At 70.9% G+C, this 457,690-nt stretch carries 402 protein-coding genes, 2 tRNA genes, 21 pseudogenes and 2 riboswitches (2 of these 427 cut by a window edge); of the genes and pseudogenes, 218 read left to right on the forward strand and 207 right to left on the reverse strand.

Annotation, left to right across the window (positions count from 1 at the left end; all coding sequences use genetic code 11):
• A protein-coding gene (locus MRQ36_RS34125; protein ID WP_308194918.1) for an FGGY-family carbohydrate kinase crosses the window boundary here: on the forward strand, positions 1 to 40 show its 3' portion. It extends 761 nt beyond the left edge of the window; 40 of the gene's 801 nt are visible here — the last part of the coding sequence; its start codon lies beyond the left edge, outside the window; the stop codon is at positions 38 to 40.
• Positions 41 to 239: 199 nt separating this feature from the next.
• Here MRQ36_RS34125 and MRQ36_RS26190 read toward each other — a convergent pair whose 3' ends face one another.
• Positions 240 to 1,661: a glycine hydroxymethyltransferase gene (locus MRQ36_RS26190; protein ID WP_242799389.1), complete on the reverse strand. Its 1,422-nt coding sequence runs from the start codon at positions 1,659 to 1,661 to the stop codon at positions 240 to 242.
• A gap of 22 nt (positions 1,662 to 1,683) precedes the next feature.
• A riboswitch (ZMP/ZTP riboswitch) is annotated at positions 1,684 to 1,773 on the reverse strand.
• 160 nt (positions 1,774 to 1,933) lie between these two features.
• On the opposite strand from MRQ36_RS26190, the gene MRQ36_RS26195 reads away from it, so the two are divergent.
• On the forward strand, positions 1,934 to 2,266 hold the full coding sequence (locus tag MRQ36_RS26195; protein WP_242799390.1) for an SDR family NAD(P)-dependent oxidoreductase: 333 nt from the start codon (positions 1,934 to 1,936) through the stop codon (positions 2,264 to 2,266).
• Positions 2,267 to 2,373: 107 nt separating this feature from the next.
• The gene (locus MRQ36_RS26200; protein WP_242799391.1) at positions 2,374 to 3,240 is read left to right on the forward strand and encodes a metallophosphoesterase; all 867 of its coding nucleotides are present in this window, start codon (positions 2,374 to 2,376) and stop codon (positions 3,238 to 3,240) included.
• Between the two features lie 55 nt (positions 3,241 to 3,295).
• Here MRQ36_RS26200 and MRQ36_RS26205 read toward each other — a convergent pair whose 3' ends face one another.
• The 4 genes from MRQ36_RS26205 to MRQ36_RS26220 form a co-directional block, all read right to left on the reverse strand.
• Positions 3,296 to 3,796, reverse strand: coding sequence for a hemerythrin domain-containing protein (locus tag MRQ36_RS26205; protein WP_242799392.1), 501 nt, complete (start codon positions 3,794 to 3,796; stop codon positions 3,296 to 3,298).
• Positions 3,797 to 3,909: 113 nt separating this feature from the next.
• A complete protein-coding gene (locus MRQ36_RS26210) occupies positions 3,910 to 5,394 on the reverse strand; it encodes a S8 family serine peptidase (protein WP_242799393.1) in 1,485 nt (494 codons plus the stop codon).
• Positions 5,395 to 5,540: 146 nt separating this feature from the next.
• On the reverse strand, positions 5,541 to 6,407 hold the full coding sequence (locus MRQ36_RS26215; protein WP_242799394.1) for an NAD(P)H-hydrate dehydratase: 867 nt from the start codon (positions 6,405 to 6,407) through the stop codon (positions 5,541 to 5,543).
• Positions 6,391 to 7,122, reverse strand: a complete 732-nt coding sequence (locus MRQ36_RS26220) for a histidine phosphatase family protein (RefSeq protein ID WP_242799395.1) — start codon at positions 7,120 to 7,122, stop codon at positions 6,391 to 6,393. Before MRQ36_RS26220 ends, MRQ36_RS26215 begins: the two co-directional genes overlap by 17 nt.
• Before the next feature lie 127 nt (positions 7,123 to 7,249).
• Between MRQ36_RS26220 and MRQ36_RS26225 the strand changes: the two genes are divergently transcribed.
• Complete coding sequence (locus MRQ36_RS26225) at positions 7,250 to 7,480, forward strand: hypothetical protein (RefSeq protein WP_242801399.1); 231 nt, start codon at positions 7,250 to 7,252, stop codon at positions 7,478 to 7,480.
• A 66-nt stretch (positions 7,481 to 7,546) separates the two neighbouring features.
• Here MRQ36_RS26225 and MRQ36_RS26230 read toward each other — a convergent pair whose 3' ends face one another.
• Complete coding sequence (locus MRQ36_RS26230; protein ID WP_242799396.1) at positions 7,547 to 10,186, reverse strand: tetratricopeptide repeat protein; 2,640 nt, start codon at positions 10,184 to 10,186, stop codon at positions 7,547 to 7,549.
• A complete protein-coding gene (locus MRQ36_RS26235) occupies positions 10,183 to 10,542 on the reverse strand; it encodes a hypothetical protein (protein ID WP_242799397.1) in 360 nt (119 codons plus the stop codon). The genes MRQ36_RS26230 and MRQ36_RS26235 overlap by 4 nt, the downstream gene beginning before the upstream one ends.
• Before the next feature lie 150 nt (positions 10,543 to 10,692).
• Between MRQ36_RS26235 and MRQ36_RS26240 the strand changes: the two genes are divergently transcribed.
• A complete protein-coding gene (locus MRQ36_RS26240) occupies positions 10,693 to 11,667 on the forward strand; it encodes a DNA polymerase domain-containing protein (RefSeq protein WP_242799398.1) in 975 nt (324 codons plus the stop codon).
• Between the two features lie 164 nt (positions 11,668 to 11,831).
• Here the strand turns inward: MRQ36_RS26240 and MRQ36_RS26245 are convergent, their stop codons facing one another.
• Positions 11,832 to 12,338, reverse strand: a complete 507-nt coding sequence (locus MRQ36_RS26245) for an Lrp/AsnC family transcriptional regulator (RefSeq protein ID WP_242799399.1) — start codon at positions 12,336 to 12,338, stop codon at positions 11,832 to 11,834.
• A gap of 72 nt (positions 12,339 to 12,410) precedes the next feature.
• On the opposite strand from MRQ36_RS26245, the gene pdhA reads away from it, so the two are divergent.
• The 5 genes and pseudogenes from pdhA (at position 12,411) to MRQ36_RS26270 (ending at position 19,475) form a co-directional block, all read left to right on the forward strand.
• The gene (pdhA, locus tag MRQ36_RS26250) at positions 12,411 to 13,616 is read left to right on the forward strand and encodes a pyruvate dehydrogenase (acetyl-transferring) E1 component subunit alpha (protein WP_242801401.1); all 1,206 of its coding nucleotides are present in this window, start codon (positions 12,411 to 12,413) and stop codon (positions 13,614 to 13,616) included.
• On the forward strand, positions 13,616 to 14,620 hold the full coding sequence (locus MRQ36_RS26255) for an alpha-ketoacid dehydrogenase subunit beta (RefSeq protein ID WP_242799400.1): 1,005 nt from the start codon (positions 13,616 to 13,618) through the stop codon (positions 14,618 to 14,620). Before pdhA ends, MRQ36_RS26255 begins: the two co-directional genes overlap by 1 nt.
• Positions 14,621 to 14,696: 76 nt before the next feature.
• Positions 14,697 to 16,233, forward strand: a pseudogene (locus MRQ36_RS26260) (2-oxo acid dehydrogenase subunit E2).
• Positions 16,234 to 16,325: 92 nt separating this feature from the next.
• Positions 16,326 to 17,990, forward strand: a complete 1,665-nt coding sequence (locus MRQ36_RS26265) for a right-handed parallel beta-helix repeat-containing protein (RefSeq protein WP_242799401.1) — start codon at positions 16,326 to 16,328, stop codon at positions 17,988 to 17,990.
• A gap of 207 nt (positions 17,991 to 18,197) precedes the next feature.
• On the forward strand, positions 18,198 to 19,475 hold the full coding sequence (locus tag MRQ36_RS26270) for an Ig-like domain-containing protein (protein WP_242799402.1): 1,278 nt from the start codon (positions 18,198 to 18,200) through the stop codon (positions 19,473 to 19,475).
• A 54-nt stretch (positions 19,476 to 19,529) separates the two neighbouring features.
• Here MRQ36_RS26270 and MRQ36_RS26275 read toward each other — a convergent pair whose 3' ends face one another.
• A complete protein-coding gene (locus MRQ36_RS26275; protein WP_242799403.1) occupies positions 19,530 to 20,549 on the reverse strand; it encodes an SMP-30/gluconolactonase/LRE family protein in 1,020 nt (339 codons plus the stop codon).
• Positions 20,550 to 20,794: 245 nt separating this feature from the next.
• On the opposite strand from MRQ36_RS26275, the gene MRQ36_RS26280 reads away from it, so the two are divergent.
• On the forward strand, positions 20,795 to 21,151 hold the full coding sequence (locus tag MRQ36_RS26280; RefSeq protein ID WP_242799404.1) for an STAS domain-containing protein: 357 nt from the start codon (positions 20,795 to 20,797) through the stop codon (positions 21,149 to 21,151).
• 58 nt (positions 21,152 to 21,209) lie between these two features.
• Here the strand turns inward: MRQ36_RS26280 and MRQ36_RS26285 are convergent, their stop codons facing one another.
• A complete protein-coding gene (locus tag MRQ36_RS26285) occupies positions 21,210 to 21,578 on the reverse strand; it encodes an FKBP-type peptidyl-prolyl cis-trans isomerase (protein WP_242799405.1) in 369 nt (122 codons plus the stop codon).
• A 172-nt stretch (positions 21,579 to 21,750) separates the two neighbouring features.
• Positions 21,751 to 22,326 carry a hypothetical protein gene (locus MRQ36_RS26290; RefSeq protein ID WP_374250764.1) on the reverse strand — a complete coding sequence of 192 codons (576 nt, stop codon included), beginning with the start codon at positions 22,324 to 22,326 and terminating at the stop codon, positions 21,751 to 21,753.
• A gap of 217 nt (positions 22,327 to 22,543) precedes the next feature.
• Here MRQ36_RS26290 and MRQ36_RS26295 point away from each other — a divergent pair, with 217 nt between their 5' ends.
• Positions 22,544 to 23,242, forward strand: coding sequence for a CBS domain-containing protein (locus MRQ36_RS26295; protein ID WP_242799407.1), 699 nt, complete (start codon positions 22,544 to 22,546; stop codon positions 23,240 to 23,242).
• 219 nt (positions 23,243 to 23,461) lie between these two features.
• On the opposite strand, the gene MRQ36_RS26300 is transcribed toward MRQ36_RS26295, so the two are convergent.
• On the reverse strand, positions 23,462 to 24,013 hold the full coding sequence (locus MRQ36_RS26300) for a universal stress protein (RefSeq protein ID WP_308194919.1): 552 nt from the start codon (positions 24,011 to 24,013) through the stop codon (positions 23,462 to 23,464).
• A 30-nt stretch (positions 24,014 to 24,043) separates the two neighbouring features.
• Positions 24,044 to 24,760, reverse strand: a complete 717-nt coding sequence (locus MRQ36_RS26305; RefSeq protein WP_242799408.1) for a helical backbone metal receptor — start codon at positions 24,758 to 24,760, stop codon at positions 24,044 to 24,046.
• Positions 24,761 to 24,890: 130 nt separating this feature from the next.
• Between MRQ36_RS26305 and MRQ36_RS26310 the strand changes: the two genes are divergently transcribed.
• On the forward strand, positions 24,891 to 25,751 hold the full coding sequence (locus tag MRQ36_RS26310) for a phytanoyl-CoA dioxygenase family protein (protein WP_242799409.1): 861 nt from the start codon (positions 24,891 to 24,893) through the stop codon (positions 25,749 to 25,751).
• On the opposite strand, the gene MRQ36_RS26315 is transcribed toward MRQ36_RS26310, so the two are convergent.
• Both MRQ36_RS26315 and MRQ36_RS26320 read right to left on the reverse strand, forming a co-directional pair.
• Entirely contained in the window at positions 25,752 to 26,183 is a 432-nt protein-coding gene (locus MRQ36_RS26315; RefSeq protein ID WP_242799410.1) for a hypothetical protein, read from the reverse strand.
• Between the two features lie 100 nt (positions 26,184 to 26,283).
• Complete coding sequence (locus tag MRQ36_RS26320) at positions 26,284 to 26,844, reverse strand: DICT sensory domain-containing protein (protein WP_242799411.1); 561 nt, start codon at positions 26,842 to 26,844, stop codon at positions 26,284 to 26,286.
• A 178-nt stretch (positions 26,845 to 27,022) separates the two neighbouring features.
• Here MRQ36_RS26320 and MRQ36_RS26325 point away from each other — a divergent pair, with 178 nt between their 5' ends.
• Entirely contained in the window at positions 27,023 to 27,886 is an 864-nt protein-coding gene (locus MRQ36_RS26325; protein WP_242799412.1) for a DUF2726 domain-containing protein, read from the forward strand.
• 247 nt (positions 27,887 to 28,133) lie between these two features.
• Positions 28,134 to 29,432 carry a hypothetical protein gene (locus tag MRQ36_RS26330; RefSeq protein WP_242799413.1) on the forward strand — a complete coding sequence of 433 codons (1,299 nt, stop codon included), beginning with the start codon at positions 28,134 to 28,136 and terminating at the stop codon, positions 29,430 to 29,432.
• Between the two features lie 212 nt (positions 29,433 to 29,644).
• On the opposite strand, the gene MRQ36_RS26335 is transcribed toward MRQ36_RS26330, so the two are convergent.
• Complete coding sequence (locus MRQ36_RS26335; protein WP_242799414.1) at positions 29,645 to 29,992, reverse strand: Lsr2 family protein; 348 nt, start codon at positions 29,990 to 29,992, stop codon at positions 29,645 to 29,647.
• Between the two features lie 259 nt (positions 29,993 to 30,251).
• Between MRQ36_RS26335 and lon the strand changes: the two genes are divergently transcribed.
• Both lon and MRQ36_RS26345 read left to right on the forward strand, forming a co-directional pair.
• Positions 30,252 to 32,588, forward strand: a complete 2,337-nt coding sequence (gene lon / locus MRQ36_RS26340) for an endopeptidase La (protein ID WP_242799415.1) — start codon at positions 30,252 to 30,254, stop codon at positions 32,586 to 32,588.
• Positions 32,589 to 32,952: 364 nt separating this feature from the next.
• Entirely contained in the window at positions 32,953 to 33,414 is a 462-nt protein-coding gene (locus MRQ36_RS26345; protein ID WP_242799416.1) for a hypothetical protein, read from the forward strand.
• A gap of 76 nt (positions 33,415 to 33,490) precedes the next feature.
• Here MRQ36_RS26345 and MRQ36_RS26350 read toward each other — a convergent pair whose 3' ends face one another.
• Positions 33,491 to 35,251 carry a DEAD/DEAH box helicase gene (locus MRQ36_RS26350; protein WP_242799417.1) on the reverse strand — a complete coding sequence of 587 codons (1,761 nt, stop codon included), beginning with the start codon at positions 35,249 to 35,251 and terminating at the stop codon, positions 33,491 to 33,493.
• A gap of 165 nt (positions 35,252 to 35,416) precedes the next feature.
• Between MRQ36_RS26350 and MRQ36_RS26355 the strand changes: the two genes are divergently transcribed.
• Positions 35,417 to 35,938 (forward strand): 2'-5' RNA ligase family protein, encoded by a 522-nt coding sequence (locus MRQ36_RS26355; RefSeq protein ID WP_242799418.1) that lies wholly within the window; start codon positions 35,417 to 35,419, stop codon positions 35,936 to 35,938.
• 70 nt (positions 35,939 to 36,008) lie between these two features.
• Here MRQ36_RS26355 and MRQ36_RS26360 read toward each other — a convergent pair whose 3' ends face one another.
• Positions 36,009 to 38,228, reverse strand: a complete 2,220-nt coding sequence (locus MRQ36_RS26360; RefSeq protein WP_242799419.1) for a family 43 glycosylhydrolase — start codon at positions 38,226 to 38,228, stop codon at positions 36,009 to 36,011.
• 130 nt (positions 38,229 to 38,358) lie between these two features.
• Between MRQ36_RS26360 and MRQ36_RS34735 the strand changes: the two are divergent.
• The 8 genes and pseudogenes from MRQ36_RS34735 to MRQ36_RS26405 all read left to right on the forward strand — a co-directional run bounded on the left by MRQ36_RS34735 (position 38,359) and on the right by MRQ36_RS26405 (position 45,116).
• Positions 38,359 to 39,104 (forward strand): annotated as a pseudogene (locus tag MRQ36_RS34735) (ArsR/SmtB family transcription factor).
• Positions 39,105 to 39,211: 107 nt separating this feature from the next.
• Complete coding sequence (locus MRQ36_RS26375) at positions 39,212 to 39,502, forward strand: cytochrome P450 (protein WP_242799420.1); 291 nt, start codon at positions 39,212 to 39,214, stop codon at positions 39,500 to 39,502.
• Positions 39,503 to 39,535: 33 nt separating this feature from the next.
• Positions 39,536 to 40,177, forward strand: a complete 642-nt coding sequence (locus MRQ36_RS26380; RefSeq protein WP_242799421.1) for a cytochrome P450 — start codon at positions 39,536 to 39,538, stop codon at positions 40,175 to 40,177.
• A gap of 7 nt (positions 40,178 to 40,184) precedes the next feature.
• Entirely contained in the window at positions 40,185 to 40,991 is an 807-nt protein-coding gene (locus tag MRQ36_RS26385) for an isocitrate lyase/phosphoenolpyruvate mutase family protein (RefSeq protein WP_242799422.1), read from the forward strand.
• A 109-nt stretch (positions 40,992 to 41,100) separates the two neighbouring features.
• Positions 41,101 to 42,048: a hypothetical protein gene (locus MRQ36_RS26390; RefSeq protein WP_242799423.1), complete on the forward strand. Its 948-nt coding sequence runs from the start codon at positions 41,101 to 41,103 to the stop codon at positions 42,046 to 42,048.
• 2 nt (positions 42,049 to 42,050) lie between these two features.
• On the forward strand, positions 42,051 to 43,652 hold the full coding sequence (locus MRQ36_RS26395) for an asparagine synthetase B (protein ID WP_242799424.1): 1,602 nt from the start codon (positions 42,051 to 42,053) through the stop codon (positions 43,650 to 43,652).
• 63 nt (positions 43,653 to 43,715) lie between these two features.
• The gene (locus MRQ36_RS26400; protein WP_242799425.1) at positions 43,716 to 44,540 is read left to right on the forward strand and encodes a MerR family transcriptional regulator; all 825 of its coding nucleotides are present in this window, start codon (positions 43,716 to 43,718) and stop codon (positions 44,538 to 44,540) included.
• Positions 44,541 to 44,636: 96 nt separating this feature from the next.
• The gene (locus MRQ36_RS26405; protein WP_242799426.1) at positions 44,637 to 45,116 is read left to right on the forward strand and encodes a DUF1203 domain-containing protein; all 480 of its coding nucleotides are present in this window, start codon (positions 44,637 to 44,639) and stop codon (positions 45,114 to 45,116) included.
• Positions 45,117 to 45,263: 147 nt separating this feature from the next.
• Here the strand turns inward: MRQ36_RS26405 and MRQ36_RS34740 are convergent.
• Positions 45,264 to 46,660 (reverse strand): annotated as a pseudogene (locus MRQ36_RS34740) (protein kinase).
• A 512-nt stretch (positions 46,661 to 47,172) separates the two neighbouring features.
• Here MRQ36_RS34740 and MRQ36_RS26415 point away from each other — a divergent pair.
• The 10 genes from MRQ36_RS26415 to MRQ36_RS26460 all read left to right on the forward strand — a co-directional run bounded on the left by MRQ36_RS26415 (position 47,173) and on the right by MRQ36_RS26460 (position 54,876).
• The gene (locus MRQ36_RS26415) at positions 47,173 to 47,823 is read left to right on the forward strand and encodes an RNA polymerase sigma factor (protein ID WP_242799427.1); all 651 of its coding nucleotides are present in this window, start codon (positions 47,173 to 47,175) and stop codon (positions 47,821 to 47,823) included.
• A 241-nt stretch (positions 47,824 to 48,064) separates the two neighbouring features.
• Complete coding sequence (locus MRQ36_RS26420) at positions 48,065 to 48,601, forward strand: hypothetical protein (protein WP_242799428.1); 537 nt, start codon at positions 48,065 to 48,067, stop codon at positions 48,599 to 48,601.
• 154 nt (positions 48,602 to 48,755) lie between these two features.
• Positions 48,756 to 49,991 carry an ergothioneine biosynthesis glutamate--cysteine ligase EgtA gene (egtA, locus tag MRQ36_RS26425; protein ID WP_242799429.1) on the forward strand — a complete coding sequence of 412 codons (1,236 nt, stop codon included), beginning with the start codon at positions 48,756 to 48,758 and terminating at the stop codon, positions 49,989 to 49,991.
• A complete protein-coding gene (gene egtB, locus MRQ36_RS26430) occupies positions 49,988 to 51,334 on the forward strand; it encodes an ergothioneine biosynthesis protein EgtB (RefSeq protein ID WP_242799430.1) in 1,347 nt (448 codons plus the stop codon). Before egtA ends, egtB begins: the two co-directional genes overlap by 4 nt.
• Positions 51,334 to 52,083 carry an ergothioneine biosynthesis protein EgtC gene (gene egtC / locus MRQ36_RS26435; protein ID WP_242799431.1) on the forward strand — a complete coding sequence of 250 codons (750 nt, stop codon included), beginning with the start codon at positions 51,334 to 51,336 and terminating at the stop codon, positions 52,081 to 52,083. Before egtB ends, egtC begins: the two co-directional genes overlap by 1 nt.
• A gap of 46 nt (positions 52,084 to 52,129) precedes the next feature.
• Positions 52,130 to 53,095, forward strand: coding sequence for an L-histidine N(alpha)-methyltransferase (gene egtD, locus MRQ36_RS26440; protein ID WP_242799432.1), 966 nt, complete (start codon positions 52,130 to 52,132; stop codon positions 53,093 to 53,095).
• 238 nt (positions 53,096 to 53,333) lie between these two features.
• The gene (locus MRQ36_RS26445; protein ID WP_242799433.1) at positions 53,334 to 53,921 is read left to right on the forward strand and encodes a TMEM165/GDT1 family protein; all 588 of its coding nucleotides are present in this window, start codon (positions 53,334 to 53,336) and stop codon (positions 53,919 to 53,921) included.
• Between the two features lie 60 nt (positions 53,922 to 53,981).
• Complete coding sequence (locus tag MRQ36_RS26450; RefSeq protein WP_242799434.1) at positions 53,982 to 54,350, forward strand: DUF1622 domain-containing protein; 369 nt, start codon at positions 53,982 to 53,984, stop codon at positions 54,348 to 54,350.
• Positions 54,347 to 54,679, forward strand: coding sequence for a hypothetical protein (locus MRQ36_RS26455; RefSeq protein WP_242799435.1), 333 nt, complete (start codon positions 54,347 to 54,349; stop codon positions 54,677 to 54,679). The genes MRQ36_RS26450 and MRQ36_RS26455 overlap by 4 nt, the downstream gene beginning before the upstream one ends.
• Complete coding sequence (locus tag MRQ36_RS26460) at positions 54,676 to 54,876, forward strand: hypothetical protein (RefSeq protein ID WP_242799436.1); 201 nt, start codon at positions 54,676 to 54,678, stop codon at positions 54,874 to 54,876. The genes MRQ36_RS26455 and MRQ36_RS26460 overlap by 4 nt, the downstream gene beginning before the upstream one ends.
• Positions 54,877 to 54,973: 97 nt before the next feature.
• On the opposite strand, the gene nhaA is transcribed toward MRQ36_RS26460, so the two are convergent.
• Positions 54,974 to 56,302, reverse strand: coding sequence for a Na+/H+ antiporter NhaA (nhaA, locus tag MRQ36_RS26465; RefSeq protein ID WP_242799437.1), 1,329 nt, complete (start codon positions 56,300 to 56,302; stop codon positions 54,974 to 54,976).
• A 149-nt stretch (positions 56,303 to 56,451) separates the two neighbouring features.
• Positions 56,452 to 58,299, reverse strand: coding sequence for a nucleoside-diphosphate sugar epimerase/dehydratase (locus tag MRQ36_RS26470; protein ID WP_242799438.1), 1,848 nt, complete (start codon positions 58,297 to 58,299; stop codon positions 56,452 to 56,454).
• 186 nt (positions 58,300 to 58,485) lie between these two features.
• Here MRQ36_RS26470 and MRQ36_RS26475 point away from each other — a divergent pair, with 186 nt between their 5' ends.
• Positions 58,486 to 59,940 carry a polysaccharide biosynthesis tyrosine autokinase gene (locus MRQ36_RS26475; RefSeq protein ID WP_242799439.1) on the forward strand — a complete coding sequence of 485 codons (1,455 nt, stop codon included), beginning with the start codon at positions 58,486 to 58,488 and terminating at the stop codon, positions 59,938 to 59,940.
• Here the strand turns inward: MRQ36_RS26475 and MRQ36_RS26480 are convergent.
• Positions 59,921 to 60,475 (reverse strand): low molecular weight phosphatase family protein, encoded by a 555-nt coding sequence (locus MRQ36_RS26480; RefSeq protein WP_242799440.1) that lies wholly within the window; start codon positions 60,473 to 60,475, stop codon positions 59,921 to 59,923. The genes MRQ36_RS26475 and MRQ36_RS26480 overlap by 20 nt on opposite strands.
• A gap of 144 nt (positions 60,476 to 60,619) precedes the next feature.
• Between MRQ36_RS26480 and MRQ36_RS26485 the strand changes: the two genes are divergently transcribed.
• The 5 genes and pseudogenes from MRQ36_RS26485 (at position 60,620) to MRQ36_RS26505 (ending at position 65,492) form a co-directional block, all read left to right on the forward strand.
• A complete protein-coding gene (locus MRQ36_RS26485) occupies positions 60,620 to 61,882 on the forward strand; it encodes a glycosyltransferase family 4 protein (RefSeq protein ID WP_242799441.1) in 1,263 nt (420 codons plus the stop codon).
• Between the two features lie 88 nt (positions 61,883 to 61,970).
• Positions 61,971 to 63,755, forward strand: a complete 1,785-nt coding sequence (locus tag MRQ36_RS26490; RefSeq protein ID WP_242799442.1) for a DUF4012 domain-containing protein — start codon at positions 61,971 to 61,973, stop codon at positions 63,753 to 63,755.
• 12 nt (positions 63,756 to 63,767) lie between these two features.
• Positions 63,768 to 64,418 carry a hypothetical protein gene (locus tag MRQ36_RS26495; protein WP_242799443.1) on the forward strand — a complete coding sequence of 217 codons (651 nt, stop codon included), beginning with the start codon at positions 63,768 to 63,770 and terminating at the stop codon, positions 64,416 to 64,418.
• Between the two features lie 111 nt (positions 64,419 to 64,529).
• A pseudogene (locus MRQ36_RS26500) lies at positions 64,530 to 64,936 on the forward strand (protein phosphatase).
• A gap of 181 nt (positions 64,937 to 65,117) precedes the next feature.
• Positions 65,118 to 65,492: a YciI family protein gene (locus tag MRQ36_RS26505; protein WP_242799444.1), complete on the forward strand. Its 375-nt coding sequence runs from the start codon at positions 65,118 to 65,120 to the stop codon at positions 65,490 to 65,492.
• 106 nt (positions 65,493 to 65,598) lie between these two features.
• Here the strand turns inward: MRQ36_RS26505 and MRQ36_RS26510 are convergent, their stop codons facing one another.
• The gene (locus MRQ36_RS26510; protein ID WP_242799445.1) at positions 65,599 to 66,795 is read right to left on the reverse strand and encodes a hypothetical protein; all 1,197 of its coding nucleotides are present in this window, start codon (positions 66,793 to 66,795) and stop codon (positions 65,599 to 65,601) included.
• Positions 66,796 to 66,967: 172 nt separating this feature from the next.
• Positions 66,968 to 67,984 carry a LacI family DNA-binding transcriptional regulator gene (locus MRQ36_RS26515; protein ID WP_242799446.1) on the reverse strand — a complete coding sequence of 339 codons (1,017 nt, stop codon included), beginning with the start codon at positions 67,982 to 67,984 and terminating at the stop codon, positions 66,968 to 66,970.
• A 231-nt stretch (positions 67,985 to 68,215) separates the two neighbouring features.
• Here MRQ36_RS26515 and MRQ36_RS26520 point away from each other — a divergent pair, with 231 nt between their 5' ends.
• From MRQ36_RS26520 to MRQ36_RS26555, 8 genes and pseudogenes are all read left to right on the forward strand, one after another.
• On the forward strand, positions 68,216 to 69,514 hold the full coding sequence (locus MRQ36_RS26520) for an ABC transporter substrate-binding protein (protein ID WP_242799447.1): 1,299 nt from the start codon (positions 68,216 to 68,218) through the stop codon (positions 69,512 to 69,514).
• Positions 69,511 to 70,434: a carbohydrate ABC transporter permease gene (locus tag MRQ36_RS26525; protein WP_242799448.1), complete on the forward strand. Its 924-nt coding sequence runs from the start codon at positions 69,511 to 69,513 to the stop codon at positions 70,432 to 70,434. The genes MRQ36_RS26520 and MRQ36_RS26525 overlap by 4 nt, the downstream gene beginning before the upstream one ends.
• A complete protein-coding gene (locus tag MRQ36_RS26530; protein WP_242799449.1) occupies positions 70,431 to 71,342 on the forward strand; it encodes a carbohydrate ABC transporter permease in 912 nt (303 codons plus the stop codon). Before MRQ36_RS26525 ends, MRQ36_RS26530 begins: the two co-directional genes overlap by 4 nt.
• A 39-nt stretch (positions 71,343 to 71,381) precedes the next feature.
• Positions 71,382 to 73,043 (forward strand): glycoside hydrolase family 43 protein, encoded by a 1,662-nt coding sequence (locus MRQ36_RS26535; RefSeq protein ID WP_242799450.1) that lies wholly within the window; start codon positions 71,382 to 71,384, stop codon positions 73,041 to 73,043.
• 106 nt (positions 73,044 to 73,149) lie between these two features.
• Positions 73,150 to 74,414, forward strand: a pseudogene (locus MRQ36_RS26540) (D-alanyl-D-alanine carboxypeptidase family protein).
• 82 nt (positions 74,415 to 74,496) lie between these two features.
• Entirely contained in the window at positions 74,497 to 75,444 is a 948-nt protein-coding gene (locus MRQ36_RS26545; protein WP_242799451.1) for a lysylphosphatidylglycerol synthase transmembrane domain-containing protein, read from the forward strand.
• Positions 75,445 to 75,513: 69 nt separating this feature from the next.
• Positions 75,514 to 77,418, forward strand: a complete 1,905-nt coding sequence (locus tag MRQ36_RS26550) for a polysaccharide deacetylase family protein (RefSeq protein ID WP_242799452.1) — start codon at positions 75,514 to 75,516, stop codon at positions 77,416 to 77,418.
• Positions 77,415 to 78,287: a DMT family transporter gene (locus MRQ36_RS26555; protein ID WP_242799453.1), complete on the forward strand. Its 873-nt coding sequence runs from the start codon at positions 77,415 to 77,417 to the stop codon at positions 78,285 to 78,287. Before MRQ36_RS26550 ends, MRQ36_RS26555 begins: the two co-directional genes overlap by 4 nt.
• A gap of 48 nt (positions 78,288 to 78,335) precedes the next feature.
• Here MRQ36_RS26555 and MRQ36_RS26560 read toward each other — a convergent pair whose 3' ends face one another.
• The 3 genes from MRQ36_RS26560 to MRQ36_RS26570 form a co-directional block, all read right to left on the reverse strand.
• Positions 78,336 to 78,578: a hypothetical protein gene (locus MRQ36_RS26560; protein WP_242799454.1), complete on the reverse strand. Its 243-nt coding sequence runs from the start codon at positions 78,576 to 78,578 to the stop codon at positions 78,336 to 78,338.
• Positions 78,579 to 78,668: 90 nt separating this feature from the next.
• Complete coding sequence (locus MRQ36_RS26565; RefSeq protein ID WP_242799455.1) at positions 78,669 to 79,757, reverse strand: cell wall metabolism sensor histidine kinase WalK; 1,089 nt, start codon at positions 79,755 to 79,757, stop codon at positions 78,669 to 78,671.
• Positions 79,738 to 80,391, reverse strand: a complete 654-nt coding sequence (locus tag MRQ36_RS26570; RefSeq protein ID WP_242799456.1) for a response regulator transcription factor — start codon at positions 80,389 to 80,391, stop codon at positions 79,738 to 79,740. Before MRQ36_RS26570 ends, MRQ36_RS26565 begins: the two co-directional genes overlap by 20 nt.
• Before the next feature lie 258 nt (positions 80,392 to 80,649).
• On the opposite strand from MRQ36_RS26570, the gene MRQ36_RS26575 reads away from it, so the two are divergent.
• The 6 genes from MRQ36_RS26575 (at position 80,650) to MRQ36_RS26600 (ending at position 94,039) form a co-directional block, all read left to right on the forward strand.
• A complete protein-coding gene (locus MRQ36_RS26575; RefSeq protein WP_242799457.1) occupies positions 80,650 to 85,782 on the forward strand; it encodes an IPT/TIG domain-containing protein in 5,133 nt (1,710 codons plus the stop codon).
• 72 nt (positions 85,783 to 85,854) lie between these two features.
• Positions 85,855 to 87,111, forward strand: a complete 1,257-nt coding sequence (locus tag MRQ36_RS26580) for a multicopper oxidase domain-containing protein (RefSeq protein WP_242799458.1) — start codon at positions 85,855 to 85,857, stop codon at positions 87,109 to 87,111.
• A 13-nt stretch (positions 87,112 to 87,124) separates the two neighbouring features.
• Positions 87,125 to 88,426, forward strand: coding sequence for a multicopper oxidase domain-containing protein (locus MRQ36_RS26585; RefSeq protein ID WP_242799459.1), 1,302 nt, complete (start codon positions 87,125 to 87,127; stop codon positions 88,424 to 88,426).
• A 273-nt stretch (positions 88,427 to 88,699) separates the two neighbouring features.
• A complete protein-coding gene (locus MRQ36_RS26590; RefSeq protein WP_242799460.1) occupies positions 88,700 to 91,417 on the forward strand; it encodes a multicopper oxidase domain-containing protein in 2,718 nt (905 codons plus the stop codon).
• 58 nt (positions 91,418 to 91,475) lie between these two features.
• On the forward strand, positions 91,476 to 91,943 hold the full coding sequence (locus MRQ36_RS26595) for a hypothetical protein (protein ID WP_242799461.1): 468 nt from the start codon (positions 91,476 to 91,478) through the stop codon (positions 91,941 to 91,943).
• Between the two features lie 5 nt (positions 91,944 to 91,948).
• Complete coding sequence (locus MRQ36_RS26600; protein ID WP_242799462.1) at positions 91,949 to 94,039, forward strand: copper resistance protein CopC; 2,091 nt, start codon at positions 91,949 to 91,951, stop codon at positions 94,037 to 94,039.
• Between the two features lie 31 nt (positions 94,040 to 94,070).
• Here MRQ36_RS26600 and MRQ36_RS26605 read toward each other — a convergent pair whose 3' ends face one another.
• Positions 94,071 to 94,685 carry an HDIG domain-containing metalloprotein gene (locus MRQ36_RS26605; protein WP_242799463.1) on the reverse strand — a complete coding sequence of 205 codons (615 nt, stop codon included), beginning with the start codon at positions 94,683 to 94,685 and terminating at the stop codon, positions 94,071 to 94,073.
• A 200-nt stretch (positions 94,686 to 94,885) separates the two neighbouring features.
• Between MRQ36_RS26605 and MRQ36_RS26610 the strand changes: the two genes are divergently transcribed.
• Positions 94,886 to 96,160, forward strand: coding sequence for a D-alanyl-D-alanine carboxypeptidase family protein (locus tag MRQ36_RS26610; RefSeq protein ID WP_242799465.1), 1,275 nt, complete (start codon positions 94,886 to 94,888; stop codon positions 96,158 to 96,160).
• Between the two features lie 115 nt (positions 96,161 to 96,275).
• Positions 96,276 to 97,061: a M15 family metallopeptidase gene (locus tag MRQ36_RS26615; RefSeq protein WP_242801405.1), complete on the forward strand. Its 786-nt coding sequence runs from the start codon at positions 96,276 to 96,278 to the stop codon at positions 97,059 to 97,061.
• 37 nt (positions 97,062 to 97,098) lie between these two features.
• Here MRQ36_RS26615 and MRQ36_RS26620 read toward each other — a convergent pair whose 3' ends face one another.
• On the reverse strand, positions 97,099 to 98,136 hold the full coding sequence (locus MRQ36_RS26620; protein WP_242799466.1) for a M4 family metallopeptidase: 1,038 nt from the start codon (positions 98,134 to 98,136) through the stop codon (positions 97,099 to 97,101).
• Positions 98,137 to 98,249: 113 nt separating this feature from the next.
• Between MRQ36_RS26620 and MRQ36_RS26625 the strand changes: the two genes are divergently transcribed.
• The 3 genes from MRQ36_RS26625 (at position 98,250) to MRQ36_RS26635 (ending at position 101,174) form a co-directional block, all read left to right on the forward strand.
• Entirely contained in the window at positions 98,250 to 98,756 is a 507-nt protein-coding gene (locus MRQ36_RS26625; protein WP_242799467.1) for a DinB family protein, read from the forward strand.
• 79 nt (positions 98,757 to 98,835) lie between these two features.
• Complete coding sequence (locus MRQ36_RS26630) at positions 98,836 to 100,137, forward strand: M20 family metallopeptidase (RefSeq protein ID WP_242799468.1); 1,302 nt, start codon at positions 98,836 to 98,838, stop codon at positions 100,135 to 100,137.
• Positions 100,134 to 101,174, forward strand: a complete 1,041-nt coding sequence (locus MRQ36_RS26635) for a zinc-dependent alcohol dehydrogenase family protein (RefSeq protein ID WP_242799469.1) — start codon at positions 100,134 to 100,136, stop codon at positions 101,172 to 101,174. Before MRQ36_RS26630 ends, MRQ36_RS26635 begins: the two co-directional genes overlap by 4 nt.
• Before the next feature lie 24 nt (positions 101,175 to 101,198).
• Here the strand turns inward: MRQ36_RS26635 and MRQ36_RS26640 are convergent, their stop codons facing one another.
• Entirely contained in the window at positions 101,199 to 101,984 is a 786-nt protein-coding gene (locus tag MRQ36_RS26640) for an alpha/beta hydrolase (RefSeq protein ID WP_374250779.1), read from the reverse strand.
• Positions 101,985 to 102,170: 186 nt separating this feature from the next.
• On the opposite strand from MRQ36_RS26640, the gene MRQ36_RS26645 reads away from it, so the two are divergent.
• Complete coding sequence (locus tag MRQ36_RS26645) at positions 102,171 to 102,554, forward strand: hypothetical protein (protein ID WP_242799470.1); 384 nt, start codon at positions 102,171 to 102,173, stop codon at positions 102,552 to 102,554.
• Positions 102,555 to 102,657: 103 nt separating this feature from the next.
• Here MRQ36_RS26645 and MRQ36_RS26650 read toward each other — a convergent pair whose 3' ends face one another.
• Positions 102,658 to 103,632, reverse strand: coding sequence for a hypothetical protein (locus MRQ36_RS26650; RefSeq protein ID WP_242799471.1), 975 nt, complete (start codon positions 103,630 to 103,632; stop codon positions 102,658 to 102,660).
• A 470-nt stretch (positions 103,633 to 104,102) separates the two neighbouring features.
• Here MRQ36_RS26650 and MRQ36_RS26655 point away from each other — a divergent pair, with 470 nt between their 5' ends.
• The gene (locus tag MRQ36_RS26655; protein WP_242801409.1) at positions 104,103 to 105,302 is read left to right on the forward strand and encodes an RtcB family protein; all 1,200 of its coding nucleotides are present in this window, start codon (positions 104,103 to 104,105) and stop codon (positions 105,300 to 105,302) included.
• Between the two features lie 34 nt (positions 105,303 to 105,336).
• Positions 105,337 to 105,409, forward strand: a tRNA-Arg gene (locus MRQ36_RS26660).
• Positions 105,410 to 105,419: 10 nt separating this feature from the next.
• On the opposite strand, the gene MRQ36_RS26665 is transcribed toward MRQ36_RS26660, so the two are convergent.
• Entirely contained in the window at positions 105,420 to 106,259 is an 840-nt protein-coding gene (locus tag MRQ36_RS26665) for an alpha/beta fold hydrolase (protein ID WP_242799473.1), read from the reverse strand.
• Positions 106,260 to 106,374: 115 nt separating this feature from the next.
• On the reverse strand, positions 106,375 to 107,040 hold the full coding sequence (locus MRQ36_RS26670) for a DUF4097 family beta strand repeat-containing protein (RefSeq protein ID WP_242799474.1): 666 nt from the start codon (positions 107,038 to 107,040) through the stop codon (positions 106,375 to 106,377).
• Between the two features lie 235 nt (positions 107,041 to 107,275).
• Here MRQ36_RS26670 and MRQ36_RS34745 point away from each other — a divergent pair, with 235 nt between their 5' ends.
• Entirely contained in the window at positions 107,276 to 108,031 is a 756-nt protein-coding gene (locus MRQ36_RS34745) for a helix-turn-helix domain-containing protein (RefSeq protein ID WP_374250781.1), read from the forward strand.
• 80 nt (positions 108,032 to 108,111) lie between these two features.
• Here MRQ36_RS34745 and MRQ36_RS26690 read toward each other — a convergent pair whose 3' ends face one another.
• Positions 108,112 to 109,602: an MFS transporter gene (locus MRQ36_RS26690; protein ID WP_242799475.1), complete on the reverse strand. Its 1,491-nt coding sequence runs from the start codon at positions 109,600 to 109,602 to the stop codon at positions 108,112 to 108,114.
• 82 nt (positions 109,603 to 109,684) lie between these two features.
• A complete protein-coding gene (locus tag MRQ36_RS26695) occupies positions 109,685 to 110,284 on the reverse strand; it encodes a TetR/AcrR family transcriptional regulator (RefSeq protein ID WP_242799476.1) in 600 nt (199 codons plus the stop codon).
• A 189-nt stretch (positions 110,285 to 110,473) separates the two neighbouring features.
• Here MRQ36_RS26695 and MRQ36_RS26700 point away from each other — a divergent pair, with 189 nt between their 5' ends.
• The 3 genes from MRQ36_RS26700 to MRQ36_RS26710 all read left to right on the forward strand — a co-directional run bounded on the left by MRQ36_RS26700 (position 110,474) and on the right by MRQ36_RS26710 (position 112,512).
• Positions 110,474 to 110,686 carry a hypothetical protein gene (locus MRQ36_RS26700; protein ID WP_242799477.1) on the forward strand — a complete coding sequence of 71 codons (213 nt, stop codon included), beginning with the start codon at positions 110,474 to 110,476 and terminating at the stop codon, positions 110,684 to 110,686.
• Positions 110,687 to 110,715: 29 nt separating this feature from the next.
• Positions 110,716 to 111,615, forward strand: coding sequence for an alpha/beta hydrolase family protein (locus MRQ36_RS26705; protein ID WP_242799478.1), 900 nt, complete (start codon positions 110,716 to 110,718; stop codon positions 111,613 to 111,615).
• 126 nt (positions 111,616 to 111,741) lie between these two features.
• A complete protein-coding gene (locus MRQ36_RS26710) occupies positions 111,742 to 112,512 on the forward strand; it encodes a hypothetical protein (RefSeq protein WP_242799479.1) in 771 nt (256 codons plus the stop codon).
• Positions 112,513 to 112,554: 42 nt separating this feature from the next.
• Here MRQ36_RS26710 and MRQ36_RS26715 read toward each other — a convergent pair whose 3' ends face one another.
• The gene (locus MRQ36_RS26715) at positions 112,555 to 113,934 is read right to left on the reverse strand and encodes an NAD(P)/FAD-dependent oxidoreductase (protein ID WP_242799480.1); all 1,380 of its coding nucleotides are present in this window, start codon (positions 113,932 to 113,934) and stop codon (positions 112,555 to 112,557) included.
• 416 nt (positions 113,935 to 114,350) lie between these two features.
• On the opposite strand from MRQ36_RS26715, the gene MRQ36_RS26720 reads away from it, so the two are divergent.
• Positions 114,351 to 115,310 carry a hypothetical protein gene (locus MRQ36_RS26720; RefSeq protein WP_242799481.1) on the forward strand — a complete coding sequence of 320 codons (960 nt, stop codon included), beginning with the start codon at positions 114,351 to 114,353 and terminating at the stop codon, positions 115,308 to 115,310.
• 224 nt (positions 115,311 to 115,534) lie between these two features.
• Positions 115,535 to 116,413, forward strand: coding sequence for an LLM class flavin-dependent oxidoreductase (locus tag MRQ36_RS26725; protein WP_242799482.1), 879 nt, complete (start codon positions 115,535 to 115,537; stop codon positions 116,411 to 116,413).
• Between the two features lie 119 nt (positions 116,414 to 116,532).
• On the opposite strand, the gene MRQ36_RS26730 is transcribed toward MRQ36_RS26725, so the two are convergent.
• The gene (locus MRQ36_RS26730; RefSeq protein WP_242799483.1) at positions 116,533 to 117,759 is read right to left on the reverse strand and encodes an SLC13 family permease; all 1,227 of its coding nucleotides are present in this window, start codon (positions 117,757 to 117,759) and stop codon (positions 116,533 to 116,535) included.
• 139 nt (positions 117,760 to 117,898) lie between these two features.
• Positions 117,899 to 119,131 (reverse strand): glycoside hydrolase family 16 protein, encoded by a 1,233-nt coding sequence (locus tag MRQ36_RS26735; protein ID WP_242799484.1) that lies wholly within the window; start codon positions 119,129 to 119,131, stop codon positions 117,899 to 117,901.
• Between the two features lie 256 nt (positions 119,132 to 119,387).
• Here MRQ36_RS26735 and MRQ36_RS26740 point away from each other — a divergent pair, with 256 nt between their 5' ends.
• The gene (locus tag MRQ36_RS26740; protein WP_242799485.1) at positions 119,388 to 122,027 is read left to right on the forward strand and encodes a glycoside hydrolase family 3 N-terminal domain-containing protein; all 2,640 of its coding nucleotides are present in this window, start codon (positions 119,388 to 119,390) and stop codon (positions 122,025 to 122,027) included.
• Positions 122,028 to 122,076: 49 nt separating this feature from the next.
• On the opposite strand, the gene MRQ36_RS26745 is transcribed toward MRQ36_RS26740, so the two are convergent.
• The 9 genes and pseudogenes from MRQ36_RS26745 to MRQ36_RS26780 form a co-directional block, all read right to left on the reverse strand.
• A complete protein-coding gene (locus tag MRQ36_RS26745; protein ID WP_242799486.1) occupies positions 122,077 to 122,961 on the reverse strand; it encodes an SGNH/GDSL hydrolase family protein in 885 nt (294 codons plus the stop codon).
• 77 nt (positions 122,962 to 123,038) lie between these two features.
• Complete coding sequence (locus tag MRQ36_RS26750; protein WP_242799487.1) at positions 123,039 to 124,319, reverse strand: MFS transporter; 1,281 nt, start codon at positions 124,317 to 124,319, stop codon at positions 123,039 to 123,041.
• Positions 124,320 to 124,449: 130 nt separating this feature from the next.
• Positions 124,450 to 124,947, reverse strand: coding sequence for an SsrA-binding protein SmpB (gene smpB / locus MRQ36_RS26755; protein WP_242799489.1), 498 nt, complete (start codon positions 124,945 to 124,947; stop codon positions 124,450 to 124,452).
• A 78-nt stretch (positions 124,948 to 125,025) separates the two neighbouring features.
• Positions 125,026 to 125,583, reverse strand: a complete 558-nt coding sequence (locus tag MRQ36_RS26760; RefSeq protein WP_242799490.1) for a hypothetical protein — start codon at positions 125,581 to 125,583, stop codon at positions 125,026 to 125,028.
• Positions 125,584 to 126,130: 547 nt separating this feature from the next.
• Entirely contained in the window at positions 126,131 to 126,454 is a 324-nt protein-coding gene (locus tag MRQ36_RS34750) for a S8 family serine peptidase (protein WP_374251204.1), read from the reverse strand.
• A gap of 35 nt (positions 126,455 to 126,489) precedes the next feature.
• Positions 126,490 to 127,368, reverse strand: a pseudogene (locus tag MRQ36_RS34755) (S8 family serine peptidase); the annotation flags it as partial.
• A 305-nt stretch (positions 127,369 to 127,673) separates the two neighbouring features.
• A complete protein-coding gene (locus tag MRQ36_RS26770; RefSeq protein WP_242799492.1) occupies positions 127,674 to 128,327 on the reverse strand; it encodes a lysoplasmalogenase in 654 nt (217 codons plus the stop codon).
• Complete coding sequence (locus tag MRQ36_RS26775; RefSeq protein WP_242799493.1) at positions 128,324 to 129,151, reverse strand: sterol desaturase family protein; 828 nt, start codon at positions 129,149 to 129,151, stop codon at positions 128,324 to 128,326. Before MRQ36_RS26775 ends, MRQ36_RS26770 begins: the two co-directional genes overlap by 4 nt.
• Positions 129,148 to 129,873: a FadR/GntR family transcriptional regulator gene (locus MRQ36_RS26780; protein ID WP_242799495.1), complete on the reverse strand. Its 726-nt coding sequence runs from the start codon at positions 129,871 to 129,873 to the stop codon at positions 129,148 to 129,150. The genes MRQ36_RS26775 and MRQ36_RS26780 overlap by 4 nt, the downstream gene beginning before the upstream one ends.
• Before the next feature lie 134 nt (positions 129,874 to 130,007).
• Between MRQ36_RS26780 and htpG the strand changes: the two genes are divergently transcribed.
• Positions 130,008 to 131,909: a molecular chaperone HtpG gene (htpG, locus tag MRQ36_RS26785; protein ID WP_308194920.1), complete on the forward strand. Its 1,902-nt coding sequence runs from the start codon at positions 130,008 to 130,010 to the stop codon at positions 131,907 to 131,909.
• 54 nt (positions 131,910 to 131,963) lie between these two features.
• On the opposite strand, the gene MRQ36_RS26790 is transcribed toward htpG, so the two are convergent.
• A complete protein-coding gene (locus MRQ36_RS26790) occupies positions 131,964 to 133,385 on the reverse strand; it encodes an MFS transporter (RefSeq protein ID WP_242799496.1) in 1,422 nt (473 codons plus the stop codon).
• Complete coding sequence (locus MRQ36_RS26795; protein ID WP_242799497.1) at positions 133,382 to 133,729, reverse strand: nuclear transport factor 2 family protein; 348 nt, start codon at positions 133,727 to 133,729, stop codon at positions 133,382 to 133,384. Before MRQ36_RS26795 ends, MRQ36_RS26790 begins: the two co-directional genes overlap by 4 nt.
• Before the next feature lie 155 nt (positions 133,730 to 133,884).
• On the opposite strand from MRQ36_RS26795, the pseudogene MRQ36_RS34130 reads away from it, so the two are divergent.
• The 4 genes and pseudogenes from MRQ36_RS34130 to MRQ36_RS26815 all read left to right on the forward strand — a co-directional run.
• Positions 133,885 to 134,244 (forward strand): annotated as a pseudogene (locus MRQ36_RS34130) (ATP-binding protein); the annotation flags it as partial.
• Between the two features lie 955 nt (positions 134,245 to 135,199).
• Positions 135,200 to 136,534 (forward strand): LuxR family transcriptional regulator, encoded by a 1,335-nt coding sequence (locus tag MRQ36_RS34135; protein ID WP_242799499.1) that lies wholly within the window; start codon positions 135,200 to 135,202, stop codon positions 136,532 to 136,534.
• 118 nt (positions 136,535 to 136,652) lie between these two features.
• Positions 136,653 to 138,482 carry a glycoside hydrolase family 3 N-terminal domain-containing protein gene (locus MRQ36_RS26810; RefSeq protein WP_242799500.1) on the forward strand — a complete coding sequence of 610 codons (1,830 nt, stop codon included), beginning with the start codon at positions 136,653 to 136,655 and terminating at the stop codon, positions 138,480 to 138,482.
• A gap of 164 nt (positions 138,483 to 138,646) precedes the next feature.
• Positions 138,647 to 138,820, forward strand: a riboswitch (cyclic di-AMP (ydaO/yuaA leader).
• Positions 138,821 to 139,516 carry a transglycosylase family protein gene (locus MRQ36_RS26815; RefSeq protein WP_242799502.1) on the forward strand — a complete coding sequence of 232 codons (696 nt, stop codon included), beginning with the start codon at positions 138,821 to 138,823 and terminating at the stop codon, positions 139,514 to 139,516.
• 336 nt (positions 139,517 to 139,852) lie between these two features.
• Here MRQ36_RS26815 and tnpA (MRQ36_RS26820) read toward each other — a convergent pair whose 3' ends face one another.
• Positions 139,853 to 140,269 (reverse strand): IS200/IS605 family transposase, encoded by a 417-nt coding sequence (tnpA, locus tag MRQ36_RS26820; protein WP_242799504.1) that lies wholly within the window; start codon positions 140,267 to 140,269, stop codon positions 139,853 to 139,855.
• Positions 140,270 to 140,285: 16 nt separating this feature from the next.
• Here tnpA (MRQ36_RS26820) and MRQ36_RS26825 point away from each other — a divergent pair, with 16 nt between their 5' ends.
• From MRQ36_RS26825 to MRQ36_RS26835, 3 genes are all read left to right on the forward strand, one after another.
• Positions 140,286 to 141,530: a transposase gene (locus tag MRQ36_RS26825; RefSeq protein WP_242799505.1), complete on the forward strand. Its 1,245-nt coding sequence runs from the start codon at positions 140,286 to 140,288 to the stop codon at positions 141,528 to 141,530.
• Between the two features lie 26 nt (positions 141,531 to 141,556).
• The gene (locus tag MRQ36_RS34760; protein ID WP_242799506.1) at positions 141,557 to 142,462 is read left to right on the forward strand and encodes a radical SAM protein; all 906 of its coding nucleotides are present in this window, start codon (positions 141,557 to 141,559) and stop codon (positions 142,460 to 142,462) included.
• A gap of 94 nt (positions 142,463 to 142,556) precedes the next feature.
• Positions 142,557 to 142,988: a YbaB/EbfC family nucleoid-associated protein gene (locus MRQ36_RS26835; RefSeq protein ID WP_242799507.1), complete on the forward strand. Its 432-nt coding sequence runs from the start codon at positions 142,557 to 142,559 to the stop codon at positions 142,986 to 142,988.
• Between the two features lie 89 nt (positions 142,989 to 143,077).
• Here the strand turns inward: MRQ36_RS26835 and MRQ36_RS26840 are convergent, their stop codons facing one another.
• Complete coding sequence (locus MRQ36_RS26840) at positions 143,078 to 145,126, reverse strand: M4 family metallopeptidase (RefSeq protein WP_242799508.1); 2,049 nt, start codon at positions 145,124 to 145,126, stop codon at positions 143,078 to 143,080.
• A 655-nt stretch (positions 145,127 to 145,781) separates the two neighbouring features.
• Between MRQ36_RS26840 and MRQ36_RS26845 the strand changes: the two genes are divergently transcribed.
• The 7 genes from MRQ36_RS26845 (at position 145,782) to MRQ36_RS26875 (ending at position 154,763) form a co-directional block, all read left to right on the forward strand.
• Positions 145,782 to 147,167 carry a hypothetical protein gene (locus MRQ36_RS26845; protein WP_242799509.1) on the forward strand — a complete coding sequence of 462 codons (1,386 nt, stop codon included), beginning with the start codon at positions 145,782 to 145,784 and terminating at the stop codon, positions 147,165 to 147,167.
• 22 nt (positions 147,168 to 147,189) lie between these two features.
• The gene (locus MRQ36_RS26850; protein ID WP_242799511.1) at positions 147,190 to 148,236 is read left to right on the forward strand and encodes a transporter substrate-binding domain-containing protein; all 1,047 of its coding nucleotides are present in this window, start codon (positions 147,190 to 147,192) and stop codon (positions 148,234 to 148,236) included.
• 10 nt (positions 148,237 to 148,246) lie between these two features.
• Positions 148,247 to 149,533, forward strand: coding sequence for a hypothetical protein (locus MRQ36_RS26855; protein ID WP_242799513.1), 1,287 nt, complete (start codon positions 148,247 to 148,249; stop codon positions 149,531 to 149,533).
• Positions 149,452 to 151,512, forward strand: coding sequence for a serine/threonine-protein kinase (locus MRQ36_RS26860; protein ID WP_242799515.1), 2,061 nt, complete (start codon positions 149,452 to 149,454; stop codon positions 151,510 to 151,512). The genes MRQ36_RS26855 and MRQ36_RS26860 overlap by 82 nt, the downstream gene beginning before the upstream one ends.
• 29 nt (positions 151,513 to 151,541) lie before the next feature.
• The gene (locus MRQ36_RS26865; protein ID WP_242799516.1) at positions 151,542 to 152,978 is read left to right on the forward strand and encodes a VWA domain-containing protein; all 1,437 of its coding nucleotides are present in this window, start codon (positions 151,542 to 151,544) and stop codon (positions 152,976 to 152,978) included.
• A gap of 154 nt (positions 152,979 to 153,132) precedes the next feature.
• Positions 153,133 to 153,546, forward strand: coding sequence for a hypothetical protein (locus MRQ36_RS26870; RefSeq protein ID WP_242799517.1), 414 nt, complete (start codon positions 153,133 to 153,135; stop codon positions 153,544 to 153,546).
• Positions 153,477 to 154,763, forward strand: coding sequence for a hypothetical protein (locus MRQ36_RS26875; protein ID WP_242799518.1), 1,287 nt, complete (start codon positions 153,477 to 153,479; stop codon positions 154,761 to 154,763). Before MRQ36_RS26870 ends, MRQ36_RS26875 begins: the two co-directional genes overlap by 70 nt.
• Before the next feature lie 22 nt (positions 154,764 to 154,785).
• Here the strand turns inward: MRQ36_RS26875 and MRQ36_RS26880 are convergent, their stop codons facing one another.
• The 3 genes from MRQ36_RS26880 to nadC all read right to left on the reverse strand — a co-directional run bounded on the left by MRQ36_RS26880 (position 154,786) and on the right by nadC (position 156,963).
• On the reverse strand, positions 154,786 to 155,667 hold the full coding sequence (locus MRQ36_RS26880; RefSeq protein ID WP_242799520.1) for a PhzF family phenazine biosynthesis protein: 882 nt from the start codon (positions 155,665 to 155,667) through the stop codon (positions 154,786 to 154,788).
• Positions 155,668 to 155,678: 11 nt separating this feature from the next.
• Positions 155,679 to 155,972 carry a DUF1330 domain-containing protein gene (locus MRQ36_RS26885; RefSeq protein WP_242799521.1) on the reverse strand — a complete coding sequence of 98 codons (294 nt, stop codon included), beginning with the start codon at positions 155,970 to 155,972 and terminating at the stop codon, positions 155,679 to 155,681.
• A 112-nt stretch (positions 155,973 to 156,084) separates the two neighbouring features.
• The gene (gene nadC / locus MRQ36_RS26890) at positions 156,085 to 156,963 is read right to left on the reverse strand and encodes a carboxylating nicotinate-nucleotide diphosphorylase (protein ID WP_242799522.1); all 879 of its coding nucleotides are present in this window, start codon (positions 156,961 to 156,963) and stop codon (positions 156,085 to 156,087) included.
• A gap of 380 nt (positions 156,964 to 157,343) precedes the next feature.
• Here nadC and MRQ36_RS26895 point away from each other — a divergent pair, with 380 nt between their 5' ends.
• Positions 157,344 to 157,802 carry a MarR family winged helix-turn-helix transcriptional regulator gene (locus MRQ36_RS26895; RefSeq protein ID WP_242799523.1) on the forward strand — a complete coding sequence of 153 codons (459 nt, stop codon included), beginning with the start codon at positions 157,344 to 157,346 and terminating at the stop codon, positions 157,800 to 157,802.
• Positions 157,799 to 159,241, forward strand: coding sequence for an MFS transporter (locus tag MRQ36_RS26900; RefSeq protein WP_308194921.1), 1,443 nt, complete (start codon positions 157,799 to 157,801; stop codon positions 159,239 to 159,241). The genes MRQ36_RS26895 and MRQ36_RS26900 overlap by 4 nt, the downstream gene beginning before the upstream one ends.
• A gap of 383 nt (positions 159,242 to 159,624) precedes the next feature.
• Here MRQ36_RS26900 and MRQ36_RS33585 read toward each other — a convergent pair.
• From MRQ36_RS33585 to MRQ36_RS26920, 4 genes and pseudogenes are all read right to left on the reverse strand, one after another.
• Positions 159,625 to 160,197 (reverse strand): annotated as a pseudogene (locus MRQ36_RS33585) (CoA transferase); the annotation flags it as partial.
• Positions 160,080 to 160,739: a hypothetical protein gene (locus tag MRQ36_RS26910; protein ID WP_242799525.1), complete on the reverse strand. Its 660-nt coding sequence runs from the start codon at positions 160,737 to 160,739 to the stop codon at positions 160,080 to 160,082. The gene MRQ36_RS26910 and the pseudogene MRQ36_RS33585, both read right to left, overlap by 118 nt.
• 27 nt (positions 160,740 to 160,766) lie before the next feature.
• Positions 160,767 to 163,109, reverse strand: coding sequence for a transglycosylase domain-containing protein (locus tag MRQ36_RS26915; protein WP_242799527.1), 2,343 nt, complete (start codon positions 163,107 to 163,109; stop codon positions 160,767 to 160,769).
• 175 nt (positions 163,110 to 163,284) lie between these two features.
• Positions 163,285 to 164,097: an SAM-dependent methyltransferase gene (locus MRQ36_RS26920; protein WP_242799528.1), complete on the reverse strand. Its 813-nt coding sequence runs from the start codon at positions 164,095 to 164,097 to the stop codon at positions 163,285 to 163,287.
• A gap of 137 nt (positions 164,098 to 164,234) precedes the next feature.
• On the opposite strand from MRQ36_RS26920, the gene MRQ36_RS26925 reads away from it, so the two are divergent.
• From MRQ36_RS26925 to MRQ36_RS26935, 3 genes are all read left to right on the forward strand, one after another.
• Positions 164,235 to 165,173, forward strand: coding sequence for a diacylglycerol kinase family protein (locus tag MRQ36_RS26925; protein WP_242799529.1), 939 nt, complete (start codon positions 164,235 to 164,237; stop codon positions 165,171 to 165,173).
• A 32-nt stretch (positions 165,174 to 165,205) separates the two neighbouring features.
• The gene (locus tag MRQ36_RS26930; RefSeq protein ID WP_242799530.1) at positions 165,206 to 165,979 is read left to right on the forward strand and encodes a nucleotidyltransferase domain-containing protein; all 774 of its coding nucleotides are present in this window, start codon (positions 165,206 to 165,208) and stop codon (positions 165,977 to 165,979) included.
• Between the two features lie 139 nt (positions 165,980 to 166,118).
• Positions 166,119 to 166,736 carry a LuxR family transcriptional regulator gene (locus tag MRQ36_RS26935; protein WP_242799531.1) on the forward strand — a complete coding sequence of 206 codons (618 nt, stop codon included), beginning with the start codon at positions 166,119 to 166,121 and terminating at the stop codon, positions 166,734 to 166,736.
• Here the strand turns inward: MRQ36_RS26935 and MRQ36_RS26940 are convergent.
• From MRQ36_RS26940 to MRQ36_RS26980, 9 genes and pseudogenes are all read right to left on the reverse strand, one after another.
• The gene (locus MRQ36_RS26940) at positions 166,666 to 167,433 is read right to left on the reverse strand and encodes an ABC transporter ATP-binding protein (RefSeq protein WP_242799532.1); all 768 of its coding nucleotides are present in this window, start codon (positions 167,431 to 167,433) and stop codon (positions 166,666 to 166,668) included. The genes MRQ36_RS26935 and MRQ36_RS26940 overlap by 71 nt on opposite strands.
• Positions 167,430 to 168,452 carry a hypothetical protein gene (locus tag MRQ36_RS26945; RefSeq protein ID WP_242801557.1) on the reverse strand — a complete coding sequence of 341 codons (1,023 nt, stop codon included), beginning with the start codon at positions 168,450 to 168,452 and terminating at the stop codon, positions 167,430 to 167,432. The genes MRQ36_RS26940 and MRQ36_RS26945 overlap by 4 nt, the downstream gene beginning before the upstream one ends.
• On the reverse strand, positions 168,449 to 169,186 hold the full coding sequence (locus MRQ36_RS33590; RefSeq protein WP_308194922.1) for an ATP-binding cassette domain-containing protein: 738 nt from the start codon (positions 169,184 to 169,186) through the stop codon (positions 168,449 to 168,451). The genes MRQ36_RS26945 and MRQ36_RS33590 overlap by 4 nt, the downstream gene beginning before the upstream one ends.
• A 139-nt stretch (positions 169,187 to 169,325) precedes the next feature.
• Positions 169,326 to 170,114, reverse strand: a pseudogene (locus MRQ36_RS26955) (ABC transporter transmembrane domain-containing protein); the annotation flags it as partial.
• A gap of 65 nt (positions 170,115 to 170,179) precedes the next feature.
• Positions 170,180 to 170,299: a SapB/AmfS family lanthipeptide gene (locus tag MRQ36_RS26960; protein WP_088647629.1), complete on the reverse strand. Its 120-nt coding sequence runs from the start codon at positions 170,297 to 170,299 to the stop codon at positions 170,180 to 170,182.
• 77 nt (positions 170,300 to 170,376) lie between these two features.
• Entirely contained in the window at positions 170,377 to 170,496 is a 120-nt protein-coding gene (locus MRQ36_RS26965) for a SapB/AmfS family lanthipeptide (protein WP_242799533.1), read from the reverse strand.
• Between the two features lie 73 nt (positions 170,497 to 170,569).
• On the reverse strand, positions 170,570 to 173,137 hold the full coding sequence (gene lanKC, locus MRQ36_RS26970) for a class III lanthionine synthetase LanKC (RefSeq protein WP_242799534.1): 2,568 nt from the start codon (positions 173,135 to 173,137) through the stop codon (positions 170,570 to 170,572).
• A gap of 240 nt (positions 173,138 to 173,377) precedes the next feature.
• Entirely contained in the window at positions 173,378 to 174,226 is an 849-nt protein-coding gene (locus MRQ36_RS26975; RefSeq protein WP_242799535.1) for a S1 family peptidase, read from the reverse strand.
• 155 nt (positions 174,227 to 174,381) lie between these two features.
• Positions 174,382 to 175,386, reverse strand: coding sequence for a LacI family DNA-binding transcriptional regulator (locus tag MRQ36_RS26980; RefSeq protein ID WP_242799536.1), 1,005 nt, complete (start codon positions 175,384 to 175,386; stop codon positions 174,382 to 174,384).
• A gap of 134 nt (positions 175,387 to 175,520) precedes the next feature.
• On the opposite strand from MRQ36_RS26980, the gene MRQ36_RS26985 reads away from it, so the two are divergent.
• Entirely contained in the window at positions 175,521 to 176,111 is a 591-nt protein-coding gene (locus tag MRQ36_RS26985) for an ABATE domain-containing protein (protein ID WP_242799537.1), read from the forward strand.
• Between the two features lie 300 nt (positions 176,112 to 176,411).
• Here MRQ36_RS26985 and tnpA (MRQ36_RS26990) read toward each other — a convergent pair.
• Positions 176,412 to 176,818 (reverse strand): annotated as a pseudogene (tnpA, locus tag MRQ36_RS26990) (IS200/IS605 family transposase).
• 16 nt (positions 176,819 to 176,834) lie between these two features.
• Between tnpA (MRQ36_RS26990) and MRQ36_RS26995 the strand changes: the two are divergent.
• Entirely contained in the window at positions 176,835 to 178,076 is a 1,242-nt protein-coding gene (locus tag MRQ36_RS26995) for a transposase (RefSeq protein ID WP_242799538.1), read from the forward strand.
• Positions 178,077 to 178,129: 53 nt separating this feature from the next.
• Positions 178,130 to 178,279, forward strand: a complete 150-nt coding sequence (locus MRQ36_RS34765; protein WP_242799540.1) for a VOC family protein — start codon at positions 178,130 to 178,132, stop codon at positions 178,277 to 178,279.
• 62 nt (positions 178,280 to 178,341) lie between these two features.
• Here the strand turns inward: MRQ36_RS34765 and MRQ36_RS27005 are convergent, their stop codons facing one another.
• Both MRQ36_RS27005 and MRQ36_RS27010 read right to left on the reverse strand, forming a co-directional pair.
• Positions 178,342 to 181,872 (reverse strand): glycosyl hydrolase, encoded by a 3,531-nt coding sequence (locus MRQ36_RS27005; protein ID WP_242799542.1) that lies wholly within the window; start codon positions 181,870 to 181,872, stop codon positions 178,342 to 178,344.
• Between the two features lie 347 nt (positions 181,873 to 182,219).
• Positions 182,220 to 182,870, reverse strand: a complete 651-nt coding sequence (locus MRQ36_RS27010; RefSeq protein WP_242799543.1) for a hypothetical protein — start codon at positions 182,868 to 182,870, stop codon at positions 182,220 to 182,222.
• 220 nt (positions 182,871 to 183,090) lie between these two features.
• Here MRQ36_RS27010 and MRQ36_RS27015 point away from each other — a divergent pair, with 220 nt between their 5' ends.
• Positions 183,091 to 184,593, forward strand: coding sequence for an aminopeptidase P family protein (locus MRQ36_RS27015; protein WP_242799544.1), 1,503 nt, complete (start codon positions 183,091 to 183,093; stop codon positions 184,591 to 184,593).
• A gap of 165 nt (positions 184,594 to 184,758) precedes the next feature.
• Here MRQ36_RS27015 and MRQ36_RS27020 read toward each other — a convergent pair whose 3' ends face one another.
• The 6 genes and pseudogenes from MRQ36_RS27020 to MRQ36_RS27045 all read right to left on the reverse strand — a co-directional run bounded on the left by MRQ36_RS27020 (position 184,759) and on the right by MRQ36_RS27045 (position 189,891).
• Positions 184,759 to 185,145 carry a hypothetical protein gene (locus MRQ36_RS27020; protein ID WP_242799546.1) on the reverse strand — a complete coding sequence of 129 codons (387 nt, stop codon included), beginning with the start codon at positions 185,143 to 185,145 and terminating at the stop codon, positions 184,759 to 184,761.
• Between the two features lie 184 nt (positions 185,146 to 185,329).
• Positions 185,330 to 185,724 (reverse strand): annotated as a pseudogene (locus tag MRQ36_RS27025) (NUDIX domain-containing protein).
• A gap of 149 nt (positions 185,725 to 185,873) precedes the next feature.
• Positions 185,874 to 186,506 carry a hypothetical protein gene (locus MRQ36_RS27030; protein WP_242799547.1) on the reverse strand — a complete coding sequence of 211 codons (633 nt, stop codon included), beginning with the start codon at positions 186,504 to 186,506 and terminating at the stop codon, positions 185,874 to 185,876.
• Positions 186,507 to 186,600: 94 nt separating this feature from the next.
• Positions 186,601 to 187,215: a tyrosine-protein phosphatase gene (locus MRQ36_RS27035; RefSeq protein ID WP_242799549.1), complete on the reverse strand. Its 615-nt coding sequence runs from the start codon at positions 187,213 to 187,215 to the stop codon at positions 186,601 to 186,603.
• 43 nt (positions 187,216 to 187,258) lie between these two features.
• The gene (locus MRQ36_RS27040) at positions 187,259 to 188,620 is read right to left on the reverse strand and encodes a hypothetical protein (RefSeq protein ID WP_242799550.1); all 1,362 of its coding nucleotides are present in this window, start codon (positions 188,618 to 188,620) and stop codon (positions 187,259 to 187,261) included.
• A complete protein-coding gene (locus MRQ36_RS27045; protein WP_242799551.1) occupies positions 188,617 to 189,891 on the reverse strand; it encodes an MFS transporter in 1,275 nt (424 codons plus the stop codon). The genes MRQ36_RS27040 and MRQ36_RS27045 overlap by 4 nt, the downstream gene beginning before the upstream one ends.
• An 888-nt stretch (positions 189,892 to 190,779) precedes the next feature.
• Here MRQ36_RS27045 and MRQ36_RS27050 point away from each other — a divergent pair.
• From MRQ36_RS27050 to MRQ36_RS27075, 6 genes are read left to right on the forward strand one after another with little or no spacing between them, the layout of a single operon-like run.
• A complete protein-coding gene (locus MRQ36_RS27050; protein WP_242799552.1) occupies positions 190,780 to 191,727 on the forward strand; it encodes an acetaldehyde dehydrogenase (acetylating) in 948 nt (315 codons plus the stop codon).
• The gene (gene dmpG, locus MRQ36_RS27055) at positions 191,724 to 192,755 is read left to right on the forward strand and encodes a 4-hydroxy-2-oxovalerate aldolase (RefSeq protein WP_242799554.1); all 1,032 of its coding nucleotides are present in this window, start codon (positions 191,724 to 191,726) and stop codon (positions 192,753 to 192,755) included. Before MRQ36_RS27050 ends, dmpG begins: the two co-directional genes overlap by 4 nt.
• 50 nt (positions 192,756 to 192,805) lie before the next feature.
• On the forward strand, positions 192,806 to 193,612 hold the full coding sequence (locus tag MRQ36_RS27060; RefSeq protein ID WP_242801415.1) for a cupin-like domain-containing protein: 807 nt from the start codon (positions 192,806 to 192,808) through the stop codon (positions 193,610 to 193,612).
• The gene (locus tag MRQ36_RS27065) at positions 193,612 to 194,865 is read left to right on the forward strand and encodes an aminotransferase class I/II-fold pyridoxal phosphate-dependent enzyme (protein WP_242799556.1); all 1,254 of its coding nucleotides are present in this window, start codon (positions 193,612 to 193,614) and stop codon (positions 194,863 to 194,865) included. The genes MRQ36_RS27060 and MRQ36_RS27065 overlap by 1 nt, the downstream gene beginning before the upstream one ends.
• A complete protein-coding gene (locus tag MRQ36_RS27070) occupies positions 194,862 to 195,722 on the forward strand; it encodes a CoA ester lyase (RefSeq protein ID WP_242799557.1) in 861 nt (286 codons plus the stop codon). The genes MRQ36_RS27065 and MRQ36_RS27070 overlap by 4 nt, the downstream gene beginning before the upstream one ends.
• Positions 195,719 to 196,675, forward strand: coding sequence for an ornithine cyclodeaminase family protein (locus MRQ36_RS27075; RefSeq protein WP_242799559.1), 957 nt, complete (start codon positions 195,719 to 195,721; stop codon positions 196,673 to 196,675). The genes MRQ36_RS27070 and MRQ36_RS27075 overlap by 4 nt, the downstream gene beginning before the upstream one ends.
• A gap of 3 nt (positions 196,676 to 196,678) precedes the next feature.
• Here MRQ36_RS27075 and MRQ36_RS27080 read toward each other — a convergent pair whose 3' ends face one another.
• Positions 196,679 to 197,170 carry a MaoC family dehydratase gene (locus tag MRQ36_RS27080; protein ID WP_242799560.1) on the reverse strand — a complete coding sequence of 164 codons (492 nt, stop codon included), beginning with the start codon at positions 197,168 to 197,170 and terminating at the stop codon, positions 196,679 to 196,681.
• Positions 197,171 to 197,252: 82 nt separating this feature from the next.
• Between MRQ36_RS27080 and MRQ36_RS27085 the strand changes: the two genes are divergently transcribed.
• The 14 genes from MRQ36_RS27085 to MRQ36_RS27150 all read left to right on the forward strand — a co-directional run bounded on the left by MRQ36_RS27085 (position 197,253) and on the right by MRQ36_RS27150 (position 211,643).
• On the forward strand, positions 197,253 to 198,602 hold the full coding sequence (locus MRQ36_RS27085) for a hypothetical protein (protein WP_242799561.1): 1,350 nt from the start codon (positions 197,253 to 197,255) through the stop codon (positions 198,600 to 198,602).
• A 1,082-nt stretch (positions 198,603 to 199,684) separates the two neighbouring features.
• Entirely contained in the window at positions 199,685 to 200,266 is a 582-nt protein-coding gene (locus tag MRQ36_RS27090) for a TerD family protein (protein WP_242799563.1), read from the forward strand.
• A 207-nt stretch (positions 200,267 to 200,473) separates the two neighbouring features.
• Positions 200,474 to 201,052 carry a TerD family protein gene (locus tag MRQ36_RS27095; protein WP_242799564.1) on the forward strand — a complete coding sequence of 193 codons (579 nt, stop codon included), beginning with the start codon at positions 200,474 to 200,476 and terminating at the stop codon, positions 201,050 to 201,052.
• Between the two features lie 159 nt (positions 201,053 to 201,211).
• Positions 201,212 to 202,357 carry a DUF475 domain-containing protein gene (locus MRQ36_RS27100; protein ID WP_242799566.1) on the forward strand — a complete coding sequence of 382 codons (1,146 nt, stop codon included), beginning with the start codon at positions 201,212 to 201,214 and terminating at the stop codon, positions 202,355 to 202,357.
• A gap of 76 nt (positions 202,358 to 202,433) precedes the next feature.
• Complete coding sequence (locus MRQ36_RS27105) at positions 202,434 to 203,126, forward strand: hypothetical protein (RefSeq protein WP_242799567.1); 693 nt, start codon at positions 202,434 to 202,436, stop codon at positions 203,124 to 203,126.
• 69 nt (positions 203,127 to 203,195) lie between these two features.
• Positions 203,196 to 203,771, forward strand: a complete 576-nt coding sequence (locus tag MRQ36_RS27110; protein ID WP_242799568.1) for a TerD family protein — start codon at positions 203,196 to 203,198, stop codon at positions 203,769 to 203,771.
• 65 nt (positions 203,772 to 203,836) lie between these two features.
• Entirely contained in the window at positions 203,837 to 205,072 is a 1,236-nt protein-coding gene (locus tag MRQ36_RS27115; protein ID WP_242799570.1) for a toxic anion resistance protein, read from the forward strand.
• A gap of 179 nt (positions 205,073 to 205,251) precedes the next feature.
• The gene (locus tag MRQ36_RS27120; protein WP_242799571.1) at positions 205,252 to 205,587 is read left to right on the forward strand and encodes a hypothetical protein; all 336 of its coding nucleotides are present in this window, start codon (positions 205,252 to 205,254) and stop codon (positions 205,585 to 205,587) included.
• 8 nt (positions 205,588 to 205,595) lie between these two features.
• Positions 205,596 to 206,150 (forward strand): TerD family protein, encoded by a 555-nt coding sequence (locus MRQ36_RS27125; protein ID WP_242799572.1) that lies wholly within the window; start codon positions 205,596 to 205,598, stop codon positions 206,148 to 206,150.
• Between the two features lie 302 nt (positions 206,151 to 206,452).
• Positions 206,453 to 206,992 (forward strand): hypothetical protein, encoded by a 540-nt coding sequence (locus MRQ36_RS27130; protein ID WP_242799574.1) that lies wholly within the window; start codon positions 206,453 to 206,455, stop codon positions 206,990 to 206,992.
• Positions 206,993 to 207,056: 64 nt separating this feature from the next.
• The gene (locus tag MRQ36_RS27135; RefSeq protein ID WP_242799575.1) at positions 207,057 to 208,217 is read left to right on the forward strand and encodes an HpcH/HpaI aldolase/citrate lyase family protein; all 1,161 of its coding nucleotides are present in this window, start codon (positions 207,057 to 207,059) and stop codon (positions 208,215 to 208,217) included.
• On the forward strand, positions 208,214 to 209,722 hold the full coding sequence (locus MRQ36_RS27140; protein WP_242799577.1) for a phosphoribosyltransferase family protein: 1,509 nt from the start codon (positions 208,214 to 208,216) through the stop codon (positions 209,720 to 209,722). Before MRQ36_RS27135 ends, MRQ36_RS27140 begins: the two co-directional genes overlap by 4 nt.
• Positions 209,626 to 210,819 carry a cysteine protease StiP family protein gene (locus tag MRQ36_RS27145; RefSeq protein WP_242799578.1) on the forward strand — a complete coding sequence of 398 codons (1,194 nt, stop codon included), beginning with the start codon at positions 209,626 to 209,628 and terminating at the stop codon, positions 210,817 to 210,819. Before MRQ36_RS27140 ends, MRQ36_RS27145 begins: the two co-directional genes overlap by 97 nt.
• A 44-nt stretch (positions 210,820 to 210,863) precedes the next feature.
• Complete coding sequence (locus tag MRQ36_RS27150) at positions 210,864 to 211,643, forward strand: HAD family hydrolase (RefSeq protein ID WP_242799579.1); 780 nt, start codon at positions 210,864 to 210,866, stop codon at positions 211,641 to 211,643.
• Positions 211,644 to 211,734: 91 nt separating this feature from the next.
• On the opposite strand, the gene MRQ36_RS27155 is transcribed toward MRQ36_RS27150, so the two are convergent.
• Both MRQ36_RS27155 and MRQ36_RS27160 read right to left on the reverse strand, forming a co-directional pair.
• Entirely contained in the window at positions 211,735 to 212,805 is a 1,071-nt protein-coding gene (locus MRQ36_RS27155; protein WP_242799580.1) for a phosphatase PAP2 family protein, read from the reverse strand.
• Between the two features lie 193 nt (positions 212,806 to 212,998).
• Positions 212,999 to 213,910, reverse strand: a complete 912-nt coding sequence (locus tag MRQ36_RS27160; RefSeq protein ID WP_242799581.1) for a LysR family transcriptional regulator — start codon at positions 213,908 to 213,910, stop codon at positions 212,999 to 213,001.
• Between the two features lie 166 nt (positions 213,911 to 214,076).
• Here MRQ36_RS27160 and MRQ36_RS27165 point away from each other — a divergent pair, with 166 nt between their 5' ends.
• Complete coding sequence (locus tag MRQ36_RS27165; RefSeq protein ID WP_242799583.1) at positions 214,077 to 215,015, forward strand: LysR substrate-binding domain-containing protein; 939 nt, start codon at positions 214,077 to 214,079, stop codon at positions 215,013 to 215,015.
• Here the strand turns inward: MRQ36_RS27165 and MRQ36_RS27170 are convergent.
• The 4 genes from MRQ36_RS27170 to MRQ36_RS27185 all read right to left on the reverse strand — a co-directional run bounded on the left by MRQ36_RS27170 (position 214,902) and on the right by MRQ36_RS27185 (position 221,905).
• A complete protein-coding gene (locus MRQ36_RS27170) occupies positions 214,902 to 217,175 on the reverse strand; it encodes a peptidase domain-containing ABC transporter (RefSeq protein WP_308194924.1) in 2,274 nt (757 codons plus the stop codon). The genes MRQ36_RS27165 and MRQ36_RS27170 overlap by 114 nt on opposite strands.
• Positions 217,172 to 220,441: a type 2 lanthipeptide synthetase LanM family protein gene (locus MRQ36_RS27175; RefSeq protein WP_242799587.1), complete on the reverse strand. Its 3,270-nt coding sequence runs from the start codon at positions 220,439 to 220,441 to the stop codon at positions 217,172 to 217,174. Before MRQ36_RS27175 ends, MRQ36_RS27170 begins: the two co-directional genes overlap by 4 nt.
• A gap of 168 nt (positions 220,442 to 220,609) precedes the next feature.
• Positions 220,610 to 220,861, reverse strand: a complete 252-nt coding sequence (locus tag MRQ36_RS27180; protein ID WP_242799588.1) for a mersacidin/lichenicidin family type 2 lantibiotic — start codon at positions 220,859 to 220,861, stop codon at positions 220,610 to 220,612.
• 189 nt (positions 220,862 to 221,050) lie between these two features.
• A complete protein-coding gene (locus MRQ36_RS27185) occupies positions 221,051 to 221,905 on the reverse strand; it encodes a helix-turn-helix domain-containing protein (protein ID WP_242799589.1) in 855 nt (284 codons plus the stop codon).
• 153 nt (positions 221,906 to 222,058) lie between these two features.
• On the opposite strand from MRQ36_RS27185, the gene MRQ36_RS27190 reads away from it, so the two are divergent.
• The 3 genes from MRQ36_RS27190 (at position 222,059) to MRQ36_RS27200 (ending at position 224,131) form a co-directional block, all read left to right on the forward strand.
• Positions 222,059 to 222,469 (forward strand): hypothetical protein, encoded by a 411-nt coding sequence (locus MRQ36_RS27190; protein WP_242799590.1) that lies wholly within the window; start codon positions 222,059 to 222,061, stop codon positions 222,467 to 222,469.
• Positions 222,470 to 222,546: 77 nt separating this feature from the next.
• Entirely contained in the window at positions 222,547 to 223,959 is a 1,413-nt protein-coding gene (locus MRQ36_RS27195; RefSeq protein ID WP_242799591.1) for a hypothetical protein, read from the forward strand.
• 100 nt (positions 223,960 to 224,059) lie between these two features.
• Positions 224,060 to 224,131 (forward strand) — tRNA-Pro (locus MRQ36_RS27200).
• 288 nt (positions 224,132 to 224,419) lie between these two features.
• Here MRQ36_RS27200 and MRQ36_RS27205 read toward each other — a convergent pair.
• Complete coding sequence (locus MRQ36_RS27205) at positions 224,420 to 224,938, reverse strand: hypothetical protein (RefSeq protein WP_242799592.1); 519 nt, start codon at positions 224,936 to 224,938, stop codon at positions 224,420 to 224,422.
• An 813-nt stretch (positions 224,939 to 225,751) separates the two neighbouring features.
• On the opposite strand from MRQ36_RS27205, the gene MRQ36_RS27210 reads away from it, so the two are divergent.
• From MRQ36_RS27210 to MRQ36_RS27225, 4 genes are all read left to right on the forward strand, one after another.
• Positions 225,752 to 226,594 (forward strand): hypothetical protein, encoded by an 843-nt coding sequence (locus MRQ36_RS27210; protein WP_242799594.1) that lies wholly within the window; start codon positions 225,752 to 225,754, stop codon positions 226,592 to 226,594.
• Between the two features lie 303 nt (positions 226,595 to 226,897).
• The gene (locus tag MRQ36_RS27215) at positions 226,898 to 227,572 is read left to right on the forward strand and encodes a hypothetical protein (RefSeq protein ID WP_242799596.1); all 675 of its coding nucleotides are present in this window, start codon (positions 226,898 to 226,900) and stop codon (positions 227,570 to 227,572) included.
• 1,145 nt (positions 227,573 to 228,717) lie between these two features.
• Positions 228,718 to 229,023: a hypothetical protein gene (locus MRQ36_RS27220; protein ID WP_242799598.1), complete on the forward strand. Its 306-nt coding sequence runs from the start codon at positions 228,718 to 228,720 to the stop codon at positions 229,021 to 229,023.
• A 173-nt stretch (positions 229,024 to 229,196) separates the two neighbouring features.
• Positions 229,197 to 229,361: a hypothetical protein gene (locus tag MRQ36_RS27225; RefSeq protein WP_242799600.1), complete on the forward strand. Its 165-nt coding sequence runs from the start codon at positions 229,197 to 229,199 to the stop codon at positions 229,359 to 229,361.
• A 316-nt stretch (positions 229,362 to 229,677) separates the two neighbouring features.
• Here MRQ36_RS27225 and MRQ36_RS27230 read toward each other — a convergent pair whose 3' ends face one another.
• Positions 229,678 to 230,202 (reverse strand): hypothetical protein, encoded by a 525-nt coding sequence (locus MRQ36_RS27230; protein ID WP_242799601.1) that lies wholly within the window; start codon positions 230,200 to 230,202, stop codon positions 229,678 to 229,680.
• Positions 230,203 to 230,325: 123 nt separating this feature from the next.
• Here MRQ36_RS27230 and MRQ36_RS27235 point away from each other — a divergent pair.
• Positions 230,326 to 231,253, forward strand: a pseudogene (locus MRQ36_RS27235) (IS5 family transposase).
• A 6-nt stretch (positions 231,254 to 231,259) separates the two neighbouring features.
• Here MRQ36_RS27235 and MRQ36_RS27240 read toward each other — a convergent pair.
• Positions 231,260 to 231,805 carry a hypothetical protein gene (locus MRQ36_RS27240; protein WP_242799603.1) on the reverse strand — a complete coding sequence of 182 codons (546 nt, stop codon included), beginning with the start codon at positions 231,803 to 231,805 and terminating at the stop codon, positions 231,260 to 231,262.
• Between the two features lie 267 nt (positions 231,806 to 232,072).
• Between MRQ36_RS27240 and MRQ36_RS27245 the strand changes: the two are divergent.
• Positions 232,073 to 233,065 (forward strand): annotated as a pseudogene (locus MRQ36_RS27245) (IS481 family transposase); the annotation flags it as partial.
• A gap of 411 nt (positions 233,066 to 233,476) precedes the next feature.
• Positions 233,477 to 233,848, forward strand: a complete 372-nt coding sequence (locus MRQ36_RS27250) for a hypothetical protein (RefSeq protein WP_242799605.1) — start codon at positions 233,477 to 233,479, stop codon at positions 233,846 to 233,848.
• 172 nt (positions 233,849 to 234,020) lie between these two features.
• Here the strand turns inward: MRQ36_RS27250 and MRQ36_RS27255 are convergent, their stop codons facing one another.
• Positions 234,021 to 234,446: a hypothetical protein gene (locus MRQ36_RS27255; protein ID WP_242799607.1), complete on the reverse strand. Its 426-nt coding sequence runs from the start codon at positions 234,444 to 234,446 to the stop codon at positions 234,021 to 234,023.
• A gap of 1,371 nt (positions 234,447 to 235,817) precedes the next feature.
• On the opposite strand from MRQ36_RS27255, the pseudogene MRQ36_RS27260 reads away from it, so the two are divergent.
• Positions 235,818 to 236,938, forward strand: a pseudogene (locus tag MRQ36_RS27260) (IS701 family transposase); the annotation flags it as partial.
• A 178-nt stretch (positions 236,939 to 237,116) separates the two neighbouring features.
• Here MRQ36_RS27260 and MRQ36_RS27265 read toward each other — a convergent pair.
• Genes MRQ36_RS27265 through MRQ36_RS27275 form a run of 3 tightly spaced genes read right to left on the reverse strand, consistent with a single transcriptional unit; the run spans position 237,117 to position 239,426 of the window.
• A complete protein-coding gene (locus tag MRQ36_RS27265; RefSeq protein WP_242799610.1) occupies positions 237,117 to 237,797 on the reverse strand; it encodes a GPP34 family phosphoprotein in 681 nt (226 codons plus the stop codon).
• The gene (locus MRQ36_RS27270) at positions 237,794 to 238,513 is read right to left on the reverse strand and encodes a hypothetical protein (protein ID WP_242799612.1); all 720 of its coding nucleotides are present in this window, start codon (positions 238,511 to 238,513) and stop codon (positions 237,794 to 237,796) included. Before MRQ36_RS27270 ends, MRQ36_RS27265 begins: the two co-directional genes overlap by 4 nt.
• A 25-nt stretch (positions 238,514 to 238,538) precedes the next feature.
• On the reverse strand, positions 238,539 to 239,426 hold the full coding sequence (locus MRQ36_RS27275; RefSeq protein ID WP_242799614.1) for an ABC transporter ATP-binding protein: 888 nt from the start codon (positions 239,424 to 239,426) through the stop codon (positions 238,539 to 238,541).
• Positions 239,427 to 239,533: 107 nt separating this feature from the next.
• Here MRQ36_RS27275 and MRQ36_RS27280 point away from each other — a divergent pair, with 107 nt between their 5' ends.
• The 5 genes from MRQ36_RS27280 (at position 239,534) to MRQ36_RS27300 (ending at position 243,345) form a co-directional block, all read left to right on the forward strand.
• The gene (locus MRQ36_RS27280) at positions 239,534 to 240,688 is read left to right on the forward strand and encodes a sensor histidine kinase (protein ID WP_242799616.1); all 1,155 of its coding nucleotides are present in this window, start codon (positions 239,534 to 239,536) and stop codon (positions 240,686 to 240,688) included.
• A complete protein-coding gene (locus tag MRQ36_RS27285) occupies positions 240,685 to 241,287 on the forward strand; it encodes a response regulator transcription factor (protein ID WP_242799617.1) in 603 nt (200 codons plus the stop codon). The genes MRQ36_RS27280 and MRQ36_RS27285 overlap by 4 nt, the downstream gene beginning before the upstream one ends.
• A gap of 35 nt (positions 241,288 to 241,322) precedes the next feature.
• Positions 241,323 to 241,613, forward strand: a complete 291-nt coding sequence (locus tag MRQ36_RS27290) for a hypothetical protein (protein WP_242799619.1) — start codon at positions 241,323 to 241,325, stop codon at positions 241,611 to 241,613.
• Between the two features lie 44 nt (positions 241,614 to 241,657).
• A complete protein-coding gene (locus tag MRQ36_RS27295; protein WP_242799621.1) occupies positions 241,658 to 242,623 on the forward strand; it encodes an SGNH/GDSL hydrolase family protein in 966 nt (321 codons plus the stop codon).
• Between the two features lie 65 nt (positions 242,624 to 242,688).
• Positions 242,689 to 243,345, forward strand: a complete 657-nt coding sequence (locus tag MRQ36_RS27300; RefSeq protein ID WP_242799622.1) for a hypothetical protein — start codon at positions 242,689 to 242,691, stop codon at positions 243,343 to 243,345.
• A 464-nt stretch (positions 243,346 to 243,809) separates the two neighbouring features.
• Here the strand turns inward: MRQ36_RS27300 and MRQ36_RS27305 are convergent, their stop codons facing one another.
• The 3 genes and pseudogenes from MRQ36_RS27305 to MRQ36_RS27315 all read right to left on the reverse strand — a co-directional run bounded on the left by MRQ36_RS27305 (position 243,810) and on the right by MRQ36_RS27315 (position 246,667).
• Positions 243,810 to 245,039, reverse strand: a complete 1,230-nt coding sequence (locus MRQ36_RS27305; protein ID WP_242799623.1) for an ArgE/DapE family deacylase — start codon at positions 245,037 to 245,039, stop codon at positions 243,810 to 243,812.
• A gap of 368 nt (positions 245,040 to 245,407) precedes the next feature.
• A pseudogene (locus MRQ36_RS27310) lies at positions 245,408 to 245,719 on the reverse strand (transposase); the annotation flags it as partial.
• A gap of 213 nt (positions 245,720 to 245,932) precedes the next feature.
• A complete protein-coding gene (locus MRQ36_RS27315; RefSeq protein ID WP_242799624.1) occupies positions 245,933 to 246,667 on the reverse strand; it encodes an HAD family hydrolase in 735 nt (244 codons plus the stop codon).
• Between the two features lie 371 nt (positions 246,668 to 247,038).
• Between MRQ36_RS27315 and MRQ36_RS27320 the strand changes: the two genes are divergently transcribed.
• From MRQ36_RS27320 to MRQ36_RS34145, 4 genes are all read left to right on the forward strand, one after another.
• Positions 247,039 to 248,130 (forward strand): IS630 family transposase, encoded by a 1,092-nt coding sequence (locus MRQ36_RS27320; protein WP_242795455.1) that lies wholly within the window; start codon positions 247,039 to 247,041, stop codon positions 248,128 to 248,130.
• 219 nt (positions 248,131 to 248,349) lie between these two features.
• Complete coding sequence (locus tag MRQ36_RS34770; protein ID WP_374251206.1) at positions 248,350 to 248,646, forward strand: NAD(P)-binding protein; 297 nt, start codon at positions 248,350 to 248,352, stop codon at positions 248,644 to 248,646.
• A 1,439-nt stretch (positions 248,647 to 250,085) separates the two neighbouring features.
• On the forward strand, positions 250,086 to 250,958 hold the full coding sequence (locus MRQ36_RS27325; protein WP_278187608.1) for a helix-turn-helix transcriptional regulator: 873 nt from the start codon (positions 250,086 to 250,088) through the stop codon (positions 250,956 to 250,958).
• 587 nt (positions 250,959 to 251,545) lie between these two features.
• Entirely contained in the window at positions 251,546 to 251,680 is a 135-nt protein-coding gene (locus tag MRQ36_RS34145; RefSeq protein ID WP_308194994.1) for a hypothetical protein, read from the forward strand.
• A gap of 72 nt (positions 251,681 to 251,752) precedes the next feature.
• On the opposite strand, the pseudogene MRQ36_RS34150 reads toward MRQ36_RS34145, so the two are convergent.
• Together MRQ36_RS34150 and MRQ36_RS27335 are read right to left on the reverse strand one after the other, a co-directional pair.
• Positions 251,753 to 252,430 (reverse strand): annotated as a pseudogene (locus tag MRQ36_RS34150) (helix-turn-helix domain-containing protein); the annotation flags it as partial.
• Positions 252,431 to 252,773: 343 nt separating this feature from the next.
• Positions 252,774 to 253,043, reverse strand: a pseudogene (locus MRQ36_RS27335) (DDE-type integrase/transposase/recombinase); the annotation flags it as partial.
• Positions 253,044 to 253,253: 210 nt separating this feature from the next.
• On the opposite strand from MRQ36_RS27335, the gene MRQ36_RS27340 reads away from it, so the two are divergent.
• Positions 253,254 to 254,021: a hypothetical protein gene (locus MRQ36_RS27340; protein ID WP_242799626.1), complete on the forward strand. Its 768-nt coding sequence runs from the start codon at positions 253,254 to 253,256 to the stop codon at positions 254,019 to 254,021.
• A gap of 115 nt (positions 254,022 to 254,136) precedes the next feature.
• Here the strand turns inward: MRQ36_RS27340 and MRQ36_RS27345 are convergent, their stop codons facing one another.
• The 3 genes from MRQ36_RS27345 to MRQ36_RS27355 all read right to left on the reverse strand — a co-directional run bounded on the left by MRQ36_RS27345 (position 254,137) and on the right by MRQ36_RS27355 (position 256,097).
• Complete coding sequence (locus tag MRQ36_RS27345; protein ID WP_242799627.1) at positions 254,137 to 254,571, reverse strand: hypothetical protein; 435 nt, start codon at positions 254,569 to 254,571, stop codon at positions 254,137 to 254,139.
• Positions 254,572 to 254,893: 322 nt separating this feature from the next.
• Entirely contained in the window at positions 254,894 to 255,238 is a 345-nt protein-coding gene (locus MRQ36_RS27350; RefSeq protein ID WP_242799628.1) for a hypothetical protein, read from the reverse strand.
• A 277-nt stretch (positions 255,239 to 255,515) separates the two neighbouring features.
• Positions 255,516 to 256,097 carry an endonuclease domain-containing protein gene (locus tag MRQ36_RS27355; protein ID WP_242799629.1) on the reverse strand — a complete coding sequence of 194 codons (582 nt, stop codon included), beginning with the start codon at positions 256,095 to 256,097 and terminating at the stop codon, positions 255,516 to 255,518.
• 334 nt (positions 256,098 to 256,431) lie between these two features.
• On the opposite strand from MRQ36_RS27355, the gene MRQ36_RS27360 reads away from it, so the two are divergent.
• Positions 256,432 to 257,007, forward strand: a complete 576-nt coding sequence (locus MRQ36_RS27360; protein ID WP_278187610.1) for a DUF4262 domain-containing protein — start codon at positions 256,432 to 256,434, stop codon at positions 257,005 to 257,007.
• Between the two features lie 156 nt (positions 257,008 to 257,163).
• Here MRQ36_RS27360 and MRQ36_RS34775 read toward each other — a convergent pair whose 3' ends face one another.
• Positions 257,164 to 258,144: a response regulator transcription factor gene (locus MRQ36_RS34775; protein ID WP_374250809.1), complete on the reverse strand. Its 981-nt coding sequence runs from the start codon at positions 258,142 to 258,144 to the stop codon at positions 257,164 to 257,166.
• A gap of 251 nt (positions 258,145 to 258,395) precedes the next feature.
• Positions 258,396 to 258,839 carry a DUF4304 domain-containing protein gene (locus MRQ36_RS27370; protein WP_242799631.1) on the reverse strand — a complete coding sequence of 148 codons (444 nt, stop codon included), beginning with the start codon at positions 258,837 to 258,839 and terminating at the stop codon, positions 258,396 to 258,398.
• A gap of 353 nt (positions 258,840 to 259,192) precedes the next feature.
• Between MRQ36_RS27370 and MRQ36_RS27375 the strand changes: the two genes are divergently transcribed.
• The 5 genes from MRQ36_RS27375 to MRQ36_RS27395 all read left to right on the forward strand — a co-directional run bounded on the left by MRQ36_RS27375 (position 259,193) and on the right by MRQ36_RS27395 (position 264,160).
• Complete coding sequence (locus MRQ36_RS27375; protein WP_242799632.1) at positions 259,193 to 259,732, forward strand: hypothetical protein; 540 nt, start codon at positions 259,193 to 259,195, stop codon at positions 259,730 to 259,732.
• A 231-nt stretch (positions 259,733 to 259,963) separates the two neighbouring features.
• The gene (locus tag MRQ36_RS27380) at positions 259,964 to 260,365 is read left to right on the forward strand and encodes a hypothetical protein (protein ID WP_242799633.1); all 402 of its coding nucleotides are present in this window, start codon (positions 259,964 to 259,966) and stop codon (positions 260,363 to 260,365) included.
• Positions 260,366 to 261,657: 1,292 nt separating this feature from the next.
• Positions 261,658 to 262,872 carry a DUF4041 domain-containing protein gene (locus MRQ36_RS27385; RefSeq protein WP_242799634.1) on the forward strand — a complete coding sequence of 405 codons (1,215 nt, stop codon included), beginning with the start codon at positions 261,658 to 261,660 and terminating at the stop codon, positions 262,870 to 262,872.
• Between the two features lie 41 nt (positions 262,873 to 262,913).
• Complete coding sequence (locus MRQ36_RS27390) at positions 262,914 to 263,537, forward strand: hypothetical protein (protein ID WP_242799635.1); 624 nt, start codon at positions 262,914 to 262,916, stop codon at positions 263,535 to 263,537.
• A 179-nt stretch (positions 263,538 to 263,716) separates the two neighbouring features.
• Entirely contained in the window at positions 263,717 to 264,160 is a 444-nt protein-coding gene (locus MRQ36_RS27395) for a hypothetical protein (protein ID WP_242799636.1), read from the forward strand.
• A 36-nt stretch (positions 264,161 to 264,196) separates the two neighbouring features.
• Here MRQ36_RS27395 and MRQ36_RS27400 read toward each other — a convergent pair whose 3' ends face one another.
• Genes MRQ36_RS27400 through MRQ36_RS27410 form a run of 3 tightly spaced genes read right to left on the reverse strand, consistent with a single transcriptional unit; the run spans position 264,197 to position 265,329 of the window.
• Positions 264,197 to 264,433, reverse strand: a complete 237-nt coding sequence (locus MRQ36_RS27400) for a hypothetical protein (protein ID WP_242799637.1) — start codon at positions 264,431 to 264,433, stop codon at positions 264,197 to 264,199.
• Between the two features lie 10 nt (positions 264,434 to 264,443).
• Positions 264,444 to 264,611 carry a hypothetical protein gene (locus MRQ36_RS27405; protein ID WP_242799638.1) on the reverse strand — a complete coding sequence of 56 codons (168 nt, stop codon included), beginning with the start codon at positions 264,609 to 264,611 and terminating at the stop codon, positions 264,444 to 264,446.
• Positions 264,612 to 264,615: 4 nt separating this feature from the next.
• Entirely contained in the window at positions 264,616 to 265,329 is a 714-nt protein-coding gene (locus MRQ36_RS27410) for a hypothetical protein (RefSeq protein WP_242799639.1), read from the reverse strand.
• A gap of 712 nt (positions 265,330 to 266,041) precedes the next feature.
• Between MRQ36_RS27410 and MRQ36_RS27415 the strand changes: the two genes are divergently transcribed.
• The 4 genes from MRQ36_RS27415 (at position 266,042) to MRQ36_RS27430 (ending at position 268,854) form a co-directional block, all read left to right on the forward strand.
• A complete protein-coding gene (locus tag MRQ36_RS27415) occupies positions 266,042 to 266,542 on the forward strand; it encodes a YfbM family protein (RefSeq protein WP_242799640.1) in 501 nt (166 codons plus the stop codon).
• A gap of 246 nt (positions 266,543 to 266,788) precedes the next feature.
• Positions 266,789 to 267,340: a YrhB domain-containing protein gene (locus MRQ36_RS27420; protein WP_242799641.1), complete on the forward strand. Its 552-nt coding sequence runs from the start codon at positions 266,789 to 266,791 to the stop codon at positions 267,338 to 267,340.
• Positions 267,341 to 267,587: 247 nt separating this feature from the next.
• Positions 267,588 to 268,022: a hypothetical protein gene (locus tag MRQ36_RS27425; protein WP_242799642.1), complete on the forward strand. Its 435-nt coding sequence runs from the start codon at positions 267,588 to 267,590 to the stop codon at positions 268,020 to 268,022.
• Between the two features lie 481 nt (positions 268,023 to 268,503).
• On the forward strand, positions 268,504 to 268,854 hold the full coding sequence (locus MRQ36_RS27430) for a hypothetical protein (protein ID WP_242799643.1): 351 nt from the start codon (positions 268,504 to 268,506) through the stop codon (positions 268,852 to 268,854).
• Positions 268,855 to 269,756: 902 nt separating this feature from the next.
• On the opposite strand, the gene MRQ36_RS27435 is transcribed toward MRQ36_RS27430, so the two are convergent.
• Together MRQ36_RS27435 and MRQ36_RS27440 are read right to left on the reverse strand one after the other, a co-directional pair.
• Positions 269,757 to 270,218: a hypothetical protein gene (locus MRQ36_RS27435; RefSeq protein ID WP_242799644.1), complete on the reverse strand. Its 462-nt coding sequence runs from the start codon at positions 270,216 to 270,218 to the stop codon at positions 269,757 to 269,759.
• 189 nt (positions 270,219 to 270,407) lie between these two features.
• Entirely contained in the window at positions 270,408 to 270,827 is a 420-nt protein-coding gene (locus MRQ36_RS27440; protein ID WP_242799645.1) for a DUF4259 domain-containing protein, read from the reverse strand.
• 79 nt (positions 270,828 to 270,906) lie between these two features.
• Between MRQ36_RS27440 and MRQ36_RS27445 the strand changes: the two genes are divergently transcribed.
• Entirely contained in the window at positions 270,907 to 271,344 is a 438-nt protein-coding gene (locus tag MRQ36_RS27445) for a hypothetical protein (protein WP_242799646.1), read from the forward strand.
• A gap of 505 nt (positions 271,345 to 271,849) precedes the next feature.
• Entirely contained in the window at positions 271,850 to 272,371 is a 522-nt protein-coding gene (locus tag MRQ36_RS27450) for a hypothetical protein (RefSeq protein ID WP_242799647.1), read from the forward strand.
• Between the two features lie 6 nt (positions 272,372 to 272,377).
• Here the strand turns inward: MRQ36_RS27450 and MRQ36_RS27455 are convergent.
• The 4 genes and pseudogenes from MRQ36_RS27455 to MRQ36_RS27470 form a co-directional block, all read right to left on the reverse strand.
• Positions 272,378 to 272,669 (reverse strand): annotated as a pseudogene (locus tag MRQ36_RS27455) (transposase); the annotation flags it as partial.
• Between the two features lie 581 nt (positions 272,670 to 273,250).
• On the reverse strand, positions 273,251 to 273,451 hold the full coding sequence (locus MRQ36_RS27460) for a hypothetical protein (RefSeq protein ID WP_242799648.1): 201 nt from the start codon (positions 273,449 to 273,451) through the stop codon (positions 273,251 to 273,253).
• A 1,152-nt stretch (positions 273,452 to 274,603) separates the two neighbouring features.
• Complete coding sequence (locus MRQ36_RS27465) at positions 274,604 to 274,810, reverse strand: DUF397 domain-containing protein (protein WP_242799649.1); 207 nt, start codon at positions 274,808 to 274,810, stop codon at positions 274,604 to 274,606.
• Positions 274,807 to 275,694, reverse strand: coding sequence for a helix-turn-helix transcriptional regulator (locus MRQ36_RS27470; RefSeq protein WP_242799650.1), 888 nt, complete (start codon positions 275,692 to 275,694; stop codon positions 274,807 to 274,809). Before MRQ36_RS27470 ends, MRQ36_RS27465 begins: the two co-directional genes overlap by 4 nt.
• A gap of 377 nt (positions 275,695 to 276,071) precedes the next feature.
• Here MRQ36_RS27470 and MRQ36_RS27475 point away from each other — a divergent pair, with 377 nt between their 5' ends.
• The 3 genes from MRQ36_RS27475 to MRQ36_RS27485 are packed head-to-tail and all read left to right on the forward strand — an operon-like array spanning position 276,072 to position 277,106.
• A complete protein-coding gene (locus tag MRQ36_RS27475; protein WP_242799651.1) occupies positions 276,072 to 276,419 on the forward strand; it encodes a hypothetical protein in 348 nt (115 codons plus the stop codon).
• 1 nt (position 276,420) lies between these two features.
• Positions 276,421 to 276,702, forward strand: coding sequence for a hypothetical protein (locus MRQ36_RS27480; RefSeq protein ID WP_242799652.1), 282 nt, complete (start codon positions 276,421 to 276,423; stop codon positions 276,700 to 276,702).
• Positions 276,699 to 277,106 carry a hypothetical protein gene (locus MRQ36_RS27485; protein ID WP_242799653.1) on the forward strand — a complete coding sequence of 136 codons (408 nt, stop codon included), beginning with the start codon at positions 276,699 to 276,701 and terminating at the stop codon, positions 277,104 to 277,106. The genes MRQ36_RS27480 and MRQ36_RS27485 overlap by 4 nt, the downstream gene beginning before the upstream one ends.
• Before the next feature lie 47 nt (positions 277,107 to 277,153).
• Here MRQ36_RS27485 and MRQ36_RS27490 read toward each other — a convergent pair whose 3' ends face one another.
• From MRQ36_RS27490 to MRQ36_RS27530, 9 genes are all read right to left on the reverse strand, one after another.
• The gene (locus MRQ36_RS27490) at positions 277,154 to 277,582 is read right to left on the reverse strand and encodes a hypothetical protein (RefSeq protein ID WP_308194988.1); all 429 of its coding nucleotides are present in this window, start codon (positions 277,580 to 277,582) and stop codon (positions 277,154 to 277,156) included.
• Positions 277,583 to 277,768: 186 nt separating this feature from the next.
• The gene (locus MRQ36_RS27495; RefSeq protein ID WP_242799655.1) at positions 277,769 to 278,404 is read right to left on the reverse strand and encodes a hypothetical protein; all 636 of its coding nucleotides are present in this window, start codon (positions 278,402 to 278,404) and stop codon (positions 277,769 to 277,771) included.
• 23 nt (positions 278,405 to 278,427) lie between these two features.
• Positions 278,428 to 278,688 carry a hypothetical protein gene (locus MRQ36_RS27500; protein WP_095563279.1) on the reverse strand — a complete coding sequence of 87 codons (261 nt, stop codon included), beginning with the start codon at positions 278,686 to 278,688 and terminating at the stop codon, positions 278,428 to 278,430.
• A 65-nt stretch (positions 278,689 to 278,753) separates the two neighbouring features.
• A complete protein-coding gene (locus MRQ36_RS27505) occupies positions 278,754 to 279,422 on the reverse strand; it encodes a hypothetical protein (protein ID WP_242799656.1) in 669 nt (222 codons plus the stop codon).
• Positions 279,419 to 282,043: an FtsK/SpoIIIE domain-containing protein gene (locus MRQ36_RS27510; RefSeq protein WP_242799657.1), complete on the reverse strand. Its 2,625-nt coding sequence runs from the start codon at positions 282,041 to 282,043 to the stop codon at positions 279,419 to 279,421. Before MRQ36_RS27510 ends, MRQ36_RS27505 begins: the two co-directional genes overlap by 4 nt.
• A gap of 181 nt (positions 282,044 to 282,224) precedes the next feature.
• On the reverse strand, positions 282,225 to 285,440 hold the full coding sequence (locus MRQ36_RS27515) for a type I restriction endonuclease subunit R (protein WP_374251208.1): 3,216 nt from the start codon (positions 285,438 to 285,440) through the stop codon (positions 282,225 to 282,227).
• Between the two features lie 31 nt (positions 285,441 to 285,471).
• Positions 285,472 to 286,671, reverse strand: coding sequence for a restriction endonuclease subunit S (locus tag MRQ36_RS27520; protein ID WP_242799659.1), 1,200 nt, complete (start codon positions 286,669 to 286,671; stop codon positions 285,472 to 285,474).
• A complete protein-coding gene (locus MRQ36_RS27525; protein WP_242799660.1) occupies positions 286,664 to 288,280 on the reverse strand; it encodes a class I SAM-dependent DNA methyltransferase in 1,617 nt (538 codons plus the stop codon). Before MRQ36_RS27525 ends, MRQ36_RS27520 begins: the two co-directional genes overlap by 8 nt.
• Before the next feature lie 20 nt (positions 288,281 to 288,300).
• Positions 288,301 to 290,337 carry an SAM-dependent DNA methyltransferase gene (locus MRQ36_RS27530; RefSeq protein ID WP_242799661.1) on the reverse strand — a complete coding sequence of 679 codons (2,037 nt, stop codon included), beginning with the start codon at positions 290,335 to 290,337 and terminating at the stop codon, positions 288,301 to 288,303.
• Between the two features lie 148 nt (positions 290,338 to 290,485).
• Between MRQ36_RS27530 and MRQ36_RS27535 the strand changes: the two genes are divergently transcribed.
• The 7 genes from MRQ36_RS27535 (at position 290,486) to MRQ36_RS27565 (ending at position 301,743) form a co-directional block, all read left to right on the forward strand.
• Positions 290,486 to 292,894 carry an AAA family ATPase gene (locus MRQ36_RS27535; protein ID WP_242799662.1) on the forward strand — a complete coding sequence of 803 codons (2,409 nt, stop codon included), beginning with the start codon at positions 290,486 to 290,488 and terminating at the stop codon, positions 292,892 to 292,894.
• Positions 292,891 to 293,265: a hypothetical protein gene (locus tag MRQ36_RS27540; protein WP_242799663.1), complete on the forward strand. Its 375-nt coding sequence runs from the start codon at positions 292,891 to 292,893 to the stop codon at positions 293,263 to 293,265. The genes MRQ36_RS27535 and MRQ36_RS27540 overlap by 4 nt, the downstream gene beginning before the upstream one ends.
• Positions 293,259 to 293,759: a hypothetical protein gene (locus tag MRQ36_RS27545; RefSeq protein ID WP_151454322.1), complete on the forward strand. Its 501-nt coding sequence runs from the start codon at positions 293,259 to 293,261 to the stop codon at positions 293,757 to 293,759. The genes MRQ36_RS27540 and MRQ36_RS27545 overlap by 7 nt, the downstream gene beginning before the upstream one ends.
• Before the next feature lie 339 nt (positions 293,760 to 294,098).
• Positions 294,099 to 298,157, forward strand: coding sequence for an AAA domain-containing protein (locus MRQ36_RS27550; protein ID WP_242799664.1), 4,059 nt, complete (start codon positions 294,099 to 294,101; stop codon positions 298,155 to 298,157).
• Entirely contained in the window at positions 298,154 to 298,990 is an 837-nt protein-coding gene (locus tag MRQ36_RS27555; RefSeq protein ID WP_242799665.1) for a hypothetical protein, read from the forward strand. The genes MRQ36_RS27550 and MRQ36_RS27555 overlap by 4 nt, the downstream gene beginning before the upstream one ends.
• A 206-nt stretch (positions 298,991 to 299,196) precedes the next feature.
• On the forward strand, positions 299,197 to 301,041 hold the full coding sequence (locus MRQ36_RS27560) for a hypothetical protein (RefSeq protein ID WP_242799666.1): 1,845 nt from the start codon (positions 299,197 to 299,199) through the stop codon (positions 301,039 to 301,041).
• A 363-nt stretch (positions 301,042 to 301,404) separates the two neighbouring features.
• Positions 301,405 to 301,743: a hypothetical protein gene (locus tag MRQ36_RS27565; protein ID WP_242799667.1), complete on the forward strand. Its 339-nt coding sequence runs from the start codon at positions 301,405 to 301,407 to the stop codon at positions 301,741 to 301,743.
• Between the two features lie 239 nt (positions 301,744 to 301,982).
• Here MRQ36_RS27565 and MRQ36_RS27570 read toward each other — a convergent pair whose 3' ends face one another.
• On the reverse strand, positions 301,983 to 302,981 hold the full coding sequence (locus tag MRQ36_RS27570; RefSeq protein WP_242799668.1) for a hypothetical protein: 999 nt from the start codon (positions 302,979 to 302,981) through the stop codon (positions 301,983 to 301,985).
• A 158-nt stretch (positions 302,982 to 303,139) separates the two neighbouring features.
• On the opposite strand from MRQ36_RS27570, the gene MRQ36_RS27575 reads away from it, so the two are divergent.
• Positions 303,140 to 303,298, forward strand: coding sequence for a hypothetical protein (locus MRQ36_RS27575; protein ID WP_242799669.1), 159 nt, complete (start codon positions 303,140 to 303,142; stop codon positions 303,296 to 303,298).
• Here MRQ36_RS27575 and MRQ36_RS27580 read toward each other — a convergent pair.
• A protein-coding gene (locus MRQ36_RS27580; protein ID WP_242799670.1) for an IS3 family transposase occupies positions 303,286 to 304,454 on the reverse strand; the annotation gives its coding sequence in 2 pieces (ribosomal slippage) (positions 303,286 to 304,167 and positions 304,170 to 304,454; 1,167 coding nt in all). The genes MRQ36_RS27575 and MRQ36_RS27580 overlap by 13 nt on opposite strands.
• 55 nt (positions 304,455 to 304,509) lie before the next feature.
• On the opposite strand from MRQ36_RS27580, the gene MRQ36_RS27585 reads away from it, so the two are divergent.
• The 3 genes from MRQ36_RS27585 to MRQ36_RS27595 are packed head-to-tail and all read left to right on the forward strand — an operon-like array spanning position 304,510 to position 306,542.
• Positions 304,510 to 304,665 (forward strand): hypothetical protein, encoded by a 156-nt coding sequence (locus tag MRQ36_RS27585; protein ID WP_242799671.1) that lies wholly within the window; start codon positions 304,510 to 304,512, stop codon positions 304,663 to 304,665.
• A complete protein-coding gene (locus MRQ36_RS27590; protein WP_242799672.1) occupies positions 304,662 to 305,948 on the forward strand; it encodes a hypothetical protein in 1,287 nt (428 codons plus the stop codon). Before MRQ36_RS27585 ends, MRQ36_RS27590 begins: the two co-directional genes overlap by 4 nt.
• Positions 305,949 to 306,008: 60 nt before the next feature.
• Entirely contained in the window at positions 306,009 to 306,542 is a 534-nt protein-coding gene (locus tag MRQ36_RS27595) for a hypothetical protein (RefSeq protein WP_242799673.1), read from the forward strand.
• A 140-nt stretch (positions 306,543 to 306,682) separates the two neighbouring features.
• Here the strand turns inward: MRQ36_RS27595 and MRQ36_RS27600 are convergent, their stop codons facing one another.
• The gene (locus MRQ36_RS27600; protein ID WP_242799674.1) at positions 306,683 to 307,444 is read right to left on the reverse strand and encodes a DUF429 domain-containing protein; all 762 of its coding nucleotides are present in this window, start codon (positions 307,442 to 307,444) and stop codon (positions 306,683 to 306,685) included.
• 129 nt (positions 307,445 to 307,573) lie between these two features.
• Here MRQ36_RS27600 and MRQ36_RS27605 point away from each other — a divergent pair, with 129 nt between their 5' ends.
• Genes MRQ36_RS27605 through MRQ36_RS27620 form a run of 4 tightly spaced genes read left to right on the forward strand, consistent with a single transcriptional unit; the run spans position 307,574 to position 314,703 of the window.
• Positions 307,574 to 308,890, forward strand: coding sequence for a hypothetical protein (locus tag MRQ36_RS27605; protein ID WP_242799675.1), 1,317 nt, complete (start codon positions 307,574 to 307,576; stop codon positions 308,888 to 308,890).
• Positions 308,887 to 310,878 carry a hypothetical protein gene (locus MRQ36_RS27610; protein WP_242799676.1) on the forward strand — a complete coding sequence of 664 codons (1,992 nt, stop codon included), beginning with the start codon at positions 308,887 to 308,889 and terminating at the stop codon, positions 310,876 to 310,878. Before MRQ36_RS27605 ends, MRQ36_RS27610 begins: the two co-directional genes overlap by 4 nt.
• Positions 310,875 to 314,339: a helicase-related protein gene (locus MRQ36_RS27615; protein ID WP_242799677.1), complete on the forward strand. Its 3,465-nt coding sequence runs from the start codon at positions 310,875 to 310,877 to the stop codon at positions 314,337 to 314,339. Before MRQ36_RS27610 ends, MRQ36_RS27615 begins: the two co-directional genes overlap by 4 nt.
• A complete protein-coding gene (locus MRQ36_RS27620) occupies positions 314,320 to 314,703 on the forward strand; it encodes a YbjN domain-containing protein (RefSeq protein WP_242799678.1) in 384 nt (127 codons plus the stop codon). The genes MRQ36_RS27615 and MRQ36_RS27620 overlap by 20 nt, the downstream gene beginning before the upstream one ends.
• 93 nt (positions 314,704 to 314,796) lie before the next feature.
• Here the strand turns inward: MRQ36_RS27620 and MRQ36_RS27625 are convergent, their stop codons facing one another.
• From MRQ36_RS27625 to MRQ36_RS27640, 4 genes are all read right to left on the reverse strand, one after another.
• Positions 314,797 to 315,201, reverse strand: coding sequence for a hypothetical protein (locus MRQ36_RS27625; RefSeq protein ID WP_242799679.1), 405 nt, complete (start codon positions 315,199 to 315,201; stop codon positions 314,797 to 314,799).
• Positions 315,202 to 315,213: 12 nt separating this feature from the next.
• Positions 315,214 to 315,363 carry a hypothetical protein gene (locus MRQ36_RS27630; protein WP_242799680.1) on the reverse strand — a complete coding sequence of 50 codons (150 nt, stop codon included), beginning with the start codon at positions 315,361 to 315,363 and terminating at the stop codon, positions 315,214 to 315,216.
• 575 nt (positions 315,364 to 315,938) lie between these two features.
• Positions 315,939 to 317,654, reverse strand: coding sequence for a hypothetical protein (locus tag MRQ36_RS27635; RefSeq protein WP_242799681.1), 1,716 nt, complete (start codon positions 317,652 to 317,654; stop codon positions 315,939 to 315,941).
• 397 nt (positions 317,655 to 318,051) lie between these two features.
• Positions 318,052 to 318,243, reverse strand: coding sequence for a DUF4926 domain-containing protein (locus MRQ36_RS27640; protein ID WP_242799682.1), 192 nt, complete (start codon positions 318,241 to 318,243; stop codon positions 318,052 to 318,054).
• Positions 318,244 to 318,691: 448 nt separating this feature from the next.
• Here MRQ36_RS27640 and MRQ36_RS27645 point away from each other — a divergent pair, with 448 nt between their 5' ends.
• Both MRQ36_RS27645 and MRQ36_RS27650 read left to right on the forward strand, forming a co-directional pair.
• Complete coding sequence (locus MRQ36_RS27645; RefSeq protein WP_242799683.1) at positions 318,692 to 319,204, forward strand: SigE family RNA polymerase sigma factor; 513 nt, start codon at positions 318,692 to 318,694, stop codon at positions 319,202 to 319,204.
• Positions 319,205 to 319,565: 361 nt separating this feature from the next.
• Positions 319,566 to 320,042, forward strand: coding sequence for a hypothetical protein (locus MRQ36_RS27650; protein ID WP_242799684.1), 477 nt, complete (start codon positions 319,566 to 319,568; stop codon positions 320,040 to 320,042).
• 77 nt (positions 320,043 to 320,119) lie between these two features.
• On the opposite strand, the gene MRQ36_RS34780 is transcribed toward MRQ36_RS27650, so the two are convergent.
• The 13 genes and pseudogenes from MRQ36_RS34780 to MRQ36_RS33610 form a co-directional block, all read right to left on the reverse strand.
• Positions 320,120 to 320,290: a hypothetical protein gene (locus MRQ36_RS34780; protein ID WP_374250821.1), complete on the reverse strand. Its 171-nt coding sequence runs from the start codon at positions 320,288 to 320,290 to the stop codon at positions 320,120 to 320,122.
• Between the two features lie 137 nt (positions 320,291 to 320,427).
• Positions 320,428 to 320,646 carry a helix-turn-helix domain-containing protein gene (locus MRQ36_RS34785; protein ID WP_374250822.1) on the reverse strand — a complete coding sequence of 73 codons (219 nt, stop codon included), beginning with the start codon at positions 320,644 to 320,646 and terminating at the stop codon, positions 320,428 to 320,430.
• On the reverse strand, positions 320,571 to 321,629 hold the full coding sequence (locus MRQ36_RS27660) for an IS110 family transposase (RefSeq protein ID WP_242793516.1): 1,059 nt from the start codon (positions 321,627 to 321,629) through the stop codon (positions 320,571 to 320,573). Before MRQ36_RS27660 ends, MRQ36_RS34785 begins: the two co-directional genes overlap by 76 nt.
• A 334-nt stretch (positions 321,630 to 321,963) precedes the next feature.
• Positions 321,964 to 322,356 (reverse strand): hypothetical protein, encoded by a 393-nt coding sequence (locus MRQ36_RS27665; RefSeq protein WP_242799685.1) that lies wholly within the window; start codon positions 322,354 to 322,356, stop codon positions 321,964 to 321,966.
• Positions 322,357 to 322,421: 65 nt separating this feature from the next.
• On the reverse strand, positions 322,422 to 322,856 hold the full coding sequence (locus MRQ36_RS27670; RefSeq protein ID WP_242799686.1) for a hypothetical protein: 435 nt from the start codon (positions 322,854 to 322,856) through the stop codon (positions 322,422 to 322,424).
• A gap of 45 nt (positions 322,857 to 322,901) precedes the next feature.
• Positions 322,902 to 323,753 carry a DUF6308 family protein gene (locus MRQ36_RS27675; RefSeq protein ID WP_242799687.1) on the reverse strand — a complete coding sequence of 284 codons (852 nt, stop codon included), beginning with the start codon at positions 323,751 to 323,753 and terminating at the stop codon, positions 322,902 to 322,904.
• Between the two features lie 187 nt (positions 323,754 to 323,940).
• Positions 323,941 to 324,978, reverse strand: coding sequence for a protein-L-isoaspartate O-methyltransferase (locus MRQ36_RS27680; protein WP_242799688.1), 1,038 nt, complete (start codon positions 324,976 to 324,978; stop codon positions 323,941 to 323,943).
• 68 nt (positions 324,979 to 325,046) lie between these two features.
• The gene (locus MRQ36_RS27685) at positions 325,047 to 326,462 is read right to left on the reverse strand and encodes a hypothetical protein (protein ID WP_242799689.1); all 1,416 of its coding nucleotides are present in this window, start codon (positions 326,460 to 326,462) and stop codon (positions 325,047 to 325,049) included.
• A 649-nt stretch (positions 326,463 to 327,111) separates the two neighbouring features.
• On the reverse strand, positions 327,112 to 327,528 hold the full coding sequence (locus MRQ36_RS27690; RefSeq protein ID WP_242799690.1) for an Imm1 family immunity protein: 417 nt from the start codon (positions 327,526 to 327,528) through the stop codon (positions 327,112 to 327,114).
• A complete protein-coding gene (locus MRQ36_RS27695; protein WP_242799691.1) occupies positions 327,525 to 327,851 on the reverse strand; it encodes a DddA-like double-stranded DNA deaminase toxin in 327 nt (108 codons plus the stop codon). The genes MRQ36_RS27690 and MRQ36_RS27695 overlap by 4 nt, the downstream gene beginning before the upstream one ends.
• 155 nt (positions 327,852 to 328,006) lie before the next feature.
• Positions 328,007 to 328,534: a DUF6244 family protein gene (locus MRQ36_RS27700; RefSeq protein WP_242799692.1), complete on the reverse strand. Its 528-nt coding sequence runs from the start codon at positions 328,532 to 328,534 to the stop codon at positions 328,007 to 328,009.
• 444 nt (positions 328,535 to 328,978) lie between these two features.
• Positions 328,979 to 329,539, reverse strand: a complete 561-nt coding sequence (locus MRQ36_RS27705) for a helix-turn-helix domain-containing protein (RefSeq protein WP_242799693.1) — start codon at positions 329,537 to 329,539, stop codon at positions 328,979 to 328,981.
• A 577-nt stretch (positions 329,540 to 330,116) separates the two neighbouring features.
• Positions 330,117 to 330,323, reverse strand: a pseudogene (locus MRQ36_RS33610) (transposase); the annotation flags it as partial.
• Between the two features lie 229 nt (positions 330,324 to 330,552).
• Between MRQ36_RS33610 and MRQ36_RS27715 the strand changes: the two are divergent.
• A complete protein-coding gene (locus MRQ36_RS27715) occupies positions 330,553 to 330,942 on the forward strand; it encodes a peptidase inhibitor family I36 protein (protein WP_242799694.1) in 390 nt (129 codons plus the stop codon).
• A 27-nt stretch (positions 330,943 to 330,969) separates the two neighbouring features.
• Positions 330,970 to 331,929, forward strand: a complete 960-nt coding sequence (locus MRQ36_RS27720) for a hypothetical protein (protein WP_242799695.1) — start codon at positions 330,970 to 330,972, stop codon at positions 331,927 to 331,929.
• A 2-nt stretch (positions 331,930 to 331,931) separates the two neighbouring features.
• On the opposite strand, the gene MRQ36_RS27725 is transcribed toward MRQ36_RS27720, so the two are convergent.
• On the reverse strand, positions 331,932 to 334,877 hold the full coding sequence (locus MRQ36_RS27725; RefSeq protein ID WP_242799696.1) for a BTAD domain-containing putative transcriptional regulator: 2,946 nt from the start codon (positions 334,875 to 334,877) through the stop codon (positions 331,932 to 331,934).
• A gap of 574 nt (positions 334,878 to 335,451) precedes the next feature.
• Entirely contained in the window at positions 335,452 to 335,865 is a 414-nt protein-coding gene (locus MRQ36_RS27730) for a hypothetical protein (protein WP_242799697.1), read from the reverse strand.
• Positions 335,866 to 336,224: 359 nt separating this feature from the next.
• Here MRQ36_RS27730 and MRQ36_RS27735 point away from each other — a divergent pair, with 359 nt between their 5' ends.
• The gene (locus tag MRQ36_RS27735) at positions 336,225 to 336,650 is read left to right on the forward strand and encodes a hypothetical protein (RefSeq protein ID WP_242799698.1); all 426 of its coding nucleotides are present in this window, start codon (positions 336,225 to 336,227) and stop codon (positions 336,648 to 336,650) included.
• Positions 336,651 to 336,840: 190 nt separating this feature from the next.
• On the opposite strand, the gene MRQ36_RS27740 is transcribed toward MRQ36_RS27735, so the two are convergent.
• From MRQ36_RS27740 to MRQ36_RS27750, 3 genes are all read right to left on the reverse strand, one after another.
• Positions 336,841 to 337,932: an IS630 family transposase gene (locus tag MRQ36_RS27740; RefSeq protein ID WP_242795455.1), complete on the reverse strand. Its 1,092-nt coding sequence runs from the start codon at positions 337,930 to 337,932 to the stop codon at positions 336,841 to 336,843.
• A gap of 66 nt (positions 337,933 to 337,998) precedes the next feature.
• A complete protein-coding gene (locus MRQ36_RS27745; RefSeq protein ID WP_242799699.1) occupies positions 337,999 to 338,628 on the reverse strand; it encodes a hypothetical protein in 630 nt (209 codons plus the stop codon).
• Positions 338,629 to 339,178: 550 nt separating this feature from the next.
• A complete protein-coding gene (locus MRQ36_RS27750; protein WP_242799700.1) occupies positions 339,179 to 340,126 on the reverse strand; it encodes an endonuclease/exonuclease/phosphatase family protein in 948 nt (315 codons plus the stop codon).
• A 266-nt stretch (positions 340,127 to 340,392) separates the two neighbouring features.
• Between MRQ36_RS27750 and MRQ36_RS27755 the strand changes: the two genes are divergently transcribed.
• Entirely contained in the window at positions 340,393 to 341,064 is a 672-nt protein-coding gene (locus MRQ36_RS27755; protein WP_242799701.1) for an HNH endonuclease family protein, read from the forward strand.
• Positions 341,065 to 341,206: 142 nt separating this feature from the next.
• Here the strand turns inward: MRQ36_RS27755 and MRQ36_RS27760 are convergent, their stop codons facing one another.
• The gene (locus MRQ36_RS27760; protein WP_242799702.1) at positions 341,207 to 342,379 is read right to left on the reverse strand and encodes a hypothetical protein; all 1,173 of its coding nucleotides are present in this window, start codon (positions 342,377 to 342,379) and stop codon (positions 341,207 to 341,209) included.
• Between the two features lie 918 nt (positions 342,380 to 343,297).
• On the opposite strand from MRQ36_RS27760, the gene MRQ36_RS27765 reads away from it, so the two are divergent.
• Both MRQ36_RS27765 and MRQ36_RS34790 read left to right on the forward strand, forming a co-directional pair.
• The gene (locus MRQ36_RS27765) at positions 343,298 to 343,708 is read left to right on the forward strand and encodes a hypothetical protein (protein WP_242799703.1); all 411 of its coding nucleotides are present in this window, start codon (positions 343,298 to 343,300) and stop codon (positions 343,706 to 343,708) included.
• A gap of 142 nt (positions 343,709 to 343,850) precedes the next feature.
• Complete coding sequence (locus tag MRQ36_RS34790) at positions 343,851 to 344,252, forward strand: Imm50 family immunity protein (protein ID WP_374250829.1); 402 nt, start codon at positions 343,851 to 343,853, stop codon at positions 344,250 to 344,252.
• Between the two features lie 88 nt (positions 344,253 to 344,340).
• On the opposite strand, the gene MRQ36_RS27775 is transcribed toward MRQ36_RS34790, so the two are convergent.
• A complete protein-coding gene (locus MRQ36_RS27775; RefSeq protein ID WP_374251210.1) occupies positions 344,341 to 344,847 on the reverse strand; it encodes a transposase family protein in 507 nt (168 codons plus the stop codon).
• Positions 344,848 to 344,926: 79 nt separating this feature from the next.
• Between MRQ36_RS27775 and MRQ36_RS27780 the strand changes: the two genes are divergently transcribed.
• A complete protein-coding gene (locus MRQ36_RS27780) occupies positions 344,927 to 345,436 on the forward strand; it encodes a pyridoxamine 5'-phosphate oxidase family protein (RefSeq protein WP_242799705.1) in 510 nt (169 codons plus the stop codon).
• Here MRQ36_RS27780 and MRQ36_RS27785 read toward each other — a convergent pair whose 3' ends face one another.
• On the reverse strand, positions 345,437 to 345,622 hold the full coding sequence (locus MRQ36_RS27785) for a hypothetical protein (RefSeq protein WP_242799706.1): 186 nt from the start codon (positions 345,620 to 345,622) through the stop codon (positions 345,437 to 345,439). It lies immediately after the preceding gene.
• Positions 345,623 to 345,704: 82 nt separating this feature from the next.
• Here MRQ36_RS27785 and MRQ36_RS27790 point away from each other — a divergent pair, with 82 nt between their 5' ends.
• Genes MRQ36_RS27790 through MRQ36_RS27805 form a run of 4 tightly spaced genes read left to right on the forward strand, consistent with a single transcriptional unit; the run spans position 345,705 to position 351,376 of the window.
• Positions 345,705 to 346,523, forward strand: a complete 819-nt coding sequence (locus MRQ36_RS27790; RefSeq protein ID WP_242799707.1) for a hypothetical protein — start codon at positions 345,705 to 345,707, stop codon at positions 346,521 to 346,523.
• Positions 346,520 to 347,434 (forward strand): DMT family transporter, encoded by a 915-nt coding sequence (locus MRQ36_RS27795; RefSeq protein WP_242799708.1) that lies wholly within the window; start codon positions 346,520 to 346,522, stop codon positions 347,432 to 347,434. The genes MRQ36_RS27790 and MRQ36_RS27795 overlap by 4 nt, the downstream gene beginning before the upstream one ends.
• Before the next feature lie 39 nt (positions 347,435 to 347,473).
• Positions 347,474 to 348,217: an SDR family NAD(P)-dependent oxidoreductase gene (locus MRQ36_RS27800; RefSeq protein ID WP_242799709.1), complete on the forward strand. Its 744-nt coding sequence runs from the start codon at positions 347,474 to 347,476 to the stop codon at positions 348,215 to 348,217.
• A gap of 45 nt (positions 348,218 to 348,262) precedes the next feature.
• Complete coding sequence (locus MRQ36_RS27805; protein WP_242799710.1) at positions 348,263 to 351,376, forward strand: SUMF1/EgtB/PvdO family nonheme iron enzyme; 3,114 nt, start codon at positions 348,263 to 348,265, stop codon at positions 351,374 to 351,376.
• 237 nt (positions 351,377 to 351,613) lie between these two features.
• Here the strand turns inward: MRQ36_RS27805 and MRQ36_RS27810 are convergent, their stop codons facing one another.
• Together MRQ36_RS27810 and MRQ36_RS27815 are read right to left on the reverse strand one after the other, a co-directional pair.
• A complete protein-coding gene (locus tag MRQ36_RS27810; RefSeq protein WP_242799711.1) occupies positions 351,614 to 353,065 on the reverse strand; it encodes a fibronectin type III domain-containing protein in 1,452 nt (483 codons plus the stop codon).
• Between the two features lie 307 nt (positions 353,066 to 353,372).
• Entirely contained in the window at positions 353,373 to 354,614 is a 1,242-nt protein-coding gene (locus MRQ36_RS27815) for a hypothetical protein (RefSeq protein WP_242799712.1), read from the reverse strand.
• 449 nt (positions 354,615 to 355,063) lie between these two features.
• Between MRQ36_RS27815 and MRQ36_RS27820 the strand changes: the two genes are divergently transcribed.
• Positions 355,064 to 358,603: a BTAD domain-containing putative transcriptional regulator gene (locus MRQ36_RS27820; protein WP_242799713.1), complete on the forward strand. Its 3,540-nt coding sequence runs from the start codon at positions 355,064 to 355,066 to the stop codon at positions 358,601 to 358,603.
• A 101-nt stretch (positions 358,604 to 358,704) separates the two neighbouring features.
• Positions 358,705 to 360,069, forward strand: a complete 1,365-nt coding sequence (locus MRQ36_RS27825; RefSeq protein ID WP_242799714.1) for an NAD(P)/FAD-dependent oxidoreductase — start codon at positions 358,705 to 358,707, stop codon at positions 360,067 to 360,069.
• Positions 360,070 to 360,247: 178 nt separating this feature from the next.
• On the opposite strand, the gene MRQ36_RS27830 is transcribed toward MRQ36_RS27825, so the two are convergent.
• Entirely contained in the window at positions 360,248 to 360,472 is a 225-nt protein-coding gene (locus MRQ36_RS27830) for a hypothetical protein (protein WP_242799715.1), read from the reverse strand.
• Positions 360,473 to 360,844: 372 nt separating this feature from the next.
• On the opposite strand from MRQ36_RS27830, the gene MRQ36_RS27835 reads away from it, so the two are divergent.
• From MRQ36_RS27835 to MRQ36_RS27845, 3 genes are all read left to right on the forward strand, one after another.
• The gene (locus tag MRQ36_RS27835) at positions 360,845 to 361,288 is read left to right on the forward strand and encodes a hypothetical protein (protein ID WP_242799716.1); all 444 of its coding nucleotides are present in this window, start codon (positions 360,845 to 360,847) and stop codon (positions 361,286 to 361,288) included.
• 228 nt (positions 361,289 to 361,516) lie between these two features.
• Positions 361,517 to 363,388, forward strand: coding sequence for an Hsp70 family protein (locus MRQ36_RS27840; RefSeq protein WP_242799717.1), 1,872 nt, complete (start codon positions 361,517 to 361,519; stop codon positions 363,386 to 363,388).
• 49 nt (positions 363,389 to 363,437) lie between these two features.
• A complete protein-coding gene (locus MRQ36_RS27845) occupies positions 363,438 to 365,423 on the forward strand; it encodes a hypothetical protein (RefSeq protein ID WP_242799718.1) in 1,986 nt (661 codons plus the stop codon).
• 110 nt (positions 365,424 to 365,533) lie between these two features.
• On the opposite strand, the gene MRQ36_RS27850 is transcribed toward MRQ36_RS27845, so the two are convergent.
• The 4 genes from MRQ36_RS27850 to MRQ36_RS27865 all read right to left on the reverse strand — a co-directional run bounded on the left by MRQ36_RS27850 (position 365,534) and on the right by MRQ36_RS27865 (position 368,619).
• Complete coding sequence (locus MRQ36_RS27850; protein ID WP_242799719.1) at positions 365,534 to 365,821, reverse strand: hypothetical protein; 288 nt, start codon at positions 365,819 to 365,821, stop codon at positions 365,534 to 365,536.
• 188 nt (positions 365,822 to 366,009) lie between these two features.
• Complete coding sequence (locus MRQ36_RS34155; RefSeq protein WP_242799720.1) at positions 366,010 to 366,660, reverse strand: Fic family protein; 651 nt, start codon at positions 366,658 to 366,660, stop codon at positions 366,010 to 366,012.
• A complete protein-coding gene (locus MRQ36_RS27860) occupies positions 366,653 to 367,972 on the reverse strand; it encodes a hypothetical protein (protein WP_242799721.1) in 1,320 nt (439 codons plus the stop codon). Before MRQ36_RS27860 ends, MRQ36_RS34155 begins: the two co-directional genes overlap by 8 nt.
• A 272-nt stretch (positions 367,973 to 368,244) precedes the next feature.
• Positions 368,245 to 368,619 (reverse strand): cyclic-phosphate processing receiver domain-containing protein, encoded by a 375-nt coding sequence (locus MRQ36_RS27865; RefSeq protein WP_242799722.1) that lies wholly within the window; start codon positions 368,617 to 368,619, stop codon positions 368,245 to 368,247.
• A gap of 160 nt (positions 368,620 to 368,779) precedes the next feature.
• Between MRQ36_RS27865 and MRQ36_RS27870 the strand changes: the two genes are divergently transcribed.
• The gene (locus MRQ36_RS27870; protein WP_242799723.1) at positions 368,780 to 369,367 is read left to right on the forward strand and encodes a GIY-YIG nuclease family protein; all 588 of its coding nucleotides are present in this window, start codon (positions 368,780 to 368,782) and stop codon (positions 369,365 to 369,367) included.
• A gap of 195 nt (positions 369,368 to 369,562) precedes the next feature.
• Positions 369,563 to 370,117, forward strand: coding sequence for an immunity 21 family protein (locus MRQ36_RS27875; protein WP_242799724.1), 555 nt, complete (start codon positions 369,563 to 369,565; stop codon positions 370,115 to 370,117).
• A 76-nt stretch (positions 370,118 to 370,193) separates the two neighbouring features.
• Here MRQ36_RS27875 and MRQ36_RS27880 read toward each other — a convergent pair whose 3' ends face one another.
• Positions 370,194 to 370,397, reverse strand: a complete 204-nt coding sequence (locus tag MRQ36_RS27880; RefSeq protein ID WP_242799725.1) for a hypothetical protein — start codon at positions 370,395 to 370,397, stop codon at positions 370,194 to 370,196.
• 1,717 nt (positions 370,398 to 372,114) lie between these two features.
• Here MRQ36_RS27880 and MRQ36_RS27885 point away from each other — a divergent pair.
• From MRQ36_RS27885 to MRQ36_RS27895, 3 genes are read left to right on the forward strand one after another with little or no spacing between them, the layout of a single operon-like run.
• Positions 372,115 to 374,883, forward strand: a complete 2,769-nt coding sequence (locus MRQ36_RS27885; RefSeq protein WP_242799726.1) for a BTAD domain-containing putative transcriptional regulator — start codon at positions 372,115 to 372,117, stop codon at positions 374,881 to 374,883.
• A complete protein-coding gene (locus MRQ36_RS34160) occupies positions 374,880 to 375,995 on the forward strand; it encodes a DUF2637 domain-containing protein (RefSeq protein ID WP_308194927.1) in 1,116 nt (371 codons plus the stop codon). The genes MRQ36_RS27885 and MRQ36_RS34160 overlap by 4 nt, the downstream gene beginning before the upstream one ends.
• Positions 375,996 to 376,004: 9 nt before the next feature.
• Positions 376,005 to 376,208, forward strand: coding sequence for a hypothetical protein (locus tag MRQ36_RS27895; protein WP_242799727.1), 204 nt, complete (start codon positions 376,005 to 376,007; stop codon positions 376,206 to 376,208).
• 71 nt (positions 376,209 to 376,279) lie between these two features.
• Here the strand turns inward: MRQ36_RS27895 and MRQ36_RS27900 are convergent, their stop codons facing one another.
• Both MRQ36_RS27900 and MRQ36_RS27905 read right to left on the reverse strand, forming a co-directional pair.
• Entirely contained in the window at positions 376,280 to 376,666 is a 387-nt protein-coding gene (locus MRQ36_RS27900) for a hypothetical protein (protein WP_242799728.1), read from the reverse strand.
• Positions 376,667 to 376,763: 97 nt separating this feature from the next.
• Entirely contained in the window at positions 376,764 to 376,964 is a 201-nt protein-coding gene (locus tag MRQ36_RS27905; RefSeq protein ID WP_242799729.1) for a hypothetical protein, read from the reverse strand.
• Positions 376,965 to 377,150: 186 nt separating this feature from the next.
• Here MRQ36_RS27905 and MRQ36_RS27910 point away from each other — a divergent pair, with 186 nt between their 5' ends.
• The gene (locus tag MRQ36_RS27910; protein WP_242799730.1) at positions 377,151 to 377,564 is read left to right on the forward strand and encodes a hypothetical protein; all 414 of its coding nucleotides are present in this window, start codon (positions 377,151 to 377,153) and stop codon (positions 377,562 to 377,564) included.
• An 831-nt stretch (positions 377,565 to 378,395) separates the two neighbouring features.
• Here MRQ36_RS27910 and MRQ36_RS27915 read toward each other — a convergent pair.
• Positions 378,396 to 379,928: a transposase gene (locus tag MRQ36_RS27915; RefSeq protein ID WP_242799731.1), complete on the reverse strand. Its 1,533-nt coding sequence runs from the start codon at positions 379,926 to 379,928 to the stop codon at positions 378,396 to 378,398.
• Between the two features lie 84 nt (positions 379,929 to 380,012).
• On the opposite strand from MRQ36_RS27915, the gene MRQ36_RS27920 reads away from it, so the two are divergent.
• From MRQ36_RS27920 to MRQ36_RS27935, 4 genes are all read left to right on the forward strand, one after another.
• Positions 380,013 to 380,675: a cytochrome P450 gene (locus tag MRQ36_RS27920; protein WP_242799732.1), complete on the forward strand. Its 663-nt coding sequence runs from the start codon at positions 380,013 to 380,015 to the stop codon at positions 380,673 to 380,675.
• Positions 380,636 to 380,989 carry a cytochrome P450 gene (locus MRQ36_RS27925; protein ID WP_242799733.1) on the forward strand — a complete coding sequence of 118 codons (354 nt, stop codon included), beginning with the start codon at positions 380,636 to 380,638 and terminating at the stop codon, positions 380,987 to 380,989. Before MRQ36_RS27920 ends, MRQ36_RS27925 begins: the two co-directional genes overlap by 40 nt.
• A 583-nt stretch (positions 380,990 to 381,572) precedes the next feature.
• Positions 381,573 to 382,127: an RNA polymerase sigma factor gene (locus MRQ36_RS27930; RefSeq protein WP_242799734.1), complete on the forward strand. Its 555-nt coding sequence runs from the start codon at positions 381,573 to 381,575 to the stop codon at positions 382,125 to 382,127.
• The gene (locus tag MRQ36_RS27935) at positions 382,127 to 383,137 is read left to right on the forward strand and encodes a CU044_5270 family protein (protein WP_242799735.1); all 1,011 of its coding nucleotides are present in this window, start codon (positions 382,127 to 382,129) and stop codon (positions 383,135 to 383,137) included. Before MRQ36_RS27930 ends, MRQ36_RS27935 begins: the two co-directional genes overlap by 1 nt.
• Before the next feature lie 68 nt (positions 383,138 to 383,205).
• Here MRQ36_RS27935 and MRQ36_RS27940 read toward each other — a convergent pair whose 3' ends face one another.
• From MRQ36_RS27940 to MRQ36_RS27980, 9 genes are all read right to left on the reverse strand, one after another.
• Positions 383,206 to 383,616 carry a squamosa promoter-binding protein 15 gene (locus MRQ36_RS27940; protein WP_242799736.1) on the reverse strand — a complete coding sequence of 137 codons (411 nt, stop codon included), beginning with the start codon at positions 383,614 to 383,616 and terminating at the stop codon, positions 383,206 to 383,208.
• A 202-nt stretch (positions 383,617 to 383,818) separates the two neighbouring features.
• Complete coding sequence (locus MRQ36_RS27945) at positions 383,819 to 384,199, reverse strand: hypothetical protein (RefSeq protein ID WP_242799737.1); 381 nt, start codon at positions 384,197 to 384,199, stop codon at positions 383,819 to 383,821.
• A 211-nt stretch (positions 384,200 to 384,410) separates the two neighbouring features.
• Positions 384,411 to 385,439: a hypothetical protein gene (locus tag MRQ36_RS27950; protein WP_242799738.1), complete on the reverse strand. Its 1,029-nt coding sequence runs from the start codon at positions 385,437 to 385,439 to the stop codon at positions 384,411 to 384,413.
• Between the two features lie 91 nt (positions 385,440 to 385,530).
• Positions 385,531 to 385,848, reverse strand: a complete 318-nt coding sequence (locus MRQ36_RS27955; RefSeq protein ID WP_242799739.1) for a hypothetical protein — start codon at positions 385,846 to 385,848, stop codon at positions 385,531 to 385,533.
• 414 nt (positions 385,849 to 386,262) lie between these two features.
• Positions 386,263 to 386,784 carry a hypothetical protein gene (locus MRQ36_RS27960; protein WP_242799740.1) on the reverse strand — a complete coding sequence of 174 codons (522 nt, stop codon included), beginning with the start codon at positions 386,782 to 386,784 and terminating at the stop codon, positions 386,263 to 386,265.
• 132 nt (positions 386,785 to 386,916) lie between these two features.
• A complete protein-coding gene (locus MRQ36_RS27965; RefSeq protein WP_242799741.1) occupies positions 386,917 to 387,333 on the reverse strand; it encodes a hypothetical protein in 417 nt (138 codons plus the stop codon).
• 47 nt (positions 387,334 to 387,380) lie between these two features.
• Positions 387,381 to 388,379, reverse strand: coding sequence for a DUF4192 domain-containing protein (locus MRQ36_RS27970; RefSeq protein ID WP_242799742.1), 999 nt, complete (start codon positions 388,377 to 388,379; stop codon positions 387,381 to 387,383).
• A gap of 205 nt (positions 388,380 to 388,584) precedes the next feature.
• A complete protein-coding gene (locus MRQ36_RS27975) occupies positions 388,585 to 390,183 on the reverse strand; it encodes a VWA domain-containing protein (RefSeq protein WP_242799743.1) in 1,599 nt (532 codons plus the stop codon).
• Between the two features lie 12 nt (positions 390,184 to 390,195).
• The gene (locus MRQ36_RS27980) at positions 390,196 to 391,305 is read right to left on the reverse strand and encodes an AAA family ATPase (RefSeq protein WP_242799744.1); all 1,110 of its coding nucleotides are present in this window, start codon (positions 391,303 to 391,305) and stop codon (positions 390,196 to 390,198) included.
• A gap of 446 nt (positions 391,306 to 391,751) precedes the next feature.
• Here MRQ36_RS27980 and MRQ36_RS27985 point away from each other — a divergent pair, with 446 nt between their 5' ends.
• Positions 391,752 to 392,294, forward strand: a complete 543-nt coding sequence (locus MRQ36_RS27985) for a hypothetical protein (protein ID WP_242799745.1) — start codon at positions 391,752 to 391,754, stop codon at positions 392,292 to 392,294.
• A gap of 28 nt (positions 392,295 to 392,322) precedes the next feature.
• On the opposite strand, the gene MRQ36_RS27990 is transcribed toward MRQ36_RS27985, so the two are convergent.
• From MRQ36_RS27990 to MRQ36_RS28030, 9 genes are all read right to left on the reverse strand, one after another.
• Entirely contained in the window at positions 392,323 to 393,429 is a 1,107-nt protein-coding gene (locus MRQ36_RS27990; RefSeq protein ID WP_242799746.1) for a C40 family peptidase, read from the reverse strand.
• Positions 393,426 to 393,926 (reverse strand): hypothetical protein, encoded by a 501-nt coding sequence (locus MRQ36_RS27995; protein ID WP_242799747.1) that lies wholly within the window; start codon positions 393,924 to 393,926, stop codon positions 393,426 to 393,428. Before MRQ36_RS27995 ends, MRQ36_RS27990 begins: the two co-directional genes overlap by 4 nt.
• A 585-nt stretch (positions 393,927 to 394,511) precedes the next feature.
• A complete protein-coding gene (locus tag MRQ36_RS28000; RefSeq protein WP_242799748.1) occupies positions 394,512 to 395,090 on the reverse strand; it encodes a hypothetical protein in 579 nt (192 codons plus the stop codon).
• Between the two features lie 91 nt (positions 395,091 to 395,181).
• Complete coding sequence (locus MRQ36_RS28005) at positions 395,182 to 395,817, reverse strand: GGDEF domain-containing protein (protein WP_242799749.1); 636 nt, start codon at positions 395,815 to 395,817, stop codon at positions 395,182 to 395,184.
• 92 nt (positions 395,818 to 395,909) lie between these two features.
• Complete coding sequence (locus tag MRQ36_RS28010; protein WP_242799750.1) at positions 395,910 to 396,707, reverse strand: MarR family transcriptional regulator; 798 nt, start codon at positions 396,705 to 396,707, stop codon at positions 395,910 to 395,912.
• A gap of 220 nt (positions 396,708 to 396,927) precedes the next feature.
• On the reverse strand, positions 396,928 to 397,479 hold the full coding sequence (locus tag MRQ36_RS28015; protein WP_242799751.1) for a hypothetical protein: 552 nt from the start codon (positions 397,477 to 397,479) through the stop codon (positions 396,928 to 396,930).
• A gap of 132 nt (positions 397,480 to 397,611) precedes the next feature.
• Complete coding sequence (locus tag MRQ36_RS28020) at positions 397,612 to 398,262, reverse strand: hypothetical protein (RefSeq protein ID WP_242799752.1); 651 nt, start codon at positions 398,260 to 398,262, stop codon at positions 397,612 to 397,614.
• A 655-nt stretch (positions 398,263 to 398,917) separates the two neighbouring features.
• Positions 398,918 to 399,784: a replication-relaxation family protein gene (locus MRQ36_RS28025; RefSeq protein WP_242799753.1), complete on the reverse strand. Its 867-nt coding sequence runs from the start codon at positions 399,782 to 399,784 to the stop codon at positions 398,918 to 398,920.
• A gap of 256 nt (positions 399,785 to 400,040) precedes the next feature.
• Positions 400,041 to 402,545 carry a helicase HerA domain-containing protein gene (locus tag MRQ36_RS28030; RefSeq protein WP_278188874.1) on the reverse strand — a complete coding sequence of 835 codons (2,505 nt, stop codon included), beginning with the start codon at positions 402,543 to 402,545 and terminating at the stop codon, positions 400,041 to 400,043.
• Between the two features lie 155 nt (positions 402,546 to 402,700).
• On the opposite strand from MRQ36_RS28030, the gene MRQ36_RS28035 reads away from it, so the two are divergent.
• Positions 402,701 to 403,201: a hypothetical protein gene (locus MRQ36_RS28035; RefSeq protein WP_242799754.1), complete on the forward strand. Its 501-nt coding sequence runs from the start codon at positions 402,701 to 402,703 to the stop codon at positions 403,199 to 403,201.
• 141 nt (positions 403,202 to 403,342) lie between these two features.
• Here MRQ36_RS28035 and MRQ36_RS28040 read toward each other — a convergent pair whose 3' ends face one another.
• The 5 genes from MRQ36_RS28040 to MRQ36_RS28060 all read right to left on the reverse strand — a co-directional run bounded on the left by MRQ36_RS28040 (position 403,343) and on the right by MRQ36_RS28060 (position 408,803).
• A complete protein-coding gene (locus tag MRQ36_RS28040) occupies positions 403,343 to 405,133 on the reverse strand; it encodes a VirB4 family type IV secretion system protein (protein ID WP_278187613.1) in 1,791 nt (596 codons plus the stop codon).
• Positions 405,130 to 406,059: a PrgI family protein gene (locus MRQ36_RS28045; protein ID WP_242801419.1), complete on the reverse strand. Its 930-nt coding sequence runs from the start codon at positions 406,057 to 406,059 to the stop codon at positions 405,130 to 405,132. Before MRQ36_RS28045 ends, MRQ36_RS28040 begins: the two co-directional genes overlap by 4 nt.
• A 47-nt stretch (positions 406,060 to 406,106) precedes the next feature.
• The gene (locus tag MRQ36_RS28050) at positions 406,107 to 407,027 is read right to left on the reverse strand and encodes a hypothetical protein (protein ID WP_242799756.1); all 921 of its coding nucleotides are present in this window, start codon (positions 407,025 to 407,027) and stop codon (positions 406,107 to 406,109) included.
• A 2-nt stretch (positions 407,028 to 407,029) separates the two neighbouring features.
• Positions 407,030 to 407,422 carry a pilin gene (locus MRQ36_RS28055; protein ID WP_242799757.1) on the reverse strand — a complete coding sequence of 131 codons (393 nt, stop codon included), beginning with the start codon at positions 407,420 to 407,422 and terminating at the stop codon, positions 407,030 to 407,032.
• A gap of 508 nt (positions 407,423 to 407,930) precedes the next feature.
• Positions 407,931 to 408,803, reverse strand: coding sequence for a hypothetical protein (locus MRQ36_RS28060; protein WP_242799758.1), 873 nt, complete (start codon positions 408,801 to 408,803; stop codon positions 407,931 to 407,933).
• A gap of 769 nt (positions 408,804 to 409,572) precedes the next feature.
• Between MRQ36_RS28060 and MRQ36_RS28065 the strand changes: the two genes are divergently transcribed.
• From MRQ36_RS28065 to MRQ36_RS28090, 7 genes and pseudogenes are all read left to right on the forward strand, one after another.
• Positions 409,573 to 410,490 (forward strand): hypothetical protein, encoded by a 918-nt coding sequence (locus MRQ36_RS28065; RefSeq protein ID WP_242799759.1) that lies wholly within the window; start codon positions 409,573 to 409,575, stop codon positions 410,488 to 410,490.
• Between the two features lie 106 nt (positions 410,491 to 410,596).
• Positions 410,597 to 411,484 (forward strand): annotated as a pseudogene (locus MRQ36_RS28070) (TRM11 family methyltransferase); the annotation flags it as partial.
• A gap of 166 nt (positions 411,485 to 411,650) precedes the next feature.
• Positions 411,651 to 412,196, forward strand: coding sequence for a DNA cytosine methyltransferase (locus tag MRQ36_RS28075; protein WP_278187614.1), 546 nt, complete (start codon positions 411,651 to 411,653; stop codon positions 412,194 to 412,196).
• A 241-nt stretch (positions 412,197 to 412,437) separates the two neighbouring features.
• Positions 412,438 to 412,818, forward strand: a complete 381-nt coding sequence (locus tag MRQ36_RS28080) for a hypothetical protein (protein WP_242799761.1) — start codon at positions 412,438 to 412,440, stop codon at positions 412,816 to 412,818.
• 478 nt (positions 412,819 to 413,296) lie between these two features.
• Positions 413,297 to 413,992 carry a helix-turn-helix domain-containing protein gene (locus tag MRQ36_RS34795; RefSeq protein ID WP_374250843.1) on the forward strand — a complete coding sequence of 232 codons (696 nt, stop codon included), beginning with the start codon at positions 413,297 to 413,299 and terminating at the stop codon, positions 413,990 to 413,992.
• Positions 413,917 to 414,482 (forward strand): annotated as a pseudogene (locus MRQ36_RS28085) (YcxB family protein); the annotation flags it as partial. The gene MRQ36_RS34795 and the pseudogene MRQ36_RS28085, both read left to right, overlap by 76 nt.
• A 551-nt stretch (positions 414,483 to 415,033) precedes the next feature.
• The gene (locus tag MRQ36_RS28090) at positions 415,034 to 415,330 is read left to right on the forward strand and encodes a hypothetical protein (protein ID WP_242801559.1); all 297 of its coding nucleotides are present in this window, start codon (positions 415,034 to 415,036) and stop codon (positions 415,328 to 415,330) included.
• A 17-nt stretch (positions 415,331 to 415,347) separates the two neighbouring features.
• On the opposite strand, the gene MRQ36_RS28095 is transcribed toward MRQ36_RS28090, so the two are convergent.
• Genes MRQ36_RS28095 through MRQ36_RS28105 form a run of 3 tightly spaced genes read right to left on the reverse strand, consistent with a single transcriptional unit; the run spans position 415,348 to position 417,085 of the window.
• Positions 415,348 to 415,839, reverse strand: a complete 492-nt coding sequence (locus MRQ36_RS28095) for a hypothetical protein (protein WP_242799762.1) — start codon at positions 415,837 to 415,839, stop codon at positions 415,348 to 415,350.
• A 35-nt stretch (positions 415,840 to 415,874) separates the two neighbouring features.
• Positions 415,875 to 416,519, reverse strand: a complete 645-nt coding sequence (locus MRQ36_RS28100; RefSeq protein WP_242799763.1) for a hypothetical protein — start codon at positions 416,517 to 416,519, stop codon at positions 415,875 to 415,877.
• Positions 416,516 to 417,085 carry an NADAR family protein gene (locus tag MRQ36_RS28105; RefSeq protein ID WP_242799764.1) on the reverse strand — a complete coding sequence of 190 codons (570 nt, stop codon included), beginning with the start codon at positions 417,083 to 417,085 and terminating at the stop codon, positions 416,516 to 416,518. The genes MRQ36_RS28100 and MRQ36_RS28105 overlap by 4 nt, the downstream gene beginning before the upstream one ends.
• A 319-nt stretch (positions 417,086 to 417,404) precedes the next feature.
• On the opposite strand from MRQ36_RS28105, the gene MRQ36_RS28110 reads away from it, so the two are divergent.
• The gene (locus MRQ36_RS28110) at positions 417,405 to 417,605 is read left to right on the forward strand and encodes a hypothetical protein (RefSeq protein WP_242799765.1); all 201 of its coding nucleotides are present in this window, start codon (positions 417,405 to 417,407) and stop codon (positions 417,603 to 417,605) included.
• 67 nt (positions 417,606 to 417,672) lie between these two features.
• Here the strand turns inward: MRQ36_RS28110 and MRQ36_RS28115 are convergent, their stop codons facing one another.
• The 3 genes from MRQ36_RS28115 to MRQ36_RS28125 all read right to left on the reverse strand — a co-directional run bounded on the left by MRQ36_RS28115 (position 417,673) and on the right by MRQ36_RS28125 (position 420,335).
• Positions 417,673 to 418,857, reverse strand: coding sequence for a ricin-type beta-trefoil lectin domain protein (locus MRQ36_RS28115; RefSeq protein WP_242799766.1), 1,185 nt, complete (start codon positions 418,855 to 418,857; stop codon positions 417,673 to 417,675).
• A 395-nt stretch (positions 418,858 to 419,252) separates the two neighbouring features.
• Entirely contained in the window at positions 419,253 to 419,399 is a 147-nt protein-coding gene (locus MRQ36_RS28120; protein WP_242799767.1) for a hypothetical protein, read from the reverse strand.
• Between the two features lie 60 nt (positions 419,400 to 419,459).
• On the reverse strand, positions 419,460 to 420,335 hold the full coding sequence (locus tag MRQ36_RS28125) for an endonuclease/exonuclease/phosphatase family protein (protein ID WP_242799768.1): 876 nt from the start codon (positions 420,333 to 420,335) through the stop codon (positions 419,460 to 419,462).
• Between the two features lie 299 nt (positions 420,336 to 420,634).
• Here MRQ36_RS28125 and MRQ36_RS28130 point away from each other — a divergent pair, with 299 nt between their 5' ends.
• Both MRQ36_RS28130 and MRQ36_RS28135 read left to right on the forward strand, forming a co-directional pair.
• On the forward strand, positions 420,635 to 421,234 hold the full coding sequence (locus tag MRQ36_RS28130) for a GNAT family N-acetyltransferase (RefSeq protein WP_242799769.1): 600 nt from the start codon (positions 420,635 to 420,637) through the stop codon (positions 421,232 to 421,234).
• Positions 421,235 to 421,281: 47 nt separating this feature from the next.
• A complete protein-coding gene (locus MRQ36_RS28135; protein WP_242799770.1) occupies positions 421,282 to 421,596 on the forward strand; it encodes a DUF1330 domain-containing protein in 315 nt (104 codons plus the stop codon).
• Positions 421,597 to 421,772: 176 nt separating this feature from the next.
• Here MRQ36_RS28135 and MRQ36_RS28140 read toward each other — a convergent pair whose 3' ends face one another.
• From MRQ36_RS28140 to MRQ36_RS28180, 8 genes are all read right to left on the reverse strand, one after another.
• A complete protein-coding gene (locus MRQ36_RS28140; protein WP_242799771.1) occupies positions 421,773 to 423,242 on the reverse strand; it encodes a cytochrome P450 in 1,470 nt (489 codons plus the stop codon).
• A 48-nt stretch (positions 423,243 to 423,290) separates the two neighbouring features.
• The gene (locus tag MRQ36_RS28145) at positions 423,291 to 424,013 is read right to left on the reverse strand and encodes a hypothetical protein (protein WP_242799772.1); all 723 of its coding nucleotides are present in this window, start codon (positions 424,011 to 424,013) and stop codon (positions 423,291 to 423,293) included.
• Complete coding sequence (locus MRQ36_RS28150; protein ID WP_242799773.1) at positions 424,010 to 424,807, reverse strand: hypothetical protein; 798 nt, start codon at positions 424,805 to 424,807, stop codon at positions 424,010 to 424,012. The genes MRQ36_RS28145 and MRQ36_RS28150 overlap by 4 nt, the downstream gene beginning before the upstream one ends.
• Positions 424,804 to 425,778: a lysylphosphatidylglycerol synthase transmembrane domain-containing protein gene (locus tag MRQ36_RS28155; RefSeq protein WP_242799774.1), complete on the reverse strand. Its 975-nt coding sequence runs from the start codon at positions 425,776 to 425,778 to the stop codon at positions 424,804 to 424,806. Before MRQ36_RS28155 ends, MRQ36_RS28150 begins: the two co-directional genes overlap by 4 nt.
• On the reverse strand, positions 425,771 to 426,334 hold the full coding sequence (locus MRQ36_RS28160; protein ID WP_242799775.1) for a Coq4 family protein: 564 nt from the start codon (positions 426,332 to 426,334) through the stop codon (positions 425,771 to 425,773). The genes MRQ36_RS28155 and MRQ36_RS28160 overlap by 8 nt, the downstream gene beginning before the upstream one ends.
• Positions 426,300 to 427,295 carry a lysylphosphatidylglycerol synthase transmembrane domain-containing protein gene (locus MRQ36_RS28165; RefSeq protein WP_242799776.1) on the reverse strand — a complete coding sequence of 332 codons (996 nt, stop codon included), beginning with the start codon at positions 427,293 to 427,295 and terminating at the stop codon, positions 426,300 to 426,302. Before MRQ36_RS28165 ends, MRQ36_RS28160 begins: the two co-directional genes overlap by 35 nt.
• Positions 427,296 to 427,372: 77 nt before the next feature.
• Positions 427,373 to 429,925 carry a PEP/pyruvate-binding domain-containing protein gene (locus MRQ36_RS33620; protein ID WP_278187615.1) on the reverse strand — a complete coding sequence of 851 codons (2,553 nt, stop codon included), beginning with the start codon at positions 429,923 to 429,925 and terminating at the stop codon, positions 427,373 to 427,375.
• Positions 429,918 to 431,021 (reverse strand): Rieske 2Fe-2S domain-containing protein, encoded by a 1,104-nt coding sequence (locus MRQ36_RS28180; protein ID WP_308194928.1) that lies wholly within the window; start codon positions 431,019 to 431,021, stop codon positions 429,918 to 429,920. Before MRQ36_RS28180 ends, MRQ36_RS33620 begins: the two co-directional genes overlap by 8 nt.
• An 86-nt stretch (positions 431,022 to 431,107) precedes the next feature.
• Between MRQ36_RS28180 and MRQ36_RS28185 the strand changes: the two genes are divergently transcribed.
• Positions 431,108 to 431,536 carry a protein-tyrosine phosphatase family protein gene (locus MRQ36_RS28185; protein WP_242799778.1) on the forward strand — a complete coding sequence of 143 codons (429 nt, stop codon included), beginning with the start codon at positions 431,108 to 431,110 and terminating at the stop codon, positions 431,534 to 431,536.
• A 17-nt stretch (positions 431,537 to 431,553) separates the two neighbouring features.
• On the opposite strand, the gene MRQ36_RS28190 is transcribed toward MRQ36_RS28185, so the two are convergent.
• The 3 genes from MRQ36_RS28190 to MRQ36_RS28200 are packed head-to-tail and all read right to left on the reverse strand — an operon-like array spanning position 431,554 to position 434,654.
• Positions 431,554 to 432,654: a Rieske 2Fe-2S domain-containing protein gene (locus tag MRQ36_RS28190; protein ID WP_242799779.1), complete on the reverse strand. Its 1,101-nt coding sequence runs from the start codon at positions 432,652 to 432,654 to the stop codon at positions 431,554 to 431,556.
• On the reverse strand, positions 432,651 to 433,748 hold the full coding sequence (locus MRQ36_RS28195; protein ID WP_242799780.1) for a Rieske 2Fe-2S domain-containing protein: 1,098 nt from the start codon (positions 433,746 to 433,748) through the stop codon (positions 432,651 to 432,653). The genes MRQ36_RS28190 and MRQ36_RS28195 overlap by 4 nt, the downstream gene beginning before the upstream one ends.
• Before the next feature lie 15 nt (positions 433,749 to 433,763).
• On the reverse strand, positions 433,764 to 434,654 hold the full coding sequence (locus tag MRQ36_RS28200; protein WP_242799781.1) for a polyprenyl synthetase family protein: 891 nt from the start codon (positions 434,652 to 434,654) through the stop codon (positions 433,764 to 433,766).
• A gap of 246 nt (positions 434,655 to 434,900) precedes the next feature.
• Between MRQ36_RS28200 and ispG the strand changes: the two genes are divergently transcribed.
• From ispG to MRQ36_RS28225, 5 genes are all read left to right on the forward strand, one after another.
• Positions 434,901 to 436,013 carry a flavodoxin-dependent (E)-4-hydroxy-3-methylbut-2-enyl-diphosphate synthase gene (ispG, locus tag MRQ36_RS28205; protein WP_242799782.1) on the forward strand — a complete coding sequence of 371 codons (1,113 nt, stop codon included), beginning with the start codon at positions 434,901 to 434,903 and terminating at the stop codon, positions 436,011 to 436,013.
• The gene (locus MRQ36_RS28210) at positions 436,010 to 437,785 is read left to right on the forward strand and encodes a 1-deoxy-D-xylulose-5-phosphate synthase (protein WP_242799783.1); all 1,776 of its coding nucleotides are present in this window, start codon (positions 436,010 to 436,012) and stop codon (positions 437,783 to 437,785) included. Before ispG ends, MRQ36_RS28210 begins: the two co-directional genes overlap by 4 nt.
• Before the next feature lie 16 nt (positions 437,786 to 437,801).
• Positions 437,802 to 438,767: a 4-hydroxy-3-methylbut-2-enyl diphosphate reductase gene (locus MRQ36_RS28215; protein WP_374251213.1), complete on the forward strand. Its 966-nt coding sequence runs from the start codon at positions 437,802 to 437,804 to the stop codon at positions 438,765 to 438,767.
• A gap of 132 nt (positions 438,768 to 438,899) precedes the next feature.
• Complete coding sequence (locus MRQ36_RS28220) at positions 438,900 to 439,220, forward strand: multidrug efflux SMR transporter (protein WP_242799785.1); 321 nt, start codon at positions 438,900 to 438,902, stop codon at positions 439,218 to 439,220.
• A complete protein-coding gene (locus MRQ36_RS28225) occupies positions 439,217 to 439,915 on the forward strand; it encodes a phosphatase PAP2 family protein (RefSeq protein ID WP_242799786.1) in 699 nt (232 codons plus the stop codon). The genes MRQ36_RS28220 and MRQ36_RS28225 overlap by 4 nt, the downstream gene beginning before the upstream one ends.
• Before the next feature lie 67 nt (positions 439,916 to 439,982).
• On the opposite strand, the gene MRQ36_RS28230 is transcribed toward MRQ36_RS28225, so the two are convergent.
• The 4 genes from MRQ36_RS28230 to MRQ36_RS28245 all read right to left on the reverse strand — a co-directional run bounded on the left by MRQ36_RS28230 (position 439,983) and on the right by MRQ36_RS28245 (position 446,200).
• Complete coding sequence (locus MRQ36_RS28230) at positions 439,983 to 440,249, reverse strand: LuxR C-terminal-related transcriptional regulator (protein ID WP_242799787.1); 267 nt, start codon at positions 440,247 to 440,249, stop codon at positions 439,983 to 439,985.
• Between the two features lie 745 nt (positions 440,250 to 440,994).
• The gene (locus tag MRQ36_RS28235) at positions 440,995 to 443,859 is read right to left on the reverse strand and encodes an AAA family ATPase (protein WP_242799788.1); all 2,865 of its coding nucleotides are present in this window, start codon (positions 443,857 to 443,859) and stop codon (positions 440,995 to 440,997) included.
• 291 nt (positions 443,860 to 444,150) lie between these two features.
• Entirely contained in the window at positions 444,151 to 445,242 is a 1,092-nt protein-coding gene (locus MRQ36_RS28240; protein WP_308194930.1) for a Rieske 2Fe-2S domain-containing protein, read from the reverse strand.
• Positions 445,193 to 446,200 (reverse strand): hypothetical protein, encoded by a 1,008-nt coding sequence (locus MRQ36_RS28245; protein ID WP_242799790.1) that lies wholly within the window; start codon positions 446,198 to 446,200, stop codon positions 445,193 to 445,195. Before MRQ36_RS28245 ends, MRQ36_RS28240 begins: the two co-directional genes overlap by 50 nt.
• Positions 446,201 to 446,844: 644 nt before the next feature.
• Between MRQ36_RS28245 and MRQ36_RS28250 the strand changes: the two genes are divergently transcribed.
• The gene (locus tag MRQ36_RS28250; RefSeq protein ID WP_242799791.1) at positions 446,845 to 447,114 is read left to right on the forward strand and encodes a hypothetical protein; all 270 of its coding nucleotides are present in this window, start codon (positions 446,845 to 446,847) and stop codon (positions 447,112 to 447,114) included.
• A gap of 73 nt (positions 447,115 to 447,187) precedes the next feature.
• Here MRQ36_RS28250 and MRQ36_RS28255 read toward each other — a convergent pair whose 3' ends face one another.
• The 3 genes from MRQ36_RS28255 to MRQ36_RS28265 form a co-directional block, all read right to left on the reverse strand.
• On the reverse strand, positions 447,188 to 447,580 hold the full coding sequence (locus tag MRQ36_RS28255; protein ID WP_242799792.1) for a PPOX class F420-dependent oxidoreductase: 393 nt from the start codon (positions 447,578 to 447,580) through the stop codon (positions 447,188 to 447,190).
• Positions 447,581 to 447,699: 119 nt separating this feature from the next.
• Positions 447,700 to 448,197 (reverse strand): TetR/AcrR family transcriptional regulator, encoded by a 498-nt coding sequence (locus MRQ36_RS28260; RefSeq protein WP_242799793.1) that lies wholly within the window; start codon positions 448,195 to 448,197, stop codon positions 447,700 to 447,702.
• A 1-nt stretch (position 448,198) separates the two neighbouring features.
• A complete protein-coding gene (locus MRQ36_RS28265) occupies positions 448,199 to 448,378 on the reverse strand; it encodes a hypothetical protein (protein ID WP_242799794.1) in 180 nt (59 codons plus the stop codon).
• A 189-nt stretch (positions 448,379 to 448,567) separates the two neighbouring features.
• Between MRQ36_RS28265 and MRQ36_RS28270 the strand changes: the two genes are divergently transcribed.
• Both MRQ36_RS28270 and MRQ36_RS28275 read left to right on the forward strand, forming a co-directional pair.
• Complete coding sequence (locus MRQ36_RS28270; RefSeq protein WP_242799795.1) at positions 448,568 to 449,116, forward strand: hypothetical protein; 549 nt, start codon at positions 448,568 to 448,570, stop codon at positions 449,114 to 449,116.
• Between the two features lie 327 nt (positions 449,117 to 449,443).
• On the forward strand, positions 449,444 to 451,399 hold the full coding sequence (locus MRQ36_RS28275; RefSeq protein WP_242799796.1) for a translation factor GTPase family protein: 1,956 nt from the start codon (positions 449,444 to 449,446) through the stop codon (positions 451,397 to 451,399).
• Positions 451,400 to 451,502: 103 nt separating this feature from the next.
• Here MRQ36_RS28275 and MRQ36_RS28280 read toward each other — a convergent pair whose 3' ends face one another.
• Entirely contained in the window at positions 451,503 to 452,291 is a 789-nt protein-coding gene (locus tag MRQ36_RS28280) for an NAD-dependent deacylase (RefSeq protein ID WP_242799797.1), read from the reverse strand.
• 201 nt (positions 452,292 to 452,492) lie between these two features.
• Between MRQ36_RS28280 and MRQ36_RS28285 the strand changes: the two genes are divergently transcribed.
• A complete protein-coding gene (locus MRQ36_RS28285) occupies positions 452,493 to 452,990 on the forward strand; it encodes a YcxB family protein (protein WP_242799798.1) in 498 nt (165 codons plus the stop codon).
• A gap of 201 nt (positions 452,991 to 453,191) precedes the next feature.
• A complete protein-coding gene (locus MRQ36_RS28290) occupies positions 453,192 to 454,484 on the forward strand; it encodes a GAF domain-containing protein (protein ID WP_242799799.1) in 1,293 nt (430 codons plus the stop codon).
• Positions 454,485 to 454,631: 147 nt separating this feature from the next.
• Here MRQ36_RS28290 and MRQ36_RS28295 read toward each other — a convergent pair whose 3' ends face one another.
• Complete coding sequence (locus MRQ36_RS28295) at positions 454,632 to 456,728, reverse strand: cellulase family glycosylhydrolase (RefSeq protein ID WP_242799800.1); 2,097 nt, start codon at positions 456,726 to 456,728, stop codon at positions 454,632 to 454,634.
• A 246-nt stretch (positions 456,729 to 456,974) separates the two neighbouring features.
• Positions 456,975 to 457,690, reverse strand: the 3' end of a protein-coding gene (locus MRQ36_RS28300; protein ID WP_242799801.1) for a malectin domain-containing carbohydrate-binding protein. 1,555 nt of this gene lie beyond the right edge of the window; the window shows 716 of its 2,271 coding nt (coding positions 1,556-2,271); its start codon lies off the right edge, out of view — the gene reads right to left on this strand; its stop codon occupies positions 456,975 to 456,977.

Genomic DNA, 457,690 nt, shown 5'->3' on the forward strand with positions numbered 1-457,690 from the left:
CCTCCACGCCCTCCGCACCCGCCCCCACCCCACCCCCTGACCCCGCCCGTCCCCTGCCCCCCGTCCCGCCCCGCTCCCAGCCCGACGATCATGGAGGTGTGGTGGTGGACGAAAGCCCCGAAGGCCGCCTTCCGGGCGCCACGACTCCATGATCGGCGGGCTGGGAGCGGGGCGGGCGGGATGCGTGACGCCCCGCCGGGCCGGGGCCGGGCGGGGCGTCGGGTGGAGCGGGGCGGGTGTCAGCCGAGGTCGACGGCGGGGTAGAGGGGGAAGGGGGCCAGGAGGTCGCTGGCCTGCTTGCTGACCTGGTCGGCCAGGGCGGGGTCGAGCACGTACTTGGCCTTCGACTCGCCGGAGGCGGTCTGGCTGAGCACGGTGTGGATCAGCTCGGCGGTGGCGTCCATCTCGGCGGTGCCGAGGCCCCGGGTGGTCAGCGCCGGGGTGCCGATCCGGATGCCCGAGGTGTACCAGGCGCCGTTCGGGTCCTGCGGGACCGCGTTGCGGTTGGTGACGATGCCCGAGTCCAGCAGCGCCTGCTCGGCCTGCCGGCCGGTCAGGCCGTAGCCGGAGACGTCGATGAGCACCAGGTGGTTGTCGGTGCCGCCGGTGACCAGCTTCGCGCCCCGCCGGGTCAGCCCCTCGGCGAGGGCCTGGGCGTTGTCGACGATCCGCTGGGCGTAGTCGGCGAAGTCGGGACGGCGCGCCTCGGCCAGCGCGACGGCCTTGGCGGCCATCACGTGCGGCAGCGGGCCGCCGAGCACCATCGGGCAGCCCCGGTCGACCTGGTCGGCCAGCTCCGGGCCGCAGAGCACCATGCCGCCGCGCGGACCGCGCAGCGACTTGTGGGTGGTGGTGGTGACGATGTGCGCGTGCGGCACCGGGTCGAAGTCGCCGGTGAAGACCTTGCCCGCGACCAGGCCGGCGAAGTGGGCCATGTCGACCATGAAGGTCGCGCCGACCTCGTCGGCGATCTCCCGCATGATCCGGAAGTTCACCTTCCGGGGGTACGCCGAGTAGCCGGCCACCAGGATCAGCGGCTTGAACTCGCGCGCCGCCGCGGCGACCTTGTCGTAGTCGATCAGGCCGGTGGCCGGGTCGGTGCCGTAGCTGCGCTGGTCGAACATCTTGCCGGAGATGTTCGGCCGGAAGCCGTGGGTGAGGTGACCGCCCGCGTCCAGCGACATGCCGAGCATCCGCTGGTCGCCCAGCTGGCGGCGCAGCGCGAACCAGTCCGCCTCGGTGAGGTCGTTGACCTGGCGGGCCTGCGCCTTCTTCAGCGCCGGGGCCTCCACCCGGTCGGCCAGGATCGCCCAGAACGCCACCAGGTTGGCGTCGATGCCGGAGTGCGGCTGGACGTACGCGTGGGCGGCGCCGAACAGCTCCTTCGCGTGCTCGGCGGCGAGCGCCTCGACGGTGTCCACGTTCTGGCAGCCGGCGTAGAAGCGCCGGCCGACGGTGCCCTCGGCGTACTTGTCGCTGAACCAGTTGCCCATGGCCAGCAGGGTGGCCGGGGAGGCGTAGTTCTCACTGGCGATGAGCTTCAACGACTCGCGCTGGTCGGCCAGCTCCGCGCCGATGGCGTCGGCCACCCGCGGCTCGACGGCGCGGATCACCTCCAGCGCGCTGCGGAAGGCGGTGGATTCGGCGTTCAGCGACGACATGCGTGCGACCTCCTGGTGACGTACGGAAGGCCCAGGCGCTCGGCGTGCGTCCTCATGACGGGACCGCTTCCCGATGGTTGTCCATCTTCACGCGCCAGTCACGGCCCGCGCCGATCCTACCGGGTTGCCCGGCGGTGGCCCGGCGCACCTCCGCCCGAGCCCGGCGGGTCGCCGGTCCGTGATCGGGCGGACCGCGGCGGGGCACCCCACCCGCAGGGGCCGTCGCATCCACCGCAACGGCGAACGCGGTCCCGGGGAGAGGAGACCCGACGATGAGTACGGCTTCCACCGGACGGCCGCTCGCCGTCGTGACCGGCGCGTCCAGCGGCATCGGCCACGAGCTGGCCGGCCAGTTCGCCGAGCACGGGTACGACCTGGTCGTCGCCGCCGAGGACGAGGGCATCACCGCGGCGGCCGGGAACCTGCGCCGGGACAACGGCCCCGAGGTGCGTCCGGCCCGCGTCGACCTGGCCACGTACGACGGCGTAAAGGAGCTCGTGGCGGCGGTGCTGGCGACCGGCCGCCCGGTCGACGCGCTGGCGCTCAACGCGCCGAGAAGAAGGACGACCCGCGTACGGTCGCCGAGCAGGGCTTCGCGGCGCTGATGAAGGGCGACCAGACGGTGACCGCGGGTTCGGGGTCGTACTCCGGGATTGCCGAGCCCCCGTCGCGCCCCTGCCGCGACGGGGGCCGCTCCCATAGGATCTTGCGAATGGACCAGGGGGACGACGGGGAACTGCTCGCCATCAGCGACCTGCACGTGGGGCACGCCGACAACCGCGCGGTCGTCGAGGGGCTGCGACCTCGGTCGCCCCGGGACTGGCTGCTCGTGGCCGGTGACGTCGGCGAGACGGTGGCGCAGGTGGAGTGGGCCCTCGGCCTGCTGGCCGCGCGGTTCGCCCGGGTGGTCTGGGCGCCCGGCAACCACGAGCTGTGGACCCCGCCCGCCGATCCGGTGCAGCTGCGCGGGGTCGAGCGCTACCAGCACCTGGTCGCCGTCTGCCGTCGGCTGGGCGTGGTGACGCCGGAGGATCCGTACCCGGTGTGGGAAGGGCCGGGCGGCCCGGCGCTGGTGGCGCCGCTGTTCCTGCTGTACGACCACAGTTGGCGCCCGGAAGGGCTGGACACCCCGGAGGCGGCGCTGGCCGAGGCGTACCGGACGGGGGTGGTCTGCACCGACGAGCACCTGCTGCACCCCGACCCGTACCCGAGCCGGACGGCCTGGTGCGCGGACCGGGTGGCGACGACGGCGGCCCGGCTCGCCGACCGCGACCCGGCGCTGCCGACGGTGCTGGTCAACCACTACCCGCTGGTGCGCGAACCGACCCGGATCCTGCGCTATCCGATCTTCGCCCAGTGGTGCGGCACGGAGGCCACCGCGGACTGGCACCGTCGGTTCGACGCCGCCGCGGTGGTCTACGGCCACCTGCACATCCCGCGCACCACCTGGCACGACGGGGTCCGCTTCGAGGAGGTGTCGGTGGGCTACCCGCGGGAGTGGAAGCAGCGGTCGAGGCCGCCCGGCGTCCTGCGGCGGATCCTGCCCGAGCCGGAGGGAACCCCGCCGACGGCCTGGTGACGACGACGGGGCCCGACCGCCGCCGGTCGGGCCCCGTCACACGTCGACGCGCCGCTCAGGCGGTGGCGGCGTCGAGCTGGCTCTTGCGGGCCTTCGGGTCGTCCGGGGTGCGCGGCGCGTCGGGGCGCCGGTCGAGCATCCGCTGGCCGATCTCCTGGAGTTGGTTGCGGCCGAGCGCCTCCCGCACCTTGGGGAACCACTCCTGCTCCTCCTCCTCGACGTGGTGCTCGACGTTCTCGATCAGCACCGTGGTCTTGGCGACGAAGCGCGCGTCGGAGGCGTCCATGGCGGCCAGCTCGGCGCAGAGCAGGTCGGCCACGTGGTGCTCCTCGTACGACTCGAGGATGTCGTCCTCCAGGTCGGGCAGGAGCTTGCGGATCTCCGGGTACATCACCTCGTTCTCCAGGTAGGTGTGCACCGTGAGGGCCTCGAGGATCTGCGTCACCAGCTCCTGCCGCCGTTCGGCCGGCCCGTCGGAGGCCTTCTCGAACTCCCGGAACAGGCGGCGCATCTCCTTGTGGTCCTCTTTGAGCAGGACGATCGCGTCGGTGGACACCGGTACCTCCTAGAACGTGGCTGGTCGGTGTCCCCCTACCCCGGGGGTGAGCTGGAAAAACGGGTGGGGCCCGGCGACCGGCGCCGGGCCCCACCACGGGTGTGCGGTACTGGCTACTTCACCACGTTGTACGCGTCGACGATGCCGGCACCGTAGAAGCCGTTACGCGCCCCGCCGGAGCAGGTCGCGTCGTAGGCGTGCGGGCCGCTCGGGCTGAGCGGCGCCGGGTTGTAGACGCCCTCCGGGCAGGACTGCGCCACCGACGTACGCTCCAGGAACGACGCCAGCTGGCCCGGGGTCATCCCCGGGTGCGCCGACAACGCCAGCGCCGCGACGCCGGTGGCGTGCGGGCCGGACATCGAGGTGCCCTGCTTGTAGCCCCACCCGTTGGTCCGGGTGACGGTGTTGAAGGTCGTCGACAGGATGCCGTCGGTGACGGTCGACTTCGCGCCCTGCGTGCGGAACCGGGTGTCGCCACCCGGGGCCGTCACGTCGATGACGCCCTGGCCGTACGAGGAGTAGTAGCTCTTCGCGCCGGTCGGGCCGACCGCCGAGACGGTCACCACGCCCGGAGCCTCCGCGGGGAGGTCCAGGCAGGCGTTGGTGAGGTTCTCCCGGGTCTCCGGCGTCCCGTTGTCCGGGCTGCCGGTGTCGGTGAGCTTGTGCGCCAGGTCGTAGTTCGAGTTGCCGGCGGACGCCACGTTGAGCACGCCCTGGCTGTTCGAGTAACGGATGGCGCGCTGCACGGCCTGCCACACCGGACGCTGGCGGGCGTCGTTGCGGCAGTTCAGCTCCCACGGGTCGATGTAGTAGCTGTTGTTGGTCACCTGCATGCCGTGCGTGGCGGCCCACATGAACCCGCAGACCGCGGCCTCCGGGTAGATGTAGCCGTCGTCGTTGACCACCTTGACGGCGGCGACCTTGACGCCCGGCGCGATGCCGGTCACGCCGACGCCGTTGACGGCGGCTGCGATGGTGCCGGCGACGTGGGTGCCGTGGTCGCTGGTGGTCGGGTTCCAGGCCACCTCGGTGGTGTCGGTGACACCGCCGATGCAGGACGTGGACTTGTCCTTGGCGATCTGGGTGGCGAGGTCGGGGTGGCTGCTGGAGATGCCGCTGTCCAGCACGCCGACGACCACGTTCGGGCTGCCGTTGGTCACCGCGTGGGCCTGCGGGACGTGGATCATGTCCATGTCCCACTGCTGGCCGTAGAGCGGTTCCTTGGTCGGGTCGCCGGTGGCGTTGGCGACGTCGGCCGCGGAGACCTCGACGGTCTCACCCTCGTCCAGGGCGGTGCCCAGCCCGGCGGTGGACGCGACCGAGTCGACGCCCGCCCCCGCCACCTGGGTGACGAAGTCCGGGTTGGTCGACCGGACGACGAGCACGCCGATCTGGTCGTAGCTGGCCACCACGGTGCCCTTGGCGGCCGCCACCCGGGCGGCGGCCTTTGCGGTGTTGGCGCCCTGCGGGGCGAGGACCAGGAACGTGGTGTCCGGTCCGGTGGCCGCCGCCGGTGCCAGTCCGCCGGTGACGGCGAGACCGACGCCGAGCGTCACGGCGGACGCGGCGGCCAGTGTCTTGCGACGGAGGTTCTTCACACAGACTCCCAGGGGGCCGTTCCGGCCGGTCGCACTCCCTGGCGGGGAGCGGTCCGGCGGGAAACGAGCAGGCTGCCCGCTTCCGAGGGTTCAGCGTAGGGAGGCGGTGTGGTGTTACACACACCCGAACGGACGAACAACAACCGTCAGACGGTGGCCAGCGTGTGGGGTATCTCGTCCAGCAGCTCACGGGCCAGGAAGCCGATGCGGCCGTACCGGGGGACCAGCCGTTGGCCGCTGACCGCGTGGGCGAACGCCGCCCAGCACGCCGCCTGTGCCGGCTCGGCGCCCCGGGAGAGCAGCCCGGCCAGCAGCCCGGCGCGGACGTCGCCGCTGCCGGAGGTGCCCAGCCCGGCGTCGCCGCTCTCCTCCCGCCAGCCCTGCCCGTCGGGGGTGGCGATGTGGCCGTACAGGGAGACCACCGCGTCGTAGCGGCGGGCCAGCTCGGCCGCCTCGGCGTCCAGGTCGTCGCCGAGGTCGCGGTCGAGCAGGTGCCGCGCCTCGGTCAGGTTGGGGGTGAGCACCGCGCGTCGGCCCGAGCCGACCAGCAGGTCCGGGGCGTGGCTGAGCGCGCCGAGGGCGTACGCGTCGAGCACCAGCGACGTCTCCGGCCCGGCCGCGTCCAGCACCAGGTCCAGCAGTTCCCGGGTGGTGTCGATGTCGTTGAGGCCGGGGCCGACGGCGACCACGTCGGCGTCGGCCAGCAGGTCGGTGAGCAGGTCGGCGGACCCGCGTACGGCGCCGTCGCGGGTCTCCGGCAGGCCGACCACCAGCGCCTCGGGGACCTGGATGCTCAGCGCGGCGGCGGTCGACTCGGCGGCGGCCAGTTGCAGCACCCCGGCGCCGGCGCGCAGCGCGGCCACCCCGGCCAGCAGCACCGCCCCCGGGGTGAACCGGGAGCCGCCGACGACCAGCACGGTGCCCCGGTTCTCCTTGCCGCCGGTGGGCACCGGCAGCGCCCAGTCCCGCAGCAGGGCCGGGGTGATCACCCGGGTGTCAGACCGGTTCGGCATGGACCTCGTCCTCCCTGGTGGGCCGCGCGCCCTGCTGGTGCAGGTGGGCCACGTCGTTGAACATGTCCGGTCGCAGCCGGCCGTCGGCGTCCGCCGACCAGCCGGTCACCGAACAGTTGGCGATCACGTGCTCGCGGGTCAGGGCCATCAGGTCCGCCTCGGTGAGCCCTTCCGCCAGGTAGCGGAGCAGGAAGACCAGGGCGTCGTGACCGAACAGCAGCACCCGTCGGTCGGCGTGGTCGCGCCGCAGGTCGCCGAGGAGGGTACGCAGCCGCAGCGCCACGTCCGTCCAGGACTCCCCGCCCGGCGGCCGGTAGTAGAACTTGCCCAGCCGGTCCCGACGGTCTGCCTCTGCGGGGAAGCGTCGGCGTACCCCGTGGCCGGTCAGGCCGTCGAGGATGCCCAGCTCCCGGTCCCGCAGCCGCTCGTCCCGGCTGACCGGGATGCCGGTGCCGGTCAGGGCCAGCTCGGCCGTCTGCACCGCGCGCAGGTACGGCGACACCACCGCCACGTCCGGCCGGCGCCGCGGCGGCAGGTCGGCCAGCCAGCGGCCGGTGGCCCGGGCCTGCTCCTGTCCGGTCTCCGACAGCGGCACGTCGGCGTCCCGGTGGCTCAGGTCGATCAGCTCCGCGCCGGCCGCCTCGGCCGCGCTCGCCGCCACGTTCGCCGTGCTCTCGCCGTGCCGCACGATCCAGAGCGCCGCCAGTTCCGCCATGCGCCCCTCGGTACCCGGGGTGTCCCCCGGGTAACCGTGCCTTTCGCCGCCGTCGGGGGCGTGACGCCGGCCCGGGCGGGTAAGCGCCGTGCTCCACCGACACATGGGGAGGTGTGCCGTGGCCACGATGGTCAAGGAGCAGGCGAGCCCGGTCAAGGACAAGGACTACGACCTGATCCACGCGATCCAGCTCTCGCTGGAACACATCTACCGGATGGACACCTACATCGCCGACGCCGAGCGCAACGGCGACAGCGAGCTGGCCACCTGGTTCCGCAAGATCCAGGAGAACAACCGCAAGGCGGGTGAGCAGGGCAAGAAGATGCTCATGGACCGCATGCAGCGCAGCAACGGCTGAGCCGTACGCGGCGGCCGGGTGGGCGACCCGCCCACCCGGCTCCTGCCGGTCGCGACGACGGAGCGCTCATTCTCCGGCGCCGTCGGCCATCATGCGGTCCGCATCGAGGCACAGCAGGACGAAACTGACCAACTCGCGCATCTCCGGCGGGACGGGCGGGAACCGGATCCCCCACGGCGGAGGATCGGCAAGGAGTTGCCGCGCCGTCGGCGCGTCCGCGCCGAACGCCTCGAGCGCCTGTCCGCAGCGGCGCCGTGCCTCCTCGAACCGTCCCACCTCGATCAGGGTCACGGAGAGATTGACCAGCGCCTTCCCTTCCCGGTGCCGGTCACCGGTCTCGTGGTGGATCTCGGCGGCCCGGGTGTGGGCGTCGATCGCCTCCGCGAAGCGTTGCGCCGCGTGCAACGCCACACCGAGGTTGTACGTCGCCCGGCCCGCAAGGCCTCGTTCACCGGCCCGGCGGTAGGCGGCAACGGCCCGGGTGTGGGCGGCGACGGCCTCGTCGGCCCGCCCCGCCACCCGTAGGGCCGCGCCGAGTTCGGTCAGCGCCCTGCCCTCGTCGCGCGGGTCGTCGTCCTTGCTGAAGATGTCGACGGCTCGGGTGTGGGCGGTGACGGCCTCGTCGGTCCGCCCGGTGGCGCGCAGGGCCACGCCGAGGTGGTACAGCGCTCTGCCCTCGGTGTGCCGGTCGTCGGCCCGCCGGAGGAGGTCGACGGCTCGGGTGTGGGCGGCGATGGCCTCCTCGGTCCGCCCCGCGGCGGACAGGGCGGCACCGAGATTGTCGAGGGCTTGGCCTTCGCCGTGCTGGTCGTCGGTCTCCACGAAGAGGTCGACGGCTCGGGTGTGGGCGGTGACGGCCTCGTCGGCGCGTCCCGCGAGCACCAGGGCCAGGCCGAGGTTGCTCCGCGCGATGCCCTCGTCGTGCCGGTCGCCGGCCCGGCGGTAGATCTCGATTGCCCGCTCGTGGGCGGTGATCGCCTCGTCCGGGCGTCCCGCTCCGCGCAGGGCCAGGCCGAGGTTGTTCAGCGCGATGCCCTCGTCGTGTTCGTTACCGGTCGCCCGGATCAGGTCCACGGCCTGGGTGTGGGCGACGACCGCCTCCTCGGACCGCCTTGCCTCGTTCAGGGCGACGCCGAGGTGACTCAGCGCCATGCCTTCACCGTGCCGGTCACCGACCTGCTGGCAGAGGGTCCGGGCGGCGGTGGTGACGGTGAGCAGATCGGCAAGGTGCCGACGAAAGATCAAAAAGGACTGCAGGCCGGCGGCCAGGGCGACGCCGGAGAGGGCGTGCCCGGCCGTCGCCGCGCCGGTGCAGGCCGCGACCAGGTTGGCCCGCTCGGTCTCCAACCAGGCCAGGGCGTCCGTACGGGTGCGGAACCGGACGGTGACGGGCAGCGGCTGCATCTGCCCGCGGGCGGCGTAGGCGGTCTCGATCCGGTCCACGGTGCCGGCGGGCGGTGGGGACCGGTGGGCCGCGACGACGGAGGGCGGCTGCAGGTGCCCGACGGCGAGGTGGGTGGTCATGACGTAGTGGGTGAACAGACGATTGCGGGCGCCGTCGACCGTTGCCTCGGCGTCCGGCTGCCCCTCGGCGTGGAGGCGGACCAGGTCGTGTAGCCGCCATCGCCCCCAGACCTGCCCGGCGTCGACGAGGTGGGCCCGCGCCAGGTCCTGCAGCAGCGTCTCGGCCCGGTACCGGTCGATGTCGGCCAGGCAGGCGGCCGCGTCGGTGCTGACGTCCGGACCGGGATTGACCGAGAGCAACCGGAGCATGCGCGCCTGCTCGTCGCTCAGGTGCCGGTACGACAGGTCGAACACCGCCCGGACGCTCTCCGCGCGGGTCAGCCGGTCCAGCCGGGTGTGCGCGTCGCGGAGGGCGTCGGCCAGGGACGACAGGGGCCGGCTCGGAAGCTCCGCGAGGAGGGCTGCGGCGATCTGGAGGGCCAGTGGCAGGCCCCCGCACCGCTCGGCGATCGCCTCCGCGTCCGTCCGGCACCCGTGCTCCCGGTCCAGGGCGGCCGAGGCGCGGGGGTCGTCAGGGCGACGGGTGCGCAACACGCCGGCCAGCAGGAGCACCGACGTGTCCGTGTCCAGGACGTCCAGATCATGCAGCCGGGCATCGAGGTTCAGGGTGTGCCGGGAGGTGACCAGCGTGGCGGTGGCCCCGTCGCCGGGCAGCAGCGGGCGTACCTGCTCCTCGGTGGCGGCGTTGTCGATGATCAGCAGGATCCGCCGGCGCTGCGCCCCGAAGGCGGCCAGCACGCTGCGGAACAGTCGGCTACGGTCCTCGTCGTCGGCGGGAATGTGCTCGCCGGGCATGCCGAGGGCACCCAGCAGGTGACTCAGGGCGTCACCGGCGGTCCGGCGCCGCTGCGGGTCGTAGCCGAACATGTCGATGAAGAGCACCCCGCCGGGGAACAAGTCCTCAGCCAGGGCCCGGTGGGCGGTCTGCACGGTCAGTTCGGTCTTGCCGACCCCGGCCAGCCCCGCGACCGCGGCTCTGCCGCGCCCGCCGGGAGCCAGGCCCCGCAGCAGCTCCTCGACGTCGTCGTCGCGGCCGGTGAAGGCCGAACCGGCGGGCGGCAGGCCCTGCAGAGCCGGCTCGACGGTCGGGGGCAGGACCACCGTGATGTCCCGGCCCTGGATCACCGAGCTGAAGAAGATGGCGTTCTCGATCGTGTTCACCACGCCCGGCGCGTCGGTCATGCCGGCTCGCCCCGCCCCGGCGTTCCCTCCCCGCCGTCGTGCCGTCCGGCCGAGGGGGTCACGGTGATGTCCCGCCCCTGGATCGGCGCCCCGCCGAGGAAGGTGCCGCCACTGATGGTGTTGGTGACGGTGCCGCCCTCGGGGTGGGTCATGGTGCCGGCGGCAGGGGGACCACCGGTGGCAGTTCCGGAGACGGATCTGCGGGTCAGGACCGCGCTGTAGCCGGCGAGGGCCAGCGCCGCCACCCCGAGGAGGATGCCGAGTGGGGCGGCCCACCTGCTGGCCTCGTCCAGACCGATCGCGAAGAAGAAGGCGCTGGTGGCGGCCAGTGCCAGCGCCCCCACGACGGTCGTCACCAGTCCTGCGGTCCATACGCCACGCCGGGTCATCGGTCCATTATTGATGGTGACCGCCATCGACTGGTGCCCGCACGGCCGGGGCGGAGGGCGGGGGCGTCCGGCGATTCCGGCGGCCGGGACGGCGGTCGCCGTCGTACGGTGTGAGGCGTGGCGACCACGGCTGTCGAGGAGATCCGGGTGGGGGAGCGGCTGGTCCGCGTCTCCAGCCCCGACAAGCCGTACTTTCCGGAGCTGGGCCTGACCAAGCTGGACGTGGTCCGCTACTTCCTCGCCGTCGGCGACGGCATCCTGCGCGCGCTGCGGGACCGGCCGACCATGCTGGAACGCTGGCCGCGCGGCGTCTTCGAAGGCGCGAAGATCGGCACCCGGCAGGACAACCGGGGGGACGCGTTCTATCAGAAGCGGCTGCCGGCCGGCGCGCCCGACTGGGTACGCACCGCGCACCTGACCTTCCCCAGTGGTCGGACCGCCGACGAGGTGGCCCCGAGCGAGCTGGCGGTGGTGGCCTGGGCGGTCAACCTCGGCACGCTGCGCTTCCACCCGTGGCCGGTGTCGAAGGCCGACGTCGACCGTCCGGACCAGCTCCGGATCGACCTCGACCCGATGCCGGGGGTGGAGTTCGCCCAGGTGGTGCCGGTGGCGCACGAGGTGCGCGCGTTCCTCGACGAGCTGGGCCTGGTCGGTTACCCGAAGACGACCGGCGGCCGGGGACTGCACGTCTATCTCTCCATCGAGCCGCGTTGGAGCTTCGGGGAGTGCCGGCGGGCGGTGCTGGCGCTGGGCCGCGAGATGGAGCGCCGACTGCCGGAGCTGGTCACCACCACCTGGTGGCGGGAGCAGCGGGACCGGCCGGTCTTCGTCGACTACAACCAGATGGCCCGCGACCACACCATGACCTCGGCGTACTCGATCCGGCCCACCCCCCGCGCGCTGGTCTCCGCGCCGCTGACCTGGGCGGAGCTGGACGACGCGCGGCCGGAGGACTTCGACGTGGTGCGCATGCCGGCCCGGTTCGCCGAGCACGGCGACCCGCACGCCGGCCTGGACGAGCGCCGCTTCTCCCTGGAGCCGCTGCTGGAGTTGGCCGACCGTGAGGGTCTGGAGGCTCCGCCGGAGCGGTGACCCGCGGATCAAGGTCGCGGTCGCGGAGTTCGTGCGCGGTCCCGGGGCCCGGTCGCGGCTGCCGCGCTGCGTCGGTGGCTGCAGAGCAAAGGGGAGCCGGCCTCGGTCCGGTCGCCGGCGCGAACGTCACACCCGGTGAGGGGTGCGCGCGGCCGGCGGCAGGCCTACTCCCAGGGGCTCAGCGTGCCGTCGAACTCCTCGAAGACCAGCCAACTGCGGGTGGAGAGCACCCCGGCGATGCCCTGGACCCGGTCCAGCACCACGTCCCGCAGGGTGGCGTTGTCGGGCGCCCGGACCAGGGCCAGCACGTCGTGCTCGCCGCTGAGCAGCGCCACGTGCTCGACGTAGCGCACCCGGGCCAGCTCCGCCGACACCTCCCGCCAGGTGTTCTGCTGGATCGTCAACGCGATGTACGCCGACGTGCCCAGCCCGGCCTGCTCCGGGGCGACCTGGGCCCGGAAGCCGGTGAGCACCCCGTCCCGCAGCAGCCGCTCCACCCGGGCGTAGGCGTTGGTCCGCGACACGTGCACCCGTTCGGCGAGCGTACGGATGGAGAGCCGGCCGTCCCGGACCAGTTCGTCGAGGATCCGCCGGTCCACCTCGTCCAGGGGCCCGGCCGAACGTCCCGTGCCGTCCGCCGGGCCCGGTGTGGTGCCGGTCTCCTGGCTCATGGAGCCCCCTATCGGATGCCATTCGTCCCACGTTCATCGTGGATCTTGAGTCAATCATCCAACAGCAGGAGCATAGGGCCACCACACGTCCAGGAGGTCCCCGCCGTGACGACCACACCCCAGGCGGTCCGCAGGGCATCCCCGCGTACCCGCCGGCCGGCCATCCCGGCCGCCCCCGACCCGACGGCCGGCCTGCTGCCGACGACCGAGCCGATCCGACTGCTCGACCCCGACGGCACGCCGCTGCCGGCCCGGGACGACTACCCGGAGCCGCCCGCCGAGGCGCTGCGCGAGATGTACCGGCGGATGGTCGTCGGCCGCCGCTTCGACGTCCAGGCCACCGCGCTGACCAAGCAGGGCCGGCTCGCCGTCTACCCGTCCTCCCGGGGCCAGGAGGCCTGCCAGGTCGGCGGCGTGCTCGCCGTCCGGGACACCGACTGGGTCTTCCCCACCTACCGCGAGTCGATGGCGCTGACCGCCCGGGGCATCGACCCGGTCGAGGTGCTCACCCTGCTGCGCGGCGACTGGCACTGCGGCTACGACCCGACCCGGGTGCACACCGCACCGCAGTGCACCCCGCTGGCGACCCAGTGCGTGCACGCCGCCGGACTCGCCTACGGCGAGTACCACCAGGGCCGGGACACCGTCGCGCTGGCCTTCATCGGTGACGGCGCCACTAGCGAGGGCGACTTCCACGAGGGGCTGAACTTCGCCGCCGTGTTCAAGGCCCCCGTCGTCTACTTCGTGCAGAACAACAGGTACGCGATCAGCGTCCCGCTGTCCCGGCAGACCGCCGCGCCGAGCCTGGCGTACAAGGGCGTCGGCTACGGCGTACCCAGCGAGCAGGTCGACGGCAACGACCCGGTCGCCGTCCTGGCGGTGCTCATCCGGGCCGTCGCGCACGCCCGTGCCGGCAAGGGACCGTACCTGGTGGAGGCGCACACCTACCGGATGGAGGCGCACACCAACGCCGACGACCAGACCCGCTACCGGGACGCCGAGGAGGTCGAGGCGTGGCGCGACCGCGACCCGATCGCCCGGCTGGAGACGTACCTGCGGGCCCGGGGCGAGCTGGACGACGCCACCGTCGCGGCCGTCGCCGAGGAGGCCGAGGCGTACGCGGCCGACCTGCGTGAGCGGATGAACGCCCAGCCCACGGTCGACCCGCTCAGCCTCTTCGACCACGTGTACGCCGAGCCGACCCCGCAGCTGGTCGAGCAGCGCGAACAGGTCCGGGCCGAGCTGGCCGCCGGGCACGACGAGGAGGGGGACGCCTGATGGCCACCATGACCATGGCGAAGGCGCTCAACGCCGCGCTCGCCGACGCGATGCTCGACGACGACCGGGTGCTCGTCTTCGGCGAGGACGTCGGGCAGCTCGGCGGCGTCTTCCGGATCACCGACGGCCTCCAGGCCCGCTTCGGTGACAAGCGCTGCTTCGACACCCCGCTCGCCGAGGCCGGCATCGTCGGCTTCGCCGTCGGACTGGCCATGTCCGGGCTGCGCCCGGTGGTGGAGATGCAGTTCGACGCGTTCGCGTACCCGGCGTTCGAGCAGATCGCCTCGCACGTGGCGAAGCTGCGCAACCGCACCCGCGGCGCGCTCGGCGTGCCGATGGTCATCCGGGTGCCCTACGCCGGCGGCATCGGCGGGGTCGAGCACCACTGCGACTCGTCCGAGGCGTACTACGCGCACACCCCGGGGCTGAAGGTGGTCACCCCGGCGACCGTCGAGGACGCGTACTCGCTGCTGCGGGAGGCGATCGACGATCCCGACCCGGTCGTCTTCATGGAGCCGAAGAAGCTCTACTTCGCCAGCGCCGAGGCGGAGCTGCCGGCGCGGACCGCGCCGTTCGGGCGGGCCGTCGTGCGCCGGGCCGGCACCGACGCCACCCTGGTCGCGTACGGGCCGGCGGTGCCGGTCGCGCTGGAGGCCGCCGAGGCCGCCCGCGAGGAGGGCTGGGACCTGGAGGTGGTGGACGTCCGGACCATCGTGCCGTTCGACGACGCCACCATCGCCTCGTCGGTCCGCAAGACCGGCCGGTGTGTGGTGATCTCCGAGGCGCAGGGCTTCGCCGGGGTCGGCGCGGAGATCGCCGCCCGGGTGCAGGAACGCTGCTTCCACGCGCTGCACGCCCCGGTGCTGCGGGTCTCCGGCCTCGACATCCCCTACCCGGCGCCGATGCTGGAGCACACCCACCTGCCGTCGGTGGACCGGGTGCTGGACACCGTGGCCCGGCTCCAGTGGGACGACCAGCCCGACACCCGGTGGGTGGCGGCATGAGGGAGCGTAGCGAGCGAATCATCAGGCACAGCCGGCTGACGGCTCGTGCCGGTGCCGACCGAAGGGAGGGATCGGCATGACGGCCACGACGGGCACCCGGGACTTCCTCCTGCCCGACCTGGGGGAGGGGCTGAGCGAGGCGGAGATCGTCGAGTGGCGGGTCGCCGTCGGCGACGTGGTCACCGTGGACCAGTCGGTCGTCGAGGTGGAGACCGCCAAGGCGGTCGTCGACGTGCCCTGCCCGTACGCCGGCCGGGTCGTCGCGCTGCACGGCGCGGCCGGTGAGGTACGCCCGGTCGGCCAGCCGCTGATCACCATCGCGCCGCTGGACGGCGCCGGCTCCGACGACGCGGAGCCCGCCGGGCACGCCACCTACCGCGAGGAGGAGCGGGCCGGCTCCGGCAACGTCCTCATCGGGTACGGCACCGGCCATGGCGGCTCCGGCCGGCAGCGCCGCCGGCCGCGCCTGGCCGTGGCCCGGAACCCACCGGCAGCGGGCGGACCCGGCGGACCCCGGAATCGGTCAGCCGGCCGGGCCGTCCCGACCGGGCCCGGCCGCCGCGCCGGCTCCGGCCGCCGCGCCGGCTCCGGCCGCCGCGCCGGCTCCGGCCGCCGCGCCGGCTCCGGCCGCCGCGCCGGCTCCGGCCGCCGCGCCGGCTCCGGCCGCCGCGCCGGCTCCGTCCGACGGGTCGGACCGGGGCGGGGCGGTCGACGGCGGCTCCGCCGGCCGGTCGGCTCCGCTGGTCATCTCGCCGATCGTCCGGCGGCTGGCGAAGGAACACGGCGTCGACCTCGCCGCGCTGCGCGGTACCGGACCCGGTGGCGTGATCCGCCGGGCCGACGTGGAGGCCGCCCGGGCCACGCCCGCGCTCGCCGCCGTGCCCGACACCCCGACCGCGCACGTCGGGCTCGCCGCCGACGGTGACGTCGTCATCCCGCTCACCGGCATCCGCAAGGCCATCGCCGACAAGCTCTCCCGCAGCCGCCGGGAGATCCCCGAGGTGACCATCTGGGTCGACGTGGACGCCACCGGGCTGCTGGCGACCCGGTCCGCGATCAACGCGGCCACCCCGGACGCCCCGGTGAGCATCCTCGCCCTGCTGGCCCGGATCTGCCTCAGCGGGCTCCGGAAGTATCCGCAGCTCAACGCGCGGGTCGACAGCGAGGGGCAGCGGATCGTCCAGTCCGCCGGTGTGCACCTGGGCATCGCCGCGCAGACCGACCGGGGTCTGGTCGTCCCGGTGCTGCGCGACGCCCAGCGGCTCACCACCCGGGAGTTGGCCGCGGCGCTGGCCGAGACGACCGCCGCCGCGCGGGCCGGCACCCTGCCCCCGGCGCGGCTGACCGGCGGCACCTTCACGCTCAACAACTACGGCGTGTTCGGGGTGGACGGCTCCACGCCGATCATCAACCACCCCGAGGCGGCGCTGCTCGGGGTGGGGCGGATCGTCGACAAGCCGTGGGTGGTGGACGGGCAGCTCGCCGTCCGCAAGGTCACCCAGCTCAGCCTCACCTTCGACCACCGGGTCTGCGACGGTGGCGTGGCCGGCGGCTTCCTGCGCCACGTCGCCGACTGCGTCGAGCAGCCCGCGCTGCTGGTGGCGAACGTCTGACCGGGCGGCCCGGCCCGACCCGGGGCCGGGCCGCGCCGTTTCTCCCTCGGGGGACCGGGAATGCCAGCCGGGCCGTCGAGGGGAGGTGCCGGATGGTCTACCCCCAGCTGCCCAGCGCCGGGCTGCGCGCGGAGCCCGTCGCCGGGGCCCCGCTGCTCTGCAACGCCCGCGACCACGGGTTGACCGGCGACGGGACCACCAACGACCAGCCCGCCTTCGCCGCGCTGGTGGACCGGCTCGGTGACGCGTACGCGGCCGACGGGCGGGCCCGGGTGATCTACTGCCCGCCCGGGGTCTATTCGATCCGGGACGCCGGCACCGTGTGGCGGACCGGGGTCTCCCTGGTCGGGGCGGGTCCCGGGGCCACCCGGTTCCTGCTGAGCAACGCCGGCAACCGGACCGACCCGACCCCGCTGGCCTTCTACACCGAGGCGCTGCACGGCGCCGGCCCCGACCGGTACCTGGAGTACTGCACCTTCGCCGACTTCGAGATCGACGGTTCCGGGGTCGCCTCGGTGGACTACAACCCGCTCGCCAAGGGGCTGGGCCTGCAGTACGTGGTGCGGGGCGTGTTCCGCAATCTCTACATCCACCACACCGCCGCCACCGGACTGGGCTGCGACTTCCTCCAGGACACCCTGATCGACGGGGTGCTGGTGGCCGGCTGCGGACGGGTCGACAACGGCACCGAGCTGGGCGGGGCCGGGATCGGCGTCGGGATCGGCGGGTGGGGCAGCGTCGAGCGGCTCAACGTGGTCAACTGCTCGGCCGTCGGCAACGCCACCAACGGCATCTTCTTCGAACTGCAGACCGAGGGTGCCCTGCGACCGCGCGGCATCCGGGTGATCGGCTGCCACGCCCAGGGCAACCGGTTCGGCATCTCCGACTGGGGCGCCAACGGGCTGATCGTCTCCGCCTGCACGATGACCGGCAACCTGGAGGCCGGCTTCCACGTCTCGGCCAAGGGCACCACCCGTACGGCCGGCCGGGGCGGCCTGCTCACCGACTGCGTCATCGACGGCAACGTGCGCGACGGCGTCAGCATCGGCAACACCCCCGGCCCGTACACCATCCGGGGCAACCGGATCAGCGGCAACGGCCGGTACGGCTACCACCAGCGCAGCCTCGGCGGCGACGAGACGGAGACCGCCCGGGAGATCGTCCTGGACGGCAACGACCTCTACGGCAACAGCCTGGACGCGATCCGGATCGACCGCCCGATCGCCGACGCCATGCTGATCGGCAACCGGATCCGGGGCAACGGCCGGCAGTGCGCGCCGGCCGTCTCGGGCGGCGGCGAGTCGGTGCGGTACGGCGAGCGGCGGGTGGTCGACCGGCGGGCGAACTGGCGTCACGACGAGCACCGGGGCAAGGTGCTCCGGGTCGGGGACCGGATCGCGGTGGTCGCGGCGAACGACTCGAGCGAGCTGACCCTGGCGCCGGTCCGGCCCGGCGCGGTCACCGCGTGGAGCGGCGACGTCCCCACCCCGGGCACGCCGTACCAGCTGCCGGACGCGCCCCGTACCCGGGCCGGCATCACCATCGACGCCCCGATCGACTCGGCCAGCATCCGGGGCAACCGGGCCTGGGACAGTCAGGACCCACCCACCCAGACCCACGGTCTCTGGATCACCGGGCGGGGCAGTTGCGTGGACTGCCGGATCGAGGACAACGACCTGGCTGGCAACGCGGACGCCGCGACCCGCCTGGACACCCCGCCGATCGGTGGTCGGTGGGACCGCAACCACGGCGACTGAACCGGGCGTCCGGTGCCGGTCCGGCCCGCCGGGCGCACCGGGTGGCAGCCGTGACGCCCGGCCCGTCCGGCCCGAGCAAATGCCATTCCTGTACGTCCCGACCGGAAACGCACCGGCCCCGTCCGGCCAATTTTTCCGAATAAGCCACGACCTCTGTCCCGCCCGACAGAATGTGAACCAACGGGGAGTTGAAATGGGGTGCGCAATATGGATCTGAGGCGGCGATTGACGCTATTGGCGGTAACCATCGCAGCCACACCATTGGCCCTCGGCGGGTGCACCGCCGACCAGAAGTCCGGCGCGGCGACGTCGGGCCACGCGAAGGCGGCCGCGGCCCCCTCGGTCGCCCTGACGCCGACCGACCGGTCCCGCGACGTGCCGATCAGCGCGGAGGTGGGGACCCGGGTGACGGGCGGGAAGGTGACCGCCGTCCGGCTCACCGACGACAAGGGCGCGGCGGTGCCGGCGGCGCCCCGCGAGGACGGGTCCGGCTGGGTGCCGACCCGCCCGTTGCAGAACTCGCGGACGTACACGGCGGAGGTGACCGTCACCGGCGATTCCGGGCGGACCAGCACGCAGAAGACGACGTTCACCACGATGGCGAAATCCACCAAACCGGCCGTCACGAGCGTGCTGTATTTCACCGACAATCAGACGTTCGGTACGGCGATGCCGGTGACCGTCGCGTTCGACCCGGCAATTCCGAAAGAGGCCAGGGCCGACGTGCAACGCCGATTGTTCGTGAAGACGGATCCGCCGCAGCCGGGTGCCTGGTCGTGGCTGGAGGACGGCAGCCAGGTCTACTACCGGGCCCCCGACTTCTGGAAGCCGGGCACGAAGATCAGCGTGCGGGCCGGCCTGGAGGGGCTGCCGATCGGCAAGGACGCCGTCGGTGACGCCGACCGGACGGCCGTGTCGAAGATCGGCCGGCAGGTCAGCATCGACATCGACAACGCGACCAAGCAGATGTCGGTCTTCCGGGACGGCAAGCTGCTCAAGCGGATCCCGGTCAGCCTCGGCAAGCCGAGCACGCCGAGTTCCAGCGGCAAGATGGTGATCATGGAGAAGTTCGACCGGACCACCTTCGACACCCGGAACGACCCGAACGGTGGCTACGTGGTCGACGTGGACGACGCCCAGCGGCTCACCTGGGGTGGCGAGTTCATCCACTCGGCGCCGTGGTCCGAGGGGGAGCAGGGTTACACCAACACGTCGCACGGCTGCGCCAACGTCTCCGCCACGGCGGCGGACTGGCTGATGGGCATCACCAAGGTCGGCGACCTGGTGACGGTCAAGGGCACCGAGGTGCCGCTGACGCCGGGCAACGGCTGGACCGCCTGGAACACCAGCTGGGACGAGTTCGTCAAGGGCAGCGCGCTGCCCGTCCCGGCGGGGCTCCGGCCCACGCAGAGCGCCACGCCGCACCCCGGCGCGGTGGCCGGCGGGTCCTCGCCCGCACCGGCCCCGTCCGCCAGCGGCGGCTGACGGTACCTGGGGAGGAACGAGCGACCGGCCCGCCACCTGGCGGGCCGGTCGCGCTCAGCCGAGGCCCACCCGGGCCACCCCGGTCGCGGTGAGACTGCCCAACCAGAGCTGGTCACCGTGCTGCCGGACCCCGGTGATCATCGAGTACGCGCCACCCGGCCCGTGCAGCGTGCGCAGCACCCGCCCGTCGCCGTCGACCAGCGCGACCAGCCCGTACCGGCGGGGCTGCGGCTGCACCGCGTCGGGCAGCAGGGCCACCAGCTGCCGGACCCGGGGGTGCGGCAGGAGCTTCTCCACGATCGGCAGCCGCGGGCTCGGCAGCGCGATCCAGTACGTCCCGTCGCCCACCGCCGCCACGTTGTCCGGGTAGGCCGGCAGGTCCGCCAGCACGGTCGCCTCGCCGTCGGGCAGCCCGACCCGCAGCAGCCGGTGGGTGGCCGTCTCCACCAGCATCAGCGCGGACTCGTCCGGGGTCAGCGCCACCCCGTTGGGGAAGTAGAGCCCGCTCACCACCACCTCGGTCCGGCCGCTGCGCCGGTCGTACGCCAGCACCCGGCCGTTGGGCCGGTGCTCCAGCAGGTCCCGCTTCCAGTGCGACAGCGGGAACCGGTCGGAGGAGTCGGTGAAGTAGACCGTGCCGTCCCGGGCCACGGCGGCGTTGTCCGCGAAGTGCACCGGCGGGGCGCTGCCGGTCAGCTCCCGCACCGCCCCGTCCGGGGTGACCCGCAGCAACCCCCGGTACGCGTCGCACACCACCAGCGTGCCGTCGACCGGGTCCAGCTCGATGCCGAGCGGCCGGCCGCCGGTCTCGGCGAGCAGGGTGGACGGGGAGCCCGCCGGGGCGTCCGCCGGCCACCACCACAGCCGGCCGTCCTCGTCGCCGCTGTAGACCCGGCCGTCCGGGGCGACGAGCACGTCCTCGGGACCGTGCGCCCCGTCGGGCAGTGGCAGCACGTCGACCCGGTCGAGCCGGACGTCGGCGGGCGCCCACGGCCCGTCCAGCGGTGGCGGCACGGTGGCGGGCTCGCGGACCGGGCGGATGAGGCGGGGCGGACGTTGCCGGGGGACGACCATCCGCTCATTCTTCCCCCGGCGCGTCCCGGCGGGCACCACCCGGTGGCGTGTCGGCTGCCGACCCCGGTGCCGGTCCCGGCACGGACCGGACACCGCCGGCAGCGGGTGCTGATCGTGGGGAGAGCCCGGGTCGCGGACCGCGTCCGGAGGCGAACCCCGAGGTCGTCGGGGTCGGACCCGGGACCTTCCCGGATCCCCCGCCGGATCAGGCGGAACTGTCGGTGCCGGCGGATAGGTTCGTCGGCATGGGACAGCACAGCGACCGGTTTCGGGTGGAGATCACCGTCGGCGACCACGTGGTGGACGTCCGGGCGATCGGTGAGGTGGACATCGCCACGGTCGGTTCGTTGCGCGCCGCGCTCTGGGCGGCCCCGGCGCGGCCCACGCTGCGGCTGGACCTGTCCGGCGTCCGGGTGCTCTCCGCGGCCGGGGTGCGCGCGCTGGTGGCGGCGCACCTGCGGGTCCGCGCCCGGGGCGGCGAGCTGGTCCTGGTCGACCCCGATCCGGTGGTGGACCGGGTGCTGCGCGTCACCGGCCTGCACCGGGTGCTGCCCGTGCGGCAGAGCGCGTCGGCGGGTGCGGCCACCCTGGTGGCGGCCTGACCCGGCACGCCGCAGGGCCGCCGGCGACCGCCGACGGCCCTGCGCGGTTCGGTGCCGGTCAGCGGACGCCGAGCAGGTCCACGACGAAGACCAGCGTCTCGTTCGGCTTGATCACGCCGCCGGCGCCCCGGCTGCCGTAGCCCAGGTGCGGCGGGATGGTGAGCCGACGCCGACCGCCGACCTTCATGCCGACCACGCCCTGGTCCCAGCCGGCGATGACCTGGCCGCCGCCGAGCGGGAACTCGAAGCTCTCGCCCCGGTTCCACGACGCGTCGAACTCGCGGCCGGTCGAGTGGGCCACCCCGACGTAGTGCACGCTGGCCAGTTGGCCCGGCTGGGCCTCGGGGCCCGCGCCGACGGTGATGTCCTCGATGACGAGGTCGGCGGGGGGTGCGCCCTCGATCGGGCCTACCTCGGGCTTGTCCATGCGGAGGTCTCCTAGCTCGGTCGGTGATGGATCCGTTCCCCGTCGATCCTGCCCGATAGCGGTCGACCTATCCGCGTCAGTCCCCACCGGTCGAGGCGGCGGGGACGGTGGGCGTACGCAGCGGCGGGCGTCACCCGAGGTGACGCCCGCCGGTGGGTGGTGCCTGATGGCGTTACTTCAGCCAGGTGAGCCGCTGGACGAGGGGGAGCTTCGCCCAGGTCCGGCCGAGGCCGAGGGTGTTGCCCGCGCCGACCAGGGCCAGTGCGGCCAGCAGACCCGCGTAGATCAGGTGGTCGTCCATGAAGGGGTTGTTCTCGGGGGGCAGCACGGCCGTCCACATCATGACCAGCAGCAGCCCGCCGGCGACCGCGGCGACCCGGAGGCCGATGCCCAGGATCAGGGCGGTGCCGATGGCCAGGAGGCCGATCATGAACAGCCAGTCCGCCCAGGCCGCTCCGGCGATGCCGTTGTAGAAGCCCTTGAACGGGCCGGCGGCGCCGAAGGCGAGGAAGCCCTTGGTGGGGCTGCCCCCGTTGATCCAGGCGTTCTTCGCGGCGGTCTCGTGGCCGAGGCCGAACATCTTGTCCAGGAAGGCCCAGAGGAACGTCCAGCCCAGCGCGATCCGGAGTCCGGCGAAGACGTACCGGGTGGCCTTCTGGCCGGTGGTCTCGACGTCGCGGGTGACGCCGGCCGCCGGAGTGATGGTGTTGGCGGTGATCCGCTCGACTGTGGCGGTCATGGTGTCCACGTCCCTTCCTGTCCTCGCACCGCGCTTTCCGGTGGCACATTCATTCCACCTCCGCGGCGGTGTCGCGGACAGGGCCGACCGGGCCGTCGGGGACCGGGACCTTCGACCTCTTCCGGCCCGGTCCGGACGGCCTTCCCGGGCCTGCCGACCGGCTCTGACCGACGGTGCCTGCCCGGTCCTACGGTCGCGGTGGGGAACACCCGACGAGGAGGCCGTGATGAGGACGTGGCAGGTGGGCGACGTGATGACCAGGGACGTCGCGACGGTGGGGGAGGAGACCCCGTACCGCCGGATCGTCGACGTGCTGATCCGGCGGGGCATCAGCGCCGTGCCGGTGATCGACGGCTTCCGCCGGGTGCTGGGGGTGGTGTCCGAGGCGGATCTGCTGCACAAGATCGAGCGGGCCGGCCACCCGGACGAGCGGCGGGTGTTCGAGGGGCGGCGTCGGCGTACCGCGCGGGAGAAGGCGGACGCGCTGCTGGCCCGGGACCTGATGACCGCGCCGGCGGTCACCACCTTCCCGGAGGCGTCACTCCCGGCGGCGGCCCGGATGATGGACCGCGAGGACGTCAAGCGGCTGCCGGTGCTGGACGATCTCGGCCGGCTGGTCGGCATCGTCACCCGCAGCGACCTGCTCCGGGTGCACCTGCGCACCGACGCGGAGATCCGTGAGGACGTGGTGCAGGAGGTGCTGCGCCGGGTGCTCGCCGTCCGGGACGGCCTGGTCACCGTCCAGGTCCGCGACGGCGCGGTCACCCTGGACGGCCGGCTCGACCGGCGGACCGCCGTCGAGCTGGCCGGAAAGCTCGCCGCGCAGGTCAGCGGCGTGGTCGAGGTGCACAGCACCATCGGGTACGACGTGGATGACACCACCCTGGTCGAGCTGGACCCGGGCCGGGTCACCCCGGTCGCCTGACCGTCCCGGTCGACGGCCCCGCCGCGCACCCGCCCGGCGGGGCCCGCCGCTGCCTCTGCCGCCGCCCCGCCGGTCCCGCTGGATCTCACCCGGCCGTCGTTTTCCCCGCCGTCGGTCTCGCCGTGCCGGCCGGATCGGGTCCCGGGCGTCACCGGGTCCCGGGCAGCGTCGAGGGGCGGTCCCCGGTTCTTTCCGGGTGGCCGCCCCTCGGCGCTGTCGTCAGGCGCGCAGCACCGGCTCGTGCCCGACGGTGGTGGCCGGGGCGGGCACCGGGATCACCACCACCGGGCAGCTCGCCTTGCGCACGCACTCCTCGCTCACCGAGCCGAGCACGGTGTGCCGCAGCCGGTTGTGCCCGTGGCTGCCGAGCACCAGCAGGTCTGCCGTCCGGGCTGCGGCGGTGAGCACGTCCGCCGCCGGGCCCTCGGCGATCTCGCCGGCCACCGAGCAGCCCGGTCCCTTGCGCAGCACCACCCCGCGGATCTCGTCGTCGAGCAGCGTCCGGGCGCGCTGCTGCTCGTCGACGGGGCCGGTCGCCTGGGTCATCGGGCCGACCTCGATCCGGTCCCACCGCCAGGCCACCACGACCTGGACCGCGCCGCCCCGGGCCACCGCCTCGTCGACCGCCCAGTCCAGCGCCCGCCGGCCGCCGTCGGAGCCGTCCACACCCACCACGATCAGTCGATTGGTCTCCATCGCCGCTCTCCTCTCCTCCTTCCCGTAGTCCACCGCCACCGGGGTGCGGGAGGGCAGGCGCGAAGGGCCCGCCACGGCCGGGTCGTAAGCCCTGTCCCGTGGGACTCAGCGTGCGGCGGCGAGCTGGGCGGCCAGCAGGGCGGGGGCGTCGGCGAGGCTGGGGCCGTACCAGGTGAGGTGGCGGCCGGAGACCAGGGCGTACGGCACGCCCGGGAAGGACTCCGGCCCGTCGTCGGCGGTGAACCGGTACGGCTCGTCCGGCAGCACCACCAGCTCCGGGTCGCGGGCGCGCAGCTCGTCCAGGGTGGGGCGGGGATAGCGCTCGGCGTCGTCGCCGTACGCGTTGACCACGCCGAGCCGGCGGAGCACGTCGCCGGCGAAGGTGTTCCCGCCGAGCACCACCCAGGGGCGGCGCCACACCGGCACCATCGCGCGTCGGGGCGCCGCCGGCCGGGGCGGGTCGGCCCAGGCCCGGCGGGCCGCCACCAGCCACTCGGGTTCGGCGCGCACCCCGAGCGCGGTCACCAGGTCGCCCAGCTCGTCCAGCGCCCCCGGCACCGTACGCGGGAAGGTGACCCGGACCGGCACCCCGGCCGCGACCAGCGCGTCGGCGTCGGCGCGGCGGTTCTCCTCCTCGTTGAGCAGCACCAGGTCGGGCCGGAGGGCGAGCACCCGGTCGAGGTCCGGGTACTTGCTGCCGCCCACCCGGGCGACGTCCAGCCCTTCCGGATGGGTGCACCAGTCGGTCGCCCCGACCAGCACCTCCGGCCGGGTCGACGCGACCGCCTCGGTCAGCGACGGCACCAGCGACACCACCCGCACGGCGTACCCCCTCGGTCTCGACCCCGGCCGATCATGCCCGATCGGGCCGTGGCGGACGGGCCCGGTGCGGTCTCTTGCCAGTCTTATACAACGTTGTAATACTCGGCTCGTCCCCTGACGAGGAGGCCTCATGAGACCCCACCCCGCCCTGGCCGCCGACCATCCCACCTCCGCAGTCGAGGACGAGACGCCCGTCGAGGCCCTCGGCGACCTCTACCGCGACGGCATCACCGCCTGCCGGGGCGCCTTCGACGTCGACTGGGTGGAGCAGGTTGCCGAGGACGTCGACGCCGCCTTCCAGGAGGCCCGCTCCCGGCCCGACGGCGCGGTCGGGCGCGGCCCGCAGCGCTGGTACGTGGAGATCCACCCCGAACAACTGCGCGGCTTCGTCGACCTGGTCACCCATCCGTGGGTGGTGTCGGTGTGCCGGGCGGTCCTCGGCCCGGACTACGAGATCGTCGAGCTCGGCTTCGACATCCCCTTCCCCGGCGCGGCCGCGCAGCCGTGGCACCGCGACTTCCCGATGCCGGAGCAGACCCGCCGGGAGCGCCGCCTGACCTCGCTGGCGTTCAACCTGACCACGGTGGACACCGTCGAGGAGATGGGTCCGTTCGAGATCGCCCCGGGCACCCAGTGGGACGACGGCCGCGACTTCGACCACGAGATGTTCCCGCCGAAGGACCGCTACCCCCGTTACCAGGCCCGGGCCGTGAAGAAGTACCCGCGTCGCGGCGACATCTCGGCGCGCTCGGCGCTGACCGTCCACCGGGGCACCCCGAACGTCTCCACCCTGGCCCGACCGGTGCTGGTCCTCGGTGTCGACGCGCCCGGTGCCGGCAACGCCGCCCACCACGACATGGCGGTGACCCGGGGCTACCGGGAGCGCCTGCCGGAGCTGGTCCGGGACCACCTGCGGTGCCCGGTGGTCGACACCCTCGTGCCGATCACGCAGAAGCACACCATCGAGGGGCTGGTGATGGGCGCGGAGTGATCAGCGCGCCCCGACCGGGGTCGCACTGCTCTCCGGGGCGAGGGTGGCCACCGGGACACCCTCCTGCGCCGCCCACTGGACCGCGTGCCGCACCTCGGCCACCGGCAGCGGTCGGCGGGTCGTCACGGTGACCGCCGCGTGCACCCGGTAGCTGACGAACGGGTACGACTGCGCCAACCCGGCCAACGCGGCGTGCACCCGGCCCGCCACCTCCAGCGCCTCCGGCTCGGTCAGCGCCGGCAGGTTGAGCAGGTATTCGTCCTCGGCCAGGCGTACCGCGCGGTCGACCGGGCGCAGCACGCCCGTGATCGCCCCGAGCACCGCCTGGGTCTCCCGGGCGACGCTGCGCCGGCCGAACCGCTCCGCCCCGCCGCCCGGCTCGCCGACGCGGACGCCCACCAGGGCCACCGGGAGGGTGCCCGAGGCGGTCACCGCGCCGGTCCACCGGCCCAGGGCCGGCTCGTCCAGCAGCCCGTCGGCCGGCTCCGCCGCGGGCGCGCCTGGCGGTCCGCCCGCTCGGCGCGGTCGGCCATCAGCCGGATCGCCGCCTCGGCCCGCGACTCTCCGGGGTGGACGGGAGGTCCCGGACCCGGGCGATCACCTCGTCCAGCGTCGCGTGCGCGGCCGGGGGCAGCCGGTCGGCGAGGTGCCCCCGCAGCCGGAGCACCTCGTGCAGTGCCTCGTCCCGGCGGAAACCCCACCGCCCGTCGAAGAGCCGCCCAGCCTCCAGGGTCACCGCGGGCGCGACCTCACCCCGGTCGTACGCCACCAGCGCCGCGCCGAAGCGCGGGGTCAGCGCGATGACGCTCCACTCCCGGGCCAGCTCCTCCGCCTCGTCCAGGACGACCCCGTACGACCCGGCGGGCAGCTCCGGCGGCGTGGGGCCGACCACCCCCACCACGGTCGCGGCGGCCCGGCCCACGATCCGTTCGTAGACCGCGCGTTCCCGGGCGAAGTACGGCATCCGCTGGAAGAGGGCGAGCACCACCAGCGGGCCGTCCTCGGCGGTGGCCAGGGCCGCCCGTTCGATCGCGTGGGAGACGGCGACGAGGCTGCGTTTGGTGAACCGTTCCGGAGTCCGTCCGCTGTGCACCGGTCGAGCCTAGAGGGCCCGCCACTCGGACGCACCGGTCCCCGGGCGGAGGCGGGTGTCCCGCCGGTGACAGCCGTCCGGCCGGACCGGCGAGCGTCACCGGCCGCACCGGCGACGCGGCGGTGATGATCGGCGTCCTAGACTCGGGCCGGTCGACCGACGGATGGATCTGGCGAAGATGACGAGCACCGGCAGCACGGACGTCTCCTGGCTGCGTCCGGTCACGGCCGGGGGCGCGCCGCTGCTGCACCGGCGTGGCCAGGCCGTGTACGCCGCCCGCCGGCTCGGGGACCTGGTGCAGGGGCGCCCGCCGGGCATCACCGGCAACCAGTGGAGCACCGCGCTGCGGCAGGGCTTCGACCAGGTGGTCTGCGCCGCCGACAGCGGCCGGCCGGCCTTCGCCGTCGAGTTCGCCGCGCCGACCGTCGCCGGTTCCGCCCAGCAGCGTGCCGACCGGATGACCAGCGTCGTCTGCGCGGCCGTCGGCCTGCCGGTGCTGCGGGTCGAGTCGTCGGCGCTGCGCGCGGGCGAACACGGTCGACGCCTCGTCGAGTACGTCATCGACGCGCGCGACTACGCGGGCGGGCACGGCCCGGACGGCGACGAGTCGGTCGGTTTCCGGGACATCGTCGGCCGGCTGCCCGACGGGCGCAGCGGCCCGGTCAACGACCTCGGTGCGCTGGCCCGGGCCGCCGCCGTCGAGGCGTACGTGGAGCGGCGGCTGGCCGACCCGATCGTCCGGGGCCTGCACGTGCGCTGGGCGGGCGGGCCGGCCGAGGGCTGGAGCTGGGTCGAGGTGCGGCCCGGACGGTGCCTGGTGGAGCGGGTGCGGCTGCGGGAGCAGGGCTTCTCCTGCGGCGTCGATCCCGCCCGCCTGGCCGAGGATTTGGCCGCGGTGGCGGTCGGCGAGCGGCTGCGCGACCTCGACGCCACGCCGGCCCTGGTGGACCGCGACCAACTCCGGCACGACATCCGGCTGCTCGCGGCGCGTGGCGACGAACTGGAGCGGGGCTTCGGTTTCGCGCACCTCTGCGCCGACTGAGCGGGCCGCGCGTACTCCTTCTCGAATTGCCCCGGTCCGGGGTTGAACCATCGTCGGCGCGGTTCCGTACCTAAGCGGGAATGGACGAGATCTTCCCAGCCGCGCCCGCAGGCGCGGGCGACGGTGCGGAAAGGGCATCGCCGACCATCGACGTGCAACCGGAACGTCGCAGTGATCCCCACCCGGAGAATTCCGTCGGTCCGTCGGGTCACCAGTCAACTACCGGATCGAGAAGGAGAGCAATTCGATGCGCAGGTCCACACGGGCGCGCCGGTCATCCGGTAACGCGCGGAGCAAGCGACTGCTGGCCGTTGTCGGCACGCTCGCCGTCTTCGGCGGAATCGTCGCCGTGACCCAGATCTCGTCGGCTCAGGACCGGCGGACGTACACCCGTACCGCCTCGGCGTCGTGCCTGCCCGCCAGCCCCGGCGCGACGTCACCGAGCGGGCGGGGCAGCACCACCCGGACCTGGCAGAACGGCCGCTGGGTGCGCAACCACTGGGGTGACGGCCAGATGTCGGTCGCCGAGTGCCAGGTGGTCAAGGCGGGCGGCGGCGCGGCGGCCGGCGCACCCACCGTGGCCTGCCCCGACGTGAAGGGCAAGCTGCCGCAGATCCCGGACCGGGCCCGCGCCGAGGTGGACCGCAACCTGGCCCTGCTGGACACCCAGATCGCCGAGGCGAACCGGCGGCTCGCCGCCGACGGCAGCCGCAACGGACAGGACTTCATCAACAACGCCATCCTGCGGCCGCTGGCCGACAAGCGGACCGCGACCCTGAACCGGATCGCGACCGCGATCGGCCGGGTGGCCCAGCGGCCGCAGGGCCTCGACCAGTTCGCCGAGTGCGCCCTCGCCGACGCCGGCCAGAACGCCGGCGGGAACAACAACGGTGGCCAGAACGGCGGTCAGAACAACGGTGGTGGTCAGAACGGTGGTGGCCAGAACAACGGTGGTGGCCAGAACGGCGGCAACAACAACGGCGGGAACAACAACGGCAACGGGTTGGGCGTGCTCGCCAAGGACTGCGGCAACAGCAAGCTCCAGCCGCACGACGGTTTCCAGGCCGGTAACCGTTGCGTGAGCACCGCTTTCGGCGAGGTCGGCGCGGCGGCGAACAACCCCTCGCTGCTGATCACGCAGTTCCCCAACCAGGTGGGCCGGAACCAGCCGTTCAACCTGCGGGTGACTACCCGGAACCTGGTCCGGGACCGGTTCCTCGCGGCCGGCCAGGGCGGCTACTACCTGGAGAGCTCCCTGCTCAACGACCAGGGTCTGGTGCGGGGGCACTTCCACACCGCGTGCCGGATGCTGGGCAGCACCCGCCAGCCCCCGAACCCGCAGGACGTACCGGCGTTCTTCGTCGCCACCGAGGACGGCCGGGGCGGTGCCCAGCCGGACGACGTGACCATCCAGATCCCCGGCCTGCCGGAGTCCGGGGTCGCGCAGTGCGCGGTCTGGGCCGGTGACGGCTCCCACCGCATCCCGATGATGGAACGGGCCAACCAGACCCCCGCCTTCGACGTGGTGCGGATCCGGGTCAACTGACCCGCGGACAGACGACGGCCGGAGCCGCCCGGGGACTCACCCCGGGTGGCTCCGGCCGTGTCGCGTCCGGCCCGGCGTGGGACGGCTGCCCGGTGGGTGTCGCGCCGCCCGCCACCCGGTGCGGCGGAAATGCTGAACGGTGGAAAAACGGACCGGGGCCCCACTGATTTCTCAGCGTGACCCCGGTGTGTCCGATGGTGATGCCGACCGCCTCAGCGGTTCTTGTACGCCTCCACCACGGAGACCGGGATGCGGCCCCGCTCGGAAATCTCGTACCCGTTCTTGGCGGCCCATTCGCGGATGGCCCGGTTCTGCTCGCGGTCCATTCCCGGGGAGGCCGGGCGTCCGGGCCGGCGGGTCGCCCGGGCCGCGTCCACCGGCCCGCGGCCGATCCGCCTGCCAGCGCTGATGTACGGGTCCAGGGCCTTGCGCAGCACACCCGCGTTCTCGTCGGAGACGTCGATGGTGTACGCCACGCCGTCCAGACTGAACTCGACGGTCCGATCGGCCTTTCCGCCGTCGAGGTCGTCGGTCAGGACGGTGATTACTTTCCTTGCCATCGCCATTACTCCCTGTGTCAGGCGGGGTGTGACCAAGAGTTTGACGTATACCTCGACCGAATCGCAAGAATACCGGCCGTTTGCCATTCGGCGGGTCGGCTTAATCGGCGTCGTGGAATCGTCGTCGCGCGCGGCGGGCAGGCGGGAGCGGGGGAGCCCGGGCGGTGCCCGCCTGTGTCCTGGGTCACAGGCAGGAACAAGGGGCGGGCGCTGGAACTTGAGCCTGACACGCTCAACTCAACCCGATAGCAGGTGTTCGATGGCAACTCTTCCGGTACTTCCGCTGACCGACGCCGTCCTGCTGCCCGGCATGGTCATCCCGGTGACCCTCGACCCGACCACCCAGGCCGCCGTCGACGCGGCCCGCGCCACCGGCGACAAGAAGCTCCTCGCCGTGCCCCGCATCGACGGCGAGTACGGCTCCGTCGGCACGGTCGCCACCATCGAGAAGGTGGGCCGGCTGCCCGACGGCGAGCCCGCCGCCGTGGTGCGCGGCCTGTCCCGGGCCCGGATCGGCTCCGGCGTCCCCGGACCCGGCGCCGCCCTCTGGGTCGAGGCGACCGAACTCGACGAACCCGCCCCGGCCGGGAAGGCCCGGGACCTCGCCCGCGAGTACCGCGCCCTGATGACCTCGGTCCTCCAGCAGCGCGGTGCCTGGCAGGTCATCGACGCCATGGAGCGGATGGCCGACCTCTCCGAGCTGGCCGACGCGGCCGGCTACGCGCCGTGGCTCAGCCTGGCGCAGAAGACCGAACTGCTCACCGCTGCGGACGTCACCGCCCGGCTGGAACTCCTCGTCGGCTGGGTGCGGGACCACCTCGCCGAGCAGGAGGTCACCGAGCGGATCAACACCGACGTCCGCGAGGGACTGGAGAAGTCCCAACGGGAGTTCCTGCTCCGCCAGCAGCTCGCCGCCATCCGCAAGGAACTCGGCGAGGACGAGCCGGACGGCTCCGCCGACTACCGCAGCCGGGTGGAGAGCGCCGACCTGCCGGAGAAGGTCCGCGAGGCGGCCCTGCGGGAGGTCGGCAAGCTGGAACGGGCCAGCGACGCCTCCCCGGAGGCCGGGTGGATCCGGACCTGGCTCGACACGGTGCTGGAGATGCCGTGGAGCACGCGTACCGAGGACAACACGGACCTCGGCGCGGCCCGCGCGGTGCTCGACGCCGACCACGCCGGCCTGGCCGACGTGAAGGACCGCATCCTGGAATACCTCGCGGTGCGCAACCGGCGGGCCGAGCGCAACCTCGGCGTGGTCGGTGGCCGTGGCTCCGGGGCGGTGCTCGCCCTCGCCGGCCCGCCCGGCGTCGGCAAGACCAGCCTCGGCGAGTCCGTCGCGCGGGCGCTGGGCCGCAACTTCGTCCGGGTCTCCCTCGGCGGCGTCCGGGACGAGGCCGAGATCCGCGGCCACCGGCGCACCTACGTCGGCGCGCTGCCCGGACGGATCGTCCGCGCCCTGCGCGAGGCCGGCTCGATGAACCCGGTCGTGCTCCTCGACGAGGTGGACAAGCTGGCCGTCGGCTATGCCGGCGACCCGGCCGCCGCCCTGCTGGAGGTGCTCGACCCGGCGCAGAACCACACCTTCCGGGACCACTACCTGGAGGTCGACCTCGACCTGTCCGACGTGCTCTTCCTGGCCACCGCCAACGTGGTGGAGACCATCCCCGGCCCGCTGCTGGACCGGATGGAACTGGTCACCCTGGACGGCTACACCGAGGACGAGAAGGTCGCGATCGCCCGCGACCACCTGCTGCCCCGGCAGCGGGAGCGGGCCGGGCTGACCGCCGACGAGGTCACCGTCGCCGACACGGCCCTCGCCCGGATCGCGGGGGAGTACACCCGGGAGGCCGGCGTCCGGCAGCTCGAACGCGGACTGGCGAAGATCCTGCGCAAGGTCGCCGTCGAGCTGGCCACCGACCCCGTCCCGGTCCGCGTCGACACCGACAACCTGGCCCGCTACCTGGGCCGGCCGAAGTTCACCCCGGAGTCGGCCGAGCGGACGGCGGTGCCCGGCGTGGCCACCGGCCTGGCGGTCACCGGCGCCGGCGGCGACGTGCTCTTCATCGAGGCGACCAGCATGGAGGGCGAACCGGGACTGACCCTCACCGGCCAGCTCGGCGACGTGATGAAGGAGTCCGCGCACATCGCGCTGTCGTACCTGCGCTCGAACGGGCGGCGGCTCGGGCTGGACCCGAACGCCCTCGCCGGACGGCGGATCCACCTGCACGTCCCGGCGGGCGCGGTGCCCAAGGACGGCCCCAGCGCCGGGATCACCATGGTCACCGCCCTCGCCTCGCTGGTGACCGGCCGGCCGGTCCGCCCGGAGTTCGGGATGACCGGCGAGGTGACCCTGTCGGGTCGGGTGCTGCCGATCGGCGGGGTGAAGCAGAAGTTGCTCGCCGCCCACCGGGCCGGCCTCACCGAGGTGATCATCCCGGCCCGCAACGAGCCGGACCTGGACGACCTGCCCACCGAGGTGCGCGAGGCACTGACCGTCCACACTCTCGCCGACGTCGCGGACGTGCTCGCCCTGGCGTTGCGCCCGGTCGACGCCGACGCGGAGTCGCTGGGCGGGCAGCCGCTGGCCGCCGCCTGAGCGGCGGCTGACCGCCCGGCCGAGCCGGCGCATGGAGGGGGCGGACCGGAGCCACGGTCCGCCCCCTCCATGCTGTCGTGAATCGTTTCCGCAATTCTTCGTAGCACCCGGAGGGCAGCGGAGAAAAACGAGTCCCACTCGCGGAAGGTGGGTCTGGTTGCAATTAGCGGAAATGACGACGGCTCACCCTGGCTGTCCCTCGACAGGCGTCCTAAGCTGCCCTTATTCGGCCACGCCGCTGCGATCAGCTCGGTGCGACGTCAGGTCGGAGACACTTTCAGAAAAGGGGCACGACGTGTTCACCAGACCATCTCCCGGAATTGACAACCGCACTGCCCTCCGACGGCTGGCCCGCGCTGTCGGCGTGCTGACCGGCGTCGCCCTGACCGCCGTGCTGGCGCTGGCCGCCCCGGCGTCGGCGAACCCCGGTGGCCAACCCGGCAAGGCGTACACCTTCGTCCTGCCGGCCGGTCCGCAGGCCACCGCCACCCAGGCCCGTCTCCTGGCGGTGGCCCCGATGATCTCACCGGCCCCCCGGCAGACACGGCACGTGGCCGCCGGGAAGCCGGCGACGTGCGCCAGCGGGAACCTCTGCACCTTCGTGTGGGACCCGACGACCAACAGCTGGAAGATCTTCGACCTCTTCACCTGCGCCCGGTACTCCCTGTCCAACTGGCTGGGCGACGGCTTCTACACCAACGCCCAGACCGGCGGGGTCACCGTCACCTTCTACGGTCAGGGCGGCAACGTCCTGAACTCCTTCACCGGCACCGGGACCGGTTCGCAGGACTGGGACCCGGTCTGGTCCATCCGCAACTGCAGCTGAGCGGCGACCGCCGCGAGCGGGCCGGCCGGGGACGCCCAGCGCCCCGGCCGGCCCGGCCACATCCACGGCCCGCCGACTACCGCCGGTCGCGTCGGTCGAAGCGGCGCTCGCCGCCGGCCTCGACGTCCCGGTCCCGGCGTACGGTCGCCTTGCGGCCCTTGATGGTGCTGCCCCGCAGCCCCTGGATCACCTCGTCGGCGACGCCGACCGGCACCTCCACCAGGGAGAACCGGTCCGCGATCTCGATCGAGCCGATGTCCCGGCCGTTGATCCCGGTCTCCCCGGTGATCGCGCCGACCAGGTCCTGCGGGCGGACCCCGGCCCGCCGGCCCAACCCGATGAACACCTGGGTGGTGTTGCCGCCCGCCCGGGGCCGCCCGCCGCCGCGGCGGTCGCCGCCACGGGTGTCGCCGCCGGGCCGGGTCTCCCGCTGCGGGCGGACCGCGACCTGCGGGATCTCCTCCTCCTGCTCGTCGGCGGAGCCCGGCAGCGCGGCCTCGTGGGCCAGCTTCACCGCGGCGAGCGCCACCTCCATCATGTCGAACTCGTCCGACAGCGACTCCACGATCACCCGGAACGGGTCGAGGTCGTCCTCCAGCAGGCTCTCCCGCAGTGCGGCCTGGGTCAGCTCCAGCCGGCGGGTCCGCAGGTCGGCCACCGTCGGGATCTTGTCGATCGCGATCCGCTGCCCGGTGACCCGCTCGATGGTCTTGAGCATCCGGTGCTCGCGCGGCTCGGCGAGGGTGATCGCCACACCCTCCCGGCCGGCCCGACCGACGCGGCCGATCCGGTGCACGTACGACTCGGGCGCCGACGGCACGTCGTAGTTCACCACGTGGGTGAGCTGCTCGACGTCCAGGCCACGGGCCGCCACGTCGGTGGCCACCAGCAGGTCGGCGGTGCCCGAGCGCAGCCGGCCCATCACCCGGTCCCGCTGTTCCTGGCTCATCCCGCCGTGCAGCGCCTCGGCCCGGTAGCCCCGGCCGTTCATCGTCTCGGTGAGCCGGTCCACCTCCTCGCGGCTGCGGCAGAACACGATCGCCGCGGTGGGGGACTCCACGTCCAGCACCCGGCCCAGCGCCGCCGGCTTGTGCGCCCGCGCCACGATGTACGCGCTCTGCCGTACCCGGGGCGCCTCACCGGCCACCGTTTGCTCGCGCTCGATCTGGATGCGCTGCGGGTCGGTCAGGTGCTTGCGGGCCAGTCCGTCGATCCGGGACGGCATGGTCGCCGAGAAGAGCACCGTCTGCCGCTGCTGCGGGGCGTGCTCCAGGATAGCCTCGATGTCCTCGGCGAAGCCCATGTCGAGCATCTCGTCCGCCTCGTCGAGCACCACCGTGGCCAGCGAGCCGAGCCGCAGGGTGCCCCGGGCGATGTGGTCCAGCGCGCGGCCCGGGGTGGCCACCACCACGTCCACGCCCATGTCCAGGGCGCGCAGCTGCCGGCCGATCGGCTGACCGCCGTAGATGGGCAGCACCCGGGTGCCCAGGTCCTTGCCGTAGCGGTGGAACGCCTCGGAGACCTGCACCGCCAGCTCGCGGGTGGGCACCAGCACCAGCGACACCGGGTCGCCGCCGGTGCGGTGGTCCGGCATCCGCTGCAGCAGCGGCAGGGCGAACGCGGCGGTCTTGCCCGTACCGGTGGCCGCCTGCCCCAACAGGTCCCGGCCGGCCAGCAGCAGCGGGATCGCCTCCCGCTGGATCGGGGTCGGCTCCTCGTAGCCGAGGGCGGAGAGCGCGCCGAGCAACTCGGCGCGCAGCCCGAGATCGGCGAAGGCGGTCGCCTCGTCGAGGTCGGTGGCGGGGGTGGGGTCGGTCGGTGTTGGTGCGGAACTCATGCGGCAAGCTTTTCATCACCCCCGAGGGCCCGTCGCGGCGACCGGCACAACCGTCGGCCACGACACGCTCAGCCGACGATGGCGAGCCGGACATCCCGGTCGGCACGTCGCCCGATTTCCCCGCGCCGGGCCGCCCGCCCGTCGGGCGGCGACTAGCCTGGCGGCGTGCGTACGGTCGAACTGCTCTGCTCGCCATCGTTGGAGGAGACCGTACGCGGCACCTGGGTGCGGCTGGCCGACGCCGGGCTGCCCAGCCTGGCGCGCAACACGCACCCCACCAACCGGCCGCACCTGACCCTCGCGGCGGTCGACGAGTTCCCGCCCGGGGTGGAGGAACGCCTCGCCGACCTCTGTGACGCCGCGCTGCCCGTGCCGGCCCGCCTCGACCGGGTGGAGGTGCTCGACGGCAGCGCCCCGCTGGTCTGGCTGGTGCGTCCCGTACCGGAGCTGGTCGCCCTGCACGCCGCGGTCTGGGACGTGCTGGCCGACGCCCCGGGACAGCGGCCGTGGCACCTGCCGGGCCGGTGGGTGCCGCACCTGAGTCTGGCGCTGCGCTTCCGGAACGCGGACCGGCGCCGGGCCCGGGCGGTCGCCGGGCCCGGCCGGCCCAGCGGTGTCTTCACCGCCGCCCGCAGCTATGACGGTGCGCGCCGCACCGTGGACGCCCTGACCCGGCAGCGGGTCTGACCGGTGGGGGAGCGGGGCACCGACGGCGCCGGGGCCGCCCACCGGTGGGTGGACGGCCCCGACGTGCGGGTCAGCGGTAGAACCGCAGGTAGTCGAACTCTGCGGTGACCGGCGGGTTGGCGCCGCCGTGGGCGACCAGCCCGATCCGGGGCGTGGTGTCGGCCGGGAAGGTCCACACCCCGCCCCAGGTCCAGTGCGCGCCGTCCCGGCTGGAGGCGGCCCGGAACTCGTGCTCCCCGGTGGCCGGGTCGACGTGGTGGGCCAACCGCAGCCAGGTGGTGGTGGCCGGGGTGCCGACGATGTTCCCGCCGTACACCGGCTGGCCGGCGAAGGGCAGCTCGTAGCCGTACTCGACCTGCCGGGTGTTCCAGATGGCCACCTGGGTCAGCCGGGCGAACCGGTCGTCGTCCACGTACGCGATCATGCCGGCCTGCTGGAAGTTGCGGACGGTCTCCTCGCCCAGGTCGAGGGTCACCTTCGTCTCCGCCACGTAGTCGCCGGTCGGGGCGTCCCGCAGCAGCACCCCGGCGGTGTTCCCGGTGCCGGTCAGGTCGCTGGACTCCACCGGCCAGCGCAGCGCCCCGTCGCGGACGGTGGCGTCCGGGTTCTGCCGGACCCACTGCCAGGCCGGGTCGAGCCCGTCGTCGAACTCGTCGGACCAGCCGGGAAGCAGCGGGCCGACCCGCGGCGGCGCCACCGGGTGCTTCGCCGGCCGGTACAGCCGGGTCGCGCTGACGTTGTCGAAGCCGGCCGGGCCGCCCGTGGCGAGCAGGGTCAGCGGGCCGGCCGTGGGGTGGGTCAGCCGCAGCGTGACCACGGCGAGTTGGTCACCGAGGCGGGCCGGGCTCAGCTCGGCGACGAGCTGCCGCCCGCGTACCTCGACGGCCAGGTTGTGCCGGTCGGCGAGGTCGATCCCGGCGGGCAGCGCGACGGAGGCGCTCGCCCCGCCGGCCTCGGCCGCCACGAGCCGGCCGCCGTCGACGCGGACGTCCACCCGGCCGAGCCGCAGGCCGGCCGAGGCCGCCCCGGTCAGCCGCAGGTCGGCCTCCGCGCGCACGTCCCCGCCCACGGAGGTACGGCTGGTCGCCGTGCCGGTGCCGGTCAGCGTGCCGTCGGTGACCCGCCAGGTGCCGCCGCCGGTCCGCCAACCGCCCAGGCCGGTGTCGGTGAACCGTTCGTCGAGCCGGGCGGTGGTCACCGGCGCGGGCCGGAACCCCTCGGAGGGGCCGGCGCCGGCGTTCACGGTCGGCCAGCCGCCGATCCAGTCCAGCCGGTCGATGAGCATCGGCCGCTCGTTGATCCCGAACGGCTCGTCGAGGTAGGGGTCGGCCCGGTCGATCGCGTGGTAGACGATCCAGTCCTGCCCCGACAGGTCGGTCAGGAAGCCGTTGTGGCCGGTGCCGATCCAGCGGTTGCCGTTCTGGGTGAGCACCGGGGTGCCGCCGGCCCGGGAGGCGTCCAGGCGCAGCCCGTCCCGGTCCACGAACGGGCCGCGCGGGCTGCGGGACCGTCCGACGTGGACGGAGTAGCCGGTGGCCGGGCCGGCGCAGCAGTTCGCGGTGGAGGCGAAGAGGTAGTACCAGCCGTCGTGCCGCAGCACGTAGCTGCCCTCGAACTTGTTGTCCACGGCCACCAGGTTCGGGGTGCCGACCGCGCGCAGCCCGTCGGCGGAGAGCTCGGTGACCGAGATGCCGCCGTAGTAGCTGCCGAAGTAGAGGTAGTTGCGGCCGTCGACGTCGGTGAACTGGCTCGGGTCGATGGTCCACAGGTAGCCGCCACCGCCACCGGGCCGGGGGGCGACCACGGGCGCGTCGGCGAAGGTCCACGGGCCGGTGGGGGTGGGCGCGGTGGCGGCCCCGATGGCGGTGTCGAAGGTGTCGGCGGAGACGTTCGTGTCGGTGACGGTCACGTACATCACCCAGTGGTCGCCGACCCGGCGCACGTCGGGTGCCCAGAAGGCCGCACCGGGGGCGGCCCAGGCGGGACGCTGGTCGGCGGCGAAGGCGTCGCCGACGTACGTCCAGTGGACCAGGTCGGCGGAGCGGGCGGTGGGGACGCGGTGGGCCTGCTTCTCGCCCTCGCGCAGCGGGTCGGAGGTGCCGTAGGCGTACCAGAGGCCGTCGTCGCCCCGGACGACGACGGGGTCGGCGAAGGTGTCGGCGAAGTCGGCGGTGATCGGGTTGCGGTAGTGGTCAGGGCCGGAGCCGGCGACGGCCGGCGCGGACGCCGTCGTGGCCAGCGCCAAGCCGAGTACGGCGGCGAGCACGCCGCCGCGGTGGAGTTGTCCCATCAGACCTGCCTCAGGTGGTGTCGACAGAGGTCACTGCGGTGCCCACCGTTCTACAACGTTGGATACAACGTTGTAAAGGGTGTGCCACCAGTCGGTCGGCACCGAACCGTTCCCGTGTCAGCATGGCACCATGACCACCACCGGTACGGACGGCCGCACGCTGGCCGGTGTCGCCGCCCTGCTGGCCGACGCCACCAGGGCCGGCTTCTGTCTGGCCCTGCTCGACGGCCGGGCCTGGACGGCGGGCGAACTGGCCCGCGCCGCCGGGGTGGCCCCGTCCACCGCGAGCGACCACCTCACCCGGCTGGTCCGGGGCGGGCTGCTGGTCGAGCAGCGGCAGGGTCGCCACCGCTACGTCCGCCTGGCCGGCCCCGCGGTGGCCCAGCTGATCGAGGACCTCGCCGGCCACGCCCCGCCCCGCCGGCCCCGCCCCGGACGTTGCGCGCCGCGTCGGCCGGCGCCGCCCTCGCGTACGCCCGCACCTGCTACGACCACCTGGCCGGGCGGCTCGGCGTGCTGCTGCACGACGCGCTGCTCGACCGGGGCGTGCTGGACCGGACCGGGGGCCTCGCGCTCACCCCGGCCGGACTGGACTGGCTGGCCGGCATCGGCGTGCCCGTCGAGCCGCTGCGCGCGGCGCGGCGACCGCTGGTCCGCGACTGTCTCGACTGGACCGAGCGCCGCCCGCACCTGGCCGGCGCGCTCGGGGCGGCGCTCTGCCGACGCTTCCTCGACCTCGGTTGGACGGCCCGGGGCGCCGGCCGGGCGGTCCGCCTGACCCCGGCCGGCCGGCCCGCCCTCGCCGCCGCGCTCCACCTCGACCCGGCCGCCCTGGCCCCGACCCCGCCCCGCGACACCGGCGCCGGCCGTGCCTGACCGTGCGCCGTGACACCGGCACCGACCGTGCCTGGCCGTCCCGCGCCGACCTCCGGTGACGGTTCGGCGGGGGCCGGAGGGTTGCGGACATAACGTCGGGTCATGAGTTGGCCCATGATCACCGCGCCCGCCCCGCCTCCTCGGGGCCGCCCGTCCGCGACGCGGACGGCGGCTGGTCGGTCACCCGGCACGCCGACGTGACCGCCGTGCTGACCGATCCCGACTGTGTGGTGCCGGCCGCGCCGGACGGCCCGCCGGGCACCCTGGCCTGGCTGCGCGGCACGGTCAGCCGGTTCAGCGCCCCGAACGCCACCCGGCCCGCCGGGCGCTCGGCGTCGCCGCGCTGGCCGCGCTCGACCCGGCCGAACTGCGCACCGCTGCCGCCCGGCTCGCCGTAATCGAGATCCGGGCCGCGCAGACCGAGGGCGGGCGTGCGGGGACCGGTCCGAGGTGGTGGCGCGGCGCGTACCCTGGTGGTGCTGGCGGAGCGGCTCGGCCTCGGCGATCCGGCGGCGGCCGTGCCGGCGGTGGTCGCGGTGGCCGCCGCCTACCATCCCGGCGCCGAGCCGGCGGCGGTGCGGCGCGCGGACCGGGCGGTGGCGGCGCTGCTGGCGATGTCGCCGCCGGCCCCGCCGGAGGTCGCCGGCAGCCGGCTCGGGCTGCTGGTGCAGACCTGCGAGGCGACCGCCGGGCTGATCCGCGCCGCCGCCCGGCACGGCCTCGCCGCCCCGGCGTCGGTACGCACCGAGGACCTGCTGGCCGAGGTGCTCCGCCTCGACCCGCCGGTACGCGTCACCCGCCGGGTCGCCACCGCCGCCCTGCGGCTCGGTGGCTGTGCCCTCGACCCGGGCAGCCGGCTGCTGCTCCGGTTCGACGCGGCCAACCGTGACCCGGCGGTCTTCGACGAGCCGGACCGGTTCCGGGCCGGCCGGCCGCAGCGCGTGCTGACCTTCGGCGCGGGCCCCGCGGCTGCCCCGGCGAGCGGCATGCGCTGGCCCTCGCCGCAGGCGTGGTCGACGTCCTGCGCCGGAACCCCCCGCCGCACCCCGCCCCGCGCAACCCGACCGAGGTGATCTCCCGATGAGCGACCGGTACGCCGCCTTCCACGCCCTGCACCACGCCGACCCACCGCTGCTGCTGCCGAACGCGTGGGACGCCGCCTCCGCCGCCGCGCTGGTCGGGCAGGGCTTCCCGGCGATCGGCACCACCAGCCTCGGGGTGGCCGCCGGCGCCGGCAAGCCCGACGGCGTGGCGGCCACCCGGGCGGAGAACCTGGCCCTGGCACACCGGCTCCGGCCGCTGCCGGTGCTGCTCACCGTCGACGTGGAGGGCGGGTTCGCCGACGAGCCGTCCGCCGTGGCGGAGTACGCCGCCGAGCTGGCCGCGCTCGGCGTGGTCGGGATCAACCTGGAGGACGGTCGACCCGACGGCACCCTGGAGCCGGTCGGCCGGACCGTCGAGAAGATCACCGCGGTCCGGGCGGCCGTGCCGGGGCTCTTCGTCAACGCCCGGACCGACGCCTGGTGGTTGGGGGTGCCCGGGGCGCCGACGGAGGCGGTTCGCCGGGTGCGGGCGTACCGGGCGGCCGGGGCGGACGGCGTCTTCGTCCCCGCCGCCCCGGACGACACCCTCGCCCTGCTGGTCGCCGAGGCCGGCGTCCCGCTGAACGTGCTGTACCGGCCGGGCGGGCCCGGACTGCACGAGTTGGGTCGGCTCGGGGTGGCCCGGGTCAGTACGGGGTCGCTGCTGTTCCGGGCCGCTCTCGGTGCGGCGCTCGACGTCACCGACGCGATCCGGGGCGGTCGCGCCGGTGGCCCGGCGGGGGTGCCGTCGTACGGGCGGGTGCAGGAGTGGAGCGGGTGGTTCGAGGACGCTGACTCCCGTTGAGGCCCCTTCGGGGGAGATAGGAGGATTGTTCGGAGATAAGCCACTCCTGGCGATTACGGTGTGTTTCAGGTTCAGTCACGCCGTGTCCTGCCCGGAGAGGGGACCGACCATGCGAGTGCCCAGTCGAAGCCCAGGCCAGCAGCCAGGGTCCGCGGTCGCGCCCGCCCGCCGCCGGCCCGGCGCCGGCACCCGGGCGGCCGAGGTCGACCTGACGGCGTACCGGGCGGCGGTGGCGGAGCTGCTGGTCGAGGTCGGTGCGCTGGCCGACGCGCCCGCCACCCGGGCCCGGCAGGTGCTGCTGGACCAGCGGCTGCGGGAACCGGCGATCGCCGCCGTGCTGGACGCCACCGGTCAGGGCGTCGTCGGCGCCCGGGAGACGCTGCTGCTGGAGATGGCCCGTTACCGGCCCAACTCGCGCAGCTCCGCCGCCGACCTGACCGCCCTGGTCAGGATCTACCTGCTCTCCCGCATCGACGTGATGTGGTGGCGCGACACCCCCACCTTCGCCACCGACGCGCAGGTCAACGGCAGCACCGACCTGGTCGACCTGGAGTGGCTGCGCCGCCGCGACCTGCTCGCCTTCCGCTACCTGGAACAGCCGTCCGGTCTGCTCGGGCGGGGCTGGCGCGCGCTGCGTCGTCGGGTCCTGCCGGACGCCACCCCGCGCACCGCCGGGCTGATGTTCCGCCGGGCCCGCCGCGAGGTCGTCGCCCTCCTCAACGACCTCGGCCGGGAGTTCGCCCTGGCCGCCCCGCCCGGCACGCCGCCGCTCTGGGTGACCAGCCTGGTCCGCAGCGCCGAGCACCAGTACCGGCTGCGCCGCCTCGGCTACGCCGCCATGGTGCCCAGCGGGCACTGCCTCGGCTGGGCGGCCGACGTGGAGATGGAGTGGTTCACCCGCTTCGGCGCCCGGGACACGCTGGCCCGGCTGCTGCTGCAGCGGCAGGAGACCGGCGAGATCAACGTGGTGGACGAGGGTCAGGCGTGGCACGTCTGCCTGGCGCCCGCCGCCCGGCGTCGGCTGCGGCGGTCGTACGAGGCCGAGATGGGGATCTGAACATGTGCGGCATCGCGCTGAGCATCGGCCCGGAGGCCGACCCGGCCACCTTCCGCCGGATGCTGGCCGTCCTCGCCCCGCGCGGCGAGGTGACCGAGACCCGGCAGGAGAACGGCCTGCTCGCCGGGGTGCGGCGGCTGCGGATCGTGGACCGGGACCGGGCCGTGCAGCCCTGGGTCTCGGCCGACGAGCGGCACCTGCTCTGCTACAACGGCGAGATCTTCAACCACCACGAGCTGCGCGTGGAGCTGACGCGGCTCGGGTACGCCTTCCGCACGACCGGCGACACCGAGGTGGTGCTGGCCGCGTACCTGGTCTGGGGTGAGGACGCGGTGCGCCGGCTGCGCGGCGAGTATGCCTTCGCCGTCGTCGAGCGGGCCACCGGGCGGGTCTACCTGGCCCGCGACCCGCTGGGCGTCAAGCCGCTCTACTGGTCCCGCAGCCGCGGCTGCCTGCACCTCGCCTCCGAGGTGAAGGCGCTGGTCGGGCACGGTGCGCCGATCAGCGAGGTGCCGCCCGGGCACCACGGCTGGGCCGAGCCCGACGGCCGGGTGCGGCTGCGTCCGCACGTCGACCTGCTCACCCTCGGCGTGGGACTGCCGGTGATCGACGACCCGGACGAGGCCGCCCTGCTCGTCCGCGCCGCGCTCACCGACAGCATCCGGATGCGGGTGGACACCGACCTGCCGGTGGGGGTGGTGCTCTCCGGCGGACTGGACAGCTCGCTGGCGCTGCTGCACGTGCACCAGCTGCACCCGAACTGCGTGGCGGTCACCGTCGGCGTGCCGGACAGCCCGGACGTGGCGTACGCGCGGCGGCTCGCCCGCGACCTGGGGGTGCCGCACGAGGTGGTGGAGCTGCGCCCGCGCGACGTCCGGCTGGCCGACGTCCGGGAGGCGATCCGGATCTCCGAGCTGACCGAGTACGGCGACATCATCAACGCGGTGGTGTCGGTGCCGATCTTCCGGCGACTGCGCGAACTGGGGGTCAAGGTCGTTCTCACCGGGGACGGCTCGGACGAACTCTTCGGCGGCTACCCGATGTATCACGAGGTCGGGCCCGAGCGGTCCCGCCGGCTCTTCCTCCACAAGATCCGCAACCTCTGTCGTACGGAGTTGCAGCGGGTGGACCGGGCCAGCATGGACCACGGCGTGGAGGCCCGGGTGCCGTTCCTCGACCTGAGCGTCGTGGAGCTGGCCATGCGGCTGCCGCTGGCGCTCAAGATGCGCGACGGGCAGGAGAAGTGGATCGTCCGGCGGGCCTTCGCCGACGTGCTGCCCGACTATGTCCGGCGGCGGCCGAAGAACCCGATGTCGTACTCCTCGGGGCTGCACGAACGGGCCCGGCTCTACAAGCCGCTCTTCGCCCGGATCCACCGCTCCTTCGGCTACGACCTGCTGGAACCGGTCCGCCGCGACTTCGACAGCGTGCTCACCCGCTGCGGCAACGACCTGGACCGGGCGATCGCCGACGGGCTGGCCCGCCCCGACTACACGATGCTGGAGCACGCCCGGGACCTCGTCGGCGCGGCCCGCTGGAACGCCGCCCCGGTGGTCCGCCGCCTGGTCGGCCCGCGGGCCCGCCGGCGTGCCCCGGCGCGCTGAGGGGTAGGCGTCGCCTCCACCGCTTGACTCTGACACCGTGTCAGGGGCGAGCGTGAGGGGGCCATGTTCACCATCGGAGAATTCGCCAGGCTCGGTCGGGTGTCGGTCCGGATGCTGCGGCACTACGACGGCATCGGGCTGCTGCGCCCGGCCGCCGTCGACCCGCACACCGGCTACCGGTACTACCGTGCCGACCAGCTGCGCCGGCTCAACCGGGTGATCGCCCTCAAGGAACTGGGGCTCACCCTGGAGCAGGTCCGGGACGTCGTCGACGACGCGGTCGACGTCGGCGAGCTGCGCGGCATGCTGCGGCTGCGCCACGCTCAGCTGGCGGCGCAGGTCGAGGCGGACACCGCCCGGCTGCGCGAGGTCGAGGCGAGACTCCGCATGATCGAGACGGAGGGTCGGATGACCACCGAGGACGTCGTACTCAAGGAGATCGCACCGGTCCGGATCGCGGAGCTGACGGCCCTGGCCGCCAGTTACGAGGCGCCGGCCATCAGCCCGGTGATCCAGCCGCTCTACCCGGAGCTGTTCCGCCGGCTGGCCGACGCCCACATCCCGCCCGCCGGGCCGACCATCGCCTGGTACGAGCCGGCGGGCGACGGGGAGGCGGTGGTGGTGCACGCCGGGGTGACCGTCGCCGCGGACCCGTCGGCGGCGCGCGACGTCGCCGTCGTCGACCTGCCGGCGGTGCCCACCGCGGCGACCGTCGTGCACCACGGGCCGATGGACGAGGTGGACCGGAGCATGCAGGTCCTCGCCCGGTGGATCGAGGACAACGGCTACCGCGCCGACGGCTACGCGCGCGAGGTCTACCTCGACTACTGCCAGGACGAGCCGGAGAAGGGCGTGACCGAACTCCAGATCCCGGTCTCCCGCCGCTGATCGCCGCCGGGCTGCTTGCCGAGGCGGCAGCCCGGCCGGCAGCGCCAGGTCCGATCGCCGCCAGCATCCGACCGCGCGACCGGCGAGGCTGGGCCGATGACCACCACACATCCCACGTACCGGATCGGTCCGTTGCCCGCCGACGTGCTGGCCGAGGTGCGGCGCACCGGCCACGACGTCGCCGGCCAGCCCGTCGAACGGACGACCGCCGAGGGCGGGGAGCCGCTGCGCTGCTGCCTGCGGGACGCCGCGCCGGGCGAGCCGCTGCTGCTCTTCGGGTACGCCCCACCGCTGGCGGCCGGGCCGTACCGGGAGGTCGGGCCGATCTTCGCGCACGACGCCGACTGTCCCGGCCCGGACCGCACGGACCGCTACCCGTCCGGTTGGCGGGGACGGCCGCAGGTGCTGCGGGCGTACGACCGGCGGGGCCGCATCCACGGCGGCCGACTGCACGACGGCACCGACCCCGAGGCGGTCGTCGCCGACCTCTTCGCGGACCCGGCCGTCTGCCGGCTGCACAGCCGCAACGTGGTGCACGGCTGCTTCATGTTCACCGTCGAGCGGACCACCGGCTGAACCGCACCCGGCGGCGGCGAGGAACGGCAGGCGTACGCGCCGACGGGCCGGGACCGTTCACCGCCGACGCGCACCTGCTCGGCCGCCGACCCTCGAAACGAGTGCGCTCCGGTCCCCGGTGGGGATCGGAGCGCGACGTCGTTCGGGTCAGGTGGTGCCGGCCGGGGGCGGGTTGGGCGGGGTGCTCTCCGTGGTCGGCGGCGGGTCCGGCGGGGTGCTCTGCGTGGTCGGGACCGGGTCCGGCGGGGTGCTCTGGGTGGTCGGCACCGGGTCGGCGGGCTTCGTCGTCGACGGGCTGCTCGACGGCGCCGGGTCGGCCGTCGCGCTCGGCGCGGGGCTCGGCGTCGCGGAGCCCGACGCGGAGGGACGGCGCCCGGGATGTTCGGCCGGTAGGTGCGGCCCTGCTGGTCGGTCGGGGCCGCCTCGGTCGCGGCCGGCTGGTCGTCGGGCTCGCCGCTGGGCGGGACCGTGGCCTTGGTGGTCTCGACGGTGGTCGCCGGGAGGTCGGCCGCACCGGTGGTGGCGAGCGCAGCGCCGAGCCCGGCCAACGCCACCAGCACCGCGGCGAGCGCGCCGACCAGGGTGCCGCGGCGGCCCCGCCGGCCGGCTGGCGCGATCGTGGCCGGCGACGCGACGGCCAGGTCGTCACGGGTGGTGCCCGCCGCGGCGCCGCCGTTCGGGCGGCGCAGCGTCATCGGCACCATCGCCGTCGGCGACTCGAAGCCGGCGGCCCGCGCCGCCTCCGCCATCGCGGCGCCGGTGGCGAAGCGGTCGGCCGGGTCCTTGGCGAGGGCGCGGGCGACCAGTGCGCGGACCGGCTCGGGGATGTCCTGCGGCAGCTCCGGCGGCTCGTCGTCGAGGTGTCGCACGGCGACCTGGAGCGGGTTGTCGCCGGTGAAGGGCGGGCCGCCGGTGAGGCAGCAGTAGGCCACCGCGCCGAGGGCGTAGATGTCGGTCGCGCCGGAGACCGGGCGACCGGCGGCCTGCTCGGGGGCCATGTAGAGGGCGGTGCCGGGGACCGCGTTGGCGCTGGTGATGCTCGTCACGTTGACCGACCGGGCCACCCCGAAGTCGACCAGCACCACCGTGCCGTCCTCCTGCACCAGCAGGTTGCTGGGCTTGACGTCCCGGTGGACGATGCCGCGGGCGTGCGCCGCGTGCAGGGCCTGGGCCACCTGCGCCACGATCGACATGGTCTCGGCGACGTCGAGCTGGCCGGCGTCCTCGATCCGTCGGGACAGCGGTTCGCCCTCGACGAACTCCATCACCAGATAGTCGGCGCGGCTGCCGTCCGGCAGCTCGTCCTGGCCGCTGTCGAAGACCTGGACGATGCCCGGGTTCCGCAGGGACGCCATGATGCGGGCCTCGGCGCGGAACCGGGCGATGAAGTCGGGGTCGGACACCAGCGCCGGAAGCAGGACCTTCACCGCCACCTGGCGGCCGAGGACCTGGTCCGTGGCACGCCAGACGTCGCCCATGCCGCCGGTGGCGACACGTTCGTCCAGGCGGTACCGACCGCTGAGGAGGACCTCCGATGACAACACCCCAATACCGTACCCAGTGCGGCGGCGAAGTATTTCCGGCGATCTCCCTCCTCGCGGGCGGCGGTCGGTTCCGTTCGACCCGGCCGAACGGCCACCCGACCCGGGAGGGACGGCTCACCGTGACGGCCCGGGTACTATCTGCGAGGCGTGAGCGCGGAAGCCCCCGTCGATCCGCTCCTGGCGACCGCCGGCCCCAAGCGTCGGAGGGCCGGAAAGCGTTACGCCGACGCGCCGTCCACCCGGTTGGACATTTGTCACTCTTCATCGCCCGGACGTCGGCTTGCCCACCCACCGGCCCACTCCTAGCGTTAGCCCGGCTCCGGCCCAGCCCATGGCGCCGGTACGGTATGTCCGCCGACGGCCGTACTTCGTGGCAGGTGACGTGCTGCCCGAGCGCCCCGGCGTCGGGCGGAATCGGGTCAGCGGGGGGCTGATGGTGCGGGTCGAGGTCGTGCACGCCGGCCCTGCCGTGGGTCGGCCCGGGCAACCAGGACGGCGGGAACGGCGGGTCCATGACCGGTGAGCTGAGCGAGGCGGTGGTCGCGGCGCAGGCCGGCGACGAGGAGGCGTTCCGTTTCCTCTACCGGAGCCTGCAGCCCGGCCTGCTGCGCTATCTCACCGCCCTGGTCGGGGCGGACGCCGAGGACGTCGCCTCGGAGACCTGGTTGCAGATCTCCCGTGACCTGCCCAGCTTCACCGGCGGGGAGTTCCGGGCCTGGACGGTGACGATCGCCCGGAACCGGGCGATGGACCACCTGCGGCGGCAACGCCGCCGCCCGTCCCTCCCGGTCCCCGTCCAGGCCCTCAACGAGCTGGCCGGCGACGCGGACACCGCCGAGCGGGCCGGCGAGACGATCGGCACCGAGGCGGCGCTCGCGCTGATCGCCACGCTGCCGCCGCGCGAGGCCGAGGCGGTGCTGCTGCGCGCGGTCATCGGACTCGACGCGGAGACCGCCGGTCGGGTGCTCGGCAAGCGGCCCGGAGCGGTGCGGACCGCCGCGCACCGGGGCCTGCGTCGGCTCGCCGCGATGCTGGAACGTACCGACCTCGGTGAACCGTCCGGCCGGGCCGGGGAGGCCGCGCCGCCGCGCCCCGTGCCGGCCGGGGCCGGTCGGCGCTGCACACCGAGCCGGCGGACGGCTGAGATGAGGGAACCTGGATGAGATTTCGCCGGTCCGCCGGGTCCGCCGAGTCCGAGCGCCGCCTGGCCGGGATCCGTGCCGGCCGACCGCCGGCGCGGGACGCCGAACCGCTCGACCGGCTGCTCGCCGCCGCCGCTGCCCCGGCCGCCCCGAGGAGCTCTCCGGGGAGGAGCAGGCCCTCGCCGCCTTCCGGGCGGCCCGGGCGAACCCCGCGCCGGCGCCGGCCCGGTCACCCCGCCGACGAGGGGTACGCCTCGGCGCGGTGGCCTGGGTCGCCGGGCTCGCCGCCACCACCACCGCCGGCATCGCCTTCGCCGCGGTGAGCCTCGACCGGCCGGAGGAGCCGGCTCGCCCGCCGTCGGCGCCGACGACCTCGGCCGGCGCCGGCTCCGGCGTCGACGGGTCACCGTCGGGCAGCCGGGGCGGCACCCCCACCACGGGTGCTCCCACCCCCTCCGCGGCGCCCACCCCGACCGGCGCGACGCCCGGCCGACCGGAGAAGACGGCCGACGTCCACCGGCTCACCGGGCGGTGCCGGGCCTACCAGGCGAAGTCGTCCGGGCAGCGGGCCAAGGCACTGGAGACACCGGCCTTCGCCGACCTGGTGGCCGCCGCCGGCGGCGTGGACCAGGTCGAGGCGTACTGCGGACGGCTGGTGCCGGCGGCCTCGCCCAAGGCATCCCCCAAGGCATCCCCCAAGGCCTCGACCGCGCCCCGGACCACCCGATCGGCGGGCCCGCCGGCCGTGCCGGACCCCGTCGTCCCGACCCACCGGACCGGCACCGGGCCGGTGGGCTGAGGTCGGATCCGGACAAAGTTTCAAATGTGACGACGCGCGGATTTCATCTGCTAGACAGAGGATGGTGAGACCGCGGACGCGCCGGCCGCACACGGTGGGTGACGGCGCGGATGGCCCAGCGGTGGGACTCCGCGCGGGGGAAGGGAGCCGTCTGGTGGTGATGTCGCCGGAACTGGACCGGGCCACCGTCCTGCGGGAGGAGGCCGCCGCCGCGGGGCACATCGCCAGGATCTGCTTCAAGACCGGCCCACCGACGCACACGGGCGTCGAGCTGGAATGGACCGTGCACGACGCGACGGACCCCGCCCGCCCGGTCGACCGGGAGCGGCTGCGGGCCGCGCTGGGGGCGTACAGCCCCCGCACCATCGACAGCACCAGCCCCGCCCGCCGGCTGCGGCACGGCGGCGTGGTCACCGTCGAGCCGGGCGGACAGGTGGAGATCTCCACCCCGCCACGCACCGGCGTCGGTGCCCTGATCCAAGCCACCCGGGCCGACATCGCCGAGCTGAGCGCCACCCTCTCGACAGCCGGCCTGATCCTCGGCCGGACCGGCATCGACCCGTGGCGGGCCCCGGCCCCGGTCGTCCAGACCCCGCGCTACCAGGCCATGCGGTGCGTCTTCGACCGACGGGGTCCGGCCGGCCGGACCATGATGTACAGCACCGCCGGCCTCCAGGTCTGCCTGGATGCCGGTGAGCCGGACCGACTCGCCGAGCGTTGGGCGGCGGTGCACGCGGTCGGACCGCCGCTGCTCGCCGCGTTCGCCACCGCCGACCGGCACGCCGGCCGCCGTACCGGATGGGCGTCGGCACGGATGGCGGCCTGGCTGGCCATCGACCCCGCCCGCACCCGGCCGGTCTGGTCGCCGACCTGCCCGGACGCGGACCCGGTCGCCGCCTGGACGGCGTACGTGCTGGCCGCGCCGCTGCTCTGCCTGCGCGACGACGGCCCGGACTGGACCCCGCCACCGGGTGTCACCTTCGCCGACTGGATCGCCGGTGCGCTGCCCCGGCCACCCACCACCGACGACCTCGAATACCACGTCAGCACGCTCTTCCCGCCCGTGCGTCCGCGCGGGTACCTCGAGGTCCGCTACCTGGACACCCAGCCGGACGACGGGTGGACGCTGCCGCTGGCGGTGCTGGCCGCGCTGCTCGCCGGTCCGGAAACCACGAGGGACGCGCTGACCGTCGCCACCCCGGTCGCCGACCGCTGGCACGCGGCCGCCCGGTACGGCCTCGGCGACCGGCCACTGGCCTCGGCGGCGGCCGACCTGTTCGACCTGGCCCTGGCGGCCCTGCCGCGGCTGGCGCTGCCGCCCGGCATCGACGAGGAGACGAGCCGAGGAATCCGGCGGCGCCGTGCCGCCGCGGGAAGGGGACAGCCGTGACCACCATCGAGGAGCCCGGTACGGAGGCGCAGCTGCGCGACCGGATCGCGGCGGAACTGGCCCGGACCCGGGCCCGGACGGCGCTGCTCACCGAGGCCGTCGACGACACCGACCTGGTGCGGCAGCACTCGCCGCTGATGTCCCCGCTGGTCTGGGACCTCGCCCACGTGGGCAACCAGGAGGAGCTGTGGCTGGTCCGGGACGTCGGCGGGCGGGACCCGGTCCGCCGGGACATCGACGACCTGTACGACGCGTTCAAGCAGCCCCGCAAGGACCGGCCGTCGTTGCCGCTGCTGCCGCCGGCCGAGGCGCGCGCCTATGTGGCGACCGTCCGGGACAAGGTGTACGACCTGCTGGACGGCATCCGGTTCGCCGACCGTGACCTGGTGGCCGAGGGGTTCGCGTTCGGCATGATCGTGCAGCACGAGCAGCAGCACGACGAGACCATGCTCGCCACCCACCAGCTGCGCTCCGGCGCACCCGTGCTGCACGCGCCAGCGCCGCCCGAGCCGCGGGGCCGGGTCGCCGCCGAGGTGCTGGTGCCGGCGGGCCGGTTCACCATGGGCACCTCCACCGACCCGTGGGCGCTGGACAACGAGCGTCCCGCGCACCCCGTCGACCTGCCCGCGTACGTCATCGACGCCGCGCCGGTGACCAACGGCGCGTACCGGCGGTTCATCGCCGAGGGCGGTTACGACGAGCCGCGCTGGTGGAGCGAGGCGGGGTGGCGGCACCGCCTCGACGCGGGACTGACCGCGCCGATGCACTGGCGCCGCGACGGCGACGGCTGGGCGTACCAGCGGTTCGGCCGGTGGTCCCCGGTCCGCGACGACGAGCCGGTGGTGCACGTCTGCTTCCACGAGGCGCGGGCGTACGCGGCCTGGGCCGGCAAGCGGCTGCCCACCGAGGCGGAGTGGGAGAAGGCGGCCCGCTGGGACCCGGCGACCGGCCGGTCCCGCCGCTGGCCGTGGGGGGACGACGAGCCGACCGAGGCACACGCCAACCTGGGCCAGCGGCACCTGTGGCCGGCGCCGGTCGGGGCGTACCCGGCGGGGGCCTCGCCGCTCGGCGTGCACCAGCTGATCGGGGACGTCTGGGAGTGGACGTCGACGACCTTCCGCGGTCACCCGGGCTTCGCCGCCTTCCCCTACCGGGAATACTCCGAGGTCTTCTTCGGCGACGACTACCGGGTGCTGCGCGGCGGCTCGTTCGGCACCGACCGGGCCGCCTGCCGGGGCACGTTCCGCAACTGGGACTACCCGATCCGCCGGCAGATCTTCAGCGGCTTCCGCTGCGCCCGGGACGCCACCGCCGAGGAGATCCGGGCGGGGCGAGCCGCCTGATGTGTCGGCACCTGGCGTACCTCGGCCCGCCGGTCGGGCTGCGGACCCTGCTCTACGACCCGCCGTACGCGCTGGCGCGGCAGTCCTGGGCGCCGCGCGACATGCGCGGCGGCGGCACGATCAACGCCGACGGCTTCGGCGTCGGCTGGTATCCCGGCGCCGACGCCGACCCGGTCCGCTACCGGCGGGCGCAGCCGATGTGGGGCGACGCCACCCTGCCCCAACTGGCCGCGGTGACGGTGGCGGGCGCGGTGCTGGCGGCGGTCCGCTCGGCGACCGTCGGCATGCCGGTGCAGGAGAGCGCGGTGGCCCCGTTCGCCGAGGGGCGGTGGCTGTTCAGCCACAACGGGGTGGTCCGGGGCTGGCCCGACTCGGTGCTGCCGCTCGCCGCCGACCTGCCGGTCCGGGACCTGATCACGCTCGACGCGCCGACCGACGCGGCGCTGCTCTGGGCGCTGGTGCGGCACCGGCTGCGGGCCGGGGAGGACCCCGTCGAGGCCCTCGCCGCGACCGTCGCTTCGGTGGCGGCGGTCGCACCCGGTTCGCGGCTGAACCTGCTGCTCACCGACGGGCGGCTGGCGGTGGCGACGGTCGCCGGGCACGCGCTGTCGGTCCGGGCCACGGGCGCGGCCGTGCTGCTCGCCTCGGAACCGCTCGACGACGACCCCGGCTGGCAGGCGGTGCCGGACGGGCAGCTGGTGGTGGCCACCGCCGCCGGGGTGCGTACCCGCACCCTGCCGGGGGTGTGACACCGGGCAGGTGGACAGGGATGGTCGGCTGGAGAAGGGACACCTCATGAGCGCGGAACCTCTGGAGATCTACCTGGAGGAGCAGGACCTCGACCGCGGCCTGCGGGAGGACGTACGGGTCGGGTTGACCGCCGAGCCGAAGTGGCTGCCACCGAAGTGGTTCTACGACGCCCGGGGCAGCGAGCTGTTCGAGGAGATCACCCGGCTGCCGGAGTACTACCCGACCCGCGCCGAGCGGGCGGTGCTCGCCGAACGGGCCGACCGGATCGCCGAGCTGACCGGGGTGAAGACGCTGATCGAGCTGGGGTCCGGCTCGTCGGAGAAGACCCGGCTGCTGCTGGACGCCTTCACCCGGCGCGGCGGGCTGGGCACCTTCGTGCCGCTGGACGTGTCGGTCAGCGCGCTGCGCCGGTCCACCGACCAGATCGCCGCCGACTATCCCGGCCTGCGGGTCCGCGGCATCGTCGGCGACTTCACCCGGCAGCTCGACCGGCTGCCCACCGGCGGCCGGCGCCTGGTGGTCTTCCTCGGTGGCACGATCGGCAACCTGCCACCGGCGGAGCGGGCGGGTTTCCTCGCCGCCATGCGGGCGGCGCTCGAGGCGGGGGACTGGCTGCTGATCGGCACCGACCTGGTGAAGGACCCGGCGGTGACCGTCCCGGCGTACGACGACGCGGCCGGGGTGACCGCCGAGTTCAACCGGAACGTGCTGCGGGTGATCAACCGGGAGCTGGGCGCGGACTTCGATCCGGAGTCCTTCCGGCACGTGGCGGTCTGGGACCCGCAGCACGAGTGGATCGAGATGCGGCTGCGCGCCGAGCGGCCCATGCGGGTACGGGTGCTGGACCTGAGCGTCGACTTCGCCGCCGGGGAGGAGCTGCGGACCGAGATCTCGGCGAAGTTCCGGCCCGAGGGGATCGCCGCCGAGCTGGCCGCCGCCGGGTTCGTCAGCGAGGAGTTCTGGACCGATCCCGACGGCCTGTTCGGCGTGACGCTGGCGCGGGCCGACTGAGCCGCCGGGGGCCGTCGCGGGTGAGCCTGTTCACCCGCGGCGGTCCCGCCCCCGGCGGTCGACTAGGCTGGGCGGCGCGAAGGGGAGTAGCCCCCAATGTCGTGGTCGACACACTGGTGCGTTCCGCACCCGGCCACGCGGCCCCGGTCCCCGGGGCGGGCGAGACCTTCGACTCAGGCTGTCACAGCCGGGTCGAGGGCGCCCCATACCTCCTCCCGGCCTGATCGGGAAGGTTCTCATGGACGGTTTCCTCGTCGCGCTGGTGATCAGCTTCGGCGTCATCTTCGTCGCCGAGCTGGGCGACAAGTCCCAGCTGATGGCGCTGACGTTCGCCACGCGGTTCAAGCCCGTACCGGTGCTGATCGGCATCACCGTGGCCACCGCGATCGTGCACCTGGCCTCGGTGGGCATCGGCTACGGCCTCGGTGCCACCCTGCCCACCGGCTGGATCTCGCTGATCGCCGGTCTGGCGTTCCTCGCCTTCGGCGCCTGGACCCTGCGCGGGGACAAGCTCACCGAGGAGGAGAAGCGCAAGGCCGAGAAGACCGGCAAGTCGGCGATCGTCGCGGTCGGCGTCGCGTTCTTCCTCGCCGAGCTGGGCGACAAGACGATGCTCGCCACCATCACCCTGGCCACCAAGTACGGCTGGTTCGGCACCTGGCTCGGTTCGACGCTCGGCATGGTCGCCGCCGACGCCCTGGCGATCCTGGTCGGCCGGCTGCTCGGCCGGCACCTGCCGGAGAAGACGATCCGTTACGGCGCCGCCGTGCTCTTCGCCATCTGCGGCCTGTGGCTGATCTTCGAGGCGGTCGACCAGCTCGGCTGAGCCGGGCTGCGGACTACCGTCGCCCGGGACGGGTAACGCCCCCGGGTGCGGTGGTCGGAAGTGCTTCGCCACGGCGACCAGATCCTGGTCGCCGTGGTGGAGATCGCCGGCGCACTGATCATCTTCGTCGGTGCGGTCTGGGCGGCGCTGCGCTTCGTGGTGGTGGGACTGCGGCAGCGCAGCGCCGCGCTGTTCACCCCGATCCGGCTCTCCCTCGGCCGGTTCCTCACCCTCGGACTGGAGTTCCAGCTCGCCGCGGACATCCTGCGTACCGCGGTGTCGCCGACCTTCGCCCAGATCGGGCAGCTGGCCGCGATCGCCACCATCCGGACCGCGCTGAACTACTTCCTCCGTCGGGAGATCGCCCAGGAGCAGCGGCAGGTCCAGGGCGAGCGTCAGGTGGAGACCGCGCACCGGTCGTCGCGGTGACCGCCGCGCTGGTGGACCTGACCACCGCGCTGGCGTTCGTCGCCGGCCTGACCGCCCTGGCGACCACCGGCGCCTGGCGCGCTGCGTTGCGGGTATTGCTGGACCTGCTGGTCGCCGCCGGGCTGCTGCACCTCTCGCTGGCCCGGAGCTGGTCGGCGCTGGGTGCGGCGGCGGCCGTGGTGGCGCTGCGGCAGGTCCTCTGGGCCGCGGTGGCCGCCGGACCGCCCGGGCCGGTGCGAAGATCCCCGCCGCGCTGCGGAGGAGACGATCACCGCTTAGCGTGGGCGACGAGAGGCGAACCAGACCACGACCGGAGGACATGCCCATGAGCAGGCACGACGAGCCCAACGAGTACGGCTTCGCCGGTGGCGCCACCGCTCCCGAGCCGCCGCCGGGCGGGCGCGCCGACGAGCAGGACCGCGCCGAGGAGGTCGCGGTGCCGGGCGACGATTTCACCGAGCCGTTCGCCGACGCGCTGGAGGAGACGTCGGAGACCGACGAGGAGCCGGCCGACCGGCGGCGGTGAGCAGGTCACGGTTCCGCTCACCGGACCCGCGAGGTGGCGGCGTCCGCAGGCTCCGGATACCGCCACCTGAGCGACCCGCCTCGATCACCATGGTCGGTCAGCGCTCCTGCGCCGGCCGTTCCTGGTAGACGTCCGGGATGCCGTCGCCGTCGTCGTCGCGGCTCTCCCGCTCGGCGATCCGCCGGTAGACCGCGTTGCGCCGGCGCAGGACCATCGTGGCGAGGACGGCGGCGGCCACCGAGCCGAGCAGCACCGCCGCCTTGACCCGCTCGTCGGCCGTGCTGCCCGGGCCGAACGCCAGCTCGCCGATGAGCAGCGACACGGTGAAGCCGATGCCGGCCAGCAGCGCCACCCCGAACAGGTCGGACCAGCCGATCTCCTCGTCCAGTTCGGCGCGGGTGAACCGGGCCAGCAGGTACGTCGACCCGAATACCCCGACGGTCTTGCCGAGCACCAGGCCGGCCACCACCGCGAGCACCACCGGGTCGGTGAACACCTCGCCCAAATCGGTGCCGACCAGCGTCACGCCGGCGGCGAAGAAGGCGAAGACGGGCACCGCGAAGCCGGCCGACAGGGGGCGCCACCGGTGCTCCAGCCGTTCCGCCAGGCCCGGCCCGCCGCCCCGCGACGGCAGTACCGGCACGGTGAAGCCGAGCAGCACCCCGGCCACGGTGGCGTGCACCCCGGACGCGTGCACCAGCGCCCACGCGGCGACGCCGAGCGGGACCAGCGCCCACGACCAGAGGAGTCGCCGCTGCACCAGCAGGGCGAACAGCCCGATCGGCACGAGGGCGGCGAGCAGCGGCAGCGGGTGGAACTCGGCGGTGTAGAAGACCGCGATGATGGTGATCGCGAAGAGGTCGTCCACCACCGCGAGGGTGAGCAGGAACGCCCGCAACCCGGCCGGCAGATGCGAGCCGACCACCGCCAGCACGGCCAGGGCGAAGGCGATGTCGGTGGCGGTGGGGATGGCCCAGCCGCGCAGCCCGGTACCGCCGGCCGCCGTGGTCACCGCGAGGTAGCACAGCGCCGGCACCAGCATGCCGCCCAGCGCGGCCACCACCGGTAGCGCCGCCCGGCGGGGGTCGCGCAGGTCCCCGGCGACGAACTCGCGTTTGAGCTCCAGCCCGACCACGAAGAAGAAGATCGCCAGTAGGCCGTCGGCGGCCCAGGTGGCCAGGCTGAGGTCGAGGTGCAGCGCGGCCCCGCCGGGCCACGGCACCCAGCGGCCCAGTTCGGCGTACGACGACCGCCACGGCGAGTTGGCCCAGAGCAGGGCCAGCACCGCCCCGAGCAGCAGCAGGCCACCGCCCACCGTCTCGGTACGCAGCACATCGGCGAGGAACCGCGCCTCCGGCCAGGACCGGCGGGAGAACAACCGGTCGGCGGGGCGACGCTGGTCGGGGTTCGGGGTGTGCAGGGGCATGCGCGTAGGTCACCTCTGAGTCGGAGCACGGGGGAGCCAACCGCCGACCAGACTTCCCGGCACACCGCTTCCGACCCTATCCGCCCACCCGTCCAGGGGCGACCGGTGACGGGACGGGTCGAGGTGACCCGTCCCACCTCCGGTCCGGCTCAGCGGGGGAGGGGCACGGCGGTGAGCGGGGCGCCGACCTCCGTGCAGAGTGCCGCCAGCCGCTTGACGAGCTCGTCCGGGTCGGCGTACGGGTCGAGCCCGCGTACCTCCTGCGGGTCCAGCGCCGGCACCCGGACGTGCGACACGAGCGGGTGCAGGGGTCGACTGTCGGTCTCGTCGGTGCCGAAGAGGTCCTCGTGCAGCTTCTCGCCGGGGCGCAGGCCGGTGAAGACGATCTCGGCGGGGACGGCCGCCTCCGCGGCGAGCCGGCGAGCGATGTCGGCGATCCGGACCGGCTCACCCATGTCGAGGACCAGCGCCTCGCCGCCTCGGCCGATCGTGGCGGCCTGGAGGACCAGCTGCACCGCCTCCTGCACGGTCATGAAGTACCGGGTGACGTCGGGGTGCGTGACGGTGATCGGCACGCCGGCCTCGATCTGCGCCCGGAACGCGGTCAGCACCGACCCCCGGCTGCTGAGCACGTTGCCGAACCGGACGCTGAGGTACGCCCCACCGAGCTGCGCGGCGTGCTGGGCGGTGAGCCGCTCGGTGATCCGCTTCGAGTAGCCGAGCACGCTGATCGGGTTGGCGGCCTTGTCGGTGGAGATGTTGACGAACTGGGTCACGTCCCCGCATGCCTCGAGGACGTTGAGGGTCCCCCAGACGTTGGACTTGATCGCCTCGCCGGGGTGCCGCTGGAGCAGGGTCAGGTGCTTGAGCGCGGCGGCGTGGAAGACGACGTCCGGCTGCCGGTCGGCGATGATCCGGGCGATCCCCTGCGCGTCGCGGATGTCGGCCAGGATCAGGTCCGGTCCGTCCAGCAGCGCCCGACCGTGCAGGGACATCTGCAACGCGTGCAGCGCCGACTCGTCCCGGTCCAGCATCATCAGCTCGCCCGGCTCGCACCGCGCGATCTGCCGGCACAGCTCCGAACCGATGGAACCCCCGGCCCCGGTGACCAGCACCCGGCGGCCGGCCAGCCCGTTGCACTCCATGGCCAGCTCGGCGACCCGCTGCGCCCGCCCGAGCAGGTCGGTGATCTGCATGTCCCGTACGTCGGTCACGGTGACCGGCCGGTCCAGCAGGTCGCGTACCGGTGGGAGCACCTTGAAGGCGGCGCCGGCCCGCAGCGTACGGGCGCGCACGTCCCGCATCAGCTCGGCGTCCGAGCCGCTCATCGAGAAGATCACCGTGCTGGCCCGGCTGCGCCGGATCGCCTCGTCGATCTGGTCCCGACCGCCGAGCACCCGCACCCCCTCGACCCGGAGCCTGCGGTGCAGCGGGTCGTCGTCGAGCAGGCCCACCGGCAGGTAGCGGCCCGCAGGATCCCGGAGCAGGGCCCGGACCAGTCGTTCGCTGGCCGCGTCGACGCCGTACACGAGGGTCCGCTCGGCGGTGGCGACCGGCCGGTGGTGCCGGTCCCGCCGCAGCCGCCAGACGGCGCGGGCGGCGCCCATCAGGACCAGGGCGACCGCCGCGCCGACCGCCGGCGTGCTGGCCGGCACGGGGCGGGCGGACATCGGCACGAGGGTGACCAGGGCGGCGAGGGTGACCAGGCCGGCGCTGCCGGCCACCTCGTGGAGTTCGCCGGCGCTGCCCACCGCGTGCCGCCCGTGCATCCGGGAGCGCAGCACGAAGATCGCGGCGTGCAGGGCCGCGCAGACGAGCGCGACGGCGACGACGCGCCCGGCGAGGGCGGCGTCGAGGTCGAATTCGTAGCGCGTCCACGCCGCGATGAGAAATCCGCCGCACCACGCGGCGCTGTCCAGCGTTAACAGAGACAGGACGGCCGCCCGGCGGGCGATCCAGCCGCGGAGCGGTCCGACGGCGGTGACAGTGCGGTCCATGGTTGCCCTCTGCATCTGATCCGGTATTGGGGTGATTGACGCCGTATGAACGGTTTTGATGGTCTACATTCGTTGGGTCGCCTAGCGCGACCAATGAACGGTTTAGATCCTGGCACGTCGTTTGTTCCAATAGGGGGATTTCGTGCGGTTTGACTGGTTGGCCGACCTGGCGGAACGGGGGATGTGATGGATGCTCGTGGTTACCTGCGCCTGATCCGTCGGCACTGGTGGATCGTCCTGGTCACCCTCATGGCGGCACTCGGTGCGGCGGCGGTCGTCACCGTGCGGACGCCGCCCCGGTACGTCGCCTCGGTGACCTTCTTCGTGACCACTCCCAGCCAGGGGGTCTCCACCGCCTACCAGGGCGGCTTCTTCGTCCAGCAGCGGGTGAAGTCCTACGCGGACCTGCTCACCAGCGACCGGCTGGCGCAGAGCGTGGTGGCCGAGAACCCGCTCGGCCTCACCGCCGACCAGGTGCAGAGCCGGCTCAGCACCTCCACCCAGCCGGAGACCGTCCTGCTGCGCGCCACCTTCACCGACACCGACCAGAACCGTGCGCTGAAGACCGTCGAGACGCTCTCGGCGAAGTTCGTGGACCTCGTGCAGAAGGTCGAGACCCCGCCGGACCAGAAGTCCCCGCTGGTCAAGTTGGAGGTGGTCGGCGGGCCCCGGGTGACCTCCAGCCCGGTGTCGCCGCAGCCGACCCGGAACCTGCTCGTCGGTGGCCTGCTCGGTCTGCTGCTCGGCCTGGGTCTGGCGGTGCTGCGCGGGCTGATCGACGACCGGATGCGGGACGCCGCCGCCCTGCAACGGGCGACTGGCAGTCCGTTGCTCGGAGAGATCCCCTTCGAGGCCGCGGCCCGGTCCGCCCCGCTCATCGTCGGCGAGGCGGCCAACTCGGCCCGGGCCGAGGCGGTCCGCAAGCTCCGGACCAACCTGCGGTTCGTGGACGTGCACGAGCCGGCGCGGGTCATCGCCGTCACCAGCGCCCTGCAGGGCGAGGGCAAGACGACGCTGTCGTGCAACGTGGCCATCGCGCTGGCCGAGGCGGGCTGGCGGGTGCTGCTCATCGACGCGGACCTGCGACAACCCAAGGTCGCCCACTACCTGGGCCTCGACAGCGGTGTCGGCCTCACCGACGTGCTCCTCGGCGACGTCCAGGTGGGCGACGTCGTCCAGCGCTGGGGCGACAAGTCCCTGCTGGTGCTCCCCAGCGGTGCCGCGCCGCCCAACCCGAGTGAACTGCTCGGTTCCAAGGCCATGGCCGACCTGCTGATCGCCCTGCGGGAATCCGCGGACATCGTGATCATCGACACCGCGCCGATGCTGGCGGTGACCGACGGGGTGGTGGTGGCCGTGCAGGCCGACGGCGCGCTGCTGGTCACCCAGCAGGGCCGGACGTCGCGCAGCCAGGTGGCCACGGCGGCGGCAGCACTGCACTCGGTCTCGGTACGGCTGCTCGGCTGTGTGCTGAACATGGCCAAGGTGCCGAAGGCGGACGCCTACCAGTACGAGAGCTACCGGGTCACGGTGCCGGCCGCGCCGGCCGCCGTACCGGCGGACCGGGCCCGCGCGGCCCGCCACGGCGCCGGGTCGGAGACCGACGACCGGACCCGGGAACTCAGCCGGCTGCCGCGATGAGCGCGACCACGGCGGCGATCGACCGCTCGATCTCCTCGGCGCAGCGCCGGAAGTCCGCCGGCGAGCCGCCGATCGGGTCGAGCAGGTCGTCCGCCTCTGGGGCGGCGGGCTGCAGCCGTCCCCGGGCCTGGCTCGCCGCCCCGACCACGGCCCGCAGCACCGCGCCGCCGTGGTCGGTCGGGGCGTCCGCCGCCCGGACCAGCCGACCGAACTGCCGCACGGTGAACGTCCGGTGCAGCGCGGCCGGGGCCAGCGACGTGCAGTGCGACCGCTGCCGCCGGGTCGCGGTGAGCACCAGGGTCGCGGCGGTCAGGTGTTCCGGACGCAACCGGCGGGTGCGGAAGCCGGTCGGGTCGGCGCCGGTCCCGGCCGCCACCTCGGCCGCGTACGGGTGCATCGGCCGGTCGTCGAGGGCGTCGGTGCCGGCGCTGGCCACGGTGACCGGATGCGCGGCGAGGAGCCGGCGGGCGATGAACTCGGCCATCGGCGACCGGCACATGTTGGCGTGGCACACGAACAGCACCCTGTCGTCCATCACGACCCCTCTCGTCGGCGCGGTCGCGGGCGGGACGCCCGCGACGGCAGCGCTCCGGCGGTCGCGGCCGGACGCGGAGGGGATGCCGGCATCGTACGGGGCGCTCACGGCCGGGTCGGCGGATGCCGCGCCGGAGGACCGGCCATGAAGATCGGGATCCTGTCCTACCACTTCCCGCCGGAGCCGGCCTTCATCCCGGGCAGCCTGGCCGAGGAGCTGGCCGCCCGGGGGCACGAGGTACGCGTCCTCACCGGCTTCCCGGACTATCCCGGCGGCCACGTCTATCCGGGCTGGCGGCAACGCTGGCGGCACCAGACCCAGAGCGAGCGGCTGACCGTCCGCCGGGTGCCGCGCTACACCGGAGGTGACGGCTCCGCCGGCGCCCAGCTGGCGAGCTGGCTCTCCTTCGCCGGCAGCGTCGCCCTGACCGGCCGTCGCTACCTGCGCGACGTCGACGCCCTGTACGTGTTCCAGCTGCCGCCGTTGACCTTCGCCGCCGCGGGCCTGCTCCGGCTGCTCGGTCGGGTGCCGACCGTGCTGCACGTGCAGGACGTCTGGTCCGCGGAGGACCGGACCGACGGTGGAGCGCGCGGCTGGTCGGGCCGGTTGGGGACGACCCTGCGACGGCTCTACCGGGAGGCCGACGGGATCGCCGTCAGCGCCCCGTCGATGCGAGGGCTGGTGGTCGACGGCGGCGCGGACCCGCGCCGGGTACGGACGGTGCTGAACTGGACGGACGAGCGGATCTTCCGGCCGACCGAGCCGGGTCCGGCCGCCCGGCGGCTGGTCCGCCGGGACGGCCGGTGCGTGGTGATGCACGCCGGGACGATCGGGGCGCGGCAGGGGCTGGAGACCGCGGTACGGGCGGCGGCGGCCCTGGACGGCCGGCTGGACCTCGTCCTGGTCGGTTCGGGGGCACAGGAGCGGCGGGTGCGGGGGCTCGCCGCGGAACTGCGGGCGGAGAACGTCCGCTTCGTGGAGCGGCGGTCACCGGTCGACATGCCGCAGCTCTACGCGGCGGCCGACTACCAGCTGGTGATGCTGCGCGACCGGCCCGAGCTGCGCGGCACCGTGCCCGGCAAGCTCCAGTCGGCCCTGGCCTGCGCGTCGCCGGTGGTCGCCTCCGCGGCCGGCGACACGGTGACGCTGGTCGAGCGGGCGCGGGCCGGGTTGTCCTGCCCGCCGGAGGACTGGGCCGCGCTGGCCGACCGGTTGTGGCTGGCCTCGGCCATCCCGCCGCCGGCCCGGGCGGACATGGGGCGGCGGGGGCGCGAGGCCTACCTGCGGGAGATGTCGCTGCGGGCCGGGGTCGACCGGATCGAGCGCCTGCTCCACGACGTGGTGGGGGGAGCCGGGCGGATCGATCGCCCCGCCGAGCGAAACTCGCGAAACGGATTCCCGGGATAAAGGACCGGAAACCACACATGAGGGGACGAGTTCGTGCTACAACACGATCAATGGTGGTTGTTGTCCGTTTTGTCGAGTGGGGAGTGCGGTGACCGAGAGCGGTGAGTTGCGGCGTCAACGGAGACGTGTCCGGCGTCGACGCCGGGCCCGGATCCGGCGTGCCCTGCTCAGCGGCCTGGTCGTCCTCTCGGTGCTGTCGCTCACCGCAGGCTGGATCGCATTCCGCGGTTGGCAGGCCCGCGCGCACCTGGTCAACGCGGCCGGACTGGCCCGGCAGCTCAGCGCTGACCTGGTCGGCGGCGACACCGCACGGGCCCAGCGGACCCTGGCGGCGCTGCAGGAACAGGCCCGCTCGGCGCGGGACGCGACGACCGGTCCCGCCTGGTGGCTCGGCCAGTGGAGTCCGTACGCCGGCGACGACCTGGCGACCGTCCACCTGATCGCCAGTGCCATCGACGACCTGTCCCGGCAGGCGTTCCCCGCCCTGCTGCGGGTCGACCTCTCCACCCTGGTGCCCCACCAGGGCGGGCTCGACCTGGGTCGGCTGCGTACCGTCGCCGGTGAACTCTCCGGCGCCGACCGCGCGGTACGCGACACGCGCAACCGGTTGGCCTCGGTCCCCACCGGGGACCTGGTCGCCCAGATCCGCGACGCGCTCACCGCGCTGCGCGCGGAGATCGACCGGCTGGCCGACCTGACCGGGGCCGCCGAGCAGGCCGCACGGGTGCTGCCGCCGCTGCTCGGCGCCGACGGGCCCCGACGCTATCTGCTGGTGTCGCAGAACCCCGCCGAGCTGCGGGCGACCGGGGGGATGTTCGGCGCCTACGCGGTGATCCGCGCCGAGGACGGCCGGATCCGGCTGGCCCAGCAGGGCACCAGCGGCGCGCTGCCGCGGCTCGATCCGCCCCTGCGGGTCGATCCGGAGCTGCGCCGGCTCTGGACCGACCTGCCCGGCATGTATCCGGCCGACGTCAATCTCGGCCCGCAGTTCCCGGTGGCCGCCGCGCTCTACCGAGAGATGGTCCGGCGGCGGACCGGCCTCGTCGTCGACGGGGTGCTGGCGGTGGATCCGGTGGTGCTGTCCCATCTGCTCCGGGCGACCGGACCGGTCTCCGTGCCGGGCGGTGCGGCGCTGACGTCGGAGACCGTGGTGCGGGCGCTGCTCAGCGACGCCTACCGGGACCTCGACCCGGCGGCGCAGGACGCCTACTTCGCCTCCGCCGCGTCGGCGGTGTTCGACGCCTTCCTCACCAGACGGGTGGATGCCCGCACCCTTCTGGGCGCTTTCAGCCGTTCTGTGGACGAACGTCGGATATTGTTCTGGAGTGCCCATTCGGAAGAGCAGCGCATCCTCGGCGACAGCCGGTTGACCGGGACGCTCCCCGAAAAGGACACCGTGCCGACGGTCGGCGTGTTCCTCAACGACGGCAGCGGCGCGAAGCTCGGCTACTACCTGAGGTTCTCGGCGAGCCTGACCGTCGGCGACTGCCAGCCGGAGGGTCGCCGGGAGTTGCGGTTGCGGGTCACCGTGCACTCCACCGCACCGCGCTCCGGCCTGAGCGAGTCCGTCACCGGCCTCGCCCTCGCCGGTGATCCGTACACCGCCCGCACCTTCCTGGCGGTGTACAGCCCCACCGGCGGGGCGGTGCTCGGCGGCCGGCTCGACGGGAAGGCCACGGCGATGGGCAGCGGGACCGACCGTCGCCGCCAGGTCACCGTCGCGACCGTCGAGGTCCGGCCCGGGGCCACCCGGACCCTCGACCTCACGCTGCTGACCGGTCGGACCGGCGTCGGTACCGCCGACCTGCTGCTCACCCCGACCAGCACGCCATGGACCACCCAAGTTGTTTCCGCACCAAGCTGTGACCAGTAGGAGGAACCCACCATGCGGCTATCCCGCATCATCATGGCGCTCACGGTCGGACTGGCCGTGGCGGCCGTGCCGACCGCGGCGGGCGCGGCCCAGCCGCAGCCTCAACCGTCGACGAGCCCGACCCAGCCGGCACCGTACCCACCGCAGCCGCCGGTGCTGACGCTGGACGACCCGACCATCTTCCTGGGGCAGACCTTCACCCTGCGGGGCAGCGGGTTCACCCCCAACACCACGGCGACGATCGACGTGACCGTCAGCGACCTGCCGGCCGCCGCGCCCGCCGCGGGCACGGCCCGGCAGAGCGACGGCAGCACCGTCGCCCTCGCCCCGGTCGCGTACGTGCTGCTGTCGGCGCCGCTGCACTTCACCGTCCAGGTCGACCAGAACGGCAACTTCACCACGACCTACCGGCCGGACCGGATCGGGCGGTACACCTTCACCGCCCGCGACGCGGTGACCGGGCAGACCGCCGTCACCACCGGCACCGTACTGCCACCGCGGCAGCCGAGGCCGCCGCACCACCACGGTGGGCTGCCGGTCACCGGGTCCAGCCTCAGCACGCCGATGAAGCTCGGCGGCGGTCTGGTCGGTGCCGGTGCCGTCCTGCTGCTGCTCTCCCTGGCCTGGCGTCGTCGGGGCCGGTTCGGCCTCGGCTCGCGCTGATCCGAGCAAGCACCGGGCCTGGCCCGGAGCACCGGGGGTGCCCGTCGGACGGTGGTCCGACGGGCACCCCCGCATGCGGGTGACCGGCACGATCGCCGGGTGGAGGCGAAAGTGGCGTGGACGGACCGGACCGGACTGGTCGAGTTGCCCGGTGGGGCCGTGGTCCGGGGTCGCCGGATCGCCGACACCGTGTCCCCCGCCGACTTCGCCCTGCTGCTGGCTCCCGGCCCGATCCCGCCCTGGCCCCACCGGCGGATCCGCTGGCCGGACTTCCTCGTGCCGCTGGACGGCGACGACGCCCGGGACGCGCTGCGGGAGGCGTGGCACCGGGCGTACGCGGGGGAGCGGGTCGAGATGGCCTGCCGGGGCGGCATCGGCCGGACCGGCACGGCCCTCGCCGCCCTCGCCGCCCTCGACGGACTGCCGCCGAACGGGCCCTGGCCTGGGTCCGCGCGCACCACCACCGGCGCGCGGTGGAGACCCCGTGGCAGCGGCGCTGGCTGCGCGGGGTCCGCTGAACCCGGCACATCTCGTCGAGGAGGGGCCGGCCCCGACTGACCGGGTCCTCCGGCCCACTTCCGCGCACCGGGCGCCGGGCATCGGGAAGATTTCCGGCACCGCGCGTCGGATCCGGCGCGCGTCGTTCGTGGAACAGGAGAGAGTGCGGCCGGACCGGCCGCCGGACAAGGGAGTCATCGGATGACGCGATACCTGATCTCGTTCGACGACGGCGCGATGGACCACATCCCCCAGGAGGAACTGCCCGACGTGCACAAGGCCACGCACGCGGTGGCTCAGGAGGCGATCAACGCCGGCGTGTGGGTGTTCGGCGCCGGGCTGGGACGCCAGCAGGCGAGCGTCGTGGCCACCGACGGGACGGTCACCGACGGCCCCTACCCGGAGACCAAGGAGGTCATCGGCGGGCTCGTGGTCGTCGACGTGGACTCCCGCGAGGAGGCGCTGGCTTGGGCTGCCAGGATCGCCGACGGGTGCCGCTGTGCGCAGGAGGTACGGGAACTCCTGCCCGACCCCGGGCTGGACGAGATGGTCCGCCGGGCCGACCGGCGCGGGTGAACTCCTGACGACGGTTCGTCGGGGCAACCCGCCGGGTCGGGGCAGGGGGCGTGCGGTCCGGCGGGACGGATCTCCCGCCGGACCGCACGCGTACCCGCCCGGGGCGTCAGTTCAGCGTGCAGGGGGCCAGGGCGACCAGGTCGGCGGGACGGTCCCCGGTGACCCGGCCGATGTCGGTGGCGATCCGGTTGAGCACCGCCACCCGCCTGTCCTTCAGCGGGCCGAGGATGGCGTTCTGGACGAAGTTCGGGCCGCCCTCGGGGCGTACCGCGAGGCGGGCCAGGCGGGCGTTCGCCTCGGCGATCTCGCGGTCGAGGTTGGCCAGTTCGGTCCGTACCCCGGCGGCGGCCCGGGCGGGGACGGCGGGCAGCCGGTCGGCGACGCTCGGGCAGTTCACCGTGCGGGCCACCCCGGCGTTCCCGTTGCCCGCGTTGCCGTTGCCCGCGTTGCCGTTGCCTCCGGCGTTACCGTTCCCCCCGTTGCCGTTGCCGTTGCCGTTGCCGTTGCCTGCGTCCGCGTTGCCGGGGGCGTTCAGGGTGCAGGCCGCGAGGTCACCCAGGGCGGGCCGCTGGCCGCCGACCCGAGCGATGTCGAGGGCGATCCGGTCGAGCACCGCCACCCGCTTGTTCCGCAGCGGGCCGAGGATGGCGTTCTGGACGAAGTTCGGGCCGCCCTCGGGGTGTACCGCGAGGCGGGCCAGGCGGGCGTTCGCCTCGGCGATCTCGCGGTCCAGGTTGCCGAGTTCCTTCTCCACCCCGGCGGCGGCCGCGGCCGGCACGGCGGACAGCTTGTCGCGTACGGTCGGGCAGTTCACCGTCTGCGCGCCCGCCGCCGCGTTCCCGGCGTCGCCCTGCCCGGCGTTCCCCTGGCCCGTGTTGCCCTGCGCCGCGTTGCCCGCGCCGGTCGCGGCGCCGAGGGTGCAGGTGGCGAGCTGGTCCAGCCCGGCGGGCGCGACGCCGCCGACCCGGGTGATGTCCAGCCGAATCCGGTCCAGCACCGCCCGGCGCTTGCCGGCGATGTCGGCGAGCTGGCCCTGCGCCGCCTTCGGCTCGCGGGCCAGTCGGGCGTTGACGTTGGCGATCTGGTTGTCCAGGTTGCGCAGTTCCTGGTCGACGCCGGCCTGCGCGGCTGCCGGCACCGCGCCGATCCGCTCCGCGACGCCCGGGCAGCTCACCGCGACGGCGGTCGTAGCCGGGTTCTCGTCGGCGGAGGCCAGTTGCAGTCCCGCACCCAGGGCGAGCGCCGCGAGGGCACCCACCCCGCCGAGCTTGAGGACCGCGTTCCTGCGGGTACGCCTGACCATGCACCTCTCCTCTGGTCGACCGCCGGCACCCGGCGAAGGTCGCCGGCGGCACGTGCGGCTCGTCCCGTCCGACCCGGCATGGCGGAGCGGGACCAGCCGTCCTGTCGCCCAGGGATACGAGGACCGAGGGAAGATCGTTCAACGGGCCGGGGCGGCCGGGGCGGTGGGCGGGTCAGGCCGGGGGGCGGGTGCTGCGCCGCACGATCAGCGGGGTGGCCAGTTCGATCCGGTGGCTGTCCAACTCCTCGCCGTCGATGAGGCCCAGCAGCATCCGGGTGGCCATGCCGGCCATCTCGGTGAGCGGCTGGCGGACGGTGGTCAGCGGCGGGGCCGACCAGCGGGCGGCGTCCAGGTCGTCGAAGCCGACCACGCTCACGTCGTCGGGCACGCGCCGGCCCCGCTCGTAGAGCGCCTCGTAGGCGCCCAGCGCCATCTCGTCGGAGCAGGCGAAGATCGCGGTGGGCGGGCGGGGCAGGTCGAGCAGGGCGTTGGTCTCCCGGTAGCCGGTGGGTGGGGTGAAGTCGCCGGTGCGGACGTAGCCGGTGGGCACCCGGTGCCCGGCGGCGTCCATGGCGGCCCGGTAGCCGTCCACCCGGGCCCGGCTGCACGGCACGCCGGGTGGCCCGCCGATCACCGCGATCCGGGTGTGCCCGAGCCCGAGCAGGTGTTCGGTGGCGGCCAGCCCACCGGACCAGTTGGTGGCGCCCACTGACGGGATGCTGGCGGCGGGCTGGCCGGCCGGGTCGATCACGACGACCGGTATCCCGAGCTTGTCGAGCTGGTCGTGCTGGCTGGGGGAGAGGTCGGAGAGGACCAGGAGCACGCCGTCGCAGCGGCGCGCGGAGAGCTGGTCGAGCCAGCGCCGGTCGGGTCGGGTGCGGTGCCGGCCGTGCACCGCCGACACCACCACCCCCATCCCGGCCCGGTAGGCGAGCTCCTCGACGCCGTCGATGATCTGCATGGCCCACGGGCTGCCCAGGTCCTTGAGCACCAGGTCGATCAGGCCCGCCCCGCCGGCCGGCCCGGCCGCCCGGCGGGCGGTGTAGCCGCGCTGGTCCAGCAGGTCCTGCACCCGCTGCCGGGTGGTCGGGGCCACGTCGGGCCGCCCGTTGAGCACCTTGGACACGGTGGGGATGGAGACCCCCGCCGCGGCGGCGATCTCCTGCAGGGTCGCCCGCTGGTGCCGCATGCCGGCCTCCTCGCCACTCGACGCGTACGACCGGCAGCATAGTCCGAAAGTTTCGGAGATTGGACCCGGTCGTGACCCATCCGTTAACCGCGTTGCCGAAGACATCGACGGTCACCCCTTGACCCCCGTTTCGGCGCGAACCTACGCTGCCCGGTACCGAAACTTTCCCGAAACTTATCGGACTCGCTGCCGGTCCCGGTCGGCCGGAGCTTGGAAAGGATGTGATCGGCGATGCGTCGACGCGATCTCCTGGGCGGAGCCGTCGGAGCCCTGCTCACCGCCGGCGTGCTCGGCTCGACCTCCGCCTGCGGCAGCTCCGGCCCCAGCGGTGGTGGCGGCGGCGACCAGCTCCAGTTGTGGGCGTTGCAGGACGCGCAGTACGTGCGGGTCGTCCAGCCCGCGATCGACACCTTCAACGCCGGCGCCAAGGCGAAGGTCCGGTTCTCGGGCTTCGTCAACGACGCCTACAAGCAGAAGCTCCAGGTGTCGATGGGCTCGCCGCAGGCGCCCGACATCTTCTTCAACTGGGGCGGCGGCAACCTCGCCCAGTTCGTCGACGCCAAGCAGGTGGTCGACCTGACGGACCGGACCGCCGGCCTGGCCGGTGACTTCCTGCCCAGCGTGCTCTCCGTCGGGCAGGTCGCCGGCCGGCAGTACGCGCTGCCGATGAACGGCATCCAACCGGTCATCTTCTTCTATCACAAGGCCGTCTTCGCCAAGGCCGGCCTGCAACCGCCGAGGACCTGGGACGAGCTGCTCTCCGTGGTCGACGCGTTCAAGGCCCGGGGCGTCACCCCGATCGCCCTGCCCGGCTCGCAGGGCTGGACCGAGCTGATGTACCTGGAATACCTGCTGGACCGGGTCGGCGGGCCCGACAAGTTCGCCGCCGTCGCCGCCGGCAAGCCGGGCGCCTGGTCGGACCCGGCGATGCTCAAGGCCGTCACCATGTGCCAGGACCTGGCCGAGCGGGGTGCCTTCGGCACCAACTTCGCCTCGGTCAACTACGACAACACCGGCGCCTCCCGGCTCTTCGCCACCGGCAAGGCGGCCATGTTCCTCATGGGCAGCTGGGAGTACGCCACCCAGCTGACCAACAACCCGACCTTCATCAAGGGCGGCCAGCTGGGCTGGCTGCCCTTCCCCTCGGTCCCCGGGGGCGCCGGTGACCCGGCCGCGGTGGTCGGCAACCCGAGCAACTACTACTCGGTCTCCGCCGGGTCGAAGCACGCCGACGTGGCGGTCGACTTCCTCACCCGGACGCTGACCTCCGAGTCGTACGTCAAGGCGCTGATCGACGTCGGTCAGGTGCCCGCCGTCAAGGGGGTGGAGGCCAAGCTCGCCGGCACCCCGGGCGCGGACTTCACCACCTTCACCTACCAGCTCGTGTCGAAGGCGCCGTCGTTCACCCAGTCCTGGGACCAGGCGCTGAGCCCGTCCGTCGGCGCCGAACTGCTGACCAACCTGCAGAAGCTCTTCCTCGCCAAGCTCTCGCCGGCGCAGTTCGTCGCCGCGATGGGCACGGCGCGGTGACCACGACCGTGCCGGCCACCGGCCGGGTCGGTGCCGACCGGCGTCGGCACGGTCGACCCGGCGTGCTCTGGGCGCTGCCGGCCGGACTGTTCTTCGTCCTCTTCGGCCTGGCCCCGATCGCGGTCGTCGCCGGCCTGAGCCTCACCCGGTGGAACGGGCTGGGCGACCCGGCCTGGACCGGACTGGCCAACTGGCGGGCGCTGCTCGACGACGCGGACCTGGGCCACGGCATCGGGGCGACCGTCCTGCTCACCGTGCTCTGCTGGGCGGTGCAGACACCGCTCGCGCTGCTGCTCGGGGTCTGGGCGGCCGCGCCGCAGCGCAACCGGGCGATCCTCTCCGCCGCCTTCTTCCTGCCCCTGCTGCTCTCCACCGCGGCGATCGCGCTGGCCTGGTTGTCCCTGCTGGACCCGAACTTCGGTGCCGCGGCGACCGTCGGTCCGTGGCTGGGCGCCCCCGACGGCAACCTGCTCGGCGACCCCGACCGGGCCCTGTACGTGGTGGCGTTCGTCATCGCCTGGCAGTTCGTCCCGTTCCACACGCTGATGTACCAGGCCGCCGTCCGGCAGATCCCGGCCAGCCTCTACGAGGCCGCGGCGATCGACGGCGCCGGCCGGGTACGCCAGTTCCGCGCCGTCACCCTGCCGCTGCTGCGACACACGATCGTCGCCTCGTCGGTGCTCATGATCGTCGGCTCGCTCACCTACTTCGAGTCGATCCTGCTGCTCACCGGCGGTGGGCCGGGCACCGCCACCCGGGTGCTGCCGCTGCACATGTACATCAAGGGCTTCGTCGGCTTCGACATGGGCTACGCCAGCACCCTGGCGGTGCTGCTGGTCGCCGTCGGCACCGTGCTGTCCGTGCTGATCGTCCGCACCACCGGCTACCACCGGATGACCAGCGACCGGGAGGGACTGTGAGCCGGCCATCGACCCTCGGCACGACCCGCCCCCGGCAGCCGGCGACGGCTGCGCCGCCCGGTCGCACCCCGACCCCGCCCCGGCGGCGTCGCCACCGCGGCGTCAACCTGCCCGCCGGGGTGGCGGCGACGCTCTGGCTGCTCGTGGTGGTGCTGCCGCTCTACTACATCCTGGTGACCAGCCTGCGGACGCCGGAGGGCTACCTGACCGAGGGCGCGCTCGCCCTGCCCCGGACGCTGAGCCTCGACAACTACGCCCGGGTCCTCGGCCTGGGCTTCCCGCGCCTGCTGGTCAACAGCCTGGTGGTGACGGTGTCGACGGTCGTGCTGGTGCTCGCCCTCGCGCTGCCGGCGGCGTACGCCATCGTGCGTGGCGTCAGTCGGGCCGTGCGGGTCGGGTTCTCCCTGTTCCTGCTGGGCCTGGCCATCCCGGCGCAGGCGGTCGTCATCCCGATCTACCTGATCATCACCCGGCTGCGGCTCTACGACTCGCTGCTCGCGATCATCCTGCCCACGGTGGCGTTCGCCCTGCCCATGTCGGTCGTCGTGCTCACCAGCACGCTGCGCGACATCCCCGTCGAACTGTACGAGGCGATGACCGTGGACGGCGCCGGCCCGGTGCGGGTCTTCGGCCGGCTGGTGGTGCCGCTGGCCCGACCAGGGCTGATCAGCATCGGCATCTTCAGTGGACTCGGCGCCTGGAACGGCTTCCTCTTCCCCCTCGTGCTCACCCAGAGCCCCGAGCAGCGGGTGCTGCCGCTGGGCCTGTGGAACTTCCAGAACCAGTTCGGCACCGACGTGCCCGGCCTGATGGCGCTGGTGGTGTTCTCCGCGCTGCCGGTGCTGACCCTCTATCTCTTCGGCCGGCGCCACCTGCTCGGTGGCCTCACCGCCGGCTTCGGCAAGTGAGCACGTGACCCGCCCCGACCCGCGACAGGAGACGTCCGCATGACCAGCGGGGTTACCGACCAACCCACCACCACGCGGGTGATCCGCAACCCGGTGCTGCCCGGCTTCCACCCGGACCCGTCGATCCTGCGGGTGGGGACGGACTACTACCTCGCCACCTCGACGTTCGAGTGGTACCCGGGGGTGCGGGTGCACCACTCCCGGGACCTGGTCCACTGGCGACCGCTCGGTGGCATCCTCACCGAACGCCGGCTGCTGGACCTGACCGGCACGGCCGACTCCTGCGGCGTCTGGGCACCCTGCCTGTCGTACGCCAACGGGCTGTTCCACCTCGTCTACACCGACGTGGCCAGCTTCGCCGGCGGCTACTGGGACCCGCAGAACTACGTGGTCACCGCGCCCGACATCACCGGACCGTGGTCCGACCCGGTCGCGGTGCACGCCCACGGCTTCGACCCGTCCCTGTTCCACGACGAGGACGGCAGCACCTGGCTGCTCGCCATGCGCGCCGACTGGCGGCCCGGCCGCAACCCGTTCGGCGGGATCGAGATCCAGCGCTACGACGTGGCCGCCGGCCGGACCGTGGGGGAGCCGCGGTTGATCTTCGAGGGGACGGCCGCCGGGGTCACCGAGGCGCCGCACCTCTACCGGCGGGACGGCTGGTACTACCTGCTCACCGCCGAGGGCGGCACCAGCTGGGAGCACCAGGTGACGGTGGCCCGCTCGCGGGCGCTGTTCGGGCCGTACCGACCGGACCCGGACGGGCCGCTGATCACCTCGCACGGCCGGCCCGACCTGCGGCTGCAGAAGGCCGGACACGGCAGCCTGGTCAGCACCCCCGCCGGCCAGTGGTACCTGGCCCACCTCACCGGCCGCCCGTACGCGCCGCTCGGCGACTGTGTGCTCGGGCGGGAGACCGCGTTGCAGGTGGTCGACTGGACCGATGACGGCTGGCCCCGGGTGGCCGGCGGGGTGCCCGCCGAGACCGTGCCCGCCCCCGACCTGCCCGCCGCCCCGGTCCCGCCGGAACCGGCCGTCGACGACTTCGACGCGCCCCGGCTCGGCCCCAACTGGTCGACGCTGCGCCGCCCGGCCACCCCGGACTGGGTCGACCTCACCGCCCGCCCCTCGTACCTGCGGATCGTCGGCGGCCAGTCGCCGGTCGGCCGGCACCGCCCCAGCCTGGTGGCCCGCCGGGTCACCGACCCGCACTGCGCCCTGGACACCGTGCTGGAGTTCGCGCCGACCACGTTCCGGCAGCTGGCCGGGGTCACCGGCTACTACAACAGCCGCAACTGGCACTACGCGTACGTCAGCCGGGACGACGACACCGGGGAGCGGGTGCTGGCGGTGCTCAGCTGCGACTCCGGTCGGCGGACCGCGTACCCCCAGGTGACCGTGCGGCTCGGCGACCGGCGCCGGATCGGGCTGCGGGTCGTCTTCGACGGCCCCGTGCTGCGCTTCGGGTACGACCTCGGCGACGGGTGGCGGCACCTGCCGCTGGTGCTCGACGCGACGATCCTCTCCGACGAGCACGCCGCGCGGCCGGTCGACGGCGAACCCACCGGCTGGGGCTTCACCGGTGCCTTCGCCGGGCTCTGGGTGCAGGACATCGGCGCGGACGGCGGCTACGCCGACTTCGACTCGGTCACCTGGCGCACCGGCGTCGACGCGACCCGGCTGCCCCCCGCCACCCCCTGACCTCCGACTCCCCACCACCCTCGCGCGTCCGGTCCGTCGGGGGACCAGCGCGTCGTGACCCGGGCCGGCCGCGATCGGGCGATCTTGCGGGATACTCTCCCTGGTCATGAGAGCTCGGCTCCGGAACGCCGCGGTCGCCGCCGTACTCGTCACCGTCGGCACGCCCACCCCCGTACCGGCCGCCCCGGCCGCGCCGGCGGCCTCGGCGGCGCCGGCCGCCGCGCCGGTGCCGTGCCCGAAGGCGCCCGCGCCGGCGGTGACCCGGCCGCCCCCTGGTGCCGCCGCCCGCCGTACCGGCGGACCGCGCCGTCGGTGGTCCCGCGCTCGACACGCCCGGGCTGGTGACGCCGGCCGGCGCACCCGCGCCGCCGGCCGTCACCGCCACCAGTTGGCTGGTCGCGGACCTCGACACCGGCGCGGTGCTCGGCGCCTGCGGCCCGCACGAGTACGGCACCCCGGCCAGCGTGCAGAAGCTGCTGCTCGCCGCGACGATGCTGCCGAAGCTCGACCCGAAGCAGGTGGTCACGGTGACCCCGGCCGACCTGGCCATCACCCCGGGCAGCTCCGCCGTCGGCCTGCTGCCCGGCGGCCGGTACCCGGTGGAGACGATCTGGCTCGGGTTGCTGCTGAACTCCGGCAACGAGGCCGCCAACGTGCTGGCCCGGCTCGGCGGCGGCACCGCGGGTGTGGCCGGCGGGGTCCGCGCGATGAACGAGGAGGCCCAGCGCCTCGGTGCCCGGCAGACCCGTGCCGTCACCCCCTCCGGCCTGGACGGCAAGGGACAGTTCACCAGCGCCTACGACCTGGCCCTGATCGCCCGGGTCTGCTTCGCCGACCCGCTGTTCCAGCGCTACGCCCTGACCGAACGCACCCAGATCCCGGCGCAGCCCGCCCTGAAGAAGGGCGGCTTCCAGATCCAGAACGAGAACCAGCTGATCTACCGGTACCCCGGTGCGCTGGGCGGCAAGACCGGCTTCACCGAGCTGGCCCGGCACAGCTACGTCGGCGCCGCCCGGCGCGACGGCCGGCGGCTCGTGGTCACCCTGCTCGGCGCCGAGGCCCGGCCGGTGCGCGGCTGGCAGCAGGGCGCCCAACTGCTCGACTGGGGTTTCGCCCTGCCCCGGGACGCCTCGGTCGGCCGGCTGGTCACGCCGGGAGAACTCGACCGGGCGGCCGAGGCGGTGCCGAGCCCCGCCCTGGTCGCGTCGACCCCGCCGCCACCGTGGCGCGGTCCGGCCGCCACCGCCGGCCGGCGGATCGCCGACGGTGACTGGCGGGTCATCCTCCCGGTGGCCGGTGCCGCCGCCGTACTGGTGGGCGGGGGCGGCGCTGCTGGCCGCCCGCCGTCGCCGACCCCGCCGCCGCGGCTGACCGCCGGCCCGACCCGCCCCGCGCCGGTCGGATCCGTCGCGTTGCCGCCCGGTCCGGGCGGGCGCGGCCATAGGGTCGGGGCATGCCGGCCCGCCGCGCGCCGATCAGCCCCCGGACCGCGTTCCTGCTGGTGATGCTCGTGCTGCTGGGCGTCTTCGTGCTGACCCGGCGCGCCCAGGTGGCCGCCGCGCTGCACGCGCTGCGGGACGCCCATCCGGTGACGGTGACCGCCGCCGTGCTGGCGTCGGTGGCCACCATCCCGCTGAGCGCCTGGGGGCTGCGGCTCGCGGCGGCCGACCGGATCCCCTTCGGCACCACGGTGGCGGTGCAACTGGCATCGGCCTTCGTCAACCGGCTCGCGCCCGGCGCCGTCGGCGGGGTGGCACTCAACCTCCGCTACCTGCGCCGGCAGGGCCTGCCGATGCCGGTCGCCGCCACCACCGTCGCCGTCGACCGGATCACCGGGGTGCTGACGGTGGCCTTGCTGCTGCCCGTCCTGCTGCCGTTCGCCCGCGGCTCCGGGCACCACCTGCTGGCCGCCACCCTCCGCCGGGGCCCCACCCTGCTGCTCGCCACAGCGATCGCGTTGCTGCTGGTGGCGGTGCTGCTCGCGGTGCCCCGGCTGCGGGCCCGCGTCCGGTCCGCCCGCCGGCAGGCGGTCACTGCGCTGCGGTCGTTGGCCCGCAGTGGCCGGGTCCTGCGGCTGCTGGGCGCCAGCGCCGCGCTCACCCTCACGTACGCGGGCGCGCTCTGGCTGAGCCTCCTCGCGGTGGGGCTCCGGGCCGAAGCGGCCCTGCTCGCGCCGGTGGTGCTGGTCTCCGTGGTGGGGGAGGGCGTGGCGTCCGCCGCCCCGACGCCCGGCGGCCTCGGCGCCACCGAGGCGGCCCTGGTCTCCGGGCTGCTGCTCTACGGCGTCCCGGTGGACACCGCCGTGGCCGGGGTCCTGGTCTACCGGCTCGCCACCTTCTGGCTCCCTGTCCTGCCCGGCTACCTGGCGCTGCGCGTGCTGGTCCGCCGGCAGGTGGTCTGAGGGAGCGGACGGGGCACCTGCAGGCGCTACGCGGGACTGGACCGGCCACCGGCGGGTAAGCGCGCCCGCATGAAGGGCCGGGGTCGCATCGTGGTGGTCTCGGCGGACGTGGGCGCCGGCCACGACACCGCCGCGGCCGAACTGGCGCGCCGGCTGCGCGACCGGGGCTTCACGGTGGACCGGCGCAACCTCCTCGACGTGCTGCCCCGACCCGCCCGCTGGGCCTTCCGGGAGGCGTACCGGGGCATTCTGCGCTGGCTGCCCTGGGGCTACGAGGCGCTGTTCACCCTGACCAGCCGGTCCCGGCTGACCGTTTCGGTGGTCCGTGCCCTGCTGCGTCCCGTTCGGCACCGGCTGGGACGGGCGATCCCGCCGGACACCCGGGCGGTGGTGACGACCTATCCGTTCGCCAACCAGCTCCTCGGGCCGCTGCGTCGGCAGGGGCAGCTGGTCGTTCCGGTCATCTCGTACGTCACGGACTTCGTGGTCCATCCCACCTGGCTCAGCCCTGGCGTGGACGTCTACTGCACCGTCCGGCACGCCGAGGTGCAGCCCTCCGACGCCGCCGACGGAATCGACGTGGCGGTCGTGCAGCCGCTGGTCTCCGCCGCGTTCGCCGGCGCCTCGCCGGTCGACCAGCGACAGGCCAGGCGGCGGTTCGGGCTGCCCGACGGGGAGCGCCTGGCACTGATCGTGGCCGGGGCGTGGGGCGCCGGGGAGGTGGAGACCACGGTGGCGGAGATCGCCGCCGCCGGGATCGTCCGACCGGTGGTGGTCTGCGGTCGCAACGAGGCGCTGTACCAGCGGCTGCGGCAGGACCGGGAGCACGTCTTCGGCTGGGTCGATGACATGCCGTCGCTGATGCGGGCGGTGGACGTGGTGGTGGAGAACGCGGGCGGGCTGACCTGCCAGGAGGCGCTGGCGTGCGGGGTGCCGGTGCTGACGTACCGGCCGATCCCCGGGCACGGCCGGGCGAACGCCTCGATCCTGGAGCGGGCGGGCCTCACCCGGTGGGTGCCGACCGCCGCGCACCTCCGCCCGGCGCTGGCCGCGCTCGCCGACGGGGATCACCTGCCCGCCCCTGGCCCGGGTTCCCGGGTCGACCTGGCCGGTCTGGTCGCCGACGCGGCAACCGTGCCCGGCGGCGCCGGGGCGTACGACGGGCGGCGCGGCGCTTCCGCACCGACTCGCTCGGCGACGCCGTGGCGGTGGTCGTGGCGCTGCTCCAGTCGCCGGGCGGGCCGCGGTGACCGGTGCGGCCGGCGGCTGCTGGCCGGCGCGGGCACGGCCGTTGCGCTGCATTTCGCCCCGGCGGTCACCGCGCTGCCGGGACGGTCCGGGCGGCTGCTGCCCGGGCTCGCCGGGCTGGGCCCGCCGGACCGGGTGGCGTTGACCTTCGACGACGGTCCCGACCCCGAGTCCACCCCGCGCTTCCTGGAGGTGCTGGCCGCGTACCGGGTGCGGGCCACCTTCTTCCTGCTCGGCTCCCGGCTGCTCCGCTCGCCCGCGCTCGGCCGGGAGATCGTGGCGGCCGGTCACGAGGTGGCGCTGCACGGCTGGGACCACCGGAACCTGCTGCGGCGCGGACCGGTCGGCACGTGGCGGGACCTGGCCGGCGGCCGGGCGCTGATCGCCGCCGTCACCGGCCGTGCGCCGCGGTTCTTCCGCCCGCCGTACGGGGTGCTGACCGGCGCGGCGCTGCTCGCCGCCCACCGGTTGGCGCTGCGGCCGGTGCTCTGGACCTGCTGGGGGCGGGACTGGACCGGCTCGGCCACCCCGGAGTCGGTCCTGCGCACCGTCCGTTCCGGCCTGACCGGTGGGGGCACCGTGCTGCTGCACGACGCCTCCTCCGGTACGGCGGCCCCGGGGGCCTGGCGGGCCGGCCTGGCCGCGCTGCCCCGGCTGCTCGACGAGTGCCACTGGCGGGGCTGGACGGTGGGCCCGCTGGCCGAGCACGGCAGCGCGGCGCGGTGATCCTCGCGGTGCTGGCCGCGCTCGTCGCGGCCTTCTCCTTCGCCCTCTCCACGACGATGCACCAGCGGGCGGCGAAGCGGCAGCCGGACAGCCGGGCGCTGGATCCCCGGCTGCTGTTCCGGCTCGTCCGCACCCGGCTCTGGCAGCTCGGCTGGGCGCCGGACGTGGCCGGGGTGGCGTCCCAGGCGGTGGCCCTGCGCTACGGCCCGTTGGCCGTCGTGCAGCCCCTGCTTGCCAGCGGGCTGTTCATGGCCATCCTGATCGAGGCCGCCTGGAACCGGCGGCCGGTGCAGCGCCGGGACCTGGCCGCGACCGTGGTCGGCGTCGTCGGGCTGGTGGCGTTCGTGGTCACCGTCGACCCGCGGGCGGGGGTGGCGGATCCGGGCGCGACCGCGTGGTGGTGGGTGGCGGTGGGCACCGGCGGCGTACTGGCCGCCTGCCTGCTCGCCGCCCGGCGGACCCGGGGCGCGGCCCGGGGCGCGCTGCTCGGCGTGGCCACCGGCGTCCTGTACGGCGTCGCCTCGGCGCTGCTCAAGTCGGTTGCGACGCGGTTCCACGGCGACCCGGCGGCGCTGGTCCTCGACCCGAGGTTCGTCGCGCTGGTGCTGGTCGCCCTGGTCGGCGTCCAGCTCAACCAGAGCGCCTTCCAGAGTGGGCGGATCGCCGCCCCGTTGACCGCGCTGACCCTGTCCGAGCCGGTCACCGGCGTCCTGATCGGGTTGACCGCCTTCCACGAGGCCCTCTCCCTCTACGGCCTCCGGATCCCGCTGGTCGCGCTCGCCGCGGTGGCCATCGTGGTGGGCGTCTGGCTGGGCGGCACCGCGTCGCGCGCCGACCGGGAAGCCGCCGCCCGTGGCATGGGCCGGTGAGTCGCCGGTCAGGCCTGGTGGGGTGTCCGCGCCTGACCGGCGTGGCGGTCAGGGTCGGGGCTCGGCGTCCCCGCCGGCGCGGATCCGGTCCGCCTCGGCGTCGTCCGCGCCGACGGGGGTGCCGTCGGAGTCGCGGGTGGCGTCGGTCAGGTCGGTGTCGGCCCCGGCGCGGGCCGCGTCGGCGCGGGCGTCGTCCGCGCCCACCACCGGGCGGTCGGAGTCGGGGCCGGTCTCCTCGGTGAGGTCACCGGCGGCGGCCAGGCCCAGCGGGGCGTACCTGGGATCGGTCATGGTCTCTCCTCCTTCGACGTCCTGCACCCCAGGGCTACCCCGGACGCGTCCCGCCGACACCGGGCCCGCCCCGCCGGCGGCGGGGATGGGTCAGCGGGCGGGGTCGGGGAGGCGGCGCAGGCCGTCGACGAGCCGGGTCGGGCCGCCGGTGGCGGGTGTCGGACCGGCCGGCAGCCGTTCGGGCACCCGCAGGCCGACCCGGGCGCCGCCGTCCGGCCCGGTGCCGACGGTGAGTCGTCCGCCCAGCGAGCCGGCCACCGCGCGGACGATGGCCAGCCCCAGGCCGGTGCCGGTCGCGGTGGGACGGCCGGCCTGCCCGGCCAGCAGCTCCGGCACCGCCTCGGCCGGGATCCCGGTGCCGGAGTCGTGCACCTCCACCGTCCAGCCGGTCGCGTCGCGCCGGCCCACCAGCGCGATCCGGTCGCCCGGCCCGGTGAACTTGACCGCGTTCTCGATCAGGCAGTCGAGCGCCGCCTCGAGGCGTTCCGGGTTGACCCGGCTCAGCCCGATCGTCGAGTGTGCCGACCAGTCCCGGGCGGCCGTCGGTGACCAGCGGCGCACGATCCGGGACAGCTCGGCGTCCAGGTCGACCGGGCGTACGAGGTCGGGCTGTTCGAGCTGCATCAGGGTGACCAGACGGTGCGCGATCCGGGTGGCCTTGTCCAGCTCGTCCAGCATGACCGCGGTGTCCTCCAGGGTCGCGGGGTCGTCGTGGGTGCCGCGCAGCAGCTCGGTGTAGCCGCGGGCGATGGTCAGCGGGGTGCGCAGCTCGTGGGAGGCGAGCCGGACCAGCAGCTCCTGCCGGTGGGCGCGGTCGCGCTCCGCCGCACCGATCCGGCGCATCTCGTGCAGCAGCACGTGCCGGCGGTGCACGTGCCAGGCCATCACGATGAAGATCACCGCCATCAGCGGTTCCTCGGCGGTCTCCTCCCAGCGGATCTCGCCGACCGCGGCGTGGTGGGCGAGGATCGCCCCGGTCGTGGTGGTCACCGCCGCCAGCGCGGCCACCATCCACGACAGCGGCCAGGTGGTGAAGCCGTAGACCAGGGCCAGGCTGATCCAGACCAGGTGGAACGGCACGGTCTCCTGACCGGGCAGCAGCCACATCAGCACCACGTTGACCGCGGCGAAGAGGATCCACACCCGGGCGAGCAGCCGGTCAGTCGACGGCGTACGCATAGCCCACACCGCGTACCGTCTCGATCCGGTCCGGCCGGTCCAGCCGGCCGCGCAGCCGGCGGACGGAGACGTCGACGACGTTGCTGCCGGGGTCGAAGTGCAGCCCCCACACGTCGGCGAGCAGTTCGTCCCGGCTGCACGGTCGGCCGGCCCGGGTCATCAGGTGCTGCAGCAGCAGGAACTCGCGCAGCGGCAGGTCCACCTCGACCCCGTCCACGGTGGCCCGTCGGCGGTGCAGGTCCAGCCGGACCGGCCCGACGCCCAGCCAGCGGGCGGCGTCACCGGCTGGTGTGCCGCGCATCCGGGCGCGTACCCGGGCCAGCAGCTCGGCCACCGCGAACGGCTTGCCCAGGAAGTCGGCGGCACCGGCTTCCAGCACCGCCACCCGGGTGCTGATCTCCGGCACGGCGGAGAGCACCAGCACCGGCTGGTCCGGTCGGCGGCGCAGCAGCCGGTCCAGCACCTGCCGGCCGTCCAGGCCGGGCAGCATCAGGTCCAGCACCACCAGGTCGAAGTCGCGGTGCAGCGCGGCGTCCAACCCGGCCGGCCCGCTCGCGGCCCGCTCGGTGAGCAGCCCGCCGCCCTCCAGCGCCCGGGTGACCAGGCGCCCGATCCGGTCGTCGTCCTCGATCACCAGTACTCGTCCCACCGTGCCCCCACAGACCTCGGCGACTTTCTGGTTCCTTTATGAAGCCCTGCTCACGTTGGGCCCGCCACCGCCCGAACGGCGCGGTTTCCTGTCGCCGTTCCGACAGCGCCCGGGCCGCCGGATGACGCTCGGATGACGGCGTCGTCATAAACCGTCGTCGGCGGCCCACCACCGCCCATGCTCCACAGACCGGCCCGGCCGCATCCGTCGCGGCCGTTCTCCGCCGAGCGAGGGGGTGAGGGCATGCCGCGCCGTTCCGTCCGGGCACGCTGGCTCGTGTCCGCCAGTTGCCTGCTGATCGTCGGGTTCGTCGTCCCACCCGGGGCGGCGGCGGCCGAGCCGACCACGGGCGCGGTCACCCTGCAGGTGGCCAGCGCCCGCACCGTCGGCCCGGCGCCGCAGGTCCAGCAGGGCGACCCGGTGGCCGACTACCACTGGCTGATCACCGCCGACGACGCCGGCGACCCGCACGACGACCCCGCGCACTGCCTGCCGGCCCGCGCCGGCGTGGCGAGCACGCCGGACTTCGCCGACCACTGTCGCTGGCCGTCCATCCGGAACACCCCGGGCGCGGTGCCGGTGGTCGCGCAGGGCGACCAGGCCGCCCTCTCCTCGGGTACGCCGTTGCAGGACCTGCCCGCCGGCCGCTACCTGATCTCGGTGACCGCCGACGGCTACAAGATCGACGGCGAGCACTTCACCGTCACCGCCGGACAGACCACCGCCGTCACCGTCGGCATGCAGCCCTACCCGTTGCCGCTCGGCACCGTCCGGCTGCGGATCTTCGAGGACAGCGTCCCGGTCGACGGCACGTACGAGGTGGGCGCGGAGCGCGGGCTCGCCGGCTTCACCGCGCACCTGGCCGACGTGATGGGCGAGGTGACCGTCGACTACTACGGCAACCCGCTCTGCACGAAGTACAAGCACAGCGCGCCCGACCCGAGCCACCCGGCGGGGCAGATCGTCTTCGTCGACGGCAAGCCGGTCGTCGAGACCGAGTCCACCGGCTGCCGCAGCGACGCGAGCGGCGACATCGTCATTCCCAACCTCGGCCCCGACCGGTATGCCGCCCAGGTCGTCGCCCCCGGCGGGCAGAGCTGGGTGCAGACCACCACCCTGGAGGGCGGCCACGACTGGGACGTCTGGGTGCAGGAGGGCGACACCGGGTACGACACCGAGCAGAGCCTCGGCGGCGAGCCGGTGCCGTACGTCGACTTCGGGTTCGTCTCCCCGAAGGCGCTGACCGGCACCGCCACCGGCGCGGTCACCGGGACCGTGGTGCAGGCGTACACCTATGTCGGCGGCCAGGGCGGGGTCACGCTGCCGGCCGACGGGGTGGCCGGCGCGAAGATCGCCGGACCGGTCGCCCGCCCCTGGGTGGCCCTGTCCGACCTCGGCGACGGCGACCGGATGGTCTATCTGGACCGGGGCGCGGCCGACGGCTCGTTCACCGTTCCGCACGTGCCCGACGGCGACTACCAGCTGACCCTCTGGGACGGCCCGCAGGAGATGCTGCTCGACTCGTTCAACGTCACGGTCAGCGGCGGGAAGACCGTCGACATCGGCGCCAAGCCGCTGGTCGGCTGGTTCACCGAGATCACCGGCACGGTCTTCGTCGACACCAACGGCAACGGCCGGCGGGACACCGGTGAGAGCGGCGTGCCCCGCTTCCCGGTGGTGCTCAAGGAACGCGACAACTCCCTGATGGACCAGGGCACCAACAGCGTGGTCACCGACGCCGCCGGGCACTACGCCATCTCCGAGGCGTACCCGCTGACGAAGTGGCTGGTGCTGGAGGCGTTCAACACCCGCTACAAGACCACCGGCATCACCTACCAGGCGGCGAACGAGCCGACCCCGACGACGCTGCTCGGCGCGGCCGTCGACGTGGACGTGCTGCCCATCATCGGCCTCACCGGCCGCGTCGACTGGGGGGTGAAGCCCTACCAGGGGGCCGAGAACGGCGGCATCGCCGGCACCGTCACCTACGACACCACCCGCAACGAACTCGACCCGCAGTACGCGGTCACCGAGCCGTACCAGCCGGGCATCCCCGGCATCAAGGTCCACCTGTACGCGGTGGTCCGCGACGACAACGGCGAACCGGTCCACGAGGCGGACGGCTCGCTCAAGCGCGGCCCGGAACTCAACGACGCGTACACCTCGGAGACCTGGGCGCCCGGACGCGGCTGCACCGCCCGGATGTTCGACGGCCGACCGCTGACCGACCAGCTCGCCCTGCCCGACTTCGGCACCGAGGCGAACCAGCTCTGCGTGGAGGCCCCGATGATGGGCTTCCAGGCCGCGCCGACCGACAACGACCCGGCGAACTTCGGGCAGACCGTCAACGGCAACTACGCCTTCGCCGACTCGAAGCTCAACCTGATCCCGCCGGGTGACCCGACCAACCCGGGCCCCGACCACGACCTGCCGCTGTACGCCCCGCTGCCGGACGGCACGACCCAACCGCTCCCGCCGGACGACTACCTGGTCAGCGTGGAGAGCCCGACCAACCCCGTCGGCGGCGGCGCGATCTACCAGCCCACCCGGGAGGAGGACGTCAACGTCTTCGACGGCGACGGCTTCCTGCCGCAGGAGAACTTCCCGCCCTCCGCCGAGCAGGCCGGTGACCAGCCCGCCCCGCCCGACCCGCAGCCCGACCCCGGCCAGCCGCCGTCGCAGGGCAACGGCATCAACTCGGCCTGCGCCGGCCGGCTGCACACCGTGCACGTCACCGACCCGGGCTTCCTCGACGGCGGCGGCAGCCCCTTCGAGGGCCAGCAGCGCCCGCTCTGCGACACCAAGCTGGTCGAGGTCCGCGCCGGTCAGGCCAGCGCGCCCAACTTCAACCTCTTCACCCCGGTGCCGCTGCCCACCCACTTCTGGGGCCTCGTGATCAACGACCTGGGCCTGACCCGAGACAAGCGCAGCAGCAACTTCGGTGAGGCCGAGGGCATCCCGAACGTCCCGGTCGGCCTCTACGACTGGGCCGGCCGCCTGGTGGACACCGTGGACACCGACTTCAACGGCATGTACGAGGCGATCGAGCCCTCCACCAGCACGTACAACTGCCCGCTGCCGGCCGGGCCGTGCCCGAACATGTACCGGTTCGTCGGCAACGACCCCGGCCAGCCCGGCCATCTCAACGGCAACTGGAACCCGCGCTACCGCACCATCGCCACCAACTTCCAGGCCTGGCCGGGGCTCTACACGGTGACCGACACGGCGCCGACCCAGGTCGCCGCGATCGGCATCGGCGCCGGGTCGGGGCAGCTCGGCGCGGTGCAGTGCGACCCGGCCGCGCAGACCCCGCAGCTCTTCGCGGCGTCCCGGCCGTTCCTGCGCAGCACCGACACCGACCGGCGGGTCACCCTCACCGGCACCGGGTTCGGCACCCGGGGGCCGCGCAGCGCGGTCCGGTTCGACAGCGCCGGCACCGACCCGACGGTGACGATCAACTCCTGGTCGGACCGGCGGATCGAGGTGACCCTCACCGGCGGCTCGGTCGGCCCGGCCGAGGTGGGCGTCACCGCCGACAACGGTCAGCAGACCACCAACGGGCTCACCTTCCAGCTGCTCGGCACCACCTACGGCACCGGCATCGGCGGTGCGGCCAACCCCCGGCTGTTCCAGGTGAAGCCGCCCGGCTGGGCGGTCCGCACCGGGGAGACCACGTACGCCTCCGTGCAGGCGGCGCTGGAGGCGGCGGCCACGGCCGGTGGCATCGCGGTCGTCGCGGTCTGGCCGAACAGCCCCGGCCCGGACAACCCGGCCGGCGCCTACTTCGAGAACGTGGTCGTGCACTCCTCGGTGCGGTTGCAGGGCGTCGGCCCCGGCGGCCGGTACGCCGACGGCACGGTGGTCGCCGGGTCGATCCTCGACGGGCGCGGCTTCGGCATCGACAACCCGACCGGCGTGGCCTGGCTCAACCTGGTCGCCTCCGTCCCGCACGCCGGCCCCGCCTCGGTGCCCGACGGCGCGGTGGTCACCGTGCTGGCCCGCGCCAACCAGTTCACCGCCGGGAACGCGGTCACCGTCGACGGGTTCCGGATCACCGGCGGCAACCAGTCCGACTTCGCCGGCAACGTCAACGACGTGACCGGCGGCGTCACCACCCCGTACGGCGCGCCGGGCGCGGTGGTCACCCAGGGCGGCGGGATCTACCTGCACGGCGCCGCCCGCTACGCCCAGCTCACCGACAACGTCATCGTCGGCAACAGCGGCTCGTACGGCGGCGCGGTCCGGGTCGGCACGCCCTATCTGAACACCGGCAACGACCACGTGACCATCGCCCGCAACCAGATCCGGGACAACGGCGGCACCAACCTCGCCGGTGGCATCGGCATCTTCGCCGGCAGCAACGCCTACTCGGTCGACCACAACGCCATCTGCGGCAACTTCTCCGCCGAGTACGGCGGCGGGGTCAGCCACTACGGCCTCTCCTACAACGGCCGGATCGCCGACAACCGGATCTGGCTCAACCAGTCGTACGACGAAGCCGGCGGCGTGATGGTCGCGGGGGAGCTGCCGGCCGACCCGACGAAGCTCTCGCCCGGCTCCGGCGCGGTGGAGATCGACTCCAACGTGATCGAGGCGAACCTGGCCAACGACGACGGCGGCGGCCTCCGGCTGCTCCAGGCCGGCGACGTGCCGATCTCGGTCACCGACAACATGGTGGTGGACAACATCTCCACCCACGAGGGCGGCGGCGTGGCCCTCGACGACGCCACCGACGTGCGGTTCGTCAACAACACGGTGACCGGCAACATCACCACCGCGACCGCCGCCACCAGCACCGGCCGGGCCGCCCCCGCCGGCCTGTCCACCGCGGCCAACAGCGAGCAGCTCCAGGCCACCCTGCCGGCCGGCGCGCCGACCTTCAGCAAGCCGAAGCTGTTCAACAACGTCTTCTGGGACAACCGGGCCGGCGAGTGGGACGGCGTACGGGTCAACGGCATCGGCGCCGCCGACGCGCCGGCCGGCGAGGCCGTCCGGCACTGGGACCTGGGCTCCGCCGACGGGGTGGGGCCGCTGACCCCGACGAACTCGGTGCTCCAGGACACCACCGGCACCACGCTCAGCAGCACCAACCGGGTCGGCGTCGACCCGCAGTTCCGGACCCCCTTCCCGGTGTCGGTGTCGATCCTCACCTCGCGGACGTTCCCGTCGTTCCGTCAGGCGGTGATCGTGCTCCAACCGGCCCCGCTGACCGCGATGGGCGACTACCACCTGGCCGGCGCCGGTTCCCCGGCGAACGACCTCGGGGTGCCGTCGCGCACCTACGGCACCTTCACCCTGACCGCCCCGACCGACGACATCGACGGCCAGCCGCGCAGCACCTCCCGCCCCGACGCGGGCGCCGACGAACTGTCCTGAGCCGTCCGGGCGGCCGGCCCACACCGGCCGCCCGGACCTCCGCCCACCCCGACCCCACCCCAGGAGGAGATCGTGACCGATCCCGTACGGCGGAGCATCAGCCGGCGTGCCCTGCTGGCCGGCCTCACCGGCCTGGGCGCCTGGGCGGTCCTGCCGGAGAGCGGCTCGGACGCGCAGCCGCGCCGCCCGGCGGCGGTGCTGCCCCGGGCGGTGCCGAACCCGACCGCGAGCGTGCACCTGGCCGCCACCGACGGCTGGGTCTCGATGCCGCAGGGCGCACCGCCGATCAGCCCGTTCTGGCCCGACCCGCTCGCCCCGCCCGGCACCGACCTGTACGTCTTCGGCTTCCGCGACGTCACCGGTCTCACCCCCACCGAGGTCACCGCCCAGCGGGGCAAGGCGCAGGTCAGCGCCCCGCTGCTCGGCTTCGACCAGGAGACCGACATCCGGATCACGCTGACCAACCTCGGGCTGTCGGTCCGTCCCGACCTGGTCGACGGGCACACCGTGCACTGGCACGGCTTCCGCAACGCCATCCCGCTCTTCGACGGGGTGCCGGAGCTGTCCATGTCGGTGCCGATCGGCCGCGACTTCACCTACTTCTTCCGGCCGCACGACGCCGGCACCTACATGTACCACTGCCACTTCGAGGACGTCGAACACGTGCAGATGGGGATGACCGGCATCGTCTACGTCCGGCCCACCCAGAACGCCGGCACCGCCGACGTGCCCCCCGGCCGGTACGCGTACAACGACGGCGACGGCTCCACCCGCTACGACCGCGAGTTCGCCCTCATGCTGACCGAGGTGTGGGCGGAGGCGCACTACCGGGACGCGCACATCCAGACCACCGACTGGACCGACTACCAGCCGTCCTTCTTCGCCTTCAACGGCCGCTGCTACCCGGACACCCTCGCCCCGCCCGGCGACCCGCTCAGCCCCGCCGCCGGACGGCTGCGCTACCAGCCGATCTCCTCCCTGATCACCGCCAACGCGGGCGAGCGGGTGCTGCTGCGACTGGCGAACCTCGGCTACCAGAACCACACCCTCACCGTGGACGGCATCGACCTGCTGGTGGTCGGCAAGGACGCGGCGCTGCTGCGCGGCCGGGACGGCAGCGCCGAGTACCAGGTCACCAGCACCATCCAGATCGGACCGGGGGAGAGCCGGGACGTCATCTTCACCGCGCCGGACGCCGGCACCTACCTGCTCTACGACCGCGACCTGACGTCGCTGGCGAACGCCGGCGCCGGGCGGGGCGGCCAGTTGACCGAGATCCGCGTCTCGCCGCCCGGCACCCTGCCGGCGCAGACCCGGGCCAACAGCTGAGATGGGGGTAACGATGCTTCGTGGAGACCGTGGCCGGTGGCGGCGGCTGAGCGCGGTGCCGCTCGTCGCCGCCATCGTCGCCGTGCTCGTCGTGCCCGACCCGCACGAGGTGGCGGCCAGCCCGCCGGCCGGCCTGGAGTGCCTCAGCTCCGGCGACAACGCGTTCGACCTCACCGCCACCGGCGGCTACGCGGCCATGCCGGACGGGAACACCATCTACATGTGGAGCTACGCCGCCCGCGGCGGCGCGTTCCAGCTGCCCGGCCCCACCCTCTGCGTCGACAGCGGGGTGAAGGTCACCGTCGTGCTGCACAACACCCTGCCGGAGCCCACCTCGATCACCTTCCCCGGCCAGGTGCAGGTGCTCGCCGGCGGGCAGCCCGCCCAGCCGGAGGCGGACGACGCCGGCAACCTCACCTCGCTGACCACCACGGCGGCGGCCGGCACCGGCGCGGTGACGTACACGTTCACCGCCGGGCCGCCCGGCACCTACCTCTACCAGTCCGGCACCGACCCGCAGAAGCAGGTGCAGATGGGGCTGTACGGGGCGCTGGTGGTCCGCCCGGCCGGGCACCCCGACCGGGAGAACGACCGGGCCGACTCCGCGTTCGACCCGGGCCACGAATACCTCTACCTGCTCGGTGAGATCGACCCGGACCTGCACCTGGCCGTCGAACGGAAACGGGCCTACGACTTCACGAGGTACCGGGCCCGGTACTTCACCATCAACGGGCGCAGCATGCCGGACACCATCGCGCCGAACCACGCCGACTGGCTGCCCGCGCAGCCGTACGGGGCGCTGATCCACATCCGCCCGTACGACCCGGTGGGCAACGCGAAACCGGCGCTGATCCGCTATCTCAACGCCGGCTCGGTCGCCTACCCGTTCCACCCGCACGGCAGCGACGAGCAGCTGATCGCCCGCGACGGGCGGCCCGCGCAGGGCCCCGGCGGGCAGGACCTCTCCTTCTCCAACTTCCTCATCGACGTCGCCCCCGGGCAGACCGTGGACACGCTGATGATCTGGAAGGACGCCGAGCACTGGGACGCGGACGCCAACCCGATCCCGGTGCCGCTGCCGTCGTTGCAGGACCAGATCGTCGGGCCGGGCCCGGAGACCTGGTTCGCGGAGAACCCCTACCTCGGCGGCGCCCCCGGTGAGCTGCCGCCGGGCGTGGTGCAGAACAACGAGTGCGGCGAGTACTACCACGTGGCGCACAGCCACGCGCTGGAACAGGCCACCAACTACGGGGCGAGCTTCGGCGGCATGATGACGCTGATCCGCATCGACCCGCCCGCCGGGTGCCCGGCATGACCAGGCAGGGGAGGGCGACGATGACTCTGACCCGTACACCCCGGCTCGTCGCCGGGTTCGCGGCGGCGCTGCTGGCGCTCGGCCCGGCCCCGGCGCGGGCCGCGGCCCCGGTCGCCGCGGCGCCGGCCGGCCCGGCGGCGGCCACCGTCGCCGGCCCGCCGGCCCGCCGCAGGGGCGCTGCCGCAGACCGGCTGCCAGCTCGCCGACGGTACGGCCACCTGCGACCTCTGGGCGAAGCCCGGCTCGGTCGTGCTGCCCGGCGCCGCTGCCCCGGTGCCGATCTGGGGCTTCGCGTCGACCGACGCCGCCCCGGCCACCGTGCCCGGTCCGGTGCTGGTGGTCGACCAGGGCGACCGGGTCACCGTGACCGTGCACAACGGACTCGCCGACGACCTGGCGCTGGCGTTCCCGGCGGTCACCGGGCTGGCCCCGGACCGGGCCGGCGCGGCCCCCGGCGGCACCCGCGCCTACACCTTCACCGCCTCCCGCCCCGGCACCTACCTCTACGAGGCCGGCCACACCGCCCAGGGCGCCCGGCAGGTCGCGATGGGCCTGGTCGGCGGGCTGGTCGTCCGCGCCCCCGCCGTCGGCGGCCGGCCCAGCGGGTACGGCGACGCCGCCTCGGTCTACGACGACGAGGCGCTGCTGGTGCTCACCGAGGTCGACCCGGCGTTCAACGCCGCCCCGCTCACCTTCGACCTGCGCCGGTACGCCCCGAAGTACCGCCTGATCAACGGCAAGGCGTTCCCGGAGACCGACGTGGTCGCCACCGACGTCGGCCGGAAGGTGCTGCTGCGATACGTGGCCGCCGGGCTGCAGCCGCACCCGATGACCCTGCTCGGGCTCGACCAGTCCGTGATCGGCCAGGACGCCCGGCCGGCCGCGTACCCGGAGGCGGCGGTCACCGTGCCGCTGCAACCCGGCCAGGCCGTCGACGCGGTGGTGACCGTGCCGACCGGCCCGGACGGGCGACGGTTCGCGCTGTTCGAGTCCGGCGGGCAGCTCAACAACGCCGGCCAGCGCTACGGCACCACCGTCACCGGGGTCAGCCCGCAGCAGGCGTTCGGCGGCATGCTCACCTTCCTCGACACCAACCCGCCACCGGTCAGCGGCGACCACGTCGGCCCGACCGCGGCCAACGTCCGGGCCGCCCCGAACCCGGCCAGCGTGCGGGACGCGGTGACCGTCACCGCCGACTTCACCGACGCCCGCAACGGCAACGCGGTGGTCGACCGGGCCGAGGCGGTCGTCGACGACCTGCGGGTCGCCGAGGGCACCGGGGTGCCGTTCGGCTCCGCCGCGTTCGGCACCGGGGCGACGGTCACCGCCGCCACCGCCGCCCTCCCCGCCGAGCTGCTCACCACCCTCAGCCAGGGCCGGCACACCATCTACGTCCGGGGCCACGACGTCGCCGGCAACTGGGGCGTCGTCGGCAGCACCACCCTCACCCTCGCCGTCACCGGCGCGGCCACCACCGCGGTGACCCTCACCCCGAACCCGACCGCCGGCACCGGCGACGTCACCCTCTCCGCCTCCGGCGACGACAGCGGCCTCGGCGGCACCGTCACCGGCGCGGAGTACTTCGTGGACAGCGCCGGAACCACCGGCACGGGCACCCCGCTCACCCTGGACAGCCCCGGCGCGGCGGTCACCGCCGAGTCCGGCACCCTGCCCGCCGTGGTGGTCGCCGCACTGGCCGAGGGGCGGCACACCGTCCTCGTGCACACCCGGGACTCGTTCGACCTCTGGGGCCCGTACGCCGCCGCCGACCTGGTGGTCGACCGGACCGTGCCGACCCTGCTCTCCGGCGCGGTGCAGCCCGCCGTCACCAACGGCAGCACCGGCTCCACCTCGGACCCGACGGACCTGCGGATCAACGCCGCGTTCACCGACCCGACGGGCGGCGGCGCGCACTCGGTGATCGCCGGGGCGGAGGGCTTCCTCGACACCGGCGGCGCCGACGGCACCGGGTTCACCTTCGTGGCGCTCGACGGCTCCTTCAACGGCGTCACCGAGAACACCTACGGGCTGCTGCCGCTGAGCGAGCTGACCGGGCGTGCCGACGGCGTCCACCAGGTGCTGGTGCACGCCCGGGACTCCGCCGGCAACTGGGGGCCGCTCGCCGCGGTCACCTTCACCCTGGACCGCACCGGCCCGGTGACCAGCGCCGTCACCGCCACCCCGAACCCGACGGCGCGGGCGGCCTCGCTCACCCTGAGCGCCACCGCCACCGACGCGCTGTCGGCGGTCACCGCCGCCGAGTGGTACGAGGGCACCGACCCGGGCGCCGGCCACGGCCACCCGATGACGGTCAGCGGGACGGCCCTGTCGGCCACCGTCGCCCTCAACGGGTTCAGCCGGGGCAGCCACACCCTGCGGGTACGGGCCCGCGACGCGCTCGGCACCTGGGGCGCCCCCGGCACGGTGACGGTCACCGTGGACCCGCCGAACGCCATCTTCGCCGACGCCTTCACCGCCGGCACCAGCGCCTGGTCACAGGTGGTCGGCACGGTGTCGGCCGGCTCCGGCCAACTGGTCGCCGGCACGGTCGGCTACGTCGTGGACGCCACCCCGGCCGCCGACACCAGTCTCCACGCGAAGTTCGACCTCACCCTCGGCACGATCAACCCGCAGACCGCCACGGTCACCGTCTACCAGCTCCGTAATGCCGCCGGCAGCCCGCTAGCGGTGGTCCAGTACCGGCGGAGCAACGGCGTCAACCAGTTCCGGTTGGGGCTGCTGCGGCCGGCCGGGTGGGCGTACACCGGGTGGGTGGCGGCCGCCGGCGGGACCGTGCGGGTCGACTGGTCCTCGGCCACCGCGGGCGCCGCGACCCTGAAGGTCGGCACGGTCACGGTCGGCACGCTGACCGGCGACACCAGCGGCTACCTGGTCGAGTCGGCGGCGCTGGGCCTGGTGGCCCGGACCGCCACCACCAGCGGCTCGCTGAGCTTCGACACCTACGCCTCCACCCGCTACACCGCACCCTGACGCCGCACGTGGGGCCGGGCGACCGGCCCGGCCCCACCGTCCACGAGGAGTCCAGACGATGGTCGCGATCCCGTCCCGCATCCCGCGCCGCCACCTCGGCCGGGCCGTGCTCCTGCTGCTCGTCCTGGCGCTGGTCGCGGTCTCGATCGTCCGCTTCGGCGGCGACGCCTCGGCGCGGCAGGGCTATGCCGTCCCGCACGACGGCCAACTGGAGGCCACCCTCGGCGTCCGCTTCACCCAGGCCGCCGTGGTCGGCGACGGTGGCCTGGTGGAGCTGCGGTATGTCGTGCTGGACACCCAGAAGGCGTCGGCCTTCCAGAACGACACGAAGCACCCACCCCGGCTGCGCAACGAGCGCTCCGGCAAACTGGCCTGGCGCGCGGCGCTGATGAAGCAGGGGCACGAGCTGCGCCCCGGGCAGAGCTACTACCTGCTCTACCTGAACGCCGACAGCGCCATCAAGCGGGGCGACCAGATCGAGATCACCTCGGGGCCGCGCCGGCTGGCCCACGTACCGGTGCGGTGAACGTGGTGCGCCGGCTGCTCCGCGTCCTCGCCGTCGTCGCCCTCGCCGGGCTGACCGTGCCGGTCGGGTCGACGCCCGCCCAGGCCCACGCCTACCTGGCCGCCAGCGCGCCCGCCGACGGGGCCGTGCTGGACGCCGCACCGGAAACCATCAGTCTCTCCTTCACCGAGCACGTGGAGCTCGCCGCCGCCCGGATCGCCCTGGTCGACGGCGACGGCCGGCACTGGGCGGTCACCGGGCTGGCGCTGCGCGACGCGGACGGTGCACCGGCCGCGCCGGACGCCGACAGCGAGGAGCCGGTGACCCTGGTCGCCGGCCTGCCCGCGCTGCCGCCGAACACCTACCACGTCACCTGGCGGACGCTCTCCACCGACGACCTGCACACCACCAGCGGCACCCTGGTCTTCGGGGTGGGCCGGCAGGTCACCGCCGCCGGCACCAGCGGTCCGGTCGGCCCCGGCCCCCGGGAGACCATCGCCCGGGCGCTCGGCCTGCTCGGCCTCGCCGTCCTCCTCGGCGGTGCCGCCCTCGCCCTGCTGCACACCACCCTGCCCACCCTCGCCACCCGCCGCCGCCCCGCCCCATCTCCGCACCGCGCACAAACCCTCGGCGATCCTGGACAGAGCCCGTTCGGCACCAACGGCAACTCTCCAAGATCCAGCGCGGTCCGTCGACGGTTGCTCGTGGTCGCCGGATACGCGGGGGCGGTGGCGTTGCTGGCCGCGCCGCTGCAACTGGCCATCCAACTCGCCGGGGCGGACGGTGCGCGGTGGCGGCTGCTGGCCGACCAGCTCACCAGCGGGCGCTGGCTGTTGCGCGAGGCCGGGACGGCCACGCTGCTCACCGTGGTGGCCCTCGCCGCCCACCGATCCCGACCGGTGGCGCGCCCGACCGCTCCGCCCACCGACAGCGCGACGGGCCCGGCCGGTCCTGCCGCCGACAGCCCGCAGGCGCTGCCGGGCCGGACCGGGTCGGCCCGGCCCGGAGCGGGTCCGCGACCGTCGTCGTCGGCGTGCTCGGCGCGGTGGCCGCCGCCGTGGGGACCGCTGCTCGGCCATCCGATGGGCGGCGCGTCGCGGACCGCCCTGGTCGGCGGGATCCACGTGCTGGCGGCCGGAGCCTGGGCCGGCGCGGTCCTCGCCGCCGCGCTCGCCCTGCTGCCGCTGATCCGCCGCACCCCCGACCGGTCCGACCAGGTACGCGCCCTGCTGCGCGCCTTCGCCGTCCTCGCCGCCGGCTGCCTCACCCTGCTCGTGCTCACCGGACTGCTGCTCACCGGCCCCCAGGTGGCCACCGTGGACGCGCTGCTCGGCTCGCCGTACGGGCTGCTGCTGCTGGGGAAGGTGGCGGTGGCCGGGGCGGCCGGGCTGCTCGGCCTGCGGACCGCCCGCCGGCTGCGCCGCGCCGACCTGCCCCGCCGGGGGCTGCTCGTCGAGGCCGGCCTGCTGGCCGTGGCGCTGGGCCTGGCCGGGGCGCTCGCCGCCGCCGGCCCCGGTCGCGGTCCCGCCTTCCCGACGGCCGCCGCCGCCCGGGCCGAGCCGCAGGTCAGCGGTCAGGTCGCCGACCTCGTCGACACCGTCGCCGTACGCCCCAACCGGCCGGGCCGCAACATCGTCAGCATCTCGGTCGGCGACACCCGCCGGCCGGCACCCGGCCCGGTGACCGGGGTGTCGCTGCTGCTCACCGGCCCGAACGGGGCGCGCGCCGTGCACCCGGTGACCCGTACCGCCGACGGCTGGGTGGCCACGGTCGACGACATCCGTACCCCGGGCGACTGGCGGGTCGGGGTGACCGTGCTGCGCGACGGGCTGCCCCCGGTCACCGACACCCACCCGTGGCTGGTGCCCGCCGCCGACCCCACCGGTCCCGCCGTCCGCGTCTCGGCCGCGCCGCTGCGACCAGTGCTCGACCGGGCGGCCCTGCTGCTGACCCTGGTCGGGGTGGCCGTGGTGGCCGTGGTGGGCCGGCGGTGGCGCCACCGAATCGCCGATGCCGCGCCGACCCCGGAGCGGCCGGTCGGTGGCGTCCCGGACGACGACCCCGACCAGCCGGTCGACGGGCTGGCCGTCACCGGAGGCATCCGGGCTGGGCCCTGACCCCGGCCGTGGGCAGCCGTCGCCGAACGGCTCAGGTCAAGGGCTGCCGGTAGTGGCGGGACAGGGGGAGAAGGTCCGGCTCCCCGAACCTCTCCACCAGCGCCGCGAACCGGGCCACCTTGTCCGCGCCGAAGCGCCGCACGCCCGCGGCATAGGACGCCGTGGTGAGGAACGTGGGCGGGGTGGTCTTGCTGTGGAACTTGTCCGCGTACAGCACCAACTGCTCTTCGGGGGTGTCGGCCGTGTAGTCGTCCACCGGGAGCGGCAGGCACTGCCGCAGCACGTCCTCGCGGGTGAGCCCGACCCCGGTGTGGTGGGAACAGAATCTGCCCACCCGCTCGGGGAGGCCGAGGTCACGCAGTAACGCATGCCCGAGCACCCCGTGCCGGATGTAGTTCTTCTGGTCGAGCTTCCCCGCCGCCCCGTACAGGCGGTAGACACCGATGTCGTGCAGGAGACTGCCCGCCCGCACCAGATCGACGTCCAGGGTCGGTGGGTGCCGGTCGAGCAACTGCTCCGCCACGGCGCAGACGATCAGGCAGTGGGTGTAGACGAGCGTGAAGGCTTCCTCGGTGGGCGCGAACCGTTCGTGCAGCGCCCGGATCTGCTCGTCGGTCGGGATCACCAGCGCGCTATCGACCGTCACGACGCTGCCCTGCTCCGCTGCGCCACGACACCAACCCATCCGTCGACGACGTGTCTTCCGGAGAAGGAACACCCCGGGTATCCGAGGATCATCTCATCCGTGGCGAACCGGCCGGACAATCTACCGGCCCGGCCGGTCCGCCGGACGCGAATGGCGGAGCAGGCGACCCGATCGTGGCGGCGTGGCTACCGTCCGGGGGCATGAGAGTCCTGCCCGCCGCGCTGGCCACCGCCCTGCTCGTACCCGCGCTGAACCTGCCCACGGCGGCCGTCGCGGTCGGTCGGACGGCGGTGCGCGGCGGCCGGGCCGGTCTGCCGGCCGGTGCGCCGCCCTGCCCGAACGTGCCCGCGCCGGCGACCCGCCCGCCGCAGCCCCCACCGCCGGCCGACCCGGCCGCGCGGGCCGTCGGCGGGGCCGCCCTGGCCACCGCAGGCCTGGTGGTGCCGCCCGCGGTCGCCGCGCCGCCGGCCGTCACCGCCACCTCGTGGGTGGTCGCCGACCTGGACAGCGGCGCGGTGCTGGGCGGCTGCGGCCTGCACGAGTACGGTGTGCCGGCCAGCGTGCAGAAGCTGCTCCTGGCGGCCACCATGCTGCCCCGGCTGGACCCGCAGCGGGAGGTCACCATGACGGCGGAGGACCTGGCCATCGAGCCGGGCAGCTCCGCCGTGGGGCTCGCCGAGGGCGGCCGGTACCGGATCGAGACGATCTGGCTGGGCCTGCTGCTCAAGTCCGGCAACGAGGCGGCCAACGCGCTGGCCCGGCTGGGCGGCGGCCCGGACGGCCAGGCCGGTGGGATCCGGGCGATGAACGAGGAGGCCCGCCAGCTCGGCGCCCTCCAGACCCACGCGGTGACCCCGTCCGGGCTGGACGGGCCCGGCCAGTTCACCAGCGCGTACGACCTGGCGCTGATCGCCCGGGCCTGCTTCGCCGAGCCGGCGTTCCGCCGGTACACCGCGACCCGGACCGCCGAGATCCCCGGGCAGCCGGCGCTGCGCGAGAAGCCCTTCCAGATCCAGAACGACAACCAGCTCCTCGACCACTACCCGGGTGCGCTGGGCGGCAAGACCGGCTTCACCGACCTGGCCCGGCACACCTACGTGGGCGCGGCGCAGCGCAACGGCCGGCGGCTGCTGGTGACCCTGCTCGGCGCGGAGATCCCCACCCAGCGCGGCTGGCAGCAGGGCGCGGCCCTGCTCGACTGGGGATTCTCGCTGCCCGGCGACGCCGCCGTCGGCCGGCTGGTCCGCCCCGGCGAGCTGACCGGCGCCAGCCCGTCGCCGTCCGTGCCGGCGTCGGCCCTCGCCGGTGGGGAGCGGCTGCGCGGTGCGCCGACCGCCGACCCGTCACCGTGGTCCGGGCCCGCGCCGGCGCTCGGGGTGGGTGCGCTGCTGGTGGCCGGGGGAGCGGTGCTGGTGGCCCGCCGACGGCGGCACGCCGTCCGGGCCCGCACCGGCGGCACCGGTCGAGGCTGGTAGCCGCCGGGCCGGTGTGCGCGAAGGCCTGCCCTCGCCCGGCTCCGTCCGGTAGACAAGCAGCGTGAGCAGCCGGAGCAGGCCGTCGGATGCCGCCCGACGTGCCGTCGGCCGGAGCCTGGGGGCGCTGGTCGTGGTGGCCGTCGCGGTCGCCGGCTGCCAGCGGCCTCCGCCGCGCCCGCCGACGCCGACCGCCACCGGGCCGCGCGCCCCGGCGGACTTCGTCGTGCTCACCGACGTCGATCCGCGCATCCGCGCCGACATCCGGTACGCCACCGCGCACAACTTCGTCGGTCGGCCCGTCGCCGGCTACACCGAACCGCTCTGCCTGCTCACCCGGGCGGCGGCCGAGGCGCTGCGCCGGGTCCAGTCCGCCGCGCTCGCCGAGGGCCGCGGCCTGAAGGTGTACGACTGCTACCGCCCGCAGCGGGCCGTCGACGACTTCGTCGCCTGGGGCAGGCAACCGGACCAGCAGCAGATGAAGGCCGAGTTCTATCCCGACGTGGCCAAGTCGCGCCTCTTCGCCGACGGCTACCTGGGTGCGCCGACCGCGCACAGCCGGGGCAGCACCGTCGACCTGACCCTGGTGCCCGCCGCGCCGCCCGACCAGGCCACGTACGTGCCGGGGCAGCCGCTGGTCGCCTGCACCGCGCCGGCCGGTCGGCGCTTCGGCGACAACTCGGTCGACATGGGCACCGGCTTCGACTGCTTCGACCCACGCGCCCACACCGTCGACCCCCGGATCACCGGGACCCCCCGGGAGAACCGGGCGCTGCTGAAGCGGCTGATGACGGTGCAGGGGTTCGAGAACTATCCCCGGGAGTGGTGGCACTACCGCTTCACCGCCGAGCCGTACCCGGCGACGTGGTTCGACTTCCCGGTGGCCCGGTCGTCGCTGCGGTGAGCGCCGCCCCACCGGGAGGCGGCGCCCACCGGCGGCGTCAGAGGATGCCGCGGGCGGCGAACGCGGCGCGCGTCGCGGTGGCGGCCTGAGTGCCGTAGAGCCGCTGCGCGGCGGCGACCGTGGCCAGCGCCGCGTCCCGGAACGAGGTGTCCGGGGCGAAGTCGAACTGCGCCTCCACGATCAGCGTGCTGGCCCTGCGGTCGCCGAGGCTGGTCCGGATGTCCCACAGGGCGCGGGACCAGATCTCGCCGTCGGCGTGCACCTCACCCACCACGTCGGCCGGGTAGACCTTGGTGCCGTCGAGCCGGCGCAGGCAGTGCGGGACGGTACGCGTGTAGGCGACCGAGTCCCAGTCGGCCACGCAGGCCTCCGGGGTCTTCGTCGGCGTGCCGGTGGCCCAGCTGGTCACCGCGACCGCCAGGTAGTCGCCGAACGCCTCGCCGATGGCGCCGGACTCGGCGTTGGTGCCGAAGCCGGGCACCTGACCGTCCTGCACCGAGTGGCCGTACTCGTGGACGATCACCTCGGCGTCCTCGGCGTCGTCCACCCCGCCCTTGCCCAGGGTGATGTTGGCCTTGTCGTCGCGGAAGAACGAGTTGTCGCCGCCGTACTGGTCGATGCGCAGCTCGATCTGCCGCTGGTTGACCGGACGCAGGGTGCTGCCGAAGCCCAGCGACTGGAGGTAGCCCTGGGCGGTGGTCACCCAGTGGTAGCCCATCACCTGCTCAAACTGGTCGGCGTCCCGGTGCCAGGCGGGGAAGTTGCCGTTGACCGCCCGGGCCGGCGTGCCGGTCTTGCTCTTGACCGCCACGTACCGGCCGGTGAGGGTGCCGGAGCCGTCCAGGTCGGTCAGCAGCACCGACCGGTACGCCCCGGCCAGCGCCGGGTAGTCGGCGTCCTTCTGGTCGGTCAGGCTCTGGTCGCCGAGCTGCTGCACCGGGTTGGGGGCGAAGACCGTGGCGGCGGCGGTGCGGCCGTACGGGTCGCCGGCCGCCTGGACGGTCGTGCCGCCGGCGACCAGCGCCGCGGTGACCGCCGAGGCGACCAGCGCGGAACGTCGGAGATGGAGGTGCATTCATGATCCCTTCGAGGGTGGATCGGTGCGCCGAGACTAGGCTCCTGCTCGATCCCTGCCAACCTTCGACGGGCCGGTCGGCCGCCGACCCGTCGGACCCGGAAGGACGCATCGTGGAGACCGAACGGATCGGCCCGCCCCTGCGGGCGGGGGAGCGGGAGACGCTGCGCGCCTTCCTCGACTTCCACCGCGCCACCCTGGCCGGGAAGTGCGCGGGCCTCACCGACGAGGAGCTGCGCCGACGGTCGTCGCCACCGTCGACGCTGTCGCTGCTCGGCCTGGTGCGGCACATGGCCGAGGTGGAGCGCGCGTGGTTCCGCCGGGTCATCGCCGGCGAGGACGTCCCGCTGGTCTGGTCGGCGACCGGCGACTACCAGGAGGCGTACGACGCCGCCGGCGCGAGCCGCGCCGAGGCGTTCGAGGCATGGCAGCGGGAGGTGGCGCACGCCCGCCGCATCGAGCGGGAGGCCGAGTCGCTGGACGTCACCGGCCACCAGGTCCGCTGGGGCGAGGACGTCTCGCTGCGCCTGGTGATGCTGCACATGATGCACGAGTACGCCCGGCACAACGGCCACGCCGACTTCCTCCGCGAGGCGATCGACGGCAGCGTCGGCGTCTGACCGGCGGGTGTCGGAAGGACGACGCCGCTGCGCCGCCCGGCGGCTTGACCGGTCCGGTGGCCCGGTCGATCCTCGGGGGATGGCGCAGCCGACCACCGCACACCCCGGGCTGCTCGACCGCGCGGAGCGCCGCCGGACCCCGCTGACCGAGCTGTACCGGCGACTGCACCGGCATCCCGAGCTGGGGCTGCGGCTGCCGCGCACCCAGCAGGTCGTGCTCGACGCCCTGCGCCCGCTCGGCCTGGAGCTGCGCACCGGCACCACCTCCACCGCCGTGGTCGCCCGGCTGCCCGGACGCGGGGAGGCGCCGCCGGTGCTGCTCCGCGCCGACATGGACGCGTTGCCGCTGACCGAGCGCACCGGCCTGCCGTACGCCTCGCAGGTCGACGGCGTGATGCACGCCTGCGGTCACGACGCGCACACCGCCATGCTGGTGGAGGCCGCCCTCCTGATCGCCGATACTCGGCCGGGTCCACCCGGCGACGTGATCCTCATGTTCCAGCCCGGCGAGGAGGGGCACGACGGCTGTCGTACCGTGCTGGCCGACGGCCTGCTCGACGGTGCGTTCGCCGCGTCCCGCGCGTACGCGCTGCACCAGCTGCCGGCGCTGCCGTCCGGGACGGTCGCCACCCGGCCCGGCTCCCTGCTGGCCGGCGCCGACCGGCTGACCGTGACCATCCGCGGCAGCGGCGGCCACGTGGCCCTACCCCACCTGGGCGCCGACCCGGTGCCGGTGCTCTGCGCCGTGGTGCTGGCCGTGCAGCAGATGGTGACCCGCCAGTTCGACGTCTTCGACCCGGTCGTGGTGACCGTCAACCGGCTCGACGCGGGAACCTCCGGCGCCGGCATCATCCCGGACACGGCGACCGCGGAGGGCACCATCCGCACCTTCAGCGACCCGGTCCGCAGCCGGGTCGCGGAGGCGCTCACGACGGTCGCCACCGGGGTCGCCACGGCCCACGGATGCACCGCCGAGGTGCGGATCGACCCGGGTTATCCGCCGACCGTCAACGACCCGGCCGAGGCCCGTTGGGCGCGGGACGCGATCGCCGGGGTGCTCGGCGCCGACCGGGTGCACGAGCTGCCCACCCCGGTGCCGGCCAGCGAGGACTTCGCCTACCTGCTGCACCGGATGCCCGGCGCGATGCTGCTGCTGGGCACCCGGCCGGCGGCCGGTCCCGTCGCGCCGGTGCACTCGGCCGGGATGCGACTCGACGAGGCCGCGCTGACCGCCGGGGTCGCCGCCCTGGCCGCGCTGGCGCTCACCCCACGCGGCGCAGCTGCGGGACCCAGGTCCCGGGGGACGGGCCCTCCGGCCCTGACCGCCGCCCCTCCCACCGAGCAACGTGGGGTGGGAGAACGGCGTGAGGAGGAGCCATGAAGGCACTCGTGTACGGCGGGCCCGGCGAGAAGACCTGGACCGAGGTCCCCGATCCGACGATCAGCCACCCCCGGGACGCGGTGATCCGGGTCGACGCGGTGACCATCTGCGGCACCGACCTGCACATCCTCGGCGGTGACGTGCCCGAGGTCCAGCCCGGTCGGGTGCTGGGCCACGAGGCGGTCGGCACGGTGACCGCGATCGGTGACGGGGTGGCCAACCTGAAGATCGGCGACCGGGTGCTCGCCTCCTGCATCTCCGCGTGCGGGGTCTGCCGCTTCTGCCGCGAGGGCGTCTACGGTCAGTGCCTCGGCGGTGGTGGCTGGATCCTCGGTCACACCGTCGACGGCGTCCAGGCCGAGTACGCCCGCATCCCGTTCGCCGACCTGTCGACGTACCAGCTGCCGGCGTCGGTCACCGACGAGGCGGCCGTGCTGCTCGCCGACATCCTGCCCACCTCGTACGAGGTCGGCGTGCTCAACGGTCAGGTCCGCCCCGGTGACACCGTGGTGGTCGTCGGGGCCGGCCCGATCGGGCTCGCCGCGATCCTCACCGCGAAGCTCTACTCGCCGACCCACATCGTGGTCGTCGACAAGGCGCAGAGCCGGCTCGACGCGGCGAAGCAGTTCGGTGCGGACGTCACCGTGCTCGCCGACGGCGACCCACTGGCGGCGGTCCACCGGCTCACCGACGGGCTCGGCGCGGACGTGGTGATCGAGGCGGTCGGCACGCCGGCCACCTTCGAACTCTGCACCACGCTGGTCCGCCCCGGCGGCCGGGTGGCCAACATCGGCGTGCACGGCAAGCCGGCCACCCTGCACCTGGAGCAGCTGTGGATCCGCGACGTCACCGTCACCACCGGCCTGGTCGACACCCGGACCACGCCGAAGCTGCTGGACCTGCTGGTCGCCGGCCAGCTGGACACGGCGCAGATGGTGACCCACCGGTTCACCCTCGACCAGATCCTCGAGGCGTACGACGTCTTCGCCCGCCCGGCGCAGACGGGTGCCCTCAAGGTCGTGTTGACCCGCGGCTGACCGGGCCGAGCGTCGGGGCGGCGGTCAGCCCGCGTCGCCCCGGCGCAGCGGCAACCAGGCCAGCACGTCCCGGATCTTCGCGTCCCAGTACGCCCAGTCGTGGTCGCCGGGGGAGAAGTCCACGGTCAGCGGCACGCCCCGCTCCCGGGCGGTCGCCACGAAACGGGTGTTGTCCTCGTAGAGGTGGTCCTCGGTGCCGCAGGCGACGTAAAGGGCCGGCAGGTCGTCGCCGGCGCGTTCCAGCAGCGCGATCGTGTCGTCGTCGGTGCCCGACACCGCCCGGTCGCCCCACACGGTGTGCATGACGTCCGGGTTCGTCGGGCGGGTCGGGTGCTCCCGCCGCCGGGCCATGTCCAGCGCGCCGGAGAGGCTGGCCGCCGCCGCGAACCGGCCCGGGTCGCGCAGCGCCCACTTCATCGCCCCGTAGCCACCCATGGAGAGGCCGGCCACGAAGGTGTCCTCGCGCCGCTGGGAGAGCCGGAAGAAGGTCCGGCACACCTCGGGCAGCTCCTCGCTGAGGAAGGTCCAGTAGCGGTTGCCGTGCGCCTCGTCGCTGTAGAAGCTCCGGCCGCCCTGCGGCATCACCACGGCCAGCCCGAGCGGCGCGACGTACCGCTCGATCGCGGTGCGCCGGGTCCAGGCGGTGTCGTCGTCGGTGAGGCCGTGCAGCAGGTAGAGCACCGGCGGGTCGCCGTCGGCGGCGGCGCCGGCCACGCCGATCCCGGCCGGCGTCCGGTCCGGCAGCAGCACCGTCATCGACGTGCCCATGCCCAGCGCCTCGGAGAAGAAGTCACAGCGGATCCGCGCCACGGTCGTGGATGCTACCCGCCCGGAGCGGCCGTCCAGGGCGTCCCCCGGACGGGCGAGCGGCAGAGCAGGATCGACGGTTCCTATTGCCTCCGGCGTCCAGGAGGGACAGGATGGCCAGGCGCGTCCCGGTTACGTCCCCGTAACCTGCGCGTTGCTGGTTCTGTCACGAAGAAGTGGGAGTCAGTCATGAGCGACGTGTCCGCGGCGCTGGGTGTACGCCTCTACCCGGACCTGGTGGAACGGGGTGGGCTCGCGTCTGCGCTCGCCGAGACCGCCGCCCGGCACGGGCTCGACGTCGGCCGGGTGTCCGCTCCCGAGCAGGGGCGCAGCCGCTTCACCTGCGCCGAGCTGATCTCGGAGCGGGGGACGGTCTGCGTCGGGCTGGGTGCCCAGGCCCGCTACTTCATGCTCGACCTGCGGGTCGACGGCGAGGTCCAGGCGCGCGGCGACGCCACCGACCTGCTCCAGGTCGCGCAGGTGGCCGACGCGTGGCGCGGCGGCGCGACGCTCGACGAGATCACCACGTTGTTCTGCTTCATGGAGCAGATGCGGGTCGTCCAGGCGCGCTAGGTCGGCGCTGCTGCCAGGTGACCGCCGCGACCCCGCACGGCGGCGTGCTCGGCGTCCTGGAGCCACTCGAGCCGCCCTGATCCGCCGTCACCCGTCGGGTCGGTCACCCGCGGCGCGGCGGGAGCAACGTGTCGTCGACGATGCCGGGCAGCCGCCGGGCCACCCCGGCGAGCAGGTCCGCGACCTGGACGCGCGGATCGTCGCGGGAGTCGACCACCACCAACCCGGCCAGCGGTGACACGCCGGCCGGCAGGCCGCCGGTCCGGTCGGCGTCGTCGGCCAGCGCCCGCTGCAGGCGGGTCAGCCGGTCGGCCGTGAGGGCGCTCTGCTCGTCGTGCGTCACCAGCACCTGCCGCCGGCCGCCGCTCCACGACAGCACCGTCTCCGCCAGCGCCGGCAGCAGCGGTTCCAGCGGTGGCGGGATCGACCGGTCCTCGTTGTCGAGCCGGGTGACCACGGCCCGTACGCGGGCCGGGTCGAGCCCGTCGAGGAGGGCGACGGCCGGCGCGGCGAGTGCGTGTCGCAGCAGGGCGTCCCGCGCCTGGAAGAACCGCTGCACGTTCTGGCGGCCGGGCTGCCGGCGTTTCGTCCGGACCAGGTCGACGAAGGCGGCCAGGAAGTCGTCCCAGTCGCTGCCGACGGCCCGTCCGGCCCGGTGCAGGGCGAGCGCGGCCGGCCGGTGCCGGTGCGCCAGCCGGGTGCCGGCCGCGTACGACGGCTCGGTCAGGAACAGGTCGACGATCCGGGTGACGAGGAAGAACTCCTTGTCGACCAGGTGGACGTGGGCGCGACCGGTCAGCGCCGTGCGGAACCACTGCACCGCCGCGGCCGCGTCGGGGCGACGCAGGAACTGCCCGGACTTCAACTCGTCCGGGGCGAACCGGAACGTGGCGCGCAGGGCGGTGATCAGCGCGGCGGCCTCGTCCCGGTCCAGGTCGACGCTCGCGTGGGTGATCACCGGGGCGGTCGAGTGCAGCAGGTTGGTGCCCGAGAAGCCGGACTCGTCGCAGGCGATCTCCACCACCGCGCCGACCGGCGCCTCCGTCGGCGGCAGCCCACCCTGCAGCGGCGATCTCACGCCCGCTCCTGCGCCATGCCGACCATGATCCGCCCGCGTACCCTGGTCGGACAACCGGATTGCCGCCGCGGCCGGTCCGGCCGGGCGGCCGAATATCCATTGCGGTGGTTGCGCGGTCGACCTACCTTCATGGGGCACCGCAGACCGGATCAACCCAGGGGAGTACGTCGTGCCGCAGCACCTCCGCACCGAAGCCGAGCGGCCCGTGCCGCGCGGTGGTGCCGTGCTGCCCACCGGCGAGCGAAACCCGGCCCGCTATCGGCGGCAGCGGTGGCAGGACGGACGGCGGCGCGACTAGCGCCGGCGCGACACGCGCAGCCGCCCGCCCCGCACCAGGGACCGGGCGGCTTTTTCGTCACCCACGGGGGCAGAGCTCAGCCCGGCAGAGCACCGGATTCCACACCCGACGATCGCCGGTTCGACTTGTGCCGCCCCTGCTCGACATGACCCACCATCCCGAGGAGACCACGATGGGCTTCACCCCGCTCGCCGGCACCCGTGCCCCGGTACGGGTCTGGACCGACCCGTACACGATCGAGGCGCAGGCGGCGAAGCAGCTGCGCAACATCGGCGCGCTGCCCTGGGTGCAGGGCGTCGCCGTCATGCCGGACGTGCACTTCGGCAAGGGCGCCACGGTCGGTTCGGTGATCGCCATGCGGCAGGCCGTCTCGCCGGCCGCCGTCGGCGTGGACATCGGCTGCGGCATGTCCGCGGTCCGGACCTCGCTCACCGCGGCGGACCTGCCCGACGACCTGGCCCCGCTGCGCTCGGCGATCGAGGCGGCCATCCCGGTCGGCTTCGCCAAGCGGGACGACCCGGTCGACCCGCGTCGGGTCCGGGGCCTCGAGCAGGCCGGCTGGGACGCCTTCTGGCAGCGCTTCGGTGAGCTGGACCGCAAGGTCGCCCAGCTGGAGCACCGGGCGCAGCGGCAGCTGGGCACCCTCGGCGGCGGCAACCACTTCATCGAGGTCTGCCTCGAGCAGGGCGGCCCCGACGACGGCCAGGTCTGGCTGATGCTGCACTCCGGCTCCCGCAACATCGGCAAGGAGCTGGCCGAGCGGCACATGGCGGTCGCCCGGCACCTGCCGCACAACGTCGACCTGCCCGACCGGGACCTCGCGGTCTTCCTCGCCGGCACCCCGGAGATGGCGGCCTACCGTCGGGACCTGTGGTGGGCCCAGGAGTACGCGCGGCGCAACCGGGCCGTCATGCTCGCCGTGCTCTGCAACGTCGTCCGCGACGCGTTCCCGCAGGTCGCGTACGGCGAGCCGATCTCGTGCCACCACAACTACGTGGCGGAGGAGACGTACGACGGGGTGGACGTGCTGGTGACCCGCAAGGGCGCGATCCGGGCCGGCCGGGGGGACCTGGGGATCATTCCCGGTTCGATGGGCACCGGCTCGTACATCGTGCGCGGGAAGGGCAACGCGGACGCGTACTGCTCGGCGTCGCACGGGGCGGGGCGGCGGATGTCGCGGGGGCAGGCGAAGCGGACGTACAGCACCGCCGACCTGGTGGCGCAGACCGCCGGGGTGGAGTGCCGCAAGGACGCCGGGGTGGTCGACGAGATCCCCGGCGCGTACAAGGACATCACCGAGGTGATGGCGCAGCAGGACGACCTGGTCGAGGTGGTCGCGCACCTCAAGCAGGTGGTCTGCGTGAAGGGTTGAGGCCGGTCGGCGCCCGAGGGGGCGCCGACCGTACGCCCCGGTGGCTCAGTGGAGAGAGCGTCGGCCTACGAAGCCGAAGACCCCAGGTTCGAATCCTGGTCGGGGCACCTCATGAGGTCACGACTCCCGTACCTGTCGGCGGTCCGCACCGCCGTGGTCGAGGGTGGCGACCTCGCGTACGGCCCCGGCGACGGCCCGGAAGTCCCTGCGCAGGATCGCACCGTGGTTGCTGGCGACCTTCGCGCTCACCTCGATGTGCGGGTTGCGGGCGGTCACCGCGTCGAGGCCGGCGCGGATCTGCTCCTGCTCATCGCCGCGGCTGCCGAACGACGTCCCCGAGGCAACCACGTACCGCACCGGGACGGTGATGCCGTTCAGCACGGGGCCGAGCTCGCGCTCGCGGGAGAGCCTGCCGACCTCGATGTTGCTCTCCGCCTGCTGTTCGGCGGTCATCCGGGGGGCCAGGCCGGTCGGGCGCAGCAGGGGCAGGAACCAGCTCATCCGCCGGAACAGCTTCCGGATCCGCCGCTCCATGGCCTCGTCGAGCCAGTCGTACGGGTACGCACCGTCGACCAGGACCGCGCCCAGGGTCCGGGCGGGATTCCGGCTGGCCCAGTGCGCCGCGACGAGCGCTCCGTAGGACCAGCCCACCAGCAGCGCCCGGTCCACGCCCCGGGCCGCGAGAACGGCGTCGACGTCCCGGACGGCCACCTCGAAGGAGTAGTCCGCCGAGCGCTTCGACCTGCCGCGGGCCCGTTCGTCGTACGTGATGTGCCGCCACGTCGTCCCGAGTTCGGCGATGACCCGCCGCCAGTACCCCTGGGTGGCGAACTGGCCGTTGAGATAGACCACGGGGATGCCGGTGCCGCCGGTGTCGGTGACGGCCAGGGCCGTGTCGTCGACCGGCACCAGGCCGGTCCACGTCGAACCGGTCGAGGAGGTGCTGTTCTTCGTCATCTTTCCGCCTGTTCGTGTTGGGGTGTGGTGCGAGGTCACGGACTCGGTCGCGTCGCTGGCGACGGCCGGCAGGATGTGGGGTGGCGGTGGCCCCGCCCGGACGGGGCCGGTTCCGTCAGAGGCTGCGCGCGGTGATGTCGCCGTGGGCGGTGGTGGCGCGGATGTCCAAAGTGACCGTCCCGTCGTTCCGGAGGGCGTTGCTGACGCGGCCGTGGCCGGTGCCGGCGTCCAGGGCGGCCGAGATGCCGGTGGCCGCTCCGACCGAGATGTCGCCGGACAGGGTGTGGAGGATGACGGTGCCGCGTGCGGCCTCGGTGATCCGGATGTCGCCCCGGGCGGTGCTGATCTCGGCGGGGCCGTTGAGCCGGCCGACCTCGACGTCGCCGTCGATCGCGGTGAGGCGGACGCTCGCGGCTTCGTCGATCTTGATCCGGCGGTACGCGCCCTCGAAGGCGACGTCGCCGAGGCGGCCGACGCCGCGGAGCTCGGAGCTGGCGGTCCGGGCCTCGACGCGGGAGCCGGTGGGCAGCTGGACGGTCACCTCCAGGGAGCCGGAGGGGCCGATGAGCGGGTTCCCCGACCCGGAAGTGTGGATCCGCAGGACGCCGTCGGTGTAGTCGACGGTGGTCTGCTCGGCGGTCCGGACGTCCCGGCTGCGGGCGGGATCGGCGGGCAGGACCTCGACGGTGGTGTCGGCGCGGTCGGCGGCGATGAACTGGACGCGTCCGGCGGGGATGTCCAGGGCGGCGGTGATGGGGGCGGGGGTGTCGAACGTCTGCATCGTGCTCTCCCGTGTTCGTCTGCTCTTTCTGACACGAGAAACGCTACGTTGCTTTCCATGTCGAGACAACAAACTTGTTGCACGGAAGATGTATATGCGCAGCTCAAGCTGACCAAATTGTTGCAACGACTCTGCTTTTAATGCAACGCCCGCCCGGGTGCTCGTTGCAACAAGTAGGAAGTGAACGCTATGGTGGGGCGTGCGGGACCACCACGACGGCGGACAGGAGATCGCGATGCCGGGAGGCAGGCTCACTCAGCAGGACCGCCAGCAGATCGCGCTGGGGTTGGCCGACAGCCTCCCCTACGCCGAGATCGCCCGACGCCTCGACCGGCCGACCTCGACGATCACGCGCGAGGTGATGCGCAACGGCGGTCCCACCGCCTACCGCGCCGACCTTGCCCACCGGGCCACCGAACGCCGCGCCCACCGGCGCCGGCCCGCCTCCTCGCGAGGGTCGCAGTCCCCCCAGCCCCCCGGGCGCGACGCCGACGCCGTCGCCGAGTACGAGGAGACGCTCACCACCGTCCTCATGGCCTCGGGCCTGCCCAAGATGACGGCCCGAGTGCTGACCTGCCTGTTCGTCACCGACGCGGGCAGCGTCACCGCGTCCCACCTCGTCCAGCGCCTCCAGGTCAGCCCGGCCTCCATCTCCAAGGCGATCGCCTTCCTGGAGAGCCAGAGCCTCGTCCGTCGAGAACGCGACGAACGCCGCCGCGACCGCTACGTCGTCGACGACGAACTCTTCTACCAGGCGACGATCGCCAGTGCCCGCGCCAACGACCAGCTCGTCGAGACCGCCCGCCGGGGCGTCGCCATCCTCGGCCCGCACACCCCCGCCGCCACCCGGCTGGAGAACATCGCCCGCTTCCTCGACTTCATCAGCGAGAGCATCGTCCGCGCCGCCGAACAGGCCCGCGAGGTGCTCCACACCGCACCGGGAACGACCTCGAACCACACCACCCCGGCACCAGGGCCGGACCACGGTTAGCCGCCGGTTCCGACGCCGGCCCATACGCGATCGCCGGCCCCCGTCACGGGAGGCCGGCGATCGGGCGTGCGGTGGGGGCGTCAGCCCAGGTGTACGGCGTCCGCCGTGGAGAGGTCCTCCTTGCGGACCTTGATCAGCAGCAGGGTGGCCAGGCCGGAGAGCAGGATCAGCCCCGCACCCCACGCGAACGCCACCGTGTAGCCGTGCACCAGCGCCTTCACCTGGTTGATCGGGTCGGGCACCCGGCCGACCAGGTACGCGGTGACCGCGCTGGTGTACATGGTGTTGAGCAGCGCGGTGCCGAGCGAGCCGCCGACCTGCTGGGTGGCGTTCAGCGTGGCGCTGGCCGCCCCGGCGTCGTGCTCGGGCACCCCGACCAGGGCCAGGCTGGACAGCGGCACGAAGGTGAAGCCCAGACCCATGCCGAGGACGACCTGGGCGGGCAGCAGGTGCGCGACGAACGAGGTGTCCAGACCGATCCGGGTCAGCGAGAGCATCGCCCCGGCGGCGAGCACCGCACCCGCCACCATCAGCGGCTTCGCACCGAGGCGGGGAAGCAGCTGACTGGCCACGCCGGCGGCGACGAGGACGCCCAGGGTGACCGGCAGCGAGGCCAGGCCGGCCTTGACCGGCGTGTAGCGCAGCACCACCTGGAAGTAGAACGTCAGGAACAGGAAGGCGCCGAAGAGTCCCGCGCCGATCAGCATCGAGGCCAGGTACGCGCCACCCCGGTTGCGGTCCAGCAGGATACGCAGCGGCAGCAGCGGGTGGCTGGAGCGCAACTCGATCACCACGAAGACGGCGAGCAGCACCAGCCCGGCGGCGATGAAACCGATGGTGGCGGCGGCGTCCCAGCCGTCCTCGGCCGCCTTGGTGAAGCCGTACACGAGGGAGACCAGGCCGGCGGTGACGACGACGGCGCCGGGGATGTCGTAGCGGGTGTTGCCGTGGGCGCGGCTCTCCGGCACCAGCGGGATCGCGGCGACCAGCGCGACGGCGGCGATCGGGATGTTCACCAGCAGGCACCAGCGCCAGTCGGCGTACTCGGTGAGCACGCCGCCGAGCACGAGCCCGACGGCGGAGCCGCCGCCGGCGATGGCGCCGTACACGGCGAACGCCTTGGCCCGCTCCCGGGCCTCGGTGAACAGCACGGTGAGCAGGGCCAACGCCGCCGGGGCGAGCAGCGCGCCGAACGCGCCCTGCAGGGCCCGCGCGGCGAACAGCAGCCCGCCGGTCTGGGCGAGGCCGCCGATGGCGGAGGCGAGGGCGAAGCCGACGATGCCGACGCCGAAGGTGCGCTTGCGGCCCCAGTAGTCGGCGATCCGGCCACCGAGCAGGAGGAGACCGCCGAAGGTCAGCGTGTAGGCGGTGACCACCCACTGCCGGTCGGCGTCGGAGATGCCGAGGTCGGCCTGGGCCTGCGGCAGGGCGATGTTCACGATCGTCGCGTCGAGGACGACCATCAGCTGGGAGATGGCGATGACGGCCAGCGCCAGCCAGCGGCGCGGGTGTGGCGTCGACGGGGCCGCGGCGTCGGACGCGCCGGGCAGGGTCGAGGTGGTTCCGGACATGGAGGGGCCTTCCGTGGTGACGAGAACCGGGGCGTTGCGGTGGACGGGTGGGACACCCGCGTCGTGACGGGCGCCGGGGTGGTCAGTCGGACCGGTACCGGAGCACCGGGAGGAGGACCTGGTCGACGAGCTGCACGAGGAACGCGTCGTCGACGGGCAGGCCGTGGGCCAGGAGGCGGGACATCACCATGGCCGGGGCGAGGTCGTGGAAGAGGTGCCGCTCGCCGGCCTCGGCGGGGATCTCGCCCCGGGCCGCCGCGCGGACCACGACGGCGACACTGCCGACCTGACCGGCGGGCATCACCTGCTGCCGGATCAGGTGGGCCAACTCGGGACTGCTCCGCATGGCGAAGGTCAACGCCTGCATGAGGTCGCCGTCGGCGATGCAGATGGCGGCGGTGGTGCGGAGCAGTTCGATCAGGTCGCCGCGGAGCGAGCCGGTGTCGGCGGGGGTGTGCACGGCGACGTGCCGGTGCCGCAGCGCGGCGGCGACCAGCTCGGCCTTGCCCGGCCAGTGGCGGTAGATGGTGGCTTTGCTGACCCGGGCGCGGGCGGCGACCGCGTCGATGGTCATCCGGTCGTAGCCGACTTCGCGGAGCAGGTCGATGACGGTGGTCATCAGCTCCGGATTGCGGTCGGCGGCGGTGGCCTGGTCGAGGCCGCCCCGCTGCTCTCCCCGCATTCCCACCTCCAGCGAAACGATGTCGTACTGAGGCTAGCCGTCTCACACCTTCCGACGGATAAAATATGAGCCACGTCGCAGCGGACGGCGGAACGAACCCGTTCCGCTGAGGTTCACCGGTGATTCACCGGCGAGGGCAATGCGGGCATCCCGGACCTGCTCGACACCCGACTTCGCTACCGTCGGGGCGTGGCCGAGGTGAACCTGCGCCTGCGTGGCGGGCCGTACGACGGACAGACCGTGGACTGGGACGTGCCGGATCCGGACGATCCACCGATGTCGTACGAGCTGAGGCTCCACGGGCCGCACGAGTCCGCGGAGACCTACGAGTACCACCGGGCGGAACGCGCCCCGGACGGCGCGGCCGGGACCTGGATCTACGAGGCGCCCGGCTCCCGGTAGGGCATCCGCCGCCACGGCCGGCGGCTACGGTGATCGCATGCCGGTCACCCGCCGTCGATTCCTCACCTCCCTCGGCGCCGTCGCCGGCATGGCCGGTCTCGGCGCGGGCGGGCTCGCCCTGGTCGACGCGGAGGTGCTACCGGGCCGTTCGGTGCTCGACCACGCCCGGGGCCGGTGCGACGCCCCACCGCCGCACGCGCGCGCGCGCGCCGCCGCCGGTCACCGGCAGCTTCCGCTCCGCGGCGCGCCGCCGGGAGGTCGGGTTCGCCATCTCCTACCCGCCGGGGTACGCCCCGGGCTCCCCGCTCCCGGTCTGCCTGGCCCTGCACGGGTACGCGGCGGACGCCCGCAGCGCCGTCACCGCCGCCCGCTATCCGGAGTTCCTCGCCGGGGCGCTGCCCGCCGGCGCGGCGCCGTTCGCGCTCGCCGCGCCCGACGGCGGCAACGGCTACTGGCACCCGCACGCCGGTGACGATCCGCTCGGCATGCTCGTCGACGAGTTCCTGCCGCTGCTCGCCGCCCGTGGCCTGGGCGCCGACCGGGTGGCCGTGGCCGGCTGGTCGATGGGCGGGTACGGCGCACTGCTGGCCGCCCTCACCCACCCCGACCGGTTCCGGGCCGTGGTCGCCACCTCCCCGGCGGTGTTCCACTCCTACGCCGACGCGGAGCGGGTCAACGCCGGCGCGTTCGACAGCGCCGACGAGTGGGCCCGCTACGACGTCACCGCCCGGGCCCGCGAGCTGGCCGGCCGGCCGGTGCGGATCGCGATCGGCGCGGCCGACCCGTTCGCCCCCGCCGTCCGGAGGCTGCGCGATCGGTTGCCCGACCCGGCGATGGTGGAGATCGGCACCGGCTGCCACGACACCGACTACTGGGTCTCCGTGGCACCGGCTCAGGTGCGGGCGATCAGCGCGGCCCTGGCCGACTGACCGGCGATCGCGGCTTGACGGGCGTGGGTCGCCGTCCGAGGATCGGGACATCGGATGTCGCGACCTCGGCGGTCCCCACGGGCCGTACGGGCTGAAACGTCGACTCTTCACGAAGGGACGACGCGCGTGCATCCTCTGCTGCGACGACTGGACGACCTCGCCGCTCACCTGGCCACCCGGGGCGACGTCGTCGCCCTGCTCGGCCTCGGCTCCGCCGGCATCGAGCACGACCGGCTGGACGACCACTCCGACCTGGACTTCTTCGTCATCGTCGACGACGGCGCCAAGCCCCGCTACCTGGCGTCGATCGACTGGCTGGCGGCGCCCTGCCCGGTCGCGTACAGCTTCGCCAACGACCGCAACGGCCGTAAGGCGCGCTACGCCGACGGCGTCTTCGTCGAGTACGCCGTGTTCACCGTCGACGAGCTGCGGGCCCTGCCCGTTGCCGGGGCGCGGGTGGTGTGGCAGCGCGCCGACGCACCCGCCGACCTGGCCAGCTGCGGCCCGGCGCCGGCCGGGCCGCCCTTCGACACCGTCGAGTTCCACCTCAACGAGGCGCTGACCAACCTCTACGTCGGCCTGCACCGCGAGCTGCGCGGGGAGCGGCTGACCGCGTCCCGGTTCATCCAGTCGTACGCGGTCGACCGGGTGGTGTCGTTGCTGAACCTGGCCGCCGGGCCGGGCCGGCACCGGGACCCCTTCGACCTCTCCCGGCGGGTCGAGGCGGCGTACCCGCCGGAGGTCCTGCCGCTGGCCGAGATGGTCCCCGGCTATGCCGACAACCGGCGGGCCGCCGCGGTCACCCTGGCCTGGCTGGTGCAGCGCTATCCGGTGGACCCGGTCATCCGGGCCGCCATCGAGCAGCTGCTCGCCGACGGGTCCGCGCGGCGCGGCTGAGCGGGCGGCGGGTCCTCGCGCCCGGCCGCCCGTGGCACCGGCTCACCGCACCGACAGCTCCTCCACCCGGGCCGGTGGCGGGACGACCACCGGGGCGGCGCGCCGGCCGGACCAGAGCACCCGGGTGAGGATCCCCGGCGCGAAGAGTGCCGGCGGCGGGGTCATCAGGTTGGCGACGGCGAGGAACCGGCGTCCCACGACGGCGTGCCGCGCCGCGGCGACGTGCAGCCGGGCGACGTACCCGTTGAGGAAACGGGTCCGCCGGCTGCGCGGCCCGACCACCGTCGGGAACCGCAGGTCCGCGCCGACCGCCATGTCCCACGGCACGTCCACCACCTTCGCCGCGGCGGCGAAGAAGCGCCGGGGCAGGCCGCGCCGGCCCTGCCGCAGGCAGTTCCGCAGCACCATCGCCTCCGCCGCGGCCACCGTCATGCCCTGCCCGTACGAGGGGTTGAAGCTGCACAGCGCGTCGGCGACCGCGATGAAGCCCTCCGGCAGGCGGGTCAGGCGCTCGTAGCGGCGCCGCACGCTGGTGGGCAGCCGCAGCCGGCGGGGCGGGCCGAGCGGCTCGGCCCGGTTCAGCAGCGCGTGCAGCTCCGGGGCGGGGAGCCGGCCGGCGAAGGCCAGGTAGCCGTCCGGGTCGACCGGCGGGTCCTGGCCGGGGCCGACGCCGAGCAGGGTGTCCATCCACCGGTCGTCCTCGGCCGAGATGGCCACCCCGCCGTACGGGGTCTCGGGGGACGGGCCGCTGACGAAGGCGGCGAAGTCGGTCTCGCCGGGGGTGCGACGGTACTCGCGGGAGACGTACACCGTGCCGGGGTCGACCCGGTCCTCGGCGGGCGGCTGGTAGCCGAGTTCGGCGAGCCAGGTGGGGCCGCGGTTGCCGCGCCCGGTGGCGTCCACCACCAGGTCGGCGTCGTGGCGCTCGGGCACGCCGCCGCGGGGGAGGACCCGCGCGCCGGTGACGGTGCCGCCGTCGGCGTCGGCGATCAGCCCCACCGCCTCGCACCCGTCGCGCAGCTCGACGTTGGGCAGCGCCCGGACCCGATCCCGGACGTACCCCTCCAGAGCGCGCCGGCTCACGCAGAGCCCCGCCATCCCCGAGACGACCCGGGGGACCCGGTGGCCGTCGTTGACCCAGAGGCAGTCCCGCTGCACGTCGACGGGGACGGCGCCCCGGGCGGTCAGGTCGGCGGTCAGGCCGGGGAAGAGCTCCTCGAGGACCTGGAGACCCCGGGCGAGCAGGCCGTGCGAGTGGATGCTCTGCGGCACGCCCCGCCGGTCGACGTCCGCGGTCGGCAGCAGGTCGCGGTCGAAGACGGTCACCTTCGCGTACGCGTCGCTCAGCACCCGGGCGGCGAGCAGGCCGCCGATGCTGCCGCCGAGGACGATCGCCGCTCCGGTCTCATGGGTGGTGGACACGGTGGACTCCGTTTCTGCACAAGTGGTGTCCCCAGTGAGCGGCACGACGGCGTGGCGGCGGAAGCGAATTGCCGGACGGCTAATTGACAGACCGTTTCCCGTCGGTATTCCCAGTCCGTTAAACGGCCGACCGGTGAGCCGTGAAAGACCTGTTCAGCGCGCTTGTCCAAACGTTTCCCCTGCCATTGGTGACCGACATCTCAGTCGTCTACCGGTCACGCGCCCGGTCGGGATGAAAGCGGAATGGACGACGTCGGCTTCGAGCGATCGGAGGGCTGTGGAAGGTCCGAATGGCACGCCCCGGCCGGCGGCGGTGTTGACCGACCGGCCCACCCGGGTCGGGCCGGTCGTCCGATACGACGGCGTCCGTCGCATCTGGAGGGTGAGGCCAGGGTCTCTTCACACGGGGGTAACGAATGCACCTGAATCGACGGACGATGCTGCGCGGCGCCGCCCTGGCCGGAGCCGCGGCGGCGACCGGCCTGGCCGGCGGACTGACCCGGGCGTTCCCGGCGAGCGCCGCCGACACCACCGAGGTGGTCAACGGGCCGTGGCTGGTCAGCACCTACGGCGTGTTCACCGTCGAGCCGGGCCGCACCACGCCGCGCCTGCTGATCGACGACTGCCGGGACGGCGTCGCCTCACCCGACGGCCGGTACGTGGCCGTCCTCTCCGGCGGATGGCGCCCGGACGAGCCGCGCCCGGCCGCCCTGTCGGTCTTCGACCGGGTCACCGGGCAGCTCCGGCCACTGCTGCCCGCCGAGGACGGGGTCCACTGGGAGTGGCCGATCTGGTCGCCGGACGGCACCGAGATCGCCCTGCTCCGCGAGCGGAACACCCTGCTCGCGGTCAACGTCGCCACCGGCGGCACCCGGATCCTGGTGCAGGGGCACGACATGAACAAGCCCCACTGGTCCCGGGACGGCTCCATGGTCACCATGTGGTGGTACAGCCGTTCCGAAGGTCCGCAGCTGCGCACGCTGACCCTGGCCACCGGGAAGCTGCGCCGGATCTACTCGCCCGGGGTCGAGGGCGAGCGCTTCCACTCTCCGGTCTTCATGCCCAACTCCGAGCGGGTGGTGTTCTCCACCAACCGGTGGGGCGTGGACGGCGACGAGCGGACCGCCTGGTCGCTGGCCTCGGTCCGGATTGACGGCACCGGCCTCAAGCGGCTCACCACCGGCCAGTGGATGTACTCCTCACCGGTCTTCTCCCCGGACGGCCGCTACTGCGCGGCGATGTCGATCCCGCCGACCAACGAGTACCCGGACGGCGGCAACATCATCGTCTCCACCAGTGGCTTCGGCGAGCAGTGGTGGATCCCCGGCGACGAGTACGACGACAGCAGCCGGATCGACTGGGCCCGCGCCATCTGACCTGATCGACCCTCCGACGCGGCGGCCGGCTCCCGGCCGCCGCGTCGGCGTCTCCCCGACACCCGTCGCGTGCGCGACCGCCAGCTGGCGCCGGTCGTGGCGACCACTGTCGGAGGGACCACGCACCGTGCCGGGGGTTGCCTTAGGATCGGTGCGGAACTCCGTATCTCCGGTCCGAGAATGACGTCGCAGAGGACCTGAGACCCCGCTCGGGCGGGGAGGAGGTGGCGACAGCACTGTCCGCTGCCCACCTTCAGGAGATCATCATGGACCTCGGCCTCGGCCTCCCCATCGGCAACCCCGGCTGCCTGCCCGACTGGGCCCGTCGCGCGGAAGCCGCCGGCTTCGACTCGCTGGCGCTGCTCGACCGGCTCGCGTACGACAATCCGGAGCCGCTCGTCGCGCTCGCCGTTCTCGCCGGTGTCACCACCCGCATCCGGTTGCAGACGGAGGTGCTGCTCGGCCCGTTGCGCGGCACGGCGCTGCTGGCCAAGCAGGTCGCCACCCTCGACCGGATGTCCGGTGGCCGGTTCGTGCTCGGCATCGGCGTCGGTGGTCGGGACGACGACCACGCCGCCGCCGGCACCCCGCTGAACCGACGCGGCCGCCTCCTCGACGAACAGCTCCCCGCCCTGCGGGCGATCTGGCGCGGGGAGCCGTACGCCGACGCCCTCATCGGTCCCCGACCGACCGTCCACGGCGGCCCGCCGATCCTCGTCGGTGGTTTCGCGCCGGCGGCGTTGCGCCGGATCGCCGCGTACGGCGACGGCTTCCTCTGCGCGGCCCCGCTCGCCTGGGCGGGCCCGCTGGTCGACACGGTGCACCAGCAGTGGGCCGAGGTGGGGCGGGCCGGGCGACCGCGGCTGGTCTGTCAGATCACCGTCGCGGCCGGCCCACCCGAGACCGTGGAACGGGCCCGGCGGGCGGTCGCCGACTACTACGCGTTCACCGGTCGCCCGGACTGGGGCGCCCCGTTGAGCGATCCGGCGGAACTCGCCGACACGGTTGCCGCCTACCGCGAGTTCGGCGCCGACGAGCTGGTCCTCTACTGCTACGCCGAGGATCCGGCGCAGGTCGAGGAGCTGGCCGCGATGGTGCGCTGACCTGCCCCCACCGGTGCCCGTCGACGGCCCACCGTGGGTGTCGATCCTCGCCGTCCGTCCGCGCCGCCCGGTGGTCACCGCCGTCCCCGGGCGGGGCGGATCGCGGGCGGGGCGGCCGGTTACGGGCTGAGCAGCAGGGCGGCGACGGTGGCGGTGGTGGCCAGCGCGGCGAGGGCCGCACTGGTGGCGACGAACCGGCCCAACGGCACCGTCACGCCGGCGGCCCGGCACCGCTCGTACCAGATCAGGGTGGCCAGCGAGGCCCACGGCGTGGCGAGCGGGCCCACGTTGGTGCCGACCAGCAGCGCCAGCAGTTGGGTGTGGTTCCCGGCTGCGACGACCGCCTCCCCGGCGACGTACGCCGGCAGGTTGTTCACCACGTTCGCGAAGAACGCGCCGACCGCGCCGGCCCGCAACGCGCCCTCGGCGCCCGGGTCGCCGCCGATCAGCGCGCCCATCACCCCGTCCAGGCCGTGCCGCCCGATGGTCTGGACCACCAGGAACAGGCCGGTGACGAAGACCAGCAGCCGCCACGGCACCAGCGCGGGGCGCAGCGCGCGGCGGGCCCGGACGGCGAAACCCGCCACCAGGATCGCGGCGGCCACCCCGGACGCCAACCCGATCTCCACGCCGGCCAGGATGCCGGCGACGAAGAGCAGGCAGGCGCCGAGCGCGGTGCGGTAGAGCACCCGGTCGGGCGGCACGTGCGGCGGCGGTGGGACGAACGGGTCCGCACCGGCCCGGGCGGGTCGCCAGTACCACCACCACAGCAGCAGCATGGTGATGACGATCGCCACCAGTTGCGGCCACCACATCCGGGCCGCCCACGGCAGCGGGTCCAGCCCGATCCGGTCGCTGGCCAGGATGTTGGTCAGGTTGGACACCGGCAGCAGCAGGCTCGCCGTGTTGGCCAGCCAGACCGTGGTCATCGCCAGCGGGGTCGGCGACACGCCCAGCTTGCGGGCCAGCGCGATCATCACCGGGGTGAGCAGCACCGCCGTGGTGTCCAGGTTGAGCGCGACGGTGGTCGCCGAGGCGAAGCCGACGCAGAGCCAGAACAGCGCCCGGTAGCTGCCCCGCGCGGTGATCGCCACCCGGACGGCGAGGGCGTCGAAGACCCCCGCCACGGCGGTCAGCTCGGCCAGCACCACCACCGTGCCGAGGAAGATCAGGATGGGCACGATCCGGCGTACGGTGGCCTCGGCGTCCGCGCCCGGCAGCAGCCCGGTGAGGACGCAGAGCACACCCGCCACGGCGAGCCCGAGCGCGATCCAGTCGAGCACGTGCAGCCGACCCCAGCGGGATCGGTCCGGCGCGGCGGACGGCGGCTCGCCGACGGTCTCCACGGGAGACGATCCTCGCACACCCGCCGCCCGCCGGTACGGTGCGACTCGACCGCGACGGCCGCCCAGGGTGGCGGTGGTGGGGTGCGGCAGTGGCATCGGCGTACCGGCCGGCCCCTCGCGAGCTGGACGGTGGCGCCGGTCAGCGGCGCCACTTCTGGTTGGCACCGCCGGTGCACTCCCAGAGCTGCAACGGGGTGCCGTCGGCGGAGCTGACGCCGGTGGCGTCGAGGCACTTGTTGGACTGCGGGTTGACGATGTCACCGGCGGCGCTGAACACCCACCGTTGGGCGCCGGTGCCGTTGCAGTCGTAGAGCTGCACCTTGGCGCCGTTGGCGGTGGACCCGGCGGCCACGTCGAGGCACTTGCCGAGGGCGCGTACCGAGCCGTCGGTGTTCCAGCTCCAGCGCTGCGCGGCGGTGCCGTTGCAGGTCCACAGCTGGATCGGGGTGCCGTTGGCGGTGTTGGCGCCGGCCACGTCGACGCACTTGTTGCCGTACCCGACGATCTGGCCGGCGGTGCCGCCGCCGTTGTCCCAGGCCTGGACCCGGACGTAGTCGACGACCATCTGCTGGGGGAACGCGGTGCTGCCGTCGGGCGAGCCGGGCCAGTTGCCGCCGACCGCGACGTTCATGATCAGGAAGAACGGGTGGTCGAAGACCCACCGGTTGCCGCCCGCGTCGGCCGGGGTCTTGCGGGAGTACGCCACCCCGTCGAGGTACCAGGTGATGGAGTCGGGCGCCCAGTCGACGGTGTAGGTGTGGAAGGCGTCGGCGAGGGCCTGCCCGCCGGGGAGCGAGGTGGAGCCGCCGAGCCCGCCGGCGCCGGAGTAGCCGGGCCCGTGGATGGTGCCGTACACGGTGGACGGCTGCGCGCCGATGTTCTCCATGATGTCGATCTCGCCGTTGTTCGGCCACGGGTTGGTGGCGATGTCGTTGCCGAGCATCCAGAAGGCGGGCCACATTCCCTGCCCCCGGGGGATCTTGATGCGCGCCTCGAACCGGCCGTACGCCTGGCTGAAGGTGCCGTTGGTGAGCAGCCGGGCGGAGGTGTACTGGCAGCTGCCGTACCAGCAGGTGTAGCCGGCGGGGTTCTCCCGGCGGGCGGTGATGACGAGGTTGCCGTTGCCGTCGAGGGCGGCGTTGCGGGTGCTGGAGGTGTAGTACTCCAGTTCGTTGTTGCCCCAGCCGCCACCGCCGGTGTCGTAGCGCCACCTGCCGGCGTCCGGTGGTGAGCCGGCGGCGCCGGTGAAGTCGTCGGACCAGGTGACGGTGCCGGGGCCGGCCTGGGCGGGGCTGCCGGTGGTGGCGGTCAGCGCCACCGTCAGCCCCACGCTCGCCAGGGCCACGGCCGCGAGGATGCGGATGCTGCGCACGGGGTGCCTCCGTTCGGTGTGCGGTCGTCCCCGCCCCGGTGCCGGGCACCCGACGAACGGTAAACAAACCATAAAGATAGACTTCAATGAAGCTATGAACGAAGTGCGGACCTGTCAAGGGAGCGCTCCCCGAGGTGTTCCGGAACCGGCCGAAAACATTGACGCCGCCCGATCAGGTTCGGAAGGATGCCGGGGACGGGACCCGGCCCGCCCGGCCACGGGGACACCGGTGACCGGTCCTGTGAGGAGGCACCAGATGAGACCGCACAGGTACGCCGCCCTTGTCGGGGTCGGCGCCCTGGCCGTGGCCCTGTCACCGGCCCCACCCGCGGCGGCCGCCGACGCCCAGACCGTCACCGTCGGGGGTGGACGACCGGTCTACCAGGCGCCGGAGGGCCGGCGGGTCCCGGTGGACGTGATGGTGTCCACCTCCGACGGTCGGCCGCTGGCCATCCCGGTCACCGTGCGCTGGGCGACCGGCGCCGGCACCGCCACCCCCGGCGCGGACTACACCGCGGCGTCCGGCGTGCTCACTTTCCCGGCCGGCAGCCCGTCGGGAACCGTGCGGCCGGTCACCGTCACGCTGCGCCGCGACCGGGCCGCCGAGACCGCCGAGACCGTCCCGCTGACCCTCGACTCCACCGACGCCACCGTCGGCACCGCGCCGACCGTGGTGATCGACGCGCACGGCCTGCCGTACCTCGACCGGCGACTGCCGGTGCGGCGGCGGGTCGACGACCTGCTCGCCCGGATGACCCTCGCCGAGAAGATCGGCCAGATGACCCAGGCGGAGCGCGCCGCCGTCGCCGACGACCCCGGCCGGGTCGCCCGGTGGCAGCTCGGCTCGGTGCTCTCCGGCGGCGGCTCCACCCCGGCCAGCAACACCCCCGCCGCCTGGGTCGAGATGGTCAACGGCCTCCAGGCGCAGGCGCTGGCCACCCGGCTGCAGATCCCGCTGATCTACGGCGTCGACGCGGTGCACGGCCACGGCAACGTGTACGGCGCCACCGTCTTCCCACACAACGTCGGGCTCGGCGCCACCCGCGATCCCGCACTGGTGGAACGGGTCGGCCACGCCACCGCCGCCGAGGTGCGCGCCACCGGCATCCCGTGGAACTTCGCGCCCTGCGTCTGCGTCTCCCGCGACGAGCGGTGGGGCCGCAGCTACGAGAGCTTCGGCGAGGACCCGGCCCTGGTGGTGTCGATGGAGACCGTCATCGACGGCCTCCAGGGCCGCCCGGGCCGGCTCGCCGACGACGACCGGGTGCTCGCCACCGCCAAGCACTTCGCCGGTGACGGCGACACCGACTACGACGAGGCCACCGCCGCCGCCAACGAGGGCAAGCCCTGGTGGGAGCAGAAGTACCCGATCGACCAGGGCGTCACCGTCACCGACCGGGAGCACTTCGCCCGAGTCGACCTCGCCCCGTACGGGCCGGCGGTGCGCCGGCACCGGATCGGCAGCGTGATGCCGTCGTTCTCCAGCGTGGACTGGACCGAGGACGGCCTCGGCAACCCGACGAAGATGCACGCCAACCCCGACCTGATCACCGGTGAGCTCAAGGGCCGGCTCGGCTTCGACGGCTTCGTGATCACCGACTGGGAGGGCATCCACCAGATCCCCGACCCGGCCGACCCGACCAACGGCGGGCTGACCGGCTACAAGGTGCGGGTCGGCGTCAACGCCGGCAGCGACATGTTCATGGAGCCCAACACCGCCGAGCAGTTCGAGCAGCTGCTGCTCGCCGAGGTGACCGCCGGCCGGGTCGGCCAGGCCCGGATCGACGACGCGGTCCGCCGGATCCTGGCCCAGAAGTTCGCCCTCGGCCTCTTCGAGCAGCCGTACGCCTCGGCCGCCAACGTCGACCGGGTCGGCAGCGCCGCGCACCGGGCGATCGGCCGGGAGGCGGTCGCCAAGTCGCAGGTGCTGCTGAAGAACAGCGGGCAGGCGCTGCCGCTGCGCCCCGACGCGAAGCTCTACGTGGCCGGGCGCAACGCCGACGACCTGGGCAACCAGGCCGGCGGCTGGACCATCGCCTGGCAGGGCGTCTCCGGCACCGACACGATCCCCGGCACCTCGATCCTGAACGGCATCCGGGAGGTGGCGCCGCAGGCCCGGGTGACGTACAGCGCCGACGCGTCCGCGCCCACCGGTGACGCCCAGGTCGGCGTGGTGGTGGTCGGCGAGACCCCGTACGCCGAGGGCTACGGCGACGTCGGCGGCCCGGAGTGCGGCTGGTGCACCGTGCCGCAGCAGGAGGAGAAGTCGCTGCGCCTGCAACCCGCCGACCGGGCGGTCGTCGACAAGGTCTGCGCCGCGCTGCCGACCTGCGTGGTGCTGGTCGTCTCCGGCCGGCCGCAGGTCGTCACCGACCAGCTCGGCGAGATCGACGCGCTGGTCGCGTCCTGGCTGCCCGGCAGCGAGGGCGCCGGGGTGGCCGACGTGCTCTTCGGTCGTCGTCCGTTCACCGGCCGGCTGCCGGTGAGCTGGCCCGGTGCCGAGGCGCAGGTGCCGATCAACGTCGGCGACGCCGACTACCGGCCGCTGTACCCGTTCGGCTGGGGGCTGCGTACCGATCCGGCCCGGTCCCGGCTGGCGGCGGTGGCCGCCGACCGGCCGCAGCTGCGGGCGGCGCTCGCGGCGGCGGCGTGGAACCTCGACGGCTCGCTGCGCGACGCCCCCGAGGTGTTGCCGCTGCTCGGGCGGCACCTGCGCGGCGGTGACCCGGCGCTGGTCGACGCGATCCTCGCCGTCGTCCGGGACGCCGCCCAGGCGGCCGTCGTGCGGGGCACGGCACCCGCGGACTGGGCGGCGCTGATCGCCGACGCCGAGCACGCCCAGCTCACCGGTGACCCGCTGCGCGCGTTCGGCCTGCTCGTCCGCGTCGCCCGGTGAGAGTGTGCGGAGGGGCCCCGGTCACCGTGCGGGGCCCCTCCGCAGGCGGTCAGTTCAGCGTGGCCAGCAGGGCGGTGGCCATGCCCGCCTCGCCCCGGGCGTTCGGGTGGAACGGGGCGGCCGAGTTCTCCGGGACCAGGCCCTCCACCCACCGGGTGCTGCTGCTCTTGCAGGTGTCGTGGCCGATCGACGGGGTGTAGACGTCGGCGTAGGTGGCGTCGTTGGCGGCGGCGGTGTTCGCCAGCATCGTGTTCAGCGCCTTTGCGACGCCGCGCAGGTACGGCACGTCCTGGTAGGCGATCGGGACGACGGGCCAGCAGCCGTAGCCGCTGTCCGGCAGGATCGCCGGGTAGCCGAGCACGACGATGCGCGCGCCCGGGGCAGCGGCCCGGACGGATCGCAGCACACTGGCCACCTTCGGCGCGGTGGCGTCGATGCGCGCCCGCAGCTGGTCGGTGCCCCCGGCGGTGTACGTGTTCTTGCAGGGCGATCCGAGTGGGCTCTTCAGGCTGGCCTGCGCGCAGTCGCTGATGATGCCGGAGAAGCCGATGTCGTTGCCGCCGATCTCGACCGTGACCAGCGTGGTGTCCGCGGTGACCGCGCTGAGCTGCGGCGGCAGCGGGATGCCGAGTTCACCGCTGCCGCCGACGAGGATGTCGGCGGTGGTGGCGCCGGAGCAGCTCACGTCGGCGAGGGCGGCGGAGCCGGCGGACGCGGCGACCAGGGACGGGTAGTTGCGGTTCGACCGGAGGCAGTTGAGGTCGACCTGGGTGGGGATCAGCGGGCCGGCGGTGTACGAGTCGCCCAGCGCGACGTAGCGCCCGGTGGGCACGGCGGCGCTGGCGGGTGGGGTGACGGCGAGCACTGTTCCGGCGACGGCGGTGGCGAGTGCGGCCATCCGGGCGGCCGTCCGGAACGGGCGGGGACGGGTCATGGGGGCTCCCGGCGGTGGGGGATCACGGGTGCGCTGATTCTGTCCGCGATGACGCCGAGGGTCAATATAGACAGCAATCATTCGAGTGTGGCGGGTGTGGGACGGGTGGGTTCGGCTTCCCGCTGCCGCGCCACCGGCGGCGGCCGGCGCATCGCGTGCCACGGCCCGCCCCACAGTGGCGTGAGCACCGCCAACATATAGCAGGCGCTGACGGTGAGCATGGTGGCCGTGGTGCCGAACCGGTCGACCGCCAGCCCGGCGCCGAGCGCGCCGACCGGCATGGCGGCCCAGCAGCCGGCGCCGATGACCCCGTACACCCGGGCCCGCATGGCTGCCGGCACCCGTTCCAGCTCCACCGCGCCGATCAACGGGTTGATCGCGCCGGCGGCCAGGCCGGCCACCGCGACGACCGCGAGAACCACCGGCAGCGGTGGCGCGGCGGCGAGCGCCCACAGTGGCGGCGCTCCGCACACCGCGTAGGCGGTGACGAACGCGGCCCGGCGGGGCAGCCGGTGCCCCACAGCGCTGAACAGCAGCGAACCGACCAGCGCGCCCGCGCCCATGGTCCCGACCAGCAGGCCGAACGCGGCCGGTCCGCCCAGGTCGCGGTCGGCGACGACCGGCAGCAGCACGTTGCTCTTGGCCGCATCGAAGAGGTTGGTCACCATCACCAGCAGGACCATGGCACGCAGCAACGGTTCGCGGACCAGGAAGCGCAGCCCTGCGGAGAACTGCTGCCAGTAGCCGCCGGCATCCGCCTCGGCCTCCTCGACGGACGGCCGCAGGCCGCGCGGCACGAGCAGCGTCACGACCAGCGCCGAGGCGGCGAACGTCGCCGCGTCGACGGCCAGCACCGGCAGCGCACCCAGCACGCCGACCAGCAGACCGGCCACCGGCGCGCCGATCATGCGGGCGCCGCGCGAGGTCGCCTCCTGCCAGCCGACCGCCCGCTCGATCGGCACCCCGGCCGCGACCGCCGCCTCCGGCAGCAGCGCGGTGCGGGCGGTCTGACCCGGGGTGTCCAGCAACCCGCTGACGAAGACCAGCGCCAGCAGGGCCGGGAAGGGCAGGCCGACCGTGGCGTGCAACAGGGGTACGGCGGCGACCGTCACGCCGGAGACCACGTCGGCCAGCACGCTGGCCCGGCGGTAGCCGATCCGGTCGACCAGCACCCCGCCGAACGCGCCGCCGAGCACCACGGGCGCGGTGGCGAACGCGCCGGCCAGCCCGGTGGCCGCCGGCGAGCCGGTCTCGGCCAGCACGTAGAGCGGCAGCGCGATGAGCGTCAGCACGTTGCCGGTCAGCGAGACGGCGTGCCCGATCAGCAGCCCGACCAACGGCCGGCGGTCGCGGCTCACCGCGGCCCCCGGCGGGCCTGTCCCGAACCGACGGGATATGAAGGACGAGAGGTCTTGTGCCTCGGCTCCACCGGGCCGGCCAGGCGGCCCGTCCGGCACCGGCTCCGGGACACGATCATGGCCCGGCGGGTCAGTCGCGCCGGGTGGCGGTACGGCCCTTGAGCCGGCGGCCGAGTTCCCGGGCGATCTCCCGGTTGGCGTCCCGCTCGGCGAGGGCCTGCCGCTTGTCGTACGACTTCTTGCCCCGGGCCAGGCCCAGCTCGACCTTGGCCCAGCCGTTCGAGAAGTACATCGACAGCGGCACCAGGGTGTACCCGCCGCCGGCCTCGCGCAGCTTGTCCAGGATCCGGGCGATCTCGATCTTGTTGAGCAGCAGTTTGCGGGTGCGCCGGGGCGCGTGGTTGGTCCAGGTGCCGTAGCCGTACTCGGCGATGTGCAGGCCGTAGAGCAGCAGCTCCCCGTCGCGTTCCTGGGCGAACGCGTCGACCAGCGACACCCGCCCCTCGCGCAGCGACTTTACCTCGGTACCGGCCAGCACCAGCCCCGCCTCGTAGGTCTTGAGGACGGTGTAGTCGTGCCGGGCCTTCTTGTTGGTGGCGATGACCTTCCGCCCGGTCTCCCTGGCCACGCCCGCCTCCCGTTGCTCGACCGGGAGCAGGATACCCGTCGGTGCCGGCCGGGACCGGCACCGACGGGCGGCCGGAGATCAGACCCGGCACTGCCAGGAGTACGCGTCGCGGAAGCTGACGAACCGCTCGACGGTGGCGTAGCCGAGGGTGGTCTCCCGGCAGGTGGCCAGCACGTCGACGGCGGAGTACGTCACCCCGGCCCGGCTGTACGACACGCACCGCCAGTCGTAGACCGTGCCGCCGGTCAGCACCGCGTCGGAGTGCCCGGTCACCTGGCACCAGCGGGTGAAGTCGGGGACGACCACGTCGGCCCGCACGCGCCAGCAGCGTACCGACGTCGGGTCGTAGAAGTTGCCGATCCGGTCGACGGCCGCGTCGGTCCGGTACGTCCACCGGCAGGCCGCGTCGAACGCCAGGTCGGTCTGCCGCCCGTCGGCGGTCCGGCAGTGCCAGTCGTACGCGGTGCCGCCGATCAGCGTCGCCTCGGCCGCGCCGACCGACCGGCAGTACGCGGACAGGTCCAGCCCGCCCAGCTCCTGCGGCGGCAGGGGCGAGGCGTGCGCGGCGGCCGGCGCGGCCAGCGCGGCGGCGACCAGGGTGAGCGTGGTGAGCACGGTACGCAGGATGCGTCGCATGATCGTCCTTCCGGTTGCGGATCGGGATGGGGACGGTGGTGGGACGTCGCGGTGCGCGGGTCAGCGCCGGCAGGGCCAGACGCCGCGGAAGCTGCCGGTCAGGTCGGCAACCACCTGGGTGGTGCCGGCGGGCCCGGCGAGCAGCCGCCGGTTGTCGATGTCGAAGCAACCGGCGTCGCTGTCGGTGTAGTCCTGCTCGACGTGCGCCCAGTCACCGAGCGTGTACTTGTACTCCAGTTCCGTCCCGCCCGGCACGGTCAGCACCGTCCGGTACGGGCCGGTGGCGTCCACCCGGTGCAGCGGGTAGGCGCCGGGGTCCCAGTCGGGCAGCCCGGTGCCGAGCCGGTCGAGCGTGCCGGCCAGGTGCACCCCCGGGCCGTCGATCGCCGGGTCACCGGGGCGTACGCCCACCTGGAGCAGGACGCGGGTGGTGTCGCCGGGGTGCCCGGTGGCGGCGCGCAGCGCCAGGTCGACGTCGAGCACGCCCGCGCCCAGCGGCAGTCGTCGGGGGCGACGGTGGGCCGGGCGGTGCGGGTGAGCAGCCCGGTCAGCTCGCCGGGGACGAGGTCGGGGCGGCGTCGAGCAGCAGCGCCGCGGCGGCGGCCACGTGCGGTGCCGCCATGCTGGTGCCGGCGTACGCGGCGTAGCCGTCGCCCTCGGCCACGGTGGCGCCGGTGTCGACGGTGGAGAGCACGCCGTGCTCGTGGTCCCCGCCGGGGGCGGCGAGTTCGACGTCCGTACCCCGGTTGGAGTAGGCCGCCGGCTCGCCAGTGCGGGTGCTGGCCGCCACGGTGAGCACGCCCGCGCAGCTGGCCGGGGTGTAGTCGGCGGCGTCGGCACCGGCGTTGCCGGCGGACACGACCACGGCCACGCCCGGGCCACCGCGCCGTCGACCGCCGCCTGGGTGGCCGGGTCGCAGGCGCCCGGCGCGCCGAGGCTCAGGTTGAGCACCCGCGCCGGGGTGGGGTTGTCGGGCACGCCGGGCACCGTCCCGCCGGAGGCCCAGACGATGGCGTCGACCAGGTCGGCGGTGCTGCCACCGCAGCGGGCGAGCACCCGTACCGGCTGGATACGCGCGCCAGGGGCGAGCCCGGCGATGCCGGTGCCGTTGTCCCGGGTCGCGGCGATGGTGCCGGCGACATGGGTGCCGTGCCAGCTGCTGGGCCGGAACCGGTCGCCGCAGTCGCCGGGCTCCGCCCAGTCGCCCTGGTCGGTGGCGTCGGGGTCGCGGCCGTCGCCGTCCCGGGCGTCGGCGGCAGAGCTGACGAAGTCGTACCCGGGGACCAGGTGGGCGGCCAGGTCGTGGTGCGTGGTGGCGCCGGTGTCCAGTACGGCGACCGTGACGCCCGCACCGTCCGCGCCGGTGTCCCACGCGGGCCCGGCGTAGACGCCGCCGAGCGGGTCGTGCAGGTCCCACTGCTCGGCCCAGCGGGTGTCGTCGGGGGTGGCGTCGGCGTGCAGCCGCGCCTCGGGGGCCGCCCAGCCGACGTCGGCGCGGCGGCGCAACCGGTCGAGCACCGCGGCGCTGGTGGCCGGGGCCAGCGGCCGGTCGGCGCGAACGAGGAGGTCGCCGGTGGCGAGTACCCGGGTGACGGTGAGCCGCTGGCCGGTGGCCCGGCCGACGGCGGCCAGGTCGTCGGCGAGCCGGCCGGGGGCGACGCCGCGTCGCGTCGCCGGACCGATCAGGAAGGAGCTGGTGCCGGTGGTCCCGGGCGGCGGGGCCGGGGTGGCCACGGCGGGGACCGCCGGCAGCAGGGTGGCGGCGACCGCCACCACCAGGTGCATCGGGGTATGGATGGACACGGGTCTTCCTTCGCACTCGGACGCGGCCCCGCGCACCGCGGCGCCGGCTCCACGCTAGGTGTCCATGTAAGACCTTTCAAGGATTGCAAGTGGACACTCATGAGAAGAAAGAATTTCCGGGATCTTGCGAAAGTTAACACCGGGCCACTGGCCTGCGACGCGCTACGACGGCCCGTTCGCACTGTGGGACGCCCCGGAGGCACCGCCGCTCGGCGAGAGCACGCCGCAGCCGGGAGGTAGTGGCCTCGTCGGGCTTCGGAGGCCACTACCTCCCGGCTCGTGCCGGATCAGAGCGTGCGCTGACGCGCCGGCTCGGCCGGCAGCGGCGACGGCCGACCGGTGGCGTGGGCGTCGACCCAGCCGGTGGTGATCAGCAGCAGCGCGGCGGCGTACGTGGTCATCACCAGCAGGCCCTGCGCCGGCAGCCGCACCCCGGCCGCGCCGAGCCCGATCATCAGGTCGGAGACGAGGAAGAGCGCCCCACCGACCGCCGTGCGCGCCGACACCCCGGTCGCGGCGGCGGCCATCAGCGACAGCGCCAGGCTGTAGCCGAGCACCGGCAGCCGCAGCGGCCCCAACGTGCCCCACAGCAGCGCGTTCGCCCCCGCCCAGGCGAGCAGGTAGGCGGCTACCGCGAGCGCCGGCGGCCGGCGGTGCCGCAGGAAGGCGGTGAGGAAGGAGAGCTGGGTGACCAGGAAGCAGCCCATCCCCACCAGGAACGCGGTGCGGCCCGGCACGAGCAGTGCCACGTCACCCGCGCAGGCGAGGAGCAGGCCGACCGCCACCCCGTCGACCCGTCGCCGGACCGTCCAGAGGTACGCCAGCAGCAGCGGCGCCAGCAGCGGCTTGGCCAGCCACTGCACCGCCGTCAGGTGGAACCCGACGCCGATCAGCTCGACGGCGGCGACGAGCCCGAACAGTCGTAGCCAGTGGCGGCTCACCGGGCCGGCTGCCAGCCGGGGCGGCCGAACACGTAGCCGAGCCGGTGCCGCCAGGAGGTGGCCGCCCGGGCGTCCGCCCAGATGGCGGCGAACTCGTGGGTGGCCACCCGCAGCGGGTTGTAGGTGGTGATGTTCGTGGTCAGGCCGTACCGGACGGGGGCGCGTTCCGGCGCGAAGCTGCCGAAGAGCCGGTCCCAGACGATCAGGATGCCGCCGTAGTTGCGGTCCAGGTATTCGGCGTTGGAGCCGTGGTGGACCCGGTGGTGCGACGGGGTGTTGAGCACCCACTCGATCGGCCGGGGCAGCACGCCGACCCGCTCGGTGTGCAGGAAGAACTGGTAGAGCAGGCTGATCGACTGCTGCAGGAAGATCATCCACGGCGGGATGCCGAGCAGGGCCAGGGGCAGCCAGAACGGCAGCGAGGTCATCGGCGTCCAGCTCTGCCGCAGCGCGGTGGAGAGGTTGTAGTGGACGCTGGAGTGGTGCACCACGTGGCTGGCCCAGAGCACGCGTACCTCGTGGTGCAGCCGGTGGAACCAGTAGTAGGCCAGGTCGTCGGCGAAGAAGACGATCACCCAGGTCCACCAGTGGGCGGGGGAGAGGTGGATCGGGGCGATCGTCCACAGCGCCGCATAGAGGCCGACGGTGAGCAGCTTCCACGGGAATCCGATGAGCTGGCTGCCGAGGCCCATGGAGAGGCTGGTGGTGGTGTCGCGCAGTTCGTAGCCGCGTTCGGTGTCGTCGGGCAGGAACCGGTAGGAGACCGCCTCGATGACGATGAGCAGCAGGAACGCCGGGACGGCGTAGAGCACGGCGGGGATCATGCTCGGTTTTCCCTTCCGGACACGGTGGTGGGGGTGGTGAGGGGGGCGGTGAGCAGGGCCTGGGCGTGCCGGGCGGCGGCCGTACCCTGGCCGGCGGCGATCGCGGCGGCGAGCCGGCGGTGGCCGGCGACGTCGAGCAGTTCGGCGGCCCGGCCGGCGGGCGGCACGTCGCCCACGGCGAGCGCGCCGGCCACCAGGCTGTTGAAGGCCAGCAGGTAGGCGGTGTTGCCGGAGCCGCGCACGACCAGCCGCCAGATGGTGATGTTGGCCGCCGCCATCCGGTCCAGGTCGGGCGCGAGCGTGCCGTACTCCTCGGCGGCCCGGACCAGCGCGGCGGTGACCGCCGGGTCGCCGCGCTCGGCGCAGAGCCGGGCCGCGTCGACGCCGACGCAGGCCCGCATCTCCAGCATGTCGCGGACCAGCGTCTCCACCGGGAGTACGTCCCCCGACTGGGTCAGCGACAGCGCCAGGTCGAGCCCGGCGTGCACCCGCCAGTCGAGCACCCGGGTGGCGCCGCCCTGGCTGACCCGGACCAGGCCGAGCTGCTGCAGCCGGCGCAGCGCCTCGCGGACGGCGTGCCGGTTGACCGCGAACGCGGCGGCCAGCTCCCGCTCACCGGGCAGGGTCTCGTCCGGCCGGTAGCGGCCGCTGACGATGGCGTCGCGGAGCTGGCCGAAGACGTGGTCGGAGACCGAGGCGCGGGGGACGGGGACGAAGGCCATGGGCAGCAGTGTGAGCCGCCGCACATCAACTCGTCAACTGGTTGGACCAGATCGACCCGGCCACCCTCTGCTGTCCCGGTGCACACACCTCGTATCCTGTCGCCGGAAACCCCGAGGGATGGAAGGGAGTCGGTGTGAGCGACCGGGTTGAGACGTTGGAGTTCCAGGCCGAGGCCCGTCAGCTGCTCCAGCTGATGGTCCACTCGATCTACTCGAACAAGGACGTCTTCCTGCGCGAACTCATCTCGAACGCGTCCGACGCGCTGGACAAGCTGCGGCTGGAGTCCCTGGTCGACAAGGACCTCGACGTCGACACGGCGGACCTGCACATCGAGCTGGAGATCGACAAGGACGCCCGTACGCTCACCGTGCGGGACAACGGCATCGGCATGTCCCGCGACGAGGTCGTGGGCCTGATCGGCACCATCGCCAAGTCCGGCACCGCCGAGCTGCTGCGCAAGCTGCGCGAGTCGCAGGACGCCGCCGCGTCACAGGAGCTGATCGGCCAGTTCGGCGTCGGCTTCTACGCCACCTTCATGGTCGCCGACAAGGTCACCCTGGTGACCCGGCGGGCCGGCCAGACCGGCGGCACCCGCTGGGAGTCCACCGGTGAGGGCACCTACTCCGTCGAGGCGGTCGACGAGGCCCCGCAGGGCACCTCGGTCACCCTGCACCTCAAGCCCGCCGACACCGAGGACAACCTGCACGACTACACCGCCGAGTGGACCGTCCGGGAGATCGTCAAGCGCTACTCCGACTTCATCGCCTGGCCGATCCGGATGACCGTGGAGCGCCCCGGCGAGGAGGGCGCCACCACGACCGAGACGCAGACCCTCAACTCGATGAAGGCGCTCTGGGCCCGCTCCCGCGACGAGGTCGACGAGGCCGAGTACCACGAGTTCTACAAGCACGTCGCGCGCGACTGGGCCGACCCCCTGGAGACCATCCACATGCGCGGGGAGGGCACCTTCGAGTACGAGGCGCTGCTCTTCCTGCCCTCGCACGCCCCGCTGGACCTCTTCTCCCCGCAGGGCCGGCGCGGCGTGCAGCTCTATGTCAAGCGCGTCTTCATCATGGACGACTGCGACGCGCTCATGCCGAACTACCTGCGCTTCGTCAAGGGTGTGGTGGACGCCCACGACCTGTCGCTGAACATCTCCCGGGAGATCCTCCAGCAGGACCGGCAGATCCGCGCCGTACGCCGCCGCCTGGTCAAGAAGGTGCTCGCCACCCTCACCGAGATGAAGGCCGAGCGGGCCGAGGCGTACCGGACCTTCTGGACCGAGTTCGGGCCGGTGGTCAAGGAGGGGCTGCTCGAGGACACCGACAACAGCGAGACCCTGCTGAACCTGCTGCGGCTCGCCTCCACCCACGACGCCGACGAGCCGACCACGCTGGCCGACTACGTCGCGCGGATGAAGGACGGCCAGACCGAGATCTACTACGCCACCGGCGAGTCCCGCGGCACCATCGAGAACTCGCCGCACCTGGAGGCGTTCCGCGCCAAGGGCTACGAGGTGCTGATCCTCACCGACCCGGTGGACGAGGTCTGGGTCGAGCGGGTCGGTGCGTACGACGGCAAGAGCCTGCGGTCGGTCGCCAAGGGTCAGGTCGACCTGGAGACCGAGGAGGAGAAGGCGAAGACCGAGGCGGAGCGGAAGGAGTACGCCGACCTGCTCACCTGGATGAGCGAGGCGCTCGCCGACAGCGTCAAGGAGGTCCGGCTCTCCTCCCGGCTGACCACCTCGCCGGCGTGCGTGGTCGGCGACGCCCACGACATGACGCCCACCCTGGAGAAGATGTACCGGGCGATGGGGCAGGAGGTGCCGCGGGTCAAGCGGATCCTCGAACTCAACCCCGGCCACCCGCTCGTCACCGGCCTGCGCAAGGCCCACGAGCAGGGCGCCGAGGGTGCGGCGCTGACCGAGACCGCCGAGCTGCTGTACGGCATGGCCCTGCTCGCCGAGGGCGGCGACCTGACCGACCCGGCCCGGTTCACCCGGATCCTCGCCGACCGCCTCGCCCGTACCCTCTAGTCCCGTACCGCCACGGAGCCGGCCCGGCGGGTGCCGGGCCGGCTCCGTGGCCGGTCAAGCGGTGCGTCGCGGCAGCAGCCGGACCAGCAGGGCCACCGCGACGCCCAGCGCCACCAGCACGGTCAGGCCGAGCGTGAACGCGTGCGGGAAGCCGCCGGTGCCGAGCGCGCCGTAGAACACGCTGCCGATCAGGGCCACCCCGATCGCGTTGCCGGCCTGCTGCGCCGCGGAGAGCACCCCGGAGGCGGCGGCCGCGTGCCGGGCCGCCACCCCGGCCAGCACGATCGACGGCAGCGGCGCGACCACCAGCCCCATCCCCACGCCGGCCACCGTGAGTCCCGGCACCAGCCAGCCGACCGGGTCGTGCGCGGCGAACGCGAGCAGCGCGTACCCGGCGGCGACCACCAGCGTGCCGACGGTCAGCGTCCGGCGGCCCCGCCCGGCGGCGAACCGGCCGGAGAGCACCGACGTGACCAGGTAGCCGACGCCGAGCGGCGCGAAGAGCAGCCCGGACGCGAGCGCCGACAGGCCGCGCCCGTCCTGCAGGTAGACCGCCAGCACCAGGAAGAACGACGCCATCGTGAGCTGGAAGGCCAGACTCACCAGCACCCCCACGGTGTACGCGCGGTCGCCGAACAGACCCGGGTGCACCAGGGGTGCGCCACCCCGCCGCGCCAGCCGACGCTGGCGCAGCGCGAACGCGGCGAGCGGGGGCAGGGCCGCCAGGCACCAGCTGGCCGACTCGCCGGCCACCAGCGGGTGGACCACGGCGATCAGACCGAGCGTGACCAGCACCGTACCGACCAGGTCGAGGCGGGCACCGGTCGCGGAGCGGGACTCCGGCAGCAGGCGCCGGCTGGCCGCGACGGCCGCCACCCCGATCGGCAGGTTGATCAGGAAGATGCTCCGCCAGCCGAGACCCGCGATGTCCATCCGGATCAGCAGCCCGCCGACGAGCTGCCCGAACACCGCGCCCAGCCCCACCGCGACGCCGTACGCGCTGAACGCGCGGGCCCGCCGGGCGCCGGTGTAGACGGTGGTGATGATGGCCAGCACCTGCGGCATCAGCAGCGCCGCGCCGACCCCCTGCACGACCCGGCCGGCGACCAGCACGCCCGCGGTCGGCGCCAGCCCGCACGCCGCCGAGGCGAGCGTGAACAGGCCGAGCCCCGAGGTGTACAGCCGACGCCGGCCGTACAGGTCGCCCAGTCGGCCGCCGGTGATGAGGCCGGCGGCCAGCGCCAGCCCGAACCCGGCGACCACCCACTGCACCGCCGACGGACCGGCCCGTAGGTCCACCTGGATCGACGGGATGGCCACGTTGACGATGAAGAAGTCCAGCAGCGTGACGAACGTGCCGGTCAGCAGCACCAGCAGGGCACCCCAGCCGGTGTCGGCCCGAACCGGGGTGGCGACGGTGCTCTCCGTGGCGGCCGGCGCGGCGGTGCTCGCGGGCCGCTCCTGCAGGGTCGTCATGCCGGGACCTTGTCGAGGAAGCCGTGGACCTGGGCGATCCGGCCGTCGGCGGTGAACACCGCGACGTCGAAGCCGACGACGAGCGGCTCCGCGCCGGGCGCGCCGAGGGTCCAGGTGAACCGGGCGATGTCGTGGTGGGCGTCCACCGGGCCGAGGCCGAACCGCAGCCCCGGGAACTGCCCCTGCACGGCACCGATCAGGGCGGCGATCGCCTCGCGGCCCTCGACGACCGCCAGCGGGTCGGTGTAGCGGCCGTCCTCGGCCCACACCTCGTCGATCAGCAGCCGCCGCTTCGCCGGGTCCGTCTCGTTCCAGCTCTCGATGTACCGGTCGATGACCTTCATGGTGTTCCTCCCGTTCGTTCCTTCAGCTGCCTGGAACGCTATGGCGCGGCGCCGGCCGGGAAATCTGTCACGCATCAGTACTTCTGTCCGCGCGCCTCGGTAACCTCTCGGCCATGCTGTACGGGCGGGACGCGGAGCTGGCGGTGTTGCGCACGATGCTGGACACCGTCCGCTCCGGCGGCAGCGGCGCGCTGGTGGTCCGGGGTGAGCCGGGGATCGGCAAGACCGCGCTGGTCGCGCACCTCGACACGGCCGGGCTGCGGGTGCTGGGCGGCGTGGGCGTGGAGTCCGAGGCCGAGCTGCCGTTCGCCGGCCTGCACCTGCTGCTGCACCCGGTGCTGGACCGGCTCGACGCGCTGCCGCAGGTGCAGGCCGAGGCGTTACGCGGCGCGCTGGGGTTGGCCGAGGCCGGTGCGCCGGACCGGTTCCTGGTCGGCCTCGCGGTGCTGTCGCTGCTGTCCGAGCTGGCCGACGACGGTCCGCTGCTGGCCGTCGTGGACGACGCCCAGTGGCTGGACCGGGCGTCCGCCGACGCGCTGCTGTTCGCGGCCCGCCGGCTCGGCGCCGAGCCGGTCGGCCTGCTCTTCGCCGCCCGCCCCGACGGCTTTCCGGCACCCGGGGTGCCGGAGCTGCCGCTGCGCGGGCTGAACCCGGCCGACGCGGCGGCGCTGCTGGCCGCGCACGCCACCGACCTGGACGCCGGTGCACGGTACCGGGTGCTCGCCGACGCCGTCGGAAATCCGCTGGCACTGATCGAGCTGCCGGCGGTCGCGGCGTCCGCCGGGGCGGCGCTGCCCGACCGGCTGCGCGACGCGTTCCAGGCCCGGGTCCGCACCCTGCCCGACGGCGTGCGGACCATGCTGGAGGTGCTCGCCGCCGACGACACCGGCGACCTCGGTGTGCTGCTGCGGGCGGCCGGCAAGCTGGGCGTCGGCAGCACCGACCTGGACGTCGCGGTCCGGGCCGGGCTGGTCACCGCGGACGGCACCGTGGCGTTCCGACACCCACTGGTCCGGGCCGCGGTGTGGCACGGCACGCCGCCCGGCCGGCGGATCGCCGTCCACGACGCGCTGGCCGCCGCACTGGACCGGCCGGGCGACGCCGATCGTCGGGCCTGGCACCTGGCATCGGCGACCACCCGCACCGACGAGCGGGTCGCCGCCGAGCTGGAACGCACCGCGGCGTGGGCCGGCGAGCGCAGCGACCACGCCGCCGCGGCCGCCGCGTACGAGCGGGCCGCGCAGCTCTCCGCCGAACCCGCCGCCCAGCTGCGGCGGCTCACGCTCGCCGCCGAGGCCGCCGCCGAGGCGGGCGACCTGGACCGCTCCGACGCCCTCGCCGCCCTGGCCGAGCGCCCCGGCGCCGACGATCCGGTACTGGCGGCCCGGCTGACCGCGGTGCGCGCCGCGGCGGACTTCGGCGCGGGCGCTGCCGTCCGCGCACGAGCGGCTGCTGCGTGGCGCCGACCGGGTGGCCGACACGGACCGGCACCTGGCGCTGAGCCTGCTCGTGGAGGCGCTGCACGTCGGCTGGTACGCGGGCGAGCGGCAGCTGGCGGAGTCGGTGGCGCGGTTGCGGTCGGCGCTGGTGCCCGACGACCCGCTGACCCCGCTGGCCCGGTTGTCGATGCACGCCGTCACCCCGATCGTCGGCGTGACCGACGAGGGCGGCGGGGTCGACTGGGCCGAGCCCGGCGCGGTGGCCGGGGTGGCCCGTGGGGCGGCGGACGAGCCCGGCGTCGCGATCCTCGTGGCGGGGATCGGGCTGATCCTCGGTCAGGAGACGGTCACCGTCGAGCTGGCCGAGGAGCAGGTGGAGTCGGCGCGTCGGCAGGGCCGGGTGGGCTGGCTGCCGCAGGCGTTGTTCTACCTGGCGTGCGGCTGGCAGTTCGCCGGCTGGCCGGCCCAGGCCACCGCGGCGGCACAGGAGGCCCTGGCGATCGCCCGCGACACCGACCAACGCCAGTGGATCGACCGGCTCGGCGAACCGCTGGCGTACCTGGCCGCGGTGGCCGGGGACACCGACGGGTGCCGCCGGATCACCGACGAGGCGCTCGCCCGGGTGGCGGGCGGCGACCCGGCCTGGCAGGTGCCCTGGGTGTACGCCGCACTCGGCCTGCTGGAGCTCGGTCAGGGCCGCGCGGATTCGGCGCTGATGTGGCTGGCGCCGCTGGCCGAGGGCCGGGCCCGGTTCCACGTCTCGGCCACCCGGAGCACACCGGACCTGGTCGAGGCCGCGGTGCGGGCCGGTCGGCCGGCCGAGGCGGCCGAGGCGTTCCGCCAGTACGAGCGCTGGGCCGCGCACGCACGGCAGCCGTGGATCGACGCGGTCGTGCTGCGCTGCCGGGCGTTGCTCGGCCCGGACGAGACGGCGGGTGAGTCGTACGCCGCGGCGCTGTCGGCGTACCGCCGGCTCAACCGGCCGTTCGACGAGGCCCGCACGGCGCTGCTGTACGGGGAGTGGCTGCGCCGGGCCCGCCGTCGGGCGGAGGCGCGGACCTATCTGGACGCCGCGCTGGACGGCTTCGAGAAGCTGGAAGCGGTGCCGTGGGCGGCGCGGGCGCGTACCGAGCTGGGTGCCGCCGGCACCCCGGCGCCGCACCGGCCGACCGGCCTGGCCGCCCGGCTCACCCCGCAGGAGCTGCAGATCGTCACGCTCGCTGCCAGCGGTCTGTCCAACAAGGACATCGCCACGCGGCTGTTCCTGTCCGCCCGTACGGTCGGCTATCACCTGTACAAGGCGTACCCGAAGCTCGGAGTGGTCTCCCGCGCCGAGCTGTCCGATCTGGACCTCGCGGCGGTGTGACCGCACCCGATAGCCGCATCGCCCGGCGGTTCCGGAACCGCCGCATCGTTCCTAGTCGATGAAAGCTGGCATAGGGTGCCGGTGAACGGCCTCAGCGTTCCTCCGGAAGGAGCGACCCGTGATCCGTCACCGCCGCCACCGCCCCCTCGCCCTCGTCGGCCTCCTCGTCGCGGTCACCGCCCTGGTCGCGCCCGCGCCGGCCACCGCCGCCGGCCTGCCCTACCAGGACCCGACCCTGCCCGTCGCCACCCGCGTCGCCGACCTGCTCTCCCGGATGACTTTGGACGAGAAGCTCGGCCAGATGACCCAGGCCGAGCGCGGCTCGGTCACCGCCGCCGACCTCACCACCTACCGGCTCGGCTCGCTGCTCTCCGGCGGCGGCTCCGCGCCCACGCCCAACACCGCCACCGGCTGGGCCGACATGTACGACGGCTTCCAGCGGGCCGCCCTCGCCACCCCGCTGGCCATCCCGATGATCTACGGGGTGGACGCGGTGCACGGGCACAACAACGTCCACGGCGCGACGATCTTCCCGCACAACATCGGCCTCGGCGCGACCCGCGACCCGGCCCTGGTGCAGCAGATCGGGCAGGCGGTGGCCGAGGAGGTCAGCGGCACCGGCGTCGACTGGGACTTCGCCCCCTGCCTCTGCGTGGCCCGCAACGACCGGTGGGGCCGCACCTACGAGTCGTTCGGCGAGACCCCGGACCTGCCGTCGAGCATGTCCACCCTGGTCACCGGCCTGCAGGGCAGCACCCTCGGCGGACCCACCTCGGTACTGGCCACCGCCAAGCACTACGTCGGCGACGGTGGCACCACCGGCGGCGTCGACCAGGGCGACACCCGGCTCAGCGAGGCCGACCTGCGCGCCGTCCACCTGCCGCCGTTCCAGGCCGCCGTCCAGCGCGGGGTCGGCTCGGTGATGATCTCCTACAGCAGCTGGAACGGCGTGAAGATGCACGGCAACCAGTACCTGATCACCACCGTCCTCAAGGGCGAACTCGGCTTCTCCGGCTTCGTCGTCTCGGACTGGAACGGCATCGACCAGATCGACGGCGCTGCCGGCTTCACCGCCGCCGAGGTCACCGCCGCGATCAACGCCGGCATCGACATGGTGATGGTGCCGACCGCCTGGAAGACCTTCCTCAGCACGCTCCGCGCCGAGGTGCAGAACGGCCACGTCCCGCTGAGCCGGATCGACGACGCGAACCGGCGCATCCTCACCAAGAAGTTCGAGCTGGGCCTCTTCGAGCGGCCGTACACCGACCGGAGCTGGACCCCGACGGTGGGTAACGCCGCCCACCGGGCGTTGGCCCGGCAGGCCGTCCGCGAGTCCCAGGTGCTGCTGAAGAACTCCGGCGGCGTGCTGCCGCTGGCCCGGGACAACAACAAGATCCTCGTGGCCGGCAAGAACGCCGACAACATCGGCAACTCCAGCGGCGGCTGGACCATCTCCTGGCAGGGCTCGTCCGGCGCGATCACCCCCGGCACCACCATCCTGCAGGGCATCCGCGCGGCGGTCGGTCCGACCACGACCGTCACCTACAACCAGCGCGGCACCGGCATCGACCGCAGCTACCGGGCCGCGATCGCGGTGGTCGGCGAGACGCCGTACGCCGAGGGGCAGGGCGACCGGACCGGCAGCATGAGCCTGGACCGGGACGACCTGCGGACCATCTCGACGCTGCGCAACGCGGGCGTGCCGGTGATCGTGGTGCTGGTGTCCGGCCGTCCGCTGGACATCGCCACCGAGCTGCCCCGCTGGGACGCGCTGCTGGCGTCCTGGTTGCCCGGCACCGAGGGTGCCGGGGTGGCGGACGTGCTCTTCGGCGCCGCGCCGACCGGCAAACTGCCGATGACCTGGATGAACTCGGTCAGCCAGCAGCCCATCAACGCCGGCGACGGTCAGCTGCCGCTCTTTCCCCAGGGCTTCGGCCTGACCTACTGACCACGCCCGTGGACTGTCCGACCGGGAGCTTGTAAGGCACGTTTCCGCACCCCGCAACTCGAAAACTCGTGCCGTCGCTCGGCCGGGTGAAGAACTTCACAAGAAGTGGGCGATCGCCCGAAACCGTTCCTAACGTCGTATGTGTTCGCGATCGCGGACACCACGGACCGGCAACGCCTAATCCCGCCGCCGGTCCGGAGGTACCTGGACCTCAGGCGGGAGCGGGGGACCCACACGTTCCTCGGTGCTCGACACCTCGGGGTGAAGCCGCCGACCGGCGGCCGGGCTCCTCGGCCCGAACCCGACAGCTCACCTCGTCGGCGTGGAGGAAACCACACATGGCTACTGCACACATCGGACGCCACCGCCGGACCGACGCCCGTCGGGTCGCGGTCGGCGCGCTCGTCGTCGGCGCCGCCACCGGGGCCGCCGCGATCCTCGGCCCGGTCGCGCCGGCCAGCGCGGCCAGCGTCAACTGGGACGCCGTCGCCCAGTGCGAGTCCGGCGGCAACTGGCACATCAACACCGGCAACGGCTACTACGGCGGCCTGCAGTTCAGCAAGAGCACCTGGAACGGCTACGGCGGCCAGAAGTACGCCAGCCGCGCCGACCTGGCCAGCCGCGGCGAGCAGATCGCCGTGGCCGAGAAGGTCCTCGACGGGCAGGGCATCGGCGCCTGGCCGGTCTGCGGCAAGAAGGGCGGCTCCACCAAGCACTACGCCACCAAGGACTCGGGCTCGAAGTCGAAGAAGGACTCCGGCACGAAGTCCCGTTCGGACTCCGGGCACAAGGCGAAGGCGGAGGAGCGCTCCTCGCGCAGCGAGCAGCCCGCCACCCGCAGCTACCGGCGTACCGCGCCGGCCACGGGCGGCGCCGCCGGCGCGTACGTGGTGAAGCCGGGCGACACGCTGTCGATGATCGCCGACGCGAAGGACCTCGCCGGTGGCTGGCACGCCCTGTACGAGCGCAACAAGCGCGTGGTCGGCGCCGACCCGGGTCTGATCTTCCCGGGTCAGCAGCTCCGGCTGCGCTGATCCCCGCGACCGCGCACCGGGTCCGCCCGGGTACGGATCGACCGCGAACGCCCGGCCGGGTCACCGGCCGGGCGTTCGGCCGTCCGGCCCGGTGAGTGCCGTCCGGTCGGACCGGACGAAAGGGTTTGTCCGGGCCGGACCGGGGCATCCGGGAGCATGTCGTCCGTCGTCGAGGACCCGCCGCTGCCGACGCACCTCCAGTTGGAGATCACCTCGGCCTGCAACCTGCGCTGCCTGATGTGCCTGGTGCGCTACCGGAATGCGGGCCAGTGCTCCGGCCTTCTGGCCGGGGGTGAAGGCCCGCGTTGGGAGGGCCGTCAAGGCTCGAGCAGTGTCTTAAGCTCGACGGTTCTGCTGTTCGATGTACTGCTTCAGGACGCTCGGCGGTGGCCCGTCGATGGATCCGGCGAAGTACGAGCCTGACCACAGTTTGGTGTCCCGGTAGTAGTGGGGCGCGAGGTCGGGGAACTCCTGTCGTAGGCGGCGCGAGGACACGCCTTTGAGCGAGTTGACCAGCCGGGCCACGGCCATCTTGGGTGGGTAGTTGACCAGTAGGTGGACGTGGTCGTTGTCGCCGTTGAACTCGATGAGTTCGGCTTCGAAGTCACGGCACACGTCCCGCATGATCGTCTCCATGCGGGACAGGTGCGGGTCGGTAAACACCTTGTGGCGGTACTTTGTCACGAAGACCAAGTGGACGTGCATTGCGAAAACACAGTGCCTGCCGGTGCGGATGCCTTCGAGCTCTGCCATAAACCAAGATGGTACGGTGCTGTTTGTGCAGCTCCGTTACCGCTACCGCGTCTACCCGACGCCCGGCCAGCAGATCGCACTGGCTCGGGCGTTCGGGTGCGCACGGGTGGTGTTCAACGACGGGCTGCGCGCACGGCAGCAGGCACACGAGGCCGGCTTGCCGTACATCTCAGACGGCGACCTGTCCAAGCAGGTGATTACGCGGGCGAAGCTGACGCCGCAGCGGGCGTGGCTGGGCGAGGTCTCGGCGGTCGTGCTGCAACAGGCCTTGGCCGACCTGAATACCGCATACCGCAACTTCTTCGCCTGGGTCACAGGCAGGCGCAAGGGTCGCAGGGTCGCCCCGCCGCGGTTTCGGTCGCGTAAGGACAACCGGCAGGCGATCAGGTTCACCAGGAACTCCCGGTTCAAGGTTCTCGACAACGGCCGCCTGCGCCTGCCGAAGATCGGCGACCTGGAGGTGCGCTGGTCACGTGCCCTGCCGTCCGATCCGTCGTCGGTGGCGATCATCCGGGATGTGGCGGGCCGGTACTTCGCTTCATTCGTGGTGACCACGGGCGAGGAGGAGACGCTGCCGCCGGTCGAGTCCGAGGTTGGTATCGATCTCGGGCTGATGCATTTCGCCGTCCTGTCGGACGGTACGAAGGTGACCGCGCCGAGATTCCTGCGTCGGGCCGCCCGCAAGCTCAAGCGGCTGCAACAGGCACTGTCCCGCAAGCAGAAGGGCAGCAACAACCGGAAGAAGGCGGTTATCAAGGTGGCACGGGCGCACGCCCGGGTGGCCGACACCAGGCGGGACTGGCAGCACAAGCTGTCTACGGCGATCATCCGCGACAACCAAGCGGTGTACGTCGAGGACTTGTGCGTTGCCGGTCTCGGCCGGACCAGGCTCGCGAAGTCCGTGCACGACGCCGGGTGGGCCGCCTTCACCGGCATGTTGGAGTACAAGGCCGCCCGGTACGGGCGCACTTTCGGCGGGGTGAACCGGTGGTTCCCGTCCACCCGGATGTGCTCGGCATGTGGCCGCGTCAACGAGAAGATGGGGCTGAACGTCCGGTCGTGGGACTGCCCCTGCGGCAGCCGCCACGACCGGGACCACAACGCCGCCAAGAACGTGTTGGCCGCCGGACAGGCGGACAACTCAAACGACCGTGGAGCGCAGGTAAGACCGGGACCCGTCCCGGCACCGCGCCGCGAAGCGGTAACCCACCCGGACGCCGCGCGGTCCACGCGCAGCGTGGAGGGAACCTCCGTCCTTTAGGACGGAGAGGATGTCAACGACCGCCGGTGAACAAGCTGGCCGGTGCGATGGCCCCGGAGCTGTTCGACCGGATCGTGGCCGACGTGCCGGGGCTGCGCCGGCTCACCCTTCAAGGGCTCGGCGAGCCGCTGCTCTCGCCCCACCTGGGCGACATGATCGACACGGCGGTCGGGCGGGGCATCACGGTCGGGTTCAACACCAACGCGACCCTGCTGCACCGGCGGCGCGCCGAGGAGTTCGTCGCCAGCGGGGTGGACTGGCTGCACGTCTCGCTCGACGGCGCCCGCGCGGCGGCGTACGAGCGGGTCCGGGACGGGGCGAGCATCGACACGGTGGTGGCCAACCTCGCCGGCCTGGTCGAGGCGAAGCGGGCGGCGGGCAGTGCCACCCCCTGGATCCGGGTGGTCTTCGTCGCCATGCGCGACACCGTCGCGGAACTGCCGGACCTGGTTCGCCTGCTCGGTCGGGTCGGGGTGGACGAGCTGCACGTGCAGAACCTGTCGCACAGCTTCTCCGACGCCGATCCCGCCGGTCGCTATGCGGAGATCCGCGAGTTCACCGCCGACCAGGCGCTGTGGACGGGGGTGGACACCGAGCGGGCCGCCGTACTGTTCCGGCAGGCCGTCGACGTGGCGCGGGAGACCGGCGTGCGGCTGCGGCTGCCGCACCCCGGCGCGGCGCCGGACGCACCGCGGACCTCCGGGCCGGGCTGCTCGTGGCCCTGGGACGCGGCCTACGTCACCAGTGCCGGCGTGGTGCAGCCGTGCTGCATGGTGATGGGTGACGACCGGGTGCGGTTGGGCCGGCTGGACGAGCGGTCGTTCCCGGAGATCTGGCACGGCGAGGAGTACCGCCGGTTCCGGCGCCGCCTGGCCGGCGACACGCCGCCGTCGGTGTGCCGGGGCTGTTCCCTCTACCGGCGCACCTTCTGACCCGTCGGGCGTCGTCGGCGCGGCACGGCGTGCCGGGTGCCCGACGGGTTGCTATCGTCACCCTGCTCGGCCCGAACGTGAAGAAAGCGCGGCTATGACCAACGAACCGATCACCGCAGCCGCGACCCTCGACGACCTGCTCACCAGCACACAGCAGATGCTCGCGGTGCTGCGGTCGCAGGCCGTGGAGCCGGCCGACGGCGATGCCGTGGCCCTGCTGCGGGCGGAGGGGACGGCCGCCGATGGGCAGGTGACGGCGACCGTCGTGCAGGGTGGCCGGTTGGCGTCGCTCACCGTCGACGAGGACCTGCTGGGGCAGGGCGCCGAGGCGCTCTGCGGTCATGTGGTGCGGGCCGTCAATGCCGCTCTCACCGAGCTCGACGAGCGGGTCAGCGAGTCCGCGCGGGCCGACGTTGATGCCCTGGCGGCCCGGTTGGGCGGGGTGCGGGAGCCGTCCGCGCGGCAGATGGCGATGTTCAGCCAGGCCATGGACGACGTGGCCGCCCGACTCCACCGGGACCGCTGAGCCCACCCGTCGGCACGCTCGATCGCCGCTCCGGACACGACGAAGCGGCCGGCCGTCTGGAGGACGACGACCGGCCGCTTCGTTGGTGATCAGCTCAGGGTGAGCGCGGTGTCGTCGACGACGAAGGAGGTCTGCAGGGAGCTGTCCTCCACGCCGCTGAACGAGATGGTGGCGGTGGTGCCGGCCAGCGACGAGACGTCGAAGGACTTGAGCACGTAGCCGGCCGCCGCGTTCACGTTCGAGTACGTCGCCAGGGTGGTGGCGCCGGCCTTGACGGTCAGCTTGTCGTAGGCGGTGGTACCCGACTCGGCGGTGTCGATGTGCAGGTAGAAGGAGAGCGTCGCCCGGCAACCGGCCGGGATGCTCACCGACTGCGACAGGGTGTCGGTGTGGGTCGAGCCGTAGCCGTCCATCCAGGCCTTGTACGAGCCGCCGTGCGCGGCCTGGCTGGTGGAGTTGGTGATGACGCCCGAGGAGGCGGTCCAGTTCACGTTGCCGGACTCGAAGCCGGGGTTTGCCAGCTTCTGGCCGGAGCAGCCGCCCGACGGCGGGGTGGTCGTGGTGGTCGGGGTCGGCGTGGTGCCGCCGGAGCAGGTCGGGTCGCCCGACTGCGCCGGCACGCTGACGGCGTCCCAGGCGGCCTTGACCGTGTTGAACTCGGTGCAGCTGGTCGGGTACAGGTTCTTCGCCGCCTGCAGCGTCCAGGTGCGGTACTTCAGGTAGGACGAGGAGGTGGTCTTCAGCAACATCGCGTTGTACATGATCTTGATGGCCTTCTGGATGCCCAGGCCGGTCACGGTGCTGCTGTTGCAGGTCGGGCTGGTCGGCTGGCCGTTGGTCGGGTTGGTGCCCATGGCCAGCAGGTAGAACCAGTGGTTGCCCGGACCGGCGGCGGCGTGCACCTCGGTGCTCGGGATGCTGCTGGAGTAGCAGTTGGCGTCACCCAGCGCCGACGGGTTGTACATGTTGCGGATCGGGCCGCTGCCCACCAGGTTGATCTTCTCGCCGACCAGGAAGTCGGGAGCGTCGTAGGTGGACGGCTCGTTGGCGTACCACTCGGTGGCCGCGCCGAAGGTGTCGGCCACGAACTCCTGGGTGCCGTTGCCGGAGATGCCACCCGGGGTGTGGTCGTCGATGCCGTGGCCGATCTCGTGCGCCACCACGTCCATCGAGCCGATCCACTGGCCGGCGGTGTTCTTGCCGATCTGCACCTGCGAGCCGTCGTAGTAGGCGTTCTGGTCGTTCAGGCCCACCCGGATCGGCCAGTAGCCGCCGTTGCCGTCGGCGCCGTTGCGGCCCAGCCACGCCGAGAGCATCTTGTCCTCGGTCTGCGCGCCGAAGAGCGCGTCGACGCAACCGGTCTCCCGGTTGGTGCCGACGCCGTTGCCCCACGAGTCGTCCGAGCCGCTGAAGGTCGTGTTGGTCGCGGCGTCCTGACAGACCAGCGTGGGCTTGCTCGGGTCCTTCATCGAGTACGTGCTGCCCGACAGCGTGGTGCCCAGGGTGACCGGGCCGTTCCAGACGCCGCTGCCGCTGCCACGTACGACGTGCTCCTGCTTGCGCAGCACCTTGCCGGTGACCGCGTCCACGTCGACGGTGAGCCGGCTCGGGCCGTCCGCGGTGGTGCCCCGCACGGTCGTCTCCCAGGCCAGCGTGGGGGCGCTGTCCAGGGTGAAGACGACCAGCTTGGTGCTCTCGACGGCGGAGACCGTCTTGAGCTGGGCGCGGGAGGTCTTCTCGGCCGCGGCCGAGGCGAGCTTCGGCGTGGTGGTCAGGCTGCCGATGGGCCGCTGCTGGGCGACGGAGGCGTACTTGACCTGGCCGGCCGAGTCGGTGGCCAGGACGAAGTCACCACCGACGACCGGCAGGCCCTTGTAGGTGCGCTCGTAGGGCACGTACTGGGTGCCCTCGGAGGAGATCACCGACTTCTGCACGAACGCGTCGTCGGCGCTGGCGTGCAGGTAGGACGGTCGGCTGGCGACCAGCGAGCTCGCCGAGTTGGCGGCGAGCGTACGGGCCTGTGCGGCGTTGGGGGCGGGGCTGGGGGGCGCGGCCTGGACGGCCGCGGCGGTGCCTGCGGCGATCAGGCCGGCCGCGGCCGCGCCGGAGAGCGCGACCAGGCGGGGTGAGAGCTTCAAGGGGGTGTGCTCCTGTTCCTCGGCGACGCGCGGAGCCCGGTGGGGGCGCCCGTCGCACCGTGACGCGAGTGGGCGATGGACGGTCTCCGGAGCTGCCGGCGTGCCCGGAACGAACTGACCGACCATCTCGCGAATCACCGGGGGTCGATGACTCGCGGGAGCACAATCACACGGCCAGGTGTCACAGATCAATGGGTGACCAGGGCAACTGTTTCGTTCGGGTTACCGGAGGAGTGCCGGTGATTCAGGAAGCCATGATCTTCAATAGCCCCTGGCCAGCGCATTTGCCGTTCGGTGCCGGTGGGATCTTGCCGGGATTGGAGGTTATTGCCGCATTGTGCTTCTGGCGCGTCTTCGGTCTCATCCGAGATGCCAATCCCTCCCGTCTTCCGGCTCGTCGGCCTCATCGGACGGTCCGGGGGCGTCGACCGGCCGGCGTCGCCCGGCGCCGTTCGGTTGATCTCTCCACCCTCGTCGCCCGGCGGGGAAGGGTCCGCGCGCGCCCCGTCGGTCGACGGCGGTCGGATACCGGACAGCGAGCGGATCATCACGCTCCGGGGCTGCCATCCTGGGCTTCCCCGCCGGCACCCGCTGACCGCCGGGGCGTCCCGGCGAGCGGAGGTACGACCCGCGGCAGAGGTGAACGGGGGAACGGATGGCGACTCGGATCGGAGCCGACCGGCGGTCCGCGCTGTCGACCGCGGCCCTGACCGCCGCCGGCACCCGGACCGACCAGGGCGGTCCGCGCCGACGCCGGCACCCCCTGCGGAGCACTCCCGTCCTGATCGTCGTGCACGGCGCCCTGCTCGCCGCGTTGCTGCTGGCCACCGCGGTGGTCGCCGCCGGTTCCGCCGATCCGGCCCGCACGCTCGGCCGTCGCTCCGCCGACCTCGCCGCCGGCACCAGCACCAGCGCCCGGCAGATCTACCGCACCCTCGCCGACGCGGACGCCGCCGCCAGTGCCGTCTTCCTGCTCTCCCCGGGCGACCGCCGTCGGCGCGGCCTGATCGACGGGTACGACGACCGGATCCGCCAGGTGCGGGCCGCGCTCAGCGCCTCGATGGGCGCCGCCGTCGACGACCCCGACCGGCTCGCCCGGCTGGCCACCATCGCCGCCCGGCTGCAGGTCTACCAGCGGATCATCGACGACGGACTGGGCCGCCGCTGCGACGACCGGACCGGTCCGGAGGGCCCGGCGATCTGCGCCAAGGTCGACGACGAGACGGTGGCGACGGCGAAGAACCGGGGCGTGCTCGCCTCGGCGTACGCCCGGGAGGCCTCCCACTACATGTCCGCCGAGCTGCTCCGGACCGCGCAGGACCTGTGGAACTACGACACCCGGCAACTGCGGGAGGCCCGGGCGACGGGCGAGTGGTGGCTGCTCGCCTCCCTGCTGGTGCCACTCGCCGCGCTGGCGGCGCTGGTGGCCGTGCAGTGGTGGCTGTGGCGGCGCACCCGTCGTCGGCTGAACGCCGGGTTGCTGGTCGCCACCGTGGGCGTCGCCGTCGTACTCGGGATGCTGGTGGCGTCGTGGTGGCACTGGCCCGCGGCGGACGACCGGTTCCCGGCACTGGAGCGGGCCATCGAGACGCAGAGCGGCACCCAGCAGCGCCTCGGTGACCTGCTGCGCGGGCGCGCGGACGTCTACCTGGCCCTCGGGTCGAGCGTCGACCCGGCCGGCCACCGGCAGGACTTCCTCGGTCGTGGCGTCTGTGGCGTCCCGCCCGAGGCCGTCGACTGCGGCACCCTCGACCCGGTCTGGTCGGCCCGGCAGGGCTACCCACCGGGAGCGTTCGGGGTCGCCGTCGACACCGTGCTGAAGGACGGGTCGGGCCGCACGGGAGCGGCGGCGCGCTCCTTCGACCAGGTGACCGACCGGCTCACCGGAGAGCTCAACGACGGCGACCGGGCGGTCGACGCGGCGGTGGCGCGGCTGCCCCGGGCACCGCGGCAGCTCGGCGGGTCGGCGGCCTGGGTGACCCTGCTCGCCGGGGTCGCCATGCTCCTCGGGCTGCGGCGACGCCTGGTCGACTACCGGTGAGCCGGCAGGAAGGGAGCGTCCGGTGAGGATCCGCCCGACGGTGGGGTGGCTGGCAGCTGTCGTGCTGCTGGCGGTGGCCGGCTGTTCGGCGACGTCCGGGTCGACGGCCGCCCCGCCCGCCCTGCCCGCAGCGGTGACCAGCACCCCCACCACCGCCGCGCGTACGGGCGGCTTCTGCACCGTCCGGCACAGCTACCCGCCCAGCGCCGTACCGCCCGGCCGGGTGCTGACCCGGGGCAAGCTGGTCGCCGGGGTCGACCCGTCGGACGCGACGATGAGCCACTGGGACGCCACCGCGCAGCGGTTCGAGGGCTTCAACATCGATCTGGTGCTGGCCGTGGCGAAGGCGATCTGGCCGGACCGCGACCCGCGCAGCATGACCGAGTTCCGGGCCGTCCGACCGGGTCAGGGCGCCTTCGACGCGCTCGTCGGCGACGACCCGGTGGACGTGATCGCCACCTCCCTCACCGCCTCGTGCCGGCGCGCGCAGGATGTCGTCTTCTCCAACGACTACCTGGACTCCGGTCAGACCGCGCTGGTCCGACGCGTGGGCGACGGACCCGAGTACGCCGGCGTCGACGACCTCGCCGGGCGTCGGGTCTGCGCGGCGGCGGGAACGACCTCGCTGGAGACCGTCGCCAGCTATCGGACCAGGGACGGTGGACGCCTGGTGCCGGTGCAGGCCGAGAACGTCATCGACTGCCTGGTGATGCTGCGTCAGCACCAGGTCGACGCGGTGAGCACCGACGAGAACATCCTCATCGGCTTCGCCCGGATGGCCCCGGACACCGCCCTGGTCACCGCCCCGCCGGCGGACAACGCGGCGTTCTGCACCTACCACGTGGCCTCGGCACAGCAGCCGTGCACCTGGCTGACCGACGAACCGCACGCGTTCGCCTTCGCCAAGGGCGAGGTCGAGCTGGTGGCCTTCGTCAACCACGTCCTGGCTCCCGCCGGCCCGGCGGGGCAGCGCGTCTGGCAGCAGGCCCATCAGCGCTGGCTCCCCGACCACCCGGACCGGGGTATGCCCTCGCCGGGCACCCCCGTGACCTCCTGGCCGCCGGCATGAGGAGGGCGCCGTGACGACCGACGCGCGGCTGATCGCCGAGGCCCGGGAGGGTCACGCCCGGGTGTCCCGGTGTCTCCTGGACGCCCGGAAGCTCGTCGACGAGGAGTTCGGTCGGCAGCGCCCCTGGACCGGTGCCAGCGCGGCGGTCGAGCGGGACGCCCGGGAGCGGCTGCACCGGCTCGGTTGCCTCTCGCTGGCCCTCGACGCGCTGGTGGAACGGATCGACGAGCGGGAACAGTCACCCGGCGGGCGGGCCGCCCTGGCCCGGCTGCTCGCCGAGCCCTGCATGGTCCGCTTCACCGCCGGCACCCGCGAACCGGCCCGCGACGAGGCGTTGACCGTCGCCGAGATCGTCGCGGTGGCCGGCGAGCAGGCCGACCGCGTCGGAGCACTGGTGGCCACCCAGCGGTCGGCCGTGTCGAGTGTGGCGGCGCAGCTCGCCCGGCTCCGCACCGACCTCGAGGAACTCGCCGCACCCAACGGCCCCGTCGACGTCGGCCCCGGCCGGGCCGACGGGGACCGGCCGGTGACGACGGCACGGACGACGGGCCGGCCGGTCGCCTGGCCGCCCTGCACCGGCAGGCCACGGCCGACCCGCTGGGCTGCGCCCGGCCCGGCCCGTGGCGCGACGCGGTGGCCCAGGTCGCCGACGAGGTCGCCGTGCTCCGTCGCGCTCCGGCGGCGGCGGCCGAGCAGGAGCTCACCGCCCGGGCCGAGCGGCTGCGCACGGCGGTACGGCGGTGGCGCCCTGGCGGCCGAGGCGACCCGCGAAGGGCTGGGCGACGGCGACGACCCGACCGTCGGGCTCCCCGTCGACGCGTGCTCGACCGGGCCGGCCGGGGCGGTCCGGTCGGACGGGACGCACGGACCGCCCTCGGCGACGAGCTGGACCGGACCACCGAACGCCTCGACGCCGCCCGCCGCCGATTGCGCCGGCGCTGCCACGCCGAGCTCGGCGGCCGGCTGGAGGCGTACCGGCAGCGGGCCGCCGACGAGGGGCGGGCCGAGCACCCCGACCTGGACCGGCGCTACCGCGAGGCGCGGGACCGGCTGCGCCCCGGACGGCTTCACGGTCACCGCCGCCAGCCGGGCGGTACGTGCCTACCAGCAGGCCGTGAACGGGGGACGCGATGACCGCTGCGCACCGGACCTGCGCCGAACGCAACTGCCCCGCAGAGGTGGACCGGGACGGCTTCGCCGACTGTGGGGGCACCAGTGCGCGGGCGACGCGCCGGCCGTCGCCGTACCGGCCCGGCCGGACCCGGTGCGGCCCGGCCGGCGTCGAGGCCGTGGCTGACCCCGGCCGTCATCCCGCCGGTCGCCCCCCGCGACCCGCGGGCCGCCGTGCTGTCCGGGCCGGTCGTCGCCGAACACGCCCGGTTCTGCCCGCGGACCGGCTGCCGCAGCCCGCTGGAGAAGGTGAGCGGGTTCTGCCCGGAGTGCGGCACCCGCTACTCGTTCACTCCGCCCCTGTCCGACGGGGAGCTGCGCGCCGGCCGGTACCGGATCGTCGGCTGCCTCGGCCACGGCGGCGTGGGCTGGGTGTTCCTCGCCCGCGACGAGGCGATGAACGGCATCTGGCGGGTCCTGAAGGGACAGCGCAACCCGGACGACCGGGAGGCCGCTGCGGCCTTCGTCGCCGAACGGGAGGCGTTGATCGCGCTCAACCATCCCCGGATCGTCACCATCACCGACGCGCTGCGCGAGTCCGACACCGACGCCGGCTACCTGGTGATGCAGTACGTCGACGGCGGCACCCTGGAGGACGCCCGGCGCGACCTGGGCGCCGACGGCGGCCCGGCGGCCGTCGACGTCGGCCAGGCGCTGGGGTACGGGGTGCAGATCCTCGACGCCTTCGAGTACCTGCACGACCAGGGCTGGCTCTACTGTGACCTGAAGCCCGACAACGTCATGCTGATCGCCGGGCACGGGGTGGACGGCCCGCTCAAGCTGGTCGACTTCGGGGCGGCCCGGCGGATGGACAACCGGGTCAGTCCACCATGGGGCACCGCCGGCTTCGAGGCGCCCGAGGTGCCGCCGCTCGGCCCGGCCGGTCCCAGCGTCCGCTCGGACATCTACACCGTGGGTCGTACCCTGGCCGCGCTGACCCTGGCCACCAGCTCGGCCGACCTGCGGGCGCTGCCCGCCGGGCCGGACCTGCACCGGCTCGGCCTCCCGGCCACGCACGACCCGTTCGTGCGGCTGCTGGCCCGGGCCACCGCCACCGCCCCCGAGGACCGCTTCGGCTCCGCCGCCGAGATGCGCGAACAGGTCCGGGGCGTACGCCGGCAGGTGCGCTCCGCCGCCGACGGCGAGCCGCGACCGACCCGCTCGGGCCTGTTCAGCCCTGCCGCCTGCGCCTTCGCGCTGCACACCGACGTGGGGGACCTGGACGTGCGGGAGATCCTGCTCGGCCTGCCCATGCCGCTGGTCGACGGCGCCGACCCGGCCGCCGGCTTCCTCGCCTCCCTCGGGCCCGCCGAGCCGGACGAGCTGATCGTCCTGCTGGAGAAGGCGCCCGAGCGCACCGCCCAGGTCACCTACCGGATGGTCCGCGCCCACCTGGCGGCCGACCGGGTCGAGCCGGCGCGCGCCCTGCTCGCCGACGTCCCCGACGGGCCGGGGGACTGGTCGCTGTGGTGGCATCGGGCTCTGGTGGCGCTGGTCGGCGGCGAGACCACCGAGGCGCGGGACTGGTTCGACCGGGTGTACGGCTGGCTGCCGGGCGAGGTGTCCGCGCGCCTGGCGTACGCGGTGGCCTGCGAGCTGGACGACGACCTGGCCACCGCCGCCGCCCACTACCGGGGCGTGTGGACCGCCGACCGGGGGGTGGTGGCGGCGGCCTTCGGGCTGGCCCGCTGCCTGCTCGTCACCGCGGATCCGCGTCGCGCCGCGGACGTGCTGCTCACCATGCCGGAGTCGTCCCGGGCCACCGCGCTGGCGGTGACCTGCGCGGTCCGCATCCTGCTGGAGGCGCCGGACGACGGCCACCGGCTGGACGCCACCCTCGACGCGGCGCGGGTGGTCGAGGGACTGCCCCGGTTCGCGGAACGGGACCTGGTCGAGGCTTACCTGCTGCGGATCCTGCTGGAGTACGACCTCGCCGACCCCCGGCACGCCGGCCGGCGCCTCTTCGGCCGTCCCCTCGACGAGCGGCACGTCCGCCGCGCCTTCGAACGCCGCTGCCTGCGCCTGGCCCGCCGGACCGGCGACCGGGCGGAGCGGACCGAGCTGGTCGACCTGGCCAACACCCACCGCCCGGTGACCTGGTGGTGACCGCCGACCCCGAGGAGAGGAGCGCGCCGGTGTCCGACGGTGCCGAGCTGACCCTGACCGCGCACCACAGCGCGTACCTGCCGGCCGAGGGGGGCGTGGTGGACGTCGTCGCCTCCGTGCGGGGCGGCGCCTCCGGCGGCGCGGAGACGTCCCATGACGGGCTGGCCGAGGTGATCCTGCTCGACTGCTCCGGCTCGATGGGTGCCCCGCAGGCCAAGATGCGGGCCGCCCGGGCGGCCACCCTGGCCGCGCTCGACGCGCTGCCCGACGGGGTGGCGTTCGCCGTGGTGGAGGGGACCGACCGGGCCACCATGTGCTATCCGGCCCAGCCGGTGCTGGCGGTCGCCGGCGAGCGGACCCGCGCCGAGGCGCGGCAGGTGGTCCGTCGGCTGCAGCCACACGGCGGTACGGCCATCGGCCGGTGGCTGCTGCTCGCCCGGGACCTCCTCGCCGGCCGGCCCGACGCCATCGGGCACGTCATCCTGCTCACCGACGGCCGTAACGAGTCGCAGCACCCCGACGAGCTGCGTGCGGCGGTGGCGGCCTGCACCGACCGGTTCACGGTGGACTGCCGGGCGGTCGGCTCGGCGGACGGCGTGCACGACTGGGACGGCACGGAACTGCTCGGCATCGCCGAGGCGCTCGGCGGCAATCCGGTCGTACCGGTGGAGGACCTGGCCGCGCTGGCCGCCGACTTCGCGGCCGTGCTGGCCCAGGCGATGAGCCGTCGGGTGGGCGACGCCCGGCTGCGGGTCCGGACCCCGGAGATCGCCCGCATCCGGTTCGTCAAGCAGGTCTATCCGACCATCGTGGACCTGACGCCGCGCGGTGTGTCGCTGGACGCCCTCAACACCGACTTCCCGATCGGCGCGTGGAGCCCGACCGACCAGCGCGACTACCAGGTCGCCCTGGAGGTCGACGCGATGCCGGTGGGGGCGACCCGGCGGATCGGCTGGTTGAGCCTGCACACCGGGGCCGGTGCGCAGGGGGAGGAGGAGCCGCTGACCGTGGAGTTCACCGACGAGGTCGACCTGTTCAGCACCGTGCACGACACGGTCGCCCACTACACCGGCCAGCAGGACTACGCGGAGGCCTTCCGGCGTGGCCTGCGCGCGGTCGAGGCGGGGCGGCTCGACGAGGCCGAGGAGCACTTCGGCCGGGCGGTGGCGCTCGCGCACGCCGGCGGCAACGGCGACAAGCTGACGCTGCTGGCCCGGATCGTCGACGTGCTGGACGCACCCGCCGGGCGGGTCCGGCTCAAGCGGGGCGCCGACCCGCGCAAGCGCCAACCGTCCGTGGTGCACGCCCTGCAGACGTCCCGCTGGCGCGCGGCCGAGCCGGCCGACCCGGCACCGGCCGTGGCAAGCCGCGCCGTGGCGGCACTGCGGCCAGGAACGCACCAGCGCGTTCTGCGGGGACCGGCGCCGGGCGGGACGCCGCCGGCGTCGACGCCTGAGCGCGGATGAACCTCGACTCCTGGAACCAGGTGGCCGGCGTGGTCAGCGGTGTGCTGGCGCTGGCCGGTGGGGTCGCGCCGTCCGCCGCCACCAGCGCGGCCGCGCCGAGCGCGGCTGGTGGTCCGCGCTGCGTCCGCTGTGGCAGCACCAGCACGCCGAGCGGATGCTGCACCCGCACCGTTTCGGCCGCGGCCCCGTCCGGCCGCTGGCGCAGGTGTACGTCCCGCGCCGGGCGGTGCCCCGGCTGGACCCGGCCGGCGGCGAGGTCGACGTCGCGCGACTGCTCACCGGCACCGGGCACGTGCTGCTCCTCGGCGAGCCGGGCAGCGGCAAGTCGGCGCTCGTCCGGCAGGCGTGCACCGACTCGGCGGCGCGGTGGCTGGCCGGGCGGGGGCGGCTGCGGCGTACCGGTGCGGGACCGGTGGTGCTGAGCCTGCCGGCGGGTGCCCTGGTCGACCAGGGTTGCCGGCCGCGCTGCGGGCGGCGTACCGGGAGGTCTGCCCGGGGGTGGACTTCACCCGGCCGCCGGCGCGCGGTCGCGGCTGGCTGGTCTGCGTGGACGGGGTCGACGCGGTGACCGACCCGGACGACCGGGGTCGGGTGCTCAACCGGCTCGCCGACGCGGCCCGCAGCGGCGGGGCGGAGACCACCGGGCCCGGGCCGTGGCGGGTGCTGGTGACCACCCGGCAGCTCGCCGGGTCGGAGCTGGCCGTGCTGCGGGACTACCAGGCGCACCACCTGGTGCCCTTCACCGACGCGGACGTGCAGCTGCTCGCGTCGCGCTGGTTCCCGACCGCCGCCACCGCTGCGGCGTTCCTGCGCTGGCTCCGCGACCAGCGGATCGGCGAGCCGGTACGCAACCCGCTGACCGCCACCATCGCCGCGTTGGTCTGGGACAACGAGTGGGCCGGAGCGATCCCGGGCACCGGCCCCGCCGCCCTGCTCGAGGGGTTCGTGGCGGCGCTGCTGGCCGGCGGCCGGGCCACCCTTGAGGCGGTGGCCGGGCAGCTGCGTGCGCGCGCCCGGCGGGGAACCCCTGGCCGCCTGGTTGACCACCCACCAGCCCGAGCTGGTCGAGGTCGCCGCGATCGCCGCCCGCGACGGCGGCGACCCGGTCGACGCCGCCGTGGCCTGGTCGGCCCGCACGCGCCCGGCCCGCCCGCGGCGGTCGCGGCGGACTGCCGGGCAGGTCCGCGCCGTGCTGCTCGCCACCGGCCTGTTCCGCGAGCCGCGGGCGGACGAGCGGACCGGCCCGGCGACCTTGTGGCGCCGGCCGCGCTGCTGCCCGCCGGCGCGGGACTGCTGGACTACGTGGCGGCCGGGCCGCTCGCCGACGACTGGCGGGAGGACCGCTGGATCGCGGCGATGACCACCACCGGTGACCGTGGCCTCGGCCTGTACGCGCTGACCCGGGTCGCCACCGCACCGGACTTCCTCCAGCGGATGGCGGCGCAGGGCCCGGCCGGTGCCGTCTCCGCCGGGTACGCCCTCGCCGCCGGTCAGCCGGTCGCCGACGCCGTCCGCGCGGAGGTGCTGGCGGCCCTGCTCACCCACTGGTCCGCCCACCCGGGGACGGCCGACCCGGACGCGGACGCGGATCCGGCCCGGGAGTGCCTGTCGGTGCTCACCACCCTCGCGGCCGTCCGGTCCACCCGGGAGCTGCTGCGCCGGATCGGCACGGATCCGCAGCGCCCGACCGTGGTCCGCGAGGCCGCCGCGCTCTTCTTCGCCGTACGCCAGCAGACCGCCGGCCCCCGAACCGGTGCGGACGTCGCCGGGGCCGCCGCCGGCTGACGCGCACCCGAGCCCGGAGCGTCTACGGGTCGCCCCGGTGTCCGTCGCGGACCACCGCCAACCCGCCGACCCGGGTCGTGATGCCCGCCGGCCCGCGTCGGGCCGAAGCGAGCACGCTGGCCGGTCGACCGAGGGTGTCGCCCTGCTCCACCTCGATCGTGACCGTCTGTGCGCCTGTCGTGTCGAGCAGGTGGGCGGCCAGGCAGCCGGTGCTGTTGGCGTTGGCGACGTCCTCGTCGACACCGATCGCCGGCGCGAACATCCGTGCCGCACCCGGTCGGTCGCCCACCGGCGGTACGTACACGAAACAGCCGAGGAGCCCGTACCGCCGGCACGCCGCTGTCAGCCTGCCGAGGTGTGGGCGGACCCGGCGCAGCGCCGACCGGTCGTGGACCGGTACCAGCATGCGTGGTGCGCCGGGCGCGGCAATGCGGGGCGCGTCGGCCGGGTGCGGGTCGTCGGCGGTGAGCCCGAGCGCGGCGACGATCGCGGCGCGTTCCTCCGGTGCCGGGTGACGCAGCGCGACGAGGCCCTGGTCGAACCAGACCTCGATGCCGGCGGGGCGGCGGATCGCGACGGTGTCGAACGTGCGCCCGCCGGTGTGTTGGCGGTCGTTCAGCTCGCCCAGCGCGGTGCGGGTCAACCGGACGGCCTGCGCGGCGACGGTGCCGTGGCCGCAGCCGGACAGTTCGGCGGTGGCGGTGAAGAAGCGGACCGGCCAGCCACCGTCCGGCGTCCGTCCCGGGCCGAGGAACGCCGCGTGCGAGGTGCCGGCCGCAGCAGCGACCGCACGCCGGTCCGCGTCCGTCGCCGCCGGGTCGTCGTCGGTGACGGCCGTCGGGCTGCCGCCCCGGCCGTCGCGCCGCACGCACGCGTCGACCACCGTGACCTCCGGCCAGGACATGGTCCCGCCGGTCAGTCGATGCCTTCGATGATGCGGAAGTCGCGCTCGAGGCCGTCGGGGAGGGCCGCCAGCGCCTTCTGGTACGCCTCGCTCTCGTATGCCGCGACGGCCTCTTCGAAGCTGTCGAACTCGACCAGGACGACGCGTTGCGTGATCCCGGCTTCGTGGGCGACGACTCGACCGCCACGGGACAGGGTGCGTCCGCCCCCGGCCTGGACAGCCGGACGGGCCAGCTCGCCGTAGGCAGTCAGCATCTCCGGGTCGGAGATGGCGGGGTAGACACTGACCCAGTAGCCCTTGGCCATGGAAACCTCCTGTGTTCGGCCGGACACGTCCGGCGGCGAATGGACGATCAGATCGATTGATCCCGGCGACGGATCACCGGGCACGTGCGAGCGCGCGTGAGGAGACACCGCCTCATCCGAACCTCGCCGGGTGTCCACCATCCGCCGGTGTCGTCGGCGTCAACAGCAGACTGAGGTCGAAGGCCGGTGCGCTGTGGGTGATGGTGCCGACGGATATCGCGTCCACTCCGGTTTCCGCGACGGCCCGCACCGTGTCCAGCGTGATGGATCCGGACGCCTCCAGTCGGGGCCCTTCCGGCCCGCGCAACGCCACGACGTACCGGATGTCCTCGATGGACATGTTGTCCAGCATGATCCACTCGACTCCCGCGTGGAGCGCCTCGATGGCCTGGGCTGTCGACTCGACCTCCACCTCGACCGCGATGCCCCGCGTGTTGCACGCGTGCACGGCCGCGATCGCGGCAGCCACGCCGCCCGCCGCCGCGATGTGGTTCTCCTTGAGCAGAACCATCGCCGCGAGGTCGAGCCGATGGTTGCTCACTCCGCCGGCGGCGACCGCGGCCTTGTCGAGCGCTCGAAGCCCGGGCGCTGTCTTGCGGGTGTCCAGGATCCGTGCCGGAAGCCCGGTCACCGCGTCCGCGAAGGCCGCGGCGGTGGTCGCGATGCCGGACATCCGTTGCAGGAAGTTCAGAGCCGTCCGCTCGCCGGTGATGATCTCCCGTGCGGGTCCGGTCAGCGTGAGCAGGTCCTGTCCGGTGTGGACGCGGTCGCCGTCCCGAACGTGCTCGGTGACGACGACGTCGCTGCCGAGTTGTCGGTACACCTCGGCTGGGATCGCCGTGCCGGCGATCACGCCGTCCTGGCGGGCGACGACGCGCGCGAGGGCGCGGGTGCCGTCCGGCACCGACCAGCGAGTGGTGATGTCGTCCTCGGCGCGGTCTTCGGCCAGGGCACGGCGCACGGCGTCCGCCATGGCGTCGACGGCGACCACCGTCCGGCGCAGGGCGGCGGTGTAGGAGATGCCCTCAGCCGCGGCCAGGGCGCGAGCCTCGGTCTTGCGCTGCTTGTCACTGGTCATGGCGGAGTCCGATCGGGCGAAGGTCCCACGCCCCTGCGCCACAGGCTCAACGTCCACAGCGGTAGGAGCAGCACGCGAGTCGTGGACCCTTGTCCTCATCGCCACCGGCGGCGTGGACGCCGTGCGGCTCGGAGTCGGGCGGGCGTGGCCGCCGAGGACCACAGCCTACATCGCGCGCCACGCGCCTCGGCCGGGTCGCGTCCCGGGCGATTCCGGTCGGCCTCCCGCATCGGGTGCGGCGTTCGGGACAGGAGATGCATAAAGGGTTCATATAAACACTGTATGCTTCAAGCATGAGCCGTCAAGACGCCTCCCGTGGCGCTTCCACCGCGATCGGGTCGGCCCTCTACGGGCTGGCCACCAGGGCTGTCAGACGCCTCCCGCGCGATATGAGCATCACGTCCGCCGCCACCCTGGCCACCCTGCACAGGTCCGGCCCGCGACGGATCACCGATCTGGCCGTGACCGAGGGGGTCACCCAGCCCGCGATGACCGTCCTGGTCCGGGTGTTGGAGGAGTCCGGACTGGTCGAGAGGAGGGGCGACGCGTCCGACAAGCGGGTCACCCTGGTGTGTCTGACCGAGGCCGGCGCGTCGTACGTCCGGACCCGGCGCCAGGCGGGCGTCGACGCGTTCGCGCGGCTGATCGACGAACTCACCGACGACGAGGTCGAGGCCCTGGTGGCGGCGCTACCGGCGTTGGCGCACCTGGCAGAGATCGAGAGCCAGGACCGAGAAGGACCGAAGCGGTGACGGCGCGCACCCTGGAGCGCTCCGGGACGCGGCTGCTGGTCCCCGCCCTCACGTTCATCGGCCTGGTCGTGGCGGTGGTCGCCAGCCTCGGGACGCCGCTGATCACCAGTGTGGCGACCACGTTCCACGTCTCGCTCGACAGCGCGCAGTGGACGCTGACCGTCGCGCTGCTGAGCGGCGCCCTCGCCACGCCCGTCCTGGGCCGGCTCGGAGCCGGTCCGCACCGACGGGCCACGATCCTCGCCACGCTGGCGATCGTCGTCGCCGGCAGTGCGCTCACCGTGCTGCCGCTGCCGTTCGCGTGGCTGCTCATCGGCCGGGCCGCCCAAGGCGTCGGGCTCGGCCTGACGGCGCTGATGATGGGTGTGGCCCGGGACCATCTTCCCGAGGAGCGCAGCGCGGCCACGATCGCCCTGATCTCGGTGGTCTCGATCATCGGCGCCGGCGTCGGCTACCCGCTCACCGCCCTGCTCGCCGAGATCGGCGGCGTACGGGCTGCGTACGGACTCGGTCTGTTCCTCACCGCTGTCGCCTTCCTCGTCGCGTGGCGTTCCGTACCCGTGGCTCCCGAAGGCCGCTCCGCTCACCTGAACGTGACGGGTGCGCTCGTCCTGGCGGGCGGGCTGTTCCTCGTCCTGTTCCTGGCCAGCCAGCGGAGCCTGTGGAGCCGTCACCTCGCCACGGCGATGGTGCTCGCCGTCGTCGCCGTGCTCCTGCTGTGCGTCTGGACCGTCTCCGAGCTGCGCAGCAGGACGCCCCTGATCGACGTCCGGGCGGTACGGCACCCGGCGGTGGCCGGAGCGAACATCGCCATGTTCGTCGGCGGGAGCGGCATGTACCTTCTGCTCACGCTCATCACGCGGTACGCGCAGACGCCGCGCAGCGCCGGCTACGGCTTCGGGCTGTCCACCTTCGTCGCCGGGCTGGTCCTCGTCCCGTTCTCGGTGTCGGGGTTCGTCGCCGGCAAGCTCACGCCCCGGGTGCGGACGCTGATCGACGCGCCCTTCCTCCTGGCCGGCAGCGCCCTCGTCGTCGGCAGCGGGTTCGTCCTGTTCGCCGCGGCCCGGTCGAACCTGGCCGAACTGCTCGCCGCGATGGGGGTGCTGGGCTTCGGCGTCGGCAGCTTCTCAGCCGCGATGCCCGACGTCATCCTGGCCGTCACGCCCGTGAGCGAGACGTCGAGCGCGATGAGCTTCAACTACGTCGTCCGCAGCGTCGGGTACTCCCTGGGCAGCGCGACAGGCGGCCTGGTCCTGGCCACCGGCACCGGTCGTCTCTTCCCCGACGACCACGCCTACACCACCGCGGCGCTGATCGGCATCGCCGCGATGGCGGTCACCGCCATGGCCGCCACCGCTCTCGCCCGCCACCGCCCGCCGGAGATCGACCCCGGCGCCGCCACGGCCGGCGGGCCGAGTCGGCGCCGGTCGGGCCGCTGACCGGCTCGCCGGAACGGCAGCGACCCCGTCGTCCTGCCCGGTGCAGTCACCTGTGCGACCTCGGGTGGTGGCCTGCCGGCGGCGAGAAGGCGGCACCGGCGGGTCAGGCCGGCCGCCAGGCGGGTGTCGCTGCCCCACGGGGTCGGGGGCGTGGCCCAGGTGGCCGGGCCGCCCGGCAGGGTGACCGGTGGTCGGGCGTACCGGAACCGGCCCACCGTCGAGTCCCGCTCGTCGCACCAGGGGTCCGGGTCCACGGTGCCGCCCGGGTCGCCCGGCGTCGGCGGGCAGCTCGTGCAGCAGCCAGCGGGCGGTACGCGCCAGCGCACCTCGACGCTCCAGGCGCCGCCCTGCCGGCCGCGTTGCGTCACGGCGCGCAGCACCGCCGCGGCGAGCAGGTAACCGGTGCCGTGGTCCGGGCCTGCGCGGGCAGCGCGCCGGGCACCGTCCACCCGGCGCTCGACGTCGGCGATGCCGGTCGCCGCCTGTACGAGGCTGTCGAAACCGCGTCGCCGCGCCCACGGCCCACCACGCCCCCAGGCCGACAGCCGGGCCACCACCAGATCCGGGCGGTGGCGCCGCAACGTGTCCGGGTCGAGCCCGAGGCGGTCCAGGGCGGCCGGCCGGTAGCCGGTGACCAGCACGTCGGCGTCGGCGAGCAGCGCGGTGAAGCGGGACCGGTCGGCGGGGTCCCGCAGGTCCAGCAGGGTGGAGCGTTTACCGCTGCCGGTGTCCAGGTGCTGCGCGGTGATCTCGGGCAGCCGGGGGTCGTCCACCCGGAGCACGTCCGCGCCGAGCAGCGCGAGGACGCGGGTCGCCACCGGTCCGGCGATCACCCGGGTCAGGTCGAGCACCCGCAGGCCGGCGGCGGGCAGCAGCGGACGCGTCGGCTCCGGGGGCAGCCGTCGGGCGGCGGCCGGGGCGTCGAGGCGCAGGTCGACCAGCGGCTCACCCGCCACCGCCACCCCCTGCGGATGCCCGCTCCACCCGTCGGGGCACGGACCGCCACGGCGAGCCCGTCGGCGGCGGTGACGAGTCGCTCGACCTCCGCCGCCGACGCGCCGCCGATCCGGTCGGCCAGCTCGGTCGCGAGCCGGGCGTCGTCGGTGCGGGCCGGATCCGCGCCCAGCGCGGTCAGCAGCCGGTGCCGGTGGTGCGGATAGTTGGCATGGGTCCGCACCCACCCGTCGGTGGTGCGCCAGAACCGGGACAGCGGCGCGAACTCCTCGAACGCCACCCCGTCCAGGCGCAGGTGCCGCTCGCTGGTGAACGCCGTCGCGACCGCGGCGGTCTGCACGGGCAGACGTCCGACGGGCGGCGCACCCCGGGCGTACGCCAACTCCACGGCCGCCAGTCCGGCGGCGGCGACCGTGGCGACGGCGAGGTCGGCCACGGGCAGCCGGGCCGGCAGCACGCCCGCCGGTCCCCGCACGTCCACCTGCTCGGCGTCCGCCGGGTCGCCGCCGAGGGCCGTCCAGGCGGCCCGGATGGCGTCGGTCATCGGCTCATTGTCGTACGTCCCGGCGGGTCACCGTGGCCCCCTGCTCCGGGACGGCGACAGGCTGGGCGTCGGGCTCAGCGTGGGGGAGAGGTCGGGCGTCGGTAGTGGCCTGCCGGTCGGGCTCGTCGTGATGCAGGGCCGCCGGTCGCAGGTCGGCCGGACGGTGCTCGGGCTCGGTGAGGCGCTGGTCGGGCTCGGTGCCGCCGTGGTCGGGTCGGCGGTCCGCGGTGCGGAGCTGGGCTCCGGGGTGTCGTTCGGGAAGCGGGGCTCGCCGAACCGGTACTTGTCGGGGTCGAGCTTGAGCGCCGCGGTGGCCTGTTCCATGAACTGCCGCCAGATCGGTCCCGCGCCGGTGGAGCCGAACACCTGGTAGCTGCCGTCCTTCGTCCGCAGCGGCTTGCCGTCGACGGTGCCGAGCCACACCGACGCGGCGAGCGCCCCGGTGTAACCGACCATCCAGGTGTGCACGTTCTGCGTGGTGCTCTGCCCGGCCTGCCAGGTGCCGGTCTTGCCGGCGGAGTCCCAGCCGTTGTCCAGCTTGGCGGCCTTCACCCGGCGCAGCGCCCAGTCGAGCTGGTCGACGGCCTCGGCGTCGAGCCCGACGTCGGTCTGCTTGAGCGCCTCCTGGTAGATGCGGTCGTCGCCCTTGGTCACCGAGCGGACGAAGTGCGACTCGGCGCGCTTGCCGCCGGCGGCGAAGGTGGCCATCCCGTTGGCGTGGTCCTGCACGGTGATGCCGTACTGGCCGATGCCGACCTCGGTGGAGAACTGGCGGGCCACCTGGTCGGGGTCCTGGCCGCGCAGGTCCACCCGCTTCGGCCGGGGGCTGCCCTTCTCCACCGCCCACATCGAGTCGACGCCGGCCCGGGTGGCCATGTCGATCACCTTCGCGGTGCCCAGCTTCTCGGTCAGCTCGAAGTAGGTGACGTTCAGCGAGGCGACGGTGGCCTCCCACAGCGCGCAGTCCGGCTGGCAGGGCGCGCGTTCGGCGTTGCGGATCGGGCCGGCGGGGCTGTCCTTGGTGCGTCCCGACTCCGGGAACTCCTTGGTCTCCGGCGAGTCGAAGTGCTGCTTGACCGAGATCTTGTCCTTCACGGCGGCCGCCAGGTCGTACACCTTGAAGGAGGAGCCCGGCGGGTGCTGGCCGAAACCGCGGGCCTCGCCGTTCTCGTCGTAGTACCAGCCGGCGTAGTCGGCGCCGGACCCGTCGTTGCCGCCGTAGTAGCCGAGCACCCGGCCGGTGCCGGGCTCCACCGCGACCAGCGCGGCCTGCCAGTTCTTCGGCTGGCCACGGACCGCCTCCGGGGCGCTGTCCCGGCGGATGTCCGCGGCGGCCTCGGCGGCGTCCTGGACCCGCTTGTCGATCGTCGTGACGATCTTGAAACCGCCGTCGCGCAGGTAGTCGGCGGGCTTGCCCCGGAACTGCTCGGTCTGCCGCAGCTCACTGAGCACGTGGTTGACCACCAGCCCGGTCGGTCGGTCCAGGCCCGACCGGCCGGCGTTCCGGTCGATCGGCTTGACCGAGTCCGGGTACGCGAGGTTCGCGGCCTGCTCGGCCGTCAGGTAGCCGAGCTTCACCATCCCGTCGCGGATGTAGTTCCACCGGTCGATCGAGTTCTGCTTCGCCGTCGCGTTGCGCGCCGGGTCGTAACCGGGCTGGCCCTCCGGATCGTTCGGGTCCGCCTCGGGCTGCTTCACCATCGCGCAGAGCACCATCGCCTCCGCCACGGTGAGCTGCTGCGCCGCCGGGGCGTCCCGGCGCACCGTCTTGCCGAAGTACGTCTGCGCCGCCGCCTCGATGCCGTACGCGCCCCGGCCGAAGGGCACCGTGTTCAGGTAGAAGCCGAGGATCTCGTCCTTGGAGTACTTGTCGTCGAGCTTCCAGGCGATCACCGCCTCGCGCAGCTTCCGCGAGTACGTCACGCCCTTGAGGTCCGCGGCCACCCGCGCGTACTGCTGGGTGATCGTCGACGCGCCCTGCCGCTGGCCGCCGGTGACGTTCGACCAGGCGGCGCGGAGCACACCGCTGAAGTCGATGCCCTTGTTCTTCCAGAACGTCCGGTCCTCGGCCGCCACGATCGCCTGCTTGGCGGAGTCGTTCATCTCGCCGTACGGCACGATCGTCCGGTTCTCGGTGCCGAGCGTGGCCATCTTGGTCCGACCGTCGGCGTAGTACACGGTCGTGGACTCCGGCAGTTTCAGGTCGGTGGGCGTGGGCACGCTGTCGACGTAGTAGCCGCCGGCCACCAGGCCGGAGCCGGCGAGCAGCGCGAACACCGCCAGGAAGACCAGGACCCGGTTCCGCCGTCGGTTCCGCCCCGTCGGGGCGACCCGGGCCCCACCGCTGTCGTTGTCACCGTCAGAAATCACCCGCACGCGTTACCCTCCGGCAGCTCCGCCGAATCATGACGCCCGGCCTCCCGTCGCAGGTCAGCCGGTCAGGCAGTCCGTCGCGCCGGCCCGCCGTCCGCGATCGTAACGGCCCGCCACCGCCGTGCCGAACCTCTCGACCGCCCACCGTCGGTCCGGCAGGGGCGGCGACGGGTCAGGCGGGGTGCGGCAGTCGGGCGACCAGCCCGTACCCGGGGAAGTGGGCGGACGGCGGGTCGTCCGGCTCCGGCCGCCAGGCCGGGCACGCCACGATCCCGGGCGGCACCAGCTCCCACCCGCGCAGCATCGCGTCCAGCGTCTCCCGGCTGCGCATCGTCACCGCGCTGTCGGCCCGGGCATAGATCGACTGTGCGTCCCGCAGGCCGGCCGGCGGGCGACCGTCGTCGCTGGCGTGGGAGACCGCCACGTGGCTGCCCGGGGCGAGCGCGTCCCGCAGGTCGGCCAGGACGGCGCCGGCGGTGGCGTCGTCCGGGACGAAGTGCAGGGCGGCGACGAGCAGCACCGCCACCGGGCGGTCCAGGTCGAGCAGGTCCGCCACCACCGGATGGGCGAGTACGTCACCGACCCGCCGCAGGTCCCCGGCGACGGCCGCCGCGTACGGGTGCCCGGTGAGGATGGCCTGCGAGTGCGCCACCGCCACCGGGTCGATGTCGACGTGGACGACCCGCGCCTCGGGATTGATCCCGGCGGTGATCTCGTGCACGTTGCCGGCGGTCGGGATGCCCGAGCCGAGGTCGAGGAACTGGTCGATGCCGGCCTCGCCGGCCAGGTGGCGCACCGCCCGACCGAGGAACCGGCGGTTCTCCCGCAGCACGGCCGGCAGGTGCGGCATCGCGGCGATCGCCTGCTCCGCCACCGCCCGGTCCGCGGCGAAGTTGTGCGACCCGCCGAGCATGTAGTCGTAGATCCGGGAGGACGTCGGCGTGGTGATGTCGACCCCCGGCGGTGCCCAGCCCGGCCGCTCCATCCGCACACCTCGTTCCCTCGACGGTGGACCGCGTCGAGTCTAGGCCGCCCGGCGGCGCGCGGGCGGCCCGCCGACCGGCGGTCGCCGACTGCCCGCTCATGGCGTGGCGCGGCGACCGTCGGGGTACCACCGGTGCCATGAGTACGAGCACCGCCACCGCACCCGCGACCGGCACGGACGTCACCCGGCCGGTCGGCACCGTCGCGGTCGTCGCGCACCGGAAGAAGACCTTCGGCGGTGGCCTCGACGAGCTGCGCGCCACCCTGGTCGCCGCCGGGGTCGGGCGCCTGCTCTGGTACGAGGTGCCGAAGAGCCGCAAGGCGCCGAAGAAGGTCCGCAAGGCGCTGGAGTCCGGCGCCGAGCTGCTCCTGGTCTGGGGCGGCGACGGGATGGTGCAACGCTGCGCCGACACCCTCGCCGGTTCCGGGGTGCCGATGGGGATCCTGCCCGCCGGCACGGCGAACCTCTTCGCCACCAACCTCGGCATCCCCGTCGACCTGCCCGAGGCGGTCCGGATCGGGCTGCACGGGCGTCGCCGGGAGTTGGACCTGGGCCGGATCAACGGCGAGCACTTCGCGGTGATGGCCGGCGCCGGTTTCGACGGGGACCTGATCCGCGAGGCCGACCGGAAGCTCAAGGGCAAGCTCGGCCGCGTCGCGTACGTCTGGACCGGGCTGCGGCACGTCCGTGGCGAGCTGGTCCGCACCCGGGTCCGGGTCGACGGCACCGACTGGTTCGACGGCGAGGCGAGCTGTGTGCTCTTCGGCAACGTCGGCACGATCACCGGTGGCATCCCTGCCTTCGACGACGCCCGCCCCGACGACGGCGCGCTGGAGATCGGCGTCTCCACCGCGGACGGCGCGATCGACTGGGCCCGGACGTTGGGCCGGATGGCCGCCGGCCGGTCGGAGGAGTCGCCGTTCGTGCGGATCACCCGGGGTCGGAAGGTGACCGTGCGGTTCGCGCAGCCGAAGACGTACGAGCTGGACGGCGGGGCGCGCGGCACCGCGAGGCGGCTGAAGGTGCGGGTGGTGCCGGGGGCGCTGACGGTCTGCTGCCCGGACCACCCGGCCTGACCGTACGGCCCGCCGGCGGGCAGGATGCCGGCATGGACGAGCAGCTGCGCGGCTACCTGACCGAGCTGGTGGACCGTGCCCGGGACGTGCTCGGCGACGAACTCGTCGGCGCGTACGCGGCCGGTTCGGTCGGCCTGGCCGCGTACCAGCCGGGGCGCAGCGACGTGGACGTGGCGCTGGTGGTCGCCCGGCCTCTGGCCGGCGCGGCGAAGCGGGCGCTGGTGGCCCGGCTGCGGCACGAGGCGTTGCCCTGCCCGGCGCGCGGTCTGGAACTGGTCGTCTACCGCCGGGACGTCGCCGGGTCGGGCACCCCGGAGCCCGGCTTCGAGGTGGAGCTGAACAGCGGCCCGGCGATGCCCTTCCGGGCCACCTACGACCCGGCGGACCGGCCGGCCGCCGACGGGCGGTTCTGGTACGCCCTGGACCGGTCGATCCTGCACTCGGGCGGGCTGGCGCTGCTGGGCCCGCCGGCCGACGACGTCTTCGCCGGACCCGCCCCGGACGAGCTGCGCCGGCTGCTGGTGACGGCGCTGCGCTGGTGGCTGGCGGTGCCCCTGCCCGAGGGGGACGCGCCCGCGCCGGGTGCCGAGGACGCGGTGCTGGGGGCGTGCCGGTCGCTGGTCCGGGTCCGGGACGGGGTGTGGGTGTCCAAGGTGGCCGCGGGGCGGCGGGTCGCCGACCTGGTCGGGCACGGCGACCTGCTCCGTCGTGCGGTCGCGGCCCGCAACGGCGGACCGCCGGTGGGCGCCGGTGAGGCGCGCGCGTTCCAGCGGTGGGTGCTCGGCCGGCTCGACGCCACGCACTGACGAGGAGGCGTCGCGCCGCTGGGTCTGACATACGACCACAGGGTGTCGTGCCGGCGACGATTTCAATAAGATCCCTGACCGTGCGTCATCAGACGTACACGTGACGTCAGGAAACGGGGGCTCATGACGGGGAGTCGTTGTGGTCCGTACGCTGCTCGCACTCAAGGGCCGGCTGGTCCGGGGTGCGCTCGCCCACCTGCTGGCCGCTCAGGACGGCATCGAGGTGATCGGGGAGACCGGCACGCCGCACGGGTTCCGGGCCGCCGTCCGGGCTGAGCGCCCCGACGTGGTCGTCGTCGACGTCGACATGGTGGACTCGGAGCAGCTCGCCGACCTCGCCGGCACCGACCCGACCGACGGTTCGGACGGCGCCCGCCTGCTGGTGCTGGTGGAGCAGCGGCGGGCCGCGCGGCTCGGCCCGGTGCTCGCCGAGCACGGGCGGCGGGTCGGCTTCCTCAGCCGCGACGTGCCGCCCGACCGGATCGCCGACGGCGTCCGGCAGCTCGCCGACGGCCAGGTGGTGATCGACCCCGACCTGGTCGTCGCGGCGCTCGAGGCGGACGGCAGCCCGTTCACCCGCCGGGAACGGGAGGTGCTCGACGCGGCGGCCGAGGGCCATCCGGTGCGGGAGATCGCCGATCGGCTGGCGCTGTCGGTGGGCACGGTCCGCAACCACCTGTCGCGGGTCATGGCGAAGACGGGAGCGCGGACCCGGCTCGAAGCGGTGCGGATCGCCCGGGAGTCGGGGTGGATCTGACCGGGGTCGCCCCCTGCTCCCCGTAGCCGACCAGCTCCCGGTAGGCCGCCGAGCGGGCCAGCAGACCCGGGTGGCTGTCCAGCAGGGCGGTGTGACCGTCCAGCAGCAGCACCCGGCGGGCGCGCAGCGCGGAGCTGACCCGGTGCGCCACCACCACCAGGGTGCCGGGCCGGTCGGCGAACGCCTCCTCCAGCCGCGCCTCGGCCGCCGGGTCCAGGTGGCAGGTGGCCTCGTCGAGGATCACCAGCGGCGCCGGGGAGAGCCAGGCCCGCAGCAGGGCCACCTGCTGGCGTTCGCCGGCCGACAGGTCCACCGGGCGGACGTGCGCGTCGAGGCCGCCGAGCCGGGCCAGCAGCGCGGCGAGCCCGAGCCGGGCCGCCGCCCGGTCGATCGCCGCATCGGGCAGGTCGGGGCACAGGTAGGTGAGGTTCTCCCGCACCGTGCCGGTGAAGACGTACGCCTCCTGCGGGATCAGCACCCGCCGGTCGGCCAGCGCGGCCGGGCTCGCGCCGGCCACCGGCAGTCCGCCGACGCGTACCGTGCCGGCCTGCGGCCGGAGCACCCCGGCGATCAGCGCGGCCAGGGTCGACTTGCCGATCCCGCTCGCCCCGACGATCACCAGGTGGTCCCCGGCGGGCACGTCGAGGTCGAAGCCGGCCAACACCGGGTCGGCGTGCGGGCCGTACCGGAAGGTCACCCCCCGCAGCGACAGCGCCGGCTCCGGCGCCGCGGGCCCTGCGGCGACCGGGGACGGGCCACGCCGGTCCGGGTCCGGGTCGGCGGCGGTACGCAGCAGCCGGTCCAGGGTGACGGCGAAGCGCAGCCCACCGGCCGCCACCCCTGGACCAGGCTGCGCAGCGCGGGCTGCACCCCGTGCACGACGTAGACCAGGGCGCCGAGCACGGCGCCCGGCCCGAGCCCCTGCCGGACCAGCCACGGGGTGGCCAGCAGCAGCACCGGCACCGGCAACCAGCCGCCGACGGCCAGGCTCAGGCTGCGGGTGGCCGCCATCGTCGCCAGCCGCCGCTCCACCCGCGCCTGGTCGTCGACGTACGCCCCCACCCAGCGCACGACCCGGTCCCGCGCACCGCTGACCGTCACATCACGGTGCCCGGTCACGGCGCTGACGGCGGCCCGGCCCAGCCGCTCGTCGGCCAGCACGTACTCCCGCTGCCGGGCGATCATCGCGGGCAGGGCCGCCGCGAACAGGCCCAGACCGGCGAGCACCGGCACCGCCACCAGCAGCGCGACCGGGGCGGCCAGCGAGGCCAGGCCGACCACCGCGGCGCCGGCGGCGAACACGAAGCCGCGCACCACCATCACCAGCCCGGCGAAGGTGTCCCGGACCATCTCCACCTGGTGGGTCAGCCGGGACACCGCCGCGTCGTCGCCGCGCCCGGCCGTCGCGTCCGCCAGCGCCCCGGTCACCACCCGGCGCAGCAGGTCGTCGCGGAACGGCTCCACCACCTCGCCGAGCAGCGCGTACGCCCGGTTGGTGCCGGCCGCGCCGACCAGTACGGCGACGGCCAGCAGCCCCAGCCAGGCCAGCCCGGTCGCCGGGCGGCCGGCGAGGAAACCCGCGTCGACGGCCCGCGCGGTCAGCAGCCCGGACAGCGCCGCCGGCAAGGCCTCGGCCACCGACCAGCCCGCGAGCCGCCACAGTGCGGGCCGCCGTGCCCGCAGCGCGGCCCGGGTCACCTCGCCGACGCCGCTCACGCCCGGAACACCGCCCGGTAGTCGGGGTCGGCCCACAACACCTCGTGCGGACCGACCGCGCGGACCCGGCCACCGTCCACCCAGGCCACCAGGTCCGCCCGCGCGGCCATGCCGACCCGGTGGCTCACCATCACCCGGGTACGCCGGTCGCCCGACCCGGTCAGCGTCCGGGTCACCCGGTACTCGGTGACCGTGTCCAGGCTGGAGGTGGCGTCGTCGAGGACGAGCAGCCGTTCCGCGCGCAGCGCGCGGGCCAGGCCGAGCCGTTGCCGCTCACCGCCGGACATGGCCACCTCGGCCAGCGGGGTGTCGTACCGGTCGGGCAGTCGTTCGACGAAGTCGTGGATGGCCGCAGCCCCGGCCAGCGGCACCGGGTCGGCGCCGCAGCCGACCGCCGTGCCGACCGTGTCACCGACCAGCACTGGCCGCTCGAACCCGTAACCGACCGCGCGGTGCAGCGCCGTCGAGGTCAGCTCGGCCAGCGGCACGCCGTCCAGGATGACGGTGCCCGAGTCCGGGTCGCGCAGCCGACCGGCGACGGCGGCGAGCAGCGACTTGCCCGCGCCGGAGCGGCCGACCACGACGAGCAGCGCGCCACCCGGCACCCGCAGGTCCACCCCGTCCAGCAGCGGCCGGCCGTCGTCGTCGCGCACCGTCACGTCCCGCAGTTCCAGCACGCCCGGCCCGCTCGGCAGGGTACGGCTGCCGTACCGGCGGACGGGCTCGGCCAGCACGTCGGCCGCCTGCCGGCAGCCGGCGCGCCGCGACCGCCTTGTTGAGCGCGGTGACCACCGTGCCGAGGCCGGCGCCGAGCGCCGCGTACTGGAGCGCGGCCAGCAGTTCCCCGGGGGTGAGCCGGTCGGTGGCCAGCGACAGCCCGCCGACGGCGACGACGGCCAGTTGCAGCAGGGGGTTGAGCACCGCGCCGCGCGTCGTTGCCGAGGCCAGCACCCGCCAGGTCCGCGCGCCGTGCCGGTGCAGGTCGGGCAGGGGGGTGAGCACCCGGGCGATCTCGCGGTCGGCGGTACCGGCGGCGGCGATCGTGCGGGCGCCGGCGAGGGTCTCCACCAGTCGGCCGGCGAGCTGTCCCTGGGCTCGCTGGTAACCGGCGACGGCCGTCGAGGCGTTCGCCACGAAGCCCCGCAGCAGCAGGGCCAGCAGCAGCAGGCCGGCCACGAAGGTGAGACCGAGCCACGGGTCGATCAGGGTGAGCGCCACCAGGCTGCCCAGCGGGGGCAGCAGTACCGTGGCGGCCAGTACAAGCGTCGGGGCGGCCTGCCCGGCGTCGGCGACCTGGCCCACCAGCCGACCCACCAGTTCGCCGGCCGGATGCCGGCCGGCGGTGCGGGGGTCGAGGGCGAAGATGTGCCGGGTCAGGGTGTGTCGCAGCCCGGCGACCGACCGCGCGGTGGCCACTCCGGTGCCGTAGTCGCGTACCGTGCCGGCGGCGACCAGCACGGTGATCAGACCGACGACCACGGCCAGCCAGCGGGCGGGCGAGGTGCCCGGTGCGGTGCCGACGGCGGCGTCGACGGCCCGACCCAGCGCGGCGGGCAGCGCCAGCTCGGCCGCCACGGTGGCCACGGTGACCACGGTCAGCACCGGGGTCCACCAGCCGGCGGAGCGCACGGCGCGCAGCAGGAGCCGGTCGGCCGGAGTCATCGCACCTCCCACACCGCGCGGCCCCGGACCGGCGTGAACCGGCCCGGGGCCAGGCGAACTGATCGTCAGTTGCAGGTCGTGACGCTCAGCGAGCTGTCACCGCACAGCAGCAGGCTGGCGCGGCTGCCGCCCCCGGTGCGCTCGGCGGCCGGCAGTTCCATTCCCTGGAGGTCGAGCAGAGCCATGACGGGTCCTCTTTCTCTCGTGATGGTGCCGAAATCGTGGACGTGTCGGGTGGGTCGCCGGGTCGACGACCGTCACCTCAGTTGCAGGTCGTGACGCTCAGCGAGCTGTTGCCGCAGAGCAGCAGGCTGGCGTTGCTGCCACCACCGTTGTGCTGGGCGGCGGGCAGCTCCATCCCCTGGAGGTCGAGCAGAGCCATGTCGGGTCACCTCCTTTCCTCGTGCGTCGGGTCGAACGGCCCCGGAGTGACCCCCGGGGAGCTGGTGGGCCGGTCAGTCGCCGGCCGGTGCGGGGTCGCCGGCCGGCGTCGCGCCGGGCAGCGGGGTCAGGAACGGCAGCCGGGCGGCGTCCGTGGTCCGGCTCGTCGACAGGGCGGCCAGCACCCCGGCGGTGCCGGTGGCCAGGTCCATCGACAGTCGCAGGAGCTGGTCACCGGGGAAGGCGGTCAGCCCCCGGTACGGCAGGGCGTGCCAGCTCAGCAGCCGGGCCTGCCGGCGGGCGGCGTCGTGCTCGCCCCGCGCGGCCAGGTAGGTCACGATCCCCGCCCGACCGGCGAAGAGGCCGGACTGGGCGTAGAAGGGGGAGTCGGCGCAGCGTCGGATCGCCGCCGCCTGACCGCGCAGCGTCTCGTCGGGGCGGTGCCGCAGGTACTGGTCGAGCACCAGGCCGATCCCCACGCTGCCCTCGGCGAGGTACGGCATGGTCCGCCAGCCCTCGTTGACCTCCAGGTGACCGGCGTCGCGCAGCACGCACCGGCGCAGGTCCTGGCGGAGCGCCGTGGCGGCGTGGTCGAGCAGGGCCGGGTCCCGGTCCAGCTCGTACATCCGCAGCAGCATCAACGCCATTCCGGCCCCACCCCGGGCCAGCCCGGCGTACGGGTGCCGGCCGCCGCTGACCTCGGCCACCGACTCGACGTCGCCGAGCCGGTCGACCACCAGGCCGACGGCCCGCCGGGCGGCGTCGGCGTACCGCCGCTCGCCGGTGAGCCCGGCGAAGTGGGCCAGGTTCAGCGCGATGCCGGACAGACCGCTGGTCAGGTCGGTGCCGAGCTCCGTCCAGGGCTCGTCGAGGCAGAGGTCCAGCAGGCGCAGCGCCTCGGTCCGGTGCCCGAGCGCGTCCAGCACGTACGCGATGCCGTGCAACCCGTCGTAGAAGCCGAGCCGGCTGCCGGCGGCGGGTTCGCGTACCCGGTCGATCAGCCACCGCTCGTGGGTGGCGTCGGTGGGCACCCCCGTCGCGTGCAGCGCCCAGAGCACCCCGGCCGCGCCGTGGGCGACGTTCAGCCCGCCGTCGGCGCCGGAGAACTGGCGGATGTCGCCGGGGAAGAGCCGGTCGTCGCGGTGCGGCGTGGCGCTCTCGGCGATCGCGGCGGCGAGCCGGTCGCGCAGGGCGGGCCAGTCGTCCGGGTCGACCCGGACTAGTTCCGGGTCGGTGGTGGCCGCCGCGTCGCCGGCCAGCTCCGCGACGGTCGCGTCGAGCAGTTCCCGGGGCACCGGGAAGCGCTCGGCCACCAGGTCGGCCAGGTGCGCCGCCTTGGTCGGGGCCAGCCGCAGCATCGCCGTGAGCGGCAGGAACAGGGCCAGCCGCAGGCAGGCCAGGGCGTAGCGGTCGACGGCGACGCCGGTACGGTCGCGGGGGGCGGCGAACGCCTGGTTGCGCAGCGCGGGCCGGCCGCCGGCGTCGGCCGGTGCGGCCACCTCGAAGTCGATCAACGTGACGGCGCCGTCCGCGCCGACCATGATGTTGAACATGTGCAGGTCGCCGTAGACCACCCCGTGGGCGTGGATGGCGTCCACCGCCTCGGTCACCTGCCGGTGCACGTCCAACGCCCAGCGGGTGTACCCGTCGCGGTCCGCGTCCACGTGGACCAGCGGGTAGCGCTCGACGACCAGCTGGTTGAGCGGGCGACCCTCGACGAACTCCAGGGCCAGGAACTCGTGCCCGCCGAAGCTGAACACGTCGTGCACCCGGACCAGGTGCGGCACGTCGGCGAGCCGGCGCAGCATGTCGGCCTCACGGTGCAGGCGGGTGACCGCGTCCGCGCCGTCGGCGTCGAGCCCGGCGTGCGGGCGGGCCTCCTTGAGCACCACCCGGTCCCCGGTCCGGGTGTCCCGGGCCTCGTACAGGCCGCCGCCGTTGGAGAAGTGGATGACCTTCTCGATCCGGTAGGGCAGCTCGGTGGTGCTGGCGGCGTTGCGGGCGGCCAGGTGCGGGGCGAGGAAGTCGGGCAGCGTCACCCACTCCGGCACGTGGAACACCGGGTCGCGGCGGTCCGGCACCAGGGTGCCGCTCGGGTCCTCGATGGCCGGGACGACCTGACCCTCCGGGGAGAGGCAGTAGCGGGCGGCGAAGCCGCCGTAGCGCAGGTACACCGGCCCGTCGCCGTAGCGCAGGTCGCTCAGCACGTACGGTCCCTGCTCGCCGTCGAGCAGCGCCGCGAGCTCCTTGGCGGTCAGCTCCAGTTCGGCGTCGTCACGCGGGTAGACGGTGACGAACTTGCCGCTGCTGCCGCGGCGGGCGTACTTGCTGTTGCGCATGAGCAGCATCCGTGGTCCGCGCAGGTGCTTGAACGGGATGCCGCGCGGCTGGCAGTAGTCCATCACCCGGGCCAGCACCCGTTCGGCGTTGTCCAGCCGGGCCGAGACGTGGAGCTTCCAGCCCTGCTGGGGCAGGGCGCCGCCGACCGGTCCGTGGATCAGCCAGTCGTCCTTCACCTCGCACTCCCAGCCGGCGGGCAGCGGTCGGTCGGTCGCGTAGCCGCCGGCCTCGGCGCTCGCGCTGGCCAACGAGTCGTAGAAGAGCGGGTCGACCGCGCAGTACGAGTCGTACCGTTCATCCATGTCGTCTGCCTCCACCGCCTGATCGGTTGAGGTCAATCCTGCGGACGGCTGAGGGTTGGGCCCAGTGTGATGAGTCATGGACGGTGGGTGAGTTTCCCACGATGACATCGTGACATCGGCGGAGTTTGAATTCCCGAATCACGTGTCACCTGCGGCGACGCGGGGTGTCCGCACACGACGGAGACCCGCACCGAGCGGTGCGGGTCTCCGGTGGACGGGCCGGCCGGGGCCGGCGACGGCTCAGTAGACGGCCACGCCGTACGAGCTCGCCGCCTCGGTGACGGGCTGATAGAACGTGGTGCCGCCGGTACGGCAGTCACCGCTGCCGCCGGAGGTGATGCCGAGCGCCTTGGAGCCGTCGTAGAGCGGGCCGCCGGAGTCGCCGGGCTCGGCGCAGACGGTGGTCTGGATCATGCCCTTGACGGTGCCGCCGCCGGAGTACCGGACGGTGACGTTCAGCGCGGTGACGGTGCCGCCGTGGGTACCGCTGGTCGACCCGGTCCGCTTCACCGCCTCGCCGACGTACGCGTTGGCGGCGGCGTAGCCGCCCGGGTGGCTGAGAGCGGTGTTGTCGTACCGGACCAGGGCGTAGTCGTTGCCCGGGAAGCTGGAGCCGATGGTCGGGCCGATCAGGGTCTTCAGGCCGGAGTCGGTGTACCAGGTCTTCGCCACGTTCCCGCAGTGCCCGGCGGTCAGGAAGTAGTAGACCCCGCCCTTGACCACGTTGAAGCCGAGCGAGCAGCGGTAACCGCCGCCGTAGATGGCGTTGCCGGCCGACAGCAGGGGACGGAAGACGCCGGCCGAGCGGTCGACCCGGATCGCGCCGGCGTCCCGGCCGGCGCTGCGGGTGACGGTGGCCAGCTCGGCGGCGGAGACGGTCCGGTCGGCGGTCACCACGACCCGACGCGACCCGGGGTCCACCCGCCAGGCGAGGCCGCCGACGCCGGAGGCGGCGACGGCCCGGTCGACCCGGGCGAGCTGGTCTGTGCTGTACGTGCGGGGTGCGGCGGAGGCGACACCGGTGAGGGCGGTGGCGGCCACCAGGCCGACGGCCGCGGCGAGCAGGGGAGTGAATCGGCGGACTGGCATGGGCTCCTCCTCGGACGGAGCGGGCTGCCGGTTGCGGCGGCGCCCATGACACGTCACCGGGTATCGCGTCGGGGTGGTGACCTCGGCGAACGCTGTGGCGGCGAGTATCCACCCCAGTCGATGTTGCGTCAAGGGTTGGCCCGCCCGGCGCGGTGTCACGCCGACGCGGGGACGCGGGTGCTCTCCCGGGGTGTCAGCGTGTGCGGCGTACGGACCTCGGCGGGGAGGGTATCCGGCCGGGCGATCCGGGCGACGATCCGGGCGACGGCCGCTCGGGCGATGGCGGTGGGGTCGCTGCCGACCGTGCTCAGCGTCGGCCGGGAGTAGCGGCCCTCCTCGCTGTCCCCGATGCCGACGACGGCCACGTCGTCGGGAACGCGCAGTCCGGCGTCGGCGGCGGCGCGCATCGCACCGATGGCCAGTAGGTCGGAGTAGCAGAAGATCGCGTCCGGGGGATGCCGGTGCGCGAGGAGCGATTGGGCCGCGCGGTAGCCGTCGCTGCGCTGGTGGGAGGCGGCGGACCGCAGGTAATCGGCCGACACGGTGAGCCCGGCTCGGCGCAGGGCGAGCCGGTACCCGACGGTACGTGGCTGCGCCCCGGTCGCGGGCTCATCTGGGTGCGCGCCGATCGCAGCGATCCTCCGCCGTCCTAGGGTCAACAGGTGGTCGGTGGCGTCCTGGGCGGCGCGGGCGCCGTCGATGCCGACCCGGTCGCAGTGTCGGTCCGGGCCCGCCCCGAGCAGCACGAGCGGGGTGCCGGCGACCTGTGCCTCGACGAGTCCGGCCGGCGCGGCGTCGGCGTCGAGCAGCACGCCGTCGACCGGCAGGGCGCGTCCGCCGTGTCCCTGCGGGGCATGGACGGGGGTGGCCCGTTCGATGACGACCCGGTAGCCGCGTCCCGCCGCCGCGCTGACGATCTCGCCGGTGAGAGCGTCGAGGGCCGGCCCGTCGAGTCGGGGGAGGACCAGGGCGAGCAGGCCGGTGCGGCCGGTGCGCAGGCTCCGGGCGGCGAGGTTGGGACGGTAGCCGACCTGCGCCGCGGCGTCCTGCACCCGGCGGCGGACGCTATCGCTGACGTGCGGGTAGCCGTTGACGACGTTCGAGACGGTCTTCACCGACACCCGGGCCAACGCGGCGACGTCCTTGAGGGTGGCGCCCACGACGCGTCCTCCCGTCCCCGTCGGTCGAACATTCACACCGGCAAAACCTTCTCACCGGTGTGCATCGCGACCCTCGCAGAAGCTTTCACACCTGTCAAGGCGCTACGCTGGTGTGACAGTGGAGGAGGCCGCCGTTGAGCGACGAGGCAGCGGTCCCGGCCGCCGTCCGATTGGTGCGGGACTTCGTCAACACCTTCGAGCCGCAGATCGACCAGGAGTCCCTGACGACTCCCGACCAGCTTCGAGACTGGTTCGCCGAGCGCGGGCTGCTGCCGGCCGACGGTCGGCTGCGCCCGGCCGACCTGACCGCCGCCATGACGATCCGGGAGGGCCTGCGCGAGGTGCTGCTGCGTCACGCCGGTCACCGGGTCGATCCGGCGGTGGAGCGGGGACTCAACGACGCCCTCGCCGCGGTACCCGTCCGGCTGGTCTTCACCGACCACGGACACCACCTCGCCCCGGCCGGCGATGCTCCCCTCGACCACGCACTCGCCGGGTTGCTCGACGCCATCCGGCAGTGCGCCGAGGACCACACCTGGACCCAGCTGAAGGTATGTGCGCGCGACACCTGCCGGTGGGCCTTCTTCGACGCCTCCCGCAACCAAGCCCGTCGCTGGTGCTCCATGGCCGGCTGCGGCAATCACGTGAAGATGCGCCGCGCCTACGTCGCCCGCGCCGGCCGGCGTCGACCGCCGCCGCCCGACGAGCCGGAGCAGCCTCGCTGACCGCCCTCGACCGCCACTCGTCACCTCCGGCCCGGACGCGCCGTCGACAATAGATTTCCCGGATGCACCGATCCCGGCTTCACGCGCTGATCATTGACGTGCCCACCGACGGCGAGCAGGCCGCGGCGGAGTGCTGGTCCGCCACGCTCGGCGCCCCGGTGCAGCGGGTGACCACCGAGCCGGAGCTCACCAACCTAGGCGGTCGACGACGCGCCGCGCTACCGGGATGCGGGCCAGTGCCGGCTTCAGGTCGGGGTGTGGGGCCCGCGCTGGAAGGGCCGCCAAGGCCGGGGTGGTGCCTTAGGCCGGATGGTTCTGCTGTTCAATGTACTGCTTCACGACGTCAAGCGGTGCCCCGCCGTCGAAGTACGAGCCCGACCACAGTTTCTTGGGTTAGGTAGTAGTGGTGGGCGAGGTCGGGGAATTCCTGCCGCAGGCGGCGAGGACACGCCTTTCAGCGAGTTGACCAGCCGGGTCACAATCATCTGTGGCGGGTAGGTGACGAGCAGGTGGACGTAGTTGCTGTCGCCGTCGAAATCGACCAGTTCGGCGTCGAAGTCGCGGCACACGTCCTGCATGATCGCCTCCATGCGGGACAGGCGCCGGTCGGCGAACACCTCATGCAGGAACTTTGTCACGAAGACCAAGTGGACATGCATCGCAAGAATGCAGTGTCTGTCAGTGCGGATGCCTTCGAAATCTGTTATAAATCAAGATGGTAAGGTGCGTTCTGTGCAGCTTCGGTACAACTTCCGCGTCTACCCGACGACGGGCCAGCAGATTCAACTGGCGAAGGCGTTCGGGTGTGCGCGGGTGGTGTTCAACGACGGGCTGCGCCTGCGCCAGCAGGCCCGCGAGGCGGGCGAGAAGTACGTTTCTGACGGGGAGTTGTCGCGGCGGATCATCACCGAGGCGAAGGCGACCGCAGAGCGTGCCTGGTTGGGCGAGGTCTCCGCGGTAGTGTTGCAGCAGGCCTTGGCGGATCTGAACAACGCGTACCGCAACTTCTTCGCCTCGGTTATGGGTAAGCGCAAGGGTCGCAAATTTGCCCCGCCGAGGTTTCGGTCGCGTAAGGACAATCGGCAGGCGATCAGGTTTACGAAAAACTCCCGGTTCAAGGTCCTCGACAATGGCCGCCTACGTCTGCCGAAGATTGGCGACGTTGAGGTGCGCTGGTCGCGAAGCCTGCCGTCCGGTCCGTCCTCGGTCACGGTGATCAAGGACGCGGCGGGTCGGTACTTTGCGTCGTTCGTCGTGCAGGCCACGGACGTGCCACTTCCCGAGACAGGCTCTGAGGTTGGCATCGACCTCGGACTGACCCACTTCGCTGTGCTGTCGGATGGCACGAAGGTCGCGGCGCCGAAGTTCCTGCGTCGGGCCGCCCGCAAGCTCAAGCGGCTGCAACAGGATCTCTCCCGCAAGCAGCGCGGGAGTCAGAACCGCAAGAAGGCCGTTGTCAAGGTCGCTCGCGCTCATGCGCGGGTGGCCGACACGCGGCGGGACTGGCAGCACAAGCTGTCCACGAAGATTATCCGCGACAACCAAGCGGTGTATGTCGAGGACCTTGCCGTTGCCGGTCTCTGCCGGACCCGGCTCGCGAAGTCCGTGCACGACGCCGGATGGGCCGCCTTCACCGCCATGTTGGAGTACAAGGCCGCCCGGTACGGGCGCACTTTCGGCAGGGTGAACCGGTGGTTCCCGTCCACCCGGATGTGCTCGGCATGTGGCCGCGTCAACGAGAAGATGGGGCTGAACGTCCGGTCGTGGGACTGCCCCTGCGGCAGCCGCCACGACCGGGACCACAACGCCGCCATCAACGTGTTGGCCGCCGGGCAGGCGGACAACTCAAACGACCGTGGAGCGCAGGTAAGACCGGGACTCGTCCCGGCACCGCGCGGCGAAGCGGTAACCCACCCGGACGCCGCGCGGCCCACGTGCAGCGTGGAGGGAATCCCCGTCTTTTAGGGCGGGGAGGATGTCAACACCTTGACATCGAGACCGACGACGTCCACGCCGAGGTGGACCGGCTGCTCGCGCTCGGTGCCACCCGGGTCTCCCAGTGGCAGGAGTGCCACGTGCTGCGTGCCCCGAGCGGGCACCTGCTCTGCGTGATCCCGGTGGCCGGCGACCCGGCGTCGTTCGCGGCGACCGCCCGCCGCTGGGACTGACCCACCGACGCGCGACGCCCCGACCGCCGGGTGTGGCGGTCGGGGCGTCCTCGTGCGTCAGGTCACCCGGTGTACGGGAGGGTGACCTTCGACTGGTTGCCGGTGCCGAGGGTGGTCGGGGTGCTGCCGATGGCGTTCCAGACCTCGACCTTCACCGTGCCGCCGGCCAGGTTCCCGAGCGTGCCGACGCCCGAGTAGAGGCCCTTGGTGTCGGTGTAGTGCTCCATGCCGGTGACCGGGTCGGTGGCGTAGTAGTTGTACGTCTCCACCCGGTCGAAGCTGCCGTCACCGGTCAGGTCGTAGGAGACCCGCACGTGGGTGCCGTCACCGACGCCGGTGCCGGCGTCCAGGAGCAGGTCGAACTTGGTCTGCCCGCCGTTGTACGTCGCGGTGACCCCGGTGGCGGTGTAGACCAGCGGGTTGTGCGGCGTGCCGACCCAGTTGCCGTTGGCGGCGCTGACGGTGGCCGTGCCGGCGGCGCCGGCCGTGCCGGACAGCTGGGTGCTGCCCTGCAGGTACATGTCGCCGGCGAAGGCGGTCGGGTCACCGGTGGGCGGCGGGGTGGTGGTGGGTGCGGTCCCGTCGTACGGCATCACGAGCTGGGACTGGTTGCCGATGCCCAGGTTGACCGCGCCGCTGCCGATGGCGTTCCAGACCTCCACCTTGACCGTGCCGCCGGCCAGGTTGCCGAGCGTGCCGGTGGCCGACTTCAGGCCCTGGGTCTGCTTGTAGTGCTCCACGCCGGTGACCGGGTCGGTGGCGTAGTAGCTGTAGGTCTCCACCCGGTCGAAGCTGCCGTCGCCGGTGAGGTCGTACGACACCCGGGCCTGGATGCCGTTGCCGACCGAGGTGCCGGCGTCGACGGCCAGGTCGAACGCGGTGGTCCCACCGTTGTAGGCGCCGGTCAGCCCGGTGGCGGTGAACACCTGCGGGTTGGTCGGCGTGCCGTCGTGTGTGCCGTTGGCGGCGGCCACCGAGACCGTCCCGTTGGTGCCCGCGGTGCCGCCCAGGGCGCCGTCGGCCAGCAGGTACTGCGTCGGGCTGAGCGGCGTCGCCGGCGGCGTGCTGGTCGTCGGGGTCGGGGTCGGGGTGGGCGGCGTGGTGACCGACGGGCTCGGGGTCGGGCTGGTCGGGGTGGGCGACGGCGTGTCGGTCGGCGTGGTCGGCGGGGTGGTCGGGACCACCACGCCACCGGTGGCGCTGCCACCGCTCCAGGTCAGTGCCCCGGAGGTCACCGTCTTGCCGGCCGGCACGGCCAGCTTCGTACCGTCGGAGAAGGTCACCGTCAGCGGCTCGGCGGTGATGTTCGACGCCACGTAGGTGCGGGCCGTGCCCTTCTTGAACACCTTGGCCAGCGGGTGGTTCGCGGTGATCGAGGTGTCCACGTTGCCCAGCGCGGCGAGGTTGCGGATCCAGTGGAACGTGTGCGCCTTGCTCTCGCCCTCCTCGCTGGCGAAGGTGCTGTTCGCTCGGAAGTTCGCCAGCGCCTTGTCGCCGTCACCGAGGGCCTGGAACTCCCAGATGATGTCCTGCCACACGCTCGGCGGACCGCCCTTGTTGGTGACCAGCTCGTTGTAGTTGGCCAGCACGTACGCCGGGTCGTTGCCCAGGTAGAAGTGGCCGCCGGTGATCGGCAGCATGTTGATGCCCTGGATCATCTCGGGTGCCGAGGAGAACCAGGTGGCGTACGCGCCGCCGTCACCCCACACCATGCCGACCGTCTTGTGGCCGAAGGCGGCGGGGAAGTTCTCGTCGTGCACGTCGAACCAGTACTCGGAGATCGCCGCGGACTGGGTGGTCCAGATGAAGACCCCGGCGTCGCGTACGGCGGTGTTGCCGGTCGCCTGGCCCCATTGGATCAGGGCGTTGGCGAAGTTCATGCCCTCCGAGGAGGACTCCTGGTTGTTGCCGGCGAAGAAGCAGGCCAGGCCGGAGGCCCAGTCGTGGCCGGCGTAGATGTCGAAGTCCCGCAGGTAGGGGAAGCGGGCGTCGGACCGGTCGTAGTTGTTGGCGTCGCGGATCAGCATGTCGACCATGCCGCCGTACTTGGTGGTGGAGGCCCAGGTCGGGTCGAACTTGGCCACCGTGGCCGCCGCGGCGATGAAGTAGCCGTAGTGGAAGTGGTGGTCGTTCAGGTCCTCGTCGGAGAAGTACGAGGCGGGGTAGCCGATCAGGGTGCCCCAGTTCTTGTCGTAGTAGAACAGCTGGCTGGTCTCGCCGGAGCCGGCGGTCAGCCAGTTGGTGAGCCGCGTCTTCATGGCGGTCACCGCCGCGTCCCGGACTGTGGTCAGGCCGAGCTGGTCGGCGATCTCGGCGACCCGGGCGGCCCGGCCGAGGCCCTTGCCCGCCCAGTAGGTGTCCTGGCCGCTGATCCCCTCCGGGTTGGCCAGTTCGGCGTTGAGGTAGTTGGTGATGGTGGTGAGGTCGGCGCCCGAGGAGTCGCCCACCGCCGGCACCTCCGGCAGCACGCCGGTGTACTTCATGCTGGTGGTGAAGGAGGCGACCCCGGTCAGGGTCCGCATCGCGCCGCGCGGCGAGACGTAGGTGGGGGTGATCGGGGTGGCGCCGACGAGGCTGCGCCACTGGTGCGGGTAGAGGGACACCACCGTCTTGGTCTCGGTGCCCTCGCGCGGGGTGGTGGTTAAGGCGTACGTCGTGCGGACCGTGCTGGTCGCCGGGTCGTACGTGTAGGTCATCTTGGTGCCGGTGACGTGGGCGTGGGCGTACTTGCCGTACTCGGCCGCGAGGGCGGCCTTGTCGGCGCCGCCGGGCAGCACCGCGACGGAGAAGTAGCCCTTGCCGCCCAGCGTCGAGCTGATGCCCGCGCCGGCCACGGTCCAGCTGGCGCCGGTCGGGGCGTACGCGACGTAGTCGTGGCCGCTGACCGTGAAGCCGATCATCGAGCCGGAGTTGGCCCAGACGGTCGGCGCCGCGGCGGCGGTGATCTGCGCGTTGCCGCCGGTGATCTGGTAGTAGCTGAACGGCAGGCCGTGCCCGATGGTCGCCCGCATGGTGCGCGCGCCGTCGTTCCAGTCCGCGGTGACCGTCCAGTCGGTCCAGTCGGCGGCCTTGACGATCGGCGCGCCGAGCCCGGCGACCCCGACCCGGATGTCCTCGGTGTACGGGTAGTGGTACTCACCCGTTCCGGTGGCGGTGCCGCTGATCGCCGGCGTGGTGGTGTACGACAGCCCCAGCCCGTTGTTCTCGGCGTGGTACGCCAGCGGGTGCGCCATCATGTTCTCGCTGGTGGCGCAGTTGTTGCGCTTCCACAGCAGCGACGACCACCAGTCGTTGGTGGGGATGGCGCCCTTCGGGGCGTCGGCGGTGACGAAGAGCCGCGGGTTGGTGCTGATGGTGCCGCAGCCCTTGGGCAGCGCGCCGCCGGGCGGCAGGGTCTCGGTGTAGCTGCCGGCGCCGACGGTGCCGGCCTCGGCGGTGCCGCCACCGGCGACCACGACGCCGAGCACACCGGCGGCGAGGAACGAGGCGGTGGCGAGTGCGAGGGCGCGCAGGCCCCGGGTGCGGTGGGTGGGCGGTACGGGAGTGGTCAGTGGACTGCCACCGGGGGAGTGGTCCCGGAGGGGAGGTGTCATGGGGGGTTCCCCTTCACTGTCAGGGATCGGGGTAGGTGGGGTGCGGATCGAGGAGCGTCGAGAGAGCGCTCTCTTGAGGTGCGAGGTTAGGTTTCGGTTACCGGCACGTCAATGGCTGATGACGAGAGAGAGCGCTCTCTCGAAGCTGTCACCCGGGCGCTCCGCGCTACGCCTTCCGGCTCTTCAGCAGGGAAGATGATCGATGCCATGATCCACTAGGGAGGGTGTCGCATCGGCGAAACACGTCGGAAATTTTTTGCCGGTCGATGGCGGTGTCGCCCGTGGGCGCGCTCCCGACCGCGATCACTGGCCGGCGCGTACCCGCTGACCCGGACCCACCGGGAGCGTCACCGCTGCGGTCCCGGCGGCTCGGAGCGGCGTCGCCGCCGTGCCAGCAGGGCGATCGCCCCCAGCGCGCCGCCCAGCACGACCGCTGCGCCGGCCGGCAACCACCCGGACCGGCCGGTCGGCGAGGTCCGCGTGGCGGCGGCCGACGACGCCAACGGCGGATCGGCGGGCGCCGTCGTCGCCCCGGGCAGCAGATATGCGTTGCTGGCGACCAGGGCGCTGCCCGCCGTCGTCTCCACCGAGGTGACCGTGACCCGGTTGCGGACCAGCGTGCCGGGCGGGGATCCCGGCCGGACCAGCCCGGTGACGGTGATCCGGGGCGGCCCCTGTGCGCCACCGAGCCGCAGGTCACCCAGTTCGCAGACGACCGTCCGCGGGGAGACGGCACACCGCCCCGGCGTGACGCGGGCGCTGACCCCGTCGAGGTCGGCCGTGGTGGTGAAGGTGACCCGGGCGCCGGTGAGGGTGCCGTTGCCGGCGATCGTCACCGTGTGGGTGACCCGCTGGCCGGGCAGCGCGCCGAACGGCGTCGAGGTCAGCACGGGAGCCGCGTCGACCGTTGCCCCGGTGACGGTGGGCGTGGGGGCGGGGGCCGCGCCCACCACGGCGGCCAGCAGGCCCACCACCGGCCCGGCAACGGACTCCCACATCCCCACACTGTAGGCCCGGCGGCGACCCGGTGCGGGGCATTGTCCCGAGGCCGCGCACCGACGGGGTCCGTCGCGCCGGTCCGTCACGGGCTCGCCGGTCCGCCGTCGGGTCGCACCGTCGGGCCGGTCGGCGCGACTCGTGAAAAGCCGCCCCGACGGCCCGGTCGGCCCGCCCGCGCAGCTTTGCCGGCACTCTCCGGCGCGTGGCAGGATATCGACCATGACAAGCGACGAGCAGGTGAAAGCCAGCCACCGCAACACCCCGACGAGCGAAGAATTTCGCGCCTTCATCGCCTCCGGCTGGGCCGAGCCGGAGGCGGCACCTGTCCCGCGCGCGGAGGTCGCCGACCACGCGGCCCGCCGCCGGGCGGCCTTGTCACGGCAGTTCCCCGGCGAGCGCCTCGTCGTCCCCGCCGGCGGACTCAAGGTCCGCAGCAACGACACGGACTACACGTTCCGGCCGCACACCGCCTTCGCCTACCTGACCGGTCTCGGCGCGCACAGCGAGCCCGACAGCGTCCTGGTGCTCGACCCGACGTCCGACGGCCGCCACGAGGCGCTGCTGTTCTTCCGGCCGCTCGCGCCGCGCGACAGCGAGGAGTTCTTCGCCGACTCCCGCTTCGGTGAGTTCTGGGTCGGGCCGCGCCCCACCGTGCACGAGCTCGAGCAGCAGCTCGGCATCACGGCCCGGCACATCGACACGCTCCCCGACGTGCTGGCCAAGGACGCCGGCAGCGTGCCGGCCCGGGTCGTCCGCGCGGCCGACGCGCAGGTCACCGCGCTCGTCGACCGGAACCGGACGCAGGCCGAGGACGCCTCGACGGAGCAGGACGACCCGGACGAGGAGTTCGCCCGGCACCTGTCGGGCATGCGGATCATCAAGGACGAGTGGGAGATCGGCGAGATGCGGCGGGCGATCGCCGCCACCCACCGGGGGTTCGACGCGATCATCGCCGGCCTGCCCGAGGCGGTCCGCAAGGGACGCGGCGAGCGCTGGGTCGAGGGTCTGTTCGGCCTGTACGCCCGGCACGACGGCAACGGCGTCGGGTACGAGTCGATCTGCGCGTCCGGCGACCACGCCAACACGATCCACTGGACGAAGAACACCGGCCCGGTCCGCGAGGGTGACCTGATCCTGGTCGACGCCGGTGTCGAGGTGGACTCCCTGTACACCGCCGACATCACCCGGACCCTCCCGGTGACCGGCCGCTTCACCGATGTGCAGCGGAAGATCTACGAGGCGGTCCTGGAGGCGCAGGAGGCCGGCTTGGCCGCGGTGAAGCCGGGCAACAAGTTCAGCGACATCCACGCCGCCGCCAACCAGGTGATCGCCGCCCGGCTGCACGAGTGGGGGCTGCTGCCGGACGGGGTGACCCTCGAGCAGACGCTCGACCGCGAGCGTGGCGGCTGGCACCGGCGGTGGATGGTCCACGGCACCTCCCACCACCTGGGCATGGACGTGCACGACTGCCAGATGCTGCTGCGCCAAGACTACATGGACGGTGAGCTGAAGCCCGGCATGATCCTCACCGTCGAGCCGGGTCTCTACTTCAAGGCGGACGACCTGCTGGCGCCGGCGGAGTTCCGCGGCATCGGCGTCCGGATCGAGGACAACGTGCTGGTCACGCAGGACGGTCACGAGAACCTGTCGGCGGCGATGCCGCGTACCGTCGCCGACGTGGAGGCGTGGTTCGACCGGGTGTGGTCCGACGTGGACGCCTGACCCCGGGTTCGGGGGCCGGGCCGCCGGAGGGCACACGATGGTCAAGAACCCAGTCCGGCGTTCGACGCTTGACGTCGGGCTCCGGAGGTGGTCGTCCACCTCCGGAGCCCTGGCGTCGTTCAGGCAGCCTGTCGGTCTCTTCGCCGGCTCAGGCCGACAGGGTCCTTACGCGTAGCCAACCGTCCACTGGCCGTCGTCGTCGCTGCATGGGTCCCATCCGTAGGTGACCTGCACGCAGACCCGGAACGCCACCGCGCGTCCCTCGCCGAAATTGTGGTCCCACGAGACAGGCTTCCCGACGTCGGACAGCCCCCAGTGCGTTCCCTCCTGCACCGTGCCGTCGATGCGGATGTACTTGTATTCCAGGTAGGGGCGGCCGCCATATGACGAACGCTTCGTCAGTTGGAACGAGTCGCCGTACGAGATGAATTTGCCTTCGGCTGCGATTTTCCCATCCACGTACACCCGAGCGAGAGCGTCCTGCCCTGCCATTGCGGGCGATGCCGTCGTTACCGTGGCACCACCCGCGAGGGTCAACCCCGCCAGGACCATCGAGAGTCTCCGCCGCGCCGTTTTCATCATTCCCCTTTCCGGGACGTGTGTTGGCTCCGAATCGAGGCTCGGCGGGTCAGCCATGTCCGGCAACTGGTTCCTGCTGTCCCGGACAGGCGTAGCGCTGTCTGGACTGGTCAGAGGCTTGTCCGGGACTTCGTCCGGCTGGAGCTGACGGCATCCCTCATCGACCGGGAGGCGTCACGAGCGACACCACGCCCTGCGGTGAGGCGGTCTGGGCAGCACTGTCGAACAGGGTGAGCCAGACGATCTCCTCGATCTCGTTGTCAGGCTGCAGGACGCCCTGGTAGGCGGCGGTGTAGCAGGTCATCCGGACGATCATTCCGTCTGGATGACCGTGGGCCTGGGCGTGGACGGTGCCTAGGTGCTCGGCGGTGTCGGGGGGGCGATGGTCACGCTGAGTTCTTCCCGGATTTCGCGGACGAGGGTGTCGAGGTCGCCTTCGCCGGGTTCCCGCTTGCCGCCGGGTAGGTAGTAGACGTCCTTGCCGCGTGCCCGGGAGCTGAGGATCGCGCCGCCCTCGAGGTGGATCCACGCGACCTTGTCGATGATGGTCATGTCCCGTGCTCCCTCAGCGCGTCGGTTGTGGTGGTGCGGCCACGCCGGTCGAAGGCGCGATCCGGCGGCCTCTCCGTGATCCGCTGTCCGGGCGTCGGGGTCAGCCGTGGAAGGCGCACCCGACCTGGGGGGAGTACGAGCGCGGGCGCTCAGGACTGCGACGACGGTAGGGGCGTGCTCGGCCGGTCGATCGTCCGCCGTCGACGGGCAACCGTGACCGCGGTGAGCATGCCGACAACGGTGCCGAGGACCAACAGCACCGAAGCAATTGCGGTGTCGGACACTGGAGTGCCGAGGGTCGCCATCCGGAAGAGGCCGCTGTGTCGGAAACCGTAGGACCATGGGGCGTCCCCGATGGACAGCGGTGACGTGGACGTGCCGGCAGCCTGGCAGGCAAGCTGGTAGGTGTCCGCGGGACTTGCCGTAAGAGCCAGGACCCCTCGCCATCGCTCGCCGTCGACCGTGAGTTCATACACGTCGAACAGTGGGGCTTCCTGGGTCATCGAGGCGAGCACGTCCTGGCTCTCCGGCTCGCACTGCACCTGTGGAAAACCGTCCGGCCCTTCCTTCGCCCACACCATCTGCGGCGACGAAGGCTGCAACTGCACGGTCACCGGCTCACCCGGCGCGAAGCCTTCGCCAAGGCTTCCTGCGGGAGCCAGGAGCAGCAGGATCCCGGACAGTATGCCGCCGGCGGCGATCGACCCTGTGACGACGAGCCAGATCCGGGCCGGCTGCCGCATCGGCCTGCCGGTCGATCGAGGAACAGTCATGAGCGACATTCTTGATCACCTCGATGTCCCGTGGCATCCGACGAGGAGGGCAGCCGCACGGGGCTGAACAGCCCCGGGCATGGCTTGCGGCACGAGATCCGGCTCAGGTCAGCCGAGTGCGGATCGCGGCCAGGTGCGCGGGCCGTACGCCGGAGCCGACCAGGTAGTCGGTGACGCCGCCGTAGCGTGCCTCCAGATGGGCGAACGTGTTGACGATCATCGCTGGTGGCGAGTTGTCGGTGAGCGCGTAGTCCGCGGCGATCGACGCCGTCGTGGCACCGGCGACATGCAGCGCGAGCGCCACCACCAGCCCGGTGCGATCACGGCCGGCGTGGCAGTGCAGGACGACGCCGCCGGGCGGAGCCTCCGCGATCGCGGTCAACGCGGCGGCCAGGCGGTCCCGGCTGGCGTCCGCCATGAGCCGATAGCTGTCCTTCGGGATCTCCTCGTCCCCGGTGAGGTCGAAGCACGCCGGAACGAGCCGGTAGCGCTCGTCGTCGGCCAGCGGGCTCGGATACTTCGACGCTTCCCACTCCCATCGCAGGTCGATGACGCGGGTCACGCCGTAGGCCCCGATGGCGGCCAGGCCGGCCGGGTCGAGTCGGCTGTGGTTGTCGGTGCGGATCAGGGCACGCTCGCGGATCCGTCCCCCATCGACGGTCGGGATCTCCCCGAGGTCGCGTGCGTTGCGCAGGTCGGGCCAGCGAAGTCGCAGCACCGGGCGAGGTTACCTCGCACAGCGGCCCCGGCAGGGGCCGTGGTCAGCCGTGGAAGGCGCAGCCGACCTGCGCGCCGCCGGCCATGCTGACCACCCCGACCGCCGGGTCGGTGCTGGCGCGGACGAAGCAGCCGGCGTACCCGTCCTCGCCGACCGCGTCGGGGTCGGCCAGGTAGATGCCCCAGTTGAGATAACGAGGGCCGTCGGGGAACGGCTCGGCGGCCGGCCGGACCCGCCGTTGCAGCACGTACGGGCCGTCGACCGCCGAGGCGACCCGGGCCGTCCACTCGGCCGCGTCGACCGCCCAGCCGGCGACGATCCCGCTGCCGCCGTGCAGCAGGGTCGGCTTCAGGATCAGCTCGGCCTGCCGGGCCCGGGCGTACGCGGGTAGATCCACGTCGGAGCCGTCGGGATCGGTGCCGCGCGCGCGCACGTACCGGGTCCAGGGCAGGATCCGCTCGACGCAGGCCCGCTCGTCGGCGTCGAACAGGTCGCGGTGCCGGTCGTCGGAGAGCATGGCGAGGGTGCCCTTGTTGCCGTAGAGCTCGGCGTCGAGGCGGCTGAACAGGCCGACCCGGCCCTGTTCGGCGGCGGCCAGCAGCGGCTCCAGCGGGGCCGTCGCGGCCGGGTCGGTGAGGTCCTCGACCAGGAAATAGCGGAAGACCACGTCGACGGGCCGGCCCGCCACGGTCGGCCGGCCCCCGGGATAGCTGAACTGGCCGAGGTGGCAGGCGATCCCGTCGAGCCCGTGGTCGGCGAGCTTGTCGGCGAGCACCCGCAGCCGGGGTCCCACGATCGAGAAGTTCTCCTCGGTGTCCACCACGGCGACCACGGGCGGTCGGTCGGCGGGGAGCACGGCGGCGCACTCGGCGGACATGGTCCGCACCATGCAGCCGAGGGTGTCCCGGTAGCGCAGCCGGTGCCGCACCACGAACTCCCGCAGCGGCGGGTACGCCAGCATCGCGACGTTGAGGTCGGCGTTCTCGAAGCCGCCGAGCGCGCTGGTGATGTTGAATTCCAGCAGCTGGAACGCGGTGCCGTCGTGGTAGAGGTCGGCGCGTCCGAGGGGGAGCAGCGCGCCGGTGCGGGCGCTGCGGGTGATCAGCGCCGTCTGGTGCGGGTTGAGGCCGACGGCCTCGGCGAGGGCGGCGCGGCTGCCGCCGTACACCCGGTCCGGCAGGGAGCGCAGCAGGTCGTGGACGGTGTGCAGGTCCCGCGCGACGGTGTGCCGTTCGGCGTCGGTCAGGAAGACGGGACCGGGCAGGAACCGGTCCCGGTAGGCGAGGGTGAGCGCGGCGGAGTCGCGGGCGGCGGCCGTCGGGTCGCCCGCCGGGCCGGCGGCGAGGTGCTCGGCGTACGCCCGACCCAGCGGTGAGCGGCGCAGCTGGCGGGGGGCGGTCCTCATCGGTCGTCCTCTCCTTGAGGCTGGTCGGCTGCGGTGGCGCGGGTGATCCACTGCCGGCGAGCGCCGCGCAGCAGGGCGACCGCGATGACCGCCATGACGGCGGCGCCCGCCGCGAAGACGGCGGGGGTGCCGGTCCCGGCGGCGAGCAGACCGCCGGCCGCCGCGCCGACGGGCAGGCCGCCCCAGGCGATCAGTCGGTAGACGCTGTTGGCCCGACCGAGCAGGTGCCGGGGCACCAGGGTCTGCCGGAGCACGACCACGACGACGTTCCAGGTCACCGTCCCGCAGGCGAAGAGCGCGAGGGCGGCGCCCGCCGCGTACGGCGACGGCACGGCGGCGAGCACGGCCTCGCTGGTGGCGATCAGCGCGGCGGTGGCTACCAGCGCGCCCTCCCGGCCCAGCCGGCCGGTCAGGGCGGGGGCGAACCGGGAGGCGAGGACGGCTCCGGCGGCCTGGCAGGAGAGCATCACGCCGTAGCCGAACGGGCTCAGGTGCAGCACCTGCTTGCTGTGCACCACGAGAACGGCGAGCATCGCGTTCCCGGCGATGTTGATCACGCAGGAGAGCAGGGCGAGGCTGCGCAGCAGGTGGTGCCGCCAGAGCCAGCGCGCGCCGGCCAGCAGTTCCGGCAGCATCCCGCCGGCCGCCGGTCGGGCGGCGGGTGGTCGGCTGCCGCGGATCCGGGCGACGAGCAGCGCGGAGCAGGCGAAGGTGGCTGCGTCCACCCCGAACGGCAGCGCGACCGCGACGCCGAACAGCAACGCGCCGACGAGGGGGCCGAGGAAGCCGCTGCCGGCCTCCTGGGCGGCCATCACCCGGGCGTTGGCGGTGGCGAGGCCGGACTCCGGGGTGATGAACGGGACGAGCACCTGGGCGGCGTTGCGGAAGAAGACCTCGCCGACGCCGAGCAGGAACAGGCAGGTGTAGAGCAGCGGCAGGCCACCCCAGCCGCCGGCGATCCCGGCGGCGAGCAGCGCGAGCAGAGCGGCCCGGGTGACGTCGACCCGGACCATCGCGGCCCGGATGTCGAGGCGGTCGACGAGCAGTCCGGCGGGGATGCCGAAGAGCACGAACGGCGCGGTGAAGGCGACCGAGGCGCCGCCGATCAGCCGTGGGTCGTCGGTCAGCTGGGCGGCCAGCAGGGGAGCGGCGGCGATGGTGACGCCGTCGCCGACGGCGGAGACGGCGGCGGCCGTCCAGAGTCGGGAGAAGTCGCGGCTGAGCATCCGGTGCCGGCCCTGCGGCGGCGCGGCGGACGCCGTCGTGCTCACGGCGTCTCCCGGCGGCGCGACCGCCGCCGGCCTCCGGCCGGGTCGACCGCCGCGCCGACGGCGACCGCCGGCACCGGTTCGGCCCGGCCGCCGCCGGTTCCACCCACCGGTGTACGCCTGCCGGAAAGCGGACCGTCGCGGTGCCGACAATCCATTGCGTCCCCTTTTCTCCGCGCTGTTCCCGCCGCCTTCCGCAGTCGACCGGAACCGCTTCTGCGGAAAGAGGCGCGGGGTCGGACACGCGAGCCTGCCGAGGATAGTCGAAATGGTGCCCGGGTTGTCCACCGCCCACCACCGGCCCGCCGGACGCGGACCCGTACGTCGATGGGCGGCAGCTGGCGAGGGCTCCGGCGGCCGGCTCCGACCGGGAAGCCTGACCGGTCGCGGTAAGCCGAAAAGCCTGTCAGGGCAGGCAAAACGGGACGCACCGGCGATGGAGTCGGCCTGCTGACACCCTCCGGGGAGGACTGTCAGGAGAGTGACCGATCTGGACGGTCCCTGTCACACCGGCATCTGGTACCTTCGATGGCGCAGGCGGTTGCGTCAATGCAAATGGCAACGCCTGCATAGTCGTACGTGCATCATCAGGAGCGCTTTCGATTACCGCCTCGATACTTCTCAGGCCAGGCTGACGGTCCGAATTTCTTGTAATCATGTGTGCGGGTACGGGTCCGAACGGGACCCGTTTCCGGTGGTGACCCGAACGTGAGTCGCGGGTCCACCGACAGCGACGGTCGAAGCGGTGCACCCGGCAATCGCGGCCGGGGCGCGGCGTGGCGGGACAGGTCCTGGCGATGACGCTCGGCCCGTCCTCGCGTGCCCGGACGCCGGCACCGGCCCGCCCGGTCCACCGTCACGCACGCACGGCGAAGGTGAGGAACGACGTACATGAGAACCCTTGATCCGGCTGCGGTGAGCGGCGCGACCGGCGCCGGGCCGGACGGTGCCCGGCCCGCCACCGTCGCCGTCATCGGCACCGGGGCGATCGGCCGGGACCTGATCAGCAAGATCCACCGATCAGGGCTGCTGGAGTGCCGGCTGGTGGCCGGCCGCAACCCCGACTCGGCCGGTCTGCGCTACGCCGAGCAGCTCGGTTACCCCACCACCGCCGCCGGCATCGACGCCGTCGTGGCCGCGGAGCACCCGTTCGACGTGGTCTTCGACGCCACCAGCGCGGCGTCCCACCTGGCGCACTGGCCGCTGCTGGCGCCGCTCGGCACGCTGGTGGTCGACCTGACCCCCAGCCGGGTCGGGGAGATGGTGGTGCCCACGGTCACCGGCGTGACGGCGGCGACCGGCCGCAACGTCAACCTGATCAGCTGCGGCGGACAGGCGTCCGTGCCGGTCGTGCACGCGCTCGCGACCCGCTTCCCGGTGGCGTACCTGGAGGTCGTGTCGACGGTGGCCAGCGACATCGCGGGCCGCGCGACCCGACTGAACCTCGACGAGTACGTGGCGACCACCGGGCACGCCCTCACCGCCTTCTCCGGCGTCTCCGACGTCAAGGCGATCCTCAACATCAGTCCGGCGGTGCCGCCGGCGACCTTCCGGACGGCCGTCCACGCCCGGATCCCCGGCGCCGACCCGGCGGCGGTGCGTGCGGTGGTCGACGACGCGGCCGAGCGGGTCCGCTCGTTCGCTCCCGGCTACACGGTCACCGCCTGCACGGTGGTCGACGACCGGGTGACGGTGGCGCTGCAGGTGACCGCGCACAGCGAGGTCCTGCCCGCCTACGCGGGCAATCTCGACATCATCAACTCGGCCGCCGTCATGGTGGCCGAGCAGCACGCGGCCCGATCGGACCGGTCCGCCCCGGTGGAGGTGGTGAGCCGGTGAGGAGCATCCTCATCCACGACCCGACCCTGCGCGACGGCCAGCACGCCGTCCGCCACCAGCTCGGCGCGGCGGCGCTGCGCCGCTACGCGGAGGCGGCGGACGCGGCGCGGATCCCGGTGGTGGAGGTCGGTCACGGCAACGGCCTCGGCGCCTCCTCGCTGCAGGTCGGCCGGGCCGCCGTCACCGACGACGAGATGCTCTCGACGGTACGGGAGGCGCTGCGGCACAGCCGGATGGGCGTGTTCATGCTGCCCGGCTGGGGCACCTCGGACGACCTGCGCCGGGCGATCGGCCATGGCGCCGACGTGTTCCGCATCGGGGTGCACGCCACCGAGACGTCCCTGGCGGAGCGGCACCTGGGTGTCCTGCGCGACGCGGGCGTCGAGGCGCACTGCGTCCTCATGATGAGCCACATGGCGTCCCCCGAGGAGCTGGCCGAGCACGCGGCGCGGGCCGTCGGCTACGGCGCCCAGGCGGTGGGGATCATGGACTCGGCGGGTCACTTCCTGCCGCCGGACGTCACCGCCCGGATCGCCGTGATGGTCGCGGCGGTCGACACCCCGGTGATCTTCCACGGCCACGACAACCTCGGCATGGCGGTCGCCAACTCGGTGGCCGCGGCGCAGGCCGGCGCGTCGATCATTGACGGCTGCGCGCGCGGCTTCGGCGCCGGGGCCGGCAACACCAAGATCGAGGTGCTGGTGCCGGTCCTGGAACGCAGCGGCTTCGCCACCGGCATCGACCTGTACGCGCTGCTGGACGCCGCCGACCTCGCCGAGCGGGAACTGATGCCCGCGCCGCCGGTGACCGGGTCGATGAGCATCGTCAGTGGACTGGCCGGGGTGTTCTCCGGGTTCAAGCACCGGGTGCTGGAACTGTCCACCCCCGCCGGCGTCGACCCGCGCGACGTGTTCTTCGAGCTGGGCCGGCGGCAGGCCATCGCCGGCCAGGAGGACCTGATCGTGGACGTGGTGGCGCAGTTGAGCGCCCGGCAGCGGGCGACCGAGCCAGTCGGAATCCAGCAGTGAGGACAGGAGACATGGGAGTTGACGCAGCCGCCGGCGTGCCGGTTGCCCGCATGACGTTCGACGAGTTCATGGCCGTCGGTCCCGGCGGCCTGTTCAAGGCCGACGTGCCCGTGGTGATCTCGTTGCCGAGCACCGTGCAGGGCCTCGGCCGGGACGGCGTCGCGGAGCGGCTGGCCGACATGACGGTCACCCTGTTCAGCGAGCCGGGCGACAAGAACCACCCGGGCCGCTGGGAGACCCGGGACATCCGACTGCGCGAGTTCTTCGCCGACGAGCGGCACCTGAACACGCCGGGCACCTGGCACCGGGTCGTGTCGAACATCCGCAACAGCCCGGCCGACGTGAACGCCGTGATCGGCTTCGACGCGGAGAAGTTCTTCGGCTACGGCAGCACCCTGTACGCGGCCAACCTGTGGATCAGCCACCGGGGCGTGTTCACCAAGAACCACTTCGACGAGTTCGAGAACTTCAACATCGCCCTGGAGGGGCGCAAGCGGTTCATCATCGCCCCGCCCGGCTCCCGGGACTACTACCCCCGGTCGGTGTGGCAGGGCTTCGGCGACAAGTCGCAGGTCTTCGACCTCGACAACGTCGACCTGGACCGTTTCCCCCGGGTGGGACCGAAGCTCGCCCAGCGCCGCGACTTCGTCCTCGAACCCGGTCACATGCTCTACCTGCCGCTGGGCTGGTGGCACCAGGCCGAGTCGCTGGACGACATGAACATCAACGTCAACTTCTGGCTGAAGTCGAAGAAGATCCTCCGCCGGCCGCACGTGCTCGGCGTCGCCCTCTACACGTACGCCTACCGGCGGGTGAAGGGCGTCTACAGCTACCAGCCCACCGAGGTGAACTCCTGATGAGCGAGCGCAAGACCATCACCCCGACGCACCGCTACCGCAACAACGACAAGCTCATCGGCATCGGGAACACCTTCTGGAACATGTCGGAGGAACACGGGGTCGCCGGCATCGTCGGTGACCTCGCCGACGGCGTGCTGACCACGCCCGAGGGGCACCAGTTCGTCAACTTCACCGTCTGCTCCTACCTGGACCTGGACACCCACCCGAAGGTCATCGACGGGGCGGTGGACGCGCTGCGCCGCTTCGGGGTGCTCGACCACTGCATCCCGCGTACCCGGGTGCAGACGCCGGTGCTGCTGGAGCTGGAGGAGTCGCTGGGCGAGCTGTTCGGCGCGATGGTGATCAGCGCGATCTCCACGGCGGCGGCCAGCACCGGCCTGTTGCCGATCATCGCCTCGGGTCACCTCGGCAACGGCACCCGGCCGCTGATGGTGTTCGACAAGAACGCCCACGTGTCGCTGGCCAACGCCAAGCCGAGCTGCGCCGACGAGTCCGAGGTCGTCACCTGCCGCCACCACGACCTCGACTACCTCGAGGACATGTGCCGCACCTACGAGCGGGTCTGCTACGTCGTCGACGGCTCCGACAGCCTCGGCGGGTACGCCCCCGTCAAGGAGTTGGCCGAGCTCCAGGACCGCTACAACATGCTGGTCTTCTACGACGACTCGCACTCGCTGTCCGCCTACGGCGAGCGGGGCATCGGGTACGTCCGCTCCCACTCGCCGGTGCTGGACGAGCGGACCATCACCGTCGCCACCCTCAGCAAGGGCTTCGGGGCCGGCGGCACCGCCATCCTGCTCGACGGCTACCCCCTCGCCACCCGGCGGCTCATCGAACGCTTCGCCGGCCCGCTCGGCTACTCGCAGAAAATGAACGCCGCCGCCGTGGGTGCGGCGCTCGCCTCGGCGGAGATCCACCGCACCGACGAACTCGTCCAGCTCCAGGGACGGCTGCGGTCCAACATCGCGCTCTTCGACTCGCTGCTGGCGACCGAGGCGTCCGGCAGCACGTACCCGATCCGGGTCGTGCCGATGACCGACGAGACGGTGGTCGAGGCGGCGCAGCGGGTCTTCGCGGCCGGGTTCTACACCTCGCCGGTGTTCTTCCCGATCGTCGCCCGAGGCACCGCCGGGCTGCGCGTCATGCTGCGGGCCGGGCAGACGGAGGAGCAGATCCGCCGGCTCTGCGCGGTGCTCGTCGAGGCGGGCGCGCGGCCGGCCGCCGCGCTGCCCGAGCCGGTCGCGCCGTGACCGGGGTACGCGCGATCCCGCGCAGCATCCTCTACACGCCCGCGCTGTCGCTGGACCGGGTCGTCAAGGCCTGGTCGTACGACGCCGACGTGCACCTGATCGACCTGGAGGACTCGGTGCCGCCGGCGGAGAAGCCTGCGGCCCGCGAGGTGTGCCGGGACGCGCTGGAGAAGGCGCCCCGACCGGCGAACGTCGCGGTCCGCATCAACGAGCTGGGCAGCGTCGCCGCCGTGCACGACCTGCTGCTGCTCACCGAGTGTCCGGCGCGGCCCGGCATCGTGATGATGACGATGGTGACCTCCGCCGACGAGGTCGAGCTGCTGCGCCGCATCCTCGCCTCGGCGGGAGCGCAGCCGGAGATCTACGTGACGGTGGAGACCGTCGAGGCGATCGTCGGCATCGACGCGATCGCCCGAGCGGCCGACGGCCTGGTGCTCGGCTCCGCCGACCTGGCCGCCACCCTCGGCGTCGAGATCACCTGGGAGGCGATGCTCGCCGCCCGGCAGGCGATGGCCCTGGCCTGCGCCCGCTACGGCACCGCCTGCATCGACACCGCCAACTTCCGGCTCGCCGAACCGGCGGTGCTGACCGAGGAGACCGCCCGGGTGCGGGCGCTCGGCTTCCACGGGAAGGCGACGGTGCACCCGGGCGAACTCGACGTGATCAACCGGGCGTTGCGTCCGCACCCCGACGACCTGCGGCTGGCCCGCCGGATCACCGACGCCGTACGGGCCGCCGACGGCGGGATCGCGGTGCTGGACGGCAACATGGTCGGCCCGCCGTTCGCCCGGATGGCCCGCGACACGGTGGCCCGCGAGGACGCCTGGGCCGCCCGGTTCAGCGGCGGTGGCCGGTGACCGGGCCGGCGATGGTCACCGCCGTCGACATGGCCGGTACGCGGCGCATGGTGCGGGTCATCGACACCCTCGGTGAGATGTTCGTGGACCTCGCCGCCGGCCGGACCCGCTCCCCGGCGCGCACCGTCATCGAGCACGGCGACGAACGGGTGTTGCTGGTCAGCCCCGCCGTCTGGGAGCGGCGCGGGGTGGGCAGCGTGAAGATCACCACGCTCACCCCCGACAACCCGGGACGCGGCCTGCCGCTGATCCACGGGATCGTCGCGCTGACCGACCTGGAGACCGGGCAGATCACCGCCCTGCTGGACGGCGCGGAACTCACCGCCGTCCGGACCGGCGCGGTCGCTGCCGTGGCGACCCGCCGGTGCACCGCCGACGACGCCGAGGACCTCGCCGTGATCGGCGCCGGAGTGCAGGCCCGTGCCCTGGTCCGCGCCATGGCCGCGGTCCGCCCGATCCGCACCGTACGGATCTTCTCCCGCACCCGGGCACGGGCCGAGCGGTTCGCCGACTGGATCGACGACACCCACCCGGCGCGGGCGACCGTCTGCGACAGCGTCAAGACCGCCGTCGCCGACGCGGCGATCATCTGCACGGCCACCTCCACCAGCGACAACCGGCCCCTGATCGAGGCGGACTGGGTGGCGCGGGGCGCGCACGTCAACGCGATCGGCGGCACCCACCCGGACGCCATCGAGCTGGACCCCGCCCTCCTGGCGGACGCCCTGGCCGTGGTGGAGGACCGGACCGCCGCGCTGGACGGGGCGGGGGAGATCCGGGCCGCCCTGGCCGCCGGCGTGCTCACCGTCGACGACCTGCACGAGCTGGGCACGCTGCTGACCGGCGAGGTCCGGGCCGACGGGCGGACCACGGTGCTGCGGACGGTCGGCATGTCGATCGAGGACACCGCCGCCGCGCTGGCCCTGCACGAGGCGGCGGTGGCCGTGACGTAGCGGTCAGGCGTCCCCGCGGCAGCGGACCATGAAGGAGCGTTCGAAGACGATGACCGTCTCGCCGGTGGACTTCTCGCCCGTGGTCTCCACGGTGATGATGCCCTGCCCGGGCCGCGACCGGCTCAGCCGCTTGTCGAGGATCCGGCTGGTGGCGTAGAGGGTGTCCCCGACGAAGACCGGCTCGCGCAGGCGGACCTTGTCCCAGCCGAGGTTCGCCACCGCGCGCGCCGACAACGCCTGCACGGTCATGCCGCCCACCAGGCACAGCGTGATCCCGCTGTTGACCAGCACCCGGCCGTACTCGCTGCCCTGGCCGTAGTGCTCGTCGAAGTGCAGCGGGTGCTGGTTCATGGTGAGCAGGGTCAGCCAGGTGTTGTCCGTCTCGGAGATGGTGCGACCCGGCCAGTGCCGGATCACCATCCCGGGCTCGAAGTCCTCGTAGTCCCCGCCGTGCTCCTCGCGGTACTCGTTGCCCTGGACGTGCCGCAGCGCCATCGACCCACTCCCATCCCCGCGTGGAATCGGTCCACGCCTATCCGATGCTAGCTTTGTGATCCACTTCGTGAGGAGCGCCAGAATGGCCACCCCCGACCGCACCGGACCGCACCCGTGGTTCGGGTCGCACCGGCTGACGCCGGCCGCACCGGCCGAGACGATCCGCCGGATGCTGCGCCACGAACTGCGGGACACCGGCTGGCCGTACCAGGAATTCCTCCCCGCGGCGCCGATCACGGTGCCGCGCGCCTCGTACGCCGAGCTGTTCCGCGCGGCCGCGGGGCTGCTGGACCTGGTGCGCCGCACCGCCCTGGAGACCGCGCCCACCACGGACGGGCGGCTCGCGGCCTACCGGATGCCCGACAGCGAGAACCAGCTCTTCCTGGCCGACCCCTACGTCGAGGAACGCTACCCGGACAGCGTGGTACGGCCCGACGTGGTGATCGGGCCGGACGGGCCGCAGTTCCTGGAGTTCAACGTCAGCGGCGCGCTCGGCGGCGTGGTGGAGACGCACTCCCGGCTGGAGGTGTGGCGCCAGCTGCACGCCGACGAGCAGGGCCGCACACCGTTCGCCTCGCCGAGCCCGTTCGCGGTACGCGCCGAGATGTTCCGGTCGCTCGCCGCCGAGCAGGGCGTCGCACCCCGGGTGGCCATCGTCGGCAGCGCCCGGGTCATCGGCCCCGAGCGGCGCTACTTCGAGGTGGAGGCCGACCACTACAACAGCCACGGCCTGACCGCGCGGTTCTTCGAGCCGGAGGAACTGGTCGAGGCGTGGGACTGCCCGCCGCACCTGCGCTATCCGATCGGGCTGCGGAACTTCACCATCCCCGACTGGCTGGAGGTCGGGCTCGACCTCACCCCCGTGCAGGCGGCGCTGGACCGAGGCTGCCTGCTCGTCGGCACCCAGACGTCCACCTTCATGCACAGCAAGCTCACCCTCGGCCTGCTGTCGGAGGGACGGCCCTGGATGAGCACGGCCGAGCGGAATTTCGTCAACCGCTACCTGCCCTGGACGCGGATCCTGACCGACCGCAAGACCCACCGCGACGGCCGGGACGTCGACCTGCTCCCGTACGTCCTGGACAACCGGGACCGGCTGGTGCTCAAGGCCGGGCTGGGGGAGAGCGGCAAGCAGGTCGTCCTCGGCCGGGAGGTCGACCAGACGGTCTGGGAGGCCGCCGTCGCCGAGGCCGTCGCGGACGGCACCAGCATCGTGCAGGACTTCGTGGCGCCGCAGACCTGCCGGGTCGCGCTGCTCGCCGACGGCGCCGACGAACCCCACGAGGCGGACGTCGCCCCGGTGCTCGGGCCGCTGCTGTTCGGTGGCCGCCCGGCCGGCGTGTTCTGCCGGTTCTACGGCGACGGTACGGCCGGGATCGTCAGCGTCCGAGGGGGCAGCAGCAGCTCCGACAACTGCCTCGTCGCGATCTGAGCACAGCCTTCGAGATGAGCTGGCATCGCCGGCATGCCGGAGCGGCCATCCGCACGAGCGTCCGAAGCTGCTGTCCGGTCTTCTGAGTGTCGGTGGGCGGCTGGCGCGACTGCGCGGGCCAGCGGACGGCCCAGAGCCGCCCATCGTGGAGGCCCGGCAATCGGCCGACGGTGCGCAGGGTCTGATGGGTGACATCTTCGTGCCGCTCGGGCCGTTGGCCCTCCACCTGTCGGGGCGGTAAGCGGCCCAAAAGGGTTGGACTCGTGGGTCGGCGCTTGTCCGAGGTCGACAGGCGAGAAGTGCTCCGCAGAACTCGCCCGACATCCCGAGCACTTGATTCCGCCGGGATCGTCCTGTGGCGTGCACCCAGACATGCCGCAAGGCGGCCGTTTCGATCGTTGATGCCGCTTGGTAGGTGTCGGGTTCCCGACACGTCCAACTCGGACTGCGCGGCAGGCGAACTGCCGTCGCAGAACAGGCGCCTGCTTGACGCGAGGCGCTGACCAGGGCAAATGCCGAAAGCAAGTGAATGATTGCCTGAGGCAATATGGGTTCGGCGGGTGATTGACTGCGCAAACAGGCTAGCGCCGATGGCCTGATCGGATGGTCCCCGCAGGTCCCGGCCACGGGACTGGGGGCGGTAGTGTGCGAGAGCCGCTGAGGGGAGGGTGAAATGATGTCTGCGGCCTGGTGTAGATGTTGACCCGACGATGCCGAGCGGGTGACCAGGGCGCTGCCTGTCTCCTTTCTCTCCGGCATGCACGTAAGGCTTGACTCGCTGTTTAGTCTCGGGGGAAGTGCTGTTCGGTCATGCCGCTTTGACGAATCAGTGCTGCCAACGTGCGCGCTGGTTGGTCGGGTTGTATAGGGGCTCCGTAGAGAGGCCCTACGTCAATCGCACCTTGCCTGAAGATGGTTCAATGAGGGGTCAATCTATTGCCTGGTCGGCCATGCATGCTGCGTTGGCTCGGCAAGTGAATAGTTGTTTGTGTGCGGGGGTTAGCATCAGACCGGCTCGTCACTGGTGTGACGAGGTGGAGCGATCCAGGCGGGGCGCCTGGAGAGAAAGTGGGGAAGATTTTATGGGAGTCAGCCTTACCAAGGGTGGAAACATCTCGCTCACCAAGCAGGCCCCCGGGTTGACCGCTGTCACCATCGGCTTGGGCTGGGATGCCCGAACCACGGACGGGCAAGCTTTCGACTTGGACGCGAGCGCTATCGGCTGCGATGTCGGCGGCAGGGCCATTTCCGACAAGCACTTCGTCTTCTTCAACAATCTGGTAAGTCCGGACGGTGCCATCGAGCACACTGGCGACAACCTCACCGGAGAGGGTGCTGGTGACGATGAGCAGATCAAAGTGAGCCTGGCCGGCCTCTCGGTCGACGTGGACAAGATCGTATTCCCCGTGTCGATCTACAACGCTGACGCGAGCGGTCAGACGTTCGGCCAGGTTCGCAATGCCTACATTCGAGTCGTAAACCAGGCGGACAACGCGGAAATCGCACGGTACGACCTGTCTGAGGACGCGTCGACCGAGACCGCGATGGTCTTCGGCGAGTTGTATCGGCACGGTACGGAGTGGAAGTTCCGAGCGGTAGGCCAGGGATACGCCTCGGGCCTGGCCGGCATTGCGCGCGATTTCGGCGTGAACGTCGGCTCCTGACGCTGGGCATTTTCGCCCGAATGAATCAGCGTTCGGTCGGATCACACAGTCAGTAGGCGGTACTTCCTTGGCGACTCAAGAGATGCCTCTCGTCGGGTCGGCCAGCATAGGGCTTTGAAGCCGGCGGTCAGTCCTGACCGCGATGCTCTATAGCTATAAATGTCGGCGGGTCCCGCCGTAGCTAAAGAACAGTTATAGGAGATCTACATGGGCGTCAGTCTCAGCAAGGGTGGAAATGTCTCGCTCACCAAGCAGGCTCCAGGCCTGACGGCGGTGACCGCAGGGCTGGGCTGGGATGCCCGAACGACAAGCGGTGCACCTTTCGACTTGGATGCCAGCGCGCTGATGCTCAACGCCGCCGGCAGGATTATTTCCGATGAACACTTCGTCTTCTTCAACAACCTGGTCAGTCCCGATGGCTCCGTGGAGCACACCGGCGACAACCTGACCGGTGAGGGTGATGGAGACGACGAATCCATCAAGGTCAACCTTGCTGGCATGTCGGCGGAGACCGACAGAGTCGTGATCACCGTCTCGATCTATGACGCTGACAGCCGTGGCCAGTCGTTCGGTCAGGTGCGCAACGCCTATATCCGCATCCTGAACCAGGCCGACGGCGCCGAACTCGCACGCTACGACCTCTCCGAGGATGCGTCGACCGAAACCGCGATGATCTTCGGCGAACTCTACCGCCACGGCGGCGACTGGAAGTTCCGTGCGGTCGGCCAAGGATACGTCTCCGGCCTGGCCGGCATCGCGCGTGACTTCGGTGTCAACGTCGGCTGATCCCCGGTCCGGCGCTTTCCTGCGTGAACCTGCGGACGGTGCGCCGCATCCGGCGACAGCCTGAGCATCGGATGCGGCCCTTCCCCGCGATCCTCTAGTCCGGCAGCTTTCGTCACGTCCTGAAGAACCCGACAGATAAAGACAGATAAAGGAAGCGACGTGTTGTTGAAAACCTTCGGGGGCTCCTTTGCTCTCACCGCCGTGGGTCTCGCCGCAGCCCTGGTCTACGGCGGACCTGCGGCGCTGGCGATCGCGGCCATCCTGGCCGTCCTGGAGGTCTCGCTGTCCTTCGACAACGCTGTCGTGAACGCTACCGTGCTGGAGAGGATGAGCCCCTTCTGGCAAAAGCTCTTCCTGACCCTCGGTATCGCGATCGCCGTTATCGGCATGCGGATGGCCTTCCCGCTTGCCGTCGTCGGGCTCACCGCGCAGCTGTCCCCCGGAGAGGCCATCAACCTTGCGCTGGCCAAGGGCGACCCGCAGGTTCCCGGAACCTACGGGTACCTGCTGCACGAGGCGCACCCCGCGATCGCCGCCTTCGGTGGGGTGTTCCTGCTGATGTTGTTCCTGGACTTCGTCTTCGAAGAGCGTGACATCAGGTGGCTGTCCTGGCTGGAGCGCCCGCTCGCGCGCATCGGCAAGCTCGATCAACTTTCGGTCGTCGTGGCGATGGTGGCGGTCGCGGTGGTGGCCTACGCCTTCGCTCCACCCGGCAAGACGGCCACCGTGTTGGTCTCCGGAATCCTGGGCATGGTGACGTACATCCTGGTTAATGGCCTCGGAGAGCTGTTCGAGTCCGATGAGAACAGCGATGAGGTGCAGAATCTCCCCGGGATTCACGGTGGGCTGGAGCGGATCGAGCAGGCGGCCAACCGCGGCGGCATCGGCCAACTCGCCGCCAAGGTCGGCAAGGCCGCCTTCTTCTCCTTCCTGTACCTGGAACTCCTCGACGCGTCATTCAGCTTCGACGGTGTCATCGGCGCCTTTGCGATCACGTCTGACCCGATCATCATGGCGATTGGCCTGGGCATCGGCGCGCTGTTCGTCCGTTCGCTGACGGTGTTCCTGGTACGGCAGGGAACGCTGAGCGAGTACGTCTACCTCGAGCATGGCGCCCAGTGGGCCATCGGTGCCTTGGCAGTGATGCTCTTGTGCACCATCAAGGTCGAGATCCCCGAGGTCGTCACCGGCCTCATTGGGGTCGGTCTCATCACCGCCGCCTTCCTGTCGTCGATCGTCCACAACCGCCATCGGAGTCGTGCCAGCGGGAAGGGCGCCGAGGCGCGTGAGCTCACCCGGATCTGATCCGTCGGGTGCCTTGGCGAGCGTCATGAATTGACCCTGTTTGCTGCTGGACGGATGGCTGAAGGAGCCAAGAGCCATGGGAATCGACTACACCAAGCGACCGAAGAGCCCATCCGCGCCTGCGATGTCGGGCCAGGGCGCACCGGTGTCGCTGTCGAAGGTGACCCTCACCAAGAACGCTCCGGTGGTATCTCTTACGAAGCAGGGATCCACAAGTGGTGTGCTGAGGATCAACCTCAACTGGAATGCGCGCCCGGGTAGTCGGAGCGGCGGGATCTTCGGGCAGCGGGGTGCCGGGGCGATCGACCTGGACCTCGGCTGTCTGTATGAGTTCACTGACGGCTCGAAGGGCGTTGTCCAGGCACTGGGGAATGCTTTCGATGCGCGGCCGTACAACGTTCGGGAGCGCGTCATCTGGCTCGACGGCGACGACCGGACCGGAAGCAACTCGGCCGGCGAGAACCTGTTCATCGACCTGGCGCATGCGGCGCAGATCCGGCGGGTCCTGGTGTTCGCCTTCATCTACGACGGGGTTCCCAACTGGTCCGCGGCGGACGGTGTGGTGACCCTCTACCCGGCCACCGGTCCGCAGGTCGAGGTGCGCTTGGACGACTCCCGGGACGGTGCCCGGATCTGTGGCATCGCCATGCTCGAATCGAGGAACGGTGAGCTGTCCGTGCATCGCGAAGTCAGATACGTGGACGGCGGCCAGAGCAAGCTCGACCGCGCCTATGGCTGGGGAATGAACTGGAGCCCCGGCCGCAAGTAACGAAGGCGTCCGGAGCGCCGGAGCGCCGCCGATCCCGCCCGACGGCGGAGGAGAGACAAGGACAAGAGGATGACGGTGAGTCTGAGTAAGGGGCAGAAGGTCTCCCTGACGAAGGCCGGCGGAGGCACCCTGACGCGGGTACGCATGGGGCTGGGCTGGGACGCTGCCCCCAAGAAGGGCTTGTTCGGGATGAGGAAGCAGACAATCGACCTTGATGCCTCCTGCCTGCTCTTCAACGCACGAGGCGAGCTGGTCGACCAGGTGTGGTTCCGGCAGCTGAAGAGTCGGGACGGGGCGGTCCAGCACACGGGAGACAACCTGACCGGCGTGGGCGACGGCGACGACGAGTCGATCAAGGTGGATCTGTCACGCCTTTCTCCTGAGGTACAGACTCTGATCTTCACTGTGAACTCCTTCACTGGCCAGGACTTCTCCCAGATCGAGAACGCCTTCTGCCGGCTGATCGACGAGTCAACCGAGCGGGAGGTTGCGCGGTATGACCTGACGGGCTCCGGCCGTCACACGGCCCAGGTCATGGCCAAGGTGGCTCGCGAACAACAGACCTGGTTGATGACTGCCATTGGAGCAGCTGCCTCCGGGCGAACCTTCCGCGACCTGCTTCCGGCTATTGCCGCACATCTGTAGGCATCTGAACACCTCACCGCAACACGTCGATCAACCGCCCCGCTGCATGTGAAGGAGCACCGGCAATGTCCGAACTCGATCTCGGTGCGTCTCCCACCCCCGCCGCCCCCGCGCCGAGCGGCGCCCTGGTCCTCACTCCGCCGGCCCCGGTCGTGATGGTGGAGAAGGAGCAGGCGGTCGGCGCGGTAGGCGTGGATAGCGCCCAGCAGCGGGAGTTGCGTAGCAAGGCGGAGGCGTTCGTCGCAGAATTGACCGCGTTGGACATGCGCTCGCCCGCGTTCGCCGAAAAGGTGATCGCGATCAGCTCGATGGGCGACCGGGAGATGCGCGCATCGGCGAGCGTGTCGAACCGGATGCTGGATCGCCCTTCTGCTGCCCTGAGATCCGGGCGTGGGCGCGGTGGCGAGGACGTGCAGTCGAGGGTGGCCAACACGCTGGCCGAACTGCGGGCGACGGTCACGGACCTGGACCCGGCCCGCGCGGATCTGACCAGCGCGAGAAGGTTCCTCAGACTTCTGCCCGGCGCAGATCGGCTCCAGAGGTACTTCGCCAAGTACCAGTCCGCTCAGAGTCACCTGAACGCCATCATCAAGGCGCTCGAGTCCGGCCAGGACGAGCTGCGTAAGGACAACGCAAGCATCGAGACCGAGAAGAAGAACATGTGGGCGATGATGACCAAGCTCACCGAGTACAACGAACTGGCAACGGCTCTCGATGCAGCTGTGGAGGCCAAGGTCGCTGAGCTGGAGGCGGCCGGCAAGACGGAGGACGCCAACACGCTTCGATCGGATGCCCTTTTCCCGATCCGGCAGCGCCGGCAGGACATCATGACTCAGACCGCCGTGGCGGTACAAGGATACATGGCACTCGATCTTGTTCGAAAGAACAATATCGAGCTCATCAAAGGGGTTGACCGGGCGCAGACCACGACTGTCGCCGCGCTCCGCACCGCAGTCATCGTGGCGCAGGCCCTGGCCCGGCAGAAGCTCGTGCTCGACCAGGTCGCGGCCTTGAACACGGTGACCTCGGACCTCATCGAGGCCACCTCCAGTCAATTGCGGATGCAGGGCGCGCAGATCAGCCAGCAGGCAGCGAGTTCGACTATCGAGCTCGGGAAGCTCCAGGCTGCGTTCGACAACATCTTCCATACGATGGATGCGCTCGACGTATTCCGTAGCCAGGCGACGGAGAGCATGGCTTCGACGGTGAAGGCCCTGGAAGGCCAGATCGAGCGTGCCCGGCCCTACCTGGAGCGGACGCGTCGCGGTGAGAGCGGCACCGTCGGGCAGCTCGGGTCCTGAGGCGTTCGGCTCTGAGAAGTGGAAGCGGAATGGTTGCCTGGTTCCGGCGAGGGCGGGACATCGCCCGCCCATCACCGACAGACCAGCCCGAGGGCAACTCCGCAGTGCTGCGCGAGCGGCTGGCGGAGCTCGTTCGATACATCAACCGGAGCTCTGGCAGGTTGCCCCGGGAATCCGTGGTGACCGCCCGGCTGATCACGGATCTGCTAGGGCAGGTCATCGACGGATTTGAGACCCAGTCGGCTGAGCCGCGCGCCGTCATATCGGTCGAAGCCACCGTTGAGGACTACCTACCCACGACGCTGAAACGGTTCCTGGCGCTTGATCCCAGCCAGCTCGATGTGCCCCGGATGGGGGAACAAACCCCGGCCGAGTCCCTTCAGGACCAGCTCGAATCGCTGCTCGACTCTGCCGCAGAGCTACTCGGCGCCGCGCGGGCCCAGGATGTGGACGCCCTCATCACTCAGGGCAACTTTCTGCGTACGAAGTTCTCCCGATCGGACTTGGAACTTTGATGTCGGTTATGAAGCGCGGTGCCAACGTCGCCCTGACCCGAGAGGTGCCCGGACTGGCCGGGATCGTCGTCGGAGTCTTCTGGGACGCGGCCTCCGAGGCCGTCCTCGCGCAGAACCTGGTGACAGCCACCATTCTCTGTGACTCTGCCAACCGGGCCCTGTCCGACGAGCATTTCGTGTACTTCAACCAATTGAGCTGCCCCGACATGTCTGTGCGGCAGTTGGAGGAGGTGCTCGGCGCGGACGACGAGCAGATCGAGGTAGATCTCGACCGGGTCCCTGCAGAGATCAGCCGGATCGTGGTAGCGCTCTACATCAATGCGGGGCCGGCACGCCGGCGGACGCTCGGTCAGCTGAAGAAATGTGGGATCCGGGTGATGAACCTGGCCGACAACCGTGAGCTGGTCCGATCGGAGAACCTCGCACGGTGGCTGACCGACGAGACCGCGGTCGCGCTGGGCGAGGTTTACCGTCGGGACACCGAGTGGAAGTTCAAGGTCATCGGTGAGGGCTATGCCAATGGCATCACCGGTCTTGCCGCCGACTACGCGGTGAACCTGTGAGCATGCCGGATCCACGGGATGCGCCTATCCGGCATGATCTGCCGTTTCTCCGGCGTCGGACCAGGCCGAAAGCCAGCCCGCTAGCCGCAGGGGCGGTCAGGAAGCTGCAGGCCGACCCGTTGGCCCAAAGGAGTGGCTTGCCGGTCCTGCAAGACCCCGTCGCCGTGCCGGCGCGACCGGCGTCGGTCGCGGCGTCGCTCGATCTGTCCCCCGCAGCACCCCAGCTGCCCGCGCCGGCCCGACAACAGGCTCCCCTGCAAAGGTGGAGGCACCTCGTCGGCCGGACACGACCCGGTACGACAGTGCTCACTTCCTCGGCGCCGGCGTTGGCCCTGACCCGGCTCCAGTCCGGCATCGGCACCCTCATCATGCAGGCGCGATGCGCCGACGACGTGGGCGATCTGCGGCTCGGCTGCGCGTACGAGCTGCGCTCGGGTGAGACATCAGCGGTGCAGCGGGGCGACGGTACGGCCCTGGCCCCGCGTGGGTCCGCGCATCCGGTGATCGTTGCCCGCAGCGGCCGGTACGACCAGATAAGCGTCGACCTGCGGCAGTGCGGCGAGGTCGAGCGGCTGATCGTCTACGGGTACTCCGAGCAGGGCGTGGTGCTGAGCTGGGGTGGTGCACTCGTCGTCACCACGGCCGGCGGCGCTCGAATTGAGGTGCCGCTCGGCGGAGCTCCGTCCTGCGGGGTACGCGTGATCCTTTCGCTATACAACGTCCGCGGAGAGTTCGTCCTCCGCTCGGAGATGGAGACGGTCGACGGGTCGGTGCGCGACGCGTGTCTCGCCTACGGCTTCGACCGGATCACCTGGCTGGACGGACGTACCCCACTGTCGTGAGAGCTGTCGGAAGGCGACAGGACAGGCGTGACCAGTGTCAGCGGCAGTGAACGGGGAACCAACGATGCGGCACTACAGCTTCCTCTCCGAATTCGACCGGGCACGGCTGTTCCTGCACGCTCCGGAGCCCTTCACCTTGGAGGATCCCCTCGGCGTGCTCGGTGTTGCACTCGGCGCGACTCTCTACTGCCCGGCAACGCGACCCCAGCTGGCGACCGATCTGGCCAGGCGTGCCACGCAGGGGCTCATCAGCGTTGTGGTGTGCCTGGAGGACGCGATCGCCGACGAGGACGTGCCGGCCGCCGAACTCAATGTCGTGGCGCAGCTGCGCGAGTATGCAGCGACTGATCCGGAGGGGCCCATGATCTTCGTCCGGGTCCGGTCAGCAGACCAGGTCGCGCGGATCGTGACGGGCCTCGGTGAGTATGCAGGCACGCTGATCGGCTTCGTGTTGCCCAAGTTCACCGAGGAAACCGGTCCGGCTTTCCTCGAGGCGATCATCGAGGCCGGCGCGGTGGTCGGCCGCCGACTCCTTGCGATGCCGGTTCTCGAGTCACCGGAGATCGTCTTCGCGGAGTCACGGATCGGCGCGCTCCTCGGCGTGCAGCGGCTACTGGCGAAGTACCGGGATCACATCCTCGCGGTGCGAATCGGTGCCACCGACCTGTCCGCGGTGTACGGGCTGCGTCGTTCCCGGGACCTCTCGGTCTACGACGTTCGCGTGATCGCTGACCTTATCGCCGACGTGGTCAACGTTCTGACTCGCACGGACGGCAACAGGTTTGTCGTCACCGGGCCGGTGTGGGAGTACTTCTCCCGCTCGGAGCGCATCTTCAAGCCACAACTGCGGGAGTCCCCGTTCGTCGAGTCCGCCGAGCGGGCGCTTCGAGCAGAACTAATCGCCAAGGATCTCGACGGGCTCATCCGAGAGGTGGCGCTGGACAAGGCGAACGGGCTGACCGGCAAGACGGTCATCCACCCGAGCCATGTCGCCGTCGTCCACGCGTTGTCGGTGGTGACGCACGAGGAATTCTGCGACGCCATCGACATCCTCGACACGGACGCGCAGGGTGGCGTGCGGACCTCGACCTATGGAAACAAGATGAACGAGAGCAAGCCCCATACCGCGTGGGCCGAGCGGATCGCACGGCGAGCCCAGGTCTTCGGCGTCGCCAACGAGGACGTCTCCTTCGTCGACCTGCTGGGTGCGGGACTGCAGCGGTGAGCGTCGTCTGGAACGGCCAATGGGTCGCTGACCGGCTGGGGCTGAGCCTCGCCAACGATGCCCGGCCCGAGCTGACCCTGTCCGACCTGGTGGGGCTGGCCCTCAGACGCAACCCACGGCGCTCGCACCTGATCGTTTCCTCCGTACTCGGCAAGCACATACCGACCGATCCGACGATCGTCTACGGAGCGGGACGCCTTCTCGGCGCCTTGGCCGCCGATTGCATCACCGGACGGGACAGCGGCATCGCCGAGGTCGGCCCCGCCCTGCTCAGGTCCGCGCTCCGCGGCTCACCGGACTCCGCCACCGCGCTTCTGCGCCGGTGTGCCGAGCATGCGAGTAGTCGACCAGCCGGATGGCCGCTCGTGGTCGCATCGATGGCCGTGCTCGGTTACGCCGAGACCGCGACGGCGCTCGGCCATGCCGTTGCGGACGCCCTCGACGCGGACTGCCTGCACTCCACCCGCCGTTGTCCGCCGGGAACGGTCGCGGCCGCCGGTTTCGAGGAGGAGCACAGTCACGCCACCCGGCACCTGCTGCTGCCTGAGGACCCGACGCTGCTGGCACGCGCCGGTCCGCTGCTCCTCGTCGATGACGAACTCTCCACCGGTAGGACAGCGCTCAACACCATCGCCGCCCTGCATGCCCTGGCACCTCGATCCCGGTATGTGATCGCCTCCCTGGTGGACCTCCGCTCACGTGCGGACAAGGCCCGGATGGCGTCAATGGCAGCCTCACTCGGGGCCGCCGTCACTGTCGTCGCACTGGTCGAAGGGCACCTCGACCTTCCCGCCGACGCGGCATCGATCGGCCAGCAGCTCGTCGGTGAACACACTGTTTCCGTCGATCGGCCCACCGGGCGCACTCCACCGCAGCGCCTGTCCCTGACCGGCTGGAAGGGCATCCGCGAGGGGGGTAGACACGGGTTCGGCAGCCACCACCGGGCGGCCCTGTGGTCAGTCGCCCATGAGGTCGCTCAGCAGGTTGCCTCCAGGCTCGTCGGAGCTCGGGTCCTCGTGCTCGGGTGTGAAGAGCTGATGTACGCGCCACTGGTCATCGCCAACCGGCTCAAGGACCTACTGGGCGAGAGAACCGAGGTCCGGTTCTCCAGCACCACCCGATCCCCGGTGCTCCCGGTCGACGATGCCGGCTACGCCATCCGTAACCGCCTCACCTTCCCCAGCCACGACAACCCGGCCGATGGGCCGGGGCCACGATTTGCCTACAACGTGGCACCCGGCTCGAACCCGGACCATCGGTTCACCGACATCCTCGTCGTCGTCGACCAACCTGGCGACACTGCGGCGCTGCACTCCCAGGGTGGGCTGCTCGACCAGCTCGCCGGCTGCTGCGACCAGGTGCATTTGTTGACCCTGCCTGCCTACCAACCACCGCCGGAGCCCATGCCATGTCCGCCCCCGCACGAGCCGAACCAGATCTGCCGGAACCCCTCCACGGACCGACCTTTGGAAGCTACGACCACGACGACGTCGCCTGGCTCCTGACCGACCTGTCGAAAGCCGACCTCGAAGCGCCCGTCGACGAGCGGGAAGAAGCAGTCCAATCCGGCCGGGCACACTATGCGGCCTCGCTACCGGTCGAGTACCAGCCGAGCACCGAATATCAGCGGTTGTTCCAGGAGCAACTCGCCACCTCAGCGTCGCAACTTGCCTGGGCGGTCGGCATCGTCACGGAACTCCTCCTCGCCGCTCGCGGCCCGAACCTGGTGCTGGTGTCGCTCGCCCGGGCCGGCACGCCGGTCGGAGCGCTGATGCGACGATGGGCCAGGTTCGCGTACGGGCTCGACGTGCCGCACTACGCGTGCAGCATCGTGCGTGGCCAGGGGATAGACCTGGTTGCGCTGGAGTACCTCGCCGCGCATCACAGACCAGCCAACATCGCCTTCGTCGACGGCTGGACCGGCAAAGGCGCCATCACCCGCGAACTTGCCGACGCCCTTGCGAAGGCGAACGCCCACCTCGGTCTCGCCAGCGGCGAACGGTTCACGCCGGACCTTGCCGTACTCGCCGATCCTGGCGGCTGCGTGGAGACCTACGGCACCCGTGAGGATCTTCTGATCCCGTCGGCGTGCCTCAATTCCACCGTGTCCGGCCTCGTTTCGCGGACCGTCCTCAACCACGACCTCATCGGGCCGCGCCAGTTCCACGGCGCGAAGTTCTACGCGGGCTTGGCCGACGTCGACGTGTCGCACCAGTTCCTCGACGCCGTCACCACCAGGTTTCCGGCCGTGGCGGAACGCGTCGCCCAGGAATGGCCAACACTGCAAGGAGCGGATCGGTCGCCGACCTGGGCAGGCTGGCGCGCGGCCGAGGCGATCAGCCGGCACTACGGCATCGGTGACATCAACCTCGTCAAACCCGGCATCGGAGAGACCACGCGGGTCCTCCTGCGCCGCGTGCCGTGGAAGGTCCTGGTCCGAGCTGACGCGGTTGAGGATCTGCAGCACATCCACATACTGGCTGAGCAGCGCGGCGTTCCTGTCGAGATTGTCCCGGCACTTCCATACCGTTGCGTCGGCCTGATCCGGCCCAGGGACCGCATGGTTGCGTCGGCGATGAAGGGGAGGCACGGGCCACGGTGAGGCAGTCGCGACGACTACTCATCGCCAGCGACCTGGACCGGACCTTGATCTATTCCACGCGTGCTCTGGCTCTGACAGCGGGCGAACGACCGCCGCTGGTTGGCGTCGAGCGTCGCCACGGGCAGGACGTTTCCTTCATGACGGCGAGGGCCGGCCATCTGCTGCAGACCCTTTCCGCCACTGCGACGGTGATGCCGGCGACGACGCGCGCAGCCGAGCAACTGCATCGTGTCATGCTGCCCGGCCACCCGCACCACTTCATGGTGGCGGCGAATGGCGGCCTACTGTTTGTCGACGGGCACCTTGATGTGCCCTGGAACAGGCGAGTTCGTAGACGACTGGCAGGCGTGGCATCGCTGCACGAGGTCCGGACACACGTCGGCCACGTGTCGCACCAGCCGTGGGTGCGGAAGCTACGCACCGTGGCGGACTTGTTCCTTTGCGCGGAGATCGACCCGTCGCGGATGTCGGCCGACTGGCTCATGCAAGCGATCGAGTGGGCCGCCGAAGGCGGCTGGCGCGTATCGGTCCACCGACGAAAGATCTACTGGTTGCCCGGAAGTCTCACGAAGGGTGCGGCGGTCCGGGAGGTAGCCGACCGTATCGGTGCCGAGATGGTGCTCGCGGCGGGTGACTCGGCGCTAGACGTCGATCTTCTCGAGACGGCCGATCAGGGCATGCATCCGCGCCACGGTGACCTGTTCGGGTCCGGCTGGTCGGCGCCACACGTGAACCCGACACCCGACACCGGTGTGCTGGCTGGGGAGAACATCGTCGAGTGGTTCCTCACCGTGGCACGGGAGCGCGCTGGCGCCGGAACCTGAGCCCGCCACACCCTTTGTCGAGTGGGAACCGCCGAGAAAGCAGCAGCAGTTCCAGCAACCGCAGGTCGCGGTCCGGCCGGTGGCCCGGCTTCTACTGTCGGGCCGACGGCCCTGGAACTTTCGCCGGCGCCCGGTCACCGGCGTCGTACGCGGGCGTCAACGCCGTGGCCGGGGCTCCCGGGAGCGATGCCCCGCCGGCCCGGTCCCGGCGCCGCGAGGCCCACCACCGTTCCACCAGGCCGACGACCAGGAACGTCATCCCCACGTACGCCCAGCCGACCAGCACGTCGATCACGTAGTGCTCACCGGAGTAGACCAGCGTGAACGTCATGGCCAGCGGATACGCCAGCAGCAGCGGCCACCACCGCCGCCGCACGGCTGGCAGGAAGAACGCCACCACCAGCAGCGCGTACGCGGTGTGCAGCGACGGCATCGCCGCCACCGGGTTCGACGCCTCGACCTGCAGCGCGTTGAGCACGTTACCGGCGCCGTGCAGCCCCAGCGCCTCCCAGCCGTTGGTGGAGATCCGGTGCACCGGGCCGATCAGGCTGCCGTGCTCTGGCAGGGCCGCCCACCACGGCGGCGCCGCCGGGTAGACGAAGTAGGTGACCAGCCCGGCCAGGGTCAGCGTCACCCAGCGCCGCATGTAGCGGGCCCACCGCTGCCGCGACCGCACCCAGAGCACCACCGCCGTGGCCGGCACCGCGAGGAAGTGGGAGAAATACACCAGTGAGACCGGAACCTCCCACCACTGCACCGTGCCCGGCTGCCACAGGTGCCGCTGCAACCACACCGTCGGCACGTCCCCGCCGAGCAGCCACCCGAACATCCACCGGTCCGCCGCGACCAGCTCCCGGGCGTGCGGCGCGGACAGTCCGTCGGCGTAGCCGCGGGAGATGTTGTAGACCAGCAGCAGGAGGACGACCGGGGCCCAGTCCCGCAGGAACGTCAGGTGGTGCCGCCACGACAGGTGGCTGTTCCACGCGACGGTGGCCAGCCACAGCCAGGCCAGCGGCAGCAGCGGGTCACTGGTCGGCACACCGAGCAGCAGGGCACCCGCCACGAACGCCACCACCCAGATCGACATGGCGAGCAGTCGGCGACGCGCCAGGCTGGGGCGCGACCGTTCGGTGATGTGGTCCGGCGGCGTGGGGCTGGTCATGGTTGACGAGGTTAGTCCCCGCCCGGTGGCTGCCGGTGGAGGCACCGGGCTGCCGGGCAGCCGGCGGCCGGACGTGGTGGTCGTCAGAGTGTGGTGCCGTCGACGAGGGCCCGGAGGGGACGAATCGGGCGCTCGGTGACGCGTGTGCCGGTGCAGAGCCACCACTGGTCGTCGAAGACGTCGGGGGGACCGGTCACGGCAGTGGCTCCTGCGTGGCGACGAACCGTCTGACGAGCGGTGCGAGACGGTGCTCGTGGGCGGCGTTCCAGACGATCAGTCGGGTGGCCGGTGAGAGGTCGCGCACCGGAACCGCCACGTACCGCGGGTCGTCGGGGTCGGCCAGCGGGGCGGGGGCCACGGCGAGGGCCACGCCGGCCGCCACCAGTTCGTAGTGTTCGGCGAGGTGCTGGCTGCGGCAGCGGAGCAGTCCCGCGCCGGAGCGGCGGGTGTCCCGGTGTCGCCCCAGAGTCCAGTAGCTGGCCGCGCGACCGTCCAGCCGGATGTCGAATCCGACCAGCGGCTGGTTCGCCAGGTGGGACAGCAGGCAACTGGAGGCGGCGGCGAGCTGGTGGTCCGCCGGGGCCAGCACCACCCGGGGAAACCGCCGCCAGACCGCGGCGCGCAGCCCACGCAGGGCCGTCTCGGAGATGGGGAGCCAGGTCACCGCGAGTTCGCACCGGCCGTCCCGCACGGTCTCCAGCAGATCCGCGTACGGATAGCGACGGAAGTGGACCGGCCGCGCCGGCGAGGTGAGGGCCGCCCGGAGGGCGGCGAGTTCCGGTGATATCCGGCCGTCCAGGACGGCGATGCTCAGCGTGCGGGACGGGGTGGCGAACCGTGCGGCGGCACGGCGTGCCCGGTTGACCGCCCGTTCGCCGTGCTCGTGCATCCGCTCCGACTCGGCCACCAGGATCTGCGCGGCAGGGGTGAGGATCAGCTCGCCGCCGCCGCCTTGGACGAGTTCGATGCCGAGGCGGCCTTCGAGCAGGGACAACCGGCGGCTGATCACCGTCCGGTGCACGTGCAGTGCGGCGGCGGCCCGAGGTACCGACCGTTCCTGAGCGACCGTACGGAGGGTCTCCAGCAGTAGGGCATCGATGTCCATGGTGCTCCCCGTCGGGTGCGGCGCGGCAGGCTTGGATTGGAACGATCCAATTACCGGCCGGAACGATGACCGTCGACATTCATCGTGATCACTGCCGAGGGTGATGTCCAATCGGTACGCGGCGCGCGACCATCGAGAAAATCAATCGACGAAGGGTGATGCCGGGATGGGTCCGGAGCTGGATCTGCACCAACTTCAGGTCTTCGTCGTGGTCGCCGAGACGCGGCACTTCGGGCTCGCGGCCAAGCAGATGTTCATGACCCAGCCGACGGTCTCTTACCACGTGCGGGCACTGGAGGAGCGTCTCGGCGTCCAACTGCTGGTTCGTACCCGGCCGGCCGTGATGCTCACCGAGGCGGGACGGATCCTGCTTCCCCGGGCCCGGAAGTTGCTCGCGGACAGCAGCCTGACCGTCGAGCAGGTCCGGGCCGCGCGGGACGGCGCCGTCGGCGAGGACCTGCGGATCGGCCTGGTCGACGCCGCGTTCGACCTGCACGACATCCTCATCGACAATTTCGTCCGGACCTGTCCGCGGGTCCGGGTGCACCGTCGCCAGCTCTCCTCCGTCGAGCAGCTGCGCCGCCTCGCCGACGGGCGGCTGGACGTCGCCGTCTGCCGCGCGGCCCTGGCCCCGCCGATGTTGCGCAGCCAGCTGATTCGCCTCGATCCGGTGGTCGTGGTGATGGCCGCCGACCATCCGCTGGCCGGCCGCGCCTCGATCGAGCTGCGCGACCTGCGCGACGAGCTGTTCATCCTCGACGCCGACGATGAGGCACCGGAGTTCCGGCAGTACGTCACCCAACTGTGCCGCACCGCCGGTTTCAGTCCGCGGACCAGCTACATCCAGCCGGCCACCCTGCACGACGCCATGGGCATGCAGCCGGGCAGCACCGCCCTGGGCATCGTGCCCGGCTGCATCCGTGCCGCGGTCTCGCGCACGGACGGCATGCTGGTCGCGGTTCCCCTGACCCCCACCAGCCACTACGACTGGTCACTGCTCTGGCTCGGGGACACCCCTCCACCAGTGGTCACCCAGTTCCTGTCCGTTGCGCTCCGGACCGCCGAGGAGCACGGCTGGCTCGCGGTGCGGCGCGGGCAGGGATGACGGTGTCGGCTCCGGCACGAGCTGCCCGACGACCAGGCGCGCATAGAACCCGTCCTGCCGGATCAGCTCACCGTGGTTGCCGCGTTCCACCACCCGCCCCTGGTCGAGCACGAGGATCTGGTCGGCGGTGCGGACCGTGCTGAGCCGGTGGGCGATGATGATCCGAGTGCAGCGCAGCGCGTCCAGGTTGGCGTCCACCCGCCGTTCGGTCTCCGCGTCCAGGTGGCTGGTGGCCTCGTCGAGCAGCAGGACGGCGGGGTGTCCGACCAGCGCCCGGGCTAGGGCGAGCCGCTGCCGTTGTCCACCGGAGAGCGCGTTGCCCGCCTCCCCGACGAAGGTGCGGTATCCCATCGGCATGCCGGCGATGTCGTCGTCCAGGCAGGCCAGCCGCGCCGCTTCCTGCACGGCTGCCGGTGGCAGGTCGGGGTCGTTGAAGGCGATGTTGCTGTGAATGGTCCCACTGAAGATGAACGACTCCTGGAGGACGACCCCGAACCGGCGGCGCAACGCGCTGAGGTCGTACTCGTCCAACGGATGGCCGTCGAACAGGATCCGGCCGTCGGTGGGCGGGTACAGGCCGAGGATCAGCTTGCCGAGGGTGCTTTTCCCTGCCCCGGTCCGGCCCACCAGGGCCACCTTCTGCCCTTCCTCGACGACCAGGTCGACGCCCTGCACCGCGTACGGCGATCCCGGCCCGTACCGGAACGACACGTCGCGCAGGGCGATCGTGGTGCCGGCGCCGACCGGCCGCCGGGTCCCGTCCGACCGCTGCTCGGGAGCGGCGTCCACCACGTCTTGGACGCGGCCGAACTCGGCCTGCAGGGACTGCAGCTGCTCGACGCTGTCGACCAGCGAGCTGGCCGGCGCCAGGAACGCGCCGGCTACCGAGACCAGGGCGAGTGCGGTGCCGACCGTCATGCTGCCCGCCAGCACCTGACGACCCGCCAGCCACAGCAGGCCGAGGGAGGTGAGGGTGGACAGGAACGACACCCCGGAGTCCACGACCGCCCGCAGCCTGCCGTGCCGCACCGACAGCCGCAGCTGCCGCCCGAACAGCAGCCGCCAGTGGTCGAAGACGCTCTGTTCCGCGCCCTGCGCCTTGACCGTGGCGATGCCGTTGATGGTCTGGGCGACCTGCCCCTGCGTCTCGCCCCGGGCCATCAGCTCCCGGCTCAACAGCTCCCGCAGCGGCCGGTAGGTCCGGGCGAGGAAGAGGATGCGCAGCAGCGTGGCCGCCACCGTGATCAGGGCGAAGAGCGGTGAGATCGCGAGCAGGACGACCAGGTAGACCACCACCAGGCCGCCGTCGAGCACGGTGGAGAGCAGCCGGTTGGTGACGATCTCCCGGATGGCGAGGTTGCTGCTGAGCCGGGCCAGCAGGTCACCGGAGAGTCGCTGCTGGAAGAACGCGTACGGCAGGGAGAGCATGTGCCGGACGAAGGCGGCCACCAGTCCCTCGTCGATCCGGGCCTGCAGGACAGTGACCGCCGTGCCGCGCAGCCACAACACCACGCCCTGGGTCACCGCGATCGTGACCAGACCGGCCAGCAGCATCGGCATCACCCCGGACAGGTGACGGGGCAGCACCACGTCCAGGATCAGCTTGGTCAGGGCGGCCGGCACGAGACCGGCGACCTGGAGCAGGAGGGTGGCGGCGAGCACCAGGGCCAGCAGCCGGGGTGCCGCGCCGACCAGGCCGCGGACGTACCCGGTCAGGGTGGCGGTGGGGGCGGGCGGGCGGTGAGCTGCCGTCGGGTCGGGGGTGAGCTCGATGAACGCCCCCTGGTAGCCGTCCTCGAACTCCGCGCCGGTGAGCCGTCGTCGGCCCGCCGCCGGGTCGACGATTGACACGCCGCCCCGGCGCACCTGCTCGACGACGACGAAGTGGTTGTCCCGCCAGTGGGCGATGAGCGGCATGGCCTCGTCGCGCAGCTCGTGCGCCGGACGGCGGCGGTTCTGCGCGGTGAGTCCGAAGAACCGGGCGGCGGCGCGCAGGTCACGGGCGGTGATGCCGTCCCGGCCGGTGTCGCAGTGCCGGCGGACCTCGGCCTGGGAGCGCCGCTGGCCGTGGTAGCGCAAGACCATTGTCAGACAGGTCGGCCCGCAGTCCGTCGCCGAGACCTGGTTGAGCGCCGGCACCCGCCTCCTGCGCAGCCTCACCGGACACCGGGCCGGGTCGGGGCCGCCAGGGTGAGCACCGAGGGCACCACGTCCGGTTCCGCCAGTCGCAGCAACTGGTAGCCGGTGCCGGCCAGCCCGATCATGAACCCGGGTGTGGGCACCCCGTTCGGGGTCGCCGACGGCCAGTCCAGGGTGGTGCCGGCCTCGATGACCTCCGCGGCGAGCCCTGACACGGGTGTCGGCAACGCGGCCGGTCCGAGGACGCGACCGGCCTCCAGCAGCAGCTCCAGGTTCCCGAGATCACCGTGGCAGGCCGAGAAGGTCATGCCGAACCCGTCGGCGACGGTGGTGGCCAGTGCCTGCGCGGCCTCCCCGGCCAACGCCGGGTCGTCGCCGGCGAGGACGTCCAGGCAGGCCAGCCGGGCGAGGCCGATGCCGGGTGCGCCGTGGCACCAGGTGGTCATCGGGCCGAGTGGCTCGAGGCCGCTGGTGCGGCCCGGGGCCACGATGTCGGGGTCCCGCAGGTCCCGCCAGTTGCCTTTTGCCGGGTCCCAGGTGCTCCGCTCGTGTCGGAACGCCGCCAGCGCGGCCTCGCGGTGGGCGTGGCGGCCGGTGCGCTCCGCGAGCCGGGCGAACGCCAGCGCGAATCCGGAGCTGCCGTGCGACATGCCCGACAGCGGCGTACGCGGGCTGAGGGCGTTGCACCAGCCGATGCCGTCACCGGCGGGAACGGCTCGCTCGACGAGGTGCGCGGCGGCCCGCTCCACCGTGTCCAGCACGTCGTCGCGCCCGGTGAGCGCGTGTGCGGCGAGCCCGCAGAGCACGAATCCGGCCGAGCCGCTGAGCAGGTCCAACTGCTCGTCGGCGGCGATGTGTCGGCCCGCCCCGACGACCAGGTCGGCGGCGAGGGCGGCCAGCTCCGGATCGCCCCAGACCTCAGCGAGGTGGGCGAAGGTGTAGACCAGCCCGCCCAGGCCGCTGAAGGCGCCGAGGCGGACATCCGTACCGTCGGTGGCGCCGACGGTCATGGCCCGCAACGACCGGGTCGCGGCGCGCGCGGTCGAGGTGTAACGCGGCACGCCGGTGAGCTGCCCGAGCCGGGCCAGGAAGAGAGCGATACCGGGCAGGCCACCGTAGAGGTCGATCATCGCGGGCAGCGCCGCCCAGTTCTGGCTCTGGCCGGCCTCCAGCGTCACCCAGGACACCCCGTCGTCCCGCTCGGCGACTGCCTCCGCGCAGAGCCGGTCACCGATGCCCCGGGCCGCCGCCAGCGGATCCGTACCCTTGCGTGCCGGTCGGCGGGCCGGCCGCTCCCGGGTGGTGCGCGTCGCGCCGGCGCGCGCCGCGGTCAGGTCGGCCACCGAGGCCCGCAGGAACCACAGTTGTCGGGCGAGGTCCGCCTCTCCCATTCGGGCGACCTGAGCCCGGACCATCTCACCCGCGGACCGGCTGAGCACCTGCGGGACCAGCGTCCCAGTGCTGTCGACGACGTCGCGGGAGGAGACCCCGGCGACGAACACGGGAATGTCGCCGCGGCGCAGGTCGTGCTGTTCACTGACGATCAACGGGAAGTGGCCCTCGTCGCCCGCCCACAGTCGGTCGAAGTGCCGCTCCAGGTCGGCGGCGTCGCGCAACAGCCACGGGTGGGTGGCCTCGAACAGCAGGGTGGCGTAGGTCTGGGTGGCCCGGGCGATCACCCGGATCTCGTCGGAGTCGAAGTCCCGGACCAGTTCCTCGACCAGCGAGTCCCGGTGCTCGAGCAGGTGGCGGTAGACGGCGACGAAGCCTCGCTCGACCCGGTCCAGGTGGTCCAGCGGGTCGATCACCGAGTCCGGCTCGGCGAGCTGCGGTAGATGCTCGCCGATGGGAACCTCACCGTGCTCCAGCACGAGCCGGATCGCGTCGGTGCCGGCGGCGACGACGCTCGGCACTGGCATCGGGGTGCGCTGACCGGCCCGTGCGGCGAGCCCGCTCAGGTCGATGCCCGGAGATTCCTCGGTCGCCCAGACCGGCACCGGGAGCAGGCCGACCCGCAGCACCGAGGTGGCCAGCAGCTCGGACGTGTGGTGCATCGGCCCGTCCGGGATCGGCACGATCTCCGGTTGCAGGACCGACTCCAGGTCGACTAGGACCGGGTGCCCGCCGGAAGCGATCAGGTTCTCGGAGTGGAAGTCGGTGGCCTGGAGCAGGTGCAGCACGGCGAGCAGGGCGCCGTGGCGCTCGTAGAAGTCACCTACCTCGGCCAGGTCCCGGCACGGGTCGTTGCCCACGTGCTCCTGCCAACCGTGGTCGCCGCCGTCGACCGAGCGGGGCAGCCGCAGCGACGGCACCACGCCGGCCTGGTTGAGCCGTTCGAGGAATGCGGCGAGGTGCTGGTCGACCGCCATCGGACGAGGCTTGTAGACGACCTTGGCGCCCGAGGAGAGCACGAGTACCGACACGCGTTGGCCGCCCCGGTGCGAGTCGCCGGTGGGCAGTACCGCCTCGATCCGGTCCTGTGCGGAGAGGCCGAAGGCTGCGACCACGTGGGGCCAGTCCTCAACCAGGTGCCCCAGGAAGGTGCGGTTCGCGGCCAGCCAGATGTCGACCTGCTCGGTCATCCGCCGGGCCAGCACCGGGTACGTGGCGAAGAACTCCTGCAGCCGGGCGCCGGTGAGTCCGTCCAGGAACTCCCGGTACCGCGCCTGCGGGTCGGTGCCGACCAGCCGACCCTCGATCCGGGCGATGTTGATGTCCACGATCAACGCGCGTTGCGCGCCGGCGACGAGCGCCGCGCAGAGCTCGCTGGCCAGCGACCGCAGCAGCGCCGTCCGGTCGACGAGGGCGTCGCTTAGAGCCAGTTCGTCGAGCACCTCGGCCAGCCGCTCGGTCGCGTCGGCGACGAACGGGGTGAAGGGCTTGAGCATGTACGCCCGGATGTCGATGTCCTCACCGTCCAGGTCGGGACCCGGCAGGGTGTTCTCGTCGGCGGCCCGCCCGATGATCCTGTGGAACTCGGCAAGCCAGCGCGGTGGTCCGTCGACGGGCGGTGGGGCGGTGGGCCGCAGGAGCGCCCGGAACCGGTGGTCGTCGAGGTGGCCGAGGGACAGCCGGCGCTGCCAGATGCCCTCGTCGGTGAAGGGGCGTTGGGCCCGCCACTCCCGGTAGGCGGTCGCGGCGCGGTCGTCGCCGGTGGCGTCGGGCGGGCCGGCGTCGTCGTACAGTGCGTGCCGCTCGTCCAGCGTGGCCGCCCGCCACCAGGAGACGTCCGCCGTGCCGTCTGGCACCTGTTCCGCGGACGGGCCAACCATTACCTGTTCAGTCACGGTGTCACACCTCCGGTCGGGCCGGTGGGGCCGGTCGGTGCCGGCTGCCCAGCGGTCTTGCTCTGCGGGGGTAGGGCTCTCCCGCCGCGGGGGCGTCCGGCGGGGCGGGGGTCGCCTGGGTGGGGGCCGGCCCCGACGGATCGGGGCCGGCCCCTTTCACGGGGTGGATCAGCAGTACAGGCAGAGGTAGTAGGTCCGCACCAGGTAGCTGTAGTAGAACGGCGTGCAGATGGCGCCGGTCGGGCAGCCGATGGTGCAGGGCGACGTCGGGATGCTGTAGGCCTGACCGCCGACGAACAGGTCGTCGAGCGACGAGTCCATCTCGCCCGCCGGGTTCGGCGGGACGGACTGCCGGTCCGCCTCGCTCAGCGAGCTCAGGTAGTGCGGGTCACGCCACGCCTGGGCGATGTGACTGGACATAGCCTCTCCTCAATGCAGGGATTGGTGGTGACCGGCGAGTTCGGGCCTCGGGCGGTTCTCCGCCATGGCAGCCGCAGGGCCCGACACGGGCCGTCGTCCGATCGAGCGGTCGATCCGCGGTATCGACTTCGTCGAATACGAGGAGCTAACCATTCGGCACCTTCAGTGGTAAATCCGCATTTTCCGGAATCATGGGGGAAGTTCGGTGGGCATCCGGTCCAGGCAGTCGACCGCCAGGAGGCTGGCCAGGTACTGGATCCCGGGCACGGTCGAGCCGTCCACGCCGGTTAGCGCATAGATCTTCCTCAACCGGTACTCGAGAGTGCTGCGATGAATGTGCAGTGCCGCTGCCGTGGCCGCCGCATTCAGGTCGTGCGTGATGTAGGCCCGCAGAGTGCTCAACAGGTCGGGACCGGTGGACAGCTGTCCCGCCGCTGCGGCCAGGCGCGCGCAGGCAGTGGCGTCGGCGAGCACGGCCAGCTCCACGAGGTGGTCCTGACGGGTAGCGACGGGGCCGGCTCGGCGGGTGCGCAGGAATCCGGTCAGGGTGGCCAGTAGGCCGGCTTCGGCCGCGGCCCACCAGAGCCCGTTCGGCGCGCTGGCGGTCACCGCGCCCGCGGCGATCGGCGATCCGGGGTCGAGGGAGGCCTGGGTGAGAGCTTCCACGCACCGGTGGAAGTCACGTCCCGGTGCCGACAGGACGAGCGCCGTGCGACCGTTCGACATGTAGCGGGCGGCTGTTTCCGCACCGATCAGCTCACAGGCCGTCCGCAGCGGGGCGTGGGCGGACTGTTCACCGGGTGAACGGGTAAGCAGCACCAGGACTTCGACCGGCCCGCTGAGTCCCTCGGGATCGTCCACGCCGCGCCGGGTGTCGGCCTGCGCCCAGTGGTCGAAGGCGAACCGGCGCCACCGGGCGGCGCTCTCCCGCAGTACGGCCCGGACGTTCGGTGCCCGCCCCGATCCGGCGCTGCCGACCATTCGCATGCGGCCATGGTGTGCGAGAACGTCGCCTTGCCGGCCGGCCCGTTGCAGGATCGGCACAGGTGCTTGACATTGGCCCGATCGGGCGGCATCTGCGGTCGTCGTCGCGGGCCGCGCCGCCGGGCAGCGCGTGCACGGCGGTCAGCCCCGCTTCTCTGTGGTGCCGCGCGATTGCTTGATTTCAACCGGTGGGCCGGTGGCAGGTTCGGGGTGATGCTGGCGGCGTTCGTGCTGCTGCTGCATCGGTGGTTCCGAGGTGTGCAGGACCTCCGCGAAGTCACCCGGTTCGTTGCCCGCTTCAACGCGATGGCCCCGCCTGAACACCAGGTGCCGCCACGGGAGGCTGAAGCGGTACTGCGCGGCTACCTCGGGGAGGAGTTTCTCGCGGACTTGGTCGATGACGAGACCAGTGCCAACATCATGTACTCGCTGCTGTTCATGCTGGCCCACGAACTCGCGCTCACAGAAGAGCAACTCGACAGCCTCGTCGCTGCTGCCAGCGAGTTGGTCACCACCGTGGAGACGAACCGTTCTGAGCCCGTGCGCCTGGTGGATCTGACCAGAGTCACCGGCTGCTGGCTATCGTCTGCTGGTTGTTGTGGCAGCCCGAGGAGCTGCCGTTGAGCATGCCCCGGGTGTGGTGCAAGGCGCAGTGGTGATTTGGATTGATCCGGTCTCGTCGTGCCTGCCAGGATGCCGCCATGTCAATCGCCGAGACCTCTGCTGAGGATGCCTTGGTCGCGCTGTACACGTCGCTCGATGAGCGGCGTCGACCCGAGGAGATCGCGCATCTCGTGTTGCGGGTGGTGGGCGGCCAGTTGGGGCTCCGAGACCGGATGACGTTGGGGCGGGCGGCCCGTGCGGCATCACGCTGGAACGGGTGGAGTTCGATGTCGGCGGACTTCGCGCGGCCGGTCGGAGGTACCCGTCAGATCGACGCCGCCACGCGGCTGTTCGAGCTGCCGCGCGGCGGCATCGATCCGGATGATCCTGTTTCGCTGCTCGAGTTCTCGGCACGCCTGAGCGAATCGTTGGGTGCCGTCGATCCGGCCCGGCTGGACTTTCTGCGTGACCGGTTGAACCGGGAGGGCCGGGTCGCGGCGGGGATCGAGTTGTCGAAGCGGCAGTACAACCGGCGGTTCCGGGTGACGCAGCGACTGTTGGCGAAAGCCGACAGGTTGGCGGTCGAGCAGACCAAGCGGCATTTGACCATGGTCGCGCGGGCAGGATTCGCGGCGAGCATCGAGCGAGATGCCTTCCTGGCTGATCCGTGGGCGGGGTGCTTCGTGGCGTACTTGACCGCCAAGAGGAAGTTGCGGCGAGAGTTCACGCTGTCGGGGCGGGACAACCCGTACGACGACATCGCCGACCTTCTGTTCAAGCACTGCACCGCCAACCCGGCGACGGACTGGTGGATGATCGCCCAGGCCCATCCGACGCCGGCTGTGCTCGCCCGGCTTACCGACGCGCAGCGTGGTGAGCTGCTGGGCCGGTGGTGGGCGACGATGCGCCAGGTCGCGGCCTTGCTCAAGCGGGTGTGGACGGCTAGCGAGTTCGATCAGGCAACCATGATTGTGAGGCGGGGTAACGACTCGTCGACGTGGAACCTCTTGTGCGGCGCGTACAACGCCGCGCGGGCGGCCTGGATCGCGGCGCTTGACGCCTGCGGCAGCCTCGGACTGCTGCGGGCGTCCTGCCCGGGCAAAGCGATGATGCTGATCGCGGGGGACATGGCGGCGTGGCACCGGTCGACCGGCGGTGGCCTGCACCCCGACGTGGGCGTGGGGGCTCGGCTGCCGCTGCCGTGGGACGTGCTCGACGGCACCGCCGCCTGCACCCGTGCGGATGTGGAGGCGGCATGCGCCGATGATGGCGTCGACCCGGTCGAGTCGGGTTGGGCAGGTCCCAAGACACCCGCGGCCACCGGGGTGTTTCGGCCCACGCCCGAGTTGGTGCATGGGGTATCGATCGCGGACCCACTGTGGGCGTCGATGCTGCGTGCTAATGGGGCGTTCTCCGGAAAGATGGTCAAGGGCGGCTTGGAGCAGACGATGCTCCCGGGTGACGTCGTGGTCAGCGAGCTGCCGGAACTGGGTGGACATGTCGAGTCGTGATCGGGCAGCATGATCGCGCCCGTCGTAGCTGAGTGGTAGAGCGCCCGGCTCTGGTCCGGGTGGACGCTGGTTCGAGCCCAGCCGGCGAGGCCTGTGGAGATCCGTTGTAGCTCAGTGGTAGAGCACCCGGCTAGGGACCGGGAGGACGCCGGTTCGAGCCCGGTCAACGGATCTCCCCGACTTGCCATCTGGGTTGATGGACATCAACTGAGGCGCCGAGGCGGCAGGCTCCTCGGTGATCAGCCGGAGGATCTCCGCCGTATTCGTGATCCGTGCATCACATGCCACCCGCCAACGGATTTTGCCGGGGCTCCATCGTCCGTGCCGCCGCGGCATGAGTGTTGGAGCGCGATGCCGGCCCGGGTGAGCCGGGGTGGGCCAGCCTGAGGCAGCTACGGCAAGGGGCCCGACCCCCTCGCGATTGAGGGAATCGGGCCGTAGGGCTACTCGCGTGCCTCGCCTACTTCTGGCAACGCCCGCTTGCCTGCCCCTCGGCAATGACCTTGTCGACGCCCTTGGTGTAGTCCGTCATCGACTCGGCGTCCGGCTGGTACCGCCACTGCCCGTCCTCGTACCGGATCTCGGACATCCCGGCGACGATCGACCGCTTGAAGTTCACGACCGCCTTGTCCTCGCCCTCAAGTCGGGCACCGGTGATCTCGAAGGTCAGGCCGGTGATGGTCTTGCACTCGGTGTGCAGGCGGGCGTACTCATCGCGGGTGATCGCCGCCTTGCCCTCCTTGGTCCAGAGGTCCCATGCACCCTTCCAGTCGCCGGCCGCGTAGGTGTCGTACTCCTTCTGAGCTAGCGCCTTGGCCGCTTCCACCGTCTTCGGCTCCTGCGGCTTGTCGGCCTTGGCCTCGGCGGAGGCGGCACCCGGGGTGCCAGGGATGGTCGGCTCGGTGGTGTCCTCGTTCCCGCAGCCAGCGGTGAGCAGGGCCAACCCGAGGGCTCCAACGGCGATGATGGTCTTGCGCATTCGTGTGTCTCCTGGTCATGGTGCAGTGCAGGCCAGTCGGCCAGCATGGCCGCGATCGGTCGTGAACCGTCGCCGCTCTCGGCGGATCGCGGGTGATCATGGCAGGTCGGTGCGACAGGCCAGCTATGGGCGTCGGTCGCTGGTCAGCTCAGGCTGGTTGCGATCGGGGTGTCGGCGTTGTAGACGGTGACGGTTTGCTCGTCGAGGGCGATGTCTTGTTCTCATGTATGCGACAAGTGCGCGGCGACCGTAAGTGATGGGGAGGCTGCTGTCGGTTGCGCGCACGCATCTCTAACTGCTATGGGTCAGCTCGATCGGAACATGGGAACTTCGAGATACTTCTCGATCGAGAAAGATCGACAGAGGGTGACCCTGGTTGAATTTGCAAATAACGCTCCACTAGACCGAATTCGTGAGGATGATCGCATTGTGGCGCAGGGAATCGTCAGGGTTATTCAGGAAAGAATGCAAGGCCGGGCCGGTTCGTCAGGAAGCTGATTAAGGCTCAGTTGCTACTGGTCGCGGATCCGTACAGTGATCCGACATGTCAATACGAGATGCCGTAGGGATCTACGCGGTAGACCGCCAAGGCCGGCCATAGTCGTGACGGGTGTCCAACTTGAGTGGACTGGAGCAGAAGCGCCGTTGTTGATGGCGGCAAGACGGGCACGACTGGTTCGGAAGATCATCAAGGTTCCTACGCCGTGTTGATCGCCGGGCGGGCGACGTTCGTTCATGGGTATGAGTGGGTGCCGGAGAGCCCACCGGGTGTGATGATCGGCGGCGATGAGCGGTAGTGAGGATTCTGCGTCGATGACGGTGGCCCTGGGGCGGGTGGTGGTGCCGTCGGGGACTGTCGTGCTGGCCTGCGGTGGGTTTGTCGATCAGTGGGCCGACCTTGGGGAGCCCTTGTCGGTTCGTGCGATGCGGGCGGCGGATGAGGGCGGCGCGCATCTGCAGGACTGGCTCGTGGAGGTGGTCGCGGTGCCGGCCGGACCGGGAGCGTTGACGGTGACTGCGCGGACGCGGCCCGGTACGTACGAGAAGATCGACACGATATCCATGCTCGACATCGACCTGGGCTTACCGTGGTCGGCGGTGTCAGCAGGAGAGGAACCAGTGGTCCTAGGCGATTTGCCCGTGGACCCGTCCGGGATGGTTATCGGTGACGCGGTTGCGCTTGACTCATGGGTGGGCTTCCTGCCGAAGGCACGCAGTATCGACGGGTTGGCTGACCTGCGAGTCTGGGGCAGGGGCGATCAGGAGGCGTGGGCGCACTTCGGCGGGCAGTCGTTTTCGGGGTTCCGCACCGCCCGCCTGCGTGGCTGGTTGGATCTGCCCGTTGAAGTCGCGTACGAGAGAGCGGCGGCGATCAACCGGTGGGCGGCCGCGCGGGGTCACTACGCGCACATGGCATCCGTCGACCTGCACAGCCATCACCATTTGGGTTGGCGAGCGGGCTGGCAGGATCCCCTCGGCGTAGGAGTGATCGAGGTAGCTGGCTGCCCGATCCTTTGTGTCGGCTGGGCACCGAGCGAACTTCAACGATTCAAAGCAGGCAGGTCTTTTGGGCAGGTGTACCCGCTGACCCTGGAACACGTGGCGGGCAGGGCCTTACTGCGATGGAGCATCTCACCCACCACCGCCGAGGTCTGACGGGCGCGCCCGTCAGACCTATGAGGCGACGCTGATCCCCTGTACGCTCATGCCGCCGAAGGTGCTGTTCATCATCTGCAGCCGTCACGCTCGGTTCTGGACCACGGCGGCAAGTGAGGCCTGCAACTGCCGTTGAGCGGACGGACGGCTGGCCCTGGCGGGTCGGCCCCCGGCAGGACGCCGTCGTGGCGACGCGAGAAGTCGACAGCCGAATTGTGAGCCGTCAGAGAGCCGCACGGCATTGTGCCGGTGCTCGTTGCCGAGATAAGGCGGTCGGAGGCGGAGGCGTGCCCCTGCGGCGTCATGGTTTCCATCGGCTATGTTGCCGGCGTGGATATCCAGGTGCTGGAGGGTGCGCTCGTCGAGGTGAGGTCGGTCGTTACTGGCATGGACCGACGTGTGTTCGGCGAGTTCGTAGGGCCACGTGGTGAGCTGGCGTCGTACGCGTTCGGCTGGACCACCGGCTCAAGCCCGCAGGTCGCCCGCCTGTCCATCGGGATCGGTGCCGGCAATCCTGGCGGTGGCACGTTCCACGCCGTTATCTTCCCGAACGAGGGTGGCCACGCCTTCTCACTCGTCGACGAGCCGTTCGAGCGGGTCCCGCAGGGCGGTCCAGACCTGACCGCGGAGCAGTCGCGCGCCCACGAGGACCTGCCATTTGTCTGGTGGGTCACCGACCACGTCATGCAGCACGATCGGCGAGCTTGGTGGATGCGGCACTGGCTGCTGGGCACGACCTGTATCCAGACCCCTGAGGTCTTCGAACGCCACGAGCATGTTCTGCTGATCAGTCACGACGCGGACGAGGGAGTGTGGCAGCTGATCGGAACCTCCGACGCGACCGGCAGCACCGGCAAGCTCGGGCACCTGCACCACGCCGTTGACGACGATCCCAGCCTGATCGACGTTCTCGACCTGCCGCCCGGGCGCAGCGCGGTACGCACGGGCGTCGGAAGACCCTGGACCCGCCGCCTCTAACCCCCCGATGCTGGGCGAAAGACGAACCGACATCCCGATCTGCCGCTAATAGAGCGCGGCATCCGAGAGTGCGGCCGGGGACGGCCGGGCCGTGGGGAGCAGGTCGGAGCACTCGGGGCTAACGGGCGCTGGCCAGGCGTCGACGTCAGCCAAGGCCGCTCAGGCGGAGCCGACAGCAGCCAGGATCCGTTGCCGAACGACCTGCGATACCGTGCATCTCGGCCTGCCTGCAGCAGTCCGATCACCAGCCCGAGAGATTGGGGGAGCAGGTTGGGAGCACCCGGGTGCACTCAATGGCCTTGAACTGCACCGAACGGTGCGCAACTGCACCCACCCCTAGCTTCGGGTTCTCGTTTTAGCAGGTCAGAGTCTGTGCGGCGTCCTGCTTCACACAACTGCACTCAACGGCAGCGAACAGCAGTTAACGGCACTCTATGTCGCCTGGTAGGGGAGTATCCGCAGGTCAGCGCCGTAAGGAGTTTGTGGCTGCTCGGGCCTTGCAAGTGGGTGCAGATTGGGTGCAGAGCACCGAAGTGGTCAAGGTTCGCTGCTCCCGGTCTGGCTGGTGCCGGCTGTCGGCCCAGGGCTCGCTGACGCCGTTCGCGCGCGCATGCTGCATCGACCTGTGGCACTGGTATTCGCTGCGGTGGCGTCGGTCGAGAACCCGGAGGCTGAGATGCGAATCCCACCTGGGGCCCTCCGGCCAGGGCTTCCTGCCCGGTGGCATCTTCGGCGCCCCGAAAGCCTCAACATCGGCACCCTCTTCGCGGGCTGGCGACGTCCGCTCATGCCGAAGTGTGGGTGCCGCTACGGTCCGCGCCGGAGGTCGAACGTTCGGACTTCACCCATCACGTCGAGTACCATTCGACCGTCGGTGACCCGATAGGACCACGGTGGCTCGACGAAAGTGGTCCACAACTTTCGGCCATCGGCGGTCCAGACGGCGAGTTCTAGTTCTGCGGACATCACGGCCACGTCTTCGTGCAGACGCCAGCCCCAAAAGCCGCACTCCGCTTCATCGATCCAACTGCGGCGCCATCGTCCAGACCGAGCGTGGTATGCCAACAGCCGCGTGCCTGCCCCGATGAACACCTGCTGCTGCTCCGGCACGAGCAAACTCCGGGGACGAAGCCGGGACCGGCCGGATGGAATCGCTGGGTGACCACCAAACCCGGCCACTGCGCTCCGTCGTTGATCGCGACGAACGAGTAGCCGGCGACCTCGTGTCCGTCGACCTGGTCGAAGTGCTCGGCGAGGCCCGCATGTTGCCGGTAGAGCGCGAGCATCGATGGTGCTGCCAGGCCAACAAGAACCTGCATCTCACCGACACTGACTTCCACCCGGCCGTCCCGCAGGTCATCCATCAGACGATCATGCCGCAAAACGCAGACCGCGCTGCCGGCAGTCGGCCGGGCGCGGCGGCGTTGCCGGCAGGCGGGGCCTGCCCGTGATGCTCGCGCCGCATCCCCACCCCGGCCTCGTCGCGCAGCCTCCGCAGCCTGCGTACGTCAAGGCCTTCTTGACGACAGACTCTTTGGCGACAGCCGTATGCCGTGCTCGACAACCGATCGGGGAGAGACCAATGGGCCTATCAAGCCGTGAGTGCCCAGACTGCGGACGACGGGTGAAAGAGCCGTTCCAAGAGACAATCACCGGCCGCGAGGTCTGCCCTGACTGCGCCAGCGCCCTCTTCATCGGCTCTGCTGCTGGCGCGATCACGGGGAACATCGGCTCTGGTTACGGGGTCTGGGCGATGCTTATGCGCAAGATCCGGCGTTCTTCCGAGTGACCAACTGAGTGACGACCGAGGCAGCCGATGCCGAATGCCCACGGACGACGGTGGACTCTTCCGGCAGCCCTATGGCTGCTCGCCCAGGTCATCGACGGCTAGTGGTTCGTTTCGAGACGAAGGGGCCAAGATCGCCGTCCAACCGGTCGCGCTGAGATACCGCATTGATCAATCCTCGCACTACTGGTGCCCTCGGCAGCCATCGATACCGGCAGACGGCTTGACCAGGGAAGCAACCACTTGACCAGCCGTCCGCGGTCTCTTCAATGTCCAAGGCCATGACGGTTTCTTGGGCACGGCGAGGGAGTGGTGGGCTTCAGATGTCATGACGGGCAGCAGCGGTTCGCTGGGCCAGTTCGCGGCGCAGCACGTCGCGGCCCGGAGTCATGTGGGTGAGAGGAACGAGGATTTCGTGTGGCCGGCTCTGTCCATGCCCAGCCCATTGCCACCGCTTCAGCGGGGGATGGGTCCGGTCCGGGTCTATCGGCTCGATCACCAGGGAGGCCAGCAACCGCCCGTGGATCTCGGCTCTGGCGATGTTCGACCAACCGATAGACACGGTGACTTCGCCCGGGCCCGCCACCTGTAGATGCTCTTCAGTGAGCTGCAGGGGCAGCCGTGCCTGGTAGCCAGAGACCGCTGGGCGGCCCAGCCGCTTGGCCAGGGTGAAAATCACCACATAGAGCGGGAGAAGCCAAATCCCGTCCCACCACTGTCGACCTTGGGTCAGGTTGAATGCGACCTGTCCCGCAGCGACCACGAGCAGCGCGACGGCGACCAGCACGACTCGGCGTGTCGAGCGTCTGAACTCAATCGTGTGGGACTCATCGACGGCAGTCACGGCGATCTCCTGCCCGGCCGGTCTACGGGCCAAACGGACCCGGACCGCACCGACAGGGCTGCCGGTCCGCATCTAGGGCGTGTCTCGTGGATCTGTGAGGCGTGAGTGTGTATCACGTTCGTCGTGTCTGGACGCTTCGAGCTAACTGACGCTGAGTGCGAACTGCTCAAGCCGCTGCTGCCTGGGGATCCGCCACGTGGTGGTCGGTGGCGTGATCATCGTACGACGGTCTCGGGAATCTTGTTCCGGGAACGGACGGGGATAACGTGGCGGGACCTGCCCATCAGGTTCGGCCCCTGGAAGACCGTTTACCAGCGCAAACGCCGCTGGACGCTCGACGGAACCTGGGCGGCGATCTGCGACGCGCTGCGCATTGAATGCGACGCCGACGAGGGCGACGACTGGACCTCGGCGTCGACTCGACCGTGGTCCGCGCGCACCAGCACGCCGCCGGAGCCCGCCGTGAGCCGCCGAAAGAGCTGGCCGGGGATGCCGGAGACGGCAAAGGGGGCGGTCGGCATCGGGCGAATCGGTTGACCGTGAAGCGCTCGGTCGGTCCCGCGGCGGGCTGAGCACGAAGCTGCACCTGGCCGGCGACCGCAGGTGCCGGCCGGTCAGCCGGACCCTGACCGCAGGGCAGCGCCACGACAGCGTCGGGTTCGCCAAGGTCATGGATGGTATTCGCATCCGGCGCCGGGTGGGCCGGCCGCGCATCCGGCCGGGCCGGGTGCTGGCGGACAAGGCTTACACGAACAAGAAGATCCGCGCCGAGCTGCGCCGACGCCGGATCACGGCGGTGATCCCGGAGAAGAGGGACCAGATCGCCGCGAGGAAGGCCAAGGGCAGCCGCGGCGGCCGTCCTCCGGCCTTCGACCGCAAGCTGTACCGGCAGCGCAACGTCGTCGAACGCGCGATCAACAAGCTCAAGCAGTTCCGGGCCGTGGCCACCCGCTACGACAAGAGAGACTTCATGTACCAGGCCGCGGTCGACGTCGCCACTATGAAGATCTGGCTACGCGACCTCACCCGAGATCCACGACACTCGGCGTAGCGCGGGTCACCCTGGCAGATCATTGTTGCCGGGCAGCCAGGCCCAACCCGGGTCGGCATCCAACGCCTCAGGCTCGGCCAGTGCCGCCTCGTATGCGGCGCGATCGAAGGTGTACGGCCCGATCGGCAGCTCACCCCACTGCTTGCGGTGCGGCTGGACGAATTCCGACCAGGTGACGGCGTGGTCGTCGGCCCTGATCACGGCGAGCAGCGGCCAGCATTCCCAGTCCCCGCAGGAGCCGCAGCCCAGCAGGGGTGCTCGGCCACCCCACAGGCCGTGCGTGCGCCGGTGGTCCTCGTCCGGCTCGCCGAGCAGTAACCGCGATGGTGCGCCCAGCTCAGAGGCCCACAGGTCGCAGTACTGGTCGAGCACGAACCGCCACATCTTCTCCGCGTCGTCCACGCCGTCGAGTTCGTTCAGCCAGAGATCACGGGTCGCCTCTGCTGCCACGAGGCGCAGGTCCTCGCCGTTGACCCGGATGCCCCAGCGCCGCAGGGCGGCGCCCGGGCCATGGGCACGGTTGGGGTGGGTGAAGAAGACGACCTGATCCACCCGGCAAGCGAACCAGCCCTGTCGGGCCTTTGTCGAACCCAAATCGCAGGCGGCGCCGGAAATGGGTGACGCCGATCAACCTTGCCCAGGCACTGAACCAGCCACCCACGTGCGACAGCCGAGATCCACGAGACACGGCCTAGTTGTACTGCCCAGGGAGATTGGTTGAGGTCGTGTGACGACACGGCGTAGATAGACGTGATGACGAAGGCCTCCGGTTGTGGAGTGGAGCTGTCTAGGAACCGCTCCGGCAACCAGGAGGCCTTCGTGTCCCACGCTAACGCCGCTTTGACTCCTCGTGCACGTCTTCGCCTGGCGCGTCTGATCGTGGATGAGGGGTGGCCGGTCGCCCGGGCGGCGGAGCGCTATGACGTGTCCTGGCCGACGGCGAAACGGTGGGCGGTGCGCTACGCCGAGCTCGGCGCCGACGCGATGACGGACCGGTCGTCACGGCCGCATCGCAGCCCGAACCGCACCTGCCAGCCGCTGGTGCGCAAGGTGGTGCACCTGCGGTGGAAGCACCGCCTGGGGCCGGTGCAGATCGCCGGTCGCCTCGGCATGCCCGCCTCGACGGTGCACGCGGTGCTGACCCGCTGCAGGGTGAACCGGCTCTCGCACATAGACCGGCGCACCGGCGAACCGGTGCGTCGTTACGAGCACGACCACGCCGGGGCGATGCTGCACGTCGACGTCAAGAAGCTCGGCCAGATCCCCGACGGCGGCGGGTGGCGTTACGTCGGTCGGGTGCAGGGCGACCGCAACCGTGAAGCCACCGCCCGCCGCACCGGCACCCGCAACCAGCACTGGGAGCCGCGGATCGGGACCGCGTTCGTGCACACCGTCGTCGATGACCACTCACGGGTCGCCTACGCCGAGATCCGCGACGACGAGAAAGCCGTCACCGCCATCGACGTGCTCCACCACGCGGTCGCCTGGTTCGCCGCCAGAGGCGTCACCGTCGAGCGGGTGCTGACCGACAACGGCTCCGCCTACAAGTCCTACGCCTGGCGCGACGCCTGCACCGAACTCGGCATCACCCCGAAGAAGACCCGCCCCTACCGACCCCAAACCAACGGCAAGGTCGAACGCTTCCACCGAACCCTCACCGACGGCTGGGCCTTCGGCCGGTTCTACACCTCCGAAGCAGCCCGACGCAAAGCCCTACCCGCCTGGCTGCATCACTACAACCACCACCGCCCCCACACCGCAACCGGCGGCAAACCGCCCATCACCAGGCTGACCAACGTCCCTGGGCAGTACACGGGACTGCGCGCGTTGCGGCCTGACGTTGCCGAATTCCGCTTTATCAGATTAAGGCGGCCCGCAAAGCGGGCCGCGCCGGCCCCGGCCCCGGCCTGCTGGCGACCTCCGGCCGGCATCGGCCGGGCCGGCCGGCCACGCTGGCGGACGACAAGACCTTGAAGACCTCGGGGCTCCGCCCCGAACCCCGGCCCTCCTCAGAGATGCTGCCGCGGCTCACCTCGCCGGGCACCACAAGGGCTACCAGCCTCCCCGGACGGGGCCAAGGTCGTTCGGCTGGTGAGGCGCTCCACCTTGTCCCCGTCCGGGGAGGCTGGACGGTCTGGCGACTGCCCGACGAGGAGATCCGCTCCAAGTCCCGCAGCGCCAGCAGCCGCTACCGATCTCCACTGCTCCTGGCAGACTGTCCGCGTGAGTTACGACCTGGCGGTGTGGGAAGGCGATCAGCCGGCAGACGATGCACAGGCCGAAACGCTGTTCGAGCAGATGTACAGCAGGTACATCGAGGATGAGTACCCGACGCCGCCGACGCCCCGTATCGAGGACTACGTCCGGACGTTGCTTGAGAGGTGGCCGGACCTAACCGAGGATGACGACGGGCGGAGCCCGTGGTCAACGGGTGGGCTCATTGATTCTGCATCGGGACCATTTGTCTACTTCCCCATGGTCTACAGCCGGGCTCGGGAGGTGTCGGCAGGGGCGGCGCGTATCGCGGCCGAACATGGCCTTGTCTGCTTCGACCCTCAGCAGGGTCGGCTTCGGCATGCTTCCGGCGGGCTGTAGGTCGGGCCAGCCGCGGGCCACAAGCCGGTGTCATCGGGGGGCAATCGAGGCCGGCAGAGGCCGACCCGACTTGGGGAAACGCCGCATCAGCACCGGCTCTTGTCCAATTCCCAAGCTGACAGTGCGGGCTCGGTACCGGTCTCCGCCTTCGGGATTAGGCCAGACCGGGACATCACTCCCCGTCGAAGCCCCGGTACGTGCCGGACCTGTCGACGGCGTCGGCGAACTCAGCGAAATCCATATTCGCAATTGAGAGGTTGGCCGAGACGTCGGCGTACCAGCGGGGCGGCACTCGGAAGGTGCGGCCGGGCTTGTGGGCCAGGTCGACGGCGAGCAGGGGGCGTTCGACGTCGGCCATCGTGGTCGCGTCGGCGAGGAAGAGGTAGATCAGCTTGTCTTCGTGACTTGCCGCATTGTCCGCATCGACCAGATGCTGGACGCTCACGTCCGCGTACTGTGGGTCGCTGACGAAGGTTGCGCTGTTGTCGCCTTCCCAGGTGCACAATGCCGCCTTCACGGCTTCCCAGGCAGGGTCGTCGGTGAAGTCCGTACGGAGCACCAGCGACGTGAGGTCGACGGGTTGAGGTAGAGAGATCACGACGAGGATTCTCCCCAGCCCTCTGTTGGGTGACTAACCGGGTGACGGTCGGGACGGACGCCAGCGGACGAGCAAGGACATTGATGGTTGGTTTCAGCAGACCAACACAAATGGAGCGGCAGGTCAGCGCCCCGTGTTGGTTGCCTGGGGGTCATCCCCACCCCGGCCTCGTCGCGCAGCCTCCACAGCCTGCGTACGTCAAGGCCCTCTTGACGACAGACTCTTTGGCGACAGCCGTATGTCGTGCTCGACAACCGAGCGGGGGAGAGACCAATGGGCCTATCAAGCCGTGAGTGCCCAGACTGCGGACGACGGGTGAAAGAGCGGTGCCCGTTGCGCGACGCGGTTCCGTAGACGCCAATCAGCTAGCGACGTCGCCAAGATTGGGGGAGCGGGTTGGGAGCAGACGGGTGCACGGAACGGCGTTGAACACCGTCCAACGGCACTCAACCGCATCCAACTGCACCCACCATGACCTGCAAGTTCTCGTTTCCGCTGGTCAGGGGCGGTGTGGCGTCCTGCTTCACACCGAAGAGGTCACTGGTTCGATCCCAGTATCGCCCACCATAGATGTATGCAGGTCAGAAGCCCGTTGCTGGAACTATCGGTAACGGGCTTCGCCGCTGTTACCCCTTAAATTGGGAGCAGATTGGGAGCATGGCGCTCCCGCCCTATGGTTGCCTGGCATCCCCTTCGGCCCTCGGCGGGCGTTCGTCGGCGTCCGCTCGCTCGGATCGATTGGTGGTGAATTCCACTCGCGACGAGCTTGGACACATCTCCTGCGGTCCGCAGCGACTGCAGTCCCGGCAGCTGGCCGGAGTGCCCCCAAAGGCGTGAGGAGGACCTGCGGGTCGCCGGTCACAGCAGCTCGAACGGCGGAGCACCCTCTGTCGTGGGGAGGTCAGAACGCCAAGGGCGGTGCGCGAGATATGTCGCGCATGAGGGCGTTGGCCGTAAACGCCCTACCCCACAAGGCGGCGCGGCAGCACGTCCCAGCGCCGACCAGAAGAACCGGCGACGCGGTCCGCCGGATCCGAGGGGCTACCGGCCGAGTCCTGCGTCCGATGAACGACCATAGGCTGCTGACCGTGAGCAGCAGGCCCTGACTGGTAGCAAGGGCAGAGCCAGGCGCTCCTTATCCGGGTACCGAGCTCAGCACCGGCAGTGGCAGCGCTGGGCGTCAAATGCCGGCCTAGTGCTCCAGCCGCACTTGCCTCACCTGGAGTTTCGCCAGCTCATCGGCGTGATCGACGCTTGAGCGGCACCGGCCGTGCAGTTGCGCGTGTCGATGCTATTCATGCGTTGGATCAGGTGATCGCACTGTCTGTCTGTTGTGGTTGGTCGTGGGGCGGGCAGGCTCCCGGGCTTGTGTTGATCGATGAGATCGTGGGTTGGCGGGCGGGTCTGGATGATCTGTTGGCGCGGTTCGCGCACCGGTTTGGGCGCGCAGAGCCACGCAGGCAGGTGCTGACCTACCTGGTCGGGCTGCTGTCGCCGCTGGCGAGCAAGAACGGCTGGACCTTGGCTGAGGCCGCCGGCGATGCGACGCCGGACCGGATGCAGCGGCTGCTCAACCGGTCAGCGTGGGACCCGGACGCTGTTCGTGACGACCTGTTCGACTACGTGAGCGAGCACCTCGGCCATGACGACGGGGTGCTGATCGTCGATGAGACCGGGTTCCTGAAGAAGGGCGTCAAGTCGGCGGGGGTGCAGCGTCAGTACTCGGGCACGGCCGGGCGGACGGAGAACTGCCAGCTCGGAGTGTTCCTCGCCTACGCCAGCCCCGCCGGGCGCACCCTGATCGACAGGGAGCTGTATCTGCCCCGTGGCTGGTGCGACAACCCCACCCGCCGCATCGAAGCCGGCATCGCCGCGAACGTCGAGTTCGCCACGAAGCCTGCGCTGGGGCTGCGGATGCTCGAACGCGCCATCACCGCCGGCCTGCCAGCGAAATGGGTCACCGCGGACGAGGCATACGGGCAGGACTCGAAGTTCCGGACCTGGTTGCAGCAGCTGCGCATCGGCTACGTCTTGGCCGTGCCCCGCAACCAGCGGATCCCGACCACGGCCGGCAATTCCCGCCCGGACGTCCTCGCCGGCGCCGCGCCGGCGCTGGCATGGAAGCGCCGCAGCTGCGGCGACGGCGCCAAAGGGCCACGGCTCTACGACTGGGCCGTGGCTTCTCTGCCCGGCGCCGCCGACGGATACGGCCACTGGCTGTTGATTCGCCGGAGCATCACCGACCCCACGGACCTGGCCTACTACCTATGCTTCGGTCCGGCTGGGACGCCCGACGAGGACCTGATCCGTGTCGCCGGAACCCGGTGGGCGATCGAGGAGTGCTTTCAGACCGCGAAGACCGAGGTCGGCCTGGATCAGTATCAGGTGCGTCGCTACGACGCCTGGTACCGCCACATAACGCTCGTTCTGTGCGCCACGCCTACCTCGCCGTCACCGCCGCGCAGGCCAAAAAGGGGGCGCTAAATCCGATGACGGCCTCATTCCCCTCACCCTCGGCGAGGTCCGCCGTCTCCTGGCACACCTGATCACCACCATCCGACCCTTCGACCACATCCATCGATGGTCGCGATGGCGACGCCAGCACCAGTACCGCGCTATAACAGCCCACTAACAGCGAAGACTCCGACTGCATCATGTGCGGCTGGAGTACTAGCTTCGCGGAAGCACGCTGATGGCCACGATGGCGCTGTTGACGGCCATGGCCGTGACGGTGCGGGTCACCGCCGCCGCCGCGGCGTCGGCGCCCCAGTCACCGCGTTCGAGTTCCTTGGCCCGCGTGATCACCGCGGAGTTCCACGGGATCTCCCGGTTGAACTGCGGCAGCGTCCCGCTCGCCGAGAGCAGGGCCGCGAGCGCGGCGACCCGGGCCTGCGGTTGTGCGCCGTCCACCAGCACCTGCCGGACGTCGGCGAGCAAGCGCGCCCGACGTCCGGTCCGGCCTTCCCGCAGCGCGGTCGTCCGGAACAGGCCGAGCACCTTGCGCGGCTCCTGCTCGATCTCGCCTCGCGCGATGAGCTGCGCCAGCACCGGCTCGCGTAGGCCGGGGCCGATCGCCGCGAGAGCGGTCTGCACCCCCCTGGGCTTGTCGGCGAGGTAGTCCCACGCCGGGCGGAGCAGCCGGTCCGCTGGTGGACGACCCGCCACCCCGCCGACCCGTCCCTGGGCCGTGGTGGTCAGGTGATCGCCGAGGGCGAGGTCGGCGAGTACGGCGCCACCGAGGACGTAGAAGAGGGTGTTCTCCCCGGCGATGGTCCCGGACGCGGGCTGGAACAGCAGCAGGAGCAGATCCTCCACCAGGGTCGTGGTGTCGGGCCGGTCGTCGGCGGTCATCGGCGGGGCTCCCAGCGGAAGAGTCGGGCGGCCAGGGCGACGGCGACGAGGACCCAGCCCACGGTGGGCGCGAGCAGCAGCAGGGAGTCGGTCACCGCGACTCCGCCGTTCCAGGCGTTGCTGGCCAGCTCGGTGGCCGCGCCGCCGGGCAGTAGCCGCTTGAGCCAGGCGAGGTTCTCGGTGCCGGAGATGCCCACCCAGGTCGCCACGGCGATCACGCCGAGCATGACCGGCAGGGTGGTCACCTGGGCGTGTTCGGGCGAGTTGGTGAGTCCGGCGGTGGCCAGGGCCAGGCCGATCATCATCGCCAGGGTCGTGATGACCGCCAGCACGAGCAGGGCGACGTTCGCCGGTTCCCCGGCGATGATGGCCAGCGCGGTGAGGATCGCGGCCACCTGCACCACCGCGATCGCGGTAGGGGGGAGCAGCAGACCGGCCAGGATGGTGGAGTCGGCGGCGGCGGTGGAGCGCAGCCGCTTCAGGAAGAGGTTCTGGCGTCGGGAGGCGAGGGTGGTGACGGCCGTGCCGTAGAGCCCGAACGCGGCCACGGTGAACAGCACGATCGCCGCGATGTAGCCGAGGCTGCCGATCTCGGCGAAGGTCTCGTGCTGACGGACGAAGAGAGCCGAGACGGCGCACGGAATGATGAGGCTGGTGACCAGCACCAGCCGGTTACGGAAGATCTGGATCAGCTCGCTGGCCGCGATGGACAACATGGTGGCGCTCCTGGGGGGACGAGGTTCAGCGGGTGACGGCGCGGAAGACGTCGTCGAGTCGGGTCGGACCGGCCTGCAGGTCCCGCAGCTCCACCGCGTGGTCCTGTGCCCACCCGAGCAGGGCGTGCAGGTCCTTCTGCAGGGCGAAGGTCTCGATCACGACCTTCCCGTCGGCGTCGACGGCGGCCTGGAGCGGCAGGATCGGCACCGGCATCGGCTCCGCGAGGGAGAAGCGGATGACGGCCGGCAGGGTGCGGGTCAGCTCGGAGACGGTGCCCTCCCGGTGGAGGGTTCCCTGGTGCATGAGGCCGATCCGGTCGGCGCGCTGTTGCGCCTCCTCCAGGTAGTGGGTGGTGAGCACGATGGTGACGCCGTCCTCGCGCAGCCGGTCCACCGTCGCCCAGACCGCGTCGCGGGACTGGATGTCCAGGCCGGTGGTCGGCTCGTCCAGGATGATCAGCTCCGGGGCGCCGTAGACGGCGGTGGCGAAGTCCAACCGCCGCTTTTCCCCGCCGGACAGTTGCGCCACCCTCCGGCCGGCCCGGTCGGTGAGGTCGACCAGATCGAGTACCCGGTCGACGTCGTCGCTGCGCCGGGTGAGCCGGCCGATCAGGCGGACGGACTCACGGACGGTGAGATCCGGGGAGAAACCGCTCTCCTGGAGCATGACCCCCATCCGGGGCCGGACGGCGCGTCGGTCGTCCGGGGGGTGGCCGAAGGCGCGTACGGTGCCAGAGGTCGACCTGCGGTGCCCCTCGATGACCTCCAGGGTCGAGGTCTTACCGGCCCCGTTGGTGCCCAGCAGCGCATAGAGCTCCCCGGGACGAACCTCGAAGGAGACGTCCCTGACGGCGTGGAAGTCGCCGTAGGTGAGGTTCAACCGGTCGACGGCGATGACGGGTGTGGTGGACATGCACCCATGACAGCGCGGACGCGCCCGCCGCGTCAGTGGCGTGGCGTCACGACCGGATGTGACGTGGTGTCACTGGTCGTGGCGGCTGGCCCCCGGATACTGGGGTGGTGACCGCCCCAGCGCCGCGCTTCACCACCTCGACGCAGAGAAGGCTGCGCCGGCTCAACCTCGTCACCTCACTGCCGCCGGTCGTGTTCGCCGCCGTGGTCCTGGTCTACCTCGACGCGCGTACCTGGTGGCATGTCCTGGTCCTGGCCCCGGGCGCGGTGGCGGCGCTGGTGGCCTTCGAACGGTGGGCGGCCAACGACCTGTCCCGCGTCGTGTGGCCGTGCCTGGTGGTCGCGGGGGTGGTGTGGCCGGTGGGGGTCCTGGTGACCGCCAGTCCGAACGCGTACTGGGGTGTCTGCGCCGTGGGTTCGTTGGCCATGCGCGGGGTGCGGCGGCGCCGGTCTCCGGCGATGGCCGGACTGTTCTCCTACGTCGCCCTGATCGGCGCCACGCGGCTGCTGGTGCAGCGGGACGACCTCGGCGACGTGCTGAGGTCCTACGTACTCGTGCCGACCGTCCTCACCGTGGTCGTGACGGTGCTCACGGTGGTAGGGGAACGGTTCTACGACCTCATCCGGGAGCTGGAACAGACCCGGGAACGTGAGGCGGAGCTGGCGGTGGTCCGGGAACGCGTCCGGTTCGCCAGCGACCTGCACGACATCCAGGGCCACACCCTGCACGTGGTTAAACTGAAGCTCGCCCTGGCGGAGCGCCTGCTCGACCGCGACACCGCCCGGGTGGCCAAGGAGCTACGGGAGACGTACGACCTGGTCAGTGACACCATCGCGCAGACCAAGGAACTCGCGTACGCCCAGCGGCGGCTCAACCTCACCGCGGAGATCGAGAACGCGAAGAACCTGTTCGAAGCCGCCGGCATCCGGGTCCGGGTGACCCGGGAGGCCGAGGTCGACGCCCGCGCCAGCGAACTGCTCGGCCAGGTGCTACGCGAGACGACCACCAACATCCTGCGCCACGCGCAGGCCACCCAGGTGCAGATCACGCTCGCCGAAGCCGGTATCACCATCGTCAACGACGGCGTGACCGCCACCTCGCTCCCCGAGCTGCGGGGCCTGGCCGCACTCCGGCAGCGGGTGGCCGGTGACGGCGGCGAGCTGACCGTGGAACAGACCGAGGAGCGGTTCCGGACGGCCGCCGTCTTCCCACCCGCCCGGGCGGGCGCGGCCCGACCAGCCTCGAAGGAGGTCGACCGATGACGACCATCGTGCTCGCCGACGACGAGGTGCTGCTCCGCACGGCCCTGGCCGCGCTGCTGCCCCTGGAGGGTGACATCACCGTCCTCGCCGAGGCGCAGGACGGCCGTACGGCCATCGAGGCCACCCTGCGGCACCGACCCGACGTGCTGGTCATCGACCTGGAGATGCCCGGCGTGGACGGGCTCGAGGCCGTCGCCGAGATCCGTCGCACGCTACCGGAGCAGGTGATCCTCATGCTGACCCGGCACGCCCGTCCCGGCGTGCTGCGCAAGGCGTTGCGGCTCGGTGTGCAGGGCTTCGTCAGCAAGTCCGCCGAGCCGGCCCACATCACCTCGGCCATCGCCACCCTTCAGGCGGGGAAACGCTGGATCGACCCGGACGTGTCGGCGCTCGCCGTCACCGAGGACTGCCCCCTTACCGACCGCGAAGCCGACGTGCTGCGGGTCACCGGCGAGGGCTACTCAGTCGCCGACATCGCCACCCGGCTGCACCTCGCACCGGGAACCGTCCGCAACTACCTCTCCAACGCCATGCGCAAGACTCAGACCCGGACCCGCCACGAGGCGGCCCGCTACGCCCGAGAACACGACTGGCTGTAGGCCCGGCCGTCACCACGTGCTGAGAAACCGAAGACATGTCTGCCCTCCCGATCACCACGCCGATCACCACCGACCTCCTGCGCGGCGCGCTCGACGTCGAGCACACCGCGCGCGGGGTCCTGCCGCACCGGCTACCCGGGTGGGCCCGCGCCCAGTACACCGACGGCCAACTCGCCATGGTCGGGGCCCAGCCCGCCGGCGTACGGCTGGCGTTCCGCACCGGGCCACCGCGGTCGAGCTGGACGCGCTGCCCACCCGGCAGACCTACACCGGTCTGCCGCCCCGCCCGGACGGCGTCTACGACCTGCTCGTCGACGGCCTCCTGACCGACCAGGCAAGCGTCACCGGCGGCGATACGGTGACCGTCGACATGGCCAGCGGTACCGCCGAGCACCGGCCCGGTCCGCCCGGCACCGTCCGCTTCGCCGGCCTGCCCGACCGGGTGAAGGACGTCGACATCTGGCTGCCGCACCACGAGCGGACCGAACTCGTCGCCCTGCGCACCGACGCCCCCGTCGTACCCGTACCCGACCGGGGTCGCCGGGTGTGGCTGCACCACGGCAGCTCCATCAGTCAGGGCTCCAACGCCACCAGCCCCACCGCCACCGGGCCGGTCGTCGCCGCCGCCCTCGGTGGCGTCGACCTGGTCAACCTCGGCTTCGGCGGCAGCGCGCTGCTGGACCCGTTCACCGCCCGCGCCATGCGGGACACCCGAGCCGACCTGATCAGCGTGAAGATCGGCATCAACCTGGTGAACACCGACCTGATGGGGCTGCCCGCCTTCACCCCGGCCGTACACGGCTTCCTCGACACCATCCGCGACGGCCACCCCACCACGCCGCTGCTCGTCGTGTCACCGATCTACTGCCCCATCCACGAGGACACCCCGGTCCCGGCGCGTTCGACCTCGCCGCCCTCGCCGCCGGGCAGCTGCGGTTCCGGGCCACCGGCGACCCGGCCGAGCGGGCGAGCGGCAAGCTCACGCTCGGTGTCATCGGCGAGGAGTTGGCCCGGATCACCGCCCAGCGGGCCGCCGACGACCCGAACCTGCACACCTCGACGGCCTCGACCTCTACGGTCCGGCCGACTTCGCCGAGTTGCCGCTGCCCGACCAGCTCCACCCGGACACCGCCACCCACCACCGCATCGCCGAGCGCTTCGCGGAACGGGCGTTCAGGGCCGACGGTCCGTACCCGGAATCCAGCTTCTCGGTCCCGACCTCCAGGCGTCGGCCGCGCCAGCCGCTGGAGGTCGGGTGCCGCGGGGGTGCGCACGGGCAGCGAGTACGTCCAGCCTCCCGGAGCGGTATCCGGAACGGCGGTGTGCGGTGGCCTGATCGACTGTTCGCCGGATCAGGGATCGGGGCTGCCGGACTCGGCGTCCGCCAGTACGCTCGCGGCCGTGGTGGACACGGCAGCGGTTCAGCAGGCACTGGCCAACCTGGCGACGCGGCTGGCAACCCCGGTGGACTTCATCAACATCCACCGCGCCAACAAGGACGAGGCGAAGCGGAATCCCCAGTACCGCAGCATGAGGTACGGCTCCTTCCTCCACGCATACGGGCCGTTCGAGATGTTCTTCAACGAGTTGATCGGCGCGCACGGAGGCCCCCGCCAGGGCACACCAGCGACCATGGACCGGATACGGGAGCGGATCGCCCAGCACCTGCAGATCCCGAACGTGACCCGCCAGTGGCAGGCCCGCGTGCGGACACAGTCCCTACCCGGCCGTGGCGGGCGGTGGCTCTGGACCACCATCCAGACCCGACAGCTGGGTGACTACCTCCGCGACGCCAAGGCGGTCCGCAACCGACTCGCCCACGGCGACGACCCCCACACTGCACCGAACACGTCCGGCACACCCTACGACCGCAAGGACGGCAGGACCTCCATCACGCTGATGTGGGTCGAGGGCTTCGTGCAGGCGACACAGGACTTGGCGACGATCACCGCGCTGGAACTGATCAACGACACCACGCTCATCCCCGACTGGCCGGTGCCACCGCGCACCGGCGTCAGCGCGAACCCGCCTCCGCCCCCGTACGCGCTCACGCGGTAGGAATCAGTACTCCCGGAGCCGGGCCTCGAGACGCGCGACGGCCGTCGCTCCGGCACGGCGACGGTTGGGAGGAGTCCGTGTCTACGGCGCCGAGGCCGAACGCGCCGGCGAGGGCGTCGAGCACGTCGGAACCTCAACCTCCCGATGGCTCACATCAGAGGAAACCCCTGCCAGTACCTGTGCGGGCTGGTGTCGGCATGGGGGGGTAACGGGCAAGAGCGGCCGGACCGGTACGGCAGGGGCGGGCGGCCGTCGGGGTCGCGGGACCGTGACGCGGAGACGCTGCGGCGGCGAACCTGCGGAACGTCGACGAGCGGCACTTGGAGGCTTCGCGATCGAGAGCGCCAACGCCAGCCTGGACGGTCCGGAGCCGTTCAGCGTCGCCTGCTGCGGCACCGCGGACGTGCCGGATGCGAACCGGAGCACGCGGTGGTTGCGGCTCGTGCAGCGTGGGCCGCTGGGCTTCAGCGGACCCCGCAGCGCCGTACGGTGAGCAGGGCGAGCGTCCGGATCACCGCCCTCAACTCGCCCAGGTCCACCTGCTCGCGGGGGGCGTGCGCGAAGCGGACGTCGCCCGGCCCGTAGTGCAGGGAGGGTATCCCGCCCGCGCTGTACAGCCGCAGGTCGCTGCCGTAGGGCGCGGCCGCGGCCGGGGGTGTGACGCCGGTGGTGTCGGCGACGGCCCTGGTGATCTCGTCGATCAGTGGATGGCCCGGGTTGAGGCGGCCGCTGGCGAACTGGCCGCCGGGCCAGGTGACGGTGGGTGGGTGGGTGCGTAGCCAGGGATGGTTGATGTCGTGGAGTGCCTGCTCGAAGGCCGCACGCGCGTCGGCGGGGTCCTCGTCCAGCCGCACCCCCATCCGGCCCTGGGCGACCAGCAGGTCTGGCACGCTGCTGGGCCAGTCGCCGGCGCGTACGGTGCCGATCTCGATGGGGTAGGGCAGGGCATTGCCGGCGAACAGGGCCGGCAGCGCGCTGTTGCGGCTGGCCTCCAGCTGCCGGATCGCCGCGAACACGGGCCAGAAGACCTCGACGGCGCTGACGCCCTCCTGCCGGGTGGCGCCGTGCGCGGCCCGGCCGGCGATCTCGATCTGGAAAGTCAGCGCGCCCGCGTTGGCGGTGATCACTGTGCCGTTGGTTGGCTCGGTGATCACCGCAGCCTTGCCGGTGTGGCCCCGGGCCAGGGTAGCGAAGGCGCCGAGGCCGCCGTCCTCCTCGCCAACCACACAGTGCACGGCCAGTGGGCGGGCAAGTCGCACCCCTGATCGTTTCACAGCGCGGGTCACGGCGAGGTTGGCGATCAGGCCGGCCTTCATGTCGCAGGCGCCCCGGCCGTGCAGCGTGTCGCCGGTGAGCCTGGGGGTGAACGGGTCGTTGCCTTCCCAACGGGCCAGGTCGCCAGTGGGTACGACGTCAACATGGCCCTGCAGCACGAGCGCTGGGGGGCCCTCGTCGCCGATGACACCGACCAGCCCGTACCCCTCGGTGCGGGGGGCCTCGGTACCCGGGAAACCGTCCATGCCCTGTAGTCCGACGAGGTCGAGTTGCCAGAGGTCGACGTCGAGGTCAGCCTCGATCAGTAGGCGGGCGCACCAGTGCTGCATCTCGGACTCGGCGGCGGTACCGGTAATGCTCGGGATCCTCACGGCCTCAGCCAGCAGATTCACGGCTTCCGTGTCGTCGATCGCCTCCAAGACGCGGGCCTCGTGGTTACTCAACATCTCGTCTCATCTCCCGCCCGCGGCATCGGGACCCAGACGAACAGGCCGGTCAGGTCGAGCCGCCCCGGGTTCTGCGGAAACCACCTTAGGCGGCGGGCCTCATCAGCGACAGCGTGTACGCCACGACCTCGGTGGCCCTCTCCGTCTCCCCACCGTCGCCGAGGCCCCGGCGGCCGCCCGTGCCGTCCACGCCACCCCCGGCAATGCCCGCACTGTCAATCTCGACCTAGATCGACTTGGTGACCGTAGAGGACCTGTGCCCGAGCACGTCCTGAATCCGTTCGAGCGGCACGCCCTGGTCGTAGAGCAGCGTCGTGCACGCCGCGGTGGGGACCTGCTGGTCGCGGGGCCCCCGCCGACTTCACGCCCTTCTTGAGGAAGCCGGTCTCGTCGATGATCAGTACCCCGTCGTCGTGGCCGAGGTGCTCGGACATGTAGGCGACCAGGTCATCGCGGACCGCGTCTGGGTCCCACGCTGACCGGTTGAGCAGCCGCTGCATCCGGTCCGGGGTCGCATCGCCGGCGGCCTCGGCCAAGGTCCAACCGTTCTTGGCCGCCAGAGGTGACAACAACTCGACCAGGTAAGTCAGCGCCTGCCGGCCGGGCTCCGTGCGCCCGAACCGGTGCGCGAACCGCGCCAACAGATCATCCATACCCACCCGCCAGCCGACGATCTCATCGATCAGCACAAGCACGAGAGCGTGCCCGTTCTATGAACGACCACATCAGACAGACATTGCGATCTCCTGATCCATCAGACGAATAGCATCGACATGCGCAGCCGACGTACAGGGACGACGCCGCACACGCGCCGATTATCCAGACGAGCTGCCGAAACTCCAGATCAAGCAAGTGCAGCTGGAGTACTAGCGGGCAGCCGGCGACCCGCCGCAGCTCGACAGGGAGCTGACGGCGGCCACCACCGTCGTAGGGTCGAGACTGTCGAGCACTAGATCAGGTTCGTAGGATGCCAGCTCTTGCCGACCGATCCGGTGAGCGACGACAGCGACGCGAAAGCCGGCCTGGCGTGCGCAGGCGATGTCGTTGGGCGCGTCCCCAATGACGATCGCTCTAGCAGGATCGAGCGGATCGCCATAAATCTCGGAGTAGCGCTGAGCTACGACTTTCGGAAGCTGGAAGCGATCTCGCGCGTCCGATCCGAACCCACCGATGCGAAGATCAAGGAACTCGTCCAAGCCCGCGACGTGCAGCTTCACGTCGGCGGCCGAACGCAGGTTGCCGGTCAACACGGTTTGGACGAAACCATGGTTGTGCAACTCCGCGATGCTGGCCGCGGCACCTGGGTACGGCGGCTGAACTTCAGCGAGCTCGTGCCGGCCTTCTTGCATGACTGCGGCGATGGCCTGTCGGAAGGCGGGTATGCCGGCCTCCGCAGATGATGGGTCTACGCCCGAGGCGATCGCCGTGTCGACGGCGATGGACTCGTCCGTATATCCATGCACCTTCTTGTCGGGGAAGGCAACGTCGGAGTGGGCGATGCCGTACGCACGAGCGATCGCGCGCTTCAGCCAACGCAGGTCCGCAGGGATGAGCGTCCCGTCAATGTCCCAGATGACCAAGCCCGCGCTGCTGTGGTTCATGGAAGCATCGTCGCACGGGCACGGGCACGGGCACGGGCACGGGCACGGGCACGGGCACGGGCAGCTAACCCTGTCGAGCGTCGACGGGATCGCGGCCGGGCACACGCGGCCCCGACGGAGGAGGCAGGTCGCGGCAGTCATCGCTCTGGCAGTCGCTCCCGGCCACCCCGCGGACGCCGAGGCGCCATGCGGCCAGTCTTCAATAGGAGCTCGCCGTACGTCTGCGACCACCTCCCCGTCGCAGAGCCGCGCGTGTTGACGCGTGCGGAGATCTAGTGCCTCGTCTTTGGACGTTGGCCGTGTAATCCGTCGGTTCGGAGGCCGTCTCGGGCAGGCTGTCCCTCTCGCTGTTGTGTGGGAGGTGATGCCGGGTGGGACGACGCCCGGAGGTGTTCGTGCGGGCGCTGTCGATGGCCGAGGGCCAGCGGCTGCAGAAGATCACGCGGACCGCGAAGAACCCGGTCAAGCTGCGCCGGGCGATCGTGGTTCTGATGTCTGGCCAGGGCCAGCCGGCGCCCGACATCGCGTACCTGCTCAAGGCCACCGAGGACTACGTCCGCGACGTGATCCACGCGTTCAACGAGCGGGGGTTCGACGCGCTGGACCCAAAATGGAGAGGGGGCACACCGAACAAGATCAATGAGCAGACCCGCGACTGGATCTGTGTGATCGCCCGGTGTGACCCCCGCTTCCTCGGCCAGCCGTTCTCGACCTGGTCGCTGTCCAAGCTGCGTGACTACCTGATCGCCACTGGCCAGGTGGACACGATCAGCATCGAGACCGTCCGGCGGATCCTGCACGAACGCGGCGTCACCTGGCAGACGTCGAAGACGTGGAAAGCCAGCAACGACCCGGACTTCACCGCCAAGATGCGTCGGGTCCTCGACCTCTACGACCATCCACCGGCCGGCGGCCGGGTCATCTGCGTCGACGAGTTCGGGCCGCTGAACCTGCAGCCCCGGCCGGGCAAAGCCTGGAAACCGCAGGGCAACCCGGTCCGACTCCGGGCGACTTACCACCGTGACCACGGTGTCCGGCACATGATCGCCAGCCTCGACCTGGCCACCGGACGAATCCACTACCGGATCCGGGACCGGAAACGATCGAGCGAGTTCCTCGACTTCCTCAAGACCCTGCGGCGCCGCTGGCCAGGACAGACGCTGCATCTGATCCTGGACAACTTCTCCCCGCACAAGCACCCCACCGTCCGGGCCTGGTGCCAGGCCAACGACGTTGAGCTGGTCTTCCTGCCGACCTACAGCTCCTGGCTGAACTGGATCGAAGCCGAGTTCGCCGCTTTGCGCTACTTCGCCCTCAACGGCACCGACCACCGCACCCACGCCGAGCAGGACACCGTCATCGGCGACTACATCCGCTGGCACAACCAGCGCGCCCGTCCGAAAACGGGATACGCGACCAAGTCCAAGATCCGCCACCCAGATTACCCCTTCAAGGCCGCGTGACGAGGCACTAGCCGGGTTGTCGGTGAATTGTCATAGGTCGATGAAATGGCTGTCCGACAACGCCCGACGTCGGCGACTGTAGGCGTGCCTACCCCGAAAGGCCGGGCGGATCGTTCGTGCAGTTGGGAGATCGCTGTCCGGACGGTGCCTGTGCTGCGCTAGGTGGTGATCATCGCGCTGGCCTCAACTGTTGCCGATTTCCTGTACCAGCCGGTGGACATGCAGCGGGTCCGGTCGCGGGGTGGCTGTTCGCTTCCGATCGTCTGCGACTGTTGGAAAGGAAAGTCTGCCGTGTTCTTCGATGTCGTCGTCGTTGGTGCCGGCCCAGGTGGTCTGGCTTGTACCCACGAGGTCGTGCGCCAGGACCAGGGACTTCGGGTGCTGCTGTTGGAGGCCGGGCGGGGATGCGGAATCGGCCGTGCCCGGTCGACCGCGGACTGCGGTGTACGGGGTGCGCCGGGATCTGCAACGTCATCAGTGGCTTTGGCGGCTATATACATTACTGCAACAGGGTGAAGAGCCTTCGGATCTCCGGGTACGGGCTAGCCGACCATGATGCCGTAGTCGGGGCTGTTTCCCCTCTTGTCGTAAGGGAGTGGCCAGGGGAGGCCCGGAGTGGGCGGTCATGGAGAGGGTGATGTGGGCGTACTAGGCTCGCCAGTCGCGGACTTGGCACTCCTCGGGGCCCGCTTCGTTCTCGGCCTGCTGGAAGCATGAAGTAGCCGATTGGCCCTGCGTGGTCAAGGCCCGCTGGCGCTGATTCGCCTACCTGGACCGCTAGGCTGGCGCTAGGTGGTGGCAGCAGCTGCTCGGAGAGCCAGTGTTCCATCTGCCTGGACCGTGAGTTAAGAATCAGTCCTTCGCACCCGATCAGTTAAGAGATGAAAATGAATGAGGCTGAGTTGGCGCGAGCCGAGGCCGTCGAACGGCTTCTACCTCGTAGGCGAAGAGGTCGGCGCATCGTCAGAACGGCGAGCTACATCACCATCGCTGCGGCAGCAATGATCATCTCCTCTCTGATGGTGCAGGCGACGGCCGGGCGGCTGAATCTTGCTGCGAGAGTTGCCTTGGTCGGCATCGGAACTGTGGTCGGATCAGTGTTGATCGGATTCGGCTGCTCCTGGCTTGTGAAGCGAGCGCGGCCTCGGGACTGAGGACGTCCCTGCTTCCGCCTCGGTCCTAGGGCTCGGGCTTCACGTCAGGGGCTCTGGCGGGTCTCAAGGCGATCCTCGCCGCCGCGCATCCTCCCCCTAGCGGGAGTAGAAGAGCAGTCCACATGCCTACATCTGCGGCGGTTACGCCTAGAACCTTGAGCACTGCGACGACTGCTAGCGGGGGAATCGTCAGGACCACTGCGCCACATGCCGTCAGTGTCAGCAGGAGCGGGATGTCGCGCTTGTGGTCCCCGCTGCGATCGCAACGCTCGTTGACAAATGCGAAGACACTCTGGAGCCATCCATGGCTCTTGGGTGCGGGGCGGGTAGACGGGTCCGACACCTCAGCCAGATCAGCGTTGTCGGGTGTGCCGACTGGTTGCGGCACGACGTGGCCGTCAGGAGGGACGCTCTTTGGGCGCGATAACTGAGGCTTTAGCTCGTTTCTCCGCCTACCGGGCTGCTGAGCCGGAAGCTCATTCGCGCCTTCGGAGCTCGACGACTTCTCCGCGGTAGAGGTGCGACGGTTGCCCTGTGGGCGAGCTGACTTGGAGTCGGCCCTGTTCGAGGAGTGACGCCTTGGGGGCAACGGAGTTATCCTTCCGGGCTTGTCAGAGAGCGGCCCTGAGGGCTTCTGGGGTGGGTCGTGCCTGGATGCGTGGAACTTCTATCGGTACGCTCACGGTACAGCTCATCACAGTAAGTTAGGTTGCGACGCGCTAGGTGCGAGTAGCACTTTCTGCGGCCGACCTGTCGGGCAACATGAGCTGTCGAACCGGACTTTCGGAAAGAAACGGACTTATGCCCCAAGACCTTGATGCGGCGGTGCAGCGCAGGCGTCTGCGGACAGAGCTTCGCAGAGCGCGGGCGCGAGCAGGATTCACCCAGAAAGAGGTGGCGGATGCCTTGGGATGGTCTCCGTCGAAAATTATCCGGATCGAGAGCGGCCAGGTTGGTCTCTCTCGAACGGACCTCAAGGCGCTGCTGAATTTGTACAAGGTCACGAGTGGGCCGCAAGTATCCGAGTTCGTCCGAATGGCGGAGCAGAGCAGACGTCAGGTCTGGAGCGCATATCGCGATGCGCTCACCCGCGAATTTCTCGTTTATCTAGGTTTTGAGGCTTCTGCTTCGGCCATAAAGCAATTCGAGAATATGTTCCTCCCGGGACTGCTGCAGACGGAAGAATACGCGCGGGAGGTAATTCGTGCGCTGTCAAGCCCTGAGGTGCCTGAGCGCACTAGGGAACGTCGAGTCGAAGCGCGGATCAAGCGGCAAGAGATCTTCAGCCGACCGGATGCGCCGCAAGGATCTTTCGTACTGGATCAGGCGGTTATATTCCGGCACGTGAGATCTGCGGGTAGCGGCACCGGGATAATGAAAAGACAGCTCGCTCGACTGCTGGAACTTAGCGAGCACCCTGCTATCAATATAGGGATCCTGCCGTTCTCTTTCGGGCTGCACCTTGGCCTGAGGGGTCCGTTCGTGATTCTCGAATTCCCTGATCCTGAGGACGAAGAAATGCTTTTTCTGGAGACTGGGCCTATGAGCGTCATGACGCGAGAGAGCCACGACGATATTGCGCCCTATCAAGAGACCTTCTGGGAAATCGAGGCCAAGGCGCTGACGGGAGGTGAAATGAGATCTATGATCAAAGAAGCGATGGCGAGTATGTGATCTCAGCGAGCCCTTTTCAACTTGACGTTGCAGCTCAGGGTGGGATGTAGAAATGGCGGCCGGTGCGCCAGTCGGGGTGCCGGTACCAGTGCTCGGTGAGTGCGGTCAGGTCCTGGGAAGCGGCCCACCGCTGCCGTAGGCTGGGGAGTTTCCCGGCTGCTCATGTCGGCGATCGTAGGCCCAGTGGCGGGGTACTGCGGGGATACGTCAATTCGGTGAACAGGCCCGCGACATCTTGTAGTCGCGGGTGGCGGCCGTAGGGGTGGACGGCGGCGAGGAATTGGCGAGTGCGTTGGTAGACCGATTCGAAGCGGTACCCGGCGGTGAGGCTGAGTGCTTCCAGCGCCAGCCCGGCAGCGTGCTCGAGGTCGCCCGCTCGCGTGTGGGCGGTGGCCAGGTCGAGGCGGCTGAGCGCCTGCGGGCCGCGTAGCTCCGCCGCGTCGAATGCCGCGACAGCGGCGGTGAGCTGGTCGACGACGCCGGTGGAGTCGCCGAGGACCAGGTAGGCCGTCGCCGCGTTGGCGGCGGCCCCGGGTCGGGCAGTACGGGCCGAGGGTGAGGCTGGTGCTGATCTGCCCGTCCGCGGGGTGTTCGGGCAGCAGGGTGAACGCGCGGTCCACGGCCTGGTGGACGCCCCGGCGGTCGCCGAGGTGGGCGAGCGCTCGTGCCTGCCCGTTGATCGTGAGGCGGATGAGGTGCGGGCCGGCGCCAGCGTGGCGTAGGCCGTCTTCGGCGTAGGCGAGCGCGTCGCGGTGCTTGCCGGTGTAGTAGGCGACCAGGCTTTGGGTGGCGCGGGCCCAGGCCTGCGTGTCGGGTTGTTCAGCGGCGTGGGCGAGGTCGAAGGCTTCGGCGGCGTAGGCGTGCGCGACCGGGAAGGCGCGTAGGTCCAAGGCGAGGGCGGCGAGGAGCCCGGACAGGTGGGCGGCGGCGGTGTAGAGCCGGGCTCGTTGCGGTGGGTGCTGTCGGGCCGCCATCAGCTGGTCGACGCTGACCCGCAGCGGACGCAGCCGGGCTACGAGCGTGGCCGGCGGGAGTAGTTCGTTGTCACCGATCGCCTGCCGTACTTCGTGTTCCAGGTGCGCCAGCCGTGGGTCGTTATCGGCCGTCACGGTCAGCGCGGACCGGCGGGCGGTGATGCGTTTCTCGTGCTCCCACCACACGGCTTCCGCGTTGGTGGCAGGGCCGGTGCCAGCGGGTGGGGGCGCTGGGCGGTGGCGGTGTTGGTGGTCCAGGTCGGCGATGCGGTCGTACTCGACGGTGAGTACGCCGCCGGTGCGCAACACCGCGTCGCAGCGGGACCAGAAGGATCGCTCGGGATGTTGGCGGCCGGTCTCGGTGTTCGCCACCGAACTGCGCCCGTACTGCACGAGCCGGGCCAACGTGTGCTGGGTTTGGCCGGCGTCCTTCCGCAGGTGGGCGAGGTGGCGACCGAGCGCGCGGCGAGCGGCGGCAATCTCGTTGTGGTCGACCATCGCTGCCAACTCCTCGGGTTCCCAATCGGCGACCGCACCGCACCCATCGCAGACCAACCGGCGTGGCTGAAACAGCAGCTCGCTGAAGTACCCGGGTGTGCGGAGACCCGGCCGGGGAACCACGAGCGCGCACCCGCCGCACTGCGGACAGACCACAAGCATTCGGCCGGCGAACCGTGCCAACGAGATCCCTGGATCGTGGTCACGCGCGGGCCCGGTACCCGGCTTAGAATCCATGGCGGACACCCTCGCAGGTTTGCGATTCTGCTCCCCGCCGGGGTCTCCAACTGGATGCGGTGGACCAAGCTGGCGAGGAGATCGACTGGGACAAGCCGTTTCCGGCCCGGCGGGCTACGGCGTTGTGCAGGGCGTTGACGGCCAGCCTCGACTTCATTCGTGAGTCGATGGAGTAGCCGACGGTCCGGTTGGACCACACGTCCTTGATCGCGCACAGGTACAGCTTGCCCTCACCGGTGCGGTGCTCGGTGATGTCGGCCAGCCACAACCGGTTCGGGCCGTCGGCGGTGAAGTCGCGGCGCACCAGATCGTCGTGCACCGGCGGGCGGACCTTGCCGCCCTTGCCCCGACGCTTCTTCTTGCTGAACGCGCTCCACCACCTTCTCCTGGAAGCCGAGTGTCGAGCCTTCGACCGCGGGTACCACCCTGAATTCGCGGAATAGCAGCGGCTGCCCGATCGTCGCTCAGCGCCAAGACGCGGTGGGCGGCCGATGAGAGAGCAATCCCACCGTTCACCTAGCCACGCCTGGGCGGGCTGGAGTGTGGCACCCTCGTGCGTGCACTCGCGGGAGACTGAGGAGATGGCATGGGCGCGAAGACGGCGCTGGTGGTTTTCGCGGACGGTGACTTGCGGCCAGCGCTACTGGGTGCGGTTCCGTCCGCCCGGGCGGAGGCTGAAGCTCTGGTGCGGGAGGTTTTTCCCGGGTATGACGTGGCGTTGGTGGGTGACAGCACTCTTGAGGTGACGTACCCGCCGGATGACATCACCTGCGCCACGGTGCTGCCGGGAGCCGTACTTTTGTGTGACCGCAGGCTGGTCCTGGACCGGCCTTCTGAACTGCCTGCGCATCTCCTCCGACGGGGTGCGGGCAGGCGGATAATCATGCACGGCATGCACTCGGTCGTCGACTGGCTCTGCTTCGCGGTGTGGGACGACGGGCAGCTGGTCCGGTCCTTGAGCTTGTCACCAGACAGCGGCATTCTGGAGAACATCGGCGAGCCGTTCGATTTCGAGCGCCCGTACTGGGCCGGTGAGCGTCCGTTCGAACCGGTTCCGGGATGGTCCGGCAAGGACCCTTACCCGCTGCCGTTCCATCCGTTGGAGTTGGGTGAGGAAGCCCTTCGCGCCTTGTTCGGCTTCGTCATCGAAGGGCGCCAGGAGCCGGACGACATCGACGCGGACACCGTTCACCTGCACGAGTTCCTCGTAACCGACCCGTCGGGGGAGGAACAGGCCGCACGCGAGGCGGGCTACGAGCGGGCGACGCGTGACATGGGGCCGCCCAGGATGTTTCGGCCGGGCCCGGACGGAACGATGCAGGAGATCAGCTGGGATGAGTTCTCGGCGGGCTGACCGTCGGATGATTCGAATTCTCCAGGTTGATCTTCACGCACGCGACTGTCGTCGAGGGTCGTGCCGGGCTGGAGGCTCAGGCGACTGCGCGACGAGGATGCCTGCTCGGCGACGGCTATAGGTCGCCCGTGGCGGCTACCAGAACGACCGGCCCGTGGGTGTCCCACACGCCGACGCCGAGGCAGACGCTCCGATCCGGAAAGCGCCACACGGCCACGCCGCTCATGATGGTGAGGAGGAATCCGGTGAGGTTCGGGAGCGGCTCTCCACGCAGCATGCGATCCATGTCCGGCCGCAGGTCAACGCTCTCGGCTGATCCCCATCGTCGGCTCAACGCCTGATCGAGGTCAACGCAGTCCTGCTCGAAGCGATCCAGGACCTCAAGCATCCACGTGCTGTCCTCGAACTCTGCCGTGACACCCAAGTACAAGGCCACGAAGTCGTCCTCGACTAACCCTGTGGCAGGGGCACCAAGGGGTGGGAGAGGCTGCGCTGCGATGTCGAGTGTTCGAAGTTCGATCACCCGGTCCACGCAGCTCGCAAGATCCACGATCCGGCACGGTAGGTCACAATCCCCTGCAGCGGCGCCCCGCCCCACGGGCAGCAGCCAGACTCTCGTGGGTACCGCCCGCAGTTCGACGACGACGAGGACCGAGTCGTGCCCCAACTCCCGGGTGCCCTGCGCTACCTGGCCGGCGTCAAAGGTGCCGTGCTTCGGCACGGCGATGGCCTACAGCCACCCTTGACCCCACCGAGTAGTGCAGTCTTCAGCACCTCCGGTGGATGGGGGCAGGCTAGCGGCCACCTTTCGCCAGGAGGCTGGACGATCGTCGATTCCCCCACCGGGAGATCCACGGCTACCGCTGTTGCCGCTAGCTGGCTGAGGTAGGGGACAGCGGCAGCGCTACGCGTCGGCCCATCCCCAACTCCTCTGCTTCGTCGTCAGTGACGATCGCGAAGGCACCAGTAGGCACCCGGTCGAGGGTTGCCACCTCAGAGGCGACCCGGAGCAGGGCACTCTCGCTGCTGCCGGTGATGAAGAAGACGTAGACCTTTCCGTCTTCTTCCCCGTCGTCGTACTCCTGGACGCCGCCCTGCTCCTCCAGGTCCGCCAGGAAATCCTGAACATCACCGATCCATGGGAACCGGTACTCGTCGTCTGTCGCGCCAGGATCCGCCATCAGCGGGATGTGGATCTCAACAACCATCTTCGGCATGGCAGTGATTCTCGCCGAGGCTGAGGTGACTGCGGCGGCGGGCCATCGATGAGGCCTGGACCCCGCGCAGTGCGGTCAACAGAGTCGTAGGCGCAGGGTGCTGCCGAGGCGCCGGCTCGTCTCCGGCGCGGGATGGGCGGCGGGTCGAACATCGTCGACCACTCGAACGGGGCCAACGGTGACCGACCGCGAGTCGATCGCAGTGCCGGGCCCTTAGGACACGGACGGCGCACGAAGATCCACTGCTCGGCCTTGCCTAGCATTGCGGGGTGTCATGCTAATGACGCAGGGCGCCGAACCTGGCGTGAATCTCCGCTCGGCGTTGCTTCCGCCGCTGCTCCCAGTTCGGGTCGCATACCCGGCAGCGGCACGGCGGATCCCACAGCGCCACCTTCCGGCGGTGCCGCTCCGCCGTCGCCCTCTTTCGCCGCTCAGTGAGCGCACATCCGGCCCGATCCAGGTAGGCGAGCGCGCTCCACTCCCACGTTCCGTCTTCGTCGATGCCGGGAACCTTGCCCCACAGCTCCAACTCGCCCAGCCAACCGTTGCAGCTCGAACAGAGCAGACCCCGGATGCAGTCCCCGCAGGTGTTGTGGTGGTCCGGACAGCAGAGGTGGTCGTGGTCGATGTAGAGGGGCTTCGCGTCGGCCCCTTGCAGGTGTCCTCGCTTGCAGATGCCGCACACCCCGTCCTGGGCGTTGCGGAGCTGCCGGTACCGCTCTGCCGTGATTCGGTGCCGACCGAGAGCCTTCGTGGGTAGGCCGAGCGCGCACACCTGCAATGGGTCTCGGCCCACGACGACCAGCGCCAGCGACGTAAGCGCGGTTACGTCGGCGGCCATGCCCTCGATCAGAATCATCCGCCCGCGATACCTCCTCGTTGCGTGTCTTGACGGGGATGATTCCACCGCCATGGGAAGGGCCGATGGCGGCCCGACCTCGACCTCCTCCGCAAACGCGTCCTCGCCACCCCCTTGGGCCATCAAGATCAATCACAGAATGTGTGCCAGAGCCAGTTTTCAGACGGAGCCGACAGCTGGCCAGGTCTTCCTGGCCGGTGACCTCTTCGGCGATCCTGAAGGTGTCAGTACCTGTAGCTCAGGTTCACTGGCTGACATCCGCTCATGCCGGCGAGCGGATGCTGAGGTACTGATCGCCTGCGTGGTACCAGGATCGCCTCTGTACGATGCGTCGATGCCTGAACCGCTCAACCGCGAGTGTCATTGTCTGCTGTGTGAGGGTGACGGCGCCCCCCGGCGTTGGTGGCGGTCAGCGGACGGGTCTTGGCCGGATCGTGAGCGCCGGAACGCCCGGCTGGTCCGTGAGTATGGGTGGGGTGTGACCGGCGTTCATGGCATGACCATGCCCGACTGGGCGTACTCGATTGGTCTGTGGCACAGCTACGGCAGTGTCGAGGTCTGCCTACTCGGCGTGCCCCAGCAGCAGGGTATGGACATCGTCAACGCGGTCGGCGAACGAATTCGCGACGGGCTCACGCTGACGCCGGATCTGAAACTGGTGGACGTCGTTGACGAGCACGAGCTCCGCCTCGCTCCGGTGCACAGCAGCTGGTACGAAGGATTGTTCGGTGCTGCCATCGACTACTATCAGCGTCCACCGTTCCCGGTGGTTCAGCTCCTGTGGCCTGACACGTCTGGCCGGTACCCAGGGGACCCAAAACGTGAGCACGGTGCCTGTGACGCGCAGCCGGCGCTGTGGCGGCCGATGGGCGAGCACCCGCGCTGTGTGTGGACGGAGACGCCAGCATGAGACCGGTATCTTTGCGTCGTTCCGCGGCCGTCAAGACGCTGCGTGCCCATGCCGGCTCGATCAGGCCTGCCTTGGAAGGTGTCACCCGCTGAAGTGCCCGGGGGCAATTGGCGGCCCTGACGTTGTCGTGGACCTGGCGGTCGGCTGCCCATCCGGTCATGTGGCCGTGGGTGTGACAAGACCCGACTCGTAGGCCGCGATGACGGCCTGCACGCGGTCGCGGCAGCCGAGTTTGCGCAGTACTACAGACATGTGAGTCTTGACTGTCTCCTCGCCGATGACCAGATCGGCGGCGATCTCAGCGTTGGACAAGCCTCGAGCGGCGGCGAGAAGCACCTCCTGCTCGCGCCGGGTGAGGGTGGCAAGCCGCTGGGCCCTCGGCCCTGACGGGACCGGTTCGGCGGGGCGTGACGGCGCGCTGTCGGCGGGCACGGCCGCTTCGGCGGGTTCCGCCGGTGGTTCGGAGATCGACGCGGCGCGAGTGACCTGCAGCCGGCGCTTCACAGATCTCGTGAGCACGGCCGTCAGCACGACGGCGGGCACCGCGCCCAGGTACGCCGCCAGGTAGAACAGCCTGGTGCCGTCGAGCCACCGATCCGGGTCTCTGGCGTATAGGTGGACTGACCCGACGATCGGCACGCTCCAGGACACCCCGCTCGTGCAGTAAGCCAGTGCCAGGGCGATCGCCAAGGCTGCGATCCACAGCGCGCGTCGGCGGGCGCCGTCAAAGACCGCAACCCCGAGGACGGCCAGGTTTGCCAGCCACCAGCCCCACATCATCGTTGTCGTTACCGGTGAGAGCACCCAGGGGACTGCGGCCAGCAGGCTCGCCAGGCCGAGCCGACGCCGCGACAGAACGACCGCCATGATCGCGGCGAGGTTGGCGAGCCCGAGCGCGATACGGCCAACACCCGGCACAACGTTCGGAAGGTCGCCGATGACCGGTCCCGACGGCGGCCGGGCCGGCGTTGCCAGGAGCACGAGCCCCACGACGATCGCGAGCGTCAAAGGCGCAGCCCACTCGGCCACGACGGCCCGCAGGCCGGCCCCAGCCACGGAGAAGCCAACCAGGCGCCGCGTCTGGTTGGCACCCGACTGCACATGCGGAAGGTCAGGATCGGCCACGTCTTCGAGCATGCCAGCGATCCGGTACCTCACACCTCCCGGACGACGGGGGTATCGCCTCCCCCGTACGGGGGAGATCGTGCCGCGGCCTCCTACTCCTGCACGGCGCTCCGCCCGCCCGGCAGGCGCTCGTGCCTCATCGGGAGGAGCGATCACCAACCCGTTCGAGGGCTTCTCCTCCTCTACGGGCTTCAGCGACCATTGTTAACGAGACCGGCAAGCGGGCAGGACGCGGCGGTAGTTTGATCTCGGCGAGGCTCGACTCAGCTGTTGCTCACTGCAGTGCGCCGAGCCAGCAACGCAGGAAGGCCAAACTCCCGAATGGCCGCCACGACTTCCGCGGCGGCGTTTGGCGCATCCCCGGGACCTGTGATCGTCCACCAGTGGTCTCGCTCGGTTGGCATGAGAGCGCCGATGCGCCTCGACCAAACCGGCTCGCCGTAGTAGTCGTTTGCCGAGGGCACCTCGGGCAAGTGAGGTTTTGCCTGCCGGCTTCGGGTCCACGCACCCTTATCCACCAGCAAGAAGTTGACGGTGAACTTCGCGCGGTCAGCGGTGTTGGACATCGATGACTGAAATCCGATCCGCGCCCAAAACTCTTCGTCGTCGAGCCGGTACAGCTTGCTCGATCCCTCCAGGCCCATGTCTCTGAGGGCGGGAGCTGCCACGTCACGCAGCACCGCTTTGTAGGCGTCCTGAGCAGTCATCGGGTCGCTCCACGCTCGGCGCCGGCACCGGCGCTGCGACGATTCACCGGAGCACCATGCCATCCGCCTGCCAGTAGCCGATACCCCGGGTTCTACCCCCGCGCCTCGCAGGACCCCCGCGGTGCAGGTCGTCAGGGAACCGCGTGGCCGACGGCCGGCAGCCGTTGTCGAGACGGGACGGTCGGAGGCGGTGGCGTGCCCCTACGGCAGGATGATCTCGATCGGCGGTGTTGCCGGCGTGGAGATCCGGTGCTGAAGGGTCGTTCATCGAGGTGACAACGGCCGACGGCGCATGAGTGGGCTGACGTGTGTTTAGATCTGGGCACTTACCGATGCTGGCTCGGAGGTGAGAAATGAACGACTCGGTCAATATGATTGATCGTCTTGCTGATCTGGTGGGACGGGAGGTTGCAGCCCCAAAGGCGATCGACTGGTCAACTCTCATCGAAGCCTCAGGTCACGACTTCCCGCCTGATTACCGCCGCTATGTTGAACGCTTCCCGCCGGGTGCCATTGGGCCGCTCACGGTTCACCACCCTGGCCGGTGGGGATTGGTCGATTTTGTGACTTACGCGAGGAACTACCACGATGTAATGAATGATAAAGCCGAAATGGAGGGAGTCTATCCGTATCACTTTGGCGAGTCGGTCGGCGACCTGTGTATGTGGGGTGCTGTTCAAGCCGATTACCTACTCTGTTGGCATATAACGTCAGCTTCTCCGTCGGACTGGCCGACTGTGGTTTGCGACATTGCGATGGCTGAGGCACCCGAACTCTACAATGGGACTATGGCAGAGTTGCTCCTAGACCTTGGCGAACGGCGAGAGTCGGTGTCCGTGATCAACTATGTCACCGATACAAGTTTGCCGTACAGATTTTTCCCGTTCGCGTAGCGGTCATAGATGGACCCTCCTCGCCGCCGAAGTGGATTCGAAAAGATGCCTTCCGGCAGCTGTGCTCGGGTTTGTTAATTGTGCCCGGCGCTCTCCCGTGGCGCTCTCAAATGAGATGGCAGGTGGCGTGTCGTGAAGCGGATTAAGGGTAAGCGCAACCCAGGTGGTTCCGAATCGATGCCCCCTGAGGAGATGCCCCGAACACTCATGGGCAGATTCCTCTTGGCTAGCATGCTGCGTTACAAGTCCGAGAGTGACCGCCTGTCGGCGAACTTCGGCGAGTTCAGTTCCTTGGCTTCAGCTCATGTCATGATTGCCGCCTTTGAAGTCGCGGTCGGGCGACTCTTCGCCTCAGCAGCTGATCTCGAAGAGATTCGCGTATTCGTTGCGGATATGCGTCGCGGTTTTGGAGTAGAATTCCCCTCGCTGGAGACAGAGACGCTCATTCGGCACATGTTGGGCGAAGAGGTTGCCATAGGCGGTCTGTCAGTAAAGACGAAGACGCTGGCTATGATGTTTACCTTGATGGCATGGGCGGACTTCCAGCAGCGCGCCGAAGTCGGAGTGGCATCTCTCGTATGCGAGGCAGAGCGTAAGGCGTTCGCGCGGGGGTACCAGCCGGAAGTCGCCTGATACGCCGACCCGCGACGATCAGGTGGGCGGTTCATGCCGTCATGGTTCCAGGGCGGCGCCCGGCCTGGCCATGACGGATGCCGGAGGGACTGTCCCGAGACCCGCCCGTCCGTGTCAACTGCCGCCGGTTCCGGAACGCAAGATTGGGGGAGCAGGATGGGAGCAGGCGGGTGCACTGAACGGCCTTGAACAGGGCCTAATGGCATCGAGCGGCGCTCAACTGCACCCACCACGACCTGCCAATTCGCGTTTCCGCAGGTCAGAGTCGGTGCAGCGTCCTGCTTCACACGGGAGTGCTCCGCGGTATCGAAGAGTGGTCGACAATTCTCTATATGGCCTGGTAGGAGAGTGTGCGCAGGTCGCGGCGGTAAGGGGCTGCTGGATGGACTGGCCTTGCAGGTGGGAGCAGATTGGGCGCAGGTTGGCGAAGTGGTCACCGTGCCCGAAGAGCTCACTGAGCCCGGGGCGGGGCAGAGGGCTTTGACCTGTGGAGATGCAGGGGAGCGGTCTGGTGTGAACTCCCAGAGAAGACCGAAGTGGTCAGGGTTCGCTGCTTCCCGCCTGGCTGTTGTCGGCTGTTGGCCTGGGGCCCGCCAACGCCGATCACGAGGGCCATGCCGCATCGACGTACGGCTATGGGAGCCGTCGTGGTGGCGTCGGTATGGATCCCGCGAGTTGAGACCCGAATCCCACCCGGCAAACCTCTGAGCAGGGCTTCCTGAGCGGTGACCTCTTCGGCGAACCTGAAGTGGTCATCGAAGGCGAATTGGTCGGTGCTTGACCGGATGTCGACTTGCACACGCCTCATTGCGATCGCTGGTGCGGCGAGGGCCAGCCGGGCGTGGCCCTGTTCGTTCGTACCTTCCTGGGTCGGCTATCTGACCCTAGGTGAGCGGTTGGATACCTGGGTGGGTCCTGTCGGCGGGACTTGTTAGCTGAGTGATCGATGTCGGGATACGGCTGTGACGCTACCGTCAGCGGTTCATGCGTGACACGTGGGGGAATGATCTGTGTCGTACCGTTTCAACGCTCCGCCGAATTGGCCGACGCCGCCGGCGGGCTGGGTGCCTGGCCCTGGGTGGAAGCCCGATCCGGCGTGGGGGCCTCTCCCGCCGGGATGGCAGCTGTGGGTTGCCGAAGCGCCGCCCGTTGTTCCGGTCGGGCGGCAGCAGTCGCCCGTCGCTCCTGTAGTGGCTGCTCCCGTGCCTCCGTCCGCTCCGACGGCACGGGCCGACGAGTCTGAGATTCCGCTGTTCGGGGCGCGAGGGAAGGCGCGGGAGTTGGCTGCGGAGGTGACGCATCTGCGGGCGGAGCTGGAGCGGCTCCGTGTGGAGATGAACCGTCTTGGTGTGCTGCCAGCGGTCGAGCTGGAGCAGTATCGAGAGCGGCTACGGCGCGAGATCGCGGAGCAGGCTGCGGCGGCTCAAGCGCAGAAGGCGGATTTCGACCGCCAGTTACGTGATCTCCGCGAGCAGGTCGTGGTGACTGAGGAGACGGCGCTGCTGCAGGAGGCCGGCGTCTACGAGTATCGGCATCCCCTGTCGGATGCGGTCGCTTACCAGGCCGCTCTGGCCGAGCTGCAAAGCCAGATCAAGAGTATGACGAAGCGGGAGGGTGGCGCGGTCTTGGCCGCGACTGGCTGGACGGTGAACGGGTCCGCGGCCGAGGGGCGGGTGATGGTGCGGGACTTCTCCAAGCTGATGCTGCGGGCCTATAACGCTGAGGCGGACAACCTGGTCCGTGGTCTGAAGCCCTACAAGCTCGACTCGGCCGTCGAGCGCCTGGGCAAGGTGGCCGCGACGATCGCCAAGTTGGGCAAGACGATGCAGATCCGTATCTCCGAGGACTACCACCGGCTGCGGGTTCGCGAGATGGAGCTTACGGCGGACTACCAGGCGAAGGTCGCCGAGGAGAAGGAGCGTGAGCGGGAGGAGAAGGCACGGCTGCGGGAGGAGCGACGGGTTCAGCAGGAGATCGAACGCGAGCGGGCCCGTCTCGACAAGGAGCGTCAGCACTACGCCAACGCGCTTGCCGCGTTGCAGGCCAAGGGCGACGTCGATGGTGCCGCCCAGCTGCAGGAGCGGCTGTCGCAGATCGACACCGCGATCGAGGACGTGGACTACCGGGCCGCCAACGTGCGCGCCGGCTACGTGTACGTCATCTCGAACTTGGGAGCGTTCGGCGAGAAGATGGTGAAGGTTGGTATGACCCGGCGCCTCGACCCGCTCGACCGGGTGAAGGAACTCAGCGACGCCTCCGTACCGTTCAACTTTGACGTGCACGCCCTGTTCTTCTCCGAGGATGCCGTCGGCATCGAAGCCAAGATGCACGCCCGCCTGGCCGACCGGAGGGTCAACCTCATCAACCAGCGACGTGAGTTCTTCTATGCCACTCCCCATGAGGCCAAAGAGCATTTGCTCGAGCTGGCCGGCAGTTTGTTGCAGTACGAAGAGGTCCCCGAGGCGCTCGAATACCGGCAGAGCCTGACCCAGGCCAAGGACCGATGATGGCGACGCTCGGCAGGCCATACCGGAACCCAGGAGCTACCTTGACGACCACCCGCACCCGCCGCCTCGCCGTCGCGGCGGCCGCGATGCTCGCCCTCGCTGGCTGCGGCGACGATCCGGCGCCCACCGCGGCGGCGACTAGCGCACCGCCGAGCCCCACGCCGTCCACGCTGCCCGCGACCAGCTCGGCCCCACCGCCGGCCAGTCCGACGCCGGATATGGCAGTCGTCGAGGACGGCCCCGCTGACGCGGCTCTGACGTTCGGGAAGTCGGCCCCCATCGCGGATCTCGCGACGGCCACCGCCTACGGCTTCCGGCAGCCGGTCGCCGCGAACGCCCCCCGCCCCAATGGGCAGCCGGGACTGACCTGGGCCGCCGTCGACGTGAAGGTGTGCGCGGTGAAGAACCCTGACGACGAGTACGACGGCATCATCGTCACCAACGACCGGTGGAAGCTCGTCTACGCCGACGACACCGAGATGGGCGCGTCGAACATCACCTACAACCAGTTCCCGCAGCCGGAGTACCCCACAGGGGAGAAGGACCTGCCGGACGGGAAGTGCGTGCGCGGCTGGATCACCTTCCGAGCGCTGAAGGACAAGCGGCCGGCCTACGTGGTGTACGAGCCGGAGAACCAGCCGGGCGCGCGTTGGGCCGTGAAGTAGTACCACCACGCAGGGAAGGGGCGGCCACCCGGAACGAGGGCGGCCGACCTTTTTCGCGGGCCAGCGGCATGAGCGCACGGCGGCTCGCCGAGGACGAATGATCGTCCTCAGCTCAACGCACCCTCCACACGGAGGTCAGGAGAGTCGGTGAGGATGAAGTCCTGGGGGATGATGGGATCGTGAGTTTCGACCTCCTGGTGCTGGCCGTGGGAGATACAGTCTCTCCCGGCGACGTGCGCGACATGATCGAACATTGCACCGGCCCCGGGCACCGTGACGGGGAGCTCGACCCACGGATCGTGGCCTTCTACGAGGAACTGCGGCATCGGTTTCCGGATCAACCACCCTACGGCCCGGAGCCGCCCTGGATGTCCATGCCCCTCGACGTCGGCATCGATCACGTCAGCATGAGCATCAGCCATTCAACGCGAGGTAGCAAGGCTGTAGAGGCGGTTTGTCGCCTGGCCGAGCGGCACGGGCTGGTTATCTATGACCCCCAGGGCGGCGAGATCACCGGCTTGGATCAGGACTACCGGAAGGCGGTGCGACCGAACGGCGATGCCCTTGGGCCGCCCGTAACACTGGTCGCAGGACTCCCTTGGGCGGCGGTTACCCGGGACTAAGTTGCGCTTCAACATCGCAGTCGGGTCTGGGCCTTCTCAGTCGTCGGCGGCGGGCACCTCGACGTCGCGCCAGTGCAGGTGGTTCAGGATCAGGCCAAGCAGCTGCACGGCCTTCCACATCCCGATGCCCGTCGCTGTGGCCGCCGCGGTAACCGGGATCGCCCAGTATGCGCCCTGAACCGCCGGGTACAGGCCGGCGAGCGCCACCACGAGCGCCGCCGGCCAGCTGATCGACGTAGAGAGGGGCTTGCTGGTGTCGCTACCGCGCGCCATGACGGTCTCCTCAGGAAGGGTGAGCTTGATTGGAGGCACGGTAGACGGTGCATGCCGATTCACGCAGTCGTCGACGCTTCGGCGGGCCCATCAACTCCTCGACGAACCGGCCGACGGCAATCAGGCCGGGCGCCGTGAGACCAAGCACCGACGCGACGTCGCCTTCCCACTCGGTCATCGCTTTAGTCCTCGTCGCTTGTGTCGCTGCCGGTACCGTCGTAGTCAGCTGCGGGATCGGGTGCGTCGGTGCATCTGTCGACCGGGTTGACCGGCGAGAGCGTCTTCGTGTCGAAGCGAATCCGCCACGTGGTCCCGTCCTTCGCAGACAGCGCTATCTCGCCATCATCCAGGAAGCGTGCACGGCCGAACAGCCATGCCGGCCCGGTGCCGGATGCTGCCGCCATGAAGCAGGCCAGACTGTCGATACTTTCGCGGCTGGCGATGCCCTCCCGACTTTGCAGCCTCAGCAATACTTTGTCGGAGCTGAAGAATCCGGGCCACCGGTATGACACGAGCTTGAAGTCGGGAGAGGTTGCCACGACCGCGTCCTGGTACGTCTGCCCGAACTGCGGGACCATGCTGAGAAGCAGTCCCGCCGCAGCTACGACCGCCGTGACGGTGTGCAGGGCCCAACGGGCAACGCGGTGCCTGATAGCGAGTTGGGCCGCTGCCGCTACCAGGCCGGCGGCGAGCGCGACACCCAAGAGCGGGTGGGCCAGTGGCCGCAGGTAGATGTGCCCTCCTTGCTTGGGGCTCTCGCACAGGAGTCCTCCACCCGGGCAGCGCCAAGCCAAACCCCCAGCCCCGTCGTTGTTCGCGACGACCGTCACGGCAACCGCTGCTGCGGCGAGGCCCAGTAGCCCGACGGTGAGCCAACGGCGCAGGATCGGTGTCACGACCGGCAGTATGCCAGGCGGTACTGCCCACGAGTGGCTGTCCGCAGGTGGCCATGCCATCCACCTGCCATGATCTGTGGGAACTCCCGCTACGGCGTACGCGCCAAGACGGTGCTGACAGATGTCGGCCCGGTGCTGTTCATGAGCGCGATCACCTCGCCCGTGCACCGAGACGGTTAAAGCTGCACGGTCCGGTCAGGGGCCGGAAGTCGGAGCTGTTCGTCTTTCAAGGGTTTCCGCCCGATCTGACCTTACTGGGCCATACGTATGGCTGACTCCGCGACGCGTCGACGAGCGCTAGCGTTGCCCCATGGGTTTCCTGTCCCGTCTCTTCATTCCGCGCGGAGTCCGACGCGCTATGCATCCGGTCCGATCGGCGAAGCGGGCGGTCCGCAAGGCTGTCGTGCCGAAGAGCGTGCGTAGGGCCAGTTACGCTGCTTCGCAGATCGCCAACCCAATAGGCGCGTTGAAGTACCACGCGGTCGAGCGGCCCCTCACGACCGCGCTTCGCAGCGGTTCGACGAACCGGTCGGCCGCACCCGCACCGGTGTACCGGCACGGCCATTGTGCCGTCAAGCACCGCAGCCCCGAAGCGGCAAGGCGTTGTCGGAACCGCTGATTGCGGGGGTTGCTGCCTCTGCCGCAGGTGCCGCCTGACGGGAGCCATCGACCGGGCTGACCGAATGGCACACATATGAAGGGGGCCGGCTGCATGAGCATGGTGTTGATCGGGCGCCGGTTGTCGCCTGAGGAGTTGACGGCGGTGCTCGCCGATCCGACGGCCGTCGACAGGCTGCTATACGGCGACCTGGACGATGATGAGGCCGAGATGCCCGAGCCGGAGCTTGACCTGGACAAGTCGTGGCACGGCATCCACTACTTGCTCACTGGCACTGGCTGGCAGGTCAGTGAGGGTGCCGGGACGGCGATACTCGGTGGCGTCGAGATCGGCCCGGATGGTGGCTACGGTCCGCCCCGGCTTCTCGACCGGGACACCGTCCGTGCTGTGGCCGCCGCGCTCGACGCATTGGATGTGGAAACACTGCGAGCCCGCTTCGACCCGGGCGCCATGGCTGCGGCCGATATCTATCCGGACATCTGGACTAACGGTATTGACGAAATCGACTACCTCATGTCGCACTTCGACCATCTGCGCCGGTTCTACCATGCCGCAGCGGTGAACAGCCAAGCAGTGCTGGTGGCCATCACCTGACGTCGAGACCGCCTGCGTTCGATTGCCGAGGGGCATCAAGCACCCGCTTCAGGCGGAGACGCCAGCAAGCCGCAGACACCTCGGCGGACCCGGAGGCATCCGCCGGTCTGGGCTGCCGCTTCTCAGGAGGGCACTCTCCGCTTACGCCGATGACAGGACGTCGATGGGATCAATGATCCTTGACGAGACGCGAGCGGCGTTCGAATCCGGTTAGTGTGGTGGTCGTCGTGATGGATGATGCGGGTTGTGATCACCAGGGAGCGGGCTGTCGCGCCTTTCGAGGCTTTGCTGGTCAGGCGGGGACGGGAGGGGCTGCTGGCCGATGTGCCTGAGGTCGCGGTCTGTGGTTTCGAGGAGCACACGCTCGGGTGGTTGGTGTCCTGGCAGTCTGTGGAGTACCTGCGCTCCGGTGATTTCGGAAGGATGCTGGTGGGGCAGGGTCCCTACCTGGTGGACGGGGAAGACGGCAGTATCCACCACATCCCGGTTGCGATATGCGGCTCGGATCGATGGGTTGAGGTGTATCTGCGGCAGTACAAGGGCGTTAGACCTGCGGATCTGCTGCTCGCTGAAGTCCGTGTCCTCGTGCAGGGTGGGGACAGGATGGCGGCGCTGCGGTATGTCCGCCGGCAGGCGCCGCGGGTGGGGCTGCGGGATGCGAATGCGTACGTTGACGCGGTCAGTGAGGGGGATGAGCCCTCGGAGTGCTTGACGAGCCTCGCGCGGGAGGAACCAGAGCCGCTGCCGTTAGCGATCGAGAAGCTTGCCGGCCCGTGGAACGAGGGCGCTGGAGGGTAGGCCAACAACTGAGGATTGGGGCCGCCGCCACACAGAAGACGACGACCGACGGCGAGCATGCTGGGCGCCTCATCGCACGCTAGCCAAGATTGCGAAGCGGCCTGGTCACGACGGGCGGCCGCGTGGATCTGCCGAAGGCGTGCGCTGAAGAGATACGGTCGCCCAGCAAGCGTGACGCGACGAGAACGGCTGCCGCAGCGGCAGGGCACTTCGAGCAAGCCGAGTTCAAGGCAGGGGGCGGCAAGGGATGACCACCAGGATCCTCCGGCTGTGGTCGAAGGGTCTTGCGCCGGGGTGGGATGGTCTCTACCGGGCGGACGGCTCTGCACGCGTCGTCGAGCTGAGCGGCGGAGCGAGGTTGGACGGGTTTGAGCTCGGGCCGTCGCTCGACTTGGACGCCATGCTGGAGGAGGGACCCGGCAGGCTGACCGACGTCGACATCCTTCGCGGCGCGGACGTCCTCTTACCCGACGACTCTGGTTACGTGTGCGGCGGTGACGGTGCCCACGGCTCGGAAGGCTTCTTCGCTCGGCTGGACAAGGACCGGAATCTGGTGTGGATCGTGGCGTTGACCGACTCCAACCCGTTCGAGAAGGCGGAGGTGCGCGGCTCGCTGGCCACGTTCACCAACAACCTGGGCAACTCGGTGACGATCGACCTCGACCATCCCGACTTCGCGTGAGCCCCGGCCGTATCAGCAGCGGGCGGGAGCAAGCCTCCGGGCGCCGGGAAGAACTTCTGCTCAACCGTGAAGATCGCCATGAGGGATCCTCGATGAGAAGTTGGTCGCCGTAGGCGGGACCTGCCGAACGAGGATCTTGCTGGTCGCTCGGGTGACCGTGCTCGCTTCAGGCGTTAGATCTGCCAGGGCGGAGTTGGTAGGGATTCCGGATGCTGAGACTCGAATCCCACCGGCAGTCATCTGACCAGGGCTTCCTGGTCGGTGACCTCTTCGACGAGCTCGAAAAGCGTCAGTACCGGCGGCTTCGCTTCACGGGTCGGCAACGTCCGTTGGGGCAGAGCGGAAAGCGCTTGATCCTCTTCTGCCGTTGACGGCGTCCGGCGGCGCAACTATTTACCGTGAGTGCGAAGAGTCGCTCAGGGGCATCTTGAAGGCGGGCCCTGGTCGCGAAGGCATCCAGCCGGTGGCCAGCGCCTGACGGATGCCTACAGCCACCGTTCCGGGCATTACTGGCTGGCTCGGCAGTCCGATCCAGTTGGAGGGTTTGCCGGGCTCGGCTCTGGGTCTGGTGTCGAACCCGGCGTGGCATGGTTACCGGATGATCCGTCTTGTGGCCGAGGATCCGGCCGTAAGCCTGGACGAGGGACAGGCCAGGCGAATCCAGTTCTGGTTGCTGGAGATGGTGCCCGCCCGCGGCTGCGATGTCCGGCGTGAACCGACCGTGGAGATCACCATCATCGGGGCCTACGCGGATGAGCTGCATCCGCCGCTGTTGGAACGGGTGGAAGCCATTGCCGGGTGCCGGTTCGGAGTGGTTACTACCGGCGGCTGACTTCGTCGAGACGCCATGCGGCATTGGTCGTGCTCCGCAGTCGGCCCGGTCGAGGTGGCACGGCGGTTAGCTGGGCGACCTTGCGCGGCCGGTTGGCTTTCAGATTCCGCACGGGTTGGTCGGTGGAGCAGGGTGGGAGCAGGCGGGTGCACTGAACGGCGTTGAACAGGGCCCAACGGCATCGAACGGCGTTCAACTGCACCCACCGCGACCTGCGGCTTCGCGTTTTTGCAGGTCAGAGTCGGTGCGGCGTCCTGCTTCACGCTCGAAGTGCTCCGCGGTTTTGAGTAACCGTCGACGGCGCTCTATGTGTTCTGGTGGGGGAGTATGCGCAGGTCACGGCGGTAAGGGGCTGCTGGATGACGTGGCCTTGCAGGTGGGAGCAGATTGGGTGCAGGTTGGCGAAGTGGTCACCGCGTCCGAAGTGCTCATCGACGCTGGACAGATTCGAGGGCCCCGACCTGCGGTGATGTGGGCGAGCGGTCGCGCGTGACCTCCCAGAGAGTACCGAAGTGGTCAGCGCTGGCTGGTCCTGCCTCGCTGGCGCCGGTCTGCCGTCCTAGGTCCGCTGGCGCCATCCCCAGAGCTCTGCTGCATCGACGCGCGGCTCTGCCTCTCGCCATGGCGGAGTCGTTGGGTATTCCGACAGCTGAGACTCGAATCCCACTGGAAGTCCTCTGACGAGGGCTTCCTGGTCGGTAAGCTCTTCGGCGAATCCGAAGAGGCTAACGGCTTGAGCCGAAGATGTCGGCTGGCACCATCTGAGGCGGTGCGTTGAGGTGAGTTATACGAGCAGACACGCTGGCACAGGACAGCAGGGTGTCCTACACCAACATCACTGCTCGACGCTGATCGGCGAACAGCGAGCGGACCGAGCCGTCCTTGCAGGGCAGGGTTCCGGCTCAGTGGAGAGGCGCTACCCAGACGGGGAACGGTGGAGGTAGCGCTTTGGTGGCGAGCGAGGCTGCGATCCGCTCGACGGTCGCTAGCTCGTTCCATGGGATGAGCCCCGGGGTGGGGTCAGCGGCGACCAGGGCGACGACCTCCGCAGCGTCGGTGGTCGCGCGGTACGGTGCTCGGAACGGAATCCGGTCGGCGGGCGCCGATGTCAGTGAACAGCGGAGCTGGCCAGCCTGTTTGTCGTACCAGGCGTAGAAGGTCGCCGGGCCGGTAACCCGTTGCCGGAGTTCGCGGTGCACGAATTGAAGCGCTGCGACCACCGCCGTCGCGTCTAGCCGTCCCTGCGGTACTGAGTAGCCCCAGGTGTTTAAGCGTTGCTCACGGTCCGTGTCGTCGGGCAGCAACATCACTTCGTCGTCGTCTAGATACGAGCGCACGAGGGCCGCAAGGTCGCTAGGGTTCATACCAGCCCTCCGGGTTGAAGATCACTCACGGGTCTGCTGCACCGGCAGGTGACAGGTCTAGTCATGCGGCCTGACTGGCCGGTGGGTGGAGGCGTCGTCCGCTGTGGCGGTCAATCCGAACACCTCCTTGTCGCAGATTGCCGTAGGCCAGTCGCATCGCCGTGCCGCCGGCGTTGCACCAGCTGCCCGCTACGCCGGCAGGACTCTGCGCGGACCGCAGACGGCGTCGAAGGCCGGGTTGACATCCCCGGCGGTGGCGTCTTGCCACAGGTCGCGCCATTCGGAGTCCGTGGACATGATCCGGTCGAGCGCCCTTGCCGCGAGCACCGCCAGGTCGCCGGGCACATCGAGCTGGCCACCGTTCAGGAGGAAGTCCGGCGCGTACGGGGAGGTGATCGGCTGCCCGCCGGGCTGCTGCGCGGCCACAATCGCGGCTGCGGCGATCGCCTCGCAGGCGATGTCGGCATCGAGGTAGCCGTCCTCGCCGGCGGCTCGGTTCAGCGCCTCGCGGACCATCGCCGGGCGCTTGGCCACGTCGGCGTCGTCGAGGTCACTACACCAGTCAGCGGCGGTGTCGTTGTCGAACGGTCCGTTGCCCCAGGTCCCCACGAAGCCTCCAAGATCGGTTGCGCGGCATTCTCGCACCGGCCACCGACAGGTCGAACTGGAAGGCGGCTATGGTGCGCGGATGGCGATCGACGGGTCGGGGCAGCGGCGGCCGGAGATGGCAGCGGCCGAGCTCGACGCCTACCTGCGCGAGTGTCGGGCGGGCGGCTATCCGGTGGCCCGGGTCGTTCACGTGGCGTGTGCGTGGTGCGGCGGGTCGGAGTTCGGGCTGCGGGTCGACGACGAAGCCGGCTACGCCGACCGTACATGTCACTTGTGCGGTGGCCGGTGCGTCATGCTCGATGCTGTTGACGTCGCCGAGGACGCCGAGCCTGGTGACGCCGCCTGCTTGTGCGGCGGTGAGCGGTTCGACGTTGCGGTGGGGTTTGCGCTGCGTGAGGACGGTGAGGTGCGGTGGGTGTCGGTGGCGTTGCGCTGCACTGCGGACGGCGTCCTCGGGGTCTACGCCGACTGGAAGATCGACTACTCGCCCAGCGGTCACCTCATGGCCCGGGTCTGACAGGAGTGGTCGAGTGACACAGCCGCGGTTCCGTTGCCACCCCGGCCCGGTCGCGACATCCTGATGCCCCTGGGCCAAGCTGCCGTTAACGGTGGACTCGGGTGGGGGGGGTGACGCTGAGCGTTCCTTGAGGCTGTCCGAGGAACCGCCACCCGTCCGTGAGCTGCCGATGCAGGAGCCGCCCGGAAGTACTGGTGAGGCATCTGAGCTGCCGGGTACGACAGTGGTCAGCAGGTCATGGCAGGGGGCGGTGGTGCCGTCAAGCGCGGCCTCAGATCTCGGGGTCGTGGGTACGCCACCGGCAGAGAAGATCCGGCCGGCGAACATCACCCAGATGGTGGTGTCGGTGGCGTCATCGGCGTACCCCCTTCGGATCTCGGGGCGGGCGGGGAACCGCCAGGGGCTGGGTGTGCGTCTTACCCCTCTGTTGGATCGTTCTATACGTAGTGTCCGTCTGGCGGTGTGTGCCGCCCGAAGGAGGTCGATGATGCCTCGCCGTGTTCCCGTGCTGCTCACCCTGCCGCTGCTGGCTCTGCCTGCGGCCTGTGCCTCACCGTCCGCGTCCGCCATGCGGCGAGTGCCGAACGCTGAGCAGTCGTATTGGCCTGCCCAGGATGCGCTTAACGATGCCGCGGAAGCCGTGGATGGCGTCGGCGGGCGCTGGCCCGACGTGTACGCGGACGTTAGCCTCGATGTTCCCGCTGGCGTGTTGCTGGTGCACCGTATACCTACTGCCGGTTTCGACGAGGCGGTGCGTCAACTCGATCTGCACGTCGCGGTGCGTTTCGTCGACGCTCAGCATTCCGCTCGGGCGCTCGACCGGTGGGTCGAGCAGATCCGTGCCGACATGGACTACTGGCGGCAGCGGGGTGTGACCGTGTACGAGGTGGGACCGACTATTGGGCAGTGCGTCAGCGTTGGCGTCGGTGACCCGCAACGCGACGCCGCTGCGGTAACCGCTCATTACCCGGGCTTGCCGCTGTGCGTGGAGCAGGGTGCACCGGCGGTACCACTCACCGCCCTCTAAGAGCTCCTAACTCTTTGAGCGCTGCAGCCGGCGCCAGCAAACGATGGCGCAGGCGAGGGTGAGGAACGCTTCGTGGATGTCGTCGCGGATCTCCCAGCGGATCCGCAGGCGGCGGAACCAGTGCAGCAGGGCGATGGTCTGCTCGACGACCCAGCGTCGGGTGCCGAGCCCGGAGCCGTGCGGGACGCCGCGTCGGGCGATGACAGGGTGTGACGCCCCGCGTGCGTAGCTCGCGGCGGTACTTGTCGAAGTCGTAGCCACGGTCGGCGTAGATCCGCTCGGGCCTGTGCCGGGGCCGCGCGATCTCGGCCCAGAGCTCGTCCGAGACGATCCACGGCGGCTGCTCACCCCTCCTCACGTTCAGACAGAACGATCCTCACGTCCCGAGGACACGCCCAACATCAATTCGTTAGGAGCTCTTACCCAGCGAGAGGCCGACGGAAGCCGACAGGGCGAGCAGGTCAGCGGCAGCCATCGACGCCGGCCGACAACCGTCTTGATCTTTGCAATGCGGGGGTCGGGTGGAAGGCTCGGCGCGTGACCAGCAGCTACCTCCGAAGCACCCGGCTTGACGTGGCCGAGATAAACGGCTCATCCAACGGCTCCCGGATGCCCACCGTGCCTAGGATGCGGCGGCGGACCTCTGGGACGAGTTGGGGCCTCCCGAGCAAGACGATGCGGTGAGCCTCGGCCTGTACCTCCAATGGGCGGCGTTCACCAGGGCAGCGTGCCCGATCGGCGCCCGATACAGCGGTCAACATCGGGCCGCAGCAGCATCTCGGTCCTACGAAAGCGGAGCGACGGGTCAGATTTCACCAGCTGGCGTTGCTGTTCGGGGCCTAGATAAATCCGATTCCCAAGCTGACGGTGTCGCCCGCCTCAGCCACCTTCGTTGTGTTGGAAGTAGCGTTCATTGATCCGCGCCGCACCTCCGGGCTTGCCGGCCATGATCTGACGCCCCTGCCATTCGACGGTCCGCTCGTCACTCCAGCCCACGCAGAAGTGCAGGCGTCCTCCGGCAGATAGGTTGCCGGGCCGCCACAGCTTCATCGGCAGCAGGTCGACCAGGAGAGCGAGCATGGCGTGAGGGTAGTCCTGGGCTTCCGGGAAGTCGTCGGCTAGAGATATCGGCTGAGGCCGGCACCCACCGCGGCCAGAGGAGGGCCAAGTACTTACCCTGATGCGCTTGTAGTCAGGTCGGCGAGTTGGTTGACGGACGCCCTCCGGGCGCGGGCTGGGAGCTGCTGGATGCGGTGACGTGGAGGCAGTGCCCGCATCGCAGCTGATGGCCTGACACCGGCACATCCGGCAACCGCACCGGTGCCGGCGTGGGCGGTAGTCGCCCGTGTCTGCCGGTCAGCCGCCAGCGGTGTCGTGTCGAGATTAGGGGAGCGATATGGGAGCAGACGGGTGCGTTGAACAGCGTTGAACAGCGTCTAACGGCCCTGAACGGCATCCAACTGCACCCATCCGACCTGCAAGTTTTCGTTTTCGCAGGTCAGAGTCGGTGCGGCGTCCTGCTTCACACCGAAGAGGTCACTGGTTCGATCCCAGTATCGCCCACCATGAATGCATGCAGGTCAGAAGCCCGTTACCGGAGTCGCCGGTAACAGGCATCGGTCGTCCTGCCCCTTAAATTGGGAGCAGATTGGGAGCAGGGGCTCGGTAGGTGACACGCCGCCGATGTGTCTACCGGGTGATGGTGCAGCGGTGAGGCCCGCCCAGCGCGGGTGACGGAGCTGCGGTGCCGGACTGGTGGGGGCTGGACCTGGTCGTGGTCGCAGGTGAGGGCGGCACACGTTCGCGGTCCGCGAACACACGCGCTCATAGGCGCTTCGCCAGGCAGTCCTCGCGTCCTCAGCGGACGTATGCCACGGGGTCTCTCGGCTGGGCGGAGCGCTGACTCGTTGGTGCCTGTTGCGGTGGCCGCATGGAGCGGAGGTTCCGAGAGACTAGGCAGTCGGCATTGTCATCGAGTGACGTTGGACACTACGCGGAGGCGCGCAGTGACGCGCCTCCGGCCCCTGTCGGGGATTGGAGCCGGCACCAGTCCCACCGTGGGTAACTGCTCCGGGGGCGCGGTCAGTAGATCACGATGCCCACGCGACTTCAGGCCGGCACTAGTTACCACGGCTTGCGCGGACGCGCCACTGTGGTGCAAGCAAGGGCACGCGCAGGGCGCACCATGTTCGCCGATGGGCTGGTGGGGACCGTGCGGCGGACGCACTTCGCCTATCGGGGGGTGAACTGTCCGTGCTTGGCGCCGGCCAGGAAGCTGGTCCAAGCTTCTGGGCGGAACAGGAGAGCCGGGCCGGTTGGGTCCTTGCTGTCCCGGAGAGCTACCGCGTCGGCGAGGCCGGCGACCTCGACGCATTGGCCGTTTCCGCTGGACCGGGTGCTCTTTTTCCACTGGGCGCGGGACAGGTCAACTGGGGTCATCCCGTACCTCCTTCCTGACTGATCGCCGTGGCGTGTTCCTGGATCAGCTTGATTGAGCTGCTCGGGTCGAGTGCGGTGGCGCGGAGGTGTTCGAAGGTGCTGGTGTAGCGGCGGACGTCTGCTTCCCGTTCGAGGAACAGGTCACCGGCCATGCTGTCGACGTACACCAGGGCGGGGTCGGCCGGGTCGGGGAAGTCCATGACGACGAACGAGCCGGGCATGCCGGCGTGCGCGCCAGAGGTGAACGGGATGACTTGAAGCGTGACGTGCGGCTGGCACGCTGCGGTCACCAGGGCATCCAGCTGTTCGGCCATGACGGCTGGTCCGCCAGTCAGCCGGTGTAGGACGGCCTCGTCGAGGATCGCCCAGAGGCGCAGCGGCTCCGTCTTGCGGAGCGACTCCTGCCGCTGCATGCGCGCCTCCACCCGGGCTTGCACGTCCGCGTCGGTCGCCAGCGGCAACACACCCCGGATGACGGCACGGGCGTAGTTCTCGGTCTGCAGGAGGCCCGGGACGAAGAGCGACTCATAGTTGCGGACCGAGCGTGCTTCGGCTTCGAAGCTGATGTACGTGGTGTAGAGCTCCGGCAGCTCCGACTCGTACGCCTGAAGCCAGCCCAGCTGCGCGGCCTGGCGGGACAGAGCGATGAGTTCGCTGCGCTTGTCCTCGTCAGTGACGCCGTACTTGTCCAGCATGGCCATCAGGGTGCGCCGCTGCGGGCGGACCTTGGCTGTCTCGATGCGGTAGAGCGTGGCGGGGTTGATGCCGGTCTGCTCGCTGACCTCGTCGCGGGTGAGGCCGGCTGCGGTACGCAGTCCGCGCAGCTCCGCCGCGAGCCGCCGGAGGCGCACCGTGGGTGGTTGCCGTCGAGCTGACAACTCCATGTCCCTTCGCTCCTGTCGTAGTCAAAGTGTGCCCGCCGTGCGGATGCAACCTCCAGGCAGGCTGAGCAAGTGACAAACATGCGAATGCAAGCCTTGCATTATCACTAGTGCATAGGCACTATAGGCCTGAGCATGTCAGGTCGGCGCCGCCCGCGGAAGCCGGGCGGTGCGGCGGTGGGCTCGCGCTCCCAGGGGCCCACCGCCCGTCCGGCCTCGGACACCTCTCGCCCGGGACGCAGCCCGTCACCCGAAAGCGGGCTGCGTCCTGCCGAGAGGCCGAGTCAGGGAGGCAACGCAGTGGTTCCACCCCTCGTCCTGGCGGTGGTCGCGATGCTCGGCTTCGCCGCCGGACTGTTCCTGTTCAAGGTCAAGTCCCGATGGTGCCGACGGTGCGGTTCGGCACTGAACTGCCCCGACTGCGGAGGCCGCAGATCCCGCCCGCGTCCTGGCCGGACGAGTTGGACGAGCGGACTGTGACCCCCACGCCAATCACACCTGAAGTCGCCGTCGCACCCGGCGACGTCGTGCTCCTATGCGAACAGGACTACCAGCACGGCAGCGGCCCGCTACGGCTGCGGATCGTCTGCGTCCGCCTCGACCTCAGCCTCTGGTACGACGGCCAGTGGGTGTGGCTCGAAGGCATTGAGCTCAACCCGGATGGGCGAGCGGGACGCTTCCGGCAGGTACTCGCCCGGGTCGCGGCCCTGCCGCCGTCGAAGGTGTGACATGGCCGCCACCGTCTACCTATCCGCAGCTGCCATCGACCAGCTCACCGCCGCGCAGCGAGCGCTCGACGCGCACATCACCTCCAGCGCCACCGGCTACTGCCTGCGCTGCCATCTCATCGGCCCCTGCCCCACCAATGAGCAAGCCGCCGCCACCTTCACCCGCTACGGCCGCCTTCCCCGACGAACGCCGGGCGCGACCCGACCTCAGCTCATCAACGCCCGCCGCATCACCGCCGGCCCTGATCCCGCAGCCGACCTCACCCGGAGGAACCAACCGTGACCCTGCCCGACATCGCCGCCGCCCTACGAGACCTGCACGTCTCCATCGGCCAACAGCAGGATCTGACCAAGGTCGTCATCCAGGACGCCGAGAACGCCCGAGCCGAGTTCCGCGCCCTCACCACCGGAGCCACCAACCCCCTGGTTAACCGGGCACTGGGCAACTACGCCCAAGGGATCGTCAAGCTCCGCGACGGCTCCTGGCTGCTTGCCGAAGCCGGCGGCATCCTCGCCGAGTACGCCCGAGCCATCGGTATCGACATGCCGCCACGGCAGCCAACCGACGGCAAGCGGAAGGTTGAGCCGATTCATGACGAGCAGAGCGACAGCGGTCCCCGCCAGCCCGGCACCCAACGGCTCCCGCACGCCGACGAGCCGGCACCGCACGACCCGGCAGCTGGCTGATCCTCCGCGGACTTCAGGGCGCGGCGGAATGCAGCGACGGCCGGTGCTCAGCCACCGGCCGTCGCCATCGCCACCAAGTGCTTACCGACGAGGTCCTGAGCATGCTTGACCTCGTCCACGCCTTCTTCGAGGCGGACAGGCGCCTGCCGGCACGCACGCACCGCGCTGTTGAGCAGGTTGTTGCCGCCGCCCCGGCTGACCTTCTGGAAGTGAGCCTGGGCCTTGTTCACCGAGTCGACGACCTCGGCGATGCCACGTCCCACCTGATCGAGCGTCTGCAGCACCATGCTCAACTCCGCCATCACCGAACCGATCGGACCGCCACCCCGCCCGGCGTTGATCCGATCCAGTCCGGCGTTCATGGCCCGCCCGGCCAGGCCCCCGACCTTCATGCCGGCGTAGGCGGCACCAACCGCGATCAGAGGGGACGGGTGATAACCGGCAGCGTCGGCGGCTGCAGTGGCCGCGACGGCTATGCCTGCCCCTGCAGCCTTGCCGATCTTCTCGCTGACCTTGGTGATGCCCTCCCGAGCAGACTCGACGGCGGTGTCACGTACAGCTCCCGCTGCCGCCGTGAGCGCTCCGGCCGCCTTCCCACGTGCACCCGGGACTCGTGCATCTCTCGTTCGACCTCGGCCTTGTCTGCCCAGCCCGAACATCGTTTACTGCGCCGGTTCCAGGAATGCGCATCCGGCGGCAACGAGCATAGGAATTACCTTGGCCGCATCGAGCGCCAGCTCACCCGCCGTCATCGCGTCGATGTCCTCGCCGCTGGCTCGTTGCTCATCCGCGAGCTGAGTTGCGATTGCACAGGCGTCCCACAAGGAGCCAACGGTCGAGGAGAACGCCCACAAGTTGTAGACGGTGAAGTTCACCTTGACGAGGGCCTGCCCGTTATGCCCGATGAGCCGTCGGTCCGGCTCCTCGGGGGTGTTACCCATGCCTTCCGCGAGCGGATGGAGCTTGATCCGCCGGAACGCCTTTTCCAGCTCACTGTCCGGGTCGAACTCAATCAGTAGCCCCCGGTCAAGGAGTCGGTCGATGACCGGCCCCGGGTCGGCAGGTCCGTTGCCGGCCGCGATCACGTCCCGCTGAAGTGTCTCGCGGTTGACCTCCAAGCGGGCCTGCCGCTCTGGGTCGAGGAAAGCTCGCCCCCATACCTGAAACTCTTCGTCGGTCAGTTCCTCAGAGTCGTTGCCGAGCCGGACCTCCCAGTACTCCGGGTCTGGGTCGGGTGGGGTGACGTACCGGTAGGAGGGGCCGAGGTTGAGGCCGACGGGGACGATGACGGTGGGCATCGGGGGACCTTCCGGGGTCGGTGTCAGAGGACGGCGTTGTACTTTTCGGTCTGGGCGATGGCGGCCTGGATCAGGCCGGCGCCCTCGCCGAACTTCTGCTTGGCGGCGCTGAGTTTGCCGATGGCGCCCATGACGGCGGGCTGCTGGGTGCCGGCGGCGAGGGCCTGGAGCACGGCGATGGCCCGGTCGACCTGGGCGTTGACGCCGGCGAGTTGGGCAAGTGCCTTGTCGGCCTCGGACTTGCCGTGGGCCAGGCCGGCCTTGATGTCTCCGATGGTGGCCACTGGATGTTCCTCCCCTGGGTCGTGGTGTCCAACGCCCCGCCACCGATGGCAGGTGCGTCTGCGGTTCAGCCTTGGGTTGCAGCGATGAAGATGAACCACAAGATCGGCATGCCGACAAAACAGATCACTCCGCCTGCGCGGGCGGATCGGGTGCCGCCTCCGCCGATGCGCGGCTGACCGACAAGGCTGATCGTGAGGTAGCCGGCGAAGAACGCCAGAGCGGGCAGCCCACACAGCGACCAGGGCACGAGTTGCCAGGGGATACGGCCGAGGTCGGCGTCGGGGCTGACGGCAAACATCAGCAGCGAGGCGAGGGTGCCGAGGGTCGCTGCAGCGGCGTAAACGAGAGCGTTGCGGGCCAGCGGCGTGAGCCCGGGCAGCAGCGGTGGTTGCGCGGCCTGCCGGTGGGCGTGCTCGGCGGCGGTATCGGCCGTGTCGGCGGCTGCGACGGCCCGGCGAAGCGCCTCGGCCTGATCCGGGACAGGGCTGGGGGCGATGCCGCCGATGTGCGGCTCGGGCAGGCGCAGCGTGGCGGCGAGCTGGTGTAGGTGTTGCCGCTGAGTTGCGAGCCGGTGGGTGATCTGGTCGAGGGCGGCCTGACCGCTACGGCTCGTCGCGGCCTGCTGCTCGGCTCGTGAGCGTTCGTCCTGTAGCAGGGCGGCGAGACGGCGCGCGTGGTCGGTGTAGGCGGCCCAGCCGCCGTCGCGCGGCATCGGGGTGACGGGGTTGGTCATGTGAGGTCGTCGATCTGGTCGAGGGTTCCGGGGCGGACGTAGGGGACGATGAGGGTGCGGCGGTTGTCGTTGCGGTCGATCAGCAGGGCCCGGTTGGGTCGGGACTGCCACTCGGAGGCGTAGTCGCCGAGCAGGGAGCCGATGTCGCTGCCGGGCAGGTTGAGCGCGACGAGGCAGGCGACCTCGCCGCCGCCGGTGGGGCCAAGGTCGTCGCTGAACCGGCTCAGCGTGCGCCACCAGCCGAGCAGGTGCACACCGTGGCCGGGCCCGTTGGCCAACACGGCCCGCAGGTCGTCGTGCCCGGAGCGGTAGGTGGTTGGGTCGCTGGTAGCGAGGAGGTTGGTCGCGGTGTCGGCGCCAAACACCACCAGGTACGTCGACTTCCCGCCGCCGGGCTCGGACTGCTGGGCGACGTCGACCAACTGCGTCCGGTACTGGGTGGAGGTGATCGTTTCGCAGGGGTGGCCGGCTGCGGTGATTGCCTCGACGGTGGCGTCGGCGGCCTCGTCGGCGGCGGCGACAAGCGGAGCGACGAGGAAGCGGGCGGTGCCGGGGATGTGCTGGCGGGCCAGGCTGACTGCGGCTGCGTACAGGACGTCGGCTCCGACGGGGGAGGTGCCGAGCACGGCCAGGTGGCTGCCCGGGGTGGCGTCGAGGGTGAACCCGGCGGTGGGCAGGCCGACGTCGACGGCGCGGCCTACCAGGGCCCGCCGTCGCCGTACGTCAGGTGTCAGGCGGGTGAAGGTGGGATCGGCGTCGGGGTGCTGCTCGGCGTAGCCGGCGAACACCGCCGGTGGCGCGTCGCCCGGCGGACGAGCGTTCCACAGCAGGTGCCGCTGCGCGGTCACTGACGCGCTATCGGCGTTCGGGAAGCGGATCACCCGGTTCGCTCCCGGTAAGCCGGCCGCCGTGTTGACGACGGCTGCGCCGATCGGAAGGTTGTCCGCGCCGTCGTTGAGCTGGTCGAGGATCCCGCCGCCACCGGCGAGCGCGACCCGCAGCGGGAACTGCCCGAAGATCGACTCGGTCTTGGCGAACAGCGCCTCCACCCCGGAGATCGTCTGCGAGGCCAGGACCAGGTGGATGCCGTACGAGCGGCCCTTACGCGCCAACTCCTCCAGCAGCGCCACCGCCTGCCGGGCCACCGCGTCGTTGCCTTCGAACAGCACATGGAACTCGTCGATCACCGCCACCAGCCGCGGCATCGCCACATCCGGCCGCCCGGCGCGCAGGTCGGCCAGCTTCGTTACCCCAGCCCGCTTCAGCTCCGTCGCCCGCCGGGTCATCTCCCGCGACAACGTGCGCAACACCGCCAGCCCGTACTCCCGGTCGGACTCGATGCCCACGGTACGGGCGTGCGGGATCCACGACGGGTCCACCGCCGTCGGGGTGAACTCCGCGAACGACACCCCCTCCTTGAAATCCAATAGATACAGGCCCAACTCGTCCGGGGAGTAGCGCGACGCCAGACCGTAGAGCACATCCAGCAGGAAGACGGTCTTGCCCGACCCGGTGCGCCCACCCACCAACCAGTGCGGCGTCGCATCATCCAGCGCCAGCACACACTCGGCGCGGCCTTCCCGACCCACCACGGTGCGCAGCCCGCCGGCCGACGACTCCTGCCAAATCTCGGTCGGCATCAACGCCGCGAAGTCCGTCGACGCCTGCACCCGCGCTGCTTTCGCCAACCTGCGACAGACCGTCTCGATCAGATCGTCCGATGGGCCTCCGTCCAACCGCATCGGCACCGCCAAGCCCACACCGTCGTCACTGAACCGGTACGGACCCGGCGGGTCCGAAACCCTGAACAATCCGCCGCCGGCTGCTGTCAGCTGCGTCGTCCGCTCCAATCGAGGTGCCGCCTCCAGCCCCGGATGCTGAGGCGGCGGATAGCCGGCCAACAGCAGGAACACACCTGCGGCCGGACCGGCGTGCGCGATCGCCGCCAACCGCGACCACTCGGTACGCCCCGCGCCCTGCGGCAGCGCCGCGACACACACCAGCAGCACCGATGGATCGGTCGCGCCGGCCTGAACCCGCTCGATCCGCTCCTCCGCCTCGGTCAGCACCTGCTCGAAACCCGAAGGGTCGATCGCGGGCCTCCGCCACGCCTCCGCCTCCACCATTGCGCGGAACGGGCCGAAAACCGCCCCGAGCGTCGCCCCGTCCACGGCCGCGACCCGAAGTGCGCCGTCCGGCAACGCCGCAAGCACTCGCAGCAGCATGCCGCGTAGCCATCGTGCTACAGACGGGTCGCGGCCGTCGCTGTCGACCGCCAGATGACCAGCACCCACGAACGGTACGACGACACCGAAGACGCTTCCGGGGACTGGTGACGCCTCACCCAGCCGAACAGCAAGCGGGCGACCTGCAGCCGCGTCTGCACCTGTCGGAAGGGCCGCGGCGGCAGCGTCCAACCGGCAACCGAGCCAGCCCGGCGTCAGTCCCTCGGCCATTCGCTGCATACCGGCAGCGAAACGCCGAGCAACTTCGCTGGCCTGCGCAGAGACGCCGTCCGGTCCGGCACCAGCGCGCAACCGCGCACGGGCGGCCTCGGCATGCGATACCGCTTCTCGATGCGCCGCCACCGCCCGACCGAAGGCCGACGCCACCGACTCCATGCCAACGTCTCCCCAGGACCGATGGACCGCGATCTCTGGCGCCGACCCTATCCAACGACACCACCCGCAGTCAGCCCCGTATTGCTCAGCGTGCTGAGCGATACTGGTGAGGTGGCCTCTGGCACGGTGAGGACACGCTTAAGCCATCGCACCACCGGCAGGGGTAGCCGGCCGCCGCCTGTCACCGCTGGGCGGCCTGCCCTCCCGGAGCCCACTCGTTCGCGAACGTCTCCATCTGGCGAATGACCAGGTCGACGGCCGCACGCTCGTGATCGGGCGGATAGTCGTAGCGAGCCAGCAGGCGGCGGATATGGCTGCGGAGCTTGGCACGTACCGGTTCACGGGAGAACCAGTCCACCGTGATCGACGACTGGATCGACTTGACCAGCTGCCGGGCGATCTCTGCCAGGGTGCCAACACCCATGAGCTCCGTAGCCGCCCCGTTCTGGGCAACGGCGTCGTAGAAGGCCAGTTCGGCGTGGTTTAGCGGAGGGTCGAACTGCTGGCCGCGCCGGGCGTCCGCGGACACCTGCTTGGCCAGCTCGACCAGCTCGACGATGAGCTGCGCGCTGGTCAGCTGCTGACGCATGTAGCGGTTCATCAGGTCTTCGAGCTGGGCCGAGAAGCGTTCCTGACGGACCACGTTGTGCTTGGTGACCTCACGCATCTTTCGCTCGATCAGCCGGCGCAGCGCCGCGGCGGCCAGGTGCGGGGTTTCCGAGTCCTGCAGGCGCTGCAACGCGACCCCGTTGAGTTCGGTGATGTCGAGCTTGCCGAGGCCCGCCTCCTCGTAGATGTCGGTGATGTCGGCGGCGTCGACGACCTCGGCGGCGAGCTGGGACAGGTAGCGTTCCACCTCGGCCGTGTTGGGTAGACCCTTGGCCTCTCGGTCGGCGGCCTCCTCCTTGACGATCCAGACCCGCACGTCGCGGAAGTAGTGGATGTCGCGGCGCATCCGCTGGATGTCACCGGCGCGTTCGGCGAAGTCGCGGCTGGTCGCGCAGAGCGTGTAGAAGCGTTCCAGCCGGCCCGCCGAGTCACGGAACCGCCGGTGCAGCGGCTTCGTGCCGGGTTCGACGTCGTTACCGGGGGTTCGCGGGTTGCGCAGGAAGTTGGCGGCCTTCTTCACCGCCCGGCGCCAGCGGGTCGGGTCCGTCTCGTCGTCCAGGATCTCCCGCCACTTGACCGGGGCCAGCATGGCATCGAGGACGGAGATCTCGTTGAACACCTCGCTGATCGCCCGCTCGATCTCCCGGCCGAGGGTCTGGTCCTCCTGATCGCTGGGCGTGTACTCGGTGAGCGCCTTGCGCAGGTTCTCGGTCAGCGGGGCGTAGCCGACCAGCAAGCCGTCCTGCTTCTCCCGGAACCGGCGGTTGACCCGAGCCAGCGCCTGCATCAGGTTGGCGCCCTTCATCGGCCGGTCCATGTAGATGGTGTGAATCGGCGGCGCGTCGTAGCCGGTGAGCAGCATCGAGTGCACGATGAGCAGCTCCAGCTCGTCGTCCGGGTCCTTGGCGCGGGCTTGGATAGTCTTTTGCTGCGACGGGCGCAGGTGGTGCGGGCGCAGCACCTCCTTGTCGCTGGGCACCCCATGAAAGACGATCTTCATCTTGCCCTTGTCGACGGCCGGGTCCGCCCAGTCGGGCCGAAGCTCCTTGAGGGCGTCGAAGACGCGGACACAGATCTCCCGCGTTGCGCAGACCAGCATCGCCTTGCCCGGCCCGCCGAGCTGCGGCCGCATCAGCTCCCGCCGCTTCTCCCAGTGCTCAACGAGGTCCTTCGCGAGGGTCTCGACCCGGTCGGGGGCTCCGTAGACGGTGTTCATGGTGGCCGCGTACGCCTCGGCCCTACGTCGCTCCGCGTCGTCCAGGCTGGCAGTGAGCTGCTCCACCTGTTCGTCGATGCTCTCCGGGTCGATGTCCGGCGGCAGCGACACCGGAATGATCCGCGGCTCGTGGTAGACCCGCACGGTCGCCTCGTCGTCGACGGCACGCTTGAGGTCGTACACGTCGATGTAGTCGCCGAAGACGGCGCGGGTGTTCACTTCGGCGGTGGCGATCGGGGTGCCGGTGAAGGCGATGAACGTGGCGTGCGGCAGCGCGTCGCGGAGGTGCCGGGCGTAGCCGTCCAGGCTGTCGTAGTGGCTGCGGTGCGCCTCGTCGACGATCACCAGGATGTTGCGGCGGTCGGACAGGAGCGGATGCGGCCTCCCGGCGTCGCGCTCTTCTTTCGTACGTCCGAACTTCTGCAGCGTGGTGAAGATGATGCCGCCGGCGTTGCGGTTCGACAGCTTGTCCCGCAGTTCGGCGCGGGTGTCGGCCTGCTCCGGCTCCTGGCCCAGCAGCGTCTGGCTGTCGAGGAACGTGTCGAAGAGCTGGTCGTCGAGGTCGGTGCGGTCGGTGAGCACCACGATGGTCGGGTTCTTCAGGGCGGGGTGGCGGACGGTCAACGCCGCCGTGCACACCATCTCCTCGGACTTACCCGAGCCCTGGGTGTGCCAGACGACGCCCGCCTTCCCGTCGCTCTGCGAGGCCCGCACGATGCACTCGACGGCCCGGACAACCGCGAAGTGTTGATGCGCCTTCGCGATCCGCTTCGCCTTCGACGTGAAGTTGACGAAGCCGCTGGTGAGCTCCAGGAAGCGCCGCTGGTTGAACAGCCCGTAGAGGGCGACGGTGAGCGCTTCCGGACCGTCGTAGTCCGACGCGGTGGTGTCGACGCGTTCCCCCTCGTCGTCGACGTTCCACGGCGCGAAGTGCTCGTAGGGGGTGAACGGGGTGCCGTATTTCGCGGTGATGCCGTCGGAGATCAGGCACAGGACGGCATGCCGGAAGGAGAGCGGGAACTCCGCGAGGTACGCCTGAAGCTGGGCGTGCGCGCCCGTCAGGGTGGCGTTCTCGTCGGCGGCGTTCTTGAGCTCGACGATCGCGACCGGGAGACCGTTGAGGTAGAGCACGATGTCGAGCCGGCGCCGGAAGTCGCCGTCGACGATCGTGACCTGGTTGATCGCCCGGTAGACGTTGCGGTCGGGCTCGTCTAGGTCGGCAACGCGCACGGTGGGGTTGTGCTCGGCGCCGAACGCGTCGGTGTAGGTGATCGAGCGAATGCCGTGGACCAGCCGCTCGTGCGCCGCCCGGTTCTCGGCGAACGCCTCCCTGGAGGCCACGTCGGTGGCGGCCCGCACCGCGTCGGCGACCGCCATGGGCGGCAGATCGGGGTTGAGTCGCTCGATCGCGGCCCGCAGGTCCTCGACGAGCACCAGATCGGCCCAAGACTGCCGCTGCCCCGACCCCGGCGCGAAATCCTTCCCGGCACCCGGCTCCCACCCGAGCTCACCGAGCTGATCCAGCGCGAGCGCCTCCCAGTCCGCCTCGCTCATCCACCCGCCCGCACCCATCACAACCCCTCCCCGTGAACCGTTGACATTCCTAAACCGCTGCTTCGACAACCTGCTCGGCGTCCCTGACCCGCAACCGCCCGGACATCAACTCCGGCAATAGGGTGTCTCGCAACTTGGTAAGGGTTGCGTTCTCGGCTGTGGCAGCCGCAGCCCTTTGGTGTAGTGGGATGGCCTTCCCTGCAAATTCTTTGCGCGCGGCTGGTGCGGGCAGTCTAACGCCAATGGCCTTGAAATTCTTTCTGCTCAGCTCGAGGAATGTGGATCCATTCGCCAAACTGCGCATCTCGTCGACCCGATCCCGCATCTCGTGGAACAACCACATCGCAAGGTCTTCATCGGGTGCCACCACCACGATGAAACCTTGATTCACAGCCGTTGGTACCTGCGGAAACGCGAACGCCCCGATAGTAGCCCGCGACGTCATGAAGATTGAACCAGCGGGGTACAACACTGATGCGCAGTTGTCGAGTCCCGCATCTGTGATCCTCCGGCTCGTGCCGAAGAGGTATGGAGCTCCTAGCGCTGTCACGTCCGACGGAGTCGCCCAAGCGATGTCGCCGTCCCAGTACTCCGTAACTTTGGTGCTTGGCGTCCCACCTCCACCCACCTGAGCGATAGAGCCGAAAGTCTCCGGCCCGGTGGGGACTTCTGCCACTGCACGGCTGAATTGTGCATCAGCGAGCGCTAGCGAACAACCGGCAATGCGGTCGTTGACCGCAATCTTGTCGTCGAGCGCGCCCAGGACTTGTGCGATTTTCTGCTGTTCGCGGTAATCCGCTGCCGGTATGCGAACCTTCACGAGCTCGGACTGGCGGATGCCAAGCACGGTTGTCCCAGTAGACCGTCCGATCAGTTGGTCCTGCACGTAAGAAGTCTGCAGTGAATAAAAGAGATACCGGCTGTCGAGAACGCCGGGCTTGCCGCGAAGTCCGAAGACCCGCTGCCCCAGCACATACCTGCCGTTGTCGGGGATCAGGGCGCAACGGCCCAATGGCGCCTCCGACGTGAGGATGACGTCATGGCGTTTGGTTGGCACGCGCATCCACTTTTCATACATCTCATCGCTGACGCATCGGGCCTGCGAGAGATCTATCGAACCGCCTTTGACTAGAAGGGCAGAGATAACCTTTGCCCCCTTCTCTGTGAAATCGCCACCCATCTTTTTTGGCGTCTTGCCGCGGTGGTCGATGAGGACCTCCAACGCATCGCCTAAAGTCAGCTCAAACATCCAAGCTCCCAACCTGGTTGCGAACGAGGGCTTCAAGGCGGCTGGACTCGTCGAAGTGGGCGTACAGATCCTTGGTGAGGCGTTCGATGCGGTCGGCGAGCGGCTCGGCGCCCGGGTCCTCTTGAGCTTCGGCAGCGCCCACGTAGCGGCCGGGGGTGAGGACATGGTCGTGGGCGGCTACCTCGTCGAGCTTTGCCGAGTAGCAGAAGCCCGGCACATCCTCGTACGTCTGGCCCTTGGTCTTGGCGGACTTCGTGCCACGCCAGGCGTGGTAGGTGTCGGCGACCCTGGAGATGTCGTCGTCGGTGAGGATGCGCTCGGTGCGGTCGACCATGGTGCCGAGGGCGCGGGCGTCGATGAAGAGGATCTCCCCGCGCCGGTCGGCCAGCGCCTTCGCGCCCTGGGGGGTCTTGTCCTTGGTCAAGAACCACAGGCAAGCGGGGATGGCGGTGGTGCGGAACAGGTTCGGCGGGAGGGCGACCATGCAGGCCACCAGGTCCCTCTCAACCATTTCACGGCGGATGTCGCCCTCGCCGGACTGCTTGGATGACATCGAGCCGTTGGCGAGGACGACGCCGGCACTGCCCCGGTCACCGAGCTTGAAGAGAATGTGCTGGAGCCATGCGTAGTTGGCGTTACTCTGCGGCGGCGTCCCGTAGCGCCAGCGTGGGTCACCCACCTTGCGCGCCCAGTCGCTCATGTTGAACGGCGGGTTGGCCATGACGAAGTCGACCCGCCGGTCCGGGTGCTTGTCGTCGGCGAACGTGTCGGCCCAGCGGTCGCCGATGCCGACCGGGTCCATTCCGTGGATGGCGAGGTTCATCTTCGCCAGCCGCCAGGTGCGCTCGTTGGCTTCCTGCCCGTAGACGGCGATGTCGTGCGTGTGGTCGCGGCCGGCGCGGGCCTCGACGAACTTCTTGGACTGGACGAACATGCCGCCGGAACCGCAGCACGGGTCGTAGACCCGGCCCTCGTAGGGCTCCAGCACCTCGACGAGAACCCGGACTACGCTTGACGGGGTGTAGAACTCGCCGGCCCGCTTGCCCTCGGCGCGGGCGAACTTCTCCAGGAAGTATTCGTACACCTCGCCGAGGACGTCCTGCGCCTTCCGGTCTCCGTGGCCGGTGAAGCGGGCGTCGCTGATCAGGTCGACGAGTTCCTTCAACCGCTTCTGGTCGACGTTGTCCCGGTTGAAGATCTTCGGGAGGACGCCGGTCAGCGCGCGGTTCTCCTGCATGATCGATTCCATGGCGTTGTCGAGCAGCTCGCCCACCCCGCTGGGAGCGTTCTCCACCAGGTAGTCCCAACGGGCGGTCTCCGGCACCCAGAAGACGTTCGCGCTGGCGTACTCGTCGCGGTCGTCGAGGAACTGAGCGCGGCGGTTCTCAGGAATGTCGGAGAGGCTTTCCTTGATCTGGGCGCGGCGTTCGGCGAACGCGTCGGAGACGTACTTGAGGAAGACCAGGCCGAGGACGAACTCCTTGTACTGAGCAGCGTCCATGGAGCCACGCAGCTTGTCGGCGGCCTTCCACAGGATGTCCTGGATCTGCTTGGTGCTGGACACGCCGAACAGCTCGGCCTGACCGTTGGCGCGTTTACGTGGGGGCACTGTGTGTTCCGTTCTCTCGTTCAGGAGTTCGTACCGTACAGAGTCGTGAGGGTGCCGTCGGCGAAGCCGGTCACGATGAGTTCGCGCAACGTCGCCATGAGATCGGCCTGCTGCTGCAGTAGGTGCTCGCGTTCCTCCAGACGGCGCAGCACGTCGTCCAAGCGGGCCGCCTCGTCGGGGGCCAGGTCGGGGATCATGGCGTCTCGCACCCGCGGGCCCCGCACCGCGGCAGGGCTGCGTGTCATGTTGCGGGCGGTGCCCAGGAGTGCCGCCAGCACTCGGGGGGTGAGCGGGTCGCCAGAAGAGATACGTAGGCCGCTGGCGGGGAACTCGATCACCGAGAAGCCGTCGTCGTCGAGAAGGACCCCGAACTGAGGAACGCTGGTGACCACGATGTCACCAGGTTCAGTAAGGGCGACCTGCGGGTACTGCGCCGCGAGGGTGAGCCGGTCCATCCAACGCCCGGAAGACTGGGCGAGTACCTCTGCCGCGCCGATGACCCGATGGTGACCCCGAGGTCCGACATGCTCGGGGTTCAGGCGGTGCCCGGTGAGGGGGCGGACCCGGCGAGCCGTTCGTAGCGCCTCGCAGGAAAGCTCTTTCGGCCTGATCCCCTCGCGCTGCACCGCTCCGGTGTTCAGGAAGCCGTTCTCCTTCCCGTAACGGATGGCCTCTTGCTCAGCGTCGGCGAGACGCCCCTCGACCTCGCCAACGAGCGCGGGGCGGTCGGCGGCCAGGCGGGCATGCAGGGTGACTGACGCCGGACCGGGCGGCCGAAGGGCGGCAGCCTGACGCAGGTCGAGGCTCTCCAGTGGGACGATTCGGCCGGTGCGCGGGTCGTGGCCGTCACTGCGGTGACCCTCGGCGCGCCAGAGAAGGATGTCCTCGGCTGCGGACTCGACAGTGGACTCTCCAAGCGCCTGACCGCTGAGGTCGACGAGTAGCAGGCGGCCCTTGGTGGTGTGGATCGGGTCCCGGGTCAGCAGCCAAAGGGCGGCGGGGTGACCTGGCCTGGCCGGGTAGACGCCGCCCGGAAGTTGCACAACTGCCTCGACGATGCCACTGCTCAGCAGCGCAGACCGCCGTAGCGCCGCTGGCCCGTCCCGTAGTTGGTCAACGAGGCTGCTCGCAGGGCCGACGACGATGGCCGTGCGGCCCGGACCGAGCAGATCGGCGATCGCTTCAACCCGGTCGAGGTCGGCGAGGGCTTCTCGACTCTCCGCCGGTTGGTAGGGGAGCCGAGTGACGATGAGGTCCGGTTCGGCGAATTCCTCGTTCAGCTCATCGGCGCGCACCTCGAACTGGAACTCGGGTAACTCGGCGAGGAGTAACTGCCGACGCACCAGACGGGCGAGTTCCTCGTCGGCGACGACCGCGTTGACTCGCAGATTGTCGCGGTCCTGGTCGCTTACCAGCGCTGTCAGTAGGTCGCCTGCGCCTGCGTTGCCGTCGGCGATGGTGACGGCGCGATGGGCGCGCAGCCGGGTCGGCACGTCGGCCACCCGACGGATCAGGGCCACCGTCTCCGGGGTGAGTGCATCCGCTGTCAGCTCAGGCCAGCCGAGGTGGTTAGCGGAGCTGAGTAGGAACTGACAGCTGCGCCAGGGGTCGAAGGCTCCCTCGATCAGTTGCTCGACCAGTTGGGCGAGCCCGGTCGGTTCCGGGGCGTCGGTCAGCTCGTGCAGCAGAAACTCGTCATCGGGATCGAGGCGCCGAGCCAGTGGCAGAGGATCGGCGGGCAGTGCCTGGCCGGTGAGGTGGCGGAGGCAGAGCGCGGCGCCGAGGACGACGATCGTGCGTCGGCCGCCGTGCCGCCGGGCGTACGCCGCCAGCGTGTGCATGGACCGCTCGGCGCGCAGGGTGTCCGGGTCGGCGTGGCCGAGCCCGGTCCGGAGTAGCCAAGCCACGACAGCGTCTGCAGGAAACAAGGGCTGTCCATGGATGCCCGGCACAGGTGCAGGGAAGTCGGGGTGCCGCCGGCGCCAAGTTGTGACCGCAGGCTTGCTGACCCGCGCGAGCTGCGCGATCTCGCGCTGCGACATCAACTCCGCCTCCACCGCTCACCTCCTCGCTCTGGCGGTCACGGTACGAGTCCTGAGGTTCAAAGACGAACGCTGGTCTGTTATCCCGGGATAACAGTGTGTAGGGCAGTTTAGGCGACCAATCTGCGGTTCCCTCGATGCGCCAACGACATCAGGGGGTCTGATGAACGACACACTCACGCTCTACCAGGAGCTTGTGGACCGCCTCCAGCGGTCCCAGGTGCCTGGCCCGGTCAGCGACCTGGCTCTCGCCGCCTTCCACGGCGAGCAGGTTCTTAATGACGTACTGCGAGGTGAGGCCCTTCCGCCATCGCCCGAGCCGGGTGAGGCGGGCGGTGCAACGCCGCAGGCATTCCTGGAAGAGGTCCGGGTTGCCGGCTTCCGCGGGATCGGTCAGCAGGTCACGGTTGGGCGGCTGCCCAAGACAGGGCTGACCGTGTTTGTGGGCCGCAACGGCTCCGGGAAGTCCAGCATCGCCGAGGCCGTCGAGTACGCGCTGACCGAGGATTCTCTGCGCTGGGCGCAGCGCCCGCCGGCCTTCCGCGAGGGCTGGCGGAACCTGCACCACGACGGCGCATCGGAGATCCGGCTCAGCCTTCGGCTCGACTCCGGCCAGCAGGTGACGACCCACCGCACCTGGCCGGCCGGGGCAACCGATCTGACCTCCGCGACGGTCACCACGACCACGGGCGGCGCCGCGATGCCGCCCGGTCAGGTGCCGCAGTGGGTCGGTCAGGCCGCCAGGTACCGGCCGTTCCTGTCCGCCCGCGACCTTGAACGGGTCATCACCGCGAAGCCGGCCGAACTGTACGACGCGATCGCGCCGATCCTCGGCCTGGGCCCGCTACGCGACACCGACGCCCGGCTGCAGCAGCGGCGCAAGGTCTACGACGACCGGGCCAAGGCGCTCAAGGCGGCCTTCACCGAGCTGCGCGAACAGCTCGGCCGCATCGACGACGACCGTGCCCGCGACGCCCTGAGCGCGCTCGGTGCACGTCCGCTCCGCGCAAACCTGACCCTGCTGGCCGACCTCGCCCGCGGCGACACCGCCACGCCGGAGGAACCTGCAGCGGCAGCCGCCCGGCGGATCGCCGAGCAGGACTTGCCCGACCTGGGTGGGGCGCTGGTTGCCCTCGCCGAATCTGCGGCGGCGATGCGTGAGGCGACCGCGACCGACAGCGGCGCCGCGGATCGAAGCGCTCGGCTGCTGCGGGCCGCGCTCGACGTGCACCACGATCGTGGGAACGGCCCCTGCCCGGTGTGCCGCATCGGGACCCTGGACCAGGACTGGCGTACGCAGGCCGAGGAGGAACTCGCCACGATGGCCGCGGTCGCCGCGGCGGCACGCGCGGCCCAGCAGGCTCACGCGCACGCCCAGCGTACGGTCGATGGGCTGCTCGGCGACATCCACCGGCTGCTCGAACCGGCCGCTGCGGCGCTGGCGCCCCACATCCCGGGGGAGAGCGCGGCGATGCGTGAAGCTCTCGCCGGGCTCGGCCCCGATCGGGTCGCTTGGGACAGTGTCGTCGCGGCGTACACCACCCTCGTGAAGGCGGCGGCCGGCTGGCTTGCCCAGCGTCACGACGCCTGGCGCGAGCCCGGCGCCGCGATCCGCCGGTGGGTCGACGCGGCGGCCGTGGTCCGCGCCGAGGCGCCGGCCCTGGCTCTGCTCACCAAGGCTCGTGCGGCTCTCGACACCGCCGAGAAGGCGATCCGGGCCGACCGGCTGGGCAGCTTCGCCGCCCAGTCGGATCGGGTGTGGCAGAAGCTGCGGCAGGAGAGCAACGTCGAGCTGCACCGGCTGCGGATGGAAGGCGTGAACAACACCCGCCGGGTCCTGTTCCCCGTGGCCGCCGACGGCGTCGAGACCAGCGCGCTCGCGGTGATGAGCCAGGGCGAGCTGCACGCCCTCGGCCTCGCGGTCTTCCTGCCCCGTGCCTGCGCTAAGGCCAGCCCGTACCGGTTCGTGATTATCGACGACCCGGTGCAGAGCATGGACCCGACCAAGATTGACGGCTTGGCCGAGGTGTTGCGGGAGGTCGCCCTGACCCGGCAGGTCATCGTGTTCACCCACGACGACCGGCTGCCGGAAGCGATCCGCCGCCTCGACATCGAGGCCGACGTGCGGGAGGTCACTCGCCGCCAGGGCTCGATCGTCGAGGTCCGCAAGGTCTGCGACCCGGCGGACCGCTACCTCGACGATGCCCGCGCCCTGGCCGCCGCCGACATCTCGGACGAGGCGAAGTACCTGATGGTCGCCGGGTTCTGCCGGTCCGCGATCGAGTCCATGAGCATGGATCGCTACCGGGCCGCCGAGCATCGGCGCGGCACGCCCTACCAGCAGATCCAGGAAGGACTCGGCCGGGCGCGCACCGTCAAGGACCGGCTCAGCCTCGGGCTCTTCGGCCGCCTCGTACCCCGACCGGAGCTCTTCGCTCGTCTCGACCGTGACTACGGCACGCAGGCCACCCGGACGGTCAAAGCGGTGGCGGATGCGGTCCACGGCCACCGGAGCATGCCCGTCCGGGCGATGGTCGCCAACACCGCTGCGCTCGTGGGGCGGTTGCGATGACGACGTCCCTGTACCTCGCCACCGCCGACCGGATGCTCAGCAGCGTCATCCGAGGCACCCGTGGAGCCTGGCCCCGTGCGTGCGCGTGGCTGCTTCGCCACGAACTGGAAGCAGCGATGGACCGGTACTGGGCTCGCGTCTGCCCCGAGATCGGACGGACCCGGGTGCAGCGGCCGAAGCTGCTGCTGCTCGCCCACTACGCCGGCCCCGACCTTGGGCGCCGGGCCAGCTACCTGTGGTGGGCGCTGTCCCGGGCCGGTCACCACCACCACTACGAACTCGGCGTCACCGCAGCCGAGCTGACCCGGCTCCGCGCCGAACTCGTTGACATCGTCGCGCTCCTTGACCACTCGGAGGCACCCACATGCTGAAGCGAGATCAGGCCATGCTGATCCTCGGCGTTGAGGCGTTGGCCATTGTCGGCGTCGTCTACTACCTCGTCACGCTCGACCTCATCAGCCTTGCCTGGTCGGCGTCGATCGCGATCGCCATCCCGGCCTGGCTGCTCGCCGTGAAGGCGCCGACGACGTGCGGCGTGACCACCCAGAAGGGCGGCCGGTGCGGACGGAAGGTCAACGGGGTGATCTTCGGCTGCGGCCGGTCGAACCACACCTGGGCCAAGTTCTTCGCCCGCTTCGGCTGGCGTCGTCAGCCTGACCCGACCGTTCGGCGGAGCCGGTCCACCGAGGCTGCAGAGGTCGCCGAGATAGTGACCGTGAAGATCGCCGAGGACTGGAAGAGCACCGTGGCTTTCTGGCTCGCCCTCACCGCGACGACGTGCGCCCTGGTCAGCGCCACCATCGATGCCACCAACTTTCTCCGTGCGCAGGAGTCGCCGAAGCCGCCGGTCGCCGTCTCTCGTTGAGCCTGACCTTCTCCATCGATAAATCCGAATATCAAGTCGCGGCGAGGATCTCCCGCTACGGCCTCTCCCGCGCCGCATAGCACCTGTTCGAGTTGGCCTTCAGCCACGTCAAGCTGCACCCCGGCACTGCAACATCTCGGCCTGCCCGATGTGCTGACAAGGCCCGACGGTACCGAGGCAGGGAAGTGAAGGTTGCTGAGTGGGGTCCTTCCGATGACGTCGGTGTCGGAAATCTGATGCATAGATGAACGTGTCTTGCGCCCTATCCTGGAGGGCTTTGCCTCGGGCCGACGGCCCGGCGGATCAGCACTGGTGTACGTCGACCGACTTGGAGACGAGATGCTGTTGACCCAACCGGATGTGCTCCACCTCGTCCAACAGGCCGCCGGCCGGTGGGCAGACCAACTGATCGACTTCGGCCCGCGCAACACGCTGCTCTACTTCAAGGAGCGACAGACCACCACTCTCGATCTCGCCGAGGCGGCCCCAGGCGCTGTCGCCGATCTGCTCCAGGGGCAGAAGGTTCGCCTACGGACGCTGTTCCCGGACCAGGACCGGCACACCACCGCCTGCAACACTGCCCGCAGCCTCCGCCGGAAGCTGGTCGAGCTGGAGGAGGAGCAGGGCATCCAGGCTGGTTGGGTGACCCGCGGTCTGCTCTGCATGGTCGGTCCGTACACCCGCGGCTCCGTGCCGATGCAACCGCTGCGGGCGCCGTTGATCCTGCAGCAGCTTGCGCTGGACAGCAGGACGGCAACCGAGAATGACTTCACGCTGGAGCTATCGGAGCCACCCGAGATCAATCCCGTACTCCTGTACGCGCTGGAACGGCAGTACGGCGTGGAGGCGGACATCAGCGTCCTCGGCGAGAAGCTGAGCGCGATGCTGTCCGAGATCGCTGATCCGGACCAGCAGCTCAGTGCCGCTTACGAGCTGATCGCCGAGGCAGCCGCTCCCAGCGGCCTGTCTCTCCGGCTCGAGCCCGCAGTTGTTGCCGGCGTCTTCAGCTTCGACAAGCTCGCCATGGTCAAGGATCTGCGTAACTCGGCCGAGCTGCTGGCATCGCACCCAGTGATCGGCGCGATGGCGGGCGACCGCGACGCTCGGCAACAGTTGCGCACTGAGCAAGCTCAGGGGTCCAGCTCCAGTGCCGATCGGATAGATCCGGCCAAGGAGTTCCTGGTCCACGACGCGGATTCGTCTCAGCAGTCGGCGATCGACGCGGTGCTGTCTGGCCGGCATGTGGTCATCGAGGGTCCACCGGGCACGGGTAAGAGTCAGACGATCGCGAACGTCATCGCGTACATGGCCGCGATGGGCCGCAGCGTGCTGTTCGTCTCCGAGAAGCGGGCTGCCATCGAAGCGGTGATGAACCGCCTTGGCGACGTCGGGCTCGACAACCTGGTGTTCGACCTGCACGACCGCAAGATCAGCAAGCGGCAGGTCGCCCAGCGCATCGCCAACGTCCTCACCCAAGCCGGTGCCGAACCACCCGTCGACACTGACGAGTTGCATCGCCGCCTGCACAGCCGCCGGGCCGCGGCAAAACGGCACCCGGCTGAGCTGCACGAGGTTCGGCAGCCCTGGGGAGTGAGCGCTTTTCAGGTCATCGAGCAGCTCCTCGCGCTTCCGACTCTCGATGTCAGCGGCTACAACCTGCGCACTTCCGAGCTGCGGAACCTTGACCGATCGAGGCTTGAGTCCGCGCGGGAGGACCTTCGGACCTTCGTGGATCGTGGCGGGCTGAGGATCTGGCGCGGAGAGTCGCCGTGGGCGAAGGCGGCCATCCGCACTGCAGACGATGTCGGCAAGGTGCTGGTGCATCTCGACGAACTCGCGGCTGGCGCCCTGCAGGGCGCACAGCGCCAGATCCGGAACTTGGTCGACCGCGCGGGGCTCGACGTGCCGGACGACCTCGCTGCGTGGAAGGATCTGTTCGACCTGCTCAGCGAGGTCGACCGCACCATCGCCAGCTACGGCGAGCGGGTCTTCGGCCCGGATCTGGACGACTTCGTCTACGCGACAGCACCAGGGCGATCCCGGCCGCGCCGGTCGGAGCCGCTCGGGATCCTCCGCCGGTTCCAACTGCGCAGCGAGCTGCGACGGACCTGTCCGGCCCCTCCCAAGAGCCGATCCGAGATGTATCAGGGCCTGGTCGCCGCAGTGGACCAGCGCGAGCGGTGGCGGAAGCTCAGCCGTCAGGACAGCGCACCCACTGCTCTGGCGGACGCCGACCTGTGCATGTCGTCCTTCACACAGGTGCGTAACCACCTCGCCGCGGTGGCGGCATGTGCCCGGATCGACGGCCTTGAGCGTGTAACCACGACCACGGCGGCCAATACGCTCGCCGAGTTGAACGCCGACCGCGAGACGTTGTTCCTGATGCCCGACCTGAACAAACAGCAGCAGCTGTTCCGCTCGTTGGGGCTGAGCCACATGCTCGATGACCTGGCCCACCGGCAGGTCTCAAGCGACGAGGCAGCCGACACCCTGTTGCGCTCCTGGTTGCAGGTGGTCCTCGACGAGATGCGCATGCGGGTCCCGTACCTCGGTCAGTTCGTCGGGCAGCAGCACGCCGCAGTGGTCCAGGACTTCCGCGCTGCGGACAGCCGGCACATCGAGATGGCCGCCGGGCACGTGCGCCGCAACGTGGCAGTGAACCTGCGGAAGGCCCGAGACGCTCATCCCGACCAGAACGGCCTCGTCCGGCGGGAGGCGGCCAAGAAGAGCCGGCACCTCTCTCTCCGGAAGCTGCTCAGCAGCGCACCGGAGGTGCTCCTCGCCGCGTTCCCGTGCTGGGCCATGTCACCACTGGTGGTCAGCCGCATCCTGCCGCCCGAGCGGTCGTTCGACGTGGTGATCTTTGACGAGGCGAGCCAGATCGAGCCGCACGACGCTGTCGCCTCGATCATGCGGGGCACCCAGCTCGTCGTGGCCGGCGACCCGAAGCAGCTCCCACCCACGCCGTTCTTCCGTCGCCTCGTTCAGCAGAACCCGGCTGGAGAAGACGATGATCTCGGCGATGAGAGCCTCGAGGACTACGAGTCCGTTCTTGACGTCCTCGGTGGCCTCATCTCGGACCGGTACCGCTTGACCTGGCATTACCGCAGCCGAGACGAGCGCCTGATCGCGTTCTCGAACGTCGAGATCTACAACCGGTCCCTCGTCACGTTCCCTGGCGTGCAGGTCGACAGCCCGCTGCGCTTGGAGACGGTGGATGGCCGTGTCGCCCCCGGGCAGGGCGGCTCATCAACGGAGGAGGTCAACCGGGCGGTCGAGCTGATTCTCGCGCATGCCGAGCAGCGACCGAACGAGAGCCTCGGGGTCATCACGATGGGGCAGAAGCACGCCCTGCGGATCGAGGCGACCTTGCGCAGCCGACGCCGAGAGCATGAGCACCTCGACGACTTCTTCTCTCAGGACCGGGCCGCGAGCCAGCGGTTCTTCATCAAGAGCCTGGAGAACGTCCAGGGCGACGAGCGGGACGCCATCATCCTGAGTATCGGCTACGCCAAGACCAGAGACGGTCGACTTCCGCTGCGCTTCGGACCGCTCAACCAGGAGGGTGGTGAGCGGCGCCTCAACGTCGCGGTCACTCGAGCGCGGAGTCGGATGACCGTGGTGAGCGCCTTCTCCCACCACGACATGGACCCGAACCAGACCGCGGCAACACGGAACCGCGGACCCGAACTGCTCCGCCGCTACCTGGAATTCGTCGACCTCGGCGGCGACCTGGGTGCGCGACAGCACACCGGGGTCGAGCTCAACGGCCTCGAACGCAGCGTCCTGAAGGCTCTCCAGCAGCAGGGCATCAACGCCGTGCCGCAGTGGGGTGTCTCCGGCTACCGCATCGACCTGGCCCTCGCCCACCCAGACCAGCCCGGCCGCATGGTCCTCGCTGTGGAGACCGACGGTCACTCGTACCACCAGGCACACAGCGCCCGGGACCGGGACCGGCTGCGCCAGCAACACCTCGAGCGCCTCGGGTGGGAGTTCCATCGCATCTGGTCGACCGACTGGTACGTGGATCCGGCAGGCCAGACAGCCCGACTCATCGCCCGCTGGAAGCAGGCGGTCGACCGCGCCAACCATGCCGCGAGGAGCCACCCCGTACCGCCGGCACGCCGGCCCGCCCAGCCATCGACGCCGCCGGCGACCCGCCGTGGCCCCCGCCCCGACGTGCCGATCGGTCTGCGGATCACCGAATACACACGGGAACAGCTGGTACAGATCTGCGCCTGGCTTGTTAGCGACCAGCTTCAGCGTGATCGGGATGAGCGCCTCCAGGAGGCCATGAGCGAACTTGGCTTCCGCAAGCGCGGCTCAATCATCCTCCAGCGCCTGACCGAAGCACTCGACATCGCGCAGCAGCGCGCCGACCGGGAGGTGTCCCGATGATTGCCCTCGACCCGCTCACTCTGGAACGCGTCGCCCGCCTGATCTGCGACGTCGATGGTCCCTACGAGCGGACCGGCACGCAGATCGAGCGGTTCCTGCACCGGGTCCGGTGGCCTGGCGATCCGCAGTACGACGGCTCTCCGCGGATCCCCTGGCTGACAGAAGTACTCAATTCCCATGCCGACGATGCCGCCGCCCTCGACCGGCTGCTCTGTCGCATCGGTGATCCGCTGGAGTACGACGGCGGCGTCGAGGCCGCCGAACCGATCGCACAAGAACTGAACCGCATCCTGGCTCCCGAGCAGCTCACAATCACCTACGTCGGCGGGCGCCCCGTGCTCGGTCAGATCAGCCAGAGCAGTGACGTTCCCCTCTACGGGCCGCCACCAGACCTCCACGAGCGGGTGCGAAGACTATCCCCCAACAGCAAGGCGGTCGACATCCTCATGGCGCGCGCCGACGAAGCGTCGATCTGCCAGAACAACGGGGCCTACGCGATGGCGATCATCGGCATCGGTAGCTTCGTCGAAGGCCTGCTGCACGTCGTGGTGACTGACCGCGACGAGACCGTGCGAAGGAACGGCCTGGTCGACCGTAACGGCCGACGGGTTCGGGCCGAACGAGCGGGCCTTCACCTGCTCCTTGAGTACGCGCATCGGAAGAAGTGGGTCCAGACCGACGCAAAGGACTTCATGGAGAAGGTCCGGGACTACCGCAACTTCGTCCACCCCCGTCACCAGATCGACTACGGGCTCGTGCCCGACCTGGACACAGTGCGGATGTGCTGGGCACCTGTACATGCGCTTCTCAACGACCTGGAATCCGCACCATGATCAACAGCTCATCTCGGTGACCAGCAAGCAAGCGGATTGACCTCTCCTTGTCCAGATGCCGACCTCGACACCGCCGCTGCTACTCCAGCTTCCGAACCAAGACAAGGTGCTGGGGTAGCAGGCGGAGGCCAGCGGGGCCGCATCGAGTGAGTGCGGCGACGCGTTCGGCGCAGCCCTCTCGCCTTTAACCCCTCGGGACGGCGCAAATGCTCGGTTTCAGGTCTGTGTTCACGACCCACCGCGAACGGAACCACCTGCAGCCACTGGTACGGGAACAACTCGACCGTTGGATCGCGGACCCCAAGGGCTGGGATCCGTCTGCACTCCGTGAGAACCGGTGGGCGACCATCGGCGACAACGTCAGGGCCCTGCTACTGCAGCACGAGGGGCAGGATGGATCGGCCTCAACGCGTGTACGGATCGTCGAGACGAAGCCGGACGGACAGTGGATCACCCAGCTGACCGTCCATTCGCCCAACGCGAGAGAGCGTGCGGCGTGGGCGTGGGTCGACATCGAATCCCCCGACCCCGACAGTGAGGACCCACGCAGCCGCCCCCGCCGCGCCGGCACCCCCCGCTTTCTCGCCCCGATGCTCGAAATCATCGATGCTTGGGACGGTGTAGCACGCCTCACCACGCGGCCAATCGTCATCCGCGGCGATGAGGTCGACGAGGTCTACCGAGCGCTCATCGACACCGAGCGACGATGTGCCGTCTTCGTCGCTGGCAACGACGACTCGCTGCCGTCAGTCCCGTGGACGAACCGGATCGCCAACCTGACCCGATTCACCATCGGTATGGCCTCGTGCTACGTGCTGGACGGGGAGGCAACACAGTTGCTCAACGACCGGCTCGGCCAGGCCCACGCCGTACTGCCCGGCCGGCTTCGGACCTATCGCTCTCAAGTTGAACCGGACTCCGACGTTGACGGGCTGCGGCACCGAGTCCTAAGCGCCGAGCGGATTGCCGACGACAACGAACAGCCCCGCCTCGCGCGGGTCCTCGCCTCCAAGGCCCAACTTCAAGCTCTCGAACAGCCACTCCCCGCATCGGTGGCGCGGGTACACCGCATGCTGGAACGTATCGCCGACGACATGTTGGTGCACCGGCTCGGCGACGTCGGTTCGAAGCGGCCATCGCTCGTTCCGTCGCAGCCTCGGGCGGCGGCCGTCGAGACACGGGGGAGTGATCGCCGGCAAGACGACGTCAGCGCGCAGCAAGGCATGTTGCTGGACTACCTGAAGATCAAGGTAGGGATCGATGACCTGACCGTCGATCGCATCGATGAGATCGTGCGTCTGATCGAGGTCGGTCGGTCATCGCAGGAGGCACAGAAAGACATCGCATCCCGACTCGCGCAGCTCCAAGGCGAACTCGATGAGATGCAGAAGGCGTATCACGACGTCAAATGGCAGCTGGATGATGAGCAGATCGAGAACCGGGACGCGGTCGACCGCCTGACCCGGTCGGCGGAGACTGAACGGACGCTACGCCGCCGCTTGGCCTCCTTGGGGCAAGCAGAGGTGGCCTGGACGGCGCAGCCATCGGAAGCGGATGTCTCCCGGCCGGACAGCTTCGGCGAGTTGCTCCGCTGGCTGCCAAAGCTCCAGCACGTCGTGTTCACGGGCGATCCTGACTGCGCCGAGGAACTCGACAGCAACGACCCCCTGGGCGCCTGGGCTTCGAAGACCTGGGACGCGTTGTTGGTGCTCCAGGACTATGCGGCCGCAAAGGCGGACGGGCGCTGGGATCGGGACGTGCACGGCTTCCTGGAAAACACTCCGGATGGCTGCCACGAGTGGCCGACGCGACGACACGCCCGTGACGAGAGCGAAGAGGTCCGGACCAACCCAGCGTTCTGGCGAAAGCGGATGCTCCCCGTGCCGGTCTCCGTCGTTGCGGCGGGCCAGATCTTCATGGGTGCGCACTTCAAAATCGCTCAGTTTGCGATGATCAGCCCGCGCATGCACTACTACGACGATACTGCGCAGAGCGGACGGATCTATGTCGGCTACATCGGTAGGCACCTGCCGACTGGACAAACCAACTAACATAATGAGGGCATCCCTGTGCGCTGCCAGCACGGAACGTACGGATCGGTCACGGCCGGTATGGTTCACGTCGTGCCTGCCCCGGTGCGCGTTCTCACTGCGGTGACCGTACTCAGCCTTGCGATGTCCGGTTGTAACACCGACAGGGGTGACCATCGAACGGCCCGGACCGGTGCGGCGACAGCAGCATCATCATCTGTCCCGCACATGACCAGCCCCTCTGGCAGCCGTAGCTACCGCGCTGTTGGCTTGGATCTTTGCCGGCGTACCGATGTGGAAGTCCTCGCTGACCTCGGTGTGACGGTGACCCGGACAGATCCGAGACCGCCGTCGGGGCGTCCGGGGGCCGCATGCCTGTTCGAGATGCGTACCGCTGCCGGATACCAGGCGAACCTGCGGGTGGAGGCGTCCACCCCTGAGACGGTAGAAGATGCACGTCGCCTCTACCGGGCGACGCGTGACGTTACGGGTATGACGCCGGTCGGACCGGTCAGTGGCGCGGGCGAGGAAGCTGAGGCGTTCACCAAGCAGTCGACGCCGGGGTTCAAATATGCCGAGTACATGGTCCATGCCCGTGCCGGGAATCTTGTGGTCAAGGTGTGGCTTGCCGTCGGCGGTACCTCGTATGTCTCTGCATCGATGCTGGCAGTGAAGTCTCTGGCCTTGTTAAGGGCAGTGCAATCCGCGGTTCCCATAGTCTGACGTCTGCAGCGCGGCGCATCCTGGCGGGGGAGTCGTCGTGAATGCGCAACCGGCGATGGCCGTCTCTCGGGTGATCACTCCAAGACGACGGCGCAGTCCAGTCGCAGCTGAACGCGTTGACGGTGGCGGCGCAGAGCTTGATCATTCCCGCCGCCTCAGCGGGCTGCAGGACTGAGGGCACCGGACCGGCCGAACTATAAAGGCGTGCCGTGGACCCTGGTCGCTGGGGTCAGGGGACTTCACTCACGGGATGCAGCCGCTGCGGGTTGCTGTGCGGTATGCGTCGCACGAATCGGCAGGAGGAAGGGTGCCGTGGGCAACGCCGAGGCACCGAAGCGGAAGTACGCAAAGAGAACGGCGTGGAGCCAGGCGGCCGGCCCGGTCAGGCGCAGCGGCTCGGTGTCGGCGAAGAGAAGCACCACGCCTTGAGACTCGAGGTGATATCCCATGACAGCGGCATGGTCGAACGACAACCACCGTCCGAAGGAGTAGCACCAGGTTCGGGTGGGCGTGAGCACGACCCGGGTGACTTGGTGCTCGCGCCACTGCGGGCGGGCCAGGCGCTCGGCGCGGGACCGGGCGCTGCTGTTGCCGATGGCGTTGGCGACCAGTGCGCCGGTAACGAAGGCCACTGATCCGAACGCCATCGCCGACGTCTGGGTGTAGGTGACCTCCGAGCCGTAGTGGCGCGCGTAGTGCAGTCGGGCGTCCAGGTGCACCGACTCCTCGGTGAGGAACCCCGGGGCGGGCACCGCGCCGGGCTGCCCACCCAGGGAGAGAAATTCGAGCGTACGACGGGCGGCGTCGCGGCCCTCGGTCCACGCCGTGTCGACGGCCGGCGGCGGTACCAGCCGACCGACGCCGTAACCCGCGGCGTAGGTGGCCAGCGCCCATGGGGCCGCGACCCCGACGACGCCGACAGCGAACCACCGCCGGCGGCCGAAACCACGCCGGTGCCGCCCCTCCGTCACTCCCACGCACAGACCGGTGATCGCCGTCGCAGCGACGTAGACGATGGCGATCAGCACCAACAAACCCACGAGGCCGCTGATCTTCGAACATGCGTCGGGTATGTCTAGCTTCGGATCGCTGACTTGTAATCCGTGATCCCGAAGACACTTGTCCACGGACCCGTACGACCAGCCGATCCCCCACGCGAGTGCCGGCGTGGCAAGTGCCGTAGCGATGGCGGTGAAGGTCCAGTGGCCGCTCTTCGACGGTGCAGGCACGAACGACATGAATGGCTGCCGCTCCTTCCTGTCACTGCGCCGGTACGCTCCGACGCGAGAGCTTACCGCTCCGCCGATGCGTTGTGGAGCTGCAGATGAGCCCGCAGGGCTATACCTCATGAAGGCTGGTGATGACGCGTGGTCGAGGCCATGTACCCTCGCGAATCATGGCGGCCTTTGACCCCGCGACTGAGCTCAGCCAGGATCTCGCCTTCCGTCTGCTGATCAACACCTCGGTGACGTTGTTCTGGAGTACAGCGATCCTGGACGAGACCACCGGCGGGTCTGCTGCACCGGCAGGTGACAGGTGTAGTCACGCGGCCTGACTGGCCGGTGGGTGCATGATGGTCTCGAATTCAACGGGGGTCAACCGGGACAGTGACCGTTGGCGCCGGCGGCGGTGGTAGGTCGGTTCGATCCAGGTCACGATCGCGATCCGTAGTTGCTGGCGGGTTGCCCATGATCGCCGGTTCAGGACGTTGTTCTGCAGCAGACCGAAGAACGATTCCATGGCGGCGTTGTCGCCAGCGGCGCCGACGCGACCCATGGAGCCCACCATCCGGTGACGGTCCAGAGCACGCCGCATCTTCCTGGACCGGAATTGCGACCCGCGGTCGGTGTGCAACACGCAACCGGCCAGGTCACCGCGGCGAGCGGCGGCGTTGTCCAGTGCGGCGACGGCGAGGCGGGACTTCATCCGCGAGTCGATGGAGTAGCCGACGATGCGGTGGGACCAGACGTCCTTGATCGCGCACAGGTAGAGCTTGCCTTCGCCGGTGTGGTGCTCGGTGATGTCAGCCAGCCACAGCCGGTTCGGGCCGTCGGCGGTGAAGTCCCGGCGCACGAGATCGTCGTGCACGGGTGGGCCTGGCTTGCCGCCCTTGCCGCGACGCTTGCGTTTGCCGAATGCGCTCCACCAGCCGTTACCGGAGCAGATGCGCCACGCGGTGCGGTCGGCCATCGGCTGCCCGGCGTCGCGGGCCTCGTCGACGAGGAACCGGTAGCCGAACTCCGGATCGTCACGGTGGGCGTCGAACAACGCGTTGGCCCGATACGCCGCCACCTCCTCGGCGCTGGTGACGGGTCGGGCCAGCCACCGGTAGTAAGGCTGGCGAGCGATCTTCAACACCCGGCACGTCACCGCCACGGGGATCCCGTCAGCGGCCAGCTCGCTCACGAGCGGGTAGAGCCTTTTCCCGGCAGATGCGCCTGCGACAAGTAGGCGGCGGCCCGGCGCAGGACCTCGTTCTCCTGCTCCAACAACCTGATCCGCTTGCGCGCCTCGCGCAGCTCGGCCGACTCACCGCCGGCCGTCCCGGGCGCGGTGCCGGCATCGACGTCGGCCTGGCGCAGCCACTTGAACAACGTCATCGGGTGAACCCCGAAGTCCTTGGCGATCTGCTCGACCGTCACGCCTGGCTCGCGGTCACGGGCCACCCGCACGACGTCATCGCGGAACTCTCGGGGGTAGGGCTTGGGCACAGCGACATCCTTCCAGCCCGCCCACAGGGCAAGCCATCTCAGATGTCACCTATCGGTGCAGCAGACCCTTACCGGCCGTGGTGACGTGCAAAGCCTCGGCGCTCACCCCAAGCGCTCGTACTCCGGCTACACCCTGGCCTACCAGGCCCAGACGGGCCGGCTGCTTTATGCCTGCCTCGGCAAGACCTGCTCCATGAAGGAGTCCCAGTGAACATCGGATTAGGTCGAATCGCTGTCCTGGTCGCGACGCTGACCACCGCCCTGTCCATCACCGCGCCGGCCGCCGCGGCACCGGTCAGACACAAGATTGGCTGGCTCGTCACCGAGGCGACCGGCGGCACCCCGGTCGCGCCAGACGCGCCGCCCCAGACCAACAGCAACCCGCCCCGAACCAGCAACATCTCCACCCTCGCCACCCCGGCCGATGACCTCAAGCAGGTGTGCCGCAGCCAGCACACGCAGGAGGCCTCCACCAAGCAAGGCTGGATGGCCGACCGGTTCAACCGATGCTGGATCGGGCACAGAAATGTTGTCCTCCGCTGCCTCAACTGCCCCACAATGATCGCGAGTGTGGAATTCGACTACACCCTGGTCGGCATCGCCCAAAACGGCACCCGGCAAGTCGACTTCACCTTGACCTTCGACAACTGGCTGCCTCTGGGGGGCGAGGAGCGGGAAACCACGCCGTTTCGGGTTTCGTTGTCGGGCTGCGGCTCCCTCGTGTCGTGCAACCCAGCGCTCGGCGAGTTCACCCAACCATTGGGGTCCTGGCGGCTCGCGCCCACCTGGCAGGTGACGATGACCTCGGCCAACAACACCGGAGTCGGATCGGAGTTCCTGGCCACCTCTCTCGTCACGATGAGCATGGCCATCACACCCCTGTCCGCGAACATCCAACCCTGGGTCGAGAACAACATGACCACCGGGCAGGTGCGCTTCGATTCCGCAGGTGCCGTCGCCGGCAAGTACAACGGCACCGTGTTCTCCGACTTCACCCCGACCTACAACCTGGTCGCGCTCGCTCGCGCCGACAACAACGAGGACGGAGTCAGGGAATCCATCCTGCACATTGACGACGCCCTGCATCACATCGAACGCACCTTCCCGTCATTCATCGGGAAAAGCCCTCCGGGTGAGTACAAGGCGTCCCTGGGAGCCAACCAGAGACCCCTGCACCGTACGACCAGCACCACCGACAAGAACAACAATCGGACTTACGCCGGAAAGGTCTGCGACGACGTCTGGGGTTCTGGTGCCGCCACGCCCAACCTCAACTGCGACGAGTACCCGATGGCATCGACCAAGGAGGGTGCCTACACCGGCAGTAGCGCCTCATCCGGCAACACCGAAGGCTGGCGCACCTGGAACGGATCCTCACGGATCATCGGCGAGGTCGACAACCAGGACTCCGGCCGGCAATACCTGAACATCGGCTTCTACCAGCCGAACCGCATCCTCAACAACGACCCCTTCTTCGTCGCGATCAACCGCTGATCTAGCCTCGGGTTCTCCCGCCAGCGAGGCGGGAGAACCCGAGGCCCCGAGGAGCCCGCCATGCCCACGATGCTGGAGACAGTGCTCCCCACGGATAACGGCCTGTTCCTACTCCGGGACGTCGCCGCGAACACCGCAGACGACCAGCGAGCCGCCTTCCAGGCCTCACGCATCCCCGGCAGCCGCGCAGGCCGGCGTGTCGCCGCCGCGGGGCCCGTACTGCTGGTCCGCTGCGCCCATCAATACACACGGCCCCACGTACGAGTCGACGTTCTCGGCGGCACCCCCGACGACGACGGACCCTGGCAATGGGAAGAACGCATGCGGCTCGTCCTGCCCACCGGTGTCGTGACCCTTGACGCCGACCCGACGATGATGCTCGACCTGCCGCACATCGACCTCGGAGCGGGCCCCGGATCGTACGGCCTTTCCGTGGGTCACGTCGGACGTGCCGAGGCGCAAGAAGCGGCGAGGGAAGTCGCCGAACGAACCATCACCGCGTCGCTGGAGGAAACGAGAACGGCGTGGCAAAGCCTCGACGCAATAGAGCGCTACCTCATACGCCTGTGGCCTCTGGAGAGGCACCCTTCCTGACCTCCGTCTGCCCGACGGATAGCCTCTACAAGATCCGGGGTGATTTCACGGCCCGGGGAGGCGGACCTGCTGCAATGCTCACGGCTGAGTTGGACGGTGGGGCTGCCCTGGCCGCGACTCGAAAGGCGGACTCGTTACCGTCACCCCTTCACGCTTGAGGTGATGAGGCCGGTCAGCGGTGCGACCGGTAGGGCGATCCAGCCCTCGGTGACGGCAGCCGCCAGGTCAGCGGGATTGGGGCGAGTGGCGTGCCCGATGGCAGCCGCACGTGCGGTAAGGGCAGCGACGACAGCGTCCACTGCGTGGTCGCTGCCCCGGCATGCCGGCTCGAATGCGCCGAGCTGCAACCATGGCGTAGTCGCCGTCAGTTGGTCCACCAGATCGTTCAAGGCGCCGTTGTTCTTCCGTCCCTTATATCCCTGGTACGGCAGGCCCCACTGCTTCAGCGACGCTGCCGGATAGACCTCGACAACCGTCCCGCCGCCGCTTCGGTCCACGGGTTGCCCGTCGGCGGCGAGCCGCGCCAGGACACCGGCACACCGCATCGCCGTGTGTGCGATCCGATCCGCGGCCACGCTGAGTGGAGGGCGACCCGTCACCTCACGGGTCACCAGGTCGGTGCGGCGCCAGGCCAGGCTCCGGCGCCAGTCGCGCCCGACCAGATCGGTAGGGCTGACAAGATCGCCACGGTGGTGGGCGATGACGAATTCCACGAACGGCTCCGGCCAACCCAACGGACAGTCGATCCCCACCTTGTCGGCCTCCGACGCCGCCCGCAGAAGCTGCTCATCGCCGGCTCCGATAATCAGCTCCTCCAGCACGGCAGTGGCCCCGGTCCATCGAATCCAGGCCACAGCGGTGTTGGCGTCCTCCGCCGCAAGATCGATCCCCGCCGTCAACATCAGCCCAACCTACTGGGACAGGGCGAATGCCCCTTCGTCCACCGTGTCAGCCCCGACCGGTCGACTCGCCGACGCAGCCGAGGCAAGCAAGTCCGCACTCCAAGCGGTTCGCTCGAAACATGTGTCGAAGTGGAGGATTGGCGGGCCGATTTCCAGTTGATGATGATTGCGGCCGTGGCGTTCTTCCTGACCGACTTGGATCCTCGTGCCCGCGTAAAGGGGTCGCGGGACGGCCTCGGCGCGCAGGCTGTCTGGTCAGCGACGGGGCGGCCGCTCATCGGCAACCTCACCACTGTCACGGACTCCCTCGCGGGATTCACCACCTTGCTCGTCGGACTGCGGCTGGCCGAGCTCGCCAGTGCCGACGAGGGGGACAGCCCCACGAACGCCTTCCTGATCTGGGAGCAGATGGCGGCATACGTACGGCACGTTGTACGAGGTCAGCGTGGCTTCTTCGGCCTGCAGCGGACCGCCGCGCGGGCGGCGAAGGCGGGCAGTAACGGCGGCAAGGTGCACCTGTCGGCGCAGCCGGAGTACCAGATTCTCAGCAACCAGCGAACGGATGGGCTGCTGGGTAACTACACCGCACCGGCGCGGGCGTCGGGACTCGTCGCGCCGGGAACCCCGGCGCGACTCACTCCGGAAGCAGCCGCGTTCGTTGACGCCGTCTACCTCCCGCGACTCGAAGTCGGGTGGGGCCGGGATGCTCGCCACCTCGTCCGAGAGTTGCGGCGGGACCGGGTGGTGTTCGACCTCGGCGCGAACGAGAAGCGGGAGTCGGTGGCGAACATCTTCAGCCCGGCGATGTCGCCGCAGGAGGTCGACTTCTACCGTTACCACCTCGTGGACGGTGGCCCGATCGACCCGACCGAGGGGCGGCAGCGCAGATTCGCGATTCTCCTCGAAGCCAGACCCGCCGACTCCGTCCGGCCCTCGCGGCCGTACCTGATGGCGATCGCCGACGATGCCGAGACGCGCGGTTGGGGAGACATCGCCGACCTGGTGCGCCGGGTCATCGCCTGCGAATCGGTGCTCGCGCCGGCGTCACTGCTCTTCAGCTACCTGCTCGGACGCAACGGCATCCACCTCGACACGGTGGTGGCGGACCTTCGATCGACGTGGGGTGAGCGCGTCGACTCGGTCGATCCGCTCGCGGTCTCCGCGATGCCCGGCCACGATTGGCCCCGCATCGCCGAGGCCCTCGCAGTTGGCGACTATCGACAGCTCATCCGGATGTTGGCCGAGCGCAACGGCACCGTGATGCGGGAGCGCGGTGCAGCGCTGGCCTGGCTGGAGGTGACCGACCAGGACCAGCTTCGGGTGCGGTTCCGCGACGAGCCCGCCGGCCTGCCCACCCGTGAGGACATTCCAGCGCTGTGGTGGTACCCGTACTTCATCCCGTCACTGGTGTCCGTGCTGGCGGCGATCGGGAAGGGCGAGGCGTGAGCGAGGGCATTCCCCGGGCGGTACTCACCGAGGCACTTCGCGCGCAGATCAACGGTCGTGAGGTGTTGGCCGCCGTGTTCTGCACGTTCCGCTTCGATCCCGGCTTCTTCGAGCGGGAGATCCTGCCTGCGCTGTTCGACATCCAACTGCACCAGGACCCGCAGATCCGGCGTGTCCAGCTCGAGGAGGCGCTGCGTCCCCTCGCCGGCCGCGTCGCCGTCTACTACGACCCCGGCGCGCTCGTGACCGGTGACGGAACGGCGTGCCTGGACGTGGGTCGGATCCCGGTCCGGCCCCGGACCGGCTACTTCCATCCGAAGAACGCGTTCATTCTGGTGCGGAACCCCTCGACGCAGGAACGCTCACTGGTGGTGCTCACCGGGTCGGCGAACCTGACCCAGGCGGGCTGGTGGGAGAACGTCGAGTGTGCGCACCTGGAGGAGATCGCCGAGTCCGGCCGGTCGCGGACCGTACCGGAGATGCAGCGGTTCCTCCAGTACCTGCGGACCACGGCGAAGAACTTCGAGTCCCAGGCAGCCTTGGACGACGTACAGGGTGGCCTTCGTACGGTGCAACCGATGGCACACCGTACGGCGAAGGGCCGGCTGCACCCGCACTTCCTGTTCAACGGGCGGCGCGGTGCGCAGTCGCTGGTCGACCAGCTCGACGCTGTCGCCGGCCAGTGGCTGCGTCACGCCGATCTGGAGGTGCTGTCCCCGTACCTCGACGACGCGGACGCGTCACTGCCGCTCGAGGCATTGATCGACCGTTTCCAGCCGCGCAGGTGGCGGGTGCTGCTGCCCGAGGAGAGTGGCCTGGCCCGGTGCCGCCCGAAGCTCTACGAGTGGGTGCTGGAGCGAGGCGGCGAGTGGGGGCGGCTGCCCAAAGCGGTCCTCGCACGTGGCGGCAAACAGGCGACGGGGGCGGCGCAACGGACGGTGCACGCGAAGGTGTACCGCTTCTTCACCAAAGACTGGGAGATCACGCTCGTCGGGTCGTTCAACCTCACCGGCCCGGCGCACTCGGGCGGCGGCAACGTCGAGAGCGGGCTGCTGTCGGAGGTGCCCGTGGACCGCCCGCCGCAGTTCTGGCTGGAGGCTATCGAGGAGCCGCCGCCGTTCGCGCAACCGGCCGGCGAGGACGACGGCGTCGACCAGGGCTATGTGCCGCTGCTGGCGCGGTACGACTGGGCGTCCGGGCAGGCAGAGGTCCTGTGGGACGGTGCGGGCGACACCCCGGCCCTCCAGGTGTACGACCGGGGTGTGCACCTCTTCGAGATCGGTCCTCTGCAGCGAGCCGTCTGGACGGCGCTGACCGCCGACGACGCGGTGATTCTGCGCGAGCGGCTGCGCGAGACCAGTTTCCTGACCGTGGTCGCCGATGACCGGCGCGGGATCGTCCTCGTCCACGAGAGCGGCATGGCACACCGCCCGTCGATCCTGCTCGACCTGAGCCCGGCCGACATCCTGCGCTACTGGTCCATGCTCACCGCGGAGCAGCGAAACGCCTACCTGGCCGCGCGCGGCGAGGCGCTGCGCGGGCCCGGAGAGGGACTGCCGGTGGAGTCATCCCCGGACACCATTTTCGATCGGTTCGCCGGGATATTTCACGGGTTCGCGTCACTGGGCCGCGCCGTGCGCGACGCCCTCGACGACGATCGGGTCGAGGAGGCCCGGTTCCGGATGTTCGGCGCCAAGTACGACTCGCTGCCCGTCCTCGTCGAGCAGATGGCGAACGAGACGGCGGGGGATCCGCTGGATCGGTACCTCATGGTGCTCTGCGCGCGACAGCTCGCCGACCACGTACGCCGCCACTTCCCCGGATTCTGGGCGTCGGATCCGGTCGGGGTCTCCCGCCTGGCAGAGGGGCTCAGCGTGCAGGCCGTCCTACGGGAGCAACTGATTGCGCGTAACGACGCCGAGATGGCGGAGTTTCTGGACTGGTACGAGCCCCGATTCCTGGACGAGACGGCGGTAGCGACGGCATGATGATCACGGTCGGCACCGCAAAGCAGCTGCTCAACTTCAACCGGACGATCCACAATCCGCAGCTGGCCAAGGATCAGCTCCACGGGGCCGTCGCCCTGCACAACATCCTGCAGCGCCATCAGGTCGCCTACCTTGCCGACGAGGTCGGCATGGGCAAGACGTACGTAGCGCTCGGTGTGGTCGCCCTGCTGCGCCATTTCACGCCGGACCTGCGGGTGCTCGTCATCGCGCCGCGGGAGAACATCCAGCAGAAGTGGCAGCGGGAGCAGGGCCTCTTCACCAAGAACAACGTGTGCCTCAACGACCTGCGGGTGCGGATGCCCGGTGGGCTGCCGGCACGATCGCTCGTGCACTGCCGGAGTCTGATCGAACTGTTGGAGGAGACGGCGGTCGGCCCGGACCGCGACTTCTTCGTCCGGCTCCCCAGCTTCAGCCTGCCGATGCGCCGCGACCCCCAGCAGCGCCGCAACCTGCGGGACCGGCTGCGCGCGCAGGTGCCGTGGCTTCCCGACGACCTGGTCGACCTGAGGGCCAACCCGGAGCTCGTCAAGGACCGGTTCGCGCAGGCGATCAACGCCGCGCTGCCCCCCTTCGACCTCGTGATCGTCGACGAGGCGCACAACCTCAAGCACGGCTGGGGCCCACAGTCGTCCTCCCGGAACCGGGTGCTGGCCACCGTGCTGGGCCGCGACCGCACCGACGTCGACCCGAGACTGCGCGACACGTACGGCCCGCGGGCCGGCAAGGTGTTGCTGCTGTCCGCGACACCGGTGGACGACGACTACCGGCAGCTGTGGAATCAGCTCGATGTCTTCGGGCTGGCGGATCCCTTCCGGCCACTACAGGACTCGGACGTCAGCGAGCAGCAGCGGCGGGAGGTGGCAGGGAAGTTCCTGATCCGCCGGGTGACGTCGCTGGAGGTGGCCGGGCAGCAGCTGACCAAGAACCTCTACCGGCGGGAGTGGCGCGGCGGGGGCGTCACCGAGCACGACGAGCCGATCCGGATCACCGACGACCGGCAGCGGCTGACCGTCGCGCTGGTGCAGAAGAAGGTGAGTGAACTACTCGACGACGAGCGGTTCGGCACCCGGTTCCAGGTCGGCATGCTGGCCTCGTTCGAGTCGTTCCTCGACACCAGCGCCGCGAAAAAGCCGACTACGAGGGAAGACTCCGACGACATTGCGGACGAAGCCGTCGAGGGTAACTTCGACGACGCCGGGCAGGCCACCGACGCGGTCGAGCGGCAGGGCATCGACGTGCCGATGCTCAACGACCTGGCCCGCGACCACTTCCGACGGTTCGGCCGCGAGCTGCCGCACCCGAAGATGGACGCCCTCGTCCGTACCCTCGCCACGTCCTGGCGCGACGGCCGTAAGGGCCTGGTCTTCGTCCGTCGGGTCGCGTCCGTCAGCGAACTCAAACGCAAGCTCGACGACGAGTACAGCGACTGGCTCGTCGACCGACTCCGCAACCGGCTGGACGAGCGGCATCGGCCGGTGTTCGAGAACGCCGTCGACGAGTTCCGCCGACAGCGGGCGCTGCGAGACTCGACCGCCCCCATAGTGGCGGACCAGGTTCGGGAGGACGATGACGCCGGCGGCCAGGACACGTTCTTCGCATGGTTTTTCCGAGGAGCCGGACCCAGCGGCATCGTCAGCGGAGCCACCATCCAGGGGCGGTTCCGCAACCAGAGCGGACCGCTCGGCACCTTCTTCGACGACAACCACGTCATGGCGCTCCTCGACGCCGACCCGGGACAGGTCAGGAAATTGCTGGCAGCCGCGCTCGGCCAAGAGCCGGACAAGGTCAACCGGCTCGTCCGCGAACACTCACGCCACTACATGACCGAGGCGAAGCAGGCGACCCGCAGCGCACGGTTCGACGCTGCCCAAGCCGCCGCGCTCGAACTGCTCGCTGACTACGAGGGGCCACACCGGGAACGCGCCGAGGCGATCTGGCGCCAGTTGTACCGCCCGGAAAAGCGAAGCGCCGTCTCGGCGGAAGCGGATCCGCATCTGCTGGAGACCAGGACCTTCTTCACCGAGCTGCGCCGGCGTAAACGGCTGCGTGACCTGATCTGGCCGGAGCCTACCGGGGCCGACCAGGGTGAGTCGTTTCGCGAGGGGTATCTCCGTGCGCAACTCCTCTCCGCCGCTGCCCGCCTCGGGCACGCCTTCCTCGACCTGTACGCCGTGGTCACCGATCACCTGCCGACGCTGGATCCTTCCGCCGCGATCGACCGACCGGACGTGGCCATCACCGCCTACCTGAATGAACTCGAAAGCCAGGCAGCGGCCCCACCCGACACCCGCCAATGGGCCGGGTTGGACGAGCTTGCCGCGCTGGCCGAGAACTACGAGCTGGTCCTCGACACCAACCTGCCCGATGCGAGGCGGGTCGATCTGCGAGAAGCACGCGCTCTTGTCAGTCGACTCTTCACCGCGCAGGAGCCCGTCGCCGGGATGTCCGGCCGGGTCAACAGGCGCCACGTACACCAGTTCCGTCTCCCCGGCTACCCACTCGTGCTGATCTGCACCGACCTCCTGCAGGAGGGGGAGGACCTGCACACCTTCTGCTCCCGCGTCTACCACTACGGTCTGGCCTGGACACCGTCGGCGATCGAGCAGCGGATCGGACGGATCGACCGGGTACGGTCCGAAACCGAACGCCGGCTGACAGCCCTGAACCGCCCAGCGGACGGCGACGACCTACTGCAGGTGTACTACCCCCATCTCACCGACACCGTGGAACGCCTACAGGTCCGTCGCGTACTACGCAGGATGAACGACTTCCTCCGGCTGATGCATCAAGGCCTGATCCTGCCGACCACCGGCGACAGCCACCTCGACGTCAGCCGGGAAACACTGGTCGACGATGACATTCCACCGCCGCCGGTCGAACCGCTGACCACCGCCTTTCCCGTACGCCCCGAACACCTCGACGGTCAGGACCGGCCGCTGGCGGTGGACGGAACACTCGCCGCTCAGCAGCTCGAGCGCTTCAACACGGTGGCACGCGGAGCACTGCCCGACCTCTCAGTCGACTGGGAGCGGAACCAATCCGGAGACGGCACACTCCTCGGCACGGTGGTCTTCGCCGGCGGGCGGCAACAGCCGTTCAGCCTGCAACTCGAGCGGGAGGGCTCCCACCTTCTCGTTCGGTGCGTGAGCCCTATCGGGCGCGTCAGCACCGAGGGCCAGTGGGATGACCTGGCCACGTGGTCCGCGGGAGTTCCGCTGCGGCTCGGCACCGTCGAGGCCCGCGGCGGCAGCTACGACGTCACCGTCGAGGAAGACGTCCTGCTTACCACCCGGATGTCTGACCCGTCCCGGATCGCGGCCCTCATCCGGCGGGTCACCACATTCGCAGATGCCCTCGAACGGGAGCACCTCCCCGAACGCGACCGACTGCTCAAGGAGTTCAGGACGGAGTTGGAGCGGGATGTTCGGCATGCGCGATGACTGGCGACGGCTCTGCCAAAGCGACGACATGCGGACAAAGGGGCGGCGGGTGCAAGTCTCATTCGCCAACGGGCGATCACATTCGGTCTACGTACACGACGGCGCCGAGGGATACCTGCTCACCGCCGTCGTCGCCGATGCTGATGTCGTCGGGCAGTGGGACCGCCTCTACCGCGAAGCATGGGAGAGGAACCGCCACACCAGGCTGGTGGGCTTTCGCATCGACGAGGACGGCCGAATGGTCGCCCACGGATGGACCCCGAAGGACGGACTCACCGCCGATGCTTTCCAAACCGTCGTCCGCGCTGTTGCCCGCGAGGCGGACCGGTACGAGTTCCAACTGACCGGCGCGGACCGTCGCTGACCTGCCGTCCACCACGGGTTCGTGGATCTATTGGGCTCTGTCCCATGAGCGGTTCCGGCGGCCGTGGCAGCCGCCGGAACCGTCGCCGGGTGGTTAACGTCGTATCTGTACGCAGGCGGGCGATACCTGCGTCCCGTCGGTCCACCGCGCCGCGACGCACACATAGCTGCCGCTGGCCAGGTTGCGGTTGACGGGAAGGTGTACGAAGGTGGTGTCCGACGGGGAGCCGGGATCGCCGTGGCCCCGGTAGTAGATCCCGTCGCCCCAAACCTCGATCTCCAGGTAGAGACCGGTCCGGTACCGGATCGTTCCCTCGATGTAGTTGACGTAGGTGCTACTGCCGTTGACGTACACACAGCGGTCGACCGGGTAGCCGCTGTAGGTGCAACCGCTCGCACTGGCCGCTGCCGGCTGGCTGAAGGTCACGAGCGAGGCACCGATGACCGTGAGTGCGACGAGGGTAGAGCGGAGCGCCTGACTGATTTTCGGGTGTTTCATCGAGGTCCTTTCTCAGCAGTGGCCGACGCCCGTTTGGTTGAAGACGTACGAGGAGTGCACGAGCCAGCGGCCGGTCAGCGGCACGGCCCACACCACGAACCAGCGGTTGCTGTTGTAGTTGCCGTTGAACCAGTGGGTCGAATCGTCGAACCAGCACGCCATCGACACCTTGTTGCCGTTGCTCCACCATGTCTGGGCCCCGTTCGGGCATCCGCCGTCCCAACAGGCGAGTAGGGACGATGAGCCTGAGTAGTTGTACGTGCACGACACCTGCGAGCAGGGCGCGGCGGTGGCCGGCGTGGTGGTGATGCCGAGCGTGGTGGCGATGGCCGCCACGATCAGCAGAGCCGTGGCGAGCCTGTGACCCGGGCGGCGTCGCCGCGGCGGCGCTTCGGGGTTCGGGCCTCGAACATTGGTAGGTGTCACATCGGCGTCCTCTCGTCGAGGTGAAGCTGCGGTGATTTGGTGATCACGGCAGCTGTCTTCGTGGAGCCAATGGTGGGGGAGTTGGGGGCGTGTGGAGGGCCCTTTGCAGGCGATGCTCACGTGTGCAACAAATGAGCGGTTCGCAGATCATCAGGCTGTCAGGTGGCGAGTCGCCGCTCCGGACGGTGGTGGCAGGCGAAGCTGCGCGAGCCGGCTCACCTTCGGGTGAGAGGTGGCCCGATCGGTGGTCGGCGTGAATGAAGCCACGATCGAGCTATGCCTTGGTAGGACCGCCCGTGTGGGGGACATCCTTACCGGTTGGCGCCCTCGTACACCACGGTCGACAGGTTCAGCCACCAAGCGGCGGCGGTCCGCACCGGCTCGGGCATCCGGTCGTCGTTACGTAGCCGCTGCAGCACGGCCCGGTTACGGGTCATGCCCAGGCCGTAGGTTAGGCCGCTCAGTGCAGCCGCGTTGGTGGGCTGTCGGGTACCTCGCCACAGCTGCGCGTGGTGGGTGATCGCTTGTCGCCAGAAGCGGTCGGTACTGGTGCCGCCGACGTGGCCGATCGCCTGGGCCGAGGCGACCGTGACTCGTGCTGGCAGGCCGCTGGCGGTGATCAGCCGCTCGATCACGGGCCGCTGCTCCGCTCCGCCGAGCAACCGCAGCGCCTCGATCATGGCGGGGGCCACGGAGGCGCCAAGAACTGCTGGGCCGGTCAGGTCCGCGGCGAGTGCGGCGGCGAGCGGCCGGCGGTACGGGGTGCCGCTGATCGTGATGGCCGCCAGTAGCCGGACGTCGAATACGGGGTTGAACAGCATTTCCTCCAGCACGACTGGCAGCACGTCGTCGCGGAAGCGTGGGACGTCCCGTGGCATCTGCGCCACCACCGTGCTGGCCAGCCGGGCCACCAGCCGTTGGCTCGCCTCCTGACCGGCGAGCCGGCCGGCCCGGAGCACGTGGTCCGGACCGGCCGGATCGGTGACCAGCCCCCGCAGCTTGGTGCGGCTGGCTGCCGAAGCTGTGTCCAGCAGACGGCGCATCAGCTCGGTCGCCAGCTGCTGAATGTCATCCCGCCGGTTGGAGTCGAGCGTCAGCTCCTGAATTACCGCCATCAGGCGGGGCATCTCGGCGTCGGTGAAGTGACCGAAACGCAACTTGCGGACGCTCGCCAGGAGCGCGCCGTACTGGGTGCGCTCGTTGGTGGGATGAATGAGCTGCTGCAGCACATGTCTGTTCGCGTCGGGATGATCGCTGGCGTCCAGCACGCTTACCGTCTCCACGAAGACCTGGTTCGTACGGTCCGCCGCCAGACCTGCGCACGCGGCGACGGCCGCCTGCTGGCCGACCGGATGTGCCAAGAGCCGGCTGAGTGCCTCGTATCGCTGCATCCAGGCGATGCCGTCGGCGACGATGGTCTCGCTGAGCAACCGCTCGGCGATGTCTGACCATGCCCGGTGTGGCGTGATCACCACCGCTGGTGCCGCCGCCAACCGGCGGGTCAGCTCGTCCCATTCCACGCCGGTCAGTAGGTCCGTCGAGGAAGCCGCCCGTTCCACGAGTTCGTCGAGGCGTTCCGAATCGGCGATCCGGTCGGGCGACCGAGCCAGTGTCGGTAATACGTGCTCCGTGGACGCGGCGTAGCGGTGGATCGTGTCCACGAGCGCGACGAGGCGGTGCGACGGCAGCTCCAGCAGTTCTTCATACCGTCGGATGGCCAGGTACGGGGCACACACTGCCGCTGTCTCCCACCGGGAGATTTGGTAGATGCTGGTGTGCTCGGCCCAGCAGCCGCCCTGGAACGCCTCGGCGAAGTCCGCCGTTCGCAGCCACCGGTCGCTCGGCCCGTAGAGCCGGTTGACGCGCAGCAACCAACCCACCCGGTCCTGGTGCGCTGGCACCCGCGCCCGGTCGCCCGGTCCGGGCACGGCTCGATACGGTCGGCCACGGCGGCCGGTGGTGCTCCTTCCAGTTCCCACGCGGCCATTTATCACACGATGAACTACTGAAAGCAATGCTGCCGCCACTTAAAGACAGCGGGGGGAGTGTAGGACCGACTATGGATGCGTAGATATGCCGTAACACCACCTACTTATCGGTCCCGACGGCTTTGGCGCCTCGCGCGGCCGCTGTGCAGATCGGTGGTGGCTCCGTCTCCCATCGGATCCTGCTCCTAACCTCAGCGGGTGCGGGACCCGAAGATGGATGCCGCGACCGGCGTGAGCGCCGCGATCGTTACCCTGTGGGAAAGGGCTACTGAGCTACGGGGCTCAGCGCCCGCGAGGCCTCACCCAGAATCCCACCGGCCTGCGTCAGCCGAGACCGATCGCAGCGCCGCGTAAGGCCAGATCCCGATGATGGCCTACATGCCATCAAGGTCAGTGTCGGATCTGGTCGACTGGACCGACCTAAAGGGCAGCAACCTCAGGGCGCAAGGCGAACCTTGTCCGGTGGGAGAGCGACGAGGTTGATGGTACGTCCGTCCTCGTCGGTGAACTCGACCTCGTAGGCCAGCTGGGGGGTGCGGAAGACATGCACGATCGTCCCGACTGCTCCGGGAAAGAGCTGCTTCTCCGGCACAGCCTCAACGAGCTCGACCACGTCGTACAGTTCCATCGCCCATCCTTGCTTCAGTGGTGCGAGTTGCGCCTCAGCCTTGAACCATGTCACGTGACCACGCGGTAGTCCGGGATAACGGGGATGTGGCGCCTCTGGTGGGACACCGAGGGAGCGCTCTGAGGACCCCTCCGGGACGGGCATCCGGGAGAGCTGAATCCCTTCGAGGCAGGCGCGGCGCCAGAAGGCTGCATAGACGCCGGGTTCGGACCCGTCTAGCAGCTTGGGCTGAAACTTGCAGGTAGTCGTTATTCAGAGTTGAAGCGAGCCTCTCGAGAAGGGCGTGGAGAAGCCCACGAGGGCCTGCTGTCTGACTTTCAGCACCTTCCGAACAGGTGGGTGCCGGCGCCGCCGCTTCAAGCGCGGACCCCGCGAATGTCTCATCGGATGCAACCTCCGGGGTCGGACCCCGCGTGACTATCCCCGACACGGGATCGGAGGCCACTGGATGAGCGATCGTGACGCCGCGTTTGCGGCGTACTTCGCGGCGCGATCAGACGCGATGCGCGGGACTGCCTATCTGCTGTGCGGCGACTGGCATCGGGCGGAGGACCTGGTCCAGTCCACGTTCACGAAGCTGTACCTGGCGTGGGACCGGGCATCGCGGCACGAGGTCCTCGACGCGTACGTACGGCAGATCCTGCTGCGGACCTTTCTCGACGAGCGGCGCCGCGGCTGGTGGCGACGGGAACGGGTGAACGCCGAGCCGGCGGAGAAGGCCGTGACGGCGGAGTCGCCGGAGGAGCGGCTGGTGCTGTTGCGGGCGCTGACCGACGTACCGCCGCGCCAGCGGGCCGTGCTGGTGCTGCGGTACTGGGAGGACCTGTCCGTCGAGGAAACCGCGTCGCTGCTGCAGTGCACGACCGGGACCGTCAAGAGCCAGGCGGCGCGGGGACTGGACACGCTGCGCCGGCTGCTGGCCCCGACGTTGACCACTACTGGGAGGCAATTCGATGAATGAGGACGAGCTTCGAGGAGCACTACGCCGCACCATGGCGGCCACCAGTCCTCCTCCGCCGATGAGCGGAACCGGCGCCTTGGTCGCCGGACGCCGCGCCCGGTTTCGTCGCCGCGTCGTCTCGTTGGGTGCGGGTTCGGGGGTAGCGCTCGTGCTGGTCGCCGCCGTCGGGTTCACCGGCGTACTGGGCAGCGGAAGTAGCTACCGCCCGGCGGATGCGAAGCCTCCATCCAGCAGCATGGCGGATCCGGGGGTGACCAGGCCGCCTGGTGCCGTGAGGTGCACACCGGCGTCCTGCCCCCGCCGGGGATTGCCGGACCTGTCGCAGGAGGAGCAAGACGCTCGCACAGACCGGGCACGGGAGATGCTCGACGCTCTCCTTGCCGCCCTACCCGGTGGGTACACCGTGGTGAGAGACGACCCGCTGAATCCGCTCGATCCGAAGGCGTCACTGTCAGGGATCTACCAGGCGTACTTCACCGTACGTCAAGGGAAGCAGACCGGGCTGGTGTTGGTCGAGGTGCACGACCCGCAGTCCCCAATTGGAGACCGGTGGGAGGGTGACGGCTGCGCCCTGGCGCTGGCGATGTGGCCCGTCCCCCGTGGACGATGCCAGCTGATGACCACCGGCCAGACGAAGGTGGGGGTGGCCCAATCCCAATGGGGAGATCGGTTCGCCCAGTGGGCCGGGTACCGGCACCCGGACGGGGTGGTGGTCAAAGTCGCCCAGATTTCGAGGCCCGACCGATACTGGAAGGCCCCACCAGAGCTGAAGAAGCTGCCCTTCACCGTCCAGCAACTCGCGGACCTCGCCGTCAACGAACGGTTCCACGTCAGTTGAGATTCGGCACAGTGGGTGGGTGCGCGCAATCCACGCACCCACCCGCGTCGTTGTGTGCTGTCGCGTCCGTGGACGCGTCAGCGTCCGCCGTCGCGGAGGCGTCCGAGTTGTTTAACGTCGACGTGGATCAGTTTGCCGGACCGGTCGCGTTCGTAGCGGCGGATGATCTGGGCGGTGGGCGGGTCGAGTCCGGCGAGGCGGTGCAGGCCGTGCCGGGTCAGGATCGCGTGCGCGGCCGAGGCGGGCATCCCGAGCAGCGTCCCGAGCCGCTGAGGCCCGAGCGTGCGCTTTTGGCGCAGCTGGCAGACCCGTACCTCAGCCTCTGCCGACGTCTTGTGGGGTGGCGGTGGGCCCCGCTGGATCGGTCGGCCAGACCGGCATCGCCCTAGGTCCGCCACCGTCGCAGCCACTTGTATCCGGTGGCCCGGGAACAGCCGAGTTCCTTCACCACATGGGCTACCGGCCGGCCCTGGTCGACGACATGCGTGACGAGCAGCCGCCGACCGCGAATGGATGCTCCTATGGATGTCAAGGGGTGTGGAGAGCGGCGAAGTCGGCGAGGAGGGCGGTGTGGATCTCGCGGACGACGTATCGCTTGAGGCACCGCATGATCTCTTTCTTGCCGAGGCCTTGTTTGGTGCGTTTGTCGACGTAGGTGCGGGTGCGCAGGTCGTAGCGCATCCGGCTGAGCACGATGGTGTGCAGGGCGTTGTTCGCGGCTCTGTCACCGCCGCGGTTGAGGCGGTGGCGGTTGGTGCGTCCGCTGCTGGCGGGTATCGGGGCGACGCCGCAGAGGTGGGCCAGGGCTGCTTCGGAGCGGAGCCGGTCGGGGTTGTCGCCGGCGGTGGTCAGCAGTTGCCCCGCGACCTCCGGTCCTGCGCCGAACAGGCGGCTCAGGGCCGGTGCGGTCCGGGCAACGGCGGGGCGTATCCGTCGATCGGCGTGGGCGATCTCGGCGTTGAGCGCGGTGATCCGGGCGGCGATCGAGGCGAGAGCGGCGTTCGTGGCGTGGACCGGGTCGGTGAGTGCGGACTCATCGACCCGGAGATCGACGCATCGTTGGACGAGCGCGGGACCGGTGAGGCCGGCCAGATCCTCCCTCAGTGTGTCCGGCGCGGAGGTAATGAGGCCGTGGAGCTGGTTGAGGGCTGCGGTGCGGGCCTTGACCGCGCCGCAGCGGGCCACCCGCAGGACACGGATCGCCTCGACCGGCCCGGTGCGGGTCTTCGGGACGCCAGTGGCCTGCCCCGACAGGGCCGCGCGGGCGGCGGCGAGGGCATCGATCGGGTCGGACTTGCCCTTACTCCGACGGGTCTTGCGGTCAGGGCGGTCGATCTCGATGACGGTGATGCCCGACGCGCTCAGGTGACGTGCCAGGCCAGCGCCGTAGGCGCCGGTGCCCTCCACCCCGACCTTGACCACCCGGCCGAAGGTGCGCAGCCAGCGCAGCAACTGCTGATATCCGGCTGCGGTGGCCGGGAACTGCTGATCACCGAGCACCCGACCCGCCTGGTCGACCGCAGCGGCGTGATGAGTCTTGCCGTGGGTATCAACCCCACCCGTGACCTGGCGCTTCTTGGCTGTCATCCTGGAACCGTCGTCCCTTTCGCTTGCACCGACAGGGTCGGCACGCACTCGCCGGGACGGGCGGACAGGACAGTGACGGGGCCTCTTGCACAGGCTCCTATCAGGTCACGACGCCCCTGCCAGTGACGTGCAGGACGGGGTCACCCGGAACCGGTCGACGAATCCACAGCAGGACAGCATCGTCGGTCAGTCGGTGAGTCAGACCAGACCGGGTGACCCCACCTACATCCTCACTGTCAGTCGGGCATCACGGTGGGCCACGAGATCTCCGGTTTCGGTGTGGGCGTCAGCACCTCACACCTCGCCGGAGGTCTCGACGGTGGACGAGATGGCCTCATTCGGCGATCGTTGCCGCTGCTGTGGGGGCCCAGAGGGTCAACCACTGCTCGATGGCTGCCGGGTTCTGTAGTTCCAGGTCACCGTCGTTTTGCAGCCTGAGCCAGCCTGGGCGAAGGAGACCGAGCGTGGTCAACCGTGCCTGATCATGTCCGAGGAGTTCGAGCCACAGATCGGGCCACTGCATCCAGTCCATGACCTCGCTGTCTGGTCGCAGTGCCAGCGCTGCTCGCAGTTGCATCAGCGCCTCTGGATCATGCTGGTCAGCGAGGACCGGAGGACGGTGGCGACGCTTGCGAGTTGGCTCACCAGGCCCGGTTGAGCCGAAGACGCGGACCCGAGTTGTCCTGCTTAAGGTCTCGACCACTTCCGTGAGAAGGTCGCTGATCACGGTCGCCATTCTTGTCGGCGGGTGACCCGACTACCAGCAGGTGCCGACGAGGGCCGTGGATGGGGTCAGGACTGTAAGCCATGGACCGTTTGCCACGAGGCGGTGTCGATGACAACCTGTTCCGTTTCGAAGGCCTCACGCTCGAACGCCTCCACGTCGACGGGTACCGGCGGCTGATCCATCAGCTCGGTGATCTCATCGGGTAGTCGCACGTTATGTGCGTCGATGTAATGCGCGAGCCCCTCTGGCCACACGAAGTACTTGCCGTCGGTCAGTTCGCTGGATCCGTTGCGGGTGCCACACAGCCGACACAGTGAGTGGCCCGCTGTAGCCACGAACCGCGTGCCACCACGCAGGTAGGCGCTTACCCGTCGCTGGTTCGCCGCATCGGCCTCGCCGTCCACCAACAGCGCGGGGTCGGGCCAGTGCTCTTCGCCCGGCCCACACCAGTACCCGATCAGCCGTAAAGTCCGGCTGTTGGTTGCCTCGCTACTCGACACGGGCCCCTCTTCGTAATCTCGGCGACGCGGGTCGAGCGTCAAAGATCAGTCGACGCTGCCTGGGGGGCGGTCTGCGCTGTCTACAGCCAGTGCGGTGATGGGCACCGGAGCGACTGCCTCGCATGGAATGTGGGCTCCGGGTGGCCGGCCGAGCCATTTCGGTGGCAATCCTGAGCCGGTAGCGAGGCGATCGTCCATCGCCGTCCACACGACCATGTCTAGCAGCCGGAGATCCGCGATCAGGGGGCGCTGGCTTCCTGGCTGCGCTGCCGCCAGTTCGGGTACCGTCGGCGACACCTCCGCTCGTAGTTGAGCCAGTGTGCCCGGATGGTCGTGGAGGTACGCCGCCATCGCTTCCACGATCGCGGCGATGCGCTCTTGGCGATTGAGGCCGAACCGCTGAACCTTGAGGCTGAGATCGTCACGCTGGTAGCCGAAGGCCATTCCGACGTAGCCGTCTAACACGGGGACGGCCCGAGGTCGGTACAGCGCGGCGAGCTTCGTGATCCTCGGGGCCCAGGCGCCGTCGAACCCGAACTGGCACGCGTGGATGACCGCGTTTAGCTGGTCGTGAGTGAGGTGGTGCAGATCCTGGTCTGCTGGGATGCGACCGATTCGATGGGCGAACTCGCGTCGGCGTGCCAGGTCGAAGTCGGCGATGTGCTTGAGCTCGATCCGGCCATTAAGGGCGTTGGCGAGCAACAGCGACCACGTGGAAACCTCGTCGAGCAGGCCGGTCGACCTGGCGCTGATACCAGCCAGGTCGTAGACAGCCCATCCACTGTGTCGGGAGGTGCAGTACGCCAAGATCCTGCTCGCTGCCTCGTCGATCGGGACCGGAGGCAGCACATCTCCGGAGAAGCCCGCCGTTACGTCGATGGTCACCGCCGCTGTCATGGTTGGCACCGTACCGGCCGGGGGAGAGCGGCCGTGTCCCGTGCTTGCGCTGGCTCGACGTCGCTTCTGCCCAAGCGGCAGGGCCCCTGCGGTGCTCCATTAGATCGACTGATCGGGTTTGACGCATGCCTACGATCCCGCAGATGACGCTCCCGAGAACGCCCTCCTTGTGACAAAGCCGGGCGTGTTACTGGCTGGCGCTGGCGGTGACTCGCAGGTCCCAGCCAGGCAGGTCTTCCTCACCGTTACGGACGAGACACGTGTGGAACCAGGTGGCGTCGGGCCGTCCGGCCTGCTCCCATCGGTGCAGCCACCACCGCAGCGCGGTCAGGGACGAGGAGTCGGCGCTGTTGGCGAGGATGGTGCCGTCGGCCAGGATAACGGCGGCGGTGGCCGCGGTGGTGTGCCCGATGCCGCGCCTGCCGTCGTCCAGGGCGACGAAGCTGCGGTGGGGTCCGCCGGCGATCACGGAGTAGGCCGTCCAGGACAGCCAGTCCAGGGGCGTGTGGTGGTAGGTCTCGGTGTGGCCGGGGCTGCGCAGCAGGCGCAGGGCGGTACGGGCGCCGGTGCGGTGCGGGTCGTCGTGGTCGCGCCAGCCGATGGATATCCATGCGGGTCGGGGATGGTCGGTGTGGTGGTCCACCCAGCGGCCGGGGAGGGTCAGGGCGTCGTCGACGGCGGTGGGGGTGCTCTGGGCGTACCCGCCGAAGGTGACCGTTTCGACGTGGGGGTGTCCCGCGGTCAGGGTGATGGTGGCGACGAGGGTGGTGGACGGCTGGGCGGCGATGGGTAGGCAGGCCACGATCCGGCCGCCCGGGGCGAGTTGATCCACCCAGGCTCGGGGTAGGCGCGGGGGCGTGCACCAGGCAACGATGCGCTGGTAGGGGGCGTGGGGCGGGTAGCCGTTCATGCCGTCTGCGGTGCGGCAGGTGATGGTGGTGATGCCGCGTTGGCGGTGCAGGCGGTCCGCCCACGCGGTGAGGTGGTCGCTGATGTCGACGCTCGTCACGCGCCCGGTCGCGCCGGCGCGGGCGGCGAGGAGCGCCCCGGAGTATCCGGTACCGGTGCCGATCTCCAGCACGTTGTCCCCGTCGCGCACGTCCAGGGCGATCACGTCGCGGTGGATGGCCTCGGCCGTAGAGCGGTGCAGGGTCTCTCCGCGGTCCTCGTTATGGACGTAGAACTGCTCGGGAACGCTGGCGAGCAGCGGGTCGACAGCGGTCATGACACTCCTTCCGCAGACGATCGGTGACTCGACAGGCGCCGTCCTCACCGGGCCGGAGCGGGGCGTGCTCAGCCCTGCCCGTCGGTGGCGCGGACGACGAGGATCGTGCCGTCCCGGCCCAGCGAGAACACCTCACCCGGCGGGCGGACGTCCGACCATCGGCGGAAGATGCCCGGTGCCGCCCGCAGGTAGGGGCCGATCCGACCCTCCGCGAGATGCCGGTACAGATCGCTCTCCACACCCCGGAACACCTCCAGCGCCCGGCCCCCGGGCAGCGGCGCGTAGTAGCGGGTGCCCTCGGCCCGCAGGCCATTGCGCAACCGCACTGTCTGGGCGGTGCTCGACGCCCACGGCAGGTCCGGCTCGAACAGGGCAGCCTGCGCCGGTGCGGCCGGCTCCCCGCGTTGCCGCGGCGTGGCGTACCCGCGGGCCGCCCCGTTGTCGCCCGCGAAGAGCAGCGTGGTCGCCGCCACCGCCCGGGTCAGGATCTGGGTGAACCAGCCACGCCGCTCGGCAGGGATGTCGAACACGTCGGGCGCCCCGGGCGGTAGCTCCTCGGCGGGCGGAACCTCTGCATCGGTGGCCGGGGGAGCGCCATCTGTGGGTACCTCCAAGGCGCGGGCCTCGTCCGGTGCGGCGGGCCGGGGCTGCCAATCCTGGTCGTCGGGGCTGGCGCGCAGCAGCTCGTCCAGGTCGTCGTCCGCACCGGACCACAGCTCGTCGTCACCCGGCGGGTCAAGAACATACGACGTGATCCGGCTTCCGGTCAGGCACAAGGCCACCATCAGCGCCGGCTGGCTGCGCCCGGCCACCCGTAGCGCGTCGACCTGCACCGCGGCCCGCGCCAGTTGCCCGTACGCGAAGCTGGGTGGTTGGTGGGTGCCCTTGCATTCCAGGATCACGATCTTCACACCGCTGCGCCGCCCGGAACTGTGGTGCCCGAGCAGGATGTAGTCCGGCCGCTTCTTCGTCCTGGACGTGGTGTCCACCGCGCCGACGCCGTCGATGAAGCCGGCCTTCAGCGCCACCTCCGCGTCGACCGCATGGAAGTCCCAATCGGGATACTGTCGGCGCAGCACCGCCTTCGCGACCACCAACGCCAGCCCGATGCCCAACTGCTCGGACTGCGCCACCTTGTGGTGGTGGACCACGTTACCGGCGTGCCGGGACAGGGCGAGACAGCCGTCGCGCGCGGTCAGCGTCGCGCAGTAGCGCACGTGCGCCCAGTGTCGTGCCACCTGCGCCAGGGGCGAGGCGGTCAGGAACGTCGTGGCCACGCCCACCTCGTGCAGCACCTGCGCCGGGCTGGTACGCACCGCCGGGCCGATCCGCACGGGCGACGGTGTCTTGCCGTACCGGTAGGCCTCGTAGTCCTTGGCCTTCTCCTTGGCATACCGGAGCACCTCGGTGACGACCTGCTCGGAGGACCGGACCGCGAGCGTGGACTCGCGCCCGAGTGATCGGACGAGCGAGTCGAGGTCCACCGGCCACCCCCGATGCGGCGTCCTTGTTCGAGCCAGGCACTCACAGTCATCGAAAGATGGCAGAGTGTCAATGTTTCTGCCGGGGTGCGACATAACGCTTCTCAGCCGGCCTCCGCCGCGAGAGACTGTGCAATGCGCCGGCGAAGGCTCGCGGCGCGCGCATTAGGGAAGCGGGCCGGCAGCGGTTGCTTCGCGGCGCGGGCCCGTCGAGCAGTCACGTAAACGACCCGCTGAGGCGAGGTACCGAGGGGCAACCATGTGCTGCGGCCGGCCGCGCACCCTGAGTGCGGCTGTCTACCAGGAGTCGTCATTCTTGGGTCGCCGCGTCCGGTGTCCGGCTTGGCCCCAGGACTTGGGCGGTGCACTGCGGTCCTGCTCGCGCCACTGCCTGGTGGTCTCGGCGCTGAGCGTGCGGATCTGTCCGGCGTCCCTGCCCTTTCAGGCGTCACCGCCAGCCGTACCGGACGGGGCGCACGTCTACCGCCCCCGGCTGGCACGCTTCTCTGATCGGCCGTTACTTCTCGTCGACGTGGTGTAGAACCGGCCACTGACTTGATCCAATCGTCGAACGCTGTGGCGGCACGGAGGTTTCCGGTCCCGCGGTCGGTAGGACAGAAGGGGGTCAGCAGCTGCCCCCGGCGGCCGACGTTCACTCGCTGGCAGCTACCAGGTGCGGCGGTTCACCGCCGGTCTTGAGGAAAGTAACTGCCAGTTGTATCGCCGTCTCAGGCCGAAGTTGTAGGTGCTCAGCCGGGTATTCGGTGGGCACTCCGCCGAAATCGAAGTGGAGCCCTTCGGTCGGGGTATTCGCTGTGGGGTCGTGGAGGTAGCCGCCGTCGTCGGCGATGTGTACCGCGAAGGCGTGGGTGGGGTGACCAAGCCCGATCTGGATGCCGGGCGGCAGTTCGTCCGGGTCGTCGTTGGTGTCGCTGAAGATGGTCAAAACGACGGGCTCGCCTGCCTGCTGGATCTCGCGGAGGAGGGACTCCATGGCGTTGGGGTCGGTCAGTTCAACCTCGTGGTTGTCGCGTTGGTCGCCTCGGTCGTAGGTCCAGGTCATCTTCATGCGATCGCCTTTCCGTTTCCGGTGTAGGTGCGCCAATGGCGTACCTGACCGTCATCGTCGCGTACGTAGACGGCCAGCTGCGCGCCGGCCGGCAAGAGCCGAGAGAGGATCTTCTCGCAGCCGTAAGGGGTGTAATCGCAGGGCGGATTGTTCGTCACCACAGCCGCCTGGGTGACGTGGTCGCGGCGCATCCGGGCGGCGAGCTTGGCCTCTAGATGGTCGGTGGTGGTAGCGATGAGCTTGTAGGCCGGCTTGAGGTCCGCAGCGGCGGCCGGGTCACGGCCAGACTTCATGGGAATCCGCTCACCACCGATCAACGCCACACCGGAGGTTGGGTCCTTGGCTTGCCGTCGGGGCAGGTCCCGAGCGGCATCCGTTAATTCTTCGGGTAACGGCTCGTGTGGAGCCGGAGTTGCCGTTGCACTCGCTGTAGTGCCTGCGTCGGGCGGTGGGCCGATGTCGCTGCCACCGCCCATGGTCAGTTTCCCAGGTCGCCGACCTGCCGGGCCTGCGCCAGCGTCGTATCGACGTGCTGTCGGGCTTCGGTGCCGTGCGTCCGGACGGTGGCCAGGACCTGCAGCACCTGCTGCAGACGCGACAGTGTCGGACCGGGTTGCCCTCCCTGCAAGGCCGCCGTGACCAGCCGCCGCGCCTCGTCGACCGCGGATGCCGCTGCGGTAAGGTGCCCGTCGATGGCGGTCAGCGCGGCCACTACCGGCGTGAGCGCCGCGATCGTCTCCTGCGGTGACGGCTGTTGAGCTACGGCGCTTAGCGACTGCGATGCCTCGCCCAAAAGCCCATCGGCCTGCGCCAGCCGAGACCGAGCCTGCCCGAGTACTTCTCGCGCGCGAGACAACCCCACAGTGATGCCAGCGAATCCAGAGGCTACCGCCCGAGCGGCGACCTGCTCGATCGCGTGATCGACAGCCCCAGCCTCCTGCTGCGTCCGTTCCAGCCCGGCCGCCATCGCCTGCAGATCGGCCCCAATGGTGTCGGTCAGCGACATCGCACCACCCTCCGGCTCCCAATCCCCATAGAACCGTGGCAGCGTAAAGACGAGCACCGGTGGAGCACAACCGGTCGCCCACAGCTGCACTGGACGTTTGGCATTCTGCCCCGGTGGCGCTCGCCCTCGTCAGCGACTTGCAGCCCCTCGCCATCCCAGTGTCGGCTCGGACTTGTAAGACGAGGGTGACGGTCGCGCAGCTCGCCGAGGACTGGGGGACCCGATGACGGTGCTGCCAGCGTAACTCGTCGGCATCGTCGACAGCCGTCAGGCAGGCACGTTTGTGCGGCCGGAGATGGCGTGACGGGCTGCACCGACCTGTACAAGTTGTGGAGCGGGGTCAATTGACTTTGCCGCATTCGTTGTACCCGATGACCAGCGCATATGGTGCCTAAGAGGCATGAGGCTGTTAGCCGATGACGGAACCATTAGGTGGCTGGAGAGCTACCGCAGGCCCCCGGCCAGCAGTTCGGATCGGCAAGGCCCGCAATTGGCGGCCAGGCTTCCACGGTGATGGGGGCAATGATCAGCCGTGCGAACAAAGGAGGACGCGGCTGGGCGTCGTAGTGCTCCGCTCGAGGTAGCGGTTCGCTGCGGGATATGGCCTCTGGGAGGCTGCCGGTGCCCGGCCGGCACGGTGCGGTGGCCGCGCAGCTTCATGTGGTCTTCCTCTGCTTCGGGTGACAGCCCATGGCTGTCACCCCTGGTGGCGTCATTTGGCACCCCGCCGCGCTGGTTGTCACCCCCTAGCGTGCCCGGGCGCCCGGTCAGGAGACGGTAGATTCGGGTGGCGACGGAGGCGACCTGGCGGACGGCCAGCCGGCCGAGGTGCACCAGTTTCGCCAGGGTGCGTTGCACGGTGCGAACCGAGACGCCGGCGTAGTCGGCGATCGTGGCCACGGACGGCCAGGCGTCTCCATCGCGGTTGGTGTGCGCGGCGATGGCGACCATGATGAGCCGTTCGGTGGGGCGGAGGTCCTTGGAAGCCAGGAGAGTTGCCTTCACGGCGGCGGCGCCTCCAGGGTACGGAGAACTTGAGATGTTCACTGGTCACGACTCCGATGATCGATCTTGTCGAGGCGGGCGCCATGTGAAGCCCGCGCCGACGTGATCCACGCTCATCTCTGCGGCAAGGTCAAGTCAACGCGACCAATCAGCCAGCGCGGTGCTTGCCCTGCGCTGGGCCGACGCCGTTTCTCCGCAACATTGGTGCTCGACGAGATCGACTGGTCACCGTTGACGCACGCCTACGGCCCCGCGGATGACGTTCCCGAGCTGCTACGCCCATGCCGCCGACCACTTCGACGAGCTGTGGGAACGCCCCTTCGTCAGGGCTCGTCCATCCGCAGTCGTGGCGGCCGTGCCGCTTTCATTGCCGACCTTGCCCGGACAGCGCCCGCCCGGCGAGCCGCGTTCGCCTGGATGTCAGGGGATGCACGCTGATCCCCGGCACGCCTCCGGCGACTCCTTGGAGGCCGCCCGCGCAGCGGTGACGGCTCAGCCGCCGCTGCCACTCGACGACCCGGACCGCGACGTCCGGGCGGCCGCAGCATGCGTCCTGGCCCAGACCGTAGGCCGTTAAGGGGAGGGTCTCGTAGTCGCGGACGAGTCGCCGGTGTTGCATCAGCCAGCCGAAGGTTCGTTCGACGACCCATCGGTGGGGCTGAACGTGGAAGCTCTTCCCGGCACGGCGGGGAACCCGCTCGACGTCGATGCCGAGCCGGGTGCCGTGGGTGCGCACGGCGGTGTTGTAGCCGCCGTCGACCCACGCCTTGACCACAGGTGGATGGTCTGCGGGGACGCACGGGTGGAGCCTTCCCTGAACGAGCGGCCCGGACCCCGTTGCGCACTGTCCGCACGCGACGTAGTGAGCCCTTGCCGCCAACGCGGGCAAGGAAGCTGCGACCTGGGCAATTGAGCGCTCTGAAGGAATCGATTGATTTCCACCGACGATGCTGATGTCCATCGGCGGGGCGTCAGCCGCCGGACGGACGAACGGAAACGATCAGAGGAGAGCCATGAGGAAAAGCGTGCAACGTGTGGCGGTCATGCTCGGCGTCGTTGCGGCGACGGCAACCACGTTCGCTGCGCCGGCCCAGGCCGACGGCCGCGGGGACTGCCCGGGCGAGTATGTCTGCTTGTGGTGGGACCGGAACTTCACTGGGCTGCGCTGGCAGGGCAAGTACGACAACAGCAGTATCGGCACCGCGAACGACAAGGCGTCCTCGGCGTTCAACAACGGCAGGACTTGCTGGGCCTACCTCTGGACCGATCCCGGTTACGCGGGCACGTACCTGCCCATGGCGCTCGGGTCCTACCGGGCCTACATGAACAGCGATCCCGGTCCGAGCCCGGTCGGCTCCTGGGAAGACATCGTCTCCTCGGTCCACTGGTGTTCGCCGCGCTGACCGCACGCTGAATAGGAAGGTTGGCTGGTGATGCGCGAGGCACGCCGAGTGCGGCTCCTGGCATTGTCGGCCCTGCTGGTGGGGGTGCTCTCCGGCTGCGAGGGGCAGCCTGAGAACACCCCTACCACCGCGGCCGTGACCGCCGGTCCGGAGGCGGAAATCGAACTGGGGACCGCTGCTATCGACCTGGCTACGAACTCTGGCACCTACCCGGACCGGAACTACGTCGTCGAACTGGCCGACGAGCGGGCAACGCAGCGCTGCGTACGCGCTGCCGGACTCACCTGGTCCGGTTTCGTGTACCAGCCGCCGCCGGGCTCCGACGAGGATCGTGCTCTGAACATAGAAGGCCGACGGCGTGATGGATACGGATTGGCCGACGCGGGCCGCGGCTCCCTCGGAGAGCCGCCCGGCGGCTCCGGCGGCGCCCGTCTGGAGGAGGCGTTGTTCGGCCGGTCGCGCAAGGTGGCACAGTTGCGGGTCCCGGGGGCCGGAGAGGTGGGGTATCCCGTGGAGGGCTGCACCGCCCGGGCACACGCTGCCGTCTTCGGGGATGTCACGACCTGGGCTCGGGTGACCTTTCTGCCATCGGGGATCAACATGATGCTCGCCAAGAAAGCGGCCGCCGATCCGCGGCTGCAGGCGCCCCTGAGGGAGTGGAGCCGGTGCATGGCCGAGCATGGCCATCAATACAATAACCCGAAGGAGATCCGCTATCAGCTGATCTCGCAGAAGGCGAATCGGGAACGAGAGATCGCGGTCGCGATTCAGGACGCCGACTGCAATCGGGCCGCGGGGCTCGCCCGGACCGAGCTTGAGTTGCGCCGTGCCGCCGCGCGGGCGTTGCCCGCGGACCAGCGGGCCGAACTGGCCGGCCTGGCGACCGCCTTGGACGAGGGCGTGCGGCGGGCCCGGGCTATAGTCGGCGATCCGCAGGCCGACCCCGCACCTCCGCTGGCCGACGACCGCGCACGGTCACCTCGCTGAGTTCAACGGCAGGTGGGGCGCGCTCCGTCCCCGTGACCGGGCTGTCGTCCGTGCTGGCCAGCAGCCGCTTCGTACTTGTACGGCTGATCGACGGGCCCATCTGCGGGCGGCCCGGAGTGCGTCCGGCTGGCCGCCAGCAGGCGACCAACGGATCGCGCCTCCGGGCTGCCCAGCCCTTCCAGGATTACCAGCGCATCGTGCCACGACCGAACAGCATGTTGACGCCTCGCCCGAGCCATCTCGTTGACACCGCTATTGATCAGAGCCTGTGCCTGCAGGTACCGCTCGCCGAGTAGCCGGAACAGCCGTACCGCCTCGTGGAAGCACCGGGCCGCCCGCCCGTGGCTGCCGAGCTGGGCGTGTATGTGGCCCAGGCTGTCCCAGGCGCATGCCTGGCCGTGTATGTCGCCGAGCCGTTCGAGCCAGACCCGAGCCTGTTCGCACGAGGTGAGGGCGCGCCGGTGCCGTCCGAGCAGGTTCTGTTGCCAGCCGATGTCGTTGAGCGTGGACGCGGCGCCACTGAGGTGGCCGGCGGCAAGGAACAGGGCCAGGCTCTCGCCGTTGAGGCGTAGCGCTTCGGCGTAGCGGCGGCGGTGTTGCGCCACAAGAGCCAGACCGTTCAGTGCCCGCGCCTGCCCCAAGCGGTCGCCGAGGCGCCGGGCCACGCGCAGGGAACGGCGCAGATGCACCTCGGCTTCGGCGTGCCGGTGCAGGCGGATCAACGCGCGTGCCGTACCCCGATGCGCGAGCGCACGCGCTGCGGGGTCACCGAGGCGTACTGCCGCGCGCAGCGCGATGCGCGCGACGGCGGCTTGATCATGCCAGTGTCCATGCCGTTGCAGGTAGGTGGCCAGAGCGGCGGCGATCAGCCCGGCCGCCGGGTAGGCGCCGGTCGCATATGCCTCTCGCGCAGCGTTCACCAGTTCGGCCCGGTTGGTGTCCAGCCATTGCCGGGCCGTATCGACGTCGCTCAGCACTGCCGGGTACACGTCCGGCCCGACGGTCGGCACCGGCGGCATTTCGCGGTGAGGTTCGAGCAGCCGTGCGGCGGCGACGGCAGTGCCCGCGTAGTGCGCGAGCAGCCGGTCGCGCGCCGCGCTGCGCTCGGCGGCGGTCTCTTTAGCGTGCAGCAGTTCGGTGGCGTACCGGTGGAGAACGTCGTGCTGGAGGAATCGTCCGGGCGCCGACTCGTCGATCAAATGCAGGCGGGCGAGTGCGGCTAGCGCCCGGTCGGCCTGCGCCGGGGACATGCCGGCGACGCTGGCGGCGGCCGGCACCGTGATGTTCTGCCAGTGCTGGACCGCGAGCAGCCGGAACAGGCGTGCGGGTCGATCCGTCAGGGCCCGGTAGGACCAGGACAGGACGGTGCGGACGTCGGTGTAGGGGTCTTCGCCGTCGAGGGCGTCGAGTGTTCCGGCGGCGAGCAGTTCCGCAGCCAGCTGCGGTATCGAGAGTAGGGGACGGGTGGCCAGGCGGGCACCCGCGATTGTCAGGGCCAGCGGAAGACCGCCGCATGCTGCAACGATGTCGCTGAGCCCATCCGCCGTCGCGCCGCGCCGGTGCCCGAGCCGCGAGCGCAGCAGAGCGCGGGCGGCCGGTGGCGTAAGCGGGCCGAGAGGCAGCGGCTGGGCAGCGGTGGCTGCGACCAGGCCGGTGAGACGGTCGCGGCTCGTCACCAGCACCACGCTCGTGGAGGTGGCGGGCAGCAGGGGGCGGACCTGGTCGGCGGTACGGACGTTGTCCAGCACGATCAGTATTCGCCGGGTGATGAGCAGGCTGCGGTACAGGGCCGCCAGCGCTGTCAGCCCGATCGGCATCCGCAGGGACGGCACCCCGAGCGCCTGCAGGAAGTCGCCCAGCGCCACCTCGGGCGGGATCGGAACCTCGGCGGGACCGAAGCCACCGAGATCGAAGTAGAGTTGTCCGTCCGGGAATTCGCGCGCGGCACGGTGGGCCCAGTGCACCACTAGGGCTGTTTTGCCCACTCCTGCCATACCTGAGACGACCACTACGGTCGGGCCGACCGCAACCTTGTCAAGTGTCGCCAGCTCGGTCTCCCGGCCGACGAGATGAGGCACCGCGCGCGGCAACTGCGCCGGCCGGGTGCGTCCGTCGAGGATGCGGTCCGCCGCACGGATGCGCAGACCCTTCGGCTCTGTCTGTCGCGGACGGCTCATCGCCGCCAGGGAGGACACCCCCAGGTGGTCGCCGCGAAGCAGTTCACCGTGCAGAGCTTGGAGCTCGGGCCCCGGCTCGGTCCCCAGTTGCTCCGCCAACAATTTACGGGTCGCCGCGTACTGCCACAGTGCCTCCGCGCCCCGGCCGGCTGCGGCGTACGCCCGCATCAACGCCGCGACCAGGGTCTCCACCAGCGGATGTTCGGCGTTGGCCCTGAGGAGTTCGGGGAGCGCGAGTTCCGGCGTGTTGAGTTCCACCGCTGCGGCCCCCCAGGAGGTGAGGGCGACCAGGCGCTTCTGCTGCCATTGCTCACGCACCTGCTCGAACCACTCGCCGGAAAGGTCGGCCAACGGACGATCACGCCACAGGTCGAGTGCGGCCTTCAGCAGTTCCGCTCGCTCCTGCACCGGATCGCGGTTGTGCAGAGCGCGGTTGAGCATGGACTGGAAGCGGTGAACATCGATGGCATCCAAGTCCACCTCGAGTACGTAACCACTCGACCGCCGGGTCAGGGTGGCGGTATGACTGCTGAGGTCGCTGGCCTCGGAGAGCACCTTGCGGATCCGCGCTACGTAGACGTGCAGGTTGTGGCGCGACCGTTGCGGTAGAGCCTGCCCCCAAACCCGATCGATCAGCACCTCCGTCCGCAACGGCTTCCCCGCGTCGATCGCAAGCGCCGCGAGAACCATCCGTTGCCTAAGCGGGCCCACATCCACTGGAACACCAGCGGCGTGCAGCTGCATCGGACCGAGGAGTCGCAACGTCAGCACGTATCGACGCTTGCACATTCAGTCATGAAAAGCACTCCCCCTCGAAGGCGTCTCGGGGACCGCCGACTCAGCAGCCCTCCGGGGGCAGCTCCGCCCACTTTGCACCTGCGGGACATGACGGCTCGTCGGGATAAGACGGACAACGGCAGCCCCGATCGGGAGGGGACACGACGTCCACCGTCACGCGACCACGGGGTGCATCCGACCCCCGCACGGGCGGGCGCGAGCGGCCCGCGCAGCCGACGTCTTTCCACTACCGGAGTACCGCGGATGATCACCAGGGTCGCGGGAGCGTGGACGCTGGAGCGAGGTGTGGGCATTAGTAGGCGGCGCTGGTCCGGAGCTCGGGGGCGGAGTTCTCCAAGAGGCACGCGAGGCGGTTGATAGTGGCGGTGATGACCTCGACGGCGTGCTCGTGGGCGGCCTTGCGATGCGCAGCTGCTCACCGCCGGTCGCCACGTCGGTGTGCCGGTTTAGGTGGCGGAAGATATCCCACGCGTCGCCGGCAGCGCGGTCGACTTGACCTGCGAAGCCAACCACCGCATCGGGCCGAACCGAGAGTGTCATCTCTCGCCTAACTCACGAGGAAGATGCCGGCCACGCCGACGACGGTGAGGACGAGGGCGGCAGCGAGGACGTAGAGGCGCGCACGTGCATCCCGCACGACGTAGGTGCACAGGCCGAGCGCACCACCCAGGATCGAGGCGGCGTACCACGGCAGACGCAAAGGCGTGACATCACCAGTGAAGATCATCCAGGTAGCGACAACGGCGACGAAGATGGTCGCGTAGGCGATCGTCTGCCGTACGTTCCTGTAGGCCGTCGTCTGCAAGCGCGTCACAGACTCGCGGTATACCTCCACCGGCTCGGTGCCATCTTCTTCGGTGCCCCGATGTCGACGATCACGACTACCGGTCTTTCGCCCCCGGCTCATGCCGGCGAACATATCAACGACCGTCACGCCGCAGCTGCCCTCCGTAATGGTCATCCAGGGGAGGCTGAGTCGGTTGTGCACACGAGCAGCCAACCAACGGCCAGAGCGAACGACGGCGCTCCGACGTGGCGACCCGATCGCACGGGAGCCATCAACCGGCTACGAGTACAGCTACTCGTATTTGCCCACCCTGGTGCGCGCACTCGACTGCACCAACCGCGGGCCGCTCGTGCTCACCAGCCAGTTCCAGACACACCGGTCGCTCTGATCGCAGCCGAGCGGAAGGAACTGGAACGGTGACTCCGCGAGCGCATAGTCGCCACGGGGACAGCGCGCCGCGGCAGCGATAGACGCTGCCAAAGCTCAGCACGTCCACGTTCAAGGTGAGGCGATGACAGGGCGCTCGTCGGCCGGTGGCGACCGTGCTGAGGGGCCAGGGCCGCGGCGAGGACGCCCGGCGCATTCTGCTTGCCCGGCAGCGGCGCGACGCCCGCCGTGCCCGGCCGGGATCCCGGCTCTGGGGTTATCTCCAGGACGCTACCGTCGGCTACGGATACCGGCCGCAGCGCGCCGCCGTCATCTCCGCCGCGTTACTCGCGGTGGGTGCCGTCCTTTTCGGTGTCCATCCGCCGGCTCCGGCCGAGCCGGCGAAGGCACCGTCGTTCAACCCGCTGGTCTACACGCTCGACCTACTGTTGCCGGTGCTGGATTTCGGTCAGCAGAGCGCCTTTCTACCGAAGGGCCCCTACCAGTGGGCGTCGTGCGCCTTCATCGTCGCCGGCGTGATCCTGGCGACGACGATCGCGGCCGGTCTTACCCGCTCACTGCGCCGAACCTGAGTCGGCAGGCGATCGTGGGCGTCCGCATGCCGGGGATCGGATGGATGTGTCCGAGTGCCCCTAGCCGCCGATCGGAGCCGCCTCTTCCCCGGCCGAGGCGGGCGCGTTGGCCGTCGACGAAGTTACGGGCCAACGCCAGCAGATCCCGTAAGCGCAGTCAGGATCGGGCCTGATTTTCACTAGTGCCTCGTCACGCGGCCTTGAAGGGGTAATCTGGGTGGCGGATCTTGGACTTGGTCGCGTATCCCGTTTTCGGACGGGCGCGCTGGTTGTGCCAGCGGATGTAGTCGCCGATGACGGTGTCCTGCTCGGCGTGGGTGCGGTGGTCGGTGCCGTTGAGGGCGAAGTAGCGCAAAGCGGCGAACTCGGCTTCGATCCAGTTCAGCCAGGAGCTGTAGGTCGGCAGGAAGACCAGCTCAACGTCGTTGGCCTGGCACCAGGCCCGGACGGTGGGGTGCTTGTGCGGGGAGAAGTTGTCCAGGATCAGATGCAGCGTCTGTCCTGGCCAGCGGCGCCGCAGGGTCTTGAGGAAGTCGAGGAACTCGCTCGATCGTTTCCGGTCCCGGATCCGGTAGTGGATTCGTCCGGTGGCCAGGTCGAGGCTGGCGATCATGTGCCGGACACCGTGGTCACGGTGGTAAGTCGCCCGGAGTCGGACCGGGTTGCCCTGCGGTTTCCAGGCTTTGCCCGGCCGGGGCTGCAGGTTCAGCGGCCCGAACTCGTCGACGCAGATGACCCGGCCGCCGGCCGGTGGATGGTCGTAGAGGTCGAGGACCCGACGCATCTTGGCGGTGAAGTCCGGGTCGTTGCTGGCTTTCCACGTCTTCGACGTCTGCCAGGTGACGCCGCGTTCGTGCAGGATCCGCCGGACGGTCTCGATGCTGATCGTGTCCACCTGGCCAGTGGCGATCAGGTAGTCACGCAGCTTGGACAGCGACCAGGTCGAGAACGGCTGGCCGAGGAAGCGGGGGTCACACCGGGCGATCACACAGATCCAGTCGCGGGTCTGCTCATTGATCTTGTTCGGTGTGCCCCCTCTCCATTTTGGGTCCAGCGCGTCGAACCCCCGCTCGTTGAACGCGTGGATCACGTCGCGGACGTAGTCCTCGGTGGCCTTGAGCAGGTACGCGATGTCGGGCGCCGGCTGGCCCTGGCCAGACATCAGAACCACGATCGCCCGGCGCAGCTTGACCGGGTTCTTCGCGGTCCGCGTGATCTTCTGCAGCCGCTGGCCCTCGGCCATCGACAGCGCCCGCACGAACACCTCCGGGCGTCGTCCCACCCGGCATCACCTCCCACACAACAGCGAGAGGGACAGCCTGCCCGAGACGGCCTCCGAACCGACGGATTACACGGCCAACGTCCAAAGACGAGGCACTAGCTCGTAGACGACGCCGCCGGTGTCGGGATCGATGATTGGCCTGCATTCATCGCGTGAGACTTCTTGGCGCGTTGATCCGGACTTAGAGCGTTTCCAGACGACCTGCCAGGCCGCGAAGGGAGCCTCGTCACATGCGAACCGGACTCTGACTGAGAGCTTCTGCACCCGATGGTCCTCCCCACTCTCGCGGTAGTACGGCTTCATCGCTGCATAGGTGTCCTCGAAGACCTGCTTGATGCCAACGCGGACCCGGCGGTTACGGGCGATTGGTCCTAGCAGGTACACCCATCGGTGGATCCGACCATCCTCCTCGGCCACGGCACCATCGAGCAACCGATGTTCCGGGTACAGCGAGGTCACCTCTTCGAGCGTCCGGCTCTGGCCACTCCAGTGGGAACGAATTCCGACAAGTCTTAGGTTGTTGCGGGTGGCGCGGATGCGTTGCTGCCGGCTGTACGTGTATCGGTGACGCTCTCGGCCCTCATCACTGCAAACTCGAGCGACCACGAGCAGCCCCACGAGCTCCTCAATCACGAAGTCTTGCGAACTGTGGATCCGCCTAGCGTGGTAGGTCAACGCTGCCGCATTGATGACCATGACCGTAGCCCCGACTGCAACGGTCGCTGAGAGACCATGCGAGACCGCCCAGCTAATTCCCGTGCTGGACACAGCGGCGAGGACCGTAAGAGCGAGCGCAGCCAGCTGCAGCAAGTCTGAGCTTCGCCCAGCGAGACGCGCTGGGGTGCTGTCGAGCAGCCTTTGCAGTCCCATCGCTCCTCCGCGTACAGCATGGACGGACACCGGTCGCAGCCGGTAATGAACCGCATTAGGCCCAGTGTCGTGGTGTGATCAGGATGAGGCCATCCCGGGCAGCACTCACTCAGCGCTCACTCAGTCGGGACCCTTGGTCCTAACTCCTTGGTACCGAAGTCGCAATGAGGAAAGGGTGTTGCAGTCGAGGGGAGGCACGCCACGGAACCCGTCGCGCAACCGGCGGCTGCGTAGCCGACCCAACCGGCCACGAAAGGATTGTCCATCGCCGGGTTCCGAGCCCGTGGTCGTGTCCAGAGCGACGTCGGGCCACGAGCCGGTCATGCGGGTTCGCACGGACAGGCGTCTATGCCCTCACGGGCCGGCCGGACGCGTGCTACGGCCTGGTGAAGCGAGCGACGACCGGGGCGTGGTCGGGCACGATGGCGGCGTCCCGGCCGCGGGTGGACGCGCCGATGGAGGTGATGTCGTCAACGAGACAGTCGATGCTGACCAGGCGGAGCTGGAGGTCGCGGGTGGCGAGGATGTGGTCGATCAGTTCACCGCGGCCCTGGTAGATGCGGGAGTAGGCCCGGGCGGCGGGAAGGCGGCGTCCAAGGTTGTACAGCCGGACCGAATCGCCCTTGTCCGGGCGGTGAACGTCCCCGTCGGCAGGCCCTTCGAGCAGGACGGTCGTGACGGCATCGGGACCGTCGTTGAAATCACCGCACAGGATCGTCGGCACACCGGGCTGCCCGTCGACAGCGGACGAGGCGAGGACGGTGTTGAGGTGAACGCGCACGGCGACGGCCTCGGCGCTGCGTCGCAGAAGCGCGTAGCCGGCGCCCCGGGCGCGTTCGTCTTCGTTCAGCGGGTAGCGCCGACCGCCCGGATAGGTCAGCAGCTTGCTTTTGAGGTGAGCGGTGACCAACCGCAGGCCTCGGTCGCCGCAGTCGACATGCACCTGCACCGCCCCGCGACCCAAATGCGTGAGCGTCTGACCGTCCACATCCGGAACCGCCGGTAGGCCCGCTGGCGGCAGCGCGGTCACCTGTGCCTCCTCGGTGAGGGGATGCCGGGCGAGGACGGCGACACGGATCCCACGGTGGTCAGGGTGAGCGGAGACGACCCCTTGCCATGGCTCACCCAAGGCCGCCCGGAGGTCCTCAGCGGCATCCGGCGAGCCGACCTCCTGCAACGCGACGACGTCAGCGCCGGTGCCTGCGATGAGCGCGGACAGGTAAGCCAGCTTCGCCGCATAGTTTTCCGCGGCTGAGGAATCGGTGCCGTCAGGCCGGAACAGGTTTTCCACGTTCCAGGTCATCACGGTCAGATCGTTGGCCAACGTCGCTCCCGCATCCAGGTCCGCTACCAGCCTTAACGCCGCACTGTAGGCCGCCGGGAGACCCACGGCTCCCGCTACGTCGCCATGTCGACAACCGCCTACGCATCAGCCGCCCGAGGGCCGTGAGGCGCCGACCGGCGAGGCAGGGGGAGGGATATGCAAGTCAGTCTTCGTGGAATTGCCGCTACCTCTTCACAAGGACGACCTTCGATCGACATGATCGTTCGAGATGGTCGCTGTCCACCACCGGTTGCCCAGGAGGCCCCATGCGCGACACCCAGATCCCCACCCGATCCTCGCTACGGCGACGCATCGCCGCCACGGCCACTGCGGCGCTCGCCGCCACGTGCCTGGTGGCCGTGAACGCGCAACCGGCGATGGCCACGCCTCCGGGAATCCCGTCCAAGACGACGGCACAGTCGCAGCTCAACGCGTTGACGGTGGCGGCGCAGGGCTCGACCAGCGGCTACTCTCGCGATCTGTTCCCGCACTGGATCACCATCAGCGGCACCTGCAACACCCGCGAGCAGGTCCTCAAGCGTGACGGCACCTCCGTCGTGGTCGACAGTTCCTGCGCCGCGACGTCGGGCCGCTGGTACAGCCCCTACGACGGCGCCACCTGGACGGTCGCCTCCGACCTCGATATCGACCACGTCGTACCCCTCGCCGAGGCTTGGCGCTCCGGCGCCAGTTCTTGGACCACCAGCCGCCGGCAGAGCTTCGCCAACGACCTGACCCACCCGCAGCTGATCGCCGTCACTGACAACGTCAACCAGGCCAAGGGCGACCAGGACCCCTCCACCTGGCAGCCGCCGCTGTCGTCGTACCGGTGCACCTACAGCAAGATGTGGATCTCGGTGAAATACACGTGGGGCTTGACCCTGCAGTCGTCGGAAAAGTCCGCCCTGCAGACCATGCTCAACACCTGCAGCGCCTGACCGCGGTTTCGGCCGGCGGCACCGCCGTTCTCAGGCGCGACCGCCGGCCGAAACCGTGCACACCGTTAGGTCCTTCGGTTGCGATCGAGGCAGGTCCCGAGCGGAATGCGCGAGGTGCACTCTCAAGCCGGCAAGCCTTCCATCACGGGTGGGCGTCGGACCGCGGCCTCTCAATTTCGTCTCGCCGGTAGTAGGTCGGCGAGTTGCTGCACAGTTGGCAGGCGAGAACCAGCGGCTGACCGCCCCGCCCCGGCGGCCTCCCGCCGCAGCACAAGGGCAAGTTGTCCACCTCGGGCGCTACGGCCCCCGTGACGATCGAACTGTATCGCCGTTCGCAGGCTCGTTCCGCTGTCCCGTCACGGCGCGGAACGCTTCCGGCCTCGGCCAGATCGAGAGTTCCGCCGCGCTCGGCCATCACCGTGGCGTGCGCGTCGGCGGGGATCCAGCTGACGCGGTCGCGGTGACGGTACGGCAGCCAAGTGCCGTGGAGGATGCCCTCCAGCAGGTGGTCCAAGTGGGGACGCGGACCGCACGGAAACATGGCGGTCGTGGCGGCCTTCTGCCGGCTGTAACTGTGCGGGTTCAACGTCGGGTACAGATGCAAGCGGCCGCACGGCATGGCTTTTCGGGTGACTGGGCAGCGGGTGGTGCCCGTCCAGAGGTCGGACCAACCGCACCGCTGAGCTTCGAACGTGATCGCGCCCGCGCCGATCTCCAGTCGGGCCTCGGACAGGTACATGCGGTGGTCGTCGAGGGCCGGCACGGACAGGTGCGGCACCGGGTGCAGGAACGCAATGTTGTCGGCGTCGCGGTCAGTGGTCCACACCACCCGGTCGCCGGCTTTGCGAAGCGCTCGCTGCCGTGCCCGGATGGTCCGGGAAGTCTCCTTGGAGTGCTGGACCTCCCCGGCCACGGTCAGCGCCGGACCGATGGCCAGGACGTCCGGCCGGCGGTGGGCGCGTGGCCGCCACACCTCGACCTCCACGGTGCCACCGACAGACTCCCAGGTGCGGGCCTTGCGCTCCTTCAGCGCCTTGTGGGTATCGGTTTCGGGCTGGTGCTCCGCATGGGGCGAGCGGCCATTCTCGTGTCGGAACATCGGCCTGTGCTGCCCTTCGACGAAGGTCAGCCAGACCGGTGCGCGGGGGAGCCCTCGTTGGGCCTGATGACGCATGCAGAGCAGGCAGAGGAGCTTCCCGCCGCCGGCGCCGTGGGGACGGTCGTTGGCGAGCCGTTCACGCAAACCAGGTTGGTCCGGATGCCCCCAGAGCGCGGCTCGCGGCTGCAACTCCACCATGGCCGGCACGTAGAACACGCCATCGTTCAGGGCGAGTGGGTCCAGTTGCTCCCAGACTGGTCGTGTCACGCGTCCCCCTGGCGGTGGTCCTGCCGGGTAGCCGTTCGATCCGGTGAGTTACCTGTCGCGTACCCACAGTATCGAGTTTCGGCTATGTTTCCCAGCGAAGTGAGCAGGGCTTCATGGAGCGCGTAATCACCGGCTGCACAGCTCAAGCAGTCCACTCCGATCGGAAGGACTCCTCGCATGGCCAGCACGCCGACGCCTAACTGCCAGGCTTGCGAATGACGCTGCCTCCGGCTGGTGCGTCCGCTCCAGCGGACCATCTCGGCTGGGGCAGCCGTTCGGCGGCCGGGCAGCGGACGAGTCCGCGACCTTGGGCGAGCGGCATGCCGGTCGGTCCCACCAGACCGCGCGAGCGATGTCAGCTCGACATGATCGTCCTCCGTCACACCTCTGCCAGGAGAAGGGCGAGTACTTTCCCGGTGCTGACTGCCATCCCGACCGCGACCACACCGTCAGAGGCCTCGGCGAGCCACGACCCCGCGGCCGCTTCTGAACTACGGTGCACAGCGGCGACGGGCAGCGCTTGCGGAGCTCGAACGGGCCAGGCGTGGCGGCACCTAGCGGTTCACGTGGCCGCTCACGCACAGGCGCTCGTGCCGCCCCAGTCGGCTTCGCCGGCCCGTTGGCACGCAGGTCGTCTCAACTGGCCCAGCGCAGCTCGTTGACGGCAAGGCCAAGCGCCTCTTTCTTGTCGACAGCTCGACGCAGTCGCGGCGGGGACCGCAGAGGCCGATCTTGAGCGAGTGCCAGGCGGCCGGCTCGACAGGTGATCTTGATTCTTGGTACGCCAAGCGCCGTAGAAGCGATGCTCCATGATTGCTGTCGATCTCTACAGTGTGGTTGCCGCCGTAGATCAGAGGAGGCCACGCCATGAGCAGCTGTGTTGCCTGTCGAGCGCAGCAGGGCACCGTGGTTCATATCGAGAGTCGAGGTGTGCCGCACGGCAGCCCCGGCCACCAGATCAACTACGGTTGGAGCAGCCTCACCGCCTGTCCTGAGTGCGGCAGCGGCCTTCTCGTGCGCTTCGATCACGACTGCTTCCAGCAGCCCTGGGAGGAGCCGTGGGACATGGACTGGTCGTGGCCGGTCGCCACTGAAGGGATTCAGCGGTTAACGGCCGCTGTTGCCCGGTGCCCCGATCCGCTGCAGCCGTCGTGCGGATGCCCGGTGCACCGGTCGCTGCGGGACAGCACCGAGGAATCACTGCCTCGTGGGGTGTCGGTGACGGTGGACCTGACTGAGGATGGGCTGCCACAGGTGAGGTCAGTGGGCGTGCGGTGAGACGCCGATCGATCGCGGCGATCGAAACAGCCGGGCGTCGAGATCAGGCGATTGTCAGCAGCACGGCTTGGTCGTTCGCGGTAGCTGCATGGTAGAACCGGCGTAGTCCGACAGCAGGTCCTTGACGAGCTTTGGAGGTCGGATGGGAAATGCTTCCTGGGTTGACCTCTTGTTGGAGCCGCGCGGGATCCGAGCCATCTATGGCGAGGATCCGCCAACGCTGACGGCAGTTGATCTTCACGACTTGGTCCTTCACCGCGACGGGCCACGGGCTACCTTGCGGCTTGACCTCGCTCAGTTCCCGCGGAAGCCGCCGAAGAAGTGGGCTGATCAAGGCTTCAACGTTGTTCAAGTCCAACTCACCTTGGTGGATGTACAGCATCTGTCCATCGCCGGCTGGTCGACCCACGCCACGCTTGACCTCGAAATCAATCGAACCGACGAAGTGCTTTCGCTGAGAACGAAGAATGGGCCAGTTATATTGAGCATCGACGCGAGATGGCTCGTACTGTCGCACCTGCAGGCATACCGCCGCTTCCCCTAGGATTGGCAAGCTTGTGGGCAGGCGACCTCCGGCGACCGGCCCCAGCGGGCTCTTCCCGCCTCGGCCATGTCGGGCTATTGAGCCCTTTTCATCCTGGGTAGCGGTTGGTTTCGACGTGGTGCAGAACGAGGATGGCCTGCACCATCGGGGTCACTCGCCGTGGGCAGCAGCGCAGCTTGTTGAGGATCTTCCAGGTCTTGAGGGTGGCGATCGCGCGTTCGCCGCGGGCTCGGATTCTGGCGTGGGCGCGGTTGACGGTCTTCTGCCGGCGTGACAGCTTGGGCCGGAAGCGGTGCCGCTTGAACGGGGTGCGCACGCTGCCGCGGGCTCCTTGACAGCCCTTGTCGGCGAAGGTCATCACGTCCGCCCTGCTCAGGGCCTCGATGATGCCGTGAGTCCGGGCTGCAGTCAGGTCATGAACCGAACCGGGCAACGCCGGTGAAGCCCAGACGAGCCGGCCGGCGGCATCGGCGATGACCTGCACGTTCACGTTAGATGACCCCCCTTGAGGGGCCGCGCCGTACGAGTGGTCGTCATCGCCGCGCCGAGTCCTCCTTCGATACCCTGAGGGGAAGTTAGCTCCTCGCAGCGTGATGGCTGGGCTGCACCGGTGGACCTATAGTCTGGCCGCGTCCGGCCCCTGCGGGAGGACCGTGACGAGCTTTGGGGGTCGGATGGGAACCACGCTCGACATCACCCGGGCTGGGGTTCGAGAGGCTGACGTACAGGCAGCGGTGACGGAAGTCCTGGGTCAGGCACGCCTGATCACGCTCGCCACAGCGGGACCGCACGGCCCGCATGCGAGTCCGGTCTTCTTCGCGGCCGACGACGCCCTCGTGCTCACATTCGTCAGCGAGCGCAGCACCCGGCACACCAGCGGGCTGGCTGACGACGCCCGGATGTCCGGCGCGGTCTTCCTCGAACCTCCCCTGTACGGCGAGCAGTTGCGTGGCGTGCAACTTCAGGGCACGGCCGGCGAGGTGGACGGCCCAGATCGGGAGCGGGCGATCGAGGTCTACCAGCAGCGTTTCCCCGACTTCGCTCGTGATCCCGCCGTGCGGGAGACGTTTCTGGCCGCCGCCGGCCCGGCGGTGCTGTACCGGTTCGTGGTCAACGAGCTGACGGTGCTGGACGAGCCGCGTTTCGGTCGGCGTGTCTATATCCCGGCGGTCGTGCGGCGATGATCAGGTCGCCTCGTCGTCGGTGAGGTCGATCTCCGGCACGTCCACGTTCGCGAAAACCGCGAGGCTGTCCGCCGGATCGAGGTCCGCGGCGAGGGCCTGCAGTTCGGCGAGAGGGTCGACGTCGGCCGGCAGAGTGCCCGCCTGAAGCTGACTGACCCAGTCCGCGCGTCCGCGCTCGGCCGTCACGGCGCCTCCCCGATAATCCGCTGTTCCAGTGACCACAGCCACCTTACAGTGACAGCGGTCACTGGAATGGGGGTGGAAGGCGATGGACAGCACCGGCAAGTTGGTTCGCCTGTCCCGACTCCTGCCGTCCGGTAGGACGGTGATGGTGCCCTTCGATGACGCACTGATCAGCGGCCCCCACGCCGGCTTATTGGACACGGTAGGTCGAGCTGGTGAGGTCGCAGCCGGCGGCGCCGACGCGATCCTGGGCTTCCGGATGCTGCACGAGCGGTGCGTGCGTCAGGGACTGTCGATGCCGTTCCTCGTCAACCTGACCGCCAGCACGGTGTTGTCCGCCCACACTCGGAAGGTGGCCGTCGGCTCGGTCGAGGCGGCCCTGCGGGCGGGCTGCGACGGCGTGGCCGTACATGTGAATGTGACCGACCGGGACGAGGCTCTCATGTTGAGTACTCTCGGCGCGGTCAGCGACTCCTGTCAGCAGTGGGGCATGCCGCTGCTGGCCATCATGTATCCGCGACGGGCCGCCGCCGACGGCACGGACGACAACTACCTGCAGCGCCGCGCCTCGGACCGGCCGGGCTACGCCACGCTTGTTCGACATGCCGCCCGCATCGCCGTGGAATTAGGCGCCGACATCGTCAAGACCCAGTACACCGGCGACCCGGAGAGCTTCGCGACGGTCGTCGAGGCGGCGATGGGTGTACCGGTTGTCATCGCCGGTGGGCCGCGGACCTCGATCCGGCAGGCGCTCGACAACGCCCACAGCGCCGTCGCAGCTGGCGCAGCCGGAGTGTGTTTCGGCCGCCAGACCTACAATCGCGCCGACGTCACGGCGTTCGTGCGCATGCTGCGTCTGGTGGTCCGCGACGGGCGGGACCCGGCCGACCTGGCTCCCGAGTGACCCTCGTGCGCGGCGTCGAGGCATTGCGGTGGCGTTCGGCGGGCCCGGCGGCCGGCACGGCGGCCGTCGCGACGCTCTGGGGTACCAGCGGAGTGGTGGTCCGGCACATCGACCTCAGCGCGGTGCAGATCGCCGGCGGCCGGGCCGCAGTAGGTGCTCTCGCATTGACGGTATGGCTGCTCAGCCCCGCCGGGCGGCGGCACCGTCGCCTCCAGGCGGGCCGCTGGTCCGCGTCGATCACGTCCGGCGTGCTGCTCGCCGCGCACTGGTGGACCTTCACCCTGGCGCTGCAGCGGATATCCATCGGCACCGTGCTACTCGGCATCTACCTGGCGCCACTGATGATCACCGCACTTGCCCGACACACCCTCGGGGAAACTGTCACCGGCCGCCAGGTCGCCGCGCTCGGCCTGGCCATGGCCGGCGCGGTGCTCATCTTCCAGCCCGACCAAGCCGGTGGCTGGGGTGGCGTCGCCCTGATCGGCTTCTCCGCGGCGGCGTACGCCGGATCGATCCTGGCCAGCAAGCGGGTGTTGCTGACCGCGGCACCGCTGGCTCTCAGCGCTGTTCAGTTGGGCGTCGTCGCGGTGCTGCTCGTGCCGGTGTCGATGGCCGAGCCGCTCGTGGTGCACGGGGGAGACCTTGCCCGGATCGCGGTGCTCGGCGTCGTGTACAGCGCCGCCGCCCAACTGATCTACCTGCGGTGCCTGCGGAAGCTCCCTGCGGTCACCTCAGGAATTCTGCTCTATCTGGAGCCGGTCTCCGCCCTGATCAGTGGGTGGCTACTGCTGTCGGAAACCCCAACGGCGGCCACCGTCTGCGGCGCCCTCCTGATCCTCCTCGCCGGAGGAGCGATCAGCTACCGAGAGGCCACCGCGCACCGGACGTCCGGGCGAGCGAACAACCGTTAAAGTGACGCTCGGAGACCGAGCGCGGACGAGGAGTCCACCATGGTGTTGAGGGACAAGGTTGTACTGGTCACCGGTTCCTCGCGCGGCATCGGACGGGCGGCCGGCGACGCGTTCGCGACCCGCGGATCCATCGTCGTGCTGAATTCACGGGCCGACGTGGCGGCCGGCGAGCAGGCCGCGCACGCCATCGCCGAGCGTGGTGGCACCGCCGACTACCTCCAAGCCGACGTCTCCGACCAAGACGACGTGAACCGGTTGTTCGACGAGATCGAGCGACGCTACGGTCCGGTCGACATCCTGGTCAACAACGCCGGCCGCACCGAGAGCATGCCGATCCTCGAGTCGACGGCCGAGCACTGGCGCCACATGCTGAACGTCAACCTGATGTCGACGGTGCTCTGTTCCATCCGGGCCGCCCGCACCATGCCCGCCGGCGGCGCCATCATCAACACATCCTCGATCCGCGGCTTCGACGCCAACGGCCGCGAGGGCGTCATGGCCTATTCCGCCGCCAAGGCCGCAGTCAACAACTTCACCCGCACCCTCGCCAAAGAACTCGCCCCGACCATTCGCGTCAACGCCGTCGCCCCCGGCTTCGTCGCCACGTCATACATGGACCGGGTTGAGGAACCACTGAGGCAGTCGTGGCTGGACAACATTCCGCTGCGCGAGTTCATCACCCCGGAGCAGATCGCCGAAGCATACGTCTACCTGGCCGAAGCGCCGTACGTCACCGGGACCATCCTGACCGCCGACGCCGGTTTCACCCTGGGCCACGGCTGACCCACCAAACTCCCCGCCCAAGAGCCCACCATGCCAGAGCGCCCCATGCGAATCTTCATCTCCTACCAGCGGGAATCGGCGCCCGTGGCACTCCGACTCCGGTCCGCCCTAATCGCCCATGGCTTCGACGTGTGGCTCGACACCGAAGAGATCAGGCACGGCGACCGGTGGCCGGTGACCATCCAGCGGGCACTGGCCGCCGCCGACCGCATGATCCTGCTGCTCACCCACCAAGCGGTCGCCGCCACCGAAGTCTTCAACGAATGGTTCTACTTCTACCAGCACCGCAAGCCCATCCACCTGATCCGCCTCGACGACTGCGAACCGCACTACCAACTGCTGCCGTTCCAAAGAATCGACTGGCCACCCGGCGACGACCCGCACTGGGCGGAACGGGTCAACGTCCTGCTCGACCACCTGCGCGGCGGTTTCACCTGGCCGGCCCCCGACGCGCCGCCCGTGGTGACCACCCGGTTCGCCCCCACCCGCTCGACATCCGGTGCGCTGGTCGCCCTGGAACAGGCGGTACGCCACCCCGAACGCCCGGTCGCGCTCAGCGAGACGCAGCTGCAGGAGATCTACCAGCACCCGGCACGAACAATCCGGGAATACCTACTATCCCGCTACGCCCGCTGGTGCGGCCCCGCGTACCAACTCGACCGGCGGTTCATCCGGCTCACCCTCGTCCTCGACGAAGGCCCCAACGCGTTAGACAGGTGGGTCGCGGCGCCGAGCACCCGCGAAAGCACGGACCTGCGCAACCTGATCACCGACGCCGACTTCTTCGCCTACGTCCTGCTCGGCGCGCCCGGCGCCGGCAAAACAACCCTCCTGCGGCGACTGGAGATGGACGTGGCCCGGGACGGCATCCTCGCCCCGGACCAGGCGGTGATCCCGTTCAGTGTGTCCCTGGCCGAATACGGCTTCGTCGTCTCCGACCAACCACCCCCGACACCGCTGGCGTGGCTCGAACAGCGTTGGTCGGCCCGCAACCCACACCTTCCGCCACTGTCGAACCTTCTTGCCGCAGGCCGGATGATGCTGCTGCTCGATGGCCTGAACGAACTCGCCCACACCGATCGGGCCGACCTGCAACGGCGCGTCGACGCGTGGCGCGCGTTCCTCTACGACCACGTCCGCGACATCCCCGGAAACCGGGCAGTGTTCAGTTGCCGCACCCTGGACTACGGCGCGATGCTCTCGACCAAAGACGTCGGCGTACCGCACATCCGGCTGGAACCGATGACCCCACAACAGGTCCTCCAGTACATCCACGTGCACCTACCCGAATGGGCCGACCTGGTCACCCGAGCCCTCAACGACGACCCGCGACTGCTGGGCCTCTACCGCACCCCCTACATGCTGCGGCTACTCGTCGCCCAGGTCCGTGCCATCGGCACCGTACCGATCGGCCGAGCCGACGCCTTCCAAACGATGGTCCGGGAGCTGCTCCGACGGGAAGTGCTGGCCGGCAACCAGCGCCTCACCGACCACGCGATCCTCACCGAGCGAGAGCAGCGAAGGCTACGCGACGACAGCGGTGACCCCCACTGGCTGCCGGAGCGGGGACATTTGATCCCAGCCCTGACCCGGCTGGCGTACCAGATGCAACTGGCCAAGAGCGGCACCGACAAGGGCACCGTCGTCGTCGACTACGACACCGCGCTCGACCTGCTCAACGGGATGGCCCAGCTGGCCGAGGCGTCGCTGCTGATCGGCTTCGACACCGGCATCCTCGACGAACGCGAACAGTCCATCCGATTCTTCCACCAACTGTTGCAGGAGTTCTTCGCCGCCCGTCAGCTCGCCCGACAACTCAACCCCGACCTGATCCGCGTACCGACCCGGGTCGACGAAGTGGAGCCCACCCTGCCGTCGGTCGTGGAGAGCCTTGCACCCGGCGAGCCTCTGCCGCCACTGCCCACCACCGGCTGGGAAGAAACCGCGATGATGGCGGCCGCGCTCAGCGCCGAGCCGGACGCATACGTCCGGTCGATCCTCGCAGTCAACCCGGCACTCGCCGGCCGGTGCGCGGCCTCCCCGGACGTTTCGGTCAGCGCGCCGGTCAAGGATGCGGTCGCTGCGACGCTGGACGCCGCGATCCGCGATCCCGGCCATGACCTGCGGGCCCGGATCACCATGGGACACGCCCTCGCCACGCTCGGCGACCCCCGGTTGTGCACTGTCGCCGGCGCCGACGGCACGGCGTTACTGCCACAGTTCAGCACCCTCCCGGCAGGAAGCTGGCGCATCGGTGCCGACGGCACCGCCTATCCGCTGGAACGTCCGGTCCACCAGGTGCGGCTGGAGTCGTTCGCGTTGGCCCGCAGCCCGGTGACCAACGCCGAGTACGCCCACTTCATCACAGCCGGCGGCTACCGCGATGAGCGCTGGTGGCACACACCTGCCGCTCTGCGTTGGCTGCGCGGCGACGGAATCGTCGAACTCATCGCCGACGAGTGGATCCGCAAGCGCGACAACCTCCGCCGCCGCCCCCAGCTACCGGTCGACATGCTTCGGACCGGCGCCGCCACCCTCCAGCAAGCGGTCAGCATGGTCCGCCTCGCCGGCATGGACAACGCCGACATCGTGGCCGCCATCCGCGCCCTTCACCGGCCTGGCCCGCCGCAGGCCCCGGCCTACTGGGATGACAGCCGGTTCAACCAGCCGGGACAACCCGTGGTCGGCGTCAGCGTCTACGAGGCGGAGGCGTACTGCCGCTGGCTGTCCGCGGTCAGCGGCCGGGCCGTGCGGTTGCCGACCGAGTACGAATGGGAAGCCGCCGCCAGCTCAGGCGGCCGGACCTTCCCATACGGAGACGAGTTCGACCCGTGGCGGGGAAACACCTTCGAGGCGCACATCCGTGGGACGACCCCGGTCGGTGTCTTCCCCGGTGGTGAGGCTGAGTCGGGATGCCAGGACCTGTCGGGCAACATCTTCGAATGGACCGCGAGCCCGCCGCTGCCCTACCCGTACCCAGTGGACCAGATCGGGTCGGACGAGCCCGACGCGGTCCGGATCTGCCGGGGCGGATCGTGGCGGCACCATCAGCCGCGCGCCCGCGCCGCCTACCGAGGGCGGGGGCAATGCTTCGTCCGCAATGACGACCTGGGATTCCGCCTTGCCTGCGACGTCAGACCGGTGCGCGGTGATGGCTAAATGGGGTGAAACGACCGATACCGAAATCCGAGTCTTAGCCGCTTGGAGATTTCCGCAGTTGACCGCAACGGCAATTCGCCGCTACCGAGGACCTGAAGAGTGTCTGCCGCGGGTCGAAGGGGTCACGCTGGCCATATCACCGAACCCGGCATGTGCTACCGATTCCGCCCTTGACGATCCGGGACTGGCCGGCCGTTGGCTGCCTGTCGCGGATCAGGCCCGGGGTGGGTGGCGGGATCAAATCGTGATCGGGGCGGCCGCTCCGCCGCAGTGACCCATGACGGCATAGCCCATGTTGTAAGAGATCTCGGACCTGACGTCCTCCTTCGCCACGACCACGCCGAGGACGCCATGCGGGATGGTGATGGTCGCGGTCTTCCCGCTGTCGACCCAGCCCAGGTAGAACAGCTCGTTGTCCTCGCTCGTGTACAGGTAGAAGCCAAGCGAATGCTGGCGGGTGTTCGTCACCTGGAGTTCCTTGACGAGCGGCGCACGCGTGTCTCGGCTGACCGCGATCTTTCGGGTGGCTTCGGTGCCAGCCTTGTTGGTGGCGACCGCCGTGTAGGTCGCGGTATCACCGAACGGCAGGTCGTACACCGCCCGCCCGAACTCTGACGCGGCCACCACGACGTCATCGCGGCGGATCTCGAGCCGCTCGGCGTACTGGGCCTGCGCCACGAGCTGGCGGCCCACGGTGCAGCCGACGTTGGCGGACGGGGCGACCGCCAGACTGATGATCTCGGGGTACATCAGCGTTACTGCGCCGATGCTGTACGGATACGCTCCCGAGCTGGTCTCGTGCTCCGGGTGGACCGGCCGTACGTGCAGCCGGTAAAACCTGCCCGGACGCAGGCCGGTGAGCGTGGCCTCGTACGGCCCCGGGCCGACGCGCTCCACGAAGGTACTGGCGACCTCGTCCGCGCCGTCGTACGCGTCAGCCCGGTACCCGGCCGCGACGGACGAGTCGGTCCACCGCATCGTGATGGTCGTCTCGGTGGTCGACACGAACTGCACCTGCGGGTACCACAACAGCGGTAGCGACGACTTGAGGGACGTGCCGCAGACCGCGGCGCCCTGCTCGGAGAAGTCGTTGACCGCGACGACGTTCACGCAGACCGCAGTACCTGGGGCGAGGCCGCTCTCGGTCCAGCTGCGGGCATCCCAGCCGAGCGTGGCCACCGTGCTCCAACTGCCGTCGAAGGTGCGCTCGACGCGGAAGCTCGACGCGTTGGCGTCGGCCGGGGTCCATTCGACGACGACCTCGGTGGCGCTGACCGCGCGGAGGCTCACCTGCGGGGTACCGACCGCCTCGGGCACGCTGTAGACCAGGCAGCCGAGCCACGTGTTCGCCCCGGCACCCTGGTTGTACGCCTCGGCGCAGACATTGTGCTCGCCCGGCACGATCGACGAGGCCATCGTCGTGTCGAACGCGCCGGTGCTGTCGGCACCCGCGTAGGTGGCGAGCCAACCATCCACCGTGATCGCCACCGTGATCGCCGCGGAGGCGTCCGGGTCGTGAACGACGCCGCGTACCCGGACCGAGTGGCCGGTGCGGAAGGCGCTTTCGAAGGTGCCGTACGGGTCCTGGTCGCCAGGATCCGCGGACACGGGTACCGGTGGCGCGAGCACGCTCACGCCGGTTAGAACTGCCATGGCGAGTGCCAGGGCCTGGCGAACGGGGAAACGCATGTCCAGTTCTCCTCATGTGACGGTGCAGCTGGGTGGTTCCTCGTTCGCGATGGTTGGTGCCGCCGGGGCCGAAGCGCCCTCGGGGTCCACCGCGGGTGCGGCTGCCGTACCGACGTCGACCCGCGCGGCGCCGGCTGTACGCGACCGTGCCTTGCTGCGGTCGGCGAAGGCCACCACCCGCGGTGCCCCGGGGCAGCCGTTCCGGCGGGGCCTGCAGTTCACCGGTGCCGATGGTCCGTCAGGAGTGCCAGCGCGAGGGTCGGCTGTGGTCCCTGCGTCTCGCGTGTTTCGCGCCGGCAGGCGTCGGTCACGCCGCCGGTACGGTGACCGCCAGGACGGTCCAGTTCGAGGCGGCGACGCTCGCGAAGGCGCGCCCCGGCAGGGAAACCACGGTCGGGGTGTTCACCAGAGCTGCGGTCGTCCCGATCCCGGCCATGCCGAACTGGTTGTACCCCCAGACCAGGATCGAGCCGTCGGCCCGCACCGCGTACGTCATCGGCGAGTTGTCATTGTCCACATCGATGATCTTCGGCTCGCCGGCCGGCTGAACCAGCTCGGTCGGCACCGTCAGGCCGCCCGACACGCCCAGCGGGGTGAGCTGGTTCTGTGTGTTCTCGCCCCACAGGTACACCCGGCCGTCCCCGGTCAGGGCGGTCACCGCCGAGCTGATCGAGATGTCTGCCACGTCGCTGCCCGGGCCGAGGTTGGTGACCTGGGCTGGCGTGTAGGGCGAGGTCGGCGTGTTCTCCGGGCCGTACGGCCGGCCGAGTGCACGCCCGGTGCCGCCGCAGGAGAACACCGCGCCGTCGCCCCGCCGGAACAGGGCCACCCCGCCGGCGACCGCGATCTGCCGGATGTCGGTGAGCCCGGGCACAGGGGCCGCGTACTGTGTCACGCCTGACAGCGTGCCGTCACACTTCACCGAGCCCCAGGCGGTGACGGTGCCATCGGCCATCAACGCGTACGTCACCTCCCACCCGGACTCGACGTCCACCACCCCGGTCAGTGGGGTGTCCGGCGCGGTCAGCACCCGCTCCGGGTAGGCCCGAACGTTGGCTGTCGAGCCGTCGCCGAGCTGCCGGTTCATGTTCGAGCCCCAGGCGACCACCGTCCCGTCGGCCAGCACCGCCGCGATCGCACTTTCCATGTGCACCGAGACGTCGACGACATCCGTGAGGATGCCCGTGCCGCCGATGCCCACGACCGGCGCCGGAGCGTACCGCGTGGTCACCGTCGTTGAGCCGCTGCCGAGGGCGGCGTTGAGGTTGTATCCCCAGGACAGCAGCCTTCCGTCGGCGAACCGGGCGTAACTGGCCCGGCCGCCGCTCTGCAACTGCACGACACCGTCCGGAAGCACCGTCTGCTGCGGACTGTTGTACTGGTTCGTCTGCACACCAGCACCGGCCTGGCCAAACGTGTTGCCGCCCCAGCCGTACGCGGTACCCGGCTGGAGGCCGCCGGCCGCGCCCGCTGCCGGGTGCAGCGCCAACGCCGCACCGACCGCGACGACGGTACCGGCGATGCCGAGCAGTGCCCTGGACCTGGTCATGTCCCTACTCCTTGTCTGGAAACCTCGTCCGGTCGACACCTGCGCCGAGCCGGATAGGTAGGAGCTTGCGGGTCGGGACTTGCCGCGAACCTGACCGGATCTGACGCCGACTTGCATCGACATGTCGCACCGGCGACACGTCGATGCAAGTCGCGCGTCGTGTCGTTCGCAGACGTCTCTCCCCGCCAGAGTTGGAATCGAGCGCGTGGGGTGGTTGGAGCACCTTGACGGGGTCGCCCACCGCCGTGGCGTCGAAGGCGAACGTCCTTCCCCAAAAGGCCTCGGAGAGATCCCGCCATCCGGTCGGCCGACCGTTCGGGTTGGCCACCGCGTCCGGCCACTGTCCGGAAGGCGACGGTGACCGCCAGGCCTCGCTGCGTGCGGTACTTTGCCGATAGGCGCCGCCACCAGTGTCGCGCAAGGACAGTCATCTCCACGGCGGAGGGCGGGTGCAGTCGGACAGCGGGCTTTCGGTCTCGGTACTGGGCGAGTTCCGCGCGCGCCTCGGTGAGCAGGTGCTGGATCTCGGTGGGCCGCGGCAACGGGCGGTTCTCGCCCTGCTGCTCGTCGCGCGCGGCGAGGTGGTCCCGGTCGACCGGCTGGTGCACGCGCTGTGGGGGGAGCAGGCGCCGCCGAGCGCACTGGGCGCGTTACAGGCCTACGTCTCGCGCCTGCGGCGACGGCTGGAGCCTGGCCAGTCTGCCCGGTCCCGCCAGGCGGTGATCGTCAGCGGAGGATCCGGCTACGCGGTGCGCCTCGGCGACGAGGCCGTCGACGCCTGGCAGTTCGAGCGGCTGGTACGCCAGGCCGGTGCGCTCGCTGACCCGAACGAGGCGGCCAGGGTGCTGGACCAGGCGCTTGGGCTGTGGCACGGGCCCGCCTTCGCCGACTATGCCGGCCAGCCCTGGATCGAGGCCGAGGCGGCCCGCCTGACCGAGCTGCGCGAGGTGGTCCGCGAGCAGGTGGTGGCGGTACGGCTGGCGCTCGGTGAGAGTGGTGTCCTGGTGCCGGAGATCGAGACGCTGGTCGCCGAGGATCCGTTGCGCGAGGAGCGGTGGCGGCTGCTGGTTCTCGCGCTGTACCGCGCACATCGGCAGGGCGACGCGCTCGGCGCGCTGCGACGGGCCAGGCAGGTGCTGGCCGAGGAACTCGGTGTGGACCCCGGTCCGGCACTGCGCAGGTTGGAAGCCGACGTGCTGGCACAGTCCCCCGACCTGGACGCGCCCGCGCCGCCGTCCGTACCACGGTCCGTGTCCGTACCGGACCCGTCGGTCCTACCCGACCTCTCCGACAACGCGCTGGTCGACCGCGAGCGGGAGCTGGGAGTACTGAGCGGCGGCCTGGCCGACGCCTTGGCCGGGCACGGGCGGTTGGTGCTGATCGAGGGACCGGCCGGCATCGGCAAGAGCCGGCTGCTGGCCGAGGCCCGCCACCTGGGCAGGGCGGGGTTCCGCGTGCTGTCCGCACGGGGCAGCCGGATGGAGAAGGAGTACGGCTTCGGTGTGGTACGCCAGCTCTTCGAGCCCGTCGTGGCCAGTACCGCAGCCCTGTCCGGTGCGGCCGTCCCGGCGCGGGTCGTGTTCGACCTCGCCGCGCACGAACCGCAGCAGCAGGCCGAGGACGCCTTCGCGGTGCTGCACGGGCTGTACTGGCTGACCGTCAACCTGTCCGCCGAACGGCCGCTCGTGCTGACCGTCGACGACCTGCAGTGGTGCGACACCGGCTCGCTGCGCTTCCTGGCCTATCTGGTCCGCCGGCTGGAGGCACTGCCCGTGCTGGTGGTGGCCGCGCTGCGTACCGGGGAGCCCCACACCGACGACGCGCTGCTCACCGAACTCGCCCACGACGAGGCGACGGTACGGGTCCGCCCCGCCCCGCTGACCGCAGCCGGCTCAGCCGACCTGGTGCGCCGCCAGCTCGGCGAGTCCGCCGACGCCCGCTTCATCGCCGCCTGCCACCGGACGACCGCCGGCAACCCGCTGCTGCTGCGACAGCTCCTGCACGCCCTGCGGACCGAGGGGGTACGCCCGGACAACGTGCACGCCGACACGGTCACCGAGATCGGCTCCCGGGCGGTGTCGAGCATCGTCCTCATGCGCCTGGCCCGGCTACCCGAGGCGGCCACCACGACCGCACAGGCGGTGGCAGTCCTCGGGCCGGCGGCCGCGCTGCCGGCCGTGGCGGCGTTGGCCGGGCTGCCCGAAACCGAGGTGCTCGACGCGATCGCCGCGCTCGTGCGGGCTGAGGTGCTGCGCGACGAGTATCCGCTCGGTTTCGTCCACCCACTCGTCGGCGACGCCATCTACCGTGACCTCCCGCCCGGTGACCGCCAGGTCCGGCACGAACGGGCGGCCCGGGTCCTGGACGCGGCCGGAGCGACTGCCGAACAGATCGCCGCGCACCTGCTCCAAGTGCCGTGCCGGGGCGCGCCCTGGGTCGTCGAGGTGCTACGCCGGTCGGCGGCCACGGCGGCGGCCCGGGGCGCGGCCGACGCGGCAGCCACGTACCTCGCCCGGGCGCTGCGGGAGCCACCGCCTCCGGCCGAGCAGCCGTCCGTGCTGCTGGAGTTGGGTCGGGTAGAGACGCTGAGCGACGGTCCGGCCGCACAGGGGCACCTGCGGCAGGCCTACGAGACGCTGACCGACGCCGTGTCGCGCGCTGCCGCGGCACAGCTGCTCGCCCGTACCCTCGTGTTCGCCGGTGAGGTCGGCGAGGCCAGCGCGTTCGCCCGGTCGGCCGCTTTGGCGCTGCCAGCCGACCTGCACGACGAGCGCCAAGTCCTGCTCGGCGTGCACCGGATCGGCGGGTACATCCACGGCATCGACCCTGCGCTGTGGCGGTGCGGGCCCGAGCCGGCGACCTCCGGAGACGGGCCCGGCGCACGGATGCTCGCCGCCAGCCTCGCGTGGGAGGCGGTCATCGACGGCAAGGAACGGGCGCGAGCGGTTGACCTGGCCCGGTTCGCCCTCGCTGACGGCGTACTCCTGGACCACGACAACGGCCTGCTGTGGGTGGTGGCCGGGATGGTGCTGGAGATGGCCGACGAGGACACGTTCCCCTTCTGGGACGAGGCACTGGCCCACGCCTACCGGGGTGGCTCGCTCTTCGCGGCGCTCGCCACCCACCTCTGGCGTGGCTACACCGAGTGGCGCCGGGGCGATCTTCGCGCCGCCTACCACTCGGTGACGCTGTCCGGCGAACAGTCGGCGGTGTGGGGCTCCATGGTCGCGTCTCCTTACGCTGATGCCTTCGCGATCGGGATCCTGCTCGATGCAGGCGACCTTGCGCAGGCTCGGGCGCTGGTCGAAGGGCTCCGCGACCGGCCACGATTCGGCGACGGGGCACGCTTGTTCGCGGAGGCGCATGCGCGGGTACTCCTGGCGGAGGGGCGACCGGCACAGGCACTGGCCGCCCTGGAGTCGGTACAGCACGTGCACGAGGACGTTCTTAACCCGGTCTGGCGGCCCTGGCGGTCGAACCGGGCGCAGGTACTGGCCGCACTGGGACGGCGGGACGAGGCGGTAGCACTGGTCGAACAGGAGTTGCAGCTGGCTCGGGCGTGGGGAGCGCCGAGCGTGGTCGGCCGTACTTTGCGTATCCTCGGAGAACTGCGTGGGGGCGCGGCCGAGCTGCGGGAAGCGGTCCCGCTGCTCACCCGCGACGGGCTCGAACGCGCCCGTACACTCGCCGCGCTCGCCCGAGTGGTGTCCGAGCCCGAGGCCACCGCCTTGATGCGTGAGGCGTACGAGCTGGCCCAGCGTTGCGGCGCCCACGGTCTGATCCACGAGGTCGGCGAGAGCCTGGCGCGTGCCGGGATCGCGCCCCCGGCCCCACCCGCCGAGATCACCCTGACCAGCGTGGAGCGACGGATCGCCGCAATGACGGCCGAGGGAGCCGACGAACGGCAGATCGCCCAAGCGCTGTTCGTCACGCCAGGCGCGGTGCAGCAGGCGCTGCGCGCGGTACGGGACCGGCTGGGCGTCCACTGAACGCGGGCCTGCGCGGTGGCGCGAGATGCGCGGGTGGCACCGGCCGCTGACCTGCAGCGTGCGGCAAGTCAGCTGCAAGCGGGCGCATCCACTCTCACCACATGGCTGACTACACAAACCACCGCGCCGTCGTTGTCGGTGGGAGCATCGGCGGGCTGCTCGCGGCCCGCATCCTGAGCGAGAGCTTCGCCTCGGTCACCGTCGTTGACCGGGACAGGCTGCCCGACCGCGAGATCGGGCGCCGTGGGGTACCCCAGGGCCACCACCCACACGCCCTGCTCGCCAGAGGCCGCGAGATCCTCGACGAACTGTTCCCCGGGTTGACCGGGGACTTGGTCGCGCGTGGCGCCGTACCGGTCGACGTGCAGAACGACGTCCGGTCATACCACGACGGGTGGCGGCTGCGGCAGGCGCCCTCTGACCTGCACGGGGTGTCTGTGAGCCGGCCGGCCCTGGAGGGATACCTGCGTTCCCGGGTTGCCGCGCTGCCGGGCGTGGTGCTCAGAACCGAGTCCGAGGTGACCGGCCTGCTGGCCGACGACACCCGGTCCCGCGTCACCGGAGTACGCGCGCTGGTTTCCACGTTCGGCGCGGTCGAGTTGCCCGCCGACCTGGTGGTGGACGCAACCGGACGCGGAAACCGGGGCGCGACCTGGCTGACCGAGCTCGGGTACGAGCCGACGCCGCAGGACGAGGTCGAGACAAACGTGGTGTACGCCTCGCGGGACTACCGTCGAAGCCCGTCCGACAGCGACGTCGCCGGCATCGTGGTCGGCCCGACGATCGCTGTGCCCCGTGGCGGCGTTGCCCTTGCTGCCGAAGGCGACCGGTGGATGGTGACCCTTTACGGCATGGGCAAGGACGCACCGCCAGCCGATCACGAGGGCTTCACTGACTTCGCCGCGCGACTGCCGGTACCGGAGCTCCACCAACTGATCCAGACGGTCGAGCCCATCAGTGAGGTACGCCGGATGCGGATCCCGACGAGCATCCGGCGCCGGTACGAGCGGCTGGACCGGTTCCCGGACGGGCTCATCGTCTTCGGGGACGCCCTGTGCCAGTTCAACCCGACGTACGCGCAGGGCATGACGGTGGCGGCGAGCGAGGCCATCGTGCTGCGGGAGTCTCTGCAGCACGGTACCCGTGGCCTGGCGCGCCGGTTCTTCCGCCAAGCCGCCCGAGTCGTGGACGTCGCGTGGGACATGTCGACCGGTGCCGACCTGCGCTTCCCTTCGGTACGAGGAAATCGCCCCGCACGGGTACGGTTCGTCAACGCGTACGCGGCCCGGGTGCAGGCGGCTGCCGCGGTTGACCCGGTCGTCGGGTACGCATTCCTCAGCGTCGCCAACCTGACCGCCCCACCACAGAAGCTTTTCTCCCCCGGCATCCTGGCGCGGGTCCTGCGGACCGGCCGTCCCGCGCCCCGCCACACCGTCGCTGACACATCGCTGGCGGTGGAGCCATGAGCGCGCCGATCGACGTCACGCCGCGCCCCGCTCTCTAACCGACGGCCGTCCACCCGCAGCCGAGTGATCCCTTGTGGCGGAAGTGCCGACGACCACCTGCCTTGCGCGGCGCTGTTCCACGCCTCGATGGTGCCCATGTCCAAACGTGCCAGTCCGCCGGGTCGTTGCGATGCCTTCATCAGTCGTCGGTCCACCCGGCGTAGCGGTACACCGGGCTGTCCCCGGTGTCATCGCGGACGTACTGGTGCTCGACCGACGGCTCGGGATGATCGGCGGCGCCGAAGTAGAAGCCGGTCTGCAGGAGCAGCACAACTGGGGGAAGCTTTCCCGCGTCACGGACGTCGACCGGTGCGAGGCGGCCGTCGGCGGGGCCACCAACGAACCAGACCTCCACGGCGGGCATCAGCGGCTCCCCACCGTGTTACCGATCGCGGTTATCAGCCCCGCGACTGCCGTGATGAGGCCGGCAAACGCGGTGACCAGGCCTACCATTCGGGCTGGACGTTCTGGCGGCGTCGACCTTCCCGCTCGACGTCCCGGACGTCCGTCTCCCCGGGTCATGTGCGTGTCCTCTCGGTCTGCTGCCGCTGCTGCGACGGGACGTGCACTACCTCATCAGGAACGCAGGCGGTCACGGTGGGCCTGATGGGCGGTCTGTGGATAGCCCAGTGCCCTGTGGATAGCGCCGATGGTCACGGTTATCTGTGGTATGGCGCGGGCGAAACGGCTCGCCGACAACGCTCGCGAGACAGCGTCGGTGAACTAGCATCTGGCGGTGCCGCGCATCCCCTCGATACTTCTCGCCACGGCTGTGGCCCTCGCCCTGTGCGGCTGCCAGGGCAGCGCCTCCTCGCCGCATGCCTCAGCAGCTGGCGCTACTGCCCGTCCTACAGCCACTGCTTCGATTCCCGCTCTCGAGGGCGTTGACCTGGCGAACTGGGTATGCGACCAGAACCACCAAGCGGTGAAGCACGGCACCCATGGTGATCCGTCCGTGATGCGGCCGATCGCCGAGGCGGCGAAGCGATCCGGCGTCGATGGCTTCACCTTCAAGGGCTCTGTGTTATTGCGGATGGCAGAGCAAGTGGAGTCAGACACGACGGCTGACCTGACTCTGGTCATGGCGCTTCAGAACAACGCGTCAGAGCTCGATTGGACCTGCAAGGGAGCCGTTCTTCGTCCGGGCTGGCCGAGTTCCACTCCCTCAGCGACCGAGTGAGTGGTGCGGTGGGTTAGCTCGCCACCCAGCAGTACGCCAGCTTACGGTCAACCGAGCTCTGCCTGAAGCACTCCGCAGCTCTGTTGCTGGGACGAAGCCCGGCCCGGACCAGCAGACCGCGAAAGGAGCGGGGCTTGGTGCAATGAGTGCGCAGCGCCTGTCCTTGCGTCAACCATGTCAGGGATTCACGGGTGACGTGAATGTGATCCTCATGTTTGACTGAGGTCTATGCGGGTGGGGCAGGCGCGACTGGCGATCGACTGGGGTAGCGCCAACACCACCGCGGTGGTGGCGTGGCCGGACGGCACGTGGACGCCGCTGCTCTTCGACGGAGAGCCGGAATTGCCCAGCGCAGTGCTTATGCACGCGGACGGGGACATGTCGACCGGCCATCAGGCGTGGCAGGCGGCAGTTACCGCCCCGGACCGATTCGTCCCCGCCCCACGACTCTCGTCCGAGCAGCGCGTGACTGTCGCGAACGCCGAGATAGACGTCTCCGAGATGGCCGCTGCGACGCTGCGACGGGTCGCCGAACAGGCGGAGCACACCGCAGGGTCGCGGGTGGAAGACGCGCGGATGGTAGTGCCGGCCGGATGGGGGCCCCGTCGACGTACCTGGTTGCGGCAGGTCGCGCACCGGGCAGGTCTTGCCCAACCGCAGCTGGTCGAGGCGCCGGTCGCGGTGGCCGGACATCTGCTCGCGACCGGGGTGCAGATTCCGGTGGGTTCGTTCCTCGTGGTCTGCGACGTCGGCGCCGGCGCGGAGGTCAGCGTCGTCCGCCGCGGCCCTGGCGGGTTCGAGGTCCTCGCGACCCTGGCCGACCCGGCCGCCGGCGGTGCGGCGATCGATGACGCCGTCGCCGCCACCCTCACCGCCCACACCCCGCCAGCCGATGGTGGCGGCGGCCGGTGGGTGCTGATGGCCAGCCTCCAGGCGGCGAAGCATGCGCTGGCCGACCGCGCCGCGGTGACGGTGCCGCTGCCCGACACGTCGGCGACGGTACTGACTGTCGGGCTGCTGGAGCAGGCTGCCTATCCGGCCCTGCAACGGGTCGCCCAGCTGACCATGGAGACGCTTGCCGCCGCGGAGGTCAGCCCGCAGGACCTTGCCGGCGTGTACTGCGTGGGCGGCGTCGCTCGGCTGCCCCTGCTGCAGAAGGTGCTCACCGACGTCGTGCCCATCGCCCCCACCGTGGTCGCCGACCCTGTGCTGGCGGCAGCGCGCGGCGCCGCGGACGCGGGCGCCGACAGCGCAGGGGAGGTGACACCGCCGCCGGAGGTGCCGGTGCCTCCGGTGCGACGGGCGGCCGCGATCGCGGTGCCCGGGTTCGCGTCGTTGGGCTTGGTGTCGCAGTTCCTGCTTACGGCGGAGTGGAACGGCAGCCTGATGTACCGGTTGGCGCTGCTGAATTGGGGTGAACTCGCGGTCGCCGCGGTGTTCGCGCTGGTGGCCAGCCTCAGTGCCGGCACCGTGTTGGCGTCCGCGATCGCCGCCCGCACCAGCCTCACCGGCGGCACATCCAAGCCGGTGAGCCCAGGCGTGCAGATGGGCACCGGAATTCTGGCGTCGGCGTCCCTCGGCGTCGCGGTCGCCGGCATGTACGCGGTGGTCGGCAGCCTCTACATCGGCGACTCGGTGAGCGGTTTCCTGCGGTGGGCGTTGCTGCCGCTCGTCCCGATCGTCGCCGCGGCCGCGGCGATGGCCCTGATCGCCGCCCGGCAGTGGCGTGTCCCGCCGGGCGGCTGGTCGCAGCTACTCGCGTTCCCGACCGGATCGGTGCTCACCGCTGGCCTCGGCATGGCGTTGATCCAGTACTCGCTGACCGCCGACCGGTGGCCGAACCTGGCCCTGTGGATCGATATCGCCGGACGCGCAGGTGGGTTGCTCCTCGGCGTCGGAACCGTCATGGCGGTGGTGTCCGCACCGATCCTGCGGCTGATCCTCGGCGTGCCGTTGGCGATCATCGCCGCCGCGTTGGTGAGCTGGCCGGCGTCGGGGATCCTCGGGGTGATCTACGCGATCGCCGTGGCAGTGTGGTGGCTGCGTCAGATGTGGACCCGCCTGCTGCGTCCCGGCATCCCCGGGCGGCCGGCCCAATGAGCCGAGCCGCCGCCTCCAGCAGCCCTGCTGTCGTGGGGGAGGGGTGCGGGTGAGCTGGCCCCGACGGGTGATCGGTGCGGCGCTGCTGACGGCGGTGCTGGTGCTGCCGCCCTGGCTGCTGGCCCGATACGCCGGGTCGCTTCTACCCGGCTGGCCCACCGGTGAACAACTGCGTACCTGGATCGCGGATCCACTGACCGCACGCACTCTCACCGCCGGGCTCGCCGCCGGAGCGTGGCTGCTCTGGCTGGGGGTGGCCTACACCGTCGCCGTGACCGCTGGCCGCCGGCTGCGGGCGGGAGCTCGCTGGGTGCGCCACCTGCCGCTGCCCACGCCGTGGCAGGCCGCCGCGACGAGCATGGCCGGTGCCGCCGCGCTCACCACCGTCCACACTCCGGCCTTAAGCCCTCCGAACCCGCCCCAGCCCATGTCCACCGACGGCCTTCACCACCTCACCCCGCTCGCCTTGACCGGCGAGGGGGTGAGGGTTCCCGGGGGCTGGCTACCCGACGACACCGCCCGGCAGGTCACTGCCGCCGCGGCTCTGGTGTGGCTACGCCGCCGCCGCGCCTACCAACCCGGCCAGAACCCCGACGGGTCACCGCTGACGCCGCTGCCGGACACGGTCACCGCCGTGCAAGCAGCGGTCGCCGACCGCCCGCAACCACCAGCTACGTCCACCGCTAGCGCGGTGCCGGACTTGCCCGCTGCCGGGGTGGCGTTCACCGGTGACGGCGCCGCCGACGCCGCCCGCGGAGTCCTCGTCACCCGACTGCTCGCCGCCCTACGCGACCCACCCGACACCGTCCTGGTGGTGATCACCCGCACCTGCCTGACCACTCTGCTGCCCGACCTCGCCCCCGCCCCCGACACGATTCCCGGGCTCCAAGTCGCCGACACCGTCGAGGACGCCACCGCGCTGCTGACCTTCCTGGCCGACCCAACGACACCGTCTCGCGATGGCGGCGTCCTGCCGATACCGGTCCTGATCACCACACCGCCATCCGCCGCGACGGCCAACCAGCTGGCCACCCTGACCGCAGCGAGGGCACGCGTCGTCACCCTCGGCGAAGGGCCCTTCGGGTCCGTTTGGAGCGTCGACCGCCACGGCCACACCCGCGACGCGCAGACTGGGCAGCCCGGACCCCGACTGTGCGTCCTGGATCGCACCGCCGCCACGGACCTGCTCACCGTCGTCGCCCATCACACGATCACCGTGCCCGACCCCACCGCGACCACCGCACCCGTCACACCCCAGGCCGCCGATGGTGTACGCGCGTGGATTCCCCGCCAACCTGGCAGGGACACCCCACGCACGATCACGCCGCTGGCGACGCCGCCCGCCATCCAGCTGCAGGTGCTCGGCCGCCCTGCCCTCCTCGTCGACGGACGCCCGGTCACCATCAGGCGAAGCGCCGCCCTGCAGGTGCTCGTCATCCTCGCCGTGCAGCCCGACGGCGCCACCACCACCCAACTGGTCCAGGCCATCTGGCCCGGCCTACCCACCCACACCGTCACCGGCCGCCTCTACACCACCCTCAGCGACCTACGCTCCACCGTTCGCGCCGCGACCACCCTGACAGTGCTCGCCACCACCGACGACCGCTACCACCTGAACCCGGAACACGTCGACGTCGACCTGTGGCGGCTACACACGGCCACGCATGACGCCACCACTACCCTCACCAACCCGACGCCGGCCTGGCAGACAGTGATCGACGCCTACACCGGTGATCTCGCCGCAGGTCACACCTGGCCCTGGATCGACCCGCCGCGTGAAGCCACCCGCCGGCTCGTTTTGGATGCCTATGCCAACCTCGCCGCAGCGCACACCGACCCGCACGACCGGTTGCGGTTCCTGCAGGACGCGATCCGCGTCGACCCCTACAACCAGGCCCTGCACCAGCAGGCCGCCGACGAACTCACCGCCCTCGGTGACCCCGCCGCCGCCCACCGGCTGCTACACACCCACCGGCAGCTTCTCAAGAGCAGCAGCGTCCCCGCCACGGACCTACCCGTCGGCACCCGCCGCTGACCAACCCCATCACCAGAGCACGCCTTCGGCAAGGGCACCCTCCCGATTCGGGGAGAGCACCTCGGCTTCTTCCGTACATCCGGGTCCAGATGCAACGGACCGAGCCAACATCAAAGACGCAGCGTGCGATACATGTCGGTCAAGCATGCCGCCTGGACCTTGCTCCAGGCCTGCCCGTACGTCCGCATAGAAGCGTCGTACGGTCCCCGCTCATCGCGAACGACCGCAGCGAAGAAGGCAAACGTTCGGCTCTCACCGACGCGGCGAGCCATGCAGCTGACGGCGAGGTGACTGAAACCGTAGAAAGCGCTGATCTGGCCGGCATTCCCCTCGCCTGCGCGACTGTCCATGTCCAAGCGCGTCAGACGCCGCTTCTTGGCGAGCTCCTGCCGTCCCACCGGACGTGGGGGTCGGCCAACAATGCGGTGGGCGAACGAATGTACTAACTGGGTATTCCACCTCCTAGGGAGCGTGACGTCCGATCATGCCGAGTTGAGTGCGTCTACGCGTGGGTGTGGCCGATCCGACTCAGGCCATGCCATGCCTCGGCGGGGCCACCGGTGGAGGCATTCACCGGTACCGGAGTTCATGGCGTCGTCGGCTGCCGGTCGGAGGACGCCGAGCGGAGCCAGCGGCGGTGAGTGGCTGTGGCGATGCCGTGCACCAGGCGGGCGAGGCCGGCTGCGCCTTCCGGGTCGTCAGCGCGGCGGACAGTGGTGAGGATCGGATGGGCCTCGTCGAGTTCGATGCCGGCACGCAGCAGTACGAAGTGCATGACCAGGCCGCCCAGGCGAGCGTTGCCGTCGTCGTACGGGTGGAAGAACGCGATGTCGAGATACGCACGGGCCGCGCGGGCCGCCACCGGGACCATCAGGTCGGCGGCTTCCGATAGGCACGACTCGTACCGCTGCTGGGTGTCGGCGTGTAGCCCGTACCGATCCCGGCCGTTCTTGGCGAATGCCGGACCCCGGCGAAAGCTGGCGGCCGGGATGCCACGCAGCATCGCGTTCCAGCGGGCCGTCATGTCCGGGGTAGGGCTGACGCCGCTTGCTGCCGTACACCGGACCTCGTTGTACGCGGCCAGCAGCAGACTCTGCCGTCGTTGGTGATCGCCGATCGTGGCATGAGCGGCGAACCCGTCCCGGAGAGCGCGAATCGGGGTTCGCAGGTGCGGGACGACGTCGCGCCACGGTATCTGCTCGCGGACCCGCTGCCAGATCGTGAGCTGGTCAGGCACCGGCCACCTGCCCGGCCAGGCGCTCAGCCACCGATGCGACGAGCTTCCGGTCCGGCTCCGACCAGCTGGCGAACCGGCCGCCGATGGCGTGTTCGAGCAACTTCTCGTGCTCGTTTGGGGCGATGCCGGCCGCTTCGAGGAACCAGCCGAGGACGGTGGTGCAGCAGCTGTACCAGGCCGACTCGTACTGGGTGCGGTCGCCGACGGCGGTCACCAGGTGAGCGACAGCGCGTTCCCAGCCGTCCAGGTCATCGCCGGTCAGCGGGAGGAATCGGTAGAACCGTTCGGCGGTGTCCTGCAGCCAGTCGCGCCACTCGATCAGTGAGGCGGCGACAACGGCGGCGGTCTTGTCCGAGGTCGTGACCGAGTGCGGGAAGCAGCACCAGTTGCCGACCGGCCCGCCGTCGAGGTCGCCCTCGCCGACCGACCAGCGCCAGCCGACGGTCCACAGCCCGTACCGTTGTGTGAAACCGATCGATACGTTGTCCAGCCACAGGTCCCGTAGACGCCAGTCCGCGTCCTGCGCCGGAAGATTTTCGGCCGTGACCAGGCCGGCCGCCACGGCAGCCACTGTCGCCGGATCGAACTCCCGGTCTCGCGGGTCGACGTCGGCCCAGTTGAGGCTTGCCGGGTGGGGAACGCTTCGGGCGAAGTGTGCGCGGTTGAAGCGGCTGATACCGGGTGCCTTAACCGCCCGCCAGGCCACCGGGTCGCCGGTGCTGTCGGTCGTGGCCGGCGCTGCTGCGGCGAACCGGCCGAGGGCATCGGTGGCGAGTTCGACAGTCAGTTCGTGCCAGGCCACCAGGGCTCGGGCGAGGCGGTCCAAGGTCTCGGCCGGCGTCGTGATCGTCAGTTCCACGTTTCGCCAGATCGGGATGACGCCGCGGCCTGGGTAGTCCTCCATAACCACCGTGTGCTGCCAGCCCACCGCCCACACGCCGAGGCGTTCGACCAGCGCCGCCGTCATTCGGTCCCACCAGAAGTCGGCGAGCCGCCAGTCGGTGTCGGCCGGCGGGACCTCGGCGGCCGGGGGCAGCGACCGGACCAGCTCGGCCGCACCGGCCGGATCGAAATCGGGGCGGGTGGCGGGGTCGACGTCACGCCAGGTAAGCAGTCGGAAATCGGGCAGTTGGACACGATCAACGCTCAACGCGGTCAGCCTTCCGCTGGGCAGCCGCTCAGAATACCCGATTGAAAGCCACCGGCCTGCCTCCCATGGCGCACACCCTAGGCTCACCGCACGCCGAGCTCGCCCAACCCGCGCATGGTCACGGTAGTCCTCGCTCGGGTCGGCTCCGACAAGTATCCGCATGCCGCATAGAGGCGCAGCTGCTGTTTAGGAGTGGCATCCGGATGGGCGGCTTTCGGGAGCCCGCTCATGATGAGCGGGCTCCCCGGAGCCTGGCCCGACTCGAACGGTGCTGCCACCCCTGGGTGCAGTAACGCGCGGTACCGGCGCCGCGCGTTGGGCAGGCCGGCCTCTGAGCGTAGTACCTCCGGGCGTGCAGCAGGGATGCCCGAACATGCCGCGGAGGGGTCGCTCGGGTTGTGTGCGCCGCCCTCGCGGATACGTCTGCCGAGCAGTCACCCAGCGGACGAGGACCCGTCGATGTAGCCGACTTCTGCGGCCCCCGCAGCAGCACGGACTCGATAACCCCAGTGGCGGAGGGCCTGCGCCATCTTGGCCGCGCCCGCCGGGTTGGCCGAGTGAATGACGATGACGCCGACGTCGAAGGGCCGCCCATCGAAGGCAGCGCGCTCCAGGGTCTCTACGACCGGCCAGATGGTGTCGTCCTCGCCCAGATCGTGATCGAGCCAGAGCTCGTCCACACGCTCGATTCGGTAACGAGCGAGCAGCTCGACCCCCGATGAGCTGGTACGCGCGGCCTCCGCCTGACGGCCGTCAACGAACGACCGTAGGTCATCAACCAGAATGATCCGCAGACCGGCGGCTGTCATCCGACGATGATGCGTGGCCACTCCCACTCGCCACGATCGGCCATCCGGATTTACTCGCGAGATGCGCTCTAGGCAGCGGCGGTTGGTGCAGGTGCTGTTGCGGGGGCATGCGGTCCTTCCCGTCCCGGCCACGGTTCGCCCGGCAACTAAGATGGGCTGGATGACCATTCCCGAGCGGCGACGCGACGACGTCCCCAACGACGAGGCCCGCGTCGAGGAGGCCCTGCGGCTTCTCTGCGGCGTGCCTGTTGAACTCAATGTCGCCGTCAAGCGGCTCAGCCGTGGCAGCGGTGTCTACGCCTGGTGGGCTGCTCCCTCGGTCTTTCCTGACCTCCCAGGGCTGCCGAATGCGAACGCCCCGTCGTTACGGCTGCTGTACGTGGGACGGGCGACCAGCCTACGGGGGCGGATCTTGCGTAACCATCTCAGGCGTTCGGGCAGCTCGACTCTGCGCCGTACCCTGGCCGGGCTTCTTGTTTCTGAGGGCTTCCGAACGACCTGGACCGACCGTGTCGTCCTGGTCCCCGAGGATGAAGCGCGGCTGACCGCGTGGATGCATACACACCTGCGCGTGACGTGGGCGCAGGACGCGGAACCGGCAACCATCGAGGCCGAACTTCTCCGGCGTCTGCACCCGCCACTCAACGTACACGGCATCGATCCCGAGCACCTTCAGGCCGCCGTGGTGGCCGCTAAGAACTCATACAACACCAGCAGCCGCCCCGCCGAGCCTCCGCGAACGTCGTAACTGGTTGCCCGAGATGCGGACGGGCGCGGCCGCACGCTCACGCCGTGCTTTGTGTGCCGCGCAGCGCCGCGCCGAGCGTGCCTGGATGGCGTCCAGGCGTGTGCCGAGGAGTGCACAGCCGGGCGGCAATCCGGTGACCGTCGATCTGGGCGATCAGCTCTCCGGCCATGACAACTTTCGTCCTGGCGGGCACCCGTGTATCGCCGGCGCCTGGCAAGATCGCTGCGGGAGGTAGAGCCGTTGAAGTACAGGTGGGTTTCGTCGGCTGGCGGACCGCTGCTCGTCGCTCCGCAATCGGCGCTACCGCTGTGGGCCGGTGCGGATAGCACGGATGGTTCCGTGGAGAACTGGGGCGACTACGGCCGGGCGTGCGCGGTCGACGGTTACGTCGGCGTGGTCGCGATCGGCCAGCGGCAGGCGCTTGTGCTGGGCGACGAGCCGGCGATGACGACGTACCTATCCTCGGAACGGCTGCTCCTACGGTGGGCAGCGGCGTATGAGGAAGATGACCTCGTGAGCGCTGCACGCCGAGCGGTACGTGATGGCGTGAAATGGGACGCGGATGAGGATGTCCGCTGGGTGGTGGACGGGCCAGTCGTGATGTTCGATTCGGCATGGCCCGGAGCAGAGTTGGAGCCCGACAACCATCTCGTGATCGATCTATGCCCGAGCGAATACCGGGTCCGGGCGACGCACCGCGCCGATGGTGACAACTGGATGATCCTCGTTCAGCTTCAACCGGTTCCGTAAAACGCACAGCCGGGAGCAGACCGGGCTTGATCACGACATCCCGACCTGCCGCTGAGCATGCACGGCCCCGACCAAACTAGAGGTGGTCGCAGTACGGAAAGCAGCGACGGCCAAGGGCGTGGCCCAGGTCCCGCAGAAGCGTGCCCAGGCGCTCGACCTCTTCGGCGGTGGGCGGAGTGATGGCTGCGCCGGCCGCGATGTGCTCTCCGGCCTCGTACAGCGCGACGTACAGATCTTCGGCGGTTGCACGGTCGAGCCGCAGAACGATGTCATCCCCCATACGCAGACCCTAATCGCCCGTCTCGCGGCACCACCGGTTGGCAAGGTCGAGCGCGCGGGCCTGCCGCAGGGCGTACGCCGAAGACAGACGGAAGCCGAGCAAGCGCGACCGCGACGAGGATGGCTTTCCGCAGTGGCCGGGTTACTTCGGCCACCCGAGATGAAGGCAAGAAGCGGTAAGAGACGACCACGATGATCATCGACTGTGGGAGAAGGGTCTCGCGCCTGGGTGGGACGGTCTCTACCGGGCGGACGACTCTGCACGCGTCGTCACACTGAGAGGCGGAGCGAGGCTGGACGGGTACGGGCTCGGGCCGCCGCTCGACCTGGACGCCATGCTGGAGGAGGAACCCGACAGGCTGACCCACGTCGACATCCTCCGCAGCGGTGACGGTCGACCTCGACCATCCCTACTTCGCCTAATCCCAAGGCATCAGCGAGGAACGGGAGACGGTGGCGGTGGCGGTGGTGTTTCGAAGGACTTGGCCAGGCGAGGGGCACGTCCGAGTCGGCTGTGTGCAGCCTCGACGCGCCAGACGTGCCGGAACTCCGGCTGCCTGTCCTCCCAGCCCGCTCGGCACACCTCAACTTCGTGGCGGTGGCCGAGTTCCCGGCCGCGACCGCGGTGACGCCACGGTCCACGAATACCAGCTCGAGCCGCCCCGTCACACCCTGACGGGCCAGGTGCTGCAGCATCAGTTCACTTGTGTGGTTCTTGCGCGTGGACGCCGGCACTAGCAGAGCACCGAGTGAGAGGCTGGCTACGTCCGCCGCCACGACCGCTTTGCGCCCTTCGTCCGCCCGTACGTGCCGCCTCGATCGTGGAAAGTGAGGCCGCCGTTGGAGGCGCCGCAGGCCAGACAGGTGTCGATGATGACCCTCGACGCGTCATCTCGGCCCGGCCCTCGGTGTGGCGCGGCCACTTGATTCAGCACGGTCAGCGCCCGGCCCGGGTGCCGTGGCGCGACCTCGGCGCAACCGCGACCACAACCGGGCCCCCGGACCAACGACTCGGGCAGAAACCGGCACTGGCAGCCGGTGTGCGAGATGCGGAGCATCCCCGCCCGCCACCGCCGAGGTCCGGTCCATGCTTGGGTCCCGCGCTTGCCGGGCGCGGTGACCACCCGCTCCAGTAGCGCCCACTGCTCATCGGTCAGGTCACTGGCTTACCACGCCGGCAAGACCGTACCGGCTCGCGGAGGCACGGAAGTCGCCGCTCAATAGGACGCAGCCAGCAACGGCTCGTCTGGCGACTCAAGGTCCCCAACGTCTACCCCCTGACGATCATGCGTCCTGTCCACGTTCGCCGCTCGGCGAGCCCACCGAGCGGCTGCAGACCGCTGACCTGCGGTTGTAAGGACGTGTGAGCTCGTGTGAGGTCATGTAAGCCGTCACCACACTCCACGACCGCCCGCCCGGCAATAGCGTCGTCCCATTCCAGGCGCGTGGCCAGCCGCAGAGGCAGGCAGCGCTGTCATTACCCGCAGGCTGCGATCGAGCCATCGTGGGTCAGGGCAGGTGAGGAGGAACGGGTGAGGCCGAGACCAGCAGTCATCGCCGCCGTCGCCACGTCCACGATCGCGACAGCCGCAGCTCCTGCCTACCTTGCCGCGTCAGGGACGTGGACACCGCAGCTGCCCTCGCTGGCCGAGGTCCGGCAGTGGATCCACCAACCTCTGACCACAGGCTTCGTCCTCGCCCTCGCCGAAGCAGGTGCGGTGCTGCTGTGGCTGTTCCTGACCACCGCCGTCCTGGCCCACACATACCGCCGGATCGCCTATCACTGTCGCTGGCTGCCCGCGCTGCGCCTACCCGGCCCGGTGAAAGGCCTGACCGCTGCTCTTCTCGGCGCCACCACCGTGACGACCACCGCCGCTGGCGCTGCCCCCTCCCACGCCGCGCCGGCACCAGACGCGGTGCACGACCTCGAACAGCCGGCTGCCAGCTCCTTGACCGTGGCCCCGCCAGCCCAGCACGCGACACAACGCCAAGATCTCACCGTCGTCGTTGCCGGCGGCCAGACGTACACGCACACCGTCAAGCGCGGTGAGACCTTGTCCGAGATCGCCGCGCAGTGGCTCGGTGACGCCGACCGATGGCCCGAAATCTTCGCCCTCAACCGCGGCACCCACTTCGCCCACGCGGGCGGAACCTTACGCAGCCCGAACGTCATCTACCCCGGCTGGACCCTGGATCTTCCCGGCGATGCCATTCCGCCCACCGCCCACCAACCCCGCCCACGACCTGTCCCGGACCGGCCCAGCGTCCCCACGCCGGCTCCGGCACCGACCAGGGATCCGGCACCGCCCGCGACACCTGCTCCCACCGCTACCGAACCGGGCCCCACCCGGACACCCACTGCCGGAACGTGCGCCCCGACCGACGGCGATACCGCCAGTAGGGGAGACGTCCACGGCCCGACCGACGACCCCACGTCACGCTCCGCAGATGCCTCCCGCGGTGTGTCACTGTCCACCGGCAGCTGGCTCAACCTGGCACTCGCCCTCTCCATCGCCGCCGCCGTCGCCCTCGTGTGGGCACACCGGCAGCGCCGCTACACACCCCACCTGGCCAACGCGCCGACCCTCGACACGCCGCCGCTCGCACCCATACCGCGCGTGATCCAGCAGATCCGCCGCGCACTGCGTCACGCCGTCCCCGAACACGCCGACGTCGATCCGCTGGCATCCACCGCAGCACCGGTTACCGGCCTCGACGACACCACCACCGTCAGCGGCACCCACCACGCCGCCGGCAACCACGTGACGCGCGCCGAGACAGCCAGCGTCCCGAACCCAGCCCCACATGCCGCCATTTACCACGGCAGCGGAAACCCCACACCAGCACTGCTGCCCCCACTGTCAGCGGCATGGCCGCCAGCTGGGCTAGGCCTCACCGGGCCCGCCGCCCACGCCGCCGCCCGCGGGTTCCTCACCACCGCCCTGGCCGCCGACACCGACACTCATGCCGCCGACCGCACCCAGGTCGTGATACCCGCACCGACCGCAGCAGCGCTGCTCGGCTCCGCTGTCACCCTGCCCCACACGCCTCGGCTGATGATCACCGCCGGCCTCGCCGAGGCACTCGACATCCTCGACGCGCTCACCCTGCACCGCACGCGCCTGATCAACGACCACGAGACCACCATCGCTGACCTCCGCGCCGACGGCTACGACGAACCCCTCCCACCGGTCGTGCTCCTCGCCGACCCCACCCACCCCGCAGAACGCGCCCGCATCGCCGCCCTCCTCGCCCAAGGCCAACACCTCGACATCCACGGCGTGCTCCTCGGCACCTGGCTCGACGGCACCACGATCACCGTCCACGAGGACGGCACCACCACACCCGCCGACAGCGACACCCCCCACGACGGCACCACTCCCGTCGGCCGGCTCACCGTCCTCAACCCCACCGAGACGCTCGACCTGATCACCACCCTCGCCGAGGCCCACACCGGCGAGGTGCCCCTTCCCGCCCCGACCGAACCAGCGCCCCTCCACGCCCGGCCCACCACGCCGACGCATCCCGCCCACCTCACACCGCCAGCCCCCACAACCCAGAGCACGCCCAGCGTCCACATGCCCCCGCCAGTCGACCCCAGCCGCACCGATCACGCCGACAACAGCCCTGCACACACCACAGCGGCCGGCAGCACCGCCGCCACCACCCCCGAGACGCCGCCACCCCCCGACGAACCAGACACCGGCACCACCAGCCAGGTGAGGATCACCGTCCTCGGGCCACCCGCCATCACTGATGCCAACCCGCAGCGCACCCTGCGCGCGAAATCCCTCGAACTGCTCGTCTACCTCGCCTGCCGCGACGGCACCGCCTCCACCGAAGCAATCCTCGACGACCTGCTACCCGACGCGCCCGCCCGCAAAGCCGTACACCGTCTCCACACCTACGTCTCCGACCTCCGCAGCGCCCTGCGCCACCACGCCGGTCCCGGCACCTACCTCACCCACCCCCGACACCACTACCAACTCAACCCCGACCGCCTCGACGTCGACCTCTGGCGGATGCGCGCCGCGATCCGCGCCGCCAACACCGCCACCACCACACCCGCGCGGATCGCCGCACTGCGCCGCGCCGTCGACACCTACCGCGCGCCCCTCGCCGAAGGCTGCGCCTACGAATGGCTCGAGCCCTACCGCGAGGCGGTGCGCCGGGAAGCCCTCCACGCCGCCGTCGCCCTCACCGAGGAACTTGAAGGCCAGCCAGCGGAGCAACTCGCCGTCATCGACCAGGCGATCACCCACCACCCCTATACCGAGCAGCTATACCAGGCGGCCATGCGCGCCCGCGCGGAGCTTGGCGACGCCGACGGCATACGCGCCCTGCGCCGCACCGTGACCCACCATCTCGCCGAGATCGACACCCAACCAAGCGCCGAGACCCTCACACTGGCCGACACGCTCCTCGCGGATCTCTCTCGCAGCTCCGGATCACCACGTTCGTCCGCAGTTAACCGAGCCCGCTCATGACCGCGCCCACCACTCCCACCACTCCTGACAACGCCGCGACGAGGTACAAGCGGTCCGACGACACCGGGGTGCATCTGCGGCGGCTGCGATGGGCGATACGAGCCACCCTCACCCTCGGAGTCGCCGCCTCAGTGGCCGCGAACGTCCTGCACGCCCGACCCAACCCGATCAGCCAGATCATCGCCGCATGGCCGCCACTGGCGCTGCTCCTCACCGTCGAGCTGATCTCCCGCGTCCCTCACCACCGCCGCTCCCTCGGCGCCATCCGCATCACCGCCACCAGCCTCATCGCGGCCATCGCCACCTGGGTGTCGTACTGGCACCTCGTCGGAGTCGCCGCCCGCTACGGCGAAACCGACGCCGGCGCCGCGTACCTGCTGCCCATCTCCGTCGACGGCCTCGTCATCGTCGCCAGCGTCAGCCTCGTCGATATCACCGCCCGGATCCGTACCGGACATGCTCAGCGCCCCAGCCAGCCGGTAGTCGCAGCACAGAGCACCACGCCGACACCACTGCCGAAAGCCGCAAGCAATCGCGACGCCGCCGGCCAGGCGCGCATCGGTGCACCCATCAAGGCTGCCCCACCAGCGCACACACCTCGACATCACGCACGGTCGAACCCGGTAGATGGCGAGACCGCGGCACCCGATCACCTCGACGACAGCAGCGAGGCACGGACCGCCACCGTGAACGCGCCGAACGAAATCACCGGAAAGCCGGAGAGCGACAAAGCGGATGCCGAGGAGGTGGTCCCGTCCGAGACGGCGTCCGCCGTGGCTTACTGGCATCGACGGGACCCCACTCTGCACCCTGCGGACATCGCAGCGCGCATCGGGCGCTCCGAACGTACTGTTCGCCGATACTGGCCGCCGCTTCCCTCGAGGGCGCCTTCCGGCAACGCAAACCGCGGAGCGACACCCACACGGGGCGTGCCGCCGACTCCACACGCGGCAGTCCCAGACCAAGAACCGCAGGAGGAGAACTGGGCTTCGATGGCCAGCAGGCCGCCAGTACGACGGCCTCGGGGAGATGGTGGACGGGAGTCATCCGACCGCAAAGCTGACGACGAGGTTCTGGTGCGGCATGGTCGTACTCTCGAGCGCCCGACATAGGAGGCACGGATGGGATTGTCAGGCCGGCAGTGCCCCGACTGTGCTCGTCGTGTCCGCGAGCCGTTCGAGAAGACGATCACCGGACGCGAGGTGTGCCCGGGCTGCGCGAACGCACTGCTCATAGGAGCGGCCGCCGGGGCGATCACCCACGACGTCGGGTCCGGGTACGGCGTATGGGCGATGCTCATGCGCAAGCTCCGACGTGCTGGTTGAGCGCTCTCAGATCTACCCGTCCACGGTGAGGGCCAGGAAGATCTCCCGAGCGAGGTCGACCGGTACCCAGATCAGGGGTTGACGGCAGACCACTGCGCCTGCGTCAACAGGCCCCCATGTTCCAGCCGCAGGACGATATCGGTCTTCGTAGCCCCGTCCAGCGTCTCGGGTAGCCCCTCGAACGAGGCGGGCAGCACATCCAGAAGCGAGAGGACCTGCTGGCCGTCTCGCACCGTCAACAACAGCATGCACCGCCAGTGCGGCGAAAACTCAGGTCGGTGCCTCAACCGGTGCACCAGTACCGGCCACAGATAGTGCACCGCCGTCGAATCAGCGAACTCCAGCAGCCACCCGACACCGTGGTTGCGGTTCAGCCCGCACTCGATCGCCTCGGCGTCGAGCCGGATCAACTCCGAGGTGTCGACCGCCTTCACCGTACGGGGAACGCCGACGTTCACCGTCTGAGTCTCCCAAACTCTGAGTGGTACCCGTGCCAATGCGTCCGGCGGCTGCCGCGAGCGATTGAGCACGACCCACGAGCCAGCAGGCAGCTGGTTACTCATTCGCGGTGCGCTTGTGGCCGAGGAGGCGTGCGAGTCGTTCCGTCGGGGGCACACCATTAGCTCCGACGACCGGCGCGTCGTACATGACACCGCGCAGCCGGTCGGGCATGACCGCGGCGGCGTACCCGAGGCAGCGGTCGGCGATGCCGTTGGGCACCTCGCTGCACTGCCGGTGGCCACCGCCAAGTCCCATCCGTGCGTCACCGTCTCAACGGTGAAGCCCCGAGCGGCCTCCAAGGCCGTGCACGATCCCCAGGGCGCTTTGACAGGGGCGGCAGCAGCCAGATGAGACCACGCCTCACAGGTTTCACCAGCCAAGGTGAGAAGTGAGTCGCCCGGGTCACCGTCGTCGGCCGCGCCTTCGGTCTACCCTCGCGGTATGACGGGTGGCGCGGCACCGAAGGCCGGCATGACGATCAGCATCCGGACGCGACGCGACGTCGTCGTGGTGCACCCGGAGCGGTTCTTGGCCGCAGCACGGCAGGCTCTGCGTGACCGCGATCCGGACCTGACTGACGCCGAGGTAGCCGACATGGTGGCCGATGTCCACGACGCCGTACATGCGCTGCTCGATCGGGATGGAACCCTCGCCGCGGACGCCATAGCGGGGGAAGCGATTGGTGTCGGGGGGCCATTGCCTGGCACGCGGGTCATTGATCGATCGGACGGCCTGTCGCCCGCCGGTTGGCTGCAACAGGTGGTGCTCGATGATCCGCAGCCACTGCAGGACTACGGTTGCTTCCTCCCTGCGGATCCCTTCGCGGTGCCCCAAACGCGGTCCAGCTCGCAGTAAGTGCCTCGGCCCGCTCATCAGCGGCCAGGTCTATCGGCTGGCTGCCCTCGCGTCCTGCCGCGTCTGCACCCTCTTGCTGCGCGGCGTCGCACAGTAACCTGATGCTGCTCGCGCGCCCCGTCGCCCGCCGTCCTCCCGTGCGACGACCCGGACGACCACGAACCCGCCGGCCGGATCTTCGTCGAGAAGGTCTACCAACTCACCTTTCCCGAGTCCTGGCCGGTGGAGCAGGCGATGCCGACGTTGGCAGGGTAGTGGGCGAACCAGGGCTACCAAATCGTCACGGATCGCAGGGACGCACCGGGTCTGTCGAGAACGGCGTCGACGGCTCCGGGTGGGAATCGAAGTCCTTCCCCAGGGGGACCGGGCAGGTCGATGTCTACCTCTTCGGTGGCTCGCCCTGCATCTGGGAGAACGGCACACCCGATCCGCAATGAGGCCGGCACCTGAGCGGGCGGCTCGTTTTCGAAGACACCCCCTGACGACCTCGTCGTCACCCGCTTCCTGACCGGCGAACACCGCGCCGCGTACCTTGGCGGGAGCTGAGCCCCGGCGCCACCGCTGCCCGAGAGGCGTGCGCTGCCGGCTGCTCCGGGGCCCGAGGCCGTCGGCCCAGTCGCATCCCCGACTCACGGCGGGTTCGACGCGCCGCGCCCCTGGCGGCCCGGTGGCCGGATGTGGCGCAATGACCGATGTGGACGACCACTCACGGCAACCCTTCGTCGGCTTCTTACACGGCGACCCGCACGAGGTGCTGCGCCGGATCCGCCAGGAACAGCCGGTCACGCCGCTGCCGCTGCCCGACGGCCGGACCGGCTGGCTGGTGACCCGCTACGAACACGTGCGAGCGGCGCTGGCCGACCCCGCCCTGTCCAAGGGGGAACTGATCTCCCCACTACGGCCTCTTTCATAACTCGGTGGAGTTGTGAGACAGCGCCCTTCTCGGGCGTACCGCCTGACCCGGGGTGGGGTGGGTGCGGTTCCTGCGTCATCGGGGCCGGTTTCGCCCGCGCGTGTGCGTGGGCCAGAGCCTTCCCCTCGGCGGGCGTTGGTGACCGGGCCCCCTGCGGGGAGGTCCCGGGTCTGGGCGTGGTGCTGCTCGGCCCAGACAGCGAGGTTGACCGCGGCGTTGTGGTCCCGGTCGGCCTGATAGGCGCACACTTGGCAGGTGAACGTGCGCTGCTGCAGAGGCATCGCCGGGCCCACCGTGCGGCATGCGGAGCAGGTTTTGGTCGACGGGTACCAGCGGTCGACCAGAGCCAGCTGCCCGCCGCGCCACTGCTGCTTGTAGGTCAGCAGGCGGGCCAGCTCGCCCCATGCCGCGTCGGCGACCGCCGAGGCGAGGCGCCGGTTGGCGAGCATGCCGCCGATGGTGAGGGTCTCGATGGCGAGCCGGTCGTGGGTATTGACCAGCTCGTTGCAGACCTGGTGCAGGAAACGACGCCGGATCGCCGCTGTCCGGGCGTGGTGGCGGCCCAGCCGGGCCGCAGCCTTTGCCCGGTTCCGGGAGCCGCGCTGTTTGCGGGTGACCTTGCGGGACAGGCGGCGCTGGCGCGCCAACGCGGCCCGGGCGGGGCGTGGCCAAGCGTCGATCCGCAGGACCGGGGTGCCGTCGGCGCGCGCTGCGGCGACGAACGTCGACAGACCCCGATCGACACCCACCCACCCTGCGGCAGTGGGGATCGGCTGGTGGCGGCGGGCCTCGTGCAGATCGGCGGCTTCACAGGTCAGTGACACCGTCCACCGCCCGGCCCGGTAGCTGACCGTGGCGGACACGACCTTCGCCCGCCCCTTGGCCAACATGCGCCGCAGCCGACGGGTGTCCTGCCGCACCTTCAGGACGCCCACACCGGGCAGGGTCACGGTACGCGGCACCTGCTCACCGACCCGGATGCTCGCACGACCCGCGGCGGAGGTCCTGCTGCGGATGCGAAACGACAACGGTGCACGTTTCTTCGACTTGAATCTCGGAAAACCGACCCGCCGACCGCCGGTGCGCGATGCGGTGTACGCGGACAAGCCGCGGCCGAGATCGACTGCGGCTTCCTCGAAGACCTGCTGACACACCTCGCGCCGCCACGCCAGACCGGTCACCTGCACCGTGACGGTCCCGTCGCCGGCGGCGACCATCACCCGGCCTGCGTCACCCGAGCGTTTCCACCCGTTGAACGAGTTGATCAGGTCGAAGCCCGACCATGGCACCTTCCCGACCGTCGCACCACGACGCTTGCCGTCCAACGCGTCCTGCACCAACCGCAGGCACTGGTTGTAGCCGAACCGGGCCGCACCCGCATGCCGACGCAACACAATCTCCTGCTCGGCGCTCGGGTCCAGGCAAAACTGGAACCTGGTGAAACGGGCCACGGCAGCACACCATGCCACCCCCCACCGACAAACCAACCACCACGCAACCCACTTACGAAACACGTCGTAGGCATCAGACCTCCCGTGCCCGCCGACGTGTGGGCCGCCACGGAACGGCACATGCTGGCGGCGGACCCGCCTGACCACACCCGGTTGCGCCGGCTGGTGCAGGCGGCGTTCACCCCGGGGCGGATCGACGGCATGACAGCCGTCGTCACCGGCATCACCGATCGGCGGCTGGAAGGCCTCGACAAGCCCGGCGTCCACGACCTGATCCGGGAGGTCGCGTTCCCGCTGCCCATCGCGGTGATCTGCGAGCTGTTGGGGGTGCCGGCCGCCGACCGCGCCACCTTCCGGGAGTGGGTGGAGGTGATCGTCGCCGGAGCGCCCCGGCTGGCCGAGGCGCCGGCCGCCCGCGCCGCCCTGCTCGACTACCTTCGTCGCCAACTGGCCGCGAAAAGGGCCGGCCCCGGACCTGACCTGCTGTCGGCGCTCGTGGCCGAGAGCGACGGGGGAGACCGGCTCAGCGACGAGGAACTGACCTCCACGGCCTTCCTACTGCTGCTCGCCGGCTACGACACCACGGCCAACCTGATCGGCAACGGCGCGTACCGGCTGCTGGAGGACCGCGGGCGGTGGGAGCAGCTGCGGCGCGACCAGCACTTGCCGCTCCGGCGATCGAAGAGCTGCTGCGCCACGACAGCCCCGTGCAGCTCGCCACCCATCGGACGACCACCCGGGACGTGACGATCGGCGGGCACACCATCCCCGCCGGGTCGACGGTGCTGCTCTCCCTGCTCTCGGCCAACCGCGACGAGTCGCGCTTCACCGACCCGGCCGCCTTCGACGGCAACCGGCCCTCCAACTCCCACCTGGCGTTCGGCCACGGCATCCACTACTGCCTCGGGGCTCCGCTCGCCCGCCTGGAGGCGCGGGTGGTGTTCACCGCGTTGCTGTCCCGGTATCCCGAACTGCGGCTGGCGGCGGATTTCGTGCCACGGTGGCGACCGAGCACCCTGATGCACGCCCTGGAGTCGCTACCAGTGATCCCGCGGCCCTGACGGAGGTGCTGGGGCGGCCACGCGGCCCTCGCCCAGCTCCGTCCCAAAGGCTACATGGCCGACCTCCCTGCCTTCGGACATGATCCAGCCCGCAGCACTTTCACTGATCGACGCGCGGGCGTCGCCCTCACCGAGGATCAGCTCCCCGAGCTGACCCGGATGGCCGTCAACGCCCTACGCATCGACGTCCGCGCCGATACAGCACGTCGCCACCACTGCTGAAGCCGCTACCGGCTGCGGTCGATCTGGACAGCAACCGCACGGCCCGTCCGTCGCATCCACCGCTCACGGCCCGTCCAGCCGTCCACCGAGTGGAGCGGCCGCGGCTCGTCCTCGAGGTAGACGCCGCCGCGTCCGATCAAGGACACCACCGCGCTGACCGGCTGCGCCAACCGAGGAGGCAACACCTCGCGGACCCGCGTCACGTTGGCGATATAGAAGGCTCGGGCTCGATCTGCGTCTCGCCTCCGCGACCGACCCGACGGGGGGATGTCTCAGCAGCGGCTGGGAGAGCTCGCCGGTAATCGTTGGGCCTGTCGCGACACAAGCCAGAGTGAGAGTCGTCGAGGCAATGGGGGTTCGGGTGGGTCCACCGAAGGACAGGGACGAGAGCTGGTTCACCGGCCTCTACGTCGCCGAGTACGCGAACGTCGTGAGGTATGGCCTGCGCCGACTCGCGGACTCCGACGCGTCGGCGGAGCTCGCCCAGGAGGTCTTCGTCGTCGCCTGGCGTCGTCGCAACGAGGTGCCGGACCGCAGCCTTCCCTGGCTGTACGGGGTGGCCCGGCGGCTCCTTGCGAACCACTGGCGGTCACGGCGCGGCGCCCCCGATGTCCTGCCCATCACCGGCGCCGACCTCGCAGGAGCTGCCAGCTCGTCGGGTGCCGACACCACCGTCGGGGTCGCCGACGTCCGGGCCGCGCTGGCCATCCTCAGCGAACTCGATCAAGAAATTCTCCGGCTGGTCGGCTGGGAGGAGTTGACGGTGTCCGAGGCAGCCCAGGTTCTCGGCTGCACTCGGACGACCGCGGCGGTGCGCCTGCATCGCGCCCGCCGGCGCCTCGCCGAAGCGATGTCGGACCGGCCTGCTCAGTCCCGGCGCCGCCCCGTGTCGGCGACAACGCGAGAGGAACTGTGATGTTCGGAGCAGAGCGGACCCGTACCCTCCTCGGCCCGGTCGATCCGGCCCGGACCGCCGCTATCGCGCCGCCGCTGGTCTCGGCACACGAACTGATCGACCGTGCCGACGCCACCGAGATGACCGTCGGGCATCGTCGCGGGAGCCCGACCCGCCGGCTGGTGCTGACGGCGGGGACGCTGGCGGTCGCGGTCGGTGCCGTGGCCGTTCTCCAGCCATTCGACGGCCCCCCACCGGACGTTCCTGGCGGGCGCGGAAGCACAGCGGGATCGGTGCTCGTGCCGGTCTCGTACCAGTTCGACACGGACCCACCAGCCGCCGGCCCGCAACTGCGCGCGCTGGCCGGCAAGATCAAGGACGCGGAGTACGACCACCTCGGCGGACGCTACATGTACCACCACACAAAGGTGTGGGGCGATCCAGTGATGACCTCCGCCGACGGCCGTCACCACGTCGCCTTCGCCGGCGAGACGAAGGTCTGGCAGGCCGCCGACGGGACCGGCAGCCAGATCAACACCCAGTTGGAGCCGCAGTACCCCGACCAGGAGTCCCGCGACTACTGGCAACGCAACCTGGACCGGCGTCCCGTAGTTGACGCCACAGCAGCCCCGGCCATGATTCCGCTGCCGCCCATGGAGCTCACGCCACCGTCGGCCGACCCGTCGCAGCTGCGCGAACTGCTCAAGGTCGAGTACGGGGCGGGTGCCGCGAGCAAGGAAGTCAGCACTCTCTACGCACAGTTCGTCATACCGCGTGCGGCCCGAGCGGAGATCCTGCGGGTCCTCGCCGCCGTGCCCGGCTTCCGCTGGCGGGGGCAGGTGACGGATCGCGCTGGTCGGGACGGGGTCGCCATTACCTTCGACGACCGCGAACATAACGCGCAATCTCTCCTGATCTTCGACCCGAAGACGGGTGAGCTGCTCGCCCACGAGCGACTGACGCTGTCGCCCGTGCTGCTCAGCGCGTACCAGGTGATCCTCGATGCCGCTTGGACTGATCGAATGGGCTGAACGCCGAACTCCGGGGCCGTTCCTTCCGGGAGCGGCCCCGCCGCAATCTCGGGAACTTGTCCGAAGGGCTACCAGGCCTCCTGCTCGTCGGCGTCGGGTGGCGGTGGGGGAGCGTACTGGTTCCAGGCGCCGTCGCGGAACATGTACAGCCGGAAGTACGTCTGGTTCTGGTCCATGAGGAACACCTGCACGGCAGCCGGGTAGCGCCAAGGCATCGTCTGGACCTGGCGAAGAACCGCTTCCAGGTCAGCATGGTTGAGGGCGCCGCCCCACAGTTGGCACTCGGGGTTCTTCCACCCGCCCCAGTAATTGGCCTGCGGGTCGGTCAAATCTTTGAGTGAGCCGACACCGCGAGGTCGCCTGTCAGACATCTCGGGGGTGCCGTCGGTGCGTCGCGGCGCCTCCCGTTCAAGCCAGGCACTGAATGCCTGCACGGTGCCGCTGTCTGCGCCGTCGGCTTGGATCATCAGATTCGCCACCCAACTCACCTCCGGTATGGTGCCCGACGATCCCGTCCCGCACCATCGGTCAGTTCTCCTGGGACGCAAGGGAGAGCCAGAGCGAGGGGCGGGCACAGAACGTGCGCCGTTCAGGCGCAGCTGCCTCGAGCCCAAGTCGAACGGGACCTGGCTCTTCCCTGATTCGCCCACGCGGCGGGCGGCCTTAATAGGCCGCATCGCATCAACATGTCGAGCTGTCGGTGTCCGACGGCGTGGCCTCCCCGGGTGGGTCAACCTCGACGAAGCCGAAGAGCCGGGCGAGGAGCCGCAGGCCCTGCGTGCTGTAGCGGTCGGCGAAGCCGCGACAGATCGCCGGTTTCGCCTCGGGGTGCTGGTAGTGCGGCAACGTCGAGTGGCAGATGATGAAGGATTCCCTGGCTCGGGCTTCAGTGACGATGTCGCGGAGCCGACCGGGGGCGAGGCGCATTCTGTTGCCAGGGGCGAAGATGCAGGTGTCGCACTGCCGAGACAGCAGCCGCGACTTGCGGAGATCCGGGTCTCCGACGCTGAGGTCCGTCCCGGTGGTGTCGTCGGGCTCGCCGGGGCTGGGCGTCCACTCCATGGTGGCTCCTCTTCAGGTGTGCGTTGGGGTGCCGCCGTTCCGGGCGGCACCCCAAATAGGACAGTGTGGGTGGGTCGGACTGGTGTCAGCGGGGTTCGCGACTGCAGACGGGCCACAACCAGGTCGGCGGGTGTCCCAGCCGCCAGGTGAGGGCCGCGAGGAGATCGCGTGCACCTTCATGGCGGGCGTCGATCGCCCTCGTAGGTATGGCCTAGCGGGCGAGGACGGAAACCGTCTCACCGAGCAGCAGCGGCGCCCCTTCGGGTCCCTTGATGTAGGAGTGGATCCAGATTCGGTAGGCCTGACCATCGGCGTTGACCAGACGCCGCCAGTGCCCACGCACGAGGAATCGAACGCGGTAGTGCCACCTCGCTTCCCCGCCGCCGGGTTCGGCGACGGGATTGGTGCGGCGAAGCATGACCACCCGGGTGTCGTGGCGGAGGCCGGCGCGTAGCGCGCGCCGGCGGGCTGGCCGGTCCAGCGGAGGTGCGGCGACGGTAGCGATGGGTTGTTCCTGGATGCGCCAGAAGGCGTACAGGATCGCGGCGACGGCGCTGGTGCGCATAGCGGTCTCGTCGATGCAGAACCGGCCGTCAGGTGCCGACTGCCACTCGGCGTCGACCGGTGCGGGTGGGTCGTCGAGGGCGGTGATGGTGGTGCCGATGGGGATCTCGGCGAAGGAGTTCAGGACGTAGGGGCCGAACTGCGCGGCGAGTTCCGGTGCTTCGGCGAGCTGCTGGCGGCGGCGAATGGCGGCGGGGTCGAGCGGGTCGTCGCGGTCGGCCCATCCGAGGATCCACCAGCCTGTCCGCCCGCTGCTGGTGTTGTGCCATTTGGCCCAGGTGATCGCCCCGATGGAGGTGACGTGACCCTGAACGTCGCGTTCGTAGATGGGTTCGGGGAGGAAGAGTACGCCGGCGTCGCTGGGGGCGACGTCGTTACTGATGATGTCGCCGGTGAGGTCGAGGGCTTGGGCGGCGGCGGCGATGATCGCGGTCATGGCGGGTGCGAGGACATATGGTTCGCCGTGCTGCCACGGCTCGTGGGCCACCCGAGCAAACGCGTCCAGGGCCTTCTTTTGGGGGGTCGCGTCGTCGTCAGCGGGGTCGAGATGGGGTGTGAGGAACGCGCGCAGGTACTGCTGGGCGAAACGGCTACGCGCGTATTCGGTCATGCGGGTGCGCAGATCAACGGCCGCGCGGGCGTAGCCGGCGAGGGTCTTTTCGATATGAAAACTCATGAATCCTCCATCGAGGGTGTGAGGTCGGCGGCCGGCCGCGTCGCCCGCAGGGGAACCGCGACGTCGGCGACGCTGCAGAGCGGGACCAGCGTCAGGCCGCACGCGGCGCGGGTTGCTGTGCCGGGGCAGAGCGGAACCAGCCCGCGAACCGTGCCGCCGCGGCTACAGGCGGGGAGACGACCCGCGCCCGGCCTCGCGTGTGCGGCGCGGGCCGGGTGGCCGCGCGGTAGGCGCGCTGGGCGTCGCGGGCCGGCGGGTACGGGTACGCCGCCTGGTGGCAGCGCAGGTTGGCGCAGCGGCCGGGCCGGTCGGGGTCGGGTAGGTGGTGGGCGGCGACATCGGTGGCGAGGAACCACAGCAGGACGTCGGTGACATGAGCCGGCACGGCCCGTCGGTGCGGTAGCGACATGGGTTGTCCTCTCCCGTGAGCGGGTGCGATGGGGGTGGCCGCCACCCCGGCCGGCAGTGTGAGGTGCCGCCGTCGGGTACGCCGGGGTGGCGGCCGCGATGAGTGACGCTCGACTTTCCGGATAGATCAAGTCCTCGCCGCGGCATGGACCGCTAACCGGTGGTGCCTCATCGGTGAGGTGAGCGGACGGACCAGCAACGGCGGGGGTCCAGCTCGGTGCCGGCTTTCCCGCCAGACGAGCCGGCCGCGACGCCGCCGCGTCACCGCGCGCCACGGACGTCCATACCGTCGCGGCGGGCGGCGTCCCAGCCAGGCCGGGACGCCGCCGGGAAGGACACCAACAGCGCCCACGGCCGGCACCCGGCCGCGGGGTGTGCACGGCGCCCTCAAGTGCCGGCGCGTGCACGCCGCGGGTCAGCGGTGGGTGGTGTGATCGCCGTCGTGGCCGAGCGGTTCGTCGGCGTCGAGGTCACCGCCGACGGCTTCGTAGTGTTCCTGCCCGTCCCACTCGATGGTGGCGGGCAGGGTGTCCAGCGCGGCGTCGATGGTGTTCTCCGCGCGGGTGAACGCGTCCTCGCGGGTGGTGGCGGTGACGTCGATGAGCACGGGCAGGCGGAGGCGGACCTGCCAGCGTCGGGGCAGCAGCGGCAGGTCGAGAACCTCCAGGAGACTGTTCGCGGCGTCGATGCTGATCTGCGCGCTGCGCACGGCGTCGGCGAGCGCTTCCCGCAGGTGGTGGTGGAACCGGTCGATCGGGTCCGGGTGCAGGGCGGTGTCGGCTGGGGTGTGGGTGGGCAGCAGGTGGGATCGGATCTGGGCGGTGGTGTGGGTGACCCAGCCGAGCGGTGCCTGCTGGCCGGCGTGGAACGTTTCCCAGCTGGTGCGCAGGATGCTGTCGAGCGTGGGCTCGCGGGGTGGGATGGTCGCGCTGGTCATCATCTTCCTCGTGTCGGTGCCGGTGATCGGATGTGAAAGCGCCCCGCGACCGGGAGAGGCTGCGGGGCGCAGAAGGTGCCGGTATCGAACCGAGCCGCTGGTGCGTGTTGCTAGGGGTGGAGATGGCAGCGGTCATGGGGTGGCTGGGGTTCCGCCGCCAGGTTGATCAGCGGCGGGGGTGTGGTCGCCGGAGCGGGTGAGCAGGCCGGTGCCCAGGTCGGTGAGTGCGTCACATGCCTGCCGCAGCCGGGCGGTCGCCTTGTCTCGCCACGCGAGAGCGCGGATGAGGGCGTCAGCGACGCGGTCGAGGCGCTCCCGGAGGGACAGGACGTGGTGGATGTCGCCGTCGGCGTGTACATCGCACAGCAGGTTCGCTGCGCGGTTCAGCATGGCGATCTGCGCGTCGGCGGCAGCGATGGTGCAGGCAGCCGCGAACAGCGCGCACACGACGTCGGGATACCGGGCGCAGCATTCGTCGAGCTCGTCCGGGTGGAGGACGTAGCCTTCCTTGCCGGTGTGGTGGCGCAGCACGTCGAGGTAGTCAGACACAGTGTTCCTTCCATGTTGGTGGGATGGCTCGGTGGTGGTCAGCAGGGTCAGGGAGTGGTGGGAAAGTCCTGGTCGGGCCAGCCGTCGAGCACGGACGGGGGAAGCGCTTCGCGGAGCATCCGGTCGAGCAGGTGGGCGAGGGAGTAGGTGGGGTTCGCCTGCAGAGCCCGGTCGACGGCGACGGACGCCAGAGCGCCGAGGCCGCTGCGCCAGGCGGTGAAGGCGAGCAGGCTGGCGGGTGGGGCGGCGAGCGCGGGTTCGGCGCGGCGGGTGACGTCGCTCCACAGCGCGATATGCCAGGGCTGAGCGTCGGTGGCCCGCCATGCGGCGTCACGGACCGCGGTGATCGGGAGAAGCACGGTGAGCCAGGCCAGCTCGTCGTCGGTGAGGACCTGGTCGGCGGCGTAGCGGGCAAACGTGGTCCGCACGATGTCCTCACCGGCGCGGATCAGCGCGTCCCGGCCGGCGACGGCGGACAGGGCGCGCCGGTGTGTGCGCGCACGGTGGGTGGCGCGGGTGACGGCGTGGCGGGAGGGACCGTCGATGGGGGCGATGCTGGCGACGAGGGCCCGCCGGTCGGGCAGGGTGCTGCAGCCGGCGACGATGGCGTGCAGGGCGATGTCGCTGTGGTCGGGGTCGAAGGGCACCCCGTCGATGGGGCAGCAGGTGAGGTTCTGGCACAGGTAGGAGTAGTAGCGGCGGTCGGTGACCCGCAGCGCGTCCAGCACGGTGAGGCCGGCCTCGCGGAGCCGGGGAACGACGGTGTCGACGACGGGCGTGACCCGGTGGCTGGGGCCGTAGCCGATGACGACGGTGGCGGTGACGTCAGCTTGGTGGAGCATGCGCAGCTGTTGCCGCATCAGCTCCTCGACCCCGCCGACCGTGGCAGCGGGATCGGGGAGGTCCGTGCGGCCGGCGACGGTGACGCGGCGGCCGGTGAGACCGACGAGGACCAGGCTGTCGGTGGGGTGGAAGCCGAGCAGGTACGGCACGGCGACGATCAGGTCACCCGGTGAGGTGACCGGCAGGCGGGGTGTGTCGCTCATGATGATCTCCAAAGGTGTGGGATGGAAAGCCGGGCACGGCGGTATGGCTGCGTCCGGGGGTGCGGTCGCGCGGGCACCCGTGGGCGGCCCGAGGCGGCATGGGAAGGGGACCGATCGGTGTCGGCGGGAACAGCGGGCGCGTCGCCTGCGGCGGCGGCTCGCCGGTACGCCGGCTCTGTCCCGCAGCGGCCGGCTGGCCGACGTGTCAGGCCTGCTCGAGGGCGGCGACGGCGGCGTCGGCGATGAGGCCGATGGCCTGCACGGGATCGTCGACCAGGACCGGGGTAGCGCCGGCGAACGTGTGCCCGGCAAGGTCGGCGGGCCGCAGCCACAGCAGCGCGCATCCCGCCTGGTGGAGGGCGTAGACGAGCCGCTGCACGGCCGGAATGTTGTCGAGGTCGCCGTCGGAGACGACCGCGAGCATCCGCAGCCTGCCCGGTTGACGTAGCTGCAGCACCTCGTCGGCGAGTTTCACCGCCTCGATGAAGGCGCTGCTGCCGCCGAACGTCGCCATCTCCAGCACCTGGGTGGGACGGTGCCGGGGCGCGACGAGCAGGGTGACGTCGCTGCCGAAGCCGATGGTGGCGGTGACGGCGTCGCTGCTACGCGCCGCGTGGGCGAGGATCCACCCGGCCGACGACATCGGCTCGACGTAGGGGTGCATCGAGAACGACACGTCGACGATGACCCCCAGGTGCAGGATCGGCTTCGGCGGCGGCAGCGTTGCTCGCTGCTGCCACGGTGTGGCGGTGGGAATGGTCCCCGCGGCGCGCTGCGCCTCAGCGGTGATGGCGTGGCGGGTGCGCAGCCGGCCCGGCGGGATGAGGCTCGCCCGGATGGCCGCTTCCGGGTGGTGGGTGCGGGCGCGGCGCAGCCGGGCGGCCAGGTGCCGGGCGGCGGCCCGTTCGCCGTCGGTCGGATCGCGTCGGCTCCACTGCGCGGGCGCGCCGTACCGGGCGTGCAGCTGCCGGGCCCGGTACTCGGCGGGCGTGAGCCCGGCCGCGTGGGCAAGGTAGTCGGTGACGGCCTGGGCGAGCCGGCCGGCGAACACCCCCGGATCCGGTACCGGTGTGTCCGGCTGCAGGCGAGGGTCGACACCGAGGATTCGGCACCACCGCCACGCCAGCGCGATCATGCCCTCGGCGTCGCAGTCGTCGACGGTGTGAGCCTGCCGCCACACGTCCCGCAACTGCAGCAGCCGCTTACGGCCGAGGACCACGGTGACAGCGGCACGAACGCCTTTGATGTCCTTGGCGGTGATGATGCGGGCGTCCACGCGGGCCAGGAGCAGCCCGGCGAGGTGCCCGGCGTGCCACACGTCGTCGACGGGCACGTCGGTGGGGCTGATCAGGGTGGTGACGGTGTGCCGCAGCCACCTGCGGTCCCCGTGCCGACGGCTGCGCTGCCGGAACTCGATGCGGGACTCCTCAAGGACCTCGGCAACAGCGGCAACAACCGGTGGGGTGCCGGGCGGGGTCCGCCACCGGCTGTGAGCGGCGTGCGCGGCCTCGTGAACGAGCAGCCCGTAGGCGGTCGGGACGAGCCGCTTGTGGCCGGCTCGTCGCGGGTTCGCCACATCAGGGGCACCGACGTGGGTGGCGTCGACCTCGATGCGGCGCTGGTCGGGGTAGAAGCAGGCGGGGGCGCCGCCGCCCGCGCCGGGCGCGACGGTGACCGTCAGGTCGGTGCGGCCGGTCAACACCGGAATGTGCCGGGTCCAGGCGTTACTCCAGTCCTGCCAGTCCGGGTCCCGATCGGCCGCAGGCGTGCGCCCGGGTTGGTGGTGGGCGGAGGGGTGAGGCATGAGCGTCTCCTGTCAGCGTTGCTTGCCGAGGGTCAGCGCGGACACGTCCACGCCGAAGTGCTGTTGCAGGGCGGCGGTGACCGCCGACCGGTCGTCTTCCGGGGCGCGGCCGGCGAGGTTGCTCACCGCCGCGGGCAGGCCGAGGGTTTTCCGGACGCGCGTGAACCCGAGCAGCTCCCGCAGCTGCGGCGCCCACGACACCCGCCCCGCCGCCAGGTCGGCGTTGAGCGCGATGGCCGCCTGCACGGCCGGGGCTGGCACACCGAGGTGGCGGGCGAGGTCCCAGTCGGTGGTGACCTCGATGTGCACGTCGAACCGCGACGCGAGAGCCTCGGTGAGGACCGCGCCGTGCACGCCGGGGTTGTGGCCGGCGATGACGTAGAACCCGTCGCTCGCGTCGACGCGTTCGTTGCGGTAGCCGGGAATGGTGATCACACGGCGGCCGTCCATCGCCGGGTACAGCACCGCGAGGACCTTCGGCGGGATGAGGGTGGCGTCGTCGACCAGCAGTGCCCGCCCGTCCCGCATCGCCGTGACGAGGGGTCCGTACACGAACTCGTAGCCGCCGTCGGGGAGGGGGATGAAGTTGCCGAGGAAGTCCTCGACGACCGTGTCACCGGTGCCGGCGACGGTGACCAGGTCCGGGAAGGCGGCCTCGACGAGGGCGGTCTTGCCGGTGCCGGGCGGCCCGTACAACAGGACGGGGATACGCTTGTCGCGTAGCCGGCGCAGCACGTCCACATCGGTGGCACCCGCGAGCTTGCGCGGGAAGTACAGGTCCCCGTTCGGGCGGGTGACCGGCTGTCGCCGACCCGTCCCGCGGCCACTGCGGGGTGTACGCGGGACGGGCGGTGGCATGCTGCCGGCAGCGTCGATGCCGGCTTGGGTGATCTGGAAGCGGTGCGGGCCGCTGTCGTGCGTGGCGTAGCCGGCAGCGGCCATCTTCTTGAGCGCTTCGAACACCGCGCCGCTGGAACGCGCGCCGATCGCGGTGGTCACCTCACCGACCTTCAGCACCCTGTCCGGGTGGGCGGCGAGATAGGCGGCGACCTGTCGGTACAGATAACCGGGCCGACGGTGATCACCGGTAGGTCCGGGGTCGGGTGCGGTAGCAGGGTCCATGCGGGCCTCCTGGTCGTACGGGTAGGGCCCGCCCACGCACCGGTCTACGGCGCGGGGCGGTGTGGTGATGTCCGCGCGGCGCAGACGAGTGGTGGACGGGCCGGCCCCACCGCAGGCACGGCCCGGCACTTCAGGGCGAGCAGCCGCCCAGGGGCGGCGTCTCGAGGGAACGCCGGGTGCCGCGTGACGGTGGGCGACGACAAGGAACGCACCCGACCGTGAATCGATCAAGTCGAATCGATGGACGCGGAAAGAGGCGCGGCAGCATGCACCGCCGGGCCACCGGGGGCCCGTCTGAATCCGGCGTTACGGCATCAGGCCAGAGAGGGCGGGGGCCGGAGAGACGCAGACAGGCATGGGACAACGCCTCGGGCTCCGCCGGCAGGGGACCGACGACTGGTCTGTGCACCGGATGCGCGTCGTACCGTCGTGGCACGGTGGCGGCCATGACCCAGCCGATCGCCATTTCGACCTTCAACGTGGCGGTTCTCTACGGACACTTCGTGATCCGGGACTACTGGTGCGACGCCGGAGACGACGGTGAGTCGTTGAAGGATGCCTTCGTCCACACGGTCGCTGCCTCGACCTACCAGTTCACCGCACTGGCGTCGTCCGACGTGCAGCTCACCTTCCGGATCTGGGACACCGACCCGCCGAGGGACAGCGGTGTGTGGGACGGCTGCCGCGACCTAGCCCTGCACTGTCCCACCGGTGAGCTGCTCGTAGAGCAGATCACCGCGGGCGCGGCAGCGCAGATCACGGTGCCCGCCGGCGCGGGCGTCTACGGTCTGCGTACCTACTGGACCAGCAGCGCCACGCCAATGACCATGGCTGCTGCGGGGCGAACAGATGGCGAACCGTCCGGGCAGCCGCTGCTGGAGCCTGAACAGCCTTCTGACAGGGCACGATTCCTCATCGACGCGTGGAGGCAAGGACCGCTGCCGCCCGCCGACGACGATGACGACTTCTACGGCGACCTCTGGAGCTGACCACCCTTCCCGCCTGCCTGCGGGTGGGTCACCCGACGACGCGGCGCACGGCGGCAAGCTGACCCGCCCACGCCGCAAGCGGGCTGATCTTGACGACGTCCCCGGTGTGCGGGGCCTGCACAATCAGCTCCCGGCCGAGGTACAGACCAACATGGCCAGGCATGCTCGGGCTACCACGACTACCGGGAATGAACAACAGATCCCCCGGCCGCAGGGCACCGGCGTCGCTGACCGGTGTCCCCGCATGGACCTGCTCGCTCGTGGTGCGCGGAATGGTGACGCCTGCGGCCCGGTAGGCCTGCTGCATCAGCGACGAGCAGTCACACTGGCGTCGGGCAACACCGGAATGCGGGGCGGTGCAGTCCCCACCGAACGTGTACGGGCTGCCCAGCTGCGCCAACGCCCAACCGATCGCGGTCACCACCGCCGGCGGTGTGCCCGGCGGCAACGCGAAACCGGACGGCAGCGGCATCGCATCACCGCCGAACTGGCCGTCACCACCGTCGACCAGGCACAGCGGGTTACTCATCGCCTGCTCCAAATCCCCTGCGACAGGGCCGGCCGCAGGGCCACCGGCAAGGACACGGACCACAGCGATCGCGTCGTCCTCCCATCGCGCGTAGGCCGTGGGAAACGCGGACCGCTGCACCGCCTGCGCGGCGTCGGTGAGCGGCATGCCCTGCCACCCGTCGACCCGCAGCAGCGCCGCGAAGAACCTGCCCGAGGCGTAACGCGGGTCCCGCAGCTGCGCAGACGTGCCCCATCCTTGCGAGGGGCGCTGTTGGAACAGGCCAACCGAGTCACGGTCCCCGCCTGCAAGGTTCCGCAGACCCGATTCCTGCATCGCGGTGGCGAGGGCGACAACCCATCCCCGGGGCGGTACCCGCAACTCGGCGCCGACCGTGACGATGGTCGCGGCGTTGCCCATCTGCTCGCCGCTCCACCCACCGACGGCCCCGACGGGCGGCGAGATCGCGATGCGGGGCAACAGCGGCTGCCCGTCGGGCCCAACCGCGCGGAAACACGACGCGGAGGAGCTGCCACCTCCGGTGAACATCACCCCGATCCCGCCCGCACACAGCACCAGCACCGCGACCACACCGGCCGCAACAGCGCCGAGGGACCGGCCGGTCACCGAGCCGCCCTGACCGGCCGGCAGCGGGCCGACTGCGGGGCTCGGGGCAGGGGTTGCGGCCGCCCGTGAACGCCGGCCGCCGGGGTACACACGTCGAGCCGGTACCGGGCGACCTGGTCACCGCTGTCGCAGTGCACCGCAACGGTGCCGGTCGTCGCATGGATCAGGTAGATCCACGCGGTGTCGACGTGCCTGGCCTGGCACAGCGGGAACACGGTGACCGGCTCCGTGCCGCCGGCGACGGGTATCCCGACACCCGGCACCGGCTGCCGCCCCGCAGGCGCGGAGACGACGGTGATGCGGGGGTCGAGGCGTTCCCAGTCGTAGGCGAGCACCGCGACGGCGAGAGCTGCGGCATCGCGGCGACCGTGGTGGGCGAAGATCAGGGAGAGGGTAGGAACGACAGCGGCGGGGTGACCGTCGGCGAGCACGAACCGGGCGTGCACGACATGCGGGTTGCGGGCATCGGTGGTGCCGACGTAGCAGGAGGTGCTCACGAATCTGCTCCTTCAACAAATGAGGCGGCCATAGCGGGCGACGGGGCGTGGTCGAGGAGGCGGCGGCGTGGCGTGGACCGGACCGGTCGCTGTGCAGGGCAACTGCGGGCGGACACGCCATTGGCCCACCCCGATCGCCGTCGACCGCACGGACCAGTGACCGGCGACGTACCGGAGGTATAGACAGGCATGCGACGGGTCGGAACCCATCCCGGTCAGCGCATCAGAAGCGCAGTTAATGCCGTAGCCGACAGGCGGGCCCGCACCGACAGTGACGTGCCAGGGGGTGGCCCGTCGCGACGGGTGCGAGGCCACGCGAATAGGTGCGTCATGAGCGCTCCCGGCCGGTCACCGGTGGCCACACGGCGGGCGTGGCGCGCCACCCGAAGATCGGATCGCTCACCTCTACCGACCCGCAACGGACGCACCGGGTGCAGGTATCGGCGCCGTAGCCAGCCATGGACGGCATCTCGTCCCGCGTCACCTCGTCAACGGCCCCGCACACCCGGCAGCGCAGCGACCCACCGTCGGGCCCGGCAGCAGCGAAGATTTCGTCGGGGTCGCCGCTCCCCAGATGCCCGCCCGTCACGAGGCGTCCTCGCCGGTGTCGATGTGGGCGACGCCGGCGGTGATGGCGAGCAGGGCAGCCAGCCCCGACAGGGTGGCGGGCATGTCCTCGACGCGAGGGGCGTCGTCGACCGCCAGCAGCGGACGCCCCTCGCCGTGCACGTCGGTGAGGGTGTAGGCGCGGCCGTCGACGTCGACGGCGTCGACACGGCGGACCGGCCGTGGCGCGCCGTCGAGGGTGTGAATGTCGTAGAGGGCCGCCCAGGCCAGCACCGTCACGGCCGGTCCGGTGCCGCGCACCCGCCGCAGGATGGTACGGAGGGTCGCCTGGTAAGGCGCAGACAACCGACCACCGGAGGGCTGCAGACCGTGGGCGAGGCGGTACAGCAGCGCGGGGAGCCGAGCAGGGTCGGTGAGCACGTCATTGGGGTGCAGCGGGAACTCGACCACCACCACCTCACCAGGCGTGGCCTCGGACCGCCGGCGGTGAACGAGCAGCAGGAGCGTCGGCGGGGTGCCCCAGCCGGTGAGCGCAGCCTCGGCGTGAGCGGTGACCACGCAGTCGGCGATCGTGTGGACAGTGGTGAAGGACAGCATCATCGTCTCCTCGAACCAGAAGGCAGAAAGCGGGAAGGGCCCCGCAGCCGGATGACTGCGGGGCCCTTCGTTAGGGCGCATGAGGCGAGGGTCAGCAGTAGTGGCGGTCCCTGCCGTACCGACCGGGTGGTGCGGTCAGCGGCTGGTGCCTACACACCCCGACACCAGTGCGTTTCGCCTGGTACATCGCCCCGTCGGCTTCGGCGAGCAGTTGACGCGGCGGCGTGCTGGCGCGGGTATGGGTGTAGCCGACCGAGGCGCGGACGCTGATCGCCCCGCAGCCCAGGTCGATGGGGGCAGCGCCGATGACACGCCACGCGGCGCGCGCCACCGCGGCGGTGGCGTCCGCGTCACCGCGCACGAGCAACGCGAACTCGTCCCCGGACAGGCGGGCGGCGATCTCGACCGGAGCGCGCAGGCCGGCCAGGAGCCGCCCCACCTGGGCGAGCAGGATGTTGCCGGCGTCGTGGCCCCAGGTGTCGTTGACGGCCTTGAACCCGTCGAGGTCGAGCAGCACCACACCGCACGGCGCGTGCTCGCTGAGCATGGCCCGCAACCGGGTGAGCAGAAGCCGCCGGTTAGGCAGCCCCGTGAGCTCGTCGTGGGTGGCGTCGTAGCGGGCCGCCTGGAGGGCCTGATGCTGGCGCCACAGCAGGGCGCCGGCGAGAGCAATACCGGCGACGATCCCGCCGACGGTAGTGACGATCGTGTGCAGGATGGGAGACACTCGAAACGCTCCTTTTCTTGCAAGGAGCACCGGGGGTGGGCGTGAGGCGCCAACCTTCAGACGCCCGCCCCCGGGCTACCTGACGAGAGGACTTACCGGCCGCCGCTGGCGGGCGCGAGCTGAAAGGTGGCCGGTCGTTCGACGGTCTGCACGGCCCGACCGGCCGCGACGAGCTTGATGGCCGCGTTCGCGACCGCCCCCGCACTGGCCTTAGCCGCGCCGCTGCCGGCATTCGCCGCGTCCACGAGCCGCGCAAGCTCACCGGTCTTGTACTGCCGGTCGGGGTGCGCTTCGAGAATGTCGAGAATCGTCGCGCGTAACGACCCACCGGCCCGGCGAACCTTCGGCGGCTGGTCCGTCGCCTGCGACGCCGTACCAGCGTCGACACCAACTCCGGTCAGCGGTGTCGCCGTGGTCGTCGACTGGTCAGGTGCCACGCCCGCGCCCCGACCGTCAGGACCGGCCGCCGGCTCCTCAGACACTTCCGAGGCATCGAGGGCAGGGACCGCTGCTGGGCCACCACGGCCCACAGTCTGGTCATCGTCCGCCGTGGCGGGTTCGTTGCCGCTGTCACGCTGCTCGCCGCCACCCGCCACCGCCGGGTCGGAGGTGCCGGAGAAACCGGCCCCCTCCACCATGTCTCCGCCGGGCGCGGCGGTGGCGGTGCGTCCAGCGGCAGTCAACCGCCACAGGGTGCGACCGTCGCCGGTACGGAACCGCTCCGCCTGCCCAGACTCCTCCCAGGCACGCAGCTTCGACGTGGTCGTGGAGTAGCCGAGCGCGGCGTGCTCGGCTACCGCCGCGGCGGACGCGTCGCCGAGGTCAGCGAGCGCGGCCAACACCTTCAACGTGCTATGGGCTGAAGTTACCTGCGATGTTGCGTCGGTCATGGGCATGTCCTTTCTTGGGACGAGGGATGAGGTCACGCACTGATCCACGCTTCAAGTGCGCCGCTGATCAAGTGCAAGGACCGAACCTTGGGACGGGCACCGGAACAGGAGCCGCCCGCTCGACACAGTGGAAGAGGAACAGGGCGGCCTGTCGCAGGCCGAGCTGAGAATCAACGCCCCCACACCCGGGGCACCCGGCGGACGCCGATACCCCGGCGGGTCAGGCGCGGGCGCAGCTGAGCAGCCGCCGCAGGCACTGCGGGACGACCGTGTCGCGGACGGCGGCCGGCGGAGAGTCGAGCACGGTGGTCGTGGTGCTGGCCGCACCGCGTACCCGCAGGACCTGGTACTGCCGGTCGTCGCTGTCACAGCCGATCAGCACCCGCACCGGCACCCCGTCGGGATGAACCGTGCTCGCGGCATCGGTGTCCCCGCCTTCGCAGAGGAACGCCATCCCGATCAGCGCGCCGCTGTCCCCGCAGGCCCACCGCCGGAGCGCGGTGACCGTGTGCGGCAAGGTGAGGTGCTTGGTGATGGCCTTCAGCCCTACCCAGTACGGCAGGCGCAGGCCCGGCACGATGTGCTCGTGCAGCTGCCACACCCCCTCGTCGACGGGCAGCTCCCGCACACCGATCCACGGTGCGTGACGGTGAGGGGCGATGTCGAACAGGCCAAACAGGGTGGGCCTGGCGTTCCAGCCACGATCGTCGGCGTCCTGCTCGATGACGGTGAGCGCCGCGGCGATGGCAGCGGCACGGTCCGGTGACTTCATGGACTTCTCCCAAGTTGAGGGGCGAGAGGTGCGCGGTGCGTCGAGCGAGACCAGCGCACAGCGGGGCCGGCGCACCTGCCGCCCTGCGGGCGGACAGGGGACGCCGACCCCGCTGATCTGGGCGTGTGAGCGTCAGAGAGTGACCGCGAGGAGCCGCTGATCGGGCGCCAGGGTGTCGAGGTAGCGCAGGGCCTGCTCGAGGTAGGAGGTGCGGTCGGTGAGGGCATCGCTTGCCGGGGCAAGCGTGCGACCGTCGGCAGTGATCATGGCGTCGCCGACCACGGCGGTAGCCGCGCTGTAATGCTGGTAGGCGAGCGCACCGGCCTGATACATCTCCACCTCTGCCACCGTGGGCTGCCCAGGACCTGGGTTCGTGACGGCGTGCAGGCGCATGGCGTTGATGCGCGGCTGGGCGTGGAAGTCGGCGATGGCGGCATCGCGGGAATACCTGTCGGGGTTCGCGAGGTGCCGCGCCTCGAGCGTCGGCCAGGACGTGGCCGGTCGAGTGCCGTGCACGGCGTGCTGCCAGATCTGGTGGCGGATGGCAGCACCGGCGGCAGCGGCGTGACGCATGCCGTGCAGATCGAGCAGCCCTATAGGGCCCCCTGCACACGCGGCGGGCCGACCCTTGCGCAGGCCGATCAGGTGGTGGCGCTGCCACCGACGCAACCCGGGTACCGCCCAGAACCGGGCGGTGAGCACGCACGGAACGCCGAGGTGCGTGGCGAGGCGAGGGCCGGCCAGAGCCTCCTGGGGAACGTCGTCGGACAGGCAGACGATCATCGTGTGGATCGCCGGTGCCGGGCGGGCGACCGGCTGCGGGGCAGGACGCCGGGCCGTGACAGACAGCTGGCTTGGCGGGTTGGCGGCCCCGGCGGGGGACAGGGTGGCGGGCGGAGCAGGCACACGGCTGCCGTGGCGGGTCAACGGAGTGCCGCTGGCGGCGTGGGACATACGGGGTTCCTCCTGTCGGTGAGGGGCGCGCGGCAGGCGCGCGGAGATGACCGGCCCACCGGGTGCATGGGTCGGGTCACGGTGAACAGGCACGAGTGGTGCGGATGGCGGGTGCGACCTCGAGGGAGCCGCCGCGCGGGGCGCGTACCGACCGGCCGAAGCGGGGGGGTGTGCGCACCGCAAGGATGCGGTGGGGGATCCCTCAGGTGGGACCGAACCGGGTGGAGCGAGACGTGAGAGGTGGTGTTGCCGACGACGGTAGCGGCGCCGTCTCACAACGCCCGCGGCGCGCGCATGCCACGCACAGCGGCGTTGACCTGCGCTGTGAGCCCTCACAAGGCGCCGTCTGGTTCTGGTCCGCCGCGATTGTGAGAATCGACCGCGCTCACAAGCGGTCCGAATGTCTGACAGTCGCCGTCTGTGGGCGGTACTCGCCGGCCTGCCACCCCGGGCTACGACCTGCGCGGTGAGTGCCCGCAGGGTGTCAGTCGTCGCTGTCGTCGAGATACCGGTGAGGGTTGGTCGCCGGGTTGGCGGGACCGTGGTCGCTGGGCAGCTCGTGCAGACAGCGGCGTACGCCGGGGTCAGCGGTAAGAGTCCACGCCGCACCGGCAGGGTGCTCGTCGTGGACACCGACGGCGACGGGCATGGCGGTGGCAACGCCGGTAAGGGCGTCCACGAGGTGCGCTTCCCGGCGGCGGCTCGGCACGCGCAATAGCACCGGATAGCGGGGCCCGAACTCGGCGAGCCGGCTGTAGGCGCGCAGCTTCGCCAGCACCGTACCGAGGGGTTCGGTGGCGTTGTCGTGCTCGAGGAAGAACCCGACGGTGCGGCCGCCTGCGGACCAGATGCCGTGTCCGTCGGGGCGGATACCGGCGATGGCGAACGCGGCGGTGGCGTGTTGTTCCGACCACCACCGTCGCAGCTGCCCGCCGGGATGGCTGCGGGTGTGGCTGATCAGGTCGACGAACATTTGGTTCGTGCCGAGTAGGTGCCGCAGGTTCCGGCTGCCGACGATCCGCGCGACCCGGTCAAAGCTGGTGCGTGGGGCGCGGGCGTCCGGGTGGTCGGGGTCGTGGAAGGTGGTGGGGTGTACGAGCATGCCCAGGGGGCCGAGGGTGTACAGGTTTTGCCGGTCGCCGGTGGTCACGTCGACGAACCGGCTGACGGCCTCGATGGAGTACAGGGTCGCCAGGCGTAGGCGAGCGGACCGGGCGGACGGGAACAACGCCTGGGTGATCTGCCCCGTGGACAGCACGTAGTGCTCGGCGAGCCACGCCAGCAGCTGCCGGTCGCGCAGGGTGAGTCTGCGCAGATGGTCGAACCGGTCGCGCAGCAGAGTGCGGGACATGAGCGTTCTCCCTTGGGGGAAGGTGGAAGGGGAACCCTCCCGTGGGGGAGGGTGTCGGGAACTGGCGGCGCTGGCAGCCGCCGGACGGTGAAGCCCATGAGCTGCCCTGACAGGCCTTCCGCCCGCCGGTGGCGGCCGTCGCCGGGTGACGGCCGGTGAAGGGCGGCGGAAGCCCGCACGGAAGGACAAGCGGAAGCCCCGACACCCGGCGCTGACAGACACCGCAGCCGCAGTCAGCGACGGAAAGGCCGCTGCTCTACCGCTGGCGGTGCTGGCCCCGGGACGCGTGGTCACCGCGCCGGGAGTACTGCTCGACGAGGTCGTCGATGGCGCTGGTGTCCTGGACGGGCGTCGCCGCCGCCGCTGCCTGCCGGATGGCGGTGGCCTCCCCAACAACCCGCTTCGGCGGGCGGGTCTTCAGCGTGAACGCCGGTGTCTGACGTCCGTCGGCCACGAGGCGGGCAACGGCGGTGTAGGCGTCGAGGTGGGTAAGGTCGTGCTCGTCGAGTTCGGGCAGCGTGTGCCGCGCCAGGACACGCGCGTCCTCCGGTGCGCACGAGAAGTAGATCTTGTTGCGGGCGTTCGCGGACGCGGCGGCCAGCAGGTCGCGGGGGAACTGCGCCAGGTCCTGATGGGACAACACCAGCGACAACCGATACTTGCGGGCCTCGGCGAGCATCGTGTCCAGCGAGTTGGCCAGAGTGAGGAAGTTCTGCGCCTCGTCAATGATCAACGTCGCGTCGCGGCGCCGATCAGGTGCGGTCTTCGCCCGGGCGGTCGCGGCCTGCCACACCTGCGCCAGCACGAGAGACCCCAGCAGCTTGCTGGTGTCCTCGCCCAGGGTTCCCTTCGGGATGCGCACCAGCAGCACCCCACCGTCGAGGACCTTGCCCATGTCGAAGCTGGAGCGCGGGTAGCGCATGGTGCGTTTGACGAAGTCCCGCAGCAGGAACGCCCGCAGCCGGGCCAGGACGGGCCCGATGACCTGGGACCGCAGCGCGGGGTTGAGCTCGTCGTACCACTGCCAGAACCCGGACAGGCCAGCCGGATCATCCAAGCCGACCGTCATCGCCGACCGGAACTGCGCACTGTTGAGCAGCGGAGGAATGTGCTGAAGAGTGACGTTCGCGTGACGCAGCAAGGTCAAACAAGCCACCCGCATCACGTCGTCCATCCGCGGCCCCCACGCCTTGGCGAAGATGTTCCCGAAGATCGACACTAGGTTGTCGACCACCAGATCCGGATCGTCACCCGACAGCGGGTTCAGCGTCGGCGGATTCGGCTGGTCGGGGTCGAACAGCACCACCCGCTCCGCCACAGACGCCGGCAGCCGGTCGAGAATGTCCAGCACCATGTCTCCATGCGGGTCGATCACCACCGTCCCCCGACCGGCGATGATGTCGTCCACAGCCATGTTCACCAGCAGCGTCGTCTTTCCCGAGCCGGTGGAGCCGATCACGTGCGTGTGATATCGCGCGTCGGCCACCCGCAGCGCCACCGTATGCCCGCCGACCTCCGCGTCACCGAGGACCTTCACGCCCCGACCACCGGTGGCTACCGCGACCGGAGCGGGCATCGACTTGGCCCGCGCCCGGTCTAGGCCCGGCACGGCCACATCCCGCGGCAGCGCGGCCAGCGCCGCCAGCTCCGGCGTCGACGCCAGGAACCCGGCGCCGAGACGCCGACGGGCAACCGCCGCGACCGGCGCCGACATGCGAGCCCGGTGCGCCAGCTGATTACGGCCGGCGTAGACGGCGAAACTGGACGCGACCGCGTCCGCCACGGCCCGCAGCCGGGGACGCGGATCTGTCGCGCCACGCCGGCTGTCTTTTGCCACGGCGTAGCGGACACCGGTCTGCCACAGCGGGTGGGACGTCTTGTCCAGGATCGCCCGCACGTCTCGCTCCACCCCCGGATCGCGGCGCCCAAGCCGACCAGTCGACCGGCCACCGCCGCCGGCGGAGGGTAGGAACAGCTCGATCAACCACAACAGCGGCACCGCCGGATTGATCACCGGGACCGGGCTCTTGCCGTCCCGCAGCCGCCCCGCCGCCCGCCGTGCCCTGCCCACGCGTCGTGGTGTGGCGGGACGGGCGAGGACCTGCACGCAGGCGTGCTCGTCGGCCTTGAGCGCGGAACCGGCGGACATCAGCGCCCGCAACGGATCATTGTCGTGGTCAGTGGCGAGGGGCAACCACTCCGCGGCGGTGGGCAGCAGGTGCCCGCCGACGGCCGACCGCACCTGCAGAGGGAGCGGTGGTTCCGCCGGGCTGGTGGTGGTGGCAGCACCGGGCCACGCGGCGCGCACCGCCGCCTCAACCGCGCCGGGCGGCACGGTGCCCGGCACCCAGATCGAGATCAGCAGCCGCCGCCCGGTCCAGGTGTACTGCCACACCACATGCGGACTGCCGTACAGCAACCGACGGCGGCGGGACGGGGTGAGGATGCCCGCCACGTTCGCCCACAGGTCTACAGCGCCGGTGGCGTCGACCTGCGGCGGCGGGGCGATCGTCACCACCCGTGCGCCGCGCGCGTGGCGGTGGTGTCGCCACAGGTCATGGAGGCTAAGGCCGCAGACGTAGACGATCAGGGCGCCGGCTGCTACGGCGAGCAGCCAAGGCCTGTGCGCCGCCCACACCGCAGCGTCAATGATCCACTGGGTTAAGCGGGACGAGGCCACCACGACACCGGGCCCGGGCGGGGTCGGGCCGGACGGCGGCGGCGGCGGAATGATGTGCACGGGTATGCCTGATGAGGTCATCATTGCTGTCCTTGTCATCGAGGAATTGCGCAGCAGCGGCCGCTCGGACGGCCGTGCCCACTGGTGTTGAACCAGGGCCGCAGCTGTGCGGGCCGCCCGGTTCCTCCTGGTGGCAGCCGACCCGTCCGGGGCGTTGCTCCGCCTAGGGAACTGGCATGCTGGCGGCCATGTCTGACACCGCTCGACTGGCCGGGTTCTTCGCCGCACACGGGATCTGGAACGTGTCTGACGGCGGGCCATTGATCCCGATGCTCGGCTACGAGCAGGCTGACGGCAGCCGAGGCATGCAACGGTTCGCCCTCGACGAACTTGCGGACGCCGCGCGAGCAGGGCAGGACGCGCTGCACCGCAACACGCACCGCGCGGCTCGCGCGGCCCTCGTGTTCGACGGCTACATCCACCTCGAGGCCGGGCGGACCGATGCGTTGATCGTCGAGGCCGTCGACTACGCCGGGAGCAGGTCGTTCACGGTGGCCGTCCCGTACCGGCCGCAGCAGAGCCCACACGGCTTCGCCGTGCACCGACCCAAGTTCCTCGCCGCTGCCGGCATCGACAACACGGACTACCAGGCGCTGGCCGACGCCTTCTTCGCCGGGATCGATTCCCACGAACAGGCGGCGACCGTCTGGAACGAGCACCTCGACCAGGCGGTCTGACCGGCAGCGGCCGTCCGCGAGACCTCTACGGCGCGCACAGCCCACGATGGCCCGGGCCGGCCACCATCACGGCAGTAGAGGCGGTCGCCGGTCAGACCGGGAACCTCCCGGCGCCGGACACCGAACACCGGCGCCTCGCCGTCACAGATCCGAGTCCTCGTCGTCGAGGTCCACCGGTCGGGTCGTGCACAGCAGATGCTCGGCGTCGGAGGCGATGGCCTCGAAACTGGTGCGGTTGGTTCCCGAGATCAGCAGTCCGTGACCGACGCGCGCGGCGAGCAGCAGCCGCCGTTCCCCGCCAGTGAGCCTGAACGCGTCACCGATCGCGTCGATGGCCTGCGGGGCCTGCTTGAGCAGCACCTGCGTGGCGGCGTTGGCGACGACCGCGTGCCCGAGGTCGCTGCCCAGGACGTCGGCGACGTCCTGGGTGATGACGGTCAGGCCGGCGTGACGCTTCCGGGCGGCCTTCGACATGCGGAACAGGAATCGGGCTCCCTCACCGTCGCGCATGAGCAGCCACGCCTCATCCACCACCACCAGCCGGCGGATGCCCGACCGGGTCGGATCGGGGGCGTCGACGGCCCGCCAGATCGCGTCCAACGCCAGCAGCGTGCCGACGGTGCGCAGCTCGTCGGGTAGATGCCGCAGCGACCACACCACCAGATGCCCGTCCGGGCGAGTCGTGGTCGGCCCGTCGAACAGGTCGGAGAACGATCCGTCGACCCACGGGGCCATCCGTGCCGCGAGTTGCCGCCCCGCCTCGTCGCCGTTTTCTTGCAGCATGTTGGCGAGGTCGCGCAGCAACGGGGCGGGCCGATGATGGGTGGCCGGATCGGCGGTGATGCCAGCCCACCGATACACGGCGAGGATCGCCCGGTCCAAGGCGGCGCGTTCGGCCGGTGGCGGCTGCTGGCCGAGCAGCACGCTGATCAGCGTGTGCAGGAACAACCCGCGGCGGGTGAGCACATCCGGGCGGCTGTCACCGACCGGCAGGTCGAACGGGTTGATCTTCACACCATGCGCGCCGAGACGGACGATGGTCCCACCGACCGCATCGGCCAACCGGCCGTACTCGTCCTCCGGATCGATCACCGCCACCTGCACCCGCTGGTAGACGTTGCGCAGGATCTCCAACTTCACGAAGTAGCTCTTGCCGGCACCGGAGCGAGCCAGGACCACACTGTTGTGGTTCTCCTGCGCCCACCGGTCCCACCACACGATGCCACCGGAGTCCGGGTTGACCCCGTACAGCACGCCACCTTCGGTGGGCGGGTCACCGGGCAGCGGCGCGGGCAGGTCGGCGCCCGCGAGCGGGAACGCCGCAGCCAACGCCTGCGTGTCCATGGTGCGGCGCATGCGCAGCGAGTCCGTCACCAGCGGAAGGGTGGTAGTCCACCCGGCCAGGTGCCGCCAGGTGGCCGGCTGCACCTCGATCAACGTCGACGCTGCGGCGGCCTTCACCTGCGCGCACGCGTCCAGCAGTTCGTCCCCCGTGCGAGCGTGCACGGTGAGATACAGGCCGACGCCGAACAGCTTCGCCGCTCCCCGGGCCAGGCGGTCGGCGAGGTCGGACGCGTCTTCGGCTGCTGCCTCCACCGACGGGTCGGACAGCTTGCCCCGTCCGGCATCGGCGCGACGGGAGGATTCGAAGCGGGCCCGCTGGTTACGCAGCCGGGACGCCGCGATCGCGGCGGGGAGCGGCTCGATGTGCAGGGCGAGGTCGAGGCGACCCGGCCAGGACAGCAGAGGCTCCAACCAGGCCGGGCCGACCTCGGCCGGGTAGCCGGTGACGACGAGAGTCGCGGCGTAGCCGTCACCGACGCGCACCATCCGTGGAGTCACCTCAACCGACGCCGGCGCGGCAGCGGCCGCCAGCGCGCTGCGCTGACGGCCACCATCGGTAGAGGTGCGGAAGCGGTTGCCGATCCTCATGTCGATCGCCTTTCTCTTCGGGTGGCGCGTCTGCCGGGAGCCGGGCCGCGGATCACCGTGTCGGGGGCGGCCAGACCGCCAGGGCGGGCTGGCCGGTAGGGGTCTGCCGCCGCAGCGATCGCCGCGGTGACAGCCGCGCCGTCCAGGACGCGAGCGGCGACACCGAGCCCACCCAGCGCACGGGCGGTGTCGTCGGCGCGCCGCCGTGCGGCACGACCAGTCCGCTCACCGGCAGCCGCTTGGGTGACGATGAGGACCTGCCGGCGCAGCGGGTCCCGCCGGTGGGCGAGCTCCTCGAGGAACCGGGCATGGTCGGCTGCTGCGCCGGCCAGAGCCGGATGCGGCAGGACGGCGGCTGCCGCTGCGAGGGTGCGGGCGTGGGAGTGCAGGTCGACCGGCTGCGCGGACACGACGATCTGCGTCGGGGTCGACAGGCTGTTGAGCCAGCGGCCGAACCCGTCGACCAGGGCGGCCTGCTCGTCCGGTGTGCGCAGAGCGAGGTTGACGGTGGTGACGGCGACCATGGCCGCCCTCAGGTCGCGTAGCCGTATCTCACCGCTGTCGTCGATGGCGTCAGCGGGCAACGTCAGCGGCGCCGGCAGCGTCACTTTCGCCTTCGGTTTCTGCACCCATTCCGGGATCTTCGCCGTCGTGTCGGTGGTCGACAACGTCGACGGTGCCTGCGTGTGCCGCACGGCGGCGAGTAACCACAGGTCCAAGGGCAGCCCGTCGCGGCGACCGACCGCGACGCCGAACACCAGGCCGCCGGCCACGACGGCCACGCCCACGAGCACGGGAGCGGGCACGACATGATGCAGAACCCGCCATCCGCCGTAAAAGCCGAGGGCAGCGACAGCAAGGATGGCCAGCTGCCGGAACGTCAGCCCGTAAAGGACCTTGTCGGGGGCGTCAACGTCGGCGGGCATCCGCGCCCGCCCCGCCTCGCCCCGATGGTCCGCATGGTCGTCGCAGGTCATCGGCTCACCGCCCGAAGGCCCGTGCCGAGGCCTGGGATAGAGCGGGTGGCCTGCTGCACCACGATCACCCGCACCGCCGAACCCAACATGGTGGCCCCGCGGTTGCTGTTACCCACCGATACGTATCGGCGCATCAGAGCGGGCACCCGCAGCGTGGTCCACAGCATGACCATGACGACGAACAGATTCAGCACCCCACCCGGATCCTGCGGTAGTCCGAGCACGGGCAGGAGATGCTCGGGGTCGGTGAGCATCCACTGCCCGGCGTAGAGGGTGAAACCCTGCACCACCGGCACCGCGAGCACCCCGGTGTAGGAGCGCCACCACATGCGAGCCACCGGGTCGGTCTGCGGCAACGCATGACACGCCAGCGCCAGCGGAGCGACGGTGGTCAGGACAAGAACGACAGCGAACCTGACGATCATGCTGAACGCGGTCGCCGCGAGCAGGAACGCGATGATGCCCACGCACACCACGAACAATAGGCCGCCGGTGGGGTTCTGTCCGGCGATGACGTGAGTCCTGATCGCCCGTAGCGCCCCGGCGCTGTCGCCCTGCGGGGTGGTGAGCGCGGCGGTAAGACCATTAGCGAGGTCGACGAGCATGAGGCACCACAGTTGCGAGAAGTGAGCGGCTACGAACCCGGCGATCAACCTCGGAACGAGGTCCTTGACGGTGTAGCGGGACCCTTCGCTGCCGCCGGCGGTCATGGTGAACACCCCGGCGGCGAGGAACGCCAGCACGAAGACGGTGTCGACGACGAGCACCGACCGGCCGGTCAAGGCCTGCACCTGCGGCAGGCCAGTGACGTTCGGGGTGACCAGCAGCGCGGTGCTGATCACCTCGAACAGCGCGTCCAGGGTCGCGAGGATCGCCTGCGCCAACCAGTCCAAAACCTGATCGAGCACCCAGTTCATGATCAGCCACCGACAATTCCCTGGACGATCTGCAGCAGCACCGGCGCCAGGACCGCCAGGCCATAGCCGACCAGCGCGTTCTTCAGCGCACCCTTGGCCTTCTCGACCTGGGTCGGGTCGCCGCCAGCGGTGGACCAGTACACGCCAGCCAGGACGAGAAACAAGGTCGCCAACGAGGTGAGGATGCCCAGCAGCCACGCTTTCAGGTTGCCGATCACAACCGGCAGCGAGTTCGCCGCCAGATACGCCGACCCACCCGGGTCGGCATGCGCGGCGGCCGGCAGGGACAACAGCAGAACGACCGCCGTTGTCACACCGGCCACACGGCCGACGAGGCGGCATCGGGGGACGGCACGTGAACGTGCCGGTGGGCGTGGGATCGAAGTGCGGAACATGGCGGGTCACCTCCGGCCCCGCCCATTCACAGGGCAGGGCGTGGCAGAGCGGTCACGGACACCGCCGTCGAGCCCGAGAGCGGACACGCCGCGACCCCACAGCCTCGGGAGGAGCTTCTCCTCCCTTAACGGGTAGCGGTGTGTTCGATGAGATGTCAGCGCACCAAGCACTGCGCGGCACCCGAGGCGTCCGGCTCACGACGGGCCTGCAGCTGCGAGCCCGACGGCGGGCGGAACATTGGCGCCCGATGAACGCTGCGACAGGTCCCGCACCCTCAAACCGGTCTTTGTGTGCTCTGCCGAACGCCCCGCCGGCTCACAGCCGCTCACGGCCGGCTCAGGCCTACAAACCAACTCTTGAAGGACGTCGCCGCCGAGCACGCGAACGGCCGGCTTGCCGGGCCGGAACACGCGACGGCGCCCCCACCCGAGCATCGTCATCGGTGAGGGCGCCGCGGTAGGAGTGCCACCAGGATGTACCCGGCCCAGGGGAGTGTTCCGCTGCCGGTCAGGCGGCCGCCTGTATCGGCGCGGGCTGTACGGGGAGGTGGCCAGCGGCCGCCCGGCCGGCGCGGGTGGCGGCGCGGTGCCCGGCCTGGACCGCCAGGTGCTCGCACATACCTGGTGACGCGATCCCGGTGAGGAAGCCACTGGCCAGAGCATCAGCGAGGCGACTGTCGATGCGACCGAAGCGCATACGCAGCGCGTCGACGGTGATACCGAGGCGGGCGGCGATGGGTTCGATCGCCCGCCGCCCGAGCCGCACGTCGATGTACGGCTGCTCGTCTTCGGTGTCGAGGATGCCCAGGCCGACCGCGCGACGCACCAGCAGGTCCGGGTGCCCGTAGGGCACCGTCGGCGTCCGAGGGCCGGCGAGGTGCTCGACGTCGTCGACCGTCGTGTACTCGTGGGCCTGCCGGCGCAGCTCACGGCCGGCACGCCACGCCGCTCTGCACAGCGAGGCGTACGGGGCGTCGCGGGCCAGGTCCACCCGGTCGCGCAGCGCGGTGAGGAAGCCAGCGAGGATCTCCGCGTCGATGTCGACCGGATCGCCGGTGTAGCCGACGCACAACTGGCCGGCATAGCGTCGCAGGGCGGGCATGGCCATCCCGACGGCGGCGATGACCCATGCGGGCCCGTCCAGACGGGCTCGGCGGACCAGCTCCCGCCATACGGCGTCTCGGACGGTGTGGGCGCCCGGATGCGTCAGCAGCCACTGCCGCAAGGCCGGTAGCGCGACGACACCCGCCGGCAAATTTCCGTCGGAGGCGACCGTGTCCACGTTGAGTGTCAACGCTGCCGGCTCGCACGTCAGTGCAGCGAAGGCGGCATCGGCGGCGGTCAGCGGTGAGGTAGGCCAGTCGGTGACGGACGCGCTCATGTCACAACTCCCATGTCAAAGGACCAACGGATCACCGTGCTGTCAGCGCAGGACTGACACGGCGATTGCGCCACGCGAGGCACACAGGACCCCCACAACGCAGGCGCGGGCGGCATCCGCGACACACCTCGTGGCGTCGCCACGGCATCGGCCCGAATAACTGACGCGCACCTCCAGGAGTGCCGTTGAGCTGCGCACTGACACGCAGGCCAGCCGACCCATCCCTCGGCGCAGCGCGTCGATGGTCGCTGTCGGAGTGACACGTTCGGCAATGACAACAGCTGCGGGCGCACACAGCCACTCACCACAGCCCACATGGGGCCGGGTGCCGTCTGGGCCCGTACCGCGATGGCACCGACTCAGGCACCCACGTCCACACCGCCCGGCCGACGGCTGACATGGCCACCGATCTGTGACATGTCACTGGCGAAACGCGAAGGCTGATGACATGGGGTGACCCGCTCCACAGGTCTCCGCCGGCACCGTGTCATCGCCGCATGTCACTACTTCGGCGGGGTGCATGTCTGACATCGCAGGATCCTGAACTGACCTGGCTGACAACCGCAGCGAGTGACACCACCGACACCGCCGACGGTTTCACGAGACCGCGGCCAGCTGACACACCGGGAACAGGGGCCGACCTGTTCGCTGCTGTGTGACCGTGTGAGTGGCGGTGAGTCGCTGTGAGAAACGGGGGCGTTCGCCAGAGCACACAAACAGCGGTTTGAGGATGTCAGCGCACTGCCGCGCGGCGCGGAGCCGACACCACATGAGCGAGCACACGCCGCAGCACCACGACCCTGCCCACCCCGCCACCCCGACCGCCGTCGACCCGACCCTGATCGACCTGGTCGCCGGCGACCCGCCGGTGCCCATCACCGTGTGGCGCACCGCCCGCACCGACACCGACACCGGTCGCGGCGTCGGCGCCCGCCTGGCCTACCGGCTCGTCGCCGCCTACAGCCGGCTCGGCGACACGGTTGTCGACCTGACCGGCGACCACGCCCTGACCGCGGCCTGCGCCGCCGGCGGGCGCCGCCACCACCCCGGCTGGTTCACCGACGCGTCCAGCCTCACCATCGGACCGGCCAGCCGGCCCGTCCAGTCCAGCGCACCGCGCGCAGGGAGCGGCACCGACCAGCGCGATGACCGGGAGCTGCCGGAACTGAGTGCATGGTTCGGCGACGACCTCACCGACCCGGACCTGCCCCCCACCCATGACCCGACCACCCCACCGCCCGCTGACACCTCGCTACACGCGGCCACCAGCCTGATCGTGGCCTGCTGGCCCCTCGACACCGCCGACTCCACCAACCGGATCCGGCTGGGGTGGCTGCTGACCGCGTGCGCGCGGCTGCTGCGCCCCGGCGGCTGCCTCGTCCTCGTCGTCACCGTTTCCGCCAGCACGGTCGGGCCGGAGGACTTCACCCCGGTCACCGGCGCCGCCGCGTCCGCCGGCCTGGGCTACCTGCAGCACATCGTCGCCGTCACCGCCGACACCGAGGGCGACGCGTTCGTCTACCACATCACCGACGAAGAACTGCTCACCCTCGCCCAGCAGGCCGGCGAGCAGCAATGGACGGTGTCGCACCGGCAGGTACACGCGGACCTGCTCGTGTTCAGCCAGCACCAGCTACCGGGCCGCCCCCGGCGCGCCCGCCGACACAGAGGCGGACCCCGTGACTGAGAACGCGCCTGTCCCCGAACAGCAGAACCAGTCGCACACCGGCCGGGCCGGCGCCCCGCACGCCGATCGCCTAAACACCTACGACGGCGGCTGTCCGGAGCCGAACCCGCAAGGGCTATCGGTATGGGCAACCGCGCAACGCACCGGGCCGGTGCAGCGTCGTGGCCGGTACGTGCCCGAATCGGTCAAGCACCCCGCACGAATGCTCCCCGCGATCGCGGCGCATGCCGTGCACGCCTACACCCGACCCGGAGACCTGGTCCTAGACCCGATGTGCGGGATCGGCACCACCCTCGTCGAAGCCGTCCACGCCGGCCGGGACGCCATCGGCGTGGAGTACGAGCCCCGCTGGTCGAACATCGCCGACGCCAACATCACCCATGCCCACCGCCAAGGCGCCCCCGGCCGGGCCTCCGTCGTCCGCGGCGACGCCACCCGCCTGCCGCTCCTCCTGCCCGCAGCCCTCACTGGGCAGGTCAGCCTCGTGATCACGTCACCGCCGTACGGGCCCACCGTCCACGGGCTCGTCCGGCCCGGCGCGGACGGGGTGGCGAAGTTCGACAACGTGTACAACGACGGCACCGACAAAGGCAACCTCGCCTACCGCGACCTCACCGGCCTCACCGACGGCTTCGAACAGATCCTCTTCGGCTGCGTGACCATGCTCCGGCCCGGCGGCACCGTCGTGGTCACTGCCCGACCGTGGCGCAAGAACGGCGAGCTGGTCGACCTGCCCTCCGCCGTCATCGCCGCCGGCGTTCGCGCAGGCCTGACACCGACCGAACGGTGCGTCGCTCTTCTGGCCGCCGTCCGTAACGGGCACCTCGTTGCCCGCCCGTCGTTCTTCCAACTTCAAGCCGTCCGTAAGGCCCGCACCGCAGGCACCCCACTGCACCTCATCACCCACGAAGACGTCCTGATCTTCACCAAAACTCCAACGCAACCCACGCCACCGGACCTGAACGCCGACTCCGCCCGCGAGGTGACCGAGTGAACCGCTCCTCCGGATCTCTGTGCCTCACCCCACGAACCCCTCTCATTCACGAGGCTCCCAAACCTCAAGCAGAGGCAGGCAACGACCTCGTCCGCTGCCCCAGCCCGGCCCTGGCTCCATGTCTGTGCACGGCGAGACGCGGCAGTCGCACCGGATCGGGAGGTGCATGATTGTCCCACGACCCCAACCACGCATCGGATCGCTCTGCACGGGCTACGGAGGCCTCGACACGGCCGTCGAGATGGTGCTCGGCGGCCGGCTCACCTGGTACGCCGAAACCGACCGACACGCCCGCGCCGTCTGCGCCCACCACTGGCCGCACCTTCCCAACCTCGGAGACATCCGCACCATCGACTGGACCCACGTCCCCGCCGTTGACATCGTCACCGCCGGGTTCCCCTGCCAGGACATCTCCAACGCCGGTAAACGCGCCGGCATCAACGGCCCTCAGTCCAACCTGTGGCACTACATCACCCGAGCCCTTCGCGTCCTTCGACCACCGCTCGTGTTCGTGGAGAACGTGGCCGCCCTGCGGCGGCGCGGACTCGACGTCGTTCACACCGACCTGGCCACGCTCGGGTACGACACGAGCTGGCTATGCCTACGCGCATCCGACATCGGCGCACCCCACCGACGTGATCGGCTGTTCCTGCTCGCCACCACCGGCAGCGGAGGACAAGCTGCGAACGCTGCCCACGCCTTGCGCCCGTGACGGCAAGGGACCCGGCCACCAGCACGGACTGCCGGACCTGATCGAACCGCACGGGACCCGGCATCACCTGCTGCCCACACCCCGGGCGAGCGACACCGGCACACCCGGCCGTCGCGCCGGACCAGGCTTCCGCCCACCCCTGTCGCAAGTTCTTCTGCCCACATCCCGAGCCACCGACGGGCACAAAGGCTGCCCCGCACAACGCGGCTCCCATGGAGACCTCACGCTGCCCTCGGCGGCCGTGCACCTGCCCACGCCCCGCGCCTCCGACGCGCGAGGCGCCGGCCTCCACGGCGACGGCGGCCCTGACCTGCGCACCACCGTCGCCCACCCCATCGTCGGCGTCGTCGACGAGGCCACCTGGGGTGCCTACGCTCCCGTCATCGCCCGCTGGGAAACGGTGACCGGACGACCCGTTCCCCCGCCAACCCAAACCGGCCGACACGGAAAGCCGGTGCTCGCACCCGTATTCGTGGAATGGCTCATGGGCCTGCCCGCGTACTGGGTCACCGATCCCAGGCTGGATCTACCACGAACCGGAGCGCTGCGCGTCCTCGGCAACGGGGTCGTACCCGCTCAAGCGGCAGCGGCGCTGCACCTGCTGTTGCACCGCCACCACTGACCCCGGCCCGCCGTCTGAGGGCTCATCGTGAGGCACGTCCGACCGCCCTGCGAGGAGCCCTCGGGCGCGCGTTCACAGGGGCCCCGAAGACGTTCCCGTCACCTCGTGGGTGGCGGGTGAGCGCCATCTCGCCGGCGTTCAGCTCGGCGTTCGAAAAAGCCGAGACAGCGGGCACTACGTGTAGACCGCAGCACGACTTGACCTTGGCAGCAACGACCGACGTCAATCAATTGCCACCTACCCGGACGGTCTGAACAGGCCCTCGTTCACCGCGTGAACACCGATAACAAGGAGAACCATCGATGCGACAGCGATCACCCCGCAGTCAGGCCGTCAGCCCGGGAAGAGCTACCAATGCCGCCCCTACCTCAGCTGCCCACGCCCACCGCCCCCACGGCTGTCGAGGCACACGGGCAGACCTGAGCGGTCGACGTCCCCGGACCGCCGGGCGGCGAACCGAGCTGTCGAAGGTGGGGAAATGAGCGTCGAGGCTGTCACCTGGGCGCTCACCCACGCACCGGACGTTCCCCCGTCCTGCCTCGCCGTACTTATCGGCCTGGCGAACCACGCAGACGACAGTGGCCGCGGCGCGTTCCCCCGCCAGGAACGCCTCGCCTTCTACGCCCGCAAGACCGTCCGATCAGTGCAAACCGACCTGAAAACCCTCGAAAGCCTCGGTCTGATTCGCCGTGGCGACCAGACCCGCGCTGCCTTCTTGGCCGCGGACCGCAGGCCGGTCGTTTGGGACCTTGCGCTGGAACGTCGTCGACCGTTACCCGTTCCCCAGGAATCGCTCGTGCCACCACAGCCCGACGATTGCCGGCAACCCGCAAGCGTGACCGGCACCCGCCGAGCCGATCCGGCCCGCGCGCACCAACGGGGCGAAGCGTCCTTCCGAACGGGACGAAGCACGCTTCGCAACGGGGCGAAGCCCGCATCCGAACGGGGCGAAGCCCACATCCGCACGAGGCGAAGCCCACATCCGAACGGGGTGAAGTGTGCTTCAGACGAACCGTCCTTAACCATCAATAAACCAACTGCGCGCCCGCTCGCGCGATCCGCCATCGGCGCCCCCGCCCCCAGCCCTCGCAAGGACCAATGCTCTCGACATCGGGGCAACCCCGCCCGAAACTGCGGCCCCTGCCGGGCCGAAACGCTCGGCGGCCTGACCTGAGGCGCGACGTAGGAGGCGGCGGCCGCCGAAGCCCCGCTGATCCGGCCTATCCCGGTCGGTGGCCGGTGCGCTGAGCGCTGTCCGGCTGCGCAGGTTCGGTTACATCGGTGCGGTGCTGGCAGCGGTCGGTGTGCTTGTCTTCGCCGCGTCGAGGGTGTTCGGGTGGAGCGACCGGGTTTCGTCGCTGTGTACGGCGATGGTGGTGGCGGGTCTGCTGTCGATGCTGTATCCGCCGTGGGTGCGGTGGCGGGCCCGGCGCCGTTCCAGTGGCTATGCGGTCGAGGGTGGGTACGAGATCACCGACGACAACATCCTGATGCGGAGCGGCTCGGAGTCCGGCGGTATCGCCTGGGACGGGGTCACCCAGGTTAGGGATACGCCGGAGTTCTGGATCGTGTTCGTCGGCCGGATGCCGGCGACGGTGATCCCACGCCGGTTGATGTCCGCCGAGGACGCCGAGACGTTGCGAGCCGACATGGCCGAAGGGGGGGCTGCTCGAGTGTCGGTGAGCTTCTACTGCAGAGGGCTGGGACGCTCAAGAACTCCGGCAAGGACGATCCGTTTGACGGCTACCGTCCTGGCAATGGCGGATTTCGTGCACATCACCACGGTGGCGTCGGGTCGGCGTATCAAGCGTTCGGGGATCGCCGCACGTAGCCGTGGGTGGTCCGGGGGACGAGGTGCGTACTGCATGCCGGTGCTGCCGTCGTTCACGCTCACCTATCAGTGGGTTCGCGAGCTGCGGCGCGGGCACTCGGGCGTGCTGGTGGCGGTGCATCTGCGGCTACCCGACAACGAGCCAGTGAGCGTCGGGCGCTATGAGGTCCCACCGCGTGAGGCCACCGCCGCACGCGCGGTCGGGCTGGTGCGCGAGCTCGACGATCCGCGCGGATACGAGGTGTTCGTGCCCCGCGCGATAGCGAGCGCCGAGGTACGACGGATCCGTGATGTTCCACAGGGAATCGGCTGGCGGTACCTGCGGCAGCCCACGGCAGGCAGCCCTGCCCGTGTCCGTCCTGTCTCGTCCGAGGAGGTTACAAGGTGGCGAGGTTGCGTCGCCGGTTTCCCTACGACGAGCCGCCCAGGCCGAAGCTTGAGCTGGTGGGGCGACTGCGGGCGGCAAGCAGCGCCAATGAGATCATCGACGTGCTCTGCGAGTTGGGTCGAGGCTGGCGCGGCGGCGCCGAGGAGTTGGCATACCTGGCCGACCATCCCGATCCGGAGGTACGTGACACCCTGGAGAGCGTCCTGCGGGTCTACCGCGGTCGTGAGGCACGGCGGCTACGCGAGCGGTTACAGCTCCTCGATCCCACTACGTCGGATGCGGACAACTGCTGATCGGTGTCAGACATTGTCTAGGTCAACAGCCGGATCCAGGGAGCCTCGTGGCTCTCGATGAGGGGCGCGGAACAGTATGGGCAGGATCCGGAGTGTGGTCGGACGATGTTCGTCTGGGTGGTGAGTTCCCCTGACTCCTGCTGATCCGGGCAGAGGTAGCCGAGGTGGTGCCGTACCCATGGGGTGCGGGTGAGGGCGGCGGCAGGCTGGTCACGCTTCTCGTCGTGGAAGGGGGCCCACCAGTAGTCCACCACCGCTCGCAGGATGGTCTGCGCTTCTCGGATCGTGTGGTCGAAGGAGGCGAGGCGTCCGGCGGTGTAGTGCTCGCCGCTTTCCCGGTCGCCGGAGCAGACGGCGCGCTCCGCTCCCAGCCGGAAGATCGTGGTGCGGCCGAGACGTTGGCAGACGAAGCAGTCCAGGCTCAGTTCAAGTGTGTCGCGCCAGTGGAGGTTATGGGAGGGGGAAGCGGCGAGAGCGAGGACGGTGGTGACTTCAACGGATCGGAGCACGCTGGAATCGTGGCACGTGGTAGCGGCGGCGGCCGCTATCGCCACCGGATGAGATAGATGCCCTGCCCGGTGGTGGCGAAGTGCCCGTCCGCGGGGTGCACCGTCGCGGAGTGGTAGGTGCCGGAGTGGCCGAGGGCGGGTCGCCGGAGCGCCAGGTCGAGGACGTACCGGGCGGTGCGCCGGAACGCGACCGCGTTGCCGGCCAGGAACAGGGTGTTGCCGTGCAGGCGCTGGTGGAACCTGTCCCTGGGGGAGGAACCCCGGCGGGATTGCCGGTTGAGTTCGTGGACTTCGTCCCAGCTGGGGACGTCGTTCGGATTCCAGGCGACGGTCTGCGGTGCCCCCGGTCCCAGGCGGTGGCGTAGCTGCTTCCACCGGTGCGGGGCGAACTGCAGGTCGCGGTGACTGAGCACCAGGTCGAGCTCACCGACGGAGACAATGGCGCGGGATGGCTCCGGTGGCGCGTTGCCCCGCAGCGGTAGGTGGACCAGCGTGTGGCGTGACCGGGCGGCCAGCATCCACAGGCCCGTGACGGCGAACGCGGCGTCGGCGTCGAGTTCCAGGACGTGCCAGGGGTTCTCGTCGCCCAGCACCGCGCCGGTCAGCGGCGTGGCCGGGCGGATGACGCGGTACTGCGCGGGGCCGAGCCGTGCCTGGTGTACGTGAATCCTGAGGTTCATCCGGTGGCGAGCCGGGCGCGGACCTGCATCAGCGCGAAGCCGAGGAGATTTTGGCCGCGCCACTGGGCAGGGTCGTGTGCGCGGGGGTCCGTGGCGGGCAGGCCGATGCCCCACACCCGATCGAGCGGACTGGCCTCCACCAGCACCCGATCGCCCGTGCGGGACAGGTGCTGCCCGAGGTCGGGGTGCTGGCTGAACTTCGCCACGTTGCCGGCGACGAACAGGTCGAAGCGGTGCGCCTCCCAGGTGGCTTGGTCGAAGTCGCGGACCTGCCGGCCCAGCGCCTTGACCGCACCCGGGTGCGGTGCCGTGAGCATCTGCGCGACGATCGCCTCGTCGCCGAACAGGCGGGCCTTGCCGGCCATCATGTAGTGCTCGGCGGTGGCGTACCGGACCCCGTCCACGACGAACGGTGCCGGCCACCACTGGCTCAGGCAACCCGGCCCGACGCCGCCGTTCTTCTGGGGCTGGTGCCCCCAGAAGAACAGGTATTTCACCCGTGCGCCGGTAGCGGCGAGCGCCTGCAGCTCGGAGCGGCTGGACGGCGGGGCGGCGGTGTCGGGCATGGTCCGCAGCGTGCCAGAGCTTTACGGTCGCGCGCCATCGGGTTTGCCGGCCGCCCATCTCCCCGGCCGGCCCGGCAGGGCCCGCGCGACCCTGGACCTGCGCCCGTCGAAGGGAGCCCCTGTACTCCCGCCCTCCCGACGGCTAGGTTTACCGGCCGTGATGATCAGTCAGCCGCAGCTCCTTGCCGAGGTCACACCGCCGTCGGTTTCCTCGACGCGGACCCTCCCGCCGGCTCTCGGCAGGATGCGGCGGTTCCGGTGGATCGCCGAGGGCAACGCTCATGTCCTGGATTGTGCTCCGCTCGCCGACGGTGGCGCAGTGGGGCCGTATGCGAGGTTCCCGATCGCCGGTTGGACGAAGGGGTCCAGCGGCGATGTCGCCCCGGACGGCACCTCGGTGGTCCAGGTGACGCCGACCGAGGTCACCTGCGTGCTGGCCGACGGCACCGTACGGTGGCGGATCGCGCTCGACCTGCCCGCGCGTTCGTCGGTTCCTCAGCCGCTCGGTCTCCCCGAGTGACGACCCTGGCGTACGGCGGCCGGCGGGGCGCCCCGCGAACCCGGGGTTCGCGGGGCGCCACCGGCGGTCAGCGCAGCGACCAGACCTGGTTGGACTGGGTGCCGCCACCGCCGTAGCAGGCGTAGATCTGGATCCCCGTGCCGTTGGCGGTGCCCTGACCGCTCGCGTCGAGGCACTTGCCGGACTGCGGGTTGGTGATGGTGCCGTTGGCGTTGACCTGCCAGTTCTGTGCGCCGGTGCCGTTGCACGTCCAGAGCTGCACGCGAGCGCCGTTGGCGGTGGAGCCGCTGGCGACGTCGAGGCACTTGCCGGTGGCCGGGTTGACGAAGGTGCTGCCCGTGCGGGCCCACTTCTGATTGTCGCCGCCGTGGCAGTCCCAGAGCTGGACGGGGGTGCCGTCGGTGCCCGGGTTCCCGGCGATGTCCAGGCACCGGCCGCTGCCCTGGCCGACGATGGCCTGTCCGGTGCCGCCTCCGGTGCCCCCACCGCCGTTGGTGCCGGCGTTGACGCTGGCGGAGAAGCTGTTGACGGCCAGCCCGGCGCCGCCGTTCCAGGGTTCGAAGCCGGCCTGGATGCTGGTCAGGTACCAGGAGCCGTCGACCTGGGTGCGGGCGTCGACGTCGTTGACGAAGTTCATCACGTCGAACGACCAACTGGTGACCGGTGACGGGGCGACGTACGAGACGACGTCGTTGCCGCCGTTCCAGCCCTTCCAGACCTGCCAGGTCCGTCCGCCGACGGTGGCGTTGCCAACCGGACTGCCGATGGGGCTGATCGAGCCCTGCCGGTTGAACCAGATCATGATCTCCATCTGGTTGACCCCATTGGTCTTCGGGGTGGGGTCGAGCCAGATGTCGTACGCGGCGTCGTAGGTGCCGCCGACGTACGTGTAGGAGATGGAGGAGGGTGCGCTGCCGATCTGGCTGACCTGCCGGGGCAGGTTCGTGCCGGGTGAGCAGGCGGTGTAGTGGCAGCCGACGTAGATCGCCGGGTAGGACACGGGCGCGCCGTTGGTCGGGGACGTGCCGTCCTGGCGGGTGATCTGGAAGCCGTTGGCGGTGACGTTGATGCACTGCTGGGCGCTGGTGCCCCAGCGGTTGTTCATCACGATGTACTTGTTGCCGATCGTGGTCGAGCCGAACTGGTCGCAGATCAGCGTGTCGGCGTGCGCGGGAGCGGCGCCGACGGTCGGGGCGACCAGTGCGGCCGCTGCGGCGAGTAGCGCCGTGGCCCACGCCCGTCTGAGGTTCATGGATCCTCCGCCTCGTTCCTGGCGCTCCACGATGCTGGGAGCGCTCTACTGAGGTTGGTCGATGTAATCACGGCGGGACATGGCACGAGAAGAGTGGCGACCCACGTTTCTTGCGAACCGGGCAACTCGCCGTCGAGGCAGGCGTGGCCGTCGTCCGATTCACCAGCCGAGGACTGCGGCGTCGTGGTCCGCCTGAAGCCCTGCCGGTCGACCAGTCGGAGCCACTCGCGCGGCCGGGTGACTGCATCGCCGGCCTGGGCCCGGACCGCTCGCTGGACTTCCATCACGGGAACCCGGTGCGCGACGCCACCGCCTGCGCGCAGTTCCCCGCGCGGGCGAGGGTACGGACGGCTGGCGGCACGAGGTCTGGGACACCTGGGTCGAGGTGGATGCGGTCACCTCGACGCGCTGGGCGACAGCCGGTCGCTGGTCTTCCCGGGCTGGGTGACGGCCCGGGAGCCGGCGGACCAGCTGCGGGTGCTGCCGCACTCGGCCAACTCGGGCGACGTGTACTGCCGGTCGGGATGAAGCCCGGACCGCACGAGCCTCCTCCGGCGGGGGCGCGGTGGGTCCGGGCGACCCCGGGCAGAGCAGTCAGGGCGTCAGTGGCCGATGCCGACCTTCTCCCCGGGCAGCAGCACCTCCGCGCACACGGGCAGGTGGTCCGAGGCGCTTGCGGACTCCGGGTCGCTGAGCACGGCGACGGTACGCGCGATCACGTCGCCGGACTGCATCACGTAGTCGATCCGCTTGTGCGGGTCGTAGGTCGGGTAGGTGTAGCCGTCGCCGAGCCCGGCCGCCTCCCAGGTGTCGACCAGATGGTCGGTCAGCGCCTGGATCTCGGGTGCCAAGGGGTCGGCGTTGAGGTCGCCGAAGAGCAGCACCGAGTCGTCCTGGGCACCGATCAGTCGGGTGATTGTCTCCACCTGGGCCACGCGTTCCGGGCGGTTGGTGTGTTCCAGGTGCGTGTTGTAGACCTGCACCGCCACACCCCGAACGTTGACCCGCGCACGCAGCAGCCCTCGCTGCTCGTGCTCGCCGTACCGGGGGAGCAGGGTGTTGTCCCATTCGAGGATGGGTGCGCTGGTGAGGATGGCGGTGCCGAACTGTCGGCGCGGCTGGCCGGCCTCGACCGGGTCGAGGTCCAGGTTGGCGCCGTAGACGACGTGCATCCGCAGCTCTCGTGCCAGCCAGGCCGCTTGGTCGACGAAGTCGCTACGGGCGCCGAAGTGTCGGTCGACCTCTTGCAGCCCGACAACGTCGACGTCGTTGTCCCGGATGACGCCGGCGATGCGCGACAGGTCGACGAGCCCGTCGGCGCCCGCACCGTGGTGGATGTTGAAGCTCATCACCTGCAGTGACCTGGCCGGGGCCTGCGGGTCGTCCGCACTGGCAGGAGAACCGACCAGCACCGATGCCGCCATGGCCGCGGCGGCCAGGACGGAGAGGGCTCGGCGAGGCAGTCGCAGCGTCCACATATGTCGACCTCATCGTCTCTTGTCGAGCAGAGTCTCCCCGGTAGCCATCCACAGCAGGCTGGGACAGGCCGCCCGGGCGGCGGCGGTCGCGATGGGTGATTCGGTCCTCATCGGCGACAACCTCCGATCCGGCGGAGTGACCTGAAACTTAGTTGCAGCTCGATATACAGTCAAGAAGGTTTATGACAAGGTGTTCCCGCTGCTCTCGTCCGCCGGCGGCGTCGAGACAGCGGTACGGTATGAGGCGCGCGAGTGGCCGGAGAAGCCCTGCGCCGCGGTGACGGGGGGTCACGGGAACCATGACCGACCATGACGGGCTCCACGGTGTCCAAGCCGTGCCGCCCGGCGGCATTGCCACCGCCCGGTTGGTGTTACGTCCGCCGACGGATCTCGACCTGCGCGAGGTGTTCGACCTGTACGCGGATCCTCGGGTGTGGGGGCCCGACCCGATGACCCGCCACCACCGCATCGCGCAGACGGAACAGATGATCGAGCGGTGGCGCGGTTCGTGGGCAGGCGACGGCCTCGGCATGTGGGTCGCGCGCAGCGCCGAAGAGGGCGACGAGGGGGCCTTCGTCGGTATCGGCGGCTGCTTTCTCCGCTACGGCGTGGCGTGGAACCTGGGCTTCCGCCTCGTTCCCGGCCGGTGGGGCCGCGGCTATGCACACGAGATCAGCGTGGCGGCGATGGCGGCAGCACATCGGGTACGCCCGGAGCTGCCGCTGACCGCCTACGTGCTGGCGGGCAATGACCGGTCTCAGCGGGCCGTGGAGCGCCTCGATCTCCGGCTGGTCTGGCGCGGCCCGGATGCCGGCAACCCCGACTCCTCCGCCATCCGCCTTCTCTACAGTGACCGACCGCTGTCGCCCGCGGTCCTGCACGCGCTGACGGAACGCTAGCGACCGATTGCCGGATACCTGCTGAACGCCCGGGGTGGAGGAGCAACGTGCCTGCCTATGTGGTGTCCGAGGTCGAAGTGATCGAGCCGGAACTGTTCCGGCGGTACCGGGAATTGGCGGCCGCCTCGATCGGTGCCCACGGCGGGCGGTACCTGGCGCGAGGCGCCGAACCCGACGTGGTCGAAGGTGAACCCTTGCCCGGCCGGCGGATCGTCATCGTCGAGTTCCCCGACCGCGAGTCGCTCTACCGTTGGTACCGCTCCGCCGAGTACGCAGAGGCTCTTTCCGTACGGGACAGGGCACTCCGACGCCGGCTGTTCTTCGTCGACGGGGTCCCGGAGCCGGCAGGTGATCCCCGTTGATCGTATGACGGCTCGAGCTGCCGGCCGCTCCGGCCATCGCTACCGATCGGGACCCGGCTGCCGTGCGCGTTCGCGCAGTGGATCGCGGCGGACGCCGGGGCCGATCTCGGGCGGCCAGAGCCGAGCACCAACGCTGCGCGACGAGCCCGGTGATGCGCCCGTGGCGAGGCGTCCGCTCAGCTCACCCCGGTCGGCAGTTTCCGCCTGCTGAGTGCCAGGACCGCCCCGCCCTGAGGGGCGAGCAGCGCCTCGTTGGTGTAGTGCACCGGGGCGTCACTGATCGACGTGAAGGTGAAGGCGCGCGCCGCGACGGCAAGGATGAGTACCGCTTCGGTCAGGGCGAAGCGCATCCCGTAGCAGATCCGCTGGCCGCCGCCGAAGGGAAACCATGCGGAGCGATGGATCCGCCCGGTGCCCTCGTCGAGCCAGCGGGCGGGCCAGAACCGGGTCGGCTCGGGCCAGAACCGCGGATCGCGGTGGGTGACCCACGCGCTGACCCAGATGCCCGCGTCCGCCGGTATGGCCTGGCCGCGCAACTCCAGCGTGACGTTGGCCTTGCGAGGGAGCATCGCCACGGTGGGGAACAGGCGCAGGGTCTCCTTGACGCAGGCCTCGGTGAAGGGCAGCCGGGCAATGTCGTCGAAGCCGGGCTCCGCGTCGCCGAGCACCTCGTCCAGTTCGGTGTGCAGGCGGTCGAGGACGTCCGGGTGGCGGGCCAGTAGGGCGAAGGCGAAGCCGAGGGTGTTCGCGGTCGTCGCGTGCCCGGCGACGTAGAGGGTGTGGATCTCGTTGCGCAGTTGCCGCTCGTCCATCGGGCGGCCGTCCTCGTCGCGGGCGTCGAGCAGCATCGCCAGCAGGTCCGGCGGGCCGTCCTGCTCGCCGGCAGTGTCCTGAGGCCGGCGGCGGCGGTCGACCGCCCGCATGATCAGCCGCTCGACGTGCGCGGACGCCTTGCGTAGCCGCCGTCGGTGCGGGGCCGGCATCCAGTAGGGCAGCAGACCGGGTAGGCCGGTGTACTCGATCTCCTCCAGCCGGGCCATCTCGGCCAGGGCGTCGCGGATCGCGTCGCCGTCGGCGTGGCCGACCTCGGCGCCGAACAGGCTCTTCACGGCGATCTGGGCGGTCAGCCGCACCATGTCCTGGTGCACGTCGCGGATCTGGCCGTCCTGCCACTGGTCGGCCAGTTCGGTGGCGTAGCGGACCATGGTGGTCGCGTAGCCGGTGATCCGTCGCACGTGCATGGCCGGCTGCGCCAGGCGGCGCTGCCGTTTCCACAGGTCGCCGTTGCTGGCCGGCAGGGCGCGGGCGCCGAGCAGGTCGGCGTGCTGGATGAAGCCGTCGGTGAAGCCCTTGCGCAGCGAGAAGTTGGTGGCGCTGAGCACGGTCGCGACGTCGTCGGGGTGGAAGACGCAGTACTGGCGCTGTCCGCCGAGCGACCAGGCGGCCAGGTCGCCGTACGTGTCGTGCAGGTCGGTGACGAACGCCTGCGGATCGGCGGCGAAGCGCGGCAGGTCGCCCACCAGCGGCCACGGCCTGGTTCCGGGTACGTCGTCGGGGGCGGGGCGGCGTAGCGCGTCGAGCAGCCGGTCCGTCGCGGTACGACCGGTGGCCGCCCGGGAGCGGGTGGAGAGGTACGGACTGGACACGGCGACTCCTTTGCGCACGTTCGGTGGTGAGGGGAAGCCTGGAGCGGATCAGATGTGCCGCCACGGCCGGATGTTCGCCGCCTTCAAGCGGCGGTAGAGCGCGACGGTGTAGATGATGTCGGCGACGAACACGACCAGATAGAGGTAGTTGATCAACGGGGTCAGCGGGTACGAGTCGTGCCGGAAACTGTCGACCCAGAAGGACCCGAAACTGCGGGGCCACGGTTGGGCCGCGCTCGTGGTCACGGTCAGGGCGGTCGCCAGCCAGGCGAAGAAGGTGCCGAAGAACTTTGCGATCGCGATGTACAACGACTGGCCGCGGGGGCTGTCCCGGCGCACGAGCATGACCAGGAACAGCAGCGACATCAGGCAGTTGACACCGAAGCCGGTGTATTCACCGTCGGGGTCGTTGAACTCGAAGAAGCCCAGGTAGACAATCGGGTAGGCGACGACGACCGCGACGATGGGCAGGATCCGGGCGTATCGCCTGACCGCCGGCGCGTCGCCGAACTCCGTGGGCGCGTACCGGCAGGCCTGCCAGAGGATGACCAGGTCCACCAGGAGCCACGCGATGCTCAGGGTATGGATGTGGTCGGCGAAGGGGTTGATGAACAGCCCGTACGCGGCCTCCCAGGACAGGTTCGCGCCGAGCGCCGCGATCGGCATCCCGTAGGTCTTGTCACGGAAGCCGCGGTGGATGATCCCCGCGTACGCGACCAGCCACCACAGTGTGCAGATGACGCCGGTGACCACGACCACCTGGGAGATCATGCCGAGCCTTTCGTCGTTGAGGGTTCGTCACTGCCGGACCGGACGGGTTGCGGGATCCGGTCGATCTGGGTGCGGTACCGGCGCAGACACAGCGCCGCCAGGTGCGTCCGCTGCCCGTCCGGGAACCCGTCCAGCCGTTCGTGGAACATCCGTTCGTAGCGGGCCGTCTCGTCGCGGAGCCGCTGCGGCGCGTCCGGTCCGTAGAGCCGCACCAGCGCGTCGTAGGCGTTGAAGTTCCCCGTCCGGACGTCGTGCTCGTAGTGGGCGAGGTCGTTGCCGATGTCGGCGAGGACCTCGACCGGCCAGAGCACGTCGAGCAAGTGCTGATCGACGGGCCGGCCGAGCAGCGGGTAGATCATCGTGTGCAGCAGCCGCAGATCGGAGGAGCGCAGCTCGACCAGCCGCATGACGTCGGCGTGGTCGGCGGCACCGTAGGTGGTGACCCGGTTCTCCAGTCGCACGTACCGCTCACCCTGGTCGAGTTGGTGGCCGACGGCCTCGTCGTAGGCGCCCAACCGGCGTAGCAGCGTGGCGAAGCGCTGCTTGTAGCGGACCAGTTTCTGGTAGTCCTGGTTGCCGTCGGTCTCGAGTTCGACGTCGCGGGTGTGTTCGGCGACCGCGTCGACCCGGTAGACCAGGAACTCCACCAGGAACAGCACGGGTGTGCACCGCGTTCGCTGCCACGGGGACAGCCGCAGCGCGGGGAAGTAGAGGTCCCGGGCGAAGTCCCGAAAGATGTCCCGGGACTTGTCGAGGGCTTCCCGTGAGGCCCGCAGCTTCTCCCACGCCTTCATCTGTGCATCCTTTCCGGCACCGGGGCAGGGGTCGGGCTGCCCCGCGTGGTCCGCCTGATGGCCAGGTAGTGCAGCTGGAACGGCAGACCGACGATGATCTGCGGCATGGCCTGCTGGGCGTGGAAGACGAGGGTGAACGCCAGGGCGACGTCGGGGGAGATGCCGAGCAGACCGAGCGAGTACAGTGCCCCGGCTTCGAAGGTGCCCAGTTGGGCGGGCGCGGAAGGCAGGGCGTTGGCGAAGTCGATGAAGAACAGCACCAGGATCGCCGCCGCGAACGACAGGTCCATGTGCAGCGCCCGCAGCACCAGGAACGCCGCTGCCGCGTCGGCGAGTTCGCCGAGCAGGATCCACGCGGAGGCGACGCTGAAGCCCCGCCGGTCCCGCAGGAAGTACATGCCGTCCACCAGACCGCGCAGGAACGTCGGCAGCGTCGCCCCCGGCTTACGGTGCGCCACCCAGACCAGCAGCAGCAGGTGGGCGATCATGACGGCGGTGATGGCCACGACGACCCCGAGCACCCAGCCGGTGAAGCCGAGCAGCAGTGGAACGGGCAGGGCCAGTAGCGCCACACCGACGGCACCGATCGACTTCTTCAGCACGATCAGCGCCGTGGTGACGGTGACCGGAACGCCTTCACGTCTGAGCATCCACAGGCGCATCACCTCGCCGGCGCGGGCCGGGGTGAGCGACGACGCCGCTTGCGCGGCCAACTCGTAGCGCAGCAGGGTGCCGAACCGGACCGGGTGCCGCGCGCCGAGCATGGCCGTCCAACTCGCCCCGCGGACGAACTGCGCGCCGATGTTCAGCAGCACGGCGAGCACCAGCAGCCGGTAGTCGGCACCCCGGAGGGCAGCGGTGAACTTGTCGACCTCGATGCCGCGCAGGAACCGCCAGAGGACGACGACCGTGGCCAGTACACATAGCAGCCGGAACGCGAGACCCAGCCGGCTCTTGGTCCGCTCATTCATCCCGGTGCGCCACCGTGGGCAGCCGGCTGGCGGCGAGGCTGTCGGGCCACAGCAGCCGCTCGGTCTCGAAGAACCTGAGCAGTTCCGGCACCCGGATGCCCAGCGACGACCGGATCTTCTTCAACGGCTCGTCCCACAGGTCGTCCCACCGCACGGCGTTGAGGGGTTGGACGCCCTGCTGCCGAATGAACTCGACGGCCAGGTGGAACAGCAGCACGTCACGCTCGGACAGCCGCCACGGCCCGCGGTACAGATGCCGGGCCGCCAGCGCGAAGACCTGCCGCTGCCAGCCGGCGGCCCGGCCGGTGGAGCCCATGGTGACCCCGAGGACGAATGCCTCGTCGGCCGACGTGGTGCCCCTGCCGAAGACGATGTGCACGCAGTCGTGCCCGCGCAGGTCGATGGCGCCGGGCAGGGCGACCGGACTCGCCGGGTTCTCCAGCAGGCGGACATACCAGGGCACGACGGAGGCGTCGTCACCCGGCATCTCGGCGTACGCCTCGCCCAGCGTCTGCTCCCCGTCAAGGCTGGGCACCCAGTTCGACAATGCTGTCATGATCTTCTCTCCTCGGTTGGCCAGCGGCGAACCGCAAGGGCAGGCCGGCGATCAGCTGCGGGAGGTTCTGCTGCGCGTGGAAGACGAGGGCGAAGGCCGCTCCGGCTTCGAGGGGGACGTGCGCGAGCTGGAGGCTGAAGAACGCGCCGGCCTCGAAGGTGCCGAGGTGGACCGGGGTCACCGGGAGGCTGACCGACACGTCGACGAAGAACAGCACGAGCGCCGCCACACCGACCGACCCGTGCACGTGCAGGGCGCTGAGGATCACCACTGCCGCCACGGTGTCGATCACCACTCCCAGCAGGACCAGCACCACCAGCAGCAGCAGGGTCCGAGGGGAGCGGAGGCAGAACAGGCCCTCCGCCACCCGGCGTACGCCGCGAGGCGCCCGCTCGCCGCCGTCGCGGTGGGCCAGCCATACCAGCAGGCCCACCAGGGCCACGGTGGCTACCGTCGACGACCAGATGAAGGCGGTGACCCAGCCCGGAAGTCCGGCCATCAGCAGCGGCGCGGCGATTGCGAGGACCCCGATCGCGGCGGCGCGGACGATCCGGCGCAGAGTGATCAGTGCCCCGGTGACGCCGGTTGGCACGTTCTGCCGGCTGAGCAGCCGCGACCGAAGCGGGTCCCCGCCTCTCGGCACGTCGATGTAGGCGGTCGACTGGGCCGCGAACTCGTAGCGCAGCAGGCGGGCGAAGGGCACCCGGTGACGCGGACGAAGCAGCACCGACCAGCACCCGGCCTGCACGACCTGGCCGGCCAGGTTGAGCAGCGCGGCCAGCAGCAGCAGCTGGACCACCGGGTGGCCGAGCCGGTTTCCCAGCGTCGGCGCGTCGAGCTGGGGCACCAGCCAGAACACCGGCGCCACGGTGGTCACGAACCACAGCAGCCGGAGCAGGAAGCGCCGGAGCGACCGCCCCGACGTCGCGGTGGGCCGGGGGGTGGCTGCGATGTCGCTCATGTCGGCTCAGCCCCGCGCGGCGTCGAGGTGGGCGGGGCTGCCCCGGAGCTGGCCAGCGGGCGGCGCGGCGCCGTGCATCAGTACACCAATCCGCGGTCGCCGTCGACGGTGACGACCTGTCCGTCGCGAATCAGCTTGGTGGCGTGGTTGGTGCCCATGACGGCGGGGATCCCGTATTCGCGGGCCACGATGGACCCGTGGGACAGGGTGCCGCCGGTGTCGGTCACCACCGCGCCGGCGATGCTCAGCAGCGGCGACCATGCGGGGGTGATGAAGGAGGCGACCAGTACCTCACCGGTCTGCAGTTTGGGGAAGTCCTGGACGGAGGCGACGTGCCGGGCGATGGCCGTGACGCGTCCCGGGCTGACCGGCGAACCCTTGATGCCGGAGTGGCGCTCGGCCGGATCGCCGGACTTCTCCTCCTGGCCGAGGAAGGCGACGGGCTTGAGGTCTATACCGGCGAAGCTGAGCCGCATGTCCCGCGGTACGGCGGGCGGCGGGATGAGGCCGCGCCGTCGCGCCCGGAGGTCGCGGCGGTCGGTGACGGTCTTCTCCCACGACGCGGGGCGCGGTTCGTCGGCGCGCAGTTCAGCGGAGAGTTCGTCGCCGGTGAGGTAGAAGACGTCCTCCGGTCTGCTCAGGCGACCGTCGGCGACCAGGCGCCGGCCCAGTTCGAGGTAGCCGCGGCGAATGATCGGCCAGCCCTGGGTGAAGTGGAACAGAGCCTCGTCGCGGACGGCCGCGTAGCGTCGGTTGAGCCGCAGCAGCAGTCGCAGCAGCTGCCGGCGCGCCGGGTGTCCGCGGAGCCGGGCGTCGATGCGGGCCAGCTCCGTGTCGCGCCGCTCGGCCAGGGTCTGCAGCCGCTGCGCCGGGTCGGGGGCGTTTCCGGTGCGGTAGCCATCCAGGGCGGCGCGTAGCGCGGTCGGGTCCTCGGCCGGCGTCGGCTCGACGAAGTCGAGCTGGTAGACCTGGTGCCCGTACTCGGCGAGCAGTGCGGTGAAGCCGCGGTCGGAGGCGTCCTTGTCCTCGGCGGCGCGGGCGAGCCGCCACAGTGCGGCCTCCATCTCGGAGGTCCTGGTCGGATGTCCTTGCAGCAGCTGGGCCAGGTCGGGGGCAGCGGGCACCGGCCGGACCAGGGCCGGGTAGAGCTTCTCCAGCAGCAGTTCACTGACGTTCCAGTACCAGGCGAGGCCGCCCAACATCGCCCAGTAGATGCCGCTGAGGTCCGTCACCTCGTCGATGACGCGCTGCACCTCGTCGATCTCGAGGTGGCGCAGGTCGCGTCGGCCCAGCTCGGCGATGCGGGTGAGGTGGTGGGGCAGCAGGACTTTCCGCCAGTGCGACTCGAGCCGGGACAGGTGAAATCGGTAGAAGTTGACGATCAGCATGATGGTGCGCAGTGGGTACCTGTTGAGCGGGAAGTCCAGGCGCAGATAGGCGTAGCCGTTGATCGACCCGGCCATCGGCTCGGGCACCAGCGGACGGGCGAGCCGGTCGGAGCCGGACCAGTTGCGCCGCCACCGGTCCACCAGGCGGGGGTAGAGGGTGGTCTCGAACAGCGGTGAGAGCGGCTCGGGCAGCCACGAGTCGCAGATGCTGATCCGCGCCCAGGTCGCGCCGTCGATCGGGCTGCTCCAGTCGGCCGTGGGCGGCAGGGCCAGGCTGCGGGTGAGCGGCCGGGCCTGCAGGATCCACAGCTGCCCGTCGTGGACGGCCCACTCGATGTCCTGTGGCGCGCCGAAGTGCCGGGTCACGCGCAGACCCAGCCGGGCCAGCTCGGTCACCTGCTCCGTCCTGAGCGAGGCGGTGGAGCGCCGTTCCGGGTCGGTGTCGATCAGGGTGGTCCCGGTCCCGTCGGGGACCACCAGCTGCGACTTGCTCCCGATCTCGGTGCGCTGGACGGTGTCGCCGGTGGGGGACACGACGAACCGGTCGGGGTCGACCTGGCCGCTCACCACGGCCTCGCCCAGTCCCCAGCTCGACTCGATGACGACCGGCCCGGTGGGGTCGCCGGGCGCGGCGGGGTCGGGCGTGACGAACATGACGCCGGCCGCGTCGGCCGGCACCATCGCCTGCACGACGACCGCCATGGCGGCGTCGGCATGGGGTACGCCGGCCCGCTCGCGGTAGAGGATCGCGGGGATCTCCCACAGCGACGCCCAGCAGGTCCGGACGGCGTCGACGAGCTGGTCGAGCGAGCGTACGCCGAGTTCGGTGTGATATTGACCGGCGAAGCTGGTGTCCGTGGTGTCCTCGGAGGTGCCGGAGGAGCGCACCGCCACGCCGCCGCCGTTCGGGCACACCTGCCGGTATGCCCGGTCCAGTTCGGTGCGTAGGTCGGCGGGCAGGTCGAGGTTCCGGACGGCCGACCGCAGCGATCCGGCGATCTGCTCCATCGGCTCCCAGGGCGGCGTCGCCGACCCGGGCTCCGGGGAGGGGGTCGCGGTGAGACGGTCGAGCAGCGGGGCCAGGGTGGGGGTGACGACGGCGTGGTAGGTGGAGATGGGTAGGCAGAAGCCGGCGGGGACGGGTAGGCCGGCCCCGAGCAGGTCGCCCAGGTTCGCCGCCTTGGCGCCGGCGGTGCCGGCATCGGATGCGCGCAGGTCGTGGAGCGGGACGAGGTCAGGCATCGTCGGCCACCCGGTCCACCCACTGCTGGTAGTACTTGCGGAAGGCGAGCACTCCGTGGTCGCCGTTGACGTAGATGCCGTGTCGGTCGCCGCGTTCGATGGTGTTGAACAGCGGGATGTCCTGCTTGGAGGTCAAGGTGATCTCCGGGCGGTGCAGGAGGTAGTTGCGCAGGTCCCGCCAGCGCGTCCCGGTCGGGGGCAGGGCCACCGCGATGTGCTGGATGGTCCGGTTGGGTCCCAGCGGGGTGGTGGCCAGCAGCATCCGGTACTGCAGGCGCCCGTCGGCGAAGTAGCTGATCCGCTGGCCGCTGGGCCAGCCGTCGACCCGCAGGACGAACTGCTTGGCGTTGGTGCCCAGGAGACTGGTGATCCGGCCGAGCCGGCCGCGGTACGACGGCCAGTTCAGTTCCGCGCCGAGCCAGGCCTCGGCGGCGATGGGTGGACCGTGATCCGCGGTGGCCGCGGGGTCGTCGAGCATGCGCAGGGTCGTCGATCCGTTGACGTCGAGTCCGTGCAGGGCGACGAGGTGGTCGGGGTCGTAGGTGTTCTCCAGGATCCTGCGGACGGTTGCCCGGGTGTCGTCGGCCATGCGGAAGCCGGTGGGGTAGCTGGTCGCCCCGTCCAGGACGGGAAAGGTGGGCAGCGGGAACATCGGTTCGCGGCTGCCGTACCAGACCCAGACGTAGCCGTGCCGTTCGGTGGTCGGGTAGCTGCGCAGCCGGTCCCGGCCCGAGACGTCGAGCGCGGGCGGGGCGGCCACGCACCGGCCGGTGTCGTCGAAGCGCCACCGGTGTGCGGCGCACTGCAGCTCACCGCTGGTGACTTGTCCCTCGGCAAGACTCGCGCCCAGGTGTGGGCAGAATCCCTGGGTCACGACGGGTTGGCCCGCTCCGTTTCGCCAGGCCACCAGTTTCCGTCCGAACAGGGTCAACGGTTGGGGGCCCTTTTTCAGTTCGCCGGAAGGAAGTGCCACGTACCAACTCGCCGGGATGTCGGTACGCTCCGCAGTGATGAGAGTTGCTACGGTCGGCTGCTGGGTCATGATGCTGTCCACCTGCCCTGGGAGTTGGATTCGGACGCCCCAGATATGACGCATGTGCTTGCTGGTGGTCCCTCGTGCCCTGTGGTAAGACTGGTCTCGGTCGCACGAGTAATTCCGACAGGCGGAGGTATCAGCTCACGATGACGCAGTCCTGGGATGCCGATACGGCCGGAATCATGCGCCTTCCTTCGGGTGCGCTCGTCCGGGGAAGAGGACTTCGTAGGCCCGTTCCGGTCGGCCTGGACCCGCAATTCGGGGTGTATCTGCTCGGTAAGCAGCCGCCGCCGGTGGAATGGGACAGCACCTGGATCCGCTGGCGGGATTTCTGGCTGCCGTCCGATCGTGGCGCATTCCGCAACGCGTTGACCGAATTGTTGGAACGGGCCCGGTCCGAACGTGTGGAGATCGCCTGTTACGGCGGCGTCGGTCGTACCGGCACCGCAATGGCGTGCCTTGCTGTCCTGGACGGCGTGTCCGGTGACGAGGCGGTCGACTACGTTCGTACTCACTATTCTCACCGAGCTGTGGAAACGCCGTGGCAGCGGCGGTTCGTCGTCAATTTCGGCTGACTGGACGGGGGTGCGGCTCACGGCGCGGTGTCACCTTCGCCGTCGCGGTTCGCATGCCGCACCCAGTCGTCGTACCGTTCGCGGAAGTGCGCCAGCGGCGCGTCGTGCTCCGTGGGCCTGCTGTGGCGCTCCTGGCGGAATTCCGCGAAGCCGCGTAGCCCTTCCCGGAGGTCGCGCCGGCGGAACCTGCGGTAGCCGAGCAGCATCGACGCGTCGTGGGCGGGACTACCCGACCGGCGCACGAAGGACCAGCCCCGCACGATGGAATGCCCGTCGCGGACCGGGGTCACGGCGAGCAGTTCCCGGACAGTGTCCTGACCGGCGACGGAGAAGGTGAGTCGCTGGCCGCCCGGCCAGCCGTCCACCAGCAGTTCGGTAGGGCCGTCGGTGTTGCGGAGCGGGCGCGGCAGCCGTGGCCCGTGGAACTCCAGCCTGGCCCCGGTCCACGCCTGCGCCGGGATCGGCGGGCCGTTGCGTACCGCCGCCTCGGGGTCGGGCAGCACCGTCGACCCGGCCGGGTCGATCGCCGCCAAGCCGTGGGCGGCCGCGAAGTGGTGGTGGTCGTATGCCTGCTCCAGGACCCGGCGCGGTGACGCCGAGGTGAGGTGCGCGAACCGGTGGCGTTGGTAGTCGCTCCGGTTCATCACCTCGGCCGGCAGCTGCGGCAGGGCGAACATTGGCTCGGGGGAGCCGTACCAGACCCAGAGGAAGCCGTAGCGTTCCCGCACCGGGTACGCCCGCTGCCGGGCCATGTGGCTGGGCAGATTGTCGAGCCTGGGAATGTGCACGCACGCGCCAGTGGCGTCGAAGCGCCAGTGGTGGAACACGCACCGCAACTGCCCTTCGACGACCTTGCCGAGTGCGAGGCTTGCGCCCAGGTGGGGGCAGTGGCGCGGCAGCACCGACGCGGTGCCGGCGCCGTCGCGCCAGGCCACCAGTTGGCGGCCGAACAGGGTCAGGGGCCGGGGCTTGGCGCCCACCATCCGCGACGGCAGGGCGACGTACCAGGAGGCGGCCAACCGGGTCATGGGCTGCGGCGCGACGGACGACAGGGGTACGGCGTCCGTCGCGCCCGGTTGGTCGGCGGCCCGCACCGGCCCGCGGCCCGGCCGGGTCACGACCGGCCCCCGACGAAGGCCGGGTCCACCCGGTCCACCCAGGACTGGTAGTACTTGCGGAACCGCAGCAACCCGTTGTCGTGCCAGGCGCGCAGCGTGCCGGCGGCGGGCTCGGTGTTGTTGTAGACGGGCAGGTCCTGGGTGCTGCCGCCGCGGTACTGGCCGAAGAGTGTGAACATGTTGAACGCGGTGCGGGGGCCGAGGCCGCTGCCGCGAGGGGTCACCATCCAGCCCACCTGGGTGGTCCGCCGTTCCTCGATCGGGACGATGGCCATCAGCACCTTGTAGAACACCTTCCCGTCGACGTACCCGGTGAAGCGTTGCCCGCCCGGCCAGCCGTCCACCAGGACCTGGAAGCTGTCGCCCGCCGCGAACGTCGCCGACTTCGCCACCAGCCACCGGAACGGGTCACGGATCGGATGTCCGGGGGTGGCCACTCCTTCGAACCACGAGCCCAGCCAGGCGTCGGTCGGGATGGGTGATCCGTTGTCGGAGGCCTCCGACTGGTCGCGCAGCATCCGGAACTCGGTGCGGTCGAGGGATAGCCCGTGCAGCGCCTCGAAGTGGAAGTAGTCGAAGGCGTTCTCGAGCAGTTGCCGGGCGGTGCCGACGGTCCGATCGGCGTATTGGAAGCCGATGTAGCGATGCCGGTCGACGTCGCGGGGTGGGAAGTCCGGTAGCGGGAACAGCGGTGTCGGCGTGCCGTACCACACCCAGACGAAGCCGTAGCGCTCCTGCACGGCGTAGGTCGCCAGCTTGGCCGTCGAGGGGATCCGGTCGGAGCCGGGGATCTGCACGCACGTTCCCGAGCCGTCGAACCGCCAGCCGTGGAACGGGCAGCGCAGGGCGCCGTCGGTGAGCGAGCCGAGGGCCAGGCTCGCGCCCTGGTGGGGACAGAACCTGCCGGCGAGGACCGGCTTGCCGGACCCGTCGCGCCAGGCGACCAGGTCCCGGCCGAACAGCCGCACCGGCACCGGGCGGCGCCCCAACTGCCGCGACGTCAGTCCGACGTACCAGCTGGCGGCCAGACCCGTCGGGACGGCGTCAGGCCTCGCCGCCTGGGCGGAGAGTCTTCGAGGCAACACACCGGTCATCCGCGTACCTCCTGGTCAGTGCGACCGGCTACAGACGTAGTCGGCGATGGCGAACAGCGGAGTGGCGCCCTTGCCGAGGATCTCGACCTCCTGCTTGGCCGATTCCACGAGCGTGGTGGCCCGCCTGCGTGACTCCTCGAGACCGAGCAGCCGGGGGAAGGTCGCCTTGTTCGCCCGGTCGTCCTTGTGCGGGGTCTTGCCCAGTTCGTCCAGCGTGGAGGTGACGTCGAGGATGTCGTCGACGATCTGGAACGCCAGGCCGATCTTCTCGCCGTAGAGGCAGAGCCGCGCGATGATCTCCTCGCTCGCGTCGGCCAGCACGGCGCCGCTGACCAGGGCCGCCACCAGCAGGGCGCCGGTCTTGCGGGAATCCATCGACTCGAGCGTCGGCAGGTCCACGTCCGCGCGGTTGGTGTTCTGGATGTCGATGACCTGCCCGCCGATGGCGCCGTGCACGCCGATGGCATGCAGCAAGGTGCTGACCACCCGCAACAATTGCTGCGGTGGGGCCTCGGTGCGGGTGAGCATGTACTCCAACGAGTACGCCAGGAGCGCGTCGCCGGTGAGCACCGCCACCCCTTCACCGAATACCTTGTGGTTGGTGGGACGGCCTCGCCGGAAATCGTCGTTGTCCATTGCCGGCAGGTCGTCGTGAATCAGTGTGGCGGTGTGGAGCATCTCCAGAGCGACGGCCGTGGGAATAGCGACTTCCGGCCGGCCGTCGTGCGCGGTGCACGCGGCCAGGCACAGGATGGGACGTAGCCGTTTTCCGCCGGACATCAGAGAATAGTGGATCGAGGCTCGTAGCGGTTCCGGAATGTCTCCGTCAAGGGCCCGCTCAAGTTCCCGATCGATGAGGCCCTGCTGTTCGCGCAGGTAGGACGACAACTCGAATTCTTGAAGCATGAAACCTCGCTTCGACCTGACTGACCTAGGCGAAGGCTAACGCGAAGTCGGCATCGAAGCCTGTGCATTTGCATGGTGTTCCGGGCAGGGGGGTCGGTTAAGGATTTGGTGATGATGCCGTCGACCATCGGTCCCCATTGGACGGCGGGAGTCCGCGGCTCCGTGACCGGGCTCGTGGTCGCCGATGCCGGCCCGGTCGCGTGGCGCGGACACAACACGGGCAGCGACCACGGTGAGGGAGCAGCCATGACCGATTTGCACATCGCCCGACGTTCCACTCGTCAGCTGAAGGTGGGAAAGGTGGGCGTCGGCAGCGACAGCCCGATCTCCGTGCAGTCCATGACGACCACTCCGACCACCGACATCGACGCCACCCTCCAACAGATCGCGGCGCTGACCGCAGCCGGGTGCGACATCGTCCGGGTCGCCGTCCCGTCCCAGGACGACGCCGACGCCCTGCCCGTGATCGCCAGGAAGTCGCAGATCCCGGTGGTCGCCGACATCCACTTCCAACCCCGCTACGTCTTCGCCGCGATCGAAGCGGGCTGCGCTGCGGTACGCGTCAACCCCGGCAACATCAAGAAGTTCGACGACCAAGTGGGGGAGATCGCCCGGGCCGCCGCGGCACGCGATGTCCCGATCCGGATCGGGGTGAACGCCGGCTCGCTCGATCCCCGGCTGCTGGCCAAGCACGGTGGTGTCACCCCGGAGGCGCTGGTCGAATCCGCCCTGTGGGAGGCCGGCCTCTTCGCCGAACACGACTTCCACGACATCAAGATCTCGGTGAAGCACCACGATCCGCAGGTGATGATCCGCGCGTACGAGCTGCTCGCCGCGGTCTGCGACTATCCCCTGCACCTCGGCGTCACCGAGGCCGGTCCGCCACCGCAGGGCATCGTCAAGTCCGCCACTGCGTTCGGTGCCCTGCTGCGCCAGGGAATCGGCGACACCCTGCGGGTGTCGCTCTCGGCGGATCCGGTCGAGGAGGTGAGGGCCGGCATCGGTATCCTTGAGTCTCTTGGCCTGCGGAAGCGTACCGGCCTGGACATCGTGTCGTGCCCGTCGTGCGGGCGCGCTCAGGTCGACGTCTACGACCTGGTGGCGGAGGTACAGGCCGCGCTGGACGGGCTGGAGGTGCCACTGCGGGTCGCGGTGATGGGCTGCGTCGTCAACGGGCCCGGCGAGGCGCGGGAGGCCGATCTCGGGGTCGCCTCCGGCAACGGCAAGGGACAGATCTTCGTGCGGGGCAAGGTCATCCGGACCGTCCCCGAGTCGCAGATCGCCGAGGTGCTCATCGAGGAGGCGCTGCGGCTGGCCGGCGAATCCGTTCCCGCCGAGGCCACCGCGAGCAGCCGATGATCGGGCAGCCGGCGGCCCCGACCGTCGACCCCGTTGACGACACCTACTCGGGCCTGCGTGGGCTCACTCCCGAGGCGGTGCGCGGGTGGGACCCCGGGCAGTGCCTGCACCGGGCCGCCGAGATTCGGCGCTTTCTGGTTGACCGGGTCACTCGCGCCGGCGGCCACCTCGGCCCGAATCTCGGCATGGTGGAGCTCACCATCGCCCTGCACCGGGTCTTCGACTCCCCGCGCGACGTGCTGCTGTTCGACACCGGCCACCAGTCCTACGTCCATAAGATCCTCACCGGTCGCGCGACGGAGTTCGACACGTTGCGGCAGGCCGGCGGCATGTCCGGCTATCCCTGCCCGGCGGAGTCCCGGCACGACCTGGTGGAGAATTCCCACGCCTCCACCGCGCTGTCCTACGCCGAGGGCATGGCCAAGGCGTTCGCGCTGCGCGGTGAGCAGCGGCGGGTGGTGGCCCTCGTCGGTGACGGTGCGCTCACCGGAGGTATGAGCTGGGAGGCGCTGAACAATCTGGGCGCCGGCTCGCTGCCGGTCGTCGTGGTGCTCAACGACAACGAGCGTTCCTACGCACCCACGGTGGGTGCCCTGTCCCGTCACCTGGCCGAGTTGCGCGCCGGACGCGGCGGCCCGACCCTGTTCGACCGGCTGGGCCTGGCCTACGTGGGGCCAGTCGACGGACACGACGTCGGTGCCACCGAGCGCGCGCTGCGCCGCGCCGCCGAGCTGGGCCGGCCGGTCGTCGTGCACTGCGTCACCCGTAAGGGCGCCGGCCACCCGGCGGCCGAGGACGACCACGCCGACCGGATGCATGCGGTCGGTCCGGCCGGTGGCGGCGGGGGCCCGTCCTGGACGTCCGTGCTCGGCGAGGAACTCGACCTGATCGGTGCCGAGCGCTCCGACGTCGTCTGCGTCACCGCGGCCATGGCGCTGCCCACCGGGCTGGGGCCGCTGATGCGACGGACGCCGGAACGGGTGTTCGACGTCGGGATCGCCGAGCAGCACGCCGTCACTTCGGCGGCCGGGCTGGCGCTGGGCGGCCTGCACCCGGTGGTGGCGATCTACTCCACCTTCCTCACTCGGGCTCTCGACCAGATCCTGATGGACGTGGCGTTGCACCGGCTGCCGGTGACGTTCGTGCTCGACCGCGCCGGCATCACCGGCCCGGACGGGCCGAGCCACCATGGCATGTGGGACGCCAGCCTGCTGGCGCTGGTGCCGGGTCTGCGGCTCGCCGCGCCGCGCGACAGTTCCCGGCTGCGGCACCTGCTGCGCGAGGCGGTGGACCACGAGGAGGGGCCGACCGCGATTCGCTTCCCGAGGGCCACCAGCGGCGCCGACGTGCCCGCGGTGCACCGTACCGCCGACTACGACGTGCTGCACGCGGCTCCAGACGCGCCGGTCATGATCGTGTCGGTCGGACCGATGGCCGAGGCGTGCCTCGCCGCGGCCCGGGAACTGGACCGGCAAGGCATTCGAGCGACGGTGGTCGATCCCCGCTGGATCGCTCCCCTCGCCCCCGAACTGGTCAAGCTCGCCGGCACCCACCAGCTCGTCGTGACTGTCGAGGACGCCACGGCCACCGGATCGATGGGCAGCCGCCTGGCGCAGGCCCTGGCGACGGCCGGCTCGTCGGCGCGTGCGGTGCCCCTGGCCCTGCCGGCGGCGTTCGTGGCGCACGGCGGGCGGGAGGAGATCCTGCGGGCCCACGGCCTCGACGCGGCCGGCATCGCCAGTGCCGTGCGGAAACGCCTGGAACAGTTGTGACCGTCGAGGAGAGGGCATCGGCGTGAGACGGAAAGTGCTGCTCGCGGCGCCACGCGGCTTCTGCGCGGGTGTGGACCGGGCCGTGAAGGCCGTGCACACGGCCCTGGCCGAGTACGGCCCGCCGGTCTACGTACGGCACGAGATCGTGCACAACACCCACGTCATCGCCGAGCTCGAGGCGGCCGGCGCGGTCTTCACCGACGACTTGGACACGGTGCCGCCGGGTTCGGTCCTGGTGTTCTCCGCCCACGGCGTGTCCCCGCAGGTGCGCCAGCACGCGCGTAGCCGCTCTTTGCGGGTTGTCGACGCGACCTGCCCGCTGGTGTCCAAGGTGCACGCGGAGGCCCGTCGGTACGCCCGCGACGATCATCAGATCGTCCTGATCGGTCACCACGACCACATCGAGGTCGCCGGCACCCGTGGTCACGCGCCCCGGCACACGCACGTCGTGGACCCTGATGACCCGGACGCGGTGGCGCGGCTGACCCTGGACGCGGACCGCCCGGTGGTGTGGCTGTCGCAGACCACCCTCGCCGTCGACGACGTCGACCGGGCCGTGAGCCGGCTGCGTGAACGCTTTCCGCACCTGACGCAGCCACCCACCGATGACATCTGCTATGCCTCCACCAACCGGCAGGCCGCGATCGCCGCCATCGCCGCCCGGTGCGACCTCGTGCTGGTCGTCGGGTCGAGCACCTCGTCGAACTCGAAACGGCTGGTCACCGTGGCTCGGCGGGCCGGCGCCCGCGCCGCCTACCTCGTCGACGACGCCGACCAGGTGGATCCGCGGTGGCTGGTGGGAGTCGAGACCGTCGGAGTGACCAGTGGAGCCTCCGCACCGGAACGCGTCGTTCGTCAGGTGCTCGGCCGCTTGGCCGCGCGGGGCTGGGACGACGTCGAACAGGTGGTCGGTACGGCGGAGGACGTCGTCTTCGTCCCACCACCGCTGCACCGGGCCCGCCCGACTCCGGCGGAGGCCTAGCCTGTCGGCGGACCGCATCTGGTGAGAACGGGGGACGCCGCCCCGGGGTCGGCCGGATGACGACGCGCGGGGCCGCGGCCGGGGCCGAGGTGGACATGGGTGTGTAGGCGCACCGCCAACGAAGGGATGGGAATGGCCTGGATCCTGCTCGTCGCCGCGATCGTCGCCGAAGTGGTCGGCACCACGGCCCTCAAGCTGAGCAGCGGCCTGACCCGGCTGATGCCGAGCGTGGTCGTCGCGGTCGCGTACCTGCTGTCGTTCGTGCTGCTCGCTTTCGCCGTCCGGCACCTGCAGGTCAGCGTCGCGTACGCGATCTGGTCGGGGGTGGGCACGGCGACGATCACCGTCATTGGCTGGTACGCCTTCGGTGAGTCGCTCACCGTGGCCAAGGTGGCGGCCATGCTGCTGATCATCACCGGTGTGGTGATCCTCAACCTGGCGGGTGCAGAGTGAGCGTGGGGCCGGTCGGGGCGACCGTGCGGCAGCGGATACTGACTGCGGCCCTCGTCCTGGCCGCCGGTGCGGGGGCGTTGGTGTTGCTCGCCCCGGCCGCGGCGGGCCCGCACCGCGTGACGGTGGTCCGTGACGGTCCGTCCGCGGCGCTCTACCGGGAGGTTACTGCGCAGGTTGCCGACGCGCCGACCTGGGTCGGTGCCGTCGGCGGCTTTCTGCCGGGTGTCGGGTTGCTGGTGCTTCTCGCGCTGGTGCTGTCGGTGTCCTGGACGCGCCGGCACGACCGGTGGGTGTCCCGGGTCGGGGTGTTGGTCGCGCTGGCCGGTGCGGCGCTCGCTGACCTGGCGAGCGCGGCAGTGAAGGCGGTTGTCGTGGAGGAGCGACCCTGCCGGGCGGTCCTGCACGTCAGCACGTGGCTGGCCTGTCCGCCGGCCGGGCACTGGTCGTTTCCCAGCGACCATGCGGCGATTGCCGGAGCACTGGCCACGAGTGTGGTGTTCCTGGTCCGTGATCTGGCGGCGGTGGCGGTGTTGATCGGGTTGGTCGTGGCGGCGGCGCGGGTGGTCGCCGGAGTCCACTATCCCCACGACGTCCTCGCTGGCCTGCTGTTGGGCGCCGCGGTCGCCGCAGCCTGCCAGGTGCTGGCGTCAGCCGGTCCGTCGACTCCCCGTGCCGGCCGCATCCGTGATAGCTGAGGAAGGTCCGGGACCGCTGTGGGGGAGGCGCCAGAGTTCGGTCCGGCGTACGGCTGCGCAGGACCGCCTATCCCTGCGGACAGATGGTCGGCGGCCAGGTGTCGGCCTGGAGCACTCCCTGGTTGTAGGCGCGGGCGACGATCGAGGCCCGGTTCGACGCGTCGAGTGCGTCGCGCAGCGCCGCGACGTGGTAGTCGAGCGCGGTTCGGGACAGGTAGAGCGTCTCGCATATCTCCTTGGAGCTGTGCCCCAAGGCGAGTAGTTCGAGGACGCGACCGCGAACGGTTGACCAGCGGTTGCGCTGCTGCGCGTCGTTCACCACGCGTACAGACATGTTCAGTCCACATCCTCTTTCGGCTCGCTGTCCGCCGAGCGGTGATGCGTCGAGCGGTCATGGGGGAGGGGCATGGGGTGCCTGATCGCCCTTCGTGTGATCCCGGGAGCCACCCGTGTCTGGTCTGGTTGACGTTGTCGAAAGCGGGGGCAAGCCGCAGGTGGTAGGGGGCGCCGCCGTGGGGTTGGGCCCGTCGACGGCTCGGGCTGATCACGTTGCGCCGGACGGTTGCGCGGGCGGACCGCTGAGCGGGATGCGCTCGCGTCAGGTCGCGCGGGTGGCGGTCAGGTGACCTACCGCCGGGGCGCGGGAGAGTTTCGCCGAGCCGTCGCGCGTGGCGCCGGGGCGGCCTCTGCGCCGCTCAAGGGGTGTCATTTCGTGAGTGGTTGTCGCACCGATGTGGACATTCATATCTCCCCGCAGATACGAAGGTGGGCACAGCCAGCCGCAGTGGTCGTCATGCCTCGAAGGCACCGAGGAGTTGCCAGCACACGGATCCCGTCACCGCTGGTATTCATCGGTGAAAATCACGTTAACAGTAGGTGCTGCACCCCGTACCGAAATATTTACCACACAAGGATGGCGGCGGATGCGGATGACTGCAGGGCATGCAATTCCCACGAGTGGATGAGTCGACGAGAAATTACCGACGATCGTGTCCGACAGGACGACTGGCATGCCGAGGGGCACCCTGGTCGCCGAGCCGATGCTAAGAAAGCACACCCCGACTACGGCGGGACGGTGGTCACTGCCCGAGCGCATCCCGCAGCTGCGACCGCCCGGTGACGCCGAGCTTGCGGTAGACGCGGGTGAGGTGGATCTCGACGGTTCGCAAGGTCACGAAATGCGCCTCGGCGATCTCCCGGTTGGTGGCACCCGCGGCGGCCATCGAGGCGATCCGGCGCTCGCCCGGAGTGAGCAGTTGCTCGTCGGACTCCGGCACGGAACGCGGCCGTCCACCGGCGGCCAGCAACTCCGTCTGCGCGGTACGCACCAGCGCCGGCGCCCCGCACCGGACGGCCAGGGCGATCGCCTCACGCAGTGAGCCACGCGCCTCCGCGCGGCGGCCCACCTCACGCAGCCTGCGTCCGAGCGCCAAGCGGGCCTCGACGAGACCGAGCCGGCACTGCGCCGGAGTGAGCACGGTGACGGCCTGCTGCAACGCCGGCAGACCAGCTTCGCCCTCGGTCACCGTACCGAGCACCCGTAACGCCAGGCCGACGGATCCCGCGCCGCCCCACCGGCGAGCCAGTGCGACGTCCTCGGCCGCCAACCGTCGTGCCTCGACTTCCGCGCCAGTGGCGGCCATCGCGAGGGCGGCGTAGCTGCGCCACGGGCAGGCCGACGGATTGGTGTGCCGCCAGGCGCGCAGCCGCCGCTCGCACTCGCGCAGGTCCTCCAGCGCGGCCTCGATGCCCTGCTGCGCCAGGTGCAACCGGGCCCGCGCGATGAGCAGCGGATTGCTCGGCCACGTCGCCGGCAGTTCCCCGGCCAGCGCGTGGCGGTGCAACAGGTCGTTGGCCTCGCCGGTCTTGTCCTGATCCAGCAGCACTTCGAGCCATGTGGTGAGTGGTCGTGACAGCATTCGTCCCCACTGGGCCGGCTCGGTGAGCTCGAACACCTCACGCATGTCCGCCGCTGCCTCGGCCAGCGCGCCACGCCGGTGGTACACCGTGGCCCGTACGTGCAGGGCGGTGGCGTAGAACATGACCCAGCCGCGACTTCGCGCCACCCCGATCGCCTGCTCGCAGTACCGTTCGGCCAGGGTGAACTCCTCCGCCTGTATCAGCGCCCCGACGCTGAACAGGCGGATCAGGTCGCCGTCGTCCTGACGGGTCAGGCCGCCGGCCAGTGCCTGTCGGGCCAGCCGAACGGCCTCCTCCCGGCTGTCGCAGGACCACGTGGCGGCGACTGCGGCCAGCGCCGCCGTGGTCGAGTGGGTTTTCGGGTGGGTGGCGCCTTTGCGGGCGAACCGGTCCAGTCGGTCACGTGCCCAGGGCAGGGTCCGTTCGTCGACCATCGCGATCGCGACCATGTCGACCTCCAGGAGCGCGGCGAACTCCTCGTCCTTTTCCGCCACCTGCCCGACGACCTCCTCGAGTACTTTCAAGGCGTCGCCCGGCTGTCGGCCGATCATCAGGGCGTGGATCAGCAGGCGCGCCGCCCGGCCGCGATGACGCGGATCCTGCGCGGTCCGCAGCACCGTGCTCAGGCGGTCGATGGCCGACGTCGGATTGAGCATCAGTTCGAGACCACCCAGGTCGAGCAGGAGCTGGGTCCGGTCGACGGAGGTCATCGCGACCGGCAGCAGCCGGCACAGGTAACGCGTGGCCAGCTCCGGAGCGCCGCGGACGACGGCCACCCCAGACGCCTGCCGCAGCACCTCGACACCCCACGGCGGTAACTGGTCGGCGTGTAGAAGATGGGCCGCGACTTGGTCGACGGGGGCACCCTCGGCGTGCAGCAGCTCGGCGGTGCGTTCATGGCAGCGGCTGCGTTCGCCCGCCGACGCGCTCTGACGGACTGCGCTGCGCAGGATCGGCTGGGTGAAGGTCAGTGGGTTGCCGTCCTGCAAGATTGCGGCCTGTACCAGGCGGTCCACCACGGCTCTCGCCAGGCTTGGGTGGAGGTCGGTGACGGTGGCCACCAGCGGCAGGTCCGCTCGGGCGCCGAGGACCACCACCGCCAGCGCCACCTGCAGGGCGTGCGGTCCGGCAGCGGTCAATCGGCGCCGCACGGACCGGGCGACACTGGCCGGGCTGACGGTGCGGATCTCTTCCGCTGCGGCCTGCGTCGGCGGGACCCCTCGCGCCCGCAGATCCTGCAGGAGAGCCGTCAGTAACTGCGGGTTGCCGCACGTGGCGCGGTGGCAGGCCGCGGCGAATTCGGCATGTGTGTCGTCGCCGTACGTCGAGTGCACCAGGCGCCGGCTGCCGTCCGCGCTCAACGGTGTCAGCAGCACCGACGACGTGTCGCAGCCTGCTGCGGCGACGATTGCCTGCACGTCGGTGGCGCCCGTCTCGTTGTCGCGCACGGTCAGCACGACACCGATGGGCAGGCCGGTGATCCGCCGGACGAGGAACTCGAGCCACTGCCGTGACGGTTCGTCCAGCCAGTGCGCGTCGTCGATGACCAGCAGCAGCGCGGTCGTGGCGGCTAGGTTCACCGCGAGCCAGTACAGGCCGTGCATGAGGGCGAAGAGGCTGTCCGGTCGTTGCAGGTCGTGTGCCCCAGGGTTTGCCGTGAAGACGGGCAGGGCCAGGGCCGCCGCCCCGGTCGGTGCGAGGGGGGCGCCGATGTCACCGCTGATCAGGCGTTCAAACATTTGGCGTACGGCGCCGAAGGCGAACTCGTTCTCGCCCTCGGCGCAGTGCGCTGTGCAGACCAGCATGCCGTGGTGTGCAGCAGTGGCGGCAATCGCGTCGACCAGGGCGGTGCGTCCGGTGCCCGGCTCCCCGTGTAGTACGGCAACTCCGGGCTGACCGGCTTGCATGCCGGCGAGCATCCGGTGCAGAGAGCGGCTTGCTGCCTCGCGCTCGAGCAGCTGCTGGAAGTGCCCGAGCCGCTCACCGTGGTGTCCCGCGTTTGTCTGGGGTCCGAGCCGTGCCACCGAGCACATTCCTTCAATCAGAGTGGACGGTGAGTTGTCGACCGAGCCGCGCCGTCGACCGGGCCGAAGAACGCGTCAGCCCGTGCCGTCACAATGGCCAGAGCCCACTTTCTGTGATGCGGCCGCCACGCACTGAGGTCGACGTTACCGTTCTCGAATGCTGATTCCTAGACCGGCGAGGGTCGCGGAGGAGGGTCGGCGTCGGCGTCTCCCGTCGCCACATGCGGGAACGGCGGCGCGCCGGATGATGGTCGGTGCGTGATACTCGACCGGCGGGATCTGCGCCGGTGGTCAGGTGTCGTCGAGCACCCGGTCCACCCAGGACTGGTAGTACTGCCGGAATAGCCGGACGCCGTCGGCGTAAGTGCCCGGTGGGTCGCCGGGCTGCATGGTGCGCAGAAGGGACGGGTCCCGCCTGGAGGCCGGGGTCATCCTGATGAGGTTGGTCAGGAAGCATGGCAGATCCGTCCAGATCCGTCCGGTCTTCTCGACGGTCATCGCGATGTGCCTGACTGTGTGCTCAGGCGCGACGGGCGTGGTGGCCAGGAGCAGCCGGTACTGCGCGACGCCGTCGGTGAAGACCGAGACGCGCTGGCCCGCCGGCCAGCCGTCGACCCTCAGAGTGATCTCGTGGGTGCCGCCACCCGTCAGTGCGGAGGTCAGGCGTGGCGCTGCGGTGTGACGCGACCATCGCAGTTCGGCGCCGAAGCAGGCGTCCGCTGGAATCGGCGGACCATGGTCGCTGGTGAGATCCGCTGGGGTGAGCATGCGCGACCCGAGCGGCCGTTCGACGCGTGCCCCGGGCAGTCCGGCCAGACAGCCGGGTCCGTAGGTGTTTTCCAGGACGCGGCGGACCGAGGTCGTGGTGGTGTCGGCGCGGCGGAGGCGACGGTAGGGCGGGGCACTGTCTAGCGCTGGTAGTTCCGGGAGGGCGAACATTGGCTCAGGGCTGCCGTACCAGACCCAGATGTAGCCGTGCCGCTCGATTGTCGGGTAGGGCTGTCGGTTCGCCGCGGCGGGAATGCGGTCGGAGCCGGTGATCTGGACGCATGCACCCGAGTCGTCGAAGCGCCAACCGTGGAACGGGCATTCCAGCAGACCGTCGACGATCCTGCCGTGGGCGAGGCTGGCGCCCATGTGCGGGCACGCGCGTGGCAGTAGTACCGGGTGGCCGGCAGCGGCACGCCAGGCCACTAGTTTCCGTCCGAACAGGGTCAGCGGTACCGGGCGTCGCGTCAGGTCCCGCGACGGCAGGGCCACGTACCAGCTCGCTGCAAGGTCGAGTGCGACCCGTACGTCCGCGTCGGCGCGTGTGGGATGGCGTCTCATCGCTTCATCCCGCTTCCGTCTCGGCCCGGGCGGCGTGCTCGGCCCAGCCGGCATGGAACTTGCGGAACCTGAGCACGCCGTGGTCGTACTTCACCGGGACAACGGCCCCGGACTCGCTGGCGTGCCGGTAGATGACGAGGTCCTCGCGGGTGCCCTGCCGGTGCTGGGCGCGGTATCCCAGGTAGGTCAGGACGTCCCGCAACGGGCGTCCGGTGCGGGCCACCAACGTCCAGCCCTGCATGATGGTCTGGTCGGCGGCCACCGGCGTGACGCCGAGGAGTTCCTTGGCCACCACTTTGCCGTCCAGCAGAAAGGTCAGCCGCTGCCCGGTCGGCCAGCTGTCCACCAGCACATCGGATCGTTCGGTGCGGAAGCCGAAGGCCCGGAATGGCTGAGGTATGTGTAGGCCGCGGGCGGTCAACTGGGCGCCGAACCAGGCCTCGCGAGGGATCGGTGGCCCGTTCTCGGCCGCGGCCTGCTGATCCGACAGCAGCGTCATGTCCATCGGTACCTGGGACTTCACGCCGTGCAGGAACATGAAGTGGTAGAAGTCGAACGCGTTTTCCAGGATGCGGCGAGGCGGGGCCGGGGTGGTGTGGGAGAAGCGATAGGTCAGGTAGCCACTGCGGTCGCCGTCGAGCGCCGGTACCCGGGGTAGCTCGTACGCCGGTTCGCTGCCGCCGTACCAGGCCCAGACGTAGCCATAGCGCTCCACGACCGGATAGCTGCGCAACCGCCGACGGGACAGTCCGTCCACGACGTCGTGCTCAGTGGGGCTGGCACCCCGTGGTACGCGGTGCCGCTGCATGATCAGGGCGCTGCCGTGGCTGTCACGCCAGGCGACCAGGCGCCGCCCGAACAGGTCCAGCGCCCGCGGCTTCGAGGCCAGCGCATCCGAGCGCAGAGCGATGTACCAGCCGGCCGCGAGACGGAGTCCAGTCTCCGTCGCGGTGCCCTCGTGCCGCGCTGCCGTCACGGCCGACCGCCGCTGTCCACGGCCGACGCCGGCCACGCCGCTGCCGATACGCGTGGATGCGGCATCCGATCGTCGAGATGCCCGGGGCGGACCGACATGACGGTTCGTCTGGCTTTCGGATGCACGCGGTCCTGTCGAAGGCGAAGGCAGGACAACGATTCAATACGCGCCGGACAATTCATGGTCACTTTACCGAATGCGCCCACGGCAGCCAAGTTAGCACCAGGGAGATTTATGGTCAACCATGAACAAGAAGAGGAAGTGCAAGATGCGGCTAATCGCCTGAGAAAGGTTTGTGCATCGGCCGCCTTGTATGCTTTAGGCTGGTCATGATATTTTCCCCGACCGACTCGGCCCAGGTGTTATCTGTCGTCCGGCGCGGGCTGTACGCAGGTCGGCCTCGGTCTGTTTCGGTGGCCGCGGCCAGTGACCGGGCGGCTTCGGACCGGCCGTGCCACGCGAACTCCCGCGGGGAGCCGACGTCGAAATATTCGGCCACGATCCGGCCGTGACCCGCCACCGGCTCGAAGAAGTCGAACTGCGAGCGCCGCGACGACGCTGCATCCTGGCATTCCTCGCTGCATACCCGGTCGCAAGAAGGAACACCCGACACCCGACCTGTGGAAGGCGGACCGCAACCGGCCTCGACCACTGGCCGCAGAGGCGGACCCTGCGGCCGCGTGGCGGCCCACGAGGCAGTACGAGAGTTATCTGCGGGCGGCGTGTGCTGCTTCCTGGCGGGCGGTCACCAGGCCGGAGTCATCGAGGTCGAGACGCTGGACCTGACCGGCACACAGCGCTCCGATGAGTTGCTTCGTCAGGGGGCGCTGCTGGTGGAACTGTTCGTGTCCAGGATTGGCAGCACGAGCCGGGCCGGGGATCTGGTGCCCCCACGACCCTCGATGGCCCTCGCCGTGATCGGCTACCTCACCACGACCTGTGATGGTTGATCGTTGACGACCCGCCGGTGGTACGTCGCGGTGACCTGACCGAGTGGGGCGACTCGTCGACGGTGTAGGAGGGTCACGGTGTGTGCAGCCGGTCGACCCTGACGCGGAGGAGGACGCGTTGCTCCGGGCCGCCGCCGAACCCGGGATACGGGCGGCCGAGGTACTTCTGAGACAGCTCGTCGATGTGCTCCCGGGCGCCGTCCGTGGTGACGGACACGACGCTGCCGCGCAGAGCCCAGTACCGGGACGGTGCGGCGGGGTCGGCGATGCCGATGGCGACGCGGGGGTCGCGGCGGACGTTGCGGGTCTTCTGGTGCGTGTCCACCGTGTTGATGAGCACGTGTTCGCCGTCCAAGCCCGCCCAGGTCTGGGAGATCTGCGGCGATCCGTCGGGCATCAGCGTGGTCACGAAGCAGATCGCCCGGTCGTGGAGGACCGCGATCAGGTCGGCGGGTAGAGCCGTCATGGGATCAGCCTTCATGTCGTCTGGTCGTGGTAGAGGCGGTCGATGACCGTCTCGTCCGGCGGATCGCCGGACAGGTCGGCATGGCGGAGGCCCGCCAGGGCGAGCCGCAGGGCACGACGCTACAGCTGGGGAGCGAAGGTACGGGAGGCGTCCATGACGCTGCCCACCATCCGGTGCACCGCGGCGAAGTCGGCGAGGGTCGCTCCGGCCGGTAGCAGACCCGCCCGGACGGCCCGGTCCACGAGGCCGGCCACCACCGGGGTCATCCGCTCGTGCGCCCGCTGCAGCAGTGCGGTGGCCTGGCTGCGGCTGCGGAGCAGCTCGCCCAGCCCTCTGCTCTGCGCCTCGATCTCGAGTTGCTGCTCGAGGAACCAGGTGAGGCCGGCCCAGGTGTCGTCGTGCTGCGCGGCCTGCTCGACGAGGCCGACCACCGTGTCGGTGTGCTCGCTGAACAAGGCGTCGAGCAGGTCCTGTCGCTGCGGGAAGCGGCGGTACACCGTGCCCATCCCGGTGCCGGCGGCTCGCGCGATGTCCTCGTACGAGACGGCGGCGACTGGGGCGCCGCCGTCGTCGAGCAGATCACCCGCACGGCGCCCGAGCGGACCAGGGGCGTGCACTTCAACATGTCGCTGGTGTTCCCACCCCGTAGCCGCCGCACTCGCCTGGGCGGAGGGCGAACATCTCTCCATCGACTTCGAGCATGAGCGACGTAACGTCGCCAGCATCTCCGGCTTCGGGACGCACGCCGGGTACGGCCTTCGGGTCCCTGTCGCCGTTGTCCGGGTAGATCGCCTTCACCCAGCCATTTTGGCCCGGGTCACGAGCGGCGGCGCGGCCGGACGCCGGACCGTGTCACCGAACGAGCGGGATGTCCTCACCCGGGATGAGCATGCCGAATGGAAGCGGCAGGCTCAGGAGCGGCGACGAGGTGGTTCTCGCGAGGCTGAGGACCTGGTCGCGCGAGCGCCACGCGCTACGCTTCCGGCCATGCACGTCACCGACGACAGTGAGCGGCTCGCCGCGTCACTCGTCAGTCGGCTGGACGCGCTGACCTTCCGGGACGCCACGACCGACCAGGTGACCGCGATGATCATCGACTCGGTGGTCGGCTGGGCCCGTGAGGCGGGCTGGCGGGTCTATCGCCGGGCGTCCAGCGTCCTGCCGCTGCCCCCACCGCTGTCCGGGCAGTACTCCGTGCTCGACGTCGCGTGTGCGCGACCGGCCGGCCCGCCCGTCGTCATCGAGGTCGACCACACCGACCGGCGTCGCACCGTGGAGAAGTTGCTGGCGGAGGGGGCGGCAGGCCGTATCCCGATCTGGGTGCGCTGGGGTCCGGGTCCGTTCGTCGCGCCACCCTCGCCGGTTCAGCTGGTCACCTGCGCGGTGACCCGGCAGCCGGGCCCGGCAGGTCAGGGGCGTCGCTATTCCCGGGTACCGGTCGACGACCGGCCGCCACCGGCACACTCCGGCACTGCGATCGGCGGTGCGGACCCCGTGGCGCTGCCGATCCCACTGGATCACGTTTCTCCGCGCTGAACGCCGGTACGGCGCGCACCGCAGTCGGCTGCCGGGTCGACGCAAGACCACCGACGAGGCCGACGCGGTGCTGGAGGGCAAGTCGGTCAGCCACCCGTTCCGCTGGTACTGGGCCTGGCAGTATCTCGGGGCCCCCTGCCAACCGCGCCGCGATGATCGGCGTGCGGGTCCGAATTCGGTGGCGACGCTGTAGTGGCCGTGCCAATCTGGGTACTGCTCGTCGCCGCACGGTGGCAGGGCGCCCGGCTACGACGACACCACGAGGAGTGACAATGCGAGCAGCTTCCACGTTCCGGACCCTTGACCGTCCTACCGTGGAGTTCTGCCTTGGCATTGTTGAACCTCGGAATCGTCGCCCATGTTGATGCCGGAAAGACCAGTCTGACCGAGCGCCTGCTCTATGAGGCCGGGGCCGTGTCCCGGCCGGGCAGCGTCGACGCCGGCACGACGCGGACCGACTCGATGGAGTTGGAGCGTCGTCGCGGCATCACCATCCGCGCCGCGGTCACGTCCATCGCGATCGGTGAGCTGAGCATCAACCTGCTCGACACCCCGGGCCACCCCGATTTTATCGCGGAGGTCGAGCGTTCGCTGGCCGTGCTGGACGCCGCCGTGCTCGTGGTGTCGAGTGTGGAGGGCGTGCAGCCGCAGACCGTCGCGATCTGGCGGGCGCTGCGCCGGATCGCCGTACCGACGGTGATCTTCGTCAACAAGGTGGACCGCCGCGGTGCCGACGTCGACCAGGTGGTGGCCCAGGTGCGTCAGCGGCTCGGGGCGCGTCCGGTCATGCTCACCCGGGTCATCGGCCAGGGCGGGCGCGATGCCCGGGTACGGGCCGTGGGCCTCGACGCCGACTCGGTGGTGGAGGCGGTGGCGGAGGCCGACGACGCGGTGGCGGCGCGGTGGCTGACCGACCAGCCGGTGCGCGTCCGCGACGTCCGGCGGGCGATCCGGCACGCGGTGCGTCGCGCCGAGCTCACCCCGGTGTCGTGCGGGTCGGCGATCACCGGAGCCGGGGTACGGCAGCTGTGTCGCCTCCTCGCCGACCTGCTGCCACGCGGCGAGGAGCGGAACGGTCCGCTGGCGGGTACGGTCTTCGCCGTCGATCGGGACGGGCACGGCCGGCGGGTCTGGCTGCGGTTGTGGTCGGGGCGTCTGCACGTACGGGATCGGGTGCGGCTGGCGGGAGCCCGCCCCCAGACGGTGACTCAGATCGCCGTCACCGAGCCCGAGGGTGTACTGGTGCGTCCCGCGGTGTCCGCCGGGCAGATCGCCGCGGTGCGCGGCGTGTCGGCCCGGATCGGTCAGCACATCGGGGACCCGCCGCGGCGGCACGTCTACCGGTTCCCGCCGCCGACCAGGCAGGCGGTCGTCGAGCCCGTCGAGCCGGACCAGCGCCTGGCGATGTTCGCCGGGCTGACCGAGCTGGCCGAGGAGGACCCGCTGGTGGACCTGCGGCTCGACGCGCAGCAGGCGGAGGCGGTGATCCGGTTGCACGGCGAGGTCCAGAAAGAGGTGCTGGCCGCGCTACTGGAGGATCGGTACGGCGTCCGGGTGCGGTTCTCCGGCACGTTGACGGCCTGTATCGAACGGGTCGCCGGCACCGGAGTCGCCGAGGAGCGGGTGCGCGAGCGCGGCAACCCGTACCTCGCCGGGCTCGGGCTGCGCATCGAGGCCGCCCCGGTCGGGCACGGCATCGAGTTCTGTCCCGGCGTCGAGCCCGGCCGGCTGCCGCCCGCGTTCGTCGCCGCCACGGAGGAGGGCGTACGGGCCGCGCTCCGGCAGGGCCGGCACGGCTGGCCGGTCACCGACTGCACGGTCACCATGACGGCCTCCCGGTACTGGCCGCGACAGAGCAAGCCGCATCAGAAGTTCGACAAGTCGGTGTCGACCGTGGCGGCGGACTTCCGCAACCTCGCCCCGATCGTGGTCGCCGCGGCGCTGCGCCAGGCCGGTACCCGGGTGTGCCAACCGATCGAGCGGTTCGACGTCAACCTTCCGCAGCGTGCGGTGGAAACGGTGCTGCCGTTGCTCGGCCGGTTGGGAGCGGTCGTCCACGACACCGCCGTCGCCGGCGGATACCTCGAGGTGGGTGGCACCCTGCCGTCCTCACGGGTGCCGGAGGTCGTCGCCTCCCTTCCCGACCTCACCGGCGGTGAGGCCGTCCTGACCACCTCCTTCGACCACTACGCGCCGGTCACCGGTGAGGATCCGCCGACGTTGCCCCGGCGCGGGCCCGACCCGGACGACCGGGAGGGGTGGTTCCGCGCCGTACCGCGGTAGGCCGTCCGGAACGTACGCCGGGCATACCGATCCGGCCGCCGGCGGGGGAGGCCGTTGCCCGGACGCCGGGTGCTGGTGGTCAGACGGGACCGGCCGGATTCCGTCAGGTGTCGTCGGTGCCCGCCCAGGCGGTCGCGACGAGGGTGGGGAGGACCTGTGCCGCGGTGCCGTGCAGGTTGACGGCGGCGATCCGGTCGAGCGGGGTCGGTTCGGGGTTGACCTGGATCACGGTGGCGCCGGAGCGTGCCGCGATGCGGGGGATCTCGGCGGCCGGGTACACGGTGCCGGAGGTGCCGACGGTCAGGAGCAGATCGCATGCGGTGGCGGCCTCGACCGCTGCGGTCAACGCCGCCTCGGGCAGCGGCTCACCGAACCACACCACGCCCGGGCGGACGAGTGCGCCGCACGACGCGCATCGCGGCGGCGGAATACGGCCGCCCTCGTCCGGCGGCGCGGCGTGGTCGTCCGGGCTCGGGAGGGTCGCCGGGTGGGCGGCTGCCGCCACACAGCGGGGTGTGAAGAGGCTGCCGTGCAGGTGGATCGCCGCCGGGGTGCCGGATCTCTCGTGCAGGTCGTCGACGTTCTGGGTGATGACGGTGGTGTCCGGGATCCGGGCCTGGATGGTGGCGATGGCGACGTGGCCCGGATTCGGTTCCGCTCGGCCCACCGTGGTGCGCCGCCACTCGTACCAGCCCCAGACGAGGTCCGGGTCGGCGTGGAACGCCTCCGCGGTGGCGAGTCGCTGGGCGTCGAAACGCGCCCACAGGCCGGTGAGAGCGTCACGAAAGGTGGGCACGCCGCTCTCGGCGGAGATCCCCGCGCCGGTGAGGACGACGACCCGGTGGGCTTCGCGGAGGAGTTGGGCCGCTCGATGCGGCAGCGCACCCTTCATACGCGGAGATCCTGCCATCAGGCGACAGGCGGGCAATAGCTCGGCGTGAGAAGCCCTGCCGCCGACAACCCGAGAAACATGATCGCGGCCGTCGTCGACGACCGCTCGGGCAGCCGGCGACTGAAGCGGGCGGCCGTCGATGGTCTGAACAACGGGGTACGAGTGCGGCCCGGGGACACGTGGGGGCACTATCGTTCAGGCGTGCACATCCGTTTCGACGTCCCCGCCGATCCGGCCTATCCCGGCCGGGTGGCCGCTGCGCTCAGCGCTGTCCGGCTGCGCAGGTTCAGTTACATCGGTGCCGTGCTGGCAGCGGTCGGTGTGCTTGTCTTCGCCGCGTCGAGGGTGTTCGGGTGGAGCGACCGGGTCTCGTCGCTGTGCACGGCGATGGTGGTGGCGGGTCTGCTGTCGATGCTGTATCCGCCGTGGGTGCGGTGGCGGGCCCGGCGCCGTTCCAGTGGCTACGCGGTCGAGGGTGGGTACGAGATCACCGACGACAACATCCTGATGCGCAGCGGCTCGGAGTCCGGCGGTATCGCCTGGGACGGGGTCACCCAGGTTAGGGATACGCCGGAGTTCTGGATCGTGTTCGTCGGCCGGATGCCGGCGACGGTGATCCCACGCCGGTTGATGTCCGCCGAGGACGCCGAGACGCTGCGCGCCTACCTGGCGAAACGTGGGCTGCTCGAGGGTCGGTGACAGCGCTGCCTACGGCCGAGAGTCGACTGCCGCGTCGGGCTTCCGTGTCCGATCGTGCCTCGCCCCCGTGGGCGTTGGCGGCCGGATCGTCGCGTCGGTAGGCTGCGTGGGCGGCCTCAGGCAGCCCCTGCGGCGTGCGGATACGGTCACCAGCCGGCGCACCATCCATCATTCCGCATCCGCACCGAGAGGCGGACCACCATGACGACGGTTTCAGGTCACCGGCCGACTGCTGCGGATCCGGCGGCCGCCCGGGAAGCGGCAGAGGACGATCTGCGGGCACTGTTCGGGCAGTCCACCGCCGTCTTCGCGTCGCTCTCGGGCCCGATGCACCTGCTGGAGACGGCAAACCCGGCATTCCGCGCCACCATCGGTGAAGAACGGGCTCGCACCGGCGTCCCGCTCGTGGGCCTGATGCCCGAACTGGCCGGCCAAGGCTTCGTCACCCTGCTCGACCAGGTCTACGAGAAGGGAGAGCCCTACACCGGCCGTGACGTCCGGGTGCTGCTGGGCAGCGGCCCGCGCACGCGGGAGGCGTTCTTCGACTTCACCTACGAGCCGCGCCGGGACGCCGACGGCAACGTCACCGGCGTCCGGGTCATCGGCGTGGAGACCACGCAGGTCAAGCACGCTCAGCGACTGATGACCGAACATCGCGCCCTGCTGGAGCAGATCGCCCGTCAGGCACCCCTGACCGAGGTGCTCGACGGGATGGCCCGCTGTATCGAGAACCTTGCACCGCAGGAGGTGCTCGTCTCCGTTCTGCTCGCCGATCCCGACGGCCGGCACCTGCGCCACGGAGCCGCGCCCAGCCTCCCGGACTTCTACAACGAGGCCATCGACGGGATCGCCACCGGTGAGGGCGTCGGGTCCTGCGGCACCGCCGCGCACCGGCGGGAACCGGTCATCGTCACCGACATCACCACCGATCCGTTCTGGGACGAGTTCCGGACCCTGGCCGAACGGGCCGGCGTGGCCGCCTGCTGGTCCACGCCGATCCTGGCCCGCGACGGCAGCCTGCTGGGCACCTTTGCCATGTACCACCGCACCCCCCGCGTCCCGCAGGACCACGACCTCGCTCTCACTCGCGTCTTCGCCGACACCGCCGCCCTGGCCATCGAACGTCACCACATCGAGCAGGAGAAGGCAGCCGCCGAAGCCCGCGCCAGAGCAGCCCACGACGAGCTGGCCAAGGCGGTACGCGCCGAGCAGAAGCTCCGCGCCGAGGCCGAGCAGCGCGCCGCCGCCGCGGCGGAACTGACCGCCCGAGTACGTGCCGCGGCGGCCGCGCAGGCGACCACGCCGCGTCCCGAGCGCTGCCAACTCGGCGGCGAACCCGGGTGCACCGCGGCGGCCGAGATCAAGGTTGCCGACTCGTGGGGCGACGCAGCGTGGGGCTGCCCGGCCCATGTCGAAGAAGCCATCCTCAACGTGCGGTCGGTGTTCATCGCCAGCGAGGAACTCGGCGGCCTGATCGCCTACCTCAACCGCTAGGGTCCGGCACCCGGTGGCGGCAGGCCGGGCAGGTCGAGGAGGTGCCGCGTTCGTCGAGCGGACCGGCCCTGGCCGACGGCCGCACGGCTGGCGATCCGAGGATCGGCCGGCCCGTGCGGCCGTCGGCTCCGTCGTGGGGACGGTGGTTCAGAACTTGGTCCTCATGAAAAGTCCGGCCGGCGACAGGTCGCTATCGGTCCACGGGCCGCTCAGCGACGAGGTCGGCTTGAGGAAGGCGGATCCTTCGTTCTTGGTGGTGAGGGACCAGTTGGCCCAGCTGATCTTGTTGGTGGTCATGAAGTCGAGCCACTTCTGCGCCTCGGTGGGGTACGGGCCGCCGTCGCCGGTGTAGTCGGAGGTGCCCCATTCGGTGACGAAGACCGGCATCCCCTTGGCGATGAGCCCGGCGACGTTCCCGCGCTGGCCGTCGCCGTTCTGCCCGCAGTAGAAGTGCAGGCTGTACATCACGTTGCCGATGGTCAGCGGGTTGGTCCAGGCGTCCTGCGGTGCCGAGTCGTAGTTCGGAGTGCCGACCACGACGACGCTGTTCGGGGCGTTGGCCCGGATGACGGGGATGACCTGGTTGGCGTAGTCGCGGATGCTGCCCCAGTCGGAGGTCGGCTCGTTGTAGATCTCGTAGATGACGTTCGGCGTGGAGCGGTACGTCACAGAGATGTCCTGGAAGAAGGCCTTGGCCTGGGCGGTCCAGTTCAACGGGTTGCCGCCCACCAGGTGCCAGTCGACGATCACGTAGACGTCGTTGGCGATCGCGGCGTCGACGATGGTCCTCACCTTGGCCTTCATGCCGGCCGGGTCGGTGGCGTACCCGCCCTCCTCCACGTACATGGCTGCCCGGACCAGGCTGTTGTGGTACTGGGTGACGAGGTTGTCGACCGTGGCAGTCGTCCACGGGTAGAACTGCAGCTGGTGCGCGCTCATCCCCTTGAGCTGGACGGGCGTCCCGGACTTGTCGACGAGCTTGGCGCCGGCCACCCGGAGCTGCCCGTACTGGGTGACCACCCCGACCCGGTGGGCGCCGGTCGCGGTGGTGGCGGACGCCTCGTTGGAGGCGGCCGATTCGCTCGTGCCGTTGACGGCGGTGACGACGTAGTAGTACTTCGTCGCGGCGCGGACCGTGTCGTCGACGCAACCGGTCGCGGCGGTCGTCGTGCAGGTGACGAGGTTCGCGGCGCTCGCCGTGACGCCGGGGCTGGTCGACCGGTACACCCGGTAGATGACCCCGGCGGTGCTCGACGCGGTCCAGTTCAGCGCCACCGAGGCGGCGGTGGCCGACGCGGTGGCGGTGAGTCCACCCGGCGCGGTCGGCGCCGGGGGCGGGGCGCCGCCGCCGGTGATCTCGATGCCGTTGAGCAGCGGGGTCTGGGCCACCGCGGTGAAGCCGATGTCGAGCCGTCCGTCGGCGACGGTGACCGTCGCGGTACGGGTCAGGGCGGCGTCGGGGCCGACGGCGGCGTAGATGTCGATGTTGTTCATAGCGGTGCCCTCGACGTCGACGTTGAACACCCGCTGACCGGCGCCGGTGATGCCGGCGTAGGTCTCGGCGAACAGCAGCTTGACCGTGTACGTGCCGTTGGGCACCGCGAACGTGTAAGCGCTCATGCCGTACCGCTCGGTCTGGAAGATCCGCGGGTTGGTGGTGTTCGCGATGGCGACGGCACCTCGGTCCACTGTCGCGCCGCCGGTGAATCCGTTGTCCGCCGCCCACACGTCGCCGTTCGTGTCGGTGAACGCGGAGGTGCCGCCCGCCTCGACCCGCACCACCGTCGGCGGCGGCGTGCCCGCCGGGACCACCTCGATGCCGTCCACCTTCGCGTTGTTGGCCGCGCCGTTGGTGAAGGCGACCACGATCTGACCGCCACCGGTCGCGGTCGCCGGGAAATCCCGTACCAGTGCCTTGTTCGCCCCGCCGGCCGCACCGACGATGTCGAAGTTCGTCAGCACCTGCTGGCCGTTGACCGACGTGTTGAACTGCCGCTGGCCAGCGGTGGTGAAGTACGTCTCGGCGAAGTGCAGCCGCAGCGTGTACGCCCCGCCCGCCGCCAGCCCGGGAAGCGTGTAGCTGAACGCCCCGTAGCGCTCGGTCTGGTACACCGCCGTCGGGGCCGGAGTGTTGACCCCCGACACGTCGATGGGATTGGCGTGTGTGGCGGCCGTGCCGCCGGTGAAGTAGGCGTCGGCGACGAACGCTCCCGATGCCGCACCGCCGGCGTTCACACTCAACACCGCTTGACCGGCCGCGGCGGCGGTCGCGCGTGGCGTGACCAGACCCGTCACCGTCAGGGCCAGCGCGAGGAGAGCCGCGCCGAGGCTTCTTGTCCGTAGCCCGTACTTACGCCGCACGGCGTACCTCCATTGGTTCGACCGGATGAAACGTCGTGACGGACTCGCGGTCCGTGGGGGTGTTCCTGGGGGTGCCGAGGGCAGCGGCACCCCCAGGAACGTTCAGGTGAGGGCTGTCGATCGGCGGGTTCAGGAGGTCTGCGGCGCGCCCATGCCGTTGCCGTAGGTGATCCGCTTGACGAACTGGCCCTGTCGGTTGAAGACCAGGACCATCGAGGTCTGCGCGCCGATCGCCTGGGTGAAGGTGATTGGCGTGTTCGCCCCGATGTTCACCGTGCAGCCGCCGCTCACGGCGTCGTTGTTGAGCCGCACGGTGCAGGTCTGGGCCCCGCCGACGTTGATTAGCATGACCGCGATCTTGTCCGTGTCGACCGCGCCGTAGGTGCGCAGCGCGCTGACGTTGGACGTGCCGTCGACGTATGTTCCGGAGAAGTTCTTCGACACCATTTGCATGTGGTAGTAGCTGGACCGCGGCGTCAGGTTCCCGCTGACGAAGCCGAAGTCGGTGCCGCCGCAGGCGCCGCCGCCCTCCTGCATGGACCAGGTGGTGGCGTAGGTGCCGCCGTACTTCATGACGTAGCCGTAGATCTGGGCGAACATCTGGCCGTTGGCGAACTGGCAGACGCCGCTGCCGTCCGAGGCGTTGAACTCACCGATGCCCCACTGCAGCGCGGCGGCACCGGTACGTCCGTGCAGCTGGTTGGCGTAGTCGACCCGCGCACGGGCCTTCTTGGCCCGGTCGAGGAAGTCGTTGGCGCCGGTCGTGGCGAGGTCGCCGCCGACGTAGCGGTGCCAGGAGACGCCGTCGATGTAGTAGTTGCCGTTAGCGTCCTTGCCGGTGATGT

This window comes from Micromonospora sp. R77, from assembly GCF_022747945.1.
Taxonomy (GTDB): domain Bacteria; phylum Actinomycetota; class Actinomycetes; order Mycobacteriales; family Micromonosporaceae; genus Micromonospora.

What these genes read in the sequence shown, in the direction of transcription:
- MRQ36_RS27625 (WP_242799679.1), bottom strand. Translation starts at nt 315,201, where the DNA reads ATGAAACACCCGAAAATCAGTCAGGCGCTCCGCTCTACCCTCGTCGCA.
- MRQ36_RS27870 (WP_242799723.1), top strand. Translation starts at nt 368,780, where the DNA reads ATGACCATTCCCGAGCGGCGACGCGACGACGTCCCCAACGACGAGGCC.
- MRQ36_RS26545 (WP_242799451.1), top strand. Translation starts at nt 74,497, where the DNA reads ATGCCGGCCCGCCGCGCGCCGATCAGCCCCCGGACCGCGTTCCTGCTG.
- MRQ36_RS26575 (WP_242799457.1), top strand. Translation starts at nt 80,650, where the DNA reads ATGCCGCGCCGTTCCGTCCGGGCACGCTGGCTCGTGTCCGCCAGTTGC.
- MRQ36_RS28160 (WP_242799775.1), bottom strand. Translation starts at nt 426,334, where the DNA reads ATGACAGCATTGTCGAACTGGGTGCCCAGCCTTGACGGGGAGCAGACG.
- MRQ36_RS26775 (WP_242799493.1), bottom strand. Translation starts at nt 129,151, where the DNA reads ATGATCCCCGCCGTGCTCTACGCCGTCCCGGCGTTCCTGCTGCTCATC.
- MRQ36_RS27400 (WP_242799637.1), bottom strand. Translation starts at nt 264,433, where the DNA reads ATGGCGCGCGGTAGCGACACCAGCAAGCCCCTCTCTACGTCGATCAGC.
- MRQ36_RS28125 (WP_242799768.1), bottom strand. Translation starts at nt 420,335, where the DNA reads ATGTGGACGCTGCGACTGCCTCGCCGAGCCCTCTCCGTCCTGGCCGCC.
- MRQ36_RS26815 (WP_242799502.1), top strand. Translation starts at nt 138,821, where the DNA reads ATGGCTACTGCACACATCGGACGCCACCGCCGGACCGACGCCCGTCGG.
- MRQ36_RS28130 (WP_242799769.1), top strand. Translation starts at nt 420,635, where the DNA reads ATGACCGACCATGACGGGCTCCACGGTGTCCAAGCCGTGCCGCCCGGC.
- MRQ36_RS26565 (WP_242799455.1), bottom strand. Translation starts at nt 79,757, where the DNA reads ATGCGTACGCCGTCGACTGACCGGCTGCTCGCCCGGGTGTGGATCCTC.
- MRQ36_RS27905 (WP_242799729.1), bottom strand. Translation starts at nt 376,964, where the DNA reads ATGGGACTTGGCGGTGGCCACCGGCAGTGCAGCGAGGTGCCCAACGGC.
- MRQ36_RS27600 (WP_242799674.1), bottom strand. Translation starts at nt 307,444, where the DNA reads ATGTTGACGGCGGGGATCGATCTTGCGGCGGAGGACGCCAACACCGCT.
- MRQ36_RS27555 (WP_242799665.1), top strand. Translation starts at nt 298,154, where the DNA reads ATGATTGCCCTCGACCCGCTCACTCTGGAACGCGTCGCCCGCCTGATC.
- MRQ36_RS26460 (WP_242799436.1), top strand. Translation starts at nt 54,676, where the DNA reads ATGAGCAGGCACGACGAGCCCAACGAGTACGGCTTCGCCGGTGGCGCC.
- MRQ36_RS27620 (WP_242799678.1), top strand. Translation starts at nt 314,320, where the DNA reads ATGTTCGGCATGCGCGATGACTGGCGACGGCTCTGCCAAAGCGACGAC.
- MRQ36_RS27575 (WP_242799669.1), top strand. Translation starts at nt 303,140, where the DNA reads ATGGCGGCCTTTGACCCCGCGACTGAGCTCAGCCAGGATCTCGCCTTC.
- MRQ36_RS27460 (WP_242799648.1), bottom strand. Translation starts at nt 273,451, where the DNA reads ATGCTCGCTCTCCTGGTCGACCTGCTGCCGATGAAGCTGTGGCGGCCC.
- MRQ36_RS27570 (WP_242799668.1), bottom strand. Translation starts at nt 302,981, where the DNA reads ATGTCGTTCGTGCCTGCACCGTCGAAGAGCGGCCACTGGACCTTCACC.
- MRQ36_RS26645 (WP_242799470.1), top strand. Translation starts at nt 102,171, where the DNA reads ATGAGCGACGTGTCCGCGGCGCTGGGTGTACGCCTCTACCCGGACCTG.
- MRQ36_RS26350 (WP_242799417.1), bottom strand. Translation starts at nt 35,251, where the DNA reads ATGAGTTCCGCACCAACACCGACCGACCCCACCCCCGCCACCGACCTC.
- MRQ36_RS26665 (WP_242799473.1), bottom strand. Translation starts at nt 106,259, where the DNA reads ATGACGAAGAACAGCACCTCCTCGACCGGTTCGACGTGGACCGGCCTG.
- MRQ36_RS27680 (WP_242799688.1), bottom strand. Translation starts at nt 324,978, where the DNA reads ATGACCGCTGTCGACCCGCTGCTCGCCAGCGTTCCCGAGCAGTTCTAC.
- MRQ36_RS27650 (WP_242799684.1), top strand. Translation starts at nt 319,566, where the DNA reads ATGCTCGACGCTCTCCTTGCCGCCCTACCCGGTGGGTACACCGTGGTG.
- MRQ36_RS26925 (WP_242799529.1), top strand. Translation starts at nt 164,235, where the DNA reads ATGAGTACGAGCACCGCCACCGCACCCGCGACCGGCACGGACGTCACC.
- MRQ36_RS28105 (WP_242799764.1), bottom strand. Translation starts at nt 417,085, where the DNA reads ATGCCCGACACCGCCGCCCCGCCGTCCAGCCGCTCCGAGCTGCAGGCG.
- MRQ36_RS27210 (WP_242799594.1), top strand. Translation starts at nt 225,752, where the DNA reads ATGACGGTGGCCCTGGGGCGGGTGGTGGTGCCGTCGGGGACTGTCGTG.
- tnpA (WP_242799504.1), bottom strand. Translation starts at nt 140,269, where the DNA reads ATGGCAGAGCTCGAAGGCATCCGCACCGGCAGGCACTGTGTTTTCGCA.
- MRQ36_RS27275 (WP_242799614.1), bottom strand. Translation starts at nt 239,426, where the DNA reads ATGTCCACCACACCCGTCATCGCCGTCGACCGGTTGAACCTCACCTAC.
- MRQ36_RS27095 (WP_242799564.1), top strand. Translation starts at nt 200,474, where the DNA reads ATGGGCGTCAGTCTCAGCAAGGGTGGAAATGTCTCGCTCACCAAGCAG.
- MRQ36_RS27405 (WP_242799638.1), bottom strand. Translation starts at nt 264,611, where the DNA reads ATGACCGAGTGGGAAGGCGACGTCGCGTCGGTGCTTGGTCTCACGGCG.
- MRQ36_RS27660 (WP_242793516.1), bottom strand. Translation starts at nt 321,629, where the DNA reads ATGACAGCCAAGAAGCGCCAGGTCACGGGTGGGGTTGATACCCACGGC.
- MRQ36_RS28210 (WP_242799783.1), top strand. Translation starts at nt 436,010, where the DNA reads ATGATCGGGCAGCCGGCGGCCCCGACCGTCGACCCCGTTGACGACACC.
- MRQ36_RS27860 (WP_242799721.1), bottom strand. Translation starts at nt 367,972, where the DNA reads ATGCGGATACTTGTCGGAGCCGACCCGAGCGAGGACTACCGTGACCAT.
- MRQ36_RS27985 (WP_242799745.1), top strand. Translation starts at nt 391,752, where the DNA reads ATGACCCAGCCGATCGCCATTTCGACCTTCAACGTGGCGGTTCTCTAC.
- MRQ36_RS27220 (WP_242799598.1), top strand. Translation starts at nt 228,718, where the DNA reads ATGGAATCGCTGGGTGACCACCAAACCCGGCCACTGCGCTCCGTCGTT.
- MRQ36_RS28020 (WP_242799752.1), bottom strand. Translation starts at nt 398,262, where the DNA reads ATGATCGTCTGCCTGTCCGACGACGTTCCCCAGGAGGCTCTGGCCGGC.
- MRQ36_RS26720 (WP_242799481.1), top strand. Translation starts at nt 114,351, where the DNA reads ATGCACCTGAATCGACGGACGATGCTGCGCGGCGCCGCCCTGGCCGGA.
- MRQ36_RS27465 (WP_242799649.1), bottom strand. Translation starts at nt 274,810, where the DNA reads ATGACCCCAGTTGACCTGTCCCGCGCCCAGTGGAAAAAGAGCACCCGG.
- MRQ36_RS26595 (WP_242799461.1), top strand. Translation starts at nt 91,476, where the DNA reads ATGGTCGCGATCCCGTCCCGCATCCCGCGCCGCCACCTCGGCCGGGCC.
- MRQ36_RS28030 (WP_278188874.1), bottom strand. Translation starts at nt 402,545, where the DNA reads ATGACCTCATCAGGCATACCCGTGCACATCATTCCGCCGCCGCCGCCG.
- MRQ36_RS27180 (WP_242799588.1), bottom strand. Translation starts at nt 220,861, where the DNA reads ATGTCCAGTCACATCGCCCAGGCGTGGCGTGACCCGCACTACCTGAGC.
- MRQ36_RS26895 (WP_242799523.1), top strand. Translation starts at nt 157,344, where the DNA reads ATGAGCCGTCAAGACGCCTCCCGTGGCGCTTCCACCGCGATCGGGTCG.
- MRQ36_RS26405 (WP_242799426.1), top strand. Translation starts at nt 44,637, where the DNA reads ATGACCACCACACATCCCACGTACCGGATCGGTCCGTTGCCCGCCGAC.
- MRQ36_RS27160 (WP_242799581.1), bottom strand. Translation starts at nt 213,910, where the DNA reads ATGGACATCGATGCCCTACTGCTGGAGACCCTCCGTACGGTCGCTCAG.
- MRQ36_RS27980 (WP_242799744.1), bottom strand. Translation starts at nt 391,305, where the DNA reads ATGGACCCTGCTACCGCACCCGACCCCGGACCTACCGGTGATCACCGT.
- MRQ36_RS27445 (WP_242799646.1), top strand. Translation starts at nt 270,907, where the DNA reads ATGGCGATCGACGGGTCGGGGCAGCGGCGGCCGGAGATGGCAGCGGCC.
- MRQ36_RS26400 (WP_242799425.1), top strand. Translation starts at nt 43,716, where the DNA reads ATGTTCACCATCGGAGAATTCGCCAGGCTCGGTCGGGTGTCGGTCCGG.
- MRQ36_RS27960 (WP_242799740.1), bottom strand. Translation starts at nt 386,784, where the DNA reads ATGACCAGCGCGACCATCCCACCCCGCGAGCCCACGCTCGACAGCATC.
- MRQ36_RS26190 (WP_242799389.1), bottom strand. Translation starts at nt 1,661, where the DNA reads ATGTCGTCGCTGAACGCCGAATCCACCGCCTTCCGCAGCGCGCTGGAG.
- MRQ36_RS26225 (WP_242801399.1), top strand. Translation starts at nt 7,250, where the DNA reads ATGGTCAAGGAGCAGGCGAGCCCGGTCAAGGACAAGGACTACGACCTG.
- MRQ36_RS27560 (WP_242799666.1), top strand. Translation starts at nt 299,197, where the DNA reads ATGCTCGGTTTCAGGTCTGTGTTCACGACCCACCGCGAACGGAACCAC.
- MRQ36_RS27285 (WP_242799617.1), top strand. Translation starts at nt 240,685, where the DNA reads ATGACGACCATCGTGCTCGCCGACGACGAGGTGCTGCTCCGCACGGCC.
- MRQ36_RS28230 (WP_242799787.1), bottom strand. Translation starts at nt 440,249, where the DNA reads ATGTCTGTACGCGTGGTGAACGACGCGCAGCAGCGCAACCGCTGGTCA.
- MRQ36_RS26270 (WP_242799402.1), top strand. Translation starts at nt 18,198, where the DNA reads ATGGATCTGAGGCGGCGATTGACGCTATTGGCGGTAACCATCGCAGCC.
- MRQ36_RS27910 (WP_242799730.1), top strand. Translation starts at nt 377,151, where the DNA reads ATGACGGGTGGCGCGGCACCGAAGGCCGGCATGACGATCAGCATCCGG.
- MRQ36_RS27195 (WP_242799591.1), top strand. Translation starts at nt 222,547, where the DNA reads ATGTCAATCGCCGAGACCTCTGCTGAGGATGCCTTGGTCGCGCTGTAC.
- MRQ36_RS27565 (WP_242799667.1), top strand. Translation starts at nt 301,405, where the DNA reads ATGCGTACCGCTGCCGGATACCAGGCGAACCTGCGGGTGGAGGCGTCC.
- MRQ36_RS26845 (WP_242799509.1), top strand. Translation starts at nt 145,782, where the DNA reads ATGGCGACTCGGATCGGAGCCGACCGGCGGTCCGCGCTGTCGACCGCG.
- MRQ36_RS26610 (WP_242799465.1), top strand. Translation starts at nt 94,886, where the DNA reads ATGAGAGTCCTGCCCGCCGCGCTGGCCACCGCCCTGCTCGTACCCGCG.
- MRQ36_RS26795 (WP_242799497.1), bottom strand. Translation starts at nt 133,729, where the DNA reads ATGAAGGTCATCGACCGGTACATCGAGAGCTGGAACGAGACGGACCCG.
- MRQ36_RS26390 (WP_242799423.1), top strand. Translation starts at nt 41,101, where the DNA reads ATGCGAGTGCCCAGTCGAAGCCCAGGCCAGCAGCCAGGGTCCGCGGTC.
- MRQ36_RS27480 (WP_242799652.1), top strand. Translation starts at nt 276,421, where the DNA reads ATGGCCGCCACCGTCTACCTATCCGCAGCTGCCATCGACCAGCTCACC.
- MRQ36_RS27355 (WP_242799629.1), bottom strand. Translation starts at nt 256,097, where the DNA reads ATGATTCTGATCGAGGGCATGGCCGCCGACGTAACCGCGCTTACGTCG.
- MRQ36_RS26780 (WP_242799495.1), bottom strand. Translation starts at nt 129,873, where the DNA reads ATGGCCTTCGTCCCCGTCCCCCGCGCCTCGGTCTCCGACCACGTCTTC.
- MRQ36_RS28115 (WP_242799766.1), bottom strand. Translation starts at nt 418,857, where the DNA reads ATGAACCTCAGACGGGCGTGGGCCACGGCGCTACTCGCCGCAGCGGCC.
- MRQ36_RS27060 (WP_242801415.1), top strand. Translation starts at nt 192,806, where the DNA reads ATGACGTTCGACGAGTTCATGGCCGTCGGTCCCGGCGGCCTGTTCAAG.
- MRQ36_RS26330 (WP_242799413.1), top strand. Translation starts at nt 28,134, where the DNA reads ATGCGCAGGTCCACACGGGCGCGCCGGTCATCCGGTAACGCGCGGAGC.
- MRQ36_RS27430 (WP_242799643.1), top strand. Translation starts at nt 268,504, where the DNA reads ATGCCTACAGCCACCGTTCCGGGCATTACTGGCTGGCTCGGCAGTCCG.
- MRQ36_RS27865 (WP_242799722.1), bottom strand. Translation starts at nt 368,619, where the DNA reads ATGACAGCCGCCGGTCTGCGGATCATTCTGGTTGATGACCTACGGTCG.
- MRQ36_RS27205 (WP_242799592.1), bottom strand. Translation starts at nt 224,938, where the DNA reads ATGCGCAAGACCATCATCGCCGTTGGAGCCCTCGGGTTGGCCCTGCTC.
- MRQ36_RS26885 (WP_242799521.1), bottom strand. Translation starts at nt 155,972, where the DNA reads ATGGCCAAGGGCTACTGGGTCAGTGTCTACCCCGCCATCTCCGACCCG.
- MRQ36_RS26470 (WP_242799438.1), bottom strand. Translation starts at nt 58,299, where the DNA reads ATGGACCGCACTGTCACCGCCGTCGGACCGCTCCGCGGCTGGATCGCC.
- MRQ36_RS27010 (WP_242799543.1), bottom strand. Translation starts at nt 182,870, where the DNA reads ATGTGGGAGTCCGTTGCCGGGCCGGTGGTGGGCCTGCTGGCCGCCGTG.
- MRQ36_RS27030 (WP_242799547.1), bottom strand. Translation starts at nt 186,506, where the DNA reads ATGTCGCTCATGACTGTTCCTCGATCGACCGGCAGGCCGATGCGGCAG.
- MRQ36_RS27765 (WP_242799703.1), top strand. Translation starts at nt 343,298, where the DNA reads ATGAGCAGCTGTGTTGCCTGTCGAGCGCAGCAGGGCACCGTGGTTCAT.
- MRQ36_RS26215 (WP_242799394.1), bottom strand. Translation starts at nt 6,407, where the DNA reads ATGCCGAACCGGTCTGACACCCGGGTGATCACCCCGGCCCTGCTGCGG.
- MRQ36_RS26870 (WP_242799517.1), top strand. Translation starts at nt 153,133, where the DNA reads ATGCTGCACCCGCACCGTTTCGGCCGCGGCCCCGTCCGGCCGCTGGCG.
- MRQ36_RS28035 (WP_242799754.1), top strand. Translation starts at nt 402,701, where the DNA reads ATGCTGGCGGCCATGTCTGACACCGCTCGACTGGCCGGGTTCTTCGCC.
- MRQ36_RS27780 (WP_242799705.1), top strand. Translation starts at nt 344,927, where the DNA reads ATGGGAACCACGCTCGACATCACCCGGGCTGGGGTTCGAGAGGCTGAC.
- lanKC (WP_242799534.1), bottom strand. Translation starts at nt 173,137, where the DNA reads ATGGATGAACGGTACGACTCGTACTGCGCGGTCGACCCGCTCTTCTAC.
- MRQ36_RS26520 (WP_242799447.1), top strand. Translation starts at nt 68,216, where the DNA reads ATGCGTCGACGCGATCTCCTGGGCGGAGCCGTCGGAGCCCTGCTCACC.
- MRQ36_RS26535 (WP_242799450.1), top strand. Translation starts at nt 71,382, where the DNA reads ATGACCAGCGGGGTTACCGACCAACCCACCACCACGCGGGTGATCCGC.
- MRQ36_RS27375 (WP_242799632.1), top strand. Translation starts at nt 259,193, where the DNA reads ATGAACGACTCGGTCAATATGATTGATCGTCTTGCTGATCTGGTGGGA.
- MRQ36_RS26630 (WP_242799468.1), top strand. Translation starts at nt 98,836, where the DNA reads ATGGCGCAGCCGACCACCGCACACCCCGGGCTGCTCGACCGCGCGGAG.
- MRQ36_RS28000 (WP_242799748.1), bottom strand. Translation starts at nt 395,090, where the DNA reads ATGCTGTCCTTCACCACTGTCCACACGATCGCCGACTGCGTGGTCACC.
- MRQ36_RS27040 (WP_242799550.1), bottom strand. Translation starts at nt 188,620, where the DNA reads ATGAGGACCGCCCCCCGCCAGCTGCGCCGCTCACCGCTGGGTCGGGCG.
- MRQ36_RS28025 (WP_242799753.1), bottom strand. Translation starts at nt 399,784, where the DNA reads ATGTCCCGCACTCTGCTGCGCGACCGGTTCGACCATCTGCGCAGACTC.
- MRQ36_RS27340 (WP_242799626.1), top strand. Translation starts at nt 253,254, where the DNA reads ATGGGCGCGAAGACGGCGCTGGTGGTTTTCGCGGACGGTGACTTGCGG.
- MRQ36_RS26620 (WP_242799466.1), bottom strand. Translation starts at nt 98,136, where the DNA reads ATGCACCTCCATCTCCGACGTTCCGCGCTGGTCGCCTCGGCGGTCACC.
- MRQ36_RS27360 (WP_278187610.1), top strand. Translation starts at nt 256,432, where the DNA reads ATGCCTGAACCGCTCAACCGCGAGTGTCATTGTCTGCTGTGTGAGGGT.
- MRQ36_RS27745 (WP_242799699.1), bottom strand. Translation starts at nt 338,628, where the DNA reads ATGGTCATCAATGCGGCAGCGTTGACCTACCACGCTAGGCGGATCCAC.
- egtD (WP_242799432.1), top strand. Translation starts at nt 52,130, where the DNA reads ATGAGCGCGGAACCTCTGGAGATCTACCTGGAGGAGCAGGACCTCGAC.
- MRQ36_RS26695 (WP_242799476.1), bottom strand. Translation starts at nt 110,284, where the DNA reads ATGCGGGGAGAGCAGCGGGGCGGCCTCGACCAGGCCACCGCCGCCGAC.
- MRQ36_RS26480 (WP_242799440.1), bottom strand. Translation starts at nt 60,475, where the DNA reads ATGGACGACAGGGTGCTGTTCGTGTGCCACGCCAACATGTGCCGGTCG.
- MRQ36_RS27810 (WP_242799711.1), bottom strand. Translation starts at nt 353,065, where the DNA reads ATGCGTTTCCCCGTTCGCCAGGCCCTGGCACTCGCCATGGCAGTTCTA.
- MRQ36_RS27945 (WP_242799737.1), bottom strand. Translation starts at nt 384,199, where the DNA reads ATGGAGTGGACGCCCAGCCCCGGCGAGCCCGACGACACCACCGGGACG.
- MRQ36_RS28100 (WP_242799763.1), bottom strand. Translation starts at nt 416,519, where the DNA reads ATGAACCTCAGGATTCACGTACACCAGGCACGGCTCGGCCCCGCGCAG.
- MRQ36_RS26655 (WP_242801409.1), top strand. Translation starts at nt 104,103, where the DNA reads ATGGGCTTCACCCCGCTCGCCGGCACCCGTGCCCCGGTACGGGTCTGG.
- MRQ36_RS27085 (WP_242799561.1), top strand. Translation starts at nt 197,253, where the DNA reads ATGGCCACCCCCGACCGCACCGGACCGCACCCGTGGTTCGGGTCGCAC.
- MRQ36_RS26310 (WP_242799409.1), top strand. Translation starts at nt 24,891, where the DNA reads ATGAGACCCCACCCCGCCCTGGCCGCCGACCATCCCACCTCCGCAGTC.
- MRQ36_RS28280 (WP_242799797.1), bottom strand. Translation starts at nt 452,291, where the DNA reads ATGAAGGGTGCGCTGCCGCATCGAGCGGCCCAACTCCTCCGCGAAGCC.
- MRQ36_RS26670 (WP_242799474.1), bottom strand. Translation starts at nt 107,040, where the DNA reads ATGCAGACGTTCGACACCCCCGCCCCCATCACCGCCGCCCTGGACATC.
- MRQ36_RS26495 (WP_242799443.1), top strand. Translation starts at nt 63,768, where the DNA reads ATGCGGCTATCCCGCATCATCATGGCGCTCACGGTCGGACTGGCCGTG.
- MRQ36_RS27505 (WP_242799656.1), bottom strand. Translation starts at nt 279,422, where the DNA reads ATGACCAACCCCGTCACCCCGATGCCGCGCGACGGCGGCTGGGCCGCC.
- MRQ36_RS27145 (WP_242799578.1), top strand. Translation starts at nt 209,626, where the DNA reads ATGTCCGCCCCCGCACGAGCCGAACCAGATCTGCCGGAACCCCTCCAC.
- MRQ36_RS27815 (WP_242799712.1), bottom strand. Translation starts at nt 354,614, where the DNA reads ATGACCAGGTCCAGGGCACTGCTCGGCATCGCCGGTACCGTCGTCGCG.
- MRQ36_RS26505 (WP_242799444.1), top strand. Translation starts at nt 65,118, where the DNA reads ATGACGCGATACCTGATCTCGTTCGACGACGGCGCGATGGACCACATC.
- MRQ36_RS26975 (WP_242799535.1), bottom strand. Translation starts at nt 174,226, where the DNA reads ATGCCAGTCCGCCGATTCACTCCCCTGCTCGCCGCGGCCGTCGGCCTG.
- MRQ36_RS28165 (WP_242799776.1), bottom strand. Translation starts at nt 427,295, where the DNA reads ATGAGCGACATCGCAGCCACCCCCCGGCCCACCGCGACGTCGGGGCGG.
- MRQ36_RS27165 (WP_242799583.1), top strand. Translation starts at nt 214,077, where the DNA reads ATGGGTCCGGAGCTGGATCTGCACCAACTTCAGGTCTTCGTCGTGGTC.
- MRQ36_RS26335 (WP_242799414.1), bottom strand. Translation starts at nt 29,992, where the DNA reads ATGGCAAGGAAAGTAATCACCGTCCTGACCGACGACCTCGACGGCGGA.
- MRQ36_RS26230 (WP_242799396.1), bottom strand. Translation starts at nt 10,186, where the DNA reads ATGACCGACGCGCCGGGCGTGGTGAACACGATCGAGAACGCCATCTTC.
- MRQ36_RS27690 (WP_242799690.1), bottom strand. Translation starts at nt 327,528, where the DNA reads ATGAAGATGACCTGGACCTACGACCGAGGCGACCAACGCGACAACCAC.
- MRQ36_RS27700 (WP_242799692.1), bottom strand. Translation starts at nt 328,534, where the DNA reads ATGTCGCTGACCGACACCATTGGGGCCGATCTGCAGGCGATGGCGGCC.
- MRQ36_RS26740 (WP_242799485.1), top strand. Translation starts at nt 119,388, where the DNA reads ATGAGACCGCACAGGTACGCCGCCCTTGTCGGGGTCGGCGCCCTGGCC.
- MRQ36_RS28270 (WP_242799795.1), top strand. Translation starts at nt 448,568, where the DNA reads ATGCACGTCACCGACGACAGTGAGCGGCTCGCCGCGTCACTCGTCAGT.
- MRQ36_RS26200 (WP_242799391.1), top strand. Translation starts at nt 2,374, where the DNA reads ATGGACCAGGGGGACGACGGGGAACTGCTCGCCATCAGCGACCTGCAC.
- MRQ36_RS28045 (WP_242801419.1), bottom strand. Translation starts at nt 406,059, where the DNA reads ATGCCCGCCGACGTTGACGCCCCCGACAAGGTCCTTTACGGGCTGACG.
- MRQ36_RS27475 (WP_242799651.1), top strand. Translation starts at nt 276,072, where the DNA reads ATGGTGCCGACGGTGCGGTTCGGCACTGAACTGCCCCGACTGCGGAGG.
- MRQ36_RS27975 (WP_242799743.1), bottom strand. Translation starts at nt 390,183, where the DNA reads ATGCCTCACCCCTCCGCCCACCACCAACCCGGGCGCACGCCTGCGGCC.
- MRQ36_RS27880 (WP_242799725.1), bottom strand. Translation starts at nt 370,397, where the DNA reads ATGGGGGATGACATCGTTCTGCGGCTCGACCGTGCAACCGCCGAAGAT.
- MRQ36_RS27595 (WP_242799673.1), top strand. Translation starts at nt 306,009, where the DNA reads ATGCCCACGATGCTGGAGACAGTGCTCCCCACGGATAACGGCCTGTTC.
- MRQ36_RS26385 (WP_242799422.1), top strand. Translation starts at nt 40,185, where the DNA reads ATGAGCGACCGGTACGCCGCCTTCCACGCCCTGCACCACGCCGACCCA.
- MRQ36_RS28290 (WP_242799799.1), top strand. Translation starts at nt 453,192, where the DNA reads ATGACGACGGTTTCAGGTCACCGGCCGACTGCTGCGGATCCGGCGGCC.
- MRQ36_RS28200 (WP_242799781.1), bottom strand. Translation starts at nt 434,654, where the DNA reads ATGCTTCAAGAATTCGAGTTGTCGTCCTACCTGCGCGAACAGCAGGGC.
- MRQ36_RS26255 (WP_242799400.1), top strand. Translation starts at nt 13,616, where the DNA reads ATGGCCACCATGACCATGGCGAAGGCGCTCAACGCCGCGCTCGCCGAC.
- MRQ36_RS27270 (WP_242799612.1), bottom strand. Translation starts at nt 238,513, where the DNA reads ATGTTGTCCATCGCGGCCAGCGAGCTGATCCAGATCTTCCGTAACCGG.
- MRQ36_RS27370 (WP_242799631.1), bottom strand. Translation starts at nt 258,839, where the DNA reads ATGACTGCTCAGGACGCCTACAAAGCGGTGCTGCGTGACGTGGCAGCT.
- MRQ36_RS27550 (WP_242799664.1), top strand. Translation starts at nt 294,099, where the DNA reads ATGCTGTTGACCCAACCGGATGTGCTCCACCTCGTCCAACAGGCCGCC.
- MRQ36_RS26395 (WP_242799424.1), top strand. Translation starts at nt 42,051, where the DNA reads ATGTGCGGCATCGCGCTGAGCATCGGCCCGGAGGCCGACCCGGCCACC.
- MRQ36_RS27955 (WP_242799739.1), bottom strand. Translation starts at nt 385,848, where the DNA reads ATGTCGCTACCGCACCGACGGGCCGTGCCGGCTCATGTCACCGACGTC.
- MRQ36_RS34795 (WP_374250843.1), top strand. Translation starts at nt 413,297, where the DNA reads ATGAGCGTCGAGGCTGTCACCTGGGCGCTCACCCACGCACCGGACGTT.
- MRQ36_RS27790 (WP_242799707.1), top strand. Translation starts at nt 345,705, where the DNA reads ATGGACAGCACCGGCAAGTTGGTTCGCCTGTCCCGACTCCTGCCGTCC.
- MRQ36_RS26445 (WP_242799433.1), top strand. Translation starts at nt 53,334, where the DNA reads ATGGACGGTTTCCTCGTCGCGCTGGTGATCAGCTTCGGCGTCATCTTC.
- MRQ36_RS27520 (WP_242799659.1), bottom strand. Translation starts at nt 286,671, where the DNA reads ATGTTTGAGCTGACTTTAGGCGATGCGTTGGAGGTCCTCATCGACCAC.
- MRQ36_RS27830 (WP_242799715.1), bottom strand. Translation starts at nt 360,472, where the DNA reads ATGCCCGCCGTGGAGGTCTGGTTCGTTGGTGGCCCCGCCGACGGCCGC.
- MRQ36_RS26910 (WP_242799525.1), bottom strand. Translation starts at nt 160,739, where the DNA reads ATGACCGACGCCATCCGGGCCGCCTGGACGGCCCTCGGCGGCGACCCG.
- MRQ36_RS26475 (WP_242799439.1), top strand. Translation starts at nt 58,486, where the DNA reads ATGGATGCTCGTGGTTACCTGCGCCTGATCCGTCGGCACTGGTGGATC.
- MRQ36_RS27005 (WP_242799542.1), bottom strand. Translation starts at nt 181,872, where the DNA reads ATGACACCTCCCCTCCGGGACCACTCCCCCGGTGGCAGTCCACTGACC.
- MRQ36_RS27805 (WP_242799710.1), top strand. Translation starts at nt 348,263, where the DNA reads ATGCGAATCTTCATCTCCTACCAGCGGGAATCGGCGCCCGTGGCACTC.
- MRQ36_RS27715 (WP_242799694.1), top strand. Translation starts at nt 330,553, where the DNA reads ATGAGGAAAAGCGTGCAACGTGTGGCGGTCATGCTCGGCGTCGTTGCG.
- MRQ36_RS27755 (WP_242799701.1), top strand. Translation starts at nt 340,393, where the DNA reads ATGCGCGACACCCAGATCCCCACCCGATCCTCGCTACGGCGACGCATC.
- MRQ36_RS28185 (WP_242799778.1), top strand. Translation starts at nt 431,108, where the DNA reads ATGACGCAGTCCTGGGATGCCGATACGGCCGGAATCATGCGCCTTCCT.
- MRQ36_RS27020 (WP_242799546.1), bottom strand. Translation starts at nt 185,145, where the DNA reads ATGGTCCTGGCGGGGTTGACCCTCGCGGGTGGTGCCACGGTAACGACG.
- MRQ36_RS27615 (WP_242799677.1), top strand. Translation starts at nt 310,875, where the DNA reads ATGATGATCACGGTCGGCACCGCAAAGCAGCTGCTCAACTTCAACCGG.
- ispG (WP_242799782.1), top strand. Translation starts at nt 434,901, where the DNA reads ATGACCGATTTGCACATCGCCCGACGTTCCACTCGTCAGCTGAAGGTG.
- MRQ36_RS28065 (WP_242799759.1), top strand. Translation starts at nt 409,573, where the DNA reads ATGAGCGAGCACACGCCGCAGCACCACGACCCTGCCCACCCCGCCACC.
- MRQ36_RS26690 (WP_242799475.1), bottom strand. Translation starts at nt 109,602, where the DNA reads ATGTCCGGAACCACCTCGACCCTGCCCGGCGCGTCCGACGCCGCGGCC.
- MRQ36_RS26510 (WP_242799445.1), bottom strand. Translation starts at nt 66,795, where the DNA reads ATGGTCAGGCGTACCCGCAGGAACGCGGTCCTCAAGCTCGGCGGGGTG.
- MRQ36_RS27215 (WP_242799596.1), top strand. Translation starts at nt 226,898, where the DNA reads ATGGTTTCCATCGGCTATGTTGCCGGCGTGGATATCCAGGTGCTGGAG.
- MRQ36_RS27840 (WP_242799717.1), top strand. Translation starts at nt 361,517, where the DNA reads ATGCGGGTGGGGCAGGCGCGACTGGCGATCGACTGGGGTAGCGCCAAC.
- MRQ36_RS26245 (WP_242799399.1), bottom strand. Translation starts at nt 12,338, where the DNA reads ATGAGCCAGGAGACCGGCACCACACCGGGCCCGGCGGACGGCACGGGA.
- MRQ36_RS27645 (WP_242799683.1), top strand. Translation starts at nt 318,692, where the DNA reads ATGAGCGATCGTGACGCCGCGTTTGCGGCGTACTTCGCGGCGCGATCA.
- MRQ36_RS33620 (WP_278187615.1), bottom strand. Translation starts at nt 429,925, where the DNA reads ATGCCTGACCTCGTCCCGCTCCACGACCTGCGCGCATCCGATGCCGGC.
- MRQ36_RS26275 (WP_242799403.1), bottom strand. Translation starts at nt 20,549, where the DNA reads ATGGTCGTCCCCCGGCAACGTCCGCCCCGCCTCATCCGCCCGGTCCGC.
- MRQ36_RS27970 (WP_242799742.1), bottom strand. Translation starts at nt 388,379, where the DNA reads ATGAGCGACACACCCCGCCTGCCGGTCACCTCACCGGGTGACCTGATC.
- MRQ36_RS26485 (WP_242799441.1), top strand. Translation starts at nt 60,620, where the DNA reads ATGAAGATCGGGATCCTGTCCTACCACTTCCCGCCGGAGCCGGCCTTC.
- MRQ36_RS26195 (WP_242799390.1), top strand. Translation starts at nt 1,934, where the DNA reads ATGAGTACGGCTTCCACCGGACGGCCGCTCGCCGTCGTGACCGGCGCG.
- MRQ36_RS27950 (WP_242799738.1), bottom strand. Translation starts at nt 385,439, where the DNA reads ATGAGTTTTCATATCGAAAAGACCCTCGCCGGCTACGCCCGCGCGGCC.
- MRQ36_RS26960 (WP_088647629.1), bottom strand. Translation starts at nt 170,299, where the DNA reads ATGGCTCTGCTCGACCTCCAGGGAATGGAACTGCCGGCCGCCGAGCGC.
- MRQ36_RS28180 (WP_308194928.1), bottom strand. Translation starts at nt 431,021, where the DNA reads ATGCGTCATATCTGGGGCGTCCGAATCCAACTCCCAGGGCAGGTGGAC.
- MRQ36_RS27675 (WP_242799687.1), bottom strand. Translation starts at nt 323,753, where the DNA reads ATGACAGCGGCGGTGACCATCGACGTAACGGCGGGCTTCTCCGGAGAT.
- MRQ36_RS26835 (WP_242799507.1), top strand. Translation starts at nt 142,557, where the DNA reads ATGACCAACGAACCGATCACCGCAGCCGCGACCCTCGACGACCTGCTC.
- MRQ36_RS34790 (WP_374250829.1), top strand. Translation starts at nt 343,851, where the DNA reads ATGGGAAATGCTTCCTGGGTTGACCTCTTGTTGGAGCCGCGCGGGATC.
- MRQ36_RS26265 (WP_242799401.1), top strand. Translation starts at nt 16,326, where the DNA reads ATGGTCTACCCCCAGCTGCCCAGCGCCGGGCTGCGCGCGGAGCCCGTC.
- MRQ36_RS26285 (WP_242799405.1), bottom strand. Translation starts at nt 21,578, where the DNA reads ATGGACAAGCCCGAGGTAGGCCCGATCGAGGGCGCACCCCCCGCCGAC.
- MRQ36_RS27090 (WP_242799563.1), top strand. Translation starts at nt 199,685, where the DNA reads ATGGGAGTCAGCCTTACCAAGGGTGGAAACATCTCGCTCACCAAGCAG.
- MRQ36_RS34775 (WP_374250809.1), bottom strand. Translation starts at nt 258,144, where the DNA reads ATGCTCGAAGACGTGGCCGATCCTGACCTTCCGCATGTGCAGTCGGGT.
- MRQ36_RS27325 (WP_278187608.1), top strand. Translation starts at nt 250,086, where the DNA reads ATGCCCCAAGACCTTGATGCGGCGGTGCAGCGCAGGCGTCTGCGGACA.
- lon (WP_242799415.1), top strand. Translation starts at nt 30,252, where the DNA reads ATGGCAACTCTTCCGGTACTTCCGCTGACCGACGCCGTCCTGCTGCCC.
- MRQ36_RS27730 (WP_242799697.1), bottom strand. Translation starts at nt 335,865, where the DNA reads ATGACCATTACGGAGGGCAGCTGCGGCGTGACGGTCGTTGATATGTTC.
- MRQ36_RS28010 (WP_242799750.1), bottom strand. Translation starts at nt 396,707, where the DNA reads ATGACCGACGCAACATCGCAGGTAACTTCAGCCCATAGCACGTTGAAG.
- MRQ36_RS27350 (WP_242799628.1), bottom strand. Translation starts at nt 255,238, where the DNA reads ATGCCGAAGATGGTTGTTGAGATCCACATCCCGCTGATGGCGGATCCT.
- MRQ36_RS27515 (WP_374251208.1), bottom strand. Translation starts at nt 285,440, where the DNA reads ATGGGTGCGGGCGGGTGGATGAGCGAGGCGGACTGGGAGGCGCTCGCG.
- MRQ36_RS27380 (WP_242799633.1), top strand. Translation starts at nt 259,964, where the DNA reads ATGCTGCGTTACAAGTCCGAGAGTGACCGCCTGTCGGCGAACTTCGGC.
- MRQ36_RS28195 (WP_242799780.1), bottom strand. Translation starts at nt 433,748, where the DNA reads ATGACCGGTGTGTTGCCTCGAAGACTCTCCGCCCAGGCGGCGAGGCCT.
- MRQ36_RS34770 (WP_374251206.1), top strand. Translation starts at nt 248,350, where the DNA reads ATGCAGCGGGTCCGGTCGCGGGGTGGCTGTTCGCTTCCGATCGTCTGC.
- MRQ36_RS27155 (WP_242799580.1), bottom strand. Translation starts at nt 212,805, where the DNA reads ATGACCAGCCCCACGCCGCCGGACCACATCACCGAACGGTCGCGCCCC.
- MRQ36_RS27495 (WP_242799655.1), bottom strand. Translation starts at nt 278,404, where the DNA reads ATGCCCACCGTCATCGTCCCCGTCGGCCTCAACCTCGGCCCCTCCTAC.
- MRQ36_RS27640 (WP_242799682.1), bottom strand. Translation starts at nt 318,243, where the DNA reads ATGGAACTGTACGACGTGGTCGAGCTCGTTGAGGCTGTGCCGGAGAAG.
- MRQ36_RS27065 (WP_242799556.1), top strand. Translation starts at nt 193,612, where the DNA reads ATGAGCGAGCGCAAGACCATCACCCCGACGCACCGCTACCGCAACAAC.
- MRQ36_RS28040 (WP_278187613.1), bottom strand. Translation starts at nt 405,133, where the DNA reads ATGAGGATCGGCAACCGCTTCCGCACCTCTACCGATGGTGGCCGTCAG.
- MRQ36_RS27050 (WP_242799552.1), top strand. Translation starts at nt 190,780, where the DNA reads ATGAGAACCCTTGATCCGGCTGCGGTGAGCGGCGCGACCGGCGCCGGG.
- MRQ36_RS27630 (WP_242799680.1), bottom strand. Translation starts at nt 315,363, where the DNA reads ATGGCGTGCTGGTTCGACGATTCGACCCACTGGTTCAACGGCAACTAC.
- MRQ36_RS27125 (WP_242799572.1), top strand. Translation starts at nt 205,596, where the DNA reads ATGAAGCGCGGTGCCAACGTCGCCCTGACCCGAGAGGTGCCCGGACTG.
- MRQ36_RS27895 (WP_242799727.1), top strand. Translation starts at nt 376,005, where the DNA reads ATGGGATTGTCAGGCCGGCAGTGCCCCGACTGTGCTCGTCGTGTCCGC.
- MRQ36_RS27825 (WP_242799714.1), top strand. Translation starts at nt 358,705, where the DNA reads ATGGCTGACTACACAAACCACCGCGCCGTCGTTGTCGGTGGGAGCATC.
- MRQ36_RS34745 (WP_374250781.1), top strand. Translation starts at nt 107,276, where the DNA reads ATGCCGGGAGGCAGGCTCACTCAGCAGGACCGCCAGCAGATCGCGCTG.
- MRQ36_RS26920 (WP_242799528.1), bottom strand. Translation starts at nt 164,097, where the DNA reads ATGGAGCGGCCGGGCTGGGCACCGCCGGGGGTCGACATCACCACGCCG.
- MRQ36_RS27800 (WP_242799709.1), top strand. Translation starts at nt 347,474, where the DNA reads ATGGTGTTGAGGGACAAGGTTGTACTGGTCACCGGTTCCTCGCGCGGC.
- MRQ36_RS27190 (WP_242799590.1), top strand. Translation starts at nt 222,059, where the DNA reads ATGCTGGCGGCGTTCGTGCTGCTGCTGCATCGGTGGTTCCGAGGTGTG.
- MRQ36_RS27540 (WP_242799663.1), top strand. Translation starts at nt 292,891, where the DNA reads ATGACGACGTCCCTGTACCTCGCCACCGCCGACCGGATGCTCAGCAGC.
- MRQ36_RS26760 (WP_242799490.1), bottom strand. Translation starts at nt 125,583, where the DNA reads ATGCGACGCATCCTGCGTACCGTGCTCACCACGCTCACCCTGGTCGCC.
- MRQ36_RS26295 (WP_242799407.1), top strand. Translation starts at nt 22,544, where the DNA reads ATGAGGACGTGGCAGGTGGGCGACGTGATGACCAGGGACGTCGCGACG.
- MRQ36_RS28075 (WP_278187614.1), top strand. Translation starts at nt 411,651, where the DNA reads ATGATTGTCCCACGACCCCAACCACGCATCGGATCGCTCTGCACGGGC.
- MRQ36_RS27935 (WP_242799735.1), top strand. Translation starts at nt 382,127, where the DNA reads ATGTTCGGAGCAGAGCGGACCCGTACCCTCCTCGGCCCGGTCGATCCG.
- MRQ36_RS26415 (WP_242799427.1), top strand. Translation starts at nt 47,173, where the DNA reads ATGACCGGTGAGCTGAGCGAGGCGGTGGTCGCGGCGCAGGCCGGCGAC.
- MRQ36_RS28150 (WP_242799773.1), bottom strand. Translation starts at nt 424,807, where the DNA reads ATGAAGGCGTGGGAGAAGCTGCGGGCCTCACGGGAAGCCCTCGACAAG.
- MRQ36_RS26560 (WP_242799454.1), bottom strand. Translation starts at nt 78,578, where the DNA reads ATGACCGATCCCAGGTACGCCCCGCTGGGCCTGGCCGCCGCCGGTGAC.
- MRQ36_RS27265 (WP_242799610.1), bottom strand. Translation starts at nt 237,797, where the DNA reads ATGACCGCCGACGACCGGCCCGACACCACGACCCTGGTGGAGGATCTG.
- MRQ36_RS34160 (WP_308194927.1), top strand. Translation starts at nt 374,880, where the DNA reads ATGACCGCGCCCACCACTCCCACCACTCCTGACAACGCCGCGACGAGG.
- MRQ36_RS27115 (WP_242799570.1), top strand. Translation starts at nt 203,837, where the DNA reads ATGTCCGAACTCGATCTCGGTGCGTCTCCCACCCCCGCCGCCCCCGCG.
- MRQ36_RS27015 (WP_242799544.1), top strand. Translation starts at nt 183,091, where the DNA reads ATGACAAGCGACGAGCAGGTGAAAGCCAGCCACCGCAACACCCCGACG.
- MRQ36_RS26790 (WP_242799496.1), bottom strand. Translation starts at nt 133,385, where the DNA reads ATGACGACCCTGCAGGAGCGGCCCGCGAGCACCGCCGCGCCGGCCGCC.
- MRQ36_RS26550 (WP_242799452.1), top strand. Translation starts at nt 75,514, where the DNA reads ATGAAGGGCCGGGGTCGCATCGTGGTGGTCTCGGCGGACGTGGGCGCC.
- MRQ36_RS27535 (WP_242799662.1), top strand. Translation starts at nt 290,486, where the DNA reads ATGAACGACACACTCACGCTCTACCAGGAGCTTGTGGACCGCCTCCAG.
- MRQ36_RS27415 (WP_242799640.1), top strand. Translation starts at nt 266,042, where the DNA reads ATGAGCATGGTGTTGATCGGGCGCCGGTTGTCGCCTGAGGAGTTGACG.
- MRQ36_RS26280 (WP_242799404.1), top strand. Translation starts at nt 20,795, where the DNA reads ATGGGACAGCACAGCGACCGGTTTCGGGTGGAGATCACCGTCGGCGAC.
- MRQ36_RS28220 (WP_242799785.1), top strand. Translation starts at nt 438,900, where the DNA reads ATGGCCTGGATCCTGCTCGTCGCCGCGATCGTCGCCGAAGTGGTCGGC.
- MRQ36_RS26220 (WP_242799395.1), bottom strand. Translation starts at nt 7,122, where the DNA reads ATGGCGGAACTGGCGGCGCTCTGGATCGTGCGGCACGGCGAGAGCACG.
- MRQ36_RS27080 (WP_242799560.1), bottom strand. Translation starts at nt 197,170, where the DNA reads ATGGCGCTGCGGCACGTCCAGGGCAACGAGTACCGCGAGGAGCACGGC.
- MRQ36_RS26360 (WP_242799419.1), bottom strand. Translation starts at nt 38,228, where the DNA reads ATGGGACAACTCCACCGCGGCGGCGTGCTCGCCGCCGTACTCGGCTTG.
- MRQ36_RS26880 (WP_242799520.1), bottom strand. Translation starts at nt 155,667, where the DNA reads ATGTCCTGGCCGGAGGTCACGGTGGTCGACGCGTGCGTGCGGCGCGAC.
- MRQ36_RS27135 (WP_242799575.1), top strand. Translation starts at nt 207,057, where the DNA reads ATGCGGCACTACAGCTTCCTCTCCGAATTCGACCGGGCACGGCTGTTC.
- MRQ36_RS27295 (WP_242799621.1), top strand. Translation starts at nt 241,658, where the DNA reads ATGGCCAGCGGTACCGCCGAGCACCGGCCCGGTCCGCCCGGCACCGTC.
- MRQ36_RS26325 (WP_242799412.1), top strand. Translation starts at nt 27,023, where the DNA reads ATGACGAGCACCGGCAGCACGGACGTCTCCTGGCTGCGTCCGGTCACG.
- MRQ36_RS27435 (WP_242799644.1), bottom strand. Translation starts at nt 270,218, where the DNA reads ATGAACCCTAGCGACCTTGCGGCCCTCGTGCGCTCGTATCTAGACGAC.
- MRQ36_RS26745 (WP_242799486.1), bottom strand. Translation starts at nt 122,961, where the DNA reads ATGACCCGTCCCCGCCCGTTCCGGACGGCCGCCCGGATGGCCGCACTC.
- MRQ36_RS27315 (WP_242799624.1), bottom strand. Translation starts at nt 246,667, where the DNA reads ATGAACCACAGCAGCGCGGGCTTGGTCATCTGGGACATTGACGGGACG.
- MRQ36_RS27110 (WP_242799568.1), top strand. Translation starts at nt 203,196, where the DNA reads ATGACGGTGAGTCTGAGTAAGGGGCAGAAGGTCTCCCTGACGAAGGCC.
- MRQ36_RS28055 (WP_242799757.1), bottom strand. Translation starts at nt 407,422, where the DNA reads ATGTTCCGCACTTCGATCCCACGCCCACCGGCACGTTCACGTGCCGTC.
- MRQ36_RS27105 (WP_242799567.1), top strand. Translation starts at nt 202,434, where the DNA reads ATGGGAATCGACTACACCAAGCGACCGAAGAGCCCATCCGCGCCTGCG.
- MRQ36_RS26930 (WP_242799530.1), top strand. Translation starts at nt 165,206, where the DNA reads ATGGACGAGCAGCTGCGCGGCTACCTGACCGAGCTGGTGGACCGTGCC.
- MRQ36_RS34780 (WP_374250821.1), bottom strand. Translation starts at nt 320,290, where the DNA reads ATGCCCGCCTCGGCCGCGCACGCGATCCTGACCCGGCACGGCCTGCAC.
- MRQ36_RS28240 (WP_308194930.1), bottom strand. Translation starts at nt 445,242, where the DNA reads ATGCCGGCTGGGCCGAGCACGCCGCCCGGGCCGAGACGGAAGCGGGAT.
- MRQ36_RS26965 (WP_242799533.1), bottom strand. Translation starts at nt 170,496, where the DNA reads ATGGCTCTGCTCGACCTCCAGGGGATGGAGCTGCCCGCCGCCCAGCAC.
- MRQ36_RS28015 (WP_242799751.1), bottom strand. Translation starts at nt 397,479, where the DNA reads ATGAAGTCACCGGACCGTGCCGCTGCCATCGCCGCGGCGCTCACCGTC.
- MRQ36_RS28155 (WP_242799774.1), bottom strand. Translation starts at nt 425,778, where the DNA reads ATGAATGAGCGGACCAAGAGCCGGCTGGGTCTCGCGTTCCGGCTGCTA.
- MRQ36_RS28050 (WP_242799756.1), bottom strand. Translation starts at nt 407,027, where the DNA reads ATGAACTGGGTGCTCGATCAGGTTTTGGACTGGTTGGCGCAGGCGATC.
- MRQ36_RS27425 (WP_242799642.1), top strand. Translation starts at nt 267,588, where the DNA reads ATGACCACCAGGATCCTCCGGCTGTGGTCGAAGGGTCTTGCGCCGGGG.
- MRQ36_RS26635 (WP_242799469.1), top strand. Translation starts at nt 100,134, where the DNA reads ATGAAGGCACTCGTGTACGGCGGGCCCGGCGAGAAGACCTGGACCGAG.
- MRQ36_RS28145 (WP_242799772.1), bottom strand. Translation starts at nt 424,013, where the DNA reads ATGATCTCCCAGGTGGTCGTGGTCACCGGCGTCATCTGCACACTGTGG.
- MRQ36_RS26515 (WP_242799446.1), bottom strand. Translation starts at nt 67,984, where the DNA reads ATGCGGCACCAGCGGGCGACCCTGCAGGAGATCGCCGCCGCGGCGGGG.
- MRQ36_RS27545 (WP_151454322.1), top strand. Translation starts at nt 293,259, where the DNA reads ATGCTGAAGCGAGATCAGGCCATGCTGATCCTCGGCGTTGAGGCGTTG.
- MRQ36_RS28060 (WP_242799758.1), bottom strand. Translation starts at nt 408,803, where the DNA reads ATGAGCGCGTCCGTCACCGACTGGCCTACCTCACCGCTGACCGCCGCC.
- MRQ36_RS27470 (WP_242799650.1), bottom strand. Translation starts at nt 275,694, where the DNA reads ATGGAGTTGTCAGCTCGACGGCAACCACCCACGGTGCGCCTCCGGCGG.
- MRQ36_RS28255 (WP_242799792.1), bottom strand. Translation starts at nt 447,580, where the DNA reads ATGACGGCTCTACCCGCCGACCTGATCGCGGTCCTCCACGACCGGGCG.
- egtC (WP_242799431.1), top strand. Translation starts at nt 51,334, where the DNA reads ATGTGTCGGCACCTGGCGTACCTCGGCCCGCCGGTCGGGCTGCGGACC.
- MRQ36_RS27290 (WP_242799619.1), top strand. Translation starts at nt 241,323, where the DNA reads ATGTCTGCCCTCCCGATCACCACGCCGATCACCACCGACCTCCTGCGC.
- MRQ36_RS26585 (WP_242799459.1), top strand. Translation starts at nt 87,125, where the DNA reads ATGCTTCGTGGAGACCGTGGCCGGTGGCGGCGGCTGAGCGCGGTGCCG.
- MRQ36_RS27510 (WP_242799657.1), bottom strand. Translation starts at nt 282,043, where the DNA reads ATGGAGTCGGTGGCGTCGGCCTTCGGTCGGGCGGTGGCGGCGCATCGA.
- nhaA (WP_242799437.1), bottom strand. Translation starts at nt 56,302, where the DNA reads ATGCCCCTGCACACCCCGAACCCCGACCAGCGTCGCCCCGCCGACCGG.